The organism is Celeribacter sp. (assembly GCF_048261515.1).
Taxonomy (GTDB): domain Bacteria; phylum Pseudomonadota; class Alphaproteobacteria; order Rhodobacterales; family Rhodobacteraceae; genus Celeribacter.
Genome location: NZ_JBLXFZ010000001.1, coordinates 505,469 through 957,519, shown reverse-complemented (window position 1 = coordinate 957,519; position 452,051 = coordinate 505,469). Strand labels below are relative to the sequence as shown.

At 60.0% G+C, this 452,051-nt stretch carries 426 protein-coding genes, 5 tRNA genes, 3 pseudogenes and 2 riboswitches (2 of these 436 running past the window's edge); of the genes and pseudogenes, 223 read left to right on the top strand and 211 right to left on the bottom strand.

Features of this window, described 5'->3' with window-relative positions; translation table 11 throughout:
* From yidC to rpmH, 6 genes are all read right to left on the bottom strand, one after another.
* Positions 1–442, bottom strand: partial view of a membrane protein insertase YidC gene (gene yidC / locus ACN0SC_RS04665; RefSeq protein ID WP_417248483.1) — the 5' end (the start) only. Its footprint begins 1,391 nt before the window's first position; only the first 442 of its 1,833 coding nucleotides appear in the window; it begins with the start codon at positions 440–442; the stop codon falls past the left edge of the window.
* 116 nt (positions 443–558) lie between these two features.
* Positions 559–2,088 carry a putative bifunctional diguanylate cyclase/phosphodiesterase gene (locus tag ACN0SC_RS04660; RefSeq protein WP_417248482.1) on the bottom strand — a complete coding sequence of 510 codons (1,530 nt, stop codon included), beginning with the start codon at positions 2,086–2,088 and terminating at the stop codon, positions 559–561.
* An 82-nt stretch (positions 2,089–2,170) separates the two neighbouring features.
* Positions 2,171–3,052, bottom strand: a complete 882-nt coding sequence (ttcA, locus tag ACN0SC_RS04655; RefSeq protein ID WP_417248481.1) for a tRNA 2-thiocytidine(32) synthetase TtcA — start codon at positions 3,050–3,052, stop codon at positions 2,171–2,173.
* A 99-nt stretch (positions 3,053–3,151) separates the two neighbouring features.
* On the bottom strand, positions 3,152–3,433 hold the full coding sequence (gene yidD / locus ACN0SC_RS04650; protein WP_417248480.1) for a membrane protein insertion efficiency factor YidD: 282 nt from the start codon (positions 3,431–3,433) through the stop codon (positions 3,152–3,154).
* Complete coding sequence (rnpA, locus tag ACN0SC_RS04645; RefSeq protein ID WP_417248479.1) at positions 3,430–3,879, bottom strand: ribonuclease P protein component; 450 nt, start codon at positions 3,877–3,879, stop codon at positions 3,430–3,432. The genes yidD and rnpA overlap by 4 nt, the downstream gene beginning before the upstream one ends.
* Before the next feature lie 27 nt (positions 3,880–3,906).
* Positions 3,907–4,041 carry a 50S ribosomal protein L34 gene (gene rpmH, locus ACN0SC_RS04640; protein ID WP_012177012.1) on the bottom strand — a complete coding sequence of 45 codons (135 nt, stop codon included), beginning with the start codon at positions 4,039–4,041 and terminating at the stop codon, positions 3,907–3,909.
* A 265-nt stretch (positions 4,042–4,306) separates the two neighbouring features.
* Here rpmH and ACN0SC_RS04635 point away from each other — a divergent pair, with 265 nt between their 5' ends.
* The 4 genes from ACN0SC_RS04635 (at position 4,307) to ACN0SC_RS04620 (ending at position 8,080) form a co-directional block, all read left to right on the top strand.
* Entirely contained in the window at positions 4,307–5,029 is a 723-nt protein-coding gene (locus tag ACN0SC_RS04635; protein WP_417248478.1) for a TVP38/TMEM64 family protein, read from the top strand.
* A complete protein-coding gene (locus ACN0SC_RS04630; protein ID WP_417248477.1) occupies positions 5,026–6,399 on the top strand; it encodes a dihydrolipoyl dehydrogenase family protein in 1,374 nt (457 codons plus the stop codon). The genes ACN0SC_RS04635 and ACN0SC_RS04630 overlap by 4 nt, the downstream gene beginning before the upstream one ends.
* Positions 6,400–6,418: 19 nt before the next feature.
* On the top strand, positions 6,419–7,888 hold the full coding sequence (locus tag ACN0SC_RS04625) for a sensor histidine kinase (RefSeq protein ID WP_417248476.1): 1,470 nt from the start codon (positions 6,419–6,421) through the stop codon (positions 7,886–7,888).
* Between the two features lie 115 nt (positions 7,889–8,003).
* Positions 8,004–8,080, top strand: a tRNA-Arg gene (locus tag ACN0SC_RS04620).
* A 194-nt stretch (positions 8,081–8,274) separates the two neighbouring features.
* Here ACN0SC_RS04620 and ACN0SC_RS04615 read toward each other — a convergent pair.
* Positions 8,275–9,384 (bottom strand): Gfo/Idh/MocA family protein, encoded by a 1,110-nt coding sequence (locus tag ACN0SC_RS04615; protein WP_417248475.1) that lies wholly within the window; start codon positions 9,382–9,384, stop codon positions 8,275–8,277.
* An 8-nt stretch (positions 9,385–9,392) separates the two neighbouring features.
* Entirely contained in the window at positions 9,393–10,100 is a 708-nt protein-coding gene (locus ACN0SC_RS04610; protein WP_417248474.1) for a GntR family transcriptional regulator, read from the bottom strand.
* Between the two features lie 106 nt (positions 10,101–10,206).
* Between ACN0SC_RS04610 and ACN0SC_RS04605 the strand changes: the two genes are divergently transcribed.
* The 8 genes from ACN0SC_RS04605 to ACN0SC_RS04570 all read left to right on the top strand — a co-directional run bounded on the left by ACN0SC_RS04605 (position 10,207) and on the right by ACN0SC_RS04570 (position 18,724).
* A complete protein-coding gene (locus ACN0SC_RS04605; RefSeq protein ID WP_417248473.1) occupies positions 10,207–11,361 on the top strand; it encodes an LLM class flavin-dependent oxidoreductase in 1,155 nt (384 codons plus the stop codon).
* The gene (locus tag ACN0SC_RS04600) at positions 11,361–12,254 is read left to right on the top strand and encodes an aldo/keto reductase (protein WP_417248472.1); all 894 of its coding nucleotides are present in this window, start codon (positions 11,361–11,363) and stop codon (positions 12,252–12,254) included. The genes ACN0SC_RS04605 and ACN0SC_RS04600 overlap by 1 nt, the downstream gene beginning before the upstream one ends.
* 18 nt (positions 12,255–12,272) lie before the next feature.
* The gene (locus ACN0SC_RS04595) at positions 12,273–12,776 is read left to right on the top strand and encodes a flavin reductase family protein (RefSeq protein ID WP_417248471.1); all 504 of its coding nucleotides are present in this window, start codon (positions 12,273–12,275) and stop codon (positions 12,774–12,776) included.
* Positions 12,777–12,868: 92 nt separating this feature from the next.
* Positions 12,869–14,131 (top strand): ABC transporter substrate-binding protein, encoded by a 1,263-nt coding sequence (locus ACN0SC_RS04590; RefSeq protein ID WP_417248470.1) that lies wholly within the window; start codon positions 12,869–12,871, stop codon positions 14,129–14,131.
* A gap of 27 nt (positions 14,132–14,158) precedes the next feature.
* The gene (locus ACN0SC_RS04585) at positions 14,159–15,223 is read left to right on the top strand and encodes a carbohydrate ABC transporter permease (RefSeq protein WP_417248469.1); all 1,065 of its coding nucleotides are present in this window, start codon (positions 14,159–14,161) and stop codon (positions 15,221–15,223) included.
* Positions 15,220–16,656 carry a carbohydrate ABC transporter permease gene (locus ACN0SC_RS04580; RefSeq protein WP_417248468.1) on the top strand — a complete coding sequence of 479 codons (1,437 nt, stop codon included), beginning with the start codon at positions 15,220–15,222 and terminating at the stop codon, positions 16,654–16,656. Before ACN0SC_RS04585 ends, ACN0SC_RS04580 begins: the two co-directional genes overlap by 4 nt.
* Positions 16,656–17,735, top strand: coding sequence for an ABC transporter ATP-binding protein (locus ACN0SC_RS04575; RefSeq protein WP_417248467.1), 1,080 nt, complete (start codon positions 16,656–16,658; stop codon positions 17,733–17,735). Before ACN0SC_RS04580 ends, ACN0SC_RS04575 begins: the two co-directional genes overlap by 1 nt.
* A gap of 8 nt (positions 17,736–17,743) precedes the next feature.
* Positions 17,744–18,724, top strand: coding sequence for a YeiH family protein (locus ACN0SC_RS04570; RefSeq protein WP_417248466.1), 981 nt, complete (start codon positions 17,744–17,746; stop codon positions 18,722–18,724).
* 32 nt (positions 18,725–18,756) lie between these two features.
* Here ACN0SC_RS04570 and arsB read toward each other — a convergent pair whose 3' ends face one another.
* Positions 18,757–19,782: an ACR3 family arsenite efflux transporter gene (arsB, locus tag ACN0SC_RS04565; protein ID WP_417248557.1), complete on the bottom strand. Its 1,026-nt coding sequence runs from the start codon at positions 19,780–19,782 to the stop codon at positions 18,757–18,759.
* Positions 19,783–19,925: 143 nt separating this feature from the next.
* On the opposite strand from arsB, the gene ACN0SC_RS04560 reads away from it, so the two are divergent.
* Positions 19,926–20,258, top strand: a complete 333-nt coding sequence (locus ACN0SC_RS04560) for an ArsR/SmtB family transcription factor (RefSeq protein WP_417248465.1) — start codon at positions 19,926–19,928, stop codon at positions 20,256–20,258.
* A gap of 93 nt (positions 20,259–20,351) precedes the next feature.
* Here ACN0SC_RS04560 and ACN0SC_RS04555 read toward each other — a convergent pair whose 3' ends face one another.
* The 7 genes from ACN0SC_RS04555 to cydD form a co-directional block, all read right to left on the bottom strand.
* Positions 20,352–20,708 (bottom strand): DUF5368 domain-containing protein, encoded by a 357-nt coding sequence (locus ACN0SC_RS04555; protein ID WP_417248464.1) that lies wholly within the window; start codon positions 20,706–20,708, stop codon positions 20,352–20,354.
* A 12-nt stretch (positions 20,709–20,720) separates the two neighbouring features.
* Positions 20,721–22,031 (bottom strand): NAD(P)/FAD-dependent oxidoreductase, encoded by a 1,311-nt coding sequence (locus ACN0SC_RS04550; protein ID WP_417248463.1) that lies wholly within the window; start codon positions 22,029–22,031, stop codon positions 20,721–20,723.
* Between the two features lie 283 nt (positions 22,032–22,314).
* Positions 22,315–22,452: a cytochrome bd-I oxidase subunit CydX gene (gene cydX, locus ACN0SC_RS04545; protein ID WP_417248462.1), complete on the bottom strand. Its 138-nt coding sequence runs from the start codon at positions 22,450–22,452 to the stop codon at positions 22,315–22,317.
* Between the two features lie 11 nt (positions 22,453–22,463).
* On the bottom strand, positions 22,464–23,627 hold the full coding sequence (gene cydB, locus ACN0SC_RS04540) for a cytochrome d ubiquinol oxidase subunit II (RefSeq protein ID WP_417248461.1): 1,164 nt from the start codon (positions 23,625–23,627) through the stop codon (positions 22,464–22,466).
* A 5-nt stretch (positions 23,628–23,632) separates the two neighbouring features.
* Complete coding sequence (locus ACN0SC_RS04535; protein WP_417248460.1) at positions 23,633–25,246, bottom strand: cytochrome ubiquinol oxidase subunit I; 1,614 nt, start codon at positions 25,244–25,246, stop codon at positions 23,633–23,635.
* A 131-nt stretch (positions 25,247–25,377) separates the two neighbouring features.
* A complete protein-coding gene (locus ACN0SC_RS04530; RefSeq protein ID WP_417248459.1) occupies positions 25,378–27,030 on the bottom strand; it encodes an amino acid ABC transporter ATP-binding/permease protein in 1,653 nt (550 codons plus the stop codon).
* On the bottom strand, positions 27,027–28,643 hold the full coding sequence (cydD, locus tag ACN0SC_RS04525) for a thiol reductant ABC exporter subunit CydD (RefSeq protein WP_417248556.1): 1,617 nt from the start codon (positions 28,641–28,643) through the stop codon (positions 27,027–27,029). Before cydD ends, ACN0SC_RS04530 begins: the two co-directional genes overlap by 4 nt.
* 127 nt (positions 28,644–28,770) lie before the next feature.
* On the opposite strand from cydD, the gene ACN0SC_RS04520 reads away from it, so the two are divergent.
* The 4 genes from ACN0SC_RS04520 to ACN0SC_RS04505 all read left to right on the top strand — a co-directional run bounded on the left by ACN0SC_RS04520 (position 28,771) and on the right by ACN0SC_RS04505 (position 32,303).
* On the top strand, positions 28,771–29,235 hold the full coding sequence (locus tag ACN0SC_RS04520; protein ID WP_417248458.1) for an RrF2 family transcriptional regulator: 465 nt from the start codon (positions 28,771–28,773) through the stop codon (positions 29,233–29,235).
* A 153-nt stretch (positions 29,236–29,388) separates the two neighbouring features.
* Positions 29,389–30,417: a LacI family DNA-binding transcriptional regulator gene (locus ACN0SC_RS04515; protein ID WP_417248457.1), complete on the top strand. Its 1,029-nt coding sequence runs from the start codon at positions 29,389–29,391 to the stop codon at positions 30,415–30,417.
* Between the two features lie 161 nt (positions 30,418–30,578).
* The gene (locus ACN0SC_RS04510; protein WP_417248456.1) at positions 30,579–31,940 is read left to right on the top strand and encodes a hypothetical protein; all 1,362 of its coding nucleotides are present in this window, start codon (positions 30,579–30,581) and stop codon (positions 31,938–31,940) included.
* Positions 31,941–32,051: 111 nt separating this feature from the next.
* Entirely contained in the window at positions 32,052–32,303 is a 252-nt protein-coding gene (locus ACN0SC_RS04505; protein WP_417248455.1) for a sulfurtransferase TusA family protein, read from the top strand.
* Here ACN0SC_RS04505 and mobA read toward each other — a convergent pair.
* Positions 32,300–32,908, bottom strand: a complete 609-nt coding sequence (gene mobA, locus ACN0SC_RS04500) for a molybdenum cofactor guanylyltransferase MobA (protein ID WP_417248454.1) — start codon at positions 32,906–32,908, stop codon at positions 32,300–32,302. The two genes, ACN0SC_RS04505 and mobA, sit on opposite strands and share 4 nt — an antisense overlap.
* Positions 32,909–33,154: 246 nt before the next feature.
* Here mobA and ACN0SC_RS04495 point away from each other — a divergent pair, with 246 nt between their 5' ends.
* Together ACN0SC_RS04495 and ACN0SC_RS04490 are read left to right on the top strand one after the other, a co-directional pair.
* Positions 33,155–33,418: a hypothetical protein gene (locus tag ACN0SC_RS04495; RefSeq protein ID WP_417248453.1), complete on the top strand. Its 264-nt coding sequence runs from the start codon at positions 33,155–33,157 to the stop codon at positions 33,416–33,418.
* A 39-nt stretch (positions 33,419–33,457) separates the two neighbouring features.
* Positions 33,458–33,823, top strand: a complete 366-nt coding sequence (locus ACN0SC_RS04490) for a hypothetical protein (RefSeq protein WP_417248452.1) — start codon at positions 33,458–33,460, stop codon at positions 33,821–33,823.
* 21 nt (positions 33,824–33,844) lie between these two features.
* On the opposite strand, the gene ACN0SC_RS04485 is transcribed toward ACN0SC_RS04490, so the two are convergent.
* The 10 genes from ACN0SC_RS04485 to ffh all read right to left on the bottom strand — a co-directional run bounded on the left by ACN0SC_RS04485 (position 33,845) and on the right by ffh (position 41,009).
* Positions 33,845–34,657 (bottom strand): division plane positioning ATPase MipZ, encoded by an 813-nt coding sequence (locus ACN0SC_RS04485; RefSeq protein ID WP_417248451.1) that lies wholly within the window; start codon positions 34,655–34,657, stop codon positions 33,845–33,847.
* Between the two features lie 237 nt (positions 34,658–34,894).
* The gene (gene rpmE / locus ACN0SC_RS04480) at positions 34,895–35,116 is read right to left on the bottom strand and encodes a 50S ribosomal protein L31 (RefSeq protein WP_417248450.1); all 222 of its coding nucleotides are present in this window, start codon (positions 35,114–35,116) and stop codon (positions 34,895–34,897) included.
* Positions 35,117–35,127: 11 nt separating this feature from the next.
* Positions 35,128–35,511 carry a 50S ribosomal protein L19 gene (gene rplS, locus ACN0SC_RS04475; protein WP_417248449.1) on the bottom strand — a complete coding sequence of 128 codons (384 nt, stop codon included), beginning with the start codon at positions 35,509–35,511 and terminating at the stop codon, positions 35,128–35,130.
* Between the two features lie 272 nt (positions 35,512–35,783).
* Positions 35,784–36,650 (bottom strand): tRNA (guanosine(37)-N1)-methyltransferase TrmD, encoded by an 867-nt coding sequence (gene trmD, locus ACN0SC_RS04470; protein WP_417248448.1) that lies wholly within the window; start codon positions 36,648–36,650, stop codon positions 35,784–35,786.
* A 35-nt stretch (positions 36,651–36,685) separates the two neighbouring features.
* On the bottom strand, positions 36,686–37,477 hold the full coding sequence (locus ACN0SC_RS04465; protein ID WP_417248447.1) for a hypothetical protein: 792 nt from the start codon (positions 37,475–37,477) through the stop codon (positions 36,686–36,688).
* Positions 37,474–37,983, bottom strand: a complete 510-nt coding sequence (gene rimM, locus ACN0SC_RS04460; RefSeq protein WP_417248446.1) for a ribosome maturation factor RimM — start codon at positions 37,981–37,983, stop codon at positions 37,474–37,476. Before rimM ends, ACN0SC_RS04465 begins: the two co-directional genes overlap by 4 nt.
* A 136-nt stretch (positions 37,984–38,119) precedes the next feature.
* On the bottom strand, positions 38,120–38,509 hold the full coding sequence (gene rpsP / locus ACN0SC_RS04455; protein WP_417248445.1) for a 30S ribosomal protein S16: 390 nt from the start codon (positions 38,507–38,509) through the stop codon (positions 38,120–38,122).
* A 36-nt stretch (positions 38,510–38,545) separates the two neighbouring features.
* Entirely contained in the window at positions 38,546–38,854 is a 309-nt protein-coding gene (locus ACN0SC_RS04450; RefSeq protein WP_417248444.1) for a chorismate mutase, read from the bottom strand.
* A 91-nt stretch (positions 38,855–38,945) separates the two neighbouring features.
* A complete protein-coding gene (locus ACN0SC_RS04445) occupies positions 38,946–39,491 on the bottom strand; it encodes a GNAT family N-acetyltransferase (RefSeq protein WP_417248443.1) in 546 nt (181 codons plus the stop codon).
* Complete coding sequence (gene ffh, locus ACN0SC_RS04440) at positions 39,492–41,009, bottom strand: signal recognition particle protein (RefSeq protein ID WP_417248442.1); 1,518 nt, start codon at positions 41,007–41,009, stop codon at positions 39,492–39,494.
* A 396-nt stretch (positions 41,010–41,405) separates the two neighbouring features.
* Here ffh and ACN0SC_RS04435 point away from each other — a divergent pair, with 396 nt between their 5' ends.
* Positions 41,406–42,296: a LysR family transcriptional regulator gene (locus ACN0SC_RS04435; protein WP_417248441.1), complete on the top strand. Its 891-nt coding sequence runs from the start codon at positions 41,406–41,408 to the stop codon at positions 42,294–42,296.
* A 28-nt stretch (positions 42,297–42,324) separates the two neighbouring features.
* Entirely contained in the window at positions 42,325–43,227 is a 903-nt protein-coding gene (locus tag ACN0SC_RS04430; protein ID WP_417248555.1) for a DMT family transporter, read from the top strand.
* Positions 43,228–43,287: 60 nt separating this feature from the next.
* On the opposite strand, the gene ACN0SC_RS04425 is transcribed toward ACN0SC_RS04430, so the two are convergent.
* Positions 43,288–43,665 (bottom strand): ArsR/SmtB family transcription factor, encoded by a 378-nt coding sequence (locus ACN0SC_RS04425; RefSeq protein WP_417248440.1) that lies wholly within the window; start codon positions 43,663–43,665, stop codon positions 43,288–43,290.
* Positions 43,666–43,876: 211 nt separating this feature from the next.
* Between ACN0SC_RS04425 and ACN0SC_RS04420 the strand changes: the two genes are divergently transcribed.
* The 5 genes from ACN0SC_RS04420 to ACN0SC_RS04400 all read left to right on the top strand — a co-directional run bounded on the left by ACN0SC_RS04420 (position 43,877) and on the right by ACN0SC_RS04400 (position 46,501).
* Positions 43,877–44,236, top strand: a complete 360-nt coding sequence (locus tag ACN0SC_RS04420; RefSeq protein WP_417248439.1) for an AtpZ/AtpI family protein — start codon at positions 43,877–43,879, stop codon at positions 44,234–44,236.
* Position 44,237: 1 nt separating this feature from the next.
* Positions 44,238–44,993, top strand: a complete 756-nt coding sequence (locus ACN0SC_RS04415) for a F0F1 ATP synthase subunit A (protein ID WP_417248438.1) — start codon at positions 44,238–44,240, stop codon at positions 44,991–44,993.
* Positions 44,994–45,051: 58 nt separating this feature from the next.
* On the top strand, positions 45,052–45,288 hold the full coding sequence (locus tag ACN0SC_RS04410; RefSeq protein WP_417248437.1) for a F0F1 ATP synthase subunit C: 237 nt from the start codon (positions 45,052–45,054) through the stop codon (positions 45,286–45,288).
* A 111-nt stretch (positions 45,289–45,399) separates the two neighbouring features.
* Positions 45,400–45,924, top strand: a complete 525-nt coding sequence (locus ACN0SC_RS04405; RefSeq protein ID WP_417248436.1) for a F0F1 ATP synthase subunit B' — start codon at positions 45,400–45,402, stop codon at positions 45,922–45,924.
* A gap of 4 nt (positions 45,925–45,928) precedes the next feature.
* Positions 45,929–46,501 (top strand): F0F1 ATP synthase subunit B, encoded by a 573-nt coding sequence (locus ACN0SC_RS04400; RefSeq protein WP_417248435.1) that lies wholly within the window; start codon positions 45,929–45,931, stop codon positions 46,499–46,501.
* Between the two features lie 461 nt (positions 46,502–46,962).
* On the opposite strand, the gene ACN0SC_RS04395 is transcribed toward ACN0SC_RS04400, so the two are convergent.
* The 4 genes from ACN0SC_RS04395 to ACN0SC_RS04380 form a co-directional block, all read right to left on the bottom strand.
* Positions 46,963–47,202, bottom strand: coding sequence for a response regulator transcription factor (locus tag ACN0SC_RS04395; protein WP_417248554.1), 240 nt, complete (start codon positions 47,200–47,202; stop codon positions 46,963–46,965).
* A gap of 221 nt (positions 47,203–47,423) precedes the next feature.
* Complete coding sequence (locus ACN0SC_RS04390) at positions 47,424–48,194, bottom strand: FadR/GntR family transcriptional regulator (RefSeq protein ID WP_417248434.1); 771 nt, start codon at positions 48,192–48,194, stop codon at positions 47,424–47,426.
* 111 nt (positions 48,195–48,305) lie between these two features.
* A complete protein-coding gene (locus ACN0SC_RS04385; RefSeq protein ID WP_417248433.1) occupies positions 48,306–48,956 on the bottom strand; it encodes an OmpA family protein in 651 nt (216 codons plus the stop codon).
* A gap of 127 nt (positions 48,957–49,083) precedes the next feature.
* A complete protein-coding gene (locus tag ACN0SC_RS04380; protein ID WP_417248553.1) occupies positions 49,084–49,968 on the bottom strand; it encodes a methylated-DNA--[protein]-cysteine S-methyltransferase in 885 nt (294 codons plus the stop codon).
* Positions 49,969–50,181: 213 nt separating this feature from the next.
* On the opposite strand from ACN0SC_RS04380, the gene nth reads away from it, so the two are divergent.
* Together nth and ACN0SC_RS04370 are read left to right on the top strand one after the other, a co-directional pair.
* The gene (gene nth, locus ACN0SC_RS04375; protein WP_417248432.1) at positions 50,182–50,829 is read left to right on the top strand and encodes an endonuclease III; all 648 of its coding nucleotides are present in this window, start codon (positions 50,182–50,184) and stop codon (positions 50,827–50,829) included.
* A complete protein-coding gene (locus ACN0SC_RS04370; protein ID WP_417248431.1) occupies positions 50,822–51,808 on the top strand; it encodes an adenosine kinase in 987 nt (328 codons plus the stop codon). Before nth ends, ACN0SC_RS04370 begins: the two co-directional genes overlap by 8 nt.
* A 108-nt stretch (positions 51,809–51,916) precedes the next feature.
* Here ACN0SC_RS04370 and polA read toward each other — a convergent pair whose 3' ends face one another.
* Together polA and ACN0SC_RS04360 are read right to left on the bottom strand one after the other, a co-directional pair.
* Positions 51,917–54,724 (bottom strand): DNA polymerase I, encoded by a 2,808-nt coding sequence (gene polA, locus ACN0SC_RS04365; protein WP_417248430.1) that lies wholly within the window; start codon positions 54,722–54,724, stop codon positions 51,917–51,919.
* A 231-nt stretch (positions 54,725–54,955) separates the two neighbouring features.
* Positions 54,956–55,141, bottom strand: coding sequence for a zinc-finger domain-containing protein (locus ACN0SC_RS04360; protein WP_417248429.1), 186 nt, complete (start codon positions 55,139–55,141; stop codon positions 54,956–54,958).
* Between the two features lie 213 nt (positions 55,142–55,354).
* Here ACN0SC_RS04360 and ACN0SC_RS04355 point away from each other — a divergent pair, with 213 nt between their 5' ends.
* A complete protein-coding gene (locus ACN0SC_RS04355) occupies positions 55,355–56,290 on the top strand; it encodes an ABC transporter ATP-binding protein (RefSeq protein WP_417248428.1) in 936 nt (311 codons plus the stop codon).
* A 78-nt stretch (positions 56,291–56,368) separates the two neighbouring features.
* Here ACN0SC_RS04355 and ACN0SC_RS04350 read toward each other — a convergent pair whose 3' ends face one another.
* Together ACN0SC_RS04350 and ACN0SC_RS04345 are read right to left on the bottom strand one after the other, a co-directional pair.
* Entirely contained in the window at positions 56,369–56,743 is a 375-nt protein-coding gene (locus ACN0SC_RS04350) for an HIT domain-containing protein (protein ID WP_417248427.1), read from the bottom strand.
* 8 nt (positions 56,744–56,751) lie between these two features.
* Positions 56,752–58,329: a DUF5928 domain-containing protein gene (locus ACN0SC_RS04345; RefSeq protein ID WP_417248426.1), complete on the bottom strand. Its 1,578-nt coding sequence runs from the start codon at positions 58,327–58,329 to the stop codon at positions 56,752–56,754.
* A 132-nt stretch (positions 58,330–58,461) separates the two neighbouring features.
* On the opposite strand from ACN0SC_RS04345, the gene ACN0SC_RS04340 reads away from it, so the two are divergent.
* Complete coding sequence (locus tag ACN0SC_RS04340) at positions 58,462–59,280, top strand: sulfotransferase family protein (protein ID WP_417248425.1); 819 nt, start codon at positions 58,462–58,464, stop codon at positions 59,278–59,280.
* A gap of 39 nt (positions 59,281–59,319) precedes the next feature.
* Here the strand turns inward: ACN0SC_RS04340 and ACN0SC_RS04335 are convergent, their stop codons facing one another.
* Positions 59,320–60,078 (bottom strand): hydroxypyruvate isomerase family protein, encoded by a 759-nt coding sequence (locus ACN0SC_RS04335; protein ID WP_417248424.1) that lies wholly within the window; start codon positions 60,076–60,078, stop codon positions 59,320–59,322.
* On the bottom strand, positions 60,078–60,641 hold the full coding sequence (locus ACN0SC_RS04330; RefSeq protein ID WP_417248423.1) for a DUF1285 domain-containing protein: 564 nt from the start codon (positions 60,639–60,641) through the stop codon (positions 60,078–60,080). Before ACN0SC_RS04330 ends, ACN0SC_RS04335 begins: the two co-directional genes overlap by 1 nt.
* Positions 60,642–60,732: 91 nt before the next feature.
* Here ACN0SC_RS04330 and ACN0SC_RS04325 point away from each other — a divergent pair, with 91 nt between their 5' ends.
* From ACN0SC_RS04325 to ACN0SC_RS04310, 4 genes are read left to right on the top strand one after another with little or no spacing between them, the layout of a single operon-like run.
* On the top strand, positions 60,733–61,737 hold the full coding sequence (locus ACN0SC_RS04325; protein WP_417248422.1) for an AAA family ATPase: 1,005 nt from the start codon (positions 60,733–60,735) through the stop codon (positions 61,735–61,737).
* Positions 61,734–62,627, top strand: a complete 894-nt coding sequence (locus ACN0SC_RS04320; RefSeq protein ID WP_417248421.1) for a DUF58 domain-containing protein — start codon at positions 61,734–61,736, stop codon at positions 62,625–62,627. Before ACN0SC_RS04325 ends, ACN0SC_RS04320 begins: the two co-directional genes overlap by 4 nt.
* Complete coding sequence (locus ACN0SC_RS04315) at positions 62,627–65,392, top strand: DUF4159 domain-containing protein (protein ID WP_417248420.1); 2,766 nt, start codon at positions 62,627–62,629, stop codon at positions 65,390–65,392. The genes ACN0SC_RS04320 and ACN0SC_RS04315 overlap by 1 nt, the downstream gene beginning before the upstream one ends.
* The gene (locus ACN0SC_RS04310; RefSeq protein WP_417248419.1) at positions 65,389–67,452 is read left to right on the top strand and encodes a hypothetical protein; all 2,064 of its coding nucleotides are present in this window, start codon (positions 65,389–65,391) and stop codon (positions 67,450–67,452) included. Before ACN0SC_RS04315 ends, ACN0SC_RS04310 begins: the two co-directional genes overlap by 4 nt.
* A 13-nt stretch (positions 67,453–67,465) precedes the next feature.
* Here the strand turns inward: ACN0SC_RS04310 and ACN0SC_RS04305 are convergent, their stop codons facing one another.
* Positions 67,466–68,182: a DUF599 domain-containing protein gene (locus ACN0SC_RS04305; RefSeq protein WP_417248418.1), complete on the bottom strand. Its 717-nt coding sequence runs from the start codon at positions 68,180–68,182 to the stop codon at positions 67,466–67,468.
* An 87-nt stretch (positions 68,183–68,269) separates the two neighbouring features.
* Here ACN0SC_RS04305 and ACN0SC_RS04300 point away from each other — a divergent pair, with 87 nt between their 5' ends.
* From ACN0SC_RS04300 to ACN0SC_RS04275, 6 genes are all read left to right on the top strand, one after another.
* Positions 68,270–69,706: an FAD-linked oxidase C-terminal domain-containing protein gene (locus ACN0SC_RS04300; protein ID WP_417248417.1), complete on the top strand. Its 1,437-nt coding sequence runs from the start codon at positions 68,270–68,272 to the stop codon at positions 69,704–69,706.
* Positions 69,703–70,833 (top strand): FAD-binding protein, encoded by a 1,131-nt coding sequence (locus ACN0SC_RS04295; RefSeq protein ID WP_417248416.1) that lies wholly within the window; start codon positions 69,703–69,705, stop codon positions 70,831–70,833. Before ACN0SC_RS04300 ends, ACN0SC_RS04295 begins: the two co-directional genes overlap by 4 nt.
* Positions 70,833–71,174 carry a hypothetical protein gene (locus ACN0SC_RS04290; protein ID WP_417248415.1) on the top strand — a complete coding sequence of 114 codons (342 nt, stop codon included), beginning with the start codon at positions 70,833–70,835 and terminating at the stop codon, positions 71,172–71,174. The genes ACN0SC_RS04295 and ACN0SC_RS04290 overlap by 1 nt, the downstream gene beginning before the upstream one ends.
* Positions 71,175–71,183: 9 nt before the next feature.
* Positions 71,184–72,488, top strand: a complete 1,305-nt coding sequence (glcF, locus tag ACN0SC_RS04285; RefSeq protein ID WP_417248414.1) for a glycolate oxidase subunit GlcF — start codon at positions 71,184–71,186, stop codon at positions 72,486–72,488.
* 56 nt (positions 72,489–72,544) lie between these two features.
* Entirely contained in the window at positions 72,545–73,354 is an 810-nt protein-coding gene (locus ACN0SC_RS04280; protein ID WP_417248413.1) for a trypsin-like serine peptidase, read from the top strand.
* Between the two features lie 159 nt (positions 73,355–73,513).
* Positions 73,514–73,993, top strand: a complete 480-nt coding sequence (locus tag ACN0SC_RS04275; RefSeq protein WP_417248412.1) for an Hsp20 family protein — start codon at positions 73,514–73,516, stop codon at positions 73,991–73,993.
* A 111-nt stretch (positions 73,994–74,104) separates the two neighbouring features.
* Here the strand turns inward: ACN0SC_RS04275 and ACN0SC_RS04270 are convergent, their stop codons facing one another.
* Positions 74,105–74,662, bottom strand: a complete 558-nt coding sequence (locus ACN0SC_RS04270; RefSeq protein WP_417248411.1) for a hypothetical protein — start codon at positions 74,660–74,662, stop codon at positions 74,105–74,107.
* Positions 74,663–74,851: 189 nt separating this feature from the next.
* Between ACN0SC_RS04270 and ACN0SC_RS04265 the strand changes: the two genes are divergently transcribed.
* From ACN0SC_RS04265 to ACN0SC_RS04255, 3 genes are all read left to right on the top strand, one after another.
* The gene (locus ACN0SC_RS04265; protein ID WP_417248410.1) at positions 74,852–76,060 is read left to right on the top strand and encodes a PLP-dependent aminotransferase family protein; all 1,209 of its coding nucleotides are present in this window, start codon (positions 74,852–74,854) and stop codon (positions 76,058–76,060) included.
* A gap of 64 nt (positions 76,061–76,124) precedes the next feature.
* Positions 76,125–76,391 (top strand): hypothetical protein, encoded by a 267-nt coding sequence (locus tag ACN0SC_RS04260; protein WP_417248409.1) that lies wholly within the window; start codon positions 76,125–76,127, stop codon positions 76,389–76,391.
* Between the two features lie 10 nt (positions 76,392–76,401).
* Positions 76,402–77,019 carry a DUF1523 family protein gene (locus ACN0SC_RS04255; RefSeq protein WP_417248408.1) on the top strand — a complete coding sequence of 206 codons (618 nt, stop codon included), beginning with the start codon at positions 76,402–76,404 and terminating at the stop codon, positions 77,017–77,019.
* Positions 77,020–77,028: 9 nt separating this feature from the next.
* On the opposite strand, the gene ACN0SC_RS04250 is transcribed toward ACN0SC_RS04255, so the two are convergent.
* From ACN0SC_RS04250 to ACN0SC_RS04235, 4 genes are all read right to left on the bottom strand, one after another.
* A complete protein-coding gene (locus ACN0SC_RS04250) occupies positions 77,029–77,415 on the bottom strand; it encodes a DUF1801 domain-containing protein (RefSeq protein WP_417248407.1) in 387 nt (128 codons plus the stop codon).
* On the bottom strand, positions 77,402–79,735 hold the full coding sequence (locus ACN0SC_RS04245; protein ID WP_417248406.1) for an aldehyde dehydrogenase family protein: 2,334 nt from the start codon (positions 79,733–79,735) through the stop codon (positions 77,402–77,404). Before ACN0SC_RS04245 ends, ACN0SC_RS04250 begins: the two co-directional genes overlap by 14 nt.
* A 15-nt stretch (positions 79,736–79,750) precedes the next feature.
* Positions 79,751–80,761 (bottom strand): deoxyribose-phosphate aldolase, encoded by a 1,011-nt coding sequence (gene deoC, locus ACN0SC_RS04240; protein WP_417248405.1) that lies wholly within the window; start codon positions 80,759–80,761, stop codon positions 79,751–79,753.
* Between the two features lie 67 nt (positions 80,762–80,828).
* Complete coding sequence (locus ACN0SC_RS04235) at positions 80,829–81,656, bottom strand: helix-turn-helix domain-containing protein (protein WP_417248404.1); 828 nt, start codon at positions 81,654–81,656, stop codon at positions 80,829–80,831.
* Between the two features lie 190 nt (positions 81,657–81,846).
* Here ACN0SC_RS04235 and rpe point away from each other — a divergent pair, with 190 nt between their 5' ends.
* Positions 81,847–82,533 carry a ribulose-phosphate 3-epimerase gene (gene rpe, locus ACN0SC_RS04230; protein WP_417248403.1) on the top strand — a complete coding sequence of 229 codons (687 nt, stop codon included), beginning with the start codon at positions 81,847–81,849 and terminating at the stop codon, positions 82,531–82,533.
* Positions 82,534–82,540: 7 nt separating this feature from the next.
* On the opposite strand, the gene ACN0SC_RS04225 is transcribed toward rpe, so the two are convergent.
* Genes ACN0SC_RS04225 through ACN0SC_RS04215 form a run of 3 tightly spaced genes read right to left on the bottom strand, consistent with a single transcriptional unit; the run spans position 82,541 to position 86,725 of the window.
* Positions 82,541–83,437 (bottom strand): hypothetical protein, encoded by an 897-nt coding sequence (locus tag ACN0SC_RS04225; protein ID WP_417248402.1) that lies wholly within the window; start codon positions 83,435–83,437, stop codon positions 82,541–82,543.
* A gap of 56 nt (positions 83,438–83,493) precedes the next feature.
* On the bottom strand, positions 83,494–85,719 hold the full coding sequence (locus tag ACN0SC_RS04220) for a glycosyltransferase family 2 protein (protein ID WP_417248401.1): 2,226 nt from the start codon (positions 85,717–85,719) through the stop codon (positions 83,494–83,496).
* A complete protein-coding gene (locus ACN0SC_RS04215; protein WP_417248400.1) occupies positions 85,712–86,725 on the bottom strand; it encodes a glycosyltransferase family 2 protein in 1,014 nt (337 codons plus the stop codon). The genes ACN0SC_RS04220 and ACN0SC_RS04215 overlap by 8 nt, the downstream gene beginning before the upstream one ends.
* Positions 86,726–87,018: 293 nt before the next feature.
* On the opposite strand from ACN0SC_RS04215, the gene ACN0SC_RS04210 reads away from it, so the two are divergent.
* From ACN0SC_RS04210 to ACN0SC_RS04180, 7 genes are all read left to right on the top strand, one after another.
* Positions 87,019–88,029 carry a hypothetical protein gene (locus tag ACN0SC_RS04210; protein WP_417248399.1) on the top strand — a complete coding sequence of 337 codons (1,011 nt, stop codon included), beginning with the start codon at positions 87,019–87,021 and terminating at the stop codon, positions 88,027–88,029.
* Positions 88,029–88,949, top strand: coding sequence for a phosphoadenosine phosphosulfate reductase (locus ACN0SC_RS04205; RefSeq protein ID WP_417248398.1), 921 nt, complete (start codon positions 88,029–88,031; stop codon positions 88,947–88,949). Before ACN0SC_RS04210 ends, ACN0SC_RS04205 begins: the two co-directional genes overlap by 1 nt.
* An 83-nt stretch (positions 88,950–89,032) precedes the next feature.
* Positions 89,033–90,727, top strand: a complete 1,695-nt coding sequence (locus ACN0SC_RS04200; protein ID WP_417248397.1) for a sensor histidine kinase — start codon at positions 89,033–89,035, stop codon at positions 90,725–90,727.
* Positions 90,724–92,061: a sigma-54-dependent transcriptional regulator gene (locus ACN0SC_RS04195; RefSeq protein WP_417248396.1), complete on the top strand. Its 1,338-nt coding sequence runs from the start codon at positions 90,724–90,726 to the stop codon at positions 92,059–92,061. Before ACN0SC_RS04200 ends, ACN0SC_RS04195 begins: the two co-directional genes overlap by 4 nt.
* A gap of 122 nt (positions 92,062–92,183) precedes the next feature.
* The gene (locus tag ACN0SC_RS04190; protein WP_417248395.1) at positions 92,184–93,194 is read left to right on the top strand and encodes a C4-dicarboxylate TRAP transporter substrate-binding protein; all 1,011 of its coding nucleotides are present in this window, start codon (positions 92,184–92,186) and stop codon (positions 93,192–93,194) included.
* 86 nt (positions 93,195–93,280) lie between these two features.
* A complete protein-coding gene (locus ACN0SC_RS04185; protein WP_417248394.1) occupies positions 93,281–93,913 on the top strand; it encodes a TRAP transporter small permease subunit in 633 nt (210 codons plus the stop codon).
* Positions 93,914–93,924: 11 nt separating this feature from the next.
* Entirely contained in the window at positions 93,925–95,325 is a 1,401-nt protein-coding gene (locus ACN0SC_RS04180; RefSeq protein WP_417248393.1) for a TRAP transporter large permease, read from the top strand.
* 127 nt (positions 95,326–95,452) lie between these two features.
* Here ACN0SC_RS04180 and ACN0SC_RS04175 read toward each other — a convergent pair.
* The 5 genes from ACN0SC_RS04175 to ACN0SC_RS04155 all read right to left on the bottom strand — a co-directional run bounded on the left by ACN0SC_RS04175 (position 95,453) and on the right by ACN0SC_RS04155 (position 101,392).
* Positions 95,453–95,527, bottom strand: a tRNA-Gln gene (locus ACN0SC_RS04175).
* A gap of 192 nt (positions 95,528–95,719) precedes the next feature.
* Entirely contained in the window at positions 95,720–97,219 is a 1,500-nt protein-coding gene (locus ACN0SC_RS04170) for a phosphomannomutase/phosphoglucomutase (protein ID WP_417248392.1), read from the bottom strand.
* Positions 97,220–97,383: 164 nt separating this feature from the next.
* Positions 97,384–99,255, bottom strand: coding sequence for a capsule biosynthesis protein (locus tag ACN0SC_RS04165; protein WP_417248391.1), 1,872 nt, complete (start codon positions 99,253–99,255; stop codon positions 97,384–97,386).
* A complete protein-coding gene (locus ACN0SC_RS04160) occupies positions 99,239–99,892 on the bottom strand; it encodes an ABC transporter ATP-binding protein (RefSeq protein WP_417248390.1) in 654 nt (217 codons plus the stop codon). Before ACN0SC_RS04160 ends, ACN0SC_RS04165 begins: the two co-directional genes overlap by 17 nt.
* A 234-nt stretch (positions 99,893–100,126) precedes the next feature.
* Positions 100,127–101,392 (bottom strand): Na+/H+ antiporter NhaA, encoded by a 1,266-nt coding sequence (locus ACN0SC_RS04155; protein ID WP_417248389.1) that lies wholly within the window; start codon positions 101,390–101,392, stop codon positions 100,127–100,129.
* Between the two features lie 277 nt (positions 101,393–101,669).
* Between ACN0SC_RS04155 and ACN0SC_RS04150 the strand changes: the two genes are divergently transcribed.
* Positions 101,670–102,491, top strand: coding sequence for an SseB family protein (locus ACN0SC_RS04150; protein ID WP_417248388.1), 822 nt, complete (start codon positions 101,670–101,672; stop codon positions 102,489–102,491).
* 2 nt (positions 102,492–102,493) lie between these two features.
* Here ACN0SC_RS04150 and ACN0SC_RS04145 read toward each other — a convergent pair whose 3' ends face one another.
* From ACN0SC_RS04145 to ACN0SC_RS04105, 9 genes are all read right to left on the bottom strand, one after another.
* Positions 102,494–103,435, bottom strand: a complete 942-nt coding sequence (locus tag ACN0SC_RS04145; RefSeq protein WP_417248387.1) for a 2-hydroxyacid dehydrogenase — start codon at positions 103,433–103,435, stop codon at positions 102,494–102,496.
* Positions 103,432–104,580 (bottom strand): rod shape-determining protein RodA, encoded by a 1,149-nt coding sequence (gene rodA, locus ACN0SC_RS04140; RefSeq protein WP_417248386.1) that lies wholly within the window; start codon positions 104,578–104,580, stop codon positions 103,432–103,434. The genes ACN0SC_RS04145 and rodA overlap by 4 nt, the downstream gene beginning before the upstream one ends.
* Positions 104,577–106,502, bottom strand: coding sequence for a penicillin-binding protein 2 (mrdA, locus tag ACN0SC_RS04135; protein ID WP_417248385.1), 1,926 nt, complete (start codon positions 106,500–106,502; stop codon positions 104,577–104,579). Before mrdA ends, rodA begins: the two co-directional genes overlap by 4 nt.
* Positions 106,503–107,042 (bottom strand): rod shape-determining protein MreD, encoded by a 540-nt coding sequence (locus ACN0SC_RS04130; RefSeq protein ID WP_417248384.1) that lies wholly within the window; start codon positions 107,040–107,042, stop codon positions 106,503–106,505.
* Entirely contained in the window at positions 107,035–107,994 is a 960-nt protein-coding gene (gene mreC, locus ACN0SC_RS04125) for a rod shape-determining protein MreC (RefSeq protein ID WP_417248383.1), read from the bottom strand. Before mreC ends, ACN0SC_RS04130 begins: the two co-directional genes overlap by 8 nt.
* Before the next feature lie 50 nt (positions 107,995–108,044).
* The gene (locus ACN0SC_RS04120; protein WP_417248382.1) at positions 108,045–109,082 is read right to left on the bottom strand and encodes a rod shape-determining protein; all 1,038 of its coding nucleotides are present in this window, start codon (positions 109,080–109,082) and stop codon (positions 108,045–108,047) included.
* A gap of 296 nt (positions 109,083–109,378) precedes the next feature.
* Complete coding sequence (locus ACN0SC_RS04115) at positions 109,379–110,938, bottom strand: 2-isopropylmalate synthase (protein WP_417248381.1); 1,560 nt, start codon at positions 110,936–110,938, stop codon at positions 109,379–109,381.
* A gap of 12 nt (positions 110,939–110,950) precedes the next feature.
* Positions 110,951–111,184 carry a hypothetical protein gene (locus ACN0SC_RS04110; protein ID WP_417248380.1) on the bottom strand — a complete coding sequence of 78 codons (234 nt, stop codon included), beginning with the start codon at positions 111,182–111,184 and terminating at the stop codon, positions 110,951–110,953.
* Positions 111,185–111,428: 244 nt separating this feature from the next.
* Positions 111,429–112,922 (bottom strand): MORN repeat-containing protein, encoded by a 1,494-nt coding sequence (locus ACN0SC_RS04105; protein ID WP_417248379.1) that lies wholly within the window; start codon positions 112,920–112,922, stop codon positions 111,429–111,431.
* 215 nt (positions 112,923–113,137) lie between these two features.
* Between ACN0SC_RS04105 and ACN0SC_RS04100 the strand changes: the two genes are divergently transcribed.
* A complete protein-coding gene (locus ACN0SC_RS04100; protein ID WP_417248378.1) occupies positions 113,138–114,796 on the top strand; it encodes an NAD+ synthase in 1,659 nt (552 codons plus the stop codon).
* Positions 114,797–114,805: 9 nt separating this feature from the next.
* On the opposite strand, the gene ACN0SC_RS04095 is transcribed toward ACN0SC_RS04100, so the two are convergent.
* The 3 genes from ACN0SC_RS04095 to ACN0SC_RS04085 all read right to left on the bottom strand — a co-directional run bounded on the left by ACN0SC_RS04095 (position 114,806) and on the right by ACN0SC_RS04085 (position 117,339).
* A complete protein-coding gene (locus tag ACN0SC_RS04095) occupies positions 114,806–115,756 on the bottom strand; it encodes a 1-phosphofructokinase family hexose kinase (protein WP_417248377.1) in 951 nt (316 codons plus the stop codon).
* 115 nt (positions 115,757–115,871) lie between these two features.
* Positions 115,872–116,777 (bottom strand): MBL fold metallo-hydrolase, encoded by a 906-nt coding sequence (locus tag ACN0SC_RS04090; protein WP_417248376.1) that lies wholly within the window; start codon positions 116,775–116,777, stop codon positions 115,872–115,874.
* Positions 116,778–116,898: 121 nt separating this feature from the next.
* A complete protein-coding gene (locus tag ACN0SC_RS04085) occupies positions 116,899–117,339 on the bottom strand; it encodes a metallopeptidase family protein (RefSeq protein WP_417248375.1) in 441 nt (146 codons plus the stop codon).
* An 83-nt stretch (positions 117,340–117,422) separates the two neighbouring features.
* On the opposite strand from ACN0SC_RS04085, the gene gltX reads away from it, so the two are divergent.
* The 6 genes from gltX to ACN0SC_RS04055 all read left to right on the top strand — a co-directional run bounded on the left by gltX (position 117,423) and on the right by ACN0SC_RS04055 (position 124,286).
* A complete protein-coding gene (gene gltX, locus ACN0SC_RS04080; RefSeq protein ID WP_417248374.1) occupies positions 117,423–118,745 on the top strand; it encodes a glutamate--tRNA ligase in 1,323 nt (440 codons plus the stop codon).
* 129 nt (positions 118,746–118,874) lie between these two features.
* Positions 118,875–118,969, top strand: a riboswitch (glycine riboswitch).
* 164 nt (positions 118,970–119,133) lie between these two features.
* Positions 119,134–120,261 carry a glycine cleavage system aminomethyltransferase GcvT gene (gene gcvT / locus ACN0SC_RS04075; protein ID WP_417248373.1) on the top strand — a complete coding sequence of 376 codons (1,128 nt, stop codon included), beginning with the start codon at positions 119,134–119,136 and terminating at the stop codon, positions 120,259–120,261.
* A 46-nt stretch (positions 120,262–120,307) separates the two neighbouring features.
* Positions 120,308–120,667, top strand: a complete 360-nt coding sequence (gene gcvH, locus ACN0SC_RS04070) for a glycine cleavage system protein GcvH (protein WP_417248552.1) — start codon at positions 120,308–120,310, stop codon at positions 120,665–120,667.
* A 40-nt stretch (positions 120,668–120,707) separates the two neighbouring features.
* Entirely contained in the window at positions 120,708–123,563 is a 2,856-nt protein-coding gene (gcvP, locus tag ACN0SC_RS04065; protein WP_417248372.1) for an aminomethyl-transferring glycine dehydrogenase, read from the top strand.
* A gap of 110 nt (positions 123,564–123,673) precedes the next feature.
* Positions 123,674–124,135, top strand: a complete 462-nt coding sequence (gene trxC / locus ACN0SC_RS04060; RefSeq protein ID WP_417248371.1) for a thioredoxin TrxC — start codon at positions 123,674–123,676, stop codon at positions 124,133–124,135.
* Between the two features lie 75 nt (positions 124,136–124,210).
* Positions 124,211–124,286, top strand: a tRNA-Ala gene (locus ACN0SC_RS04055).
* Positions 124,287–124,363: 77 nt separating this feature from the next.
* Here the strand turns inward: ACN0SC_RS04055 and ACN0SC_RS04050 are convergent.
* From ACN0SC_RS04050 to ACN0SC_RS04030, 5 genes are all read right to left on the bottom strand, one after another.
* A complete protein-coding gene (locus ACN0SC_RS04050; RefSeq protein WP_417248370.1) occupies positions 124,364–125,566 on the bottom strand; it encodes an efflux RND transporter periplasmic adaptor subunit in 1,203 nt (400 codons plus the stop codon).
* A 3-nt stretch (positions 125,567–125,569) separates the two neighbouring features.
* Entirely contained in the window at positions 125,570–127,936 is a 2,367-nt protein-coding gene (locus ACN0SC_RS04045; RefSeq protein WP_417248369.1) for an ABC transporter permease, read from the bottom strand.
* Between the two features lie 2 nt (positions 127,937–127,938).
* The gene (locus ACN0SC_RS04040; protein ID WP_417248368.1) at positions 127,939–128,643 is read right to left on the bottom strand and encodes an ABC transporter ATP-binding protein; all 705 of its coding nucleotides are present in this window, start codon (positions 128,641–128,643) and stop codon (positions 127,939–127,941) included.
* 86 nt (positions 128,644–128,729) lie between these two features.
* Positions 128,730–132,083, bottom strand: a complete 3,354-nt coding sequence (locus tag ACN0SC_RS04035; RefSeq protein WP_417248367.1) for a translocation/assembly module TamB domain-containing protein — start codon at positions 132,081–132,083, stop codon at positions 128,730–128,732.
* A complete protein-coding gene (locus tag ACN0SC_RS04030; protein WP_417248366.1) occupies positions 132,080–133,846 on the bottom strand; it encodes an autotransporter assembly complex protein TamA in 1,767 nt (588 codons plus the stop codon). The genes ACN0SC_RS04035 and ACN0SC_RS04030 overlap by 4 nt, the downstream gene beginning before the upstream one ends.
* A gap of 167 nt (positions 133,847–134,013) precedes the next feature.
* Between ACN0SC_RS04030 and ACN0SC_RS04025 the strand changes: the two genes are divergently transcribed.
* The gene (locus tag ACN0SC_RS04025; protein ID WP_417248365.1) at positions 134,014–134,520 is read left to right on the top strand and encodes an alkylphosphonate utilization protein; all 507 of its coding nucleotides are present in this window, start codon (positions 134,014–134,016) and stop codon (positions 134,518–134,520) included.
* 67 nt (positions 134,521–134,587) lie between these two features.
* Here the strand turns inward: ACN0SC_RS04025 and ACN0SC_RS04020 are convergent, their stop codons facing one another.
* Positions 134,588–134,794 (bottom strand): cold-shock protein, encoded by a 207-nt coding sequence (locus ACN0SC_RS04020; RefSeq protein ID WP_417248364.1) that lies wholly within the window; start codon positions 134,792–134,794, stop codon positions 134,588–134,590.
* 319 nt (positions 134,795–135,113) lie between these two features.
* Between ACN0SC_RS04020 and ACN0SC_RS04015 the strand changes: the two genes are divergently transcribed.
* Positions 135,114–135,497, top strand: coding sequence for a BrnA antitoxin family protein (locus ACN0SC_RS04015; RefSeq protein WP_417248363.1), 384 nt, complete (start codon positions 135,114–135,116; stop codon positions 135,495–135,497).
* 389 nt (positions 135,498–135,886) lie between these two features.
* Here the strand turns inward: ACN0SC_RS04015 and ACN0SC_RS04010 are convergent, their stop codons facing one another.
* Complete coding sequence (locus ACN0SC_RS04010) at positions 135,887–136,879, bottom strand: toll/interleukin-1 receptor domain-containing protein (RefSeq protein ID WP_417248362.1); 993 nt, start codon at positions 136,877–136,879, stop codon at positions 135,887–135,889.
* A 263-nt stretch (positions 136,880–137,142) separates the two neighbouring features.
* Positions 137,143–138,798 (bottom strand): energy-dependent translational throttle protein EttA, encoded by a 1,656-nt coding sequence (ettA, locus tag ACN0SC_RS04005; RefSeq protein ID WP_417248361.1) that lies wholly within the window; start codon positions 138,796–138,798, stop codon positions 137,143–137,145.
* A gap of 99 nt (positions 138,799–138,897) precedes the next feature.
* Here ettA and ACN0SC_RS04000 point away from each other — a divergent pair, with 99 nt between their 5' ends.
* From ACN0SC_RS04000 to dacB, 3 genes are all read left to right on the top strand, one after another.
* Positions 138,898–139,869 (top strand): bacteriophage abortive infection AbiH family protein, encoded by a 972-nt coding sequence (locus ACN0SC_RS04000; protein ID WP_417248360.1) that lies wholly within the window; start codon positions 138,898–138,900, stop codon positions 139,867–139,869.
* Between the two features lie 37 nt (positions 139,870–139,906).
* The gene (locus ACN0SC_RS03995) at positions 139,907–140,512 is read left to right on the top strand and encodes a nicotinate-nucleotide adenylyltransferase (protein ID WP_417248359.1); all 606 of its coding nucleotides are present in this window, start codon (positions 139,907–139,909) and stop codon (positions 140,510–140,512) included.
* A 98-nt stretch (positions 140,513–140,610) separates the two neighbouring features.
* Complete coding sequence (dacB, locus tag ACN0SC_RS03990) at positions 140,611–142,107, top strand: D-alanyl-D-alanine carboxypeptidase/D-alanyl-D-alanine-endopeptidase (RefSeq protein WP_417248358.1); 1,497 nt, start codon at positions 140,611–140,613, stop codon at positions 142,105–142,107.
* Between the two features lie 5 nt (positions 142,108–142,112).
* Here dacB and ACN0SC_RS03985 read toward each other — a convergent pair whose 3' ends face one another.
* Positions 142,113–142,547 carry a tellurite resistance TerB family protein gene (locus tag ACN0SC_RS03985; protein WP_417248357.1) on the bottom strand — a complete coding sequence of 145 codons (435 nt, stop codon included), beginning with the start codon at positions 142,545–142,547 and terminating at the stop codon, positions 142,113–142,115.
* A gap of 113 nt (positions 142,548–142,660) precedes the next feature.
* Between ACN0SC_RS03985 and ACN0SC_RS03980 the strand changes: the two genes are divergently transcribed.
* Together ACN0SC_RS03980 and ACN0SC_RS03975 are read left to right on the top strand one after the other, a co-directional pair.
* Positions 142,661–144,304, top strand: a complete 1,644-nt coding sequence (locus tag ACN0SC_RS03980; RefSeq protein WP_417248356.1) for a lysine--tRNA ligase — start codon at positions 142,661–142,663, stop codon at positions 144,302–144,304.
* 232 nt (positions 144,305–144,536) lie between these two features.
* Entirely contained in the window at positions 144,537–146,828 is a 2,292-nt protein-coding gene (locus tag ACN0SC_RS03975; RefSeq protein ID WP_417248355.1) for a glycosyl hydrolase family 28-related protein, read from the top strand.
* Positions 146,829–146,925: 97 nt separating this feature from the next.
* Here ACN0SC_RS03975 and ACN0SC_RS03970 read toward each other — a convergent pair whose 3' ends face one another.
* Positions 146,926–147,621, bottom strand: a complete 696-nt coding sequence (locus ACN0SC_RS03970) for a response regulator transcription factor (RefSeq protein WP_417248354.1) — start codon at positions 147,619–147,621, stop codon at positions 146,926–146,928.
* A 420-nt stretch (positions 147,622–148,041) separates the two neighbouring features.
* On the opposite strand from ACN0SC_RS03970, the gene ACN0SC_RS03965 reads away from it, so the two are divergent.
* On the top strand, positions 148,042–148,359 hold the full coding sequence (locus ACN0SC_RS03965) for an antibiotic biosynthesis monooxygenase family protein (RefSeq protein WP_417248353.1): 318 nt from the start codon (positions 148,042–148,044) through the stop codon (positions 148,357–148,359).
* Positions 148,359–148,949, top strand: a complete 591-nt coding sequence (locus tag ACN0SC_RS03960; protein WP_417248352.1) for a rhodanese-like domain-containing protein — start codon at positions 148,359–148,361, stop codon at positions 148,947–148,949. The genes ACN0SC_RS03965 and ACN0SC_RS03960 overlap by 1 nt, the downstream gene beginning before the upstream one ends.
* Before the next feature lie 10 nt (positions 148,950–148,959).
* Here the strand turns inward: ACN0SC_RS03960 and ACN0SC_RS03955 are convergent, their stop codons facing one another.
* From ACN0SC_RS03955 to uvrB, 4 genes are all read right to left on the bottom strand, one after another.
* The gene (locus tag ACN0SC_RS03955; protein WP_417248351.1) at positions 148,960–149,448 is read right to left on the bottom strand and encodes a HugZ family protein; all 489 of its coding nucleotides are present in this window, start codon (positions 149,446–149,448) and stop codon (positions 148,960–148,962) included.
* Positions 149,449–149,537: 89 nt separating this feature from the next.
* On the bottom strand, positions 149,538–149,927 hold the full coding sequence (locus tag ACN0SC_RS03950; RefSeq protein WP_417248350.1) for a hypothetical protein: 390 nt from the start codon (positions 149,925–149,927) through the stop codon (positions 149,538–149,540).
* Positions 149,920–150,597, bottom strand: a complete 678-nt coding sequence (locus tag ACN0SC_RS03945; RefSeq protein WP_417248349.1) for a hypothetical protein — start codon at positions 150,595–150,597, stop codon at positions 149,920–149,922. The genes ACN0SC_RS03950 and ACN0SC_RS03945 overlap by 8 nt, the downstream gene beginning before the upstream one ends.
* 50 nt (positions 150,598–150,647) lie before the next feature.
* A complete protein-coding gene (gene uvrB, locus ACN0SC_RS03940; protein ID WP_417248348.1) occupies positions 150,648–152,825 on the bottom strand; it encodes an excinuclease ABC subunit UvrB in 2,178 nt (725 codons plus the stop codon).
* 508 nt (positions 152,826–153,333) lie between these two features.
* Here uvrB and ACN0SC_RS03935 point away from each other — a divergent pair.
* The 3 genes from ACN0SC_RS03935 (at position 153,334) to ACN0SC_RS03925 (ending at position 154,555) form a co-directional block, all read left to right on the top strand.
* Positions 153,334–153,645 carry an ETC complex I subunit gene (locus tag ACN0SC_RS03935; RefSeq protein ID WP_417248347.1) on the top strand — a complete coding sequence of 104 codons (312 nt, stop codon included), beginning with the start codon at positions 153,334–153,336 and terminating at the stop codon, positions 153,643–153,645.
* Between the two features lie 97 nt (positions 153,646–153,742).
* Positions 153,743–153,819: transfer RNA gene (locus ACN0SC_RS03930), tRNA-Arg, on the top strand.
* Between the two features lie 358 nt (positions 153,820–154,177).
* Positions 154,178–154,555, top strand: a complete 378-nt coding sequence (locus ACN0SC_RS03925; protein WP_417248346.1) for a hypothetical protein — start codon at positions 154,178–154,180, stop codon at positions 154,553–154,555.
* 213 nt (positions 154,556–154,768) lie between these two features.
* On the opposite strand, the gene ACN0SC_RS03920 is transcribed toward ACN0SC_RS03925, so the two are convergent.
* Positions 154,769–155,191 carry a TniQ family protein gene (locus ACN0SC_RS03920; protein ID WP_417248345.1) on the bottom strand — a complete coding sequence of 141 codons (423 nt, stop codon included), beginning with the start codon at positions 155,189–155,191 and terminating at the stop codon, positions 154,769–154,771.
* 499 nt (positions 155,192–155,690) lie between these two features.
* Here ACN0SC_RS03920 and rffA point away from each other — a divergent pair, with 499 nt between their 5' ends.
* Genes rffA through ACN0SC_RS03895 form a run of 5 tightly spaced genes read left to right on the top strand, consistent with a single transcriptional unit; the run spans position 155,691 to position 160,030 of the window.
* On the top strand, positions 155,691–156,818 hold the full coding sequence (gene rffA, locus ACN0SC_RS03915; RefSeq protein WP_417248344.1) for a dTDP-4-amino-4,6-dideoxygalactose transaminase: 1,128 nt from the start codon (positions 155,691–155,693) through the stop codon (positions 156,816–156,818).
* Positions 156,819–156,834: 16 nt separating this feature from the next.
* Complete coding sequence (locus tag ACN0SC_RS03910; protein WP_417248343.1) at positions 156,835–157,686, top strand: 3-keto-5-aminohexanoate cleavage protein; 852 nt, start codon at positions 156,835–156,837, stop codon at positions 157,684–157,686.
* Entirely contained in the window at positions 157,683–158,747 is a 1,065-nt protein-coding gene (locus tag ACN0SC_RS03905) for a hypothetical protein (RefSeq protein ID WP_417248342.1), read from the top strand. Before ACN0SC_RS03910 ends, ACN0SC_RS03905 begins: the two co-directional genes overlap by 4 nt.
* A gap of 1 nt (position 158,748) precedes the next feature.
* On the top strand, positions 158,749–159,384 hold the full coding sequence (locus ACN0SC_RS03900) for a hypothetical protein (protein WP_417248341.1): 636 nt from the start codon (positions 158,749–158,751) through the stop codon (positions 159,382–159,384).
* Between the two features lie 10 nt (positions 159,385–159,394).
* The gene (locus tag ACN0SC_RS03895) at positions 159,395–160,030 is read left to right on the top strand and encodes a hypothetical protein (RefSeq protein WP_417248340.1); all 636 of its coding nucleotides are present in this window, start codon (positions 159,395–159,397) and stop codon (positions 160,028–160,030) included.
* A gap of 150 nt (positions 160,031–160,180) precedes the next feature.
* On the opposite strand, the gene ACN0SC_RS03890 is transcribed toward ACN0SC_RS03895, so the two are convergent.
* The 4 genes from ACN0SC_RS03890 to ACN0SC_RS03875 form a co-directional block, all read right to left on the bottom strand.
* Positions 160,181–160,858, bottom strand: a complete 678-nt coding sequence (locus ACN0SC_RS03890) for an outer membrane protein (protein WP_417248339.1) — start codon at positions 160,856–160,858, stop codon at positions 160,181–160,183.
* 299 nt (positions 160,859–161,157) lie between these two features.
* Positions 161,158–161,922 carry an SDR family oxidoreductase gene (locus ACN0SC_RS03885; protein WP_417248551.1) on the bottom strand — a complete coding sequence of 255 codons (765 nt, stop codon included), beginning with the start codon at positions 161,920–161,922 and terminating at the stop codon, positions 161,158–161,160.
* Positions 161,923–161,924: 2 nt separating this feature from the next.
* Entirely contained in the window at positions 161,925–162,965 is a 1,041-nt protein-coding gene (locus tag ACN0SC_RS03880) for a zinc-dependent alcohol dehydrogenase (RefSeq protein WP_417248338.1), read from the bottom strand.
* The gene (locus ACN0SC_RS03875; protein ID WP_417248337.1) at positions 162,962–164,080 is read right to left on the bottom strand and encodes a mandelate racemase/muconate lactonizing enzyme family protein; all 1,119 of its coding nucleotides are present in this window, start codon (positions 164,078–164,080) and stop codon (positions 162,962–162,964) included. Before ACN0SC_RS03875 ends, ACN0SC_RS03880 begins: the two co-directional genes overlap by 4 nt.
* A 173-nt stretch (positions 164,081–164,253) precedes the next feature.
* On the opposite strand from ACN0SC_RS03875, the gene ACN0SC_RS03870 reads away from it, so the two are divergent.
* Positions 164,254–164,967, top strand: coding sequence for a FadR/GntR family transcriptional regulator (locus ACN0SC_RS03870; RefSeq protein WP_417248336.1), 714 nt, complete (start codon positions 164,254–164,256; stop codon positions 164,965–164,967).
* Between the two features lie 59 nt (positions 164,968–165,026).
* On the opposite strand, the gene ACN0SC_RS03865 is transcribed toward ACN0SC_RS03870, so the two are convergent.
* The 9 genes from ACN0SC_RS03865 to ACN0SC_RS03825 all read right to left on the bottom strand — a co-directional run bounded on the left by ACN0SC_RS03865 (position 165,027) and on the right by ACN0SC_RS03825 (position 175,755).
* The gene (locus ACN0SC_RS03865; protein ID WP_417248335.1) at positions 165,027–166,460 is read right to left on the bottom strand and encodes an aldehyde dehydrogenase family protein; all 1,434 of its coding nucleotides are present in this window, start codon (positions 166,458–166,460) and stop codon (positions 165,027–165,029) included.
* A gap of 17 nt (positions 166,461–166,477) precedes the next feature.
* Complete coding sequence (locus ACN0SC_RS03860) at positions 166,478–167,980, bottom strand: sugar ABC transporter ATP-binding protein (RefSeq protein ID WP_417248334.1); 1,503 nt, start codon at positions 167,978–167,980, stop codon at positions 166,478–166,480.
* Entirely contained in the window at positions 167,977–168,957 is a 981-nt protein-coding gene (locus tag ACN0SC_RS03855; protein WP_417248333.1) for an ABC transporter permease, read from the bottom strand. The genes ACN0SC_RS03860 and ACN0SC_RS03855 overlap by 4 nt, the downstream gene beginning before the upstream one ends.
* 60 nt (positions 168,958–169,017) lie before the next feature.
* Positions 169,018–170,052, bottom strand: coding sequence for a sugar ABC transporter substrate-binding protein (locus ACN0SC_RS03850; RefSeq protein ID WP_417248332.1), 1,035 nt, complete (start codon positions 170,050–170,052; stop codon positions 169,018–169,020).
* 66 nt (positions 170,053–170,118) lie between these two features.
* Positions 170,119–171,075 (bottom strand): ABC transporter permease, encoded by a 957-nt coding sequence (locus ACN0SC_RS03845; RefSeq protein WP_417248331.1) that lies wholly within the window; start codon positions 171,073–171,075, stop codon positions 170,119–170,121.
* A gap of 137 nt (positions 171,076–171,212) precedes the next feature.
* Entirely contained in the window at positions 171,213–172,829 is a 1,617-nt protein-coding gene (locus ACN0SC_RS03840; protein ID WP_417248330.1) for a GMC family oxidoreductase, read from the bottom strand.
* Between the two features lie 54 nt (positions 172,830–172,883).
* Positions 172,884–173,912 (bottom strand): zinc-binding dehydrogenase, encoded by a 1,029-nt coding sequence (locus ACN0SC_RS03835; protein WP_417248329.1) that lies wholly within the window; start codon positions 173,910–173,912, stop codon positions 172,884–172,886.
* 12 nt (positions 173,913–173,924) lie between these two features.
* On the bottom strand, positions 173,925–174,641 hold the full coding sequence (locus tag ACN0SC_RS03830) for an SDR family NAD(P)-dependent oxidoreductase (protein WP_417248328.1): 717 nt from the start codon (positions 174,639–174,641) through the stop codon (positions 173,925–173,927).
* Position 174,642: 1 nt separating this feature from the next.
* On the bottom strand, positions 174,643–175,755 hold the full coding sequence (locus ACN0SC_RS03825; RefSeq protein WP_417248327.1) for an extracellular solute-binding protein: 1,113 nt from the start codon (positions 175,753–175,755) through the stop codon (positions 174,643–174,645).
* 176 nt (positions 175,756–175,931) lie between these two features.
* On the opposite strand from ACN0SC_RS03825, the gene ACN0SC_RS03820 reads away from it, so the two are divergent.
* The 7 genes and pseudogenes from ACN0SC_RS03820 to ACN0SC_RS03790 form a co-directional block, all read left to right on the top strand.
* Positions 175,932–176,687: an enoyl-CoA hydratase/isomerase family protein gene (locus tag ACN0SC_RS03820; protein ID WP_417248326.1), complete on the top strand. Its 756-nt coding sequence runs from the start codon at positions 175,932–175,934 to the stop codon at positions 176,685–176,687.
* 4 nt (positions 176,688–176,691) lie between these two features.
* Positions 176,692–177,516, top strand: a complete 825-nt coding sequence (locus ACN0SC_RS03815; protein ID WP_417248325.1) for an IclR family transcriptional regulator — start codon at positions 176,692–176,694, stop codon at positions 177,514–177,516.
* A gap of 15 nt (positions 177,517–177,531) precedes the next feature.
* Positions 177,532–178,710: a CaiB/BaiF CoA transferase family protein gene (locus tag ACN0SC_RS03810; RefSeq protein ID WP_417248324.1), complete on the top strand. Its 1,179-nt coding sequence runs from the start codon at positions 177,532–177,534 to the stop codon at positions 178,708–178,710.
* A gap of 528 nt (positions 178,711–179,238) precedes the next feature.
* Complete coding sequence (locus tag ACN0SC_RS03805; protein ID WP_417248323.1) at positions 179,239–180,189, top strand: sugar ABC transporter substrate-binding protein; 951 nt, start codon at positions 179,239–179,241, stop codon at positions 180,187–180,189.
* A 119-nt stretch (positions 180,190–180,308) separates the two neighbouring features.
* On the top strand, positions 180,309–181,238 hold the full coding sequence (locus ACN0SC_RS03800; protein ID WP_417248322.1) for an ABC transporter permease: 930 nt from the start codon (positions 180,309–180,311) through the stop codon (positions 181,236–181,238).
* Positions 181,238–182,755 carry a sugar ABC transporter ATP-binding protein gene (locus ACN0SC_RS03795; RefSeq protein WP_417248321.1) on the top strand — a complete coding sequence of 506 codons (1,518 nt, stop codon included), beginning with the start codon at positions 181,238–181,240 and terminating at the stop codon, positions 182,753–182,755. The genes ACN0SC_RS03800 and ACN0SC_RS03795 overlap by 1 nt, the downstream gene beginning before the upstream one ends.
* Positions 182,756–182,775: 20 nt before the next feature.
* A pseudogene (locus tag ACN0SC_RS03790) lies at positions 182,776–183,603 on the top strand (ABC transporter permease); the annotation flags it as partial.
* 20 nt (positions 183,604–183,623) lie between these two features.
* Here the strand turns inward: ACN0SC_RS03790 and ACN0SC_RS03785 are convergent.
* The 5 genes from ACN0SC_RS03785 to ACN0SC_RS03765 form a co-directional block, all read right to left on the bottom strand.
* Positions 183,624–184,778 (bottom strand): Hint domain-containing protein, encoded by a 1,155-nt coding sequence (locus tag ACN0SC_RS03785; RefSeq protein WP_417248320.1) that lies wholly within the window; start codon positions 184,776–184,778, stop codon positions 183,624–183,626.
* Between the two features lie 298 nt (positions 184,779–185,076).
* The gene (locus ACN0SC_RS03780; RefSeq protein WP_417248319.1) at positions 185,077–186,030 is read right to left on the bottom strand and encodes an ABC transporter permease; all 954 of its coding nucleotides are present in this window, start codon (positions 186,028–186,030) and stop codon (positions 185,077–185,079) included.
* Positions 186,027–187,526 carry a sugar ABC transporter ATP-binding protein gene (locus ACN0SC_RS03775; protein WP_417248318.1) on the bottom strand — a complete coding sequence of 500 codons (1,500 nt, stop codon included), beginning with the start codon at positions 187,524–187,526 and terminating at the stop codon, positions 186,027–186,029. Before ACN0SC_RS03775 ends, ACN0SC_RS03780 begins: the two co-directional genes overlap by 4 nt.
* A gap of 8 nt (positions 187,527–187,534) precedes the next feature.
* A complete protein-coding gene (locus tag ACN0SC_RS03770) occupies positions 187,535–188,443 on the bottom strand; it encodes a substrate-binding domain-containing protein (RefSeq protein ID WP_417248317.1) in 909 nt (302 codons plus the stop codon).
* A gap of 53 nt (positions 188,444–188,496) precedes the next feature.
* Complete coding sequence (locus tag ACN0SC_RS03765; protein ID WP_417248316.1) at positions 188,497–189,954, bottom strand: xylulokinase; 1,458 nt, start codon at positions 189,952–189,954, stop codon at positions 188,497–188,499.
* 230 nt (positions 189,955–190,184) lie between these two features.
* On the opposite strand from ACN0SC_RS03765, the gene ACN0SC_RS03760 reads away from it, so the two are divergent.
* From ACN0SC_RS03760 to ACN0SC_RS03735, 6 genes are all read left to right on the top strand, one after another.
* Positions 190,185–190,571 (top strand): hypothetical protein, encoded by a 387-nt coding sequence (locus ACN0SC_RS03760; protein ID WP_417248315.1) that lies wholly within the window; start codon positions 190,185–190,187, stop codon positions 190,569–190,571.
* Between the two features lie 10 nt (positions 190,572–190,581).
* Complete coding sequence (locus tag ACN0SC_RS03755; RefSeq protein ID WP_417248314.1) at positions 190,582–191,556, top strand: asparaginase; 975 nt, start codon at positions 190,582–190,584, stop codon at positions 191,554–191,556.
* A 337-nt stretch (positions 191,557–191,893) separates the two neighbouring features.
* The gene (locus ACN0SC_RS03750) at positions 191,894–192,835 is read left to right on the top strand and encodes an ABC transporter ATP-binding protein (protein WP_417248313.1); all 942 of its coding nucleotides are present in this window, start codon (positions 191,894–191,896) and stop codon (positions 192,833–192,835) included.
* 22 nt (positions 192,836–192,857) lie between these two features.
* Positions 192,858–193,604, top strand: a complete 747-nt coding sequence (locus ACN0SC_RS03745; protein ID WP_417248312.1) for an ABC transporter permease — start codon at positions 192,858–192,860, stop codon at positions 193,602–193,604.
* Complete coding sequence (locus ACN0SC_RS03740) at positions 193,601–195,493, top strand: Gldg family protein (protein WP_417248311.1); 1,893 nt, start codon at positions 193,601–193,603, stop codon at positions 195,491–195,493. The genes ACN0SC_RS03745 and ACN0SC_RS03740 overlap by 4 nt, the downstream gene beginning before the upstream one ends.
* Positions 195,494–195,515: 22 nt before the next feature.
* A complete protein-coding gene (locus ACN0SC_RS03735) occupies positions 195,516–196,526 on the top strand; it encodes a DUF4340 domain-containing protein (protein WP_417248310.1) in 1,011 nt (336 codons plus the stop codon).
* Between the two features lie 214 nt (positions 196,527–196,740).
* On the opposite strand, the gene ACN0SC_RS03730 is transcribed toward ACN0SC_RS03735, so the two are convergent.
* The 6 genes from ACN0SC_RS03730 to cdd all read right to left on the bottom strand — a co-directional run bounded on the left by ACN0SC_RS03730 (position 196,741) and on the right by cdd (position 202,560).
* Complete coding sequence (locus ACN0SC_RS03730; RefSeq protein WP_417248309.1) at positions 196,741–197,094, bottom strand: TOBE domain-containing protein; 354 nt, start codon at positions 197,092–197,094, stop codon at positions 196,741–196,743.
* 128 nt (positions 197,095–197,222) lie between these two features.
* Entirely contained in the window at positions 197,223–198,716 is a 1,494-nt protein-coding gene (locus tag ACN0SC_RS03725) for an FGGY-family carbohydrate kinase (RefSeq protein ID WP_417248308.1), read from the bottom strand.
* Positions 198,717–199,517 (bottom strand): BtpA/SgcQ family protein, encoded by an 801-nt coding sequence (locus ACN0SC_RS03720; RefSeq protein WP_417248307.1) that lies wholly within the window; start codon positions 199,515–199,517, stop codon positions 198,717–198,719.
* A 26-nt stretch (positions 199,518–199,543) separates the two neighbouring features.
* Positions 199,544–200,308 carry a glutamine amidotransferase gene (locus tag ACN0SC_RS03715; protein ID WP_417248306.1) on the bottom strand — a complete coding sequence of 255 codons (765 nt, stop codon included), beginning with the start codon at positions 200,306–200,308 and terminating at the stop codon, positions 199,544–199,546.
* A gap of 234 nt (positions 200,309–200,542) precedes the next feature.
* The gene (locus ACN0SC_RS03710; RefSeq protein WP_417248305.1) at positions 200,543–201,538 is read right to left on the bottom strand and encodes a LacI family DNA-binding transcriptional regulator; all 996 of its coding nucleotides are present in this window, start codon (positions 201,536–201,538) and stop codon (positions 200,543–200,545) included.
* 119 nt (positions 201,539–201,657) lie between these two features.
* The gene (gene cdd, locus ACN0SC_RS03705) at positions 201,658–202,560 is read right to left on the bottom strand and encodes a cytidine deaminase (RefSeq protein WP_417248304.1); all 903 of its coding nucleotides are present in this window, start codon (positions 202,558–202,560) and stop codon (positions 201,658–201,660) included.
* 183 nt (positions 202,561–202,743) lie between these two features.
* Between cdd and ACN0SC_RS03700 the strand changes: the two genes are divergently transcribed.
* The 16 genes from ACN0SC_RS03700 (at position 202,744) to ACN0SC_RS03625 (ending at position 230,463) form a co-directional block, all read left to right on the top strand.
* Entirely contained in the window at positions 202,744–204,111 is a 1,368-nt protein-coding gene (locus tag ACN0SC_RS03700; RefSeq protein ID WP_417248303.1) for an amidohydrolase family protein, read from the top strand.
* A complete protein-coding gene (locus ACN0SC_RS03695; RefSeq protein ID WP_417248302.1) occupies positions 204,108–205,055 on the top strand; it encodes a nucleoside hydrolase in 948 nt (315 codons plus the stop codon). Before ACN0SC_RS03700 ends, ACN0SC_RS03695 begins: the two co-directional genes overlap by 4 nt.
* Before the next feature lie 33 nt (positions 205,056–205,088).
* Positions 205,089–206,123 carry a BMP family lipoprotein gene (locus ACN0SC_RS03690; protein ID WP_417248301.1) on the top strand — a complete coding sequence of 345 codons (1,035 nt, stop codon included), beginning with the start codon at positions 205,089–205,091 and terminating at the stop codon, positions 206,121–206,123.
* 63 nt (positions 206,124–206,186) lie between these two features.
* Positions 206,187–207,731 carry an ABC transporter ATP-binding protein gene (locus ACN0SC_RS03685; RefSeq protein WP_417248300.1) on the top strand — a complete coding sequence of 515 codons (1,545 nt, stop codon included), beginning with the start codon at positions 206,187–206,189 and terminating at the stop codon, positions 207,729–207,731.
* Positions 207,728–208,801, top strand: a complete 1,074-nt coding sequence (locus tag ACN0SC_RS03680; RefSeq protein WP_417248299.1) for an ABC transporter permease — start codon at positions 207,728–207,730, stop codon at positions 208,799–208,801. The genes ACN0SC_RS03685 and ACN0SC_RS03680 overlap by 4 nt, the downstream gene beginning before the upstream one ends.
* 2 nt (positions 208,802–208,803) lie before the next feature.
* A complete protein-coding gene (locus tag ACN0SC_RS03675) occupies positions 208,804–209,724 on the top strand; it encodes an ABC transporter permease (protein ID WP_417248298.1) in 921 nt (306 codons plus the stop codon).
* A 91-nt stretch (positions 209,725–209,815) separates the two neighbouring features.
* Positions 209,816–210,586: a creatininase family protein gene (locus ACN0SC_RS03670; protein ID WP_417248297.1), complete on the top strand. Its 771-nt coding sequence runs from the start codon at positions 209,816–209,818 to the stop codon at positions 210,584–210,586.
* Entirely contained in the window at positions 210,579–212,459 is a 1,881-nt protein-coding gene (locus tag ACN0SC_RS03665; RefSeq protein WP_417248296.1) for an adenine deaminase, read from the top strand. The genes ACN0SC_RS03670 and ACN0SC_RS03665 overlap by 8 nt, the downstream gene beginning before the upstream one ends.
* A gap of 46 nt (positions 212,460–212,505) precedes the next feature.
* On the top strand, positions 212,506–213,498 hold the full coding sequence (locus ACN0SC_RS03660) for a BMP family protein (protein WP_417248295.1): 993 nt from the start codon (positions 212,506–212,508) through the stop codon (positions 213,496–213,498).
* A 7-nt stretch (positions 213,499–213,505) separates the two neighbouring features.
* Positions 213,506–215,065 (top strand): ABC transporter ATP-binding protein, encoded by a 1,560-nt coding sequence (locus ACN0SC_RS03655; protein ID WP_417248294.1) that lies wholly within the window; start codon positions 213,506–213,508, stop codon positions 215,063–215,065.
* Positions 215,062–216,165 carry an ABC transporter permease gene (locus ACN0SC_RS03650; RefSeq protein WP_417248293.1) on the top strand — a complete coding sequence of 368 codons (1,104 nt, stop codon included), beginning with the start codon at positions 215,062–215,064 and terminating at the stop codon, positions 216,163–216,165. Before ACN0SC_RS03655 ends, ACN0SC_RS03650 begins: the two co-directional genes overlap by 4 nt.
* Positions 216,162–217,106, top strand: a complete 945-nt coding sequence (locus ACN0SC_RS03645; RefSeq protein WP_417248292.1) for an ABC transporter permease — start codon at positions 216,162–216,164, stop codon at positions 217,104–217,106. The genes ACN0SC_RS03650 and ACN0SC_RS03645 overlap by 4 nt, the downstream gene beginning before the upstream one ends.
* A 239-nt stretch (positions 217,107–217,345) precedes the next feature.
* Positions 217,346–218,266, top strand: a complete 921-nt coding sequence (locus ACN0SC_RS03640) for a helix-turn-helix transcriptional regulator (protein ID WP_417248291.1) — start codon at positions 217,346–217,348, stop codon at positions 218,264–218,266.
* A gap of 127 nt (positions 218,267–218,393) precedes the next feature.
* The gene (locus tag ACN0SC_RS03635; protein WP_417248290.1) at positions 218,394–218,930 is read left to right on the top strand and encodes a hypothetical protein; all 537 of its coding nucleotides are present in this window, start codon (positions 218,394–218,396) and stop codon (positions 218,928–218,930) included.
* A 779-nt stretch (positions 218,931–219,709) separates the two neighbouring features.
* A complete protein-coding gene (locus tag ACN0SC_RS03630; protein WP_417248289.1) occupies positions 219,710–226,861 on the top strand; it encodes an SdrD B-like domain-containing protein in 7,152 nt (2,383 codons plus the stop codon).
* A 17-nt stretch (positions 226,862–226,878) separates the two neighbouring features.
* A complete protein-coding gene (locus tag ACN0SC_RS03625) occupies positions 226,879–230,463 on the top strand; it encodes a hypothetical protein (protein ID WP_417248288.1) in 3,585 nt (1,194 codons plus the stop codon).
* Between the two features lie 75 nt (positions 230,464–230,538).
* Here the strand turns inward: ACN0SC_RS03625 and ACN0SC_RS03620 are convergent, their stop codons facing one another.
* From ACN0SC_RS03620 to ACN0SC_RS03610, 3 genes and pseudogenes are all read right to left on the bottom strand, one after another.
* A complete protein-coding gene (locus ACN0SC_RS03620; protein WP_417248558.1) occupies positions 230,539–231,063 on the bottom strand; it encodes a hypothetical protein in 525 nt (174 codons plus the stop codon).
* A 102-nt stretch (positions 231,064–231,165) separates the two neighbouring features.
* Positions 231,166–231,342 (bottom strand): annotated as a pseudogene (locus ACN0SC_RS03615) (helix-turn-helix domain-containing protein); the annotation flags it as partial.
* A gap of 295 nt (positions 231,343–231,637) precedes the next feature.
* Complete coding sequence (locus ACN0SC_RS03610) at positions 231,638–232,477, bottom strand: amidohydrolase family protein (RefSeq protein ID WP_417248287.1); 840 nt, start codon at positions 232,475–232,477, stop codon at positions 231,638–231,640.
* Positions 232,478–232,672: 195 nt separating this feature from the next.
* Here ACN0SC_RS03610 and ACN0SC_RS03605 point away from each other — a divergent pair, with 195 nt between their 5' ends.
* From ACN0SC_RS03605 to ACN0SC_RS03550, 12 genes are all read left to right on the top strand, one after another.
* Complete coding sequence (locus ACN0SC_RS03605; protein ID WP_417248286.1) at positions 232,673–233,977, top strand: ABC transporter substrate-binding protein; 1,305 nt, start codon at positions 232,673–232,675, stop codon at positions 233,975–233,977.
* Positions 233,978–234,075: 98 nt separating this feature from the next.
* Positions 234,076–234,972 carry a carbohydrate ABC transporter permease gene (locus tag ACN0SC_RS03600; RefSeq protein WP_417248285.1) on the top strand — a complete coding sequence of 299 codons (897 nt, stop codon included), beginning with the start codon at positions 234,076–234,078 and terminating at the stop codon, positions 234,970–234,972.
* Positions 234,973–234,975: 3 nt separating this feature from the next.
* Positions 234,976–235,842, top strand: a complete 867-nt coding sequence (locus ACN0SC_RS03595) for a carbohydrate ABC transporter permease (RefSeq protein WP_417248284.1) — start codon at positions 234,976–234,978, stop codon at positions 235,840–235,842.
* Positions 235,843–235,845: 3 nt separating this feature from the next.
* Positions 235,846–236,931: an ABC transporter ATP-binding protein gene (locus ACN0SC_RS03590; protein ID WP_417248283.1), complete on the top strand. Its 1,086-nt coding sequence runs from the start codon at positions 235,846–235,848 to the stop codon at positions 236,929–236,931.
* 4 nt (positions 236,932–236,935) lie between these two features.
* Positions 236,936–238,048: a mandelate racemase/muconate lactonizing enzyme family protein gene (locus ACN0SC_RS03585; RefSeq protein WP_417248282.1), complete on the top strand. Its 1,113-nt coding sequence runs from the start codon at positions 236,936–236,938 to the stop codon at positions 238,046–238,048.
* A gap of 2 nt (positions 238,049–238,050) precedes the next feature.
* On the top strand, positions 238,051–238,380 hold the full coding sequence (locus ACN0SC_RS03580) for an L-rhamnose mutarotase (RefSeq protein WP_417248281.1): 330 nt from the start codon (positions 238,051–238,053) through the stop codon (positions 238,378–238,380).
* On the top strand, positions 238,373–239,428 hold the full coding sequence (locus ACN0SC_RS03575) for a Gfo/Idh/MocA family protein (protein WP_417248280.1): 1,056 nt from the start codon (positions 238,373–238,375) through the stop codon (positions 239,426–239,428). The genes ACN0SC_RS03580 and ACN0SC_RS03575 overlap by 8 nt, the downstream gene beginning before the upstream one ends.
* The gene (locus ACN0SC_RS03570; protein ID WP_417248279.1) at positions 239,421–239,867 is read left to right on the top strand and encodes a MaoC family dehydratase; all 447 of its coding nucleotides are present in this window, start codon (positions 239,421–239,423) and stop codon (positions 239,865–239,867) included. The genes ACN0SC_RS03575 and ACN0SC_RS03570 overlap by 8 nt, the downstream gene beginning before the upstream one ends.
* Positions 239,864–240,178 carry a UxaA family hydrolase gene (locus ACN0SC_RS03565; RefSeq protein WP_417248278.1) on the top strand — a complete coding sequence of 105 codons (315 nt, stop codon included), beginning with the start codon at positions 239,864–239,866 and terminating at the stop codon, positions 240,176–240,178. The genes ACN0SC_RS03570 and ACN0SC_RS03565 overlap by 4 nt, the downstream gene beginning before the upstream one ends.
* Positions 240,175–241,389, top strand: a complete 1,215-nt coding sequence (locus tag ACN0SC_RS03560) for a UxaA family hydrolase (RefSeq protein ID WP_417248277.1) — start codon at positions 240,175–240,177, stop codon at positions 241,387–241,389. Before ACN0SC_RS03565 ends, ACN0SC_RS03560 begins: the two co-directional genes overlap by 4 nt.
* Positions 241,390–241,399: 10 nt before the next feature.
* On the top strand, positions 241,400–242,137 hold the full coding sequence (locus ACN0SC_RS03555; RefSeq protein ID WP_417248276.1) for an SDR family oxidoreductase: 738 nt from the start codon (positions 241,400–241,402) through the stop codon (positions 242,135–242,137).
* A 46-nt stretch (positions 242,138–242,183) separates the two neighbouring features.
* The gene (locus tag ACN0SC_RS03550; protein ID WP_417248275.1) at positions 242,184–243,023 is read left to right on the top strand and encodes a fumarylacetoacetate hydrolase family protein; all 840 of its coding nucleotides are present in this window, start codon (positions 242,184–242,186) and stop codon (positions 243,021–243,023) included.
* Between the two features lie 53 nt (positions 243,024–243,076).
* On the opposite strand, the gene ACN0SC_RS03545 is transcribed toward ACN0SC_RS03550, so the two are convergent.
* Together ACN0SC_RS03545 and ACN0SC_RS03540 are read right to left on the bottom strand one after the other, a co-directional pair.
* Complete coding sequence (locus ACN0SC_RS03545; protein WP_417248274.1) at positions 243,077–244,210, bottom strand: CaiB/BaiF CoA transferase family protein; 1,134 nt, start codon at positions 244,208–244,210, stop codon at positions 243,077–243,079.
* Positions 244,207–245,346, bottom strand: coding sequence for a carbohydrate ABC transporter substrate-binding protein (locus ACN0SC_RS03540; RefSeq protein ID WP_417248273.1), 1,140 nt, complete (start codon positions 245,344–245,346; stop codon positions 244,207–244,209). The genes ACN0SC_RS03545 and ACN0SC_RS03540 overlap by 4 nt, the downstream gene beginning before the upstream one ends.
* 182 nt (positions 245,347–245,528) lie before the next feature.
* On the opposite strand from ACN0SC_RS03540, the gene ACN0SC_RS03535 reads away from it, so the two are divergent.
* Complete coding sequence (locus ACN0SC_RS03535; RefSeq protein WP_417248272.1) at positions 245,529–246,314, top strand: IclR family transcriptional regulator; 786 nt, start codon at positions 245,529–245,531, stop codon at positions 246,312–246,314.
* 241 nt (positions 246,315–246,555) lie between these two features.
* On the opposite strand, the gene ACN0SC_RS03530 is transcribed toward ACN0SC_RS03535, so the two are convergent.
* From ACN0SC_RS03530 to ACN0SC_RS03520, 3 genes are read right to left on the bottom strand one after another with little or no spacing between them, the layout of a single operon-like run.
* Complete coding sequence (locus ACN0SC_RS03530) at positions 246,556–247,833, bottom strand: TRAP transporter large permease (RefSeq protein WP_417248271.1); 1,278 nt, start codon at positions 247,831–247,833, stop codon at positions 246,556–246,558.
* Between the two features lie 43 nt (positions 247,834–247,876).
* The gene (locus ACN0SC_RS03525) at positions 247,877–248,461 is read right to left on the bottom strand and encodes a TRAP transporter small permease (RefSeq protein ID WP_417248270.1); all 585 of its coding nucleotides are present in this window, start codon (positions 248,459–248,461) and stop codon (positions 247,877–247,879) included.
* Positions 248,462–248,473: 12 nt separating this feature from the next.
* Positions 248,474–249,448, bottom strand: a complete 975-nt coding sequence (locus ACN0SC_RS03520; RefSeq protein WP_417248269.1) for a sialic acid TRAP transporter substrate-binding protein SiaP — start codon at positions 249,446–249,448, stop codon at positions 248,474–248,476.
* Positions 249,449–249,679: 231 nt separating this feature from the next.
* Between ACN0SC_RS03520 and ACN0SC_RS03515 the strand changes: the two genes are divergently transcribed.
* The gene (locus ACN0SC_RS03515) at positions 249,680–250,477 is read left to right on the top strand and encodes a GntR family transcriptional regulator (RefSeq protein ID WP_417248268.1); all 798 of its coding nucleotides are present in this window, start codon (positions 249,680–249,682) and stop codon (positions 250,475–250,477) included.
* Positions 250,478–250,523: 46 nt separating this feature from the next.
* On the opposite strand, the gene ACN0SC_RS03510 is transcribed toward ACN0SC_RS03515, so the two are convergent.
* Genes ACN0SC_RS03510 through ACN0SC_RS03490 form a run of 5 tightly spaced genes read right to left on the bottom strand, consistent with a single transcriptional unit; the run spans position 250,524 to position 256,309 of the window.
* Positions 250,524–250,727, bottom strand: a complete 204-nt coding sequence (locus ACN0SC_RS03510; RefSeq protein WP_417248267.1) for a formate dehydrogenase subunit delta — start codon at positions 250,725–250,727, stop codon at positions 250,524–250,526.
* The gene (gene fdhD / locus ACN0SC_RS03505) at positions 250,727–251,461 is read right to left on the bottom strand and encodes a formate dehydrogenase accessory sulfurtransferase FdhD (protein ID WP_417248266.1); all 735 of its coding nucleotides are present in this window, start codon (positions 251,459–251,461) and stop codon (positions 250,727–250,729) included. Before fdhD ends, ACN0SC_RS03510 begins: the two co-directional genes overlap by 1 nt.
* Positions 251,458–254,319, bottom strand: coding sequence for a formate dehydrogenase subunit alpha (fdhF, locus tag ACN0SC_RS03500; RefSeq protein WP_417248265.1), 2,862 nt, complete (start codon positions 254,317–254,319; stop codon positions 251,458–251,460). The genes fdhD and fdhF overlap by 4 nt, the downstream gene beginning before the upstream one ends.
* Positions 254,316–255,836: a formate dehydrogenase beta subunit gene (locus ACN0SC_RS03495; RefSeq protein WP_417248264.1), complete on the bottom strand. Its 1,521-nt coding sequence runs from the start codon at positions 255,834–255,836 to the stop codon at positions 254,316–254,318. Before ACN0SC_RS03495 ends, fdhF begins: the two co-directional genes overlap by 4 nt.
* Positions 255,833–256,309: an NAD(P)H-dependent oxidoreductase subunit E gene (locus tag ACN0SC_RS03490; protein ID WP_417248263.1), complete on the bottom strand. Its 477-nt coding sequence runs from the start codon at positions 256,307–256,309 to the stop codon at positions 255,833–255,835. Before ACN0SC_RS03490 ends, ACN0SC_RS03495 begins: the two co-directional genes overlap by 4 nt.
* A gap of 143 nt (positions 256,310–256,452) precedes the next feature.
* Between ACN0SC_RS03490 and ACN0SC_RS03485 the strand changes: the two genes are divergently transcribed.
* Complete coding sequence (locus ACN0SC_RS03485) at positions 256,453–257,562, top strand: S-(hydroxymethyl)glutathione dehydrogenase/class III alcohol dehydrogenase (protein ID WP_417248262.1); 1,110 nt, start codon at positions 256,453–256,455, stop codon at positions 257,560–257,562.
* Positions 257,562–258,401, top strand: a complete 840-nt coding sequence (gene fghA, locus ACN0SC_RS03480; protein WP_417248261.1) for an S-formylglutathione hydrolase — start codon at positions 257,562–257,564, stop codon at positions 258,399–258,401. The genes ACN0SC_RS03485 and fghA overlap by 1 nt, the downstream gene beginning before the upstream one ends.
* 4 nt (positions 258,402–258,405) lie before the next feature.
* Here fghA and ACN0SC_RS03475 read toward each other — a convergent pair whose 3' ends face one another.
* The 5 genes from ACN0SC_RS03475 to ACN0SC_RS03455 form a co-directional block, all read right to left on the bottom strand.
* On the bottom strand, positions 258,406–259,170 hold the full coding sequence (locus ACN0SC_RS03475) for a FadR/GntR family transcriptional regulator (protein WP_417248260.1): 765 nt from the start codon (positions 259,168–259,170) through the stop codon (positions 258,406–258,408).
* Entirely contained in the window at positions 259,139–260,146 is a 1,008-nt protein-coding gene (locus ACN0SC_RS03470; RefSeq protein ID WP_417248259.1) for an ABC transporter ATP-binding protein, read from the bottom strand. The genes ACN0SC_RS03475 and ACN0SC_RS03470 overlap by 32 nt, the downstream gene beginning before the upstream one ends.
* On the bottom strand, positions 260,146–262,017 hold the full coding sequence (locus ACN0SC_RS03465; RefSeq protein ID WP_417248258.1) for a dipeptide/oligopeptide/nickel ABC transporter permease/ATP-binding protein: 1,872 nt from the start codon (positions 262,015–262,017) through the stop codon (positions 260,146–260,148). Before ACN0SC_RS03465 ends, ACN0SC_RS03470 begins: the two co-directional genes overlap by 1 nt.
* A 10-nt stretch (positions 262,018–262,027) precedes the next feature.
* A complete protein-coding gene (locus tag ACN0SC_RS03460) occupies positions 262,028–262,975 on the bottom strand; it encodes an ABC transporter permease (RefSeq protein WP_417248257.1) in 948 nt (315 codons plus the stop codon).
* A 126-nt stretch (positions 262,976–263,101) separates the two neighbouring features.
* Positions 263,102–264,694 (bottom strand): ABC transporter substrate-binding protein, encoded by a 1,593-nt coding sequence (locus ACN0SC_RS03455; protein WP_417248256.1) that lies wholly within the window; start codon positions 264,692–264,694, stop codon positions 263,102–263,104.
* 105 nt (positions 264,695–264,799) lie between these two features.
* Between ACN0SC_RS03455 and ACN0SC_RS03450 the strand changes: the two genes are divergently transcribed.
* Entirely contained in the window at positions 264,800–265,471 is a 672-nt protein-coding gene (locus ACN0SC_RS03450) for a DUF1028 domain-containing protein (RefSeq protein WP_417248255.1), read from the top strand.
* On the opposite strand, the gene ACN0SC_RS03445 is transcribed toward ACN0SC_RS03450, so the two are convergent.
* The 3 genes from ACN0SC_RS03445 to truA form a co-directional block, all read right to left on the bottom strand.
* A complete protein-coding gene (locus ACN0SC_RS03445) occupies positions 265,472–267,220 on the bottom strand; it encodes a sugar phosphorylase (RefSeq protein ID WP_417248254.1) in 1,749 nt (582 codons plus the stop codon).
* Positions 267,221–267,487: 267 nt separating this feature from the next.
* Positions 267,488–267,637: a hypothetical protein gene (locus tag ACN0SC_RS03440; RefSeq protein ID WP_417248253.1), complete on the bottom strand. Its 150-nt coding sequence runs from the start codon at positions 267,635–267,637 to the stop codon at positions 267,488–267,490.
* A gap of 228 nt (positions 267,638–267,865) precedes the next feature.
* The gene (gene truA, locus ACN0SC_RS03435) at positions 267,866–268,654 is read right to left on the bottom strand and encodes a tRNA pseudouridine(38-40) synthase TruA (protein ID WP_417248252.1); all 789 of its coding nucleotides are present in this window, start codon (positions 268,652–268,654) and stop codon (positions 267,866–267,868) included.
* Positions 268,655–268,794: 140 nt separating this feature from the next.
* Between truA and ACN0SC_RS03430 the strand changes: the two genes are divergently transcribed.
* The 3 genes from ACN0SC_RS03430 (at position 268,795) to ileS (ending at position 274,478) form a co-directional block, all read left to right on the top strand.
* Positions 268,795–270,210: a YcjX family protein gene (locus ACN0SC_RS03430; RefSeq protein WP_417248251.1), complete on the top strand. Its 1,416-nt coding sequence runs from the start codon at positions 268,795–268,797 to the stop codon at positions 270,208–270,210.
* On the top strand, positions 270,207–271,271 hold the full coding sequence (locus ACN0SC_RS03425) for a YcjF family protein (protein WP_417248250.1): 1,065 nt from the start codon (positions 270,207–270,209) through the stop codon (positions 271,269–271,271). Before ACN0SC_RS03430 ends, ACN0SC_RS03425 begins: the two co-directional genes overlap by 4 nt.
* 270 nt (positions 271,272–271,541) lie before the next feature.
* The gene (ileS, locus tag ACN0SC_RS03420) at positions 271,542–274,478 is read left to right on the top strand and encodes an isoleucine--tRNA ligase (RefSeq protein ID WP_417248249.1); all 2,937 of its coding nucleotides are present in this window, start codon (positions 271,542–271,544) and stop codon (positions 274,476–274,478) included.
* Between the two features lie 66 nt (positions 274,479–274,544).
* On the opposite strand, the gene ACN0SC_RS03415 is transcribed toward ileS, so the two are convergent.
* The 3 genes from ACN0SC_RS03415 to fsa form a co-directional block, all read right to left on the bottom strand.
* A complete protein-coding gene (locus tag ACN0SC_RS03415; RefSeq protein ID WP_417248248.1) occupies positions 274,545–275,477 on the bottom strand; it encodes a tyrosine recombinase XerC in 933 nt (310 codons plus the stop codon).
* Positions 275,474–276,196, bottom strand: coding sequence for a DUF484 family protein (locus tag ACN0SC_RS03410; protein WP_417248247.1), 723 nt, complete (start codon positions 276,194–276,196; stop codon positions 275,474–275,476). Before ACN0SC_RS03410 ends, ACN0SC_RS03415 begins: the two co-directional genes overlap by 4 nt.
* 201 nt (positions 276,197–276,397) lie before the next feature.
* Positions 276,398–277,051: a fructose-6-phosphate aldolase gene (fsa, locus tag ACN0SC_RS03405; protein WP_417248246.1), complete on the bottom strand. Its 654-nt coding sequence runs from the start codon at positions 277,049–277,051 to the stop codon at positions 276,398–276,400.
* A 151-nt stretch (positions 277,052–277,202) separates the two neighbouring features.
* Between fsa and ACN0SC_RS03400 the strand changes: the two genes are divergently transcribed.
* Complete coding sequence (locus ACN0SC_RS03400; protein ID WP_417248550.1) at positions 277,203–279,398, top strand: primosomal protein N'; 2,196 nt, start codon at positions 277,203–277,205, stop codon at positions 279,396–279,398.
* A 16-nt stretch (positions 279,399–279,414) separates the two neighbouring features.
* On the opposite strand, the gene ACN0SC_RS03395 is transcribed toward ACN0SC_RS03400, so the two are convergent.
* Positions 279,415–279,705, bottom strand: coding sequence for a DUF6958 family protein (locus tag ACN0SC_RS03395; protein ID WP_417248245.1), 291 nt, complete (start codon positions 279,703–279,705; stop codon positions 279,415–279,417).
* Between the two features lie 35 nt (positions 279,706–279,740).
* Complete coding sequence (locus tag ACN0SC_RS03390) at positions 279,741–280,805, bottom strand: YeeE/YedE family protein (protein WP_417248244.1); 1,065 nt, start codon at positions 280,803–280,805, stop codon at positions 279,741–279,743.
* Positions 280,806–281,012: 207 nt separating this feature from the next.
* On the opposite strand from ACN0SC_RS03390, the gene ACN0SC_RS03385 reads away from it, so the two are divergent.
* From ACN0SC_RS03385 to folD, 19 genes are all read left to right on the top strand, one after another.
* Complete coding sequence (locus ACN0SC_RS03385) at positions 281,013–282,248, top strand: MFS transporter (RefSeq protein ID WP_417248243.1); 1,236 nt, start codon at positions 281,013–281,015, stop codon at positions 282,246–282,248.
* 118 nt (positions 282,249–282,366) lie between these two features.
* Positions 282,367–283,026, top strand: coding sequence for a peptide-methionine (S)-S-oxide reductase MsrA (gene msrA, locus ACN0SC_RS03380; RefSeq protein ID WP_417248242.1), 660 nt, complete (start codon positions 282,367–282,369; stop codon positions 283,024–283,026).
* Between the two features lie 101 nt (positions 283,027–283,127).
* The gene (locus ACN0SC_RS03375; RefSeq protein ID WP_417248241.1) at positions 283,128–283,994 is read left to right on the top strand and encodes a 50S ribosomal protein L11 methyltransferase; all 867 of its coding nucleotides are present in this window, start codon (positions 283,128–283,130) and stop codon (positions 283,992–283,994) included.
* Between the two features lie 108 nt (positions 283,995–284,102).
* Positions 284,103–284,450 (top strand): hypothetical protein, encoded by a 348-nt coding sequence (locus tag ACN0SC_RS03370; protein WP_417248240.1) that lies wholly within the window; start codon positions 284,103–284,105, stop codon positions 284,448–284,450.
* Between the two features lie 244 nt (positions 284,451–284,694).
* A complete protein-coding gene (gene ruvC, locus ACN0SC_RS03365) occupies positions 284,695–285,204 on the top strand; it encodes a crossover junction endodeoxyribonuclease RuvC (protein WP_417248239.1) in 510 nt (169 codons plus the stop codon).
* A complete protein-coding gene (gene ruvA, locus ACN0SC_RS03360) occupies positions 285,201–285,878 on the top strand; it encodes a Holliday junction branch migration protein RuvA (protein WP_417248238.1) in 678 nt (225 codons plus the stop codon). Before ruvC ends, ruvA begins: the two co-directional genes overlap by 4 nt.
* A 9-nt stretch (positions 285,879–285,887) precedes the next feature.
* Positions 285,888–286,943 (top strand): Holliday junction branch migration DNA helicase RuvB, encoded by a 1,056-nt coding sequence (gene ruvB / locus ACN0SC_RS03355; RefSeq protein ID WP_417248237.1) that lies wholly within the window; start codon positions 285,888–285,890, stop codon positions 286,941–286,943.
* A gap of 84 nt (positions 286,944–287,027) precedes the next feature.
* A complete protein-coding gene (locus tag ACN0SC_RS03350; RefSeq protein ID WP_417248236.1) occupies positions 287,028–287,666 on the top strand; it encodes a hypothetical protein in 639 nt (212 codons plus the stop codon).
* The gene (gene ybgC, locus ACN0SC_RS03345) at positions 287,663–288,052 is read left to right on the top strand and encodes a tol-pal system-associated acyl-CoA thioesterase (RefSeq protein WP_417248235.1); all 390 of its coding nucleotides are present in this window, start codon (positions 287,663–287,665) and stop codon (positions 288,050–288,052) included. The genes ACN0SC_RS03350 and ybgC overlap by 4 nt, the downstream gene beginning before the upstream one ends.
* Positions 288,053–288,184: 132 nt before the next feature.
* A complete protein-coding gene (gene tolQ / locus ACN0SC_RS03340; protein ID WP_417248234.1) occupies positions 288,185–288,880 on the top strand; it encodes a protein TolQ in 696 nt (231 codons plus the stop codon).
* 3 nt (positions 288,881–288,883) lie between these two features.
* A complete protein-coding gene (gene tolR, locus ACN0SC_RS03335; RefSeq protein ID WP_417248233.1) occupies positions 288,884–289,354 on the top strand; it encodes a protein TolR in 471 nt (156 codons plus the stop codon).
* Positions 289,355–289,363: 9 nt separating this feature from the next.
* Positions 289,364–290,533, top strand: coding sequence for an energy transducer TonB (locus tag ACN0SC_RS03330; protein WP_417248232.1), 1,170 nt, complete (start codon positions 289,364–289,366; stop codon positions 290,531–290,533).
* Positions 290,530–291,867, top strand: a complete 1,338-nt coding sequence (gene tolB / locus ACN0SC_RS03325; protein WP_417248231.1) for a Tol-Pal system beta propeller repeat protein TolB — start codon at positions 290,530–290,532, stop codon at positions 291,865–291,867. Before ACN0SC_RS03330 ends, tolB begins: the two co-directional genes overlap by 4 nt.
* A gap of 82 nt (positions 291,868–291,949) precedes the next feature.
* Positions 291,950–292,489 (top strand): peptidoglycan-associated lipoprotein Pal, encoded by a 540-nt coding sequence (pal, locus tag ACN0SC_RS03320; RefSeq protein ID WP_417248230.1) that lies wholly within the window; start codon positions 291,950–291,952, stop codon positions 292,487–292,489.
* A 72-nt stretch (positions 292,490–292,561) separates the two neighbouring features.
* Positions 292,562–293,410: a tol-pal system protein YbgF gene (ybgF, locus tag ACN0SC_RS03315; RefSeq protein ID WP_417248229.1), complete on the top strand. Its 849-nt coding sequence runs from the start codon at positions 292,562–292,564 to the stop codon at positions 293,408–293,410.
* Complete coding sequence (gene tilS, locus ACN0SC_RS03310) at positions 293,401–294,705, top strand: tRNA lysidine(34) synthetase TilS (RefSeq protein WP_417248228.1); 1,305 nt, start codon at positions 293,401–293,403, stop codon at positions 294,703–294,705. The genes ybgF and tilS overlap by 10 nt, the downstream gene beginning before the upstream one ends.
* A gap of 79 nt (positions 294,706–294,784) precedes the next feature.
* Entirely contained in the window at positions 294,785–296,701 is a 1,917-nt protein-coding gene (ftsH, locus tag ACN0SC_RS03305) for an ATP-dependent zinc metalloprotease FtsH (RefSeq protein ID WP_417248227.1), read from the top strand.
* Positions 296,702–296,886: 185 nt separating this feature from the next.
* On the top strand, positions 296,887–297,195 hold the full coding sequence (locus ACN0SC_RS03300) for a chorismate mutase (protein ID WP_417248226.1): 309 nt from the start codon (positions 296,887–296,889) through the stop codon (positions 297,193–297,195).
* Positions 297,196–298,098 (top strand): bifunctional methylenetetrahydrofolate dehydrogenase/methenyltetrahydrofolate cyclohydrolase FolD, encoded by a 903-nt coding sequence (gene folD / locus ACN0SC_RS03295; RefSeq protein ID WP_417248225.1) that lies wholly within the window; start codon positions 297,196–297,198, stop codon positions 298,096–298,098.
* Between the two features lie 165 nt (positions 298,099–298,263).
* Here the strand turns inward: folD and ACN0SC_RS03290 are convergent, their stop codons facing one another.
* Complete coding sequence (locus ACN0SC_RS03290) at positions 298,264–299,577, bottom strand: ATPase (RefSeq protein ID WP_417248549.1); 1,314 nt, start codon at positions 299,575–299,577, stop codon at positions 298,264–298,266.
* Positions 299,578–299,759: 182 nt separating this feature from the next.
* Between ACN0SC_RS03290 and ACN0SC_RS03285 the strand changes: the two genes are divergently transcribed.
* The gene (locus tag ACN0SC_RS03285) at positions 299,760–301,403 is read left to right on the top strand and encodes a hypothetical protein (protein WP_417248224.1); all 1,644 of its coding nucleotides are present in this window, start codon (positions 299,760–299,762) and stop codon (positions 301,401–301,403) included.
* Positions 301,404–301,493: 90 nt separating this feature from the next.
* On the opposite strand, the gene ACN0SC_RS03280 is transcribed toward ACN0SC_RS03285, so the two are convergent.
* The 11 genes from ACN0SC_RS03280 to ACN0SC_RS03230 all read right to left on the bottom strand — a co-directional run bounded on the left by ACN0SC_RS03280 (position 301,494) and on the right by ACN0SC_RS03230 (position 312,292).
* Positions 301,494–301,985 carry an A24 family peptidase gene (locus tag ACN0SC_RS03280; RefSeq protein WP_417248223.1) on the bottom strand — a complete coding sequence of 164 codons (492 nt, stop codon included), beginning with the start codon at positions 301,983–301,985 and terminating at the stop codon, positions 301,494–301,496.
* Positions 301,985–302,839 (bottom strand): tetratricopeptide repeat protein, encoded by an 855-nt coding sequence (locus ACN0SC_RS03275; protein WP_417248222.1) that lies wholly within the window; start codon positions 302,837–302,839, stop codon positions 301,985–301,987. Before ACN0SC_RS03275 ends, ACN0SC_RS03280 begins: the two co-directional genes overlap by 1 nt.
* A 116-nt stretch (positions 302,840–302,955) precedes the next feature.
* Complete coding sequence (locus tag ACN0SC_RS03270) at positions 302,956–303,534, bottom strand: tetratricopeptide repeat protein (RefSeq protein WP_417248221.1); 579 nt, start codon at positions 303,532–303,534, stop codon at positions 302,956–302,958.
* A gap of 69 nt (positions 303,535–303,603) precedes the next feature.
* Positions 303,604–304,581, bottom strand: a complete 978-nt coding sequence (locus ACN0SC_RS03265) for a type II secretion system F family protein (RefSeq protein ID WP_417248220.1) — start codon at positions 304,579–304,581, stop codon at positions 303,604–303,606.
* 19 nt (positions 304,582–304,600) lie between these two features.
* Positions 304,601–305,569, bottom strand: a complete 969-nt coding sequence (locus ACN0SC_RS03260) for a type II secretion system F family protein (RefSeq protein WP_417248219.1) — start codon at positions 305,567–305,569, stop codon at positions 304,601–304,603.
* Between the two features lie 21 nt (positions 305,570–305,590).
* Positions 305,591–307,042 carry a CpaF family protein gene (locus ACN0SC_RS03255; protein WP_417248218.1) on the bottom strand — a complete coding sequence of 484 codons (1,452 nt, stop codon included), beginning with the start codon at positions 307,040–307,042 and terminating at the stop codon, positions 305,591–305,593.
* Positions 307,043–307,081: 39 nt separating this feature from the next.
* Positions 307,082–308,338, bottom strand: coding sequence for an AAA family ATPase (locus ACN0SC_RS03250; protein ID WP_417248217.1), 1,257 nt, complete (start codon positions 308,336–308,338; stop codon positions 307,082–307,084).
* A gap of 210 nt (positions 308,339–308,548) precedes the next feature.
* Complete coding sequence (locus ACN0SC_RS03245; protein ID WP_417248216.1) at positions 308,549–309,205, bottom strand: OmpA family protein; 657 nt, start codon at positions 309,203–309,205, stop codon at positions 308,549–308,551.
* A gap of 4 nt (positions 309,206–309,209) precedes the next feature.
* Positions 309,210–310,649: a type II and III secretion system protein family protein gene (locus ACN0SC_RS03240; protein ID WP_417248215.1), complete on the bottom strand. Its 1,440-nt coding sequence runs from the start codon at positions 310,647–310,649 to the stop codon at positions 309,210–309,212.
* Positions 310,650–310,951: 302 nt separating this feature from the next.
* Positions 310,952–311,794 (bottom strand): Flp pilus assembly protein CpaB, encoded by an 843-nt coding sequence (cpaB, locus tag ACN0SC_RS03235; RefSeq protein WP_417248214.1) that lies wholly within the window; start codon positions 311,792–311,794, stop codon positions 310,952–310,954.
* A gap of 300 nt (positions 311,795–312,094) precedes the next feature.
* Positions 312,095–312,292 (bottom strand): Flp family type IVb pilin, encoded by a 198-nt coding sequence (locus ACN0SC_RS03230; RefSeq protein WP_417248213.1) that lies wholly within the window; start codon positions 312,290–312,292, stop codon positions 312,095–312,097.
* Between the two features lie 382 nt (positions 312,293–312,674).
* On the opposite strand from ACN0SC_RS03230, the gene ACN0SC_RS03225 reads away from it, so the two are divergent.
* Positions 312,675–313,619 (top strand): lytic transglycosylase domain-containing protein, encoded by a 945-nt coding sequence (locus ACN0SC_RS03225; RefSeq protein WP_417248212.1) that lies wholly within the window; start codon positions 312,675–312,677, stop codon positions 313,617–313,619.
* Between the two features lie 80 nt (positions 313,620–313,699).
* Here ACN0SC_RS03225 and ACN0SC_RS03220 read toward each other — a convergent pair whose 3' ends face one another.
* The 10 genes from ACN0SC_RS03220 to tldD all read right to left on the bottom strand — a co-directional run bounded on the left by ACN0SC_RS03220 (position 313,700) and on the right by tldD (position 325,966).
* Positions 313,700–314,449 carry an SDR family oxidoreductase gene (locus tag ACN0SC_RS03220; RefSeq protein ID WP_417248211.1) on the bottom strand — a complete coding sequence of 250 codons (750 nt, stop codon included), beginning with the start codon at positions 314,447–314,449 and terminating at the stop codon, positions 313,700–313,702.
* Complete coding sequence (locus ACN0SC_RS03215) at positions 314,449–315,771, bottom strand: FAD-binding oxidoreductase (RefSeq protein WP_417248210.1); 1,323 nt, start codon at positions 315,769–315,771, stop codon at positions 314,449–314,451. Before ACN0SC_RS03215 ends, ACN0SC_RS03220 begins: the two co-directional genes overlap by 1 nt.
* Positions 315,752–316,756, bottom strand: a complete 1,005-nt coding sequence (locus ACN0SC_RS03210; RefSeq protein WP_417248209.1) for a lysylphosphatidylglycerol synthase transmembrane domain-containing protein — start codon at positions 316,754–316,756, stop codon at positions 315,752–315,754. The genes ACN0SC_RS03215 and ACN0SC_RS03210 overlap by 20 nt, the downstream gene beginning before the upstream one ends.
* Before the next feature lie 192 nt (positions 316,757–316,948).
* Complete coding sequence (locus tag ACN0SC_RS03205; protein WP_417248208.1) at positions 316,949–317,578, bottom strand: 3-oxoacid CoA-transferase subunit B; 630 nt, start codon at positions 317,576–317,578, stop codon at positions 316,949–316,951.
* Between the two features lie 44 nt (positions 317,579–317,622).
* Complete coding sequence (locus ACN0SC_RS03200; RefSeq protein ID WP_417248207.1) at positions 317,623–318,414, bottom strand: hypothetical protein; 792 nt, start codon at positions 318,412–318,414, stop codon at positions 317,623–317,625.
* Positions 318,411–319,460: a GSCFA domain-containing protein gene (locus tag ACN0SC_RS03195; protein WP_417248206.1), complete on the bottom strand. Its 1,050-nt coding sequence runs from the start codon at positions 319,458–319,460 to the stop codon at positions 318,411–318,413. The genes ACN0SC_RS03200 and ACN0SC_RS03195 overlap by 4 nt, the downstream gene beginning before the upstream one ends.
* Before the next feature lie 16 nt (positions 319,461–319,476).
* Positions 319,477–320,193 carry a CoA transferase subunit A gene (locus ACN0SC_RS03190; RefSeq protein ID WP_417248205.1) on the bottom strand — a complete coding sequence of 239 codons (717 nt, stop codon included), beginning with the start codon at positions 320,191–320,193 and terminating at the stop codon, positions 319,477–319,479.
* A gap of 147 nt (positions 320,194–320,340) precedes the next feature.
* Positions 320,341–322,992 carry a type I DNA topoisomerase gene (topA, locus tag ACN0SC_RS03185; protein ID WP_417248204.1) on the bottom strand — a complete coding sequence of 884 codons (2,652 nt, stop codon included), beginning with the start codon at positions 322,990–322,992 and terminating at the stop codon, positions 320,341–320,343.
* Between the two features lie 211 nt (positions 322,993–323,203).
* Positions 323,204–324,388 carry a DNA-processing protein DprA gene (gene dprA, locus ACN0SC_RS03180; RefSeq protein ID WP_417248203.1) on the bottom strand — a complete coding sequence of 395 codons (1,185 nt, stop codon included), beginning with the start codon at positions 324,386–324,388 and terminating at the stop codon, positions 323,204–323,206.
* 156 nt (positions 324,389–324,544) lie between these two features.
* Positions 324,545–325,966, bottom strand: a complete 1,422-nt coding sequence (tldD, locus tag ACN0SC_RS03175) for a metalloprotease TldD (RefSeq protein ID WP_417248202.1) — start codon at positions 325,964–325,966, stop codon at positions 324,545–324,547.
* 181 nt (positions 325,967–326,147) lie between these two features.
* Between tldD and coxB the strand changes: the two genes are divergently transcribed.
* From coxB to ACN0SC_RS03125, 10 genes are all read left to right on the top strand, one after another.
* Positions 326,148–327,011, top strand: a complete 864-nt coding sequence (gene coxB / locus ACN0SC_RS03170; RefSeq protein ID WP_417248201.1) for a cytochrome c oxidase subunit II — start codon at positions 326,148–326,150, stop codon at positions 327,009–327,011.
* A 203-nt stretch (positions 327,012–327,214) separates the two neighbouring features.
* Positions 327,215–328,153: a heme o synthase gene (gene cyoE / locus ACN0SC_RS03165; RefSeq protein ID WP_417248200.1), complete on the top strand. Its 939-nt coding sequence runs from the start codon at positions 327,215–327,217 to the stop codon at positions 328,151–328,153.
* Positions 328,153–328,341 carry a hypothetical protein gene (locus ACN0SC_RS03160; protein WP_417248199.1) on the top strand — a complete coding sequence of 63 codons (189 nt, stop codon included), beginning with the start codon at positions 328,153–328,155 and terminating at the stop codon, positions 328,339–328,341. The genes cyoE and ACN0SC_RS03160 overlap by 1 nt, the downstream gene beginning before the upstream one ends.
* Positions 328,341–328,922 carry a cytochrome c oxidase assembly protein gene (locus tag ACN0SC_RS03155; RefSeq protein WP_417248198.1) on the top strand — a complete coding sequence of 194 codons (582 nt, stop codon included), beginning with the start codon at positions 328,341–328,343 and terminating at the stop codon, positions 328,920–328,922. The genes ACN0SC_RS03160 and ACN0SC_RS03155 overlap by 1 nt, the downstream gene beginning before the upstream one ends.
* Before the next feature lie 36 nt (positions 328,923–328,958).
* Entirely contained in the window at positions 328,959–329,771 is an 813-nt protein-coding gene (locus tag ACN0SC_RS03150; protein WP_417248197.1) for a cytochrome c oxidase subunit 3, read from the top strand.
* A gap of 77 nt (positions 329,772–329,848) precedes the next feature.
* Positions 329,849–330,523, top strand: a complete 675-nt coding sequence (locus tag ACN0SC_RS03145) for an SURF1 family protein (protein ID WP_417248196.1) — start codon at positions 329,849–329,851, stop codon at positions 330,521–330,523.
* A 53-nt stretch (positions 330,524–330,576) separates the two neighbouring features.
* Positions 330,577–331,959 carry a threonine synthase gene (gene thrC, locus ACN0SC_RS03140; protein ID WP_417248195.1) on the top strand — a complete coding sequence of 461 codons (1,383 nt, stop codon included), beginning with the start codon at positions 330,577–330,579 and terminating at the stop codon, positions 331,957–331,959.
* On the top strand, positions 331,956–333,218 hold the full coding sequence (locus ACN0SC_RS03135; protein ID WP_417248194.1) for a M16 family metallopeptidase: 1,263 nt from the start codon (positions 331,956–331,958) through the stop codon (positions 333,216–333,218). Before thrC ends, ACN0SC_RS03135 begins: the two co-directional genes overlap by 4 nt.
* Positions 333,218–333,808, top strand: coding sequence for a GNAT family N-acetyltransferase (locus ACN0SC_RS03130; RefSeq protein WP_417248193.1), 591 nt, complete (start codon positions 333,218–333,220; stop codon positions 333,806–333,808). Before ACN0SC_RS03135 ends, ACN0SC_RS03130 begins: the two co-directional genes overlap by 1 nt.
* 71 nt (positions 333,809–333,879) lie before the next feature.
* Positions 333,880–335,301, top strand: a complete 1,422-nt coding sequence (locus ACN0SC_RS03125; protein WP_417248548.1) for an FAD-binding oxidoreductase — start codon at positions 333,880–333,882, stop codon at positions 335,299–335,301.
* Between the two features lie 144 nt (positions 335,302–335,445).
* Here ACN0SC_RS03125 and ACN0SC_RS03120 read toward each other — a convergent pair whose 3' ends face one another.
* Together ACN0SC_RS03120 and ACN0SC_RS03115 are read right to left on the bottom strand one after the other, a co-directional pair.
* Complete coding sequence (locus ACN0SC_RS03120) at positions 335,446–335,982, bottom strand: adenine phosphoribosyltransferase (RefSeq protein ID WP_417248192.1); 537 nt, start codon at positions 335,980–335,982, stop codon at positions 335,446–335,448.
* Positions 335,983–335,989: 7 nt separating this feature from the next.
* Positions 335,990–336,862, bottom strand: a complete 873-nt coding sequence (locus ACN0SC_RS03115; RefSeq protein ID WP_417248191.1) for an S-methyl-5'-thioadenosine phosphorylase — start codon at positions 336,860–336,862, stop codon at positions 335,990–335,992.
* A gap of 218 nt (positions 336,863–337,080) precedes the next feature.
* Between ACN0SC_RS03115 and ACN0SC_RS03110 the strand changes: the two genes are divergently transcribed.
* Complete coding sequence (locus ACN0SC_RS03110) at positions 337,081–338,688, top strand: SulP family inorganic anion transporter (protein WP_417248190.1); 1,608 nt, start codon at positions 337,081–337,083, stop codon at positions 338,686–338,688.
* A 229-nt stretch (positions 338,689–338,917) separates the two neighbouring features.
* Here the strand turns inward: ACN0SC_RS03110 and ACN0SC_RS03105 are convergent, their stop codons facing one another.
* The 3 genes from ACN0SC_RS03105 to ACN0SC_RS03095 all read right to left on the bottom strand — a co-directional run bounded on the left by ACN0SC_RS03105 (position 338,918) and on the right by ACN0SC_RS03095 (position 340,926).
* Complete coding sequence (locus tag ACN0SC_RS03105; RefSeq protein ID WP_417248189.1) at positions 338,918–339,952, bottom strand: permease; 1,035 nt, start codon at positions 339,950–339,952, stop codon at positions 338,918–338,920.
* A complete protein-coding gene (locus ACN0SC_RS03100) occupies positions 339,945–340,256 on the bottom strand; it encodes an ArsR/SmtB family transcription factor (protein WP_417248188.1) in 312 nt (103 codons plus the stop codon). Before ACN0SC_RS03100 ends, ACN0SC_RS03105 begins: the two co-directional genes overlap by 8 nt.
* Before the next feature lie 88 nt (positions 340,257–340,344).
* The gene (locus ACN0SC_RS03095) at positions 340,345–340,926 is read right to left on the bottom strand and encodes a flavin reductase family protein (protein WP_417248187.1); all 582 of its coding nucleotides are present in this window, start codon (positions 340,924–340,926) and stop codon (positions 340,345–340,347) included.
* Between the two features lie 136 nt (positions 340,927–341,062).
* On the opposite strand from ACN0SC_RS03095, the gene ACN0SC_RS03090 reads away from it, so the two are divergent.
* Together ACN0SC_RS03090 and ACN0SC_RS03085 are read left to right on the top strand one after the other, a co-directional pair.
* Entirely contained in the window at positions 341,063–341,554 is a 492-nt protein-coding gene (locus ACN0SC_RS03090) for a GNAT family N-acetyltransferase (protein WP_417248186.1), read from the top strand.
* Positions 341,555–341,595: 41 nt separating this feature from the next.
* Positions 341,596–342,375, top strand: a complete 780-nt coding sequence (locus ACN0SC_RS03085; protein WP_417248185.1) for an EcsC family protein — start codon at positions 341,596–341,598, stop codon at positions 342,373–342,375.
* Positions 342,376–342,402: 27 nt separating this feature from the next.
* On the opposite strand, the gene ptsP is transcribed toward ACN0SC_RS03085, so the two are convergent.
* The 7 genes from ptsP to ACN0SC_RS03050 form a co-directional block, all read right to left on the bottom strand.
* Positions 342,403–344,655 (bottom strand): phosphoenolpyruvate--protein phosphotransferase, encoded by a 2,253-nt coding sequence (gene ptsP, locus ACN0SC_RS03080; RefSeq protein ID WP_417248184.1) that lies wholly within the window; start codon positions 344,653–344,655, stop codon positions 342,403–342,405.
* A gap of 214 nt (positions 344,656–344,869) precedes the next feature.
* Positions 344,870–345,256: a DUF4260 family protein gene (locus tag ACN0SC_RS03075; protein WP_417248183.1), complete on the bottom strand. Its 387-nt coding sequence runs from the start codon at positions 345,254–345,256 to the stop codon at positions 344,870–344,872.
* A 105-nt stretch (positions 345,257–345,361) separates the two neighbouring features.
* A complete protein-coding gene (locus tag ACN0SC_RS03070) occupies positions 345,362–346,597 on the bottom strand; it encodes an aspartate kinase (RefSeq protein WP_417248182.1) in 1,236 nt (411 codons plus the stop codon).
* A gap of 139 nt (positions 346,598–346,736) precedes the next feature.
* Positions 346,737–347,216 (bottom strand): DUF1178 family protein, encoded by a 480-nt coding sequence (locus tag ACN0SC_RS03065; RefSeq protein ID WP_417248181.1) that lies wholly within the window; start codon positions 347,214–347,216, stop codon positions 346,737–346,739.
* A 113-nt stretch (positions 347,217–347,329) separates the two neighbouring features.
* Positions 347,330–347,818, bottom strand: coding sequence for an NUDIX hydrolase (locus ACN0SC_RS03060; protein WP_417248180.1), 489 nt, complete (start codon positions 347,816–347,818; stop codon positions 347,330–347,332).
* A gap of 95 nt (positions 347,819–347,913) precedes the next feature.
* Complete coding sequence (locus tag ACN0SC_RS03055) at positions 347,914–349,224, bottom strand: 3-deoxy-D-manno-octulosonic acid transferase (RefSeq protein ID WP_417248179.1); 1,311 nt, start codon at positions 349,222–349,224, stop codon at positions 347,914–347,916.
* Between the two features lie 127 nt (positions 349,225–349,351).
* Positions 349,352–349,573, bottom strand: coding sequence for a hypothetical protein (locus ACN0SC_RS03050; protein ID WP_417248178.1), 222 nt, complete (start codon positions 349,571–349,573; stop codon positions 349,352–349,354).
* 469 nt (positions 349,574–350,042) lie between these two features.
* Here ACN0SC_RS03050 and ACN0SC_RS03045 point away from each other — a divergent pair, with 469 nt between their 5' ends.
* Both ACN0SC_RS03045 and ACN0SC_RS03040 read left to right on the top strand, forming a co-directional pair.
* Positions 350,043–350,225 carry a hypothetical protein gene (locus ACN0SC_RS03045; RefSeq protein ID WP_417248177.1) on the top strand — a complete coding sequence of 61 codons (183 nt, stop codon included), beginning with the start codon at positions 350,043–350,045 and terminating at the stop codon, positions 350,223–350,225.
* Positions 350,226–350,365: 140 nt separating this feature from the next.
* Positions 350,366–351,802 (top strand): mannose-1-phosphate guanylyltransferase/mannose-6-phosphate isomerase, encoded by a 1,437-nt coding sequence (locus ACN0SC_RS03040; RefSeq protein WP_417248176.1) that lies wholly within the window; start codon positions 350,366–350,368, stop codon positions 351,800–351,802.
* Positions 351,803–351,832: 30 nt separating this feature from the next.
* Here the strand turns inward: ACN0SC_RS03040 and rfbA are convergent, their stop codons facing one another.
* Genes rfbA through rfbC form a run of 5 tightly spaced genes read right to left on the bottom strand, consistent with a single transcriptional unit; the run spans position 351,833 to position 356,012 of the window.
* The gene (gene rfbA, locus ACN0SC_RS03035) at positions 351,833–352,705 is read right to left on the bottom strand and encodes a glucose-1-phosphate thymidylyltransferase RfbA (protein ID WP_417248175.1); all 873 of its coding nucleotides are present in this window, start codon (positions 352,703–352,705) and stop codon (positions 351,833–351,835) included.
* A complete protein-coding gene (rfbD, locus tag ACN0SC_RS03030; protein WP_417248174.1) occupies positions 352,702–353,562 on the bottom strand; it encodes a dTDP-4-dehydrorhamnose reductase in 861 nt (286 codons plus the stop codon). The genes rfbA and rfbD overlap by 4 nt, the downstream gene beginning before the upstream one ends.
* Positions 353,552–354,403, bottom strand: a complete 852-nt coding sequence (locus ACN0SC_RS03025) for a sulfotransferase (RefSeq protein WP_417248173.1) — start codon at positions 354,401–354,403, stop codon at positions 353,552–353,554. Before ACN0SC_RS03025 ends, rfbD begins: the two co-directional genes overlap by 11 nt.
* Positions 354,400–355,449: a dTDP-glucose 4,6-dehydratase gene (gene rfbB, locus ACN0SC_RS03020; RefSeq protein ID WP_417248172.1), complete on the bottom strand. Its 1,050-nt coding sequence runs from the start codon at positions 355,447–355,449 to the stop codon at positions 354,400–354,402. Before rfbB ends, ACN0SC_RS03025 begins: the two co-directional genes overlap by 4 nt.
* On the bottom strand, positions 355,446–356,012 hold the full coding sequence (gene rfbC, locus ACN0SC_RS03015; protein ID WP_417248171.1) for a dTDP-4-dehydrorhamnose 3,5-epimerase: 567 nt from the start codon (positions 356,010–356,012) through the stop codon (positions 355,446–355,448). The genes rfbB and rfbC overlap by 4 nt, the downstream gene beginning before the upstream one ends.
* 248 nt (positions 356,013–356,260) lie before the next feature.
* Positions 356,261–356,361: riboswitch (TPP riboswitch) on the top strand.
* Between the two features lie 59 nt (positions 356,362–356,420).
* On the opposite strand from rfbC, the gene thiD reads away from it, so the two are divergent.
* The 15 genes from thiD to ACN0SC_RS02940 all read left to right on the top strand — a co-directional run bounded on the left by thiD (position 356,421) and on the right by ACN0SC_RS02940 (position 369,865).
* Positions 356,421–357,239, top strand: a complete 819-nt coding sequence (gene thiD / locus ACN0SC_RS03010; RefSeq protein WP_417248170.1) for a bifunctional hydroxymethylpyrimidine kinase/phosphomethylpyrimidine kinase — start codon at positions 356,421–356,423, stop codon at positions 357,237–357,239.
* The gene (locus ACN0SC_RS03005) at positions 357,236–358,225 is read left to right on the top strand and encodes an FAD-dependent oxidoreductase (RefSeq protein ID WP_417248169.1); all 990 of its coding nucleotides are present in this window, start codon (positions 357,236–357,238) and stop codon (positions 358,223–358,225) included. The genes thiD and ACN0SC_RS03005 overlap by 4 nt, the downstream gene beginning before the upstream one ends.
* Complete coding sequence (gene thiS, locus ACN0SC_RS03000) at positions 358,209–358,406, top strand: sulfur carrier protein ThiS (protein ID WP_417248168.1); 198 nt, start codon at positions 358,209–358,211, stop codon at positions 358,404–358,406. Before ACN0SC_RS03005 ends, thiS begins: the two co-directional genes overlap by 17 nt.
* Before the next feature lies 1 nt (position 358,407).
* Complete coding sequence (locus ACN0SC_RS02995) at positions 358,408–359,178, top strand: thiazole synthase (protein ID WP_417248167.1); 771 nt, start codon at positions 358,408–358,410, stop codon at positions 359,176–359,178.
* On the top strand, positions 359,175–359,771 hold the full coding sequence (locus ACN0SC_RS02990; RefSeq protein WP_417248166.1) for a thiamine phosphate synthase: 597 nt from the start codon (positions 359,175–359,177) through the stop codon (positions 359,769–359,771). Before ACN0SC_RS02995 ends, ACN0SC_RS02990 begins: the two co-directional genes overlap by 4 nt.
* Positions 359,768–360,766, top strand: coding sequence for a ThiF family adenylyltransferase (locus ACN0SC_RS02985; RefSeq protein ID WP_417248165.1), 999 nt, complete (start codon positions 359,768–359,770; stop codon positions 360,764–360,766). Before ACN0SC_RS02990 ends, ACN0SC_RS02985 begins: the two co-directional genes overlap by 4 nt.
* On the top strand, positions 360,767–361,702 hold the full coding sequence (locus ACN0SC_RS02980) for an ABC transporter substrate-binding protein (RefSeq protein ID WP_417248164.1): 936 nt from the start codon (positions 360,767–360,769) through the stop codon (positions 361,700–361,702).
* Positions 361,699–362,367: a TenA family protein gene (locus tag ACN0SC_RS02975; RefSeq protein ID WP_417248163.1), complete on the top strand. Its 669-nt coding sequence runs from the start codon at positions 361,699–361,701 to the stop codon at positions 362,365–362,367. The genes ACN0SC_RS02980 and ACN0SC_RS02975 overlap by 4 nt, the downstream gene beginning before the upstream one ends.
* Complete coding sequence (locus ACN0SC_RS02970; RefSeq protein ID WP_417248162.1) at positions 362,364–363,092, top strand: ABC transporter ATP-binding protein; 729 nt, start codon at positions 362,364–362,366, stop codon at positions 363,090–363,092. Before ACN0SC_RS02975 ends, ACN0SC_RS02970 begins: the two co-directional genes overlap by 4 nt.
* Positions 363,089–363,820, top strand: coding sequence for an ABC transporter permease (locus tag ACN0SC_RS02965; protein WP_417248161.1), 732 nt, complete (start codon positions 363,089–363,091; stop codon positions 363,818–363,820). The genes ACN0SC_RS02970 and ACN0SC_RS02965 overlap by 4 nt, the downstream gene beginning before the upstream one ends.
* Positions 363,821–363,989: 169 nt before the next feature.
* The gene (locus ACN0SC_RS02960) at positions 363,990–365,981 is read left to right on the top strand and encodes a TonB-dependent receptor domain-containing protein (RefSeq protein ID WP_417248160.1); all 1,992 of its coding nucleotides are present in this window, start codon (positions 363,990–363,992) and stop codon (positions 365,979–365,981) included.
* Between the two features lie 72 nt (positions 365,982–366,053).
* A complete protein-coding gene (locus ACN0SC_RS02955) occupies positions 366,054–367,121 on the top strand; it encodes a hemin-degrading factor (protein ID WP_417248159.1) in 1,068 nt (355 codons plus the stop codon).
* Entirely contained in the window at positions 367,118–367,975 is an 858-nt protein-coding gene (locus ACN0SC_RS02950) for a heme/hemin ABC transporter substrate-binding protein (protein WP_417248158.1), read from the top strand. The genes ACN0SC_RS02955 and ACN0SC_RS02950 overlap by 4 nt, the downstream gene beginning before the upstream one ends.
* A 1-nt stretch (position 367,976) precedes the next feature.
* Positions 367,977–369,062: a FecCD family ABC transporter permease gene (locus ACN0SC_RS02945; protein WP_417248157.1), complete on the top strand. Its 1,086-nt coding sequence runs from the start codon at positions 367,977–367,979 to the stop codon at positions 369,060–369,062.
* A gap of 2 nt (positions 369,063–369,064) precedes the next feature.
* Positions 369,065–369,865 carry a heme ABC transporter ATP-binding protein gene (locus ACN0SC_RS02940; protein WP_417248156.1) on the top strand — a complete coding sequence of 267 codons (801 nt, stop codon included), beginning with the start codon at positions 369,065–369,067 and terminating at the stop codon, positions 369,863–369,865.
* Between the two features lie 82 nt (positions 369,866–369,947).
* Here ACN0SC_RS02940 and hemP read toward each other — a convergent pair whose 3' ends face one another.
* Positions 369,948–370,100 (bottom strand): hemin uptake protein HemP, encoded by a 153-nt coding sequence (hemP, locus tag ACN0SC_RS02935; RefSeq protein WP_417248155.1) that lies wholly within the window; start codon positions 370,098–370,100, stop codon positions 369,948–369,950.
* On the bottom strand, positions 370,097–370,264 hold the full coding sequence (locus tag ACN0SC_RS02930; RefSeq protein WP_417248154.1) for a hypothetical protein: 168 nt from the start codon (positions 370,262–370,264) through the stop codon (positions 370,097–370,099). The genes hemP and ACN0SC_RS02930 overlap by 4 nt, the downstream gene beginning before the upstream one ends.
* A gap of 244 nt (positions 370,265–370,508) precedes the next feature.
* On the opposite strand from ACN0SC_RS02930, the gene ACN0SC_RS02925 reads away from it, so the two are divergent.
* The 5 genes from ACN0SC_RS02925 to ACN0SC_RS02905 are packed head-to-tail and all read left to right on the top strand — an operon-like array spanning position 370,509 to position 373,173.
* A complete protein-coding gene (locus tag ACN0SC_RS02925) occupies positions 370,509–370,925 on the top strand; it encodes a hypothetical protein (RefSeq protein WP_417248153.1) in 417 nt (138 codons plus the stop codon).
* Positions 370,922–371,545 carry a MotA/TolQ/ExbB proton channel family protein gene (locus tag ACN0SC_RS02920; protein WP_417248152.1) on the top strand — a complete coding sequence of 208 codons (624 nt, stop codon included), beginning with the start codon at positions 370,922–370,924 and terminating at the stop codon, positions 371,543–371,545. Before ACN0SC_RS02925 ends, ACN0SC_RS02920 begins: the two co-directional genes overlap by 4 nt.
* Positions 371,538–371,921: a biopolymer transporter ExbD gene (locus ACN0SC_RS02915; protein ID WP_417248151.1), complete on the top strand. Its 384-nt coding sequence runs from the start codon at positions 371,538–371,540 to the stop codon at positions 371,919–371,921. Before ACN0SC_RS02920 ends, ACN0SC_RS02915 begins: the two co-directional genes overlap by 8 nt.
* Positions 371,918–372,310, top strand: coding sequence for an ExbD/TolR family protein (locus ACN0SC_RS02910; protein WP_417248150.1), 393 nt, complete (start codon positions 371,918–371,920; stop codon positions 372,308–372,310). The genes ACN0SC_RS02915 and ACN0SC_RS02910 overlap by 4 nt, the downstream gene beginning before the upstream one ends.
* The gene (locus ACN0SC_RS02905) at positions 372,307–373,173 is read left to right on the top strand and encodes a TonB family protein (protein ID WP_417248149.1); all 867 of its coding nucleotides are present in this window, start codon (positions 372,307–372,309) and stop codon (positions 373,171–373,173) included. Before ACN0SC_RS02910 ends, ACN0SC_RS02905 begins: the two co-directional genes overlap by 4 nt.
* A 52-nt stretch (positions 373,174–373,225) precedes the next feature.
* Here the strand turns inward: ACN0SC_RS02905 and ACN0SC_RS02900 are convergent, their stop codons facing one another.
* Entirely contained in the window at positions 373,226–374,221 is a 996-nt protein-coding gene (locus ACN0SC_RS02900; RefSeq protein WP_417248148.1) for a LacI family DNA-binding transcriptional regulator, read from the bottom strand.
* A 237-nt stretch (positions 374,222–374,458) separates the two neighbouring features.
* Between ACN0SC_RS02900 and ACN0SC_RS02895 the strand changes: the two genes are divergently transcribed.
* On the top strand, positions 374,459–374,836 hold the full coding sequence (locus ACN0SC_RS02895) for a hypothetical protein (protein WP_417248147.1): 378 nt from the start codon (positions 374,459–374,461) through the stop codon (positions 374,834–374,836).
* 26 nt (positions 374,837–374,862) lie between these two features.
* Complete coding sequence (locus ACN0SC_RS02890) at positions 374,863–376,260, top strand: PepSY-associated TM helix domain-containing protein (RefSeq protein WP_417248146.1); 1,398 nt, start codon at positions 374,863–374,865, stop codon at positions 376,258–376,260.
* 132 nt (positions 376,261–376,392) lie between these two features.
* On the opposite strand, the gene ACN0SC_RS02885 is transcribed toward ACN0SC_RS02890, so the two are convergent.
* A complete protein-coding gene (locus ACN0SC_RS02885; RefSeq protein WP_417248145.1) occupies positions 376,393–377,154 on the bottom strand; it encodes a DeoR/GlpR family DNA-binding transcription regulator in 762 nt (253 codons plus the stop codon).
* 257 nt (positions 377,155–377,411) lie between these two features.
* Here ACN0SC_RS02885 and glpD point away from each other — a divergent pair, with 257 nt between their 5' ends.
* The 5 genes from glpD to ACN0SC_RS02860 all read left to right on the top strand — a co-directional run bounded on the left by glpD (position 377,412) and on the right by ACN0SC_RS02860 (position 384,102).
* Positions 377,412–379,007 (top strand): glycerol-3-phosphate dehydrogenase, encoded by a 1,596-nt coding sequence (glpD, locus tag ACN0SC_RS02880; protein WP_417248144.1) that lies wholly within the window; start codon positions 377,412–377,414, stop codon positions 379,005–379,007.
* 219 nt (positions 379,008–379,226) lie between these two features.
* A complete protein-coding gene (glpK, locus tag ACN0SC_RS02875; protein WP_417248143.1) occupies positions 379,227–380,711 on the top strand; it encodes a glycerol kinase GlpK in 1,485 nt (494 codons plus the stop codon).
* A 422-nt stretch (positions 380,712–381,133) separates the two neighbouring features.
* A complete protein-coding gene (locus ACN0SC_RS02870) occupies positions 381,134–381,841 on the top strand; it encodes a tail fiber domain-containing protein (protein ID WP_417248142.1) in 708 nt (235 codons plus the stop codon).
* Between the two features lie 595 nt (positions 381,842–382,436).
* Positions 382,437–383,657, top strand: coding sequence for a LicD family protein (locus ACN0SC_RS02865; RefSeq protein WP_417248547.1), 1,221 nt, complete (start codon positions 382,437–382,439; stop codon positions 383,655–383,657).
* A complete protein-coding gene (locus tag ACN0SC_RS02860; protein ID WP_417248141.1) occupies positions 383,650–384,102 on the top strand; it encodes an adenylyltransferase/cytidyltransferase family protein in 453 nt (150 codons plus the stop codon). Before ACN0SC_RS02865 ends, ACN0SC_RS02860 begins: the two co-directional genes overlap by 8 nt.
* A 236-nt stretch (positions 384,103–384,338) precedes the next feature.
* On the opposite strand, the gene ACN0SC_RS02855 is transcribed toward ACN0SC_RS02860, so the two are convergent.
* The 5 genes from ACN0SC_RS02855 to ugpB form a co-directional block, all read right to left on the bottom strand.
* Positions 384,339–385,250: a glycerophosphodiester phosphodiesterase family protein gene (locus tag ACN0SC_RS02855; RefSeq protein WP_417248140.1), complete on the bottom strand. Its 912-nt coding sequence runs from the start codon at positions 385,248–385,250 to the stop codon at positions 384,339–384,341.
* Positions 385,250–386,296, bottom strand: a complete 1,047-nt coding sequence (locus ACN0SC_RS02850) for an ABC transporter ATP-binding protein (RefSeq protein ID WP_417248139.1) — start codon at positions 386,294–386,296, stop codon at positions 385,250–385,252. The genes ACN0SC_RS02855 and ACN0SC_RS02850 overlap by 1 nt, the downstream gene beginning before the upstream one ends.
* Positions 386,297–386,303: 7 nt before the next feature.
* Positions 386,304–387,140, bottom strand: coding sequence for a sn-glycerol-3-phosphate ABC transporter permease UgpE (gene ugpE / locus ACN0SC_RS02845; RefSeq protein WP_417248138.1), 837 nt, complete (start codon positions 387,138–387,140; stop codon positions 386,304–386,306).
* Positions 387,141–387,181: 41 nt separating this feature from the next.
* Positions 387,182–388,063: a sn-glycerol-3-phosphate ABC transporter permease UgpA gene (gene ugpA, locus ACN0SC_RS02840; RefSeq protein ID WP_417248137.1), complete on the bottom strand. Its 882-nt coding sequence runs from the start codon at positions 388,061–388,063 to the stop codon at positions 387,182–387,184.
* Positions 388,064–388,130: 67 nt separating this feature from the next.
* Positions 388,131–389,444: a sn-glycerol-3-phosphate ABC transporter substrate-binding protein UgpB gene (gene ugpB, locus ACN0SC_RS02835; protein ID WP_417248546.1), complete on the bottom strand. Its 1,314-nt coding sequence runs from the start codon at positions 389,442–389,444 to the stop codon at positions 388,131–388,133.
* A 134-nt stretch (positions 389,445–389,578) separates the two neighbouring features.
* On the opposite strand from ugpB, the gene ACN0SC_RS02830 reads away from it, so the two are divergent.
* From ACN0SC_RS02830 to ACN0SC_RS02810, 5 genes are all read left to right on the top strand, one after another.
* A complete protein-coding gene (locus ACN0SC_RS02830) occupies positions 389,579–390,472 on the top strand; it encodes a LysR substrate-binding domain-containing protein (protein ID WP_417248136.1) in 894 nt (297 codons plus the stop codon).
* A 553-nt stretch (positions 390,473–391,025) separates the two neighbouring features.
* Complete coding sequence (locus ACN0SC_RS02825) at positions 391,026–391,889, top strand: hypothetical protein (RefSeq protein ID WP_417248135.1); 864 nt, start codon at positions 391,026–391,028, stop codon at positions 391,887–391,889.
* 97 nt (positions 391,890–391,986) lie between these two features.
* Complete coding sequence (locus ACN0SC_RS02820) at positions 391,987–392,232, top strand: helix-turn-helix domain-containing protein (RefSeq protein ID WP_025059995.1); 246 nt, start codon at positions 391,987–391,989, stop codon at positions 392,230–392,232.
* Positions 392,232–393,524 (top strand): type II toxin-antitoxin system HipA family toxin, encoded by a 1,293-nt coding sequence (locus tag ACN0SC_RS02815; protein ID WP_417248134.1) that lies wholly within the window; start codon positions 392,232–392,234, stop codon positions 393,522–393,524. Before ACN0SC_RS02820 ends, ACN0SC_RS02815 begins: the two co-directional genes overlap by 1 nt.
* A 321-nt stretch (positions 393,525–393,845) precedes the next feature.
* Positions 393,846–394,043 carry a hypothetical protein gene (locus ACN0SC_RS02810; RefSeq protein ID WP_303964642.1) on the top strand — a complete coding sequence of 66 codons (198 nt, stop codon included), beginning with the start codon at positions 393,846–393,848 and terminating at the stop codon, positions 394,041–394,043.
* 180 nt (positions 394,044–394,223) lie between these two features.
* On the opposite strand, the gene ACN0SC_RS02805 is transcribed toward ACN0SC_RS02810, so the two are convergent.
* The 5 genes from ACN0SC_RS02805 to ACN0SC_RS02785 form a co-directional block, all read right to left on the bottom strand.
* On the bottom strand, positions 394,224–394,775 hold the full coding sequence (locus tag ACN0SC_RS02805) for a methyltransferase family protein (RefSeq protein ID WP_417248133.1): 552 nt from the start codon (positions 394,773–394,775) through the stop codon (positions 394,224–394,226).
* A complete protein-coding gene (locus ACN0SC_RS02800; RefSeq protein ID WP_417248132.1) occupies positions 394,772–395,698 on the bottom strand; it encodes a cation diffusion facilitator family transporter in 927 nt (308 codons plus the stop codon). Before ACN0SC_RS02800 ends, ACN0SC_RS02805 begins: the two co-directional genes overlap by 4 nt.
* Positions 395,661–396,458, bottom strand: a complete 798-nt coding sequence (locus tag ACN0SC_RS02795) for a transglutaminase-like domain-containing protein (RefSeq protein ID WP_417248131.1) — start codon at positions 396,456–396,458, stop codon at positions 395,661–395,663. Before ACN0SC_RS02795 ends, ACN0SC_RS02800 begins: the two co-directional genes overlap by 38 nt.
* A 70-nt stretch (positions 396,459–396,528) precedes the next feature.
* The gene (locus ACN0SC_RS02790; RefSeq protein WP_417248130.1) at positions 396,529–396,855 is read right to left on the bottom strand and encodes a YnfA family protein; all 327 of its coding nucleotides are present in this window, start codon (positions 396,853–396,855) and stop codon (positions 396,529–396,531) included.
* 2 nt (positions 396,856–396,857) lie between these two features.
* Complete coding sequence (locus ACN0SC_RS02785; RefSeq protein WP_037210196.1) at positions 396,858–397,286, bottom strand: MerR family transcriptional regulator; 429 nt, start codon at positions 397,284–397,286, stop codon at positions 396,858–396,860.
* A gap of 172 nt (positions 397,287–397,458) precedes the next feature.
* On the opposite strand from ACN0SC_RS02785, the gene ACN0SC_RS02780 reads away from it, so the two are divergent.
* Genes ACN0SC_RS02780 through lspA form a run of 9 tightly spaced genes read left to right on the top strand, consistent with a single transcriptional unit; the run spans position 397,459 to position 403,346 of the window.
* Positions 397,459–398,055: an SCO family protein gene (locus tag ACN0SC_RS02780; protein WP_052377150.1), complete on the top strand. Its 597-nt coding sequence runs from the start codon at positions 397,459–397,461 to the stop codon at positions 398,053–398,055.
* Entirely contained in the window at positions 398,052–398,477 is a 426-nt protein-coding gene (locus ACN0SC_RS02775; protein WP_417248129.1) for a disulfide bond formation protein B, read from the top strand. The genes ACN0SC_RS02780 and ACN0SC_RS02775 overlap by 4 nt, the downstream gene beginning before the upstream one ends.
* A complete protein-coding gene (locus tag ACN0SC_RS02770) occupies positions 398,474–399,133 on the top strand; it encodes a DsbA family protein (RefSeq protein ID WP_417248128.1) in 660 nt (219 codons plus the stop codon). Before ACN0SC_RS02775 ends, ACN0SC_RS02770 begins: the two co-directional genes overlap by 4 nt.
* A gap of 25 nt (positions 399,134–399,158) precedes the next feature.
* Positions 399,159–399,620 carry a copper chaperone PCu(A)C gene (locus ACN0SC_RS02765; RefSeq protein WP_417248127.1) on the top strand — a complete coding sequence of 154 codons (462 nt, stop codon included), beginning with the start codon at positions 399,159–399,161 and terminating at the stop codon, positions 399,618–399,620.
* Complete coding sequence (locus tag ACN0SC_RS02760; RefSeq protein WP_417248126.1) at positions 399,620–400,240, top strand: SCO family protein; 621 nt, start codon at positions 399,620–399,622, stop codon at positions 400,238–400,240. Before ACN0SC_RS02765 ends, ACN0SC_RS02760 begins: the two co-directional genes overlap by 1 nt.
* On the top strand, positions 400,237–401,610 hold the full coding sequence (locus ACN0SC_RS02755) for a M23 family metallopeptidase (RefSeq protein WP_417248125.1): 1,374 nt from the start codon (positions 400,237–400,239) through the stop codon (positions 401,608–401,610). The genes ACN0SC_RS02760 and ACN0SC_RS02755 overlap by 4 nt, the downstream gene beginning before the upstream one ends.
* A 3-nt stretch (positions 401,611–401,613) precedes the next feature.
* Positions 401,614–402,063 carry a DUF411 domain-containing protein gene (locus tag ACN0SC_RS02750; protein ID WP_417248124.1) on the top strand — a complete coding sequence of 150 codons (450 nt, stop codon included), beginning with the start codon at positions 401,614–401,616 and terminating at the stop codon, positions 402,061–402,063.
* Positions 402,064–402,089: 26 nt separating this feature from the next.
* Positions 402,090–402,872 carry a ZIP family metal transporter gene (locus tag ACN0SC_RS02745; RefSeq protein ID WP_025054192.1) on the top strand — a complete coding sequence of 261 codons (783 nt, stop codon included), beginning with the start codon at positions 402,090–402,092 and terminating at the stop codon, positions 402,870–402,872.
* A gap of 6 nt (positions 402,873–402,878) precedes the next feature.
* Complete coding sequence (gene lspA / locus ACN0SC_RS02740) at positions 402,879–403,346, top strand: signal peptidase II (protein ID WP_044050421.1); 468 nt, start codon at positions 402,879–402,881, stop codon at positions 403,344–403,346.
* Here the strand turns inward: lspA and ACN0SC_RS02735 are convergent.
* The 3 genes from ACN0SC_RS02735 to ACN0SC_RS02725 all read right to left on the bottom strand — a co-directional run bounded on the left by ACN0SC_RS02735 (position 403,337) and on the right by ACN0SC_RS02725 (position 407,506).
* Entirely contained in the window at positions 403,337–403,846 is a 510-nt protein-coding gene (locus ACN0SC_RS02735) for a L,D-transpeptidase family protein (RefSeq protein WP_044050420.1), read from the bottom strand. The two genes, lspA and ACN0SC_RS02735, sit on opposite strands and share 10 nt — an antisense overlap.
* A gap of 66 nt (positions 403,847–403,912) precedes the next feature.
* A complete protein-coding gene (locus tag ACN0SC_RS02730; protein WP_417248123.1) occupies positions 403,913–406,258 on the bottom strand; it encodes a heavy metal translocating P-type ATPase in 2,346 nt (781 codons plus the stop codon).
* A gap of 585 nt (positions 406,259–406,843) precedes the next feature.
* A complete protein-coding gene (locus tag ACN0SC_RS02725; protein ID WP_417248122.1) occupies positions 406,844–407,506 on the bottom strand; it encodes a L,D-transpeptidase in 663 nt (220 codons plus the stop codon).
* Between the two features lie 858 nt (positions 407,507–408,364).
* On the opposite strand from ACN0SC_RS02725, the gene ACN0SC_RS02720 reads away from it, so the two are divergent.
* The 9 genes from ACN0SC_RS02720 (at position 408,365) to ACN0SC_RS02680 (ending at position 418,248) form a co-directional block, all read left to right on the top strand.
* Positions 408,365–409,243, top strand: coding sequence for an ArdC family protein (locus tag ACN0SC_RS02720; RefSeq protein WP_417248121.1), 879 nt, complete (start codon positions 408,365–408,367; stop codon positions 409,241–409,243).
* Positions 409,240–409,443 carry a hypothetical protein gene (locus ACN0SC_RS02715; protein WP_417248120.1) on the top strand — a complete coding sequence of 68 codons (204 nt, stop codon included), beginning with the start codon at positions 409,240–409,242 and terminating at the stop codon, positions 409,441–409,443. The genes ACN0SC_RS02720 and ACN0SC_RS02715 overlap by 4 nt, the downstream gene beginning before the upstream one ends.
* On the top strand, positions 409,440–409,664 hold the full coding sequence (locus ACN0SC_RS02710) for a hypothetical protein (protein ID WP_417248119.1): 225 nt from the start codon (positions 409,440–409,442) through the stop codon (positions 409,662–409,664). The genes ACN0SC_RS02715 and ACN0SC_RS02710 overlap by 4 nt, the downstream gene beginning before the upstream one ends.
* Entirely contained in the window at positions 409,651–409,932 is a 282-nt protein-coding gene (locus ACN0SC_RS02705) for a hypothetical protein (RefSeq protein ID WP_417248118.1), read from the top strand. The genes ACN0SC_RS02710 and ACN0SC_RS02705 overlap by 14 nt, the downstream gene beginning before the upstream one ends.
* Positions 409,933–410,106: 174 nt before the next feature.
* Positions 410,107–410,697: a hypothetical protein gene (locus tag ACN0SC_RS02700; protein ID WP_417248117.1), complete on the top strand. Its 591-nt coding sequence runs from the start codon at positions 410,107–410,109 to the stop codon at positions 410,695–410,697.
* The gene (locus ACN0SC_RS02695) at positions 410,684–412,492 is read left to right on the top strand and encodes a relaxase/mobilization nuclease domain-containing protein (RefSeq protein ID WP_417248116.1); all 1,809 of its coding nucleotides are present in this window, start codon (positions 410,684–410,686) and stop codon (positions 412,490–412,492) included. Before ACN0SC_RS02700 ends, ACN0SC_RS02695 begins: the two co-directional genes overlap by 14 nt.
* Complete coding sequence (locus tag ACN0SC_RS02690; RefSeq protein WP_417248115.1) at positions 412,485–414,377, top strand: type IV secretory system conjugative DNA transfer family protein; 1,893 nt, start codon at positions 412,485–412,487, stop codon at positions 414,375–414,377. The genes ACN0SC_RS02695 and ACN0SC_RS02690 overlap by 8 nt, the downstream gene beginning before the upstream one ends.
* Before the next feature lie 240 nt (positions 414,378–414,617).
* Complete coding sequence (locus ACN0SC_RS02685) at positions 414,618–416,441, top strand: ATP-dependent nuclease (RefSeq protein WP_417248114.1); 1,824 nt, start codon at positions 414,618–414,620, stop codon at positions 416,439–416,441.
* Positions 416,428–418,248 carry a UvrD-helicase domain-containing protein gene (locus tag ACN0SC_RS02680; protein ID WP_417248113.1) on the top strand — a complete coding sequence of 607 codons (1,821 nt, stop codon included), beginning with the start codon at positions 416,428–416,430 and terminating at the stop codon, positions 418,246–418,248. Before ACN0SC_RS02685 ends, ACN0SC_RS02680 begins: the two co-directional genes overlap by 14 nt.
* Positions 418,249–418,417: 169 nt before the next feature.
* Here the strand turns inward: ACN0SC_RS02680 and ACN0SC_RS02675 are convergent, their stop codons facing one another.
* The 17 genes from ACN0SC_RS02675 to ACN0SC_RS02595 form a co-directional block, all read right to left on the bottom strand.
* Complete coding sequence (locus ACN0SC_RS02675; RefSeq protein WP_417248112.1) at positions 418,418–419,416, bottom strand: type IV secretion system protein; 999 nt, start codon at positions 419,414–419,416, stop codon at positions 418,418–418,420.
* 20 nt (positions 419,417–419,436) lie between these two features.
* Complete coding sequence (locus ACN0SC_RS02670; protein WP_165590010.1) at positions 419,437–419,613, bottom strand: DUF4177 domain-containing protein; 177 nt, start codon at positions 419,611–419,613, stop codon at positions 419,437–419,439.
* Positions 419,606–420,601, bottom strand: coding sequence for an ATPase, T2SS/T4P/T4SS family (locus tag ACN0SC_RS02665; protein ID WP_417248111.1), 996 nt, complete (start codon positions 420,599–420,601; stop codon positions 419,606–419,608). Before ACN0SC_RS02665 ends, ACN0SC_RS02670 begins: the two co-directional genes overlap by 8 nt.
* Positions 420,602–420,603: 2 nt before the next feature.
* The gene (locus ACN0SC_RS02660; RefSeq protein ID WP_417248110.1) at positions 420,604–421,914 is read right to left on the bottom strand and encodes a TrbI/VirB10 family protein; all 1,311 of its coding nucleotides are present in this window, start codon (positions 421,912–421,914) and stop codon (positions 420,604–420,606) included.
* Complete coding sequence (locus ACN0SC_RS02655) at positions 421,907–422,602, bottom strand: TrbG/VirB9 family P-type conjugative transfer protein (protein ID WP_417248109.1); 696 nt, start codon at positions 422,600–422,602, stop codon at positions 421,907–421,909. The genes ACN0SC_RS02660 and ACN0SC_RS02655 overlap by 8 nt, the downstream gene beginning before the upstream one ends.
* A 3-nt stretch (positions 422,603–422,605) precedes the next feature.
* Entirely contained in the window at positions 422,606–423,256 is a 651-nt protein-coding gene (locus tag ACN0SC_RS02650) for a virB8 family protein (protein ID WP_417248108.1), read from the bottom strand.
* Positions 423,257–423,260: 4 nt separating this feature from the next.
* Positions 423,261–424,040, bottom strand: a complete 780-nt coding sequence (locus ACN0SC_RS02645) for a type IV secretion system protein (RefSeq protein WP_417248107.1) — start codon at positions 424,038–424,040, stop codon at positions 423,261–423,263.
* Positions 424,037–425,131, bottom strand: coding sequence for a lytic transglycosylase domain-containing protein (locus ACN0SC_RS02640; RefSeq protein WP_417248545.1), 1,095 nt, complete (start codon positions 425,129–425,131; stop codon positions 424,037–424,039). The genes ACN0SC_RS02645 and ACN0SC_RS02640 overlap by 4 nt, the downstream gene beginning before the upstream one ends.
* A 46-nt stretch (positions 425,132–425,177) precedes the next feature.
* A complete protein-coding gene (locus ACN0SC_RS02635) occupies positions 425,178–425,336 on the bottom strand; it encodes a hypothetical protein (protein WP_282094158.1) in 159 nt (52 codons plus the stop codon).
* A complete protein-coding gene (locus ACN0SC_RS02630) occupies positions 425,336–427,696 on the bottom strand; it encodes a type IV secretion system protein B4 (RefSeq protein ID WP_417248106.1) in 2,361 nt (786 codons plus the stop codon). The genes ACN0SC_RS02635 and ACN0SC_RS02630 overlap by 1 nt, the downstream gene beginning before the upstream one ends.
* Positions 427,686–427,964 (bottom strand): VirB3 family type IV secretion system protein, encoded by a 279-nt coding sequence (locus ACN0SC_RS02625; RefSeq protein ID WP_319949079.1) that lies wholly within the window; start codon positions 427,962–427,964, stop codon positions 427,686–427,688. Before ACN0SC_RS02625 ends, ACN0SC_RS02630 begins: the two co-directional genes overlap by 11 nt.
* A 7-nt stretch (positions 427,965–427,971) precedes the next feature.
* Positions 427,972–428,262 (bottom strand): TrbC/VirB2 family protein, encoded by a 291-nt coding sequence (locus ACN0SC_RS02620; RefSeq protein ID WP_025060020.1) that lies wholly within the window; start codon positions 428,260–428,262, stop codon positions 427,972–427,974.
* Entirely contained in the window at positions 428,262–428,840 is a 579-nt protein-coding gene (locus ACN0SC_RS02615) for a lytic transglycosylase domain-containing protein (protein WP_417248544.1), read from the bottom strand. The genes ACN0SC_RS02620 and ACN0SC_RS02615 overlap by 1 nt, the downstream gene beginning before the upstream one ends.
* 64 nt (positions 428,841–428,904) lie before the next feature.
* Positions 428,905–429,258, bottom strand: a complete 354-nt coding sequence (locus tag ACN0SC_RS02610; protein WP_027259534.1) for a hypothetical protein — start codon at positions 429,256–429,258, stop codon at positions 428,905–428,907.
* A gap of 552 nt (positions 429,259–429,810) precedes the next feature.
* On the bottom strand, positions 429,811–430,665 hold the full coding sequence (locus ACN0SC_RS02605; protein ID WP_417248105.1) for a hypothetical protein: 855 nt from the start codon (positions 430,663–430,665) through the stop codon (positions 429,811–429,813).
* 70 nt (positions 430,666–430,735) lie between these two features.
* Positions 430,736–430,936, bottom strand: a complete 201-nt coding sequence (locus ACN0SC_RS02600; protein ID WP_417248104.1) for a hypothetical protein — start codon at positions 430,934–430,936, stop codon at positions 430,736–430,738.
* Between the two features lie 2 nt (positions 430,937–430,938).
* A complete protein-coding gene (locus tag ACN0SC_RS02595) occupies positions 430,939–431,151 on the bottom strand; it encodes a helix-turn-helix domain-containing protein (RefSeq protein WP_417248103.1) in 213 nt (70 codons plus the stop codon).
* A 158-nt stretch (positions 431,152–431,309) separates the two neighbouring features.
* Here ACN0SC_RS02595 and ACN0SC_RS02590 point away from each other — a divergent pair, with 158 nt between their 5' ends.
* The gene (locus ACN0SC_RS02590; protein ID WP_417248102.1) at positions 431,310–431,951 is read left to right on the top strand and encodes a hypothetical protein; all 642 of its coding nucleotides are present in this window, start codon (positions 431,310–431,312) and stop codon (positions 431,949–431,951) included.
* Here the strand turns inward: ACN0SC_RS02590 and ACN0SC_RS02585 are convergent.
* Together ACN0SC_RS02585 and ACN0SC_RS02580 are read right to left on the bottom strand one after the other, a co-directional pair.
* The gene (locus ACN0SC_RS02585) at positions 431,948–434,794 is read right to left on the bottom strand and encodes a UvrD-helicase domain-containing protein (RefSeq protein ID WP_417248101.1); all 2,847 of its coding nucleotides are present in this window, start codon (positions 434,792–434,794) and stop codon (positions 431,948–431,950) included. The two genes, ACN0SC_RS02590 and ACN0SC_RS02585, sit on opposite strands and share 4 nt — an antisense overlap.
* Positions 434,795–434,834: 40 nt before the next feature.
* Complete coding sequence (locus tag ACN0SC_RS02580) at positions 434,835–435,173, bottom strand: Arc family DNA-binding protein (RefSeq protein ID WP_417248100.1); 339 nt, start codon at positions 435,171–435,173, stop codon at positions 434,835–434,837.
* A gap of 84 nt (positions 435,174–435,257) precedes the next feature.
* Here ACN0SC_RS02580 and ACN0SC_RS02575 point away from each other — a divergent pair, with 84 nt between their 5' ends.
* Genes ACN0SC_RS02575 through ACN0SC_RS02565 form a run of 3 tightly spaced genes read left to right on the top strand, consistent with a single transcriptional unit; the run spans position 435,258 to position 436,695 of the window.
* The gene (locus ACN0SC_RS02575) at positions 435,258–435,452 is read left to right on the top strand and encodes an Arc family DNA-binding protein (protein ID WP_082995993.1); all 195 of its coding nucleotides are present in this window, start codon (positions 435,258–435,260) and stop codon (positions 435,450–435,452) included.
* A gap of 23 nt (positions 435,453–435,475) precedes the next feature.
* The gene (locus ACN0SC_RS02570) at positions 435,476–435,667 is read left to right on the top strand and encodes a hypothetical protein (protein ID WP_417248099.1); all 192 of its coding nucleotides are present in this window, start codon (positions 435,476–435,478) and stop codon (positions 435,665–435,667) included.
* Positions 435,664–436,695 (top strand): site-specific integrase, encoded by a 1,032-nt coding sequence (locus ACN0SC_RS02565; protein WP_417248098.1) that lies wholly within the window; start codon positions 435,664–435,666, stop codon positions 436,693–436,695. Before ACN0SC_RS02570 ends, ACN0SC_RS02565 begins: the two co-directional genes overlap by 4 nt.
* 68 nt (positions 436,696–436,763) lie before the next feature.
* On the opposite strand, the gene ACN0SC_RS02560 is transcribed toward ACN0SC_RS02565, so the two are convergent.
* A tRNA-Cys gene (locus ACN0SC_RS02560) sits at positions 436,764–436,837 on the bottom strand.
* 137 nt (positions 436,838–436,974) lie between these two features.
* Here ACN0SC_RS02560 and ACN0SC_RS02555 point away from each other — a divergent pair.
* The 3 genes from ACN0SC_RS02555 to ACN0SC_RS02545 all read left to right on the top strand — a co-directional run bounded on the left by ACN0SC_RS02555 (position 436,975) and on the right by ACN0SC_RS02545 (position 440,261).
* The gene (locus ACN0SC_RS02555; protein WP_417248097.1) at positions 436,975–437,628 is read left to right on the top strand and encodes a protein-L-isoaspartate O-methyltransferase family protein; all 654 of its coding nucleotides are present in this window, start codon (positions 436,975–436,977) and stop codon (positions 437,626–437,628) included.
* Between the two features lie 113 nt (positions 437,629–437,741).
* Positions 437,742–439,076: a TolC family outer membrane protein gene (locus tag ACN0SC_RS02550; RefSeq protein WP_417248543.1), complete on the top strand. Its 1,335-nt coding sequence runs from the start codon at positions 437,742–437,744 to the stop codon at positions 439,074–439,076.
* A 135-nt stretch (positions 439,077–439,211) separates the two neighbouring features.
* Positions 439,212–440,261, top strand: a complete 1,050-nt coding sequence (locus tag ACN0SC_RS02545) for a hypothetical protein (protein WP_417248096.1) — start codon at positions 439,212–439,214, stop codon at positions 440,259–440,261.
* 21 nt (positions 440,262–440,282) lie between these two features.
* Here ACN0SC_RS02545 and ACN0SC_RS02540 read toward each other — a convergent pair whose 3' ends face one another.
* Entirely contained in the window at positions 440,283–441,740 is a 1,458-nt protein-coding gene (locus ACN0SC_RS02540; RefSeq protein ID WP_417248095.1) for a cobyric acid synthase, read from the bottom strand.
* A 200-nt stretch (positions 441,741–441,940) separates the two neighbouring features.
* On the bottom strand, positions 441,941–442,258 hold the full coding sequence (locus ACN0SC_RS02535; protein ID WP_417248094.1) for a DUF6280 family protein: 318 nt from the start codon (positions 442,256–442,258) through the stop codon (positions 441,941–441,943).
* A gap of 216 nt (positions 442,259–442,474) precedes the next feature.
* Here ACN0SC_RS02535 and efp point away from each other — a divergent pair, with 216 nt between their 5' ends.
* Positions 442,475–443,038, top strand: a complete 564-nt coding sequence (efp, locus tag ACN0SC_RS02530; protein ID WP_417248093.1) for an elongation factor P — start codon at positions 442,475–442,477, stop codon at positions 443,036–443,038.
* A gap of 57 nt (positions 443,039–443,095) precedes the next feature.
* On the opposite strand, the gene ACN0SC_RS02525 is transcribed toward efp, so the two are convergent.
* Positions 443,096–443,839 carry a YgfZ/GcvT domain-containing protein gene (locus ACN0SC_RS02525; RefSeq protein ID WP_417248092.1) on the bottom strand — a complete coding sequence of 248 codons (744 nt, stop codon included), beginning with the start codon at positions 443,837–443,839 and terminating at the stop codon, positions 443,096–443,098.
* Here ACN0SC_RS02525 and ACN0SC_RS02520 point away from each other — a divergent pair.
* Positions 443,778–444,521, top strand: a pseudogene (locus ACN0SC_RS02520) (TIGR04283 family arsenosugar biosynthesis glycosyltransferase); the annotation flags it as partial. The gene ACN0SC_RS02525 and the pseudogene ACN0SC_RS02520 sit on opposite strands and share 62 nt — an antisense overlap.
* Here the strand turns inward: ACN0SC_RS02520 and ACN0SC_RS02515 are convergent.
* Complete coding sequence (locus ACN0SC_RS02515; RefSeq protein ID WP_417248091.1) at positions 444,448–446,442, bottom strand: ABC transporter ATP-binding protein; 1,995 nt, start codon at positions 446,440–446,442, stop codon at positions 444,448–444,450. The pseudogene ACN0SC_RS02520 and the gene ACN0SC_RS02515 overlap by 74 nt on opposite strands.
* A gap of 316 nt (positions 446,443–446,758) precedes the next feature.
* On the opposite strand from ACN0SC_RS02515, the gene ACN0SC_RS02510 reads away from it, so the two are divergent.
* A complete protein-coding gene (locus tag ACN0SC_RS02510) occupies positions 446,759–447,991 on the top strand; it encodes a pyridoxal-phosphate-dependent aminotransferase family protein (RefSeq protein ID WP_417248090.1) in 1,233 nt (410 codons plus the stop codon).
* Between the two features lie 25 nt (positions 447,992–448,016).
* On the opposite strand, the gene ACN0SC_RS02505 is transcribed toward ACN0SC_RS02510, so the two are convergent.
* Positions 448,017–449,132, bottom strand: coding sequence for a pyridoxal phosphate-dependent aminotransferase (locus ACN0SC_RS02505; RefSeq protein WP_417248089.1), 1,116 nt, complete (start codon positions 449,130–449,132; stop codon positions 448,017–448,019).
* Between the two features lie 101 nt (positions 449,133–449,233).
* Positions 449,234–452,051, bottom strand: the 3' portion of a protein-coding gene (locus ACN0SC_RS02500; RefSeq protein ID WP_417248542.1) for a valine--tRNA ligase. The gene runs 224 nt beyond the window's last position; 2,818 of the gene's 3,042 nt are visible here — the last part of the coding sequence; the start codon falls outside the window, past its right edge; it ends in the stop codon at positions 449,234–449,236.

Sequence of the window (452,051 nt, the reverse complement as noted above, 5' to 3'; positions counted from 1 at the left end):
CGGAGGGCGCGAGCGCGCCACCAGGGGCCCAGCCGTAAACGGCATAATAGGGAGCCTCGGAGCCAACGGGGGTGAGAAGCGTTACGATCTCGTCGCTATCGATTTCGACGTTGTAGTCCTTGAGCGACAGATCATCGATACGCCCGCCGATGAGGGAGATCGATCCTTCAACGCGGTCGGTTTGGATTGCAATGCGTGGGGCCGAGGAGGTTTGTTCGGCTGTGGCCGTGTCGACGCCCGTGGTCTCGTTTAGGGTGTCGGCCGAGGGCGGCGCCAATGCAATGCCCTCGCCGTTTGCTGTCGTGTCGCCCGTAGCTTGGGCCACAGCCGGCGCGTTCGGGTCAACCACAGGTTCCGGCGCGGGGAAAAAATAGGTCCATGCCAGCAACACAACGCCGCTGAGCACCACTGCAAGGATGAGATTCTTATTTTGATCGTCCATCACGCCGCCTAATTTTCTCGAAATTCCAGTCTGGGCAGGTTCAACCTGTCCCAAGCCCAAAGGTCAAGGAGTTTCGGTCAGTTTAGGGGTGTTTTGCCGCAATCTTGAAGCCAATATCAACCAGCGCGCCGTCCAATGCGCGGCGTCTGTCCGAGCTTACGGTTATGCGCGTCGACCCAACCTTTCAGTTTGGATTCGGGGAGGGGGCGTGAAATCGAGAAGCCTTGTACAAATCCGCAGCCTAATTGGGCGAGCATCGCGTGTTCTCCGAGGGTCTCGACACCTTCCGCAAGCGTTTCCAGATCAAGCCGCTCGGCCATTGTGAGAATGGCGGCAAGCATGTCTTGTTGGCTTCGGTCGATGTCGCAGCGGGTCACGTAGGTTCTGTCAATTTTGATACGGTTTACGGCGAACCGACGGATATTCGCTATCGACGCGTGGCCTGTACCGTAGTCGTCGAGGTCAATTCGACAGCCCATCGTCTGCAAGGCGCGGATATTGCGGGGGATGATGTCGTTTTCGGAGGCTACAATGACGTTTTCGAGAATTTCGCCGCCGAGCCTGTCAGGGGTCAGGTTAAACCTGTCGAGTTCCCAGCGAAGCTTGTCGACGAGCTTGGGGTTTGCCAGTTCGGATGAGGTGAAGTTGATCGAAACACTGGGCAGGATCAGTCCTTCGTCTTCCCATTTTCGTAGGGCACTGAACGCGCGGAAACGGATGACCTCGCCCAAACGGTCCATCAAGCCGAGTTCTTCCACAGCTGGAAGGAACTTTTCTGGAGGGATCACGCCGCGGTCGGGACATTCCCAACGGGCGAGCGCCTCCAGACCTGTGACCTCACCTGTGTCGGTTGATACCTGTGGCTGGAACCAAGGAACGATCTGGCCGTTTTCGAGCGCACTTGCCACACCGTCGGGATCGACGGTGAGAGAGCAGGGGCGCAGGGCGGTGTCTTTCGAGAAGGCACGAATCGACCCAGGTCCGTTGTGCAAGGCGTCGAGAAGCGCGGCTTCGGCAGCATCGAGATACGCCGCCCCTGATTGTGCAGGGGCACGATTTGGTGTGCAGAATCCGATGCAGGCCGAGGCATATACCTTTGCGCCGTCCACCGAAAACGGTTCCATCAAGGCACTCTGAATGCGGGCGGACAGCTGGATCATTGTTTCGAGATCGGCGCAGCGGACGGGGGCCAGCGCCACCGCAAATCGGCTACCGTCGAGACGCGCGACCGTGTCATGTTCGCGCAGCACATCCGAGAGGCGCCTCCCGACGATACGCACGAGGCCATCGGCCACCTCGGGGCCGACCCCCGCTGCAATCGCGTTGAGGTTGTCGATTTCGACCATGAGGCAGGCAGTGGTGCGTCCCGTCAACGAGCGCGCATTTAGTGTCTGATCCAGCGCCTCGATCACGGATCGACGCAAAGGCAGTCCTGTAACCCCGTCGATGTCGCGAGGGGATGCTCCGGTCAGGTCGGCGGAAAGGGCGTAGAGCACGGTTGGGACCAGCACAGCCGCCACGATGAGCGCGACCTCGCCCCCGAACCAAAACGCCCCAAGGAAAAGCGCAGGCAGGAATGCGAGCACATGCGGGCCCGACAAAATCGGTTTCAGCTCGGTGAGCTTCGACGAGAGCCGTTTCCTCATATCGCTTGTTTCCCGATGGCTCCGCGACACCCCTTTGGCGCCGCTTCACCGAACAGGAAACACGCTGATTCTGACTGCGCGGTTAACGCAGGACGGGAATTTCGGAAAGCTCGTCGGCTTTTTCGCTCGAATTGTCCGCAACCGTTCGCATAAGCCCCGCGAAATCGAACAGTTTGTCGTCGAGCATATGGGAGGGGCGGATATTGGTCAGTGCCTTGAACATCACCTGACGACGGCCGGGGCTGTTCTTCTCCCAAGTGTCGAGAATCTGTTTGACCTGCTGGCGTTGCAGCCCGTCTTGCGAACCGCAGAGATCGCAGGGGATGATTGGGTAGTTCATCGCCTGAGCAAATTTCTCGCAATCTGCCTCGGCGACATGTGCCATGGGACGATAGACAAAAAGATCCCCGTCCTCGTTGACGAGTTTCGGCGGCATCGTCGCCAATCGCCCGCCGTGGAACAGGTTCATGAAAAAGGTTTCGAGAATGTCATCGCGGTGGTGACCGAGCACGACAGCAGAGCAGCCTTCTTCCCGCGCGATACGGTAAAGGTTGCCGCGCCGAAGGCGGGAACAGAGTGCGCAGTAGGTGCGGTTCGCGGGCACCTTTTCCTTCACGATGGAATAGGTGTCCTGATACTCGATGCGGTGCGGAACCCCCATCTTTTCAAGGAATTCGGGCAGCACGGTCGCGGGGAAGTTTGGCTGTCCCTGATCGAGGTTGCAGGCCAGAAGTTCGACGGGAAGCATCCCGCGCCATTTCAACTCGTAGAGCGCGGCGAGCATGGTGTAGCTGTCCTTGCCGCCAGACAGGCAGACAAGCCATTTCGCCCCGCGTTCGATCATGCCGTATTGCTCGACCGCCTCGCGCACATTGCGGATGATCCGTTTGCGCAGCTTCTTGAATTCGGTGGTCGAGGGTGCGCCGTGAAACAGCGGGTGGATGTCGTCGAGATCGTCGCTCATGGGGCCCTCGTCAGTGTCCGCGCGGATATAGCTTGGCGGTGTGTTCTTGGCAATGTGGGGTGCCGACGTGCCGCGACGGCTCAAGCGGAAACAGAAAGATCATCCGTTGTCGCTGGGGCTGGCCTTGTCATTGCTCTCGTTCCCGTCCTGCGCGTCTTTTGCGTCTGGAACGGGATCATAGCCCGTGCCGCCCAAGGGGTGACATCGCCCGATGCGTTTGGCGGCCAGATAGCTGCCTTTGATCGCGCCGTGCTTTTCGAGCGCTTCCATGGCGTAGGCGCTGCAAGTGGGCTGATAGCGGCAGTTGTAGCCGACCCAAGGGGAAAAGATCAGGCGATAGGCGCGAACGGGGAGCGAGACAACAAAGGCGAGCGGGGTCATTTGCGCTCTCCTTCGTGACGGTTGGTCCCGTGTACTTTGCGCAGTGCGTATTCGAGATCTTTGATCAGGAGAGGGAATGGGCGCGAGGAGGTGTCACCAGCTTTGCCGATCAACACGTAATCCCATCCATCGTGGCCCTGTTGGGGCAGCACTGCCCGCGCAATCTCGCGCAGGCGGCGTTTGGCATGGTTGCGCTTGACGGCATTGCCGACTTTTTTGGAACAGGTAAAGCCCACGCGGATACCACACGCGGGTTCATCGTCGCCTCGCTTGCGCGCTTGCAACAGAAATGAGCCGACCCCTTGACGCCGCGCGCGGGCGGCGCGCAGGAAATCGGCGCGTTTGGTCAGAACGGTGAGACCGCTATCCGAACATGACAAAACCGCCGATTGCGACCCGCAGGTATCGGCGTGAGCCTCGACCTTCGGTGCATCCGGCGGTGTCATATCACGTAAAGCCCTGACGGGCTGCCCTTATGCGGACAGCGACTTGCGGCCGCGTGCGCGACGTGCATTCAGGATCTTGCGGCCCGCTTTAGTGGCCATGCGTGCACGGAAGCCGTGGCGGCGCTTGCGGACGAGGTTGCTCGGTTGAAAGGTGCGTTTCATCGCGCCATCTCCATCGGGTTGCTTTAGGCCCAAATCCATAGCGAGGGGATTCGAAGGCCGAATTCATTGAAGTCCTGCGTTTAGGAGGCCTCTGGCGTGTTGTCAATTCGTGTGACGCGATTTCTGAAACATTTCGCATCATATCCGCCGATATGGCAACATTCGCTCGCATTCAATCACCCACGCGTGAGGGGTATGTCAAGCGGGTGGCAATTCTACGCCCTTGTGGTCAAGTAGGCCGCTCAGAGCCGGAAAAGGACCGATGATGCCCCACACTCCCACCAAATCGCGCAGCCATGCGCTGCCACTGATTGCACTTGCGGGTGTGGCCTTCGGGCTGGCTTTCTTGTTTCGCGATCATCTGACATTTGACGCGCTGGCCGCCAATCGCGATGCCTTCGTGGCCTTCCGCGATCAGAACTTCGCACTCACCGCCCTGATCTTCATGGCGATATACGCAGGTATTGTCGCCTTTTCGCTTCCCGGCGCGACGGTGGCCACGCTTACGGGCGGCTTTCTCTTTTCAACCTTTCCTGGTGTGGTGTTCAACGTCGCTGGCGCGACTGTCGGAGCGACCCTGCTCTTTGTTGCCGCACGCTGGGGGTTGGGTGACTGGCTCTCGTCCAAGATGGACACAGGCTCCGAGCGTATCCGCAAGGTGAAGGCGGGGATCGACGACAACCAATGGTCCATGCTCTTTTTCATTCGCCTCGTGCCGGTGGTTCCGTTCTTTGTTGCCAATCTCCTGCCTGCCCTGCTTGGTGTGCCGTTCTCGCGTTTCGTGATCTCCACAGCGATCGGCATTATCCCGGGCGCTTTGGTGTATACGTCGGTAGGGGCAGGGCTTGGCGTTGTGTTCGCACGGGGCGAAGTGCCTGACCTCGGGGTTATTTTCGAACCGCATATCCTGCTCCCGTTGATCGGTCTCGCGGCGCTGTCGCTCGTGCCGGTCTTGCTTAAAGTCGTCAGAGAAGGACGCGCAAAATGAAGAAGATCAAGACAGATGTATGTGTGATCGGCGCGGGGTCGGGTGGCCTTTCGGTGGCGGCGGGTGCGGTCCAGATGGGCGCGCGTGTCGTGCTGATCGAAAAAGGCGAGATGGGCGGGGATTGCCTCAACTACGGATGTGTCCCCTCTAAGTCACTGATCCATGCCGCCAAGGCGGGGATGGGCTACGTTCAAGCGATGGAACACGTGCAGAGCGTCATCGGCACCATTGCTCCTCACGACAGTCAGGAACGGTTCGAGGAATTGGGTTGCACGGTCATTCGGGAATTTGCTCGATTTACCTCGCCCAACACTGTCGAGGCAGGCGACTTCCAGATCAAGGCCAGACGATTCGTTATTTCGACAGGTTCACGTCCCTTTGTTCCACCCATCGTGGGGTTGGAAAACACGCCTTACCTGACCAACGAAACCATCTGGGATCTGCGGGAGGCGCCCGAGCATCTGGTCATTCTGGGCGGCGGCCCGATCGGCATGGAAATGGCGCAGGCGCATCGTCGTTTGGGGTGCAATGTCACTGTGATCGATCGCTCGACTGTTTTGGCGAAAGATGACCCCGAAGCCGCGGAGGTGGTGAAAGCGGCTCTTCGTGCCGAAGGTGTCGATCTGCGCGAGGGAGAGGCTGTGGCATCGGTTGCCCCTGAGGCGGGCGGTATTGCCGTGACCTTGGAGAGCGGCGCGCGGATTGTGGGCTCGCACCTTCTGGTCGCGACTGGGCGCGTGGCCAATGCGGATTCACTGGCGCTGGAGAAAGCAGAGGTCAACCGCGACCGTGGCGGGGTCAAGGCCGATGCAAGTCTACGCACGTCCAACCGCCGCATCTATGCTTTAGGGGATGTGGTGTCTGGTAATATGCAATTCACCCATGTTGCGGGCTATCAGGGTGGCGTGGCGATTCGTTCGCTGCTTTTCGGCCTGCCCGCGAAAGCGACGCGAGATCATATCCCCCATGCAACCTACACCGATCCTGAATTGGCGCAGGTCGGCATGAGTGAGGCACAAGCCCGCAAAGCATATGGCGACAAACTTGAAATCGCTCGCGCCGAGGTGTCGGGCAACGACCGCGCTATCGCGACGGCGCGTGCTGGTGAAGGTTTCATCAAGGTGATGGTCGTGAAGGGCCGCCCTGTCGGTGTGACCATCGTTGGCCCTGATGCGGGTGAATTGATCACCCTTTGGTCGCTCGCCATTTCCGCAAAACTCAAGATGAGCCAGATTGCAGGCATGATTGCGCCCTATCCGACACTTGCAGAGCTTAACAAACGCGTGGCGGGTGCCTATTTTACACCGAGGCTGTTTGAGAATCCGAAATTGAAAACAGCAGTGAAATTGATTCAGAGGCTTCTGCCCTGAGAAAGGGCCGCATACGCGCATGGCACTTCCGCGCTTTCTCAAGACGCTCACAGGACGATTCCTGATGCTGACGGTCATCTTCGTGATGGCCGCGGAAGTGATGATCTTTGTCCCCTCGATTGCGCGGTATCGGGAGGATTACCTGTTGTCGCGCCTTGAGCGTGCGCAGATCGCCTCGCTCGCGCTTCTGGCTAACGACAGTATCGACATGGACCTCGAAGACGAGCTTCTTGCCAATGCGGGTGTCTATAACGTCGTGTTGCGCCGCAATGAAATCCGCCAGTTGGTGCTGTCCTCGCCGATCCCTGAGCAGGTACACGCGACCTTTGATCTGCGCGATGCGTCCGCTTGGGATCTGATCAGCGACGCTGTGGCATGTCTCCTTGATCCGACAAACCGCGTCATCCGCGTCATCGGCGATCCCGTGCAGGAAGCGGGCCTGTTAATCGAGGTGACGCTTCCGAGCGATCCGTTACGTGCGGCGATGCTGGACTACGGCGTGCGCATCCTTGCGCTGTCGGCCGCGATCTCTGTGATTACAGCGCTCCTGCTCTTTATGGCCGTGCGCGCTCTGATCGTCCGTCCGATCCGTCATGTGGTCGATGCGATGTCCTCCTATGCGCAAGCTCCTGAGGACGCCCGCCGCATTATCGTGCCCGAGGCCGAAGTGTTGGAATTGCGCGAGGCGGAGAATGCGTTGCAGGCGATGCAGTCGGAACTCACCGCCTCCCTGCGCCAGAAGGACCGCCTTGCCCAGTTGGGCAGCGCCGTCGCCAAAATCTCTCATGACCTGCGCAACATTCTGACCACTGCGCAACTCTTCACAGACCGTCTTGAGGTGTCCGAAGACCCCGCGGTGATGCGTTCCGCGCCCAAGCTGATGAACTCGATCCAGCGTGCGGTGAACCTGTGCGAAAGCACGCTCGCCTTCGGTAAGGCCGAGGAGCCAGCCCCGTCGCTGTCGGGTGTGCGTGTTGCGGAGCTGGTGGGAGATGTGATTGAGGGGGAGCGGGTGTCCTCGCAGGATTGCGATGTGTCTTTCGCGGAGGACGTGCCCGCAACCATGATCATCCGCGCCGACCCAGAGCAAATGCACCGCGTCCTCGCAAACCTCGTGCGCAACGCACGTCAGGCGCTCGAAGCCGCAAAAGGGGGCGGCGAGATCGGCGTGAGGGCATATGAGACCGAGGACGAATGGGTGCTGTCTGTCACTGACACAGGGCCTGGCCTTCCGCCTAAAGCGCGCGAACACCTTTTTCAGCCGTTTCAGGGTGGCACGCGTAAGGGCGGATTCGGGTTGGGTCTGGCGATCGCTGCCGAATTGGTGCGCGGTCACGGGGGCAAGCTTCTGCTTGAGCGCACTGACGAGACAGGCACCCAGTTCGCAATTCATCTGCCTAAGGGGTTTGTGTCCGAGGATCACGGCGAGGAGGCGCAGCCGCCCGCTTTGTCTGATGTCTCCGCTGATCACGACCGCGCGGCCGAATAGCGCCCTGCCGCGCTGGTAAGACAGGTAGCCCGCCCGTCGAATGTAAAAGTTTTTTCGCAAAGATCGAAAATGCCCCTTGCACCCTGCGGTGCAACTTTGTATCTCCCGCCGCAGTGGACCGATAGCTCAGCTGGATAGAGTACCTGACTACGAATCAGGGGGTCGGGGGTTCGAATCCTCCTCGGTCCGCCACTTCCTTAAATTCGCACAAGACGATGGGCCAAAGCCCGTTTCTCTTTGCGTGAAACGACAGGTATGCGCGGAAGCGCAAATGCCTGATCGTCGGTGTTTCCGATTGTCCCACAGAGTTTGCGCGCAGTGGTCAAAGGCACTTAGGTGCCGCCAGCCTCGTTTCAGGATCAAGGCTGGCGACAGGGATTGCGAGCCTAATTAAAGAACTCACTCATGTGCACGACACGGTGTTCCGCCATCGAGATTTGAGCGGCCATGCCCATGAGGACGGCCATTTTCCCGTCGGTGAGCGAGACCTCGGGGGCGTCGCGTTCGCCGCGCACCAGTTCGAGGAATTTCTGGTGCTGGTAGAAGGTGGAGCCGTTGTGATCGCCTGCCGCCAATAGGGCGGGGTCCACGGGGATGTCGCGGCTTTCGGGGCCTTTGGGAGACCGCGGGCTGACGATGAGCTTCGGCACGGGAGCGGCACCAAGGTGTTCGGGCCAGAAGCGACCGGGGCCGGGGACGAGGGCTTCGATCTTGCCCTTTGGTCCGACGGCGCTGACCTCTTCTTGATATTCCGCGCCTTCGGCGAACATGCAAAGTTCAAGCATGGCACGGGCGCCGTTTTCGAAATCCACGATCACATAGCCGTTGTCGAGAATGTCGGGTGTTGCGCCGTCATAGCTCTCGTCGAGATGGTTTACGTCTTGGCCTCCCGATGCACTAACGCGGATCGGCTCGCTTTGCAGTGTCAGGCGCATAAGGTCGAAGAAGTGGCAGCATTTCTCGACAAAGGTGCCGCCAGTTTGGTGGTTGAAGCGATTCCAGTCGCCGACTTTTTCGAGGAAGGGAAAGCGGTGCTCGCGGATGGTGAGCATCTTGATGCCGCCCGTTGCATCCGTGGCGTTGTGCAAAAATGCGGCAATCGGCGGCATGTAGCGATATTCCATCGCGACCCAAACGGGGGCGGGATAGGTCTCGGTAAAGGACTGGATACGTGCCACATGTGCGGGATCGGTAAAGAGCGGTTTCTCGACCAAGACGGGCAGGGCGCGTGTGGCGGCGATCTCTTCGAGTTGCTCCATGTGGCGGAAGTTGGGGCTTGCGATCAGCAGGCAGTCGAGTGTGTCTATGGCAAGTAGGTCCGCGATGCTGTCTGCGAAAACGGCATCGGGCGCGAGGCGCGCGGATCGAGTGCGCATCTCCGCATCGGGCTCAAAAATGGCGGCAACCTTAGTGTTCGGCAAAAGGGCGATATTCTGTAGGTGCTCTTGCCCCATCATGCCGCAGCCGATGATGCCGTAATGCGTTGCTTCTGACATGTTGTCTCCTATTGTAGGCGCTGCACGTAGCGCGCATTTTTTGTGTCAAACCATGTGCGTGAAAACTCGACGGGGGCGGGATTTTGCGCCCAGCTCAGCCGCTCGATGTAGCCCGCGATGCCACCATGCGGGACGCCGAATTCTGCGGGGGCCCAATCGGGCGTAGGGTCTAACGAGACGGAATCGACCGCGCGGGACACCCAGAAACCGAGTTTCTTTTGATAGTAGAGGTAGAGAGAATCGGAGAGCTGTGCGGGATCAACACGCCCGCTTCCAGCATCAAGCCAGATCTCTTCGACGGCGATAACTACATCATCGAGATAGCGCAGGCGGCGAATCATCGACGCGTGATTTGATGCCCCGAATTCGGGAAGGTCGGCGGGTTTTTCACGATATTCGACGGCGAGGATATCGGCCGATGGCAGGCCGCCGCCCGTGGGCAATTCGAGACGGAACATCGAGTAGATCGACCGTGCATCCGCGTTATAGCGCACGTAGTTTCCCGAGCCTTGGATGCGCTCCAACATGCCGTTTTTTTCAAGCTCTGCGAGAGATTTACGCAATGTTCGAACGGTTGTTTTATAGGCTGCAGCAAGGGTGCGCTCGGGCGGGAGGCGCTCGCCCTCGACATAGCGTCCGCTGGCGATGTCGCGCATGAGGGACTCGGTGATCTGCATGTAGATCGGAAGGGCTGTGTGCATGTCTTTGCTGTGCATTTCGGACGAGACCATCTGTCGCAGAAAAAATTGATGCACCATTGATCTACATCAAAGCGGCTGCTACGCAAGAGGAAATGTCACGGAGTTTTCAGGGAGGAAAGTGATGACGGTCGTGCCCATTACGTCAGCGGATCTGGATGCAGCGGAGGTGTCTTGGTTCGCGGCATTGTGTTCAGATGACTATCAGTTTCTTGGTGTCCCTGACGGGGCTCTGCGGTCCTCTTGGGCGCACTGCTCGAACATCGTGAAGACGGCCGAGGCGCAGGGCTTCCGCAACATTCTGTGTCCCTCCTCCTATCAAGTCGGGCAAGACACGCTGAGCTTCGTGGCGGGCTGTGCGCCGATCACCGAGAAGATCAATATGCTCGCCGCCGTGCGTTGCGGCGAGGTGCAGCCGATCATGCTGGCGCGTACCATCGCGACGCTCGATCACATGCTCGAAGGGCGCCTGACCATCAACATCATCTCTTCAGACTTTCCCGGTCAAACCGACCCGAGTCCCTATCGCTACCAGCGCTCGCGTGAAGTGGTCGAAATTCTTAAGCAGGCTTGGACACGGGACGAGATCAACTACAAGGGCGAGATTTACAATTTCGAAGGACTGACCACCAATCCTGTGGTCCCGTATCAGACGGGTGGGCCGTTGCTCTATTTCGGTGGCTATTCGCCAGATGCGCTGGAACTGTGTGGCGAGCATTGCGATGTCTACCTGATGTGGCCTGAAAAGATGGAAGAGCTTGAGGGGCGCATGAAGGCCGTGAACGCCGTGGCAGAGAAATACAATCGCACGCTGGACTACGGTCTGCGCGTCCATGTGATCGTGCGCGATACTGAGGCTGAGGCCCGCGAATATGCCGACTACATCGTCTCCAAACTCGACGACGAGCAGGGCAAAGCCATTCGCGAACGTGCCTTGGATTCCAAGTCGTTGGGCGTGAGCCATCAGGCCAAAAACCGCGATGTTGCCGATGATGACGGCTTTATCGAGCCAAACCTATGGACAGGCGTCGGGCGTGCGCGGTCGGGCTGTGGCGCGGCGCTGGTCGGGTCAACGGATCAGGTTCTGTCAAAACTGGAGACCTATCAGAAGATGGGCATGCGGGCATTTATCCTATCGGGCTATCCACACACCGAAGAGGCGGTGCATTTCGGCCAGCGTGTGCTGCCGCAGATGAAGACCTGTTCTCTTCCTCATGAATACGGGCGCGTGCCTGCATCCACCCCCGCAACCCCGCTTGGAAACGGAGTGCGTCGGTAATGGAACGTATTCGTCTTACACAGGATCTCGATTTCTCACGCATCGTCTATGGCATGTGGCGGATCGGTGATGACGCGGATACCTCCCCCGCCCATGTCGAAGCGAAAATTCAGGCCTGTCTCGATCAGGGCATTACGACCTTCGATCAGGCCGATATTTACGGCGGCTATGCGGCAGAGGAAGTGTTGGGCAATGCGCTGCGTGCCAACCCTGCGCTGCGACCTGAGATGCAGATCGTCACCAAATGCGACATTGTCGCGCCGATGGGGCGCTATGCGGACAAGCGGGTGAAATACTACGACACCTCGCGCGCTCACATTGAGGCTTCCGTGGATCACTCGCTCAAGGCCATGGGCATTGACGAGATTGACCTGTTGCTCATCCACCGCCCCGATCCGTTGATGGATCATCATGAGACGGGGGCGACTTTGGATGATCTCGTGGCGTCAGGCAAAGTGCGTGCCGTGGGTGTGTCGAATTTCAAGCCGTGGGATTGGGAGCTGCTGCAATCAGCGACCAAGACTCCGCTGGCCACGAACCAGATCGAGATTTCTCTGGGCGAGATATCCCCCTTCACCAACGGCAACATCGCGTTCCATCAACAGCACGGTCACGCGATGATGGCATGGTCGCCATTGGGGGGTGGTCGGTTGATGACCGAGACCGAAGGGCTTCTGGCTGAGCGCATGGATGCGTTGGCGTCGGCGCATGGCGTTGATCGCGCGGCAATTGCCGTGGCTTTCTTGCTGCGTCACCCGTCGAAGATCCTGCCTGTTCTGGGAACCAACAATTTGGACCGTATCAAGACCCTTGGCGCGGCGATGTCGGTCAATCTGGACCGTGAAAGCTGGTTCGAGCTTTACGAGGCGGCTTTGGGACATGAGGTTGCTTAGATGACAATGGCGGCGGAAATGACGATGAGAGATTTCGTCCCCAGTGCGGACAACACGCGCCTTTTGCGTGATGCCTTCGGGCGGTTCGCCACGGGTGTGACCATCGTGACGACGATGACCGAGAACGGGCCGATTGCGATCACGGCGAACAGTTTTTCGTCGCTGTCGCTCAATCCGCCACTGGTGCTTTGGGCGCCAGATCGCAAGTCGCGCCGCTTTGTCCATTTCGAAGCCGCGCAACGTTACGCGATCCACGTCCTCGCGGACACGCAGCAGGAACTGTGTTGGCGCATTGCGAAGGATGCATATGGCCTTGATGATAACGATTTTTTAACGAGTGACCTTGGTATTCCTGTCTTGACGGATTGTCTGGCCTGTTTCCACTGCGAGCAACGTTCTGTGTTTGACGGCGGTGATCATGCGATTGTCGTCGGTGAAGTGAAGCACGCAAGTTTTGACGACAGCCGCCATGCCCTCGGGTTCTTCGGTGGCCAAATGGGGACATTCGTGCCCCAACAATAAACGCACATGTCGGCGCGGCGCCTTGAGGAGGGGGACGTGCCGATATTTCACGACCAGCCTGTTTCTTTAGAGGAGGAAAAAAGATGGGCACTATGAAATTTACCAAAGCAGCCGCGCTTGCGACCACGGTTCTTGCCGGAACGACGGGTGCCTTTGCCGACGAAATCACCTTTCTGTGCTATCAGGACGGCACGGAATGTGACGTCATTGGCGAGATGATCCCTGCCTTCACCGAGGCCACGGGGCACACGGTAAAGATGGACACCGTGGGCTATGATGTCATCCGCGACCAACTCGAAAACCAACTTCAGACGGACGCGGCTCCCGACGTGGCGCGGATCACCAACCTTGGCGGGCTGAACCAATACTACCTTGATCTCAGCCCCCATGTGGATGTCGACGCGTGGGAAGCCGATTACGGCGCGACCCTGCCTTGGTTCCGTGCACCGGGTGGCGAGGACAAGGGCATCTATGGTTGGATGTCGCAGCTTACCGTGACGGGGCCGTATGTGAACGTGTCCCTGTTCGACGACGCTGGTGTCGAGATGCCTAGCGAAGGCGCGACTTGGGACGATTGGGCCGAGGCGCTCATGGAAGTCAAGGAGGCCACGGGGATCACGGCGGGTCTCGCTATGGATCGCACCGCGCACCGCATTGCGGGGCCAGCGTTTTCTTACGGCGCGAAATTCTTTGACGACGATGGTCAGCCGATCCTCGTGGACGAAGGCTTCAAGAAATTCGCAGAGAAATTTGTCGAGTGGCACAAGATCGGCCTGATGCCCGAAGAGGGCTGGCCCGCTGGTTCTGGCACAAGCTACAGCAACGCCGCTCCGTTGTTCCAGTCGGGCGCGGTCGCGATGCATATGTCCGGTTCGTGGATGATTAACAGCTACGCGGAAAACATCACTGACTTTGACTGGAAGGCGGTCCCTGCGCCCTGTGGCGAAGGTGGCTGCGGCGCCATGCCAGGTGGTGCGGGGATTGTTGCGTTCAAATCGACCAAAGCGCCGGAAGCGGCGGCGGCTTTCATCGATTACCTCGGACAATTGGGCAACGCGGCGACCTTCGCGGCGAAGACCAACAACATCTCCGCGAACGCAACGCTTCAGGCCACGGGTGTTGACTATGTGAACGCCTCCCCTGCGGTTGCCAATGCACTGTCTGTCTTTGCGTCCAACGCCAGCAAGGCGGCGGAAACCACACCGCAGGCCTACACGTTCCAAGGCTACAACAAGAACTTCGTCATCTACGGCGTTGTCCCCGATTACCTGACGCGGGCGATCACGGGTGAGATGACACTTGAAGAAGCCTATGCTGCCATCGACGCGGATGTCGCCGCGAAGATCGCGGAATAAACAGCAGCTTTCGGTCGGGGGGCAGCTATGCGTGACGCATTCGTGGCGGCATTTTCCGGGTCTTCCTGGCCGCTTGCGCTGTTGATTTACATGCTTATCGGATGGGCGATTCTTCGCCCGTCCGGCTCATTCTGGACGCGGTTTTGCACCGTGATCGGATGGCCGCTGGAGATGGTTCAGCGGCTCGCGGGCGCGACGGGTTTGCCCTATTTGTTCCTGTTGCCCAATATGGTGGTTTTCGGGCTTTTTACCTTCGCGCCCCTGTTTATAAATGTCGGGTTTTCTGTCACCGAAGGGCAATCCATTCAATTCGAGGAACGGACCTTCGCGGGGACCGATAACCTGTCACGGCTTCTGTCGGAGACACAGATCGACACAGGTGCAGAGAACCGCGAGGACGACAAGTTCAAAGCGGCGGTCTATGACACGGCGATCTTTGTGATCCTGCAAGTGCCCGTGATGATCGTCGTGGCGCTGATGACGGCGCTGGCGCTCAACCGCGAGATCATTGGCCGTGCCTTCTGGCGGGCCGTCTTCTTCTACCCCGTCATGCTCTCGCCCGTCGTGGTGGGTTTTCTTTGGACATTGATCCTCAAGCGACAGGGGGCGCTGAGCCAGACGCTTATCAGTTGGGGATGGATTTCGGAGCCGATTCAATGGCTCACCGACCCGAGTTGGACCATGTTCTGGTCGGTGCTTGTCTACACATGGGCGCATCTCGGGTTTTACATGCTGATCCTTTTGGCGGGGCTGCAAGCCATTCCGCGCGACGTCTATGAGGCCGCCGAAATGGACGGCACGCCCGCGTGGCGGCAACTCACCCGCATCACCATTCCGCTGCTCGCGCCGACGCTACTTGTGGTCACGGTGCTGTCGCTGATCAAGGCGGTGCAGGCGTTTGAGGAACTCTACGCGATGAACGTGCGGTGGATTTCGCTCGTCGCCTACATCTTCGATACCTCCGGCCTGCGCGGCCAGCCAACGTCACACGGGCTTGGCATCGCGGCGATGGCCTCCCTTCTCGTGGCGGTCGTTCTCATCTGCCTGTCCCTGCTACAGGTCTACCTCTCATCGAAAGCGAATAAGCCATGACAGGTATTGTGACGTTTCTGACCCGCAAGTCGGGTGGTCGCCGTGCCAACTGGCTCGACTACCTGACCTATGCCTATCTCGCCTTCGGCTTTCTGATGATCGTCGTGCCCGTGGCGTGGCTCTCTCTCAATTCGCTCAAATCGCGGTCGCAGCTTGAAAAGCAGGATCTTTCCCTGTTGCCCATGGTTTACGAGCAAGTGGCGCGGGCGACGGTATCGACGCCCGAGGGGCGGGAGATTTTCATCATTCCCGATTTGCCCGATTGGGTGCTGAACTGGAAAGAGCTGGATGACGAGGAGAAGGCGCAGCACGATCCCGCCGCCTTCATCGAAGACTATGAAGGGCTGACCTATTACGCGCTACGTGCGCATCTCGATCTCCTGCCTGTGCAAATGCGCGAGGTGATGGCGGCGCATGATCTGCCGGATTGGCTGTTGCGCTATACCACCATGTCAGCGGCGGCAAAGGCCGAGCATGATGTCGATGCAGTGCTGGAGGGGCTGGACGCCGAGGACGTGCGGATTGTGTCGGAATTTCTGGGCCTGCCCCCCTATGAGCAGTCTCGGTTTGTTGGCCAAATCCTCGTGACTGCCCCCGATCCCGAGACAGGCGAGGAGACGCAATTTGCGGTCTCCAACATCCGCCCGAACTCCGAGATTACCCCCGCCCGCTACGTCGACAATCGCACCAGCGCAGTGGTCAAACTTCCGACAACCACCCTGAGTGCGAAGCGGGTTTTGGCCCCGTCATGGAGCAACTACACCGATCCGCTTACGGGCAAGGCGTTTGGCGTCAACGTCAACTTCGCCACCTGTTTCACCAATTCGGTTCTGGTCACGGCGATTGCCACGGTCTTGACCCTGCTCATCAACTCGATGGCGGCATTTGCCTTGGCGAAATACAAATTCAGAGGCCAGATTGGCTTCTTCATCGTCATCCTCGCGACGCTGATGGTTCCTCCTACCATCACGCTCGTGGGGGTGTTTAAGGCGGTCCATGCAACGGGGCTGTCGGGCTCGATCTGGGGTGTCATTATTCCAGGCGCTGCGACTCCAACGGGTGTCTTCCTCCTGCGCCAATATATGCTGTCGATCCCTGATGAGTTGTTGGAAGCGGCGCGGATGGATGCGGCCTCCGAGTGGAAAGTCTACTGGCGTATCATGCTGCCTTTGACGCTGCCTGCACTTGCCGCTCTTGGTATCCTGTCGGTGATCTGGCGGTGGAATGACCTGATCCTCCCCCTCGTCGCCATCGCCACCACCAAGGAAGCCTACACCATCCAACTTTGCCTGCTGGAGTTCAGGGGCGAGCATCTGAGCCAAGAGCATTACCGCCTTGCCATGACGATGGTGAGCCTGATCCCCTCGACCCTCGTTTTCGTCTTCCTCCAAAAATACATCACCGCGGGTATCGCGAATACAGGACTGAAATAATGGCCGATCTTACCCTCAAAAACGTCAAGAAGAGTTACGGCTCTGTCGATGTCATTCACGGCATTGATCTCGATATCAAGTCGGGCGAGTTTTGCGTGTTCGTCGGCCCATCGGGCTGTGGCAAGTCGACTCTGCTGCGCATGATTTCGGGGCTTGAGGATATTTCCGCGGGCGAGGTGTGCATTGACGGCGAGGTGGTCAATCATGTGCCTGCCGCCCAACGTGGCCTTGCAATGGTGTTCCAGTCCTATGCGCTTTACCCGCATATGTCGGTGCGCAAGAACCTCAGCTTCGGGTTGGAAAACCTCAGCACCCCCAAGGCAGAGATCAAGGCGCGTGTGGACGAGGCTGCTCGGATGTTGCAAATCGAGCCGCTTCTCGATCGTCGCCCGGGGCAGTTGTCAGGCGGTCAACGCCAACGTGTGGCCATTGGTCGGGCTGTTGTGCGGGAGCCGAAGATTTTCCTCTTTGACGAGCCGCTCTCCAACCTTGACGCCGAATTGCGTGTGACGATGCGGCGCGAGATTGCGGCTCTCCACCAGCGTCTTGGCAACACGATGATCTACGTGACCCACGATCAGGTCGAGGCCATGACTATGGCTGACAAAATCGCCGTTTTGCGCGCAGGCAAGGTCGAGCAATTCGGAACCCCGCTTGAACTGTTCAACAATCCTGCCAACCGTTTTGTCGCAGGGTTCATCGGTTCGCCGTCCATGAATTTCGTCGATGTGACGGTCGACGAGGACGGCGCGTTGATGCTCGCAGACGGGGAGGTGATCTCACGCGGTCACAGTCATCTGGCGGCCAAGGGCGGGGCGGCTTTCGAGCTTGGCGCGCGGCCACGTGATTTGGTGGTCGATCCTGATGGCCCCTTGATGTTCCGAGTTTCGGAAGTGGAGCAATTGGGCACGGAAAGTTATCTCTTTGGCGCGTTGCACACGGGCCAGACCCTAACCATCCATATTGCGGGTCAGACCGACGTGGTCGCTGGGGTTGAAATCCGTTTGCGCGTGAATGTGGATGCCATTCATTTGTTTGAAAAAGACAGTGGCCTGACGGTTCCTGCATTCCAAAAGTGAGCCCATAGATGACTGTTTCTTTTGTGCGCGGACTTGGGCCGGGCCTCTTGATTGTTGCGCTCGTGGCAATGGCTGCGCAGTTTGTCGCGGATCACTACGGTGCGCCCGTGATGTTGATGGCGATCCTCTTCGGCATCCCGCTGCACTTTCTGATGTATGACGAAAAATGCGCAGACGGCATTGAGTTCGCCGCCCGCCATGTGCTGCGGTTCGGTGTGGCGCTTTTGGGGCTGCGCGTGAGTTTCGACATGGTGCAGGCAATTGGCTGGGCGCAGGTGGGCATGATCACTCTGGGCGTCGGCGCAACGATCCTGCTCTCGGTGGCGCTCGCACCCTTGATGGGCAAAGACCGTCTGTTCGGGTTTCTGACGGGCGGGGCTGTGGCGATCTGTGGCGCCTCGGCGGCGATGGCGATCAATGCCATTCTTCCCAAGACCGAGGAGAGCGAACGCAACCTGTCGTTTACTGTGATTTCCGTGACGGTGCTCTCGACGGTTGCGATGATCGTCTACCCGTTGTTGGCGCGGTTTCTGGGGCTATCTGAGCAGGCAACAGGTGTCTTTTTCGGCGGGACAATCCATGACGTGGCACAGGTCGTCGGTGCGGGCTATTCGGTGTCCGAGCAGTCGGGAGATGTCGCCACGGTGGTCAAACTGTTCCGCGTCACCCTGCTTGCGCCTGTGGTGTTCATCGGGGCGCTCGTCTTACGCCGCAACGCAACGCACGGAGAGGGCCGTCCGCCGCTCTTGCCGCTGTTCGTTGTCGGCTTCCTGATCTTGGCGGTGCTCAACTCCTACCATCTGGTTCCTGCGCTGGTCGTCGAGGGGGCCGGGCGCGTGTCGCGTGTCGCGCTTGTGATCGCGGTGGCCGCCGTCGGAATGAAAACCTCGCTGGAAAAGCTGCGCTTTGTCGGACGGGAGGCCATTTTCATGCTGATCGCGCAGACGGTTTTTCTGGGGGTCTTCGTGCTCCTGACACTGTCCTCATAGGGCAGGGGGGGGCTACCGCAACTGGCCGCGCCTCAGACCCCTTGCGGTGGCTCGGGGAAGCGGGCGCGCGTGCGGTTGGCAAAAGCCACCAGTGACAGCATGACGGGAACCTCAACCAAAACGCCGACCACGGTGGCGAGTGCGGCGCCCGAGTGCAGGCCAAAGAGACTGATAGCGACGGCCACTGCGAGTTCGAAGAAGTTCGACGTGCCGATCATCGCGCAGGGCGCGGCGATGCGATGCGGCACCTTCAATACCCATGCTGCCCCATAGGCCAGCGCGAAAATGCCGTAGCTCTGTATCAGGATCGGAACGGCGATAAGGGCGATCACTGCGGGGCGGGACAGGATTACTTCGCCCTGAAGGCCGAAGAGGATCGCGACTGTGGCAATCAGGCCGATCATGGAGAGCGGCTTGATACGGGCGGTGAAGGATGAGATTGCCGCTTCGGTCCCGAGCAGTCGACGTGTGGCGAGACCCGCAAGCAGTGGCAACAAGACATAGAGAACCGTCGCCAGTACGAGTGTATCCCACGGCACAACGATCTCGGTGACGCCCAGCAGGAACGCCACGATCGGCGCGAAGGCCACCACCATGATGAGGTCGTTGACCGAGACCTGAACCAATGTGTAGGTCGCGTCTCCCCGTGTCAGTTGTGACCAGACAAAGACCATTGCGGTGCAGGGGGCCGCGCCGAGCAGGATCAGGCCCGCGACATATTGTGCGGCGTCATCGGGTGATATCCATGCGGCGAAAACATTCTCGAAGAAGACAACGGCAAGCACGGCCATGGTGAACGGTTTGATCAGCCAGTTCACCGTGAGAGTAACCAATAGCCCCTTAGGTTGGCGTGCGACCCCGGCAACCGCGCCAAGGTCAACGTTAACCATCATCGGATAGACCATCGCCCAGATCAGGAGCGCGACCACGAGGTTGATCGAGGCAACCTCCGCCTCGGCAATGGTGCCGAAGAGGTCGGGCATAACGCTGCCTGCCGCGATGCCTATCACCATGGCAAGTGCGACCCATAGGGTTAACAGGCGCTCGAAACGGCTCATCGTAGCAGGCGCGGGAGAGGTGGTCATGGAAGGCTCCGTGTCTGAGGGCTTGATACGTAATTTCGGGTAAAGACGAATTGATGTCTGGATAGGCGTCGAGCGCGATGATTGTCAACACTCCTCATTTCGCGTAATGTCGAAATATGGAGCAGACACTCGCCATCGACGCATTCAGCGCACTCGCCCACGAAACACGGCTCGGCATTTTTCGCCTCTTGGTGCAGCGTGGACCCGACGGCACTCCTGCGATGGAAGTCGGGCGGATACTGGAGATCAAACCCTCGACCCTCTCGGGCCATCTTTCGACGTTGAAACGGGCGGGGTTGGTCAGCACCAAGCGGCAGCACCGCGAGGTGCTATACGCGCCTCGGTTGGACGCGGTGAACGGCTTGGTTCGGTTTCTTTTGCAAGATTGCTGTGGCGGGGATGAGGCCGCCTGCGCGGGGGGGTATCTGCCCCTTACGTCCGACGCCTAGGCGCGCTCTTCAACGTAATACGCGATGGTGATCGCATCCCTCGTAGGGAGCTTCCTTGCGCCACAAATGAGCGGCGCAAGGACGTGCCTCTGTCTATTCGCTCTCTTGCGGCGGCTTGACGAGCGAATGAACCGTGTAGACGAGGATCGCGGCGCCGATGGCCCCCGCAACCGCGACGGCGAGGAAGACGATCAGATCGACAGGCCCGCCGAGGTCGGAGATGTGCGAATGGGTCATGGCGAGCACGAACCAGACCGCAGCGATTGCACCAAACGGCATGGATACCTGCGCGAGCAGGAACTTGTGCCAACTCACAGCGCGGTCTCGAATAAGCACAAAGATATAGGCGGCGGTCACAGCAACCGCGACCATAACCATGGCCCAGAACAGCCCACGGCCAAAGATCTCCTCGAAGACGGCGATCATGGTTTCAAATGTCAGGTCTTTCATATCTGGTCCTCCTCAGGCACGGCCGCGCAGCATGGCGTTATAGGTGGCTTTCAGGGCGACTTCCTTCATCAGCCAGCTGATCCAGAGTTCTTCCAGCGGGGCAATGATGCCAGGGAAGGACGGCGTCAGATCGTTGTTGTAGTCAAACTCGACCAGCATCGCGCGCCCGATTTGTGTGATCATCGGGCAGGAGGTGTAGCCGTTATAGGTGGCGGTTGGTTCGGTGCCTTCGATGGCGGAGACGAGACCGTCCTCGACTACAGGCACCTGCCATTTCACGGATGCGGCGGTTTTACCTTTTGGCACACCTGCCACGTCGCCAAGCGCCCAGATTTCCGGATAGCGCAGGTGGCGCAGGCTGGCCATGTCGCATTCGACCCAGCCTTGGTCCGTCCACTTGTCAGCCCAGCTCAGGCCCGACTGACGGATGACGTCGGGGGCCCGCTGCGGCGGGATGACATGGATGTAGTCATAGTCGATCTCGGTCGTGCCATCAGGCGTGGCAAAGGTCGCGCGTCTGGCCTCGGCGTCGATGGATTTCAGCGTATGTTGATAATGGCTGGCGATGCCGCGGTCCTTGAACAGCATCCGCACTTTTTCCGCAACAATTGGAACGCCAAAGAGCGAGGTTTGCGGCGCGGCGTAATGCATGTCGATCTTGGTGCCGTTGCCTGCGCGTTTGGTGATGTCGTCGATCAGGAAGGTGTGCTTGAGCGGTGCGCCTGCGCATTTCATTTCCGTTTCGGGACGGGTGAACAGCCCGAAGCCGCCTTCCTCGGTGAATTTCGATGCGGCCTGCCATGTTTTCGCGGCATATTCGGGGCCGGCATAGAGCGCGCCGATCCCGTTCTGCCCAACCATGTCGAGGGAGAACCCCTCAATGGCGTCGTGGTCAAGGATCAGGCCAGGGGCCACAACGAGGAAGTCGTAATCGAGTGCTTGGCCACTCTCGGTAGAAACTGTCTTGGCAATCGGGTCGATCGCCGCCGCCTTCTCGGCGATCAGCGTCACGCCGTCTGGGAGCCAGTCGGTTGTCTTGCTGGACACATAGCTTGCGGGTTTCAGGCCCGTTGCGACCAGTGTCAGGCCAGGTTGATAGAGGTGATCAACGCGCGGGTCGATGAGCGTAATTTTCGCTCCCTCTAACCGTCGAACAAGGCGGTTGGCCAGCGCTGTTCCGCCTGCGCCCGCACCGATGATGACGATGCGTGCATTGGTTTGAACTTGAGCGAGCGCTTCACGCGGAACGCTCATGGAAGCAGCCGCAGCACCGCCCGCAGCGAGGCCGAAGAACTGCCGCCGTGTCGTCAAAAATTTGGTCATGAGTGTCTCCTTCAGAGCGACCGTTTCCATCAAATACATATACAAGAAGTGGAATTTGTATTTGATGTATGTCAGATTCAGAAAAATTGTTTCGGGGTGATCTGGCACTGCGGCGCAGGTGCTCTGCTCGGGTGGAGATCACGCACGGATTAGGTCGATGTATCCGCGCCATTTTCTGAAAAGTGGGTGGTCTTGCCCCTTTGTTGACGCGGAGCCGAAACAGGATCGACTCCGCGACAAAGTGATAACCGGGGCAGAAGGGACGCATGCCCCGGCTATTTCGTTAATGCTTGTGCTCACCTACAGGGCAATCGCCCTCGTCGGAAAAGCAGGCATCAGTTCGCAGTTCCAGCCACATCGCGTTCAGAACGGCGAACAGGGCGGCCAGAGGAAGGCCAAGAAGCCAAGTAAAATACCACATCGCAGTTCTCCTTAATAAGCTGAATCAGTGTTTTCAGTGACGTCCGCTTCAGTGACCTTGCCCCACAGAACCTTGTAAACCCAAGCCGTGTAGGCAAGGATGATCGGCATGAAGATCAGCGCGCAGACCAGCATGATGAACAGGGTCTGATGCGAGCTCGAAGCATCCCACACGGTGAGCGAGCTGTTGGGGTCAACGGTCGAAGGCAGGATGAAGGGGAACATCGTCAGCCCGACCGAGGAAATGATCCCCGTAATGGCCAGTTTGGACCACAGTAGCGTCGAGACTTCGCGCCCCGCTCTCAGGCCCGCCACGGCCAGTGCGATCCCGACGAACCCCATGATCGGAGCCACGGCAATCCACGGTCGCGCCGCATAGGCCGAGAGCCACGATCCTTCGCGGACGACCTCGGAATAGAGCGGATTGGAGGGGCCGTTTGTCGCGACCTCTTGGGTCAGGGCAAAGCCGTCAACGCCAACCGCCAGCCACAGGCCTGCGAGCGCATATCCCCCCGCGGCGACCAGACCTGCGACGGTGCCGATACGACGCGCACGTGCGTTGACCTCGCCTTCGGTCTTCAGCGAAAGCCATGCCGCCCCATGCATCAGGAGCATGGAGAAGGACACCACCCCAGCAAGGATTGCGAAGGGCCGCAAAAGACCAAGGAACTTGCCGTAGAAGCTGCCGTCATACATCGGCATCAGGTTGTCGGTCAGGTAGAACGGCACGCCCAGCAGGACATTGCCGACCGCCACGCCGAACAGAAGCGCGGGCACTGCGCCCCCAGCGAACAAGGCCCAATCCCAACGGGTGCGCCATGCCGTCCCGTCGCGTTTCGAACGGTATTTGAACGCCACGGGACGCACGATGAATGCGGCCAACACGACGAACATCGCGAGGTAGAAGCCGCTAAAGGACACCGCATAGAGCGGCGGCCACGCGGCAAAGATCGCCCCGCCGCCAAGTATGAACCACACTTGGTTGCCTTCCCAGACAGGGCCCACGGTGTTGATCACAACGCGGCGCTCGACATCGGTTTTGGCGACGAAGGGAAGAAGCGCTCCCACACCCATGTCGAACCCGTCTGTGAGGGCAAACCCGATCAGCAGAACGCCCAGAAGCGTCCACCAGATGACACGCAGCGTGTCGTAGTCGATCAGCTCATAGAGAATCATGTCCGTTACTCCGCTGTAGTGGCAGACGCAGCAGGCTCAGCGCCATGTCCGCGCAGACGCGCTTCGTGGCGTGCCTGCCATTGGTTGGTTTCTTCGACATCCTGAAACGGCCCCTTGCGGATGTATTTCACCAGCAGGCTCATCTCGATGATGAAGAGCACCGTGTAGAAGATGACGAAACCCGCCAGCGTGATCAGAAGGTCCGCGATCGACAGGTGCGAGGCCGACATCGCCGTCGGCAAAACCCCGTCCACCGTCCACGGCTGACGTCCGAATTCCGCGACGAACCACCCAAGCTCGGCAGCAAGCCAAGGCGTCGGGATGATGGCGACGGCGGCATAGAGCGACCAACGCGGGAACTGCATGTTGCGGAAGGAAGCGCGGTAGAAGAAATAGGCCATCACCGCGATGAAGCTAAACCCGAGGCCGACCATGATGCGGAAGGCCCAGAATAGCGGGAAAACCCCTGGAACGGTGTCGTCCGCAGCCATCGCGATTTGCTCTTCAGTGGCCTCGCGCGGATCTTCGACGTAGCGGTTCAGCAGGAAGGCAAAGCCGAGATCGTCCGAGTGTTCCTCGAAAGTGGCGCGAGCCTCCTCGGGGACGTTGCCGCGGGTTTCGCGGATTGTCATGAGCGCATCGTAGGCCACGATGCCGCGACGGATCTTGCCCTCAGCTTCTACGACCAATTCCTTGATTCCCGGAATTTCCTGCGTCAGGCTGCGCGTCCCGATCAGGCCCATGGCCCAAGGGATATGCACCGCATAGTGGGTTTTGCGCGCCTCTTGGTCGGGGATGCCGACAAGGGTGAAATGCGCGGGTGCGGGCTCGGTTTCCCACATTGCTTCGATGGCGGCGAGCTTCATCTTCTGCGTGTGGCTGGCCGAGTAGCCCGATTCATCGCCCAGAACGACAACCGACAGTGCCGCCGCGAGGCCGAAGGAAGAGGCCACTGCGATGGACCTGCGCGCCAGATCTTTATGGCGGTTCTGGATCAGGTAGAGCGCCGAAACGCCCAGAACGAAGACCGCTGCGGTCACGTAACCCGCCGACACGGTATGCACAAACTTAGCCTGCGCCACTTCGTTGAAGACCACTTCGAAGAAGGAGGTCATCTCCATCCGCATGGTCTCGGGGTTGAATTCAGCCCCTACAGGGTTCTGCATCCAGCCGTTCGCGATCAGGATCCAGAGCGCGGAGAAGTTCGACCCGATGGCCACCAACCACGCGACAACAAGGTGCTGCACCTTCGACAGTTTGTCCCAGCCGAAGAAGAACAGCCCCACAAAGGTCGCTTCGAGGAAGAAGGCCATAAGCCCCTCGATCGCCAGAGGCGCGCCAAAGATATCACCCACGTAGTGCGAGTAATACGACCAGTTCATCCCGAACTGGAATTCCATGGTGATGCCTGTGGCAACTCCAAGGACAAAGTTGATTCCGAACAGCATGCCCCAGAATTTCGTCATCTGTCGCCAGATGGGGCGGTTCGTCATAACATAGACAGTCTCCATGATCGCCACGAGGATCGACAGACCCAGAGTGAGCGGCACGAAGAGAAAGTGATACATGGCCGTCATCGCAAATTGCAGGCGCGACAGCTCGACCAGTCCGATCTCCATGAGCGTTATCCTTTCGGTTTTTAATCCACATCAGGCTTGCGGAATTTCGCCCGTTATATTCCATAAGTGAGATGTGAGTATGATCTGAATCAAACTCGCATCATCCGAATGAAATTGTCGTGTCGGCGGATTCAGCTGCTGGCGACCCGCACGATGCGGTCGGCTTGATCTCGCTCTGCTGCTCGATGCGCCGCGACGAGAAAGCCCGCGTCGGGACAGGCGTGGCGCAGCCCCAACATAACATTGCGTGCTGTTGCCGTGTCCAGCCCCTCAGTCGGTTCGTCCAGAAGGAGCAGTCTGGGAGCGCGCAGAATGGCCCGCGCAAGAACCAGCCTGCGTGCCTCACCACCTGAAAGTCCCGCGCCGCGCATTCCAAGTCGAAGTTCCAACCCGCCGCGGTCCCGCACAGTGTTGGCCAGACAGACAGCGTCCAAGGCGGCCCAGAGGTCGTCTTCGCTTGCGCCTGGTACGGCGAGGCGTAGGTTTGCTGCCACGCTTTCGGCTATGAGGGCGGAGCGTTGCGTCACAAGGACTGCTCCATCCGCTACCGCCTCAAACGGGAGCCGCCGCGGATCGACACCGAAGAGGCGCACGTTGCCCTGTGTCGGTGCCAAAGCGCCGATGGCCGCGAGCAGGAGCGTGCTTTTCCCGCTGCCGCTGGGGCCTTCAAGAACGACCATTTCACCGCGCCCCACCGACAGGGAAACGGGATTGAAGAGCGGCGTGCCCGTTTCGCCGAAAGTGACATCCTGCATCTCGACGATATGCGCGGCGGCGGGGTCGGGGATCGGCGCGTTATGGTCGCTCGTTCCCTGCACCCGCAATGCTGGGCGAATCCGTTTCGCCGCCTGTGTCATGCGCCCGATCTCAGACAGAGCGCGCCGCACGGGTGCGACCACCTCGGCAAGGGCCAGTGCCGCAAAGACACCGATTGCCGCCGTGGCCACGGTTATGCTGCCCGATTGAACCAGCAAAATTCCCGCCGTAAGGCTACCCACCGTGACGAGCGCGCTTACCAAGTCCAGAAGCATCCCCGTGATCCGCTCTATCTGGTCCAATCGTGCGCGCGCCTCTGTCGCACGAGCGAGGGCGTCTTGCACCCGATCCGTGGCCGCCTGCAACTGCCCGAAAACAGCAAGGTCATCGCGCCCCGCAACGAGGTCAACCATGCGACTCCGCCCCGCCTGAAGAGCGGTCTCTGCCAGTCGTGCGGGGCGTTTCGCGGCGCGCTGTCCCGCCAGAAAGATTGCTGTCGGCAGGATCAGGTAGCCGCCGCCAACGATCAGCGCCACCACGGGATCTACCAGCCATCCGAGCAAAAGTGACGCGGCCAGTATCGTGATCCACCCCGCTACGGCGGGAATGATCAGGCGCAACAGCGCGCCGTCCAATGCCTCCGTGTCGGCCGTGATGCGATTGAGTTCCGAGGCCGCGCGAAGTTGTTCGAGTGCTCGATGTGGGCGCGAAAGCAGCCCGCGCAAAAGCGCGATCCGAAGGCTGGAGACCGCCCGCAGGGTCGCGTCATGGGTCAACACGCGCTCACCATATCGCGCCGCACTCCGCCCCAATGCGAGGAAACGCACCATCGCCGAGGGTGCAAAGACATTGAACAGGATACCTATCCCTGCAATCCCCGCCGCCGCGGTTGCCATGATGAACCAGCCTGACAGGGCGAGGAGAGAGACCCCCATTGCCAGTACGGCCACGGCCAGAGCGAGGCCGCGCAAAAGAGCTGTGCGCTCGGCTCGCGAGATGCGGGTGACGATGGCCAGAAGATCCTTCATTCTGCACCCCGTCCTGAGATCGTGATCCGTTGCGCCAGTCGCGCCGCCAGCGCCTCGTCATGTGTGGCGACGAGGAGCGTTCCGCCCGCTTGGGAAAAGCGCAGCAAGCTGTCGCCCACAAGGCGGGCGGTGACGGAGTCTAGGTCCGCCGTGGGTTCGTCGGCGATCAGAATGCTCGGTCCACCATGCAAGGCTCGTGCCAAGGTGACACGCCTTCCTTCGCCGCCCGATAGGCCTGCGCCGCGCTCGCCCAGACGGGTCAGATCACCCCGTGGGAGCCGCTCGATGACGCCGTCCAGACCTGCGGCCTGCAGGTTGTTCTTTGGCACCTCGTCGCCGAAACCTATATTGTAGCGCAGCGATCCGTTCAGGAAGTGCGGGGCCTGTGGCATCCATCCGATTGCGGCCCGCCAAGCGTCGGCATTGTCTTCGGATAGGGGGCGGCCATTAATCATGATCGCGCCGTCGTCAGGCCGTTCCAATCCCGCGATCAGGCGCAGAAGCGTTGTCTTGCCCGCGCCGCTCGGCCCCACGATGGCGAGGCTGCCCCCCGCTTTCAGTTCAAGGTCAGGATAGGCAATGCCGCGGTGGTGCAAGCCTCGGATCGCAAGCGTCGAGATGTCTGCCAAGGGAGCGGAAATCTTGCCGTGGCCTATCCGTTGCGCCCGCGCTTCGTCACGCCATTCGGTTACTTCATCCAGCACGGCATCCGCCTCGGACCGGTCGTGCCATGCGGCGGCGAGATCGCGCAGAGGTTGGAAATATTCCGGCGCAAGGAGAAGGAGGAAGAGGCCTGCTGTGGGTGTCAGGGTTGTTCCCCATGTGCCCCAACCTAACTCGCCCAGAAGCGAAAAGCCGACCCAGACCGCGACCATAGCCACGCCGAGTGCTGCGAAGAGTTCGAGCACGGTGGATGACAGGAAGGCGATGCGCAGCACCGCCATGGTCCGCGCGCGAAGGTCGTCGCTTGCGCGGGCAAAATCTTCGACCGTCGCCGCACCCGCGCCAATGAGTTTCAGATCGGAGAGCGCGGCAAGACGGTCCACGAGCACGTCGCTCAACTGCCCGACTTCCTTCATCTGGCGCGCGCTGGCTTCCTTCGCGGCCCAGCCGACCAAAGCCATGAAGAGAGGGATCAACGGTCCCGCGACTAGCAGGACAAGCGCTACCGCCCAACTGTGCCAGAGCGCAAGGCCGAGTATAATCGGGGGCAGCACCATGACCCGCATCCGAGCAGGGCGGTAACGAAGCAGGGCAGGGCGCAGGGCTTCCAGCTTTTCTGCCGTGAGTGCAGCAAGTGCGCCCGCGCCACCAAGGGCGGATGGCGTGGCCGCTTGGGCCTCCGCCAAGACGATCTCTGATCTGAGTGCGTCGATCTTCGCATCTGCTGCGCGGGCGAGATGGGCCTGTGCGGCCATGTCGATCACAGCGCGCAATCCCCAAAGCAGCAAGATCGCGCTGCCCGCGTGCAGCGCCGAGACCGGCTCCTCCGCCATCAGCGCGCCAAAGACCCATGCGATCACCGCAGCGACACCAAGCCAGATGAGGCTGGCGATGACTGACAGCAGGCTGCCGAGGGATTCGTTGTCGAGGTGTTTAAGGGGGGAGATCATCACGGCAGGTGCCTTATTCCATATCTTTGATGTGTGAATAATCGTGTCGCAGCGAGGGCGACTTGATCTGGCGCAAGGCTATTGCTGCATTTTGAAATCAAGTTAGGGGCATGTCTAGAGGAACGTCATGCGCTTAACGATTAGAACAAACCTCGCCGCCCGCATCTTGATGGTCTGCGCCGAGAACCCCGACCACCTGCTTAAAACCGCGGAGGTCGCGGACATTTGCAATTGCTCCACCAATCACGCCGCCCATGTGGTGCAGCGCCTTCAGGCGGCGGGATATGTCACCACCGTGCGGGGTCGTGCGGGAGGTTTCACGCTGGCTCACCGTGCCGAGGATGTCTCGATCGGCGCCATATTCCGCCTCTTCGAAGCGGATATTCCGTTCGCCGAGTGCTTCGACGAGGCCACAAATACCTGTCCACTGCGTGGCACCTGCCGCCTAAAGCGCTATATTGAGCGTGCGTTGGACGCATTCTATCACGAGCTTGACCTGGTGACGTTGCGCGATCTTGTTCAAGGAAATTGCGGCCTCCACTCTTTGCTGGCGCTCAAGCCCGAAGTTCCCTCGTCCTGCGCAAAAGAGTAGGGGCGCACGCCGCCCGACAACTCTACTCCGCTGAAGTCCTTAGGGCAGGGAAGCCATCGCTCGAGCAGCATCGTCGCTCGATTGAACTTTACAGTGGCGGGTGCGCTGCGCACAGTAGACCAAGGCGTGCCTTGGGAAGCTCTCGTATCTGACATGACTACACTCAAAGACCTCAGTCGCCATCTCGGGATTTCCGTCACCCAGATCAGCCGTGCGTTGAATGATCATTCGGACGTTAGCGAGGCCACCAAGGAGAGGGTGCGCCGCGGGGCAAAGGAGTTGGGCTATTCGGCCAATCGCTCGGCGCGGTCGCTCAAAACGGGGCGTAGCGGAATGGTGTCGCTGATCAGGGCGGGCCATCTGACCTTTCCGAGCGATCTGGCTGCGCTGGATATTATCTCGGGCCTGTCGATGGAATTCTCCGCCCGCGACATCCAGTTTGCGTTGCAGATGACCGATCAAGATGCGGATGTCGAAACGATCTATGGCAAGGCAATCGGCAGCGGGTCATTCGACGGGTTTGTTCTGATTGACCTGATAGAGAATGATCCCCGCATCGACATCATGGAGAAGGCGGGTGTTCCTTACGTGACCCACGGGCGCGCGTCGGCGGAAGCCAAGCACCCCTTTTTCGATATCGACAATTTCGCCGTTGCAAAGTGGCATACCGAGCATCTGATTGGTTTGGGACACAGGCGCATTGCCATGCTCAATGGTCCCAAAGGTTATGCCTATGCGCAACGACGGCTGGAGGGATATCAAGCGGCCTTGCGCGAGGCGGGCCTGCCGTTCAACAACTCGTTGGTGATTCATTGCACCATGACCGAAGCCAAAGGAAGTGTTGCGACGGCGCAATTGTTTGCCGAGGGCAGGGAGCGCCCGACGGGTATTATCTGCGCAAATGTATTTCTGGCACGCGGGGCGTATAGTTCGTTGGAAGCGTTGCAGCTTTCAGTGCCTTCCGATGTTTCGATAATCGCGCACGATGACGTTCTGAGCAACATCCGCACATCGGCGTTTTACCCCGCGTTGACCGTCACGCGCTCCCCTTTCGAGCGCGGTTGGAAGGCGCTCAGCCGCTTTCTGTGCGACGCCATTGAGAACGGAATGGATGATCGCAGCAGGTTGCAGGAAGTCGCAGATTTCGAGTTCATCGAACGCGCCTCAACGGCTCGGGCCTGATCAAATATTCTTCATCTGATTGACAGGATCAAACTTCTCGTCTTTTACTCCCGAAACGTTTCGGAAGGTGGCGAGTCTGTCGATGCGAGGGGCAGGAAAACCCTCGCGGCGGCGATGCTATCAATGTCAAACGCACAAGGTGCAAAAGTAGGGCAAAACAAATGACAAAAATCGTTTTGGTGGGGGCAGGAAGCCTGCAATTCGGAACCGGTATGCTGGGAGATATCTTCCAAAGCAATTCGCTGACGGGCGCGGAGATCATCCTGCATGATATCAACGAGGATGCGGCGCTGCGGACTCTGGATGTGGCCAAGCGGTTTGTTGATGCGCATGATCTGAGCTTTACGCTCTCGGCCACAACGGACCTGAAATCCGCCCTTCAGGGGGCCACATTCGTCGTGATCTCCATCGAGGTGGGCGACCGTTTCGCGCTTTGGGATCTGGACTGGAAAGTGCCGCAGCAATACGGCTTCACGCAGGTCTACGGTGAAAACGGTGGGCCAGGTGGGCTGTTCCACAGCCTGCGGATCATTCCTCCGATTCTCGATATCTGCCAGCAGGTTGTGGACATTTGTCCCGACGCTACGGTGTTTAACTATTCGAACCCGATGAGCCGCATCTGCACCACGGTGCATCGCGCGTTCCCCGAGTTGAAGTTTGTCGGTATGTGTCATGAGATCGCCTCTCTTGAACGCCACCTTGCGCCGTTGTTGGGCGTCGAGCGTTCCGAGATCATGTATCGGGCTGGTGGATTGAATCACTTCTCGGTCATGACGGAAGTGTCCTATACCAAGGATGGCAGTGATGCTTATCCTGACGTGCGCGAAAAAGCCGAGGCCTATTTCGGCAATATGCCTGGGTATTCGGAAATTCTCCAAATGACGCGCAAGACGGGCCAGACCATCGAAACCGAAGGCTGGATGGATATTGATATGAGCGCAATCGACACGGTGCGCCCATGGTCGGATAGATGGCTTTTCGCGCTGGTGCTTGAGAAATTCGGCGCTCTGCCGATCACCTATGACAGCCATTTCGGCGAGTATATTCAATGGGCGCACGATTGTTCGGATCATCGGGGAATTCTGGACTTCTACACCTATTACCGAAACTTCCTTGGCACGACGGAGCCTGTGATCGAACCTGTGCTGAAAGAGCGGGTCGTGCCGATCATGGAGGCTCTGCTCGGTGCGGGCGAATACGAGGAAGCGGCGGTGAACATTCCCAACAAGGGGTTCATTGCGAACTTGCCCGAGTGGATCTGTGTTGAAGTGCCCGCGACCATCAACGAAAAGGGCATCCACGGCATTGCGGTCGATGTCCCTGTGGGGGTGCGCGGGTTGCTGACCAACCAGATCGGGGTGCACGACATGACCGCCGAAGCGATCCTGAACAAGAGCCGCGATTTGGTAGTGCAGGCCCTCTTGGTCGATCCCGTAGTCACCAAGTCGAAGGGCGTCTCCGAGCTTGTCGATCACATGATCGCCGAGCAGAGCCCGTGGCTAGATTACCTCGCCGGAGGTTAGACATAAGATGTGGAAGGGGCGGTGCTGCATTGCGTCGCCCCTTTGCTATGGAGAGCCCTGATCGGCGCGGGATGGCTCGACACGAGCCTGCGTCTCGCCTAAATCTCTGCCATGGATTCCGTGACACATGACATCGACGCTATCGGCCTGCTCTGCCCGCTCCCCGTACTCAGGGCGCGTAAGGTGTTGGCGGGGGCGAAGAAAGGCACGGTCGTGCGCCTGCGCGCGACCGACCCCGCAGCAGTCATCGACGTGCCGCATTTCTGCTCCGAGGCGGGGCATGAGTTTATCGGGATGGAGACCGTGGACGAGGTGCAGCACTATCTGATCCGCTGCGGCACGGGCGACACTTCGCGCGGTTAACGGGTGGCGAGGCGCTCGGCTTTGGCCACATCTTCGGGCGTGTTGATGTTGAAAAACGGGTCGACATTGTAGTCCTCGCGTTCAAACAGAACCTCCACAGCCCCTGCTGCCTTCGCCGCGGCAAGCACACGACGTTGACCGCCTGAAAGGATTTCCCGCAATTCGTCACGAAAGCTGACTGGCCACAGTCCGACCACAGGTTGCGCGCGGCTTGCGCCATTAACCATACTCGCCGCGATAGCTGCACCCTTCGGCCCTGCTGCGCCCTCCAGACGCGCAACAAGATCGCTCGGCAGGAAGGGCGTGTCCACAGGCACCGTCGCGAGCTGTTCCGCCCCGCGCCCGGCCGCCCAGTCCAAACCCGCGAGCACTCCCGCAAGGGGCCCTTGATGATCGGGGAGCGGGTCGGCCAGCACTTCCAAGCCATAGGCGGAAAACCGTGATGGATCACCATTGGCCGAGAGCGCCAGAGCGTCACATTGCGGCTGCACACGGGTCAGAACGTGTTGCAGAAGCGGAGCGTCCGCGACCTTGATCAGCGCCTTTTCAACGCCGCCCAGACGTCGCGCCAATCCGCCCGCCAAAATGATCCCTGTCGTTGCCACGCGGCCTTGCTCCCTTCGTGTTTTTTGCCGACTTCGTGCATTTTGTAGCGCCCGCCGCAGGGGGACAAGGCGTTATCCCGGCTGATGGATGATATGTTGCGCAGGATGGCTCTCTTCCGCGCAATGCCTCAAAACGCCCCGTCTCCGCCCGATTTCCGCCCAATTCGGACGGCAACCTGATCTCATGCGGCGGGCGAAATTACGGTCGGCGTAAGTGCAAATCCGTAAGTGAAAAGGGAGGCCGACATGCCCGATCTTTCCAATTTGATGTCCCGCTTCGAGGCTATTGCGGCCTCACTCACAGCGCAGCACCTGATGATGCTCGGCGGCGCGGGGCTGGTCCTCATCATCGTTTCACTAGTGTTCCTTGTACGTGGAAGCAGGAAATCCGAGCTTGGGGTTAACGCGACCCGAAGCCGTGTAGCTCCCGCTGCCAAGTCGAAGTCGAAACTGCGCAAGTCCGATCCGTTCCTTAGCCGCCTCGAAAAGATTTCCAACGCCACTGCGTGAGGTGGCCGGTGGAGAAACTGTATCTGGGGAGAGGCGTAGATGTATAAAATGGTCCTGCAAGCGGTGCTGTTTTCCGCGGGTGCCCTCTATTTCATCTTCAATTATTCCGACGGTTTGCGCAGCGCTTCGCGGTCAGGAAATATTGCGGCACTGACCTCGGGATCGGTGGCGTCCAAATATGCTGATATCGATATGACGGGCCCCGACCCGATTTATCAGGAAACGCTGTTCGAGAAGTATGATCCGCGCAAATTGTGGAGAGATCGCCCCAAGACGGTGAGGCTCAACACAAAGACTATCAAGGTCGCGCCGAGCACAGCAAACGAAGAGGCTATGGCCCTCTCCAAACATCTGGCCAAAGATGGCATCTCGCCCGATAAGGTCTCGGTCGTAAAACTGGATTGAGCGCGGGCGCGTTAATCCGCCCTAGAAATCCACCTCAACATTCGGCAGGCGCAACTCCTTTATCATGTCGCGCACCTCTTGACGGGCGGCGACGTTGGAGATGTTGAGCGCGTTCTTGACGCCGATGTCTTTCAAATCAAGCAGGGTGAGGCCACGCGGGAACAACTCGCGGAAGATCACACGCTCCGAGAAACCTGGTGCGAGGCGGAACCCGATCCGCTTGGACAGGTCTTCCATGGCGGCACCGATCTTCTTCTTGTTGTGCATGTTCTGCGCGCCAAGACGGTTGCGCAACACCACCCAGTCAATCGGCTTCAAGCCCGCCTGCGCCCGCAGCTGGCGCGCGTTCCACACCATTTCGGAATAGACCGAGGGGCCGAGAATTTTGTTGGTGTCGGGATCAACGCGGGCCAGTAGGTCAAAGTCGATGAAGCTATCGTTCATCGGCGTGACCAACGTGTCGGCCAGAGAATGCGCGACCTGAGACAGACGTGTGTGCGATCCAGGGCAGTCGATCAGGATGAAGTCGCAGCTTTCCTCAAGCCCTGTCACCGCCATCGAAAGGCGGCGGTCATAGGGGTTTTCGCCCTCGGCCAGATCGGCCTTGTCCACGGTGGGAAGGTCGCGGTAGTCGGGCGTAGGAAGGTCAATTCCCTCGCGCAGACAGTAGGACAAGCGGTTTTCGAGGTAGCGTGCAAAGGACTTCTGGCGGAGGTCGAGGTCAATCGCGCCAACGCGATGTCCCATCCGCGAAAGTGCTGTCGCCACATGCATGGAGACAGTCGATTTCCCCGCTCCGCCCTTTTCGTTCCCCACGACGATGATATGTGCCACGTGCCCTGATCCCGTTCCTTTGGCGCGGTCTTGATGCCGCGCGCCTGTCCCCAGTTTGCCCCTGTATGCCGCCGTTTCGGTGGCCCGTGCAAGGGCGTTTCGACGTCCACAGACAAGTTCGGCGCGTCCTGTTGCGCGTGGGGCAGAGTGGCGCAGACGTCGCTCCAACCCGCAACCACGACATGAAAAAGCCCGCCATGAGAGGCGGGCCTTTCCGAAAACACTGTGGCGTTTGGCTTAGAAGCCGAGGCCAGCGTATTTGTTTTTGAACTTGGAAACACGACCGCCCTGATCCATCAGGCGCGAGGAGCCGCCGTTCCACGCGGGGTGCGCGGAAGGGTCGATGTCGAGCGCGAGCGTGTCGCCCTCGGAACCCCAGGTCGATTTCATCTGAACAACGGTGCCATCGGTCATTTTGACGTCGATGATGTGGTAGTCGGGATGGGTATCGGCTTTCATCGTCCGTCTCCTTACGCGTTGTCGCCGGCGAGCGGCTTGTAGTTTGTGACCTCGGCGATACGTGCGGATTTACCACGACGCGAACGGAGGTAGTAGAGTTTGGCGCGACGTACGCGACCACGGCGGACAACTTCGATGCTGTCGATGTTGGTCGAGTAGAGGGGGAACACACGTTCCACGCCTTCGCCAAAGGAAATCTTGCGAACGGTGAAGGAGCCAGCGATGCCCTTGCCGTTCTTGCGGGAGATGCACACACCTTCGTACATCTGGACACGGGAGCGCGAGCCCTCGGTCACTTTGTAGCCGACACGGATGGTGTCGCCTGCTTTAAAATCCGGAATTTCTTTGCCAAGCGCAGCAATCTGCTCGGCTTCCAGCTGTGCGATAAGATCCATCGCTTTTCTCCAATTTGAGCGTGGTATTCCACGACGTTTCGCGCGTCCCAGAGCTCCTTGTCTTCTTTCGGGTTCACCGCAGTGCCCGCAGGAGGTTCGGTCGACTTTTCTTATATGCGCTCGCTTATGTCCCTATGACACGCCGAAGAAAGCGCGCGAACAATAGCAAGACGGCCCGCGCACCGATTCCACGGTGCCAGACTTCGCGGTGTATATGCGTGCGCCTTCGCCCGATCAAGCAATATTTGCAGGGGTCACGAGGGCTTTTCACCCTAGTCGCTGCGTCGGTCCTTGATGCCGTTACGATTGACGTAGGCTTCCCATAGGTCGGGGCGCCGATCCTTGGTGATCTTCTCGGACATTTTCTGCCGCCATTCTGCGATTTTGCCGTGGTGGCCGGACATCAGAACCTCGGGGATTGGCAAGCCGCGCCACTCGGCGGGGCGGGTGAATTGCGGGTGTTCGAGAAGACCGTTGGAGTGGCTCTCTTCCTCGATGCTCTCGGCATTGCCCAGCACATCGGGCAGGAGGCGCACGGTCGCGTCGATCATCGCCTGCGCGGCAATCTCGCCACCCGTCATCACGAAGTCGCCCAGCGAGACTTCCTCGATTCCGTAGTGGAACAGCGCGCGGTCATCCACGCCCTCGAACCGCCCACAGATCATCGTGACCCCGCGCGCCTTTGACCAACGTTTCGCCATGGCCTGATCGAACCGCTTCCCGCGTGGGCTGAGGTAGACGAGCGGCCATTCGTTGCGATCCGCAGGTGTGCCGTTCATCGCGAAATCAATCGCTTCGCCCAGAACGTCCGCTCGGATCACCATGCCTGCGCCACCGCCCGCGGGGGTGTCGTCCACGTTCTTGTGCTTGCCGACGCCAAACTCGCGCAGGTGGACTTTCTCCAGCTGCCATTTGCCTTCTTGCAGAGCCTTTCCCGTCAGGCTCTCGCCCAAGACGCCCGGAAAGGCTTCAGGAAAGAGTGTGATGATTTTCGCCTTCCAAACGCCAACGATGTCGGGCGTGTTGGTCATCAACTCGCGGGGCTTCAAGGTCTCACGCACGGCGAGGCGGCCATGGGATTTGCCTTTGGTGGCCTTGGCGTCGTCGCCTGTCGGTGTGTCGGGGGTTTCTTCGCTCATAGCTGCCTCATAGACAATATTCGCGGGGAGGGGAACTATTCGCTGTCCTGCGGTGCTTCGCGTCCCATGATCTTGCGGATTTCCTGCCAATAGGGGCGTCCCTTGAGGTCGGAGCGGTGCAGCGCCAGAAGGCGTTCGTGCGCATCCCCCGCCCGCGCCACGTTTCGCGCCTCGGCAAGTGCCAACTTATCGAAGTGATCGGAGAGGCCAAGCAAGGCGAGCACAGGTTTGACGGGATGGCCGCTTTCCTCGACGTGGCAACTGTGGATGGGCACGTCGGGGAGATGTTCCTTGCACAACTCGATAAAGGCGGCGTGATCGGCGGCTTTCCCGTAGCGTTTCTCGAACTGGTCGAAGGGTAGGCGGTAGCGTTCGGATTTCAGCCGCTGCCACCAGCACGAGCGCAGCCACCCTTCGCGGCGGGTGGAAATATAGACCTCAAAGGGTGCGTTCTCGCCCATCACGTCCAACCACGCCTTGTGGATGATGCTCAGCGCGATCGGCATAGCGATGAAGCTGTAGACCTTTTTGTAGCCGATCGGGTAGCCGCCGAGGCTTTCGTTCGACAGCAGGATTGGACGTGGATCATCGCGCTCCAGCGCATCGAAAAGCGCGGTGGCCTCTTCGCGGATGATTGCCTTGGCCTCCTTGTTGCGGCGGATCGAAAATTGCATGCACGCACCCGTCAGCAGGTATTGGACGGGATCGCGGACCAGCATCATCTCCACGTAAGGGTCTAATTTTTCGCGGTTTTCGCGCAGCGTGTCTTGGAGGGTCGTTGTGCCCGTCTTGTGCAGTCCAGGATGGATCAGCAGCCGTCGCGTCACTCAAAGAGCCCCTCGGGCGGGTCGGCCACGATGCGTCCTGCGGAGAGATCGACCGTCGGCACGGCGGCGCGGGTGAAGGGCAGTAGCACGCCGTTCTTGAGTCCAGGCCCATGCACTTCAAGCAGGTCGCCCGCGCCGTGGTTGAGCACGTTGCGTACCTCGCCGAGCTTGCTTCCGCCCGTGTCATAGACCTCCAAGCCGATCAGGTCGGCGTGGTAGTATTCGTCATCGGGCAGCGAAGGCAGGACATCGCGTTCGGCATGAAGTGTGACGCCTTTGAGCGCGTCAGCCTCTTCCTTGGTCTCGATGCCTTTGATGCGGCAGGCATAGCCGTTCTTGATTTGCTGCGTGATGGTGAGCTCGAAGATGCGGCTGCCGTCCTCGGAGGTGAGCGGGGAGTAGTCCGCGATGGCCTCGGGCTCGGCGCAGAACGATTTGACGCGTACATCGCCGTGGACGCCAAAAGCGCCTGCAATCGCGCCAACAATGATCCGTGTATCACTCATACCTCTGTCTTACTGCCCCTGTCGCGCGCCCGCAATCCTGTTGCCGTGCGCCGTTACATTTGCCCCGAAAGAAAACACCCGAACGCAGGGATGCGCTCGGGTGTCGGGTCGTAATTTCTCTCGATGATAGAGAGGCTTACTCTTCAGTAGCAGCTTCTTCGGCAGGAGCAGCAGCGGCTTCAGCGGCGGCGGCTGCTTTGGCTGCTTTTTCTTCGGCGCGTTCCTGGGCTTTTTTGCCAGGCTCGGCTTTCTTGGGGTTGTTGCGCTCTTTTTTCTCGAGAACGCCAGCAGCCTCAAGCATACGTGCGACGCGGTCGGTGGGCTTGGCGCCTTTGTCGAGCCATGCTTTCACGGCGTCGATGTCCATTTGCACGCGCTCTTCGCTGTCTTTGGGCAGGAGCGGGTTGTAGGTGCCGAGCTTCTCGATGAAGCGGCCGTCGCGGGGCATGCGCGAGTCAGCGGCAACGATACGGTAGAAGGGGCGTTTTTTGGAACCGCCACGGGCGAGCCGGATTTTCATAGCCATGATATGTTTCTCCTATTTCCTAGCTATTTGAGAGACTTAGGATGTCTCTGCATCTTGATGTTGTTGGTGGTGTTGGATGACTTCCTGAATGATGAACTTCAGGAATTTCTTTGCAAATTCGGGATCGAGATCGGCGCGTTTGGCCAGATCTTCGAGCCGTGCAATCTGTTTCGCTTCCCGTGCGGGATCGGACGGGGGAAGGTCGTGTTCTGCTTTCAAACGGCCCACGGCCTGCGTGTGTTTGAAGCGCTCGCCAAGGGTGTAGACAAGGATCGCGTCGAGGCGGTCGATGCTCTCGCGATGCTCTTTGAGCAGCTCTTGGGCGCGGGAAATGTGGTCGCTCATCGGGCCAAAACCCCCTGTCGGATTTGCGTCGGACATGTGTCGGACATCTGTCGGACACCTTCGAACGGGTGGATAAGGTTTCGGTTACGGATCATGCGTAGGCCTCCATGCCACCTGCGCGCAGCTCGGCGGGCGAGGGATGGCGGAAGACGATGCAGTCATCGGCCGTTTCACCCGCAGGGCGCGCTGCATCCACATCACGCGTGGCGCCCAGTCGTTCGGCCAGAGCGGCGGAGGCGGTATTTTGCGGCGAGACGTAGGAGACAAGCGTGTCGAGATCGGTGTTCTCATAGACCCAATCGCGCAGCGCAAAGGCAGCCTCGGCGGCGTAGCCCTGTCCCTCGAACCCGTCGAAGAGGAACCAGCCAAGTTCGGTCTCGGGGAAACCGATGCCCTTGGTCACGGCAACCTGACCTGCAAGCGCGCCATCCACTTCGATCATCAGGCCGCCATAGCCGAACAGCGCCCAATGCGCGGTGTCATTGCAAAACCATGCCCATGCCTTCTCGCGATCATGCGGACCGTCCATGTAGACGGAGCGCGCAGAGGCACAGAAATCCGCGTAGGTCTCGAAATCTTCGAGACGCGGCGCGCGCAGGGTCAGGCGCGGCGTGGTTATGGTGGGCGCTTGGGTCACTTACTTCTTCTTCCCGAAGCCCGAAAGACCGGGGGGAAGGGCGGAGCCGCCCAGACCGGGGAGGTTGCCCATGCCCGGCATTCCTTTAGGCAGGCCGCCTTGCAACGCCTTTGTCGCCTCGGCCATTTTTGCGGGGTCCATGTCCTCGGGGCCTTGCGGGCCACCTTTGCCGAACATGCCCTGAACGGCCTGTTTGAGCATTCCGCCTTTGCCCATTTTGCCCATCTTCTTCATCATGTCGGCCATCTGGCGCTGCATCTTGAGAAGCTGGTTAAGCTCGGAGACTTCCAGACCTGCACCCTTGGCGATCCGCTTCTTGCGCGACGCCTGAAGGATCTGCGGATTGGCGCGCTCCAGTTTGGTCATGGAGTTGATCAACGCGATCTGACGTTTGAAAACGCTCTCGTCAAAGCCGCTGTCCTTGATCTGTGCGGCGGCTTTTTTCATGCCCGGCATCATGCCCATGATGCTTTCCATGCCGCCCATCTTCTGCATCTGTTCAAGCTGCATCTTGAGGTCGTTCATGTTGAAGCGACCCTTCTGGAAGCGCTTCATCATGCGTTCGGCCTGTTCGGCCTCGATGGTCTCTTGTGCCTTCTCGACGAGGGAGACGATATCGCCCATGCCAAGGATACGGCCCGCAACGCGCTCGGGGTGGAATTCCTCCAGCGCGTCCATCTTCTCGCCGAGACCGACAAACTTGATCGGTTTGCCCGTGACCGCACGCATGGAGAGCGCCGCACCACCGCGACCGTCGCCGTCCATACGGGTCAGCACAACGCCCGAAATGCCGATGCGCCCGTCGAAGTTTTCGGCGGTGTGCACAGCATCCTGACCCGTGAGGCCATCGACTACGAGAAGTGTCTCGCGCGGGTTGGCAATGTCGCGCACGGCCTCGACCTCGGCCATCAGCGTGTCGTCGATGGACAGGCGGCCAGCGGTGTCGAGCATGTAGACGTCATAGCCGCCCATGGTCGCCTGTTGCTTGGCGCGGCGGGTGATCTGATCGGGGGTCTCGCCCGCCACGATGGGCAGGGTGTCCACGCCGATTTGCTCACCAAGGACGCGCAACTGGTCCATAGCGGCGGGGCGGTAAACGTCGAGGGAGGCCATCAGGACGCGCTTGCCCTGTTTGTCCTTGAGACGTTTTGCCAGTTTCGCCGTGGTGGTGGTTTTACCGCCACCTTGCAGACCGACCATGAGAATCGGTGCGGGCGGGCTGTCCACCTTGAGCGTGCCGATGTCGGCTTCGTCGCCTTGCAGCACATGCACCAATTCGTCGTGCACGATTTTGACGACCTGCTGACCCGGTGTGACGGATTTGGTGACGGCCTGACCCGTGGCTTTCTCGGTGACGGCCTTGACGAAATCGCGCGCGACCGAGAGCGAGACATCGGCCTCAAGTAGCGCGACGCGCACTTCGCGCAGGGCGGTTTTTACATCGTCTTCGGACAGGGCACCTTGTTTGGTGAGCTTGTCGAAGACGCCTGACAGGCGGTCTGATAGATTTTCAAACATCGACGGTCTCCCTGACCTTGTTGACGACTAGGCTCCATGTGGGCACGGAGCGGTGAAAAGTGAACCTCCGACGGCCAATGCAGTGCTGCCCCCGTGGGCGAAACTCGCTGACGGGGGGCGATCCTGGCGCTGGGCCTGAGGACCGGAAGGTTTTGCGCTTCCGGAAATGTTGGCCCGCGTTTACGCGCGGGAATGCTGTGAGTCAAGAGTGGCGAAGGGTAGGGGAGGTGTCTGGCGGCATGTGCCTGGCGGTGCGAAGTCGCGCGGAATTGCGGGCTGTGCAAATTTTCACAGGGTGACGCAGGGGCGGTGCCTTAGTATTTGCATTTGTAAATGAACAGGGAAATAATGCTTCTCTACTTTTTGAATGTGACGATCAGATCGAGATAGCCGAGAATGCCCACCGAGAACTGGGATGAAATCCGGACCGCATATACTGTCGCGAAACAGGGCACTGTCTCTGGCGCCGCCGCCGAGCTTGGTGTTCACCATGCGACGGTGATCCGCCATGTCGATGCTCTGGAGGAGCGATTGGGGGTCAAGCTGTTCCAACGCCATGCGCGCGGCTATACGCCGACGGAGGCGGGGCGTGACCTGTTGACCGTAGCGCAGACCACCGAGGACCAGATTTCGCAACTGGTGTCGCGGATCAAGGGGCGTGGTGAATATGTGTCGGGTGAATTGGTGGTCACATCGGTTCCGGGCTACGAGGATTTGATCGTGCCCGTGCTCGCCGAGTTCCAGACGCTTTACCCTGACGTGATCGTGCGGCTCCTGACCGACGAACGGTTGTTCCGGCTTGAATACGGTGAGGCGCATGTGGCGATTCGCGCTGGGCAGCCGCCGCAGGAGCCCGACAACGTCGTCAAACTTCTCTACAAGCAGGACGTCGCGCTCTGTGCGCATCGCAACTATTTCGAAGCTTTTGGTGCGCCCGATCCCGATGATCTCATCAATGGGCTGCGGTTTATTGGTCATGACGATGCAAGCAACCGTGCGCCCTTTCTCAACTGGCTGAAGAACAACGTGCCTGACGAGCGTGTCACCTTCCGCTCCACATCCGCCCGCGCACGGCAAGTTGCGATTAGTGCCGGGGTCGGGGTGGGGTTCCTGCCCGTGGATGTGATCGCCGCAGATCCTGATTTGAGCGTTGTCATGCCCGCGATTCCCGATTGGGAGATCACGTTGTGGGTGGTGACACATGTCGATCTGCATCGCACGGCGAAGGTGCAAGCCTTCACCAATCTGTTGAGGGCGCGTGTGAAGGATTGGTCGCGTGGCAACTGATATCAGCGCTCCTGCGCGTAAAAAACGTATCACTGGCGCCTCGGCCAGTCCCGAGGAGCGCCGCAAGGGCCATATTGCGATGCTGGTCTTCTCCTGCCTCGTGGCGGGGTCGTTCTCGCTCGGTTCGCTGGCGGCCAACGAGATCACGCCGCTTGCGCTCAACGGCGTGCGCTTTCTCATCGCTACGGTGCTGGTCGGCGTGCTGGCGCTGGCCACGGGCGGTATTCCGCGCCGTGCGATGGATGCGCCGTGGCGCTATGCCATTCTCGGCGGGCTCTTCGCGCTCTACTTCGTGATGATGTTCGAGGGGCTCAAGACCGCAACGCCCGTTTCGACTTCCGCCGTGTTTACCCTCACCCCCGTTCTCGCGGCCATCTTCGGCTATGTCATCATGCGCCAGATCACGACGCCGCGGATCGCGATTGCGCTGGCCGTTGGGGCCTCAGGTGCGCTCTGGGTCATCTTCCGTGCAGATATTTCGGCGCTGCTGGCTTTCGAGGTTGGACGTGGCGAGGCGGTCTATTTCATCGGCGTGATCGCCCATGCGCTCTATACCCCGCTCGTGCCGCGCTTCAGCCGCGGTGAGCGGACCTTCGTCTTTACCTTCTTCATTCTGGTGGCGGCCAGTGTCGTCCTGCTGGCTTTCGGGTGGCGCGACCTGCTGGCCACCGAATGGGCGGAGCTGCCGATGATCGTGTGGATCACACTGGTCTATATCGCTGTGGTGGCGACCACGACCACCGCCACGCTGCTGGCCTATGCCTCGGTGCGCTTGGCGTCGGCGAAGGTCATGGCCTACACCTACCTCACGCCTTCATGGGTGATCGTGTGGGAAATCGCACTCGGCCACGGTGTGCCGCCTGTCCTCGTCTTTGGCGGAATCGGCCTGACCATCCTTGCGCTCTATTTGTTGCTCAAGCACGAGGAATAAGCGCTCCTCTGAAGGATATTTATCGAACAGGTGAAAGAGGGGGCGGCCCTTCATCTGTTCTCAAGGATCCCCGCCGGAGGCTTTTGCTGCCGGATCGGAAAGTTCCCGTTCGAGGAAGCGCTCCAACCCGTCGAGGTCCACGGCGTCAAACTGCCCGAACCCCTGCATCCAGATCGACGCCGCGCGCATCGCGTCGGGGTCGAGTTTGCACCATTTCACACGTCCGCGCTTTTCCTGTGTGATCAGGCCCGCACGGCTCAGGATCGTGAGGTGCTTCGACACCGCAGCCAGAGACATCTCGAAGGGCTCGGCCACGTCGGTCACGGCCATGTCATCTTCGAGAAGCATGACGAGAATGGCACGCCGTGTCGGGTCCGCCAGAGCGGCGAAGACCTGATCGAGGTCGGCGGGTATCTCGGGGGTGCGCAGAGGGTTCATGGGGGAAGGGTTAGGCGCGGCTGCGAGGTTGGTCAACCATTTGGTTGAATATGCCCGTAGGGTCGCGGCGGGGCGAAGCGGGCGGGTGTGGCGGTGGTGCGCGTTTTAAAAAGGATTTAATATCAGTATGTTGAGGTACTCTGAGCCTTATTGACTCTGAACCTCCCCGCGCATAGCTTGCGCCCAACCGATCCGAGGGGGCTTTGTGCCAATGACCGATCCGCATCATACCGAGCGCCTGCGCGCATTGGAGCAGCGGATTGCGAAGGTGAAAGAGGGCCAGGGCCCTAAAACCTCGCGGGGCGAAGAGCACTTTTCGCAGGCCAATATGGCATGGCGCATGGTGGTGGAATTGGTGGCCGGTCTTTTGATCGGTTTCGGCATTGGCTTCGGGCTTGATAGCCTGTTCGGGACAACCCCGATCTTGCTGGTGCTGTTCACAGGGTTTGGGTTTGCGGCCGGCATCAAGACGATGCTGCGCACCGCGACCGAGATCCAGAATAGCGAGCAGGCCGAACAGGCCGGCGAGGATGACAACGCGGGGACGCCCGCAGACGAGATGAGGGACTAAAATGGCGGAAGAAGCACACGGCTCCGAAGGTGCTCTGGTTTTTCACCCGATGGATCAGTTCAAGGTCACGCCCCTGTTCGGTGACGGCCCTGTTCACTGGTATACGCCGACGAACGTGACGCTTTGGATGGCGCTTGCAGTTCTTTGTGTTTTCGCGCTGCTGGTGCTGGGCACCCGCGGCCGCGCCGTGATCCCTTCGCGTATCCAGTCCGTCGCCGAGCTGATGTATGGCTTCGTGCACAAGATGGTTGAGGATGTGGCGGGTAAAGACGCCGTCAAATACTTCCCCTACATCATGACGCTGTTTTCCTTCATCGTGTTCGCCAACACGCTGGGCCTCATCCCGATGTCCTTCACGACCACCACGCATATCGCTGTGACCGCCGTGCTCGCGATGCTGGTGTTCACCTTCGTGACCGTGCTTGGCTTCGTGAAGAACGGCACAAAATTCCTTGGTCTTTTCTGGATCACCTCCGCGCCGCTGGCCGTGCGCCCGGTTCTGGCCGTGATCGAATTGATTTCCTACTTCGTCCGCCCCGTCAGCCACTCTATCCGTCTTGCGGGTAACATGATGGCGGGTCACGCGGTGATCAAAGTGTTCGCAGGCTTCGCCGCGATCGCAGTGGTCTCGCCCGTGTCTGTGCTGGCGATTACGGCCATGTATGGCCTCGAATTGCTCGTAGCCTTCATTCAGGCCTACGTGTTCACCATTCTCACCTGTGTCTACCTAAAGGATGCCCTGCATCCGTCGCACTAAGCGGCACACAGGTCGCAGAACCTCATACGCAACCATTCCATCGTAAGGAGATAAAGACATGGAAGGCGATATCGCAGAACTCGGCAAATACATTGGTGTTGGTCTCACGGCCCTCGGCATGGGTGGCGCAGCCATCGGTGTGGGCAACGTGGCTGGCAACTACCTCGCAGGTGCCCTGCGCAACCCCTCCGCAGCTGCTTCGCAGACTGCAACCCTCTTCATCGGCATGGCCTTCGCGGAAGCGCTCGGGATCTTCTCGTTCCTCGTCGCTCTTCTGCTGATGTTTGCCGTCTGATCTGACGCTCCATCCTTACGGCTGGGTGGGTCGCGTTTGACGCGATCCACCCGCGCGTAAACGGGGTCGGTTCCCATACGGGGACCATAGGACGACAGTCAGGAGGACAGAATGGCAACTGAGACGCACGGGGCCGAAGTAGCAGAAGCCGGCATGCCGCAGCTCGACTTCTCAACCTTCCCCAACCAGATTTTCTGGCTTCTGGTCACGCTGGTCGTGATCTATTTCGTGCTTTCGAAAATCGCCCTGCCGCGCATCTCTTCGGTGCTGGCGGAGCGTTCGGGCACGATCTTGAATGACATTGCCGCCGCCGAAGAGCTCAAGCTCAAGGCGAAAGACGCGGAAGCCGCTTACAATCAGGCGCTTGCCGAGGCGAGAGCCGAAGCACAAAAGATCGCACAGGAAACGCGCGACGCGATTCAGGCCGATCTGGACGCCGCCACGGCCAAGGCCGATGCCGAGATCGCGGCCAAAGCCGCAGAATCGGAGAAAGCCATCGCGGAAATCCGTGACGATGCTGTGGACGCGGTCAAGGTCGTCGCCAAAGACACTGCCAAGGAACTCGTCGCGGCACTCGGTGCGAAAGCCGATGCCAAGTCGATCACCGCGGCCGTCAACGCGCGTTTGAAAGGATAAGGCCATGAAGAAACTCACTGCCCTTGCCCTGACACTCGCAGCATCGCCCGCTCTGGCGGCCTCGTCGAACCCGTTCTCGGGGGCGTTCTGGTCGCTGACCAACACGAACCTTATCGTCCTTCTGGGCTTCCTCGTGTTCGTCGGTATTCTTCTTTGGAAGAAAGTCCCTGCCATGATCGGCGGGATGCTCGACAAGCGTGCTGAAGACATCAAGAACGAGCTGGACGAAGCTCGGGCCTTGCGCGAAGAGGCCCAGTCGATCCTTGCTTCCTACGAGCGCCAGCAGCGCGAAGTTCAGGAGCAGGCCGACGCTATCGTCAAGCAGGCGAAGATCGACGCGGAAATCGCTGCCGAGAAGGCACGCGAGGACTTGCAGACGTCCATCGCCCGTCGCCTCGCCTCCGCCGAGGAGCAAATCGCCTCCGCGCAAACTGCCGCGATCCGCGACGTGCGCAACACGGCGATCACGGTTGCTATCGGCGCGGCACAGGATGTTATCGCCGAAAACATGACAGCGACCGACGCCAACAAGCTGATCGACAGCGCAATTGCGGAAGTCGGCGACAAGCTGCACTAAACCGCGTCCCGACGGGGCGCCTCCTGCCCCCGTCAGACCCCGATAAAAGAAAGCCCCGCCAATCTGGTGGGGCTTTTTGCATTTGGAGATGTGGCTGGAATGTCGTCTGGTTTCAACTGGCTGCGGTGCTACGGAGCTTTCCGCTGTTCAGGTTGCAATGTACGCCGCGCGGAACATGACGACCGACGCCACGAGAAACAGAACGGCGAAAAGGCCAATCGCAATTTGCCCTCGCGTCGAAAGCCCGCGATCATCCACGTAGAAAAAGTAGGCGCGCGTCAGGACCGCGCCGAATGTCGCAGATACCAATGCCAAATAGCATAGCAAGACGATTGCAAGCATCATCGCACCCCCACTGATTAACCACTTTCAATCGAGACATGCTCGACTCCCACGTTAAAGGTAGTTAGGGGCGCGAAGGTTTCCAATATGTGGATTACGATATAGTGACACGCTCCGTGTCACTTTCGACGGGGCTTTCGCTCTCGCGCAGTGCGTGTCGGTGCGGACACCCAGCCCTCGCTGACGGCAATGGCCAAGCACTGCTCTTTCGTGCGCGCGTTGAGCTTGTGACGGGCATTTTTGAGGTAAAGGCTCACAGCGGACACGCTGATCCCCAGCTCATTAGCGATCTCGGAATACTGATAACCCAATGCCAGAAATTCCAGGACCTCTAGTTGTCGCGGAGAAAGCGGATTCACCCTCACAAAATTACCTACCCCCTACTTATGACACCTTACCCGTAGTCACCCTTCCACTACAAACCACGCTACTGCTTTCAGCAATATATGGAAACCAACATAGTCCAACGTGCCTATGGTTGGGAAGGAAACGCACCAAGAGCAAGTAAACCACACCTCAAATTTTGACGAGGAGGGTGAGGCCGAAGCTCGTCAGTGAGCCTGTGCCGCAAGCGGGAGCGTCAGTTCCGCTCCTTCTCGTGATCATAGCGCAGCCGTGCGATCTCTTCGTTTCGCTCAGCGGTCTTCTGGTCCGAAAGCGCCTTTTCCACGTAGTCGAGGTGCTTCGTGACGGCGGCGCGGGCGGCTTGTGCGTCGCGTGCTTGCAGCGCGTCGTTGATGGCGCGGTGCTGGTCGAGGAGCTGCGCGCGGTTCGTGCGTTGCTTGAACATCACCGAACGGTTGTAGAAAACTCCCTCGCGCAGAAGGTCGAACATCGAGCGCATCATATGCAGCATGATGACGTTGTGGCTGGCCTCGATGATCGAGAGATGAAACTCCGCGTCGAGCCGCGCCTCGTCGGTCGGGTTGCGCTTGGGGTGGGCGGCTTCCATCTTTTCGAAGATCGTGGCGATGACCTTTAGATCCGTGTCGGAGGCGTATTGCGCCGCCCGCTCGGCGGCCAGCCCCTCCATGTCGCGGCGGAAAGCGATGTAGTCGAATACGGCTTCTTCATGCGAACCGAAAATCTGGATCAGGGCGGGGGAGAACGCAGAGCCGAGCACATCGGCGACGAAGACCCCCGCACCCGCCTTCGCTGTCAGAAGGCCTTTCTCCGAAAGCTCCGCGAAAGCCTCCCGCAGCGACGGGCGGGACACACCAAGCCGGTCTGCCAACTCTCGCTCTGACGGCAGCCGTTCACCAGGGCGCAGGATGCCGCGCAGGATCAGCATTTCGATCTGATGCGCGACGGATGTGGACAACTTCTCTGCCTGAATCTTTTGAAAGGGCACGGGCGAACCTCACTTTGCAATTGGTCAGATAATATGACCGCGCGCAGGAAGATGCCACGAAAAAGGCCGCCCACAGGGAGCGGCCTTGCGTATTACTTTGTGCGTGCGCGGTCAGGTGATCGGCGTGATGACGATCTCGACGCGGCGGTTCTGCGCGCGGCCCTCGGCCGACAGGTTGGTCGCAATCGGCGCGTTCTCACCACGGCCGATGGCTTGAATACGGCCAGGCGCGACGCCATTGGCGGTCAGGATCGCGGCCACGGCGGAGGCGCGGCGTGTGGAGAGTTCCTGATTGTAGGTGGCCGAACCCGTGTTGTCGGTGTGACCCACTACCTGAACGGTCGTGTTGGGATAGTCACGAAGGTTGTAGGCCAGCGCAACGAGGTCGGATTGAAGACCTGTCTGCACCGTCGCACTGTCGGTGGCGAAGAGGATGTCCTGCGGCATGGTCACGATCAACTCGGAACCAGTGTTGACGATCCCGACTTGATCGCTGCCAAGGTCGGAGCGCAGGTCAGCAGCCTGTTGGTCAAGACGTTGGCCGATAGCGCCGCCAACTGCGCCGCCGATTGCGGCACCGACAGCGGTTTTCAAGACTTTGTCATCGTCGGATGTCAGGCCCGCGAAGCCGCCGAGCAAGGCCCCGGCAATGGCACCCTGACGCGCGTTGGCGTTAGGGTCGTCGGAGATCGTGGGCTGCAAGCACCCTGCCAGAAGGAATGGCACGAGTGTAAAGGTTGCGAGAATGGCACGGGACTTCATGAAGTGACCTCTGATTGGTAAATTCTGCTCTAACAACGAATTTACCGTGCATTGGTTCCTTATGCATGCGCAATTACAGTCGATCACGAGAATGTGGCGGGTTCCTGCTCACATCTGGGTGAGTGCGCTATTGCCCCTCGATGCGGGCATCGTGACGCGCGCTTTCATAGGCCAGAAGCGCCCGTTTGACGGGCAGGCCCCAGTGGTATCCGCCCAATGCGCCAGACTTCCGCAACACCCTGTGGCACGGGATCAGCCATGCGACGGGATTGCGTCCGACGGCGGTGCCAACGGCGCGTGAAGCCTTGGGCGCGCCGATGCGTTCTGCGATATCCGAATAGGTCGTGACCGAACCCGCAGGAATGGAAAGGAGCGCCTCCCAGACCTTGATTTGGAACGGGGCGCCGATGAGGTGGACGCGGGTGTGCTGGCCGCGCATGGCGGATTCGACAAGGGGCGCAACCGCGTCTGTGTCCTCTACGAAGGAGGCATCGGGCCAGCGCGCAGTCATGTCGGCGAAGGCGTCGTCGCGGCTGCGGTCTGCGACAAAGCCAAGGCCACACAATCCGCGCGTTGTCGCCATGGCCAAAGCCTCCCCGAAAGGTGTCGCGATCCAGCCGAAACGGATCGTAACCCCGTCACCCGCCCGCGCGAATTCTCCAGGGGTCATGGCTTCCCAGCGGATGAAGAGATCGTGCAGCCGTCCCGTCCCTGACAAGCCCGACGCGTCGGCCACCTCGTCTAAAGGGCGTCGCGTCTGCATCAGCGACTTGGCGAGATCGAGCGTCAGATATTGTTGGTAGCGTTTGGGTGAGACGCCCGCCCAGCGGGAAAAGACCCTTTGGAAATGCGGTGCGCTCATGCCGAGTTGACGCGCCAATTCGTCAAGAGACAGGGGCACGTCGGCGGCGTCGATCACCTCGATGGCGCGGCGGATCACGCCATAATGATAGTGATCGGACAGCGCGGTGTCAGAGCTTTCGGCGCTTTTGAGGGGCGGGGAAGGGGACATGGAATGGGACACGGGCGGCAACGGGCTCCTTGTGATCTGGTCCACGTTAACCCGCCTTGCCCGTCACGCCGACCCGAAAATTGCGCAAATGCATAGGCACTTCGGGTGTTCGGCGGCGGCATAGGGGAAAGGCCAAAGCCCGCAGCGTCAATCGCATTCCTTTCGGAAAACAGATACTTGCCCTCGTGCGTGTCAGAAGGCATAGGAATGCGCATGGCCAAACAACTCGATTATCAGACAATCCGCGAGATTTTCACGCGATTTCGCGCGGCGAAAGCCGAGCCGAAAGGCGAGCTTGATCACGTCAATGCCTACACGCTTGTCGTGGCGGTCGCGCTGTCGGCGCAGGCTACCGACAAGGGTGTAAACAAGGCCACGAAGGACTTGTTCAAGATCGCCGACACGCCGCAAAAGATGCTGGATCTGGGCGAAGAGGGCTTGATCGAACACATTAAAACTATTGGACTTTTCCGCAATAAGGCCAAGAACGTGATGAAGATGAGCCGCATTCTGGTCGAGGAGTTCGGCGGTGAGGTGCCCTCGTCGCGCGCCGCACTCGAAAGCCTCCCAGGTGTCGGGCGCAAGACCGCCAATGTGGTTCTCAACATGTGGTTTCATCACCCTGCGCAGGCGGTGGACACGCATATTTTCCGCTTCGGCAACCGCTCTGGCGTGGCCGTGGGCAAGGATGTCGTCGCCGTGGAGCGCGCGATCGAAGATCACGTTCCCGTCGAGTTTCAACAACACGCGCATCACTGGATGATCCTGCACGGACGCTATACCTGCACCGCGCGTAAACCTTTGTGCGGCACATGTCTGATACGTGATCTGTGCGCCTTCGAGGAGAAGAATATTGTCTAAAACCTATCAGGTTGTCGGTATCGGCAACGCCGTGGTCGATGTCATTACCAATGCCGATGATGCGACGCTTGATCAGCTCGGAATCGAGAAAGGGATCATGCAGCTCGTCGAGCAGGAGCGCGGCGAGTTTCTCTACGACGCGATGCAGAAGCGTATCCAGACTCCAGGTGGATCGGTGGCCAATACCTTGGCAGGGCTCGGCAATCTCGGTCTCAAGACGGGGTTCATCGGGCGCGTCCACGATGATGCCTTGGGACAATTTTATGCCGAAGAGATGGTGCGCGGCGGCACGGACTATGTGAACGATCCCGTGGCTGGCGGTGAATTGCCGACCTCGCGTTCGATGATTTTTGTCTCCCCCGACGGGGAGCGTTCGATGAACACCTACCTCGGAATTTCCTCCGAAATCTCCGCCGATGACGTGCCCGCAAGCGTCGCGGAAGATGCCGAGATCATGTTCCTTGAGGGCTATCTCTACGATAAGCCCCAAGGCAAACACGCCTTTGATCAAGCGGCCCGACTGACCAAGGCGGCGGGTGGGCAAGTGGGCATTTCGCTCTCCGATCCGTTCTGTGTGGATCGCCACCGCGACGACTTCCGCAAGTTCGTCAAAGAGCTGGATTTCGTGATTGGCAACGAACACGAGTGGGAAAGCCTGTACCAATCCGACCTTTCTACGGCACTGGAAACCGCCGCATCGGAATGTGGTCTGGTGGTCTGCACACGCTCATCGGGAGATGTGGTGATCGTGCGCGGCGATGAGGAAGTTATCGTTCCCGTCACGCGCATCACGCCTGTCGATACCACTGGAGCGGGGGACCAGTTCGCGGCGGGGTTCCTCTACGGTCTGTCTTCGGGTGAAAGCCTCGCGGTTGCGGGGCGTATGGGCTGTGTTGCGGCCTCCGAGGTGATTTCCCACGTTGGCCCGCGCCCCGAAACTGACCTCAAGGCGCTTTTTGCAAAGGAAGGGCTGGTCTAGACGCGTATCGGAGCCTTCGGGCTCTTATCGTGATGACGACAAACAAACGGTGCGCCCTCGGATGGGGACGCGCCGTTTTTGCTTTGTCGTTCGGGCGCGGGGCGGCGGTCAGTGCGCTTCGGCCCAGTTGTCGCCAATGCCCGCGTCCACTTCGATGGGAACATCAAGCTTCATCGCCGGATCGGAGGCGGTTTCCATCACGTCCTTGACCACTTCGATCACCTGATCGCAGGCATCCTCGTCCACCTCGAAGATCAATTCGTCATGCACCTGCAACAGCATGGTGGCGGGGAGGTCTTTGATCGCTTCGGGCATACGGATCATGGCGCGGCGGATGATGTCGGCGGCGGAGCCCTGAATCGGCGCGTTGATCGCCTGACGTTTGGCAAAGCCCGCCTGCGGTCCTTTGGCACCGATTTCCGGTGTGTGGATTTTGCGCCCGAACAGGGTCTCGACATATTTATGCTCTTTGGCGAAGGCGACCGTGTCATCCATATAGGTGCGGATGCCGGGGAAGCGTTCGAAATAGCGGTCGATAAAGCCCTGTGCCTCCTTGCGCGGGATTCGCAGGTTGCGGGCGAGACCGAAGCCGGAGATGCCATAGATCACGCCGAAGTTGATGGCTTTGGCCTGACGGCGCACCATCGGGTCCATGCCTTCGATCGGGACATTGAACATCTCGGAAGCGGTCATGGCGTGAATGTCCAGCCCGTCGCGAAAGGCCTGTTTGAGGCTTTCGATATCTGCGACATGGGCGAGGATGCGCAGCTCGATCTGGGAATAGTCGAGCGAGATCAGCTTTTTGCCTTTCGGCGCGATGAAGGCCTCGCGGATGCGGCGGCCCTCTTCCGAACGCACGGGGATGTTTTGCAGGTTCGGATCGGATGAGGCCAGACGCCCTGTCACGGCACCGGTTTGCACATAGGATGTATGCACGCGGCCTGTTTCGGGGTGGATGAAGGTCTGAAGCGCGTCCGTATAGGTCGATTTGAGTTTCGACAGTTGCCGCCAGTCCAGAACGCGCGCGGGCAGGTCGTGTTCGGTGGCGAGGTCTTCGAGCACATCGGCAGGGGTGGAATATTTGCCGGTCTTGCCCTTCTTGCCGCCCTCAAGCCCCATTTTCTCGAACAGGATTTCGCCAAGCTGCGCGGGGCTGCCGACGTTGAAGCTTTCGCCTGCAAGCTCGTGAATCTCGGCTTCCAGCCCTGCCATTTTCTGGGCGAAAGCATTGGACATGCGCGAGAGCACATCGCGGTCCACGAGGATGCCGGCCATTTCCATCTGTGCCAGCACGGGCGAGAGCGGGCGCTCCAGCGTTTCGTAGACTGTGGTGACTTTCTCCGCGTGAAGTCGCGGTTTGAGCACCTGCCACAGCCGCAGGGTGATGTCGGCGTCCTCGGCGGCATATTCGACGGCTTTTGCGACATCAACCTTGTCAAAGGTGATCGCGGATTTGCCGCTGCCCAGAAGCTCTTTTGTCGGGATCGGTGTGTGGTTCAGGTAGCGTTCTGAAAGCGCATCCATGCCGTGATTGTGGATACCTGCGTTGAGCGCATAGGACAACAGCATCGTGTCGTCATAGGGCGCGACGCGGACGCCGTGGCGGGCAAAGATCTTGGCGTCATATTTCATGTTCTGGCCGATCTTGAGAATGCTCTCATCCTCAAGCATCGGTTTGAGCGCATCGAGCACCATGTTTTTCGACAGTTGCCCGTCCACAAGGTTCGAGCCGCCAAAGAGATCGTCTTCGCCCAGCGTGTGACCGACGGGGATATAGCATGCCTCGCCCGGCTCGACGCAAAGCGACACGCCGACCAGATCGGCCTGCATCTCGTCAAGGCCTGTGGTCTCTGTGTCCACAGCGACATAGCCACGCGCATAGATGGCGTCGATCCACTGCTCCAGCGCGCCCATCGTGGTGACTTTTTCGTAAGACGAGGTGTCAAAAGGCTTTGCCTCGGGCGCGGCGGGCGCATCCGGTGAGGATGCGGCAGAAGGAGCAGGGGCGTCGGGAACGGCCGGTGCCTCGACGTTGAACTTTTCGGCGACACGTTTGACAATGGTGCGAAATTCCATCTCGGAGAGGAAGGCCAGAAGTTTCTCCGTGTCCGGTTCCTTGACCTCAAGGCTGTCGAGGGTGAAATCCAGTTCCATGTCGCAGTCCAGCTTGACCAGATCGCGGGAGATGCGGATCAGCTCGGCATTCTCGATCAGGGTCTGGCGGCGTTTGGGCTGTTTGATCTCTTCGGCCCGCGCCAGAAGCGTTTCGAGATCGCTGTATTCGTTGATCAGAAGGGCGGCGGTCTTGATCCCGATGCCGGGCGCGCCGGGGACGTTATCGACCGAGTCGCCTGCAAGTGCCTGCACGTCGACGACGCGCTCCGGTCCGACGCCGAATTTCTCCTCAACCCCTTCGCGGTCGATGCGTTTGTTCTTCATCGGATCGAGCATCTCGACCCCGCCTCCGACAAGCTGCATCAGATCCTTGTCAGAAGAAATGATCGTCACGCGCCCGCCTGCATCACGCGCCTGATGGGACAGGGTGCCGATGATGTCGTCGGCCTCGAATCCTTCGATCTCGATACAGGCGACGTTGAAGGCGCGTGTGGCCGCGCGCGTCAGCGGGAACTGCGGCACGAGGTCTTCGGGTGCGGGCGGGCGGTTGGCCTTGTAGGCGGAATAGAGATCGTTGCGGAAGGTCTTGCCGGAATAGTCGAAAATCACCGCAGCGTGAGTCGGAGCATCGGCGCCGGTGTTGGCCTCGATATAGCGGTAGAGCATGTTGCAAAACCCGCTGACCGCCCCGATCGGCAGCCCGTCCGATTTGCGGGTGAGCGGCGGAAGCGCGTGGTAGGCGCGGAAAATAAAGGCCGATCCGTCGATCAGGTGAAGATGGTGCCCCTTGCCGAAACTCATGGATCGCGTCCCCCGTGTGATGCTGGGGCGTTGGCGCCCGCCGCTGTCATTTCACGCGGGATCATAGTGGGGGCGGGGAGCACTGCAAGCGGATCGGATGGGAATGCGCTAAATTCGGGTCGGGAAAACGCGCGGTCGGCAGAATGGGCGTCTGGGTGCGTGATACCCGATATGTCCAGAAACGAAAAAGACCGCCCCGAAGGGCGGCCCGAACGTGGCGCTTGCTGACGATTATTCGGCGTCGGCGAGCTTCGCGCTTTCGTGGATGAATTTCTTGTCACAGTAGCCGCATTCGACATAGCCCGTTTCGCGCGGGATCGAGAGCCAGACGCGGGGATGACCGAGGCTGCCCTCGCCACCGTCACAGGCAACTTTCCATGTGGAGACTACTTCGGTTTCTGGGGCTTTGATGGTCATGGCGATCTCGCTCGTCTCTAGGGATCAGAATATGGGCCGCGGGCCTGCGTGCATATGTGCGCGACAGATGCGCGGGCTTTGATGTTGAGTAACCGATGTCTACGGCCTAAGTCAGTGCGACATGATAGCGATCCGCGCGGGTCGGGCAAGGGGATGTTGCATGTCTTGCTTGCCTTGGGCCGAATGGCGGAGCGCATGAGGAGGGAACCGGACATGACGGCGAACGCAATCGAGATCGCGGGCCTGCGCAAAATCTACGCAGCGCAGGGCAAGGGCGCACCGAAAGAGGCGCTCAAGGGCGTGGACCTGTGCATTCCCAAAGGATCGATCTTTGGATTGCTCGGACCGAATGGGGCGGGCAAGTCGACGTTGATCAACATTCTTGCGGGCCTGACGATCAAAACATCGGGCACCGTGAAAATCTGGGGCTTCGATCAGGACGTGAACCCGCGCCAGAGCCGCGCTGCGATTGGCGTGATGCCGCAGGAATTGAACCTCGATCCGTTCTTCCCGCCGCGCGAGGCGCTTGAGGTTCAGGCGGGGCTTTACGGCGTGCCGAAGAAAGACCGCCGCTCCGATGAGATTCTCGAACTGGTTGGCCTCACGGATAAGGCCAACGCCTACGCGCGCACGCTTTCGGGCGGGATGCGGCGGCGGCTGCTGCTGGGCAAGGCGCTGGTCCACAATCCGCACATTCTCGTGCTCGACGAGCCGACGGCGGGTGTGGATATCGAATTGCGCCAGATGCTGTGGCAGAACGTCCGTCGCCTCAACGAGGAGCGCGGTATGACCATCATCTTGACGACCCACTACCTCGAAGAAGCGCAAGAAATGTGTGACGAGATCGCCATCATCAACCACGGCGAGGTGATTGCGCGAGACACGACATCCAATCTGATCGGGCGGATGGATGGCAAAACGCTGGTGATTGAACCCGAAGGCGGGGTGCCCGATATCATTGACCTGCCTGAAGGGGTGACGCTGGAGCGGCGCCCGCACGGTGCCTTGGCCTTTTCCTACTCCCGCGCGAAAGCGGGGGCGAATGATGTGCTTGACGCGGTGAAGGCGAGCGGCATCATCATTGGCGACGTGCGCAGTGAGGAAGCCGACCTCGAAGATGTCTTCGTGGAGCTGACTTCGGGAAAATAGCCGTCTTGCACTGTAACACAGACAGAAATCGGGCCGCTCTCTTATCAGAGGCGGCCCGTTCCTGTTTCGTGGTCTGCGTCAGGCCGTGAGCGGGCCGACGACCTCACCACCCAGCACATGCACGTGCAGGTGAGGCACTTCCTGCAAGCTGTCGGGGCCGGAGTTGGAAATGATGCGATAGCCGTTCCCGCCATGCGCCTCGCTCAGTCCCTGCTGTTTGGCGACCTCAGCCACGGCTTTGAAGAAGTCGAGTTGTTCCTCGGCGCTAGCCGCCTGAACGAAGTGGTCGAAGCAGCGATAGGGGCCCTTGGGAATGACGAGGATATGCGTCTTTTTCTGCGGCGAAATGTCGGGAAAGGCGAGGGAATGCTCGCTCTCGTAGACTGGTGTGGAGGGGATTTCTCCGCGCAGGATTTTGGCGAAGATGTTCTGATCGTCATAGTCGTAGGGCATGGGTGTCCTCAGTCGGAAAACAGATGCGGTGTGCGGGCGATATCCTGCGCCACCTCTTCGGAAATGTCGAGGAAACGCGCGATGGCGCGGGCATTGGCGTCAGTGTCAGACAATTCGCTGATGCGATAGGCCTTCTCGAAGTCGGCGTCGTGGATGCGGTCGCTTTCGTTGTTGATTGCGGCGCGGATCGTCGGCACGAGGCGCTTCAACGCGCTCTCCGGTGTAGCCTCCCCTGCAAGGCCCACGCGGCGCGCGTGACCTATGAGGTAGTCGTCGGTATAGGTGCATTCGATTTCAAGCAGGCGCGTGCCCGAACGATCGGCGTAGAAATCGGAGATCAGGTCGAAACCGTCGGGATCGAGACAGATCACCATGCGATCCGTTTTGTAGTAATCGAACAGCATCCGCACCCACGCGCGGCGGTGGCGCGCGCGCTTTTCAAGGCTCTTCTCGATGCCGCCCAGATCGGGCAGGGGTGTGTTTTCCTCGTTGAACAGATATTCGACGCATGTGATGTCGGTGGTATCGCGGATTGAACCCACAAGCCGCTTGGCGACGTGCCATTTCTTGCACACCACGATGAAAAGTTCGCGGGAGCGGCCAAGGGTGCTTTCCGATTCCCAGAACCGTTGCGCAAACCGCCGCCCCTCGCGTCCCCGCCGTGCTAGAAAGCCGTAGAGCGAGCGCCCCTCGTTGGAGATTTTGAAGTCCACGTCAGTCTGGATAAACAATTCGCCGAGCCGTTTTTTCAGCTCTTTTGCCTCGGGCGAGATCTTGCGCGCGAAGAGGTAGTCCTGCGCCAGAAGCAGATCGTAGTGGTCATTGTAGAAGGTCACGGGCATGCCGTAGTCGGTGAACATCAGGAAGGTCAGTGTGCGATTCCTGATTTCATTCTGAGGCACGAGGTGGCGCACAAGGGTCTGAAAAAAGGTCTCGTCGGGAATCCATGTGGTTCGGAAAAAACGCATCACGTCCCGGCGCTTCTTGGTGAATTCGAGAATCCATTCCACCGTGCGTCGCCGCAGGCACCACCATTGCGATCCGATCATGATCCGTAGGTCGTCAGGTACTTCGCGTTCCAGCTTCAACCGCTTTTGCAGATCGAGAGATTTGTAGAACAGCCACTTATGGCTGCGCTCGTTGAAAAAATGGCGGTATGTCAGGCGCTCTTTCTTGATCCCCGTCTTGATCCAGTCGCTCTCGAAAAAGTCGAAACTCTCGATGTAGTCGCAATCGTCCTCGTCGAGAAATTCGTGCATGTATTCGGCGGTCTTGATCGACATGCAGTCGCCCGAAACCATGTAGAAATGGGTCGCGCGGGGAAAGGTCTTTTCGGCCGCTTCGAGAGCATAGAGCGTGGCTTGCACAAGGCTCCACTCGCCCCAACCGCATTTGATCCGTCGGGTGGCGAAGGTCACATTGGGGTTGTCCTTCAGCCCTTCCTTGATCTGGGCAAAAGCCGCCTGTCCACCGCGCGCGTCGAAGTGGATCGAGATGTAATCGCCCGTCGCCGTCAGTCGATTGGCCTGCTGCACAATGGCAGCAGGGTCTTTGTGGCACAGGAGAATGAATGCTATTCGTGCCATAATGGAACCAAAGACCTCATTTTTGCCTAATTATGGCGCTATGGCCGTAACCAAACATTGAATAAACAAGGCGAATTTGCTTTGAAAGCGCAAAACGTTGTCAGGTGGGCAACAACAGGAGACGAGTGACATATGGGCTTCCCCGGAACTTGGATGACCGAGAGCGAGAGCATGGTGTATCGGGTCGTCCCGAAATGCGCCTGTTCGACCATCGGGCAGATTATGTATTTTTCCGATCACGGCGAATTTTTCGACGGTGACATCCATGACAGCACCGAGAAAATGCACAAATGGGCGCAGGAGGAGAGCCAGCCCCTGATCGAAGCCAATGTGACCGCGCATAAATCTTATGCCTTCACCTGTGTGCGCAATCCCTACACTCGTGTCCTGTCGTCCTTCTTCGACAAGATTTGCGGCATCCAGCGCAACGGCCGCCGCTATCGTGGCAACCTCGTTCCGAAGCTGACGCAGCAATACGGGATCGAAGTCGGCGGCGATGACGGTAAGCAGGAGTTCGACCAGATCGCCTCCTTCCGCCGTTTCCTGCTCTTTGTGCGTGACACCATTCGCTGGCGGCGCCCGATGGACCCCGATATCCACTGGTCGGCCATGTCGGGGCATGTCTCGACCTTCATCGTCAACGGCGGGACATACGACAAGATTTTCTACACCGAGACGTTCAATGACGGGATGCAGGAGGTGCTCGACGCCATCGAAACGCCCCATGCCGTCGATCTGACCACGATCCCGCGGTTCAACGAGAGCGAGGGGCACGGTCCCAAACGCGCCCATCCTGTTGAGGACTATTTCGACGACCTGTCGATGCACCTCATGTGGGAAATCTACCACCGCGATTTCGAGTTGTTCAAATACGACTTCGAAAATCCAGGCAACAAGATGCCCATCAACGAGATCGACCTCGACGAGGTGCACGCCAAGCTCGGCGACTAAGGGGCAATTATTCGGTCGCGCGACCTTGTGCGCCGCGCCTCACGCCCCGCCGCGCATCCAGTCCAGACCCTCTTCGGTTCGGCCTTTCGGGTGATATTCGCCCGAAATCCACCCGTCGTAGCCGCTCTCGTCCACCGCGCGGAAGAACGCGGGATAATCAATCGCACCCTTGATCGGCTCGTGGCGACCCTCCGCGCCCGCGACCTGAATGTGGCGCACGATGTCCTTGTGCGCTTCCCATGTTGCCATCACATCACCCGTGATGACATGGGCGTGGTAGGCGTCGAATTGCAGCCCCAGATTGGGCGCGGCGATTTCCGCGATGATCCGTGCGGCCTCATCGAAATCGTTCAGGAAATAGCCCGGCATATCGACCGGATTGATCGGTTCTATGGTCAAGCTCATGTTGGGGGCCTCCTGCGCGGCCCACGTCAGATTGCTAACGAAGGTGGCGCGCGCCTCCGCTCCTGAAGCATTTCCCGCCATGATATGCACGTGCTGTGCGCCAAGTAGATCGGCAAAGCGCAGCGCACGTTTGAAATCCTTGCGGAAGCGCTCCTCGGAGGAAGGCACAGCGGCAAAGCCCCGCTCCCCGCCTGCCCAGTTCGGCGGCGGCGTGTTGATCAGCACCATTTGCAGATCGAGCATCTTCAATTTGCGCGCGATCTCCGAAGCGGCCTCGTCGTATGGGAAAAGCACTTCGACCGCGTGAAATCCAGCGGCTTTAGCTTCGGCAAAGCGTTCAATGAAAGGGAATTCCTTGAACGTAAACGTGAGGTTGGCTGCGAATTTCGGCATTAACTGAGGCGCTCGGCATCTATGACGGGAAAGAATGTGCCCGCCGACCAAACCCCGAATGTGGCGCACCCGTCAATCTCTTCTTCAACGGCGAGATCGGCGAGGCGGAAGAAACTCTTGCGATCAATGAGAGCGTCCAACCCGTTGCGCACCTCGACATAGGGTGCGGGTTCGCCATTGCGTTCTTCCACGCGGATCGGGTGGTCGACGTCCGCCGTTACGCGGTCGCCCACAGAGGTAAGAAAGGTGAGGCGTTGCTCATTGCCTTCGCCATCAACCTCGAAATCCACGGCCAGAAAAGGTGCGTCATCGACCGTGATCCCGACCTTTTCGACAGGCGTGACGAGGAAAAACTTGTCTCCCTCGCGCTTCAACACGGTCGAGAACAGTCGCACCAAGGGCGCGCGGCCGATGGGCGTTCCGAGGTAAAACCATGTCCCGTCCCGCGCGATCCGCATGTCGAGATCCCCGCAAAACGGCGGGTTCCACTTTTCGACGGGCGGAAGGCCACGGCCTTTGGCTGCGCGGATTGCTGCGGCGATACTGTCTGCGGAGACGCTCACGTGATTTTCACCTTCCCTAGAGGCTTTGCCGATTGTGTCTTATGACTTACCTGCCACTATAGTGGCATGAAACACAAATGGAGGTGAAGCCATGGCCGAAGCAGAACTCGTCATCCGAATCGAGGCTTTGGGTGAGAAACTGGCGGCGGCGAAAGCGTCGATTGAACGGCGCTTTATCGGGCAGGAGGAGGTCGTGGACCTCGTTCTTTCTTCCATGCTGTGCGGCGGTCATGCGCTTTTGTTGGGCCTTCCTGGCCTTGGTAAAACGCGACTGGTCGATACGCTGTCCACCGTGATGGGGCTCAAGGGCGCGCGGGTGCAGTTTACGCCCGATCTGATGCCCGCCGATATTCTTGGCTCCGAAGTGCTGGAAACGGCGGCGGACGGGACACGCGCTTTCCGCTTCATCGAGGGGCCGGTGTTCTGCCAGTTGCTTCTGGCCGACGAGATCAACCGCGCCAGCCCGCGTACGCAGTCCGCGCTCTTGCAAGCGATGCAGGAGAAAAGCGTGACCATCGCGGGTCAGCCTCATGATCTTGAGGCGCCGTTTCACGTTCTCGCAACGCAAAACCCCTTGGAGCAGGAGGGCACCTATCCGCTCCCCGAAGCCCAGCTTGACCGTTTTCTTGTGCAGGTCGATGTGGATTACCCCGACCGCGACACCGAGCGCGACATCCTGATCGCGACAACGGGCGTCGAGGAAGGTGAGGTGCATCAGGTATTCAGTGCCGCCGAGTTGATCGAGGCGCAGGGGCTTTTGCGCCAGATGCCAGTGGGCGAAGGCGTTGTCGAGTTGATCCTTGATCTGGTCCGTTCTTGTCGCCCCAACACGGCCGAGGCCACCGAGGCGGTGAATGCCTCCGTCGCATGGGGGCCAGGCCCGCGTGCAGCTCAGGCGCTCATGCTCACCACCCGCGCCCGTGCGTTGCTTGACGGGCGTCTTGCGCCCAGTCCAGAGGATGTGTTGGCCATGGCGCGGCCCGTGTTGATCCACCGCATGGCATTGAGTTTCGCCGCGCGTGCCCGTGGTGACGACCTTGGCGCGATCATTGCGCAGGTGGCAGAAACCTCCGTTGCGGAACGGTCCGCCGCGTGACTTCATCGCGCCCCCCCTCCACCCCGCAAGCCGACCTGCGCGCCCTTGGCTCGGCGCTTGCGGCAGCGTGGCCTCCCCTTCAGGCGGAGGCGGAGCACCTTGCGCGCACACTTCTTTTAGGCGGGCACGGGCGGCGGCAATCGGGGCGCGGCGATGAATTCTGGCAATACCGCCCTGCGCAGGCAGGCGATCCCGCGCGTGATATTGACTGGCGACGGTCGGGGCGCTCGGATGCGCATTTCGTCCGCGAGAAGGAATGGCAGGCGGCGCAATCGGTACATCTTTGGGTAGATCGCTCGGCGGCTATGCAGTTTTCCTCCGACACGGGATTGCCCACGAAATCGCACCGTGCGGCACTCCTTGCGATGGCGCTGTCCACTCTGTTGATGAAGGGCGGCGAGCGGGTCGCGCTCACCGCGCTTGGCACCCCGCCGCGCACGGGCAACCTGCAACTCACCCGCATCGCGGAAGGGCTCACGGACACCGACGATGCCGACTATGGCGCACCCGATGCCGCGACCTTCCTGCCGCATGCGCGGGCTGTCTTTGTCTCGGATTTCCTTGGTCCGACCGATGCGCTTGAAACTGCTATCGCCACCTGCGCTGCGCGCGGGATCAAGGGCGTTCTTCACCAAATTCTTGATCCCGCCGAAGAGGCCTTTCCCTATCAGGGGCGCACGATTTTCACCTCGATGGGTGGCGGGGTGGTTCATGAAACCCTGCGGGCGGGCGATCTTCGCGCGCGCTACCGCGACCGTCTTGCCGAGCGTAAGGCACACCTGTCCCAATTGGCGCAAACTGCGGGGTGGCGCTATGCCTGTCACCATACCGATGCCTCCGCGCAATCGGCGCTTCTGTGGCTCTATCAGGCGGTGGAGGGCGCGGGCTGATGCTTATTCTCGGCCCCATCGGGTTTACCCTGCCTTGGGTTCTGGTCGCGCTGCTGGCGTTGCCTCTTCTGTGGTGGCTCCTGCGCGCTGTGCCGCCCGCCCCCTTGCGACGCCGCTTTCCTGGTGTTGCGCTTTTGCTGGGGTTGGATGACGAGGAAGTTGAAACCGACCGCACGCCGTGGTGGCTGTTGCTTCTGCGTATGTTGGCGGTTGCTGCCCTGATCGTCGCTTTCGCGGGGCCTGTCCTCAATCCGCGTGTCGAGCGTGGCGGGGCGGGGGCGCTCGTGATCTTACTGGACGGCTCATGGGCGTCTGCGCAGGATTGGTCCTTGCGCATGGGCCGTGTCGAAGCGGCGCTGGATCAGGCGCAGGTAGACGAGCGCGTTGTCACCATTGTGGTGGCTAGCGATCCGCCCGCGGCGGCTCCCGAGTTCCGTGCTCCACGTGCGTGGCGTCCGAGCCTTGCGGGTCTCAGTCCTGCACCCTTTGCGCCAGACTATGCAGCAACTTCAGATGCTCTGGGCGCAATTGAAGAGGGTTTCGACACGCTATGGCTTTCGGATGGTCTGGAGCGCGAGGGTCGTGCGGAGCTTCTCGCGTTGCTCGATGATAAGGGGCAGGCCACGGTGTTCGAAAATCCGCGCGCGATTTTGGCGCTTGGTCCCGCCGACGTTACCGAGGCGGGTGTCGAGGTCACGGCCCTGCGACAGAGCGCAACCGCGCCCCAAGACGTCACCCTGATCGCACGCGGCCCCGATCCTGCGGGAATCGAGCGCGATCTTGCGCGCGTTGAGGCGGGCTTTGATGCGGGTGAAACGGCGGTCACGGTCACGCTCGACATGCCTCCCGAAATCCGCAACCGTGTGACCCGTTTCGAGATCGACGGCCAGCGCAGTGCCGCCGCGCTTCGTCTCACTGACGACAGCCTCAAGCGGCGCGAGATAGGATTGGTAACGACGCGCGAGAGTCGCGAAGGGTTGGAACTGCTCTCGCAACTCCACTACATCCGCGCGGCGTTTGAGGGGAAAGCAGACCTGATCTCGGGCGCACTCGACGACCTGATCGCCGCCAATCCCGATGTGATCGTGTTGGCCGACGTCGCGCAGCTTTCGGGCGGCGAGGCGGCGGGCCTTCTGGACTGGATGTCCGAGGGGGGCGTTCTGATGCGTTTTGCGGGACCGCGCCTTGCCGCCTCCGATGTGTCGCGGGCCTATGAAGATCCGCTCATGCCTGTGCGTCTTCGGGCGGGGGGGCGCACAATTGGTGGCGCGATGTCGTGGGGGGAGCCGAAGGCGCTGCGCCCGTTTTCGGAGACCTCGCCATTCTACGGGTTGACCGTGCCCGAGGACGTGACTGTTTCCGCGCAGGTGCTTGCTCAACCCGACCCCGATCTCGCCGCGCGAGTGATTGCCACACTTGCCGATGGCACGCCGCTTGTTACGCGCAAACCTGTGGGCGAGGGGCAGGTTGTCCTGTTTCACGTCACCGCCAATGCCGAGTGGTCGACTCTGCCTTTGTCGGGGCTGTTTGTGTCGATGCTCGACCGTTTGGCGCTGGCGTCGGGGCGGGTTGCCATGGAGGCGGACGATCTGGCAGGGCAGGTGCTTCAGCCGCTGCGCCTGCTCGACGGGTTCGGCGCATTCCACGATGCGGGCAGCCGTGCCCCGATTGACGGGGCGGATTTCGTCACAGCTCGTGCCTCCCGCGAAACGCCGCCAGGTCTCTATCAGGGGACCGATGCCACGATGGCGCTCAATGTGATTGGTGAAGGCGATACGCTGGCGCCTGCGATCTGGCCTGCGGGCACAGAGATTGTCGGGGCAACGCAACGTGCCGAGCGTCCTCTTATGCCGCATTTCCTGCTGGCCGCACTTGCGCTTCTGGCCGTGGATCTCCTCGCCGCGCTCGCTCTGTCTGGGCGGCTTCGGGGACCACGATCCATTGCGTCTGCAATCCTGATCGCCTTCCTCGCCGTTCCGCCAAGCGGTGCGCGTGCGCAGGAAACCGACACGGCATTCGCGCTGGCCGCGACCGATGAGGTGGCGCTGGCCCATGTGCTTACGGGCGATGCGGCGCTCGATGATCTGGCGCGAGCAGGGGCTTTCGGCCTCTCGCGCATCCTTGCGCAGCGCACTTCCGTCGAACCCGTCGCGCCTGTGGGGGTCGATCTCGAAGCCGACGAGTTGGGCTTCTTCCCGCTGCTTTACTGGCCTGTCAGCGTGGATCAACCCACACCCTCGGCCGAAGCTTACACGCGGCTCAACGCCTATCTTCGCACAGGTGGCACCATCCTCTTTGACACACGGGACGCCGATATTTCTGGCTTCGGCAGGACGACACCGACGGGTGTGAAGTTGCAGGAACTGGCCGCCCCACTCGATATTCCGCCGCTGGAGCCGATCCCCGCCGACCATGTGCTGACCCGCACCTTCTATCTGTTGCAGGATTTTCCTGGGCGGCATACAGGCGGGGAACTCTGGGTCGAGGCCGCTCCCGCCGATGCGCAAAATGTCGAAGGGATGCCCTTCCGTAATCTCAACGACAACGTCACGCCCGTTATCATCGGGGGCAACGACTGGGCGTCGGCTTGGGCGATGGATGCCTATGGGAACGCGATGCGACCTGTGGGGCGTGGGTTCAACGGGGAGCGGCAGCGTGAGATCGCCTATCGGTTTGGCGTGAATCTGATGATGTATGTGCTCACAGGCAACTATAAATCCGATCAGGTCCACGTGCCTGCGCTTCTCGACAGGTTGGGCCAATGATCCGCGAAATCGTCTTTGACCCTTTCCTGCCCCTGATGGTGTTGGCCGTGATATCCGCTCTGGCGGCGGTGGCACTTGCATTCGCGGCGTGGCGTGGGCTTGGCGGTTGGCCGTGGCGGGCGTTGGCGGCAATAGGCATTCTTGCGGCGCTGGCCAATCCTTCGCTGCAACACGAGGAGCGCGATCCGCTTACCGATATTGTCGTTCTTGTCGTTGATGAAAGCGCCTCGCAAGACCTCTCGACCCGCGCCGTGCAGGTGGCCGATGCCCGCGCACAGATTGAAGCGGCCATCGCGCGGATGCCGAATACCGAATTGCGTGTCGTCACCGTGGGTGATGCCGATGACAACCGTGGCACACTCCTGATGACGCGCCTTGCGGAGGCCATAGCTAACGAGCCGCGCGGGCGTCTGGCGGGGGCGATCCTTTTGTCTGACGGGCAGCTGCATGATGCGCAGGTTGCGCCCGATCTGCCCGCGCCGCTGCATCTGTTGCTGACGGGAGAGCCTGAAGATTGGGACCGTCGCCTCGTCATTGAAAACGCGCCATCCTTTGCCATTTTGGACGAAGAGGTGGTGTTGACGCTTTCCGTAAGGGACCAAGGGGCGGTGCCTGAAAGTGCTGCTGGCACGACGCCGATCATCGTGTCTATTGATGGCGGCGCGCCGCAGACATTCCAGATCCCTACGGGTCGTTCGATGGAGGTTCCACTGACCCTGCCTCACGGGGGGATCAACGTGATCCAGTTCACCGTGCCCGAGGCAGAGGGCGAATTGACGACGCGCAACAATGCCGCCGTGGTCCAGATCAACGGTGTGCGCGACCGTCTGCGTGTTCTTTTGGTCTCTGGCGAACCTCACAACGGCGAGCGCACATGGCGCAACTTGTTGAAATCGGACGCCTCCGTGGACCTTGTGCACTTCACGATTCTGCGCCCGCCAACCAAGCAGGACGGGGTGCCTGTCTCCGAACTGTCTCTGATCGCTTTCCCGACGCGAGAGTTGTTCATGGAGAAGGTGGATGACTTCGATCTGATCATCTTCGACCGCTACAAGCTGCGCGGCATCCTTCCGGGCGCCTACCTCGAAAATATCGCGCGATATGTTGAAGATGGCGGCGCGGTACTATTTGCTGCTGGCCCTGATTTCGCCTCCGCCGACAGCCTTTATCGCTCCGCGCTGGAGCGTGTGATCCCTGCCGCACCCACGGGACGGGTGGTTGAGGAAGGGTACAAGCCGAGCCTCACCGACCTTGGCGCGCGCCATCCCGTGACCGAGGGGCTGGGCGGAGTGACCGCCTCTGACGAAACACCGCCGTGGGGCCGCTGGTTCCGCCAGATCGAGTTGCAACCCACTTCTGGTGACGTGCTGATGAATGGCGCGGGCGACCGTCCGCTCCTGCTGCTTGACCGTGTGGGTGAGGGACGCGTGGCGGTGCTTGGGTCCGATCACGCGTGGCTCTGGACGCGCGGCATTGAGGGTGGTGGACCGCAACTCGAACTTCTGCGCCGTCTGGCCCACTGGATGATGAAAGAACCCGAGTTGGAGGAAGAAGCGCTCACAGCCACCGCCGAGGGTAATACGATGACCATCACCCGCCGTACCTTAGGCGAGCAGGCGCAAAGCGTGACAGTCGTGACGCCTGACGGGGAGGAGGACGTGCTGCCGATGGAGGAAATCAGCCCCGGTCTCTTCATCGCGGAGTACGAGGGTGAAGCCATGGGTCTCTACCGTTTGCGTGAGGGTGAGGAAGAGGCCGTGGCCGTTCTGGGGCCCGCCGCCCCACGCGAGTTCGAGGAAACGATCGCGACGCGGGAGAAACTGAAACCGACCGTCGATGCGACCCGCGGCGGGATTTTTGCGCTCTCCGAGGGCGTGCCCGCCCTGCGCACCGTGGCCGAGGGTCGTCCTGCCGCAGGGCGCGGTTGGATCGGGATCACTCCGCGCGAAGCCTATGCAACGCGGTCTACATCGCTCACCCCGTTGCTGCCAGCATGGGCTTGGTTGGTTCTGCTCGCTGGACTGTCAGTCTTTGCGTGGCTGCGTGAGGGGCGGCGGTAAAACAGACCGCTGACTAAGGGGCAGGCGGGGTGGTGTCGCTTTCATCCGTCATCAGGACACGGCGGGAGCCAGAGGCAAATTCGCGGCGCAGCAGGGTAAAGACCGTGATCATCGTCGTGATTAGAAGCGCCTCTGCACCGATGAACCAGCCAAGTGAACCAAGGGCGAAGTAGATGCCCCGCAGTCCACGGTTGAAGGCACGCGCCGCCGCGATGTTCAACTCGGCGGCCTTGGCCGCACGGGGGAGGGCTTCGGGTGCGTCGATCTCGTTGGGCACGGAGGCCATGACCACGCCGCAATAGCCAAACAAGCGGTTGGACCAGATGAACTTGAGAAAGGCGGTGGTGATGAGCGCCAGCGCCAGAAGGATCTTGACCTCCCAAAAGATCGCGGGCGCATCTAGCGCAAGATCTTCTGCGACAACGCGGAGCCGTTCCGTGTTTGAAAGGGCCGCCAAGCCACCACCGATTGCAATGAGGCAGGCGGAGCCAAAGAAAGCGGTCCCTTGACGCAGGCTGTCGAGGATGCTCGCGTCAAAGATACGCGGCTCTCGCGTAATCATCTGCACCATCCACATGCGGCGATACTCCGCTACCAGTTGCGAGGTGGAGAGGTAGCGCTTCGGCGGGTATTCGATCACTAACCCGATGCCTACCCAAGACAGAAGAAGCACCATCACGGCGATGGCGTCGAGGATCGTGAAAAACTGGAGTTGTTCGAAAAAACGCATGCCCTAGAGGTAGGCTGTGTCGGTCGGGTTGTCAGCAGCTAAAATTGGTTATAAAAATTTACCAATCCCACATGAGGTCGAGTCGCCATGGAATTTCCCCAACCAAACCGCGCCATCATCGAGCGCAAGCCCGAGTTGGTCGCGAAGCTGCACGGGGTATTGCCCGAAAGCGCGATCATCACCGCCCCCGAGGAGGTGAAGGCCTACGAATGCGACGCGCTCTCGGCCTATCGTTGTCCACCGCTTCTCGCGGTTCTCCCCTCAACGACCGATGAGGTGTCGGAGGTGATGCGCATTTGCTCCCAGATGGGGGTGCCTGTCGTACCGCGTGGGGCGGGAACATCGCTTGCGGGCGGCTCCCTTCCAACACAAGACGCGGTGATCCTCGGTGTGGCGCGGATGCGCGAGGTTCTGGAGGTCGACTATTCCAATCGCGTGATCCGCGTGCAGACGGGCATGACCAATCTCGCCGTGACAGGCGCGGTCGAGGGGGACGGTTTCTTCTATGCCCCCGACCCGTCGAGCCAGCTGGCCTGTGCCATCGCGGGTAATATCGCGATGAATTCGGGCGGGGCGCATTGTCTCAAATACGGCGTGACGACCAACAACCTGCTCGGTGTGACGATGGTTCTCGCGGATGGCGAGGTGGTAGAGATCGGAGGCGCGCATATGGATGCGGGCGGTTATGATCTGCTGGGGGTGATCTGCGGATCAGAGGGGCAGTTGGGCGTGGTGACCGAAGCCACCCTGCGTATCCTGCCAAAGCCCGAAGGGGCGAAGCCCGCGCTCTTTGCCTTTGACAGCAACGAGGTCGCAGGGGCCTGTGTGGCCGATATCATACGAGCGGGCCTCAATCCCGTTGCGATCGAATTCATGGACCGCCCGATCATCCGCGCCACTGAGGAATATGCCAGCGCGGGATACCCTGATTGCGAGGCGCTTCTGATCGTCGAGGTCGAAGGTAGCGAGCAGGAGCAGGCGGACCAGCTTGCCCGCATCATCGAGATTGCAAAGCACCATAACCCCGTCGAAATTCGCGAAAGCCAGTCGGAGGAAGAGGGCGCGCGCATCTGGTTAGGACGCAAATCGGCTTTCGGTGCCATGGGGCAGATGGGTGATTACATTTGTCTCGACGGGACAATCCCAGTCGGAAAATTGCCAGACGTGCTTAACCGCATCGCGGCGCTTGGTGAGGAATACGGCCACATGGTCGGCAATGTGTTTCATGCGGGCGACGGTAACATGCACCCGCTTATCCTGTTCAATGCCAATGAGCCAGGGCAGCTGGAAAGCGCCGAGGCGCTCGGCGCGGAAATCCTCAAGCTCTGTGTGGATGTCGGCGGATGTCTGACGGGCGAACATGGGGTCGGCGTTGAGAAGCGCGAGTTGATGACGCATCAGTTCGCACCCGACGATCTGGCTGCGCAGATGGCGGTGAAGGATGTGTTCGATCCGCAGTGGATTTTGAACCCGTCGAAGGTCTTCCCGCTGGATGTCAGCGCGGCGTGGAGGGCGGCGGAATGAGCATTCTAGCCGCACAATCCGCGACCTTCGCTGATGCACAGAACGAGATATCCACCAAGGTGCGTGAGGGCGGCCCCTTTGTTATCACGGGCGGCGGGACGAGCCGTGTCGGCATGGCGACGGGCGCGGTTCTGTCGGCACCTGACGGAGCTATGGATTGCGATCCGAGCGCGCTGACACTGACCGTGGCGGCGGGAGTGACGCTTGACGAAGTGGAAGCGACTTTGCGCGCCGAGAACCAGCGTCTGGCCTTTGAGCCGCCGCGATTGGGTGCGCTATTGGGGCGAGAGGGCACGCCAACGGTTGGCGGTGTCGTGGCAGGCAACCTGTCTGGCCCACGTCGCGTGACCGCTGGTGCCTGTCGTGATTTCTGCCTTGGCGTGGCTTGCGTGGACGGACGGGGCGCGGTCATCAAGAATGGCGGTCGTGTGATGAAGAACGTGACGGGCTATGATCTGGTGAAGCTCATGGCAGGGTCGCAAGGCACGCTCGGGGTGATCACGGAAGTGACAATGAAGGTGCAACCCCTGCCTGAAACCGTGGTCACGATGGTAATACATGGTCTGTCAGATACGCAGGCGGTCGCCGCAATGTCCGCCGCGCTCGGAACACCCTTTGACGTCACGGGGGCGGCACATATCCCTCGCGAGGGGGAGGGACGCACCCTTATCCGCCTTGAGGGGTTTGAGACTTCCCTGCGTTATCGTATCGGCGCTTTGCGCCAACACCTCGCGTCCTATGGCGCGGCGGAAATCGAATGGGACGCGGCGCGCAATGAGACGACATGGCGCGCAATCCGAGATGTCGAACGGTTTCACGGTGTGGAGGGGAATGTCTGGCGCGTAAACCTGCCTCCGTCCGAAGCGGCGGCAACGGTGGCGGCTGTGCAGCCCGAGGATGTGATTTATGACTGGGGCGGCAACAGGCTGTGGATGTTGACCAAGGCGGGCGCAGATGTACGTGCGAAGATGACATCGGGTCATGCGACACTGGTGCGCGCTTCTGACGAGACCAAGCGCAGCTTGGGCGTGTTCCATCCCGAAAACCCCGTGACCGCGCGCCTCTCGGACGGGTTGCGCAACAGGTTCGATCCTGAGCGGAAGTTCAATCGCGGGATGATGGGCTGATGGAGATTCTTGTAATTTTGTTCGTTATCCCCGTGGCCACGCCGGTCGGATTGGCGGTCTTGCCTGCGGGGCGGCCTGCGCTCGTCGGGCACATCGCAGTGGCATCGGTCGCGGCACTGGCCGCGATGACTTTCCTGCCTTTGGGTGCGTCGAACGGCCCAGACGACTGGTTCCACGGGATCGAGTTGGTGCCTGTCATTTCGGCAGGGATCAGCGTCGTGCTCGTTGGAGCCGCGCAAGGGTGGCGGTGGTATCGTATCCGCAAGGGCAAGGAGACCTACTACCTTGCGGCTCTCCTACTGTGCCTGCTCCCCATTTTTGTAATCGCCGCGCAGATGTAAGGGCCTTCCATGCAAACAAATTTTACTCCCGAGCAACTCGCCGATCCCGGCATCGCACGCGCTAACGAGATCTTGCGGGCCTGTGTCCATTGCGGGTTCTGCACGGCGACCTGCCCGACCTATGCGGTGCTTGGCGACGAGTTGGACAGCCCGCGCGGGCGTATCTATCTCATTAAGGACATGCTGGAAAACGACCGTCCCGCTGATGAGAAAACCGTCAAACATCTCGACCGATGCCTGTCCTGCCTTTCGTGCATGACCACCTGCCCGTCAGGGGTCCACTATATGCATCTGATCGACCACGCGCGGGTGCATGTCGAAATGACCTACAAGCGCCCTCTCATGGATCGCCTTTTGCGCTGGACCCTTGCGCGGATTATTCCCTATCCGTCGCGGTTCCGTGTGGCGCTCTTGGGCGCGAAGATTGGCAAGCCCTTCCGCCACCTGCTCCCCGACCCGCGCTTGCGGGCGATGTTGGAGATGGCGCCTAAGGACATCCCGCCCGTGTCACGCAACGACGACGCGCAGGTGTTCCCCGCGCAAGGGGAGCGCAAGATGCGGGTGGCGCTGATGACGGGCTGCGCTCAAAAGGCACTCGATACGGACATTAACGATGCCACCATCCGCCTCCTGACACGGCTTGGCTGTGACGTGGTTGTGGCGAAGGGGGCGGGATGCTGCGGAGCGCTAACCCACCATATGGGCAGGGAAAAAGACGCCCATGCCTCTGCGGCCAAAAACATCCGTGCATGGATGGCGGAAGTGCGTGGTGAGGGGTTGGACGCGGTGGTGATCAATGCATCAGGCTGCGGCACGACGGTGAAGGATTACGGCCATATGTTCCGCAACGATCCGCTGGCCGAGGAGGCGGCGACGGTTGCGGGACTGGCTAAGGACATCAGCGAAGTGCTGATGAAACTCGACATGACCGACCATCTCGATCCGAGCCGTACGACGTTGAAAGTGGCCTATCACGCCGCTTGTTCGCTCCAACACGGGCAGCAGATCAAGACCTATCCCAAAGACCTTCTCAAGACGGCAGGATTCGCGGTCACCGAGCCGCGTGATTCGCACCTTTGTTGCGGATCTGCGGGCACCTACAACTTGTTGCAGCCCGAAATTTCGAAAAATCTCAAAGAGCGAAAAATTAAAACGCTCTCGGAGAAGACCCCAGATGTGGTGGCTACGGGTAACATCGGCTGCATGATGCAGTTGGCAGGCGGGATGGATGTGCCTGTGGTGCATACGGTTGAATTGCTTGATTGGGCGACAGGTGGCCAAAAACCGTCCAAATTGTTCTCAAAACTGACATAATCATGCCCTGAAGCCTCTTTAGCACGGGGATGCGAACAGGTTTGGGGGACATGAGAATGAGAAAACTACTGACCATCCTCTTTCTGGCGGTCTTTGCAGGTCAGGCGATGGCCGATAGCCAGCTCAAGCGGTTTCGGACGGGGGATGACAGTCGCGGATGGGAAGCCGTAGGTCGGCTTGATTTTGACGGCGAGAGCTTTTGCACAGGCGCCCTGATCACGCCCTCTCTGGTGCTGACAGCGGCCCATTGCATTTACGACATCGATTCCCACAAACGCCACGCCCCCGAGGTCATCACCTTTCGTGCGGGGTTCCGTAATGGCCATGCGCAAGCCTATCGCGATGTGCGCCGTGTCTTCGTCCACCCTGAATTCTCGATCAACAGCGCCAACAAGAAAGCGCGCCTGACCCGTGACATTGCCTTGGTCGAACTGGATCGGCCTGTGCGCAACGGCACAGTGGTGCCTTTTGAGATCGCCCCAACTGCCAAGAATGGCGAAACCGTTGGCGTGGTCTCCTATGCGCTGGATCGGTCGCAAGCCGCGTCACTTCAGGAAACCTGCCATGTTCTGGCGCGTCAGGGTGGGGTGCTTGTGACTTCTTGTGACGTCGATTTCGGCTCGTCAGGCGCGCCGATCTTCTCCATGACCGACGGGCGTCCGAAGATTGTCTCGGTGGTCTCCGCTAAGGCGCAGTTCCGCGGCCGAAAGGTCTCCGTCGGCACAGCGCTCGGTGATGCGCTTGAACACCTGATGAAGATGGCATCTAGCGAAACGACCTATTTCAAAAAGGCTGATGCAGGCCAGTTCAACAGTTTGGCAGACGAACTGTCTGCCCCTGTCTATGTGGTCGGGTCGTCGAAGTAGCCGATCATTCTAAAGGGTCTTGAAACCGCAAAACTTCCTCCCCACATCCATGATATCGGACGCCTAACACTGGGTCCGATGAACCGTCTGTCCCGCCGTCTCACAAGGGCGCAATGGGAAGACACAACGTCAACATGGATCGCTCAATGGAGGATACCTATGCGTAATTTTGACCTTGCCCCCCTTTACCGTGCATCCGTCGGTTTCGACCAGATTGCCGACCTGATGGACCGGATGCTGACACAGGATGTCAGTCAGCCCAGTTACCCGCCCTACAATATTGAAAAGACCGATGATGACGCATGGCGCATCTCGCTGGCCGTTGCGGGTTTCTCGACCGATGACATCTCGATTGAACAGCGCGAGAACGCCTTGGTGATCTCGGCGCGCAAAGCCGAAGAGAGTGAGAGCACGGAGAAAACCTATCTCCACCGTGGCATCGCCACTCGTGCCTTCGAGCGCCGTTTCCACCTTGCCGACCACGTCAAGGTGACGGGCGCATCGCATGAGAACGGAATGCTCCACGTCGATCTGGTGCGCGAAGTGCCTGAGGCGCTAAAGCCACGTCAGATCGCGATTGAAGCGCCGAAGACCGTCGAGGCCTTTGCCTCTGAAGCGGTTGAGAAACTCGACGCCTGATTGGCGTCATCGTTAACCACGTTTCCTGACTTTGGATACGTGAAAAGGCGCTTGGGTGATGCCCCTCCCCGAGCGCCTTATTCGTTTCTAGTGGGTTCGGTGGAGACGCGCTTACCGGCCGAAATCTTCGAGCGATTTGAAGTCCATGGTCTCCAGCACATCGACCATCACATCCACATCGGCACCCGAGGCCTGAACGAAAATGCGGTTGTCGATCAGGCCCATCAACTCGCCGTTCTGATTGGCGAATTTCTCGCGCCCCACACGCTCCAGTTTGGCGCCCATGGCGGAGGCGCTCTTGATCATCGGCGCGACCATGGCGAGCATCGGGCTGTCGAGTGCGATGGTAATGGTGAACTGTTCTCCGACTTCGTTGGAGTATTCCGCGGCCACCGCCGTGCCGCCGCCCATCATCGCATAGCCTGAAGCGGCGCTGTCGTCCAAGGTGCGGGTCCAGCCCTCGGGCGCATCGGGCAGAAAGCTGCCCAGCTCGTCCGAACGCATCTCTTTCAGAAGTTGCTGTGCATAGGCCAGCTCCTCGGTCGCATAGGAGATGTCGCCTTCCTGATAGGCCTCAATGGCGCTTTCGAGGGTTTCGATCACATCGTCTGCCTGCGCGGGTGCAGCCAGAAGTGCAGCGGCGCTTACGGTGACAAGGAAATGTTTCATGGGGTTCTCCCGTCTTGGACAATTCCTGACGAGCGTGCCTAAATGGTCGCCACGAAGCAAGAGAAAAGGCCTACCCTCATGATGTGGCGCCTTTATGCGGACGGGGTGTGCATGTGGGAAAATTTAGGGCAGCATTATTGACATAAATACGATGACACTCCATATCTCTTTTCTGCTAGGAGAAAGCCGATGTCACTTCCCGACCTGTTCGCAAACCGTACTCTGAGAATGAGCGCATCCGAGATCCGCGAGCTTCTCAAACTGCTCGACCAGCCCGATATCATTTCTTTCGCTGGCGGCATTCCCGATCCCGCCTATTTCCCTCGTGATGCCTTTGCCGAGGCAATGGACGTGGCGTTGTCGGAACAGGCGGCGGGCGTGTCTTTGCAGTATTCGACTTCCGAGGGCTACACGCCACTGCGCGCATGGATTGCGCAACACATGGCGGGGCTTGGCGTGCCATGTTCTCCCGACAACATCATGATCACCGCAGGTAGCCAGCAGGCGCTCGACTACCTTGGCAAGCTGCTGATCGACAAGGATGACACCGCCTTGGTCGGCTGGCCGACCTATCTCGGCGCGCTTGGAGCTTTCAACGCCTACGAGCCGCGCTTTGATCGTCTCGATGCCGCCGACAATCGTGCGCCCGAGGAGATTGCCGAGGCCGCAAAAGCGGCGGGTGGGCGCGTGAAGTTTGCCTATGTCTCGCCCGACTTTGCCAACCCGACAGGCGTGACGCTCGACATGACCGAACGCGCAGCCCTTCTGGCCCGTGCCGATGCGCTCGATTGTGCCTTGATTGAGGACGCCGCCTATCAGTCGCTGCGCTACGAGGGTGAGAGCCTTGCGCCGTTCCTCGCAATGGAGATCGAAGCGAAGGGGGATATCGAAGCCTGCCGAACGATCTATCTCGGTTCGTTTTCCAAAACTCTCGCCCCGGGCCTGCGGGTGGGCTGGGTGGTCGCGGCGAAACCTGTGATTTCGCAACTCGTTCTAATCAAGCAAGCCGCTGACCTACAAACCGCCACTCTCAACCAGATTGCCGTGGCGCATGTCGCTCAAGCGGTGTTTGACGATCACGTTGCCACCCTGCGGGATGTCTACTCCACGCGGATGCGCGCGATGCTTGATGCGCTTGAGGAGCATATGCCTGAGGAGGTGCAGTGGACCCGTCCCGAAGGGGGGATGTTCATCTGGGTCACGCTCCCGCGCGGGATGGATGGCAAGGCGCTATTGGAACGCGCGTTGAAGGCGAAAGTCGCCTTTGTGCCTGGTGGGGCGTTCTACGCTGACGGGTCCAATGCCAACACGCTGCGGCTCAATTTCTCCATGGTGACACCTGCCCGCATCCACGAGGGTGTGGCACGGCTCGGACAGGTTCTGCGCGCGGAAGGGTGATCGCTCTCGCACTTCTTCACCGCCTTGGATAGACTGTGCCTGAACGGAAAGCACAGGGGAGCCAATGCTCGGATTTCTGCGATTTTTGGTCATCGGATTTGTCGTGCTGACGGCGCTCTACTGGCTCCTGTCGATTTACCTGCGCTCCATCACGCGCGAGCGGTTGGAGGAGGAATGGGTCGAACAGGGTTCCATCGGCGCGCAGGATGACTATGTGGAAGAGGGAATGGCGGAGTTCGAACGTTCCTTCCTTCCCAAGCTGGTGCTGCTCGTCTACATCATCCCCCTGATCGCGTTCACAGCGATCCTTTACATCACGAATTTCATGTGAGGCCCGACCGATGCGCTACGTAAAATGGACTTTCATCACCGCGCTAGTGCTCTCCGTCTTCGGGCTGTTTCACTACACCCTACCACAGCACGACATCGTGCGGATCGTGAATACCTACGAGGAACGGCAAGATCTCTCTGGCTGGACCACGATGTTCTGGCAGGGAACTACGAATGGCACCGACACGCAACAGACCCGTGACGTGCAGTTCATTCAGGCCGTATTCCCCGATGGCGATACGATGGTTTACCGCAACGAGGACACGGGCTGGGGCTGGCCTTTCTACTTCAAGTTCGACACGGCAAATCTCTACACCGAGGCCAATGACGCGATTTCGACGAAGGCCGCACCTGAGTGGTATTCAGTGACGCACTACGGTTGGCGCAACGAGATCTTGTCGATCTTCCCGAACGCGGTTGCGATCAAGCCCGTCGAGGGGCCTGACGCCTCCATCTTCCCGTGGTTCAACGTGGTCTTCCTGACGCTTCTGGTGATATTCATCCTGCTCATCCGCCGTATGTGGCTTCAATTCCGCGAACGGTCGATTGATCCGCTTCTGGAGGACGTTGACGAGGCATGGGACGACCGCACAAGCGGCATTCGCAGCTGGTTCAAGCGTCGCCGCTAGGGGCGTTTTTCACAGCCGATAGGTCAGCGCGGAGGCGATGAGCTTGCGCAGAGGGCCGTCTTGCGCGTCGATGCTGTCGGGATCGAGATGAACGGCCCGTGTTCCGTCAATCTCGAAGTCCTGCCCGAATACCGCTGCGAAGTCGGAAATCACCGAGCTTTGGCAATGCGCGAAAATCGCGGGAGCGCCACCTTTGGAGTGGCCTAGACGGATCGGCGTGCCCGTCTTGGTCGCGTATGAGGGCTGTCCCCACTTGAGGCTTTCGATGATCTCACCGACGGAGGCCAGCTCCCGCGCGACATCAAAGATCATTGCCCGCAACGCCAATAGCGCGGGCTGACCATCGAAGGCGGCGCCGACACTTGCGTTGGCGAAAGGCGGTTCAGCCTTCGCCATAGGGAACCCAGACGGTCTTCACCTCGGTTGCCTGTGCCAGCCACTCTTTGGAGGGGATCGGGCGGCTCTGGCCGTAGTTCACCCACGTCCGTTTGAGGTTGCCTGCGCTCTCGATTTCGATGGTTTTCGACAGATCAGCAGACGAGAAGGACCAGACCGCATCCACATTGAGATGCCCCGCCATAGGTGCAGCGAGCCCTTCATGTGCGCCCGTGAGGATATTGACGACGCCCGCGGGCACGTCCGATGTGTCGAGCACCTGATAGAAGTCGGTGGCGGCGAGCGGGTAGGCTTCGGAGGCCACGGCGACCACGCGGTTGCCCATGGCGATTGCGGGCGCGATTACGTCAACCAAGCCACCCAGCGGACGGTCGTCGCAGAAGGCGCCGATGACGCCCACGGGCTCCTTCATCGCCAGAGCAACGCCTCGCATCGGCACGGGCTTGGCCGCCGAGTCATACTTGTCGCACCATGCCGCATAGGTGAAGAGCGTCGAGATCGCGCCCTCCACTTCGGCTTCGGCCTTGCCCTTGGTTGTGCCCGTGAGGTCCACAATCCGTGCGGCGAATTCGTCGGAACGCGCCGAAAGGTTCTCGCCGATGTAGTAGATAATCTGCGCACGCAGGTGCGCCGTTGCCTTGGTCCAGCCGCCCGCACCCCGCGCCGCCTCCACGGCGTTGCGGATATCCTTGCGATTGGCCAGCGAGGCGTGACCAAGCAGCTTGCCCTTGGGCGAATAGACCGCCTCGGAATAGCCGCTGTCGGGGCGGGCTTGTTTTCCGCCGATGTAGAGTTTGGACGTGCGGTCGAGGTCCAGAACCTCGGTCTTGTCAGTCTCCAGATGCTTTTTCGCGGGCGCAAGCGGCACGGCCTTCCCGCTTGGCTTGGTGTAGGCCATCATGCCTTCCCAACCGCCTTCGCGACCAAAGCCACTCTCGCGCACACCGCCGAATCCTGCCGCCGCGTCGAACATGTTCGACCCGTTGATCCAGACGACGCCTGTGGCCAGTTTCGGCGCAATGTCGAGCGCGAGGTTGATGTTCTCCGACCATACGGAGGCAGCCAGACCGTAGCGCGTGTCATTGGCAACCTGCACGGCCTCGGCGGGCGTGCGGAAGGTCGTGGCGACCAGCACTGGCCCGAAGATTTCCTCTTGCATCAGCATGGCTGAAGAATGCAGATCGGTGATAAGCGTGGGCGGGTAGAAGCACCCCTCGGGCGCGCCGCAGGGTTGATGCACGGTGCCTTCGCTGCCGCCCTTTTCCACCAGCCCCTTGATGCGGTCGAGTTGCACGGGATCGACAATCGCGCCTACGTCGATGCTCTTGTCGAGCGGATTGCCGACGCGCAGTTTGGACATGCGGGCGATCAGGCGGGCATAGAAATCCTCCGCGATACCTTCCTGCACCAAAAGCCGCGACCCCGCGCAGCAGACCTGCCCTTGGTTGAAGAAGATCGCATCGACCAGCCCTTCAACGGCGCTGTCGATATCGGCGTCCTCAAAAACGATGTAGGGCGACTTGCCGCCCAGTTCCAAGGTGAGCGATTTGCCCGTGCCCGCCGTCGCCTTACGGATCGCGCGGCCAACGGCAGTGGAGCCAGTGAAGGCAATCTTGTCGACGTCCGCCTCGACCAGAGCCTGACCCGTTGCGCCGTCGCCTGTGACGATATTGACCACACCAGCGGGCAGTCCCGCCTCGCGGCAAATTTCGGCAAAGACGAGTGCGGTAAGCGAGGTGTATTCGGCGGGCTTGAGCACCACCGTGTTGCCCGCAGCAATCGCGGGGGCGATTTTCCACGCCAGCATCAAAAGCGGGAAGTTCCACGGGATGATCTGACCACAGACGCCGAGCGCCTCGCGACCCGCCATCTCTTCGTCCATCAGCTGCGCAACGCCCGCGTGATAGTAGAAATGCCGCGCCACAAGTGGGATGTCGGCGTCACGTGCCTCGCGGATCGGTTTGCCGTTGTCCAGCGTCTCCATCACGGCCAGAAGGCGGCTATGCTTTTGCACCAGCCGCGCGATGGCGTAGAGGTATTTGGCGCGCCAGTGTCCGCCGATTTTGGCCCATTTCGGCTGTGCCTTGCGCGCAGCCTTCACCGCCGCTTCCACGTCCTCGGCCCCCGAATTGGTGACCTTGGCCAGAAGTTCGCCCGTTGCGGGGTTGCGGCTTTCCATCGTGTTGCGTGGCGTGGTGAAGGCACCGTCGATAAAGTTGCCACACGTGCCGTCGCGCGCGGCGATCCATGCCAAGGCTTCGCTCGCGCTCTCGGGCGCTGTGCCGTATTCCATCGTCTCGAATATCTCTTTCACGGTCATTGTTCTGGTCCTCGATCAACCGATGGGGTGGCGCCATGCGGCGGAGTAGTGGCCTGTGACATGGTGTTCCAACTGGCGCTCGATATCGCCAAGAAGACTAGATGCTCCGAAGCGGAACAAGTGTGGCGACAGCCAGTGATCGCCCAGTTCTTCCTTGATCAGCGCAAGATAGACGAGCGCGTCCTTCGCCTTGGAAATCCCGCCCGCAGGTTTGTAGCCGACGCGGTAGCCCGTGCGCGCGTGGTAGTCGCGGATCGCGCGGACCATCGTGAGCGAGACAGGCAGGGTGGCGTTGACGCTTTCCTTGCCCGTCGATGTCTTGATGAAATCGGCCCCCGCCATCATGCACACGTAGGAGGCGCGGGCGACATTACGCAGGGAACCAAGCTCACCCGTGGCCAGAATGGCCTTCACATGCGCCTCGCCGCAGGCCTCGCGGAAGGCGACCATCTCGTCATAGAGCGCCTGCCAGTTGCCCGTGAGGACGTGACGGCGGGAGATGACGATGTCGATCTCCTGCGCGCCAGCTTTGACGCTCTCGCGGATCTCCTCGACGCGCAGGTGGAAGGGCGACAGCCCCGCGGGAAACCCCGTCGAAACGGCGGCAACGGGGATGCCCGTGCCGTCGAGTGCTGCCACTGCTGTCTCCACCATGTCGTGATAGACGCAGACCGCACCCGTGGTGATCGATCCCATGCCGAGTGCATCGAGGATATCGGCGCGGACGGGGTGGGCGGCCTTGGCACAAAGGCGACGCACGCGGCCTGCCGTGTCGTCGCCTGACAGCGTGGTGAGGTCGATCATGGTGATCGCCTTGAGCAGCCAAGCGGCCTGATAGTCCTTCTTGATCGAGCGGCGCGCGGGCAGGGTGGCGCAGCGGCGCTCGATGGCCGAGGTGTTGGCCTGAACGGCGCGGACCCAGTCGAGGTCCAGCGGCATACCAGGATTGCGCGGCTCATGGACCTGCGGCAATTGCGTGGTCACGTCGCGGGCCTGTGTGGTCGAATGGGTGTCTTGGGTGGTCATGGGTGATCCTTCCTTGGCGGCGAACCTGACACGGTGCGGAGAGATTGACAAGGATTTGACCGCTTGGTCAAACGGGTTGAATGACCGATTTCTGGTGCTTGATGCGATACTGGCGCATCGTCATTCCGAACTGCTTGCGAAACAGGCGGTGGAAGTGGGCCATGTTGGAAAGGCCGATTTCCGTGGCGATCTCAGACAGGCTATCGGGCGTGCCCGCCAATTGCCGCGCGGCAAAGGCCATGCGGCGCGCGTTTATGTAATCGGAGGGCGTCATGCCAAAGTGTGCCTGCATCGTGCGGGCGACGTGGGCATGGGTCATGCCACACTGTGCCACGAGGCCCGCCGCGCCATCTCGGAACACCTCTGGATCATCGGCTGCAATCAACGCCTTTGCCAGCCAGTCGGGCAGGTTCGGAGGCAGGTCGCGCGCCTCTTGCGCCAACTCGGCCAGAAGCGGCACGAGAAATGCCTCAAGGTGGAGCGTGCTGCGCGGTGCGGATTCAAGCGTCACGGCTCGGCTCGACAGGCGGCTCAGCGCGCGAATGTCCCGATGGATGATCACGGGGGCGCTTCCCCGCGCGGCAAAGAACCGCGTGGCAATGGGATGGCGAGCGGCGAGTGCGACCACCTCGGAGGTCGGAACAATCACGTTAACCAGATGGCTTTCCTCGCCTGAGCCCTGTAGCCCGTGCGCGCAGTCAGGCGGCATGAACACCAGATCTCCCTCGGTCAAAACACGCCGCCCATCGTCGAGATGCAGCCGCGCTTTGCCGTTCACCAACCACAAGATCTCATGGTAATCTTGCGTATGGAGCCGTTTGGGGCGTGTGTGGGACAGGGCTGCGCGGGCCACTGCATAGGCCGCATCGCGTTCTACAATTTTGTCGTAGTGCAATTCCAGATTGTCCATGGGGTGAGGGTAGCACGAAACCTGCCCCATGCGACGCGGAAACGTGTAAACGCGCGCCCGAATGCGTTTCGGAGCCCTTTTGCACGGTCTTTGAGCAACACTGGCGACAGGTGACAGCGCGCCTGCGAGCCTGTATTGCATCGCGCAGAGAGCTTAGACCTACGAGGAATCGCCCATGACCTTCGACCGATCCGTCAAAATCGCACCGTCCATTCTTGCAGCTGACTTCGCCAATTTTGGCGCGGAGATCGAGGCTGTTGAGGCACAGGGGGCGGACTGGATTCACGTCGATGTCATGGACGGGCATTTCGTGCCGAACCTCACTTTCGGTCCCGCGATGTGCAAAGCGATCCGCCCGCATATCAAGACGGTCATGGATGTGCATTTGATGATCGCCCCCGTTGATCCCTATATCGACGCCTTTGCCGAAGCGGGCGCGGATGTGATCACCGCCCATGTCGAGGCAGGCCCGCATATCCACCGCACAGTGCAGGCGATCCGAGGCGCGGGGGCCAAGGCGGGCGTGGCGCTCAATCCCGCGACGCCAGCCTCCGCCGTCACGCATCTGCTCGACATGGTTGATGTGATCTGTGTGATGACGGTGAACCCTGGATTCGGCGGTCAAAAATTCATTCATAGCCAGATCGAAAAGGTGCGAGAATTGCGCGCCATGATCGGGGATCGTCCCATCCATATCGAGATCGACGGCGGTGTAGACCCGTCCACTGCGCCGCTTGTTCGTGCGGCGGGCGCGGATGTTCTGGTCGCGGGTTCGGCGGCGTTCAAGGGCGGATCGGTTAGTAACCCCACACCCTACGGCGAAAATATCCGCGCCATTCGCACCGCGGCAGAGAACGCCTGATCTGGCGTTAACTCTCGGTGGCGAGGTGGGGCTGGATCACTGTTATGCGCGGGTGTGTAGCGAGTGCTGCGATATCGGCTTCGTAGCGCTCCGTGATCGTGTCCAGCGCCGCCGCGTCCCAGCCCTCGATCCCGCCCTCGGGGCCGTAGACCGGCGCGGCGTCATACTTGTTGAGAAAGGCAATGATCACCCGCTCCCGCGCGGCGGGCGTTTTCGGCGGGAATTTTGCCAGATAGGTGCGTAGGCGGTCGAAGCCCTCAGGCGTCAGAACTTCGCGCAAAGCAAGGTAGGTTGCACGGATCGGCGTGTCATCGGGCAGGTCGGCTATGCGCCGCACCGCGCGGGCCCAGACAAGCGGAGCGTCCTCTTCCGCCCACAGAGTGATCGGAACATCTGGCACCTCGGCCAGCAGGCGAACTATCGTCGCCCGCCACGAGATCTTCTCGGGATCGACATTGCGCACGAACCATTTCGCCTGTCCCACAACGCGCTCGACGCCCAGAACTCCCGCAATATAGGTCGCGGGGTTCACCAGAGCCAAGGAAAGGTGCACGTCTTCGGTCTGGAACAATTCGACGACTTGCCGGACGTTGGTGCCGATGGAGGCATAGAGCATTTCGTCCTTGAAGGCGTCGTTGATCGCGCCTGACCATTCCTCCTCGATGAGCACCAAGCTTCGTGGCTCGCTTTCCTCGCAGATGCTGTGCACAAGAGCGCGGGCCTCGTCACGGGTGGGAGGTAGACCGTCGAGACGGGCAAGCTCTTCCTTGATCAGGGTGCGGTAACCTTTGACGGGCGGGGCCTTCACACCATACCGTGAAAAATTCTTCTCGTTGAGACGCACCGCACGCACAAGCCGCGACGTGCGACTGAAATGCATTCCAACGTGTAGATTAACGCGCATTTTGCTCGTCCCTTCCAAGATTGTCCCAATCCGAGTCGCTTTCTGTGCGGCTTGCGCTAATGCGCTGTTTCGCGCCGCGGGACGGTGAAGAAATACCTCTCGTCGAGATCGCGGTCCAGCACCTCGTCAGGCACGCATTCGGGACCGTTGAGGAACACGTTCGCGCCGAAGTGGTTGTGCATCCTGCTCAGGCGCTGCATTCGGTCGCTCGTCAGTTCCTCATAGAATTTCGCGTAATTCTCTGTGGCGCGCAGCTCCTCGATCTTCGCACGGTGTGCCGCGACACAGGCCTCGTGTTGCGCGCGGATGTCGGGGTCGGACAGAAGACGGTCATACTCCGCTTGTAGCCGTCCGCGCATCCGCTGGATCGAGGTCTCTTCCTCGAAGTTGTTGTTCATGCGGAACCAGTAGGCCAGACCCTGATCGCGGTCCACGTGGTTCACGCGGCCACGGTCGCGCTTGACCAGAAAGCTCTCCGCCGAGCGCACAGCGTAGTGGTTGAGCTGCACCAGATCGTAGCCGTAGGTGTCCTTCGTCGACCGCCATGCATTGCGGAAATGGGTGCGGGGCATGGGGCGGCCCGATCCGTTGTACCAACGGATCTTGTCCCAGATTTGCGGTTTGAGCCCCTTTGGGCGATGCACGCCGAGTTTCTTGAACAGTCCGATATTCTTCATCAACGTTTTGAAGCCCCACGCCTGATGCGGCTTGTTGGCAAATTCGGGCGCGCATTGGGTGAACTGGTCAATCAGGAAGGCATCTTCGTAGGCGTGAACGTCCGCGTTGCCGAACAGCCGCCATGTGCAGGAAATCAGGTTGGCGTCGGGCATGGCCTCGAAAAGCGCCGACATCGTCCCGTCACCCACCTTGACGTTGATGAATTCGTCGACGTCCATAGAGATGGTCCAGTCGGATCCCGTGACGACCTCCTCCTTTTCGGCGGCTTGTAAGGCCGCGTGCTGCGGCTTCAGGCCCGTGCCTTTGAAAGGGTTGTCACGGTGCTGTACGAGTCCCTTGTCCTGCAATAGATCAAGCAGGGCATCGGTGCCATCGGTGCAGTCGTTGGTGTAGACGAGGAACCCTTCGATCCCGATGGCGCGGTGGTAGGCGAGCCATTCGAGGATGAAAGGCCCCTCGTTCTTCATGCAGGTCACGATCGTCACCGAGTTGTCACCGCGCGGTGGTTTGCCGACGCGCTCCTCGGGCATACGAACGGGTTTGTAATTCCATTCGGTCTTCGCCAGTTCGATCAGTGGCTCGAATTCGATCAGGGAGGATTTCGGCACGATTTTCGATACGCTCGGCGCACGGTGACGCAATCCCATAAAACGGTAGAAATCGTAAGCAGCCGTCGGGTTCACGCCGCCGACGCGGATCAGGCGGAACACCGCGCCCGCGGGCAGCTTCCGAGGCGCCACGCACCAGCGACCACGGCGGCTGGGGTTGTCGAACTGTACGCAGATGTGGTCGGCGAAAGTGGGTGTCTTGCCCTTGGTCCGCCATGGATAGGTCTGACGCCCGATCAGTTGGACGACCCCGTTGTCGGCGTTCTGAGCGAGGTCGAACATCGTGAGGGCCCCCTTGCGGGGAACGAGGTCGTAAACCTCGATATTGGCCACGCCCCGCGCGCTTTCGAGGAAGCGGCGACGCAGCAATTCATAGACCAGAACATCGGCCAGCGGCGCGCCCCACGGGTCGGGATTGGGCACGTCCATTCGGTCCTTGCCTGGTGCACCGGGGGTCGAAAAGGGATGGCTCTCGGCGGGCTGCGTCTTGCGTCCGAGCGGCACAGTCGCGTGAATGTGCAGCACCCGCAGGTCGCCCTCCATTGCCGCCACACCGTCGCGCAAGGCATCCACGAATTCTGGGTCTCTGTCAGGGTGCGCACGGTCAAGGATCACCGCGCCTGTCAGCCCTTGATGACGGTGATGATACGCAAGCCATTCGAGCACGATCTCGGCCGTTTCCCCGTTTCGCGTGGCCAGAGCGACATTGCGTCCGTCGAAGAGATCGGGTTCGGGTGTCGTCAATGCGATCTCGCGCGCCTTCCCTGCGATCTCGGCAACGAGTGGTCGAGCGGGGGAGGTGCCGCGCACCCATAGCGCTCCGCCGACCGTCGTCATCTGAGCCTCGTTCAGCAGCGCCTCCGTTTGCGCCCCCGTCAGATGGGTGCTGTGATCAAAGAACAGCTCGACCCGTCCGCCTCCAAGATCCAAAGCCTCCAGCAGCGTGACATTCCCGAAAAGCTGCGCGTCGATTGTGCGAGTGAGAAATTCAGCCATCGTTGTCCTCTTGCGCCGCCAATCCTTTCAGCATGGCCACATGCGCCGCAAAACGTTCGGCGCGGGGTGGATAGGAGGTCGGCACCATTTCCAGTCGCCACATCATATCAACGACATCCTTGTCCTTTTTGAGGCGGACGAGGTGGTTTTTGTGGTGCTTGACGCAGGCTTCGTGAAGCGCGTCGTAGGGTGCCAGATCGGCGCGGGATTGTGCCGTTGCCTCGGCCATCCATGCAATCCGCTTGTCCTCCACCGTGTTGAAATTACGCTCCACCCAATAGCCGACATCCACCCGCCGTGTGGTATGATTGGGCAATCCGCGTGCGGATTTGAGGACGAACTCTTCGATCGAGCGGACGGCGTAGTGATTAAGCCATGCGATCTCGTCTTTTTGCGGCACGCCGAGAAGGTGAATGATCGCCTGTTTTTCTTCAAAGACTTTCGGTGCACGCTTGCCGCTCGCGAAATGCCACTGGGCACGGCCTTTCGGTCGATGGACGCCGAGACCGTTGAAGGCGGCGGGGTGGTGCAGGGTCTTGAACATATGGCCCGCGGGCAGAGCGGCGCCATCGGGCGCGGAGCGTGTGAAGCGTTCGGTGACGGGGCGATCCTCCCACGTCGCGTGGCCCGACGACCCGAATAAATGCCAGCGCAGAGGAACGGCTTGCGCCCCTTCGACGAAAAGATCGACCAGCGCCTTGCCCTTGCGCAGCACCAGATACTCGTCCACGTCAAAGAACATGGCCGCCTCGGCGGAGGTGTAAAGCGCATGGGATTGCAGAAGTTTCAGCGCCTGCCACTGCACCGCCTTGTTGCCCTTGGGCGTAAACGGAAGGTGTGTGATGATTCCGTCCGCGTCGAGTGCGTCGAGCAGCGCATCGGTGCCGTCCGCACAGTCATGCGAGGCGATCAGGAAATCTGTGAACCCGTGGGCGCGGTGGTGGGCTATCCAGTCGAGCAGCCATGGCCCCTCGTCGCGGATGCATGTGATTGCAACTGCACGCAAACTGTTTCCACCTGTCCGTTGTGCCCGTAATCGCTCGATCAAAGCGCGTCCGAGCGGCGGCAAATGCCGCATTTCCCGCCCTTTTCTGGTCTCACAGGCCCCATGCGAAGTCAAGCAAGCCGATCATATTGCAATACCCGAACGGTGCGCCAAAGCCCCGCTGGACGTCAATGGGCGCGCACCGTAAACTGCCCGCAATAGCGGTCAGCTTAACCATATGTTAAACCGCATTATAAGGCAGTTCCGCGATCACCTCGCCACATCGGCAAGTCAGCAATACAGGACGCAAACCCATGGCCCAACTTCCCGAGATTGCATCATTGTGGATAGGGGGCCGCCTGTCGTGGCTGGAGCAGTTGTGTCTTAAGAGTTTCGCGGATGCGGGCCATCACACAACGCTCTATTCCTACGAGCCGATCCCGAATGTCCCCGAGGGTGTCCACACTGCCGACGCCGCCGAGATCTATCCCGCCGAGCCGATGCTGCGGCATGTGCGCACGGGTAGCCCCGCGATCCACGCCGATATGTGGCGGCTGAACCTGCTGAAAAAGACCGACAAGATCTGGGTCGACGCGGATATGTATTGCTACCGTCCCTTCGACTACGACACGCCACACGTCTACGGTTGGGAGAAGCCAGGGCTTGTGTGCAATGCGGTGCTTGGCCTGCCACGCAATAGTGCGGCGCTCGATGGGCTTCTTGAGTTCTTCAAGGACGAATACGCCATCGCGCCGTGGCTCAAGGATTGGCAGATCGCCGAGTTGGAAGCCGAGCGCGACGCGGGCAGGCCTGTCCATATCACCGCGCAGAACTGGGGATTTACTGGGCCCGCCTCTGTCACCCATTTCCTGATCGAGACAGGTGAGATCGAACATGCGCTGCCCGAACCTGCGTTCTACCCCGTCTCTTTCAAGGAGCGGAACCATATGATCATGAGCCGCTTCAACGTCGAAGAGAGGTTCACGGACGACACGCGCGGGGTGCATTTCTGGGCGCGCAGGATGAAGCCGCGTTTGCAGGAGAAAGAGAACAATCGCCCGCGCCGCGGCTCTTTCATGCATCGTTTGCTCGATAAACACAAAGTTGACACTGACGCTGCGCCGATCCCCGCAAAGAAGGTGCAATATAATGCACCAGTCCATGATCCCGAGTTCCGCGCCAAAGTCGGCCTCGCCGCGCTCAAGGGGGATGCGTCCATCGACAAGCTCTCCCGCGATTTCCTCGTGGACAAACAGTTCGTCAAGCAGTGTCGCGATACCATTTCCCAAGGCGCGGCCACCTTGTTCTCCGAGGGGGAGAAGTGATGGAGCGTGATGCGCTGACGGCCGATGCCGCGCCGACCAAGGATGCGTGGCGCGACCGTCTGAGCGAGATTGGCGCGGCGGAAGGGTTCTATGAGGAACTGGGAGCGCAACATACGGCGCTTCACGTCAAGCGCGGTGACACGCTGATCGTTACCTTTGAAAACCTCGATGACGTCTACAAGGGCGGCGAAAGCAAGATGCCGTGGGGCTTCGGTTTTGTCGAAAAGCGCGGCTGGTCCATGCTTGGCCTGATGGCGCATGATTGGACGTGGTATCGTGACGAGGCGGTTTATGACTTCTTCGACCAACTGCGCGACGAAGGTTTTTTCGACGGGTTCAAGCGCGTGGTCTTTTATGGCGCTTCCATGGGGGGCTATGCTGCTGCGGCCTTTTCTGCCGCTTGCCCCGGTGCGGGGGTCGTTACGATCTCGCCGCAAGCGACGCTTTCGCGCGAGGATGCCAGTTGGGAGACGCGTTATCGCAAGGCGTGGTCGCGCGATTTTTCCACACGCTATGGCTATGCCCCGGACATGCTCGCCACGGCCAGCTATGCCTATGTGTTCTACGATCCTCTCGCACCGCTCGACGCCATGCATGCCGCGCTCTTTCGTGGGGAGAACATCCGCAAGATGCGCTGCCGCTATTTCGGGCACCGCATCGCGTCCATGTGGATTCAGCTGGGCATTCTGACCGAAGTGGTTGAAGGGGCGATTGAGGGCACGCTGACGAATGCGCGCTTCTATCACCTTCTGCGTGGGCGCCGTGACAACCGCCGCTATCAGCGTGAGATGCTGGAACGGTTGAATAAGAAGGGGCGACCCGCCCTCGTCGCGCAATACTGCGAGGCGGTGATGGCCCGTAAGCCTGGACCCAAATTCCGCAACGCGCTCAAGGCCGCCAACAAGAAACTGGGCCGCTGACTGTCGCCCCACGATTGCCTTTTGTCGCGCGCCGCGCGTAACTGTGCGTCATGCGACTTCTGACCGTTCTTTTATGCGTGCTCATGATCGCGCTTGCAGCCATGGGGGTGCAGCGCCTCTCCTATGGCTATTTCAAGTCCGAAGAACTGGCCAAGGCCGAAGGGCGGCTATCGCTCTACCGCACCTCTGTATCCGCCGAACTTGAACGGTTCTCGCACCTCACCCATGTGCTCGCCCGCGACAGCTATGTGATCGCTACGGCCACGGGGGGCGATACGGTGACGCTCAATCTGCGACTGGAGGATTTCGCGGATCGCGCAGGGCTTGATGCGATCTATCTAATGGACGGGGACGGGCTGACCATCGCGGCCTCCAACCATGCCGCGCCCACGAGTTTTCTTGGCCAGAACTACGCCTTCCGTCCCTATTTTCAGGATGCGCGTGAGGGTCGTCAGGGTCGGTTCTATGCCATCGGGGCGACCACGGGACTCCCGGGCTATTTCATCGCCGACGCAGTGCGGGATCGTGGCGGTAATGTCCAAGGAGTGATCGCGATCAAGATCGCCTTTGCTGATCTTGAAGACAGTTGGCGCAGATCGGGCGAGCAGGTCATTCTGGCCAATGGTGACGGGGTGGTCCTGCTCGCCTCCGACCCCGCGTGGCGTTACCGTGTCCTGCGCCCGTTGGACGCAGAGCAGCGCGCGGCGATTGTCGCGGCTCGCCAGTTTTCGAAGCAGCCCCTCGCGCCGCTCGACTGGGTGGATAGGGGCGGATCGAAGGCCACCATAGGCGGCGAAGAGCGCTTGCACCTGACAACTGCGGTAGCACCGCACGACTGGGAATTGCACTATTTCACCGCCGATGATCGTGCCGTGGCGCTGAGCTGGTTGGTGACGGCAGCCATCGCCTTGTTGGCGGGGATTGCGCTCTTTGTTTTCCAGTATCAACGCACGCAACGCATCGGTCGCGCCCTGCGCAGGTCCGAGGAAGAAGAGGCTCAGCTGCGGCAGGCCAACGAGCGTCTGGAACGCGAAATTGAGGTCCGCCGAACCGCCGAGCGTCGCTTGCAGCGCACGCAAAGCGAATTGGAACGCGCCAGCCGTCTGGCCGCGCTCGGTCAACTCTCCGCCTCCGTGACGCACGAGTTGGGCCAGCCGATTGCCGCCATGCGCAATCACCTCGCCGCCGCCGAAATTGGGGCGGGGTCGACAAGCCCTTTGACGGAAAAGATCGGTGATCTGGTCGAGCGGATGGAGGGGATCACACGGCAATTGAAGTTCTTTGCCCGCTCGGACCGCGATCCCTTCGATGCCGTGGACTTGCGCGATGCACTGCACGCGGCGGCGGCGCTTGTGGAGCCGAACCTAACGGCGGCGGGGGCAACGCTGCATGTCGAAGCACCCGATGATCCCGTTTTTGTCCACGGCAGCCGTCTTCGGATCGAACAGGTGTTTACTAACCTGTTGCGCAATGCCGTTGATGCGGTTGAGGATGTCGATGTGCCCACGGTGCGCGTCACAATGGGAACCGACGATGGTGACGTATGGATCGAGATCAGTGACAACGGGCACGGGCTGGGAGCGGCAACCTTGGCCGATCTTCAGGAGCCCTTCGTGACCACGCGTGAGAGCGGGCGCGGCATGGGGCTTGGCCTCGCGATTTCCGCCAGTATCATCAAAGACCATGAGGGGACGATGAGCGCGCGCAATGCCGAGAGTGGTGGCGCCGTGTTCCGCGTGACCTTTCCCGCGCGTGACGGTGAGGAGGACGGCCAGTGACCAAGCCATTCAGCATTCTTGTGGTCGATGATGACCGCGCGATGCGTCAGTCTCTCGTGGAGCTTTTGGAGGTCGCAGGGTGGCGCGCCGAAGCCTTGCCGCGCGCCGATAAAGTGGCCGAGTTCCTCGGAGATTTCCTCCCCGATGTGATCCTGACCGATATGCGGATGCCGGGGATGACGGGAATGGACTTGCTTGAAAGCCTCGCGCAGGACTGGGCCCCGCCGCTCGTTCTGATCTCCGCGCATGGCGATATTCCGATGGCAGTCGAGGCGATCCAGAAGGGGGCCTATAGCTTCGTCGAGAAACCCTACGAGCCACGTCGGCTGCTCACCATCCTTCGCCACGCCGCCGAGCAACGCCGCATGTCGCAAAGCAATGATAGGCTTCGCGAGCGGCTTTTGCAGCTCTCCGGACTGGATCGAATCCTGCTTGGCGGGACGCCCGTAGTTGCCGAGTTGCGCGGGGAAATTCTCGACCTTGCGCCGCTGGATGCTGCTGTGCTTATCCGTGGGGAAACGGGGACGGGAAAGGAGCTCGTCGCCCGTGCCTTGCACGATCTTGGCAGTAATGCCGATGGTCCGTTCCTCGCGCTCAACTGTGCTGCACTTTCCGCCGATACTTTCGAGGAGGAGATGTTCGGGCGGATCGGTCAGTCCGAAGGGCGGCTGATCGCGGCTTCAGGCGGGACGCTCTTTCTTGACGAGATATGTGCATGTCCGATGGCGGTTCAGGCCAAGCTCCTGCGCGTGATCGAAGAGCAACAGGTTCTGCCTGTGGGGGCTACCGCGCCGACGCCCGTATCGCTGCGGATCGTGTCAGCCACCAATGAAGATGTGGACGCGGCGGTGCGTGATGGTCGGATGCGCGCCGATCTTCTGTTCCGCATCAACACTGTGGTTCTGACCATGCCGCCTCTGCGCGCGCGCCGCGACGACATTGGCTTGCTGGCCACGCATTTCCTTTCCGAATACGGAGCGGTCTACGAGACCTCCGTGCCGCAAATGACACAGGATGATCTGGCCGCGTTGCTCGCCCACGACTGGCCAGGCAACGTCCGTGAACTACGTAATGTCTGCGAGCGGCGTGTGCTGATGGCGCGGCGCGGGACGGGGGCAATGGCGCAGGCGATTTCGGCCGACCATCCTCATCTCGATGACATCCCCGACACGCTGCGTGAGGCGGTTGCTGCTTTCGAGCGCGAACTTATCGGCAAGGCAATCGTCGCCAACAAGGGCCGCATGGATGCCGCCGCCGAAGCCCTCGGAATCGGGAGGCGCACACTCAATGAGAAGATCGTGAAGCTCGGTCTGGACAAGGACGCATTGCTTTAGAGCAGCCCTGCGGAAATCCGCAGGGCCCGCGCGAAACCTCGCGCAGTTTCCTTCATAGGTGAGAGCGGCACATCCGTGCATGATAGCCGCAGACATACCGTATGACTCTGGGAGGAAACATCATGCGTAAATACCTTAGCCGTGCCGCAGTCGCGGCGCTTTCCGTCGCTTTTGCATCTGAGGCCATGGCCACCGAGTGGAACGTCTCGCTCTGGGGCAAACGCCGCGCCTTCACCGAACATGTCGAGAAGCTGGCCGAACTGGTGTCGGAAAAGACCGATGGCGAGTTCACTCTCAACATCTCCTATGGCGGCCTGTCCAAGAACACCGAGAACCTCGACGGCATCTCCATCGGCGCATTTGAAATGGCGCAGTTCTGCGCAGGCTACCACCCTGACAAGAACCCGTCGATCACGGTGATGGAGCTTCCCTTCCTTGGTATTGGCGATCTGCGCACCGAGGCTGATATTTCGATGGCGGTCTACAATCATCCCGCCGTTGCTGCTGATCTTGCGCGTTGGAATGCGAAGCTTCTGATGCCCTCGCCCTTGCCGCAGTATAACCTTGCTGGTGTCGGGGACGCGCCCGCGTCGATTGCCGATCTCGAAGGGCTGACCGTGCGTGCCACGGGCGGCATCGGTGCAGCACTTGGCGAAGTGGGTGCCGTGCCGACTTCGATGGCTGCCACGGAGGTGCGTCAGTCGATGGACAGCGGTGTGATCCGCGCCGCAGCTTTCGCCCCACACGCCCATATGTCCTTCGGCGTGGCCGATGTTGCGACGTGGTGGACGACCAACCTCAATCCGGGTGCTGTGAACTGCCCCGTAGTGGTCAACATCGACGCTTACGATTCCTTGAGTGACGAGGAACGCGCGGCGCTGGATGGGTCGATTGATGAGGCCATCACCTATTACATCGACTTTTACGAGAACAACACGATGGCCAAATGGGGGCCGCTTCTCGAAGAGAAAGAAATCACCAAGGTGACTTTCTCTGATGACGATCTGGCGAAGCTGAAATCCATGGCCGCGCAGCCCGCTGCCGATGCATGGATTGAAGCCAACAATGCGCGCGGCCTGCCCGCTCAGGAGTTGTATGAGCTGGTGACGGGGATGGTCGAAAGCGGCAGCTAAGCGCCGCGACGATCGCAAGAAACGACACCCCCGCGCCGCGCAGAGTTTCGGCGCGGGGGCCTGTTTGAAAAGGGAGGGAAGAGCCCATGGCAGGCTCGGCATCGGTTCTGGTCGACGACAGCGCACTTAGCCGCATCGACCGCACATTCTATAAACTAGAAGCATTTCTGGCGTTCCTCAGCGGGTTCGCGGTGTTCGGTCTCATGGTCCTTGCGGTGGTTTCCGTGTCCTCGCGCAACCTTCTGAACCAGCCTCTCGCAGGCTACGTGGACTGGATTCAACAGGCCATGCCGCTGATTGCGTTTATGGGTATTTCCTTCACGCAGCGCGACGGCGGGCACATTCGCATGGATATGTTGGTGGGCAGGCTGTCGGGCCGCCCGCTCTACATTGCCGAGCTCATCACGACGCTTGCCATGCTGATCTTGATGGTGCTTCTCGTCTGGGGCACTTGGGCGCATTTCCAGCGATCCTTCGATTTCGCCTCGCCGCTGTGGAGCCGCGACAGCACGATGGACATTGGCCTGCCGATCTGGCCTGCGAAATTGCTCGCGCCCGTGGCTTTTTCAGTTCTTTGCGCACGGTTGTCGCTGCAATGCTACGCCTACGGTCGTGCCATTGTGACGGGCGATCCGCGCCCTGTCGCCGTGCCTTTGCCGCTCGATGTCGCAACACAAGCCGCCATGGAAGCCGAACAGGTTTCCGGCCACGATGATTGAGGGAGCACGTTATGGAACCTATTGAAATCGGCCTCTACGTCTCCGTCGGACTGCTTGTTCTGGTTGTTCTCGGAATGCGCGTTGCCTTTGCCGCAGGCCTTGCGGGTCTTGTCGGCCTCATCTGGATTTTCTGGTCGAAGAAGGGGTTTGACCCCGCCGAGTTCGATTGGGCGCTGACGGTTGCGGTCAAGACCGCAGGGCAGGTGCCGCATTCGAAAGTGGCAAGTCAGGCGTTGAGCCTCATCCCGACCTTCATCCTGATCGGCTATCTCGCCTATTACGCAGGGCTGACCAAGGCGCTCTTTACCGCAGCAAAGCGTTGGATCGCTTGGGTTCCGGGTGGCATGGCGGTAGCCACGATTTTCGCCACGGCAGGTTTCGCGGCTGTCTCGGGCGCCTCTATCGCGACTTCGGCTGTCTTCGCCCGCATCGCAATCCCCGAGATGCTTGCGGTTGGCTACAACAAGCGGTTCGCGGCGGGTGTCGTCGCCGCAGGTGGTACGCTCGCCTCTCTCATCCCGCCCTCCGCGATCCTTGTGATCTACGCCATTATCGTCGAGCAAGATGTGGGCAAGCTGCTGCTTGCGGGGTTCATCCCCGGCCTGTTCTCCGCCATCGTCTATGCCGCGCTGATCATCGGCATGGCGCTCACAATCAAGGACTTCGGCCCTGCCGTAGGGGGCTTCACATGGAAAGAACGGTTCCAGTCGCTTCCTGCCGCTTCGCCGATTTTGATCGTGGTCCTGACCATCGTCCTCTTCGTCTACAATCCGTTCGGCGGCGAGGCATGGGGCACGCCCACGGAAGGCGGTGCAATCGGGGCCTTCGTGGTCTTTTTGATGGCGCTCTACAACGGCATGAAGTGGAAGGAGTTCAAGGGTGCGCTCTTGGAAACAGCCAAGCTCGCGGTGATGATCTTTACCATCATCTGGGGTGTGCTGATCTACGTGCGTTTCCTCGGGTTTGCAGACCTTCCAGGAGCCTTCTCCGACTGGCTCACGTCGCTCACCATGTCGCCCATGATGATTCTTGTGTGCATCCTGCTGGCCTATGCCGTGTTGGGGATGTTCATGGATGCCATCGGGATGATGCTTCTCACGCTTCCCGTGGTTTATCCTGCCGTTATGGCGCTCAACGGGGGCGAAGCGGTTACAGCAGCCGAAAGCACCTTCGGCATGTCAGGGCCGATGTGCGCGATCTGGTTCGGGATTCTGGTGGTGAAGATGGCAGAGTTCTGCCTCATCACACCGCCCATCGGGTTGAACTGTTTCGTGGTTGCGGGGGTGCGCGATGACCTCACCGTGCAGGACGTGTTCAAAGGTGTCACACCCTTCTTCGTCGCGGATGCTGTGACCATCGGTCTACTTGTGGCCTTCCCTGCGATTGTGCTGTGGCTGCCGAGTTTGGCATAGCAACACCCGCTCTCAAAACGACCAAAGGCCGCGCGAGAAATCGGGCGGCCTTTTCCATGGCATAGGGTGCGCGTGGATCAAACGCGAGAGGTGCGCTCTGCCATCGAATAAGTGCGGAAAAAGGAAGTGGCTGGGATGGTAGGATTCGAACCTACGGTACACTGTACCAAAAACAGTTGCCTTACCACTTGGCTACATCCCAACGTGTCGCGCTAATTAATCTCATGAGGCGATCTGTGCAACCCCGAATCACGAAAAATTTCCCACTTAGATGAAGTAAACTTCTCTCGAATAGGTGCGGTCCTGTAGCGCGAGGCGCTGCTGCGCAAAACGCCCCGACCTGACGGTCGGGGCGTGCGATTATTGTTGCGACTTGTGCCGCGATTTTCTGCCGTCAGATCGTCTGGTCGTAGTCGCCGACCGAGGGCTCTGTGCGGATCACATCGTCGATCTCTTTGAAGATCGCCCGCATCTCCGCGTCGCTATCGGAGCTTTCGCACACAACCACGAGGTTGGGGGTGTTCGAGGACGCCCGCACAAGGCCCCACGAGCCGTTCTCAAGAATGACGCGCGCGCCGTTGACGGTCACGATCTCTTTCACGGCTTTACCCGCGAAAGTGTCGCCCGCCTCCACTTTTGCGACTAGTTTTGCAACGATGCGGTCGAGCACGTCGTATTTCTCGGTGTCGGGGCAGTAGGGGGACATGGTGGGGGTGGAGTAGGTGACGGGCAGGGCCTTGCGCAGGTCGGACATTTTCATGTCGGGGTTGCGGTCCATCAGTTTGCAGATCTCGACGGCGACGCGCATCCCGTCGTCATAGCCGCGCCCGATGTCGCCCGCGAGGAAGTAGTGGCCCGACTTCTCGAAACCCGCCAACGCGCCAAGTTCATGTACGCGGCGCTTCATGTGGGAGTGGCCCGTTTTCCAATAGTCCGCCTTAACGCCATTGGCGATCAACTCGGGATCGGAAGCAAAAAGCCCCGTTGATTTCACATCCGCCACAAAGGTCGAGTTGGGATAGATCTTGCTGAGATCGCGGGCCATGATGACGCCGACTTTATCGGCGAAGATTTCCTCGCCTTCGTCATCCACCACGCCGCAGCGGTCCCCGTCGCCGTCAAAGCCAAGCGCGAAGTCTGCGCCGGACGCTTTCACGCTGTCGGACATGTCGTGGAGCATTTCCATGGCTTCGGGGTTGGGGTTGTAGTGGGGGAAGGTGTAGTCGAGCGTGTTGTGGCTCTCGACGACTTCGACGCCCAGCCGTTCGAACAGCATCGGCGCATAGGCGGCAGCGGTGCCGTTGCCCGTGGCGCAGACGACCTTAAGCTTGCGTGTCATTTTGAAGTCGCCCACGAGGTCATCCATATAGGCGTCCCAAACACCGTCGATGAATTCGTAAGAGCCGCCCGATGCGGGTTGGCCTTTGCCGTTCATCACGATGTCCTTGAGTTCGGCCATCTCGTCGGGACCGTGGGTAAGCGGCATCTCGAAGCCCATCTTCACGCCCGTCCAGCCGTTCGGGTTGTGGCTGGCCGTGACCATCGCCACGGCGGGTGTGTCGAGGTGGAAGGAGGAGAAATAGCACATGGGCGTGATGCACGGGCCGATGTCCTTTACGGTGATCCCTGCTTGCATCAGCCCGACGATCAGCGCGTTTTTGATCGTGAGCGAATAGTCGCGGTAATCGTTGCCGACCGCGATGACAGGGTCGAGACCGCGCAGTTTCATCTGCGTCCCGATCCCGAGGCCGAGTGCAGTCATTCCAGGCAGGTTGATCTCGTCGGGATATTTCCAACGCGCATCGTATTCACGAAACCCTGTCGGCGTGATCATCGGGTCGCGGAGAAATTCCCATGTGTTGGGTGTTGAGGATGTCTCGGGGATGCGGGTCATATGTGTCTTCCATATTGTGAGAGGAATGCTCAAACGTGTCTCGAAGAGCTTCTCAAATCGCGCGGAGCTTTCCAAGCGCCGCCGCGCGATTTGGCGAGATTTAGCGGGGCGATCGTAAGGTGCCCAATAAACGGGCACTTTGCCCGCAAACGTGCACGTTGCGATCAGGCCGAGACCTGTTCACGCAGCACTGCTGCCGTGAGCGATGCCAAAAGGTAGATGCCCGAGAACAAAAACAGCGCCAGCAGAGTGTTCTCGAACTTGCGCGGGTAGGCGGGATCTTCGGGCGCGACGGGGCTCACACCTGTCGCAAGATAGCTGACCTGTCGGTTGACCTCGATCCGCGCCATTTCTAGCGATTGCAGCGCCTGTTGCACCATGGCCTGACGGGTGGCCAACTCGACCTCCGCCATGCGCAATTCCGCCGTGATCCTTGCCAGAGAGCCAGAGGGCCCTTGCGCCTGTGTCAGCTGTGCGCGCAGCTCGGTAACGAGATTCTCCAGACGACGGATATCGCCTCGCACACCGTCGACGCGGGCCTGATTGGGGTTCTGGTTGTCGAGCAATTGTTGAAGCTGGAGCTTCTTCTCCTGCAACTGTGTCTCGAAACCCGAGATCTGGCTCATGATGGCGGAGGTTTCAGCGTCGGGCGAAATGATGCCCATCTGCTCTTGCAACTCCACCACCTGCTCCTGCGCCGCCAGCATCTTTGCCTCGGCGTCCTCAAGGCTCTCTCTCGCGCCCTGCATCTGGTCATCGCGCAGACGCTGGGTGAGTTGGTCCATGCGCTCTTCGGCGTAGGTGATGAGCTTGTTCGAGAAGTCCGTGGAGGTCTGGGGATCGGCGGCGACCACTTCCATTTTCAGGATGCCTTCGGTCGGATCGTAGCCAATGCGCACCCGCTTCTTGTAAACCTTGAAGGTCTCCTCGTTGGAGGGGTTTTCAGGCAGCCGTTGGATCGGGTCAATAGCTTCGGATGAGAAATGCGCCTTGAACCCTGCATCGCGGTCGAGCCGCAGCATGGCGTCCTTGGACATCAGGTAGTCTTGCACCGTCACGGCCTCTTGCGAGGTGCCAAGCGGCGACCCAGAGAACAGCGATCCGATGCCGCCACTCGCGCTGGTGCTTTGCGCCTGTTTGATGACCAGCGAGCTATCGGTGGCATACATCGGTGTCGCGATATTGTAGAAATAGTGTCCCGCGATAATGGTGGGCAGGAACACGAAGACTGCGAGCCGTGTCACCAGCAGGAGCAACTTGCGGCGTCGGCGTCTGGCGATGTCGCGCTGGATGGTGGAAATTTCTTCCTCACGCGCGATGCGTTCAAGCACGGCGGGTGGTGGAAGTGCGGGTCCATTTGTTGTCTTGGGCAGCCCCGGTTCGGCGCGTTCCGCAGGCAGTCCCGTGCTTCCTTCCTCGGTCTCGACCAGATCGAGAATGGCGGACTTCTGGAAGGGGTCGATGCCCTTTTTGCGCAACAGACGCACCGCGTCGAAATCGGAGGTCGGAGCAAGCCCGTGTTTCGCGGCTACGCGCCGCGCCATGCGCAACTGGCGTCCCGTCAACCCTTCGCGGCGGATCGCATCTATAGCCTCGTCGATCGACATTTCGTCGCTTGGGGTCACATCGCCTGTCTTAGCCTCGGATGCCGCTACATCATCGGACGCTGCTGCGTCTTGCGAGGCGGCGCGTTCCATATCGCTGGCAACGCCGCCCTTTTGGCGGTTTGCGCGTTTTGGGGATGTGCTCGCGGCCTTTGCATCGGCAGCCGCGGAGCCAGGGTAGACTTCGTCCCCGAACCCGTCGTCATGACCGCCATTGTCGAACAACTGGCCAGTATCCTTGCTGGCGGCGGCGGGCTGGGCTTTCTGGGTCCGAACCTTCGGGGCGCCAGACGGGTTGGGCGTGTTTGCGGCGCGCGCCTGTTCACCCCCGCTCGCCATGTTCGCGGGCGTGGAGGTGTCGGCGGAGGCCGCGCCCGTCGTGCGGGGCGTGCGGCGAACGCGATACTTTTGAACCTTAGGCTTCGTAGTCATAGAGTGCTTTCGCCTCTTCCAGCGTGTCGAAGAAATGAAGCTTGCCCTTGCGCAGCACAGCGGCCGAGCGGCAGAACTTCTCCAACGTCGACGGTTGATGGGATACCACAATGATCGTCGCGTGTTCCAGCCGTTCACGCAGAATGCTGCCCGCCTTGCGGTTGAAGGTCACATCGGTGGTGGAGGGCATGCCCTCGTCAATCAGGTAGATGTCGAAATCCAGCGCCAGCAGGAGCGCAAAGGACAGACGCGCCCGCATCCCCGACGAGTATGTAGCCACGGGCATCTCGAAATACTCTTCGAGCCCGCATAACCAGCGGCAGAACGCCTCGACGTAATCGGGGTCGAGGTCATAGAGTTGCGCGATGAAGCGGACGTTCTCGCGGCCTGTATGCTTGTTGTTCAGGCCGCCCATGAAACCCAGCGGGAACGAGATACGACAGCCGCGGCGGATTTCGCCCTCATCAGGTTTTTCGAGGCCCGACATCATGTTAATGATCGTCGTCTTCCCCGTCCCGTTGGGGGCCAGAATGCCAAGGCTGTTTCCCAATTCCACACGAAAAGACGCGCGATCAAGGATGACCTTGCGCTGCGTCCCTGTCCAGAAGGACTTGCTGACGTTGTCGAATTCGAGCATCGCTGCCCTTTTCTGCTTCGGCCTCATGCGCGTGGTCCAATAGTAGACCGTTGCGACAGGTTAACCCATCCATTTTACCAGAATTTTACCAGAATAAGACTAACGGGTCTTTCTGGCGATAATATGTCCGTGAAAACCACACAATCCAATCAATTCGCATAAGTTGTGCGAAGGACGGGGACAACACCTCGGTTATCCCCGCCCTTCGAGATGCGTTTGCTTATGTGGTCGGCGTTAGCCTTCGACCTTTTTCACGCCGAACAGCTTGCCCATAACGATGGAAATAATCGCCGCACCGAAGGAGAAAAGCGCCCCCATCTTGGCTGCAGCCTGCACGGGCGTGTCGCCGAGCATGGCATCGGGCTCAAAAGCCACTGCGGCGATGAAGAGCGATACCGTGAACCCGATAGCTGCAACGCAGCCGATCACGAACAGGTCGCTCGTCCGCATCCCTTCAGGCAGACCAAGGCGCAACACATGCGCCGCAAATGCACCCATCAGCAGAATTCCCAAGGGTTTGCCGATGATCAGGCCCGCCAGCACCAGCCACGTAGGGTCGCCGATGGCATTGAATTCCACCCCTGCGTTGAGCAGCCCGAAGAAGAACAGGATGACCTCGACGGGCGTCTTGAGCTTGTGCTCGATGTCGTTGAGCAGGTCGGTGAGGTGTTTCTCGGCTTCCGCGAATATGCCGAAGGCACGGTCGGCGTGCGGGATCGTGGGCACGATTGGAAGGAGGCCGAGGGCAGGGTGGATGCCCGCGCGCATGAAACCATACCACGAGATGCAGCCCGCGATCAGATAGGGCCAGAAGCCCAGCGTATTGCGCACCCATGTCGAATTCGGGCGCAGCTCGCGTCCCTTGTCGAGTTTGCGTGGCAGCCAGTTGGCGAGCACAAACACAGCCACGGCGGCCGCGATGGACAGAAGCAGCCACTGCACCGCCAGATCGCCTGTGGGATAGAAGATCGCGAGGATCACAAGGCCTGCCGCGTCATCGGCAATCGCCAGAAGAAGCAGGAAGCGAACGGCAGGGTGCCCCGCGCCAAAAACCACACGCCCCACAAGATAGGAGAAGGCAATGTCGGTCGCGGTCGGCACGGCCCAACCGTTCTTGACCGCGTCGAAGGTGTCGGATCCGAGGATCATGGCAAGGACGAGGTAGACCGCAATCGGACCGAGCATGCCGCCTGCCGTCGCCACTAGCGGTGTCGCCGCTTTCTTGCCGCGCAGCGAACCTTGCTTGAGGATCACCGCTTCCCAGACCTCTTTGGCAGCAATGGCAAAGAACAGCGCCATCAAAAGGTCGTTGACCAGATAGTGTAGCGTCAACATCCGGTGCCCCTCGTGCATCTCGCCAATGAAGAAATGCTCGGCAATCGGGAACTCGACAAAGGTGTGGTAGGAGTGGCTGTCCACGTTGGCCCAGATCAGCGCGATCACCGCTCCGAGAATGAGCAGTAGCGAATAGTTCGTTATGAAACCCCAGACGCGATACATGCGTTTCCTCCGCCCCTTTGTGCCATGCGACAATCATGGCGTTCACCCGTTTCCTACGTTCGCTCGGAGATACTGGAAGGGCAGGGATGGGGCAAGGAACAACTGGGGCGCAGGGCCACGGAAACGGGTTTGAAATCGGCACTTTGCACGGTCAGAAGGCGCTGCATCGGTGATGTGGAGAACGGATAACACGCTTTCGCTTGCCTCTCCCCTGTGCCTGCGGGTAGTCGTGTGGGCATCTTTGATACCCATCACATTCGAGCGAGCTCCAATGTCCATGTCCGACCCTTCCGTCACTCCCGCCGCTCACGACCCCGACGCGACTCCCATCGACCGCGCTCATGCCGCAATGATGGCTTCACCCGAAGATGATGCCGCTCGGTTGCGATTTTACGAGCGGGTGGCGGATGCGGAACTGTTCCTTCTTCTGGAAGAGGAACCACAAGATGATGGCCCTGTCACCCCGCGCGTGTTCCCTGTCGAGGATGACAGTTTCGTGCTGGTTTTCGACCGCGAGGAACGCCTTGCGTCCTTTGCGGGTGCAGTGCCCTATGTTGCGCTGTCGGGGCGGTCTCTGGCGGAGATGCTGGCAGGGTCGGGATTGGGGCTTGGTCTCAACCTGACGGTTGCGCCTTCCGAGATGCTCCTACCTGCCTCCGCTGTCGACTGGCTCCGCGACACTCTCGGTCATGAGCCGACCGAGGCTGAGGCTACCCCCGAAGAGATCACCCCGCCGCACGGCTTGCCCGAAGTGTTGATCGGCGCGCTGGACCAAAAGCTCGCCATTGCAGGCGGGTTGGCGCGGATGGCCTATCTCGCGGGTGTCAAATACGAGGGCGGCACGCGCAGCCATATCCTTGGATTCGTTGATCATATTCCCGGTGCAGAGCCAACACTCGCGCGGATTGTCTCGGAAGCGCTGACCTTTTCGGGGATTGAGGCAGGGGCACTGGATGTGGCGTTTTTCAAACCGTCCGATCCCGTCTGCGCCGCGTTGGCCCGTCACGGGTTGCGGTTTGATCTACCCGAACCCGAAGCGCCATCGACAGGCCCCTCCGCACCAGGCATGGACCCCGAAAGCCCGCCGAAACTCGTCTGACGTCAGTAGCCAGCCGCGCGGTCCACACGGTGCAGGAAATCCTGCCCTGCCTCACCGCGTTTGATGTTCTCGGCGATCACGGCGCTGGCCGTGTCGGGACGGGTGGCGGCGGCGATGTGGGGTGTGATGGTGATCTGTGGCACGCCCCAGAATGGGTGATCTTCGGGCAGGGGTTCGACGCGAAAAACATCAAGCGTTGCACTGCCGATCTGACCGCTCTTGATGGCCGCGATCAAAGCCTCGTCGTCGATCAAAACCCCGCGCCCCGGATTGATCACCGCAGCCCCGTGTGACAGCGCCGACAGCCTGTCGGCATTCAGTATGCTATGTGTCTGACATGTGTCGGGCAGGAGCGTGACCACCACGTCCGCGCCCGCAAGCGCATTCGTCAATCCACCCTCGCCGTGATGGCAGGTCAGCGTGGGGAAGGCATCGGCGGGTTTTGCGCGGCGCGACCAGCCATGCACATTAAATCCGAGGGCGGCGAGCGCCTCGGCACAGGTCGCGCCCAACTCGCCCAGACCCAGAACGGCCACCTTGCGGTCGCGTGCGAGTGGCGGGACGTGTTTGTCCCAATGGGGTGCAGTGGTACGCGTGTAGCGGTCGGCGCCGAGATGGGCCCGCATGACATGCCCCACTACATAGTCGCGCATCCCTAGCGCCAACCCGTCATCCACCATGCGGCAAAGAGGTTGGGTCAGGGTCGGATTGGTGACGATCTTCTCAACCCCTGCCCAGAGAGACAGAACCGCCTTGGCCCGCGTGAAGGGAGCGAAATCGGTGAGCGTGTCGTTGGGCGCATAGACGATGTAATCGACATCTGCCGCATCTGCCTCACGGGTTACGGTAGCGTCAATCCCGACCGCGCGGAGCGTCTCGGGAAGCACCTCGCGGTAATCGTCCCAATCATCATCGGGGGCGGAGAACAGAATGGTGAGCGTCATTTGCGACCCCTTGGCCTATGGATATGCGCCGACTGGACGAGGCCGAAGGCGACCATAAGCACCAGCATTGCCGATCCACCGTATGACACCAGCGGCAAGGGCACGCCGACGACAGGCGCAAGCCCCATCACCATCGACATGTTCACGGCGAAGAACAAAAAGAACGTCCCCGCGATCCCGACGGTGACAAGCGCGCCGAAACGGTCGGGGTTACGGGCCGCCGAGACGAGGCAGAAAACGATGATCAGCGCATAGAGTGCCAGAAGCGAGACGCCGCCCAGAAAGCCGAATTCCTCCGCCAACGTGGTGAAGATGAAGTCGGTGTGTTTCTCGGGCAGGAAGTTCAGCCGTGATTGCGTCGATTGCATAAACCCGCGCCCCGTCCAGCCACCCGAGCCAAGCGCGATCTTTGATTGGGTGATGTGATAGCCCGCACCGAGCGGATCGGTTGAGGGGTCAAGGAAGGTGTCGATGCGGCGGAACTGGTAGTCCTTGAGCAACTGCCACGAGGTGCCGCGTGAGGCAAACACCGCGCCAACGAGACCCGCGGCCATTGCGGTGACAGCACCGAAATACCAAAGTGAAACCCCTGCCGCGAACATCACCATCGCGCCGCCTGTGAGCATCAGGATTGAGGTGCCAAGGTCAGGCTGTTTGAGCACGAGCGCGGTCGGGACAAGAATGATCGCCACGGGGATCGCCACGTAAAGCGGACGCGAGACCTTGCCGATATCGAGCCAGTCGTAATAGGCCGCCAGAAACATCACGAGGGTGATTTTCATCAACTCGGAGGGCTGCAAACGCATGAAGCCAAGGTCGATCCACCGTTGCGCGCCCATGCCGATATCGCCAAAGAATTCGACCACAAGCAGCAGGACAAACGCGACCAGATAGCCGATCCCCGCCACGTTGCGCCAGAACCAGATCGGCACGAAGGCGACGATGAACATCAACGCGAGCCCCATGCCAAAGCGCTTCATCTGCGGCTCCGCCCATGGGGTCAGCGATCCGCCCGCATTCGAATAGAGCATCACGAAGCCGACCGAGGACACCGCCGCCAAAAGCACGACAAGCGCCCAATTGACGTAAAGCACTTTGGACAGGCCCGTGGGCACCGTCTTAAGATTGTGCTCAAGATAGCTCATGCGCGCGACCGCTCCGTTTCGTCCTCTTCGCTGCCGCGCAGGGGCAGATTGCGCAGGCGCTCGCGGATCGTGCCGCGTTGTGAAGAGGGGTAGCTGTCGAGGGGAGGCACTGCGCCGTGGAGCGCGAAAAGCATTATGTCGCGCGCAACGGGAGCCGCTGCTGTCGAGCCGCCGCCGCCGTGCTCCACGACCACCGAGACCGCGTATTTCGGTGCATCAAAGGGTGCGTAGGAGACGAAAAGCGCGTGGTCACGCTGCTCCCAAGGCACGTCGCGGTTGTTGACCACAGCCGAGCGCACCTGTGATGTCCCCGTCTTGCCCGCCATGCGCAATGTGGCATTCGCGATGCGTGAACTATAGGCCGTTCCGCGCGACGAATTGGAGACTTCATACATGCCTTGGCGCACCGAGCGGAGCATGTTCTTGTTGATGTCGAGAGACCCGCCGCCACGCAGGGGTTGTTCCACGCCATCGACCGATTTGATCATGCGCGGGATCACCTCGCGACCCGTCGCAATTCGCGCAGTCATCACGGCCAGTTGCATTGGTGTCGTCAGAACATAGCCCTGCCCGATGGAGGCATTGAGACTGTCGCCCACCACCCATTCGGCCCCGCGATTGACGAGCTTCCATTGCTTGTCGGGCATCAGGCCCGAATTTTCCCCTGACACAGGCAGGTCGTAAGTCGAGCCAAGGCCGAGTTTGCGTCCCATTGCGGCGATCCGCTCAATCCCGACACGCTGTGCCATTTCGTAGTAATAGACATCGCAAGAATGGCGCAGCGATCCTGTTAGATCGACATTTCCGTGCCCCGCGCGTTTCCAGCAGTGGAACCGACGCCCGCCGACTTCCGTATGACCAAGGCAGCGCACCGTTTCATTGGGGGCAACCTCGCCCGCCTCAAGCGCGGCAAGCGCCGTCACCATTTTGAACGTCGAGCCAGGGGGGTAGGCACCCTGCATCGATTTCGACGGCAGGGGGCGGAATTTGTTTTCCAGAAGGGCGTTGTAATCGGCGACCGAGATGCCACGCACGAAGAGGTTCGGGTCGAAAGCGGGCGTGGATCCCGCCGCCAGAACGTCGCCCGATTCCACGTCGATAACCACGGCGGCAGCGCTTTCGCCCGCCAGTCGCGCCTGAACGAAATTCTGCAATTTGCTATCGAAGGTGAGCTGGATATTTGCGCCCGCAACTCCCTCCTGACGATCAAGTTCGCGGATGATGCGGCCGTGGACGTTTTGCTCCACGCGCATCGTGCCCGACTTTCCTTTAAGCGTCGATTCCAGCCGCGCCTCGATTCCGGCCTTGCCCATCTGGAAACGCGGAATGCGGTAGAGCGGGTCGATCTCGTCCATCTTCGACAGGTCATAACTCGACACGGGGCCGACATAGCCGACCATATGGGCGAAATCCTCGTGGAGCGGGTAGAACCGCGACAGGCCAACTTCGGGCGTCACACCTGGGAGTGCGGGACCATTGGCGGCCACAGCTGAAAAGGCTTCCCAACTGAGGCGGTCGGCGATGGTGATTGGTGCCGAGGGGCCTGTCTCGCGCGAACGGATTTCTTTGCGCACGCGTTCCTGCTCGCTCTCGGGCAGGCCGATCAGCCGCTCCAGTTCCGCCAGCACCAGATCAAGCTGGCTGGCGTCTTCCTTGCGGATCACGATGCGGAATGTCTGTTCGTTCTCGGCGATCACCGCGCCGTTACGATCGTAGAGCAATCCGCGCGCGGGCGGAAGCTGGCGGATCTTGACGCGGTTTTCCTCGGCAAGAAGACGGAACTGGTCGGCCTGATCCACCTGCAAATACCGCATCCGCAGTCCGAGCGCGCCCATGAACGCGAGCTGCGCCCCGCCAAGCAACAACGTGCGGCGGGAGATCTTGCGCACAGAGGCGGCGGTTTCGGCTGGAGAACGACGCATCTAGGATTGCCTCATCAACTCGTCGGCTTCGGTCGGTGTGAGTTTCGTTACCGACAGAGCCTTCGACGAGATCAACACAACGAGCGGGTAGGCCGCAAGGGTTGAAACCTGTTCCAGCAACACAAGTCCGAGAGATGTCTGGTCCACCATGAACACCGCCAAGGTCGCGCGGTAGAGAACGGCCATCGCTACAAGCACCCCGCCAACCATCGCCCATTCCACCAGAAACGGCATGTCGCGCGAGGTCGGTTCACGGCGGCGCAGGAACTCAAGTCCGATAATCGAGATCGCAGCCCACAGACCAGGAGGGCGCAGGAAGATCACGTCCGAAAGGAAGAACACTGGCGCGGCGACAAAGAGCGGAAGGAAATCGGGGCGACGCAGCACCCATGCAAAGGCAACCGCGAGGGCCACATCGGGGCCAGGCCAATGACCCGTGCCCGACGACAAGGGCAGAAGGTAAACGAAGACAGTCGCGCCGAAAATGGCCAGAAACGCGGCGCGGTGTCCCCATTTGCGGATCGTGCGCGGATCAACCATCGCCCGCCCCTGTGTCCGCGTCCTCGCCCGTGGTGTCTTCGCCATCGCTCACGTCAGTTCCATCGTGGGAGGGTGCGAAGGTATCAAGCGGCTCTTCGGGGACGATCAGTGATCCTGGATCGACAATGCGCTCCCCCTCATGCGTGCGCAAGACGCGCAGGTAGTCTAGGCGTTCGTAGTCGGCCGACAGGATCACCCGTAGTCGGCGGTCGGGGCCGAGGGCCACTTGGCCCACGAGAATATTGGGCGGGAACACACCGCCATCGCCCGAGGACACAACACGGTCGCCAGGGCGCACAAGTTCGGGGTTCTCGATAAACTCCAGCGGCGGACGCGCTGTATTGTCACCTGACAGGATCGCGCGCTGGCCCGAAGGTTGCACCGTCACGGGCAGGCGCGAGTTGCTATCGGTCAGAAGGATCACGCGCGAGGTATTCTCGCCCACGCCCGAGATCCGTCCGACAAGGCCCAGCCCGTCCGTTGTGGCCCAACCGTCCATAATTCCATCGCGCGCACCCACGTTAATGAGCACGGACTGGCGGAACGGCGAGCCGCTATCGGCCAGCACCAGCCCCGAAACAGAGGTCAGCTTGGGGTCGAGTTGCACAGCATTGAGGGCGCGCAGTTTGGCGTTTTGCTGCTCCAGTTGAACAGCGGCCTCTTTCCACGCCTGCATGTCGCGCAATTCGCGGCGCAGCTCTTGGTTCTGCTCGTAGATACGTTGGTAACTCTGGAAGTTCTCGACCATGCCGACGACCTTGGTCACAGGCACCAAAGCCCATTCCATCGAGGGCATCACACGGTCGATCAGTTGCGCACGCATCCGCTCGACGCGCGGGCTGTCGATGCGCCAAAGCACGAAAACGGCCAGAAAGCACAGCACCAACAACCCGACCAGCAATCGCCGGATCGGGCGGACATAATTGTCGGAGTTGCCTCTATCTCTGGCCACCTGTGTCCTCGTGCGCAGTGGCCCCGCCCCGATAAGGGGCGCGCGGGCCGTCAGCTATCGTAGTCGATGACATGGCGGAGTTGTTTCTCATACTCCAGTGCCTTGCCAGTGCCGAGTGCCACACAATTTAGTGACTCGTCGGCCACCGAAATGGCCAGACCCGTCTGCTCGCGCAGAGCCAGATCCAGCTCGCCCAAGAGCGCCCCGCCCCCCGTCAGCATCACACCGCGATCCACGATGTCTGCGGCAAGATCGGGCGGCGTGGTTTCAAGCGCGGCCATGACGGCTTCGCAAATCTGCTGCACAGGTTCGGCGAGTGCTTCGGCCACTTGGGCCTGCGAAATCTCGATCTCTTTGGGAACACCGTTGAGCAGGTCGCGCCCGCGGATGGTCAGCACTCCGCCGCGTCCGTCGTCGGGCATCCGTGCAGTGCCGATGGTGGTTTTGATCCGTTCGGCGGTGCCTTCCCCGATGAGAAGGTTCTGCTGGCGGCGCAGGTAGGCAACGATGGCGTCGTCCATACGGTCACCACCAACGCGCACCGAGCGCGCATAAACGATGTCACCGAGCGAGAGAACGGCCACTTCGGTCGTCCCGCCGCCGATGTCGACAACCATGTTGCCCGTGGGGTCGGTAATGGGCATCCCTGCACCGATGGCTGCGGCAATCGGCTCTGCGATCAGGCCCGCGCGGCGCGCACCAGCGGAGAGAACCGACTGGCGAATGGCGCGTTTCTCGACAGGGGTCGCACCGTGGGGGACACAGACGATGATCTTCGGCTTGGAGAAGGTCGTGCGCTTATGCACCTTGCGGATGAAGTGTTTGATCATCTCTTCGGCGGTGTCGAAATCCGCGATCACACCGTCGCGCATCGGGCGGATGGCCTCGATGGAGCCTGGTGTCTTGCCGAGCATGTGCTTGGCGTCCTCACCCACGGCGAGCACCTGTTTGCGGCCGTCCTTGACGTGATAGGCCACCACAGACGGTTCGTTGAGAATAATGCCTTTGCCTTTGACATAAACCAGCGTGTTCGCCGTGCCGAGGTCGATCGCCATGTCCGACGAGAAAAGTCCCGAGAAGCCCGCCATTTCGTCTAAATACCCCTAAATCTCATTGGAGGGAGAATCCCCCGTATCGGCAGACTTATAAGTGTCTCGCGCCTGCGGGGAAAGGGGCAGGGCGGTCCCATGTGGCGAAGTCCTGCCGTTGAACAGGGCTATAGGGTGGACAAGGTGCCATTTTGGTGCGCGGGCGGCGACGGGGCGGTCGCGTGAAGATGTTCGATTGTGCGCCCTTTGCACCTTTGAAACGTGACATGGCGCGAAGTTTCCCTCGCGCCATGTTCGATTTTGATAAGTGACGCGCGATCCGCGTCCTGCGGGGATCAGTCCGCGTCGGTGTATTTGATCTCTTTGACGTCGCCGCCGCTGGCCTTTTCGTGGCGCACCAACAGGCGGTTGAGCGCGTTGATATAGGCCTTGGCAGAGGCGAAAACCGTGTCGGTGTGGGAGCTTTGCCCCGTTGCGATTTTACCGTCCTCTTCGAGGCGCACCACCACTGTGGCCTGTGCATCGGTGCCTTCGGTCACGGCCTGCACTTGATAGAGTTGCAGGCGGGCGGTGGTCGGGAACAATTCCTTGATCGCCTTGAACGTGGCGTCGACAGGACCGTCACCCTCGACCGTGCAATGCTTCTCCTCGCCGTCGATTTCGAGAATGATGTCGGCGGTTTGCGGAGCCTCGGAGCCACAGATCACACGCAGGTGTTTGATTTTCACGCGCTCGTTCTGGCTGTCCGCGCCGCTGGCCTGCATCAGGGCGATCACGTCATCGTCAAAGACTTCCTTCTTGCGGTCGGCCAGTTCTTTGAACCGCACGAAAACGTCCTTGAGCTGGTTGTCGGCCAGCGAATAGCCCAACTCCTCCAGTTTGGCACGCAACGCCGCGCGGCCCGAGTGTTTGCCCAAGGGCAGGGAGGTGCCCGTCAGGCCCACATCCTGCGGACGCATGATCTCGAAGGTGTCGGCGCTCTTGAGCATCCCGTCTTGGTGGATGCCGCTCTCGTGGGCGAAGGCGTTTTTGCCAACGATGGCCTTGTTCGGTTGAACGACAAATCCCGACACCTGCGACACGCGCCGCGAGATATTCATCAGCTTGGTGGTATCGATCCCCGTGGAGTAGGGCATCAAGTCGCCCCGCACGCGCATGGCCATGACGACTTCTTCGAGGGCGGTATTGCCCGCGCGCTCGCCCAGACCGTTGATCGTGCATTCGATCTGGCGTGCGCCGCCGTCGACAGCAGCCAGAGAGTTGGCGGTCGCCATGCCGAGGTCGTTGTGACAGTGGGTGGCGAAGACCACCTCATCGGCACCAGGCACAGTTTCGATCAGCCTCTTGATCAGGTTGGCGCTTTCACGCGGGGCGGTGTAGCCCACGGTGTCGGGAATGTTGATCGTGGTCGCGCCCGCCTTGATCGCGATCTCGATCACGCGGCACAGATAGTCCCACTCGGTCCGTGTTGCGTCCATCGGCGACCACTGAACATTGTCGCACAGGTTGCGCGCGTGGGTCACGGTGTCGTGGATACGTTCGGCCATCTCGTCCTTGTTGAGGTTCGGAATGGCGCGGTGTTGTGGGCTTGTGCCGATAAACGTGTGAATGCGCGGCGATTTGGCGTGCTTCACGGCTTCCCAGCAGCGGTCGATATCCGCGTAATTCGCGCGTGCCAAGCCGCAGATCGTGGCGTTGCGGCTTTGTTTCGCGATCTCGGAAACCGCTTCGAAATCCCCTTGGCTGGCAATCGGGAAGCCTGCCTCGATGATGTCTACGCCCATCTCGTCGAGAAGCGTGGCGATTTCCAGTTTCTCGTTATGGCTCATGGTTGCGCCAGGGCTTTGTTCGCCGTCGCGCAAAGTGGTGTCGAATATCAGGACTCTATCGGTCATGTCCCTGTCTCCTCAAATACGGGTTTTCGGAGCGGCAGCGCAGTCACTGTCGCTGGAATTCGGTTTGTCTTTGAACGCAATGGCGTTTTCACCCGCCTGAACAATGACAGGATCGGCGTTCTCATAATCCATGACGGGGGCGACCTCAAGAAAGCGAGCTATGCCTTGGCCGGTCGAGCCATGGATCGTGGCGGTCACGGGGGTGACGGCATGCGCAGGTGACTGCGTCGGGTAGGTAGTGTGCATGGTGGTGTCCTTAGCTGTGCTGAATCTGGCGCGTGAATACCCCCGAGCGGTCGCGCCGATGGCACGCTCAGAGGCAGCTAAGGAGTAGAAGCGCACGACGAAGACCCGCGTCACTGCGCAGGGCTAGGGTCGTGTTATGGGGCTTCGTCGTCATGCGAGCGACTATAGCCGCGCAATCGCTAAAGAAAAGCCCATTTTTGCACCAATCGTGGAGCGGGATGTCGCGGTGAGGGGGAGCGCGGGCCTATTCATCCGCTTTCGGAGCGTCTTCGGCAGGGGTGTCGCCCGCACCGTCGGTGGCTCCGTCAGCGGCGCTGTCGTCAGGCGTGACGAGCGCGCCTTCGGACCATTCACCCGTGGCAACCTCGCCAGTGGCATAGGTGATCGTGCCCCGCCCCTGACGTTTGCCGTTCTCGAAAGTCCCTTCGTAGACATCGCCGTTTGCGTAGGTCGCGCGGCCTTGTCCGTGCATCTCGCCCGCTTTCCATTCGCCCGTGTAGCTGAAGCCCGATGGCATGGTCGCTGTGCCTTGCCCCTCGCGTTTACCATCGACGAAGCCGCCCTTGTAAACCGTGCCATCGGCGTAGGTTGCGGTGCCCTGTCCTTGGCGCATGCCTTCGACCCACTCGCCTTCGTAGACGAAACCATCGGTGTAGGTCATCTTGCCGAAGCCGTGGTTTTTCGCGTTGCGGAACTCACCTTCGTAGATCAGGCCGTTGGAGTAGCGCGCGGTGCCTGTGCCTTCGATGATGCCATATTGCCAGTCGCCCTCGTATGTCGTGCCAGAGGGGTAGGTGATCTTGCCCTTGCCGTGGCTCAGATCGTCAAGGAATTCGCCGACATAAACCGAACCGTCAGGATGCACGACGCGGCCATAGCCTTCGATGCGGCCCTCGGTCCATTGGCCCGTGTAGACGTATCCGTCTGTGCCTGTGTAGGTGCCCTGTCCCGATCGCTTGTCATCGGCAAACTCGCCCACGTAGGTGTCGCCATTGGCATAAGTGACCTTGCCGGTCCCGTCGCGTTTGCCTGCGCGGAGGTCGCCCTCATAGACATCGCCGTTGGGTTGGGTGATCTTGCCTTGACCGTCGCATTGGTTGTCGACCCAAGTGCAGTCGAAGATCAGACCGTCCTCCATGGTCAACACGCCCTCGCCGTGGCGTTTGTCGTCCTGCACGCCGCCTTCGTATACGGCGCCTTCGGGATAGGTGATCTTGCCCTGACCTTCCTTGACGCCGTTCACCCAGTCGCCCTCGTAGACATAGCCAGAGGGGCTTTCCATGCGGCCTTGGCCGTGGTGTGCCGCGCCGAGGAAGCCGCCCTCGTAGGTCACGCCGTTGGCATAGGTGGCCACGCCCGATCCAGTCGCCTCACCCTCGGCCCAATCGCCCTCATAGGTGCCGCCATCGGCATAGGTGATCTTGCCGAAGCCGTGCGGCTTGCCCGCCTCAAAGGCGCCTTCGTAGATGGAGCCATCGGGGTAGCGCGCGAGGCCTTGCCCCTTGATCTCCCCGTCGACCCACTCGCCCGTGTATTCAAAGCCCGAAGGCAGGGAATAGGTGCCTACCCCGTGCTGCAATCCGTTGCGGAAGGTGCCCTCGTAGATGCCACCTTCGTCATTCTGGCGTGTGATCACCTCGCCCGCCTCTTGCGCAAAGGCGCCAGACACGGTCCCCAAAGTGGTCAATGTCAGGAGCGTCACCGCCCCGAGGCTCAGAAATCGCGTGGTTAACGTCATGTATGGCACCTTGCCTGTATTCTGTCTGTCGCTGCGGGCGACCGGATCGTCTTGGCGCATCGCGCGCCCGCACCCGCGGCCTCAACGGGCACCCTGCCCGATCCACGCCAAACCTAGAGGCGTGGCCCGCGAGGGGCAAATGTTTTTGCCGCACTCGGCTTTCCCTTGCTGCACATTCTGGTAAACCAAGCTCGCAAGATAGAAAGGCGCGCGACATGAGCGAGAGATTCCGTCTCACACTGGCCCAGTTGAACCCGACCGTAGGCGCGATTGACGCCAATGCCGAGGCCGCGCGTGCGGCGCATGACGAGGCCCGCGCCGCGGGGGCGGATCTGATCGCCTTTCCCGAGATGTTCATAACGGGCTACCAGACGCAGGATCTCGTCAAAAAGCCCGCTTTGGTGAATGCCGCGATGGCCAAGCTTGAGGAGCTAGCAGCGCTCACCGTAGATGGCCCCGCGATCGCCATTGGTGGCCCATACGCCTACGCCGAGGCGCTCTATAACGGCTACTGGATATTGGAAGACGGCGCGGTGAAAGTGGTGCTGCGCAAGCACCACCTGCCCAATTTCAACGTCTTTGACGAGAAGCGACTTTTCGCCGAAGGGCCTGTCGAAGGGCCTTACGCGATCAAGGGGATGCGGATCGGTTCGCCCATTTGTGAGGACGCATGGCACGAGGACGTGGCCGAGGCGCAGGTGGAGAGCGGCGCGGAGATTCTGCTGGTGCCCAACGGTTCGCCCTACTTCCGCAACAAATTCGATATTCGCCTGACCCATATGGTCAGCCGTGTCACCGAGAACGACGTGCCGCTGGTCTATCTCAACATGGTCGGGGGGCAGGACGATCAGGTTTTCGACGGCGGCTCGTTCGTGCTGAACCGTCACGGAAAGCCTGCGCAAATCATGCCCGTGTTTGACGAGGCGATTGCCCATGTGGATTTCGTCAAGAGCGATGGCCGTTGGGTGGCAGAGGATGGCGATGTTGCCCATCATCCCGACGAATGGGAACAGGACTACCGCGCGATGGTCGAGAGCCTGCGCGATTACCTGCGCAAGACGGGGTTTGGCAAGGTCCTGCTCGGTCTGTCGGGCGGGATCGATAGCGCCATCGTCGCCACCATTGCCGTGGACGCCATCGGTGCGGAGAATGTGCGCTGCGTTATGCTGCCGTCTGAATACACCTCTCAAGGCTCGCTTGATGACGCCAAAGACATCGCCACCCGTCTTGGCTGCCACTATGATTTCGTGCCGATCAAGGCGGGACGCGATGCGATCACCGAGACGCTCGCCCCGCTCTTTGAGGGGCGTGAGGCGGATGTGACCGAAGAGAACGTCCAGTCGCGCCTGCGTGGTCTGCTGCTTATGGCCATGTCCAACAAGTTCGGCGAGATGCTCCTGACCACGGGGAACAAATCCGAAGTGGCTGTCGGCTATGCCACGATCTATGGCGACATGAACGGCGGCTACAACCCGATCAAGGATCTCTACAAGACGCGGGTGTTCGAGCAATGCCGCTGGCGCAATGCCAATCACCGCGACTGGATGATGGGGCCTGAGGGTGAAGTCATCCCCGTGTCGATCATCGACAAGCCGCCATCGGCGGAGCTGCGTCCCGACCAGAAGGATGAGGACAGCCTGCCGCCCTATGAGGTTCTGGACGCGATCCTTGAGGGGTTGGTGGACCGCGAGGAAAGCGTGGCCGATCTGGCCGCGGCGGGCTTTGATCGCGCCACGGTCAAGCGGGTCGAGCACCTGCTCTACATCAGCGAATACAAGCGCTTCCAATCGGCCCCAGGCACACGACTGACGCAGGCGGCCTTCTGGCTGGATCGTCGCTACCCGATTGCGAACCGTTGGCGGGACGAGAGCTAGGGCGCGTCCCTAGATCTCGACCAGCTTGCAGCCATCCAGAAGCCGCGCAACGTCCTTGGGATCGCACAGCCGTGTGCCCTTGGTCGTGACCGTGGCAGAGGCGGCGGCGGTGCCGAAGCACAGGGCTTGATGCATGTCGTCGCCGCGCGCGAGAGCCATGGTGAAGGCCCCCACAAAACTGTCGCCTGCACCTACGGCCGAGACAACTTCGGCGGGATCAATGGCGCGCGAGGCGTGCCAGCGACCATCAGACGTGGCCAAGGTGGACCCGTCCGAGCCGCGCGCAATGATGACCGTGCGTGCTACACCGCGCGCGACCAGTTCAGAGGCATAGTCGGCCGTATCCGCGCGGGTCGGCAATTTGCGGCCCGCGATATCCTCGGCCTCCACATCATCCATGCGCAGCACGAAAGGATTGGCGGGATTGGCGACCAGTTCGTGCAGCGGCGCGCCCGATGTGTCGACGAAGAGCCGCACCCCATGTGCGTCAAGATTGTGTGACAGCCGCGATGTGAAGTCGACGGGCACACCCGGAGGCTGCGAGCCGGAGAGCACTACGATCCCACCATCTGGAGCCGCCCGATCAATGGCGTGTAGCGCATCGGAGACCGCTTCCGTCGTCCATGTCGGGCCAGGCATGACGAAGCGATACTGCGCCCCTGTCGCGGCGTCAGTCACAGCGATGGACTGGCGCGTGTCACCCGTGACGGCAAAGGCGGTGAAGCGCACCCCTTCGCGCGCGAGCAGCCGCAAAAGCCGCGCCCCAGTCTCTCCACCCGTGGCAATAAAGGCCGTGCTGTCTCCGCCCAAAAACTTGATCGCGCGCGAGACATTGATGCCGCCGCCGCCCGGATCGGCCTCAGGCATGGAACACCGCAGCTTCGGCCCCGCGACCACCTCGGGAACGGAGGTCGACAAATCAACCGTCGGGTTGAGTGTGATGGTTAGAATTTCCGCCATGCGCCCCTCCATTCAACCGTGGACCCGTTATCGCAAACATACCTTCCGCAATCGGTAGCTGCTTTGACACAGGTCAGGCAAGTCGAGTGGCGCATAAATTCGCGCGCAATCGAGGTCAGCCGATAGGTGTAAACGCATAGCCTTCGCCACGTCGCTCGACATGGCCGTGGGCGGGAAATGGCATGTGATACCCAATGAGCGGCACCTGATCCGTGGCCAGCATGTCGAGCATTTTCTTGCGGGTCGCCACTGCCTGTGCCTTGTCCGCGTCGAAGAGCATTTCCCAATCGGGATTGGCCAGCGAGAAGGCGAAGTGGTTGGAGAAATCCGCGCCCAGTACCAGCCGCTGCCCCGCGCTTTCCAGATGATAGGCCATATGCCCCGGCGTGTGACCAAAGGCTGCCATGGCGGTAATGCCCGAAGCCACAGCGTCGCCATCGCCGATGACGTCGAAACGGTCCTGCATCGGGCGGATACGCGCCTCGAACCCATCGTCGCCAGAGAAGTCCCAATGGTCCATCTCGTCGGCGCCCGTGACATGGGCCGCATTGGCAAAGGTCGCGTCACCGTCCGTGCCGATCCCGCCGATATGGTCGCCGTGCATGTGGGTGATGACAACGCGGTCGATGTCTTCGGGCGTGTGGCCGATTGCGGCCAGCGCATTGGTGATCGCATCGCGCGATGTGCCCGTGTCAAAGAGGATCAACTCGCTTCCCGTGTTGACCAGTGTCGGGGTGAAATAGAACGTGGTCTCCTTTGGATCGAGCCCATTGGCGGCTGCGACCGCGGCGAAGGTCTCATCGTCCACGTTGAGCCCGAAAATGTTGTGCGGGTCGCGCACCATGCGGGTCTCGGCCAACAGGGTTGTCACTTCGAAGTCGCCGAGTTTGAAGCTGTGGTGCTGGTGGCTTTGCGCCCATGACCAGCGGGGCAGGCTGGCTGCGGCGGGCAGGGCGGCCGCCCCCGCCAAGAAGGTGCGGCGGGCGAGGTGTGGTGCGGAACGAGGCGTGGATCTGGTCATGTTGAATTCCTCCCGAGTGTGCGATTCTCGCATTGTATTTATTGAATGCGAATGTAGCGCGGAAACGGGTCACGTCCATAGAACTGTGATCCCCGAGCGGTGGAGGCCGCGTGTGGGACGGTCAATCCATCTCCCACCACGGGTCGATTGTCGCGATGTCGTCGTCGGACCAGCCGAAATGGTGCGCGAATTCATGGACGGTGACGTGGCTGACCATCTGGCGGAGCGTGACATTCCCGCGCATAACCCATTCATCAAGGATCGGACGGCGGAAGAGCCAGACCGTGTCGGGTGCATTCGCCTGATCCATCGTGGATTTCTCGGTCATCGGGATGCCCGTGTAGAGGCCCGTCAGTTCGAAGGGATCTTCGATGCCAATCTCGGCCAGCAAATCCTCAGGCGCGAAATCCATCACCGTGATCGCCACCTGACCCGCCAGCACGCGGAATGCGGGCGGCAGGGCGGCAACGGTTTCGAAAGCGATGGCTTCGATCTGCGCCAGATCGGGCGGCAGCGCATTGTCGTCGGTCGTCACTTCGGGCGTCTGCTCGGTTTCGGCCATTGCGTCGTCTCCTTGTCTGGCTCCTCTCGATATGGACTCTTTGCCCGTGATATGAAAGAGGAAGCGCCAACAGGAGACCTCACATGACCGTCACACGTTTCGCGCCCTCCCCCACGGGCTACATCCACATCGGCAACCTGCGCACTGCGCTGATGAACTACCTGATCGCACGAAAGAACGGTGGCCAGTTCATCCTGCGCCTCGACGACACCGATCCCGAGCGTTCCAAACAGGAATATGCCGACGCGATCATGGAAGACCTCGAATGGCTTGGCCTGACGTGGGATCGGCTTGAAAAACAGTCCGACCGCCTCGACCGCTACAATCAGGCCGCCGACGAATTGCGCGAGATGGGCCGTTTCTACGAGTGTTTCGAGACACCCACCGAACTTGATCTCAAGCGCAAGAAACAGCTAAACATGGGCAAGCCCCCCGTCTACGACCGTGCGGGTCTGGCGCTCTCCGAGGAGGAGAAAGCTGCCCTGCGTGCCGAGCGCGGTGACGGTGTGTGGCGCTTCAAGCTCGACCACGAGCGGATCACTTGGACCGATGGTATCCTTGGCGATATGTCGATTGACGCGGCCTCTGTCTCCGATCCCGTGCTGATCCGCGCGGACGGGCAATTCCTCTACACGCTCGCCTCCGTCTGCGATGACGTGGATTTCGGCATCACCAATGTTGTGCGTGGCTCCGATCACGTCACCAACACCGCGACGCAGATCCAGATCATCAATGCTCTCGGTGGCACGGTTCCCGAATTCGCCCACCATTCGCTGCTCACAGGGCCGCAGGGTGAGGCGCTGTCCAAACGTTTGGGCACTTTGGCGCTGCGTGACTTGCGCGAGGCGGGGATTGAGCCGATGGCGCTTTTGTCGCTCATGGCGCGTCTTGGTTCGTCGCAGCCCGTCGAATTGCGCACTTCGATGGAAGAGCTGATCGAGGGCTTCGATCTCGCGACCTTCGGCGCGGCCCCGACCAAGTTCGATCCCGAAGACCTCAAGCCACTCTCCGCGCAGGTCAACCATGCCCGCCCGTTTGCGGAGGTGAAGGACGAGGTGCTGGCGCTTGGCGTGCCTGCCGATCAGGCTGAAGCCTTCTGGAACGTGGTGCGCGAAAATATCACGGTGAAGGCCGATATGGCCGAATGGTGGACCCTGTTCCGCGATGGCGCCACCCCGCTTGTCGATGACGAGGATCGCGAGTTTATCGCGCAGGCCTTCGACCTGCTGCCGCAGCCGCCCTACACGGACGCAACGTGGAAAGAGTGGACCACTGCTGTCAAGGACGCCACGGGCCGCAAGGGCAAGGGGCTGTTCATGCCGCTGCGCAAGGCGGTCACGGGGCGCGAACGTGGGCCCGATATGTCTTCGGTAATGCCGCTATTGCAGGTCGCACCGAAGCTTTGATCCGCGCACCTGCGCCGTTTCTGCCAATTCCTTGATCAACCGCCGCCCTGCAACCCGCACGGGCGGCGGTTTTGTTTCCTATCGGAAACTTCTCCTCTTGCGACGAATCCCGCCATGTCATAGAGCGGATGTGACAGGTCGGGAGAAGAGGAACGTCTGCGCAGCCTCTACCGAAGGAGCAACCGCCCCGGTAAACTCTCAGGTAAAAGGACCGTCCTGTTACATAAAACTCTGGAGAGAGGCGCGTAAGGCGTGCCCGCCGACGGGATAACGATCTCAGGCACCAAGGACAGAGGGGGCATCGGTCGGGGGATTGCCCCGTCGTGATGCCGGGCGTCTCTCGCGCCGGCCCCAATCGCACCGCAGCAGCGGTCAGGAGCAGGACCAGATGAGTGACCTAGAGACGACCCCCCTTTATGATTTCCACCTTCGCCATGATGCAAAGATGGTGCCCTTCGCGGGATACGACATGCCCGTGCAATATCCCCTCGGCGTGATGAAAGAGCATCTGCACACACGCGCCGCGGCGGGGCTTTTTGACGTCAGCCACATGGGGCAGGTGATGCTCACTTCCGCTGATGGTCATGAGGCCCTGTGCCTTGCGTTGGAGGCCATCGTGCCTGTGTCGGTTCTGGGCATTGCTGAAGGGCGTCAGCGCTACGGGATCTTTACCAATGGGGACGGTGGCATTCTGGATGACCTGATGATTGCCAACACGGGGGCGGGACTTTTCCTCGTGGTTAACGCGGCCTGCAAGGTCGCTGACGTTGCCCATCTCCGTGCGCATCTGCCCGAGCACGTGGCCGTCACGGAGATCACCGACCGCGCGCTCGTTGCGCTGCAAGGGCCAGCGGCAGAGGCCGCGCTCGCACGCATCATTCCCGACGTTGTCGAAATGCGCTTCATGGACAGCCGTATCTTTACCGTGTCGGGCACCGAATACTGGGTGTCGCGGTCGGGCTATACGGGCGAGGACGGGTTTGAAATCTCGCTGCCTGCCGAAGACGCGGACGAGTTTGCCGAGGCGCTTGTCGCGATGGAGGAGGTCGAGCCTATCGGTCTTGGCGCGCGCGATAGCCTGCGCCTTGAGGCTGGGCTGTGCCTCTATGGTCATGACATTGACGAGACAACCACGCCAGCCGAGGGCAATATTGGCTGGGCGATCCAAGGTGCACGTCGCGCGGGCGGTGCGCGGGAGGGTGGCTTCCCTGGTGCCGAGCGTATCCTGCGCGAACTGGCCGAGGGACCGAGCCGCCTGCGTGTTGGCCTGCTCCCCGAAGGCCGCGCGCCGATGCGCGAGGGCACGCCGCTCTTTGCCAATGAAACCGACAGCACGCCGATTGGAACGATTACTTCGGGCGGTTTTGCTCCGTCCCTGCAAAAACCGATTGCCATGGGCTACCTGCCCGCCGACCATGCGGATACGGGCACGCGCATCTTTGCCGAATTGCGGGGCAAGCGCCTGCCTGTGAGCGTGGCGGCTCTGCCGTTCCGCGCATCGACCTACAAACGCTGAAGACACGAACACCACAGTGAGAGGATTTCCATCTATGTCCGACGACATCAAATTCACCGAAGAACACGAATGGCTGCGCATCGAGGACGATCTTGTCGTCGTCGGAATTACCGAACACGCGGCGACATCGCTTGGCGATGTGGTGTTTGTCGAGCTGCCTGATGAAGGCCAGACCGTCTCCAAAGACGACGAGGTTGTAGTGATCGAAAGCGTCAAAGCCGCCTCCGATATCCTCGCCCCGCTCGATGGCGAAATCGTCGAAGTGAATGGTCCTCTGGCTGAAGATCCCGGCAAGGTGAACGAAGACCCGCTGGGCGATGCATGGTTCTTCAAGATGAAGATCGAAGACATGTCCGCGCTCGACGACTTCATGTCCGAGGCCGAATACAAGAACCACGTCGGCTGATCGCGCCACACCACTTTCGACCAATTGGGAGCCGCTGCCCGTGACCTATACGCCTACGACCTACAACCCCTACGACTTCGCCAACCGTCGCCATATCGGGCCGTCGCCCGCCGAAATGGCGGAGATGCTCGATACGATCGGTGTGCCTTCGTTGGAGGCGCTCATCGATAAGACCGTGCCGATGTCGATCCGCCAACTGGCACCGCTCGATTGGGAGCCGATGACGGAGCATGAGGTTCTGGGCTACATGCGTAAGGTCGCGGACCGCAACACGGTTATGACCTCGCTTATCGGTCAGGGGTTTTACGGCACGGCCACCCCGCCCGCGATCCAGCGCAACATCCTCGAAAACCCTGCATGGTATACGGCCTACACGCCCTACCAGCCCGAGATCGCGCAGGGGCGTCTTGAGGCGCTTCTCAACTTCCAGACGATGGTCAGCGACATGACGGGCTTGCCTGTGGCGAACGCATCTCTTCTGGACGAGGCGACCGCCTGTGCTGAGGCGATGACCATGGCGCAGCGGGTGTCGAAGTCGAAGGCGAATGCGTTCTTCATCGACGAGAACTGCCACCCGCAGAACATCGAAGTGATGAAAACCCGCGCGGCCCCCTTGGGGATCGAGCTGGTGATCGGTGCGCCGCGCGATCTCGATCCTTCCGCCGTATTCGGGGCGATTTTCCAGTATCCGGGCACCTTCGGCAATGTGCAAGATTTCACGCCCCAGATCGCCGCGCTGCACGAGGTCAAGGCTATAGCCATCATGGCGACCGATCTTATGGCCCTGACCATGCTCAAGGAGCCAGGTGCGATGGACGCCGATATCGCGGTCGGTTCGGCACAGCGTTTCGGCGTGCCGATGGGCTTTGGCGGCCCGCACGCGGCTTTCATGTCGTGTAAGGATGCGATCAAACGCGCCATGCCGGGGCGGATTGTCGGCGTGTCCAAAGATGCTAACGGTAACCGTGCCTACCGCCTCTCGCTGCAAACCCGTGAGCAGCACATCCGCCGCGAGAAGGCTACGTCGAACGTCTGTACGGCGCAGGCGCTTCTGGCAGTCATGGCCTCGTTTTATGCGGTGTTTCACGGGCCTGCGGGGCTTCGTGCCATTGGCGAGCGCATCCACTTCAATGCCGTGCGTCTGGCGGACGGGCTGAAATCGTCGGGCTTCACCGTGTCGCCTGACGCATTCTTCGACACGATCACGGTCGAAGTTGGCGCGATGCAGGGCGTGATCCTGCGTTCGGCGGTTTCGGAAGGGATCAACCTGCGCAAGATCGGCAAGGATCGTATCGGTATCTCGCTCGACGAGATGACGGATGCTGCGATTATCGAAAAGGTTTGGCGTGCCTTCGGTCATGACGCCACCGCTGGCGACGAGCCACGCAAACCTGCCGTGCCCGACGCACTTTTGCGTGAGAGCGAATATCTCACCCACCCGATTTTCGGCATGAACCGTGCCGAGGCGGAAATGATGCGCTACATGCGTCGACTGGCCGACCGCGACCTCGCTCTTGACCGTGCCATGATCCCGCTCGGCTCCTGCACGATGAAGCTTAACGCCGCCGTCGAGATGATGCCGATCACATGGCCCGAATTCAACGCGATGCACCCCTATGCGCCCGCCGATCAATCCGAAGGCTACGCCGAGATGATCGACGACCTGAGCGCGAAACTCTGCGAAATCACGGGCTATGACGCCATGTCCATGCAGCCCAATTCGGGCGCGCAGGGCGAGTATGCGGGGCTTCTGGCGATACAGGGCTATCACCGCGCGAACGGTCAGGGCGGGCGCAACATCTGCCTCATCCCTATGTCCGCGCACGGAACCAACCCCGCCTCTGCGCAGATGTGCGGCCTGAAGGTGGTGGTGGTCAAAACCGCCGAGAACGGCGACATCGACATCGACGATTTCCGCGCCAAGGCCGAAGCGGCGGGCGACAAGCTCGCGGCCTGTATGATCACCTACCCCTCGACCCACGGCGTGTTCGAGGAGACCGTCAAGGAGGTCTGCAAGATCACCCACGACTTCGGCGGTCAGGTCTATATGGATGGCGCGAACCTCAACGCGCTTGTCGGGCTGGCGAAACCCGGTGAGATCGGCTCGGACGTGAGCCACCTTAACTTGCACAAGACCTTCTGCATCCCGCATGGCGGCGGCGGGCCGGGCATGGGGCCGATTGGTGTCAAAGCACACCTCGCCCGCTTCCTGCCGGGTGATCCGTTGGGTACGGGCACGGATGGCGAAGGTGGTGCCGTTTCGGCCGCGCGCTTCGGTTCGGCGTCGATCCTGCCGATCTCATGGGCCTACTGTATGCTCATGGGCGGCGAGGGGCTGACGCAGGCCACGAAGGTTGCGATCCTGAATGCCAACTATCTGGCCGCACGCCTCGATGACGCCTTCCCAGTGCTCTATAAAGGTCGCAAAGGGTGCGTCGCACATGAATGCATCGTCGACCCGCGCGAGATTTGCGACGCAACGGGCACGAGTGTGGACGACATTGCCAAGCGCCTGATGGACTGTGGTTTCCATGCGCCGACCATGTCTTTCCCCGTCGCGGGCACCCTGATGATCGAGCCGACCGAGAGCGAGACGAAGGCCGAGCTGGATCGCTTCTGCTCCGCGATGCTGGCAATCCGTGCCGAGATGGCTGAGATCGAAGACGGGAAACTGCCGCAGGACAATAACCCGCTCGTCAATGCGCCGCATACAGTGGATGATCTGGTGGCCGAATGGGACCGCCCCTATTCGCGTGAACAGGGCTGTTTTCCGCCGGGATCGTTCCGTGTGGACAAATACTGGCCCCCCGTCGGGCGGGTCGATAATGCCTATGGCGACCGCAACCTGATCTGCTCCTGTCCGCCGCCCGAGAGCTATGTAGAAGCGGCGGAGTGATCACTGGATTGGCGTGGCGGAAAAGGAAGCTGCCACGCCGCGCCAGCCTTGACTTCGCGTTGCGGCTGCATATGTATTCATAAAAATGAATGTGAAATGGAGCCTTTCCCATGGCCACGTCCCTGACCAAAGACGCCGTAAAACTGGCTTGCACCACCTGCGGCCAATCCAACCGTGTGCCCACTGACAAACTAAGCGCAGGCCCGAAATGTGGCACCTGTGGCGAACCTTTGATCACGGGCAAGGTGGCCGAGCTTGATCCCAAGACACTGGCCGCCGTTTCGAAGAAAGACGACCTTCCGATACTCGTTGATTTCTGGGCGCCGTGGTGCGGCCCGTGCCGCATGATGGCACCTGAATTTGCCAAGGCCGCGCAAGAGCTCAAGGGCCGCGCACGCTTTGCCAAGATCAACACCGAGGAGCATCCTACCGTCTCGATGAAGAACGGCATTCGCGGCATTCCCGCGTTGATCCTGTATCAAGGTGGCCGCGAGGTGGCGCGCATCGCGGGGGCTCGTCCTGCTCGTGATATCGTTGCCTTTGTCGAGCAAAGCGGGGCGTTGCCAAACTGACGAAATGACGCTCTGCGCCCGCGTGCCGATATCTTGACAGATCGGGTCGAAATACCCAAATTTCTGTGCAAGCGTGGGGTTGTAGCTCAGTTGGGAGAGCGCGTCGTTCGCAATGACGAGGTCGTCGGTTCGATCCCGATCAACTCCACCAAATCCACCATTTGAAAATGGCCACCCGCGCGGGTGGCCTTTGGTTTGCGACCGTATCGGCGCAGGACGTCAGCCGCGTTACAGCGAGTTGCGATCAATCACCGCGGCCCCGTCGGTGATGTCGTCGGAGGGATGCACGATGACCTCGTCGCCATCCTCAAGACCCGAAAGCACCTCGACCATATCATCCGACCGCACACCGATCTCTATGCCGACCTGCCGCGCCACATTTCCGTCCTTGACGAAAACGGCCCATCCCTCGCCATCGCGGAACAGTGCCGAAAGGGGCAGCCTTAGCGCGTCTTCGGCTTCCCACGTCACGACCCGCAAAAACACCGCGTATTGATGGCCCAACCCTTCGCGCTCTGCGGACGGTGTGACCAGATCGAAAACCGCCGAAACCCGCTGCTCCTCGATCCCAAGCGACGACACCTTCGTTTGCGCGCGGGGGGCGAGTGAGACCAGCCGCGCCTCCAGATCCTCCTCACCGCCCCAGCGTTCGACAATCGCGTGTGCGCCGATCTGCAATCCGACGGCATCCGAGGACAAAAGCTCGGCGGCGATTTCCAGATCGTTCACATCCCCGATGGTCAAAAGCGGCGCGCCCACAGCAACGGAGTGTTCCGACTCTTGCGCAATCTCCAGAACCGTGCCTGACGCGGGGGCCAGTATTTCCACCGACCGCGTGTCAACCTCTCCCCCATTCACACCCAGAGCTGCCTTTGCCCTTGCCAGTGACGAGGCGGACATATCAACGCCAGATGCCGCAGCATCCAGCGCGGCCAGTCGCAAGCTCAATGCTTGCTGCGCGTTCTCCAGTGTTGTCTGAGAGGCCACGCCGCGTTCAACCAACTCCTGTGTCCGCTCCACCTCGCGCCGTGCGAAGGCCATTTCCTCTTCCGCCTGACGCAGTTGCGCTTTGGATAGCCGGTAGGCGGCCTCCGCCTCACGCACAGCCGCTTCCAACTGTCCCGTTGTGCGGGTGTCGAGCAGAGCGGGGGCGACGGGTTCGATCCGCGCCACAACCGTCTCGCCAGCCACTACGCTGTCGCCTTCTTCGACGGGGGTGCGCAAGGCCGTGCCTGAAATCGGTGCGGAAACCTCGTAGATGTTGCGAATGCGGGTCTTCCCGTCGGCGTTGATCGTCACCACCATCGGCCCGCGCGTTACCTCGGCCACATCGACGGCTATCGGATGGGGGCGAAAGCCGATGAACACCAACGCACCGACGAGCGCAAGCACGATCAGAATAAGCAGGGATTTGCGAGTTCTGGAGGTCATGGGTCACTCCCGTGTTTTCATGACGGAGACGAGGTCGAGACGGTCAATGCGCCGCCGCACCAGTAGCGCCGAGCCGAGCGCGGCGGCGAGCACGATCAGGCTGGCACGGGCAAAGGATGCCGTGGGCAGGACCATCGGGATGGAATAGAGATCGGAGGTGAAGCCTGCGGCCATGGCGGTGGAAATCCAGTAGCCAAGCGCCCAGCCGAGTGGTTGTGCGGCCAAGGCGACGAGCATGGTTTCACCCACGAGGATGTAGGACACTTCACCGTTGGAGAAGCCGAGAATGCGCAGCGACGCCAACTCCCGCGCCTGCTCGGAAAGTTGAATGCGCGCGCCATTGTAGGACAGGCCGACGGTGATCAGAACCGCCACGACGATAAAGACTGAATTGGTCGCGGTGACGCTTTCGTCAAGCGTGTCCTGAAAGCCGCGCCGCATGTCCGACATCCGGACCGATCCCGCAATGGCGGGTGTATCCTTGATCGCGGCGTTGAACGCCTCGTCCTGCGCGGGATCAATTGTCACATTGGCCACCGAGATGCGCGGTGCCGTCCGTTGCAGTGCGGCCATCGCATCGCGGGTCATATAGGCACCGAGGCCGAGATACTGGTCGACCACGTCGCTCACCACGAGGCGGTGCGTTTCCTTATGACCCGTCATGAACTCGACCCAGACCATGTCACCCTTCCCGATGTGCAGCACCTCCGCCACGCGGTTGGTGATAACGATCCCCGAACCTTCGGGCTCAATCGGTTGGCCATCATCATCCAGCGAACGTGCAAGGCTCGCGCCCGCGCCACGTGTGATGATCGACAGTTTCTTTTCACGATGACCGTTGCGCAGGGTGACGGGGCTCATCAATTCGCCTTCAACTTCCACCACCCCCGGAAGGTTACGCACGTCCTCAAGCGCGAAGAGAGGGCGGTCGCCTGCCAGAATGAGGATCGCATCCTCGCGGTTCGATTGCTCAAAAGCCACGTCCACGATCTCTTCCATTGCGCTGTTGAAGAAGCCCGCCGAGATCAGCACCGCCACCGCCATCGACAGGCCAAGCGCCGACATTGCCGCGCGCCACGGCCAACGGATGATCGACCGCCAGATCATCATCGTGGGCTGCGTGGGGTTCAGGGCGGTGAGAGCGCGGTCAAAGAGTGAGCGCTTGAAACGCGGCGGGGCAGGGGGGGACATGGCCACCGCAGGGGCCAGCCGCGCAGCCGCTAGAGCCGAGCGCAACGCACCCAATGCTGCCGTCAGGAGCGCGAGAAAACCAGAGAGCGCATAGGCGTCATAGGAGACATTGAACACCAGATAGGGGAACTTGAAATAATAGGCATATTGCGCCGCCATCGCCTTGGCCGCCGCCCCACCCGTTGCCCAGCCGATCGCAATGCCGAGCACCGCCGTCAGCCCCGCAAGCAGGATGTAGTGTGAGGCGATCTGCACGTCCGAATATCCGAGCGCCTTCAAAAGCCCGATCTCGCTACGCTCCAGCGCGATGATCCGCCCGATCACCATGTTCACCAGAAAGGCCGAAATGCCGAAGAAGATCGGCGGCAGGACAACGGACATATTCTTGAGCTGTGCGATCTCGGTGGAAACAAAGGCATTGGACACTTGATCCGCGCGCGCAATCGCCCCCGAGCCGCCGTAGGGATCGAGAATGTCCTCGACCTGCGCCATCACCGTGGCGACATTGGCGTCCCGCGTCACGGCCAGCGCGACCGAATTGAAGGCTCCCGACATATCAAAGGCCGCTGCCAGCATCGCCTCAGGTAGCCAAAGGATGCCGAAGTTCTCGTCGTCGGGCATAATTGCACCTGGCCCGATGGCATAGACGAATTCGGGCGAGAGAGCGGTGCCAACGATGCGCAGCGACCGCTTGCGTCCCGACAAGAGCGCCTCGAAGCGGTCTCCAAGCTCGAAACCATGCGCATCGGCAAAGGGTTCCGACACCATCACCTCGTCACTGGCTTGCGGATCGGGCAGGCGCCCCGAACGGATGATCGGCACGTTGAGACGCGGTAGGTCGCCGCTTTCGGGCAGTGACAGGGCCAGACCCGAGGCCGATTTCACGCGGCCTTCGATATCGAGCACAAGGGTCTTCTCCACCCGCGCGTCAACGCTTTGCACCCCGTCGATTTCGGCAAGTTCTCCGACCAGCCGCATGGGCGCCTTGTCCGCACTGGCCCAGACATCGGCGAAAGAGTTACGTTCGTAGAATGCCGCCAGCGTGTCGTCGAGCGCGCGATACATCCCGAAGGAGGTCAGGAGGATCATCACCCCGCAGGCCAGTACCAGCGCAATCGCCAGTGACTGGCTCCACAACCGCTTGAAGTCGCGCATGAGTTTGATGTCGAGTGCGTGCATGGCTACCACTCGATTTCGGAAGGTGCGATGCGGGTCGCGTTTGTCTCGACTGAGGAGATATTCCCGTCCTGAAAGCGGATCACGCGATGCGCCATGGCCTGAATGGCTGCGTTATGGGTGATGACGATGGCGGTCGTACCAAGGGTCTCGTTGATCTCGCGGATCGCTTCGAGCACCTGTACTCCCGTATGGCTATCGAGCGCTCCCGTCGGCTCGTCACACAAAAGCACTTCGGGCCGCTTGGCGATGGCGCGGGCGATGGCGACGCGCTGTTGCTCCCCACCTGAAAGCTCGGCGGGGAAGTGGTCGATGCGGTGACTGAGACCAACCCTCTCCAACGCCTCCGCCGCGCTCATCGGATCGGGGGCGATATCCGTCACCATCTGCACATTCTCACGCGCGGTGAGTGAGGGGACGAGGTTGTAGAACTGGAAGACGAAACCCACGTGATCGCGCCTGTATCGGGTCAATTCACGGTCCGACAGCGTGGTGAGGTCGGTGTCGCGAAACAGCACCTTCCCGCTGGTCGCGTGGTCCAGGCCGCCCAGTATGTTCAGAAGCGTCGATTTTCCCGACCCCGATGGTCCGAGCAGAACCGTCAACTCCCCAGCGAAGAGATCAAGGTCAACACCGTCGAGCGCCCGCACCTCGGTGCCGCCCGTCTGGTAGGTTTTCACAACGTCTTCGGTATGAAATACGGTTTCCACGGCACTCTCTCCACGCCAGTGAAGCCACAGTAGCACAGATCACCACGTCGACTATGACCGATGTCAAAGTGCGCGTGGGGTGTGGATCAGTAGTCTTTTTCGAAGAATACGCCGATACTGGTATCGCCGCCCGAGGTGACCGACCCTTTCACGGTGACATTGTCCGTGGCATCGAGGTTGAGGTTGATCTCGCTGCGCCCCGTGCTGTCGACGGTCACATCGGTGTAGAGCTTATCGGAAATGTATTTCCCAACTTTGAGCTCCGTCTCCCCGTCGTCGGTGGTCGACAGGTCCAGATCGTCAAGCCCGAAACCCTCGCGGACCGATCCCGACAGTCCGCCCCCGCCCGCCAGTTGAGCCACTGCGGCGGCCATGCGTGCGGCTTGCAGCGCGGAGATTTCCGACAGTGCGCGACCAAAGAGAAGCTGCGCGAGGATTTCTTCCTGTGGAAGACTGGGACTGGAGGTCAGAAGAAGTTCGGGCTCGGAAATACGGCCGCTTGTGGTGATCCGCACGGTGATATCATTCGCTTCCGACACACCCGAGAGGCGGAAGGTCGGGTCAAGATCGCCGCGTAGGGCCAACTCGCCCTCGTCCAGATCAATGCGTTTTCCCAGCAGAGCGATCCGCCCGCGGATCAGGTTGAATTGCCCTGTCGGGACGAGATTGGCCGTGCTTCCGCGCAGGGTCAAAGAACCGCCAAGTTCCGCGTCTACGCCGCTGCCTCGGATGAAAATGCGGTCGGGCGCGAGCACTTGCAGGTTGAGCAACACCTTGCCACTGCCGCTGCTTGTCGTGCTGCTCCCCAAAAGCCCCGCACGGTCGCGCGTGATTTGCACGTCGGAGGGCGCGCCGACATGAGTGATTTCCGGCACGTCACCGCCCGCGCCGAGCGCTGAGGGTGACAGTTTGACCGCCGTTTCGCCAAGGCGGATTGTGCCCGATAGGCGCGGGTTCGCGGTGAGTGATCCGTTGAGTGCAAGCTGCCCGTCGAGAGACGTGGTGTAGAGCGCGGGATCTTCGCTGATAATCCCGTCGAGCGTGACCGTAAGGTCGGCTGCAAACCCGCCTGTGAGGCCGAGCGCGCCGCTCACGCCAAGCTGTCCGCCGAGCCGTGGTTCCGCGCTGGCGCTAATTGATGCGCGCGAACCCGACAGGTCGACGCGCGCCGAGGAGAAGGTTAGCGTTTCGCTGATCGAGGGCAGAACCACCCGCGCACCGCTTTCCAAGACCACAGCGCCCGACAGGCTGTCGAGGGCGAGCGGACCGTTCAGGTTCAAATTGAAATTGGCCGTGCCCTGTGCAAGCGCCGAGCGGGTGAAACTGTTGGCCAGCCCCAAGGGCGCGTCACCTGTCAAGGAAAGCGCAGCTTCGGTGAAATCCGTAGCCATGCCGCCGCGCACCTGCAACGATGCGCCGCCAGGCCCGACCAAATCGGCGCGCGTGTCCCAATCGGCATCCGCGCCTTGGCGGTCCAGAACGGCGTCGATGGTCAAGGGGCCAGACAGGCCCGTGCCGAGCCTCGCCACATCGGCGATACGCGCGTCCAGATCGAGGCGCCCGACTTCCGTGGACAGCCTCCCCGACCCGCTTGCGGTGAGCTGTGATGTCTCAAGGTCGATGCCTTCGAGCGTCACGCCCTCGGTGTCACGCCGCGCGGATACTTCAAACCGTGATGCGCCGCCAAAAAGCGTGTCGAGGCGGTCTACGCCAAGCGCGATCCCGCTCCCCGTGCCCTCAACGAAGAGGTCGAACGCACCCGAAAGCGGCACCACCTCGCCCGAGGCGGAAAGCTCGGTTTCGCCCTTGATGTCCATGCCCGACAGAGTGGCAAAGCGTGATAGGCTCGGCGTGTCGAGGATCAGCCCGCCGTTGAAAGCAAGCCCCGTGTCCAGCCCCGTAAGCGCGCCCGATGCCGCAAACAGTGTCGCGCCCGTGGTCACTTCGAAACGTTCGAGGTTGAGCGGCGTGCCGTCTTCCCACGCGAATGTCATGGCTGCATCAAACGCTGTGCCCAAGGCTTCCGTGAGCCCTTCGATCTCCGAGGCAAACCCATCCACCGTAAGCAACACATCGCCCGCCACTTCGCGTGCCAGACCGGCAACGCCTGTGGCGCTGCCCCGCGCAATGCGCCCTGCGCCCGTCAGTGAAATCCGGTCGACCTGTGTGCCATCACGGGAAAAACCGCGTGCGCTGATATCTGCCTGCCAACTCTCGCTCTCAAGCCCGTCGTAACGCGCCGAGAGTGTCGCTCCGTCGAGGAATGCACGCGGCCCCGAAATCGGCAGCAACACGGGCAGCCTGTCGACAGGCGCAATGCGACCCGACAACGCAAAGGACTGCGGCAGGCCATCGGAAGCCAGAGCAACCTCCCCCGTCAGCGACAGGGCCTGCGTCTCCAGCGTGAAATCGTCGAGATCAAAGCGCCCGTCCGCGTGGGACAACCCGTGCGCGACGAGGCGGCTCGACGTGCCGAAAAACCGTGCGTAGTCGTCCGAAAAGAGCGGCGTCAGATCACCCGACAAATCGACGGAAAATGCGCGCGCCTGTGGCGTGTCTGTGTCCGCGGTCTCTTCTGTGCTGTCCGCAATGTCAGTGACGTCTGTTTCGGAAGCGGGCGGCGTGCTCAGCTGTGCTTGCCCCGTCAACCGCTCCACACCATTGGTGGCCAATCCGATATCCGCGGTGAAATCGTCCAGCGGCCCCTCACCTGCAACACTCAAGCGCAGGGGCGGCGACCCAGGCAGGTTGGTCAACCCCGACACGATCCCGCCCGCGCCTTCCTCAAGCGACAGGTCAAGTGCGAGCATTCGGCTGTCGTTGGCGTAGGAGGCATCGACGACAAATTGCCCCTCGGCACCATCGACGCGCGAAATATCAAGGTTTGCGGAGCCCGCGCCATCGGCGATCTGCGCGGTGCCTTCAAGGGTGATCACCACCTCTTCACCGATCTTCAAAACCGACGCGCCAAGCGCGGCCCGTTCGACGGCGATCCGCCCGATGTCGATGGACACGGGCAGTTCGGGCAGGGCAAAGGGCGTGACTTCGGGATCGGGTAGGTCAATCGCGTCACCTGCATCGGGCAGACGCGCGACGATGATCTCTGCGGCGGTGATTTCGTCAATCTCCAGCCGTCCGCGCAAAAGCGCCGTTCGATCCCAATCAAGCACCGCGTCGCGCATGGTGAACCACACGCCCTCGGCATCCGAGATGGTCATTTGATCAAGCGTCGCCCGCGCGCTCAACAGTCCCTCGAACCCGTCGATCCGAATGTCGCGCCCTGCGCCGCTAAGGTTGTCTTCAAGAAAGCCCACGATGAAGGAGCGGTCGCGCTCCGTTTGGTCGTCGTCCTGTGCGGATGCGACGAGCGGTGTGACTGCGAGTCCAGTGACAAGCGTGGCGGTGCGAAGCGGGGCGGATATGCAGCGTGCGGGTCTCAAAATGCTTGTCCGATCCCGACATAGAGTTGCAGGCCGTCGCCCGTCGTTCCCGAGACAGGCAGCGCGAGATCAAGGCGGATCGGGCCAAATCCTGTGTGGTAGCGCACCCCGAGCCCCGCACCTGCGTGCCATGTCGCGCCGCGTGTGGGGATGGGGTCCGTGCCAATGGCTCCGAGGTCGGCAAAGCCCACCACGCCAATCTTGTCCGTGACCATCGCGCGCAATTCGGTGGAGAAGGCAAACATCCCGCGCCCGCCCGCAAAACTGCCACCTACGGGGATGCCGAGCGATTGGTAGGGTTGGCCGCGCACCGAACCGCCGCCGCCAGAGAAGAACAGGAAGTCGGGCGGCACGTCACCCGTGTTCGCGCCGAAGACCGATCCCGTCTGCACCCGCCCTGCGAGTGTCACGCGGTCATCCTCGCCAAAGCTCAGGTAGCCCCGGAAATCGGACGTTACGCGCACGCCAGATTGCGAGCCGCTCAGACCCACGAAAGGCATGATCTCTGCGGCGGCATAGGTGCCGTGCTTTGTGTCCAGCGCATCGTCGCGCATGTCGCGTTCACCTGCGACGGGGAAAATAATATGGTGGAAACTGCGATTGCCGAACGCATCGCTGACATCGGAGTAGCGGTAGCCAATGGAGGCCGTGACCTGCGACAGGCGGGAGGCCTCAACCTCGACCCCGAAAGAGAACTCGCCCGTGTTGGCGCGGTAGCCTGGATCGTTGATATGTTCGATCTGCGCGCCAAGAAGGGCGGTGTATTTTGCGTGGAAGGTCGCGGGGCGGCGGTAGCTTGCACTGAGCGACACATCAATGCCCGTCGATCCGCCCAGCCCTGATATCTCGCCGTCAAAACGCAGACGGTCGGCGTTGGCGGTCAGGTTGCGGTGCATCCAGTAGGCTGAAAGGGTGCCGCCCTCAAGCGATGACAATTCCGCGCCGAACCCGAAGCGTCGCGGCGTTTCATCAACCACCTTTGCGGTGATGTCGAGCGTGTTCCCCTCGCCAAGCGTCCTTGCCTCGGTCAGGGTCACAGATCGGAAGGCTCCCGTCCGTTGCAATCTGTTGGCGACAAGGTCGAGATCTTCTGGCGAGTAGGCGCCTCCCTCGGGTAGCCCCGCAATCTTGCGCACCCGCCGTTCCGAGACGATTGTCTCGCCCGCCACAAGGAGCGTTCCGAATGTCACGCGTGGACCTGGGTCGATGCCGATCGCTACATCGAGGCGGCGTTCGGGATGATCGGCTATAACGGATTGCGTGACCATTTCCGCCTTGGCGTGCGACACGGCCCGCCAGCCGTCGATGGCGGCATCACGCGCGGCACCCACGAGAGGTGCGCGGGCCGTTTCGCCCGTGGCGAAACCGTCGGGCAAATCCGTATCGGGAGCCAGTGGGGAAACCTCGGTGCGGCCAAAAGAAAATCGCGGCCCCTTCTCCACCGTGATCGCCACGGAGTTCACGTTGTCGGGTAGGGAAATCAACGGGATAGACGATCCTTCGCGTCCGTCCACCTTGATCGAAATGCTCGGGCCGTAATAGCCCTCGCGGTAGAGCGCGCCGAGGATGGAACGGTAATCGGACTGAACTGCGGCGATGATTTCGTCGGGGTCGTCGATGCCATTCTCGTCGGCATTGGCAAGAGCTGAAACACCCCTGATCTGTCCACGCAAATCTTCGTCGCCGTCCGTGGTCAGGTGTAACTCGAATGCTCCTGCGGCGGTAGAGCCGAGGAGGAGCGCGAGGGTTAAAGCTGTTCGCATTATATGTCTCACCGAAGTCCTGTCCGATCGTCCTTAAGGGCGAACGCGCTTCGACTATGATCGGTTCCCAGCCGAGTTTCCAGAGGTGTCTGGGCCTATTTGGGCGGTTTGTCGCTTGCCGCGCCCAGCCGTGCCGCTTAGGGTCCGCGCCATTAACGGAGGATATTATGGCGGAATGTGAAATTTGCGGCGCGCCCGCGACAACGGATATGGCTATTGCGCCGCGCACCGAGACGGTGGCGCTATGTGCGACCTGCGCAGGCGGGATCAAAGGGGAAGAGGTTCCCGAGGGTCATTGGCAGAGCCTGACCACGGCGATGTGGTCGGAGAGCGATGCTGTGAAAGTCCTCTCGTGGCGGCTTCTTAACCGTTTCAAATCAGAGGCTTGGGCTGCCGATGCGCTCGACATGCTCTACCTTGAGCCCGAGGTTGAGGAATGGGCGAAGGCGGTTGGTCCCGAACTCATCCACCGCGACAGCAACGGTGCGGTGCTCTCGTCGGGCGATACTGTGGTTCTTATCAAAGACTTACCCGTCAAAGGCGGGGGCTTTACCGCCAAGCGCGGGACGGCTGTGCGGGGCATCTCTTTGGTGGCCGATAATGCGGGTCATATCGAGGGGCGTGTCGAAGGGCAGCGGATCGTGATCCTCACCGAATTCGTCAAAAAGAAATAACCCCGAAAACGAAAAATGCCCGCGACAAACGCGGGCATTTCATCAATTTTTCCAAAGACTTAAAGTCTTAGGCAACGACGAGGTTGATCGCCGACTCGCGACCGTCACGGCCGTTTTCGATGTCGAAGGTCACTTTCGCGCCGTCAGCAAGACCAGTCAGGCCAGAGCGCTCGACTGCGGAGATGTGAACGAACACATCTTTAGAACCGCCTTCGGGCTCGATGAAGCCATAACCTTTAGTGGAATTGAACCATTTCACGGTGCCATTAGCCATCCGTATTCTCCTAAGTTTTCAAAGCGTTGCCCACGATATGCGGCAACCCGGCTCAGTCAGTGGTCGTTCGAGGACTGCGGCCGGTTAGGGAGTACAGAGGGTCGAAAGAGGTAACGTAGCGAGGCCCCTTATGACAGGATTCGACGTCTTTGCATAGCGGTTTCTTTGCGCGCCCCCAAAGCGCGCCAATCCCCGTTCCCGCCTGTGGCGGATATGCATCGGACATCCGTCGGACATGTGTCGGACCCCTGCGCACGCTGCGATGAGGTGCGGTTAACCAGTTTCGCGCAAACTGCCCGCACCAACTACGGAGACCCACATGGCACGCCCGCAACTCGTCAAATCCCGCCCGCAACTGACCAAGACAAAACGCCTTGCCCTTGAAAGGCTCAGCCGCACCGCCGAGGCCCTGCGCCGTTTCGAGCCTATGGACTGGGACGTGCGGGACGTGGTGCCCGAAGCATGGAAGACGCTGGAGCAAGACGTGGACGTGGCCGAGAAGAAGGTCAAGATCACTCTGCGGCTCGACGAGAGCGTGGCCAAGTTCTTCCGCGCCCAAGGCGAAGGCTATCAGGCTCGCATTAACCACGTTCTCGCCACCTTCGCCCAGATGAAGATCGCGCAGGTCGATCTCTACGACCGCCGCTTTGCCGCATGGGAACACGCCTACGCGCAGGGCAAGAGCGACATCGAATGCCTCTAAGCATGGCGCAACCCGCCAGAGCGGCATGAGCTGTGATGAGCGGGGCGCGAGTGGCGGCGCTGGGGGCAAGACGGGCAGGGGAGCCTTTCCCGTCGACAACCCCACCCGCGCGGGGGCGCGGGGGAGTGGGCGCAGGTGCCGACGCAGGAGACAGAAGGCAACCACGCGACCCGTCGCGCTGGGGGCGTGTTGCGAGGCGATGCGGGAAGATCACCAGTTCCAATGCTGACAGGGAGCCTGCTCGGAGTGGTGAGGGGCGTGAGGTTCTTTAAGGGTGCAAGCGTGCGGCCAAGCCGCGCGCGTGGTCGGTAGCGTATTGCGCAGCAATGCGCGTTAGACCGCCAGACCCGCCCCCACGGGGCTGCGCGTTTCACGCACCGCCCCTCGGGTCAGGCGCGGGGGGGTGGCCCAAATAGGTCGAGAACTTGCCGTGCTGCCTTTGAATAAATTTCTTCCTGCTTTGCCTCAGTTAGACTGCACAGGGATTCTTTTGGGTCGTTTAATGATTGAAATTTTGCTAGTTCGTCTATGGCTGTAAAAATACATGGTTTCACGATGATTGGGACAATCCGACAACCATCCTCTTCGTGTTTTTTTAAGAGGGGAGGCAATTCGTATCTGACGACAAAATCAGATGCCAAGAAATCCGCCGATACTAAAAGTATTGCCAACGAACATTCTTCCAAATTGCGTTGGATTTCAGATTTGAAATCATCTCCGCCAACTAGTCGAGTATCTGCCCAAAGTTCTATTTCAATGCGACTCTCAAGAGGCTTAAGGTGTGTTTGAAGCCTTGAAAGATATTTCGCGTCAGAATGTGAGTAACTGACAAAAATTTTCTTTTTAGCAGTAGGGGTAGAGGTTTCTTGAGGCTCTTCAGTCTTTTGGCTAGTATCCGTCGATGCTTGTGTGAGGTTTGGGACTCGCTTACCGCGTTTCTCCATCACCGCTAAGAGATCGATATGCTTTATTGCCCAATGTGTTCGGCTTAATTCAAATCGCTCAATTTCTAACTCGAAGCAAAGCTCTTCAAGTTCTTCTGTAGTCAGCGGCAGATAGTTATCATCAAGCTCATAAGCGATGACAATTTCTTCGTCGACGTAAGTGGTTGTTGTAATGTATCCAACTTGCGCCTTTTTCCCTACGAAATCTTCGTATGCAAATAGCGTCGGAATCTTGGTGATCGCCGTTTCAATTGAACCATGCTCGCGTTCTAAAACCGTTGGAATGTATGCGTCTGTATACTCAAGCATACGGCTTCTTGTGAACTGTGAAGGAGTGCGCTCCCACTGGTTCTCATTCGCAGAACAAATAAAGTTATAAAACTTGCCATCTGTTTTCATTGCTAAGGCGTCTTTCTTCGATTTCGCGACTGTGATCATGAATACGGCATTTCATGGCCATAGAACCCTATTATTGAACGTGCGGGTAGGGTTTAGGCCACATTAGAGACAGGTGCGGGCCCCAGTTGGTCAACGGAAGACGCCTTTGTCACTTTCCAAACTGACACCTTCCGCTCATGCTCCACGGGGCGCGAACGCGCGTTTTCTTTGAAAATACGCAGCCTCGCCCTCACAAAAAAAGCGCCCCGAAGGGCGCTTTTGTATGTCGCATCACCTAGGCGGCGAAGGAAATTCCCCAGATTCTATCTGGAAAATTTCTTATACTTCAACCGCTTAGGTTCAAGTGCATCCGCGCCAAGGCGCTTCTTCTTGTCTTCTTCGTAGTCCTCGAAGTTACCTTGGAACCACTCCACATGCGCGTCGCCTTCGAAGGCGAGGATGTGGGTACAGATACGGTCGAGGAAGAAGCGGTCGTGGGAGATGACCACGGCGCAACCTGCGAAGTCGGTCAGCGCGTCTTCCAGTGCACGCAGGGTTTCCACGTCGAGGTCGTTGGTCGGCTCGTCGAGGAGCAGCACGTTGCCGCCTTCTTTCAAGAGCCGTGCCATGTGGACGCGGTTGCGTTCACCGCCTGACAGCACGCCGACCTTCTTCTGCTGATCGCCGCCTTTGAAGTTGAAGGTGGAGCAATAGGCGCGGGAATTGACCTGCGCGTCGCCCAGTTCGATGATCTCGGCCCCGCCAGAGATGGCTTCCCAGACGGTTGCATTTGGGTCGAGGTCGTCGCGGGACTGGTCAACGTAGGACAGTTGTACGGTGTCACCGTATTCGATGGTGCCCGCGTCGGGTTGTTCCTGACCCGTGAGCATCTTGAACAGGGTCGATTTACCCGCGCCGTTGGGACCGATCACGCCGACGATGCCACCAGGGGGCAGGGAGAAGGAGAGGTCTTCGATCAGGAGCTTGTCGCCCATGGCCTTCTTGAGACCCTCGACCTCGATCACCTTGGCACCAAGGCGCGGGCCGTTGGGGATGACGATCTGGGCACGGCCGACCTTCTCGCGCTCGGACTGGGAGGCGAGTTCGTTATAGGCGTTGATGCGGGCCTTTTGTTTGGCCTGACGGGCTTTCTGGCCCTGACGCATCCATTCGAGTTCGCGCTCAAGGGTCTTCTGGCGGCCCTTGTCCTCGCGGGCTTCCTGCTCCAGACGCTTGGCCTTTTGTTCGAGCCATGCGGAGTAGTTGCCCTCGTAGGGGATGCCAGAGCCGCGGTCGAGTTCGAGAATCCAGCCCGTGATGTCATCGAGGAAGTAGCGGTCGTGGGTGACGATCAGGATCGTGCCCTTGTAGTCGATGAGGTGTTGCTGGAGCCATGCGATGGTCTCGGCGTCGAGGTGGTTGGTCGGCTCGTCGAGGAGCAGCATGTCGGGGGCTTCGAGCAGCAGTTTGCACAGGGCGACACGGCGTTTCTCACCGCCCGAAAGCGTGGTCACGTCGGCGTCGTCGGGCGGGCAGCGCAGGGCTTCCAGCGACACGTCGATCTGCGCATCGAGATCCCACAGGTTCTGGCTGTCGATCTCGTCTTGCAGCTTGGCCATCTCCTCGGCGGTCTCGTCGGAGTAGTTCATGGCCAGTTCGTTGTAGCGGTCGAGGATGGCCTTCTTCTCCGCCACGCCAAGCATCACGTTGCCGCGCACGTCGAGGGAGGGGTCGAGTTCTGGCTCCTGCGGGAGATAGCCAACTTTCGCGCCCTCGGCGGCCCAAGCCTCGCCTTGGAAGTCCTTGTCCTGACCGGCCATGATCCGCATGAGCGTGGATTTCCCGGTGCCGTTGACACCGACCACGCCGATTTTGACGCCGGGCAGGAAGGAGAGGCGGATGTTCTCGAAAACTTTCTTGCCGCCAGGATAGGTCTTGGACACGCCGTCCATGTGATAGACGTATTGATAGGCTGCCATTGTGCGGGCTCCTTGGAGGGAATGGGTTTGGCGGGTGGTTTACTTTGACTTCAACGTAATGGCAAACTTTCAAAATGGGCAATGTAGTCGAGTTTCGCGATGGCGGTTTTGTTTGTTTTAGGAAACGGGTTTGACCGGCATTTAGGTCTGCCAACGGAATTTGCGGACTTCGGAAAATTTGTTGCGGAAAAGTCCGATGAAGTGGGTTTTCTTGTCGAATGGCTACACGGGTTGGGAGATCTGTCTGATCGGACGGGAAAAGACGTAGATGCCGCTCGACATATTTTCTGGAGTGAAATTGAAACTCGTTTGGCCCGTTTGAACGTGGATGAACCTTTTGCAAATGCCCACGAAAATTTTGAGCGCCTCGATAGTCGAGAATACTTCAACACCGAATATTGGCCATATGTTCAAGGGACCATGGAAGAAGAATTGGCGATCATACAGGTTGAGTTGCCGATCCTGTTGTCCGATTGGGTCCACCAAATTGATACTGGGGCCGCCTACATGAAACAGATGGAAAAGTTCGGCGCCGCCCATTCCGAGTCAGCCTTCGTTTCTTTCAATTATACGACCGTTTTGCAGGACGTTTGGGATTTCTCGGACGAGAAAATCTATCACATACACGGGAAGTGTGGTGGCTCTGACAAATTGGTTATTGGGCATGGAGAAACACAGAATACGAACATACCGCCAATACCGAGGGTTGGCTCAGGATATGTGGATGACTACGACACCATAAGGCCGCTGGCGGAAGCGCACTTTAAACACTTTAGAAAACCGTCGGAACGTTTGTGGGGAAGCGTCGAGGACTTTCTAGCGGGACGAAATGTCCATGAGATATTTGTTCTGGGACATAGTTTCGGGAAGCCAGATTGGTATTACTTCTTTCAGTTAGCGAAACGTTTTCCAAGAGCCGTCTGGGCTGCAAGCGTATACAGCGATGGTGACAAGGCGCGGGTAGAAGAATTTGCCGATCAATTGAAGGACGATGGCTTTTCAATCAAAACTGGGAGTATTGATGATCTGATTGATATGTCCATTCTGAGCGCGACAAGCGCCCCAAACTGATTGACACCGCCCGCGCGGCCCGCCACAGCTACGCGCCATGCGTTGTGAGCTGCCATATGCCCGTCGCGGTCAGATTATTGGCCTGCTCGGGGGATCGTTTGATCCCGCGCATGAGGGGCATGCGCATGTGACCCGTGCGGCGTTGAAGCGGTTCGGGTTGGACGGGGTTTGGTGGTTGGTCAGCCCTGGCAATCCGTTGAAAGAGAACGGACCCGCTCCGATGGAGCGGCGGTTGTCGCGGGCGCGGGAGGTGATGGATCACCCGCGCGTGGAGATCACAGACATAGAGGCGCGGATCGGCACGCGCTACACGGCGGCGACCTTGGATCGGCTGCGCGCGCTTTATCCGGGTGTGCGCTTCGTGTGGTTGATGGGGGCTGACAACCTCGCGCAATTCCACCTCTGGCAGGACTGGCGCGGGATCATGGCGACGACGCCCGTGGGGGTGATCGCCCGACCAGGCACGCGGGGCGCGGCGCGCAATTCGGTGGCGGCGAAGTGCTTTGCCCATGCCAAGCTGCCCGCACGCGCTTCGCGTCTGTTGGGGCGGTCGGACCCGCCGCAATGGTGCTTCGTCAATGTGCCGATGAGCGACGCCTCTTCGACGCGCATTCGCGCAGCGGGCGACTGGTCGCGCGACTAAGACGGCGTTTTTCGCGGTTTTGGGTTGCTCTATGGCGGGCGGCTCGCTTTAGTTCTCCTATGAGTTTCAAGTCACGATCGAGGGTGCACCGCCGCGCGGTGTTGGGAGGGATCTTCGGCGCCACATTGACGGGCGCGGCGCCGCTATGGGCGGAAGCCGTAACGCGCTCGCCCTTTCCCGTGCCGCGTCCTGACGGGTTTTACAAGAAAGCCATTCCGAGCGCCGAAGAGATCGTAGCGAAGTCCGGTGTCTCGGGCGCGGTGAGTTTCGCGCTGGTCGATCCCGACACGGGCGAATTCACCGAGACCCGCGACCCGATCAAGCGCCTGCCGCCCGCCTCGGTGGCAAAGACGGTGACGGCGCTCTACGCGCTGGAGACCTTGGGCACGGACCATCGTTTCACGACCCGCGTGATGGCGACGGGGCCTGTGGCGGGCGGTGTGGTGCAGGGCGATCTGGTGCTGGTGGGCGGTGGTGATCCGACGTTGGATACCGATATGCTGGGCGGATTGGCGGAGGAGCTGCGCGGGCAGGGGATCACGGGTGTCACGGGCGCGTTTCAGGTCTGGGACGGGGCCTTGCCTCGGATCGAGGAGATCGACGGGACGCAGACGGAATACGCGGGCTACAATCCGACGATCTCTGGCCTCAACCTCAATTTCAACCGTGTGCATTTCGAGTGGCGGCGTCAGGGCGCGGATTACAGTCTCAAGCTCGACGCGCGGGCCGAGCGCTTTGCCCCCGATGTGCGTATCGCGCGGGTGAGCGTGGCGGCGCGGGATGTGCCCGTGTTCGATCACGAAGCGGGCGCTGGGCGTGACGAATGGTCGGTGGCGCGTTCGGCGCTGGGCGGTGGCGGGGCGCGATGGCTGCCCGTGCGTCTGCCTGCGCTTTATGCGGGTGAGGTGTTTCAGGCGGTGGCGCGGATGCAGGGTTTGCGCCTGCCTGCGCCCGTGCGCGCGGCGGCGGCGCCTGCGGCGGATGCGGTCGAATTGGCACGGCACGAGAGTGCACCGCTCACAGTGATCGCGCGGGACATGCTCAAGTATTCGACCAACCTCACGGCAGAGGTTCTGGGTCTGACGGCGAGTCTGGCGCGTGGTCATGCCGTGACCGATCTGGCGACCTCGGCACGTGCGCAAAGTGAATGGGCGCGGGCGCGGTTCGGGATGCGCCATCTCGATCTGAAGGATCATTCGGGGCTGGGCGGGGCGTCGGTGGTGACGGCTTCGGACATGGCGCGGATGCTGGCCAGCCCTCTGGCTCGTGTGACGTTGCTTCCCATTCTCAAACCTGTCGGTCTGCCGACGGCGGATGGCTCTGCGGTTGATCCCGATCATCCTGTGAAGGTGGTGGCCAAGACGGGGACGCTGGATTTCGTCTCGGCGCTGGCGGGATATGTGACCACGCCCGACGGGCGGACGCTGGCCTTCGCGATCTTTGCGGGGGATTTGCCCGCGCGGGTGGCGGCGAAAGCGTCAGGGGCCGAAGTGCCCAGGGGCGCGCGGACCTTCAATTCGCGGGCCAAGAAGCTGCACCGCGCCCTGCTTGCGCGTTGGGGGCTATTTCACGCGCAGGTCGAGCACGGCGGTTAAGCGGCTCAGCTTTCGGGATGCTCGGTCATGAAGCGCGCACGGGCGCCGCGTTCGATGGCGGCTGCGTGCAGGCGGTCCACGTTCAGCTCGTAGCGGATTTCGGCGAGCATTTGCAGTTCGGCCTCATAGGTGTGCCCATCGGCGGCGGCGACATCACAGGCCAGCGCATAGGCGGTTTCCACCAGATACTCGGGCAGGTTGTTGCGGATCAGGCCGAAGAGCGCGTCCAGCCCGTCTTCTTCCGCAAAGAGGTCGAAGACCGTGTTGGAGACAGTTTTGATCCTGTCGAGGTCGTAGTCTCCGAAGATCGGCAGGTGGTTCACCAGCGTCTGGATCGTCACCAATTCGGAGGTGCGCATGTTCTCGTCGGAGGCAGAAACGGCGATCATCACAGCGACGAGACAGTCCTGCGGGGTCAAGGCATGGGGTTGATCGGGCATTTTCTGGCGTCCTTTGGGGTTATGCAGGCCCCACAATATTGACGCGCGGGCGCGGGAGCAATAGGAACCGGACCTTGCGGGGTGGTCCCGCGAAAGAAACAAGGATTGCCGATATGACGGACCTGCGTAACGCCGGAATGACCTCGAAAGCGTGGCCTTTTGAAGAGGCGCGTAAGGTTCTCAAACGCTACGAGCAATCCAAGGACAAGAAGGGCTTTGTGCTCTTCGAGACGGGCTACGGGCCGAGCGGTCTGCCGCACCTTGGCACCTTCGGCGAAGTTCTGCGCACGACGATGGTGCGCCGCGCTTTCGAGATCATCTCGGACGTGCCGACACGCCTCATCTGTTTCTCCGACGACATGGACGGGATGCGCAAGGTGCCCTCCAACGTGCCCAATCAGGAAGAGTTGAAAGAGCACGAGCAAAAGCCGCTGACCTCCGTGCCCGATCCCTTCGGAACGCATGAGAGCTTCGGCCATCACAACAACGCCATGCTGCGCCGCTTCCTCGATACCTTCGGGTTCGAATACGAGTTCTATTCGGCGACCGATTTCTACAAATCCGGTCAGTTCGATGACGTGCTAAAACGCGCGGTTGAACGCTATGACGCGGTGATGAAGGTTATGCTGAAATCCCTGCGCGAAGAACGCGCGGCGACCTATTCGATCTTCCTGCCGATCCACCCCGAAACGGGGCGGGTGCTCTATGTCCCGATGAAAGAGGTCAATGCGCAAGATCACACGATCACCTTTGACGACGAGGACGGCAAGGAGTGGACGCTTCCCGTGACGGGCGGCAATGTGAAGCTGCAATGGAAGCCCGACTTCGGTGCCCGCTGGGCCGCGCTTGGCGTGGACTTCGAGATGTTCGGCAAGGACCACTCGACCAACGCCGCGATCTATGGCGCGATCTGCAACATTCTCGGCGGCAAGAAGCCCGAAAATTACACCTACGAGCTGTTCCTCGATGCCCAAGGCGAGAAGATTTCCAAGTCGAAAGGCAACGGGCTGTCGATTGACGAGTGGCTGACCTATGCCTCCACCGAGAGCCTGAGCTACTTCATGTTCCAAAAGCCGAAAACGGCCAAGCGGATGCATTTCGACGTGATCCCGCGGGCGATGGACGAATACCATCAGCAGTTGCGTGCCTATCCCTCGCAGACGGTCGAGCAGCAGGTCTCCAACCCCGTGTTCCATATCCACGGCAAGGACGTGCCTGCCTCCGACATGGTGGTGCCCTTCTCCATGCTGCTCAACCTCGCCTCCGTCGCGGGGGCCGAAGAGAAAGCGCATCTGTGGAAGTTCCTACAACGCTACGCGCCCGAGGCGACACCCGAAAGCCATCCGCAGACGGATGCGGCCGTGGGCTATGCGCTGCGCTACTACAACGACTTCGTGAAGCCCGAAAAGACCTTTCGCGCACCAGCCGAGGCCGAGCGTGCGGCGATGCTGGACCTTGTGGCCGCGCTCAAGTCCGAGGAAGAGGCCCTCGCTCAGATTGCGAAGAAGAACGCCGCTATGGGCAATGACGAGCCGCTGCCCACAGCAGATTTCACCGATGGCGATTTCCTGCAAAGCATCGTCTTTGCGGTCGGCAAGAACCACGAATTTGCCAACCTGCGCGACTGGTTCAAGGCGCTCTACGAAGTGCTTCTGGGTCAAAGCCAAGGCCCGCGCTTCGGCTCCTTCATGGCGCTCTATGGCCGCGACGAGAGTATCGCATTGATCGAGAAGGGCCTGAACGGCGAGTTGTCGTAAGGCTCTGATATTTCTTATCGAATGACTGAAAGGCCGCTCCGTAATGGGCGGCCTTTTCGCTTTCCCCACTTGCTCGCCAGCGCCGTTGCGTAAAGCTGCCCTGCAGCGCACGCTGCTGTAAGCCGTCCGTAAGCGGCTGCGTCTATCCCTGTCTCCATCACGGGCCACGTCCGATGTTGTCGCACTTTGCGACCTCAAAGGTGTGGCGGTCGAGAATGCGAAAGGGGTTCGGATGAACAAGGCCATTACAGACGGGCTGGCGCTGATGCCGCCTGCCTTTGCGAACGGGTTGGACGTGTGGTCCAGCGAGGACGGAACGCCGGGATCGGCGACTTATGACGGGGCGGGCAATGCGGCATTCGTCGCCGCCGACAGCGATTTCGGCGGGGCGCTGGAAATCGTCAAGAACGATACGATCACCAAGCTGCGCTACATGGGCGAGACGCCCATGCTGCCAGGCATGTATCTGCGTATCACGGCGCGGGTCAAAGCGGTGTCGGGCAACCTGCCGTCCGTGCGGATTGCGGGTTGGGCGGGGGATGCCTCCAATGCCCATATCTCGGGCCTGACCGAAGTCGGGCCTGAAGTGGCGCTGACCGCTTACGGCGAGGTTGTCGAGGTCTCCGCCATCGTCGGCACGGGGGCGCGTGGCGGTGTGGATATGGCGTGGGGTCTTGATGCGGTCTACGGCCATTTCGGGCTTGATCTGACGGGAGCCAACGGCGGCACGGTGCGCATTGATGACATTCGCATCGAGGATGTTTCCTCCTTCTTCTTCGCTGAAAGCCTCGGCATGATCGACGTGCGCGACTATGGTGCCGTGGGAGATGGCGTCACCGATTGCACGCCCGCTTTTGAGGCAGCGGATGCGGCGGCCAACGGGCGCAAGATCCTCGTGCCTGAAGGGGATTACTATCTCGCGTCGAACCTGTCTTTGGTCCATGAGGCCGTGTTCGAGGGCACCATCGTGCAACCCGACAGCAACCGCCTCGCCCTTCGTCGGGAGTTTCACCTCAACAGCTATATCGACGCTTTCGGTGACGAGGTGCTGGCCTTCAAGAAGGCGTTTCAGGCGCTGCTTAACTTCACCGATCACGACAGTCTCGACCTGTGCGGGCGGCGTATCGAGATCGACGAGCCGCTCGATCTGCACGCGATTGTGGGCAACAAGGACGTGTTCGAGGTGCGCCGCGTGATCCGCAACGGTCAGTTCAACTGTCAGGCGTCGAGCAACTGGGATGCGGAGACCGTGACATCGACGGGCACCTATTCACTGACGCAGCGCTATCAGCTTACGGGTGTGAGCAATATCGCCAACATCCAGCCCGGCTCCTTGGTGCAGGGCACGGGCGTGGGGCGCGAGGTCTATGTCAAATCAGTCAACGTCGGCGCGCAGACGCTGGAGTTGAGCCAGCCACTTTGGGGTCCGCCCTCGACGCAGACCTATACATTCACGCGCAACAAATACGTGCTGGATTTTCTCGGCTTCACGACCCTGTCGCAGTTCGAGATCATGGAGTGCGAATTCCTGTGCAACGGTCATGCCAATGCGATCATGTTGCCGCCCGAAGGCAGCACTTTCCTGATCAAGGATTGCCACATCAAGTCGCCCGTGGCGCGGGGTGTGACCTCCTGTGGGTCGGCGTGTCAGAACCTGACCATCGACCGCTGCAACTTCGTGTCCAACGAACAGCATCTGCCCGCCGATCAGCGGGTGTCCATCGCGTTTAACTCGAATGCGAATGACAACAAGATCCGCAACAATCGCTTCGTGCGGTTCGGGACGACAGGCGTTCTGGCGGGGTCGGGGCTGATGTTCGTGGGCAACCATTGGTTCCAAGGCGACACGCAGCCCGACAGCGCGCGACAGGCGGGTATCGTGCTTTCGGGCATGAATGTGAAAAGCGTGATCACGGGCAACTACATCGACAACTCCTTCATCGAGTGGACGAACGAGCATGATCCCGAGCCCGATTTCAGTTCCGAATACTCCTTCGGCGGGCTGACGATTACGGGCAATATTTTCACCGTGAACGACAGCGCGGATTGGTTCTCGTGGATCGTCGTGAAGCCCTTCGGGCCAGGTCACTTCATCAACGGCCTGTCGGTGACGGGCAATGCGTTCAAGTCGATCAACGGCTGGATCGACCGCGTGGAGAAGGTGGACACCACCCACGCCGATCTCAACTACAACCGCATGAGGAACATCGTGTTCGAGGGCAATACCTTTAACGCGGTGTCTCAGAGCACCTTCAACCCCGTCGGCGTGAATTTCACGCAGAACACGGCGGCGACCCAATGGGTTCTGGATGCCTCCGAATATCTGCCATTCGGCGGCTGGGCCCGCACGGTGGAAGGCATCGTATTTGACGGTGAGTTGGTCAATGGTTCGGGCGCAACCGTCTCGGCCATGCCCTATGTGACGACCAACTACGGACCGGATTCCAATCAGGTTCAACTGACCTTCCCAGAGGCGACCGAGGGCACGGTTCAGATTTCGATCCGTATGGACAATCCGATCTAGAGGAAGTGCTGTCCCGCACGGACCAGCCCGCCGCACACGCGCGCGGGCTGGTTTTCGTCGTGCCTGCCGCGCGGCGCACGGGCGGGCAGGGCGTAGGTTAGGCGGCGGCCTGCGCATTGTCGGTGCGTGCGGTGATCCGATAGCCCAGCCCCCAAACCGTCTGCACCATCTCGCCATCGCCGCCACAGGCTTCGATCTGCTGGCGGATGCGCGAGAGGTAGACGTTGATGATGCGCGGGTCGGGTTCGTCGTCCCATGCGTAGAGGTGGCTCATGAATGCCTCCCGCGTCACCAGCCGTTCGCGTTGCAGGACCAGCATTTCGAGGATTTCGTATTCCTTGCGGGTCAGGTGCAATGCCTTCCCGTTGATCCGCGCGATTTGATGGTCGAGGTCGAGGGCCATGTCGCCCACGGTCAGCTCGGCGCAGGTGTAACCGTAGGTGCGGCGGACGGCGGCCTTGATCTGCGCGGCGAGATAGTCGGGATTGACCGGCCCCGCCAGAACATCGTCGACTCCTAGCTCGAAGGCACGTTTGCGCACCGCCCAATCATCGGAGGCGCAAAGCACGTAGATCGGCAGAAGCGGATGGTCGTCGCGCAATCGGGCCAGCAGGTCGAACCCGTTCATATGCGGCAGGTCGAGGTCGAAGACGATGGCGCTTTGCTCCCCGAACTTTGCGAAGTCGAGCATCTCGGCCCCGTCGTTCACACGGGTCACAAGCAGCCCCGCATCGACGAGGCCCGCGGCGGCGGTCATGGCATTCCAGTTGGTTTCGGCGAGCAATACACGCATGTCACATCCCTTCGGTTTCGATCCGTTCTGGATGTCGGTCTTGCGTGGCGTTTTGCGCACGGTGGTGTCGTGATCGGGGTGGTGTCCCGAGGCTTGGTCAATTTTAGGGATATCGGGTGAGGGGTTGGCAAGTGATTGTTATGGTTAATGAAAAAATTCCTGCACATTGCGGCGAGACTCGGGCGTTTCACTGGGATAATGCGGCGCAAGTGGGGCGCGCGCACGGTCGCGGCGGGGCGGATGCGGACGATTTTGGATAAATGCCACGGGCTATTCGCGCTGTTCCTCCGTGCGACCTGCGACGATTTGAGAATCGCTTAACCCTGCGCGCGTGCTGACAGCGAGGCACCGCCCGTGCTACGCTTGTCTTGCGCGCGACGCAGACAGGGCCCGCGACACAGGGGGCCGAAGGGAGGAGATATGCCGACAATCACCGCTGACGGCACCAGCCAAACCGTCCTGACCACGTTCGAGACAACGCCCGCCATGGCGCACGACCTCATCGACGCGCTCAAGGAGGCCTATTCCGAATGCATCTCCAAGCAGCCCGGCTTCATCGCTGCGGCGCTCCACATGAACGACGCACAAACGCGGGTGGCGAATTACTCGCAATGGGTGCGGCGCGAGGATTTTCAGGCCATGTTGCGCACCGATGAGATGCGGGCGCGAAACAAGGAGATCAACCAGATGTGCAAGACGTTCGAGCCCGTAATGTATGATGTGCAAGGAGTTTACTAATGCGCCTGTTTCCCATGATTGCCGCCTTCGGGCTGGCCGCCTCCACCGCCGTCGCTGATCCCGTCGGCATCACCAAAGACATGATGAGCGTCACCGTCGAGACCGCAAATGGCCCCGTCGAGATTTCGCGCGTTCAGGACAATAGCGCCGTGATCGAGGGCGATTTTGCGCAGATCGCGCGCCCCTGTCCCAGCTTCTGCATCCAGCCGATGATCCCCGCCGAGGGCGTGACCCCCGTGGGTGAGTTGGAAATGCTGGCGTTTCTCAATGACCCCGATGTGGTCGTCGTCGATGGCCGCGTGCGTCCCGATTTCGAGGGTGGCGCAATCCCCGGTGCGATCAATATCCCCTATACGGAGGCCGCCGACCGCCTTGGCGAATTGGGCTGCGAGCCTGATTTCGAGGGGTTCATCTGCGATGGTGACGATGTCAAATCGGTCGCGCTTTATTGCAACGGCCCGTGGTGTGGCCAGTCCCCCACGGCCGCGCGCCGCATGATCGAAGCGGGCTATCCCGCCGAGAAAATCCACTACTACCGCGCAGGGATGCAGGGCTGGCGGATGCTGGGCCTGACGGTGACGGGCGAGTAGGCCGCGTGCCTCAGTGGCGGATGTCGGATGGGGCGAGAAGATAGGCCTTTCCGAACCCGCCGTTGAGCAAGCCGTTTTCGATCTCGAACCGCACAAAGCGGAAGTCGGGAAAATCTATGTAGAGCTTAGACTTCGGGCGCTGCGCGAGAAACAGATCGCGCAGCGTTTCCCGTTGTGGGTCGTCATTGTCGATGATCCGCGCGTGGCAATGCAGCGTCAGGCGTGGATGGTTCATTGCATCGCCCTTGCTCGCGGGGGCCTCCACCATGAGCGAACAGGCCGAATTGGCCTCAAGTGCGGCGGTGTGATGGGCGAGATTGGACACCATCGTCATCGGCACCCCGTCAGGATCCACCGCCATCGCAACGCGGGACAGGTAAGGCGTGGCGGTGTCGGGACGCAGCGTCGCCAGAACCACCTCGCTCGCGCTCTCGATCAATGAGCGCACAAGTGCACGGGTGTCGTCGTCAGGGGTTTGGAACGTGTCGGGCTTGGGCATGGGCCTCTCCTGTGAATATGGATCGGCTGAGCCATGTGTGGCTTGGCTGGACGGTGTTTTGGCGGATCGGGTGTGGGTGTGCAAGGGCATTAGAGTGAGCGAAAGCGGGATTTGTTTTCTGGCAGTTGAAACAATCCATTTCGTGAAATGCTGCGTTGTTGCAGCATCTTGTCCCAATGCCACATGATTGCCGCTCCTTGTTCGTTGACCTTTTTCTTCTGCAGAGAAGGGGAAAGGTAGAATGCGACGATTTTATTCCTGAGAATTGCGGCGCGTTCTGCCTTTTTCCTCCCGTTTGCCAAATCCTTTGAAATGACTATCCAACTGGAATCTAGGTGATTGAAGTAGTCTATATCGCTTATTGAAATTGAAAACTTGTCCTTAAGCGCAAATGCCTCGTGACCATCGACACGAATGAGTTCATGGATCGCCCTCGCCAGCGATGGTGGCATGTTATGGTCAAACAGGACGCTAACCATTCGCCTCGTCTAAGCTGCGCTCAAAATCAACAGCTTTCAAAATCGCGTTCTTGGGGATCTCATAGATTCTAGATAAGTAGGCCGCATCGCCAAATTGCTGCATTTCACGACAAAGCATTGCAGTGGAAATCCCATACTCATCAAGGATTGGGTCGCCAAAATGCCGATTTGGATCCAATACAACTTGCGTGTGATTTCTGGGTCTCCACCTAGCGGCTATGCCGTTTTCGTATTCGAGATCATTCAATGATTGTTGGACGATTTTACGAAAGACTTTCTGGCCTGGTCTAGCTTTTGAGAGGCTAATTAACTCACCATCATTTTCGAGTGCATCCATAAGGATTTCGGAGCCATCAGTTTTAAAGCTTCTTGATGCGAGCGGTCTTTCCACGCCCAGTTTCTCTTGGGCGTAGGAGATTGCGAATCTAATAGACTGAAGTGAGATGTTCGCTTTACGCATTGCGCTAACAACTCGGACTTCAATAAGATCAAGGAAGCTGATTTCGGTCACTTCGTCCGACAGAGCTTGATAGTATGCGTCAAAGAGAGGTTCTGTTGGGCCACTGCCACGAGTCCAGCGTAGAACCTGCATATGCGAAGTTCCAACCAAACGCGCTGCTTCTCTAGGGGTGTATACCCCTTTTCCTAAAATTTGGATGTCCAATGGCAAATCAGTCTCCTTGGAAAAGTCTTACCGTGAACATAGGCCCTATGGAAGAACTACTTCCTCCCCCTCCGACTCCTCACACCGCCCCGCATCCCCGCACGGCCCGCCGTTGATCTGCCGCTTTTGGCCTTCGCACCTTCGACCGCGTCTTCCACCGCCGATTGCCGCGCCATGGGATCGTCGGCGATGGCGAGGTCCACGGCTTCCAGCCGCTTGATCTCGTCGCGCAGGCGGGCGGCTTCTTCGAATTCAAGGTTCTCGGCGGCCTTGCGCATGTCGGTTTTCAGACCGTCCAGAACGGCCTGCAAGTTCGCGCCTGCTTGTTTGTCCACCTTCGCGGTGACGCGGTTCATGTCGACGTCGCCTTTGTAGAGACCTGCCAGAACGTCTTCGACGTTCTTCTTGACCGTCGCGGGGGTGATGCCGTGTTTCTCGTTATAGGCCATCTGCTTCTCGCGGCGGCGTTCGGTCTCGCCCATAGCGCGTTCCATCGAGCCTGTGATCTTGTCGGCGTAGAGGATGACGCGGCCCTCGGCGTTCCGCGCGGCGCGGCCGATGGTCTGGATCAGGGATGTCTCGGAGCGCAGGAAGCCCTCCTTGTCCGCGTCGAGAATGGCGACCAGACCGCATTCGGGGATGTCGAGACCCTCGCGCAGCAGGTTGATCCCGATCAGCACGTCAAAGGCCCCGAGCCGCAAATCGCGCAGGATTTCGATCCGCTCGATCGTGTCGATATCGGAGTGCATGTAACGCACGCGGATGCCCTGTTCATGCAGATATTCGGTCAGATCCTCCGCCATGCGTTTGGTGAGTGTCGTGACCAGAACGCGCGAGTCATTTGCCGCCTGTTTGCGGCACTCGTCAAGAAGGTCGTCCACCTGCGTATCCACGGGGCGGATTTCCACGACGGGATCGAGCAGGCCCGTGGGGCGGATGATCTGTTCGGTGAAGACGCCGCCCGTCTGCTCCATCTCCCATGCGGCAGGGGTGGCGGAGACGAAGACCGATTGCGGGCGCATCGCGTCCCATTCCTCGAACTTCAGTGGGCGGTTGTCCATGCAGGACGGCAGGCGGAACCCATGCTCGGCCAGCGTCATTTTGCGCCTGAAGTCACCACGATACATGCCGCCGATTTGCGGCACGGAGACGTGGGATTCATCGGCAAAGACAATGGCGTGGTCGGGGATGAATTCGAACAGGGTGGGTGGTGGCTCCCCCGGTGCGCGGCCCGTGAGGTAGCGCGAATAGTTTTCGATGCCGTTGCACACGCCCGTGGCCTCCAGCATCTCCAGATCGAAGTTGGTGCGTTGCTCCAAGCGCTGCGCCTCCAGCAGCTTGCCCTCGTTGGTCAACTGGTCGAGACGCGCGCGCAGCTCCTTCTTGATGCCCTGAATGGCCTGCTTCATCGTCGGCTTGGGCGTGACGTAGTGGCTGTTGGCGTAGACGCGGATTTGTTCGAAACTGTCGGTTTTCTCCCCCGTGAGCGGGTCGAATTCCGTGATCGTCTCCAATTCCTCGCCAAAAAAGGAGAGTTTCCACGCGCGGTCATCAAGGTGGGCGGGCCAGATTTCCAGACTGTCGCCGCGCACACGGAAGGTGCCGCGCTGGAACCCTTGGTCGTTGCGTTTGTAGGCCTGCGCAATGAGGTCGGCCATGATCTGCCGCTGGTCGTATTCCTGTCCGACATGGAGATCCTGCGTCATCGCGCCGTAGGTCTCCACCGAGCCGATACCGTAGATGCAGGACACCGAGGCCACGATGATCACGTCGTCGCGTTCCAAAAGGGCGCGGGTGGCGGAGTGGCGCATACGGTCGATCTGCTCGTTGATCTGGGATTCCTTCTCGATGAAGGTGTCCGAGCGGGCGACATAGGCTTCGGGCTGGTAGTAGTCGTAGTAGGAGACGAAATACTCGACCGCATTGTCGGGGAAGAACCCCTTGAACTCGCCATAAAGCTGGGCGGCCAGCGTCTTGTTCGGGGCGAGGATGATCGCGGGGCGCTGTGTCTCCTCGATCACCTTGGCCATGGTGAAGGTCTTCCCCGTGCCTGTCGCACCCAGAAGAACCTGATCGCGCTCGCCCTCTGTGACCCCTTGGACAATCTCGCGGATCGCCGTGGGTTGGTCGCCCGCGGGTTCAAAGTCGGTTGACAGAACGAACTTTTTGCCACCCTCCAGCTTGGGACGGTTTTTCACATCTGGGGCAGGGGCGTGCAGGATGGGCTGATCCATGGGAGCCTTTCTCGGCGAGCCTGTCAGTGGATTGTGTCGGTCGGAATGGCCGGTGGGTGTGGCGTGTCTGGAAGACAAGATGATCCCTTTTTGTTCGCCTTTCAAGGGCGTGGAGGGAGCGTGGCGACGGGAAAGAGCATTGCGCTGCAGATGGTTGATAAATGATTTGCCGCTTTAAGGGGAGTATTTAGATATTTTTACAACCTAAGGTAAATTAAAGCTTGCGCCAATGGGCGCGTAGCCCCTAGGCTTCGAGGGCAAGCAGCAAAATGAACCGTTCCGGCCTCGGGCACTACCCACCCCACCCAGGCTCCCAACCCGAGGTCGGGCGGTTCACCCCTCCTTCCCCCTCATTGACCTGCGATACGGACATGCCGCCCCCAATGTGACGCAGCTCGCTGGTCGCGCTATTCGCGTATCATCCGTGTTTTGCGCCCCTGCGGCATCCGAGGACTTGAAACCGCGCCTTGATCGGTGGATAAGCAGTGCAAGACAAAAGGAGTCGTCGATGCGTGCACGTATCTACCAACCCGCCCGCAATGCCATGCAATCGGGTCAGGCCAAGACCAAGAATTGGGTTCTCGATTATGCGCCGTCCGCCGCGCGCGATATTGATCCGCTTATGGGCTGGACGTCCACGACAGACACCCAGACGCAGGTGCGCCTGAAATTCGACAGCAAAGAAGCCGCGATCGAATACGCCGAGGAAAAGGGCATCGATTACATCGTCCAAGAGCCCAAGAAGCGCGCCCATAACCTGCGCCCTGGTGGCTACGGCGACAATTTCGCGACGAACCGAAGAACGGTCTGGACCCACTGATCCGGCCCTGTCTTCGTGACACCATTACAAGCGCCGGACCCCTCCGGCGCTTTTTCATTGGCCCCGTGCCAAGGTCTGGAAACCGACCAACAAGAGCGGTCCCTTAGCTCAACTGGATAGAGCAGCTGACTTCTAATCAGCAGGTTTGGGGTTCGAGTCCTCAAGGGATCGCCATCTGTTTTCTAGCAGCCAGCAAATGGTGCGATCCGCATCGCGCACCGCGCGAGGATACGGGTCGCAGACTTTGCCGACGCTCCCACGCGGCCTTGCCCATTGACGGGACGCGACAAGGATTTTGGGCGGACAAATCACATTGATAGAAGTCTGGAGGAGGTGAGCGGGATGAACGCCAGCCGATCCACTGTACATTCCGTCCTTCAGGGCGGCCCGTGCGCGGCAGCACGGGCCACAATTTTCTTGCCCGTATTCATTCTGCAACGCTGCATCCACCAGCCAATTGAAGCCTGCACGTAAAGGTTGCGTGTCCGTCTAGGGGGGGGTAACATTCTTGCAGCATATTCAAGAGGTTCCCATGTTCACAAAAGCCGTATCCACCACTGCAGTTCTGTTCGCCTTGTCCACTCCCGCCTTCGCTGATCCGACAGTAGGCTTTGGCCTCAACTTCACCTTTGGCAATGGCAGTGTGGATACTGGCGTCGGTGTTCGGATGTTTTCCAATGATGAACGAGACAAAGCAGCCGCGTCGGTCGGTCTCGATTATATGTTCGGCAGCCAAAGTTTGCGCGGTTCCCTTGGTGCGGCTTACATGATGGACAACAGCTATATCGAGCTGAATGGCGGGTATGACTTCGGCAGCGGCGAGTTTGATTTCGGTATTGGCGGAGGCATAACGGAGGATGCAGGATCGTCTGATGATTCCTGGTTCGGACCCGACGGTCGTTGGGTCTAACGACGGCCGCACTGTCGACGAAACCTAGCCACTAGAAAATATTAGTATGAGCCCCAGTTGGGGCTCTTTCCAATTACTGCACAGCAATCCGTCAGTTTCTTCCAGCTAAACTCCTCACCTAGGATTTTTGTAAGGCTATTTGCTAAGAGAGTGTTTCCATAAAGGAACGAGAGCTTTTTGCTGCCGTAAACAGATGTCATCCCCACGCAGCTGTCAATCACCACGCATGTACATCGATTTGGTGTGGCTCGCGCTCCCCTCAGGATCTTCTCTCAAGCAAATAGGACAGTTTCTGACCGTCGGATTACGAAGAGCACGTGAAATAAAGACTTCATTTCTGAAACACGTCTTCACACCCCCAATGCCGGCTCCCGCCCAAGACACCAGTTCTTCCATTTCTTGGGCATCAATACCTGCCAGTTGACAGAGCCGTTCGAGCGGCCATGGATCGAGGTTCAGAACGCGCTTTATAGAAAATCCCATTTCAATCGAAAACTGGGCCGGTCCGCAGCCATTTGCGGCTGCCATCCTAGGCAGGAAGGAAGGTAGAGTTTCTCGCGGTTTCGGCCCCTGCGAGGCCTGAGGAGTGGTCGAACGACCGCGCGTGTCCGTCGACATCGGGCGGGTTTCAGACATTTTCTGCGTTCTGCACCAAAGGCAGAAATGCGCAGTATAGCCACTTTGCAAAGTTTGACCGGTTTGCCGACAGCAGTCATTCGTGTAGGCTGGATCTGAGCCCAATGTGGCTTGTGCTGCAATCTGCAAAGTCGTCTACACAAGGCAGTAAGGTGACCTTCGTTTCATTTGGAAGACAATTGTTGCTCAACAATTCGAAGCAGACCTTTAGAGTGTTTTTCGTTAGTTTGATGCCTTAGTGTTTGCCCACTTTGAGCTTAAGCGGCGCGGTGAAGGCCACTATACTTGGGCATGGTGGCGGCCAGTGCGGCATAGAAAGTATTTTCGGCAAATGGCGATTGTACGTTGCCACTGTCGGCAGGGGAAAGCCTGTCGCGCCCACGTCAATTTCCTAGTCCAGATATGGACATATTGAGGACTGCTAACGCGAAATATTTCTTGGACGGTTTGGCTTTATTTGCAAAAAATTTTTCAATTGTAGGCAGTGAGGTGTGACGCATTGATTCCATTTTCAAAACAACACTTGGTCGGCGAAGAACGTACGCGCGTTGATTTGGCCATGCAGGGCAGCTCATTGTCTGGCCCTGGTGTCTACAGCACACTTTGCGAGACCCTAATTGCACAGCAGTTGGGCGGCGCGCCAGCAATGTTGGTGCCTTCATGCAGTGCGGCGCTTGAAATTGCGGCTATCTTGCTCAACTTGCAGTCGGGCGATGAAGTCATCATGCCGTCTTATACATTTACCACAACAGCCACTTCAGTCGCATTGCGCGGCGCGACGCCCGTTTTTGTTGACGTGGACAGCGTGAATTTCAACATTTGCCCCGACGCAGTAGAGAGGGCGATTTCGCCGCGGACCAAAGCAATCATTGTGGTGCATTACGGCGGCGTTCCTGCGGATATGATCCGTCTGACCCAAATTGCGGAGGCGCACGGCATCAAAATCGTTGAAGACGCAGCGCAAGCCTATGGGTCTAGCCTGAACGGGCGTCCAGCCGGAAGCTTTGGCGCAATGTCATGCTTCAGCTTTCACGGCACGAAAAACATAAGTGCCGGAGAAGGGGGAGCATTGGTTGTCAATGATCCCGACCTCGTCGAACGCGCGGAAATCGTGTGTGAAAAAGGCACTGACAGGAAGCGTTTTCTTGCAGGTGGCGTGCAGTTTTATACGTGGCAAGACATTGGGTCGTCGTATGTTACCAATGAGATGACCGCAGCCTTTCTGTCCGTTCAGCTAGAAGCGGCTGGAGCCATCAACGCCCGACGTGTTCAGCAATGGCGTTTTTACAAGGAAGCGCTGACAGAACCTGCCCGAAACGGCCATTTTGATCTCCCCGATCCTCCGAAAAACTGCGAACATAATGGTCATTGTTTCTTTGTTGTGACGAAGGACAAAGAGGCCCGCAGCGACCTGTCCAAATTTCTATTGGCGCGAGGCATCAAGGCCGTTTCACACTATGTGCCCCTCCACAGCGCACCAGCTGGCAAAAGGCTTGCGCGTTATGAAGGCCCGATGCATTCGACAGATCGTGCTGGGGATTGTCTTCTTCGGCTGCCCCTTTGGCATGACATGGACGATGAGCAGGAAATTGTAGTGAGCGCAGTGCATGACTGGTGCGCGCGATGAAAGGTGCCTCAGGACCATGACACGACATACCACGGATTTTGTTTTAAACGTCGCATTCACAGGGGCTGTTTCCGACAAGCGCCGTAATCCGGCTGTACCTTACACAACGGACGAGATTGTTTCAGACGCGGCAGCTTGTGCTAGAGCTGGCGCCACGATGGGGCACTTTCATGTGCGCACGGACTCTGGCGCTGCAACGAATGATCCTGATCTTTACGCCGAGTTGTTTCGCGCGCTGCGTGCAGACCCCGACGCCTCCAAGCTGGTGCTAGTGGCTTCGACAAGCGGACGGCATGGGCAGACTTTGGAGCAGCGCGCTGCGGTTCTGGATCTGCCGCTTGATGCACGCCCAGATATGGCATCTTTGACGCTGTCATCTTTGAATTTTGCAACGGGCCCCAGTATCAATCACCCTGATGATATCATTGCATTGGCCCAGCACATGCAGGCCAACGGGGTCGTGCCAGAGCTTGAGGTTTTCGATCTTGGGATGGTGGCGTATTTAAACCACCTTATTGAGAAAGGAACACTGAAGGGGCCGTTCTTTGTGAACGTGATTTTCGGCATACCCGCGGGGGCGCAGGCCGATGCGCTGACAGCTGGTACGATGATGGCGCAACTGCCGGAAGATTCACTGGTTTGCTTTGGTGGTGTCGGAAAATGGCAACTGCCTGCGCATTTTCTCGCGATGGTGGGAGCAAATGGTTTGCGGACGGGGTTGGAAGACAACCTGCGTCGCTCGGACGGAAAGACGCAGACCACGAACATCGAATTGACCCAACGTGCAGTGGAACTAGTTCATTTGGCTGGCCGTAGGCTCATGAGCCCGCGCGATTTCCGCGATCAAATGTTGCCGAAGCGACAATGAAAACGACAGCCCCGATAGTTGCGGTGGTTGCACGTGAAAGCAGCGTGGTCGAGTCTTTGTCGCAAAACGTAGCGCAAGGGCTGGGTTCGCATGGATTTAACGTGTCTACCTGCAGGGATGGCGATCCAGCTTTGCTCAAGTCTGATATCGTATTGGTCCTTGGGTCTGTCGGCTCCATGCGCCGTACCGTTTCGCTGTTGGAACGAAATCCCAACCCCAGACGTATCGTCGTCATGTGGGTGTTTGAGCCGTTGCCTGCGCGTTTCATGTCGAAGGCCCGTATTCGCCTAGCATCACACCTGAGCCCTGTCCAAACAGGCAAGGCGTGGACCAAGCCGGTGCTTCACCTTCTGACCCGACCGCTCGACTATGTGCTACATCTTCCATATCGAGATATTGTTTCCGCACGGATGTTCCGTTTCCTTGTCGACACATTCGCCATGCTGGACAGGGGGCAGCGCAAGGGCTGGCTTAATCACGTGGTTACCAGCACGGAAGAAAAACGCCTGTACCTAGAAAGCCACGGCATCAGCGCGCAGTTTCTACCTGTTGGTCAGCAACCGTTTTTTGGCAAAGACATGCAAATGCCACGCGACATCGATGTGTTGTTCATTGGGTCGTTAAAATCCAAACGAAGACGTCGGGAGTTGGATCAATTGAGGTCGCGTCTGGCAGCCTATGGCCTGAAGACGCACATACCAGACGGGCCCGTTTGGGGGGAGGCTCGCGCCGAATTGGTAAACCGTACTAAGGTTTTGCTGCATATCCACAATTTCGAATGGGATACCCCCTGGATGCGATGGAACCTTGCTGCAGCAAACGGGGCCGCGGTAGCATCACAGCCCTTGTCAGTCCCTTACCCAATGCGACCTGGGATCGATTACCTCAGCGCGCCTGCCGAAGACCTCGCCGCGGCCATCCGCAATTTGGTGCAAGACGAGACAAGATGTCAGCAGATGGTGAGGACCTGCCAAGCCACGATTTCTGAACATATGACAGCCGCTCGTTCTATCGCTCTTTTGGCCCAGAAATTTGAAACCTTACTGCAGCAACGAGGCTGATATGACGCAACGCGTCCTGATCATGGGCACCACGTCCTATACCGAAGTTTTCATCGACATGTTCAATGCCGTTGAAGGGATAGAATTCGCAGGATGTATAGAAAACCAATCTCCTGTGCGCGTTGGCGAGACTCTCGCGAATTTGCCAATTCATTGGCACGAGGACGTCCGTGAAATGGCCGAGACGCACAAGTTGACCTGTTCGCTTGCCACGGCAGAGCGAAGCAGTTGGATCGAACAGATGGCGGGCTTTGGATTCGATTTTGTCACCCTTGTGCATCCCTCTTCCGTGGTATCTCAGAAGACATGCATGGGGCGTGGCGTCTCAGTAGACGCAGGAAGTGTTATCGCAGGATACTCACAGATCGGGGAGCACGTCAGAATTGGGCGCAGGGTTTCATTTGGTCATCACACCAGTGTGGGCGCTTACTCGACCCTTCACCCCGGCTGCATCGTGTCTGGTCAATGCAGGATCGGCGCGAAAGTTATACTGGGCACTGGAAGCGTCATACTTGACGGTCGGACCGTTGGCGACGGTGCGGTTGTGGCCGCTGGCGCAATCGTGACAAAAGATGTGCCCGCCCGAACCATGGTCGCTGGCAATCCTGCGCAAATTAAGAAACGCTTTGACCTGTAAGGTGACGCTATTGCAGTTCTACAAAACGCAAATTTGCGCTGCATGGCAGCATCTGAACCAATGCAAATATCGCAACCTCTTTTGGAAACCAAAGCTGGAAGCGGAACGTGAACTGAGCAAAAGCAAACCCGCATCTTACCTGTTTACTACGCGCACTGTGGCGGTCAGCGATCACATATTATACCTCATCAAATTTGTTCCTGAACAACTTGGGGCGAGCAGCAGACATTCGCTGCGCCCTGCACGAACGGCAGCTGACAGCGGTCATTCAATGAATTTGTCCAGAACGGCAGCTATGCGCAGATGGCGACCTTTGCAAAGTCGTGGTCAGCGGGCCGCCTTGATGGGGCGAACGGCCCAGAGCGGACATTCATGCGAGAACCGTTTAACGGTAGAAGCCAACTCGAGGCGAACAAGACTTGCGCAGCTACAGCACCAGAGGCATTCCGAAGTGCGGGCGGAGACCAGACATTCGCTGAAATCGCTCGGCCTGCGCCCCGGCATCCTGCTTAATCTCATTCGAAAACCGAACTCTCTTGTTCATAACCGCCTCTCCTTGGTTCCCAAATTACCAAGCAAAGCGTCTACAAACCCAAGGATATCTCAGAAGCCAGTTTCACTCATAGCTCCGCAAAGCAAAACCTAAGCTATTTGCCGTCCGCCCTGTCCGCATCTATAGCAAGCAGGGCTTGGCGGCGGACAGGGTGGACGACGATTGGGGGAAGTTTCTAGTCAGACTGAGCTCACGTTGTAAATCAACAAAATCTCAGCAGAGGCACCACCCATTCATTTGCAATCAGAAACTATAATTAACACCCAGTTTAACTTGGCTCATATCCATCTCGTTTTCGAAACTGGCCTCAAAAACTTCGTCAAAATCTGTATAACTCCACTCGGCGTAAGCGGTCCACCGATCCGTAATGCGCCGTTCCACGCCCAGCCCCATCGTTATACCGTCCAAGTCACGAGTACCGAGTAGTACTCCTGAGCTAATCACAGTCTCTGAAAACTCAGCTTGAGTATACCCTGCAAGCACATATGGAAGCCAGTTTCCTGCGTCATAACCGACGCGAGCAAACACACTCGCCATCTTATCAATCTCGTATTCAAAAATATCAAGGCCAACACTCGCTCCACCGACGCCGTCAAGTGAGCCTACACCGTACTCAAGGCCTACACCGACAATAACCTTAGAAAACTGCCAGTCGTATCCAGCGCGCAGAGCGCCTGTCATACCATCGAAATCTATCAAGGTTGTGTCCCCTGAAGAGCCAGGGAGCGCACCATCCGGAGCAATGACGTCACTTTGCGCCCAAGCGAGGTTTCCACCAGCATAAGCACCAGTCCAATTGGGAGCGACGGCAGCCTGAGTAACGACAGGAGTCCTTTCTATCACAGGCTCAACCAAATTGCCTGCAAATGTCGCGGATGCACAAAGCACCATAAGGGAGGATATGGATAACACGGATTTCATTTTTCACCTTTAGAGAAACAGAAGAGAATTTCTACGCAAAAACGGGGACTAAATTCTATGCGAGCTATTGTCAAACCTGGTGTCCCAGGATTTTTCATGCGGCGGCCTGATCCCAAAATATCGACATGTTTTGCGTACGTTGCCGATCTTTTCAGCATGGTGGAGCACTCTAAACTTGCGTTGAATGTCACGTTCTTCGTTCGTCATAGAAACTTCCTCCACCCCAAATTGGGTAATTTACAGGAAGTGTTCCGAGAGTCCGTACATGTCTACAATATTGTGCGGCAAAGAGTGAATGCTCACCGCCCCATCCATCCGCCATCGACGACAAGGATTTCACCGTTGATGTAGTCGGAGGCGTCGGAGGCTAGGAAGACGGCGGGGCCGGCGAAGTCTTCGGGCTTGCCCCAGCGGCCTTGCGGGATGCGCTCAAGGATCGCTTTGGAGCGCGCGGGATCGTCTTGCAGCGCCTGCGTGTTGTCGGTGGTGATATAGCCCGGTGCGATGGCGTTGACGTTGATGCCCTGACCTGCCCATTCGTTGGCGAGCGCCTTGGTCAACTGGCCGATTCCGCCCTTTGAGGCCGCGTAGCCCGGCACGGTGATGCCGCCTTGGAAGGTCAGCAGCGAGGCGGTGAAGATGATTTTGCCCGACCCGCGTGCCAGCATGCCGCGCCCGATTTCGCGGCTCAGCACGAACTGCGCCGAGAGGTTCACGTCGATCACCTCGTCCCACCATTCGTCGGGATGTTCGGCGGCGGGTTTGCGCTTGATGGTGCCCGCGTTGTTCACGAGGATATCGGGCGCGTGGCCGTCATCCTCGATCGCCTTGGCAAAGGCATGAACGGCGGCACGGTCGGAGAAATCGCATTGGTAGGCGGTAAACTTGCGCCCCATGGCAGTGACAGATTTCTCCACCTCGGAGCCTTCCAGCTCCAGCGTGGCGGACACACCGATGATATCCGCGCCCGCCGAGGCCAGACCTTGCGCAATGCCGCGCCCGATGCCGCGTTTGGCACCTGTCACCAGTGCGGTTTTTCCTGTCAGGTCGAAGGTTTTGAGGATGCTCATGCGTCTGCTCCCACTTTGATAAGGCTTTTCATGGCGGTCGGGCTGCTGTCGAGGGCTTCAAAGGCGGCCTGAATATCGGACAGCGGGGCCACGTCGGTGATGATGGTTTCCGCATCGACACCGCCGGAGGCGATGATCGCGATGGCCTTCTCGTAGTCCTCTGGCTCATAGACCCGCGCGCCGATCAGCTGCAACTCACGCCAGAAGAACTGGAACATGTCGATCTCTGGCTTCTTGGCGTGGATTGCGACCATGACGATGCGGGCGCGGGTGGCGGCCACGGCGGTCATGGCGTCGACGCCGGGCTGGGTGCCCGAGACTTCAAAGACCACATCAGCGCCCTTGGTGCCGGTGCGTGCGTTGATCTCTTCCTTGAGGTCCACTTCGGCGGGGTTCACGGTGTCGAACCCGAGCTTTTGTGCAATGGCGAGGCGGTTGGGGTTCACTTCAGAGATTACCACATTGCCGCCCGCATCACGGGCAACCATCGCCACGAGAATGCCGATGGGGCCGCCGCCGATCACGACAACATCCTCGCCCGCCTTCAGACCCGACATGCGCACATCGTGGCAGGCCACAGCGACAGGTTCGATCAGCGCCGCATGGTCGAGACGCAACCCGTCAGGCAGTTTGTGCAGCGTGTGGGCGGGCACGTTCCAAAGCTCCTGCATCGCGCCATCTGTGTCGAGGCCGAGGAACTTCTGGTTATGGCAGATATGGGAATGTCCCGCCTTGCAGGCAGGGCAGTTTCCGCAGGGATCAAGCGGGCGGACGACAACGTTTTGTCCGACCAAATCCTGAGAGACGCCTTCACCGACGGATTCCACCGTGGCCGACATTTCGTGTCCGATGGTGCGGTTGGTGCCCACGCGGGCATCCATGTTGCCGTGGAAGACGTGCATGTCGGTCCCGCAAATCCCGCAATAGGCAATCCGCAACCGCGCCTGCCCCGCAGCGGGCGGCGCTGCCTCGATCTGCTCGACAACAAACTGCCTGTTCCCGCGGTAGAAGGCGGCGTTAATCTTAGGGGTGCTCATTTGTGCATCTCCTCATGTGCGGCTTGGAGTTTGTCCCAGTCAAACGTGACGCCGATCCCTGCTTCGGAGGGGGCAACGGCCATGTGGTCTTCGACCACGAGGGGACGGGTTGTGTATTCGTCAATGGGGAAGGAATGGACCTCAATCCACTCGGCGTCGGGCTGGCCCGAGACGAGGCTGACGTGGAGTTCCTGCATCCCGTGGGAGCAGATGGAAATCCCGTGTTTGCGACCCAATGCCGCCGCTCTGAGCCAGCCCGTGACGCCGCCACAGTTGGAGGCGTCAGGCTGGAGGTAGCCCAGTTTGGCGTCGTCGACCGCGTATTCGAATTCGTGGATCGTATGAAGGTTCTCGCCCATGGCCAGCGGGATGGAGGTGGCCTCTGCGATGCGGCCGAAGCCTTTGTAGTCGTCGGGGATTGTCGGCTCCTCGAACCATGTCAGGTTATAGGGTTCAAAGGCTTTTGCGGCCTCTATTGCCTGGTCAACACTCATCGAATAGTTGGCGTCCACCATGAAAGGCATATCTGGTCCGATCAGCTCGCGCACGGCGCGCACGCGCTCCACGTCCTCGGCGAGGGTGGGCCGGCCGATTTTGATCTTCACGGCATTGAAGCCTCGGTCGAGATAGCCGCGAATGCTGTCGAGTAGCTTGGGCAAGGGGAAGTTGAGGTCGATCCCGCCCGCATAGGCGCGGCAACGGTCACTGTCTCCGCCTGCCATTTTCCAAAGGGGCTGGCCCGTGCGTTTGCCGCGCAGATCCCACAAGGCAATGTCCACAGCGGAGATGGCAAAGGAGGCGATCCCGCCACGCGCGACGTAATGCACATGCCATTGCATCCCGTCATAGAGCGCATCGATGTCGCTGGCGTCCTTGCCAACCAAAAAAGGCGTCAGGTCATGCTCTATCATCGCCGCAATCGCGCGCCCGCCCTTGCCACCCGTGTAGGTATATCCCGTCCCTGACGAGCCATCGGCGAGCCGCACGGTGGCGCAGACGAGTTCGAAATGCGTGTGATCACCATGTTTCGCGTCGGTGAGAACCTCGGCGAGAGGGACGTCAAAGAGTTGGACGTCAATGGCGGTGATGCGCGTGTCTTGGGTGTTTGTAGACATGTTGCCTCTCTATTTTGGTCGGACCAAACAAGATCTAACTATCCGTCAGAGGCGCAGAGAGTCAACAGGAACTCCACAATCTCTATATTTTGTTGTACTAAAAATCAGGCTCGCCCATTTTGCTGGGGCGGGAAACCCGAAGAGACCCGAAAAAGACAGGCAGGAAACGCAACATGACAGGACAGAATGCGGCGCATCGCGCTTCCGATCAGGTGGTGACCGAGATCGAGAAACGGATTCGAACGCGCGAGTTAGTCGAGGGGCAGCCCCTACCGCCAGAGCGCGATCTGATGGAGGAATTCGGCATCTCCCGCACGGTGGTGCGCGAGGCGGTGCGCATTCTCTCGTCGCGCGGTTTGGTCGAGGCACGCCCACGCTTTCGTCCTGTTGTGCGCAAGCCCGGCTATGACGGTGCGGTGGATGTGCTTAGCGGCATCGTCCCCAACCTGCTGACCACGAAGGACGGGGTGAAGAACCTCTTTGATACCCGCGTGCTGATCGAAGGGGCACTGGCCCGTCAGGCGGCTCTAACCGCGCGTAAGGAGGACATTGCCGATCTTAAAGCGGCCCTTGAGGCCAATGAGGCGGCGATGGAAGACAGCGACGAATTTTACGCCACCGACAAGGCGTTTCATAACGTTCTTTACAAGATTTCGGGCAACCCCGCGCTTCTTGCGGTGCATCGGGCTTATACCACGTGGCTTGAGCCGCATTGGTCACAAATGCCCCGACTCAAGGAACGCAACGCGCGCAATTATCAAGCGCACAAGGATATTTTTGACGCGATCCTGATGCGCGATCCCGATGCTGCCGAGAAGGCATTGGTCGAGCACCTCGAAAATGCCTGGACGCAGGTGAGCTCCACCTTCGGCGAGTCGGAGGCCTGAAACGCAATGGACCGCCTCGTGTGAGGCGGTCCATCGTTGGTTCTAAAAGGGACCGGCGCTTAGTAGCGCTGATAAACCGTGCGTTTTTGCATGTAGCACTCAAGCCCGTGGACGCCATCTTCGCCACCCACACCGCTGAGCTTGTGGCCGTTGTGGTAGCCCTGAATGTAGCCGATGATCCCCGTGTTGAGGAAGATCGTGCCCGTCTCCATCCGCTGGATCGCGTCCATGTAGACGCTCGGGTTCTGGGTCCATAGATAGGCCGACAGACCATCGGGACGGTCATTGGCAATGGCAAGCGCCTCTTCGTAGTCCTTCACCCGCACAACGGGCAGGACAGGGCCGAAGATTTCCTCTTTCACCGCTGCCGTTTCCGGTGTGGCATCGACAAGCACCGTGGGTTCAAACCAGTTGCCACCCTCAAAAGGTGCGTTGTCGGGACGTTTGCCGCCCGCCGCGATTCTCGCGCCACCCGCGACAGAGGCCGCCACGATTTTCTCGACTCGTGCCAGAGCATCGGGCGTGGTGATCGGACCCATGCCGCCGTTGGTCATCGGGTCGCCGAGTTTGATCTTCGAGACGTGTTCGAGCAGTTTTTCGGTGAACTCATCGGCCACGGCATCTTCGACCAGAACGGACTCCGAGCAGATGCAGACCTGACCCGCATTGGCAAAACGTGCGATGGCGCAGGCTTCGGCGGCGGCGTCGATATCGGCGTCTTTGAGCACGATGAAAGGGGCCGAGCCGCCCAATTCGAGCGAGAGCGCGGTGATGTTCTTGGCCGAGGCCGCCTGCACCATCTGGCCTGCGCGGATCGAGCCCGTGAGGGTGATCATGCGCACGGTGGGGCTTTCGACGAGGGGGGCGCCCACGTCGGCACCTGTCCCCGTGACCATGTTGATCACGCCCGCAGGAAGACCCGCTTCCTCGCAGATGCGGCAGAAGACCGAGGCCGTCACAGGCGTGGCTTCATGGGGTTTGAGGATCATGGTGTTGCCCGTGATCAGCGCCGGACCCGCTTTGCGCCCGATCAGGGCGAGCGGATAGTTGTAAGCGCACAGGCCAAGGGTCACGCCGTAAGGCACCTTGTAGATGAAGAGCTGTTCGCGTGGATTGTCGGAGGGGAAGATATCCCCGCGAAGGCGACGCGCGGCTTCGGCGGCGTAGGTGAAATAGCGGATCGTGTCGGTGACTTCGGCGGCGGCATCGGCCTTGGGCTTGCCTTGCTCTTGCACCAGAAGCGTCTCGAACAGATCGCGCTCGCGCTCGATTCCCTCGACGATTTTGTAGATGTATTCTGCGCGTTTGATCGGCGGGAGAAGCGCCCATTCCTTTTGCGCCCGCGCCGAGCTTTCAATCGCGCGGTCGACTTCGGCGGGAGTGCAGGCGGGCACTTCCGCCCATGTCTCGCCCGTCGCGGGGTTGCGCACGTCCATGCGCGCACCGTTCGATGCCTCAACCCATTCATTGTCAATGAAGCATTTGTAGAACACGAGGGTTCTCCTTTCAGTCAGTGAGAGACACCAGCGCCTGCCATGTCGGCAAGCATCTGGTCTTTTTCAAAATTCGGGTAGCTGTATTCGGAGACCGCGTGTCCCTGATAGAGCGTGTGGACGCGGTCGGCCAACATGATGACCTCGTCGATCTCGTAGGACAGGATCAGGATGCCGACACCGCGTCCCGCCAGATCCTCGATGATGCGGTAGATGTCGGCCTTGGCATGGACATCAATCCCGCGGGTGGGTTCGAGCAGGATGAGCAGGTCAAGATCTTCGTCGAGCCAGCGCGAGAAGCAGATTTTCTGCTTGTTCCCGCCAGAGAGGAAACGGATTTCCTGATCGGGGCTTTCGGTCTTGGTCGAGGTGTCCTTGATCGCCTTGTCCACTAGCCTGTCGATCCGCGCGCCGTCGAGCAGCCCGAAATGCGCGGATTTCTCCAGATAGGGCAGGGCGATGTTGTCACGCACGGACAGCGGCGGCAGGATGCCGTTTTTGTCGCGGTTCTCGGTGACAAGTCCCATGCCCTCGGCTACCGCCTGCGCAGGGCCACGGCCGGGTTTGAGCGGGCTGCCTTTGTAGACGATGCTGCCATTGTAATCGCCATCCAGACCAAAGATGGCCTTGGCCAGTTCGGGCGCACCACAACCGCGCAGCCCCGTCATCACCACGATCTCGCCTGGCCGCACGTCAAAGGATATGTCGCGATAGGTCTCGCCTTTGCTCAGTCCGGTGACCGACAAAAGCGGGGCGGCGGTGATTTCCTTGTGCGGCTTGACGAAATGCTCCAGCTCCTCGCCCGTCATCTCGTTGATGACGGCCTCTTCGGTGGTGTCCTCTGTGCGTTCGTTCAGCACGATCCGCCCGTCGCGCATGACCGTCACTTCCTCGGCAATCGAGAAAATTTCGGGCATGTGGTGAGAGATGTAGATGATTGCGATGCCTTCTTTCTTCATCCGGTCGATGAACTGGAACAGACGATCCTTGTCCTCCTCTGAAAGCGCCGATGTCGGCTCGTCCATCACGATGAGCCAACTGTCGGACATCAGCGCGCGGATGATCTCCACGATCTGCTTCTCGCCCGAGTTCAATTCGCGCACGGGACGGTTGGGGTCGATGTCGAGACCGAAACGCTCCAGCTCGCGCCCCACCTGTGCGGCCATTTCTTTCTTGTCGAGCAGGGGTGTGGACCCGCGCCGCAGTTCGCGGCCCAGAAAGATATTCCCCGCCACGGTCAATTCGTTGATGAGCGACAGCTCTTGGTGGATCATCGAAATGCCTGCCGCGCCTGCATCTGCGGGGCGGGTGATCTCTATAGGTCTGCCATTGTGTTCAATGACGCCTTCGTCCTTTTGGTAAACGCCGCCGAGGATTTTCATAAGCGTGGATTTCCCCGCGCCATTGAGGCCGACGAGCGCGTGGACCTCGCCCGCGACACAGGAGAAATTCACGTCATCAAGCGCACGGGTGGCAAAGAAACTCTTGCCGATCCCTTTCATGTCAATGCGGTTTGTCATGCTGCTTTCCCCCGCTGCGTAAAGGTGTCGAGAAGAACCACGCCCAACAGGATCATCCCCTTGATGAGATTTTGCAGGTAGGGGTTCATCCCTGTGAGAACGAGGCCGTTGATGATAATGCCATAGAGCAGAACGCCCAGAATGGTGCCGAGCAACTTGCCCCGCCCGCCAAAGAGCGATGTGCCGCCGAGGATCACGGCGGTGATGGCATCGAATTCAAGATAGAGACCCGCCCAAGGCTGGCCCGAGGACACGCGCCCCACGGTGATGATCGCCGACAGCCCCGCAAGCGCGCCTGATAGAACGTAGATCCACATGATCTTTCGTTCAGGACGGCGACCCAGAACGAAGGCCGTGTTGAAATTCGATCCTGCTGCATAGACATCGCGCCCGAAGGTGGTCTTGTAAAGCAGGACCGACAGGGCGGCGAAGACCAGCGCGACAAAGGGAATGACCACCGGAAACGCGCCCCAGCTTGTCCCGCCGAGCCACAGGAAGGCAGGGTCGGAGACGTTGATCGAATTGGCATCATAGATCACCAACGCCAACCCCCGCGCCAAGGCGAATGTCGCCAGCGTCACCATGAAGGCCGAGAGCTTCAACTTGCCAATGAAATAGCCGTTGATCAGGCCGATCAAACTGCCCGCCACAATCGCCGCGATAAAGCCGAGCGTGGCCGATCCCGTCACCGTCAGGGTGATCACACCGATCCCGCCTGCGAATGCGACGTTCGAGCCGACCGAGAGGTCAATCCCTCCCGTCAGCATGATGAAGGTCATCCCCATGGAGACCAGAAACAATACGGAAATGGACCGCAGCAGGATGCCGAGGTTCGTGAGCGAATAGAAATTGTCATTGGCGATCGAGAAACCGATGGCGGCAATGAGGATCAACCCGATCAGTACCAAATACCGAAGGGTGAGCGTGTCGAGCTTCTTTTTCGGCCGATCGGCGATGTTGGTGGTCGCGCTTGTCATGGGTCATTGTCCTATAAAAGGACCACCGGCAGCAGGGAGGCGATGCCGGTGGCCAGAGTGCTACTTGACGCTTTCAGGGCCAAATTCGAGGTAGCCGTTCGCGGCCACATCGAGCGCTTGATCGACGTAGTAGACTTCAACATCTTCGGGGAAGCCGTTTGCGAGGGCCATTTTGTGGTTCTCTTCGGTCATCACCAGCGGTGTGAAGAAGTCGTAAACCTTGTCAGGCGTCTCGCCCTTGTGGATGCGGTAAGCCATCTGCACGAAGTTCCAGCCTTCGCGGGTGCCCGACAGGAGAATGTCAGCTTTCACCTGACCGTCTTTCATCTGTTGGATGATCGGGATGTCACCGTCATAGCCGAAGAATTCGATGTCGGTATTGCCGCTGTTGGTCGCAATCGCGATGGATGGATACATATAGGCGTCGGTCACGCCCGAAATCGCGTTGAGATCGGGATATTGGGTGAGCCAGTTTTCCGCGATGGATTGCGCCTTGACCGTGTCCCAGTCGGCGGGTTGTTCGGCGACAACCTCAACGTTGTCACAGGTCGCGATGCCTTTCATGATGCCTTCGTGGCGTGCCTCGCCCGAGGGGTTGCCTGCCTGACCGAGCATGACGCCAACCTTGTAGGGTTCGCCGCCCGAGAGCGCACAGATTGCCATGCCCTGATTGGTGCCGTTGACAACATCACCGAGGGTGAAGCTGTAATCCGCGCTCTCCATAGGCGAATGCACGGCGATCCACGTGATGCCTGCCTCTTGGGCCTTGGCAACGAGCGGCTCGAATGCATCAACGTTGATCGCGTTGACGAACATGATGTCGGGTTTTTCGTTAATGGTCACTTCGGTTTGCTGGATCATCTTTTCCAACGACCCTTCGGCGGACAGCCAGTGGCCGGAGATTTTCACATCGTCGAAGGCTTCGTCATAGGCTTTGATCGCATCCTCAAAGCCAGAGAGCCATGCGACGTGATAGGGTGCAACGTGGCCGTCGTTGATGAACACGATGTCGAGCGTGTCGTCGGCGGCAAATGCCGCGCCCGCGCCGAGCGCTGAAAGCGCCGTTGCGGCCAGTAGGTTTGTCGAAAGTTTCATTGGATTTTCCTCCTCGTTAATCCAGTGTTGCCAGCGGGATGGTCCCGTTCTGACGTCTTTGCTTGGCTATTGCGCTTCGGCCTGTCTGGACTGCCAAAGCACCCAGTTCGCGCCGAGCGCAGCCAAGATCACCGCCCCCTTGAACACCTGATGCCAAACGTCCTCCACGTTGAGCAGGTTCAGGGAGTTGTTGATGATGCCGATGAAAAGAAGTCCCCAGAAGGCGCCGCCAATCGTGCCGCGTCCTCCAAGGATCAATGTGCCGCCGATGATGATGGCGGCGATGCCGTCGAGCAGAAGCCCGTTGCCGTCGAGACCGGGTTGGACAAAGCCCATGCGGGTGGACAGCATGATGCCCGCAAAGCCGCTGCACAGACCCGAGAACATGAACACGCCGATCTTCACGCGGTCTACGTTGATACCCGCGAGCTTGGCGTTTTCTTCCGAGTTGCCGAGTGCGATGACATAGGCGCCCCAGCGGGTATGGTTGTAGACGATATAGGCGATGACAAAGAGGGCGACGAGAAACAGGAAGGACCAGTAAAAGCCCATGAATTTCTCCGCGCCCAGAAAGCGGAAGAATCCGCCCATCAGGAATATCTGTTGCCCGCGTGGGATGATGAGACCCGATAGCCCCTGTGCCATGAACAGCATCGACAGGGTGACGATGAAGGCGGGCAGTTTGAGTTTGGCGATAAGGACGCCGTTGAAGAACCCAAGGGCAAGTGAGCTGACCAGTACCGCAATCAGGCCAAGCTCGACCCCGCCTGTCATGCCAAAGAAGACTCCGAGTACGATGGCGAATAGAACCGAACCCATCCCCATAGACAGATCGATATTGCCCGACACCACCACGAAGAACTGGCCAAGTGCGATCAGCCCGATAGGCACGATCTGGCGCGAGATGGCCGACATATTGTCGAGGCTCATGAAGCGCGGGCTGATGAGGTAGAAGACGAGGCAAAGCGCCAGCGTCACAAAGATGATATTGTTCTCTCTGAGTAGTTTACCGATAGCAGGCACGTGTTTCTCCCTCATTTCATCTATTTTGGTACGACCAAAACAACATGAATGGACACAATGTCCGTAAAGTTGTCAAGTGGCGACTGCGTCCTGCCTGTATGGTCGTACAAAATAGACGATAATTTCTTTCGTGTTCTTTATAGATTGCCCAGAATCATTTCTGCGCAGCGGTCGCCAAGCATCATCGCGGGGGCGTTGGTGTTGCCTGCGGGGATGTCGGGGACGGCGGACATGTCGCACACGCGCAGCCCCTCAACCCCGCGCACCCGCATCCGCGCGTCCAGCACCGCCGTCCTGTCGCCGTCCGCGCCCATCTTCGCCGTGCCCGAGGGGTGGAAGTTGGTCTTGACCACCTTGCGGCAATGCGCGGCCAATCCCTCGTCGGACATATCGAGCGGAGCGACGACTTCGGCCACCTTGCTCGCCAGCGGTTCCGTCTCCATCGTTTCGCGGAAATAGCGCAGCCCCTTGATCATTTCCGCCATGTCGCGCGGATCGTCGAGGAAGCGCGGATCGACCAGTGGCATCTCGTCGGGATTGGCCGAGGCCAGACGCACCTCGCCCTTGGAGTGCGGTTTGAGCAGCACCATCTGGATCGAGACGCCGTAGTCTTCCTTGATGGTCTTGAGCTGTTCCTCGTTGAGATACATCACGGGGATGCAATAGGCCTCATGGGTGGGCAGGGCGTCTGGGTCGCTCGGATTGACGAAACACGCCGCCTCCAGCCCCGTCGTCGTGATCCGCCCGCGCCCGAAGAGTTTGAACTCCAGACCGTTGCGCAGCATGTTCCAGCCGCGATCCTGCTTCCAGTAGCCGTAAGGCCCGTTGGCCCGCGCCACGACAGAGACATCAGGGTGATCCATGAGGTTCTGCCCGACACCGGGCAGGTCCGCGACCACGTCAATCCCGTGCTCGCGCAGATGCGCCGCCGGCCCCAGCCCCGACAGCATCATGAGCTTCGGCGTCACCAGCGCCCCCGCCGTGAGCAGGATTTCCCCGTCCGCCCGTGCCTCTTTCACCGTGCCCTTCGCGTCCTTGTAGACCACGCCAACCGTGCGACCGTTCTCGATCACGATCCGCTGCACCCGCGCCTGCAGGCGAATGGTCAGGTTGGGATCATCCTTGATCGGGTCGATGAAGGCATAGGCCGCCGAAATGCGCTGCCCCTTGTTGTAGGTGAACTGGAAATAGCCCACGCCACGTTGGGTCTTGCCGTTGAAGTCGGGATTGAACGGTTCGCCCTGCGCCTGCATGGCCTGCACGAACCACCGCGCCATATCGTCGATATAGCCCGGATCGGAAACGGTAAGCCGCCCGTCGCAGCCGTGTAAGTCGTCGTTGAATTTCGTGTTGCCTTCGAGCCGCTTGAAATGCGGCAGAACCGCCTCCCAATCCCAACTCACCGCATCATTATTGCCGCGCAGGATCTCGTTCCATGCGCTGTAATCTTCAGGCCGTCCACGCACATAGGCTTGACCGTTCACCGAAGACCCGCCGCCCAGAACGTTGCCCTGCGGGATCGTGGCACGGCGACCGTCCAGTTGCGGTTGCGGCACGGACTGATGGTCCTTGAAGAACTTCGACCCGTTCTTGAGCAGCTTGAACACACCGGGCGGCATATCCAGAAGCGGATGGCGGTGATGGTGTCCGCCTTCGAGCAAAAGCACCTTGGCCCCGCTCTCCACAAGCCGCGCGGTGGCCACGCAACCTGCCGAGCCGCCGCCGACAACGATATGATCGAATGTCTCAGTCATGAATTTTCCTCCCTTGAGTGACACCGCCCCTCCACAGGCGGTGCGCTCATGTGTCTATGCGTGGCCCCGCAAAACGATCTTCCCGAAGGCTTCCCCCGCGGCCATCATCTCCAGCGCCTCCGCAGTTTGCTCCAATGGGAAGGTGCCCGCCGTCAGCACGTCGAAATCCACCTGACCGGATTCGATCAGTTGCACCGCTTCCTCGAATTCGCGGTTGAACTGGAAGGAGCCGACGATCTCGATTTCCTTGAGCATCACCAGATGCAGTATCACTTCCGCTTGGCGCAGTTGGATGTTGGACAGGATCGACAGGCGGCCCTTTTGGCGCAACGCTTTGAGCGCGGTGTTGAAGGCAGGGATCGCGCCGCTGGCCTCGACCACCACGTCGAATTGACCCGCAAGCGTGGCCTCGTCAAACTCCCCGATGACAAGCCCCTCTTTTGCGCCCGCCGCCTTCGCGATTTCGACTGTTTTGGGGCGCAGGTCCAGCGCGGTCACATCCGCACCCCGCGCCGCAGCCCCCGCAATCGCCAGAAGCCCCATTGGACCGCAACCCGTGACCAGTACCTTCTGCCCCTTGCTCACGCCGCCCTTGTTGAGCGAATGCAGCGCGCAGGCCATCGGTTCGGCAAAGGTCAGGTGCTCGGGTTTGACGTCTGCGGCGACGGGGCGGCAGCAACGGGCGGGGTGATCGATCTGGCTGCGGAAGAACCCGTCGAGATGCGGCACGGTTGTGGCCGATCCCGGAAACTTCTTGTTGCTGCACAGGTTCACCTCGCCACGTAGGCAGGCGGGGCAGGTCTGGCAATTCATGATCGGATTGAGCGCGACCAACTGGCCTTCCTCAAGGTCCGAGCCATTGGCATCCACCACCCATGCGCAGGCTTCATGGCCAAGCGTCACAGGGTTTTGGAGGACAAAGCCCGCGTTGGCGAAATGGTTGAAATAATGCAGGTCCGTCCCGCACAGGCTTGCCGCCGCGAGCCTGAGACGCACATAGCCATCGGCCAGCGGCTTGTCGGTCTCTTGCGGCGCGGTGGTGATGGTCTTGGCTGCGGTGAGTTTGGTCTCGATGAAGGTCATGGGAGGTCTTTCCTAAAAGCCAATGGCATAGCCGCCGTCGACGGGCAGGTTGACGCCGTTGACATAGGCGGCCTGATCGGAGGCGAGGTAATGGATGGCGTCGGCCACATCTTCGGGGCGGCCGAAACGGTTTGTTGGAATGCGGCCTTCGATCTTCTCGCGGCGCGCGGGGTCTTTGGCCAGCACGGCGCGGGTCATGTCCGTGTCGATGAAGCCGGGGCTGACGGCGTTGCAGCGGATGCCGAACTGCGCTGCATCCACAGCGACCGAGCGGGTGAGGCCTACAACTGCCGTTTTCGCGGTGACGTAAGCTGCCGCCGAGGGCAGGGCCATGATCCCGCCCATGGAGGCGACATTGACGATGGCCCCGCCGCGTTCCTTGTTGAGCGTCACGAAGCGACCGCAAGCGGCGAACATCGCACGGACGTTGATATCAAGCACGCGGTCCAACTCGTCGGGGGCAACGTCCCAGACGGGCTTTTTGAGGTGGACGCCCGCGTTATTGACCAGAACGTCAACGCCCTCCGCCGTGTCATGGATATCGGCAAGCCAGTCGGCGGCGCGGTCGGCGGCGACATCGCATTCGACGAAATGGGCGTTCTCGCCAAGCGTGTCGAAATCGGCGCGGCTGCGGGCGACGACATGGACCTGATAGCCCGCGTCCAGAAAGCGCCGCGACTGATAGAGGCCAAGCCCCTTGTTCCCGCCTGTGATGACAGCAGTTTTCATATTAGTTCCCTTTGGCGTGGTGACGATAGAGAGCGTTGATCTGCTTGAGGAAATCCTCGCTCGGAATGGTTTTGGTGAAGAAGTCGGTCATGATCGCGCAGACATCATCGACGAAGTGTAAAAACCACTCGTCGCGCGGGCGCGTCCATGCGTTATCGATGGTGTGGAACCCGCCTTTGAAGAAGCCTGCCGCCTCGGGTTGCGTGGCTTGCTCCAGCCATGTGTGGCGGTGCGCGGGTTGGCCGTTGTTGGCCAGATAGACGCCCGATTGCACCTGTTTGGATGTGACCCAAGCGGCGAAATCCACGGCGGCCTGCGTCTGTTGCGAATAGGCCGACACGCCGATCCCCGCGCCGCCGAGAATGGCGCGGGGCAGGGGGAAGCCGTCACAAAGCGGCAGGTCGAAATAGGTGACTTTGTGCGGGCGAAACCCGTTGCGGGCGTAATTCACATAGCCGAAGAGGCAGGGCGAGCAGGCAAATTCATCCGTCGTGGTCAGGGTCTCCAGCACCGCAATCGGGTTCATCTTCACCTGTTCGGACGGGCCGAGATCATAGAGCGCGCGCAGGACGTCGAGGGTGTAAATCCCGTTTGCGTCCGAGACAAAATGCGTGTCATCCACGGGCATCACCTCGCCCCCGCGTCCTGCAACAAGCGTCATGAACATATCAAAGGCATCGACGGGCAGGAGCGGGGTCAACGCTTTGAACGCCTTTGCCTCCATGCCCAGAAAATCCTCCCACAGGTTCGGCACGGGCGCGCCAAGGTCGGCCCGCCGCGCGGCCATCTGGCACGCCGCATCAATGGCATAGGCCCAGCATTGCCCCTTCCACACATAGCTCTCCGCCGATCCTCCGAGCGAGGCACTGGCGTCGTCAGGCATAGGCAGGGGCACCAAGGCACCCGCCTCCGCGATCTGCCCGACATGCGGATGGTCGAGCACGATAAAATCATAGCGCTTCGCCAGTTCGGTTACGGGTTCGTCGGCAAAGGCTTGCAGAGACCGCTTGTCCCACGTGATCTCGACGCCGGTTTTCTGCGCATAGACCGCCGAGGCGGCGACGACCGGATCAACACCACGCGGGTGGTCCCATGTCATTCCTTTGAGGGTCATTCATCTAGCCTCGCTGTTTGAGAACAGCCCTAGCCTCATCAGATTCCAATTTATTTGCAAGTATAAAAATAACTTTTAAATAAGAAAACGACATGCTAACACATGAGACAAAGGCACCTCTCCGCGAGGTTTTCAGTGGCGGGTGGTGCAGGTTTTTGAAAAGTCTGGAAGTAATTATGACCGATACATCAGATGGTTATGTGCATCTCGAACGCAATGGTGTGGTGGGGGAGATTGTTCTCGACCGCCCGAAAAAGCACAATGCCCTCACCCCGCAGATGTATCGCCAGATCGCCGAATGCTGTGCGAAAGCCGACGAGGATACTGATATTCATGCCGTGATCTTTCGCGGCGCGGGCGAGCGGGCCTTCTGTGCGGGATCTGATATTTCCGCGCTCGACGGCTACGAGGATTTCTGGGCGTGGCGCAATCGTTTCGACTATATTCCGCCCATCCTAGGCTTGCGCAAACCCGCCATCGCGGCGGTCAAGGGCTGGGCGCTGGGCGGTGGTCTGGAAATCGCGCTGGCCTGTGATCTGCGTGTCGTGGCCAAAAACACCACCTTCTCCGCGCCCGAGGTGCAACTGGGCTGGAACGGCGCAGGGGGTGCTGCCCAACACATCACCCGCATGTGCGGCTATGGCGCGGCGATGAAAATCCTGCTCACGGGGGATCGATTCTCCGCCCAAGAGGCTGCGGATATCGGCATGGTCGAATACCTCGTCGAGGACGGGCAGGAGGTCGAAAAGGCCCGTGAGGTTGCTGCACAGATCGCGGGCTATTCCCCTGTTGCGACCCAAGCCGTCAAGCGCGCCGTGCGCTCTGCGATGGACCTGTCCATCGAACAGGGTCTGCGCAACGAGAATGAACTCATGTCCCTCTGTTTCGCCAAGGTCGAACAGGCTAAGCTCCGCTCCACGCTTGAGGAGTGAAACGATGAGCAAAACAGCCAAAACGGCCGAGGCCAGTGCGCAATCGGCCAAGTCAAAAAAGACCGAGAAGACTGCCGTTCCCGCCGTGGCCAAGGCCCTCGATGTGATCGAGTTGTTGGCGGGCTCCCCCGAGGGCCTGACCATGAACGAGATCGTGGATGCCTTGGGACGCACAATGGGCGAAATTTACCGCGTCGTCGTCTATCTGGCGGATCGCGGCTACCTCTTCCAGGACAAGCATACGAATAAATATTCCCTCACCCTGCGGCTTTTTGAGTTGTCGCACCGCCACGATCCGACCGAGCGGTTGATACAGGCGGCGCTGCCCCTGCTTGAGGATATTGCCGCGCGAACCGTGCAATCGTGCCACCTTGGTGTGCTCAATGGCGATCAGGTTCTGGTGCTGGCCTCCGTACGCAGCCCGCGCCCCGCAGGCTATGCCGTACGTACAGGCGCGACCTTTCCCGTCGAGAGAACCAGTTCCGGTCATGTGGTTCTCGCCTATTCATCGCCCGAGGTTCAGGACGCTTATATCCGCGCACAGGATGCCCTTCCCGAGGCCGAATTGCGTGATCGTCTTTCTACGATCCGTGCCAACGGTCATGAGGATACGCCCTCAACGATGGTCATGGGCGTGCGCAACCTCTGTGTGCCTGTCTTTGATAGTTCGGGCGTTGTTGCCACCATCACCTGCGGCTTTATCGAACAAGCCGACACGCCAACCACCGCCGAAGAATCCCTCACCATGATCCGCACCGCCGCGCTTGAGTTGTCGAAATCGCTCGGTTTCATCTCGCAAGAGGACAACCAGACCACGGCGGGCGCGTAACCCACAGGAGCTCCCATGCCGGACGCCATCACGCACGATCAACTCGATTTGCCACTCGCAGGACTGCGCGTCCTCGACTTCGCCCAATTCCTCGCTGGCCCCGTTGCTGCCATGCGTCTGGCCGATCTCGGTGCTGAGGTGATCAAGATCGAGCGCCCCGCGGGCGGCGATCTGTGTCGGTCGATGGTGGTAAACGGTCAGACCTTCGATCAGGACAGTCTCGTCTTCCACACCTTCAACCGTGGCAAGAAAAGCGTGGCGGCCAACCTCAAGGACGAGGCCGACCTCGCCCGCGTGCGCGCCCTGATCGAAAGCGCCGATGTGATGATCCACAACTTCCGCCCCGGCGTGATGGAGCGGATCGGTCTGGGCTATGAGGCCGTGCGCGAATTGAACCCGCGTCTGGTTTACGGCGCGGTGTCCGGCTACGGCACCACGGGGCCGTGGGTCGGCAAGCCAGGCCAGGATCTTCTGGTGCAATCGCTCTCGGGGATCGCGTGGCTCAACGGCAATGCGAGCGATGGTCCTGTGCCCACGGGCTTTGCCATGCTCGACGTGGCAACGGCGGGCAATCTGGTGCAGGGCATTCTGGCCTGTCTCTTGCGCCGTTCGGTGAGCGGGAAGGGCGGTCTGGTCGAGGTGGACCTGATGTCCGCAGCGCTTGATATGACCTCCGAGCAGCTTACCTGTTTTCTCAACGACAACGGGCGCGCGCCCAAGCGGCACGAGATCGGCAACGCCAATCCCTATCAGCCCGCCCCCTACGGCATTTACAAGACCGCCGACGGTTATCTCGCCTTCGCCATGACGCCGCTGGCGACGGTGGCCGAATTGCTCGATGCGCCCGAGATTGCGGCCTATGATCAGTCGGAGGCTTTCGAGAAGCTCGACGAGATCAAGGCCATCGTCGCGCGGTATTTCGCAGGCAAGACCACGCAGGCGTGGCTCGACATTCTTGAGCCTGCGGGCATCTGGTGCGCGCCCGTTCTCGACTGGCCCGAATTCGTCGCTACCGACGGCTTCAAGGCGCTCGACAAGGTGCAGTCGATCACCGCCCCCGATGGTGCGCAGGCGCAGACGACCTGCTGCCCCTTCCGCATCGACGGGAAAACGGTGGCCAACCCCAAAGCGGCCCCGCGCCTTGGGGCGGATACCGAGGCGGTCCTCGGTGCGATGGCACCCGCGCCGGCCTAGCGCGGTTTCGTGCATTGTCGGGCATCGTGCCCGACAGATGTCCGACACATGTCCGACAGATAGCAGACACCGTTTTCGGGGTGTGTGTGGCCCTCGCTTCCGTGCAGCGGAAGGGGGGGAGCTGCCTGTTGTCTTGCGTATCTGATCCGACGAAACCCGCCACCGCGCCAAGCGATGCGGTGCTTTTAGTTTGGGCTGACAATTTATCCCATTTTTCCTCCCATTGAGAGTTGACCGAGTGAAATGTCACTATATGGTATGACCATATTGGGGGGGGGTCGTCCGATTTCTTCCTAATATATGTGGGTTTCACCGCGATGCAGGTCACAGTTAATGGTTGTTTGGTATGACAATATGGAGGGTGTCGGTCGGATTTCGGCATGTCTTGCCGGAAATCGGTGATTGCAAATATGTAAGTAACTTGTAAATATGCAAGTGGAGCGAAAGTCCGTATGATTCTGCTGGCCGTAGGAGGAGTGCCGCGGTGTCGCAAATTGCGCGACTTTAGAGTAACTTAGGGAGAGAAATATGAAGAAATTACTGGGCGCGATTGCAACAATCGCCATCACCGCCGCGACGAGTGCTTTTGCCGACGACATCAAGATCGGCCTGTCCGTCGACCAGCTATTCGAAAGCCGCGTTGCTGTGAATAACGGGATCAAGGCCGAAGCCTCCGACCGTGGGTTTGAAGTCGTCGAGGTCGTCGCCGATGGCGACGCACAACAACAAAATGCGCAAATTCAGTCACTTATCACGCAGAAAGTGGATGCAATCCTCGTCTGCGCTGTGGATCAAAACACCATCGAACGCGCTTTGATGGCGGCGAAAAAGGCGGGCATTCCTGTTGTGGCCTATGATCGCGACCTGCCCGACAGCCGTGTGGTTCAGGCTTTCGTCGGCCCGGACTCCACCTTTGACGGCCGTCTCGCAGGTGAATACGCCGCTGAGGCTTTGGCCGGTGTCGAAGGCGAAAAAGTCATCGTCGAGTTGATCGGCGCGCTCAACGACCAGAACGGCATCGACCGCTCCAAAGGCTTCCGCGAAGGCATCGCCAGCCTTGAAAACGTCCGCCTCGTCGAAGTGCCCACCGATTGGGACTCCGCCCGAGCACTGTCAGGCACGCAGAACGCATTTCAGGCAAACCCCGAAGTTCACGCCGTTTTCGCCGCCACGGACACTCATATCCCAGCCGTCGAAACCGTGCTGACCGACGCAGGCAAGCTGCATAAGGTTGGCGAGGAAGGCCACGTTGTCGTCACAGGTGTGAACGGCTCCAACGATGGTTATCAGGCGGTTCTCAAAGGTGTTGCGGACGGTTTCGTGGTCATGGGCACCGAGGCGACAGGTCGCAAAGCGGTCGAACTGGTTGCAGACATTCTCGACGGCAAGGAAGTCGAGCGCGTCAACGTGATCCCGGGTGATTTCTACACCGGCGAGAACGTCGAAGCGAACAAGGATAAGATCTGGGGCGCGAAATAAGCGACCTCTGTTGACCTTACGAACACGTCCCTTCGGGGGCGTGTTTTCCCCTTTAAGACCTTTTAAACGCCGGAAACCCCATGGAAAATCTAGGCCGACAACAGGCGAAGCGCAGCAGCTTGGCAAAGCTGAGAACCTATCCCGCCGTTCCCATCGTGGTGCTTCTCGCCGTGATGTTTTCCCTCCTGTCCCCCTATTTCGCAACGGCGGGCAATATCGAGGCGATGCTCGGCGCGAATACGGTGGTGCTGATCGCCGCAATCGGAATGACCTTTGTCTTTCTGGTGGGCGGGATTGATCTGTCGATTTCCACGGTGATCTCAGCCTCCGCCGTCATCTCCGCGCTAGTCATGGCGCAGACGGATAGCGTCACGCTCGGGGTCATCACGGCAATCGCTGTGGGCGCGGCCTTCGGGGCGCTCAACGGCGTGTTGATCGGCTATTTCAAACTGACACCCTTTATCACGACGATGGCGACACAGTTGATCGCGCGGGGAATTGCCTTTGTGCTGAGCCAAGGGATCGCGGTAAAGGGCACGCCCTTTGCCCTGCTGGATTTCGGGTTTGTCTCGCTGTGGCATATCCCTGCGGTAACGCTCATCGGTCTGGGCCTTTGTATCGTGAGCGCAATTGCCCTGCGGTATTCGAGCTGGGGACGCCATGTGATGCTCGTGGGTTCCAACCCCGACGCCGCGCGTTTTGCGGGGCTGAATGTCCCGCGCATTGAATGTTCGGCCTATCTGCTTTCGGGCGTGCTTGGCGGCGTGGCGGGGTTTATCTCCATCGCCAATCTCGGCAACGCAATTCCGGGGGTGGGGGACACGCTCCTGCTTATCATCATCGGCGCGGTGGTTCTGGGCGGCACGGCCATGACGGGCGGCGAAGGCTCGATTGAGCGCACCATCCTCGGGGTGGCGCTGCTCTCGATCCTGACCAATGGCCTCAATCTCGTGGGCATCCCGTTCTATGACCAGTTGATCATTCAGGGGTTTCTGATTTTCGTCGGCACGTGGCTGGCGACCAAGTTTAGCGGAAAGAGGGGCGTGTGATGGCGGATACAGCAACACAGACACAAGACGCCCCCGTTCTTTCCGTGCGTGGCCTGTCGAAAGCCTTTGCGGGCAAGACGGTTGTGCAGAACGTCTCCTTTGACCTGCGACCAGGCGAGGCACTTGCGCTCGTCGGGGAAAACGGCGCGGGCAAGTCGACGACGAAGAACATGCTTTGTGGCCTGCTCAAACCCACCAAGGGCGAGATTTTCGTCGAGGGGCAGTCGGTTGAAAAGGTGGATCGCACCGAGCATGGTATCTCCGCTGTGCATCAGGAATTGTCGCTGTTCGGCTCGCTGACGGTGGCGGAAAACATCTGTGTCTCGGACCTGCCTGGCTCGACGGCGCGGATCGACTGGAAGAAATCCCACGAGATCGCCCGCGAGCAACTGGATGTGTTGGGCATGGCTATCGATCCGCGCGCGCTGGTAGAGACCTTGGGGGCGGGCCATCAGCAGGTGGTCGAGATTGCCAAGGCGCTTTTGCACGCCGACAAGGTTCTGATCCTCGACGAGCCGACGACCTCGCTCACAGCCATCGAGCGCAAGAAGCTCTTCGAGATCGTCGATGTACTGAAAGCCCGTGGCCTCGCCATCGTGTTCATTTCGCACTTCATGGAAGAGATTTACCGCGTCTGCGACAGTTTCATCGTGCTGCGCGACGGGCAGCAAGTGGGGCAGGGCAAGCTCGCCGATGTCTCGCAGCGCAACCTCGAAGAGATGATGGTCGGGCGCACGATGGAGGATGCCCAGCTTGATCTTTCGGCACATGACGAGGATGAGGTTCTGCGCGTCGAGGGGTTGAGCAATGCCGATTTCGACGATGTGAGTTTTTCGGTCAGGAAGGGCGAGATTCTGGGGATTTCGGGCCTGATGGGCGCGGGGCGCACCGAGCTTGCGGAGGCGATTTTCGGCCTTCGACCTGCGTCGGGCCATGTTTGGGTCAACGGGTGCGACCTCGCGCCGACGTCCGTTGCGCGGATGAAGCAGTCGGGCGTGTGCTATGTCCCCGAGGATCGACGTCGTAATGGCATGTTCCTCAACCGTCCCGTGCGCGAAAACCTCTCGGCGGCGCATCTTCTGGCCTTTGTGACGCGCAAACTGCGCGGCTTCGGCTTCAAGGGGGAGAAGAGCCATGCCGCGAAGATCGTGGACGAGATGAACATCGCCGTGCCGCATGTGGAAAACCAGATCGGGGATCTTTCGGGCGGCAACCAGCAAAAGGCACTTCTGGGCCGCTGGCTGGCGATGGACCCGCAAATTCTCATTCTCGACGAGCCGACCAAAGGCGTGGATATCGGCGCGAAGTTCGACATCCATCAGGCGATTGTCGATCTCGCGGCCCAAGGGCGTTCGGTAGTGATCGTCTCCTCCGATCTGCCCGAGTTGATGCATACGACGCACAGGATGCTGGTCATGCGCAAGGGACGGATCGCGGGCGAATTTGACCGCGCCGATTACGACTCGGTGAAGATAATTTCCATGGCGGCAAGTGAAGGCAAAGGGGACAGCACGTGAAACAAGCGCTGACGCATTGGATGAACCGCCAGAAGTGGTTGGCGATCTTCGTGGCCACCTGTTGCCTGACCCTGATCCTGACGGTTGTCTCGCCCGTGTTCCTGACCCTGTCGAACATGCAGTCGGTTCTGGTCCAGTCCTCCGTGACCGCGATCATGGCGATCGGCATGACCTACATCATCCTTACGGCGGGGATCGATATTTCCGTAGGCGCGATCCTGTTTTTCACTTCGGCGCTGTTTGCGCAGACGATGTTGGAGACGGGAAGCTATGTGCTTTCCTTCGCGCTCGCCATGCTGTGTGCCACCGTTCTCGGAGCGCTCAACGGGGTGTTGATCGTCAAGTTCCGCATCTCCCCGCTCATCACCACACTTGCGACCTACTCCATGTATCGCGGTGCAGCGATCCACCTGACGGGGGCGCAGAATATCCCTGTGCCGCGCGAGATGGGCTATCTCGGCAACGGACGCCTCTTCGGCCTTCCCGTGCCGATCCTGATCCTGATTGTGGTGTTTCTCTTTGGCCTCTACCTGCTCAACTACACCCGTTTTGGCGTCTACGTGCGTGCCTTGGGAAATTCGGAGCGTTCGGCCACAGAGACGGGGCTGCCGATCCAAAAGGTTACCGTCGCCGCCTATGCCATCACGGGCTTTCTCACGGGGATCGCGGCGCTTGTGCTTCTGGCGCGTGTGGGCGGGCTGCAATCGGGGATTGGTATCGGCATTGAATTCACCGTGATCGCTGCCGTTATCCTTGGCGGGACCAAGCTCACGGGCGGGTCTGGCACGATTGTCGGATCGGTCTTTGGTGCGGTTTTTCTGGTGCTGATTGATAACGGGCTGAACCTGCTCAATGCCTCGCCCTATATCTACGACATCGTGCGTGGCAGCGTGCTTGTCGCCGCGGTGGTTGTGGACCGCGTGTCGTCGGTGCGCCGCGAGCGAACCTTGCAAAACCGTAAGGCCGAACGTCTGCGCGTAGGGATTGCGCGGGAGGGGTAGTTCTCAAGCGTTACAGGTCCAAACTGGTCCACAGCTGAGTGCCGTTCCGCGCTTGGCTGCGCTGGTGCCAAAAGCGCGGCCTCATGGCGCCGTGCCACTTTGCGCGCCATAGGCTCTTGGTCGACGCTCATTTTCAACTCCGGGAAAAGTTCGAATATCTCTGCAACCGAGGTGTTGGGTAAAGTCTTGAGGCTTTGGGTTCCAATGTAGAGGCTTTCCGACAGGGCGCCATCGGTTTCAACAATCTCATGGTGGTCAAAGAGTAAATGCACATAGCAGACGCGCCCGCCGACAACGCGTCTAACTTTTCCTTCGGAGAGAAGATGACAGGCAGGCACCAAGACCTGATCGGTTCCGCAGACCAATTCAGCCCCCCAGCCCCGAATAAGTACGCGATGCTGCGGCGAAACCTTCAGGTAGTTATGGTTTCCAATTGTGCCGGGGGTAAATTCGATAGGGGCCAGATGGCCAACCGCATCCGCCTCAACGCACCCAATCCATCGCACCGTCTGCAAGCCGTGATCAAGGGTCCATACCTCGTCACCAACTTCAATAGCCTCAACGGATTTTGCCCCAAATCGCGTTGTGATCGGCGTACCTGCAACGAAGCACGGCACACCTGGAAATTGTACGTGCTCGCTTTCATCCAGATCTGATACTTGAAGTTTGGTGTTCCCTTTTTGCAAATTGGGATAGTCTGGATCTCCGGGCTGACCGGATAGATCAATGGCAAAGGTCTGCCCAACTGTCAGTGGAGAGCCCGAGGGCGACGACGTAACCCGAATGAAGGCCGCCGGTTGGCTCTCATCCCCTCGCACATCTCCTGCGCCGAGATAGTCGTAGGAGTAGGTAAAGCCACCGATTGTGACACTGTCGTTGAGCAGCACTGTGCTAAGGGACACAGAGCCTGATGGTTCATTAAACACCGCGCCAATCGTGGTGCCAGTGGTTATGTTGATGTTACCACCGGATACGCTTGGGTCTCCGTTTACGTTCTGGAGGATTAATGAAACCGTCGTCATTTGCCTGTTTGCCCCAAATACTCGCTAACCCGTGTGTTTTGCCCTCACGTGTTCTGGCGCCCATTTTATTTTATTAGTTAGGGCGCAAAGCTCAAAAATCTAAATCGCTCCAAGGATACAGTCCGATTTGGGCAGGATTTAGGCGGCGAGGTCGTGTTGGGAACGGCTACATGACATGAACAATTGTTCGCACTGGAGGTTCTGCAGACTGGCTAGGAAGTATCGTTCTTGCCGCGAATGGTCGCGTGCCGCCCATCGTGTCGGTCGATGTGAGCGGTCCTAATCGGACCTTCGTGGCCTAACTTCGCGCGTTACGCTTTGAAAAGGCTGCGGTTGCTACGGCACTGATCACGATTAGCCCGACCAATATTTCACGGACATAGCTATCAACCCGAAGTTGCGTCAGACCGTTATCGAGCACACCAAGCATCAAAACACCAACCAAAGTGTAAAGCACCCTAGGCTCGCCCTGACGGCTCATGGTCATGCCAAGAAAGACTGCGGCGATGGCATCAAGCATCAGCCCCGACCCTTGCGTAGGGTTGGCAGATGCAACACGTGCGGCATACATTAGGCCAGCGGCTGCGGCGCCAAATCCGGTCAGCGCAAAGGCGATCAACCGCAAACGTTTCACTCTAATACCAGCAAGGTGCGCGGCCTCTCGGTTGCCGCCTATTGCATAGAGTCTGCGCCCGAAATTCGTTTGCTCCAGAATGAACCAGCAAAGGGCAATCACCGCCAAAGCTGTCAAAGTCAGAAACGGGATTTTGACACTGCCGATCTCGATCCCTGCACGTGTAAAGCCAGAGAAACTCGCAGGAATATCTCGCCCGAAGATCGTCTTGCCATCACTGATAAGAAAGGCCGTGCCGCTGAAGACGGTCAAAGTGCCGAGTGTTGCGACGAAGGGCAAGATACCCAAAATCGAAACGAGAAACCCGTTAAACAATCCCCCCAACACCCCAACACTCAATGCGGCCAGTAGGCCGACCCACACGGGAAATCCGGCTGCAAAAAGGACGGCTGCAACGATCCCTGCAAGGCTGGCCATAGAGCCAACGGAGAGATCAAAATCGTTCATCACCATAACAATCGTCATGGTTGCGGCCACGACGGCCAGCATCGAGAGTTGTTGGGAGATATTGATCAGATTTCGCGCTGTCAGAAACGTGTCAGGGAGTTGTATCGTGAGGAAGATCAAGATTGCGGCGAACCCCAAAAGAGTTCCCGACTGTCGGAGCATTTGGATCATGCGGCTTTGGCTTCATAAAAGTGTGAAAGAAGGTCAGAACTGGTCAGCCCGTTACAGTCTAGCATATGCGCCTGTCGTCCATTGTGAAGTACAAGGATGCGATCGCACATGCCCAGCAGTTCGGGCAAGTCTGAGGAGGTCATCAGTACCGCACAACCTTTGGCGCTCGCCTCGCGCACGGTGCAATATATGTCGTATTTTGCGCCCACATCAACGCCGCGCGTGGGTTCATCCAGCAGCAACAGATCGGGAAGGCCGTGGAGCGCTCGGGCAAAAAGAACTTTTTGCTGATTGCCGCCCGATAGTTGAGTGACGGGCTGGTCAAGGTTTTCGCACTTCAGGCGCATTTGACTGCCAAGGGCCTTGGCCATCTGCCGTTCTTGACTGGCGTTCGCATGCAGGCCAGTCAAATGGGGCAAGGCGATATTTGCGCGGATCGACATGTTGAGCATCAAGCCCTCCGAGCGACGTTCTTTGGGCAAGTAGGCTACCCCGCGCTTCCATGCCTGCTCTGGCGAGCGCGGAAGTGGTTTGCCTTGCAGCCGAGCCACTCCAGCTCTCACCGGATGAAGGCCCATGAAAGTTTCCAAAACCGCACCTTGACCAGCATTGGCAAGACCGGCGACGCCGATCACTTCGCCCGCGCATAATTTGAAATTCACTTCTGACAACGGCCCTGCGGAAACGTTGTCCATATCGACGATAACCTCTGGCCGAGGTTTCGCTGAGGCCAATGGATAGGCGTCCGCCACATCTCGGCCGGTCATGTCTCGGATAATTTGGGCTTTATCCAGTTCGGCTGTTGGCTCCGTTGAAACCAAACGCCCGTCGCGCAGAACCGTCACAGCATCACAAATGCGCAAAACCTCATCTATACGATGAGACACATATAGAACCGCCGCCCCTGTCGTCGCGAGGCGTGCAATCGCATCGAACACCAACTCGGACTCAGCACTGGTCAGCGCCGCTGTAGGTTCGTCCAGAACATAGAGAATTGCCCGTTCGTCCGTGACCGGATCACTGACAAAGGCGGCGGCGATTTTCATCAACATACAGTCGCCAGCGTTCAGATCGCCAGCTAACGCCCGCACGTCGATATGATCAACGCCCAGAAACGCCAGAGCTTCACGCGCTCGGGCATTCACCTCTCGCCAATTAATGCCGAGGCTAAAGCGGCGTGGAAAGGTGCGACCCAGCAGCATATTTTCGGCTACAGAAACCTGCGGCACGATATTCAATTCCTGATGGATAAACCGAAATCCTGCCTGCTGCGCGTCTTGAGCAGAGGCCAGCGCAATACTGGCACCGTCAACTTTTGCCGTGAGTGCGTCGGCAGGCACGACGCCTGCCAACAGCTTTATCAGCGTACTTTTGCCCGCCCCGTTTTCCCCCATGAGCGCATGGACCTGTCCACCTTTGAGAGACAGGTCCACACCATCCAGCGCTTTTGCCGCGCCGTAGGTTTTGCACATGTTGTAAAAGTCGAGACGATGCACTTTTCGGACTACTCGGCCGCGTTCGCAGACGTCACAAGTTCGGTCGGCACGTAGATCACATTCTCACGCAGCTCTTCGCCCGCCAAAAGACGCGCAACCACATCCGCAGCTGTGGAGCCGATACCTGTGAAGTCTTGAGAGATGGAAGCTTCAAAGTTGCCGTCTGCTGCGATCGCATCGCGGGCCTGCGGGTTTGCATCGATGCCAGTAATCACGATGCCTTCGTCACTCCGTCCCGCGTCTTCAATCGCTTGCAGTGCGCCCAGAGCGGGTTGATCCCAAGCCGCCCATACCCCAGCAATGCTGCCTGGTTCAGGGTTGGCGGCAAGGATGGCTTCCATTTGCGCTCGGCTGTCGGCGATGCCGCCGTCAGATACATCTGGCGTAACACGGTCCAACACCTCGATGTCGGGGAAGTTTCCGAAGATTGCGTCGGCCACCACGCCCCGAATTTGAACGGGAGGAAATGCATCAAAGACGAACATCACAACAGCACCTTCACCGCCAATGCGGTTGGCCAGATAAACGGATGTTTCCGCCGCCATTGCATAGCCGTTTGATGTCACATTCGCAGCAATCAAAGGGTCAGAACCTGCGTCCATCCCCACAACAGGGATGCCTGCCTCCTGCGCTGCGAGCAGCCCAACGTTCACCTGCGCTGGATCAACGCTGATGACTATAGCGTCAACGTTCTGTGTCACGGAATCTTCAAGACGGCTAATCACTGCAGCAACGTCGCCTGCGGTGTCGATGACATTTACATCCCAACCCTTTTCCGCTGCGGCGGCTTCAAAGCCCTCGACATACGCCTGTGTACCTGGTTGCGAGAGGTATGGCGTGATCACGGCCACGGTTTCTGCCCAAGTGCTTGACGCCATAAGTCCAAGTGCGGCGGCTGTTGTTAATAGTTTTTTCATGTTTCTCTCTCTCGTTTTCGCCAGTGTTACGCCGCTATAGAAAAAGGGCAAGTTTAACGGGCGTTTACTTGTGTTATTCGTTTCCCCAGATCGCCCGTTTGCATAATTGCATCTCGGTAGATCCCATAAAGGTCTTCGGACCGCACGCGCAGGTTAGGGTCAGGCGAATAGGTGCGATCATATGTGGCCAACGCCCCAAGAGCATCAGTGATATGCGCAAAATGGCCAGCGCCCACGCCCGCCATCATCGCAGCCCCCAGAACGCCAGGTTCGCCAGAGGCAAGCACGTGCAGTTCTGCGCCAAGGATATCCGCGCGGATTTGATTCCACGGGTCAGATTGGAACCCGCCTCCGCCACAAAGGATCACATCGCTTTTCACAGCAGCCGATGCTTGCAAGGTTTCAAGCCCCATACGCGCAGCCATAGCGACGCCTTCATAGACGGCGCGGGCAAAGTCGCCTTGCCCAGTGGCACGTCCAACGCCAAAGAACGCTGCGCGCAGATCGGCGTCCCAAAGCGGCGCGCGTTCACCTTGAAGCTGAGGCAGGAACATCGGAGTCGCAGGACTGGCGGGTGTTCTAGCGACTAGCGCTGTCATCTCGTCCAAGGTCAGGCCATGGGACGCGGCAAACCACATTTTTGCATCACCGCCTGACTGCGTCGGAGCCGCATGAAGACGGATGCCGTCGTAGTCTGGAAATACAATTGCACCAGGGGTCGGCACTACGGTTTGCGATGAAATCCCCAAAATCTCACTTGTCCCGCTCAGATACATTGTTGTGCCGTTCTGCGCCCCGCCAGTACCAACAAGCCCAGCCCACGCATCCATAGTCCCACAAATCAACGGCAGACCTCTGAGCGGCCCATCTTTGATCCGGCTCACAGATTGCATGACGCCATGCAGCGGCGCGACGCGATCACGAGCTCCTGATACCAAATCCAGAATCTCGGGCACATACTCGAGGTTCTGATCGACGAGCCCCACACTGGATACGGCATCCGTGGCGGGCACACCTGTCAGATGAAATGCGACATAATCCTTGGGAAGCATCACCCATCGAGTGCGCTCCCAGATATCGGGCTCGTTCATCGCGACCCATGCCATCCGCGAACACGCATGGCTGGCGTCAATAGGCATCGGCCCCCCCCACCATTTCACCTTGTCCTCAGTCGCAACTTGAGAATTCAATTTGGTCGCAACAGACTGAGCGCGTCCGTCCTGCCAAATGATCGCAGGCAATAGAGCCTCGCCGTTTTCTGTCATGAATACATGGGTGTTTACCTGACTGGTCAGCCCGACTGCGACAACTCCCTCTAAATCCATCTCGGCCAAGGATTGTTGAACAAGACGCAACCAGTCCGATGGGTCTTGCTCAACTATTCCACCTGCCCGTCGCTGCGTTGCATAGCTTTGCGAAAAGCGTGAAACAACGCGCCCGGTTTCGTCGACCACGGCGGCCTTCACGGATGTTGTGCCTATATCAATTCCAACAAACCGTGCGTTTTTCATGTCCTGCTCCTAGTTGCGCGGAGATTAACCTAATGTCGCACGGAGTTTCCAGCCATGGTTCTATATTCCCGAGTGCAGATATGTACAGACTCTCGGGGCACTTCCTGAAAGTTCCCAGATTTGGGATGTAGGAAAGAATCACGGCAACCGAAGAACGCAAAAATAGAGTGCTTTAACACGCCGAGAAGATCGGCAATGCTCGCAAAGCCTGCCGGTATTTTGTGGGTGGCATGTGCCTGTCGCGTCATCTTGAGGGGCGGCGTCTGGATCAGGCCTATGAGCGGCTAAACTGGTATCTCGACGGATACGCGGGTGCGCTTGTGGCCAAACAGGGTTATTATATGTCCGCCTCCGAGCCGGTGAAGGCGCATTTGCCTGCCGAGTACTGGGATTACTGGTATGAAGGGCTTCCCGCGCGTGAAGATTTGACAGATGTTGAAGGGCGCATTGCGATTAAGGCGGGGCATATACGTGCGGGCGGGTCATGGAAGGCGCGGGGGCGCAATATCGCGATCTGGAATACCACGATGGACGAACACAATTACGTCGTGCGCCGCTGGAACGAACTGGTGGCGCTTGCCGCTCAAAAATACCGCGTGCAGAGGCGCGCAAGCTAGGGTGATCCCGATGAAGAATGTGACGCTTTTGGCCACGGGGGGCACGATCGCCTCCGCGAAAAATGCAAATGCCAGCGCGGTGACGGCGGGGATCAGTGGTGAGGACCTCCTCGCCAGTCTCCACGAGGCGCCAGAGGGCATCTCGGTTCGTGTCGAGAATTTCGAGGCAGCAGGCAGCTATGCGCTTGATCTGGAAACGATCCACCGTCTTTGCGCACGTATTGACGTAGTTCTGGCCGATCCTGCTGTGGATGGGGTGGTTGTCACTCACGGAACGGATACGATGGAAGAAAGCGCCTTTCTCGCTTGGTGTCTTGTGGCCTCCGACAAACCTGTTGTCTTTACGGGGGCACAGCGTCACGCGGGGCAGACCGACACGGACGGGCCGCGCAATATTGCTGATGCTTTACGTGTTGCGGCCAGTCCCGCGCTGCATGGCGTGGGGGCGGTGATCCTGTTTGAGGGAGATATTCACGGTGCCCGCTATGTGACCAAAGCCCATACCGCGCGCGTCGACACATTCCGTTCGGTCGGGCAGGGAAAACTCGGCGAGGTCGATATGGGGCGGGTGTATCTCTACCAGAAACCCGCACAACCACGTCCTGTCATCTCTACAAGCCGTCTTGATCCAGATGTCGAGCTGATTGCTCTCGGTCTTGGCTCCACGCCACGCCTGATGACGCTTGCGGCCCAAAACGGGGCCAGCGGTATTGTTCTGTCCGCTTTCGGTCGGGGCAATGCACCAAAAGGTTTCGCCGAGGAGGTCAAGGCTCTGGTTGCGCAGGGTATCCCCGTGATCGTGGCTTCCCGCTGTCATGAGGGGCGCACACATGCGGTTTACGGCAATGATAGCGGCGGGGTGACACTCGTTGAGGCGGGGGCCTGCCTTGCGGGAGACCTGAATGCCGTTAAGGCCCGCCTTCTGCTTTCAGCCCTGATCGGAGCGGGGTGTGGCGCGGAAGGTATCGCACACCATTTCAGTTAGAATACTCCTTGTGCCAGAGGGCGCGTTTGCGCACGCGGCCTGACGGGGTCACATGCCCCAACTCGTGGTTGTAGGCGCAGGGCCACTCCTCTGGGGGCGTCCGGTCACAGGATCGTGAGCGGGCTTGAAATTTGTCACGCTTCTCCCAAATCGACAGCGCCGCGGCTTGCGTCTGACGCGGTGCTGGCGGCGACCGTCCGCAAGAGACGGCATGAACGACGTGCGCCATAAGCGCGTGCGGGAAGGTCTCGAACGGGCGGTCTTTGGTTCAACCAGCCGGTCGTGCAACGCCTGAGGCGTGGCACATCGGCCCCAGAAGGGGTGAAAGACAAAGACCATGACGCTCGTTTCAGCGAAAGAGGTCCGAAAGCGCTTCGGAGATATGGTCGCGGTTGACGGCATCTCGCTTGATGTCGCCCGCGGCGAAGTTGTGGGGTTCCTCGGCCCGAATGGCGCAGGCAAGTCCACCACGATGAAGATGATCACGGGGTTTCTGGAACCAGACGCGGGCAGCGCCGAGATATGCGGCCACGATGTCTGGGCTGATCCGGTGGCGGCCAAGGCGCGGCTGGGCTACCTGCCCGAAGGCGCGCCCGCCTATGGCGACATGCCCGTGGCTGATTTCCTGACCTTTTGCGGAAAAATGCGCGGCCTGCGCGGCGGGCAGTTGCAAAACCGTCTGGCCGAGATGGTCGAACGGGTGAGGCTGGCCGAGGTCTGGTCGCGCCCCATCGAAGCGCTGTCCAAAGGCTACCGCCGCCGTGTCGGCATCGCGCAGGCGTTGATCCACGACCCCGACGTGCTGATCCTTGATGAGCCGACCGACGGTCTGGATCCCAACCAAAAGCACGAGATGCGCGAGTTGATCCGCACCATCGCGCCTAACAAATGCATCATCGTTTCCACCCATATCCTTGAGGAAGTCGAGGCGATCTGTTCCCGCGCGGTGATCATCGCCAAGGGGCGTATTGTCGCCGATGCCACCCCGCATGAATTGCTGGACCGCGCCGCCGAGGGCCGCGCCATACGCGTCACCATAGGCGCACCCGAGGCGGAGGTGGTCGAGCGCATCAAATCCTATGCGGACGGGGCCGAGCTTGAAGTGATGGAACGTATCAACGGCTCGACGCGGGTACTGTTGCACTATGGCGACCGCCCCGCCGATGCCGCCGATCTCGCGCAGCAGCTCAAATCGGCGGAACTCCCCGTCGAGGAGGTGGGCTTCTGGCGTCCCCGTCTCGAAGACGTGTTCCGTAATGTGACCTCCCGTTTGAACTGACAGTCTGACAGGATAGAGACCAATGACTTCCATGCTTTCCACGGTGGGTGCCGTGTTCGGGCGTGAGTTCCGCGCCTATTTCGCCACGCCACTTGCTGCGATCTTCCTCGTTGTCTTCCTCGCGCTCAGCGGGGCGATGACCTTCTTCATCTCCAACTTCTTCGACCGCAATAGCGCGGATATGTCAGCCTTCTTTACATGGCTGCCGTGGCTCTTCCTCGTGCTTCTGCCCGCCATCGGAATGCGGCTGTGGGCCGAGGAGCGCCGTCAGGGCACCATCGAGTTGCTGATGACCATGCCCGTGCGCCCGTCCGCCATTGTCGTGGGCAAGTTTCTGGCAGGCTGGGCCTTCACCGCTGTGGCGCTGGCCTGTACCACGCCGCTGTGGATCACCGTCAACTGGCTGGGCACGCCCGACAACGGGGTGATTGCGATCAGCTATGTCGGCGCGCTGCTTATGGCGGGGGCCTTTCTGGCCATTGCCGCCTGCGTCTCCGCGTTGACCAAGAACCAGGTGATCGCCTTCATCGGCGCGGCCATCGTCACCTTTTTACTGGTGACGGCGGGCATTGATCTGGTGCTGGGTGCGTTGCGTGGCTGGGCACCGTTCTGGCTGACCGAGGGGGTGGCGGCACTGTCGGTGCTCAACCACTTCCAGCGCATTACGCAGGGGCTTTTGGAGATGCCGACGCTGGTGTTCTTCGCCTCGCTCATCGTGATCGCCCTGATCGTCAATACCTCGCTTGTTGATCTGAAGAAGGCTCAATGACCATGGAACGCCTCAAGTTTTTGACCGAATGGGTCGGGCGGCTGTCGCGCCGCAGGCTCATCGCGTTTTCCATCGCACTGGCCGCAGTGCTGTTCGTGTCCCTGAATGTCTTTGCTTCGCGTGCGCTGGACGGTTGGCGTGCCGATGTCACCGAGGCGCGGGTCTGGACGCTCTCGGATGGCACGCGGGAGCTTCTTGGCGGGTTGGAAGAGCCGCTGCACATGCGCCTCTATCTTTCAGGCGGCCTGACCGAGGCCGCGCCGCAGCTTGCCGCCTATGCCAATCGCGTGCGCGGCACGCTGGAGACCTATGCCGACCTCGCAGACGGGATGATCACCCTCGAAGTGATCGACCCTGCGCCCTTCTCGGACGCCGAGGATCGCGCCGTGGGCTTCGGCATTGACCGCATCTCTCTGGCGGGGGCTTCCGAGCCGATGTTCTTCGGACTGGCGGTGACCAACTCGACCGACGGGCGGGCGACGATCCCCGTCTTCTCTCCCGACCGCGAAGCGTGGCTGGAATACGACCTGACGCGGCTGGTGGCCGAGATCGGCCAACCTGTGAAGCACAAGGTCGCGCTGATCGACGGGATCGGGCTTTCGGGCAATTCGATGGTCGGCCAGCAGGAGCAGCAGAGCCTTGCCATGCTGCGCGAGTTTTATGACGTGGAGGTGCTTAGCGGCGATGTGAACGCCTTCCCCGAAGGGACCAAGGTGGTGGCCGTGGTGCATCCGCAAGACCTCTCCGAGCCAACGCTCTATGCGCTTGACCAGTGGGTGATGGGCGGCGGGGCGCTGATGACCTTTGTGGACCCCTATGCCGAGACTCAGATGGGGCCGCAGGGGATGCCAGCCACCGATACGGCCTCCGACCTTGCGCCTTTGTTTGAGGCATGGGGGGTCAGTTATGACCCCGCGCAGGCTATCGCCGACCCGCAACATGCGCTGACCACGGTGCGGCGGATCAACGGGCGCGAGGCGGAGTTGGGCAACCCTGCATGGCTGCGTTTCGGTCCCGAGGCCATGGATCGCGACACGCCCGTTCTGGGCCGTCTTTCGGCGCTGGTGCTGACCAGCGCAGGGAGCTTCGCGGGTGAGGACGGGGCCGATCTGACCCCGCTTGTCACCGCCTCTTCGCAGGCCCGCCTTTCTGACGCCGAAATGGCGGGAGACCTCTATGGCGATCCGCGACGCCTGCTTGACGAGGGTGCCGAGCCCGACAGTGCCCCCGTGCCCGTTGCCCGACTGGGCGGGGCGCTTTCCACGGCCTTCCCCGATGGCAAGCCTGAAGGCTCCGAATGGTCGGGCGAGCATATCGCGCAGGTAGAGGAGGCCAACGTGCTTCTGGTCGCGGATGCCGACATGCTGATGGACCGCAACTGGATCCAGACCCGCAACATACTGGGCGCGCAGATCCCGCAAGCCTTTGCCAATAACGGTGACTTTCTTCTAAACGCAGCCGAGCAGATGGCCGGTGGCGCGGCGCTGGCCGACCTGCGCGGGCGGGCAATCGACTGGCGACCGCTGGAGCGGATCGAGAATATGACCCGCGCCGCCGAGGCCGAGTATCGCGCCACGGAACAGGCACTTCTCGACCGCATCGACGAGGCTGAAGCCGCCCTGCGCGATCTGGCACCCGCCGATGGTGAAAGCGGCGCTCTGTTCAGTGCAGAAGCGGTGGCCGAGGCCGAAAGCCTGCGTGCCGACCTGCTGGCGGCGCGGGCCGAGTTGCGTCAGGTGCAATATGACCTGCGCAGCGATGTCGAGCGGCTGAAGTCTTGGGTCACTACGATCAATGTCGGCGTGATCCCCGTTCTGGCCGCATTGGCGGCACTGGCCTTCGCCCTGCGCAAACCCAAACGCAAGCTGCCCGTTCGGGCGGGTGCCTGAGTGACATGACAGGAGAGTAGAGATGACACGCAATTCCTTTCTCATCCTTCTCGGAGCGACGGTGCTCTCGGTGCTGGCCGCGCTCGTCGTCCTGACCTTTGACCGCGGCGGTGCGGCAATGGCGATGTCGGGCGAACGGTTGCTGCCCGACCTCGACGCCAAGGCATCGGATATCGCGCGGGTTGTGCTGCGTGACGATGACGAAGAGATGGTCATCGAGCGGCGCGATGGTGCATATGTCGATGCGGCATCGGACTATCCCGTGGACACCGAAGTGTTGCAGGATCTCGTCGGCGGGCTCGCGCTGGCTGAAATCGCCGAGGCCAAAACAACCGACCCCGCCCGCCATGCAGAACTTGGCCTTGCCGCCCCTGACGCCGAGGAAGGCACGGGCCGCGAGATCGTTCTGGAGGACGCCGACGGCGACGTAATCGCCCATGTGATCGCAGGGGATCGCGACTACACGTTGGGCGGCCTCACAGGCGGGCAGTTCGTGCGTCGCGGTGGCGAGGATGCCACGTGGCTGGTCCGCGCGCGGATCAACCCGCCGTCGCGCCGCGCAGGCTGGTTCGACAGCGATCTCTTCACGGGGGAGGAAAGCGATGTTCTGCGCGCAACCCTCACCCCCCGCGACGGTGATCCCGTCACGTTTGCCCGCGAGGAAGATGCCTTCGTGCTCAAGGCCGATCTGCCCGAGGGCAAAGTGGCGCGCGAGAGCAACATAAGCCGCATCCCGCGCTTCCTCGCCGCGCTCGACTTTGATGACGTGCGGAAGGCGGGCGAGGGTTGGGAGCAGGGCGCGACCCTCACGGCGGAATTGGTGGACGATCTCACCGTCGATCTCACCGAATTTGTCGGCTCCGATGGGGACGGAGATGACAGCACATGGGTTCGCATCGATGTGCAGGGCAGCAGCGAGGACGCGGAAGCCTTGCGTGACAGCGTTGACGGGTTCGAGTTCGCCTTGCAGCCCTATGACGCGCAGATCTTCGGCTGGACGCTCGATGACCTGATCGAAGCCGCGGAAAGCTGACGCCGCCCCTGTAAATACCTGTCCGCCCGCGCGGCGGGCAGGACGGCGCGGATTTGGAGGCAGGACTAGACAGGAAATTGTTTTGCAGCAGGTTGCCAATGTGACTGGCAATGGTGGTGGAGGCCGCCGAGTATTTCGGCGACCTAGAAAGCGCGCGCCGCGTGAGGGGAGGATCGCAACGCGCGCTTTGGTTGCGTCTGATCGAACAGTTCGATCAGGCGCCCTCGGCAGTCATCGCCAAGCCAGTTTCCGTCGAAAAGACGTGCAGATACCTTGGCGACACGCCAAGGTGGATACGGTCGCCCGCGCGGACATTAGGCCGACCACGCACGAGGACACGCGCAGTGCTGCTTCCGATGCGCACAGTGATTTGAGTTTCCGATCCTGTTGGCTCGATCACTACGGCTTCGGCCGCCCAGCCTTCGGTGCCCAGCTCGATATGCTCGGGGCGTGCGCCGATGGTCACCGAGGTTCCGGCGGGCGCAATCTGCTGGTGAAGTTGCAGGGTCGTGCCATCGGCCAAACGCAGTTCCGCATTGTCGGTGGTGACGCCTTCGAAGAAGTTCATCTGCGGCGATCCCATGAATGCGGCAACGAAAAGGGTTCTAGTGTAACCTGAACGGGCCTTCGGGACACTTGTGGTGTGACTGTAGCTTGTCTCTGCGAGCTTCGTCGCAGACCGCACGATAAATGGCATCAAGCGTGGAACCCGCGCAGCCTTTGGTAGAGGTCGCGGAAGCGTGTGTAACCCGTGTCGTAGAGTTGCGCGGTGCCCGTGCTGGGGCGGAGTTTCGGTCCTGTTTCGACCAACTCGGTCGCGCCTTCCCAGTCCGCTAGCCCTGTGCCCACGGCGGCGACCCATGCCGCGCCGAGGCAGGAGCCGGGGTGTTGTTTGAGCAACTGCACCTCTTCGCCCAGAATGTCGGCAACGATCTGCATCCAGATGCGACTGGACGCGCCGCCGTCCGATGCAACAAATCGGGTGGGGGCGTAGCCCGCGTCGCGCAGCACGTCGAGATGATGGCGCAGAGCGTATCCGTAACTCTCTAGGATGGCCCGCCAGATGTGGCCGATGCCGTGTGAGAGGGTCAGGCCCTCAAGCGCGCCTCGCACCCGTGTGTCGTGGATCGGGGTCTTTTCGCCAAGGAAGTAGGGGAGGAAGCACAGCTCTTCTGCCCCCGCTGGCGTGGCTTCGGCGAGCTTGTCCAACTCTGCGTGCGGCTCTGGCCCAAACCTTTGATCTCCTCCGAATGTCTCGACCGCCCAGTTCAACACTGAGCCGCCCGTCGACATGCAACCGTTGGGCATGAACAGCCCCGGCACGAGGTGATAGTCGAGATAGAGCCGCGGGTCGGGGCGGGCTTCGGCCACAGAGGTCAGAATGTCCACCGAGCCGCCGAACTTCAGCAGTACATCGCCCGCCGCCGTAATCCCTGCACCAAGGGCGGAAGCGATGAAGTCGGCCGCGCCGCCCATGACGGGGGTGCCTTGGGCAAGTCCTGTGGCGCGTGCGGCTTCAGCGGTTACATGGCCCTGCACCTCGGTTGAGGCAATGCGCGGGGGCAGGGCCTCCCACGGCACACCTGTCATCTGGGCGAGATCGCGCGATAATGTGCCGGTCGCGATGTCGGTCACGCCCGCCTCTAGTGCCCAGTTCTGCTCCACGGTTCTCACGCCCGTCAGGCGCCAGTTGATGTAGTCGTAAGAGCCGAACACGGTCGCGATGCGGGCATGTGTTTCGGGCTCGTGCTTCGCCAGCCAGCGCAGTTTTGCGCCGACCAGTTGTTGGTTGATCCCGTTGCCCGCACGGGCAAGGAAGGCGTCCTCATCGATCTCGGCGCGCATTTCGTCGACCTCGGCCCCGCAGCGTGCGTCGCTTTGCTGGATCGAGGGGCGCAAGAGCCTGCCTTCGTCGTCGAGAAGCACCACGGCAGGGAGCATCCCCGCCACACAGGCTGCCGCGATGTCACTCGCCTCGGCCCCTGCCTTTGCCAGAAGGTCGGGAACAAGGGCGCAGACGTTTTGCCACCAGTCTTGCGGGTCTTGCTCGGCCCAACCGGGGCGGGGGGAGGACAGGCGCACGGGGCGCGAGGTTACGGCCCGCACCTCCGTCCGCGTATTTGAGCCGACCTCAAGCAATAGCCCGAGGGTGGAGGTCGTTCCAATGTCGATGCCGAGGACGAGGGACATTCAGCGCAGGGTCTCGACCTTGTCCATGAAACGCGTGACGCGATCTGCGTCGACCTTGTTCCATGTGTCGCCGTCGACCTTGAAGTGCGTGCCGATGACACAGCCCGATGCGTGCTGGAAGACATCCGCGACATTGTCGATGTTCACGCCCGTGTTGGCAAAGATCGGCACTTCGGTCACGGCTTCCGCGACCTTGCGCAGGTCCGATGCCTCGGCAGGTTGGCCTGTGATCGGTCCCGAGACGAGGATCGCATCGGCCAGCGAGGAAAAGACCGCACTTTTAGCGCGCAACTCGATGGGACGCTGGTCGAGTGAATGGGCAAATTCCGCGTTGATGTTGAACAGCATCTTCATGTCCCCGCGGCCGAGGGTCGTGCGCAAACGGCTTGCTTCGGCGCAGTCAGGAGCCCAGACGCCCATGTCGGAGGCGAAAACACCTGTGAAAATCTCACGCACGAAACTCGCGCCCGTGGTCGCACCGATGGCCACGGTCGCCGTCGGATCCCACAGGTAATTGACGCCGAAGGGCACCGTCAGATGCGCTTTGATCTCCGTGACCACGCGGGTCATGGCGGCAACGCTTTCAGGGGTGGATTTGAACACATAGGGGCGGTCGTTCTCGTTGCCGAACATGATCGCATCGACCCCGCCCGCCTGTAGCTTTTGGACATCGGCCAGCACGTCCTCGATCAAACCGTCGACGCCACGGTCGGGGTTATACAGCGGTGCGCCAGGCAGGGCGCCGATATGCGCCATGGCGATGACCGCCTTTTTCTTGTGTCCCAATATGTCGAGAACCATTTTATGCTCCTTGCGGTATGTTTTGTTCAGTCGCGGGCGATCAGCCAGCCAAGCAGGTTTTTCCAAAGCTTCTCATAGCCGTCCCAGTCGCAGAATTCGGGCGAGAGCCAGTGCGGGCCGATGTCGGAGGTCCATGCGGCGGTGCGGCCTTTCACATGGGTGCCGAGCACGAGAAGAGGATGCCCGCCTTGGTCTTCGGGCAGTTGCGCCAGCACCTGCGCTCCTTGGCGCGGGACGACCTCGTTAACGCCGAGAATGGGCGGCCAGTCGCCATCAATGCCCGCAAAAACCGGGTGTCTTTCGTCGAGCAGCGTGGCCTGTGCGCCCTCGGGAATTTCGACCCGATCGTCCCACGGATGGCAGGTGACGGGCAGCGTGTCTTCGACGGGCGTGGCACGCCAACGGGCCTTGCCGTCGATCCCTTGAAAAGAGAAGTATCCGCCGATCATCATCAGGTTGCCGCCGTCAGCCACCCAGTCTTTCAACAGGCGCAGACGGTTGGGCACGGTCTTTGAACGCAGCCAGACATCGGGGGGCAAAAGAAAGGTGTTGGACCCAATGTCCGACAGGATCACCACGTCATAGGGATCAAGCCCTTCGCGGGTGAAGGGGAACTTCTCTGAGGCTTCATGCGCAGGCATGTAGTCAAGCTCGAACTCGGAGCCTTCAAGCGCCTTGACCAATGGCTCGGCGCCGAGGTGGTAGTGCACTGATCCAAACTGGTCGAACCCCTTGTAGTGGGTTTCCGAGGTTATCCAGCTTTCGCCGACAAGCAGCACTTTATATCCCATATCCAACCTCCCGCGTGGGCCTGTATGACCTGATTTTGGTTTTAGTAAATCGGTTTAGTAATGTGATCTTTGTCTGTTACGCCCTGATGCGCATCAAGCGAAAACTTTAAGGAAACCCCGATTTAATCGCGTGAAATTCGCGACTGCCCAAGAAAGTGGCGGTGCGGTGTATTTTGAAGGGTCATATGGGATGAGCGCGGGCGCGTGGCTCGGAAGCCGAGTGTGATTTTGCGTCTATGCGCGTGGCGGAGCAGAGGACTCGCGAACGATCAATTCCACAGGCACGCGGGTCTCATGGGCTACCGTTTCGCCCGCCATCGCCTTGAGAAGGTGGTTGAATGCGAGGTAGCCCAATTCCTGAACGGGTTGGCGCACGGTTGTCAGGGCGGGGGCAATGAGGGCCGAATACCGTGCATCATCGAAGCCGACGATAGAGATATCTTCGGGGATGCGTACGCCCGCTGGACGCAGGATTTCGATCAGGCCAATGGCGATTTCGTCAGCTCCTACAACGAGAGCCGTTGGCAATTCGCCTTCCATTAACTTTGCCGCCGTGGCGCGGCCGTGTTCGCGTGAATAATCGCCACCGTAATAGGCGGAAGGTGCCAGCCCGTGTTCGGCGAGGGCGCTGCGCCAGCCGCGTTCGCGTTCCACCGCGGAAAGTACGCCTTCGGGACCGCCGCCGACCATGGCGATGTCCTTGTGCCCGAGTTCGACCAGGTGTTTCACGGCCAGACGGGTGCCCGCCTCGTTCTCGACGAAAATGCGCGGTTGCGTTGCGCCGTCGATGTCTTCGTCGACAATGACGATATTGTCCAAACCGTCCAGCGCATCGAGCAATGCACCGTCATCCACTTGGCGCGGGAGAAAGATCATCCCGTCCACATGGCGGTCGCGTAGTCGTCGGATCGCGGCGATTTCGCGGTCGGGGTCGCCATGAGTGGAAGAGAAGTAGACAGAGTAGCCCGCTTGCGCCGCAGCCGCTTCAACAGTGGCGGCAAACTCTGTGAAGAAGGGGTTGTCGATATGTGGGGTCACGAGGCTCAGGGCTTCGGTGCGGCCTGTGGACAGGCGTTTGGCCATGAGGTTTGGCCGATAGTCCAGTTCCTTGATCGCCTTGTCGATCCGCGCGCGGGTCTCGGCGGGGAGCGAGATGCGGCCATTCAAATGGCGTGAGACAGCCGCAGGCGAAAGCCCTGCCGCCCTTGCCACATCTTTTATGGTCGCCATGTCGTCTCCTTTGCGCGTTCGAATGTATGTCCAGTGGTAAGGTCAGGACGTGTTTCGCGTGAGGCATTGCCGCGTTGGATCAGCGCGAGCAACTTACACACTACAATGCTACCTCGCTACTATGTCGCCTCGATCACGCAAAGCGGCGCGGTCCCAAAGGTGGCCAAAAGGGCTTGGGTGGGCGCGGTATAATCGACAGGGCCTGAAATTTGGGCAAGCCACGCTTTTTGAATCTGTGTCGGAGCGATGCCGCGCGCCACCAGTTCAACCAGTGCGGACATGACAGGCTGTATGGTCGGGTTGAAGGCGACGCTTTCGATGACGCCGCCAGTCACGATTTGCCCGCCTGCTTCAAAGGCCACGGCTGCTTTCACTCCCGAATAGGGGGCGTGGGCGTGTCTGATCGCGTGTGTGAGCGGCGCGGCAACCGTGGCTGGCGCTCCGTGGAGTGTTATCTCGCTATGCGCGGAGGGATCGGCCCCGCCCATCTCTAGGTCTTGCGGGGTGAAGGCCCATGGAAAGAGGTCGGAGAGTTTGAGCCGATGACCGAGAGGGTCGATCACCAGCAGGTCGTTCGCGGTCGCAAATTCGGCCAGACACTGCCTGCAGTGTCCGCAGGGGCCCGCTTGCGAAACGGCGACATGGGTGAGTGATAGCCCAAGCTGAAAGGCGCGAATGGCGACGAACCCCTCGCCGTGCAGGGTCATGCCCAGATGCGCGCCCGGCCATTCGAGATTGCCACCAAGCACAATCGCACCCGTGGTCGAAAGCCCTGCTGCGCCGACATAGAATTCCGAAATCGGCGGCTGCGCGATGGTCGTAGCTAGCGGCAAAAGATGCAGCAGCAACTCCTCTGCATTATCGAGATCGAAACGCGAAACGAGCGTTGCAACATGCTCGGGCAGAATCACAGCTCCTTCGGAGAGCAGATTTTTCGCCGCTTCGCAGATCATATCGCCATTGCGTAGCCGCAGCCGTGCGGGGATACTAGGTGTCGGGTTGAAGCAATTTTCGCCGAGCATGCTGATGCCCCTTTGGTGTAATTATAATTTTCAAAATGCACGTGTTTTGTGCGCTGTGCTGCTTAGCGGGCTTTCTTGGTCGATACGTTTGCCAATTGAATTGACAAGCCCGAAAGGAATCGGGTTACGAATAGTAAAGCGGTTTACAAAAAATCGGTCAACACTGAGACAACAGCGGGTCATATGACGTCAACTTTACTTTTCAATGCAGCGATCCTGACTGCAGACTCCGATGACAACAGCTTTGATGGCGGTTGGATTTCCTTCGACGGAACGCAGATCACAGGGTTGGGGCCGCAAGAGACCTGCCCGCCGCGCGAGGGGTTCGACCTTGCGCATGACCTGACGGGTCATCTTGTGATGCCAGGGATCATCAATGCGCATACCCATACGCCTATGGTCCTGTTTCGCGGTCATGCGGAGGGGCAATCTCTGCTCACGATGGAGGGCTGGTATAACGCCATTCGCGAGCCTGAGTTGTCGCTAGTCGCTGAGGATATTCCGCCCGCTGTGGCGCTGTCCTGTGCCGAGATGGCCCTTTCGGGAACGACGACATTTTGCGAACAGTATTTCTTTGCTGACGAGATCGCTGAAGCGGTTGGCGATGCAGGGCTGAAAGCAGTCATCGCCTATGGCATCGTTCAACTGGGCGACGAAGAGCGCGGGGCGCAAGAGCTCGCGGCTGCGGGAGATTTTGCCCGCCGCCAGCGCAGTGCCGATGGTCGCATTATCCCGTGGTTCGGGCCTCACGCGCCCTATGTCGACAACTCCGAAGCCTTGTTGCGTGAGGAAGTGGCGCTGGCCAACGAGCTGGGTTGCGGAATGCATCTGCACATGGCGGCAGGTCCAGAAGACAACGAGATCACCCAAGAGCTTTACGGCACCACGGCAACGGTCGCTCTCGAAAAGACGGGGTTCTTTGAGGGCAGGGTCCATGCGGCCCATTGCCTTGATCTCTCGGACGAGGACATCGAGGTGTTCGCGCGCGCCCCTGCGGCGTCTGTCGCCCATTGTGCCTCCGCGGCGATGCGTTCGGGACGTCCGTCCATCTGCCCCGTTGTGCCGCTTCGGGAGGCGGGTGTCACCGTGGCGCTCGGCACCGACAATGTGGCGGCGAACAATTCCTACGACATGGTGGCGGAGATGCGGATGGCGGGACTGGTCGCCACCTATCGTCAGGGCGAGGCACAGCCGGTTTCGGCGCGTGATCTCGTGCGGATGGCGACGATTGAAGGTGCGAAGGCGCTTGGCATCGAGGACAGAACAGGGTCGCTTGAGGTTGGCAAGGCGGCTGATGTCTCGGTCTTTGATATGCGCGGGGCAGGGTGGTCGGAGACCCCCGATCCTGCGGTGACTTTGGTGTATTCGGGGTCGGGACGCGACTTGCGGCACCTGTGGGTCGATGGCGAACAGATTGTGCGCGACAGAACCCTGACCCGTCGCCCCTACGAGGATATCCGTGCTGAATACTCAGCAACTTACAAAACGTTCTGGGATCGTGTTGCTCAGGACAAAGCTGCACGGGCAGAACAAGAGAAGGCATCCCAATGACAAATCCGCTTATTTTCGACACTGACGGCGGCATTGATGACGCGCAGGCTCTGGTGATGCTTCTGGCGCACGGGTTGCGTCCGATGGCTGTGACCACCGTGTTCGGCAATGTCACACTTGCCAATGCAAGCCGCAACATGCGGGCAGTGCTCGCTCTATGTGAGGCAACCGAAATCCCAGTGATCGCGGGGGCAGACCGCCCGCTTGCACAGCCGATCATTCATGCCACCCACGTGCATGGCGAGGACGGACTGGCGGGGGCGCCAATCCCTGATGATTTGCCGCCGCTCGACCCGCGCCATGGGGTGCAGTTCCTTGCCGATACGCTCGCGGATGCGGTTGAGGCGGGCACGAAGGTTGATCTGCTCATGATCGGGCCGCTCACCAACCTTGCGCTCGCCCTGCGGCTTAAGCCCGGAATTGAAGCGGGGATCGGAATGCTCACGATCATGGGCGGCACGGTTTACGGGCGCGGCAACACGACACCTGCCGCCGAATTCAACATCTACGCCGATCCCGAAGCCGCCGACATCGTGCTGCGCGCTGATATTCCGACGCGGATCGTTCCGTGGGAACCTTGCACGACGCACACTATTTCCGGCGCGGATATGGATGCAATCTATGCGGGTTACACCGATGATGCTCTGGGTGCCTTCAACAAAGCCATCGCCGATCAGACCCGTGCCGTATCCCTGCGCTTTGGCGGGAGTGACGAATTCCGCTTTGTTGATCCCTTCGCGGCCGCGGTCGTTCTCGACGACAGCCTGATCCAAACGACAGTCGAAGCCTCCAGTGCCGTGGCGCTTGCGCCCGGGTTGACGCGCGGGATGACGCTTGTCGACCCATCGGGGCGGCTGGAAACGCCACCTGTGACATTTATCGAGACGGGCGACATTGCCCGACTGACCGAAATCCAAACCGCCGCAGTACGGTGGAGACCTTGAAGACCAACAACAGACCCCAACAGGAGACCTCCAATGCCCATCAATATGACACGTCGTCAGGCCGCACAGATGCTGCTGGCTTCCACTCTCGCGGCGGCTGCCGCGCCTTCTGCGCTTCTTGCTCAGGACAAGCTTAAAGTCGCGCTGGTTTTGCACGGCACACTCGGTGACAAATCCTTCCTCGACTCGGCTGCTGCTGGCATGGCCCGCGCCGAAGAGGAACTGGGCGTCGATGTGACGATTATCGAAGCCAGCAACGACCGCTCCCGCTGGCAGCCCGCTCTGGCAGATGCCTGTGATCAGGGCTTTGATGTCATCATCTGTGGCACATGGGAAATGAACGGCTTCATGCAGGAGCTGGCACCTGAATATCCCGACACCAAGTTCATCCTCTTTGACGATGCGCCTGACTTCTCGGCAGGTGATTTCTCCAACATCCTCGGCATCACCTACCAGACATCCACCGCCGCCTATCTCGCAGGTTATGCTGCGGCGAAAGTGTCCAAGACTGGCAAGATCGGGGAAATCCTCGGCGTCGAAGGCACAACCATTCTGGAATTTGCCGTTGGCTTCGAGCAGGGCGCAAAGGCTGCTAACCCCGATGTAGAAGTCGTGCGCGCGGTTGCGGGCACCTTCACCGACCCTGCCAAGGGTAAAGAACTGGCGCTGGCGCAATTCGCGCAAGGCGTAGACGTGGTGTTCCCGATTGCGGGCGGCACCGGTATCGGCGCGCTTCAGGCGGCGCGCGACGAGGGTTTGTTCGGCATCGGTGTTGACAGCGATCAGGCGGCGATCTTTGCAGAAACCGACCCCGCACAATCCGAAGTCATTCTGACATCTGTTGAAAAGAAAGTGGGCGACTCCCTTGTGTCTGTTCTGGAACAGACCATCGCAGGGACCGCGCCTTATGGCTCCGCGCTGCTGCTAGGTCTTTCTGATGGCGCTGTCGGAATTTCTAAGAACAGCTACTACGAGGCGCTTGTGCCCCCCGAAGTGCGCGCCGAGATCGAAGTTGAAGAGGCGAAAATCGTGGCGGGCGAAATCACTGTGGATTCAGTGATGCAATAGAGCCTTAGGGCCAATGCCCGCCCCGACTGGATCGGGGCGGGCAATTTTTGAATGAGGCGATGCATGAAGACCGCAATCGAAGCCGTAAACATAACAAGAATATATCCAGGCGGGACCGTCGCGAACCAAGGAGTGACTCTTCGGGTGCGTCCTGGAGAGGTTCATGCCGTCGTGGGTGAGAACGGCGCTGGAAAGTCGACATTGATGAAGGTCCTTTTCGGGCTGGAGAAGCCGGACGCGGGTGCCTTGCTGGTCAACGGCAAGGAGACTGCGTTCGACAGTCCGCGCGATGCCATCGACCACGGTATCGGGATGGTGTTCCAACACTTCTCGCTGGTGCCGTCATTCAAGGTTTACGAGGTCGTTGTGCTCGGTTCGGAGCCGCGCCGCGGTATCCGTTTTGATCGCGCTGAAGCAATCGCCAAGGTTCGCGCGCTCTCTGAAAAGTTCCGTTTGAACGTCGATCCTGAGGCGAGGGTCTCCAGCCTGCCCGTGGGGCAGCAGCAACGTGTCGAGATCCTTAAGGCACTGTATCGCGACGCGCGTATTCTCATTCTCGACGAACCGACCGCCGTACTTGCGCCGCAGGAAGTCGAGGAGCTTTTCGTCGCCATCCGCGCGCTTGTCGCCGAGGGGCGCACGGTGATCTTTATTGCCCATAAGCTGCCAGAAGTTCTCGACATTTCCGACCGCATTACGGTGATGCGGGCGGGCAAGACCGTCGGCTCAGTCGACACCTCGTCGGTTACTGAAAGCGAACTAGCGGCGATGATGGTGGGTCACGAGGTGGTTCTGCGCGTCGATCGCTCGACTTACGAAGGAAAGCGCAAACTCAGCGTTGAGAACCTCGTCATTCGCAACAGCGCGGGACGGGTTCTTGCGGAAGACCTCAGCCTCAATGTGCATGGTGGCGAGATCGTCGGATTGGTCGGCGTCGAAGGGAATGGTCAGGCGGAACTGCTTGAAACCGTTGGTGGCTTGCGCCCCGCAGCGGGTGGCAGGATCGTACTGGAAGACGACGAGATCACCGACCTTCCCGTGATTGAGCGGCGAGAAAAGGGGGTGGCCTCCATCCCAGAGGACCGGATTGCTGAAGGGCTCGCGGTTGGCGCGACCACGGCCGAAAATCTGGTTGCGACACGTCTCGACAACCCGCGTTTCGTGCGCCGTGGTCTGCTCGATATTGCCGCCATCACCGACAATGCCCGCACGTTGATCGATCGTTTCTCGATCCGTGTTGGCGGTCCTGAATTTCCCGTGGGAACTCTCTCGGGCGGCAATATGCAAAAGGTGGTTGTCGCACGCGAGCTTGCGGAGCAGCCCGAGGTGCTTTTGGTGAACCAGCCGACGCGGGGTGTCGACCTCGCCGCCACGCAGTTTATCTGGAAGTCGATCACCGATGCCCGCGATGGTGGCGCTGCCGTTCTTTTGTCCTCCGCCGATCTGTCAGAGCTTCTGGCCCTCTCCGATCGGTTGGTGGTGTTCTACCATGGCCGCATCGTGGCGGCTTTCCCGAATGACGAAACCGTCACCGCCGAGATGCTGGGCGCCTTTATGCTCGGTATCAGCGAACAAGATGCCGACGAAATGAAAGCTGCCTTGCAATGAGCGACCCTCGCCCCTCCCGCCTTTCTGCCGCCCTTGCCGATAGTTCGCGTGCATTGATCGCGCTGGCCGTCGCACTGCTCGCGGCTTTTGCGATCATCCTGCTTATGTCCGAAGAGCCGGCAAAGGCCTTTGATACCTTCCTCACTGGTCCGCTCGGATCGGCGCGCACGCGTGGTCTGTGGATCGACGATGTGGCCAAACTCACGCTGACTGGCCTCGCGTTTGTTCTGGTGTTTCAGGCCAAACAGTTTTCCCTCGGAGTGCAAGGGCAGGTCTATTTCGGTGGGCTGGCTGCCGCCTTTGTGGCCCTGTCCCCCATCGGTCAGACGTGGGCGGGCATTCCTTTGGGGATGCTGGCCGCGATGATCACTGGGGCCGCCTACGGGTTTATCCCCGGCTACGCCAAGGCGCGGTTCCAAGCCTCGGAAATCGTGTCATCCCTGATGTTGAACTACATCGCCATTCGCGTGGTCAACTGGGTGGTGCGGGCCCATCTCGCGCCCGAAGGCACGGGCCAGTTGATGAGCCCGAAGTTTCCCGCAACGGCGACCTATCCGCCTTTCATTCCAGGCACGCGATTTGATCTCGGCATCCTGTTTGCGCTGATCGCGGTTGGTGTGGTCTGGTTCCTGATCTATCGCACCCGCTGGGGGTTGAAGCTGCGGCTTGTGGGGGAAAATGCACATTTCGCCGAATACGCGGGCATCCGTTCGTCGGCGGTGATGATCTCGGCCATGACGGTGTCGGGGGCCATTGGCGGGCTTCTTGGTTCCGTCTTTGTGCAGGGGCAGGCGTTCAAGCGGATCGCTATCGATTTCGACAGCAACCTCGCCTTTGAGGGCATCCTGATCGCCATCGTGGCCCGCGACAAACCGCTTGCCGTGCCTTTCGTGGCGCTCGGATACGGCTATCTGCGCCAAGGGGCGCAACTCATGGGGCTGCGAACGGATGTGCCGACCGAAATGATCGCCGTGGTTCAGGCTCTCATCATCCTGCTTGTCGCATCGAAATTCACCCTTCCGGGGCATCACATATTGGCCCGACTGTTTGGCCGTAAAGAGGAGGGCTGATCATGTGGGATCTGCTGGCTGCTGTCTTTTCTGTTACCTTCTTTGTCACGGTTCTGCGGGCGACTACGCCGCTGCTGTTCGCAACGCTGGGCGGTTTGATTTCCGATCTGTCTGGCGCACTTAATGTGGCACTTGAGGGGATGATGCTCATTGCCGCGCTGACGGCTGTGATCACCTCGGTCTACGCCCCGTGGTATGTCGCGGTGGTCGCTGGTGTGGGCGCGGGCGCGATGCTCGGCTGGGTCATGGCGCTCTTTCACCTCAAGCTGAAAGCAGACGTGATCCTCGTCGGATTCGGGGTCAATATCCTTGCATCGGGCGGAACGGTCTTTGCCCTGTCTATCGCGACGGGCGGCGACAAGGGCACTTCGATCAACCTGCCCTCGAAATCGATCCCGACCATCGATCTGCCTTTTCTCGAAGGCGTTCCGGTGCTGAAGCTCCTGTCGGGGCATTCGGCGCTGACATGGATCGGCGGACTGTCGGTGTTCCTTCTGTGGTATTTCCTCTATCGCACGCCTTGGGGGCTGTGGCTGCGCGGGGTCGGTGAGTATCCCGCTGCGCCTGAAGCCGCAGGCATCAACGTGATGCGCGTACGGTTCTGGGCGCTCGTGGCTTCCGGTGCCTTTGCGGGCATGGGCGGAGCGCAGCTTGCTATGTTTAACTACGTTGGCTTCACTCGCGACATGACCGCAGGGCGCGGGTTCATCGCTCTGGGTGCGGTGTTGCTCGGCGCACGCCATCCGGTTGGCGCATTGATCGCGGCCCTGTTGTTCGGGCTGTTCGAAGCGCTGTCCATCGTGATGCCAAGCCTGTTCTCGTGGATCCCATCGGAGTTGATCCAGACGATCCCCTTCCTTGTGACGATCATCGCGCTCGTGTTGTTTTCCGTCCGCGCCCGCCAGATCGCGAACAAGACATGAGTGGCGCTGCGATTGAGGCAGGCAACAGGGGTGGGGGCGAATGTGTCGCCCCAGCCGATAAAGGCGCATCACACAGAAAGGCAATGATCCGATGATCCGTGATTTCCGACAAATGAGCTGGCCCGATGTGGAAGAGGCGCTCAAGTTGAACCTGCCCGCGATCTTGCCTTTGGGCGCGGTGGAGCAGCATGGCGCGCATCTTCCCCTGACGGTTGATGCCGATCTGGCGGAGGGGGTTGCGCGGGCGCTGGCCGAACGCACAGGGGCGCTGTTATTGCCCGTGTGCACCTATGGTGAAACATGGTCGAGCGAGGCCTTTGCTGGCACATTGTCGATCAGTCCCGAGACCCTGCGTGCGATGATCGTGGACATCGGGCGCGGCCTGATCCGCATGGGCGTGCCCGCGCTGATTACCCTCAATGGGCATTTCGGGAACAGCGGCCCCATCGGATTGGCCGCACGCACGCTTCAGGCCGAAGGTCTTCCCGTTCTGCATCTCGACTATCCCGACCTTGAAAAGATCGCGGGGCGGATTTGCACCAGCAAACCCGCTGGCCCCAGTTTTTTCCACGCCGATGAGGTCGAGACCTCGATGATGATGGCCCTGCGTCCCGAGGCGGTCGACCTGACGCGCGCACAAGCGGAATATCCCGCGTTCCCGCAGACTTTCGGCTACGAGCAGTTCCAGTTGCGCGACATTTCCAAAACCGGCGTGTTCGGTGATCCACGCGTGTCGACGGCGGAGAAGGGGGAGCAGTTGATCGAAGAGATTGTCGATGCTGCGATCCCGTTGGTCGATGCGTTTCTGTCTCGTCACGAATTAAGCGCACAGGACAGCGCTCAGGGAGAAGATCATGAGTGAGATGACGGGCACGGGGCCTCTTCCCGACGATCTTTTACCTGATGCGGGTGACGAGGTGCGGCTGCGACAGGCGCTGACCCTTGTCGCGCTTGGCAAGAAACCTGCTGACCTCATCGTGCGGGTGGGGCGGATGCTCGACGTGCATTCTGGGCTTTGGATGAACGACTGCGATATCGTCATCAGCGGTCGGCGCATTGCGTGGACGGGGCCATCGGGCACATGGTCGGGAACCGCCGCGCGGGTCGAGGAACGCCCTGAGCTCGCCGCCGTGCCGGGCTTTGGTGAAGTGCATAAACACATCGAGTCTTCACATCTCACGCCGGAATGGGAAGCGGCTCTGGTTATGCCCCACGGTTGCACATGGACCTGCGAGGCGAGCCACGAATATTCCAATGTCGACGGGCCGGGGAATCTCGATTTCTGGCTGGCGCACCGCCGTGCGGGGATGCCCGCAAAGATTTTCCCATTGCCTGGATCGGCCGTGCCGCCGACCGCCTATGAGGGCGGGGGGGGCTACTTCGGAGCGAAGGAACAGGCGGAGTTTCTAGCAACGCCACAGGTTGCGGGTCTCGATGAGGTGATGGACTGGCCTGCGGTCTGGGACGCGAGAAACCCGAGCCACGACCGCCTCTGGGGCATGATTGGCGCGACATTCGCCGCCCGTGGTGTGGTCGAAGGCCATGCCGCAGGGATGCGCGACATCTCGGAGATTTCGGCCTTTGCCGCGGCGGGGATGGCCTCGGATCACGAAGCATGGACTGCACAGGAGGTGATGGACAAGCTCAACCACGGCCTCTTCGTGGAGCTGCGCCCGCATTCTTTGCCTGCTGCGATTTCCGACTTGCTAGAGATGGGACTGAAGAACTGGAGCCATCTTGCGCTGTGCACTGATGATCGCGCGGCACAGGACACGATGAAAATCGGCGCGACAGACCACAACGTGCGATTGGCGATGGAGGCGGGGTTGCCTGTCGAGACTGCCATTCAGATGGTCACGCTCAACCCCGCACGGCATATGCGGCTCACCCCGTGGGTTGGGGCCATCGCACCGGGGCGCTACGCGGATTTGGTGCTGCTCGACGATGTGGATACGCTGTCAATCTCCGAGGTCTGGGCCGACGGTCAGCAGGTCTCGCGCGGGCAGGATTATATGCTCGACGTGCCAAAGATCGAGCGCCCCGAGCGGGCGCGAAACTCGGTCCGTTTGCCGCGTGATCTCACGGCGGAGGATTTCGCCATTGCCGCGCCTGAGGGGCGTGACGAGGTGACGGCGGCGGTGCTGCGTCCGTTCCATTGGGAGGACAATTTCCTGACCGTGACCCTTCCTGTGAAAGACGGAATGGTGCAGCGCGATACAGCGCAAACGGTGACAAAATTCGCGGTGATCGACCGACATCTTGGCACGGGCCGCGTGGCGCGGATGTTCTGGCGCGGCACGGGCCCTGCGACAGCGGGAACGGCGCTGGCCTGTTCGATGGCGCATGACCAGCACAACATCTGGTCGGCGGGGTCTTGCGACGCGGCGATGGCGCTTGCGGTCAATACCCTGCGCGAAATGCAGGGTGGATGGGCGCTTGTGCGTGAGGGGAAACTCGTCGCCACCGTGCGCTACGAGATCGGCGGGTTGATGACCTGCCGCCCTGCGGAAGACCTCGCCTGCGAGATGGAGACGCTTTATGCTGAAGCCGAGAAGGTGGAGTGGATGTGGGAACCCACGTCTTCGCCACGTTGGCACGCAGGCTTCCCCGAAAGACTGGCCTTTGCGACCCTGACCTGTGCGCCGTGGCGTTGGGTGCTGGTGGCGCCAAATGACGAGAACCCCACGGGATTTGTCAACGTCAGCACGGGCGAGACGCATCCGGTCGTCTGGTGACGCCCCGATTTTACAAAGCAAGAAACACCCAACAGGAGAAACACGGATGACAACATCAACAACACGGCGCGCGATCCTACGCGCGGCAGTGGTTGCGGCTGGGGCAATGTTGCCGCTTGCCGCTTTTGCCCAGACAGAGGGCGAACCGCTCAAGATCGCCATGATCCTGCCCGGACCGATTACGGACAATGACTGGAACTCGGTGGGCTACAACGGGCTACAGTCGGCGGGCGAGGCGCTCAATGCGAACGTGGCCTATGCCGAGAACGTCACCGATGCCGATGCCGAACGCCTGCTGCGCGACTTTGCGGCGCGTGGTTATGACCTCGTGTTTGCGCACAGCTTTTCCTTTGGCGATGCCGCACTCAACGCCTCCGAGAGCTTTCCCGATACGATCTTCATGGCGGGCACTGCGTCCGAACTGAGCGACAATCTCGGCACCTATTCCAACCCCGACTATCAAGGCGCGTATCTTGCGGGGATGCTGGCGGCTGGCGCGTCCGATACGGATTCTGTCGGCTGGGTCGGCGGAATGCCTGCGCCGAACATGCTCGCTAACCTTCACGCCTATACGGCGGGGGCCAAAGAGGTGAATGCCGAAGTCAACGTGCTGCATACCTTCATCGGCAGCTGGTTTGATCCGCCTAAAGCAAAAGAGGCCACCATTGCCCAGATCGAGCAGGGCGCGGATGTGGTAAGCGCACAAGGTGTGGGCGTGATCGATGGGGCGGCCGAGAAGGGCGTGTTGGCAATTGGGGCCATGACGGACCAGAACTTCCTCGGGGAAGAAACGGTTCTCACGAGTGTGACATGGGATCTCGGACCACTGATCACGGCAGTCGGACAGGCGGTCATGGATGACACATGGACCAGCGAGAACTGGTCCTATGGTGTGGCCTCCGACTCCGTTGGCCTTGCGCCGTTCCATGGTCTGGACACCAATGTGGATCCTGCGGTGATGGAGGCTGTTGAGGCCAAGATTGCGGCGATCAAAGATGGCAGCTTTGAGGTGCCACTCGACACCAGCCCCGTCGATTGATCCACACATGACCACCAACTTGCCAAAATCCTCTTCCGCGCAGGCGGCCATATCGGTCAGCATGTCCGGCGTGACCATCGCGTTCGACAAGGTGGTGGCCAATCAAAGCGTGGATCTCGACGTCCGACACGGCGAGATCCACGCGCTCTTGGGCGAAAACGGCGCGGGGAAGACGACCCTCATGCGTGCGCTGTGCGGCCTGCTCCAGCCTGACGCGGGCACCATAAGGCTCGACGGCAAGGCGGTTGTGATCCGCGACCCGCAACGTGCGCAAGAACTCGGCATCGGAATGGTCCACCAGCATTTTATGCTGATCGACACCATGACTGTGGCGGAAAATATCTCGCTTGGCCTGCCGCGTGCGCGTGCGGGGCGGCGGGTGTTCTTTCCCGATCTTGACGAGGTTGCGCAACAGATCGACGCGCTAGGCCGCCAGCATGATCTTCAGGTCAACCCCACGGCGCGCGTGGACAGTCTGACGGTCGCGGGCCAGCAGCGGGTCGAAATTCTCAAGGCGCTCTACCGTGGCGCAAAGGTGCTTATCCTTGACGAACCGACAGCGGTGCTTTCGCCGCAGGAAAGCCAGCGGTTGTTCGCGGTTCTGCGCTCGCTCGCGGCACAAGGCACGGCGATCATTTTCATCAGTCACAAGCTGCACGAAGTCATGGCGGTGACGGACAGGATCACGGTTCTGCGGCGCGGGAAGGTGGCAGGATGTCTCGACACCGCCAAGACCACCGAGGACGAAATCGCGCGGTTGATGGTCGGGACACAAACCGTCCAGCCGTCGCGCACCACGGCACCGCGCGTGAAAACAGGCACCGTCTTGCGCCTGCGCGATGCAGGTTTGACGGACGGGCGGGGTTTGCGCCTTCTTGACGGGGTCAACCTTGATATCGAAGCCTCCGAAATCCTTGGCGTGGCTGGCGTCGACGGGAACGGGAAATCGGAGCTTGCGGAGGTTGTGGTCGGGCTGCGCAGGTTGAGCGACGGGCACATCGAATTCGACGGAAAGGATGTCACACATGCCTCCACAGCGACACGGATCAACCGCGGCCTTGCCCATGTTCCGGAGGACAGGCACCGAACCGCGCTGGTGTCGGAAATGTCGGTGGCTGACAATGCGGTTATCGAGATGGCGGGCTGGCGCAGGTTTGCGCGAATGGGGCTGCGTAGGCGCGGGCGCATCGCCGCTTTCGCGCGGGATCTCGTGCGCGAATACGATGTGCGGCCAGGGGATATCACCCAACCCATCGGTGCGCTCTCTGGCGGCAATCAGCAGAAACTCGTTATGGGGCGGGCGCTGACGCGCGATCCCAAGCTGATCGTTGCCGTGCAACCTTCGCGCGGGCTGGACTTCGGAGCGACGGCCTTTGTTCAGGGGCGTTTGCTCGACAGTCGGGCAAGGGGCGCGGCGGTGATGTTGATCTCTGCCGAAATGGACGAGCTGGTCGCCTATTGCGACCGTATCGTTGTGATGTATCGCGGCACGATCATCGGTGAACAGACAGGGCCAGATTACGACGTGGCCAAACTTGGATTGATGATGGCGGGACGCGCGACATGAGCGACGAAACAACCGCAGGTGCGCAGGCGCTTGCCTTTCTCAAGGACCGTCTGGTCGCGCAAAACGCTCTTTCGGGTGTTGTTGCTCTGGCGCTGGCTTTCGGCGTGGGGGCTGTATTGATCCTGTCGATGGGTGTGAACCCGATACAGGCTTATGCGGTGTTGTTCCAAGCCTCACTAGGTAGCCTGAACGGTCTGGCCGAAACCGCGATCCGCACCGTGCCTCTGGCGCTAGCAGGGATCGGAATTGCCCTGTCGTTCCGCGCGGGCGTGTTCAATGTGGGCGCCGAGGGACAGATATTCATCGGCGGGGTCGCAACGGCCTTTATCGGTGTCCAGCTTGCGGGGGCACCGCCCGCTATCGTGATGCCCGCGATGATGCTTGCGGCACTCGCTGCGGGGGCCTTGTGGTCCCTGATCGCGTGCGTGCTCAAGCTGCGCTTCGGGGCGGATGAACTCATCACCACGATCATGCTCAACTATGTGGCCATCCACTTTGTGAGCTACCTGTTGCACGGGCCGTTGCAGGCACCTGCCTCGCCACTGGCGCAGACCGAGCGGTTGGCGCGGGAGTTTCGCTTGCCGATCCTCGTGTCGACGACACGGCTTCACGCGGGGATCGTGCTGGTCATTCTGGCCACTCTCGCGGCGCAGGTCTGGCTGTGGATGTCGGTGGGCGGGTTTAAGCTTCGCGCGGTCGGCCATAACCCGCGGGCGGCTGGCGCGGCGGGGATCAATGTGACGGGGGTCACTGTATTGGCCTTTGTGCTGTGCGGGGCGCTGTCCGGTCTTGCGGGCTTTTCCGAAGTGGCGGGCGTGCATAGGCGCATGATTGAGAACCTCTCACCAGGGTTTGGCTATACCGCGATCATCGTGGCGCTGCTGGGGCGCACCAGTCCGCTTGGCGTCTTGATGGCCGCCGCATTGTTCGCCGCGCTTCAGATCGGGTCGTCCACGATGGAAAGCGCACTTGGTGTCCCAGGAGCGCTGATCGCGATGATACAGGCATTGGTCGTGTTGTTCTTGATCGCGCAGGGGGCACTCCTCGCGCCGCTTACCCGCCTGTTGCGCAGACGTATGACAAAGGAGCCGCAACCATGATGGCCTTTCTGTCCGATCCGGTATTTGCGGGCTTTCTGTCTGCCAGTGTGCGGCTCAGTATTCCGATCCTTCTGGCCGCGCTTGGCGGTGTCTTTGCCGAACGTTCTGGCGTGCTCAATGTGGGGCTTGAAGGGATGATGCTGGCGGGGTGTTTTGCTGGTTTCATGATCACCTTCCAAACTGATCTTCTGATCTTCGGGCTACTCGCTGCGATGATCGTTGGGGGGCTCGTGGGGCTGTTGCTCGGCGTGTTTGCGATTAGCCTTCGCGCCAATCAGGTGGTGGTCGGAATCGCAATCAACCTGCTTGTCGCGGGAGCCACGGCTTTCCTCTTCCGACTTGCCTTTCGGGCAGGCGCAGAGACCCCACGGATCACGCCCTTCGCCGCGCTCGATTTCGGGCCGCTGGCCACGATCCCTGTATTGGGGCCGATGCTTTTCAGTCATGACATTCTGACCTATGCGGCGCTTGGCCTCGTGGTGGTGTCATGGGTGGTGCTGTGCCGTTCGACCATCGGACTTGCCGTGTCGGCGGTTGGCGAAAATCCTGTGGCGGCAACCACGCTCGGCCTCTACGCCATCCGCACGCGCTACCTCGCCGTGATCGTCAGCGGTATTCTCGCTGGGCTCGGCGGGGCGTTCCTGTCGATGAGTGCCACGGGGCTGTTTCTCGACAATATGACGGCGGGGCGAGGGTATATCGCACTGGCGATCCTAATCCTCGGACGCCGCCACCCGTTCGGGATTGTTGCCGCATCGCTGGTGTTTGGAGCTGCCGAAGCCCTGCAGCTGCGCGCGCAACTGATGCCAACGGGTGTGCCGCTACAGGCGCTCATCGTTTTGCCCTATGCGCTGACATTGGTGGTGCTTGCGGGGTTTGCCTCCAAAAGTGGTGCGCCCAAATCGCTCGGTCAGCCGCTCCCGAAAACGGGTGTTCGGTAGCCTGCGTGGAATGCAGGAAAAGCTCTGCACCTTCTTTTATGATGATGTTCGCGCACCTTGACAGCCGGCCTTGCCCAAACTCAACTGGTTGTTGAGCCATGTCCCCGTTGCGAAGACGCCTTTTGTGTGCGGCGAACTTTGTTGGCGGATGGTGGGGGTGAAAGAGGATTGTTTTGTTACTGGGGTGACTTGTCACAATGGAGGGGATTGGGCGCGCATCTGAGATTAGTGATTTTCTGTTGGAGCTCTACCATGATGCTTTGGAGTGTGAGCCCGACGAACTTCGTTTGCGGGTGCTTGGCAATCTGCAGCGCCTGATACCCTTTGACTTCGGTGTGTGGGGCGGTGGTCGGGCGGACAGCCGCCTTGTGTCGGACCTGACAGTTCTCAATCAGAGCGAAGCAATTCTAGAGGACTGGGAAGCTGTTGCCCAACAGGATGACTTCTGTGACCTGACCCTCAATCGCTTGGGGTCAACCGCCCGCTTTGACGATGTGCCCGATTATCGTGAGGGACTGGCCTTTAACGAGCATTGGCGACGCTTCAACGCCTCGCACATGATGGCGACCATCGTCGGAGAAAAGACGTATGGCTATGTGAGTTTCGTGGGGCTCTGTGCGGAGGGAAGGCCGTTGGTGTTTTCGGATGCCGAGCGCACCCTGAAGCAGATGCTCATGCCGCATCTTTCACAAGCCCTGCGCATGAACCGTGAGTTATGGGCGGGGCGGGCAGTCAGGGAGCATGATGCTGTCGTGCTTGTTGATGGCGGTGGCTGGATATTGACGGTCCAAGGGCCGTTTCGTGATCTTGCCGAACGTGAATGGGGCAAACAACCCGTTCAGCTCCCCGCCCTCATCATGGATGCACTTAAGAACGGCGAACGGTGGATTGGGAAAACGCTGGAGATGGGGATGCTGCCGCTCGGCACCAACTTTCTAGTCCACTTGTCGGAACATCATGCGCCTCTGGCGGCCCTGTCGGCACGTGAGCGCGAAGTCGCCCAGATGTTCGCTTCGGGTCAGACTTATAAGCAGGTCGCCCGCGCTCTCGGAACGTCGCCATACACTGTGCGCAATCAGATCACACGCATTTACGAAAAGCTGGAGATTTCGAACAAGGCCGAATTGGCGCAGGCCCTTGCGAGGAAGCGACCTCAATAGAGCATTTGCTCCATTCTCACAGAGGTTGCTTTCCGGGATACTCGCGCCCCGGCGCACCGCTGCGCATCTTCCGTGTCGAGCATGACGGCTCGTCGCTCCCGCAACCAATCCTCGAAAGGAGTTCCCTATGAAAAGGCATGTTTTCGGCATTGTTGGATGTGCGCTTTGTCTGGCACAATCTGTTTTGGCGCAGATCGAAAAAAACGCAGTAGGCACGATCATCGCCAGCATCGGCGATGCGTCCTATGAAGGAGAGACACTCGATGTGCCCGCCGAAGGCACGGCGACCGCGGAATTTCGGTCGCTCGGCCCGATTACCTCCATCAGCATTCAGGGTCATGACCCGAAAGCCGAAAGCATCATGAGCAACGTCTTGTCCCTCGACATTATGGTGATGGGCAATGACGCCTCCGCTACCGTAACAACGGCCACAGTTTCGTATTTCCCCGATGGCATGAGCGCGGCCTTCTACAACAACGAACATAGCGCGACCCAAGCGCAGGTGGTTTTCGATACACTCTCCCTCGAAGACGGCGCGTCCCGTGCCGTGGGACGTTTCACGGCGGTGGTCTGCCGCAAGGACGATTATTTCTCCGAAACCGACGAAACCGATTGCATACCTGTCGAAGGAGTATTCGACACGGTCCTGCGAAACGCGGGGTGAGTGGAGGTCAGACCGGACAGGGTGGCGGTGCACAGGTCATCGATGAAGCATGGCGTCCCGTCCACTCGACTGTCATTGCATCTCGTCCAGACACGGTAATGACGCTGTTTGGAGAAGGAGTTTCGCTAATTGGGTTACATGAGCGCCATGTAGCGTCCCGACTTGCGCTGTGTAGAGAATTTCCCCGTAATTTCATTCAGATATACGGACCTTGATACGGTGATTAGGATGGCCGCTCGTGATGAGCTGCCGTCCGCTTTGCTATATGAGGTTGATGGAGTGAGGTGCAGTGCGACGTTGAGATTTGCGAGGCATATGGGTGGTTAGAATGCTCAATGTCATTGAGGCAGGAAAATAGGAAATCTTGAACGCGGCGTATCAGTTTAGGCCTTTATGCGCGTTTTCCATGGCCGAGCATAACGTGTTCGGCGACTAGGTTTTTCCAAGTTTTCCCAGACAGAGTTACACAAGGTGCGTTCCGACGCATTGGATGCTTTTGGCGCAATCATGCGGCCTAAAAGCATACGTGTAGGTCTTTCAGGTGACTGTCTCCGCGATGCCATTGTGTGAACGGTATCATTCGCAGGTCACTCTAAACGCGCGCCAAACCGTCTCTCCCGCCCTCATCCGGACCGTCGTTGTCGGCGGTTCTCATATGAACGGAGAGAGCAGACATGACGTTTTCGCAGCAGCGCATCAAAGGTTCCCACTGCAACGCAGTTACTCCAGCGACACTAAGGGGTTGGGTGGCAGCAAGCGTGAGAGCTGTGGCTTTCGTGATGTTGTCTCTTCTGGTTACAACGGTCGTCGCTGCGTCGCAGGCACTTGCCTACGACTTGGTGTTGAACGTCAACGACTCCGGTTCGGATCCGACGCCTGCGGGAGGGAGTGTCACCTACAACGTCACTGTGGAGAATAACGACACAGGGGCGGGAGCGTCGACGGCGACGCAGCTTACTCTGGACATTCCTGCGGGTACGGAACTCACCGATGTGACCAACGCGACTTGTAGCGCGGCCTTCCCTGTTGCGGGGGCCGGATCGCTGACCTGCGATATTCCCGCGCTTGCCGAGGGGGCGAATTTTTCGCTGGAGGCTGTCGTCAAAACCTCGACGTCAGGCACGATTGATATGGGGTTCAGCCTTCCCGCAGATGACGACGATACCAACAACAGTTTTTTCGAGACGACGACCATTCTGAACGGTGCCGATGTTGAACTGACGATCACGGGTCCGGCGAATGCGGTGTCTGGTGAAGTCGTCACCTATACCTACACGCTCGTAAACAGTGGTCCCGATGACGCGGAAGATGTGGTCGTGGAGATTCCCGCTATCAGCGGTCTCGATATAACCAATGTTCCGAACTACTGTAGCGCGAGTGGTGGTGGCTATCTCTGTACGATCCCGAGCGATATCGCCAATGGCGACGACTTCTCCTTTGATGTGATAGGGCAGATCACGATTGCGGGTGGCGGGTCCGACCTGAGCGTGGTGGCGACCGCGAGTGTCGGAAGCGATTCCGACCCGACATCGCCGCGCGATCCGATGACCGATGACAACACGGACACATTCGGCACCACGATTGCGGATGGTAGCGATGTTGCCATTTCTAAAACCAGCAATGCGCCCGATCCCACACTTGTTGATAGCGAAGTCATCTTTACCCTCGCGCCAATCTACACGGGCGGGGTGCCTTACGGTCTGGAGATTACGGATACCGTTCCCGCGCAGTACGAGATTGATCAGGTGGAAGTGCAGAGCGGCGGATGGGACTGTGACGTTGACGAGCAGGTTGTGAGTTGTGAGCGCGAGTCCACGGGGCTGAACGCAGGTTCGGGCGTTTCGCTTGGTGAGATTTTGATCCACACGACGGTTGTGGGTGATGGCGACGCGGAAAACACTGCGGAAATTTTCTCGATCACCGACGACCCGAATCCGTACAACAACGAGGATTCCGATGGCACGCGCACGATCGAGGTTCCGTCCGTCGATCTGGCTGTTACGAAAACCGGTCCCGATCCGGCGCTGGTTGTGGTCGGCAACGCGTATAATTTCAATCTGCGCACCCAAAACACTGGGAATGCCGATTTTTACGGCACGATCTACATGACGGATTCCCTGCCCGCGGGGATGCGTTTCACGAGCTACTCAGGGACGGGCTGGGACTGCGCGCCCTATGCCGCGCCTGCTGCCACGCCACCCGCAACTTCTCCGCTTGCGACGCCTGCGGATGGACCTGTGGATGTGGTCTGCGAACGGACCTATGAGGCGGGGACGTCAGGGCCGCTTGAGGCTAGTGACTACACGCCGTTTGCGGAGATCACTGTCGAGGCAACCCAATCGGGTCGCTTGGTAAACAACGCAAGTGTCTCGTCGCCTGAATACCCTGGTGCGGGTGAGGGCAACACCGCGAGTTATGAGGTGGATAGTAGCTTTGACACCGCGTCAGCCGATTTGACCTTGATCAAGACGGCCGCTCTCCCGTCGCTGAACGCGGGCGATACCCAGACCTACACCATCGAAGTGGTGAACGAAGGGCCGCAGGCTTCGGCTGATGTGGAAGTGACGGATTCGCTGGTAAGCCTGATTAACAACTTGGAGGGTCCAACTGGTGCGGGTCTTGTCAGCGTTACGGCCCTTGCGGGTGCGACCTGTTCCACCTCGCCATCGGGGGGCCGCTCAATTGCTTTGAGCTGTGTGTTTGACACCTTGCCAGTTTGTTCGGCAGGAAGCTGTCCCGAGATCGAGGTACAAGTGCGTCCTGGTGGGGATGCGGGAGACCGGAGCAACACGGCTCAAGTTATCTCGACCTCCGTGGCCGATCCTAATCTGAAAAACAACAGCGACACTGTGGACTTCGAAATCGTGGCGCGCACGGATGTGACCGTGACGAAAACTGCGACGCCTTCCACGGCTATCGCGGGGCAGAATTTGACTTATACCGTTGCTGCTAAAAATCCTTCTCCCGTTGCCCTGAGTACGGCGGAGAATGTCACGATTACCGATACGCTGCCCGACGGTTTGCTGTTCGTGTCTGCGACCCCGCAGAATGGCAGTTGTTCGACCACGCCAACCGTAGGAACCATCACGGCAGCAGGCAACAACCAAGTCACCTGTAACCTTGGCTCGGTCGCAAGCGGCGGTCAGAGGACGGTGACGATTGTTGTGCAACCGACCGAAACGTTCGTCGGCGGCGACATCGTAAACAACGCCACGGTGTCGACAAGCACGCCCGAAACGGATTCAGGCAACAACGAAGCGAGTGTTTCTACGCCCGTCGTTGCGCCTGTCTATGACCTTCAGGTCAATAAAATAGACGATATTGACCCCGTGGCGACGGATCAGGATGTGACCTACACGGTGACAATCCAGAACAACGGTCCGTCAGCAGCGGAGGCTGTGACCGTCTCCGACCTCATGCCGCCTTCGTTTCTGTCCTATCAGTCTCATACGGCGATGGGTGCAACCTGTGGGACCGTGCCTGCGGTCGGTTCGACGGGGGGGACGCTTGAATGCACCTTTGATCGCATCGAGGCGGGGGGTGAACGCACTGTCACGATCATTGCGCGTGGTGAAGACAAAGGCACGACGACCAACACGGCGGAGTTGTCCTCGCCAGGCATTACGGCGGGATATGATCCGTTGCCCGGAAACAACCGTGTGGAAGAAAAAACCACCGTTCGCACCCGTGCAGACGTGGAAGTTGTCAGTAAAGTCGCAACGAGCACCTCAGGAACCGCGATTGACGAGATTGACCTGCGCGAAGGCTTCAACTTCGTAATCACCGTGCGCAACAACAACACCGGCTCGGGGCTGCGCGAGGCGGATGACGTTGAAGTCACCGACAGCCTGCCGTCGGGTATGGTTCTGACGGGGACGCCCTCTGTGACAAGTAGCGCCACATCATCGGCAACGTGTAGCGGCGTGGAGGGGGAGATCAGCTTCACTTGTGAGCTGGGCACCTTCGACAGCGGCGGCGAGGCGACCATTACGGTGCCCGTAAAAGTCATCGCAGTTTTGGAGAATCCGCAGGAATTTACTAACGAGGCGGAAATCACAACCTCGTCGCTCGATGTTAATCCGAACAACAACACAAACAAAGGTGACGTTGACGTTGTCTCCTCCTCGATCTCGGGCACCGTCTTCCGCGATTTCAATAATGACGTTGTCATTGACGCGGAGGATACGGGGATTAAAAACGTGACGGTGACGGTGAGCGGCACGGCCTTTGACGGCACGCCCATCACCGCCACGGCGACCACCGACGCGAACGGGAACTATACCGTTCCGAACCTGCCGCGCGGGACATATACCGTGACGCGCGGGACGGTCAGTGAAGCCTATCTTAACGATGGCGGAAGTGACGCTGGCTCCGCAGGTGGCAACGACGATTTAGAAACTGTGATTTCCGCAGTTGAACTTCCGAGCAACACCGACGTGACGGAATATGATTTCGGCCTCGTCCCGCAAGCGCGGATCGGGATCGCCAAGAGCGTGACCAAGGGGCCAACGACAGCCGCCGATGGCTCGTTCACGGTCACATTCGGCTTTGTTGTTGAGAACTTCAGCCTTGAAACACTTGAGAATATCGCAGTAACGGATGCGCTCGCAGGGACTTTGCCACTCTTTGGCACTCATGTCTCCCTCACCACTCCCGCGACCGATCCGATGTCGGCAGGTCAATACACGGTGCTGTCCGTCTCAGGCGGCTCCTGTGGCGGCGCGATTAGTGGCTTCAATGGCGATACAGATCATCAGGTTCTGGCAAGTGGCGTGACCCTCACGGCAGGTGATAGTTGTGATCTGTCCGTGGAACTGCGCGTGCGTCCGACCGTTTCGGGTCAGGAGTTTAAGAACCAAGCGCTGGTGACAGGGACTGGCTTGCTGACGGGGCAGACGCCAGATGACCTTTCTGACAATGGCACCGATCCTGACCCGAACGGCAACGGTACCGCAGATGATGCTGACGAAGACGAGCCGACGCCTGTGACGGCAGGCGACGCGCCCTCGATCACCTTGGTGAAAACCGCCGATACGACCGACTTCAGCAACCCGCCCGCCGAAAGGGATACGATCACCTATCACTACGAGATCACCAACACGGGGCCGACTACGCTGACCGCTGTGACGTTGACGGACCCGATGACGGACCTCGACCTAAATGGCGGGACGATTACCTCGCTGGCACCTGGTGAGACGGATAGCACGACCTATTGGGCAACCTATGAGCTCAAACAGGCGGATATCAACCGCGGGTCTCTGACCAACACGGCGAAAGTTGTGGGCACTGATCCCTTTGGTGTGGACGTGGAGGACGAAGATACGGTCGTGACGCCAGTGACGCGCGAGCCTTCGATCGACCTGATCAAAGAGGCCGATGCGAGTAACGTGAGCGATCCCGCTGTCAAGGAGCAGGAAATCTCCTACAGCTTCACCGTGACCAATACGGGCAACGTGACGCTGACCAATGTGACGATTTCGGATGCTTTGGAGGGGATTGACCTCGACGGTGATCCGATTCTCTCGCTCGCACCTGGTGAGAGTGACAGCACGACGTTCAAGGCGACTTATGAGCTGACCCAAGCCGATCTGGACAAGGGGAAAGTCGAGAACTCCGCGATTGTGACGGCCAGCGACCCTGACGACAATGACGTGACGGACGTGTCGGACGACCCGACGGATCCCGCAGATGAGGACCCGAACCACGATGGCAACCCCGACGATCCAACCGTCGTGCCGATTGGTCAGGCGCCGTCTATCCAACTGGTCAAAACTGTGGACAACTCCGGTCTGACCCAAACCATCGGTCAGGTGGACGAGGAGTTGGTATACACGTTTACGGTCACCAACACGGGCAACGTGACGCTGAAGGAAGTGAAGATTTACGATCCGCTGCTTGGGTCCGGTCAAATCAGCGAAATCATCGCATCTCTGGCACCTGGCGGTGAATATACCTTCACGGAGAAAGGGTTTTACGCGATCACGCAGACCGATATCGACAATGGCACCGTGGTGAATACGGCGACGGCGACGGGGACATATGGCACCGATGAGTTTGGCGACCCGCTGACCGTGTCCGATGACGATACGGCGGAGGCGGATACCGTCTTCATTCAGGCGATCCCTGAACCACCCTTCGTGTTTGATACGGACGGGGGCACGACGACCTCCATGCTGGCGTCCGACCTTCTCGGCACGGAACCCGCAACGGTGGACAACGTGACGATCTCGGTGGAAGATACCGACCCCGAACTCACGCTTGATCCCACGACGGGGCTGATCACCCTTTCCGAGGGCAACCCCGCAGGCACCTATGAGGTGACCTACAAGATCTGCCGCAAGGATAATCCGTTGGTCTGCGATCAGGCGACGGAAACGGTGATCCAGCGTCCCATCAGCGCGATTGAGGCGGTCAAGACGCAGGAGCTGACCGATAACGGCGATGGCGTCGACGGGGTGGGCGACCTGATGACCTACACCATCACGGTCGAGAACCTCGGCAATACCACTGTGAACGACGTGGTGTTGGACGATACCTTCCTGACGCTCGACACGGGCGAGGTGCTCGCGCTCGACAGCGGTCCGACGTTTGTGTCAGCCGATCAAGGGTCTTCCGAAGGCACGTTGCTCATGGGAGAGACCGCGACCTATACGGCAACCTTCGAGCTGACGATTGGCGCGGTGGATGCGGGGGGCCTGTCGAACCAGGTTAAGGCAACCGCAATGCCCGAGTACCCGCCCGAGTTCACCGATCCGCCTGTGGAGGTGAGTGATGTCTCCGACGATGGCGACGATACGGACGGTAACTCCGAAGACGACCCGACGGTCTATCCGCTGGAGCCGCTGCTCTACGATAGCGGGCTGGTCCTGACCAAAACCACGCCGCGTGGTGTGGTGGAGCGAGGCTCGACCGTGCCCTACACGATCACCGTCACCAACGAGAACCCGCGCACGGGCGGAACGATGGACCTCATGGATGTGTTGCCTGCCGACTTCGTTTATGTCGAGGGCACGGCCACTTGGGATGGCGAACCCTTCGACGTGGATGTGCAGGGCAAGGTTGTGACATGGGGCACCGTTCGCGTGCCGCCGCTCACCACCATCGAGGCAACGCTTGAGGCTCGAGTGCTGACCAGTGCGGATGCGGGCGACCATGTGAACCGCGTAAGGTTGCGGGATTCGACAACTCGCGAGCCGCTCTCACCCGAGGCGACTGCGACGGTGACGATCATACCTGAGCCTGTGTTTGATTGTGGTGATGTTTACGGGAAGGTGTTCAACGACCTGAACCGTGACGGCTACCAGAATGCGCCGTTCAGCCCGATCATTGATGACGACGCGATGTTTAGCGGGAAATACAGCGGCAAGGGCGATGTCGCCGCCGATGTGGAGCGCGATATTGTCGAGAACGGCATTCCCGCGGTGCGCCTGACGGGTGTGGATGGCACGGTCATCACGACGGATGAATACGGCCGTTACCACGTCCCCTGTGCGATGCTGCCGCAGGATCGCGGGTCGAACTTCATCTTGAAACTCGACACGCGCTCGCTGCCCACGGGCTACCGCCTGACGACGGAAAACCCGCGCGTTGTCCGCCTGACCCCAGGCAAGATGACCGAGATGAACTTCGGTGCGGCGCTGACCCGTGTGGTGCGTGTTGATGTCAATGCGCAGGGGTTTGTGCAGGCCCGATCCGGTCTTGACTTGTCAGCTGAACTGGCTGGTGCGCTCGAAGGTCTGGTTGATCAGATCGCAGGCGAGCCTGTGCATCTGCGGATCATCTACCACCTGCCGGATGACGCGGGGAGTGAGGACAAACGACTGGCGCAGAAATCCATGCGGGAGGTTGAGCGAGAGTTGCGCGACCTCTGGAAAGAACCCAGTCGCGTGAAACTGACCATCGAGAAAACCATCGTGAGGGTGGAGCAATGAGAACGCTAGGAATGAACATGAAACACAATCCCTTGGCGCGCGTTCTGAGCGGTGGATCGGTGTTGGCAATGGGGGCGGTCCTTTGGGCCTTTGAGGCGCAGGCCGAGACCTATTGCGCCGAGGCGATGGCGCCGCAGCCCGAAGATTGCCAGAGGTCGAACGCGGATGTGGTTGTGACCATGCCCGTGGGCGAGAACACCGAGATGGTTAAAGAGGCCATGGGTTCGGATTTCGAGGCGCAGGGTTTTTCGATCTCGATCGACGAGACGCCTGTTGCGGGCGCCATGCCGCCGCCCGACACACGCCGCCCCGCCGATATTGCCGCTGATGCGTCCGATATCGACATTCGCTTCGACGGGTTGATGCCCAAGCGGTTGCTCAACGTCTCGACGGCGGATTTGCGTGCGTCCTACCGTGCGGGGGATACGGTGCGTTTCCGCGCTTCGACGAACTACCCTGCCTATATCTCCCGCGCCGAGGTGCGGGTGATTGACACGACAGGACGTGCGCCGCGCACTGTGGCCACTCTGCCCGTGTCTCCCAATGGTGTTGCGAGCTGGACCATGCCCGCCGATGCGCCCGAGGAGATGGTCTATGTTCTGCGCGTTTATGATGCGAAGGGCCGCTATGACGAGACATGGCCGCTCGACCTGACGCGCACGCAGAAGGTCTTTGATACCCATGAGACCACCTCCGCGCCGCTCGTGGCCGCGGGGGAGGGTGAGGACCGCACCCGTCAACGCGCCATTCCCGTGGCGGGTGGCATGGTGACGGTCTCTGGCCGTGCCGATGCGAATGCGCCTGTGCGCGTGATGGGCGAGGAGGTTCCTGTGACACCTTCGGGCGAGTTCCTCGTGAGCCGTATCGTGCCCGCGGGCGACCGCACGGTGGATGTGGAATTCAACCGCTACGGGCAACCGAAACACATCGCTCGCAGGCTCGAAATCCCTGCAAGCGACTGGCACTACGTCGCGATTGCGGACCTCACGCTCGGCCACCGGATCAAGGATACCGAAGCCGAGGCCGATCCTGACTACGAACGCAACTATGCGGACGGGCGTCTGGCCTATTATGCAACGGGGATCACCAAGAACGGATGGTCCGTCACCTCGTCGCTCGACACGGGCGAGGGCGATCTGGAGGACATCTTCAAACGCCTCGACGAGAAAGACCCGCGTTCGGTGATCGAGCGTATGGACCCCGAGGATCTCTACCCGACCTACGGTGATGACTCGACGAGCTATGACGACACGCCGACCTCGGGGCGCGTCTATCTGCGCGTGGAGAAGGACGACACGCGCTTCACATGGGGTGACTTCAAGGCCGATGTGGCCAGCGGGGAACTGCTGTCCAACACGCGCACGCTCTACGGCGCGGAACTGCGCAGCGCGACTGCGGCACGCACCGAGGATGGCGAGGCGCGTGTGCGCGGCTTGGTCTATGCGGCGCAGCCCGACACGCTGCCGCAGCGCGACATCCTGCGCGGGACGGGCGGTTCGGTCTACTTCCTGACGCGTCAGGACATCAATGGCGGCTCCGAGACGATCAAGGTGCAGGTCATTGACCCCGACACGGGCCGCGTGGTCTCGACACAAAGCCTCGTCGCGGGCGTGGATTACGAGATCGACTATCTGCAAGGCGTCATCACCCTGACGCGCCCGCTCAACTCCTCGGCGTCCGATGGTGGTTTGGTCGGCGCGGGTGTTGGTTCCTACGACGTCAACCTCGTCGCGCAATACGAATACACGCCGAGCACGGATGACGTGGATGGCTTCTCCTACGGGGGACGTGTCGAGGCATGGGCGACGAATGACCTGCGTCTCGGCTTCACCGCGATGAAAGAAACCACGGGCGTGGCCGATCAGAAGATGGCCGCAGCTGACGCCTATTTCAAATTCGGTGAGGCGAGCTTCATCGAGGCCGAGGTGGCTGGCACAGACGGTCCGGGCTTCAGCCGCAGCCTGTCCTCGGATGGTGGTCTGACGATCACCGATACGGGTGTTGCGGGCACCGACCGCGCGCTGGCCTATCGCCTCAATAGCCATATTGATTTTGCCGACCTTGGCATGTCCACGGCAGGCTTTGCCGAGCTCTACTACGAACGCAAGGAGGCGGGGTTCTCGACCCTCAACGAGGACATCACCGAGGATCAAACCCTGATCGGCCTGCGGGCCGAAGTGGAGGCGAGTGAAGCCCTGACCTTTGGTGTTCGTGCCGAAGACTTCCGCAAGGACGGCGGGACGCGCGAGACCGAAGGTGAAGTCAGCCTAGCCTATGACATCTCCGACGCCCTGACGGTTGAGGCCGCGCTTGGCTATCTCGACAAGGTGACGGTTGGCGATCCCTCTGAGACAGGTACGCGCACCGATGTGGCCGCGCGTCTGACCTATGCGTTGAATGACGACACGAAGGTCTGGGCCTTCGGTCAAAGCACGCTGGACCGCACAGGCGGGTTGGAGCGCGAGGACCGTTTCGGTCTCGGTGCCTCTGTGCGATTGAGCGAGAAAGTCACGGTCTCGGGTGAGGCCTCTGACGGCACGTCCGGCTTTGCGGCCAATGCATCTCTGGCTTATTCGCCCACGGCGGACAACGAGGTCTATCTGGGCTACACTCTCGACCCGACACGTACCAACGGCGGCTATGAGCTTGTCGGTGAGGATCGTGGCAAGGTGGTCATCGGCGGGCGGGCACGCTATTCGCAGGCCTTCTCCAGCTACGCCGAAACCTCGATGGATTTCTTCGGGGAGCGTCGATCGAATACGCAGGCCTACGGGATCACCTATACGCCGAATGCTCGCTGGGCCTTTAGCGGCGGGATCGAGAGCGGCACCGTGCGCGACGAGATCAATGGCGATATTGACCGGGACGCCTTTTCCTTCGGAGCCGCCTATACGGGCGACGAGGGGCTGCGCGCGCGGGCGCGTTTGGAATACCGCACGGAAAGCGGTGCGGGTCTGACGCAGGATGCCGACACATGGGCCTTTGCGGGCGGGTTTGAATACCGTCCGAGCGAGAACGCCCGTTGGATGGGGAACATTGACGCGCTGATCTCCGACAATGACACCGACAGCTTCCGTGATGGCGAGTATGTCGAGGCAAGCCTCGGCTACGGGTTCCGACCCATCGACAACGAGCGGCTGAACGTCCTGTTCAAATACACTTATCTCTACGACCTTCCCGGCGCGGATCAGGTCACGGCCGATGGTGATACCGATGGGGATGCACAGAAGAGCCACGTCCTGTCTGTCGATGTGGACTACGACCTCAACGAGCACTTCACGCTTGGCGGTAAATACGGTTACCGCAAATCCGAGATCGCCCCGCGCGGCACGGAGGACTTCAACGGCTCGACCGCCCATCTGGGGATCGTGCGGCTCGACTGGCACGTGGTCCACAACTGGGACGCGATGGCCGAAGGGCGGCTTATGTACACCGAGGAAAGCGAAACCTACGACACGGGCGCGCTCTTGGGCATCTACCGCCACATCGGCAACAACGCCAAAGTCGGGATCGGCTACGAGTGGGGGCAGGTCTCCGAGGACATGACCGACCTCAACTACGAAAGCTCGGGAGTGTTCCTGAACCTCATTGCCAAGTTCTAAGACGTCAAATGAGTTGGCATGTAAAAGAGGGGGCTCGCGCCCCCTCTTTTTTCGTCTGAAACACGATTTGCCGCGCTATCCGGTTTGTTTTCCCGTTTTGAAAAACTCCCGCGTTGCATCATCAATATGGGGATCGTCGAGGCTCCACGCCCCACAATGTTGCCGATACAGGTCCAGGACATTCCCAGCGATTTTGCGCATCATTATCGGGGAGGGCATGACCCTGCCAGGGAGGATGACGCTGGAGGTGAGGGCGTGGCCATACATGACGCTTGTGCTTGGGAAGCGCGGTCTTTGAATGATCATGAGACCGAGATCCGTCTCGCCGCCGCTCAAGTGGGTCATCCGAAACAGGTGCAATAGGCCAGAGTTCAGAAAGACCAGAGATTCATGCGAATAGGTTTTTATGCCGTGCGTGGGCTGCCCGCCCACCCGAAGGGAAATCAGGGTTTTGGAGAGGGTTTGCCCATCTTTCTGATAAATGCGCAAAAGGCTCTCGTGGATGTGGTTTTCGGAAAGTGCCGAGCGATGCATGAGCAGATAGTCGCCGCAGGAGGCGGCCAGCGTGTCTTTCTCGCGCAGGGCGCGCTCGGCGGCCATTTTGAACGATGTTTCGATTGCGTGTTGCGTCGGCGACGGCTTGGCCTGCTGGCTCTCAAGGAGATGTGCAATCGTGTCGGGATCTGACAAAAGCAGATCGATTGAAACGCCTAGAGTAGAGGCTATGCGGTCCAAGGTGCGTGCTGACGGATAGCTGCTGCCATTAAGGTATTTGTTAAGCTGCTGGCGGTTTATGCCGAGGTGAAGTGCGCCGTCCGTTAAAGTCCCGTAGCGGGCAAGGAGCGTGCGTAGGTTTCGGGCAAGATACTTCCGCTGCATAATTTACTTCTTCTTAAACAAATAATCTCTATTACGGGATAGCTTAGGACAGGCCGTTCGGAGATTGAGCATTTGACTAATTTCTGGTCAAAATGACAAGCGCAAAAGGCCCTGTCACAGGGCCATTCGGCCACCTGCGGCGATTGGACACCGTTTGCGCTGTCGTGGGTTTGCGGTTGTAACAGCCACGGCGCACCGTTTCGCCAACCGCAAGGCGGGCAATAGCTATAAAGCCACAAACCATCAGCCCGATTTCTTCGGACGCGCCAGCTGCATTCTGGCGGGTGCTGCGCGGTTAACCCGCTTCGATGTTCCAGATGCGTTTGGCGTTGGCGCTGAAGAACTTCTCGCGTTCCGTTTCTGATGCGCCTTGCGTCAGGGCGAGGGTGGCCGCCACCCATTGGTCGAGGTTGGAGTTGAGCGTGCAGACGGGGCTGTCAGATCCCCACACCACACGGTCCCACCCGAAACATGCGATCACGTGTTCGACGTAAGGGCGCAGCGTGTCGAGAGTCCAATCGGGCGCGGAATAGGCGGTGATGCCCGATATCTTGGCCACAATGTTGGGGCGTTTGGCGATCTCGGCCATTGCAGCAGCCCAAGGGGCATATGCCTCTCCCGCAATGTCGGGCACGCCGCAATGGTCGAGCACGAATTGCGTGTTTTCACAGGCGTCGACCAGTTCCGCCGCAATGCCCAACTGTCGCGCGTCGGCACAGATGTCGAAGGGCAGGTTCGCCTCCCCGATCCGACGCACGTTTTCGCGAAAGAGCGGCGTTTGGGACAGATCGTCGGGCATGACATGGATTACGCGGCGAATGCCTTTAACGACGTTGCGATCAAGGCGCTCCAGCATCGCGGCGCAGCTGTCACTTTCGGGGCGGGTCGAGGCGATGGCGCCGCGCATCAATGTGTCTTCGCGCGCCATGAGTTCGGCGACCATGTCGCACTCGGCGTCGATATCCTCCTCGGCCACATCCACTTCCATATGCAACGTGTCGGTGATTCCCACACGTCGCGCGGCCTGCGCATATTCCTCATAGGTCCAGTCGCGATCGAGCGCCTTAGCCTCCGACAGCCACGGGTAGGACAGGCGCGTGCGGTCAATGAGGTGCAAGTGGGTGTCAAATAACATGGCATTTCATCCCTTTTCATGTGGGCAGTCACCAGAATTGGCCGCTTTTCACAGAGACTTCACCTTGACTCGATTTAGAAGTCAAGTTTACTTATAAAACCACCTTCTGAATATGAAACGCGCCATGGGCAACTTTCGACCAGAAGGCATCGAATTGGTGTCGCGCAACGTCGGCATCGAAAACGGGAGGAAACTATGAAGTCACTAATTGGAGGTGTGTCCTTCGCGGCACTGGTTTTCGGCGTCGCCCAAGGCGCGGCCGCAGCCGAATTTGATGGCATCACGATCGACGCCAAGCTGATCGGTGGTCAGCAATACGAGGCGCTCTATGCGCGCATCCCCGAGTGGGAGGCGATGACCGGCGCCAAGGTCAACATCATTTCGAAGAAGAACCACTTCGAACTGGACAAAGAATTCAAATCCGACATCGCGGCGGGCACAACGGATTGGTGTGTGGGGTCGAACCACTCGTCCTTCGCGTCGCAATACCCCTCGCTCTACACCGACCTCAGCGGTCTGGTTTCTGAAGAGACTGTGGCTGGGTTCGTGCAAGCCAACATTTCGGCTTCCACCCTTAACGGCAAACTGGTCATGCTTCCGCGCGCCCAGTTCGATGTCTCCGCGCTCTATTACCAGAAAGACCTGTATGAGGACGCCGAGAAGGCCGAGGCATTCGAGGCAGAATACGGCTACCCGCTTGCGGTTCCCGAAACGTGGGCGCAGGTCAAGGACCAGGCCATCTTCTTCGCCGATCCTCCGAACTTCTACGGCACCCAATATGCGGGTAAGGACGAGGCCATTGTTGGTCGCTACTACGAGATGGTCGTGGCTGAGGGCGGCAAGCTCTTCAACGACGATTTCTCGCCTGCGTTCAATTCGCCCGAAGGTAAGGCCGCTCTCCAGTGGTTTGTCGATCTCTACGAGGCGGGCGCAGTGCCCGCGGGCACGACCAACTACCTGTGGGACGACCTTGGCAACGGTTTTGCCTCGGGCACGATCGCACTCAATCTGGACTGGCCGGGCTGGGCTGGGTTCTTCAACGATCCTTCGGCATCCAAAGTTGCGGGTAACGTCGGTGTTGCACCTGCACCCAAAGGGTCGGCTGGCATCCGCACGGGTTGGTCGGGCTTCCACGGGTTCTCCGTGACCGAAGACTGTGCCCACAAGGACGCGGCTGCGTCTTTGGTGGACTTCCTCACCAACGAGGACAGCCAGAAGATGGAAAGCGCTGCGGGCCCGCTGCCCTCACGCACGGCGGTTTGGGACTACGTGTCCGAACAGGCCGCAGACGATCCCTATCGTGCCGAAGTGCTTGCAGCCTTCAAGGAAACCGCAGCATCGGCCTTCGCTGTGCCGCCGACTGCGCTGTGGATCGAGGCGACCAACCTCATCTACCCCGAACTGCAAGCGGCCATCCTTGGCGACAAGACTGTTGACGAGGCGTTGGAAGACGCCGCTGAAGCGATCGACGAGATGATGGTCGAAGAAGGCGTTTATTAACGCCACCAAAACGTGCGGGCGTGCAATTCTATGCGCGCCCGCACCAATCAACCGAACTCCGCAGCATCACGCATGATGCCAGTCCTCGGGAATAATTCATGACGCGCTCCAAGTTTCCTCCATGGTTGGCTCTTCTTATGCCCGCCATCATCATTCTGTCGGCGGTGGTTTTGATCCCGCTGGTGTTCTCGCTCTATTCGAGCTTCACGCCCTACAAGCTGACGCGCCCCGAAACGCTTTATCGCTGGATCGGGACATTCAACTACGAGAAGGCCGTTGGTGACGCGAAATTCTGGGCCGCATTCGGGCGCACGGTGCTGCTACTCACGATAGCGCTCAATCTGGAAATGGTGCTTGGGTTGGGTCTGGCGCTCATGGTGTCCAAGGTCACGCGAGGTCAGCGGATGCTGCGCACCGCGATGATGTTCCCGATGATGTTTTCGCCCATTCTCGTGGGCTTCCAGTTCAAATTCATCTTCAACGATAACGTCGGTTTGGTGAACAACGCCCTGCAATCTCTGGGCATTACCGACCGCGCGATCCCGTGGCTTGTGGACGGGCATCTCGCAATGGGGGCAATCATCTTTGCTGAGGTTTGGACCGCCACATCGGTGTTTGCGATTCTGATCCTCGCGGGCCTTTTTGCTATTCCCCAAGACCCGCTCGAAGCGGCAAAGGTCGATGGGTGCACACCTCTACAATCCTTCCGCTATGTGACGCTGCCCTTCCTGATGCCGTTCATCTATATCGCGATGGCGATCCGTTCGCTCGACGTAGCGCGCGCCTATGACATCGTTCAGATCATGACCAACGGCGGACCGGCGCGGCGTACCGAACTGCTTTGGACGCTCATAGGCAGGACGGGCTATGTCGATGCCAAAATGGGCTATGCCAATGCAATGGGCTATGTCTCCATCTTCCTCGCCATCTTCTTCACCGTGTTCTTCTTCAGAAAGCTCACCGCCGCGCGCGCCGAGCTTGGCATGGGGGTGTAAATCATGGCCAGCAATCAAACCCACCGTAATCGCAAGCGCGCCATGAAGTTCCTGCACTTCTTCGGCCTGTTCGTGGCGATGATGATCCTGTGCGTGCCTGGCTTGTGGATCGTATTGAACTCCTTCCGTCCGACGGTGGAGATCATGGCCAAGCCGCCCGTGTGGATCCCGAACGAGCTCAACCTCGACCATTACCGCGCCATGTTCGGCGGGGCGGGAGAGGGGGGCGTTCCTGTCCTGACATATTTCCGCAATTCGCTGGTCATCTCGGTCACATCGACGATCATTGCGCTCTTGGTCGGCATGTCGGGCGGCTACGCCTTTGCCCGTTACCGCTTCAAGTTCAAAGGTGCGATCTTTGTCGGGCTGATGGTCACACGTGCCGTGCCAGGTGTGGCGCTGTCGCTCCCTTTGTTCATCCTGTTTGCGCGGGTCGGGATTATCGATACGCATTTCGGGATGATCCTCGCCTATGTCGCGATGAACGTTCCCTTTACCATCTGGCTCATCGACGGTTTTTTCCGTCAGGTGCCGCCCGAATTGGCTGAAGCGGCGGAAATCGACGGTTGCACCCGTTGGCAGGCCTTCTGGCGCGTGGAGTTTCCCGTGGCCAAATCGGGAATTGCCTCGGCGGGTATCTTTGCCTTCCTGACTTCGTGGAACGAATATGCGCTGGCCTCACAGCTCACGCGCTCCACCACGTCAAAGACGATGCCCGTGGGTCTGCTCGATTTCACGTCCGAATTTACGCTTAACTGGGGCGGGATGTGCGCGCTGGCGGTTCTGATGATTATCCCCGCGCTCGTTCTCACCTTCCTCGTACAGAAACACCTCATTGCCGGCCTGACCTTTGGCGGCGTGAAAGGATAAACCATGGCACACGTCCAGTTGCGAGATGTCGTCAAATCATATGGCAAACTCGAAGTCGTCCATTCCATCAACCTCGAAATCGCCGAGGGCGAGTTTGTCGTGCTTGTCGGCCCCTCTGGCTGCGGCAAGTCCACGACGCTGCGGATGATCGCGGGGCTGGAGGACATCTCGGGCGGCGAGATTTCCATCGGTGATCGTGTGGTTAACGATCTGCCGCCTCGCGATCGCAATATCTCGATGGTGTTTCAGAACTACGCGCTCTACCCCCACATGACGGTGCGCGAGAACCTCGGCTTTTCGCTCAAGATCGCAAAGCGCCCTGCGTCGGAGATCAACGCCGCGGTAGATGCGGCTGCGGAAATCCTCTCGCTGACACCGCTGCTGGACCGCAAGCCCGGCGCCTTGTCGGGTGGGCAGCGCCAGCGTGTCGCCATGGGCCGCGCGATTGTGCGTCATCCCGATGTGTTCCTTTTCGACGAGCCGCTTTCCAACCTCGACGCGAAACTGCGCACGCAGATGCGGGTGGAGATCAAGAAGCTGCACCAGAAAGTCACCTCGACCATCGTCTATGTGACCCACGATCAGGTCGAAGCCATGACGCTCGCCGATCGTATCGTGATTATGCGTGACGGGCATATTGAACAGATTGGCACGCCGCTTGATGTGTTTGAAAACCCGATCAACACCTTCGTCGCGACCTTCATTGGCTCGCCGCCGATGAACCTTCTGGACGGTCGGATCGAAGGTGGTCAGGTGGTGCTCGAAGGGGGCGATATCCTTCCTATACCGCCAGGATATTCCGCTCAGGAAGGCCGTCTGGTCACGTTTGGTGTGCGCGCCGACAATATCATGCCCGTGGGCCACGCCCTGCCGCCGAGCGAACATATGGCGGAGATCGAGATGGGCGTGAACCTGACCGAGCCGCTGGGCACGGAAACGCTTCTGTTTGCCGAACTGGCAGGTCGTGAGGTGCAGGCGAAGATGCTCAACCCGCGCCCTGTGCAGATGGGGGAACGCATGACCTTCCAGATCACGCTCGACAAATGTCACCTCTTTGATCGCGAGAGCGGTCTGGCGTTGAAAGGCTGATCCTATGGCTCGTATCACCCATGCCCACGCTTTCATGGTCGATCTTGTGCCCAAGGTCGAGCGCACCGACGCGATCCAGTCGTTCAAAAGCCAAGAGACGATTTTCGTCGAACTGACCGACGCCGATGGCGCGCGTGGCATCGGCTATAGCTACACCATTGGCGATGGCGGTCCCTCGGTTCTGGCGCTGTTGAAGCATACGCTTCTGCCGCGTTTGATGGGACAAGACGCAGACGGGATCGAAGCCATATGGCGCGACCTTTTGTTCTGTTCGCACGCCACGGCCGTGGGGCCAATCATGGCGCTTGCGCAGGCGGCGATTGATACCGCGCTTTGGGATATGCGAGGGATCAAGACAGGACTGCCACTGCACCTTCTTGCGGGCGGGGCGAAAGCTGCCGTCCCGATGTATACGACCGAAGGCGGCTGGCTGCATATCGCGCCTGAAGCGCTGGTCGAGGATGCGCTCGCCGCGTGTGCACAGGGGTTCCGTGGCTCTAAAGTCAAGATCGGCAAGCCGACCGTTGCGGGAGATGCTGCCCGTCTTGGCGCTGTTCGTGAGGCGCTTGGTGATGACTACGAGATTATGACGGACGCCAACCAGTCGATGACCGCCGCCGAGGCCATCCGCCGCGTGCCGATGCTTGAGGCGCTTAATATCGGATGGTTCGAGGAGCCTTTGCCCGCCGATGACATTGCGGGACATGCACGCCTTCAGGCGACGAGCCGTGTGCCCGTCGCCGTGGGTGAAAGCCTCTACAGCCCAGGCCAATTTGCCGACTATATCGCGCAGGACGCCTGCGGGATTGTGCAGGCTGATGTGGCGCGGGTCGGCGGGATCACCCCTTGGCTCAAGATCGCACATATGGCCGAGGCGCATAATATGGCAATCTGCCCGCATTTCCTGATGGAGCTGCATGTGAGCCTCGTCTGCGCCGTGCCAAATGCGCCGTGGCTGGAGTTCATCCCGCAGCTTGATGACGTGGCTGCACCGATGGCGCGCGATGGCGGCATGGCGTTGGCGCCCACACGTGCAGGGCTGGGTATTGACTGGGATCACGATAAGCTCGCGTCGCTGACCACTGAAGGCAGTGCATTCGAGATCAAGGGAGCATAGAGATGCAACGACATGGACAGGTGATTGGCGTCGGGGCGGAAGCCATTTCGGAATACAAGCGGCTACATGCCGACGTCTGGCCGCAGGTTCTGGAGATGATCACTGCTTGCAACATCCGCAACTACTCGATCTTTCTCAAAGAACCCGAGAACCTCATGTTCGCCTATTTCGAATATGTGGGTGAGGATTTCGAAGCGGACATGGCGAAGATGGCCGCTGATCCCGTGACGCAGAAATGGTGGGATGTCTGTATGCCTCTCCAGCGTCCTTTCGACACGCGCGCCGAGGGCGAGTGGTGGGCCGAGATGGAAGAGGTTTTCCATCGTGACTGAGTTGAACCAGCGCATCGAAATGCCGCCTGAGGCCACCCCCGTGGTGGTCTTTGGTGCAGGGTCTATTGTGACGGATGCGCATCTGCCAGCTTACCGTGATCTCGGTGTGCCTGTTGCGGGGATTTTCGATCCCGATGCGCAGAAGGCCGCCAAGGTCGCCGACGATTGGGGTGCCAGAGTTTTCGCCACGGTTGAGGAGGCCGTGGCGCAGGGTAGGGTGATCTACGATCTCGCCGTGCCGCCCGCCGCGATCCCCGCTATTCTGGAGGCGCTGCCCGATGGGGCGACCGCGATCATCCAGAAACCGCTGGGCTCCGATCTCTCCGAGGCCAGTGCGATCATCGCGATACTGCGACGCAAGAACATCCATGCTGCGGTCAACTTTCAACTGCGTTTCGCTCCCATGTCGCTCGCGCTCAAAGACGCGATTGCGCGGGGGCAGCTCGGTGAGGTCGTGGATTTCGACGCTTGGCTGGCGCTAGATACACCGTGGCATCTGTGGGCGTTTCTTGCTGATCTGCCTCGGGTGGAAATCCTGCTGCACTCGATCCATTACCTCGACTTCGTGCGCGACATCATGGGCAACCCCCAAGGCATTCACGCCAAGACAGTCGGCCACCCGTCCTCCACCGTGTCCAACACACGCACGGCGATGATCCTTGACTACGGGGAGGCCGCGCGCTGTGCCTTGTCGATCAATCACAATCACGCGTTTGGCCGCAAGTTTCAGGCCTGCGAGTTCCGTATCTGCGGGACTAAGGGTGCGGCCTATATGAAGCTCGGCGTGAACCTCGACTATCCTAAGGGCGAGCCAGACGAGTTGTGGCTCAACACGGACGGGGAATGGCGTCAGGTGCCGCTTGCCGGCAACTGGTTCATCGAGGCCTTCCACGGTCGTTTCGCGCAGGTCCAACGCTTTGCCGCAGGGCTTGATGCCGAGATCGAAGGCTCCGCCGAGGATGCGTGGCACACGATGGCGCTCGTTGAGGCAGCCTATGAAAGCTCCGGAAAGCCGATGCACCCGATTAAAGAGGCCGCCGATGCTTGAGCAAGTTCAATACTACGAAGACTACGAGATCGGGCAAGAACGCGATACCGTGGGCCGCACGATCACCGAGACCGATTTCGTGGTTCACGCGGGCCACTCCGGCGACTTCTTTCCCCATCATCTCGATGCGGAATTCTGTAAGACACTCCCCTTCGGCCAGCGGATCGCCCATGGCACGATGGTCTTCACAATCGGCGTAGGACTGACCGCGACGATTATCAATCCCGTGGCCTTTTCCTACGGCTACGACCGCCTTAGGTTCGTGAAACCCGTGTTCATAGGCGACACGATCAAGAGCCGCGTGGAGATCATCGCCAAAGAAGACATGCCCAAACGTCCAGGATACGGCCGCGTGACCGAGCGGCTGACCGTGACAAAACATGATGGTGAAACTGCGCTCGTCGCGGATCACATTTATATGGTGGAGAAGCGCCCTTGACTGACCCGTTCCTTTTACTCAATGAGCGCGATAACGTTCTTGTGGCGCGTGCCACCACCGAGGCTGGCACGCAGGTGGCGCTTGAGGGCGGCACCGCGACCCTCGACCGCATCATTCCACTCGCGCACAAGATTGCACGCCATGACATCCCAGAAGGCGCGCGCATTCTCAAATACGGCATGCCCATCGGCATCGCCACGCAGGACATCTCGGCGGGCGAACACGTCCATATCCACAACATCCGCTCGGCCTATACCGCGACGCATGCGTTGCAGGATGCCGACGGGATCAGCGCGGGGGTTTCGCAATGACCGACCTTTCATCGACCATGACAGGCTACCCTCGTGCCGACGGTCGCAAGGGCATTCGCAATACGGTTCTGGTGGCCTACCTCGTGGAATGCGCGCATTTCGTTGCCTCGAAAATCGTCGCGCAGTTCCCTGATGACGATGTGCAACTCATCGGCTTTCCAGGATGCTATCCCAACGAATACGCCGCGCAGATGATGGAGAAGCTCTGCACCCACCCGAACGTAGGCGCGGTGCTTTTCGTCTCGCTGGGTTGTGAGAGCTTTGACAAGGTGCGTGCCTCCGACGCCGTGGCCGCATCGGGGCGTCCCGTAAAAACGCTGGTAATCCAGAAGACGGGGGGGACGGCCTCGACTGTCGATCTCGGCGCGGATTGGGTGCGCGGCGCCTTGCGTGACATCGGTAAGATCGAGCGCGTGCCAATGGGTGTGGACGAGCTGGTGGTCGGCACGATCTGCGGTGGCTCGGACGGCACCTCGGGTATCTCGGGCAACCCCGCTGCGGGCAAGGCGTTTGACCTGCTGGTGGCCGATGGCGCGGCGTGTATCTTCGAGGAAACGGGCGAGTTGATTGGCTGCGAGGAAATCATGGCCGAGCGCGCCGTGACGCCTGAATTGGGCCAAGAGTTGCGCGAAAGCGTGCAAAAGGCGGAACGCTACTACGCGACGCTCGGCTACGGCTCTTTTGCAGCGGGCAACGCGGCGGGAGGATTGTCTACTATCGAAGAGAAATCCCTCGGTGCCTATGTCAAATCTGGCGACAGTCCGATCTCTGGTCTGATCAAGCCGGGGGATGTGCCTCCGACGGGTGGGCTTTATCTCATGGACGTGGTGCCTGACGGCGACGTGCGCTTTGGTTTCCCCAATATCTCCGACAACGCCGAGATCGTCGAGATGATCGCCAGTGGCGCGCATTTGACGCTCTTTGTGACGGGGCGGGGATCGGTGGTCGGCTCGGCCATCTCACCCGTGATCAAGATCTGCGCCAACCCAGACACCTACCGTGCTTTGGAAGGTGATATGGATGTGAACGCGGGCGATATCATCGAAGGCAAGCGCAGCATTGACGCGGTTGGTCGGGAGATCCGCGACCGTGTTCTCGACACGGCCCGTGGGGCGCCGACGGCCTCGGAGGCGCTTGGACATCGTGAATTTATTCTGACATACAAAACATTTGACCCCATTGGTCCGGCGTGTTTGCCGACAGGGGTCTGAGGAGAAAGACATGAAGAGACTTGAAAGCAAACGTGCGGTTGTTACGGCAGCGGGTCAGGGGATTGGGCGTGCGTCGGCGGTTCGGCTGGCGTCGGAGGGTGCGCAGGTTATTGCGACCGATATCCGTGCGGCGTCGCTGGGTGAGCTTGAGGGCATTGAGGGGATCGAGACGCGGGTTCTTGATGTGATGGACGCAGAGGCGATTACCGCATTTGCCGAGGAGTGCGGGGCGGTGGACGTGCTGTTCAACTGCGCGGGCGTGGTCCACAGCGGCACCATTCTGGAGGCCAGTGAAGAGGATTGGGACTTCGCTTTCGATCTCAACGTCAAATCGCAATTCCGCATGATCCGCGCCTTCCTTCCCGCGATGATCGAGGCGGGCGGCGCGTCGATCATTAACATGGCCTCGGTCGCAGGCCCCCTGACAGGCCCGCCCAACCGCCTCGTCTATTCGGCTTCGAAAGCGGCTGTGGCAGGGATGACGCGGGCGCTGGCCGTCGATTACATCACCCAAGGCATCCGCGTGAACGCGGTGGCCCCTGGCACGGTGGATAGCCCTTCGCTGCACGAACGTCTGCGGGCGACGGGCGATTATGAGGGCGCGCTTGCCGCCTTCATCTCGCGCCAGCCGATGGGACGAATCGGCCAACCCGAAGAGATCGCCGCCCTCGTGGCCTATCTCGCTTCCGACGAGGCGGGGTTCACCACAGGGCAGATCCACGCGATCGACGGCGGCTGGACCGCGTAACCCGCGCGATCACGACACATCACACAATTCAACGACGGAGACAGATATGAAACTGGCACGATACGGCGAACGGGGCGCGGAAAAGCCCGCATTGGTGGACGCAGACGGCAATCTGCGCGACCTGTCTGCCCATGTGGGCGACGTGGCGGGCGAGGTGCTCACCGACCTTTCGGTCCTCAAGGAGATCGATCCTGCGAGCTTGCCGCTGGTCGAGGGCAACCCGCGTCTTGGCGCTTGTGTCGGCGGGACGGGGAAGTTCATCTGTATCGGTCTGAACTACGCCGACCACGCCGCCGAAAGCGGCTTGGAAGTGCCGCCCGAGCCTGTGATCTTCGCCAAGTATACCTCCGCGATCTGCGGTCCCAACGATCCCATCCTGATCCCGCGCGGTTCGACCAAAACCGATTGGGAAGTCGAGCTCGGCTTCGTCATCGGCAAGAAGGCGAAATACGTGTCCGAGGAAGACGCGATGGACCATGTTGCGGGCTTCTGCCTGATCAACGACGTCTCCGAGCGCGAATACCAGATCGAGCGTTCAGGCCAGTGGTCCAAGGGCAAATCGTCGGACAATTTTGGCCCCACGGGTCCGTGGCTGGTGACACCTGACGAAGTGGGCGATTTTGACAACCTGCATATGTGGCTCGACGTGAACGGCGAGCGGGTTCAGGATGGCTCGACCGCAACCATGGTTTACAAGGTGCCCTACCTTCTGAGCTATCTGTCGCAGTTCTTCACTCTGCATCCGGGTGACATCATCTCCACAGGCACCCCTCCGGGTGTGGGCCTCGGCTTCACCCCGCCGCGCTACCTTAAAGCAGGCGACACGGTTGAACTCGGCATCGAAGGGTTGGGTGTGCAAAAGCAGATATGTGAAAACGACGCGTGAGGAGGAACTCTCCGCGACAAAAAGAAAAGCCCGCCAATTCGGCGGGCTTTTTGCTACCAGCGACCTTTGAGTAGTGCGTTGGCATCGCCAAGCTGAGGAGCCGCGCGGGAGGATTTCGGGCGCTTGCCGTCAATCCTTAGTGGGAGCTTCGTCGTGCGCATGGAGACGTCCTCGTTCTCGATGGTCTGGATCATGTCGAGTGTGTCGAGCACACCGCTTTCCATCACGCCGTCCCAATCCATCACAGGCGCGGCCCAAATGTCGGCTTCGACGAATTTCTCCATCCATGCTTGGGAGGTCTTTCCCTTGATCCGCTCTGCCAAGGCAGCTTTGATCCTGTCGCGATCCTTGAACGGGTCGAGTGCCGAAAGGTCCAGATTGAGTTCCGTAATCTCGGCCAGAAGGTCTAGCTTACCCATAGCGATGGCCATGTGTCCGTCGGCAGTCTCATAGAGGCCGTACGGCGCGGCTAGATAGGCATGGGCGGGGTTGTTGGCCGACCGTTCGGGCCTGCGTCCACCGTCGTTGAGCCATGTGGTGAGAAGTTCGAATTGCAGGTCGGCGAGCACTTCGATCAACGAGGTTTCGACTTGTCCGCCGATCCCTTTGATGCCGCGACGCACGAGTAGGGCCAGAACGCCATGCGCCAGTGCCGCCCCTGCCAGTACATCGGCGATTGGAAGGCCCACAGCCACGGGGCCGTCATCGCGCGCGCCCGTAAGCCACATGACGCCCGAGCGGGCCTGCGCGAGCAAATCCTGACCAGGCAGGTCGACCCATGGGCCGTTAGAGCCATAGCCTGTCACGGTGCCATAGACCACGGTCGGATTGATTTCCTTGACCGCCTCGAAACCGAAACCTAGCCGCTCCATCACGCCTGGGCGGAAGTTCTGCAACACGACATCGGCCTCTTTGACGAGCGCGCGTAGGGCGGCTTTGTCCTCCTCCGATTTGAGGTTCACCGCGACCGAGCGCTTATTTCGGTTAATGGCGTGGAAGATCGTGCTTTCGCCCGCGATTTGCGTGTCGGTCAGGTACAGGTAGCGCGACAGATCACCGACCTCGGCGCGTTCCACTTTAACCACATCCGCGCCGAGATCCGCGAGTTTCAGCGCGCAGTAGGGGCCCGCGAGAAACTGGGAGAAGTCCAGAACTTTCAGGCCGTCGAGGGGAAGCATGTCGGTCATGTGGAGAAACTTTCGTCGAAGCGAGTTTGCAGCGCGTCGAGGGCTGCGTCGTGGGATGTTGCGCCTGTAAGAGCGTCGATGAGGATGTGGGAGCCGTCTTCCTGAAATCCCATATAGCCCGCGTGGCGGGGGCGTAGCCATGCGGCTTCGTGGGTCATGCGCGTCTTTGCGTAGGCGTGTCCGACGGTGGCGTTCACGTCCGCATCGCCCCATGCATAGGCGTTGGCGGGCTGGCCGTTGTTGTTGGAGTAAATGCCGCGTTGAACCGGCGCGGAGGCGACCCAGAGGGCGAATTCGGTGCAGATTTCAGGATGGGCTGTGCGGGCGGAGATCGCAATTCCTGTCCCTCCGAGCGCCGATCCGAGCGGGCCGGCATGGCCCAGAGCGGGCATGTCGTGGAAGGCTATGGTGTGGTCGCGGTAGCCGTCGCGCCCATAGGGTGCGTAGAGATATACCAGCGGGCAGAGCGCAAACCTGTCACCCTCGGCCAGCGCGTCGAGCGCGGCGATCGGGTCCATGTTGCGACAGGCGGGATCAATGGCATCATGAAACGCTCGCATTACGGTGAGAACACGCAGCGCGGTAGTGCGCGGGATGGGATCGCCCTTTACAACGGGAAAGGGTGCGCCCGAATTGGCCAGAAGCGTGAAGAACGACATCAGAACATGCGGGGGCCGCAGAGGCCAGATAACGCGCCCGTCACGTGCGAGCGAAAGCACATCGTCCATCCGTGTCAGCGGCGCGGGCAGGAGGTCGGGGCGGATTGCTTGCACCTGACAGGCCGCATCGACGGGCAGGGCCCATTGCTTCCCCTCGTAAAAATAGCTGTGAAAGCTCTTGCCCACGATCTCTGCTTCCAGCCGCCTTAGTGCCGTGCCGTGTGTTGCGGGATCAAAGGGGCGCAGGCAGTACTCCTTGATGACCGCGCCAACGTGCGGATGGTCGATAATCATCAGGTCATAGGTTTGAGCCAGCGCGTCAACAGGTGTGCTTTCAAACCCTTGCAGCGATCTCTTGTCCCATTCAATGTGAACACCGTGACGGGACTTTGCAAAGGCCGCGCTCGCAGCGACAAGAGGGTCGAACCCGCGCGGATCGGACCATGTCATGCCTTTGATTACGATCTCCTGCGTCACGATGGCACTCCCTTTTGCGGCAGCTTAGCGAATACTATTTATAAGTAAAAGAGTATTTTATATCTAAACATTATGGTGCAGGATGGTCGTAAGATGTGGCGCGCGCACGGAGGCCTTCGTATGCTCAAGTGACCGCAAGTGTGGCGCTGCCGAAGCACAGGGCGAGCAAGAGAAGAACACAGATGACGAACGACGACACACAAACCGACAACGAGAAATATCGCGCACCCGCATTATCCAAAGGACTCGACATCCTCGAGCTTTTGGCCAGCGAGCCAGAAAGCCTGACGCAGGCCGAGATTGCCAAGCAGTTGGGGCGCACGACGCCAGAGATTTTCCGTATGCTCATGGTACTCCTTCAGCGCGGCTATGTCGGCCAGCGGGAGGAGGATGATCGCTACTATCTGACCACCAAGATGTTCGAGGTCGCGCATCGGCATCCGCCGATCAAACGACTGACTTCGGTGGCGGGCGACGCGATGCAGCGCTTGGCGGACAAGGTGAACCAGTCGATCCATCTGGGTATTCTGCACTCGGGGCGCGTGTTGGTCGTGGCGCAGGTTGATTGTCCTGACAACAACATCACCGCAGTGCGTCTTGGCGCACATATTCCGCTGTTCGATACGGCATCGGGGCGTGTGCTTGCTGCATGGATGGATGAAGAGGCCCGCGCGCGCCTTCTGGCGGAGGTTGATGATGCGTCCGAGGAAAAGCGTGCCGCCTTCATCGATGATCTCGCAGAGGTACGGGAGGCGGGTTATTGCGAAAGCCCGTCGCTCACCATTGCGGGGGTCCAGAACATCTCCGCACCTGTTTTCGACTTCTCGGGCCGCCCCGTCGCGGCCGTGACCATTCCGTTTATCCAGCGGTTGTCAGGCACCTCGGTTTACACTGCGCAGGCTTGCCGTGAGGAACTGGTGGAAACCGCGCGGCAGATTTCGCGCCAACTTGGCGCAGGGGCATCATAGCATCGCTCGGATGGGGCAGCTATCGGCGGCGCACCGCAAGTGGCAGAGCCCTGTGTGGAGGTGGAGATGGCGCTTTCGAGCGTTGGACATAGGGCCGAGAGGGCAAGTGCTTCCTGTCCTGTCACGCTCCAACTGTGATTGAAAGAAGCTCTCACCCTATTCGGTTGAAAAGCGCGCGCCAGATGACTGGCGCGCGCGTCTTGTTTTGTCGTTTGGCTAAACCCGAATTCGTCGGCGGTCCCTAGCGGTAGATCAGTGTCGGGAGCCACATGGACAGTTGCGGGATGAAGGTCAGCAGCAACAGAACGGTGATCAGCGGCACGAGGAAGGGTGCTGTTGCAACAACGCACCTTTCGAAAGGCACATCAGCCACCTTTGACAGCACGTAGAGCACCAGTCCGACGGGGGGCGTCAGCAGGCCGATCATCAGGTTGAGGATCAGGATGATGCCGAAGTGCACGGGATCAATGCCGATGCTGATCGCCACGGGCAAGAGCACGGGCGTCAGGATGGTGATCGCGGCAATGGTTTCCATGAAACAACCTACGATCAGCACGATCAGCATGATCACGAGGATGATCGCTGTCGGGCTGTCCGTGATCCTCAGTAGTGTTCCCGCGAATTTCTGCGCCACCTGATTGGCCGTCAGGATCCAGCCGAATATGGCTGAGGCCGCGACGATCATCATGATTGATGCCGTGGTTTCGACCGTCTCCAAAGACACCCGCATGATCCGTTTCAGGTTCAGCGTTCGGTAGACAAAGACACCAAGGAACATGGCGTAGACCACGGCCGCGATAGCCGCTTCCGTCGGGGTAAAAGCACCTGACAGGATGCCGCCTACGATGATGATGGGCGTGAAAAGTGGCAGGATGGCATGACCGAATGCACGGATGAACACGCCAAACAGGAAGCGCTCGTCACGCGGATATTTCCGCAACCGTGAATAGATCGCGACCATGACCATCAGGGACATTGCCATCAGAAGGCCAGGTATGAGGCCGGCGGCAAAAAGCTGTCCGATGGAGGTGTTGGCGATCACGCCGTAGACCACGAGCGGTAGGGACGGCGGGATGATCGGTCCGATAGTTGATGATGCCGCAGTGATGCCCACGGAGAAGTCCGTGTCATAGCCAGCATCGCGCATGGCGCGGATCTCAATGTTTCCAAGACCGCCTGCGTCGGCCACAGCTGCGCCGGACATGCCCGCGAAGACCACTGATGCGCCCACGTTCACATGGCCCAACCCGCCATGCATCCACCCCACAGCGGACCGCGCGAAGGCGAAGATTTTGTTGGTGATACCCGATGAGTTCATCAGGTGTCCGGCTAGGATAAAGAAGGGCACCGCGATCAACGGGAAGGAATTGATCCCGTTCACCATATTGTGCAGCACCACCACACTCGGCATTCCCGAAAACGCGATAAAGAACAGCGAGGACAGGCCCAAAGACACCGCCACAGGCGCCCCCGCGATCAGTAGCACGAAGAGGATTACAAACATTAATGCAAGGATCATTGTCGGGTCTTCTTTCTATATCGACAGTGGATCGTGCGCCGCGTCAGTCGGGCACGTCAGCCATTGCGTGTTGCTCGATGTCGTGACGGATATCTTCGGGACGCTGGCGCAGCTTCTTGAGCAGCCACAGCAGGGAGAAGATCGCCATGAAGGCAAGTCCGACCGCGACGGCCCAGTAGAGCAGGCTCTTGGGGATTTCGGCCGAGGCCATTTTCGTCTTGGTCTTGAGCGCCAGTTGAACGGCCAGCCATGACAAATACCCCCAGAAGAACAGCGTCAGCACCTCCATCGCCACCGCCAGCCATTTGCATGCGCGCGGCGGCAGGAAGCGGTAGAAGAATTCGAGGAAGATGTGCGTGCCCTTACGGCTCACGGTAATCGCGCCGAGGAAGGCGACGATGATGAGCACGTAGCGGGCGATCTCCTCGGTCCATGCGAGGCTGTCGTTGAGCACGTAGCGCGTGAAGAATTGCAGGAACACAATCGCGGCAAGACCCCAAAGCGCGATCAAACCAGGAAAGTCGATCAGCTTGATGTCGAGGGGCGCGTCGTGTTCGTCTTCGGTTTCAAAGGGGCGGGCCGCATCGCGGCCGCGCCCCTCGTCCGAGTGTTTGTGAGGATCACTCATGGACCTGCGCCCTTAAAGTGCCTGAAGCCGTTCAAAATGCTCCATCTCGTAGGGCACCTGATCGGGGTCTGTGAGCATCGGCTTGACCGCATCCTGGAACGGCTGCTTGTCGATCTCGTTGACCGTGATGCCCTCGTCGCGGAACCACTGAACGAGGCTCTGCTCGCTGTCGTAGATATTTTGCGACACGGTGGCGGCGGCTTCTTTGAGCACTTCTTCGACTGTAGCGGCGTCGTCGCCCATTCGACCCATGGCACTGTCAGAGGCAATGACCAGAAGCGAGTTGAGGATGTGACCTGTCAGGTTGATGTTTGACTGAACCTCGTAGAACTTCTTGAACTGGATGGTGGGCAGGGGGTTTTCCTGCGCATCGACCACGCCCTGTTGTAGCGCGAGGTAAACTTCGGAGAAGGCCATCGGTGTCGGGTTCGCCCCAACCGCATTCGGGAACATCAACATCACGGGGCTGTTGGGAACGCGGATTTTCAGGCCTTCCATGTCGGAGGGCTTGAGAATGGGGAAGTTCGAGGTCACGTGGCGCTGACCGTAGTAGACCAGACCCATGACAGTGTGGCCCGTCGCGCCTTTGTAGCCTTCGGACAGATCGGCGAAGAGGTCGCTGTCGCGGTAGGTCTTCCAGTGGTCATAGCCGCGCATGATGAACGGATAGTCCGAAATGGCGATCGGGCCATAGTAGCGCTCGACGAAGCTCGGGCCCGTGTAGATTATATCGACAGCACCGATGCCGAGACCTTCGTTGATCTCGACCTCTTTACCCAGCGACGAGGCGGGGAAGACGTTGATCTCGATACGTCCTTCAGTGCGTTCTTTCACCTGCTCGGCGGCCCAAAGCGCGACCTGGTGGTAGTCAGAGCCTTCCTCGTAGACGTGCGCCCATTTGAGCGTCTCGACCGCATAGGCCGAGGTAGCGCTTGCAATCGACATAACTGTTGCAACCGCGAAGCTGCGGAATTTCCCTAGATACATTGTCTTCCTCCCTTTGTGCGCCGCCCCATCCTCCTGTGGATGTCTGTTATCCAGACGGCTGCGTCAGCCCAGCCTCCCGCCGGGTCCATTTACTTGTATACTAGATATGAGCGCTCTACAATGATTCTGATCATGCGACTCTTTAGGCCATAGTCTTGATAGTGACTTTCACGTGACCATCGTGGGGTCTATGACCTGTCGGAGTGACACGACCACCACGAAAACGACCCAATGACCCTGACCAAGCGAAACCAACTCTCCATGGCCAACGCCAATTCCACGCCGCCAGAAAAGGCCCGCCGCCGCGCACCGAGCCAGTCTCCGCGCGGGCCAGCGCGTTTTGCCAAAAGCGGGGCTCAGACGACTGCGGATGGTATCTATGAGAAATTGCACGCCGCGATTGCCTCTATGGAATTACGCCCTGGCACGCCCATGTCGGAGACGCGCCTGACTGAGGAATTCGGTGTGAGCCGCACGCCCGTGCGTGAGGCGCTGCAGCGGCTGGCGAAAGAGAAGCTGGTGGAAATCGTGCCGAAATCGGGCACATTCGTAGGGCGCATTCCGCTCTCCACGCTCTTCGAGGCCACCTTCGCACGCAGCGCGCTTGAGTGTGCCATTGTGCGACACGTGGCCGAGAGGGCCACGCCTGATCATGTCGAAACCCTACGCGCCGCATTGGACGTGCAGAGGGACGTGGCTTCCTCTGGCGACTACGAAAAAATTCACGTTGCCGACGAGGCGTTTCATGCCGCCTTGGCAAACGTGGCGAATTTTGAGGGGATTTGGGAAATGGTCCGCACGATGAAGGTGCAAGTGGACCGTTATCGGAAATTGACCCTGCAGCAATCGGGGCGAGTCACGCTGCTCATTAAGGAACACACCGAAGTTGTGGATGCGATCGAAGCGCGCGATCCCGAGCGGGCGGTCGCCGCAATGGCCGAACATCTGGGGCGCCTCAAGCTCGATATCGAGGTCTTCGGCGCCACGTGGAAAGACTATTTCATTCACGACCGTGAGATCGGAGGCTGACGCCGCCGCGCGCAACTTCTGCTCTTCTTCGTGGAAGGGTCTTTTCCTATATCAAATCGGCCGCAGCGCGGGCAGGGGATGATAGCCCCTCGGCCCCGCGTTCGGCGGCCGCCTTGAATTGAGTGCGCATGCTCGGTGCCCAGAAATCCATCAGGTGATCGGCCGTTTTTCGCGCTGCCTCGTCACCGGGCTGACTGGCGAAGAACGCGGCAATTTGATTTGCCATGCTGATAAGTTTTTCGTCAGTCATTAGGATGTCCTCAGCTCTGGCTTGGAATAGTACACCAGATTGTCGGGAGTGATGAGACACAGTGTCATCCCGCAACGCTGCGCGAGTTCGGCTGCGCCACGGGTCGGGCGCGAGACCGAGAAGATGGCAGGTAAATCCACCCGCGCGCACTTCTGGACGAGGTCAATGGAAATCCGCGAGGTCAGCAGGATGCCGATGTTTTCGCGCGCCTTCACGTCGAGCGCGCCCACCAGTTTGTCGAGGGCGTTGTGCCGCCCCACGTCCTCTCGCATCGCAATCAATCCCTGCGCGTCAAATAGCCCCGCAGCATGAAGTGCGCGGGCGGCCTTCCGCAACACTTGCTCACCGTGCAATTCATCGAGCGCCTTGCGGGCGTGTCGGCCCAACTCCGTCGTGCGTCGCACCAGCTTTCCCGAAAACCCTGCCGCCGACTGGAGGCTCTCGATCCCACACAGTCCGCACCCGACTGGGCCGACGGAGGCGCGGCGGCGGGCGTTGATCTCCATCTCGCGCTCCACGTCAATCCGCCCACGCACTTCGGTGCCAACGACATGGCGCACAACCTCGATGTCGCGTACTTCGTCGGGCTGCGAAATGATCCCTTCGGTCAGACAGAAACCGCGTAGAAAGTCCTCGTAGTGTTGCGGTGTGGCCATCAGGACGGCCACGGTTGAGCCGTTGAGCACCAAAGCAACCGCATGCTCGTCGGGAAGGTTCGAGACATCCGCGATCATTCGGGCTGCACCTCGATCCGCCGCGCCGCTTGGCTCTTGGCGCGGTAGTCTTCCTGCCAGTCGCTCGGCCCGTTCGACAGGGCGACCTGCACGGCTGTCACCTTGTATTCGGGGCAGTTTGTTGCCCAGTCCGAATTGTCTGTCGTGACCACATTGGCCTGCGTGTCAGGATGGTGGAATGTCGTGTAGACAACCCCCGCCGCCACGCGGTCTGTGAGTGCGGCGCGCAGCGAGATTTCTCCCGCTCGTGAGGTGAGTCGCACGAAATCGCCATCGCGGATGCCGCGCTGCTCGGCGTCGTGCGGGTTGATCTCCAGCAGGTCTTCGTCATGCCAGACGGTGTTGGCCGTGCGTCGCGTTTGCGCGCCGACATTGTATTGACTGAGGATGCGCCCCGTGGTGAGCAGAAGGGGGAAGCGCGGTCCTGTACGCTCCTCGGTCGGGATGTATTCGGTGATCATCAACCGCCCCTTGCCGCGCTTGAACGTCTCCTCGTGCATCACGGGCGTGCCCAGAGGCGTGTCGTCGTTGCACGGCCATTGCACCGAATTGACCTCGTCGAGAAGGTCATAGGTCACGCCCGCAAAACTCGGTGTGGTTGCCGAAATTTCCGACATGATTTCCGCAGGGTGCGTGTAGTTCCAACCCGCGCCAAGCGCATTGGCCAGTGCCTGTGTGACCTCCCAGTCAGCCATCCCTGCCTTCGGCGCCATCACCCGTCGCACGCGGTTGATGCGGCGTTCGGCGTTGGTAAAGGTGCCGTCCTTTTCGAGGAAGGTCGAGCCAGGCAGGAAGACATGCGCGTGGTTCGCGGTCTCGTTGAGGAAGAGGTCATGCACGATCACGCAGTCCATCGCCTCCAGACCGGCGGAGACATGTTTGGTATCGGGATCGGATTGCAGGATGTCCTCGCCCTGAATGTAGATCCCCTTGAAATTTCCCGCTACTGCGGCGTCGAGCATGTTGGGAATGCGCAGGCCTGGTTCGGGATTAATCTCCACATCCCATGCCGCCTCGAAAATCGCCCGCGTGTCGGCATCCTTGACGTGGCGATAGCCGGGCAGTTCGTGCGGGAAACTGCCCATGTCGCAGGCCCCTTGCACATTGTTCTGGCCACGCAGCGGATTCACTCCCACACCCTCGCGGCCGATGTTGCCTGTCAGCATGGCGAGGTTGGCAATGGCCATGACTGTGGTGGAGCCCTGACTGTGCTCGGTCACGCCAAGCCCGTAGTAGATCGCGCCATTGCCGCCCGTGGCATAGACCCGCGCTGCCCTGCGCAGCGTGTCTGCATTTACACCCGTTGCCAGCGCGGTGGCTTCGGGGCTATGGCGCGGGTCGCTCACGAAGTCGCGGTAGGCGGCCCAGTCATCTGCCTCGCAACGCGCAGCAATAAACGCTTCGTCCGCCAACCCTTCGGTCACGATCACATGCGCCATCGCGGTCAGCACCGCCACATTGGTGCCGGGCGTCAGAGCGAGATGATGCGTCGATCCAACATGCGGCTCGTCGAGAAGGTCGATGCGGCGCGGATCAATGACGATCAATTCGGCGCCATTTCTGAGCCGCTTCTTGAGACGTGATGCGAAGACAGGATGCCCATCGGTCGGGTTTGCGCCGATCACCAATGCGACATCTGTATGCTCCACACTATCGAAATCCTGCGTGCCAGCCGAGGTGCCGAAGGCCTGACCCAACCCGTAGCCCGTGGGCGAATGGCACACGCGGGCGCAGGTGTCGGTATTGTTGTTGCGGAAGACCGCGCGGGCGAGTTTCTGGACGAGGTAGGTTTCCTCGTTGGTGCAGCGGCTTGAGGTGATCACACCCACCGAGTCCCGCCCGTGTTCCTTCTGTATGGCCTTGAGGCGGTCCGCAGCAAAGCCGAGCGCCTCGTCCCATGATACTTCACGCCACGAGTCGGTGGTTTTCTCGCGGATCATCGGTTGCAGGATGCGATCCTGATGTTCGGCATATCCGTAGGCAAAACGGCCTTTGACGCAGGAGTGTCCTCTGTTCGCCCTCCCTTCCTTATGCGGCACCATGCGCACCAGCGTGTCGCCGTTGAGTTCCGCCTTGAACGAACAACCGACACCGCAATAGGCGCAGGTGGTGATCACCGAGCGCGTCGGCGTGCCAAGGTCGCGCACCGATTTTTCCTGAAGCGTCGCGGTCGGGCAGGCTTGCACACAGGCACCGCAGGACACGCAATCGGACGACAGGAAATCGTCGAGTGAACTGCCCGCCGAGACGCGACTGTCGAACCCGCGGCCCTCGATCGTCAGCGCGAATGTGCCCTGCACCTCTTCGCAGGCCCGCACGCAGCGTGAGCAGACGATGCATTTGCTTGGATCGTAGGAGAAATAGGGATTGCTGTCGTCCACGGGACGCCAGTCAGCCGCCTCGTCGAAGTGGTTTTCGCCCTTGGAATAACGCACGTCGCGCAGGCCCACCATGCCTGCCATGTCCTGCAATTCGCAATCGCCATTGGCGCTGCACGTCAGGCAGTCGAGCGGGTGGTCGGAGATATAAAGCTCCATCACGCCCTTGCGCAGTTTCTGGATCCGTTCCGTCTGGGTGCGCACCACCATGCCTTCGGCCACGGGCGTTGTGCAGGAGGCAGGCGTGCCGCGCCGCCCCTCGATCTCGACCACGCAAAGACGGCATGATCCGAAAGCCTCAACACTGTCGGTGGCGCAAAGCTTCGGGATTTTCAGCCCCGCTTCCATCGCTGCGCGCATCACGGATGTGCCCTCGGGCACTGCCACTGCATGCCCGTCGATGGTCAGCGTGACATCCGCCCCTGTCCGTTTCGGGGTGCCATAGTCAGTGTCGTTCCAAGGGATGATGAAATCCTTCATTCGGCCGCCTCCTTTGCATCCAACCCGAAATCCTCGGGCCAGCCGTTGAGTGCCGACAGCACAGGATAGGGTGTGAACCCGCCAAGCGCACAAAGCGATCCATCGCGCATGGTTTCGCAGAGGTCTTCGAGCAACGGCACCGCCGAACGGTCGCCCGCAATGATGCGATCAACGGTCTCTTGCCCGCGCACTGCGCCGATGCGGCAGGGCGTGCATTTCCCGCAACTTTCCAACGCGCAGAACGCCATGGCAAACCGTGCCAACGCGCCCATGTCGGCGGTGTCGTCAAAGACGGTGATCCCTGCGTGACCGATCAATCCGCCTGCCGCGTCGAGTTCTTCATAGCCTAAAGGCGTATCGAACTGGTCGGGGCGCAAATAAGCACCCAACGGTCCCCCCACCTGCACCGCTTTCACAGGCCGCCCTGAGGCCGCTCCGCCGCCGATTTCGTTGATTGCCTCGCCGAGCGTCATGCCGAAGCCCGCTTCGAACAATCCGCCGTATTTCACATTACCCGCTAGTTGCAGTGTCACCGTTCCCTTGGAACGCCCGATGCCGAGGGCGGCATAGCGCGCGGGGCCATCCGCGAGAATGGCGGGGACGGTGGCCAGAGTGATGACGTTATTGATGACCGTCGGCGCGCCGAAAAGTCCCTCGATTGCGGGCAGGGGGGGCTTGGCCCGAACGGTTCCGCGCCTGCCCTCAATCGAGTTGAGCAACGACGTTTCCTCGCCGCAGATATAAGCCCCCGCGCCGAGGCGGACCTCAAGATCGAAAGCCACACCAGAGCCGAGAACGCTCTCGCCAAGAACGCCGTTTTCACGTGCAATTCCTATCGCCTGTTCAAGAATGCGATAGGCAATCGGGTATTCGGAGCGCAGGTAGATATAGCCCATCTCCGCTCCCACGGCGACGCCTGCAATGGCCATGCCCTCGATGAGGGAAAACGGGTCGCCCTCCATCAACATGCGGTCGGCAAAGGTGCCGCTGTCGCCCTCGTCGGCGTTGCAGACAATGAACTTACGCGCGGCCTCTGCCTTGCGCGCCGTGTCCCATTTGATCCCTGTCGGGAAACCCGCGCCCCCGCGCCCCCGCAGACCCGATGCGGTAACGTCCGCGATGGTCGCCTCGCCGCCCAGATCAAGCGCACGGCGCAAACCCTTCAACCCGCCATGGGCCTCGTAATCGGTCAGTGACAGAGGGTCGATTAGGCCACAGCGCGCGAAGGTCAGGCGCTCCTGTGCCGCGAAAAAGGGGATACTCTCGACGGGGCCGGGGCTGTCGATGTTGCCGTCCAGAAGGGCGGGGACATCTTTCGGTGTGATCGGACCATAGGCCAACCTCTGCCCGTCGCGCTCGATTTCCACCAGCGGCTCAAGCCAGACCATCCCGCGCGATCCGTTGCGCACGATTTCGACGTCCAGCCCCTTGGTCGCTGTAAAGTCGGCAATCGCCTTCGCGACCTGATCTGCACCGAGCGCGACCGCAGCGCTGTCGAGGGGAACATAGATTTTCATGCCCCGACCTCCGATGCCAGATCGTCCGCCGTGACCCGCCCGCGCGGGGCGCCATCGACCAAAGCGGCAGGTCCGCAGGCGCACAGGCCGAGACAATAGACGGGTTCAACCGTCACCGACCCGTCCGAAAGCGTCCCGAAATCATCAAGTCCGATCTTGCGCAGAAGAGCCGCTTCCACATCTGCGCCGCCCTGCGCCTGACAGGCTTCCGCGCGGCACAGTTTGATTACATGCTGCCCCGCAGGATCGTTGCGGAAGTCATGGTAAAAGCTGACGACGCCGTGCACCTCCGCCCGAGTCATGCCAAGCGCCTTGGCGATCTGGTCGTAGCTGTGTTCTGGCACATGCCCGAATGCCGCCATCATATCGTGCAGCAGGGGCAAGAGAGCGCCTTGGGACGCGCCATGTGTCTCGATCAGTGCATCGAGCGCAGCATCCGTCGGAATTGGTGCTTGCCCATCAGTTCGTGCCATGTTTCCTCCTAGGAAAGACCATTGCATGCGAAATTGGCGGATTGTCTCGCAATGCATGTTGCCCCTAGACTAAATGAAAACCTGTAGGCCTGTCACGCGCCAGAAATCATGACCATGGCCGCACATTCACGGGAGGATTTACTGTGAAAACAAGAGCCGCAGTTGCGTTCGAGGCGAAGAAGCCTTTGGAGATCGTCGAACTTGACCTTGAGGGGCCGAAAGAGGGCGAGGTTCTCGTCGAAATTATGGCCACGGGTATTTGCCACACCGACGCCTATACGCTCGACGGGCTCGATAGCGAAGGGCTCTTCCCGTGCGTGCTTGGTCACGAGGGCGCGGGTATCGTGCGTGAGGTCGGTGCTGGTGTGACGTCGCTTGCGGCAGATGATCATGTGATCCCGCTCTACACCCCCGAATGCCGCGAGTGTAAATCCTGCCTGTCGGGGAAGACCAACCTGTGCACCTCGATCCGCGCGACCCAAGGCAAGGGTGTCATGCCCGATGGCACCTCGCGCTTTTCCTACAAGGGCGAGACCATCTATCACTACATGGGCTGCTCGACCTTCTCCAACTTCGTCGTTTTGCCCGAGATTGCGCTGGCCAAGATCCGCAAGGACGCGCCCTTTGACAAGGCGTGCTATGTCGGTTGCGGCGTGACCACGGGCGTGGGGGCAGTGACCAACACGGCCAAGGTCGAGCCAGGCTCTACGGTGATTGTCTTCGGGCTTGGCGGGATCGGCCTCAACGTGATCCAAGGCGCGCGTATGGTCGGTGCGGCGCAGATTGTTGGCGTCGACATCAACAACGACAAGAAAAGCTGGGGCGAGAAATTCGGAATGACCCACTTCGTCAATCCGACCGAGATCGACGGCGATATCGTCGAGCATCTCGTGGCGCTGACGGATGGCGGGGCCGATTACACCTTTGACTGCACGGGCAACACGACGGTGATGCGACAGGCGTTGGAAGCCTGTCACCGTGGCTGGGGTGTCTCCACCGTGATCGGCGTGGCCGAGGCGGGCAAGGAAATCTCCACACGGCCCTTCCAACTGGTTACGGGGCGGGTCTGGCAAGGCACGGCCTTTGGCGGTGCGAAGGGGCGCACGGATGTTCCCAAGATTGTTGACTGGTATATGAACGGCATGATCGAGATCGACCCGATGATCACCCATTTGTTGACCCTCGACGAGATCAATAAAGGCTTTGATTTGATGCACGAGGGCAAATCAATCCGATCCGTTGTGGTGTTTTGATGTTGGAAACCATCTCGACCACCCGCGCGCATGGCGGCACACAGGGTGTGTATCGCCACACCTCGACCGCCACGGGCACGCCGATGGAGTTCTCCGTGTTCGTCCCTGATCATGAGGAGGGCGCGCGGCTTCCTGTTGTATTTTACCTTTCAGGCCTGACCTGCACGCAGGCCAATGTGACGGAGAAGGGCGAATTCCGCCGTGCCTGTTCGGAGCTTGGCTTGATCTTTGTCGCGCCCGACACCTCCCCGCGCGGCGAGGGCGTTCCCGATGACGCGGAGGGGGCCTATGATTTCGGCCTCGGCGCGGGGTTCTACGTGAATGCGACAGAGGCGCCCTTCGACAAGCACTACAGGATGCGCGACTATATCGAGGAGGAGCTGCCTGCGCTGATCGCCGCCGAGTTCCCCGCCGATATGCAACGCCAGTCAATCATGGGGCATTCTATGGGCGGGCATGGCGCATTGACCATCGCGCTCCGAAATCCTGAGCGGTTCAAGGCGGTTTCCGCTTTCGCCCCCATTGTCGCCCCCATCGACGTGCCTTGGGGTCAGAAGGCGTTGGCGGGCTATCTCGGAGAGGACCGTGCTGCTTGGCGGGAATATGATGCCTGTGCTTTGGTGACGGACGGCGCGCGCGTGCCCGATATCCTGATCGACCAAGGCACCGATGACAACTTCCTCCATGACCAACTTCATCCGCATCTCTTCGAGGAGGCCTGCGCACAGGCGGGGCAACCGTTCACTTTGCGGATGCAGGAGGGCTATGACCATTCCTATTACTTCATTTCGACCTTCATGGCCGATCACCTCGAATGGCACGCGGTGCGCTTGGGGTAGGTGCCTATTCGGGCAGGAAGCCACGCAGGGCCTTGGCTTCTTGATCACCCATATGGGTCCAAGCGGTTTCCATATGCGCCTTCATGATCGCCCGCGCCGCGCCACTGTCACCTTCGCGAAGCGCGGCGATCAGGCGGCGGTGATAATCCAGCCCGCTCTCCCAAAGGGCGAGGTTATGCGGCGTGTAGAGTTGGCGATAAACCGTGATGTCGCTCAGAAGTTTCTCGATGAACCCGATTACGAAGGACAGAAGCGGGTTGCGTGAAAACTCGGCAAGCGCGCCGTGGAAGGCCAGCGAGGCGATGTGCTGGTCGCGCTCCTGCTCGGCGCTTTGAGGCGGTTCGGCATAGATCGCCACGATCTCCTCAAGGCGAGCCAACTGCTCCTGCGAAAGCGTGCCTGCGAGCGAAGCGGCCAGTTCGGGCTCCAATGCTCGGCGCACCTGATAGACATCGCCGATGGTCATGTCCTTGAAATAGAAATAGTTCGACAGCAACGCCTTGGCCCGCTCGCGCGAGACCTCGTGAACAAATGTCCCGCCGCCTGGACCAGTGCGCGACTTGACCAACCCCTGCGCCTCCAGAATACGCATAGCCTCGCGGATCGTGCCCTTGGCCATGCCGAAATGCGCGATGAGATCAGGCTCGGACGGCAACCTGTCTCCAGGCGTCAGCCCTTGCTCGACCACCCACGACTTGATCGCTTCGGCGACCTGTGCAGGGCGCGAGCGTTTGGCGTCAGTCTTCGAGGGGGTGATGGCAGGCGGCAAATTGGTGGTCTCCCATAGGACGTAGAGCAGGGTCTTCGGTGCGACAAAGATCCGTTGCACGGACACAGCGCCCCGCGAAGGCGCAGCCTGTCGGCGGATTGAGCGGATCAGGCAATTCTGTATCCTTCTGTTCGGGCGCCGCCAAGGGGCGACCAACGACGGGGGCGCTTTCGGCAAGCAGTTTGGTGTAGGGGTGCTTTGGCGCAGCGAAGATTTCCTCGGCGCGACCAATCTCTACAACCGCCCCGAAGTAGAGGACCAAAACACGATCCGAGACGGCTTCGACCACGGCGAGATCGTGGGAGATGAACAGGTAGGTCAGGCCGAATTCCGCTTTCAGATCCGCGAGCAGGTTCAGCACCTGCGCCTGAACCGAGACATCAAGTGCCGAGACAGGTTCATCCAGAACGATGATCTCTGGTGCCGCGGCGAGTGCGCGGGCAATGCCGATCCGTTGAGCCTGTCCGCCTGAGAACTCGTGCGGGTATCGGTCAAGAAACTCCTCACGTAGGTTCACGCTGTCGAAAATCTCCGCAATGCGTGCCCGCCGTTCATCCGCGCCCATGCCGTAAAGACGTTTGAGCGGGGCTTCCATGATTTGCTGCACGGTCTTGCGCGGGTTGAGCGAGGAAATCGGGTCCTGGAACACATATTGGATGAGGCGACCAAAGGCGGCGGGATCGGCGTTGTCGAGCGCCTTCCCGTCGATCTCGATCTGACCCGACGAAGGCTCTAGCAGCCCCACCAGCATCCGCGCAAATGTGGATTTGCCGCAGCCGCTTTCGCCGACAATGCCGAGTGTCTCGCCGCGTGCAACCTCGAAGGACACGGGGCGCACCGCACGCACACCCGCGCCCGCGGGGCCAAAGAGCGGCTTGGCAAGGGGAAAGGTTTTCGACAGGTCCGTTGCCTTCAGCGCCGGATCGCGTGCGGTCTCGGTCGGATTCTCGATGGACATGATGGTTTCGTCGGACATCAGACGGTCTCCTCGGGAAAGAGGCAACGGACCGCACGGGCGGCTGTGGCCCCCTCAAGCGGTATCACCCCGCTACGGCACGCGGCCTGAGCCTTGTCGCAACGCGGGGCGAAGGCGCAGCCATCGGGCAGGTTGTCGACCACGGGCGGAAGGCCGAGGATCGCGGCCAGTTCGCGCCGCCCGCCGCCCAGTTCGGGCACGCAGGCGATCAGGCGCTTGGTATAGGGATGGGCGGGGGCGTCGAGCACCGCCATGGTCGGGCCTTCCTCGACAATCCGCCCCGCATACATCACCGCCACACGGTCACAAAGCTGCGCCACCACTCCGAAGTCATGGGTGATGAAGATGATCGCCAGTCCGCGTTCGCGTCGCAGGTCGTCGAGCAGGGAGAGGATTTGCGCCTGTACCGTGACGTCCAGAGCAGTGGTCGGCTCGTCAGCGATGATCACATCGGGATCATTGGCAAGCGCCATAGCGATCCCGACCCTTTGACGCATCCCGCCCGACATCTCGTGCGGGTAGGTGTCGAGGCGGCTTTCGGCATTGGGAATGCGCACGGCGGCCAGCAGATCGAGCGCCTTATCTCGCGCGGCCTTGACGGGAATGCGGTTGTGGCACTGGATCGCCTCAACCAGTTGATCGCCGATTTTGTAGAGCGGGTGGAGCGTGGCCAGGGGGTCTTGGAAAATATAGGCGACATTGTTGCCGCGCTTGGAACGCAGGCTCTCGTAATCCGCGCTCAACAGGTCTTCGCCATCATAGCGCACCGCGCCTCCCGTGATGACCCCTGGAGGTGAGGCGACCAGCCCCATGACCGAGAGCGCTGTGACCGATTTCCCCGATCCGCTTTCCCCGATAATACCAAGGCATTCGCCTGGTTTGACTGCGAGCGACACCTCGTTGACTGCACGGTAGACACGTGAGCCCACGTGGAATTGCGTCTCCAACGACTGGATGTCGAGCAGCCCGTTTTGCGCGTCCTGCGGCACCTCGCCCTTGCGGTCCACCAGTGTTTGCGCGCGTGGGCGGCTCAGGGCGCCCGACTTGAGGCGCGGGTCGAGTGCATCGCGGATGCCGTCACCAAGCAGGTTGATCGACATGACGATGAGGAAAATCATGATGCCTGGCACGATTGAGGTATGCGGCGCGGTGATAAGGGCGGCACGCGCCTCGCCGAGCATGGAGCCGAGGTCGGCTTGGGGCGGTTGGCTCCCAAGTCCGAGGAAGGACAGGCCCGCCGTTTCGAGGATCATCCAGCCGATTGTTGTGGACATGGCGATGACGATGACGGGCAGGACATTTGGCAAAAGCTCGGAGAGGATGATCCGCGTGTGACCCATGCCCGAGAGCTTCGCTGCGTCGATAAACTCGCGCCCCGCGAGGCTCACGGTGATGCCGCGTATGTTGCGCGCGAAGAAGGGGATGTTGACCGCAGCCACGGCAATGAGCGCATTCACCAGACCCGGACCGAGGGCTGCAACGATTGCGAGTGCGAGCAGGATGTAGGGAAAGGCCATGAGCATATCGACGCCGCGCATGATGATATTGTCGACCCGTCCTCCGAAATAGCCCGCGATGATGCCGATTGAGGAGCCGAAGAAGGCCGCGATGAGCGCGGCGACACAGCCGACAGCGAGCGACAGGCGTGTGCCGTGCAGGAGGCGTGACAGCAGATCGCGCCCGAGGTGGTCGGTGCCAAGCAGGTGGCCCTCCGAGAACGGACGCATGAAGCGGTCGGCGGTTGCTGTGGCGTTAGGGTCGGGCAGTGGCAGGAGCGGCGTGAGGATCACAAGCGCGAGGATCGCGGAAAGCACCACGGCACCCATGGCGGCCAAACGGTTGCGGAAGAGAAGTTTGAGGAACTGTTTCATGGGAGGCGCCTCACGTCTTGATCCGCGGGTCGAGGAGGCTTTGCGCCACGTCGACCGCGATGTTGAACATGACGTAGCAGCCCGCGACGAAGACAACGCCCCCCTGCACCAGCAGGATATCGCGCGTCAGGATAGCATCGACAAGCATCCGACCCACACCGGGCCACTGGAAAACCATCTCGATATAGACTGCGCCCGAGAGGACAAAGCCTGCCTGAATGCCCAGAACGGGGATGATCGACACCATCGCGGCACGTAGCGCATGCCCCATCAATACACGGCGTTCGCGCACCCCTTTGGCGCGGGCCGTGCGGATATAATCCTGCCGCAAGACCTCCAACATCGCCGAGCGCGCCATACGCGCGATAACACCCGTGGCCACGGCGGCGAGGGCGAGCGAGGGCATGGTGAGGTGGTTGAGCAAGTCGGGCAAATCGCCGCCGCCGTAGATTGCATACATGCCCGAAACGGGCAGCCAGCGCAGGTTTACGGCGAAGAGCAGGATCATCATCATGCCCAAAAAGAAGCTGGGTACGGAGATGCCGATCAGGACGGTGAAGGTGATGGCTTTGTCGACCAACCCGTATTGACGTGCGGCGGAGATGACGCCTGCGAGCACGCCCAGAATGGTGCACAGCACAAGCGAGCTGCCTGCAAGAATGAGTGTCGCGTTGAAGCGCTCCAGTATCTCGTCGAGCACGGGACGGTTGAGCGAGAACGAGCGCCCGAAATCTCCCGTCAGCATATTGCCGAGCCATATAAAATACCGTTGAACCAATGGCTTATCGAGGCCGAGGTCGCGGTTCAGCTTCTCGACATTTTCGGGTGTGGCGTAGCTGCCAAGGATCGCTGTGGCTGGATCTCCGGGGATCATCGACATGATCAGGAACACGATCACGGTGATCCCGAACAGCACGGGAACGGCTGAAATAAGACGTTTCAAAATGTAGCTGCCCACGGGTGCTCTCCCCTCTGGCTGGCGTCAAAACAGGGTGTCGGCTTCCCGTCGGACATCTGTCGGACATCTGTCGGGCACGGGAAGCCGGAAGGGACCAAGGAGAGCCCGCAACGGGGCTCCCGCAGATCACTCTTTGGTCACGCTTTCGAGCTGGAGCAGGAAGGACGGCTCAAGGGAGAAATTCTCCACGCGATCGTTGGTCACGGCGTTCTGCTTCCAGTTCGCCACAAAGACCCACGGTGCGTCCTCTTGCACGATGGCCTGCATCTCCTTGTAAAGACGCGCACGCTCGTCTTGATCGGTGGCGACCTGTGCGGCCTCAAGCAACTCGTCAACTTTCGGGTTGGAGTAGTAACCCGAGTTGAAGCCACCCGCGTCAGGCCAAGCGTCGGTGCGCAGCGCGAGGAAGGGCAGGGTGTCGGGGTCGTTGGTCATCCACGCCATTTCGGCCATGTCTGCCTTACCCTCAAGACCAGGGTTCACCTCGCCAAGGAAGGTGTTCCACTCGTAGGTCTCGATCTTCACATCAAACCCGACCGCGTTGAGATCGGCCTGAATGGCTGTGCCCATCGGAACGGGATCAAGCATCCCCGAGCCGCCTTCGGTCACGTAGAAGGTCAGTTCGGCTCCCTCAAGACCTGCCTCGGCCAAGAGCGCCTTGGCTTTTTCGGGGTCATAGGGGTAGGGGTCCAATTCGTCATTGTAAGCCCACGCAAAGGCGGGTGGGGTCGGACCTGCGGCCACTTCCGCCGTGCCTTCGAGCACGTCGTTGACGATAGCTTCCTTGTTGATCGCGTAGTTGGCGGCCTGACGCACGCGCTTGTCAGCGAAGGGGCCTTCCTTGGCGTTGAGGATCAGGAACCACAGGTGCGGGCCTGCCTGTTCGACGATTTTGAAATCATCGCCCTGAAACTGCGACAGGGCGGTGGGCGGCACTTCGACCATCATGTCGATCCCGCCCGCGAGCATTTCGGCCACGCGGGTGTTGGCATCGGTGATCGGACGGAAGACGACCGCTTCGGTGCCTGCCATCTCGCCCCAATAGTCGGGGTTCTTCTCGATCACCACGGCCTCGTTGGAACGCCATTCAGCAAAGGTGAAGGGGCCAGTTCCCGCAGGGTTGCGCCCGAAATCGGCCCCGTGTTCAGCAACGGCGGCAGGGGAGACGATCAGCCCCGTGGGATAGGCGAGGTTGGAGAGGAAGGGCGCATAGGGGGCGTTGAGCGTGAATTTGACGGTGTAGTCGTCCACTACATCTGTCGAGGCCACGGAGGAGAAGAAGAAGGCCAGCGGGAAGGGGCCAGTGTTGTGGTAGGGGTGATCCTCGTTGAGCATACGGTCGAAGTTGAATTTGACCGCTTCGGCATTAAACGGGGTGCCATCGTGGAAGGTCACGCCTTCGCGCAGGTGGAAGGTGTATTCGGTGCCGTCCTCGGAAATCTCCCAGCTATCCGCCAGACCCGGCTCGACCTCAAGCGTGCCCGGCGCATAGCGCACAAGACCCTCGTAGATGTTCACAAGGATGCGGAAATCATTGACGGCGGTGACGGCGGCGGGATCGAGCGATTTGGGTTCGGCGATCTGTCCGACGATCAACACGCCTTCGGGTGTTTGGGCTGTGGCGGGCGTGGTCAATGTGGTGACAGCAACGGCGCTGGTCATCAGCGTGGCCCCCGCTGCCGCGAGCATCCCGCGGCGCGTCCAGTTCAAAAGGTTCATGGTAAAGCTCTCCCGTGTTGGTTTATCTATAGAAAAATTAATCATGATAATTTTGATCCGTCAATTTTTCATGATAAATAAGATTTGCACGACCTTGGAGGGCGCATGACCTTTTCGATACTGGTAAGAGACGCGAAGACAGGTGCAATTGGTGGCGCGGCGACGACGGGAAGTCTGTGCGTCGGCGGCTGGGTTTTGCGCGGCGATTTGCGCGCGGGAATGTCGGCATCTCAGGGCGCGTCCCCCTCCACTTTTTGGGGCGAAGACACTCTAACCGCTATGAAAAATGGTGCGAGTGCGCAGGAGGCTCTGGCGGGGGTAATCGACCCCGACACAGGCCGCGAGGATCGCCAGTTGGCCGCGCTGGACCTTCACGGTGGAACGGCCCATTTCACAGGGTCGGGTAACACGGGTGCGGCAGGGGGTATTGCCTTCGAGAACGGCGTGGTTGCGGGCAATATTTTGGCATCATTGAACGTTCTTTCGGCAGTTCGTGATGGATTCGCGGTCGCCGAGGGCACAATCGAATCACGTCTGATCGCGGCTTTACGTGCAGGGGCGGCGGCAGGAAGCGACACGCGCGGGTTGCAATCGGCCGCTCTTTTGGTGCTGCGGCCCAATACCGCACCGATCACGTTGCGCATTGATTACCATGACAGCGACCCCATCGGCGCGCTGGAAGCGCTCTATGCCCGCGCGACCAGCGGCGACTACGCCCATTGGGCGCGACAGGTGCCAAGCCTCAATGACCCCTATCGCGGCCTCGATCAGAGCTGATCAGCCGCGGTTGGTGATCCAGCGGCATTGATAGGGCGCGAATTCGAGATCATGCGAACGCGGATCAATGGTCTCGCCCGAAATCAGATCAACCCAGTCTTCGCCGTCGATCAGGTTCACCGAGATCATCGGAAGGGTGACGTTCTGGTCGCTGACGTTATGGATGGCAAAGATCGACTGGTCGCGGTCCTGCGACTGTCGCCAGATGCCGAAAATCTGCTCGCCGAGTTGCATAGTGAACTGCGTGGCATTCGGGTGGAAAGCCTTCTGTGCGGTGCGGATCTCGATCCGGTCTTTCATCGCCGCAAGCACGCGCGCGTGGACCGTGTTCTCGTCGGACAGGGCATTTCGCAGTGACGGGTAGTCCCAGCGGTGGCGGTTGATTGCCCGATTGATGCCCGTTTTCTCGACGCCCGCCAGATCGTTCGGCGTGGCCAGAAGCGAGTGGATGTAGAAGGCAGGCACGCCTTCGAGCGCCATGACGATGGTTTGCGAACATAGGAAGCGTTCGATCTGCTTCCCGTCCTCGCCGCCTTCGATGGTGGCTTTGAGCGCGTCGAAATAGGTGATGTTCAACTCGTAGGGTTTCTCGGAGCCGTCAGGCAGCGAGCGCATGGAGACAAGCCCGCCCGAGGCGCGCACGCTCTTGATGATCTGGCCGAGTTCCTCGCCTGACAGAAGCCCCTCCGCGCCACGCACGCCGATCCCGTCGTGGGAGGCGGAGAAGTTGAGATAGGCGCATCCCAGTTGCGCGGGCGGCATCCGCATGAGCCACTGGTTGAGGTGCACGGATGTGCCGCTGAGCAGGGCGTGCAGCAGCAACGGTGGCAGCGAGAAGTTGTAGATCATATGCGCTTCGTTGCGGTTGCCGAAGTAGCTCAGGTTCTCCGCATTGGGCACATTGGTTTCGGTCAGCAGCACCACGCGCTCTTCGGCGTAGTCGCACAGCATCCGCATCAGTCGCACGATGGCGTGGGTTTGGGGCAGGTGGACGCAGGAGGTGCCGAGCTCTTTCCAGATGAAGGCCACCGCGTCGAGACGGATCACGCGCACACCATGATCCATGTGCAGCCGCATGATGCGCAGGAATTCGAGCAGCACTTCGGGGTTGTGGAAGTCCACGTCGATCTGATCGTGGCTGAAGGTGCACCAGACGTGTTTCGTGCCGTTGGCCGTGGCCACTTCGCGCAAAAGCGGTGTGGTGCGCGGGCGGACGACGGAAGACAGGTCATCGCGCGGCGAGGCCTCGACGAAGAACTTGTCGTAGGGTTCGTGGCCTTGCAGATAGGCGGAAAACCAGTGCGACATGGAGGAGACGTGGTTGAGCACGAGATCGGACATCAGGCGGAACTGGCCCGAAATCCGTTCGATGTCTTCCCAATCGCCAAGCGTCGAATTGACGGCGCGGTAGTCGGTCACGGCGAAACCGTCGTCGGAGGTGAAGGGGAAAAACGGCAGAATGTGCACGCCGTTGATCACGCCCTTGAGGTAGCGGTTGAGAAAGTCGTTGAGCAGATCGAGGGGCTTGTGCTGTCCGTCGACCATCGTGTTGCCGTAGGTGATGACAATGGTGTCCTTCTCGCTCCAAAGGCCCGTTCCCCCCGTGCGCGCCCGCGCCCGAGTCTTGGACCCCTCTGGCCAGAAGGCGTCGATCACCTGCTCGCGCAGGTCGGCAATCGGCCCATCGGGATAGATTTGTTCCAGCAGCCCGTCGAGCCGTGATCTGAATTGCGAAGAAAGCCGCGTCATGTGGTCTGTCGTCCCCGTCGCTCCGAGTGGATTTTTCTGCGCCCTGTCGCTGTCCGCACGGGTGTGCGTGGCGTGGTGTGACTGTGTTTCTGGCACGGACGCATTGAGCCTGACGCTATGCGGGATCACGGGGGGGTTCAATGCGGATCGGTCCCACAAACAGGAAAAGCCCCGCGATCACGGGGCTTGTATTATGACTGCACAAGTTTTGTGCTGCATGGGCGGGGGTTGCGGGGTATGCCCTGCCGCTTGGCGGCGGGGGCTGGGTCAGACGTGATCGCCCGCGCGTGTATCGACAAGCCAGCCACCAGGGCCCGCCACGCTGTCGGGCAGGAATGCAATCATCGCTTCGCGGATGGCCAGAACGGTGAGAACGGCAAGCGCCACTTGGTCAAAAGTGAGGGTCGAAAAGTCCATTCTGTCTCTCCCGTCTTGGTCTTGGCTGACACGCGCGTGGCGCTTTGTGTCCTTGGTATGGGATATCGTTGGTCCCCAAATGCGGCGCGAATTGGGCAGCCATAGGACAGTATGCGGGCGATTTCGTTAACGCGGAGCCTGTCGCCAACGTTTTGCGCGCGGGGGATCCGACGGTCACAAGCGGCTGAATTTAATCAAATTGTTGGAAAATTCTGAGGACTGACGCGATCACGCAGAGCCGATTGGCGCAACGCCGAAGGGCGCATCGGGATAACCGACACCCGTCAGGTAAAGCCCGTGCGGCGGGCAGACGGGGCCACAGGCCGCGCGGTCGCGTGCTTTCAGTGCTGCGGTCACGTCATCGGCTGTCCACGTTCCCGCGCCGACCCGCTCCAGCGTGCCGACAAAGGAGCGCACCTGATTGTGCAGGAAGGAGCGCGCGCGGAAGTAAAAGCGGAACTCGCGGCCATAGGGCACGTCGAATGCCTCGATCCGCGCCTCGTCCAGTGTTTTGACGGGGCTGTCGGCCTGACACATGGTCGAGCGGAAGGTGGTGAAGTCGTGCAGCCCGATCAGACGGTCCGCCGCCGCCTGCATGGCATCCACGTCGAGGTCATGGTTCACCCGCCACGCCAGTCCCGCCTCGTGAGTCAGAGGCGCGCGCCGCGAGATCAGGCGGAAGGTGTAGCGTCGTTCGCGGGCTGAAAACCGCGCGTGCCAGTCGTCATCGACGCGGACCGCTTTCAGGATCGCAATCGGGTTGGGTTTGAGGTGATGGTTGAGCGCTTCCGACAGGCGGAAGGGATCCCATTCCTTGACCATGTCGCAATGGGCGACCTGTCCCGTGGCATGAACCCCCGCATCCGTGCGCCCTGCCGCCGCAATGGACGGGCAGTCAGGTTCCAGCTTGCGCAGGGCCTCCTCCACGCATTGCTGCACGGAGGGGTGGTCCTTCTGGCGTTGCCAGCCCGAAAAGGGCGCGCCGTGGTAGTCGATGAGGAGGGCATAACGAGGCATGGCGCCCCTTTACCCGTTTCGCGCGGGCGGGCCAAGGGGCCACAGGCAGTCAGAGGATCATTGCGGGCAGGGGCGTAACCCTTTCATCATCCCGCGCCCGTGCCTATGTTGGGATGAGACAAGTGGGAAGGGCCAAGCCTTTGATCATAGGCGATATCGCAGACCGCATTTTTCGCGGAGTTGAAACCGTGCAGGACGGCGTTAACGAGGCGCTGTTCGAGCCGGTGATCCGTCTTGGCGTTACGGGGTTGAGCCGTGCGGGCAAGACGGTGTTCATCACCTCGCTCGTGGCCAACCTGCTCGATCGCGGGCGGATGCCGCAATTCGGCCCGAAGGGCGCGATCACCGCCGCCTATCTTCAGCCGCAACCCGATGACACCGTGCCGCGCTTCGACTACGAGGCGCATTTGGCCGCTCTGACCGCCCCCGAGCCACATTGGCCCGAAAGCACCCGCGCGGTCTCCGAGCTGCGCCTGTCCTTCCGCGTGAAGCCACGAGGCTTGATCGGCTCGATGGCGGGGCCGCGCACGGTGCATCTCGATATTGTCGATTACCCCGGTGAGTGGCTGCTCGATCTGGGCCTGATGGAAAAGAGTTACGAGGCGTGGTCGCGCGATGCGCTGGCCGCCGCGCGCGAGCGTCCCGAGGGGGCTGCATTCTGCACGGCTCTTGAGGCTGCCGATCCGAGCACCAAACATGACGAGCCCGCGGCCAAGGCATTGGCCGAGCCCTTCACGGACTATCTCAAGGCCGCACGCGCGGCGGGCTATTCCGACTGTTCGCCCGGTCGGTTCCTGCTGCCCGGCGAACTTGAAGGCTCCCCTGTTCTGACATTTGCGCCACTGCCTGAGGGCGATGCCCCGCGCGGGTCTCTGCGCCGTGAGTTCGCGCGGCGCTACGAGGCCTACAAGCGCGAGGTGGTCCGTCCCTTCTTCCGCGACCATTTCGCCCGCATCGACCGACAGGTTGTGCTGGTTGATGCGCTTGGCGCGATCAACGCGGGGCCACCTGCGGTTGAGGATTTGCGCCGCACCATGGCCGATATTCTCACCGCCTTCCGTCCTGGCCGTGTCGGGCGGATCATGGCGCTGCTTGGTCAGCACAAGGTCGAGCGATTGCTTTTTGCCGCGACCAAGGCCGACCACCTCCATCACAGCCAGCATCCGCAACTCACCGCGATCATGGAAGCGCTGGTGCGCGATGCCCGTGATCGTGCCGATTTCGCGGGCGCAAAGACCGATGCCCTGTCCATTGCGGCACTTCGGGCGACGGTCGAAGAGACACGCGACCACAATGGTGACACGCTCGATCTGGTGCGTGGCTACGTGGATGACGGGCAGGGCGGGCGCAAGCAAGCGGCGTTCTATGCGGGCGATTTGCCCGACGACCCCGCGCATATTCTTTCCCCTGCGCGCAGTGGGGCCGAGCATTGGCTCGACGGGGATTTCGCCGTGATGCGTGTCCTGCCCGCGCCGCTCACGCTCAAACCAGGCGAGGGTCCGCCGCATATCCGCCTTGACCGCGCAGCGAATTTCCTGATCGGAGACAAGATATGACCGAGAGTCGTCGAAAAGGTCCGGTCTCCTTCGATATCGAGGCTGAAGCCGCGCCGAAGAAAACCGCCAAGGCGGGGGCCAAGGCCACGACCAAAGCTGTGCCTGAAATCTCGCCCGCGACGGCTGATCCTGTGCCTGATGCCCCTCCCGTGGCCCGACCGCCCGCCGCTATGGAGCGCGCGGCCGCACTGGCGGCGCGTAAACCATCGGCCTTGGCACGGTGGTTCTGGCGGCTCTTTGCGGCGCTGTTTACCTTTGTGATTTCGCTCGCGGCCTATGATTTCATCGCGGGGCTGATCGCGCGTAACGAAATTTTGGGCTGGATCGCGCTCGGGCTGACGGGGGCGTTTATCGCCGTGCTGTCAGCGATTGCGCTTAGGGAGCTTGCCGCCTTTGCCCGACTCAAACGGATCGACACTTTGCACGCGCAGGCCGAGGATGCGTTGCGAGACAAGGACGCCAACGCCGCGCGCGCTGTCACCGACAAACTCCTTGCCCTCTACCGTCAGCGCGACGATCTGGCGTGGGGACGCGAGCGCCTGACCGAGCGGAGGGGTGAGATATTTGATGCGGATGGCGTGTTGCATCTGGCCGAGCGCGAATTGCTCGCCCCCCTTGATGCCGCCGCACGCCGCGAAGTTGAGGCCGCGTCACGTCAGGTTGCGGCCGTAACGGCGTTGGTGCCACTGGCGCTTGCCGATGTCTTCGCTGCGCTCACCTCCAACCTGCGCATGATCCGCCGCATTGCCGAGATCTACGGCGGGCGGTCGGGCACGCTGGGATCGTGGCGGGTGACGAAAACGGTGCTGACGCATCTTGTGGCGACGGGCGCGGTGGCCGTGGGGGATGACCTGATCGGCTCCGTGGCGGGTGGCGGGATGCTGGCCAAGGTCTCGCGCCGCTTCGGCGAGGGCGTGGTCAATGGTGCGCTGACCGCACGGGTGGGGGTTGCGGCCATAGAGGTCTGCCGCCCGCTGCCCTTCTCCGCCGAAAAGCGCCCCTCCGTGTCGAGCCTTGTGAAACGCTCGTTGACGGGGCTTTTTGACAAGGGCGAGAGTTAAGGGCGGGCGCGGGCTCGGACCTGCTTAGCCCGCGCGCGGGTGTCCGCGTCGATCCACCCGCGTGCCGTGAGATGCTGCAATGGCACAGGCGCGCTTGCTCACGGGGAATTGCGGGCCTATAAGGCCCCCATGTTCCATTTGGCCGCGATTATTATTCGAATTATCAGCCCGGCGCTCTGACCAAGACGAGCCGCCGGGACAAGGCGTATGCGAGACGCGCCGCCCCTTTCGAACTGCCAACAGAATTCCCCCCGCGAAGGACCGACATCCATGTGTTCCGAGACGACCGCACCCGACTATAAAGACACGTTGAACCTGCCCAAAACCGACTTCCCGATGCGCGCGGGACTGCCCAAGCGCGAACCCGACTGGCTCGCCCGTTGGGAGAGGATCGGCGTCTATGACAAGCTGCGCGCCGAGGCGGGAGATCGCCCGCCCTTCGTGCTGCATGACGGCCCTCCCTACGCCAACGGTCATCTCCACATCGGTCACGCGCTCAACAAGACGATCAAGGACATCATCGTGCGCAGCCATCAGATGATGGGGTTTGACGCGCGCTATGTGCCAGGCTGGGATTGTCACGGCCTGCCGATCGAATGGAAGATCGAAGAGCAGTATCGCGCCAAGGGCAAGAACAAGGATGACGTGCCCGTCATCGACTTCCGCCGCGAATGCCGTGCCTTTGCTGACGAATGGGTTGATATCCAACGCGCCGAGTTCAAGCGACTGGGCATCACGGGCAACTGGGCCGATCCCTACCTGACGATGGACTATCACGCCGAGGCAGTGATCGCCGACGAGTTCATGAAGTTCCTGATGAACGGAACGCTCTATCAAGGCTCCAAGCCTGTGATGTGGTCTCCGGTGGAGAAAACCGCGCTGGCCGAGGCGGAGATTGAATATCACGATCACAAGTCGCACACGATCTGGGTGCCCTTCGCGGTCAAGTTCGCCGATGACTTCCCCGAGAAGGAAGCCTGCATCGACACCGACCTGTTGAGCGCGCGCATCGTGATCTGGACCACGACCCCGTGGACGATCCCGAGCAACAAGGCTGTCGCTTACAATCCGAGCATCAACTACGGGCTTTACCGTGTTGACGCGACCGAGGAGGAAAGCTGGACCAAGGCGGGCGATCTTTACGTCTTTGCCGACACTCTGGCCGAGGACGCGCTTGGAAAATCCCGCGTGACCGAATTCACCCGTGTGCGCGATGTCACTGCTGACGAGCTTGGCGCTCTGACCCTTGCCCACCCGTTTGCGGGTCTTGAGGGTGCGGACGGCTTCTGGGACTACGATGTGCCGATGATCGACGGCGACCATGTGACCGATGACGCGGGGACGGGTTTTGTCCACACCGCGCCGAGCCACGGTGCCGACGACTACGAGTGCTTCGTCAAGCGCAACTGGATCGACCGCATGACGCATAACGTGGGTGAGGAAAGCGAATTCCTTCCCCATGTGCCCTTCTTCGCGGGTCTCACCGTCATCGACCGCAAGGGCAAAGAGGGCAAGGCCAACACCGCAGTGATCGCCAAGCTCGTGGACGCGGGCGGGATCATCGCGCGTGGTCGTGTGACCCACTCCTATCCGCATTCGTGGCGCTCCAAAGCTCCCGTCATCTTCCGCAACACGCCGCAATGGTTTGCCGCTGTGGACAAGAAGCTCGACGATGGGATGGGCACCTATGGCGACACGATCCGCGAACGTGCGCTGCGCTCCATCGACGAGTTGGTGAAATGGACGCCGCCGAAAGGCCGCAACCGCCTTTATTCGATGATCGAGACGCGCCCCGACTGGGTGCTGTCGCGTCAACGCGCGTGGGGCGTGCCGCTCACCTGCTTCACCAAGAAAGGTGCGCTGCCGACCGACGACGATTTCCTGCTGCGCAACGTGGAGGTGAATGTCCGTATCAAGGCCGCTTTCGAAGAGAATGGCGCGGATGTCTGGTATGAGGACGGGTTCAAGGAAAAGGTTCTAGACGGCATTGTGAACCCTGACGACTACGAGCAGGTCTTTGACGTGCTCGACGTGTGGTTCGACTCTGGTTCCACCCATGCCTTCGTTCTACGCGACCGTGAGGACGGGGCGCCCGACGGGATCGCCGATGTCTATCTCGAAGGCACCGACCAACACCGCGGCTGGTTCCATTCCTCGCTGTTGCAGGCATGTGGCACCAAGGGCCGTGCGCCCTATAAGAATGTCGTGACTCACGGGTTTACCCTCGACGAGAAGGGCATGAAGATGTCCAAGTCTCTGGGCAACACCATCGTGCCCGAGCAGATCGTCAAGCAGTATGGCGCCGATATCGCCCGCCTTTGGGTGGCGCAGGCCGATTACACCGCCGACCAGCGCATCGGGCCTGAAATCCTGAAAGGTGTGGCTGACAGCTACCGCCGCCTGCGCAACACCATGCGGTTCATGCTTGGCTCGCTTAACGACTTCACTGAGGCGGATCGGGTCGAGCCTGCGGATATGCCCGAGTTGGAACGCTGGGTTCTGCATCGTTTGGCGGAACTCGATGAGCAGGTGCGCGAGGGCTATAAAACCTTCGACTTCGCGGGTGTCTGGCAGGCCGTGTTCAACTTCGCGACCGTGGACCTTTCGGCCTTCTACTTCGATATCCGCAAGGATGCGCTTTATTGTGATGGCGACACCGCGCGCCGCCGCGCCGCGCGCACCGTGCTTGATATCCTCTACCACCGCCTGACCCGCTGGCTTGCGCCGATCCTCGTGTTCACGATGGAAGAGGTCTGGCTGGAGCGTTTCGGCGGCGATGATGCCTCCGTGCACCTTGAGGATTTCGTCGAGACCCCTGCGGACTGGAAGGACGAGGCGCTGGCCGAGAAATGGGCCGCGATCCGCAAGACCCGCCGTGTCGTCACCGCCGCGCTGGAAATCCAGCGTCGGGAGAAGGTGATCGGAGCGTCCTTGGAAGCCGCGCCTGTTGTTCACGTCGAGGACGCGGCGACGCGCGATGTGCTTTCGACTGTCGATTTCGACGATCTGTGCATCACCTCCGCGATCTCGGTGACGGGCGATCCTGCCCCTGCCGAGGCATTCCGCCTGCCTGAGACCGATGGCGTGGCTGTCGTGTTCGAGAAGGCCGCGGGCGAGAAATGTCAGCGTTGTTGGAAAATCCTGCCTGATGTCGGAATGCATTCGCATGCGGGTGTCTGTGGACGTTGCGACGAGGCGCTTGGCTGATCTGTCGCTGGCTGGGTATTTGAAAACAGGTGAAGGGCGCATTTCGGTGCGCCCTTTTCTTTTGGGTCAGCTTTCCCGCGCGCGGGGGTGTGCGGCGTCGTAGACTTCCAGAAGCCGCGTTGCGTCCACGGCGGTATAGGCTTGGGTCGTGGACAGGGAGGCGTGGCCGAGCAATTCCTGGATCGCGCGCAGATCACCGCCCGCATTGAGCAGGTGGGTGGCAAAGGAGTGGCGCATGGCGTGCGGCGTGACGGTCGCGGGGAGGCCCAATTGCATCCGCGCGGCCTCGGTCACTTTGGCGATCAGGCGTCTGTTGAGCGCCCCGCCACGCGCCCCGCGAAAGAGCGGGCGCTCGGGGGTGAGGTCATAGGGGCAAAGCTCGGTATAGGCGTCGACCGCGCGGCGTGCGGCGGGCAGGACGGGGACGACACGTTCCTTGCCGCCCTTGCCAGTGATGCGGATTACCTGTGCCAGCGGGGCATCCGCCCCCGTGAGAGAGAGCGCTTCCGAGATCCGCAATCCGCAACCGTAGAGAAGGGTCAGAACGGCACTGTCGCGAGCGGCGATCCACTGGTCTTCGTGCTGGTCGGCGACCGTGGAGATCATTTCCTTTGCTGCGTCCGCCGCGAGCGGGCGGGGGAGTTTGCGTTGATACTTGGGCGCACGGGTGGCGAGGATCGCGGTCGGGTCGAACCCTTCGCGCTCGGCAAGCCAACGGGTGAAGCTCTTGACCGCCGAAAGGGAACGGGCCAGCGAGCGGGCCGAGACGCCGCGCCCGCGCTCGTGTGCCATCCAGGCGCGCATGTCCGAGATCGTAAGCGTGCCGATCCGCGCGATGCCGAAGCCTTCGCCGTGGTGGCGGCCCAGAAAGGCGAGCCAGCCAGAGACGTCATTGGAATAGGCCGAGATGGTGTTTTCCGATACCCCGTTGAGTGCGGCGGCATGGGAGAGCCAGTCGCCTAAAGCGGCCCGCAGCCCCTCTGTCGGCGCAAGGCTCATTGCAGCCAGTGGCGCATCATGCGCTCGAACGCGCCCGCGAAGAAGGTCAGGAGGTCGGTGCCCTGCGCAGGACGGAACTGATGCGGGTCTTCGGAGCCGAACAGCATCAGCGCGGGCAGGCGCCCTTCGCCGAGGTCGAGCATCATGCAGGCTTCCGAGCGGATGTCGTCGGAGTGTTCGCCATAGATCAGGTCGGTTTCGGGTGTGACCTGTCGCAGGGTGACAGTCCGCGCGGGGATGTTGCGTCCGAAGGTCACGTAGGTGCGTGCGAAATCGGGTTCGGCGGTGACAATGACATTGCCCAAACGGTTCAGCGCGGCGCTTTCGTCCTCGACGCGGGTTTCCAGCAGAAGTTTGATCGTATCGACACGCAGGATATCGGCCACGTCTTTTGACAGGCGTGTGAGAAATTCGGGGAAGGTGCGCGCTTCGAGCAGGCAGAGAACGGCGCGGTGGATCTGGTTGGTGCCCGCAAGGTTCTCGTAGGCGGCGGCGATCACACCGCGATGCGTGTCCTCAAGGCGGTCGAGGCGATGTTCAAGGCGGTCCATAGCCATGCCGCGCAGATCGACCACGTTCTCTGCCGTGGCGGACTCATTGGCAGATACGAGCGCGCGCATCACGTCGAGGTCGTCCAGAATCAGGTCTGGATCGGAGATGATCTTCTCACGAAAATCCTCGCCGAGCGGCGAGATCGCTTTGGGGAACTGGGACGTCATTCTGCTCTCAACTGCTCTGTGAACGCCGGTTTTCCGGTCTGTTGAACCCACTATGGCCGAAAACGCCGTGCGGGATCAATGGTTTCACGAGGCGGGGAGCGTGAAAGGGGGCGCTGTGGCGCGAAAACCCGTCGCGCAAAAGAAAACCCCCGCGCGGCGGTTGGGCGCGGCACGGGGGTGATGGTCGTTTGGTTCGGCAGATCAGACGATCTTGATGTCCGCGTCCTTGGCGTCCTGCACGAACTGCGCCAGACCCTTGTCGGTCAGCACGTGGTTTGCCATCGCCTTGATCACGGCGGGCGGTGCGGTTGCCACGTCGGCGCCGATCTTGGCGGCATCGGACATGTGGTTGGCCGAACGGATGGAGGCGGCGAGGATTTGCGTGTCGAAGCCGTAGTTGTCGTAGATCGTGCGGATGTCTTCGATCAGGTCCATGCCGTCGAGGTTCAGATCATCAAGGCGGCCGATGAAGGGCGAGATGAACGTGGCACCCGCTTTTGCGGCCAGAAGCGCTTGGTTCGCGGAGAAGCAAAGCGTCACGTTGACCATTTTTCCTTCCTCGGAGAAGGTTTTGCAGGCTTTCAGCCCGTCGATGGTCAGCGGCACTTTGATTGCGATCTGGTCGGAGATCTCGGCTAGCTTGTTGCCCTCGGCGATCATGCCTTCGTAATCCGTGGCGACGACTTCGCCTGAAACAGGACCGTCCACAAGGTCACAGATTTCCTTGATCACTTCGAGAATGTCGCGGCCCGACTTCTTGATCAGGGAGGGGTTGGTGGTCACGCCATCAACAAAGCCCATGTCGTTGAGTTCGCGAATGGCATCAATATCTGCGGTATCGACAAAAAATTTCATGTCTGGGGTCCTTCTGTCGCCAGTGTTTGCGCTAGACATAATCTAAGTCGGGCATTGGCGGAAGGGGGTATACCAAATGGTTTCCCGCCTGACGGAGACACGCTCACGAGAACCGCTTTTACAACAGGGCGGGAGGCACTATCACAAGGGTATGAGCGAGACGCAGTTTTTCCCCGAAGGCAGCTTGGTGGCGGTTCTGACCTGTGAACCCATTGACCGCAGCCTTGACTACAAGGCGCCCGAAGGGGGTGTCGAGACGGGTGCTTTTGTTGCCGTGCCGCTTGGGCCGCGCAAAGTGTTGGGCTGTGTCTGGGGCGCGGGGCGCGGCGCGTTTGACCTGTCGAAAGCGCGTGCCATTTCCGAGGTGCTGGACGTTGCCCCGATGCGCGAGGAGATGCGCGTCTTTCTGGAGCGTGTGGCGGCCTATACGGTGACGCCCATGTCATCAATGCTGCGCCTGGCCACCCGCGCGCCGGGGCTGATGACCCCACCTTCCAAGCGCAAGATCTACCGTCGGGGGGAGGGCCGTCCCACGCGCGAGACCGAGGCGCGTGGGCGCGTGATCGAGGTGTTGGAGGAATACGGCGGGCTGGCCTTTACCCTCAAGGAACTGGCCGAGCAGGCGGGGGTTGGCACCTCTGTCGTCAAGGGACTGGTGCCGATGGGTGTGGTGCGCGAGGAGGAAGCGCCCCGCGATCTGCCCTATCCGCGTCTCGATCCCACCCGCGCGGGCAAGGAATTGACGGATGCGCAGGCGCAGGTCTCAACCACGCTGCGCGAGGCGGTGGCGGCGGAGGCCTATTCGACCACCTTGCTCAAGGGCGTGACGGGATCGGGAAAGACCGAAGTTTATCTGGAGGCCGTGGCCGAATGTCTCGCCAAGGGGCGGCAGGCATTGGTGCTTCTGCCCGAGATTGCGCTCACGGCAGAGTTTCTCACCCGCGTGGAGCAGCGTTTCGGTGCGAAACCTGCCGAGTGGCATTCGGGCGTAACCATGACCGAGCGCCGCCGCGTGTGGAAGATGGTGGGCGAGGGCGGGGCGCAGATGGTGATCGGTGCGCGATCCGCGCTTTACCTGCCGTTCCAGAACCTCGGATTGATCGTCGTCGATGAGGAGCATGACCAGTCCTACAAGCAGGAGGACGGGGTGCTCTATTCGGCGCGTGACATGGCGGTGATGCGGGCGTCTCTGTGTTCCGCTGCCGTGATACTGGCGTCGGCCACGCCGAGCCTTGAGACATGGGCGAATGTGGAGGCGGGCAAGTATCGGCGGCTCGATCTGGAAAGCCGTTTCGGTCCCGCTGTGATGCCCGACATGCATGCGCTCGACATGCGCGAGGAGCGGTTGCCCGCGACGCGGTTCATTTCCGAGGGGCTGGCGAAGGCGGTCGAGAAACGGATCGAACGGGGAGAACAGTCGCTTTTGTTCCTCAACCGTCGCGGTTATGCGCCCGTCACGATCTGCCGCGCCTGCGGGTATCAGATCGCCTGTGACCATTGCGATGCGCGGATGGTGGAGCACCGTTTTCTCAAGCGCCTGATGTGCCATCAGTGTGGCGAGACCAAACCCATGCCTGACGCCTGTCCGTCCTGTCAGGTCGAGGGGCGGCTTGCGCCCGTGGGACCAGGGGTCGAGCGATTGGCCGAGGAGGTGCGCGAAAGGTTTCCCGAGGCGAAGCTGGCGGTGCTGTCGTCGGACCTCTTCGGCTCGGCACGTGCGCTCAAGGAGGCGATCAATGAGATTGCGCAGGGCGACACGGAGATCGTGATCGGCACGCAGCTGGTGGCCAAGGGACACAACTTCCCCAACCTCACGCTCGTGGGGGTGATTGACGCGGATTTGGGGCTGCAAGGTTCCGACCTGCGTGCGGCCGAGCGGACGTTCCAGTTGATGCGTCAGGTCGCGGGGCGCGCGGGGCGGGCGGAGAAGAAGGGCACGGCCCTGCTCCAGACCTACCAGCCCGAACACCCCGTGATCCGCGCGATCCTGTCGGGTGACGAGGAAGGGTTCTGGCGGGCCGAAGCCGCTGAGCGCAAGGCGGCGGGCGTGCCGCCCTACGGTCGTATGGCGGGGATCATCCTGTCGGGGCCGGACCTTGCGCAGGTGATGGATGTGGCCAATGCGTTGGCGCGGCGCAAAGCCCCCCTGACGCAGATCGGCGCGCAACTCTTTGGCCCCGCGCCCGCGCCAATTGCCCGCGTGCGCGGACGTCATCGCGTGCGGCTGTTGATCAAGGCTGAGAAAACGGCCCCGCTTCAGGGCGCCATCTCGGCATGGGTTGGGCAGATCAAGTTGCCAGGCGCGGTGCGTCTCCAGATCGACATTGATCCCCAGAGCTTTTGGTGAGCCATAAGGTCGCCGTTCAGGTCTTCGAAAAGGTCAGCGGTTTGGTTTTGTGACGTTGCAAGATGCCCTTCGCCTCTAGGTCCAGTTGCACGCATTTGACCCACCACCCTGAGGTTGCCCCTTGCGGGAAGAGCGCGTCAGGCAGGAGCGGTTTGACCGCGTCCTTGATCTGTGCGGCGGTGAGGCCCGCGTCGCCTGTCGGGATCACGGCAAGCATGGCATCCTTCATCGCCGTGTATTTTGCTGCATCGACGTTGGTGGTCTTGTCGGGCGTGTTGATGTTCTGAACGGCGATCTTCTCGGACATATGAGGCTCCTCGGTTCCGACAAGCCTAACACGCTTCACGCCGTTGCAGGAAGCGGCGCGCCGCGATCAAGCAGATGGGTGGTGACGATCCCGCCGATCCACATGCAAAACAGCGCAAGCCACGCGGTTGCGGCGAAAACCGATCCGCCCGTGACACCCGCTCCAATGGCGCAACCGCCCGCGAGCATGGCGCCAAACCCCATAAGGACCGCGCCGATGATCGAGCGGCGCATGACGGGCACGCTATCGAAAGCCTGCCATTTGAATTCGCCTGACCACATGGCAGAGGCAAATGCGCCGATCACGACCCCGGGCACCAGCCCCACGTCGAATTCGAGTACGGCGTTGCGGTCGAGGAAGAACATGAGCGTATTGGCTGACGGGCCAGAGAAGGTCGCCGATGTCACGGGCACGGGGTCGAAGGCAACCTGTGCAAGCGACCACGTGAGCACCCAACCCACGGCAACGGCGAAGCCGACGCCTGAGGCGAAGACCCATATCTTTGGTCCGATCCTGTTTTTTGCTGCCAGATAGAGTGCGGCGATGGCGCAGGCGAGGCCGACGAACAGGCCTGCCTCATCGGGCAGGTGAAACGCGGTCAGGAGGTTGATGTTCTCGCCGCCGGGCGTGATCCAAAGCGCCGCGAGCTTGTCGCGAGTGGGGGCGAGGATGCCCTTGAGGCTCATCTGTGCGGTCACGGCGAAGATTAGGCCAGAGATCACCGAGCGCAGATTGCCCGTCGAGGCCAGCACAAGCAGACGCCCCGAACATCCGCGCGCAAGGATCATGCCTGCGCCGAACATCAAGCCGCCAATGATCGCGCCCGACCACGAACCTGGAACGGCCATAATGCGTGCATCCGTTGCGCGGAAGAGGCCCAGCATCTGTGCCGCCTGAACCCAGACCACGGCGGTGGAGAAAGTAAGCGCCCAGACGGCGACCTTCTTGCCCAGTTGCCCGTGAGCAAATTCGACCGTCGCCGCGCGCAGGCAGAAGTTGGATCGCTGTGCCGAGATGCCGAAGATGATGCCCGTGATCACGCCGAAGAGCGCCGCCGAGGGCGTCTCGCCGATGCTTTCGACAATGCCGAGTATGTCCATGGGCCCGTCCTCCCCGCGCACGAAACGTGTCACGAATGCCTAGGCTCGGAGGCGACGGGGTGCCTTGATCTGGATCACACAGTTGCACAATTTCGAATGTGTGGGTCTGGCCCGCATAGAGCGCACGCTCGTGGCGTGCGCGGACGAGCAGGGGCTGTGCAGCGCAAACTGCTAGGCAAGCGGATCAAAGCAAGCTAAAGCGCGGGCATGAAACGCGCATTATTCCCCATCTCCCATGCCTCCGAATTGCCGATGTGGCGCAGGCCCGAAAGCCTGCTCTACCTTATGGCTTTCGCGATGCCGATTGCGTTTAACACGTGGTCGGCGCTGCTCAACAACTTCGTCATCGAGATGGCGGGGTTCACAGGGGTAGAGATTGGCTGGCTGCACACGGTGCGCGAGATTCCGGGTTTTCTTGCGGTTGGCGTGATTGCCCTGCTGCTCTTCATCCGCGAGCAGGTGTTGGGGCTGGTCGCGCTCCTTTTGCTCGGCGCGGCAACCGCGATTACTGCCTATTTTCCGTCTTTCGGCGGTATCCTCGTCGTCACCATGCTGTCCTCCATCGGCTTTCACTACTTCGAGACCGTCAACCAGTCGCTCCAGCTCCAGTGGCTGTCGAAAGAGCGCGCGCCTATTGTGATCGGGCGTCTTATGGCGGCGGGCAGCGCCGCATCGCTTATTGCCTATGGTTCGCTCGTGCTGACATGGCGGGCGTTCGAATTGTCCTACGGGTTGGTCTATCTCGTCGGCGGGGGCTTCACCGCGTTGGTCGCCATCTTCGCCATGATCGCCTATCCGCAGTTCAAGGCACCCAATCCGCAAAAACGCTCCATCGTCCTCAAACGCCGCTACAGCCTCTACTACGCGCTTCAATTCATGGCAGGCGCGCGGCGTCAGATTTTCGTGGTCTTTGCCGCCTTTATGATGGTGGAAAAGTTCGGTTTCGACGTGCATGAAGTCACGGCGCTCTTCCTCATAAACTTCGTCGTCAACATGGTGATCGCGCCGCTTATGGGCAAACTCGTCGCGCGGCGGGGGGAGCGGCTTGTGCTGGTCCTTGAGTATGCGGGGCTGATCATCGTGTTCTTGATGTATGGCGGGATCTACTGGCTCGGTTGGGGTGTTGTGCTGGCTGCCGTGCTCTACGTGATCGACCACATGCTCTTTGGTCTGGCCTTCGCACTCAAAACCTACTTCCAGAAGATCGCGGACCCCGAGGACATCGCGCCGACCGCCGCCGTGGCCTTTACCATTAACCATATCGCGGCTGTCTTTCTGCCTGCCGCGCTTGGCTACCTTTGGGTCACATCCCCTGGCGGGGTCTTTGTCCTCGCTGCGGCGATGGCGATGGTGTCCTTGTTGCTGGCGCTCCTGATCCCGCGCCATCCCGAAAAGGGCTACGAGTGGATTTTCGCACGTTCTGCACCCGCCGCTGCCGAGTGAAATGCGGCGTTCACAGCCCTCGCGCAATATTGTGTCTTGGCCAATGCGGTCCTCGCGATACATACTCGTGCCAAACGCGCAGAAACAAACGCAACGCACATAAGAACGGGAGGACGCCATGTTTGGCCTTCTGAATAAGAAACTGACCCTGCCCACCCCTGACGAGGCCCTTGATGGTCGCCCCGATCCGATCCCGACTGCGCAGACCCATGCCGTGTTCGGATGTCCGCTCAAGGAGCCTGTGGCCGAAGGGCATGAGGAGGCGATTTTCGCAATGGGATGCTTTTGGGGCGTGGAGCGTCTTTTCTGGAACGTCGATGGGGTTGTTAACACGGCCGCTGGCTACACGGGCGGCTACACGCCGAACCCGACCTATCAGGAAGTGTGTTCTGGCAAGACGGGTCATGCCGAGGCCGTGCGCGTGGTCTACGATCCCGCCAAGGTGAGCTACAGCGACCTTCTGCGCATGTTCTGGGAAGAGCACGACCCGACCCAAGGGATGCGCCAAGGCAATGACCAAGGCACACAATACCGCTCCGCCATTTACTACACCAACGGGTTGCAGCAGGTAGATGCCGAACAGTCGAACCAGACCTACAACGCGCTTTTGCAGGAAAAGGGTCTCGGTCCGACCACCACCGAATTGCACTCTGCGGGGGCTTTCTACTTCGCCGAGGAAGAGCATCAGCAATATCTGCACAAGAATCCCGACGGCTATTGCGGGCTTAAAGGCACAGGCGTGGCCTGTCCGATGCCGCTGGGACTGGGGCTGGCTTAGGGCCTGTCCGACCTGCACTGACGGATGCCGACCCGCGACCCGCGCTTGAGAAAAGCGCGGGTTCGTTCTATGGCGGGACAACCTTATTCGGGAGATGCCCAATGCCGACCTTCACCGCCTTCACCAAAACCAAAGGTAAGCCGACCGCCGAGGCTCTCGGCGAAGCGCTCGAGACCTTGATCCCCGAACCCACAGGCGTGGGCGTTTTCGAGATTGAGGACGGGTCGGGACTTTGGGAGGTCGGCGCCTATTTCACCGAAGCGCCCGACGAGATCGCATTGGCACTTCTGGCCAAGGCGAACGGGGCGGATGATTTCGTCATCTCCGAGCTGCCCGAAACCGATTGGGTGGCCAAGGTGCGCCGCGATCTGGCTCCTGTCGAAGCGGGGCAGTTCTTCGTCTACGGTGCGCATGATGCGGACAAGCTGCCCGCCGACAAGATCGGCCTTTTGATCGAGGCAGCGATGGCCTTTGGCACGGGGCATCACGGCACCACCCTTGGATGTCTGCGCGCGTTCGATCGCTTGGTGACGGGGGGCGCGGCCCTCGACAACGTGGCCGACATCGGTTGCGGCACGGCGGTGCTGGCGATGGCTGCGGCGAAAGTTTCCGATAAAGTGGTCTATGCCTCCGACATCGACGAGGTGGCCGTGGATGTGGCGCTCAGCAATGTGAGGGCCAATGACCTTGAGGGGCGCGTTGTCTGTCTGGAAGCGGCGGGGTTTAACCACGAAACGCTTGCCGAAAACGCGCCCTATGATCTGGTGTTCGCCAACATTCTCAAGGGGCCGCTTATCGCGCTCGCACCCGACATGGCGCGCCATACGGCCAAGGGGGGATTCGCGATTCTGTCGGGAATTCTCAACCCGCAGGCCGACGAGGTGATCGAGGTTTATTCACGCAACGGGTTCAATCTCCTTCATCGCGACGAGATTGTTGACTGGACGACGCTGACGCTTTCCAGATAGGCCGCAAAATCGGGGAAAATCAGGCGTTTGCGTGGGGTCTGCCCCATTCTTGCCACATTTCGCCCTATTCTCGTCACCGTCGGTGGGGGCCGGCTTATGAGAAGACAGATGGCTTACGCTGGCAGTCACAAGTTTGAGGAGCGCTTGACGCGGATCGAAGCGAAACGTCGTAAGATCGCGAAGGGCGCAATTTACTCGGTTAACCACGATGGTCTGATCATCGCGCGTCCGCGCCGTCGTAGCGTGCGCTTTCCAGTGCGCATTCTTTTTCTGGCTATTGCCTGTGTGTTTCTGTTCAAGGCGACGGTTCTCGCGACAATTGGCGCAGGAAACTACAATGCGCGCGTTGCTACGCTTGCGGAAGGCACCTCTGCCGAGAAAGCCGCCGCATGGGTCATGAGCGCTGATAGCGCGACGGTCTGGCTGGCGACGCAGCTCAAGCTCGTCTTGCGCTAACGAAAGAATATATCGCGCGTCACGCGGGCAGTTTCCCACCACGCCCCGTCTCGCGCGCCCACGTCAAAGGCCGCACCGTTCACTCGGTGCGGTCTTTCACATGTCGGGGCAGGGCATTGTGGAACAGGAGCGCAATCTGTCCCGTTTGCGCCACGGATCGGCGCGGGATGGAGAAAACCCCTTGGTCAATGTTCTCGTTTCGTGCTAACGCTTTGGCAACCAAGAACAAGAGCAGGGCAGTTCAATGCGTGTGATGGGAATCGACCCGGGGTTACGCAATATGGGGTGGGGCATCATTGATGTCGCAGGCCCGCGCATTTCCCATGTGGCCAATGGCGTATGCCGCTCCACCTCCGCTGACGACCTCGCCACGCGGCTTCTGTCACTCTTCGACCAATTGACGCAGGTGCTTGAGACGCACAAACCCGATTGCGCCGCCGTGGAGCAGACCTTCGTCAACAAGGACGCCGTGGCGACCCTCAAGCTTGGTCAGGCGCGTTCCGTGGCGCTTCTGGTGCCTGCGCGTGCTGGTCTGCCCATCGGGGAGTATGCGCCGAACGCGGTGAAGAAGACCGTCGTCGGTGTCGGTCATGCGGCCAAGCAACAGGTCGAACACATGATCAAATTGCAATTGCCTGGTGTGGCGTTGGCGGGGCCCGATGCGGTCGATGCGCTCGCCATCGCCATTACCCACTCCTACCACGCGCAATCCTCGTCGCGGCTCGCGGATGCGCTCAAGAAAGCGGCCTCATGATCGGCAAACTCACAGGTGTTCTCGACCACATCGGCGCTGACCACGTAATCCTCGACGTGCGCGGCGTGGGCTATATCGTCTATGTCTCCGAGCGCACGCGCATGGCGCTGCCCTCACGAGGTGCGCCCGTGTCGCTCTATACCGACATGCTGGTGCAGGAAACCAACCTGCAACTCTTCGGCTTCACCACGTTGCTGGAAAAGGAATGGTATCGCCTTCTGACTTCTGTGCAGGGGATCGGGGCGAAGGCCGCTATGGCCATTCTCGGCACACTCGGGCCAGAGGCCACGGGCCGCGCGATTGCGCTTGGTGATTGGGCGGCGGTCAAGGCCGCACCTGGGGTCGGGCCGAAGATCGCGCAGCGCGTCGTAAACGAATTGAAAGACAAGGCTCCGACCGTGATGGCTATGGGCAGCACCCTGTCCGAGGCCGTCGCGGAAGCGGGCGAGGTGATCGAAGCGGACGCGCCGCCAGCCCCCGCGCCGAAAGCGGCCAAGCCCAAGCCGAAAGCCAGTGCCAGCGCGGAAGCCGAAGCGCTCTCGGCGCTGCAAAACCTCGGATATGGTCCCGCTGATGCGGCCTCTGCCGTAGCGCAGGCCGCGCAGGACGAGGCGGGTGCCAGCACCTCCGACCTGATCAAAGCCGCGTTGCGTTTGCTCGCGCCGAAAGGGTAAGGCGGGGCTATGGTAGATTTCCCTGATACGGGCGACAGCCCCGACCCGACATTGCGTCCCGACCGCCAGAATGGCGATGCCGACCGCGCTTTGCGGCCGCTCGCGCTCAATGAGTTCATCGGTCAGGAAGAGGCCCGCGCCAACCTCCGCATCTTCATTGAAAGTGCGAAGCAGCGCGAGGAGGCAATGGATCACGTCCTTTTCCACGGGCCGCCGGGCTTGGGCAAGACGACGCTGGCGCAGATTATGGCCCGCGAGTTGGGCGTGAATTTCAAGATGACCTCTGGTCCCGTGTTGGCCAAGGCTGGTGATTTGGCTGCGATCCTGACCAATCTGGAGGCGCGGGACGTTCTCTTTATCGACGAGATCCACCGCATGAATCCCGTGGTCGAGGAAGTGCTCTACCCCGCGATGGAAGATTTCGAGCTGGACCTCGTGATCGGCGAGGGGCCTGCCGCGCGCACCGTTCGGATCGAGTTGCAGCCCTTCACGCTGGTAGGGGCGACGACGCGGCTCGGTCTGTTGACCACCCCCCTGCGTGACCGTTTCGGCATTCCAACGCGGCTGGAGTTCTACACTGTCGAGGAACTGCACGAGATCGTCACGCGCGGAGCGCGACTTCTTGGCGTGCCTGCCGATCCCGACGGGGCGCACGAGATTGCCAAACGCGCGCGCGGCACACCACGGATCGCGGGGAGGCTGTTGCGCCGTGTCGTGGATTTCGCCGTGGTGGAAGGCGACGGGCGCATCACGCAGCCCTTGGCCGCGGGCGCATTGACGCGGCTTGGTGTGGACCTGCTCGGGCTTGATGGCGCGGATCGCCGCTATCTCAAGATGATCGCGGAGAACTATGGCGGCGGGCCTGTGGGGGTTGAGACTTTGGCCGCAGCCCTGTCCGAAAGCCGCGATGCCATCGAGGATGTGATCGAACCCTTCCTGCTGCAACAGGGCCTTTTGCAACGCACCCCGCGCGGGCGGATGTTGGGGCAGAAGGCATGGCATCATCTCGGGCTGGACGCGCCCAAACGCCCCAACGAGGGTGTGGGCGATCTCTTCGGCAAGTGACGAGGGAGCACCTGACTTGGCGCGAGGGGCTGGACCTTGCCGCGCGCTTTCGACACAAAGAGGGCGGAAAGAAAAGGCTGACCCATGAGTGATCTGACACCCGAAGATATCGCCCCGTTTTTCACCCGTTCCGACGGCTCCTATGTGTTCGCCCGCTGGGGGCGCGCTATCGCGCCCGTGGTCTTCGGCGTCGAGGAAGAGACGCTAACCATCGTGAAAGGGGCAATTGAAGCCTGTGTCGCTATTGCAGGGCACGAGGTCACAGGGGCGGATGCCGAGCTGGGCGCGAACCTTATGGTCTTCTTCCTGTCTGAATGGGACGAATTGCTCGACGTGCCGCATATGGATGACATGATCCCAGATCTGGCGAACCGAGTGGCGACCCTGAAAGAGCGTGATGCGCATCAATACCGCGCCTTCCGCTTTGACGACGCGGGCGCGATCAAGGCGTGCTTTTCCTTCGTGCGTATGTCCGAGGCGTTGCAGAAGGTGCCTGCCGATGTGATTGCCCTGTCCCAAGCGGTGCAAGCAATGCTCTTGTGGTCAGATACGGTGTTCACCCAAGACAGCCCGCTGGCCGAAGCGCCCGAGGGCACCGTGGTGCGCCCTGACGTGGCCAACCTCTTGCGCGCGGCCTATGATCCCGTCCTGCCCGCTGCTGCGCGTGACGAGGCTCATGCGTTGCGCCTTTATGCACGACTGGTCGCGGGAGATGCGTCATGACCCATACCTTCCCCGTTCATGTCTATTACGAGGATACCGACCTCGCGGGCATCGTCTATTATGCCAACTACCTCAAGTTCATCGAGCGCGCTCGCACGGAGTGGGTGCGTGGAATGGGTGTGGATCAGGTCGCGCTCAAGGCCGAGGAGGGTCTGGTCTTTGCCGTGCGGCGTGTCGAGGCCGACTATCTCTCGCCCGCACGTTTCGATGACGATCTTTCGGTGGAGACCGAGTTGGAGGCGATGACGGGTGCGCGGATCGTGTTGAACCAGCGAGTGACGCGCGCGGGCGAGGTGCTTTTTGACGCGAAAGTCACCCTCGTGGCGCTCACCGAGACAGGCCAGCCCGCCCGTTTGCCAGCAATAATCCGCCGAAACCTGCACTAAAACCGCTGTTTTCGCAACGTTTTGCGCCTAGATCACAGGTAAGTGTTGGCGCGATGGCTACCGATAAGGTAAACGTGTCGGTAATCACAGAGCCGTCAACAGGCGGCCGACAGGCGGAACGAAGAGCAGGTTATGGAACAACAGACCCTTGCGATGGCGCAGGAGATCGACTTCTCCTTGCTGGCGCTTTTTATGCGCGCAACATTTATTGTGAAGATCGTGATGCTGATGCTGATCGTGGCCTCCTTCTGGTCATGGTCGATCATCATCCAGAAGCACATCGCGTTTCGTAAAGCGCGGACGTCGGCGGATATTTTTGATCGGGCCTTCTGGTCGGGCGAGCCGCTTGACGAGCTTTACGACCAGATGAACGGCGCCCCCGCATCCGCGCCCGAGCGCGTGTTTTTTGCGGGCATGACCGAATGGCGGCGCTCGCACCGTGAGGACGGACGCCTGATCCCTGGTGCGCATCCGCGGATCGACCGCTCGATGGATGTGGCGATTTCCAAGGAAGCCGAGAACATGAATAGCGGACTATCCCTTCTGGCGACCGTCGGCTCGACCGCGCCTTTCGTCGGTCTCTTCGGCACCGTTTGGGGGATCAAGACTGCCTTCGAAGACATTGCTCTGGCGCAATCGACCAACCTTGCCGTAGTCGCCCCTGGTATCGCCGAGGCGCTTCTGGCGACCGCGCTTGGCCTTTTGGCGGCTATCCCTGCGGTGGTTTTCTACAACAAGCTCTCGGCGGACAGCGACCGTATCCTTGGCGGATACGAGGCCTTTGCAGACGAGTTCTCCACCATCCTGTCACGCGAACTGGACGGGTGAGCCATGGGCGCAGGTGTCATTCAGAAATCGGGCGGATCGGGGCGGCGTCGCCGTCGCTCGCGTCCTGCCGCGATGAGCGAGATCAACGTGACGCCCTTCGTGGACGTCATGCTGGTGCTTTTGATCATCTTCATGGTGGCCGCGCCGATGATGACCGTTGGCGTGCCCGTGGAGCTGCCCGAGACCGCGGCAACCGCGCTTCCGCAGGAGCAGGAGGAGCCGCTCTCCATCACCCTGACCGCGGATGGCCGCGTTCTGCTGATGTCGAACGAGGAACCTTTGGAGGACATCGTGGGCAAGCTGCGCGCGATTGCCGCCGAGCGCTCGGATGACAAGGTTTTCCTACGCGCAGACGGGTCCATTCCCTATGAGCACGTCGTGCAACTCATGGGCGCGCTCAACGCGGGCGGGTTCCGCAACATCGGCCTTGTAACCGAACAGGGCGGGCCGCGTCTCGACGGCTCGGGAAACTAGGGGCGCGTTGTGAATACGGGCCACTATATCTCGGGTGCAGGCCACCTCGGCCTGATCCTCTACGCGCTTCTGGGCGGTCTGTTTCTGACGCCTGACGACAGTGAGCCCGTAGGGGTGCAGGAAGTTGCACTGGTCTCCGAGGCCGAGTTCGCAGCCCTCACACGCGCCAATTCCGCGCCCGAGGTTGCAGAGCAGGCACCCGAACGAACCGCGCCCGTTCCTATGCCCGAGACCGCACCAACGCGCCGTCCTACGCCTGATGCGCAGCCCGACCAAGCCCCCGCGCCAAGCGAGCCAGAGCAGGCCGAGCCCGAAGTCGCCCTCGACGAAGCCGCCCCTCTGACGCCGCAAGCGGAGGTGACTGATACGCCACCAGAGCCGCAACCCGATCCCGAGTTGTCGCCGGAGGAGACGGGAGCGGGGCTGCCGGAGATCGCCAATCAGGATCCCACGCCGCAATCGGTGCCGCGCATTGCGCCCGAAGCTGTTACCACGCCCGAGCCGCAACCCGAAATCGCCGATGCGCCCACGCCCGATGTTTCTCCCGATGCGGAAACGGCGGAGGTCGTTGATGAGGACGTGCCCGCCGCCGCGCCCGAGGAGGCCACCACCGAGATCGTGACCGAGGCGGAAACGCCCTCTGGCATGGCGTTCTCGCCTCGCCCGCAAGCGCGCCCCGCCAATCTCGCCGCTCGCGCTGCCGCCGCGCGTGAGCAGGCACAGGCCGAGACATCCGCGCCCGCAGAGCCGCAGGAAGATGCCGCCGATGCCGTGGCCAATGCCGCCGCAGCCGCCGCGGCAGCCCTTGCTGCCGAGGTCGCGGGCGAAACGGCCTCTCCTGCAACGCCCTCTGGTCCGCCACTTTCGGCAGGTGAGCGGGACGCGCTGCGTGTGGCTGTTTCGCAATGCTGGAACGTTGGGGCCCTTTCCTCCGAGGCGCTGCGCACCACCATTACCGTTGCCGTTGCGATGAATCGCGATGGCACACCCGTCTCTAGCTCGCTGAACTTGCTTGGTTATTCGGGCGGGTCGCAATCTGCCGCCAATGCCGCATTCGAGGTCGCCCGTCGGGCAATTCTCCGCTGCGGTGCGCGCGGTTTCAATTTGCCAGTGGAAAAATATGACCACTGGCGCAATATCGAAATGACATTCGATCCCGAACAGATGAGGTTCAAATGACACGCTTTACGTCTTTCGCCTGTGCCGCACTGGCTGCGTTGTCCCTGATGGCGGCGCTCCCCGCACATGCCCAAGACCCCGGCCCGCTGAAGATCGACATCACACAGGGTGTGATCGAGCCCGTGCCGCTGGCCATTCCAGATTTCATCGCGGAGACCGCCGACGCCGCCGAAATGGCGCGTCAGATTTCCGATGTCATTGCCGCTGATCTGGTCGGAACGGGGCTCTTTCGTGAGATCCCGCCCTCCGCGCACATCGCACCTGTGACCTCCTTCAACGCGCCTGTGTCCTACGCGGACTGGAAAGCGATCAACGCGCAGGGGTTGGTGACAGGGGCCGTGACGACTGACGGAGCGGGCAACCTTACGGTCAAGTTCCGCGTCTTTGACGTCTTCGCCGATGTGCCGCTGGGCGAGGGGCTGCAACTGGGTGGATCCGAGCGCAGTTGGCGCCGTATCGCGCATAAGGTGGCCGATGTGGTCTATTCGCGGATCACGGGCGAAGGGCCGTATTTCGACAGCCGCACCGTTTTCGTCCACGAGACAGGGCCGAAAAACGACCGTAAGAAACGTCTTGCGATCATGGACTACGACGGCGCGAACGTGCAGTTCCTCACCGACGAAAGTACCATCGTGCTCTCGCCGCGCTTCTCGCCAACGGGCGACCGCGTGCTCTATACCTCCTACGAAAGCGGCTTTCCGCAGATCATGATGATCGACGTGGGCACCGTCACCCGCCGCGCCCTGCCTGTTCCCGCCGAGAGCATGACCTTTGCGCCGCGCTTCTCGCCCGACGGGAAATCCATCGTTTACTCTGTGGCCAGCGGATCGAATACTGATCTCTACCGCATGGACATCGCCACAGGGCAATCGGCGCGCCTGACCGCGACGCCAGCGATTGAAACCGCGCCGAGTTATTCCCCAGACGGGTCGCAGATCGTTTTCGAGAGTGACCGTTCTGGCAATCAGCAACTCTACATCATGCCTGCCAACGGTGGTGAGGCGAAGCGCATCTCTTTCGGACAGGGCCGCTACGGTACGCCCGTATGGTCACCGCGCGGTGATCTGATCGCCTTCACCAAACAGGCCAATGGCCGCTTCCACATCGGTGTGATGCGCACGGACGGCTCTGAAGAGCGCCTTCTGACGGCGTCCTTCCTCGATGAGGGACCGACATGGTCGCCCAACGGGCGCGTCATCATGTTCTCGCGCGAGACCCAAGGGGCAGGCGGCGAAAGTGCGCTCTACACGGTCGATATCTCGGGCCGAAATCTCAAACGTGTGCCCACCAACGCAGGTGCCTCGGACCCCGCATGGTCGCCACTTCTGCGCTGATGATCCACACTCTCCCCAAGCCTCCGAGCGCGTGCTATAGTGGCCGCAATCGAGCCGTCAAACTTCCGCAAAGGATGATGAAATGACCAAGTTTTCTTCCCGCTCCGCTCTGCGTGTGACCACGCGCGCAGCCCTTCTTGTGGCCGCTATCGGCCTGACTGCCTGTACCAACCCTGGCCGCTTTGGCGCAGGCGGGGCAGGCAGCGATGCGATGAATTCGGGCGTTGTGGCCGGATCAGCGAGCGACCCGACCTCGGTGGCCTATTTCAACCAGACCATCGGTGATCGCGTCCTCTTCGCGGTGGACCAGTCGACACTCTCCGACACGGGCCGCGCTACGCTCAACCAGCAAGCCGCATGGCTGATCGACAACCCCGAGTATACCGCCATTATCGAAGGCCACGCCGACGAGCAGGGCACACGCGAATACAACCTCGCTCTCGGCTCGCGCCGCGCCGCCGCCGTGCAGCAATACCTGATCTCGCAGGGTGTGACGCCCTCGCGTCTCAAGACCGTGACCTACGGCAAGGAGCGTCCGCTTGCGATCTGTTCCGACGAGACTTGCTACCAGCAGAACCGCCGCGCCGTTACCGTGTTGGCCGCGGGCGCAGGTGTGAGCTAAACCACGATCAAGCGTGCGGGTGCGGGATATCCTGCGCCCGTATTCTGCGACTTTCCGCCAGGAGACTTTGCTATGAAATCCATGATGGTTGGGGTGCTGATGGCGCTCAGTGTGAGTGTTTCGACAGCCCTCCCCGCCGCTGCGCAGGACGCGCAGACATTGGCCGACATCCGACAGGAGGCCGCCGTGCTCTCCGTCGAACTGACCCGCCTGAAACGCGAGTTGTCGACCACGGGCGCGCCAGGCACGGGATTCGCGGGCACCTCTACGCTGGAACGTGTCGACCTGATGGAGCAGTCGCTATCCGCGCTCACCGCGAAGATGGAACAGCTTGAGTTCCGCATCAATCAGGTGGTCAAGGACGGCACCAACCAGCTCGACGACATCAACTTCCGCCTGTGCGAATTGGAGGCTGGGTGCGATATCGGGAACCTGCCAACGCTTGCGCCCTTGGGCGGAGTTGACGTGCAGGCCCCTGCCATCGGCACGGTTACTGGCCCTGGATCCGACGTGCCAATGGACGGCACAGGCGAGATGGCGATTGCCGAGCAAAGCGATTTCGACGCAGCTATGACGCTTTATAACGAGGGCAACTATGAGGCGTCGGCCAATGCCTTTGGTGCGTTCAGCCAGACGTATACAGGCGGGCCGCTGACGGGTGAGGCGGACTTCATGCGCGGCGAGGCTTTGTCCCAACTGGGCAAGACCTCCGAGGCTGCGCGCGCCTATCTCGACAGTTTCTCCGCCGCTCCAGAAGGGGATCGCGCGCCGTCAGCGCTCCTGCGTCTGGGCACGTCGCTTGCCGCATTGGGACAGGTCGAGCGCGGCTGTGTGATGCTACAGGAAGTGGGCAACCGTTTCGCAGGTGCCCCCGAAGTGCTTGAGGCGCAATCCGCCCGTAGCAATCTTGGGTGCCAATAACCGACATGAACGGCGGTGATGCAGAGGACACAGGCGCGGACAGTCGCGCCTTTATCCGCCACCAGATTGCCGCCGCCCTCTCATTTGACCGCCCCACGCGTCCCGCCGTAGCGGTCTCTGGCGGGGGCGACAGCATGGCGCTCTTGCGGTTGATGGCCGAATGGGCGGAGGGCGAGAAACTTCCCCTTCAGGCTGTGACCGTGGACCATGGGTTGCGCGCCGAGGCCGCCGAAGAGGCGCGTTTCGTCGCTGACACCTGTGCCGATCTCAAAATCAAACACACGACGCTGACGTGGACCGGATGGGACGGGCGCGGAAATCTTCAGGACGCGGCTCGTCGTGCGCGCTATGCGCTGATGGCTGAATGGGCGAAAGGTGCGGGCGTCGATACCATCGCAATCGCCCATACCGCCGACGATCAGGCGGAGACCTTCTTCATGCGTCTTGCGCGCTCCTCGGGCATCGACGGGCTGACGGGGATGCAGCGCCGCCGCGAGGCCGATGGTGTCACATGGGTGCGCCCGCTGCTGATGGTCGAGCGTGCCGAATTGCGCGACTACCTGCGCGCTCTGCGTCAGGTCTGGATCGACGATCCCTCCAACGAGGACGAACGCTTCGACCGTGTAAAGGCCCGCAAGGCACTCAAGGCGCTTGAACCGCTTGGCCTTGATCTGCACGTGGTCGGTCGCGTGATGGATCATCTTGGCCAAGTGCGCACCGCGCTGGACTACGCCACCCACGATCATGCGTTGGAATGCGTGACGGTGGAGGGGGGGGATCTGTGCATCAATCGCCGCCGTTTTGTCGAAGCGGCCCCCGAAGTGAACCGCCGCTTGATCGCCCATGCCCTGCGGTGGATTGCCTCGGCTGACTACGGGCCGCGGGGAATGAAGCTGCAAGAGTTCCTGTCGGCGATTTCCCGCGGGCGCGATGCGACGCTGCACGGGGTGCGGTTGATCGGCGGCAAGGAGACGCTTCGGCTGACCCGCGAAACGGCGGCGGTCGCGGGGAAAACCGCGACGCCTGATGTCGTATGGGATGGACGCTGGCGAGTGGAGTGGACGGGTGAACCGACTGAAAAAAAAGGGTTAATCCTGCGCGCCCTCGGGAGTGACGGGCTTGCGCAGATCGCGGAGAAAGCACCCGATGGGCCTCCACGTGAAAGTCTCGCTTCGTCGCCCGCACTCTTCGCAGGAGAAACACTTGTCGCCGCGCCATTGGCAAAGGTCGGTTCCGCGACCGCGCGGCTGATCCATCCTGACGGTCACTTCTTTACTTCCCTTTTATCGCATTGAACTTACGCGCCCGATCCCTATTTTAAGGGGAAGCCCCGCGCGCACCCCGCGCGGGAAGATATTTTTAAGGAGACTTCTCTTGGGTAACGCTCGCAATCTCGCCTTCTGGCTGGTGCTGCTGATGCTCGTCGTCGCATTGTTCAATGTCCTCGGCGGCAATCAGGCGTCCATGGCATCCAACGAGATCGCCTATTCCGAATTCATGTCCCGCGTTGAGGCGGGTGAAATCAGCTCTGTCGAGATCGACGGGGAACGGGTGATTTTCGTCGATGAAGGGCGCCGTGCCTATGCAATCAACCCCGGTGACGAAAACCTCGTCTCCGAGCTGATCGCGCAAAACGTCGCCGTGAAAGGACAGCCGCAAGAGCAAAGCGGGTTCACCACGCTTCTGATGACCTTCCTTCCGTTCATCCTGATCATCGGTGTGTGGATTTACTTCATGAACCGTATGCAGGGCGGCGGCAAAGGCGGGGCCATGGGCTTCGGCAAGTCGAAGGCGAAACTGCTGACCGAGAAACATGGTCGCGTGACCTTCGACGATGTTGCAGGCATCGACGAGGCCAAGGAAGAGCTTGAGGAAATCGTCGAGTTCCTCCGCAACCCGCAGAAATTCTCGGCCCTTGGCGGCAAGATCCCCAAAGGTGCGCTGCTCGTCGGCCCTCCGGGTACGGGTAAAACACTTCTCGCCCGCGCGATTGCTGGCGAGGCGGGCGTGCCCTTCTTCACCATTTCGGGTTCCGACTTCGTCGAGATGTTCGTCGGTGTGGGTGCTTCCCGAGTCCGCGATATGTTTGAACAGGGTAAAAAGAACGCACCCTGTATCATCTTTATCGACGAGATCGACGCCGTGGGTCGCTCGCGTGGCGCAGGCTACGGCGGCGGTAACGACGAACGCGAACAGACGCTCAACCAGTTGCTTGTCGAGATGGACGGTTTCGACGCCAACGAAGGCATCATCATCGTCGCGGCCACCAACCGCCCCGACGTTCTCGACCCCGCTCTCTTGCGTCCGGGCCGCTTCGACCGTCAGGTTCAGGTGCCCAACCCCGATATCAAGGGCCGCGAGAAAATCCTCGGTGTCCACGCTCGCAAGGTGCCGCTCGGCCCCAATGTCGACCTGCGCATCATCGCGCGTGGCACGCCTGGCTTCTCGGGTGCCGATCTGGCCAACCTCGTCAACGAGGCCGCTCTTATGGCTGCGCGGATCGGACGCCGTTTCGTAACGATGGAAGATTTTGAGAACGCCAAGGACAAGGTCATGATGGGTGCGGAGCGCCGTTCCATGGTTATGACCGAGGACGAGAAGAAGCTCACCGCCTATCACGAAGCGGGCCACGCCATCGTCGGCCTGAATGTCCCGCAGCATGACCCGATCCACAAGGCGACGATCATCCCGCGTGGCCGTGCGCTCGGCCTCGTGCTGTCGCTGCCGGAACGGGATCAACTGTCGGTAAGCTGGACGAAATACACCTCGAAAATCGCCATGGCCATGGGCGGGCGCGTTGCGGAAGAGCTGATCTTCGGCAAGGAGAACATCACCTCTGGCGCGTCCTCCGACATCCAGCAGGCGACGAAGATCGCCCGCGCGATGGTCACGCAATTTGGCTTTGCCGAGGAGCTTGGCTATGTCGATTACGCCAACGAGCAAGAGAGCTATCTCGGCGGCTATGGCGGTGGCACCAACCACAGCCCCGCCACGCAGAAGCTGATCGACGACAAGGTGAAAGAGATCATCGACGAGGGCTATGAGACCGCGCGCCGCATCCTCACCGAGAAGCGGCAGGATCTCGAAAACCTCGCTCAGGGCCTGTTGGAATACGAGACCCTTACGGGGCCTGAAATCCAGAAGGTGATCGCGGGCGAACCGCTTAATCGCGGTGACGACGATGACTCTTCGGCGCCGTCCGATACGGGCACACCATCGGTTGCGGCCATCCCCAAAACCCGCTCGAAGCCCAAGGCCGACGGCGGGATGGAGCCTGAACCATCCGCCTAGTGGTGGGGTGATCCTCAGCTTTGACAAGAAATTGAAGCCGCGTTCCTTTGGAGCGCGGTTTTTCATTGGCCGCGCGCGCGAAGTGATCGTCGTTCCCCTTTTCGCCGCCCTAAGGACTTTCGGTATCGCGCGCCTCTCTTCCCACCCGCGCGACCCCATGTTAAAGCGGGCTCGGAGGCCGAGATATGACGCTGAAAGATCCATCCGAGATTGACACCATGACCGACCTGCGCGCGCAGATCGACGCTTTGGATGCCAAATTGATCCGCCTGTTGGCCTTGCGCCAAAGGCATATCGACCGCGCTGCCGAAATCAAACCCGCCGCTGGCCTCCCCGCCCGCATCGACGAGCGCGTGGAATCGGTTGTCGCCAAGGTGACGGCACATGCCGAAGCCGAAGGGTTCGAGCCGCAGACCGCCGCCGCAATGTGGCGGCTCATGATCGAAGCTATGATCGCCCGCGAAGAGCGTGCGATGTCGAAAAGGACCAGTTAAATGACCGCCCAGATCATCGACGGGAAAGCCTTCGCCGCCACCGTCCGCAGCAAAATCGCCGACCACGTGGCGCGCATCGAGGAGACCAATGGCATCACACCTGGTCTTGCCGTGATCCTTGTCGGTGACGACCCTGCCTCCGAGGTCTATGTACGCAACAAGCACAAGAGCACCATCGAGGTTGGCATGAACTCCTATGAGCACAAGCTGCCTGCCGACACCACCGAGGAAGACCTCTACGCGCTGATCGACAAGCTGAACGCCGATCCGAAGGTGCATGGTATCCTTTGTCAGTTCCCCGTGCCTGATCATCTCTCCGAGCGCGACATTGTCGCCCGCATCGACCCTGCGAAGGATGTGGACGGGCTGCACGTGCTCAACGCAGGGCTACTGGCCAGCGGCCAGCGCGCCATGGTAAGCTGCACGCCTCTGGGGTGCCTGATGTTGCTGCGCGACCAACTCGGGTCTCTGTCGGGCAAAAACGCCGTGGTTATCGGGCGTTCCAACCTCGTCGGGAAACCTGTGGCCCAGCTTCTTCTCCGTGACAGTTGCACAGTCACAATCGCCCATTCCCGCACCAAGAACATCGAGGATGTGGTGCGCGGGGCTGATATCGTGGTTGCTGCCGTGGGGCGGGCGAACTTCGTCAAGAAAGACTGGATCAAGCCTGGTGCCACGGTGATCGACGTGGGCATCAACCGCATTCCTGCGCCTGAACGTGGCGAGGGAAAAACCCGCCTTGTGGGCGACGTGGATTTCGCTGGTGTCTCGGAGGTTGCGGCCGCGATCACACCTGTTCCGGGTGGTGTCGGGCCGATGACGATTGCCTGTCTTTTGGCCAATACGCTGACCGCCTGCTGCCGCTCCAATGGCCTGCGCGAGCCTGATGGGCTGACCGCCTAAACCTCACCCGCATCCCCCAATTTGGGCTGTCGGATATGCGTCGGCTATGTGTCGGACATCTGTCGGACCCCTGCGCGCGTTGCGCAAATGGGCGAGTAAGGGGCGAGTGGGCCGAAAAAAGGCAGGCCCAAAGACAACGCCGCCCCGTAGGGCGGCGTTGGTGTGTTAGTGGTCGAAGCTGCTTTCCTTGACAAACATGTTGGCCCACGCGCGTTCGATCAGGTCGGGGGTCATCTGATAGGGGATGCCCTCGAAATCGCAGATGGCCATGATCTGGTCGATCAGGAAGACGGGCTGATAATTGGCGAAATCGACGCCGAGCTTGGAATACTTTTCCTTGAGCAGGTAGATCAGCGCCTCCTCGTTGAGGGGCACGCCCTTTTTCTTGGCGACCATCGAGAAGATTTTGAGGAAGCCCGACTGGTCGGGTCCGTCGATCTTGATCTTGTAGAAAATACGGCGGAGCGCCGCTTTGTCGAAAATCTCGTTGGGGTGGAAGTTGGTGGAGAAGATCACCAGCGTATCAAACGGCACCTCGAATTTCTCACCCGATTGCAGGGCGAGAATATCCTTGCTCTCTTCTAGCGGCACGATCCAGCGGTTGACCAGTTTTTGCGGCGGTTCCTCTTGGCGGCCAAGGTCGTCGACGATGAAGATGCCGCCTGTCGATTTGAGTTGCAGCGGGGCCTGATAGGTCCGTGCGGTGGGGTTGTAGACCAGATCGAGCATGTCGAGCGACAGCTCGCCGCCCGTCACTACGGAGGGGCGTTCGCAGCGCACATAGCGGCGGTCGAAGCGGTTGGCCGTGCGGCGCAGCGCGTTGGCATCGTCCTCGGCATCTTCGCGCTTCACATGCATCAGCGGGTCATAAACGGTGATCACCTGACCGTTGTATTCAATCGCGCGGGGCACATAGATGAGATCGCCGAGCGCGTCGCGGATACCGTTGGAGATCGAGGATTTACCGTTGCCCGGCGGGCCATACATCAAGATGGAGCGGCCTGCGCCAACGGCAGGTCCGAGTTGGTCGAGCAGGTCGGGCGGCAGGATCAGGTGTCCCATAGCGCCCACAAGCGCCTGACGGGTGATCATCATGTTGCGCACGGACTGTTTCTTGACCTGACGCGCGTAGTTTTCCAACGGGACGGGCATGGGGCCGAAGTATTCCGACTGGGCCAGCGCGTCGAGCGCGCGCGCCTTGCCCCCGTCCGACAGGCGGAAGCCCATCTCGGACCCCGCGCCCGCATGAAGCGTCCCCGTGGCCTCCACGAGTCCCTGTTCGCGCGCCGCGTCCACCAGTTCCTGCGTCAGCGATACGGGCAGGCACATGGTCACGGCGAGTGTCGAGACCTGTTCCTGGTTGGTGCGGAACATGGTTTTGAGCAGGATGTCCCGCATCATCACCGCATTGAGCCCCGTTTGCGCCAGCGTTTTTGGCTGGGCAGGGGAGAGAACGTTCGCTTGCGCTTCGATATTCATCGGTGTTTTGTCCATTGCTCGTTATCGCTCGCGCGGTCGGGTCGGATCGCGTCCTTCAAGCACGTAAGCGGCAATTTCGGCACCAATATGGCCGTTTTCAGGTCTTTGTCCCTTTTTTGATCGCGGCTTTGCCCGTAACCTGCGCGCAAACGTCAGGCAAAAACAACATAATGAGTGGGCAAATGAGCAAGGTTTCCCCTGTGAAGTACGCCATATTTCTCGCGGCGCTGATCGTGGTTTTCGGGGGCGTGGGACTGGCCAAGGGCGGTCTTTACGTCAACGTGCACGAGGGCGACACGGCGCATATGGTGTCCATCGTCGCGCGGATGCTTGCGGGGCAGGTGCCGCATCTCGATTTCTCGACGCCCATCGGCATTGTGGCCTTCCTTCCCGTGGTGTGGACGGCCAAGGCGGGGTTTGGCATTGGTCAGGCCTTTATCGCCGCGCAGGTTGTCGTGGCCGCGCTGCTTGCGCCGATGATCTGGCGTGTAGGTGTGTCGCGGCTCACAGGGGTGAGTTCGTGGCTGTTTGCGCTGTTGACGATGAGTATGCTCATGGCGCTGGTGCATGGCGAGGCGTCCACGTCGATTTCTGTGTCGATGTATTACAACCGTTGGGCGTGGGGCATGGCTTTTGTCGCGGTGCTTTTGTCGGTGCTCGCGCCGCAGAAGGGGCGGGAGGCACCCGTGCGCGACGGGATCTATCTGGGCCTGATGTTCGCGGCGATGGCGATGTCGAAACCGACCTACTTCGTCGCCTTCTTCCCCGTTGTGACCATCGCGCTTTTGTCGCGCGGGGCGGTGCGGGATTTCGTTGTGATGATGGCGACGGGTGCCGTGGTGGCGGTTGTGATTGCCTTGGTCTACGGCATCGACATTTACTTCGCCTATATCGCGGACCTGTTGAGTGTCGTGACCTCCGAGGCGCGTGCGGCGCCCTCGGCCTCGCTGCTCGAAGTGCTCAACGCGCCGCGTTTTCTCGTGGTCACGTTGACGGGTGTTGCGGCGGTGATCGTGTTGCGCCAGAGCGCGCAGGGGCGGGCGGGGCTGTTGCTATTCCTGCTCCTTCCCGCATTCGTTTTTGTGACCTATCAGAACTTCGGCAATGATCCCAAATGGCTGATGCTTCTGGGCTTCTTCCTGCTGGCGCATCGTCCTGAGACGGGGCGGCGGGTCATGTTCAACTGGGAGGCGCGCAGTGCGGTGACGGCACTGGGGGCGGTTGCTTTCGCGCTGATCCTGCCGTCGATCCAGAACATGATCACCTCGCCCTTCCGCCATCTGGCGACAGACGAGAGCGACTATGCGGTCCACATCTCGGGCCACCCGAAAACGCAGGACATCTACGTGACAGACATGCGGTCGTCGGTGGCGATGGTGCGTGTGGCGCTGGCCGATGACGTGCCTGCGCTGCGCGCGTTCGAGGCAGAGGGAAAGGGGCCCGAGCCGATCACCTTCCTCGACCAGACGGTCCCGCAGTGCAACCTCGTCGCGGGTGAGGCGGCGATGTATCGTTACATGTCCGACCATCTCAAGGATGACCCTTTCAACTACCCGCCCGAGACGCAGTTCTTCGTTGTCGATGTGGTCGATATGCTGTGGATGTTCGGCGGCTTCACCCCGCTCAAGGGCGCGGCGCCGTGGCATTATTCGGGGGCTCCAGGGGTTGAGAATGCCGATGCCATCGTGGTGCCGCTGTGCCCATTGGCCACGGATGTGACCAAGATCGCGCTGGAGGCCTTGGAGGTTGCGGGACTGAAGTTGCAGCGCCCGATCAAGGACGAGCTGTTCTGGGTCTTCCCGATTGTCAAAGAGGGCGCGGAGTAGTGCCGCCTCGCGCCACAGGTGACGGATAGGAAAAGGCGGGCATTGCGATCCGCCTTTTTCACGTCTGTATTGTGGCTGAGGCCTGTCTGTCTAAAGGAATGCGGCGAGCGCGAAATAGCTGACCATCGTGCCTGTGAGTGCCAGACCCATCGGGAATTTCGCGTGACCCCACGAGACCCAGTCGGGCGTGGCGCGGCGCAGGGCAGGTATGGCACGCATCGCGCGATGGGCGGCGAAGGCTCCAAGCAGGAAAGCGGCAAAGAGCATCAGCACCGCGCCCGCATCCGCGAGCGGGATGAACATCGCCATGGCGGCGGCAAACTTGCCATCACCCGCGCCGACACCCGCAAATAGAAACAGGAAGATCCCCACGACATAGAGCGCGACCCCGTGGGTGAAGCCCCAAAGATACTGCTCGAAGGGCAGGACGAAGGGCGCGACGACGACATAGGCTGCGGCCAGCGTCAGAACCACCGCATTGGGCAGCTTCATCCGTTTGAGGTCGTTGAACGCCGCGATAAAGGCGATGGGCGTGGTCACGATCAGAAAGACCAGCGCCGCTCCCGAACCGAGCGTCAGCATCAGTTGGTCACGTTGGACTCAAGAGCGCGCAGAGAACGCACGGCGGCCTCGAAGTGCTGCGGATGGGTGTCGATGGCTTCGCGGATCAACCCCTTGCCAATGATCACATCACCCGACTTCACCGCCGAAAGGCCCAGCGTATAGAGCAGTTGCGCGCGCTCGGTCTGGGTCATCTCGACCACGGGGAGGTCGTATTTGCCCTGCGCGCCACGGGCCAGAACGAGGTTGTTCTTGGCGGTGAACAGGGAGGGATCATAGGTGATCGCCTTGCCGAAGAGTTGCTCGGCCTCGACGAATTCGCCGCGCGTCAGCTTGGAATAGCCCCAGTTGTTGAGCACGCCAGAGGGCTTTGTCGTCAGGCCGGATGCGGTCTGGTAGAAGCTGTCGGCTTTGTCCCATTGCTGGTTGCTGTCGGCGATCATCGCCTCAAGGCGGTAGCGTTTGTAAGTCTCATGGGTGGGTGGAACGCTGTTGAGCATTTCCTCCGCCTTGTCCCAGTCGCCCGTGCGGATCAGCGCATCGGCGTAATCAACGCGGTCGTTGTTGGTGGCATCCTCGCTCTGGACCACGGCGCTCCATGCTTTCGCTGCGGCATCGGCATTGCCTGCGCGGATCAGGGATTTGGCCAGTCCGCGTTTGAGGTCCACACGGTCGGGGTTTTCGGCGACGGCGCGGGAGAAATAGGAGACCGCTTCATTGGGGTCTGCCGCTCCGAGCATCAGGTCGTTGAGGTTGCTTTCGTCGATCACATTGACGGAGGAATTGGCCCGTTTGACTTCGGACATCGCTCCTTCGCAACCGGAAAGAGCCACTGCGCCCGTCAAAACGAGCGAAATCATCATCACTTTACGCATGGTGCCTGCCACCCTCATTTGTCTGCCCGTCTCGCGCGTGATGCATCGTCTGGCCCCGCACGCCCCTCAAATGGCGCAGATCCGCTGGTGGTTTTTTGTCCAGTCGGTCGCGGGCCTCAGCGTGCGAGTAGGAGATAGCTTCCCGTCCCGCGTCGCACCAAGGCGAAATCGCTTTGATTGTCGTCGATAGTAGCAGGATTTTCTATTTTTGCGAGTGCCAAGCGCAAATTGTCACGGATTTCGGCAGATTGGCCACTGTCGAGCGCGAAGGCGATGCGGAAAACACGTTCGGCCTCGCCGTAGTTGTCGCGCTCCATAAGGACAACGCCTAGGTTGTTCCACGCAGGAACGAAGGTTTCATCCTCCTCGGTGGCGCGGCGCAGGATGCGTTCGGCCTGTCCAAGGCGGCCCAGTTTGAGATTGGCCGAGCCGATGGCCGAGAGCGTGTCGACGGTCAGACCCTGTTCGGCGGCGGCGCGCAGGTAGGCCTTGAGCGCCAACTCGTATTCGCGTGCTTCCATCAGGCGGTGCCCGACGATCAGACCATCGACGCTTTCCCCGTGGGTATCAACGCCCGTGGGCGCGTATGGGCCGCTGTTGCTGAGTGGCGTGAGGCCGCCCGTGGGTCCACAGGCGACCAGCAAGGCCAGAAGGGGCAGGGCGGTCAGGGTGTTGCGGGCGATCGCACGCGGCATATGGTGGCTCCTTGGTGCCTTGCCGCCCTCCGTTGACCGAAGCGATATGTCCCGCGTCAGAACCCTGTCCTAGAATTCCGTCGTGGAAAGCAGCGTATAGATGTCATAGACCGACGGGCCAATCAGGATGATCAGGAGCGGCGGAACGGTCAGCATCATTGTGGCAAGGGTCATCTTCGTGGGCAAGGTGTTTGCCTTCTCTTCGGCCCGCATCACGCGTTTATCGCGCATTTCCCCCGCATACACCCGAAGCGCCTCGGCAATCGAGGTACCAAAGGTTTGCGATTGAATCAGAACGGTGACGAAGGAGGCGACATCGGGCACGCCCGCACGTTCGGCCATATCGCGCAGGACGTTGATCTTGTCCTTACCTGCCTTGATCTCGTAGCTGACGATTTCGAACTCGTCGGCCAGCGCGGGGAAACCTGCGCGGATTTCCTTGGCCACGCGGATGATCGATTGGTCGAGTGACTGGCCAGCCTCGACGCAGACGAGCATCATGTCGAGACTGTCGGGGAAGCCGTTGGTGATCTCTTCCTTTCGCGCTTCGACGCGGCGAGTGACCCAGTATTTCGGAGCCATATAGCCGATCGTGCCAGGCAGGAGGATGTGCATCATCATCATCATGGTGGTGACTTCCTGCGACGCCTGTTTGATCAGGACGAGGACAAGCCCCACGGCCATGAGCCCAAGCCCGAGCGCGAACTGTGCGAAGTGATACATGCGCACCGCGTTCTTGCCGCGATAGCCTGCCTGAATGAGCTTGAGTTGGGCGGCGGAGTATTCTTCCTCGTCCTGCGGCTCAAGGAAGGCGGAGTATTTTTCGAGCTTGTCGGGGCCGCTCTTGTTGGTGCGCAGTTTGTCGCCTTTGGGCGTGGCACCGCCGCGGGCGGTATTCTCGCGCAGCTTGTCGAACGGGTCGCGGCGCTTGTTGAGCAGGATGACCAGTGCGGACAAGATTAGGACCAGCCCGAGCGCACCCATGACGATCACGGGGCCGAAGGGGCCGATTTCCTCGCCGAGGATCTGGTTGAAGAACTCTTGCATGTGCGTGATCCTTTCCCGCTTACACTTTGATGTTCACAAGCGACTTCATCACGAAGATGTTCGTCACGAGGAAGCCGCCGACGACGAAACATGCGGGGATGAAGGCGGGGGTGTCTTTAACGGTGTCGTAGTAGTCGGGTTTGCCGACCGAGATGAGCAGCAGTGCCGCGAGCGGGAAGAAGGACAGGAACATGCCCGACCATTTCGCCTCCGCAGTGATGGCCTTCACCCGGCGGAAGAGTTTGAAGCGTGCGCGGATCACCTTGGCCAGACCGTCGAGCACCTCGGCAAGGTTCCCCCCTGCCTGCTGTTGGATGGCCACGGCAACCGCGAGGAAGCGCAAATCCTGCATGTCGAGCCGTTCGGCCATATCCTTGAGCGCCTCGCCCACGTCGCGGCCATAGGTGCTTTCGTCGGCGATCACGCCCATCTCCGTGCCCAACGGGTCGGGCACTTCAGTGGCGACGATATTGAGCGCGTTGGAGAAGGGGTGGCCGACCTTGAGGCTTCGGACCATCAGTTCCACGGCGTCGGGGAGTTGCTCCTCGATCAGCGCCATGCGGGCCTTGGCCTTGTTGGTGATCCAAACGAAAACCGCGCCGATCCCGATGCCCACCGAGACAATCGCGCGAATGGGCAGCGACGAGGCCGTGCCGATGGTCAGGCCGACAAAGGCCACCATGGCAAGAAGCGCCATCACCATCACAAGCTGCGTCGGGGTGAAGGCGATATTAGCCTTTTGCGCCTTTTCTGCGAGCACCGAATAGAGCGGCACCTGACGCGAACGCAGGTGTTGCCCCATTTCCTTGCGGAGCTGGTTGAGGACTTCCTCACGGTTGCCTGTCTTTTCCAGAAGCTCGTAGCGGCGGTTGACTCGGCCGTTGAGCGAGATGGATTTGCCGAACACCGTGAGATAGATGCCCTCGACAAGCAGCAGCACAGCGATGAAAACAACGATATAGATGATGAGTTCGATAGAGATCATCATGGGACGGACTCCTGCCTGTGCCTATTTGGGGTTGAACGGTTCGAAGAGCGATGCGGGCAGATCGTAGCCCCACATGCGGAACCGTTCCGAGAAATGCGACCGCACGCCAGTTGCCGTGAAATGGCCGATAATCTTGTTGTCGGGGGTGAGGCCCGTGCGTTGGTAGCGGAAGACCTCCTGCATGGAGATCACATCGCCCTCCATGCCCGTCACCTCGGTGATCGACACCATGCGGCGCGAGCCGTCTTGCAGGCGCGAGGCCTGAACGATGAGGTTCACAGCCGAGGAAATCTGCGAGCGCACGGCCTTGAGCGGCATCTCGATCCCGGCCATCGCGATCATGTTTTCGAGACGCGACACACCATCGCGGGCGGAGTTGGCGTGGATCGTGGTCATTGACCCGTCGTGGCCGGTGTTCATGGCCTGCAACATGTCGATCACCTCTTCGCCACGTGTCTCACCGACGATGATACGGTCAGGACGCATCCGCAGGGCGTTGCGCAGACAGTCGCGCTGCGTCACCGCACCCTTGCCCTCGACGTTGGCAGGGCGGCTTTCCATGCGGCCCACGTGGGTCTGCTGGAGTTGAAGTTCCGCCGTATCCTCGATGGTCAGGATGCGTTCGTCGTTGTCAATAAAGCTCGACAGTGCGTTGAGCGTGGTCGTCTTACCAGAGCCCGTCCCGCCCGACACGATTACGTTGAGGCGGGTCGATACGGCGGCCTGAAGGTATGCGGCCATTTCCTCGGTAAAGGCCCCGAAGCGCACGAGGTCGTCAACGGAGAGCTTTTCCTTTTTGAACTTACGAATGGAGACCAGCGAGCCGTCCACCGCAACCGGCGGCACCATGGCGTTGAAACGCGAGCCGTCGGCGAGACGGGCGTCAACGTATGGGTTGCTTTCATCGACACGACGACCCACGGCCGACACGATTTTGTCGATGATGCGCAGCAGGTGCTTTTCGTCTTTGAACGTAATGTCGGACAGTTCGAGCTTCCCCGCGCGCTCCACGAAGATCTGTTGCGGACCGTTCACCAGAATATCGTTGACGCTGTCGTCTTTCAGAAGCGTTTCGAGCGGCCCGAGGCCGCGCACTTCGTCGTAGAGATCCTGATTGAGGCTGGCCCGTTCCTCGCGGTTGAGCACCATGCCAAGGTCGGTGAGTGCCTCGCCTGTGATTGCGGCAATCTCGGCGCGCAGATCTCTTTCGTCGGCAGTTTCGAGAGCGGCGAGGTTGAGGTCTTCGAGGAGGCGCTTGTGCATCTCCACCTTGATCTCACCAATCCGTGCCTTGCGCTTGCGCTCCTTGTCGCCACCGCCCGTGGGCGTGTGGCGCGGCAGGTCACGGCGCGCAGCCTTGGGAGCCTGCGCAGGTGCGGGCGCGCTGGCTTTCGGGGCAGGCGCGGCGGCTGCTGCAGGAGCAGCAACGGGCTTGGCCTTGGCGGTGTCACCTTTTTTGTAGCGCGAAAACATTGCGGTAGTCCCTTCGGAATCAATGTGGGGCGGCGCGGATTACTCCGCCGCCTCAAGTTGTTCGTTCTGATGCGCGTGGATCGACGCGGCGAGTTTGGTGATCTCTTTGCGCAGCGGGTTCTTCGACGCCTCCAGCGCAAGGGGCAGCCCCTGATCGCAGGCTTCGCGCACCATTTTGCCGCCTTCGGGCAACTGCACATCAATTGCGATGTCGAGGTTCTCTGCCATCCGTTTCACCCGCGCTTTCGCCGTGAGGTCCATGGCCTTGGGTGCGCGGTTGAGCAGGAAGCGGAATTTCTCGAACGGCAGATCCTCTGCGCGTAGAGCCGAACGCAGACGCAGGATGTTCTGTGCCGAACGCAGGTCCAACTCGAACGGTGCGAAGTAGAACTCGCAGGTGTTCAGAACCACTTCGGTCCAGTTGACCAGTGTCGTCGGCATGTCGATTACGACGTAATCGTAGTGGCGTTGCGCCATGTCCAGAATGCGGTCGACATCCTCAGAGGCGATAAAATCCAGCGGCAGAAGGTCGGGCGGTGCGGTCAGCACGGGCAGGGTGTCCTGAAACTGGACCAACGCCTGACGGAAGCTGTCCTCATCCATCAACTCGGTCGCGGAAAGCAATTCGTAGACCGCCTCGCGGCGGGGCAGGTCAAGATAGGTCGAGACCGACCCGTATTGCAGGTTGAAGTCGAGAAGGACGACACGCGGTTGCGGTGCCTTCTTCTCGATATTGGCAAGCTCCCACGCGAGGTTCACGGCAAATGTCGTCGCACCCGCGCCGCCAGCCACCGATTGCACGGGCAGGACGACGCCCTTCTTACCACCGGGTTTGCCGTAGAGTTGCGGAGCAGAGGTGTCGATAAAATCGACTGCCGCGGCTTTTTCGGGCGCATCGAGCCGTTCGATTGCCTCGCCAAGTGCACCTTCGGGCAGGGGATAGGGGATGAAATCCTCGGCCCCCAGTTGCAACAATTGGTGGAGCGCCATCGGAGAGACCTCGTCGGCGATCAGGATGACTTTAACACCCTGTTCCTTCGCGGCCTTGATCAGGTCCGCGATCATTGCGAGGGAACTCTCGTCCTGATGGTCAATGGCCACCGCCACGAATTTCAATCCGCCGCTTTCGGGCTGGCGGAAGAAGACGCGCGCGTCTTCAAACGACAGATCACCCCAGGCTTCGCCCAGAGCGTCCTCCATGTCCTCGATCAAAAGATCGAAGTTTTGCACATCGCGGCTGATTGTACATGCCACGAGCGGTGCAGGGTCATTCTGCAATGCAGTTTCACTCGTCATTGCCTGCGTCCTTTTTCACTGCGGGATCCAGGCGTTCAGAGTGTTCAAGTCCTTGAAAATAAAAAGACCGTCACCTTCACCCCTGGACCGTATATCGCGGATTCTCGCCGGACATACGTGTTCCCATTGGGGATAAGGTGACGGTCAATGTAGGCAACAATGGGGCCGAAATCGCGTAATAATTCGCTATTTCGGGATGATCCCCGTGTTTTACTCCGTTTGTTCCTCGCCGAAGTTAATCAGGTCGGAGGGCGCGGTGGCGCTCTCGATATACTCGCGGTGGACGATCTCCGCATAACGGCTGTCCATCACGATCGGATTGCTTTTCACGAAACCCGATACTTCGGTGACGGTGCGCCGATTGCGGCGTTCACGCTCTTGCGTGGCCACGATGGGCTGCGTTTCGCCGTAGGAGACCATCGCCTCCAGACGCGAGCGCGAGATCCCGTGGCGGGCCAACTCGTTGACAACCGCTTGGGCGCGTTTCAGGCCGAGGCGTTTGTTATACGCATCCGAGCCGACCAGATCGGTGTGCCCGTAGACGCGGAAGCGCACTTCGGGGAACTGGCCGATGAAGTCGGCCTGCTGGCGGATCGCGGCGCGCGCGGCGGCGTCGAGAACCGATGAGTTGAAGGCGAAGTTCACCGTGGTCGGCACCGCTGCGGCGAAGCGCTCGTTGAGATCGACCACGTAGTTGCGTGTACCGTTCTGGACCAGCGTGTTGTTCATCGTCGCATTGCCGAACTGACCTGCGTCGAGATAGCCGCCCGCCTCGTCATAGAAGCTGGAGAAAATCTGCTGATCGGTGCAGGCGGTGAGTGCCACCATGGTGGAGGCGGCGAGGGTGAGTTTGAGTGTCACGCGCATGGTCTTATTCCTCCATCACGTAGCCGTAGGACCCTTGGAAGTCCTGTTTCGCAACTTCCGCGGCGGCACCCGATTTGGGCTTCGTATTGCCGCCGAAGGTCTTGCCGAAGAGGAACATTTCCGCCTCGGTCGGGATGCGCACACGGTCCGTGGGCAGTGCAAGGGCAACACCGTTGGTCGGCGACACGAGGTGCGGCGTGACGATGATCACGAGCTCCGATTGCGCGCGCTGATAGTCCATCGAGCGGAAGAGCGCGCCGAGCACGGGCACATCGCCGAGCCACGGCACCTGACCGCTGAGATCCTGAAAGTCGTCCTGCAACAGACCCGCGATGGCAAAACTCTCACCGTCGCGCATCTCAACCGTGGTCGAAGCTTCGCGGCGGCTAAAGGAATTGAGCGAGAAACCGTCGACCGAGTAGTTCACCGTAGAGTCGATGCCCGACACGGAGGCTTTCAGTTCGAGGTTGATCTGGTCGCCGTTGACGACGCGGGGGATGAATTCCAACTCGACGCCGAAAGGTTTGTATTCAATCGTAACACCTTCCTCGGTCTTAACAGGGATGGGGTATTCGCCACCCGCGAGGAACTTGGCCTGTTGACCCGACAGCGCGGTCAGGTTCGGTTCAGCCAATGTGCGCACAACACCCTTTTGCTCCATGGCTTCAAGCGCCACGGCCAGTTCAACGCCACCGATAGAGCCGCCCAGTTTGAGCGCGCCCAGCGCTTCATCGCGTGCCGCGAAGTTGCCCGTGAGGCCGTTGTTCCCTGTCAGGAAGTTGCCCGATGAGCCGCCTGTCCAGTTTGATGCGTTCGAAAGCGCCCCTGTAACGGGGTCAATGACGTTGATGTCGTTGAGGAAGCTCACCGAGGAGGAGAGGTTCTTCGACACTGAACGCGCCATTTCGGCGAAGCGCACTTTCAGCATAACCTGCTGCGTTCCGCCGATGCCGAGGAGATTGGACACACGACCCGGTGCGTAGCGCTCGGCCAGTTCCACCGCGCGCTCCATATTGGTCACAGAGGAGATCACGCCCGAAAGCACAATCCCGTCATTGGCGGTGCGCACCTCAATCCCCTCACCAGGCATGATCTGGCGCAGGCGCTCTTTGAATTCTGTGATGTCAGGTGTGACCTGAATTTCCACGTTTGTAATCAGCGACCCGTCGGGCGCCAGTAGCGTCATCGTCGTGCGACCCGGCGCGCGGCCGAGCACGTAGATGGAACGATCCGACAAAGTGGAAATATCCGCAATCTCCGCATTCGCCACAGAAATCTCGGCGAACGGCTCGTCGCTCTCGATCACGACGGCACGGTTCATGGGGACATTGAGCGAACCCGATGGCGAGCCCGTCATTACGCGAAGTTTCTCAGCAAATGCCCCTGTGGGCATTGTGCCGATGATGGCACACCCCAAAAGGGCGGCCTTTACAATATTCAACATTTTCATGTGATCCTGCCTCTCCGACCACGCCTCAATAAAGTGGGGTCTAGCGCCCCGATTGGCGGTAGAATGCGTCAACATGCCTTTTTTTGCAAGAATCAATCCTTTGCGGGCCATAGGTGATGTGAATGCAACACAGGTCAGGCGCACGGACGCGTAGTGGTGATCGGCGAATTTCCAGCCAAACCCATTGAAAAAGGCGGAGAAGTCGCGCTTCGCCGCCTTCTTGTTCAGAGTTGTCCTTTTCGAACAATTCTCACGTCAGTGTTGTGTCGTGTGGAGCGCGCACAATTATCGCGGGATCAGTTGTTACAGGGGATCGGGATTTGCACCGCTTCGCCGTTTTTGCGCGTCGTTACGCTACAGGTGCGCTCTTTTGGCGCTTCGACGAAGACCTGCTCCTGAATGCCCAGCAGGGTGTTCTGGTCGATCTCAACACTCTCGTCGGAGGCAGTATCATTGCGTCCGACCAGTGCCAGTGTCAGTTTTCCCGTCGATTGCGCTTGTGCAAGAATAGCGACTTGTTGCGGGGTGGCTTCAACGGTGACGGTGCGGGCAATCGAGGGCGCGACGAGTTCGCCGTCGGCCTGTTGGTCGACCGCGACGAGCGGGATGGCCGATTGGATGAGTTTGGTGACGTCCTGTCCACTATCGGGCAGACGGCCTGTCCAGTAAACGTCGACGCGGTCACCCGGACGCAGGAAGCCTGAGACCCCCGAGGAAACATCCACACGGATGGCAAAAGCTCGCATACCCGAACGCAGGCTTGCCGCCACGCCGGCATTCTTGCCTGGCTCGGTGACTTTTACCGCAAGGATCGGCTCGAAAGGCTCGATCGAGCGCAACGCGACACGCGGTGTGTCGGGGCCGTCGGGAAAAACCTCTTCGTCCGTGCGGAACACGCCTTCGGGCATGCTTTCCACGGGCCAACGCACCTTTTTGATCATCTCGGGGGTGATTGCATCGCCATAGACCAGCGGCTCTACGGCGACGAAAATCTCTTCTGTCGGGATAATATTGGCGCGGTTGGCCTTTTCGGCTTCTAGCTCCGCTTGATAGGTCGACATATAGCCGCGGGTCATTTGCACCGCAAACCCGGCCAGGCCGACACCGATCAGGAGCACCAATCCAAAGATAATTCGCATAATCTGAACGTCCTTCTGCTTAAGGCCCGCAATGGCGGACCCTCTGCCTCACGCGATGAAAGTGGCATTGAATTGCGGCAAAACGGTGGTTAGGGCGCGTCACATCTAAGGATTTTGGCCGTCAGGTGAACAAAGCGGCGCAAAGGGCTTCTTTATGCCGTGCCACGGTGTCTGTGTGTGTCGTGCGCAATTGGGCATTATCCATGATCGAGCGGCGCACGAAGCCGGCCACCCACAAAAAACCGCGCCCCGTGAGGGGGCGCGGTTTGAAATCTGATCGGGCGAATGGCCCGGATGACCTTAGTTGTAGGTCGTGATCGTGCCGCGGCTTGCGAGATCGGTGGAGATTTTTTCGCCGAACGCGGTGGTACCTTTAGCAACAGTCGTCAGAACAGCGATGCCGAGGCCAACAACGGCGGAGGTCAGAACGACCCAGTCCACGGTCACAGCGCCATCTTCGTCACGGTTGAAGCGGTTTGCCAGTTTGAAGAATTTCATAGTCAGTCCCTCCTGAGGGTATTTGATTTCATGTCCACGTCTTAAGCTCAGAAGCGTAGGCGTTTCCCGTGCCGTTGGTCGCTGTCTTTGCTTTCGATGGGGCTATATGGCCCATGAACTGGGGCAGGAGTTTGGCAGCAATGGTGCCATTTTGGGTTCTGGACATTTTTAACGAACTTTCAATCTAAGTATAAGAAATAAAAAGTTAAAAAACTTTAACCAGTCCAGAAAATTTTACTTGAAGCGGCGAAATATGGTTAATGATTGGATGCGATTGATCGTTCGAAGTGTCTAAATGCTGGCTTGAGTGAAGATTTTTTGCGAGACTGAAACAGTTGGAACCGTCCGAAGAGACGGGCCAGGCAGAAAGGGCAAGACCATTATGAGCAATCCCTTCACCCGTTTATGTGCGGTGGCAAGTTGTGCCGTGATGGCGGCATTGGCCGCTGATGTTGCTTTGGCTCAGGAGGGCGGTTCATCTTTTCTCGTACCAGATCCACTCCTGCCCGACGCGACGATCAAGAAAGTCGAGCCAGCCGCGTCGGACACCTCCGCGCCCCCGCCCAATTGGCCAAAGGTCACGCCCAAGCGCATTGGCGTGCCGTCATCGAACGGGTCAAAGCGTATCACGGTGCAAATCCGCCCGCGCGATATCGAACGCCAGCAAGGGCCGAGCGATGATGTGGAGCCAGTGGGCCTGTCAAAGACTTCGCCCGTGCCAGAGGATTTACAGGACTGGTTCTGGAGCAAGGTGCCGCATGATGTCAGAAACGCAGGCCCCGAACGCTTTGCGCTAGCGTTGAAGGCGCTCGATGCGGACGAGGCCGCGCGGCTGTCCACGCCTACCTTCCAGCACGTCACCGATCTGGCCAACGCCTATGGCACGGACCTGTTGATCCATTCCATCGGGACGCAGGTTTCGCCTGCACTGGCGCTCGCCGTAATGGCGGTGGAAAGCGCGGGTAAGGCGGATGCGTTGAGTTCGGCCGGCGCGCAGGGGGTGATGCAGCTCATCCCTGACACAGCGGCCCGCTTCAACGTGACCGATCCGATGGACCCCTCCGAGAACATACGCGGCGGGATCGACTACCTCGACTGGCTGCTCACCCATTTCAATGGCGATGTCATGCTTGCGCTGGCGGGGTATAACGCGGGTGAGAACGCGGTGAGCAAGTATCAGGGCGCGCCGCCCTTTGCCGAAACTCGCGCCTATGTGCCCAAGGTTCTGGCCGCGTGGCAGGTCGCGCGGGGGCTCTGCGTGACGCCGCCCGATCTCTATTCCGATGGCTGCGTTTTTGCCACCAATGCGGTGCGCGCCTCGAAATAGCGCCCGCCACGCCTATACCCAAAAGAAAAACGGCCCCGCACGAGGGGCCGTTTCTGTGTCGTGTCAGGAGTCGCGTGTGATTAGATCGACATCTTCTTGAACACCATCTCGGGGATATGGCGGATGATGAGCATGATGTAGCGCCAGAAGAAGGGCGTGTAGATCACGTTGCGTTGCTTCTTCACGGCCTTGAGTAGATCGTCGGCGACCTTTTCGGGCGAGGCGACGAGGAACATCCCCTCCACATCCCATGTCATCGCGGTGTCCACGAAGCCCGGTTTCACGGTGATCACATGACCGCCCGCGCGGGTGAGGCGGTTGCGCAGGCCTGAAAGATAGGTGGCAAACCCCGCCTTGGCCGAGCCGTAGACGTAGTTGCCGATCCGTCCGCGATCTCCTGCGACCGAGCCGACACCGATGACCGTGCCTTGTCCGCGCTCCTCGATGTGGGGCGCAAGCATTTGCAGGAAGGTGGCGGGGCCGATGTGGCTGTCCTGCACGACGCCTTCGATCAGTGTCGGGTCGGCGTCGATGACCTCTTGCGGTGGCATGGAGCCGACGAAGACCGCGCAGTTGATCGCGCCTGCCTCCAGTGTCGCTGCCTCGATGATCGGGGCGAAAGTGCTTACGTCGTGCGCGTCGAAGTGGTGAACAGCTGCTTCAACCGCCCCGCGTGCGCGGCAGTCGGCGGCGCTGGCCTCAAGGTCGTCCATATCGCGTCCGCACAGGAAAAGCGTTGCGCCCCGTGCCGCCAGTTTGCGCGCCAGTGCACGGGCCATCGACGAGGTCGCGCCCAGAATGATCCAGCTCTCTTGCATGGTTTCGCCCATTACTTTGCCCCCTTCGCATCACGCAGCTTCAAACGCCGCACCAGATCGGTCTCATAGGAGCGGTCGGGGTCGGCCTTCGCCACCGCTGCGGCCCAGTCTGCCTGTTCGGGATACATGCCCGCGATCTGTTCGGGCGTGGCAACACCGTCCTTGGCGAAGTAGATACGCCCCCCCGCTTCGCGCGCCATATCGGTCAATTCCGCGATCAGGAATTCGGCGCCTGCGCGGTTGGGGAAATCGACGGCGAGCGTATAGCCTTCCATCGGAAAGGACATGTAGCCGCCGCGACCTGTGCCCATCTTCTTGAGCACGGCGAGCGGCGAGGCCAGTCCCGATTGCCCGATCCGTTCCAGCATGATCCGCAGGCAGTTGGTCTTCTCCAAAGGCACAACGCATTGGAACTGGTTGAACCCCTGCTTGCCGTAGAGGCGGTTCCAGTTGTGGATCGCGTCGAGCGGGAAGAAGGGCTCTTCGATGGGCTTGACGGAGGTGCGCCCCTTTGCGGGGACGCGGCGGAAATAGAGTTCGTTGAAGAGCCGCACGACGGGAGCCGAAAGCGCCCAGCTTGGCGCGTTGAAGGGCACTTCGCGGGTTTTGTCCTTGCGGTTGGGCACGCCAGAGGTGATCTCTCCCTCTTCTAGAATGCCGCGCCCCAGTGCGTCCCCCTTCGCCGTCGCGTCGATCCAGCCAACGGTGTAATCGGTGCGGCTCTCGTCGAAGGCCACGAGGAATTCGTCGAGATTGTCGATGCGGCGCTCGGTGAGCACCATCATGTCGCCCTTGCACTTCATCATGGCGATCTTGGCGCGGGAAATCACGCCCGTCTGGCCCAAGCCACCGACTGTGGCTTTCCAAAGGGTCGGCGTCGATTTCGGGGTAATCTTGCGCGGTTTGCCATTCTGGATCAGCGTGATCTCGGTGACATGCTGGCCGAAGGAACCCGCGACATGGTGGTTCTTGCCATGCACGTCATTGGCGATGCAGCCGCCGACTGTAGCAAAGCCCGTGCCAGGCATGACGGGGGGAATCCATCCCTTCGCGGCAAACGCCCGCCCCAGATCGCCGATGGGCATTCCTGCCTCGACCTCGACCACGCCCGTGGCCTCGTCAAAGGACAAAACGCGATCCAGCCGTGTCATGTCATAGGCGCGACCATCGCTGTTGAGGGCGGCGTCACCATATGAGCGGCGCATCCCGAAGGCAGGGGCAGGGGTCTCGGCAACCATGCGTTTCAGAGCGGACTGGCGTTCGGGGCGGGCGACCTCGCCCGTGGCGCTGCGTGCGCGTCCCCAGCCCGTGTATTCAAGCGTTTTCCAAACCATGTCGGACCTTTAATGACTGTCGCTCGGCGAGCGGAAAGACGACGAGGCCGATGGCAATGGCAAACCACAGCGTCGTCAGGCGAATGATGGCGGTCGCAGGCACGGACATGGCCAGCGGCACACCTTGCAGCGCGAGCAGGGCGACCATCGCCGCCTCCGCGCCACCCACACCACCGGGAGCACCCGTGAGGCCTCCCGCCAGTGTGGAAAACAGGAAGATGGCAATCGCGGTTGCCATGGAGACCTCCGCGCCCATCCAGTCGAGCAGCAGGTAGAAGGCCACACCCTCGGCCAGCCAGCCGAAGAGCGCCTGAACGGAGCCAGCAAAGAGCGCTCCACCATTGGCAAAGGGCGCAAGCGAACGGGCGGCGCGGCGGATGCGTGCGAAGAAACGTGGCGCGCGTCCCGTCGAGCGGTGGCCGAAGGTAGCCAGCCATGCCAGAAGTTTGGGGCGGGTGACGACGAAGGCCGCCACGAGCGCAAGAACCGTGACCGCAGGACCGCCCGTGATCGCAACACCTGAGGTCGCAATCGCCGCCCCCATCAGGATCGCCATCGCGGCCAAATCAGATGCACGATCGACCAGAACAAGCGGCGCTGTGCGTTCCAGCGCCCAGCCCGTCTCCCGCTTGATCCAGCGCATCCGTACCAACTCGCCCACGCGACCCGGTGTCACGGTCATGGCAAACCCGCCGAGGAAATGGGTCAAGCTCGATCGCATCGGCAGGCCAAGGCCCAGATGCCGTTGAAACAGGTGCCAACGCAGCCCGCGTAGCACGTAATTAACCAAGGACAAGACCAGAAGCAGCGCGATCTGAAATGCGCCGAGTTTGGAGATCTGTGCCAAGGTCTCCTCCCAACCCGTCGCCGCAGCGGCCCCAACGAGTCCCAAGACGACCAGCACCAAAAGCCCCGCCATAACGGCGCGGTCCCGCCAGATGCGGGTGTTGGAACGCGGTTGGATCGTTGTCTCTGAACTGGACATTCTGCTCGACCATTGGAATTTCTTGAGCGGTTTCTAGCAACAAATTAGGGCAAGAATAAGAAAGTGTTTCGATTTTCCGAACAATCATGGGCCAAAGAAAAAGCGCAGGGATTTCACCCCGCGCCTCTACTTTGTTGCTCAAATACTCAAACGGCCTCTGTGCGAAAGACGCCCGTCTGAACGGCGGCGGATCTATCCGACGATGGTCGCCTCTGTGGCCGCGCGGATGTCGTCTTCGGTGACGCCTTCGGCGCATTCGACGATTTTCAACCCGCCTTCGACCACGTCAAGAACGCCGAGGTTGGTAATCACGCGATCCACCACGCCCTGACCCGTCAGCGGAAGGGTGCATTCCTTCAGCAGCTTGCTCGCGCCGTGCTTGTTGGTGTGGTCCATGACCACCACCACACGGCCCACACCCGCAACGAGATCCATCGCGCCACCCATGCCTTTGACCAGCTTGCCAGGGATCATCCAGTTCGCCAGATCGCCCTTTTCGTCCACTTCCATCGCGCCGAGAATCGCCATGGCGATCTTGCCGCCACGGATCATGCCAAAGCTGGTGGCACTGTCGAAATATGAGGTTTGGGGCAGTTCGGTGATCGTTTGCTTGCCCGCGTTGATCAGGTCGGGATCTTCCTCGCCCTCGATGGGGAAGGGGCCCATGCCGAGCATCCCGTTTTCCGATTGAAGCGTGACCGTCACGCCCTCGGGAATGAAGTTGGGCACAAGTGTGGGAATACCGATCCCGAGGTTCACATATGTGCCATCCTCAAGTTCCTGTGCGGCGCGTGCCGCCATCTGATTGCGATCCCAAGCCATGTGTCGTCCTCCTATCGTCGCCGTCTTTTCAGGCACCCTATCAGCTACCCGTCCGCTTCGTCTGCACTTTTCTGCGCTGCGGCGGGATGAATGTCCAGTATGTCGCGCGCAAATGTCTCGAAGAGCAGCGCGCCGAAGTCCGCGTTCATGTGGCGGTTGTCGATCCTCTGTGTGCCTTCCGCCGTCGACCGCGCACGCGCGAATCTGTTGAGCGTGCGAAAGGCATCATAGCGTGTTTCCAGCGGTTGCGGGACGAAGCCGATTCCTGCCGCTGTCACCTGCTGTTCTATGGCATTCTCGTAGACTTCGATCCAGTCTTCGGCATGTGCGCGATGTGTCAGTTCGGTGAGGTGGCGCTCATGGCCCGCTCCAGGACGCCAACTGCGTTTGAGCGGGTAGGGCGCGGGGGTTGTCGTTACATGCGGGAAACGTCCGAAGCGTGCCACGAGCGCATCTACGCAGTGTGACACCGCCCCCTCAATCAGCGCCGTCATCGCCGCGCGGCTCATCACTGGCCCGCCGCGTCGTTTGCCTTCCTCTAGCGTGTCGTATTGCACCAGCAGCCGCAGGATCGACAGCAGACCGTAGCGGTCGCCTACCACGAAGAGGTGATCGTAATGTGCAAGGTCAACCGTCTCTGTGTTGTTCCACTCAAACGCGATTTTGCGCGCGTCGGCTTGCGGGGTGAAGGTCGTGCCGATCACATCGGCCTGAAAGAATTCGCGCCCGGGCAGGCCGAAATAATCCACGTCCAAGGTGGGAAACCGCGCGGCGATCTCGTCGTGCGCCATGCGGATCGTGGCCGAATGTGATGTGCCGATGACCAGAACCTTCATGAGCGCTTGGCCTCGATCAGCACCTCCTCGCAGACCACATCGTCTTCCTCGACATCATCGACGGGTGCGCGTGGGGCGAGGGCGACATCGGCGTGGTCGGGGTCGTGGGCGGCAAAAAACAGATGCATCGCTGCCGCCACTCCTGCCTCATCGACCGAGCGCAGGTTGGGTTTGTAGAAGGCGGATCGCGCGGCGGGGTTGATGATAACCTCGAAGGAAGGGAAGTAGTCCACGTCCTCGTGCGCGGCCGAAAAGGCACCCGCAGCTGCACGTAATACCGCCTTGGAATAGGTCGACGCGGCAAGCACATGCCCGCCCGTGGCGGTCGCCGTGAGCGGGACGGGGGAGACAGTGAGGAGCATCTTGATCGACGGTTTCACGGTCTGAAGCAGATCGCGAGCGCGCGCCAGATCGGCCATGATCTCGTCATAGGAAAAGTTGTGAAACCTATGGATGTCGGAATCGTATTTGCCTGCAATCGTGCCTGGTGCCGTGGGGTAGACCGTGCCGCTGGGGGCGTGCATCCACGCTTCAGTTAGTCCGAGGGTAAAGACGAAGAGATCGGCCTGTTCCACGGCGCGGGTGACGGCTTTCAGATGCGCCGCGCGCGCTTCCTCTACATGGGCCGCATTCTCCAGCCCGTCGGGTTCCACATTGGGTCGTTGCGCATCGAAATAGCGTCCGTCACGGGTCCATATCAGGTCGGATGGATTGGCGTGGCCGAACGCTTCGCCAAGCAGTTGGACCAGTTGGCGCACCGTGTAGATGTTGCCGTAGCGCGCCGAATACATCCCGTAGCCGAAGCGAGCGAGGGTCGCGTCGGGAAAAGTGCCGATGGGAGTTTCCGTGTCGATTACCGACCAGTCGCGGTCGCGCAGGTTGCGGTGAACGTGTTGCGCAAAGCAGGAGCCCGCCGTCATGATGCCCGTCTTGCGGGTCACGGGAAATTTCGGCACGTAAAGCCCGCTAGGCCGCGCGGGGTCGCCGCCCACCACGCCCGTGCGCCAAAAGGCACTATCGGGCAGGGAATCGTAGGGCGATGACATGCGCAGTGCGCGGGGGTCAGGCGGCAGGGCGCGTCGTGCGCTGCTCGATCCGTTTCTCGTGTTCACCTTGGATCAGGCGATGCACGTAGATGCCCGGCAGGTGGATGTGATCGGGGTCGAGCGAACCTGTCGGCACGATCTCCTCGACCTCCATGATGCAGACCTTGCCACACATCGCTGCGGGCGGGTTGAAGTTGCGCGCCGTTTTGCGGAACACAGCGTTGCCAGTCTCGTCGGCTTTCCACGCTTTCACGATGGAGAGATCGGCGAAGATGCCCTCTTCCATGATGTAGGTTTCCATTCCACCATCTGGGCCAGTGGGGAACTCTTTGTGTTCTTTGCCCTCGGCGATGACGGTGCCCACGCCCGTTTTGGTGTAAAAACCGGGGATGCCGTGACCTGCCGCGCGCATCCGCTCGGCCAGCGTGCCTTGCGGGTTGAACTCCAGTTCCAGTTCGCCTGCAAGATACTGGCGCATGAACTCGGCGTTTTCGCCAACGTAGGAGGACATCATCTTCTTGATCTGGCGCGTGTCGAGGAGTTTGCCCAAGCCGAATCCGTCAACGCCCGCGTTGTTGGAGGCAACCGTGAGATCCTTGACGCCGCTTTCGACGATGGCGTCGATCAGAAGCTCGGGAATGCCGCACAGCCCAAAGCCACCCGCCGCAATCAACATGCCGTCCGACAAAAGACCGTCGAGTGCCTCAGCTGCGGAACCGTAGACCTTGTTCATGGGAAATCCCCCTCCTGAAATTCGTGAGCCAAAGTTGCGACAGACAGTGGCGAAGAGGGGGGGCGCTGTCAATATGCTGCGCCTGCGAAGGTCCGCCGAAAGCGCATGGCAGGATGTGGGGCGGGGCGTTGCGCCCCGCCGTGTAAGTTAGCTGTCAGCCTTCTTGGTGGCCGCTTTCTTCTTCGCCGCAGGTTTTTTCGCAGCGGGTTTCTTGGCGGCGGCCTTTTTCTTCGGTGCGGCCTTCTTTTTGCCGCCCTTGGCTTCGCGCTCCGCGATCAGCTCCACGGCTTTGTCCATGGTGATCTCTTCGGGCTTGATGTCCTTGGGGATGGTCGCGTTGACCTTCTCCCATTTGACGTAAGGCCCGTAGCGGCCTTCCATCACGTTCACGGGGCCGCCGCGATCGGGATGCTCGCCCAGTTCCTTCATCGGTTTCGCCGCCGTGCGCCCGCGCCCGCCAGGGTTGGCGCGTTTCTCGGCCAGAAGTTCAACCGCGCGGTTCATGCCGATTTCAAAGACATCGTTGGGGTCTTTGAGGTTGGCGTAGACGGGTTTGGCCTCGTCGGGCAGTTGGTGCATCACGTAAGGCCCATAGCGGCCGAAGTTCGATTTGATCTCGCCGCCCTCGGGATGCATCCCTATTTCGCGCGGCAGGCTGAGAAGCGTGAGCGCCTTTTCGAGGTCCATATCGTCGGCCTGCCAGCCTTTCGGCAGGGAGGCGCGGTCGGGTTTGGGTTGTTCTTCGGTGGCCTCTCCGCGCTGGACGTAAGGGCCGAAACGCCCCGAGCGCAGGGAAATCTCGTTGCCATGCTCGTCCTCGCCCAACACGCGGTCGCCGCCTTCGGCCGCGTCGCCGCCGATGGGGCGGGTGTAGCGGCATTCAGGGTAGCGCGAACAGCCGACAAAGCCGCCCGTGCGCGAGGTTTTGAGGTGAAGCGATCCCTGGCCACACAGCGGACATTCGCGCGGGTCTTTCCCGTCCTCGCGGGGCGGGTAAAGCTGCGGCGCGAGGGCTTCGTCGAGCTTGTCGAGCACTTCGGTGATGCGCAGTTCGGAGGTCTCTTCGATGGCCGTGTGGAAATCGCGCCAGAAGCGGTTCAGCACGTCCTTGTAGTCCAGATCGCCCGCCGAGATGCGGTCAAGCTCCTCTTCCAGATCGGCGGTAAATTCGTAGCCGACATATTTGCGGAAGAAGTTCATCAGGAAGATCGTCACGATCCGCCCCTTGTCCTCGGGATAGAGGCGGTTTTGTTCCTTGCGGACGTATTCGCGGTCCTGAATCGTGGTGATGACGGAGGCGTAGGTTGAGGGGCGACCGATGCCCAACTCTTCCATCCGCTTGACCAAGGTGGCCTCGGTGTAGCGCGGCGGCGGGTTGGTGAAGTGCTGAAGCCCCATCACGGCATCATCGCCACCCATCACGGCGATCTTTTCTGCGGCCTGTGCCGTAAGCCCGCCCTTCACATGGGGCAGGGCATCGCCCTTGGTGATCTGCGGCAGGCGGCTGCCGTCCTCGTCATCCTCAACGTCGTCGCGGCCCTCGGTGTAGACGGCCATGAAGCCGTCGAAGACCACAACCTGACCTGTCGCGCGCAGCATCACTTCGCGGTCATCTGAGGCGATGTCGACCGTGGTACGTTCCAGTTTCGCGCCCGCCATCTGTGCGGCAATGGTGCGTTTCCAGATAAGGTCGTAGAGGCGCGCCTGATCCTTTTCGGTGAGTTTTACCTTGTCAGGGGCGGCGAACATATCGGTGGGGCGGATACATTCGTGCGCTTCCTGCGCGTTCTTGGCCTTGTTTTTGTAAATGCGGGGCGAGGAGGGGACGTATTGCTCGCCGTAACGTTCTTTGATTGCATCGCGGGCCTGCGCCACGGCCTCGGGGGCCATGTCGATCCCGTCGGTTCGCATGTAGGTGATTAGCCCCGCCTCGTAGAGACGTTGCGCCGCGTTCATCGTTTGACGCGCGCCGAAGCCGAATTTGCGGCTGGCTTCCTGTTGGAGCGTCGAGGTCATGAAGGGCGCTGCGGGATTGCGCGAGGCAGGCTTGGCCTCAACGGAAGCCGCTGTCAGTGCGCGGCTGGACACCGCCTGAACCGCCATTTCGGCTGCGAGCTTGTCGCCAAGGTCGAATTTGTCGAGCCGCTTGCCCGACAGTTCCACCAGACGTGCCTCGAACTGCTGACCGCGCGGGGTTTCCAGAAGCGCCTTTACGGTCCAGTATTCCTTGGGGTCGAAGGCTTCGATCTCCGTCTCGCGTTCCACGATCAGACGCAGGCAAACCGATTGCACACGGCCCGCCGAGCGCGCACCAGGCAGCTTGCGCCACAGGACCGGAGAGAGATTGAACCCCACGAGATAGTCGAGCGCGCGGCGTGCCAGATAGGCTTCCACCAGCGGTGCATCTACTTGGCGCGGTTGTTGCATGGCTTCGGTGACGGCCTGCTTGGTGATCGCGTTGAAGGTCACGCGCGATACGGCGGTGGACTTCTTGATCGCACGGCGTTTGGTCAGCGCCTCTTGCAAGTGCCACGAGATTGCTTCCCCTTCGCGATCGGGGTCGGTCGCGAGGATCAACTCGTCGTCGTCCTTGAGCGCGTCTGCGATGGCCTTGACGTGCTTGCGGCTGTCCGCGCCGATCTCCCATTTCATCTCGAACTCATGGTCCGGATCGACCGATCCCTCCTTGGGCGGCAGGTCACGGACGTGCCCGTAGGAGGCCAGAACGGTGAAGTTCTTACCCAGATACTTGTTGATCGTTTTGGCTTTTGCCGGAGATTCGACAACAACAACTGGCATGGATGGACCTCTTCTGACCTGTAGACGGGCGTGCCATATGGGATGCCCTGTTTAGCGCGGCGCAAAATGGGTCGCGTTTTTGTCAAATGTCAATCACCAGAAATGCGCCCATTTGCCTCTACCCTTTAGGGTAGGTTTTTTTGCCCCTTTTCGAGGCACTCTATAATGGAGTGGTAAACGGTGGAATGACGCGGTTCGAGCGGGCAAAGTGTCAGGGCAGGGACAGTACCCCGCCCGATTTACGCGCGATGCGGCCCGTGAGTTCGAGCGTGAGGATTTCGCCCGCGACCTGTTCGGCGTCGCCGCCCACCTCACGGATCAGCATATCTTCGGGAATATCTGAGCCGCCGATGCGTGCCAGAATACGGTCGTGCAGTGCTGTGACCTTGCTCAAATCGACGGACGGCTTTTGACGCGCGCGTGATTGCGGGTCGCCTGCGGCGTCAGGGTCGGAGGGTATAGGAGTTGCGCCGCGCGTATCGGTAACACGTGTGCGTGCCATCGGCGAGGCGGCTGCTAGAGCGTCAATCACGTCACGCGCACTCCGCACCAGATGCGCCCCGTCGCGCAGCAGGATGTTGCACCCCGCCGCCCGTCCGTCGAAAGGATGGCCTGGCACAGCCATGACCTCGCGCCCCTGTTCGAGCGCATTGCCGGCCGTGAGAAGTGATCCCGATTTGGCCGCAGCCTCCACCACGATCGTGGCGCGCGCCAGTCCCGAGACAAGGCGGTTGCGCATTGGGAAGTGTCGGGCGAAGGGTTTCATCCCCATCGGTTGCTCGCTCATCACGATGCCGCGTGTGGCCATCTCCTTATAGATGTCGGCATTTGCGGCGGGGTAGATGTCGTTAACCCCACCTGCCAGCACGCCGATGGTGCCTGTCTCTAGAGCTGCGCGATGCACGGCACCGTCGATTCCGCGCGCCAAACCCGAGACAATGCCAAAGCCTTCCGCACCCAGATCCTCGGCCAAAGTGCGGGCAAAGCGCAGACCTTGGCTCGACGCATTGCGCGCACCGACCACGGCCACAAGAGGGCGTTCAAATAGCGACAGGTCGCCAAGGGTCCAGATAAGCGGGGGCGCATCCTCGATTTCGGCCAGTAGGCGCGGATAGGCGGGCTCGCCGACAGCCACAAGGCGCGCGCCGATCTTGCGCGCAGTGCGTAATTCGGTCTCGATCACGTTTTCGGGGCAAACGGTATAGGCACGCACTCCTGCCTTCGAGGCAACTTCGGGCAGCGCCTCAATCGCCGCCCGCGCAGAGCCATGCTCCGCCATCAGGCGATAGAATGTCGTGGGACCAACGCGGCGAGATCGCAAGAGACGGAGCCAGTCCGCCCGAACTTCCTCGGTGTGGGGTGGGGTGAGGGGGTGGTGGGAAGGGATGAACTCCAATGGGCCAACTCTCTCCGTCTCTTGCCCACTCACATTCGCCCAAATTGGTTAACGAGTTGTTACCAAAAACGAGAAAGTTCCATTTTTATGGAAATTCAACCATTTGGGCGAAGGGAACCCTTACGGGCGACGAGGGGATTGCATCGGGCGGTCGGGTCAGCCTCCCGACCCACCGACCGTCAATCCACCGATCATCAGCGTTGGCTGCCCCACGCCCACGGGCACCCATTGGCCCGCCTTGCCGCAATTGCCCATGCCCGGATCAAGCGCCATGTCGTTGCCTATGGCGCGGATGTGTTTGAGCGCGGTGGCGCCATCACCGATAAGGGTCGCGCCTTTCACGGGTGTGCCGACGATACCGTTTTTAACGCGGTAGGCCTCGGTGCAGGAGAAGACGAACTTGCCGTTGGTGATGTCCACTTGGCCGCCGCCAAAGCCTACGGCGTAGATCCCGTCCTTGAGATCAGCCACGATCTCGTCGGGCGCGGCGTGGCCGCCCAGCATATAGGTGTTGGTCATGCGCGGCATGGGGGCGTGGGCATAGCTCTCGCGCCGCCCGTTGCCGGTCGGTTCCACACCCATGAGACGTGCGTTCTGGCGGTCCTGCATGTAGCCGACCAACACTCCGTCCTCGATCAACACATTTTTTGCACTTGGCGTGCCTTCGTCGTCCACGGTGATGGAGCCGCGACGGTCGGGAATAGTGCCATCGTCGAGAACTGTGACGCCTTTGGCTGCGACCTGTTGGCCCATAAGCCCTGCGAAGGCGGATGTCTTCTTACGGTTGAAATCGCCCTCCAACCCGTGCCCGACGGCCTCGTGCAACAGAATACCTGGCCAACCAGGTCCAAGCACCACATCCATGACGCCCGCAGGCGCGGCCTCCGCGTCGAGGTTCACCACGGCCACGCGCAGCGCCTCGCGTGCCACGCTCTTCCAATGGGTCGGGTCCATTAGACCCGTCAACCCCATGCGCCCGCCGCCGCCTGCCGAGCCGCTCTCGCGACGCCCCGCCGATTCTACGATAACGGAGACATTGAGGCGCGCCATCGGGCGCACGTCGCTGACCAGCCCGCCTTCAGGACGCAGGATGAACACTTCCTGAAAAGAAGCGGCCATGGATGCCGTCACCTGCACCACGCGCGGATCGAGGTCGCGCAGGTAGGCGTCGATTTCCGATAGCGTGTCGATCTTGGCGTTAAAGGCCACGCCGTCGAGCGGGTTTTCGTCGGTGTAGAGCTTGACGTTGGTCGCCCGTGGCGCGTCGGCCAGCGTGCCGCCACCATCCGCCACAGCCAGACGCGCGGTCTCGGCGGCACGTTTCAGCGCGCTTTCGCTCAATTCGGTGGAATGGGCGTAACCTGCTGTCTCCCCGCGCACCGCGCGCAGGCCGAATCCCTCGGACGCATCATAAGAGGCATTGCGAATCCTTCCGTCGTCGAACACCAAACCTTCGGACGTGCGTCGTTCAAGAAACAACTCGCCATCATCGGCCCCTTTCACTGCTTCGCGCACGATTGTCAGGGCCGCATCACGGTCCAGGGCTGTTTCGAATGGGTCAAAACGTCTCGCCGACATAATTTTATGGTCCTCGGGTCTTGATCTAGATCAAAAAAAACGGTCAAAGCATGACGGAAGGCGCTGCTTTGAGGGTCCAGTATGACCGCCGCAGCCCGAGGTTCAAACGAAAAGCGTCCCCGATAGACGGGCGCGGCGCGACACAGGGTCTGACCTGTTCGTGCAAAAATGGGAAGAGAAAATGCGCACCACATCCCTCCGCTCTGGCCTTGCGGCCGCCATGTTCGCCATGTTCGGCGCTGTTTCTGCTGTGGCTCAGGAGGCTGGAGAGCTTCTTGGCGCGCCTGTGCCAGGTGGCATAGGGTTCCAACCCGCAGCAACCGAACTGGCGCGCGACTTGCAGGGTCTTGACGCCTTGCTGAACTGGATCATCGGCGCGATTGTGCTGTTCGTTGTTGTCATGATCGCTTGGGTGATCGTGCGCCACAACCGCCGCGCCAACCCTGAGCCCAAGACATTCACCCACAACACGCCGCTCGAAGTCGCTTGGACGGGCATTCCGATTCTCATCCTGATCGTCATCGGCTTCTTCTCGCTGCCCGTTCTGTTCAAGCAGCAGGAAATCCCCGAAGGTGACATCTATATCAAGGTGACGGGCTACCAGTGGTACTGGGGTTATGAATATGTCGACGAAGGATTCGGTTTCGACAGCCTGCTTCTGGCGCGCGAAGAGCTGGCGGACTACGGCTACTCTGACGACAAATACCTTCTGGCCACCGACACCAAAGTTGTCGTGCCTGTTGGCAAGACCGTCGTCATGGGTGTCACGGGTGCGGACGTGATCCACTCGTGGACCATCCCCGCCTTTGGTGTGAAGCAAGACGCCGTGCCTGGTCGTGTGGCCGAGCTTTGGTTCAAAGCAGAGAAAACCGGCACCTTCTTTGGCCAGTGTTCGGAGCTTTGCGGCAAGGACCACGCCTATATGCCGATCACCGTTCAGGTCGTTGAGCAGGATGAATACGACGCTTGGCTTGAAGGGGCGAAAGACGAGTACGCGCTTAACGACACGCTTGATACTGGCGTGAAGTTCGCCTCCGCCGAGTAATTCCGTCGCAGGGTGTGGCGCGAGGCTAAACGCGCGCTACCTCTTCACGGGCTACGACAGACAACCGGCACGCGGACGGGCAACCGCCCGCGTTTTGCCAGACAGATGCCTACGCACAGTGCCGCTCGGACCATTAGACGGGCCAACCCGCAACACCGAGCCGCCGTTAACCGCGCCGCTGGCGCAAGAGAGTGAATGACGCGATGACGGATGCGACGATCATCATGGATGACGAACACGAGGCGCAGTTCCGCGATTATTTCGCCCTGCTCAAGCCGCGTGTAATGTCGCTCGTGGTCTTTACCGCGCTTGCTGGCCTCGTTGTTGCTCCGGGTCAGGTGCATCCTTTCGTCGCCTTCTTCTCGATCCTGTGCATCGCTATCGGTGGCGGTGCCTCGGGCGCGCTCAATATGTGGTATGACTCCGACATCGATCAGGTCATGCGCCGCACGGCCAAGCGTCCGATTCCTGCGGGCAAGATCGAAAAGGGCGAGGCGCTTGCTATTGGGCTGACGCTTTCTGCCTTTTCGGTGATCATGCTCTGGCTTGCCTCCAACATCGTTGCGGCGGGTCTTCTGGCCTTCACCATTTTCTTCTACGCGGTGGTCTACACCATGTGGCTCAAGCGCTCGACGCCGCAGAACATCGTGATCGGTGGGGCGGCTGGTGCTTTCCCACCGATGATCGGCTGGGCCGTGGTGACGGGGGATATCACCCTGTCGTCTGTGCTGATGTTCATGCTGGTGTTCATGTGGACGCCGCCGCATTTCTGGTCTCTGGCGCTGTTCATGAACTCCGACTATGACGCCGCGAAAGTGCCGATGTTGACTGTGACGCATGGCCGTCGTTCCACGCGCACCCATATTCTCGTCTACACCGTGCTGCTGGCTGTTACTGCCGCCGCGATGTTCGCGACCCCGCTGGCGGGCTGGACCTATCTGGTGACGGCCGTGGTGATGAACGGGCTGTTTCTCAAGGGCGCGGTGGACCTTTACCGCCGTGACGAGACGCAGGCCGAGGCAGACAAATACAAGGCCGAGCGCAGTTTCTTCAAACTCTCTCTGGCTTACACCTTCGCGCATTTCACGGCCCTGATGGTCGACCGCGCACTGGCAGATTTCGGCATCGGAGGACCGTTCTGATGGCGATTACCAAGCTTCACGAAATGCATAAACGCCGCCGCTCGCGCAATGTGGGACTGGGCGCCGTTCTGGCGGGATTCGTTGTGCTGGTCATGGTGCTGACCATGGTCAAGTTGACTACGACTGGTGGCCTGCCTGTGGGGGGCGTTGGCCCCGCGCAGCAAGGACAACAGGAGGTGAGCGAGTAATGGCACTGCAAGGACCGCAGAAAACCCTCGCTCAACTGGTGGGTGTCGTTGTCGTCATGGGAGCCCTGGCATGGGCGTCTGTCCCGTTCTACAGCTGGTTCTGCCGCGTGACGGGGTTCGGCGGCGAGACCAGCGTGGCCGACTCGGGCTCCGACACGGTTCTCGAAGAGACCATCAAGGTTCGCTTTGATGCCTCCGTCGAACGCGATTTTCCGTGGGTCTTCAAGCCAGTTGAACGCGAGATGGAATTGCGTATCGGTGAGACGGGACTTGCCTTTTACGAGGCCTCAAACCCGACCGACCGTCCGATCGCGGGCACCGCATCCTATAACGTCGCGCCTTACGAGGCGGGCGGGTTCTTTACCAAGATCGACTGTTTCTGCTTCACAGAGCAGGTCTTGGCACCAGGCGAGACCGTCCTGATGCCTGTCACCTTCTACGTCGATCCCGAAATCACAACGGACAGGGATGCAAAATACGTGCATCGGATCACCCTGTCTTATACATTCCACGAAACCGATCTGCCTGAGGACTTCGCCGCACTCGATGTTGCGCAGCCCAAGGACACCGATCTAAACTAAACCCGAGAGAGGGACCTCAAGGGAGAGGACGCACATATGGCGCACGAAAAGAACCATGACTATCACATTCTTCCGCCGTCGATCTGGCCGCTGACGGGGTCCGTATCGGCCTTCATCATGCTGTTTGGTGCCGTGCACTGGATGTCCTCCGAGGCCTCTGGTACGCCTTGGATCTTCGCAATCGGCCTCGTCGGTGTGCTCTACACCATGTGGAGCTGGTGGCGTGAAACGATCCTTGAGAACCAAGCGGGCGACCACACTCCCGTGGTGCGTATCGGCCTGCGCTATGGCTTCATCATGTTCATCATGTCCGAGGTCATGTTCTTCGCTGCATGGTTCTGGGCGTTCTTCAAGAACGCGCTCTACCCGATGTATGAATACGCGGGCACCGAGTACGTGAAGCCCGAATTCCATGCTGTTGACGCCTTCCACCTGCCTTTGATGAACACGCTCTTGCTGCTCATCTCCGGTTGTTTCGTGACATGGGCACACCACGCTCTGGTCCACGGTAACGTCCGCAAAGACCTCGTCGCGGGGCTTGCTGGCGGTGTGCTGTTCGGCGCGATCTTCACCCTGTTCCAAGCTTACGAATACTACGAGCTTCTCGTTCACGAAGGCTGGAGCTTCGGTGGCGAATTCTTCTTCGGCTCCTTCTTCATGGCGACGGGTTTCCACGGCTTCCACGTTATCATCGGTACAATCTTCCTGCTGGTTTGTCTGATCCGCTCGATGCGCGGGCATTTCACACCCGAAGATCACATCGGGTTTGAGGCCGCCGCATGGTACTGGCACTTCGTTGACGTTGTGTGGCTCTTCCTCTTCGTCGCGGTTTACATCTGGGGCCAATAGAGCCTTGGATCGTTAATCCGACCAAAAGCCAACGGGGCGCGGGGAGACCTGCGCCCTTTCGCGTGTTAGGGGTGCAAATGCGACGCGGATTTCTTGCTACTGTGATTTTCGGGGTTCTGGGGCTGGCCGTGTTGGTCAACCTTGGTCTTTGGCAATTGCGCAGGCTCCCCGTCAAAGAGGGGGAGATCGCACGGATCGAAGCGATGATCGGCGATGCCCCTGTGACCTTGCCTGACGAAATCGACCCAGAGGACGACAAGTATCGACCCGTTTCGCTCACGGGCGAGATCTGGGCGGAAGAATTGCACGTGCTGGTGTCGACCCGAGATTGGGGTGCGGGATTCCGTATAATCTCGCCTATGGTGCTTGATGACGGGCGGCGTGTGATGGTTGATCGCGGCTATGTGCCCACGGAGGCCAAGGAGGCCGCGCGCGCGACAGGACGTGTGGAGATCATCGGCAACCTGCACTGGCCACAGGAGCGCGATCGCTTCACTCCCGACGACGATCTCGAGGCGAATTACTGGTATGCGCGCGATGTCGATAAAATGGCCGAAGCGCTCGATACCGCGCCGATCCTCGTCATTTCAAAGACCGACCTTGGCGACGGGGTTGCCCCACTCCCCGTGACGACACATAACATCCCGAACAATCACCTCTCTTACGCGATCCAATGGTTTCTCTTCGCGGCTGTATGGCTGGGGATGACAAGCGCGCTTGCGTGGCGTATGAGGGCGACAAAACGAGTTTAGCGAGCGTTTCGGCGCGGGAATGCTGTCCCGCGGGAGCGACAAGGACGACGCCCATGAAATACATTTCCACCCGCGGTGAGGCCCCCGAACTGAGTTTCGAGGAGGCGATGCTAACTGGCTTAGCGAGCGACGGTGGCCTTTATGTCCCCGCCAGCATTCCGACCATGAGCAAAGAAGAGATCGCGGCACTCGCGGGACTGAGCTATGAGGAAGCTGCCTTTCGCGTGATGCGTCCTTTCGTGGGCGAAACGTTCTCAGACGAAGAGTTCAAGGACATCATCGCCAAGGCCTACGCGGGTTTCGGCCACGACGCCCGCGCGCCGCTCGTCCAGCTTGGCCCGAACCATTTCCTTTTGGAGCTGTTCCACGGCCCGACGCTGGCGTTCAAGGATTTCGCCATGCAGCTCATCGGCCAGCTCTTCCAATCCGCCTTGGCGCGGCGCGGCGAGCGGGTGACGATTGTAGGCGCGACCTCGGGCGACACGGGCTCGGCGGCGATTGAGGCCTTCAAAGGGCTCGACAATGTCGATGTCTTCATCCTCTTTCCGCATGGTCGCGTTTCCGATGTGCAGCGTCGCCAGATGACAACGCCGACCGAGAGCAACGTCCACGCGCTCGCCGTCGAGGGCGATTTCGACGACTGTCAGGCGGCTCTCAAGGAGATGTTTGCCGACCATGACTTCCGTGACGGTGTGCGGCTGGCGGCGGTGAACTCGATCAACTGGGCGCGGGTTCTGGCGCAGGTGGTGTATTACTTCACTTCCGCTGTTTCACTTGGCGCACCGCATCGCAAGGTCTCCTTCACCGTGCCCACGGGCAATTTCGGCGACATCTTCGCGGGCTATATCGCCAAGCAGATGGGCCTGCCGATCGAACGCTTGGTGATTGCCACGAACCAGAACGATATCCTGCACCGCACGATGGAGACAGGCGCCTACACGAAACAGGGCGTAACCCCCTCGATCTCGCCCTCGATGGATATTCAAGTCTCCTCGAATTTCGAGCGCGTTCTGTTCGACGTTTATGACCGTGAGGGCGCGGCCATTTCGCAACTCATGACTGAACTCAAGGCGGGCGAATTTACGGTGAGCCAAGGGGCGATGGACCGCCTGCGCGAGACCTTTACCTCGGGGCGTGCGTCCGAAGAGGAAACCACGGCCACGATCAAGGCGATGAAATCCCGCGCGGGTGAAGTGCTTTGCCCGCATAGCGCCGTGGGCGTCAAAGTGGCGGAGGAAAACCTCTCGTCCACGCCGATGGTCACGCTGGCCACCGCACATCCCGCGAAATTCCCTGCCGCCGTCGAAGCGGCCTGCGGCGTCCATCCCGAATTGCCGCCCCGTATGGCCGACCTGTTCGAGCGCGAAGAGCGCTTCACGGTCGTGCCCAACGATCTGGCGGCTCTGAAAACACTGGTGAAGGAGCGCATTGCTTGAGCAGCGTCAAAACCCATCGTCTGTCTAACGGATTCCGTATCGTCACCGAAGTGATGCCCTCGATGCAAAGCGCGTCGATTGGCGTCTGGGTGCTTGCCGGCGGGCGTCACGAGCGGCCCGAGCAGAACGGCATCGCGCATTTTCTTGAGCATATGGCCTTCAAGGGTACAGAGCGTCGTACTCCACTGGAGATCGCCGAGGCGCTTGAGAATGTGGGCGGCTACCTCAATGCCTACACGTCGCGTGAGGCAACCGCCTATTACGCGCGGGTGCTCAAGGAGGATGTGACGCTCGCGCTCGACGTGATCGGCGACATCGTTTTGAACCCTGTGTTCGATCCGCGCGAGTTGGAAGTGGAGCGGGGCGTGATCTTGCAAGAGATCGGCCAGTCTAACGACACGCCCGATGATGTGATTTTCGACTGGTTGCAGGAAACGGCATATCCCGCTCAGGCACTTGGCCGCACCATTCTCGGTCCCGCCGAACGGGTCCGCGCCTTTTCTCGTGATGATCTGGCAGGGTTTGTCGACGAGCATTATTCGCCAGAGCGCATGGTGCTTTCGGCGGCTGGGAACATTGATCCCGAGGCGATTGTGCGACAGGCCGAGGAACTCTTCGGACATCTCGCCCCTCATGGCGCGGACAAGAGTGATCCCGCGCTGTTCCGTGGCGGCGATTTCCGCAAAGTGAAAGACCTTGAACAGGCCCACTTCGCCCTTGCCTTCGAGGGGCCGGGGTATCGTGACAACGACATATATCTCGCGCAGACAGTGGCCACCGCGCTTGGCGGCGGCATGTCCTCGCGCCTGTTTCAGGAAATCCGCGAGAAGCGCGGGTTGTGCTACACCATTTACGCGCAATCGGGTGCCTATTCGGACACGGGGCTGACCACGATCTATGCGGGCACATCTGGGGGTGAGTTGGGCCAGTTGGCTGATCTCACCATCGACGAGATCAAACGCGCCGCAGACACCATGAGTGTGGCCGAGGTTGATCGTGCGCGTGCGCAGATCAAGGCTGGGCTACTCATGGGGCTGGAAAGCCCTTCGGCGCGCGCCGAACGGAATGCGCGGATGACGGGTATCTGGGACCGCGTGCCCGCGCTCACCGAGACAGTCGAGCGCATTGACGCGGTGACGGTCGAGGCGGTGCGCGAGATGCTCGGTAAAATGGGGCAGGGGCGCGCAGCCATGGCGCTCTATGGGCCTGTGGCGGACGCTCCTGCGTTGGAAACCTTGCAAGACAGGTTCGCCGCCTGATGCTCTCGCGGCGTCCCAAGGTCCGGATTGAGACCGAACGGATGACGCTGAGGTTGCCTCAGCATGGCGACCATCGCAGCTGGGCGTCGCTGCGCCATGACAGCCGCGCGTTCCTTCAGCCGTGGGAGCCGAAATGGTCGGTGGATCACCTCTCGCGCAAGGGCTTTTCCAATCGCGTCTATTGGGCGGAACGTAGTTACAAGTCTGACAGCGGTCTGCCGCTTTTTCTGATCCGTCGTGAAGATCAGGCGCTGTTGGGTGCGCTCACACTCGACAACATTCGCCGTGGCCCTGCGCAAGCGGGCACGCTCGGTTACTGGATCGGCGAACGATATGCGCGGCAGGGCTACATGCGTGAGGCGATAGAAGCCGTTGTGCATCATGCCTTTCACAAGATGGACCTCAGCCGCATTGAGGCCGCGTGCCTGCCAGAAAACGCCGCATCGCGCGGGGTGCTGGAAAAGGCGGGGTTCAAATACGAAGGCGTCGCGCAATCCTATCTCCAGATCAACAACCGCTGGCGCAACCATGTTCTCTACGCCGCGCTGCGCTCGGATCGCCGCGGTCACACGGATGTGGGGCTGGCCTGACGTTTGCGCGAGACGCATAGTGCAGGCATAAGTGTTGCCGCCGTCCAATACCAATGCCCGAAAGGATGACATTGATGCTCAATCCCGCTGATGCCGATTTTCTCGCAAGTCTTGAGGCGCAATTGCCTGCAGGCACCCTGCGCCCGCGTCGTGAAGGTGAGTTCGACGATCCGCGTGGGCGCTTCGAGGGGCGAGCGGGTGCAGTGGCGCGACCTGCCACGGTTGAGGAGGTCGCAACCATCGTGCGTGCCTGTAACGCCGCGCGGGTCGGTGTGGTGCCAATGGGCGGCGGCACGGGGCTGGTGCTGGGGCAGGTGGTGACTGACGGGCCCGCCCCCCTTGCGATTTCCTTGGAGAGGATGACGGCGATCCGCGCGACCTATGCGGAGGAAAATGTCATTGTTGCAGAGGCGGGCGCGATCCTTGCTGATGTGCAGGCCGCAGCAGAGGAGGCCAGCCGCCTCTTCCCTCTGTCACTGGCCGCCGAAGGGTCATGCCGCATCGGGGGCAATCTGGCCACCAACGCGGGCGGGCTGAACGTTCTGCGTTACGGCAATGCACGTGATCTGTGTCTGGGGCTGGAGGCGGTGCTGCCCGATGGGTCGATCTGGCACGGGCTGAAACGGTTGCGCAAGGACAACACGGGCTATGATCTCAAGAACCTGATGATCGGCGCGGAAGGCACACTTGGCGTTATCACTGCCGCCGCCCTGCGCCTCTTCCCGCGCCCAGTTGAGCAGGCATCCGCCGTGATGGTCGTGCCGGACCCGCAGGCCGCGCTCTCCCTTCTGTCCTTGGCGCGCGGGCGTTTGGGTGAGGAGATTTCCGCCTTTGAGCTGATTTCGGGGGCGGGGCTCGATTTCCTGTCGCAAACCCATCCCGATATCCGCCAGCCCTTTGACGTAGCTCCCAACTGGTGCGTGTTGATCGACCTCGGCCTGACCCGCGCGGGCGATCCGCAGGAGGCGCTGGCCGCGCTTTTCGAAGAGGCTGCCGAGGCGGGCTTGGTGAGCGATGGCGTTGTCTCGTCAAGCGCGGCGCAGCGCGAAGCGTTCTGGACCGTGCGCGAGAGCATCCCTGCGGCGAATAAGGCCGTGGGCGCGATCTCCAGCCACGATATCTCTGTGCCTTTGTCGCGCATCCCTACGTTTATCCCTGAAGGCATTGCGCGGCTGCGCGCGCTTGCTCCCGATATCCGCGTGAACTGCTTCGGCCATCTGGGCGACGGGAACCTGCATTACAACGCCTTCCCCGCACAGGGCAGGGACCGTTCCGAATACGATCACCTTCGCGCGGATGTGAAGCGGGTGGTGCATGATCTCGTTCAGGAGTTCGACGGATCGGTGAGCGCCGAGCATGGCATCGGGCGGCTCAAGGTTGAAGATCTGGAGCGTTATCAAGACCCCGCAAAACTCGCGGCCATGCGGGCGATCAAGGAGGGCCTTGATCCCAATGGCATCATGAACCCCGGTGCGGTGCTGCGGGCACTCTAGGGCGTCGGTGGGGGTTAAATGCACTGCGCCCCAGCGTCAGGGGTGACGATGGGGCGCTTTGTGATTTCTCAATTGTGGTGCAAGCTACGTCCCCTGCTTCCAAGGAGCCGCGCGGGCGTTAGCCACACATCACGACTAAACCGTTCACTCTCCCTCGAAAGCACAGAGCGCGTGGACGGAATACCCGAGATCCTCAAGCAGCTTGCGACCACCTAAGTCGGGCAGATCTACGATGAAGGAGGTGCCGACAATTTCGCCACCCAGACGTTCGATGAGCTTGATCCCTGCTTCCGCTGTGCCGCCTGTCGCCAGAAGATCATCCACGAGAAGGATTTTCTCTCCCGCCGCGATGGCATCGTCGTGAATTTCGACAATCGCCTCGCCATATTCGAGCTTGTATTCCTCCGAGATCACCGCACCAGGCAGTTTGCCCTTTTTGCGGATCGGGACAAAGCCGACAGACAGTTGGTGCGCGATGGCACCACCGAGGATGAACCCGCGCGCCTCCAACCCCACAACCTTGTCAATCTGCGTGCCCACGAACGGGTCGAGCATCTGGTCGATCGCCAGACGCATCCCGCGCGGATCGGCAAAGAGCGTGGTCACATCGCGGAACATGATCCCTTCATGCGGGAAATCGACGATGGTGCGAATGTAATCACGGACGGTTTTGTGTTCCATTGGGGTCTTATCCTTTCAGCACGCGGCCCGCGACCGCGTCGAGTTTGGCCACGAGATCGGGATCGCGTTTCTCGGGGGCGGTCATGATGGCGAAGTCGAGGGCGTGATCGCAGCCGTTGGGGCAGGGCTCGGGTTTCCCCATCAAGGCGGGGAGCGCGGCGATCAGATCCTTGGCATGGGTGGTGTTGGCGCCGAGCGTAGCGATGATCGCGTTGATATCCACCTCGCCGTGGTCTGGATGCCAGCTGTCGTAGTCTGTGACCATGGCGACGGAGGCATAGCAAATCTCCGCCTCGCGGGCGAGTTTGGCCTCGGGCATGTTGGTCATGCCGATCACGTCGCAGCCCCAGACATCGCGATACATCTTGCTCTCGGCTAGCGTGGAGAACTGCGGCCCTTCCATTGCCAGATAGGTGCCGCCCATATGCACGGTGACGCCTGTGGAGCGCGCGGCCTCGTAGGCCAGTCCTGAGAGGCGTTCGCAGGTCGGGTGGGCAAGCGAGACATGCGCGACGCAACCGCTAGAGAAAAAGCTCTTCTCGCGGTTCACGGTGCGGTCGATGAACTGATCGACGATCACGAAGTCCCCAGGTGCTATTTCCTCGCGGAACGAGCCCGTGGCCGAGACAGAGATGATGTCGGTCACGCCCAGACGTTTGAGCGCGTCGATATTGGCGCGGTAGGGGACTGTGGTCGGCGTATGGACGTGGCCGCGCCCGTGGCGGGGTAGAAAGGCCATTTTGACCCCATCCAAGGTGCCCGTGAAGATCTCGTCGGAGGGTGGCCCCCATGGCGTCTCGACCGTGACCCATGTGCCGTCCTCAAGCCCGTCGATCTCGTACACACCCGATCCGCCGATGACGCCGATCATTCGTTCCATCTCATGCCCTCTCGTAGCTCGTGTCGGCCACACAGTGCCGCGAAGCGGCGCGGATGGAAAGTCACAACTGCGTCTCCGTATGCCGTGGGATGTCAAGCTTCCTTAAAGAGCGCATAACAGGTATTCGCCGTACCCATAGCGCCCCCCTTTGCGTTTTCCTGCAACACGGGGTAGAAGGCACGCAAAACGCACCTTCCAAAATAACTGGGGACTGTCCCGTGATTCAATCTGCTCTCGCGTCTTTCGCGAAGAACCTCTCCATTTCGGGAGGCTCGACAAAGCTGACCCCTATGCAGTTCAAAACCGAAATTTTGTCGGGTCTGACTGTGGCGCTGGCACTTGTGCCCGAAGCTGTCGCTTTTGCATTCGTTGCGGGGGTTCACCCGCTTGTCGGTCTCTACGCGGCTTTTATGGTTGGTCTGATCACCGCCGTATTCGGTGGCCGTCCAGGGATGATTTCGGGCGCGACAGGGGCCCTGGCCGTTGTCATGGTCTCGTTGGTTGCCGAGCATGGCGTGGAATATCTCTTTGCCACCGTGGTGCTGATGGGCATCCTTCAGGTGCTCGCAGGGGTCTTCCGCCTTGGCAAGTTCATCCGCCTCGTTCCGCACCCTGTGATGCTTGGCTTTGTGAACGGTCTGGCCATCGTGATCTTCCTCGCCCAAATGACGCAGTTCAAGATGCCTGGAACGGATGAGTTCATGTCGGGCGGGCCGCTGATGATCATGCTTGTGCTGGTAGGTCTGACAATGGCCGTGGTGCATTTCCTGCCCAAGGTGTCTAATGTCATACCTGCTCCGCTAGCGGGTATTCTCGTGACGGCAATTGTCGTGATTGCTCTCGATCTGCCCGTCCCGCGCGTTGGTGACATGGCCGCGATCAAAGGCGGGTTGCCGAGCTTCCATATCCCCGCCGTGCCGATGTTCGAGAGCCTTCCGCAGTTCCTGAGCGTTATGGAAATCATCTTCCCCTACGCGCTCATTCTGGCCGCCATCGGCCTGATAGAGAGCCTTTTGACCCTCAACCTCGTGGGCGAGATCAAGGGCGAGCGCGGCGGTGTTGCGCAGGAATGCGTCGCGCAGGGTGCTGCCAATATCGCCACGGGTTTCTTCGGCGGCATGGGCGGTTGCGCAATGATCGGCCAGTCGATGATCAACGTGAATTCGGGCGGTCGCACCCGTGTCGCAGGGATCGCCGCAGCACTCTTCCTGCTGACGTTCATCATGTTTGCCTCGCCGCTCATCGAGCAAATCCCGCTGGCCGCATTGGTCGGGGTGATGTTCATGGTGGTGATCGGAACCTTCGCGTGGAACTCCTTCAACGTGATGCGGAAGGTGCCGCGAATTGATGCCTTCGTCATCGTGCTCGTTACCGTTGTGACGGTGCTTGAAGACCTCGCGATCGCCGTGGTCGTGGGCGTGATCGTCTCCGCGCTTGCCTACGCATGGCAAAACGCCTCGCGCATTCATGCCAAGACCTACAAGACTCCCGAGGGTGCGAAGGTCTATCAGGTGCAAGGGCCGCTCTTCTTCGGCTCGGCTGAAGGGTTTCAGGAATTGTTTACCCCCGCAGCCGACCCCTCGACGGTCATCATTGACTTCGCCGACAGCCGCGTGGCCGACCAGTCCGCCCTGTCCGCCATCGAGGCTGTGGCTCTCAAATATGAGAACGCGGGCAAGGAAATACAGCTCCGCCATCTCAGTCGCGACTGCCACCGCCTGCTTTCGCGTGCAGGGCACCTGATGATCGACAGCGAGGACGATCCCGACTATCAGATCGCCACGGACTACACGGTGCGCACGGGTATTCTCAGCGGAGGCCACTAAGGCCACACCGCGCAGAGCATCGAGACAGGAAAAGGGGGGCGTTTCGCCCCCCTTTTGCTATTTTGAGTGCGGACGGTTGTGGCTTTTTCGGCAGTTCGGCGCGCCAGATCGAGCGTCACTTTTTTAGCGGGTAGGGCAGGTCGAGCTGGGTTCTGCCCGCCGCAACAAGGTTCTTGCGGGTAAAGGGGCGTTGGAGCGCCGACCTTTCGGACGGCGCTCCACGCGTAGGTTAGATGACGAGTTGGAAGATCATCCCTGACAGGATAGCACCCAGCACGCCGAGGCCGAGGTAGGCGCTAAAGACGCGCGGTTTGACGAGCGACCAGACGGCGGCCATGGCGGGGATCGAACTGACCGCACCCGCGATCATGAAGGACATCGCCGCGCCCGCACTCATGCCCTGTTCCATCAGTCCCGCGAGAAGTGGCGGTGCGACATAGGAGTTGAGGTAGGCGGGCATCCCCACGAGCGCAGCTGTTGCGATCGGCACGATACCCTCGCCGCCCACGGCGCGGGCGATCATATCGGCAGGCACGTAGAAGACCAAAAGCGCCTCGATCACATAGGCCATGGCGAGCCATTTCAGCAGGAAGATGCCGTTGCTAACGAATTCGTCCTTGAACACCGTGCGGCGGTCGGCCTCGGTCCAGAAACGCCAGTTGGTCGTCTCCTCAACTTTTTGTCCGCAACCGCAGCAACTTGTTGTCTTGCGTGGTTTGAGCGGATCGGAGAATGCACCAACACCCATCATGGCCTTGATGGCGAACCCACCGAAGAGACCGAGGGCGACAGCGGCGATGGCTTTGCCCACGGCAAAGGGCCAGCCAAGGGCCGCCGCGGTGATGAGAAGCGTTGGCGGGTCAATGAGTGGGGAGGCGAGCCAGAAGGCCATAACGGCGGACAGGGGAGCACCGAGCGCCAGAAGCCCCGCGACGAAAGGAATGACTTCGCAGGAACAGAACGGTGCCAACCCGCCAAAGAGGGCCGCGAGAAAGATCATCCGCACTTCGCGGCCCTGAAACGCTTTGGACACCAGCCGTTCTGCACCTGTTGCTTTGAGATAGGCGAGAAGCAGCACGGCAAAGAGGATGTATCGTGAAGTATGCGCCAGAGCACGTAGGGCAAATTCCACCACATTGCGCAGGTTGTCAGGGTCAAATGTGAGCACGCCAAGAAGAAGTGCGACAATGACGGCCCAAGGGGTTTTGAGCCACGCCGTCAGGGTCGCTGCGCGTGCGGTCGGGGAAATTGATGTCTCAGCCATTGGCCGCGTTCCTTTGCATCTGGTCGGCGCAACATTCGCTCACGAGAAAACGCCCGAGATCTTCGATATGCTCGAAACAGGCGCGGTTGATGACGGTGCGCCCGATGCGCTCCTGTGTCACCAGTCCTGCGCCCGCGAGGAATTTCAGATGGTGGGCAAGGGTCGAGGCGGGGATGTCCGTGCGCGCCTGAATGTCGCCGACACTCAACCCGTCACGCCCTGCGCGCACCAAAGCCCGTATGACCTTGAGGCGAGCTTCCGACCCCATTGCGGCAAATCCGCTGGCGGCTTCTTCCCATTCCATGTTGCGTCCTTTAGATTCTATATAACTAGTTTTATAGTTATATTGGGGCGCATTGGCAAGACGCATGTCACGCGCAGCGGATTATCTCTTAGCTGTCGGGGCGAACCAGTTCGAAAACGTCTTTGATTTCAGAGTAATCGCGGTAGCCAAGGCGGCTGAGCATTCGCGCGCGCACCACGTCAAACCGCCCGTCGATCAGGCAATCCTCACGCATATGGATACCCACGACCTCGCCGAACACTGCGATGGCACCTCCCAGAAGCGGCACGACCTGACTTGTGCGGCATTCGAGGGCAGCGGGGGCATTTCCGACACGGGCGCAGGGAATTTCTTCGCAGGCCACCTTTATGGCGCCAGCATGGGAAAACTCGTCCTCGTCGTGGGCGAGGGCGGCGGAAGAGGCGTTCATGGTCGCGGCCAGTTCCGCACCCACGATATTGACGCAGAACACTCCCGTGTCCTCGGCGTTTGCAACGCTGTCCTTGCGACCAGAGGAAGCAAACATGACCTGCGGCGGCGCATGGGAGACGGCGTTGAAAAAGGAATAGGGTGCGAGGTTGTCATGGCCATCGCGCGAACGTGTCGAAATCCAGCCGATCGGACGGGGGGAGACCAGCGCGGCAAAAGGATTGTGCGGCAACCCGTGGCCGTCTTCGGGGCGGTAAAACATGAACTCTCCTTGCGTTGCCCCTGATCTAGCGCCGTGATAGCAGAAATTCGAGAGAAAATTCAGCGCTTGCGCGTTGGACGGATGTGACAGGGCGCGACACATCACACCGTATAAAGCACGGGGAGACGGGCGGGCAGTGATCCGGATAGACGAGGAAAGAGCCGAGGACTGGTGGGAGGTGGAATACCTCTATGACACTTGTTTCGCGCCTGGCCGCGAACTGTTGTCGTCTTACCGCCTGCGCGATGGCGTCAAAAGAGTTGCAGAACTATGCCTCGTGGCGCGTGACGAGAACGACCTCGTTGGGGCCGCGATCCGCTTTTGGCCCGTTATGATCGGCCCGCATAAGGCACTCCTGCTCGGTCCGATTGCCGTTCACCCGACACGGCAGGGGGAAGGGCTTGGCGGGCATTTGATCCGCGAAAGTCTCCATAAGGCGGCAGGGCTCTCGTGGGAGCGTGTGCTGCTGGTTGGCGATGCGCCTTATTATTCGCGTTTTGGTTTTGAGCGGCTCGATAATGTGGTCATGCCGCCCCCGACCAACCCTGACCGCGTGTTGGGATATGCGCTCAAGCCTGGGGCGTGGGACGGGGTCTCGGGCGAGGTGGAGAAGGCAGATCAGGCCTGATCTCGCTTGCCAAGGCGCACCTGTGCCCCCACATATCAGTCATGACTGATGCACCGCCCAAGCTTACCGACGGCGCCCATGCCGTCCTGCACGCCCCGACTGACGCCGCCATCGATGACCTCGCGCGGCGGCTTCGGCGCGCCAATTCGGGCGGTATGCAGATCCTCAATGTGGTTGGTGGATCGGCGGACGGGCTATTCAATCGCCTGCCTGTGCCCGTGCGCTCGCGTATGGAAAGCGCAACGATGGCCGCGTTGGAAACCGCGCTCGACGGTGCGACGCGCACACGGGCGGCGGGCTATAGGGGCAATGCGTGGCTCTCGCGCGCTCTGGCATCGGGGCTAGGTGCGGCAGGTGGTGCGGGGGGATTGCCGTCGGCGATGGCGGAGCTGCCCGTGACTACGGTTGTGCTGCTTCATACGATCCAAAGCGTTGCAGAGGATTACGGTTTCGATCCAACCCGCGATGATGTGCGCAAGGCCTGTATCCAGACCTTCGCCGCAGCAGGGCCGTTGAGCGATGATGACGGGGCTGATCTGGCGTTTCTGACCGCGCGAACCACGCTGACAGGGGCGACGGTCCACGCCATTCTCGCGCGGGTTGCACCGCGCCTCTCGCTGGTTTTGGGGCAGAAGCTCGCTGCGCAAGCGGTGCCCGTTCTGGGTGCGGTTGCAGGGGCGGCGACGAATTACGTCTACACGGGCTATTACCACGAGATTGCGCATGTCACCTTCGGGATGTTGCGCATGGCCGAGGATAGCGACCAGAGCTACGATGCACTTAAGGAGCAGCTACAGACATCAGTGGCGCGATTGGGCTGAGGAGAACTGAAGCCGCGGGCCGTCTTCTCAGACAATCACATCCTGACGTTTCAGGTAGTCGGTCAGCGCTGCGCGTACGCTTTGCTCGCCACGCTCGGCGGCCGCGTCAATCTCGGCCAGAACCTCGTCCAAATTGACCCGCCGCAGCACCGATTTGACAGGGCCGATTGAGGCAGGGCGCATCGATAGCGTTCGCAAGCCCACGGCAGAGAAGGCCACGGCTTCGAGCGGACGGCCCGCATCCTCGCCGCAGAAAGAAACAGGTGTGTTGTGCTCTTCACAGCGCGCGACGATCTGGCGAATGAAGCTCAGGAAGGACACGTTCAGCGTATCATAACGGCGGCGTACCCGCTCGTTCTCGCGGTCGGCGGCGAAGAAGAACTGCTTGAGATCGTTGCCGCCGATGGAGATGAAATCGGTCTCTTGGAAAAAACGGTCAGGCGCGAAGGCCAGCGAAGGGGTTTCCAACATGGCGCCCACTTCGACCTCGCTGGGTAGCGCATGTCCCAGCCGTTTCTCGTTTTCCATCTCCGCATCCACCATAGCACGTGCTTCGCGGAATTCCTCGAACTGCGCGATGAAGGGGAACATGATGGTCAGCGGCCGCCCCGCTGCGGCGCGGATCAGCGCCTGTAGCTGCATCCGCATCACACCGCGCTTGTCGAGGCCCACACGGATCGCACGCCAGCCCATAGCGGGGTTCGGCTCGTCTTGCGACTTCATGTAGGGCAGCACCTTGTCCGATCCGATGTCGAGGGTGCGGAAGGCCACGCGCTTACCCTTGGCCGCATCCATTACCCGCCCGTAGAGCGAGGCCAGCTCACCGCGGCGCGGGACCGAGTTGCGAATGAGAAACTGAAGCTCGGTGCGGAACAGTCCAACCCCTTCGGCCCCTGATGAGGCGAGGGACGGAAGGTCGGCCATCAGTCCCGCGTTCATATGCATGTTGATGCGTTTGCCGTCGAGGGTCGTGGCGGGTTTGTCAACCAGCCCCGTGTAAAGCTTCACGGCCTCTTCTTGCATCGCGATCTTGTCGCGGAAGGCCTTGGCAACATTCTCCTCGGGGCGCAAATGCACTACGCCCTGATCGCCATCGACAAGGATGGGGTCGCCGTTGAGTGCCTCGGTCGTGATACCGCGTGCATGGATCACCAGAGGGATGGCCCATGCGCGCGCAACCACGGCGGCGTGGGAGCCGACCGAACCCTGTTCAAGTACGATGCCCTTGAGATTCTTGCCGTAGTCGAGCAATTCACCGGGTCCGATATTCCGCGCAATCAGGATCGGGTTGTCGGGCATTTCCGCGCCCGTTTCCTTGCCTTGCCCCGTGAGGATGCGCAACAGGCGGTTGGAGAGGTCGTCGAGATCATGGAGCCGCTCACGCATGTATGGATCAGGCACCGTTGCCATGCGCGCGCGCGCGATGGACTGTTCCTTTTCCACGGCGGCCTCGGCGGACAATCCGCTTGAGATGTCCTCCTCCATTCGCCGCATCCAGCCGCGCGAATTGGCGAACATGCGGTAGGCTTCCAGCACGTCGCGCTGATCCTTGTCAGCCTTGCCAAGCGAGGACAGCATGTCGTCCACTGACAGCCGCAGCGTATCGACGGCTTCGCGCAGACGTACGGTCTCGCTTTCGGGATCATCGGCCACGGGGTTGGTGACGACCACGCGCGGCTCGTGGAGATAGACATTGCCCTCGGCCACGCCCTCTTGCCCTGTCGCGCCACGGAACATGACGGGTTGCTGGTGCAGGGCGGTCAATGCGGTGTCCTCACCGACGAATGCCCCCAATTCGGTCATCTCCGCCAGCACCATTGCGACCACTTCGAGTGCGTAGACCTCATCATCGGAGAACTGGCGCGATTGCTTCGATTGCACGACCAGAACGCCAAGAGTGCCGCCAAGGCGCTGGATCGGCAGGCCAAGGAAGGAGGAGTAAATCTCTTCACCTGTTTCAGGCATGTAGCGGAAATAGCGCTCGGAAGGGGCATCGGCGGTGTTAACGATGTGTTTGGTGCGCGCGACGCGGCCCACAAGGCCCTCACCAATGCGTAGGCGCGTTTTGTGGACGGCTTCCGCCTTCAGACCCTCAGTGGCGCAAAGTTCAAGCGTGTCGTCGTCGCGGAATAGGTAGATCGAGCAGACTTCGGTCTGCATACTGTCGGCGATCAGGCTGGTAATATGATCCAGCCTTGTCTGACTGGCCGTGTCCTCGGCCAGCGTATCGCGCAATCGCCTCAAGAGCTTGCGGCTTTCCGTTTCGCGGCTGTATTGCATCAATCCCTGCTATTATTCTGCTCCGCCCTTTTAGGCAGGGCGGTCGGTTCGTTTAGAGCACAAATGGGGTGCGGGGCCAGCGTAAATTGCCCCAATGAGCGGCCGTTAGCGCAAATCTGCGCAAAAAAAGTATAAAATTCCGCCAGTTATCGCTGCGGGTGCAAAGATATTCTGCGCGTGCGAAGGTGGGCGGGCGCGCGCAAACGCGCCTCGCTCAAGCCTCTTTTGCGTGCTTGCCGATGGGGCCGAGATGGGTCTGCCCGAACCCTTCTGGCGACTTCAAACCATAGCCCAAAGCGCGGTCAAATCCCGCGTGTGCGATGAGCAAAAGCCCTACGGAAACGGCTATGGCGCTCGCCCCGCCGATGAACATAGTGAACCCCATGATGAAGAAACCCATGGGGTAGAGGTGGGCGAGGTTGTAGGCCAAAGCGCCCACGCGTGGCCCCGCGAGATAGGCGAGGAAAGTGAGATCTGGCGCAAAGAAAACCAATAGCGCGCCCCACCACGGCATCTCCATCCCTAGAAATAGGGCCAACCCCAATGCAGCGGCAAAAACCAAACCGCCTTCGATCCGTTGCCAAATAATCGTGCTACGCATGAAATCCTCCCTTCCTGTTTGGCCATTTTTAGGAGTTGCGCGGCAAAAGAAAACCCCCGCGCCTCACGGGGAGGGCGGGGGTGTCTATTCGACTGGCGGAAAGGTTCAGGCTTTTTCAAGCTCGAATGCGTCGTGCAGAGATTGCACTGCCAGTTCGGTATATTTGCGATCCACGAGTACGGAGATCTTGATCTCGGAGGTGGCGATCACCTTGATGTTAATGCCTTCGTCGGAGAGAACCTTGAACATCTTCGCCGCGACACCTGATTGCGAACGCATCCCGATGCCAACAAGCGAAATCTTGGCCACTTCCGTGTCGCTGAGGAGTTCGGCAAAATTGATCTCGCCACGTTCCTTTGCGCCGTCAAGTGCAGAGCGGGCGCGCTCGACCTGATCGGTGGGGCAGGAGAAGGTCATATCCGTGCGCCCGTCCTCGGAAATGTTCTGAATGATCATATCGACGTTGATGCCACTTTCGGCCAGAGGGCCGAAGATCGCCGCCGCGATACCAGGGCGGTCGGCCACGGAAACGAGGGTCATTTTCGCTTCTTCGCGGGAGGCGGCGACGCCAGAAACGGGTTTATTTTCCACGATATCCTCCTCGGCACAGATCAAGGTGCCAGCATTGGGGTCATATTCCTCGAACGACGAAAGCACGCGCAACCGCACGCCAAACCGCATCGCCAGTTCCACCGAACGGGTTTGCAGCACCTTCGCGCCAAGCGAGGCCAGTTCAAGCATTTCCTCGAAGGCGATCTTTTCCATCTTGCGCGCTTTGCTCTCGATGCGCGGGTCGGTGGTGTAGACGCCATCAACGTCGGTGTAGATGTCGCAACGTTCGGCATCAAAGGCGGCGGCAAATGCCACGGCAGTGGTGTCCGATCCGCCTCGGCCAAGCGTGGTGATGCGCCCCTCGGGGGAGATGCCTTGGAAACCAGCGACCACCGCGACCTTCATGCCTTCGTCGAATTTGGCGACGATGTTGTCGGTGGGGATTTCCTCGATCCGCGCGGCACCATGGGCCGAGTTGGTCTTGAGCGGCACCTGCCAGCCCTGCCAACTGCGCGCGGGGATGTCCATTTCTTGCAGGGTCAGGGCCATAAGGCCCGCAGTGACGTTTTCACCCGACGATACCACGGCGTCATATTCGCGCGCGTCATACATCGGGGAGGTCTCACCCACATAGCCCACGAGCTTGTTCGTCTCGCCCGACATGGCGGAAACGATGACGATCACGTCATAGCCGTTGGCAACCTCGCGTCCCACGCGCTTTGCGGCGCGTTTGATGCGGTCGAGGGTGGCCACGGATGTGCCACCGAATTTCATCACGAGAATGGGCATCTGAGCCGATCTCCCTCGTCCTCTTTTGATCGCGCTGTTCCTAAGCGCAGGCGCGGGAAAGGGCAAGGGGGCACGCGCGACTTGGCGCGGCGGGGCGATCACGGTTTTTAAGGGCCGCGTGCGCGGTGCGGGCTTGAGATCAGTTCGTCTGCCGCTTCGGGGTAAAGGGCAGGGGCACGACAGGCACACCATCCTCGATCAGCGATTTGGCCTCATCCGGTTTCGCCTCGCCATAGATCGGGCGGGCAGGAATGTCGCCGTCATGCATGGCGCGAGCTTCTTGGCTGAACTTCATCCCGACATATTCGGAGTTGGCCTCGACATGCGCTTTCATCGCCTTGAGCGCTGCCTCGGCGGCATCGCGCGGCGCGGCGAGAGGTGTTGCCTCGGAAGGGGAGGCATTGGACGTCTGATCCGCGATGGCGGGGGTGCCCTTAGAGGTGGAAGGAGCGCGCGAGGTGCTTACGGGGGGAGTCATCAGGGCCTTTTCCACATCCGTTGCACCACAGTAGGGGCACGCAACCTGACCCGCGCCCAGCAGCGCATCGTAGGCGGCGGCGGATTTGAACCAGCTTTCGAAGCTGTGATCATTGGGGCATTTGAGGGCGTAACGGATCATTCAAGCGGTCTCGGTTTCAGGTGGCGGTGCGCGCAATCTGCACCGTCGGGTAAAATAGGGCGAGGCTCGGTGAGGTTCAATGACCAAGCGCCTGCGCGCGGGTCGGGCACCCGTCAGAGTTTGAGCGGTCGCGGATCAAAGTTGCGCAGCATTTGCGCCAACTCGCGCGAGTCGACCCGCTCCGCGGCCGCTTCAGGCGTGAACCATTTGCGTTTGCGTTGGCCTTTTTCGGGATAGTCGTCGAGCATCGTTTTGACCTTCAGAGGAAACACGGCCACCACAACCTGCATCGGATCGTCTTCTGGATCCTTGTATTTCTTGTAGGAATAGATGCCGAGCGTGATCGGGGAAGGTTTGCCCTGCACGCCCGCCTCCTCGAAGGCCTCGGTTGCGGCGGCTTCCATCGGTGTGGCGTTGTGCATCGGCCAGCCTTTGGGGATGATCCAGCGCTTGCGGCGTCGGGTCTTGACCAGAAGCACCTGAAGCTTCCCCTTCCGCACCCGCCAGCAAAGCGCGCCAAATTGCGTGCGCACACCCGTTTTCGGCGTGGAACCGAGTTTCAAGCGCGACTGTTTGGTTTTGATGGGCGTCATTTCGGCCATTTTGCAGGCTCCCCATGTGTCGGGGGTGGGTGTTTGTTCGGTGTCTCCCGCCCACGTTACCGCGAGACGTGCGGGAGGCCAAAAGATAATTGCGCTTACATGTCGTCAAGGTTCTCTGAGCGGGGATCAACGGCGAGGCGCGGGGCGCGGGCAGCATCGGCCAGTGCTCGCCAGAAGGCCGCATAGCCCGTGGCCGACATACGCAATGGATCAAGAGCACGGCGGGCCGCTTCGGTCAGCGCGACTTGTTGTTCCTCATGTGCCAGCAAGGATTGCCATGCCAGCGAAAGCCCTGCGTGGTCGTTCACTTTTACCGCGCCCTGCGCCACGTCGAGCGCGTGATAGGCGATTGCGTGGTTGGAGACATTCGGCCCGTGAACGATAGCGGTATCGAATTGAGCAGGTTCAAAGGGAGTATGCCCTCCGCGCTCGACCAGCGACCCGCCGACGAAAGTGGCGCAGGCAAGCTGATACCATAGCGCCATCTCGCCAAGCGTGTCGGCAAGATAGACATCTGCCTGAGCTGGGTCGTCATGGCGCGATCTGAGCGCCACACTAAGGCCCGCCTTTTCAATGCGCGTCAGGATCTCGGCGCGGCGGTCGGGGTGGCGCGGCGCGAGGATCAGGCGGGCGTCGGGATAGGCCTGCCGAACAGTTGCGAATGCCTCAATAACGGCTTGCTCCTCCCCATCATGCGTCGATGCGGCCAGAAGCGTCCGCGCGCGGGGGAAAACTTCAGCAAGGGTGGCAAAGGTTTGCGGATCGACAGCATCCAGCGCCACGGTGCTCTTGAGATTCATGCGAGGCAGGAGGCATTGAGGGGCGATGCCAATTTGCAAGAAACGCTGCTCGCTTTCGGCATCCTGCGCCGCCAGCGCGGTAATCGCGCCAAGTGTGCGGCGCGTTGTGCTGCCCATCAGCCGAGCCAGTGCCGACCACCGTTTAGCGGAGGTGGCCGATATGCGCGCGCCCGCGACAAGCACGGGAATGCCTCGCGCGGCGCAGGCGTCAAACCGGTTGGGCCATATTTCGTTTTCGATCACCACGAGCGCATCTGGCGCGACTGTGTCGAGAAAACGTGTCACCGAGCGGCGCAGATCGAAGGGCGCAAATCCCACATGAACCCGCGCCATGGCCCAGCTTTTCACGAGGGCGAGTGCTGTGGAGGAGTTGGTGGTCACATAGACCAGCACGTCAGGATCACGCGCGAGGGCGTCTTCGATAAGGGGGCGGGCGCCCGTGACTTCGCCATTGGAGGCGGCATGTAGCCAGAGAACTGTCGCACCATTGGGACGGGAAAAGGCATCGGGGCCGCGCAATCGCGCAAGCAAAGTGCGCAGATCGGCGCGTCCACGCAGGACGTGCAGCGCCAAGGCCACAGCCACAAGCGGGGACAAGAGCGTCAAAATGACCCGATATAACAGCAAGCTCAACCCGTTCGTTTAGACGATCGCAAGAGGCAATAGGCTCCCACGCGCGCCTTGACAAGGGCGGGGCGCATGGCGGCACATTGCCATCCCAGTGCCACGATCTCTAATCTTTCGGGATCTTGTGGAGATAGGCTTGCGTCATGTTGAGGCCGATCCTCTCAATCACGGAGGCCAGTTCTGCCCTCTCGTCATCACAGACCGCATAGCCCGAACACTGGTCCAGCATCTTTTCGATCACCCTGCGCTCGTGAGCATCAAGTGTGCGCGGGGGCATGTCCGAGGCTGCGGGCGCTTCGGCGCAATTCGGTTTGCGCAGAACGCTCATGCACAGCCGAACCCCGCGGGCACGGATCTGAAGCGTTTCTATGCGATTTGGTAACGATGCGATCATGAGGGAAATGTCTAGAATTCTCGATTCGGATACAAGCCCCAAGTGACCATTGAGCAAATTCAAAGGGGTTTGGATTCGTTTTCTGCGGGTCGAAACGCGCGATCACGCGGCATTTCGGAAACACTCCTCAAGGAATCGGCGGAGAGTTTTGGCCCAAACTGTCGGTGAAAGACGGCCACTTTCTGGCGTTAACCTTTTGTTAACTATTTAAATCAGTGCTTGGAACTTAATCTCGCGTCACGCTGGCAGACACGCAGATGCCGGCCTACGAGAAACGTCTCGATGGCACGGAGATTCGTGGGGTATCCAACTTCGACCTTCAGGGTGAGTTGTTCGTCAGCACCGACACGATGTATGCGCTCAACCGTCGCCTCGAAGGGGTGTTCGTCAACGAGTCAATGACATGTGTGGCTTTGTGTTCGGGGTCGGCACGGAGCTTCAGATCATCGTCAATCGTTTCTTTATGGGCGGCGATGTCGGCACGGGTGCCTTTGACACGCTGATGCCGTGGGTTCTCTATCCAGTCTTAGAAGAAGACGATGAGGGTGGCTTGAAATCCCCGCCGATCCTTGCCTCGGCGCAGTAGAGGCAACTCGCCTGCGGCCTGAGTGTTTGTGCGGCGATTGCGTCACGGGCGTGCGGCGATTGCGATCCGTGGCTGTTGCGCAAAATCGGGTTCCGTCCTATGTCGGATAGACCTTTTGGTTGGATTGGGAACGAAGTCCGATGCACATCACACCCGTTATTCTTTGCGGCGGTTCAGGGACGCGGTTGTGGCCGTTGTCGCGAAAGTCTTATCCAAAGCAGTTTGTGCCTTTGGTGGGTGAGGAAACGTTGTTTCAAGCCTCCGCGCGGCGGCTTCTCGGAACGGATTTCGGTGCGCCCTTGGTGCTCACGGGATCGGATTTCCGCTTCATCGTGACCGAGCAGCTTCAGTCCGTGGGGATTGATCCAGGAGCGATCCTGATCGAACCGGAGGGGCGCAATACGGCGCCTGCGATTTTGGCGGCCGCGCTCTATCTGCACGCCCGCGATCCTGAGGCGGTGATGCTTGTCGCGCCTTCCGATCACGTGGTTCCCGACACCGCTGCTTTTCAGGCCGCGGTCGCGCGCGGGGTGGCGGCTGTGGAGGCGGGCAAGCTCGTCACTTTCGGCATCCGTCCGACCGCGCCGAATACGGGCTACGGATACCTCGAGCTGGCCAAGCAACCCGACGACACCGGCGCGGCGGTTGACCTCAAGAGCTTCGTTGAAAAGCCCGATATGGACGGGGCGCAAGCCATGCTCGACGCGGGGAATTTCCTGTGGAATGCGGGTATCTTCTTGTTCCGTGTGAAGGACATTCTTGCCGCCTTCGAGGCCCACACGCCTGATCTGCTTGCACCTGTGCGGGCCTCCGTGGAGGACGCGGAAACCGACCTCGGCTTCCTGCGTCTCGATCCTGAGGCGTGGTCGGGGGCGCAAGACATTTCCATCGACTACGCGGTGATGGAAAAAGCGGACAATCTTGCCGTGGTGCCCTTCGAGGGCGCGTGGTCGGACCTTGGCGGCTGGGACGCGGTCTGGGCCGAGAGCGGCCCTGATGAGAACGGGGTTGTCACGGGAGGAGAGGCCACCGCGATCGACTGCACCGACACGCTGCTGCGCTCGGATAGCGAACGGCTTGAAGTCGTTGGAATCGGGCTGGAAAACACGATTGTCGTGGCAATGAACGATGCGGTTCTCGTGGCCGACAAATCTCGCGCGCAGGACGTAAAGCTCGCCGTGCTGGCGCTCAAGGACAAGGGCGCGCCGCAGGCCGTGGAATTCCCCAAGGACCACCGGCCGTGGGGCTGGTTCGAGAGCCTCGTGGTCGGCGGCCGTTTTCAGGTCAAGCGCATCCACGTCCACCCTGGCGCGTCACTATCGCTGCAAAGCCATGTCCACCGCTCCGAACACTGGATCGTGGTCGAAGGCACCGCGAGGGTCACCTGTGATGACGAGGTTAAGCTGGTGACAGAAAACCAGTCGGTCTACATCCCGCTGGGTGCCAAACACCGCATGGAGAACCCCGGCAAAGTGCCGATGGTGCTCATCGAGGTGCAGACGGGCACCTATATCGGCGAGGACGATATCGTGCGTTACGATGACGTCTACGCCCGTGGTCAGGGCGCGAAGGGGTGAGGGTTTGCCGCGTCTGGCGCGGCGAAGCGATCAGTCGAGTAGCCCTTTAAGATATTGACCGTAATCGCTTTTCTTCAGCTCCTCGGCCTGTGCCGAGAGCGTTTCCGCGTCAATCCACCCCTGCCCAAACGCGATCTCTTCGGGGCAGCCTGACTGCATTCCCTGTCGCTGTGAGAGGGTGCGCACGAAGTTGCCTGCGTCGAGGAGTGAGCCGTGGGTGCCCGTGTCGAGCCATGCGTAGCCGCGGCCCATTTTCTCGACGGTGAGCGTGCCATCGGCGAGGTAGGTTTCCAGCAGCGTTACGATCTCCACTTCGCCGCGCGCGGAGGGTTTGATCTCCTTGGCGCGGCGTGGCGCGTCGCCGTCGAGGAAGTAGAGCCCCGTGACCGCGTAATTGGAGGGCGGCACCTCGGGTTTCTCGATGATCTCCTGCACCGTGCCATCCGCGTCAAAGCGCACCACGCCGTAGCGTTCGGGGTCGGAGACATGGTAGCCGAAGACGGTGCCGCCAACCGCCTTGCCATCCGCTGCCGCAAGCATCTCGGGCAACCCGTGGCCGAAGAAGATATTGTCGCCCAGCACCATGGCCGAGGGTGCGCCATCCAGAAAATCCTCCGCCAGAACATAGGCTTGCGCTAGCCCGTCAGGGGAAGGCTGCTCGATATAGGTCAGAGAGATGCCCCATTGGCTGCCGTCGCCGAGGAGACGTTTGAACTGGTCTTGGTCCTGCGGCGTGGTGATGATGGCGATCTCGCGGATGCCCGTGAGCATGAGCACCGAGATCGGGTAATAGATCATCGGCTTGTCATAGATCGGCATGAGTTGCTTGGAAATCGCCATGGTCAGCGGGTAGAGGCGCGTGCCTGATCCGCCTGCCAGAATGATGCCTTTGCGCTGTGTCATTGGGAGCCTTTCAGGGTCGCAATCGTGTCGGTGAGGGCGGCGCGCCAGTCGGGCCGCGTGATGCCGAAAGTGGCCTCGGTCGCGGTGCAATCAAGGCGGCTGTTGAGCGGGCGCGCGGCGGGGGTAGGGTAGTCGGCGGTGGCGATTTCCGTCACGGCGCAGTCCAGTCCCGCCGCCTCGAAAATGGCCCGCGCGAAGTCGGCCCACGTGGTGTCGGGCGCGCCCGAGAAGTGGTAGATGCCGCTCTTTTCGGGGGCGATTTGGAGCTGTCGGACAAGTGTCGGACATGCGTCGGCTATCTGTCGGGCAGGTGTCGGCCCCCCGATCTGATCGGCCACGATGGACAGCGCGTCGCGCTCCGCCCCTAGACGCAGCATGGTTTTGACGAAGTTGGACCCATGCGCCGAGAAGACCCATGAGGTGCGCAGGATCACGTAGCTCCCGCCTGCCGCAACCACGCCCTCTTCGCCCGCCAGCTTCGTACGCCCGTAGACGCCGAGCGGGGCAGGGGTGTCGTCAGGGGCAAAGGGCCGCTCGCCAGAGCCGTCGAACACATAGTCGGTCGAGATATGGACAAAGGGGATGGAGCGCGCGGCGCAGGCCTCGGCCATTGCCGTGGGTGCTGAGGCATTGACCAGATGCGCAATCTCGGCCTCATCTTCGGCCTTGTCCACCGCCGTATAGGCCGCAGCATTGATCACCGCTGCAGGTGCGACCCGCGCGATCAGATCGGCGCAGGCGGCAGGGCCGGTCAAATCCGCCTCGTCACGCCCCGCAAAATGCGCCTCGGGTAAAAGTGCGCGCAACTCGGTGGCCACTTGGCCCGTTTTGCCGAAGATGAGGAGGTTATCGTGCATACTGTGCTTCCTTCGGTAGCAAGTGCCCCATGCCCTCATTCGCAAGAGCGCGGCAGACCTCGTCGAAATTCTCGATGGTGTCACGCGGGTCTTTGGACAGAACCTTTTGAAGAGCCGCTTTCACAGGCACGTTCTTAACCCCTAAACTCTGAAACAGGGATGCTGCGGTTGCCTGTTGTTGCGTCGCGTCTGACAAGTCGCTGTCATAGTCGATATGAGTGGCACCCAACCCTTGAAGGGCCGTCCGCTCGTAGTCCAAAAGCGCTTCACTCCATGTCATCCGCGCGACAAAGTCCCGAACGGCAACATGGAATTTCTGCTTGGGCTTACTGGCGCCCTCGTCACTATGGTACTGGTTGCGTCTCTGGGCGACCAACAACGAAAGCGTCTGATGGAATGTATCGCGCTTGAGATGGATGAGGGAGACACCCTGATCCGCCAATCGCCCCAGAAAGGCGCGCGGATCGCGTATGCGATGTACCTGAACCATCTGATAGGACAGGAATTTTGCGCCATAGACGGGCGCGGCACTATTCCCAGCCATCCGATTAAAGAATGTGCGGGGCAACAGGACATTGCGGTGCAGAATTTCTCCGTCACAATGAATATCGGGATGTTCGTTCAGCAAACGTGTCAACAAAGTCGTGCCCGACCGCGCACGGCCAATAATCAAAAATCTCCTGTTGCGGTTGTAAGGCGTAAACAAACTCTTTGCATAGGTTTTGGCTTCCACAACAAATCCGCCAAGAGCCACGCGGCCATGATGCCATCTGCCCGCAACATAGGTCGTGTCGACGGGAGGGAACTTGTGGATGTCGTTGAAAATCGCCGTGTCAATCACGCCTTGACCCCCAGACGCTTGCCGACCCCGTCACGGTTCTGGAGTGCGCGCCACCAGTCTTCGTTGTCGAGATACCACTCAACGGTGCGGGCGAGGCCCTCTTCGACGGTCACGGAGGGACGCCAGCCCAACTCGTCGCGGATGCGGCTCGGGTCGATGGCGTAGCGGGCATCGTGACCAGGACGGTCTGCGACGAAGGTGATCTGGTCGGCGTAGGAACCGCTCGCCTTGGGGCGTTTCTCGTCGAGGATGGCGCAGATGGTTTGCACCAGTTCGAGGTTGGTGCGCTCGTTCTCGCCGCCGATGTTGTAGCTGCGCCCGATCGTGCCCTTTTCGACCACGAGCAAGAGCGCATCGGCGTGGTCCTCGACATAGAGCCAGTCGCGGATGTTCGAGCCGTCGCCATAGATCGGCAGGGGTTTGCCCGCCAGTGCGCCCAAGATCACCACGGGGACGAGCTTTTCGGGGAAGTGATAGGGGCCGTAGTTGTTGGAGCAATTGGTCAGCACCACGGGCAGGCCGTAGGACTCGTGCCATGCGCGCACGAGGTGGTCGGAGGAGGCTTTGGACGCCGAATAGGGTGAGCGCGGATCGTAGGGCGTGTTTTCGGTGAACTGCACCGCAGGGTCGGCGGGGAGCGATCCGAAGACCTCGTCGGTGGAGATATGGTGGAAGCGGAAGGCATCGGGGCGCCCTGCCTCAACCCAGTATTTCCGCGCGGCCTCCAGCATGTTGAAGGTGCCCGTGATGTTGGTCTCGATGAAGTCGCCCGGCCCGTCGATGGAGCGATCCACATGGCTCTCGGCGGCCAGATGCATCACCGCGTCGGGCGCGTGTTTGGCAAAACAGGCATCGAGGGCGGCACGATCACGGATATCGATCTGCTCGAAAGTGTAGAGCGGGCTGTCGGCCACGGGGGCGACATTGTCGAGGCAGGCGGCATAGGTGAGCGCGTCGAGATTGACGACCTCATGGCCGCGCGTCACCGCCAGCCGCACCACCGCCGAGCCGATGAAGCCCGCACCGCCTGTGACAAGGATCTTCATTGCGAGGCCTCATAGGTGAAGGGGCTGTCGAAATCGGCGAATGCGGGGGCTGCGGCGTCCTTGTCGGAAAGCACGGGGGTGATGCCTTCGAGCGGCCAGTCGATGCCGCATGTGTCCCAACGCACCGCGCCATCGCACTCGGGCGCGTAGTGGTCGGTGCATTTGTAGATGATCTCGCTGTCGGGCTCCAAGGTCATGAAGCCGTGCAGGAAGCCTGCGGGGATCCAGAGCTGTTTACCGTTGTCGAACGTGAGCGTCTCGCCCACCCATTGCCCGTATGTGGGCGAGCCCTTGCGCACGTCCACCGCCACATCGAAAATCGCCCCGCGCCCGCAACGCACCAGCTTGCCCTGCGCGTGTGGAGGGGATTGGAAATGCAGCCCCCGCACCGTGCCAACCTCGCGTGAGAGCGAGTGATTGTCCTGAACGAATTCAGGCAGATAGACCCCTTCGGCTTCCAGCGTAGCTTTGTTCCAGCTCTCCGAGACAAAACCTCGATGATCGCCGAAGCGGCGGGGGGTAATCATGAGAACATCAGGGAGGTTTGTGGGGGTCGCAATCATCTGGAGTGGTCGCCTTTTCCGCGCTGCTCTGGTTCGTCATGGGCGGGGCGTCGGCGGTCGCGGGAGATGCCGCTCGAAGTCCCTCATTGGGGTAACGGGTAAGGGAAATCTGGCGGCAAGACAACGCGCCGCGCGCACGAGCCGCGTCCTGTGCGGCGCGAGGGCCACGATGGCGGGGTGCGGTGTCGGGCGCCGTGTCGGGAGATGTGTGGCGGTTGCGGTCCCACAGAACCGCTGCTAACCATTAGGCGAATCCGTTGGGGTGCCCCGTGAGGGGCTGAGAGGCGAAAGCTGACCCATTGAACCTGATCCGGACAATACCGGCGTAGGGAACGGGGCTTGATTTCGCGCGCGTTGACGCACGCTTTCTCTGTTGCCTCCGTCCCTTTGCCAAAGAGGGACGCGACGATGACAGACCGATCCACACCCGCCCATCCAAGCGCGATGACCATCGCAGGCTCCGACAGCGGTGGGGGCGCAGGTATTCAGGCCGATCTGAAAACCTTCTGCGCCCTTGGCGTCTACGGCACCTCGGCGATCACCGCGATCACGGCGCAGAACACGCGCGGTGTGTTTGCGGTCGAGGCCATTTCCCTCGCGGTTATCAAGGCGCAGATCGCCGCCGTTCTGGACGACATTCCCCCGCAGGCGATCAAGATCGGGATGCTGGCATCGCCCGAAATCGTTACCGCCGTGGCTGAGGCTCTGGCGGGGTATGGCGGGCCTGTGGTGCTTGATCCCGTGATGGTGGCGAAGTCGGGAGATGCGCTTCTGGCCGAGGAGGCGGAGGCGGCGTTGATCGAGCTTCTGGTGCCGCGTGCTGATGTGTTGACGCCGAACCTGCCCGAAGCGGCGCGGCTGTTGCGGGGCGAGCAGGCAGAGGGCGCGGATGCGGTCGAAGCGCAGGGGCAGGCGCTGCTTGCGCTTGGTTCGCGGGCGGTGGTGATGAAGGGCGGCCATGCGGCGGGCGAGACCTGCGTTGACCGCCTGATGACGCCAGCGGGCACGGTGGCCATGGCGCAGCCGCGTATCGTCACGCGCAACACCCACGGGACGGGATGCAGCCTGTCCTCGGCCATCGCCGCCGAACTGGCCAAAGGCGCGGATGTCGAGACGGCGGTGCGGCGTGCGCAGGGCTGGCTCCACGGCGCGATCCGTGCGGCTGACGGGTTGGGGATCGGCCACGGTCACGGTCCCGTCCACCATTTCCACGAGGTTTGGACATGAGGCGCGCGCGGGTCATCGGCAGCGGTGTCGCGGGGCTGTGCGTGGCAACGGAACTGGTCGCGCGGGGCGTGGAGGTGACGGTTTTCGATCATGCTAACGGGCCGGGGCCGCAGGGGTGTTCGTGGTGGGCTGGCGGGATGCTGGCACCATTTTGCGAGGGCGAGAGCGCCGAGGAATCCGTGGTGCGGCTCGGACAGGATGCGGCGGCATGGTGGGCGCGGCAGGGCGTCGAGGTCACGCATCGCGGAACGCTGGTTATCGCGCTTGGCCGTGACCATCGCGAGCTTGACCGTTTCGCACGGCGGGTGACGGGGCATGAGCGGCTCGACGCGGGCGGTGTGGCGGCGTTGGAACCCGATCTCGACGGGCGGTTCGAGCGCGCTCTGCATATCAGCGACGAGGCGCATGTCGATCCGCGCGCGGCCCTGACCCACTTGCGCGCGCGGTTGGCGGCGGCAGGGGTGTCCTTTGTGGCCGAGCGCGCGGAGATCGAGGTGGAGGCGGAAGGGCTGACCTTCGACTGTCGCGGGCTGGCGGCGCGCGATGCCTTGCCAGACCTGCGCGGGGTGAAGGGTGAAATGGCTGTGCTCAAGAGCGACGAGATCCGCCTCAGCCGTCCCGTGCGCCTGCTCCACCCGCGCTTTCCCCTCTACGTGGTGCCGCGCGGGGACGGGGTGTTCATGCTCGGCGCGACACAGATCGAAAGCGACGACCGCCGCCGTAGCGTCCGCTCGGTGCTGGAATTGCTCTCGGCGGCCTATGCGCTGCATCCCGCTTTCGGCGAGGCGGAACTGCTGGAGATCGGCGTCGATGCACGCCCCGCCTTTCCCGACAACCTGCCGCGCCTGTCACGGCGCGGGGACACGATCCACGTCAACGGCCTTTTCCGTCACGGCTTCTTGCTTGCTCCCGCCTTGGCGCGGATGGCGGTGGAGGCGGCGATGGAGGGCAGCAAACCGGAGTTCTGGCATGAAAATCATGATTAACGGCACCCCCACGGACGTGCGCGGCGACACGCTTGCGGAGGTTCTGGACACGCTTGGCTATGGCGGGGCGAAGGTCGCCACCGCCGTGAACGAGGAGTTTGTGCCCGCGGCGGCACGGGCGCAGGTGACGCTGGCCGAAGGCGACCGCGTCGAGATCGTCACGCCACGGCAGGGAGGCTGAGATGGAGTTCTACGGAACAGACGTGTCATCGCGCCTGATGCTCGGCACGGCGCAATATCCGTCGCCCGACATTCTGGCGGAGGCGTTCAGGCGTTCTGGCGCGGGGATCGCGACGGTTTCGGTGCGCCGCGAGGCGGGGGGCGGGCGCGCGGGGGCGGCCTTTTGGGAGTTGGTGCGCGACTTGGGTGTCGCGGTGCTGCCCAACACGGCTGGGTGCCATTCTGTGCGCGAGGCGGTGACGACGGCGCAGATGGCGCGGGAGTTGTTCGACACCCGCTGGATCAAGCTCGAAGTCATTGGCCATGCGGACACGCTCCAACCTGATCCTTTCGCGCTGGTGGAGGCCGCGCGCATTCTGACCGAGGAGGGGTTTCAGGTTTTCCCCTATACGACCGAGGATGTGGTTCTGGCCGAGCGGCTGCTCGCGGCGGGCTGCGAGGTGCTGATGCCTTGGGGCGCGCCCATCGGGACGGGCTTGGGTCTGACCAATGTCTACGGGCTGCGGACCCTGCGCGCGCAATTCCCCGATGTGCCGATGGTGGTGGATGCGGGACTTGGCCTGCCCAGTCAGGCGGCTGCGGCGATGGAGATGGGCTTTGACGCGGTGCTGCTCAACACTGCCGTTGCCAAGGCGGGCGACCCTGCGGCGATGGCCGAGGGGTTTGCGCGCGCGGTGGCGGCGGGGCGTCTGGCCTATGAGGCCGACCCGATGGAGCCACGCGATATGGCCGCGCCTTCGACACCTGTTCTCGGAAAGGCCTTCCTGTCATGACGCTTGATCGTTTCTACCCGATTTTTGACGGGCCGGAGTGGCTCGACCGTATGTTGCCGCTTGGTGTTCGGCTGGTGCAGTTGCGGATCAAGGATGCGCCCGAGGATCGGCTGCGGCAAAGCGTGATCGCGGCGCAGGCGGCCTGTCGCGCCCACGGGGCGGTGCTTGTGGTCAATGACCATTGGCGCATCGCGATTGATGCGGGTTGTGACTGGGTGCATCTGGGTCAGGAGGATCTTGATACCGCCGATCTGCCCGCGATCCGTCGGGCGGGGATCAAACTCGGGGTCAGCACCCATGACTACGCCGAGCTTGATCGCGCGATGTCGCTGTCGCCCGACTACGTCGCGCTCGGCCCCGTCTACCCGACCATTCTCAAGAAGATGAAATGGCGTGAGCAAGGGCTGGAGCGGGTGCGCACGTGGAAAGGGGGGATCGGTGATCTTCCGCTTGTGGCCATCGGCGGGATGAGCGTGGAGCGCGCGGCGGGGGCTTTCGAGGCAGGGGCGGATATTGTCTCGGTCGTTACCGACATCACTCTCAACGACGATCCCGAAGCGCGGCTGCGTCAGTGGGTTGAGGTGACGCGATGAGCCGTTACGCACGCCAGATCGCCGTGACGGATTTCGGACCGCAGGGGCAGGAGCGCCTGCGTGCAGCGCATGTGTTGGTTGTCGGCGCGGGCGGGCTTGCCGCGCCCGTGCTGCAATACCTTGGCGGCGCTGGGGTGGGGCGTATTCGCCTTGTCGATCCTGACCGCGTGGAGGTGAGCAACCTGCATCGTCAGACCCTGTTCCGCGCGGCAGATATTGGTCGCCCCAAGGTCGAGGCTGCTGCCGCTGCGGTGACAGGATTGAACGCCGATTGTGTCGTCGAACCCGTGGTGGCTGCGCTTGATCCTGCCAATGTTGCGGCCCTTTGCGCGGGTGTCGATCTGGTGCTCGATTGCGCCGACAGTTTCGCGGTGAGCTATATCCTGTCGGACGCCTGCCATGCGTCTGAGCGGGTGCTGGTCACGGCCTCCGCGCTTGGCACGGACGGCTATGCGGCGGCGCTTTGTGGCGGGGCGCCGAGCCTGCGGGCGGTGTTTCCTGATCTGCCTGCGCGGGGAGGGTCATGCGATGCGGATGGTGTGATTGGCCCCGTGGTCGGTGTCATCGGTGCGCTTCAGGCGCAGATGGCTGTGGCTTTGATCGCGGGTCTAGAGCCGTCGCCGCTAGGGCGGTTGGTCACTTTCGACGGGCGGGACTTCCGCTTTGGAGGCTTCCGCTTTTCAGGCGCGCCCGAACCTGCGCATTGCCCGCGTTTCCTTGCCGCCTCGCAAATCCGCGAGGGTGACTTCGTGGTTGATCTGCGCATCGAAGGGGAGGCGCCCCTCGTGCGCCCCACGGCCCTGCGCTTGAGTGTGGATGATTTCGGCCCGCACGGCCCCGTGCCCGCCCAAGGCCAGCGTGCCGTTCTGTGCTGTCGTTCGGGGCTGCGCTCGTGGGCCGCTGCCGAACGGCTGTCGCGTGTCTGGGATGGTGAGATTGTCCTTGCCGCCCTTGGCGACAGCATTCCCGCAAACATTCCAAACGGAGATAATTGAATGAAATTCCGACTTGCCACTCTCGGCCTTCTGGCCGCGCTCCCTGCCTCCGCGCAGGATCATATGACGGTCGTGCTCGACTGGTTCGTGAACCCCGATCACGGGCCGATCATCGTGGCCGAAGAGATGGGCTATTTCGACGCCGAAGGGCTGGAGGTCGAGGTCATCGCCCCCGCCGATCCCGCCGATCCGCCGAAGATGGCCGCCGCGGGGCGTGCCGATCTGGCGATTTCCTACCAGCCGCAATTGCACCTGCAAGTGGCCGAGGGGATGCCGCTTGTGCGCGTGGGCACACTGGTCGCCACGCCGCTCAACTGCCTGCTGGTGTTGGAGGATGGCCCCGTGGCACAGATCGCGGACCTTGAAGGGCGCAAGGTCGGTTTCTCGGTGGCGGGTGTCGAGGAGGCGCTTTTGTCGGCGATGCTGTCGAGTGCCGACCTCACGATGGCGGATATCGATCTGGTCAATGTCAACTGGTCGCTCTCGCCCGCGCTGATGTCGGGACAGGTCGATGCCGTCATCGGGGCCTTCCGCAATTTCGAGTTGAACCAGATGGAGATCGAAGGTGTTGCGGGGCGGTGTTTCTATCCCGAGGAGGAGGGCGTGCCGACCTATGACGAGCTGATCTACGTGGCCAACCCCGACGGGATGGACGCCGATGTGATCCGCCGTTTCCTTGCCGCGACCGAGAAAGCCACGCAGTTCATCGTCAACCATCCGCAGGAAAGTTGGGAGGTTTTTGCAGCCACGTCCGATGAGTTGGATGACGCGCTCAATGCGCAGGCGTGGGTCGATACGATCCCGCGCTTTGCCCTGCGACCTGAAGCGCTTGACGCGGGACGTTATGCGCGGTTCGAGGCCTTTCTGGAGGCGTCGGGGCTTGTCACCGAGCCCCGCCCTGTCTCTGCGCTCGCCGTCGATCTGGGTGCGCAATGAGCTACGGTGAGACATTTCCGCTCTGGCGTGCGGGTGCAGGGAAGGCATGGCGCGCCTATACGCGGCACGCCTTTGTCGAAGGGCTGCGCGACGGGTCGCTGCCGCGTGCGGCCTACCTGCGCTACATGGTTCAGGACTATCTCTTCCTTGTGCATTTCTCCCGCGCATGGGCGCTCGCTGTGACCAAGGCCGATACGCTCGACGAGATGCGGGCCTGTGCGGCGACGGTGGATGCGCTGTTGAATGAGGAGATGCGTTTGCACCTGCGCAGTTGCGCAGAGGCGGGGATCACGGAGGGTGAGATCACTACCGCCGAGGAGGAGCTGCAAAACCTCGCCTATACGCGCTACGTGCTTGATGCGGGGCATTCGGGCGATTTCCTCGACCTGCTGGCCGCGCTCGCGCCTTGCGTTCTGGGCTATGGCGAGATTGGAGCAAGGCTTGGTGAGGAAGCAGGCGAGACACCCTATCGCGACTGGATCGAGACCTATGCCAGCGCGGAGTATCAGCGCACCTGTCATGAGGTGGGCGCGCTGATCGACGGGGCAGTGGCGCGGCGGCTCGGCGATGCGCCCGAAAGCAGCCCGCGTTGGCCGCGCTTGTGCGCACGCTTTGCCACGGCAACGCGGCTGGAGGCGGAGTTCTGGAGCATGGGGATGTCATGAGGCAGGCGGCCCCTGCGCTGCGCATTGAAGGGAGCGCCACGATTGGCGGCACGCCGATCTTCGGCCCGCTTACGCTGGAGGTGCCTGCGGGGGCGTGGACCTGTTTGCTTGGCCCGTCGGGCGTGGGCAAATCCACCATTCTGCGGCTCTTTGCTGGGCTGGGTGATGGCGTTGCATTTGATGGCGAAGTGACGGCGGACGACGCCGCGCCGCTAGAGCGGCGGCTGGCGCTGATGGCGCAGTCCGATTTGCTCCTGCCGTGGCTGACCGTGATCGAGAACCTTACGCTGGGCGCGCGGTTGCGGGGGGAGGATATGGCCCATGCGCAGGCGCGGGAGGTGCTGGCGCGTGTCGGACTTGCCGCCCATGCCGAGAAACGGCCCGATGCCCTGTCGGGCGGGCAGCGTCAGCGAGTGGCGCTGGCCCGCACCTTGATCGAGGATCGTCCCGTTGTGCTGCTCGACGAGCCGTTTTCGGCGCTCGATGCGCGGGCGCGGGCGCAGATGCAGGATTTGGTGGCCGAATTGCTGGCGGGGCGGACGGTGCTTCATGTCACCCATGACGCGGCGGAGGCAGCGCGGTTGGGCGAGCATATCGCGCTGATGACCCGAGCGGGTATCCAACGCATTCCGCCACCCGAGACACCCGTGCCGCGTGCCTATGATGCGCCCGAGACACTGGCCTTTCAGGGGCGGCTGTTGCGGCGGCTTATGGAGGCGGCATGAGACCTGTGCTGCGTGTGACCGTCGTGGTGCTCCTCGCGCTTGTCGCGTGGCAGGGGATCGTGACGCTGGCCGAATTGCCGCACTATATCCTGCCCGCTCCGCGCGCGGTATTTGCGACCTTATGGGGGAGCCGTGCGCTGCTGGCCGAACATGCGCTTGTCACCGCCACGGAGGTGGTGATCGGGCTTGCGCTTGGCGCGGCACTGGGCTTTGTCTCGGCCGTTGCGATGGCGGCCAGCCCGCTTGTGCGCGCCGCGCTGCGCCCGATGCTGGTGTTCAGTCAGGCCGTGCCTGTCTTCGCCCTTGCGCCGATCCTAACGCTTTGGCTCGGCTACGGGTTGCTGTCCAAGGTCGCCATGGCGCTGCTCATCATCTACTTCCCAGTGACCTCATCCTTTTTCGACGCGCTGATGCGCACGCCGCAGGGGTGGCTGGAACTGGCCCGCGTCATGAACGCCACGCCCGCGCGGCTCCTGTGGCGGTTGCGTGTGCCTGCGGCCATGACGGGATTTGCCTCCGGTTTGCGGCTTGCGGCGGTCTATGCGCCGATTGGAGCGATCATTGGCGAGTGGGTGGGGGCGTCGAACGGACTTGGCTATCTGATGCTGCTGGCGAACGGGCGGGCGAAGATCGACCTGATGTTCGCCGCATTGATCGTGCTGGCCCTGCTCACGCTTACGCTACACGCCGCGACGGATGCGTTGTGTCGGTATCTGTGGGAGCGATGACGCACGGGCCGCGCGGCGTCGGCACATAAAAAGCCGTGCAAAACCTATCCTTGGGCAGATGGAAAAATTTTCTTTACAAAAATAGTCGGATTAATTACCTGTGCCGCGAACACGGCCAGCACCCCCATCGGTAGCCAGCTCTAAAACGCTAGAAACCCTTGGGGATATCATGAACACGCGCACTCACCTTCTGGCGGGAGCGGCGATTGCTGCCGTTGCTTTGCCTTCTCACCTGCTTGCACAAGAACTTCACCTCGGCACCATCGTGCTGGGCGAGAGCCTGCGCTCGCTCGAAACCGATACTGCAACCGCGCAGACGGTCATCGACCAAGAGGAACTGGACGCCCGACAGGCCTCCACTCTGGCCGAGTTGATCGACACCGTGCCAGGTGCAACGCTGTCGAACGCGGCGACGCCGCAGGGGGCGTCGATCAACATTCGCGGGCTTGGGGCCGATGCGGGCACCTACGGGTCGAATACCAAGGTTAATGTCGTCGTCGATGGCGTCGCCAAGGGGCAGGAAGAGATCTACCGCCAAGGCAGCACCCTGACGATGGAGCCCGAGCTTTTCAAACAGGTGAAGGTCATTCGTGGCCCCGGTGAGAGCTTCCGCTTTTCCTCGGGGGCGATTGGCGGGACGGTTGAGGCCGTCACCAAGGATGCCGCGGATTTCCTTGAAGACGGGGACACATTCGCCTTCCGCCAGAAACTCGCCTACCAGTCGAACGGCGAAGGCGGCATGACCACTTCGATCCTCGCGTGGGCGCCTGATGACAAACTCGATATCATCGGCTTCTACGGCTACCGCACGGCGGAGGACTACAAAGACGGTGACGGCACGGTGCTGGCCGATACGGGCTATGACCTTGGCTCGTCGCTCTTGAAAGTGACGTATCACGCCTCCGACGCGATGAGTTTTTCCGCCTCCTATTCGCGGTCTGAAAACCGTCTTGAAGATGTCAGCTACGATTTCATCGGCTCGACCTTCCCCGTCCTCGTCGATGCGGATGTCGAAGACAAGACCGCCTATGTCGCGATGGAATACAACCCCGCCGACAACGACCTGATCAATGCGACGGTCAAGCTGGTTTACTCCGACGAGTTGATCGAGAACGTATCGGGCACGACATCCTCCACGCTCTACAACGCCGACAACCGCACCGAGCGCCTCGCGCTGATTGTCGAGAACGAAGCGTGGTTCTCGACGGGCGCGGTTGATCACACCCTGCTGACAGGGTTCGAGATCGGGCGGCGCGAACGCAGTTCGATTTCCGACACGGGCACGAATGCAGGCTCCACCCCAGGCGGGACGGATGAATACACCGCCGTCTATGTTACGGATGAAATGGCGTGGGGCGGTCTGACCCTGACCCCGCAATTGCGCTACGAGAGCCAGACGATCACCTCCGACAACAACTCGGGCGTGCCCGATGGCACGCAGTATAAGGCCTCCGATTGGGCGGGCGCTATTTCTGCGCGCTACGAGATTGCATCGGGCTTCGCCGTGTTCGGCACGCTGGCCTATAACACCAACCTGCCGATCATCGACGACCTGACCAGCGCGACGAACATCGAGACAACGGAGAAGGCCGTGACGCAGGAAGTGGGCTTCTCCTACGACGCGCAAGATGTCTTCTCGGCCAACGACACTTTCTCGGTGAAACTCACGGGCTTTGAAACCCGCGTGTGGGACAACACAACCTACTCGAACTACGCGCCCAGCCCCGACACCTCCCACATCGGGTTGAAAGGGATCGAGGCCGAACTGTCCTACGCCCACGAGCAGTTCTACATCGACTTCAACGCAGCCCGCATCCGTGGCGAATGGGGCGATGGCAGCCCGTTCAACAACGCGCCTGCGGATTCGGTGCAGCTCACCTTGGGTAAGCGGTTCCTCAACGACCAACTCGATCTTGCCGTCGAGATGCGCCACGACTGGGCGACCGACCGCAACGTGCAATACTCTGGTTTGTCCGAGCACCATGATGCTTTCGACGTGTTCAACCTTACGGCCGCCTACAAGCCCGACAGCGGAGTGCTGGAAGGTGTCGAGTTGCGCGCCGCAATCGAGAACGTCTTTGACACCGACTACAAACCTTACCTGAGCAGCAAGGCCGCACCAGGCCGTACGTTCAAACTGTCGGTCGTGAAAACGTTCTGATCGCGCCCATTGCGGCGCGTTGTCGAGGCGCGCCGCATCCTTTCCCTTTTTCGCCTCTCACAGGAGCCAGCCATGACCAAGCAAATGACCACTGATGACATCCGAAAAGCCAAGGCCGAGAGTTCGGGCGTTCGTGACCGCGATCTCGCAAACAGCCTAGGCATTTCCGAGGCCGAACTCCTCGCCGCGCAGATCGACGGTGTGACGGGGATCACTGTGACGCGTATCGCTCATGACCCTGATACGGTGATGCCCGCGCTCAAGGTTCTGGGCGATGTCATGGCGCTGACCCGAAACGATAGCGCGGTGCATGAGCGCGTCGGCACCTTCGAGGATTACCGCTCGGGGAAACATGCCTCGATGGTTCTGGGGCCGCATATCGATACGCGCATTTTCCCCGCCCATTGGGGTTTCGGTTTTGCCGTCGAGTTGGAAACCGAGAAAGGCACGCGCAAGTCGCTGCAATTCTTCGACCGTCAGGGCAATGCGGTGCAGAAAGTCTACATGCGTGACCGGTCCAATCACGAGGCGTGGGACGGGTTGGTTGCCGATCTGAAGATCGCGGACCAGTCGGGCGTGATCGAGGTGCGCCCGCGCAAGCCCGTGGAGGCGGCGAAGGTCAATGCGGAGAAGCGCGAAGAACTGGTCGCCGAGTGGAAGGAGATGACGGACACCCACCAGTTCAACCGCATCACCCGCAAGCTCGGCATGAACCGCCTTGGCGCCTATCGCCTCGCGGGTTCGCCATTCGTGCGCCAGATCGCTCCCTCCGAAGTCGAAGGCTTCTTCCGCGCTGTCTCGGAAGCCGATCAGCGCGTCGTCTTCTTCGTTGGCAATCAGGGGAATATCCAGATCCACTGGGGCCGCATGAAGAACATCAAGATGATGGGGCCGTGGCTCAATGTCCTCGATCCGCTCTTCAACCTTCACCTGCGCGCCGATCATATCGCCGAGGTCTATGTCGTCGACAAGCCGACCAAACGCGGTCCCGCCGTGTCGCTGGAGGCCTTTGACGGGAAGGGCGCGCTGATCTTCCAATGTTTCGGAATGCGCGATCCCAAAGCGCCCGATGAGGATACGCTCGATACTTGGCATGGCATTCTGGATGCGCTGCCGACCATGGTGGAGGAAGTGGTATGAACCGACTTCTTGCCGCTCTGATCATGGCGGTCGCGCCGAGCCTCGCCGCCGCCGAGAGCTACCCCGATGCGTCGCGGATCGTGGCCATTGGCGGGCCTGTGACCGAGGCGGTTTTCGCGCTTGGTGAAGGGCATCGTGTCGTCGCGCGCGATACCACCTCGCGCTTTCCTGACGAGGTGAACGCCCTTCCCGATGTGGGCTATATGCGCCAGCTTTCGGCGGAGGGTGTTCTCTCCGTCGGGCCTGATCTCATCATCACCCGCGACACCGCGGGGCCGCCCGAAGTCCTCGACCAGCTTCGCGCCGCCGCCATTCCGATGGTGGAAACCCGTGACGCATTCACGGCGGAGGCGGTTGCCGAAAATGTCCGCATCGTGGGCGAGGCGCTTGGTGTGGTTGACAAGGCCGAGGAACTGGCCGCGACGATTGAGGCTGATTTCGCCGAACTCGCCGCCGCGCGGGCCGATGGTGCCGCGCCGCGCGTGGTATTCGTCCTCTCCAATCAGGGCGGGCGGCTCAACGTTGCGGGGCGTGGCACGGGGGCGCATGGTGTGCTGGAGCTGGCCGGAGCCGAGAATGTCTTTGCCGATGATTTCGAGGGCTACAAGATTGCTTCCGACGAAGCGATCATTGCCGCGGCGCCCGATGTGGTTCTGATGATGGAGCCCACGGGCGAAGAGGAGCATGACGCGCGGCGCGCGGACACCCTTGCCCTGCCTGCGATCTCGCAAACTCCTGCGGGACAGAACGGAGCCTTCGTGCTGGTTCCCCCTGCGGCGCTTGGCTTCGGTCCGCGCACGGCGTCTATGGCCAAACAACTCCGCGCCGATCTTCTGGCCGCGACGGGGCAGTAAGATGGTGGCGTCGAGCATCATTGCGGAGGGGTCGCACGGCCCGATTGCAGGCGACAGGCGGCATAAGGCGGCACTCCTGCGCATGATCCTGTGTGTCGCACTTGGCCTGTCCGTCCTTGTCGGGCTTGGCTGGGGTGCGGCGGGTGATACCGATGTGATCGGCGCACTTCTGGCGGGGCTGGGGATCGGTGAGGCCTCCCTGCGCGACATGACGATTATCTGGGACATTCGGATGCCGCGCGTGTTGACCGCCGTTCTGGTCGGGGCGTCGCTGGCAGTGTCGGGTGCGGTGATGCAGGGGCTGTTCCGCAACCCGCTCGCCGATCCGGGCTTGGTCGGCGTGAGCGCAGGCGCGGGCTTCGGCGCGGTGGCGGCCATCGTTCTCGGCGGCTTTCTCCCCGCAGCAATCTCGGCCATCACGGGTCACTACCTCGTGCCATTCGCCGCTTTCCTCGGCGGTTGGACCTCAACCCTGATCCTTTACCGCATTGCCACGCGCGGCGGGCGGACCTCGGTGGCGACCATGCTGCTCGCGGGCATCGCGCTCGGTGCGCTTACGGGCGCGCTCACGGGGTTCATCGTCTACAAGGCCGACGACAACCAGCTGCGCGACCTGACCTTCTGGGGCATGGGGTCGGTGGCTGGTGCGACATGGGCGAAGATCGCGGTGGCGGGGCCGATCATCATGCTCGCGCTCCTGACCGCCCCCTTTCTCGCCCGCAGTCTCGATGCGCTCGCGCTCGGTGAACCCGTTGCGCGGCACATGGGGATCGACACGCAAAAGATGAAACGGCTCGCCATCGTTTCGGTCGCGGCCTCGGTGGGGGCCTCGGTCGCTATCACGGGTGGCATCGGCTTCGTCGGTATCGTGGTGCCGCATCTGCTGCGGCTCTTGCAAGGCCCGGAGCATCGCAATCTTCTGCCCAATGCGGCGCTTTTCGGTGCGGTGGTCCTGTTGCTGTCCGATATGATCAGCCGCGTCGTCGTCGCCCCCGCAGAGCTTCCCATCGGGATTGTGACGGCCAGCCTCGGCGGTCCGTTCTTCCTGTGGATCCTGTTGAAAAACCGTTCCCTTCTGGAGGGTTGAGAATGATCACCTGTCGGTCTCTGAGCGTTCATCTTGGCGGGCGCAATGTCCTCGAAGACGTGGATTTCCGCGCCCAAGCGGGCGCGCTTACCGCGATTGTCGGCCCCAACGGGTCGGGCAAAACCACGCTTCTGCGCGCGCTCACGCAGGAGCAAATCTATACGGGCGAGGTGCATTTCGACGGCGCGTCTTTGGCTGATCTCAGCCCCGTCGAACTGGCCACACGGCGCGCGGTTCTTCCGCAATCGGCCAATATCGCCTTTCCCTTTACCGTGCTCGAACTGGTCCGCCTCGGTCTCACGGCAGGGCTGTCGACGGGGGATCTGACCGCCCGCGATCACCTGCCGACCCGTGCGCTCGAAAGGGTCGGTCTTCACGGGTTCGAGGGGCGGCTGGTGCAAGACCTGTCTGGCGGCGAGCGTCAACGCGCGCAACTCGCGCGGGTCTTGGTGCAAATCTGGGAACCCGTGCTGGATGGTCAGCCGCGCTGGCTGTTCCTTGATGAGCCGGTCTCCGCGCTCGATATCGGGCACCAGTTGATGATTATGTATGTGGCCAAGGATTACGCCGACGCGGGCGGCGGGGTGGTCGCCGTGATGCACGATCTCAACCTGACCTCCATGTTCGCCGATCATGTTGTCCTTCTGGGCAATGCGCGGGTTCAGGCCAGCGGGTCGCCGCAGGATGTGCTGACCGATCACGCGCTCTCGGCCTGTTACGGCTGCCCGCTGCGCACCAATACGCCACCGCCGTCGGGCCGTCCGTGGATCTTGCCGCAGGCCGCCGAACGCATGGGGGTCTGAGACAGGGAGTTGGTTATCCCCGCACAAGAGAAAGCGCGGCCATTTTGCAAGGGCCGCGCTTTGAGCAAGGGGGTGTCGGGGATCACTTCGTCAGAATGAGTTTGTTCAGTCGGGTGATCCGTAGGGTGTAGGCCTGACCGTCGTGAAGGATCTGGGCCACCTGACCGCCGCCCGTGAGTTTCTCGGCCTCGTGAACGGGGGTCTTTGTCGGGGCGGATTGTTCCTTGATGGTCATTTGAGGCCTCGTGAAAGGGCAGTTTCGTCGAAATCGTTGATCATGCGGTCGACCAGTTGCGAGGACGGCCAGCCGTGAAAAAACGCCTGCGACAGCGCCTCGTATTTGTCGTTCCAGGTCAGTGGTTCGGGCGTTTTACGGGTGTTTTGGTTTGAGTGGTCCATTTTGCGTTTTCCGTTTCATGTCGCGATTCATCTTGTGCGAATCTTCAATTCTTATTGTTTTACTCAACTATCGCATTTAGGCCAAAACAGGCGAAATAATCAACAATAGTGGCACTTTTATTTCTGATTAATTTTGTAGGCTATTGCAAGGAGCCGCGTCTTGTGGTTTCTGACGCTCAGTGTTCCAGCCATGAAGCTGCGGCTTCTCGCAAGATCCACACCCCCACAATTTCGGAGAAACGTCGTGCGATCTCTCATTGCATTCATGGCGGCCATTTCCCTGCCGCTTTCCGCGTCCGCCCAAGGCGCAACACCCCGACTTGCCGTCGAACTCAACGCGGCTGAGTCCGTCGAGGCGGGGTGCCGTCTGTCCTTTCACACCACCAACTCTTTTGATGCCGATCTGGAGAGCCTGATCCTCGAAGCGGTGCTGTTCGATGCGAACGGGCAGGTTGACCAGATGACCATGCTGGACTTCGGCGCGATCCCCGCGAACCGCTCCCGCGTGCGCCAGTTCGTGCTGGGCGGCGAGGACTGCGCGGGCCTCGGCGCGCTTTTGATCAATGGGGCCGCGACCTGTGATGGAGAGGGGCTGACGGTCGCGTCTTGCGACAAGGCCATGCAGTTTACCTCGCGCACGGAAATCGAGGCTGCCCAATGATGAACCTGCTGTCCGAAACGATTACCCGAATTGCCGATCTCGGCGGGCCTGTCGTTCTGATCCTGATTGCCGTGTCGATCATGGCCACGGCGGTGATCCTCTTCAAACTCTGGCAGTTTTTCAGCGCGCGTGTGGGCCAGCACCGGGCGCTGAAGGAGGCGGTCGAGGCATGGGATCGTGGCGAGGTGGAGGTAGCAAAGACACATCTGCAACGCTCGCGCAGCTACCTACGCGCGGTGTTGGATCAGGCGATGTCGGGGCAAACCGATAGTGCACGCCTTGAGGCCGAGGCCGAGACACGGTTTGCGCGATTGGAAAGCGGGTTCCGCTTCCTCGACAGCGTTGCGCAGATGGCACCGCTCCTTGGTCTTTTCGGCACGGTCCTTGGGATGATCTCCGCCTTTCAGGCGCTCCAGTCGGCAGGATCGCAAGTCGATCCAACCGTTCTTGCGGGCGGGATATGGGTGGCGCTTCTGACCACTGCCGTGGGGCTGGCCGTGGCGATGCCAACGGCGCTGATCCTGAGTTGGCTGGAAACCCGAATGGAGAAAGAGCGCGTCTTTGCCGAACGCGCGGTGCATACCATCCTGTCACCGACACGGACGCAGGCCGATGCGTAAAAAACCGCGCGCCAGGCAGGTATCTATGACGTCTTTGATCGACGTTATCTTCCTGCTTTTGCTGTTCTTTATGCTGACGTCCACCTTCTCGCGCTATGCGGAGGTGGAGCTTGCCTCCCCCGCGGGCGCGGGCGGGGCGGCCAAGGATATCAAGCCTGTCTTCGTGCAACTCACTCCCACGGAGGTCACGGTGAACGCGCGTCCCGCGAGCCTTGAAACCCTGCCGCTACGTCTACAAGCAGACCGCCCGACGGGTGAGGAGGTCACGGTTGTCGTCGCGCTCAAGGGTGAAGTAACGGCGCAACGCCTGACCGACATGTTGATCGTTTTGAAAGGCGTGGACGGCGTGCGTCCGCTCCTCATGGGGGCGTCATGAAACGCAGGGTGAAGAGGAAGGCAGAACCGACCATCGCGTTGATCAATGTGGTGTTCCTGATGCTCGTGTTCTTCCTGATCGCGGGCACGATTGCGCCGCCCGTTGATCCTGATTTGAAACTGATCCGCACGGCTGATCTTGATGTGGTCTCGCCCCCTGACGCGCTGGTGATCGGAAGCGATGGCACGTTGAGCTATCGGGGGGAGCCTCTGGCCCAAGCGGCCGACTATCTGGACCTCGCGCCGCAAAATGCGGGCACGGTGCGCATTCTCCCCGACCGAGACCTTGATGCGACTGCGCTGATCAAAGTGGCGGCGGACCTCAAGGGCGCGGGGGCCGAGCGTATTGTGATCGTGGGCGAGCGAAATGCGAATGGAGAGATGCAATGACCCTCACAAGAGCCTTCGTAAAATTCACCTCCCTGAGCGCGGCAGTTTTCGCTCACGGGGCGGTAGCAATGGTGCTGGTGTCGCAGCTAGCCATCGAGATGGAGGAGGCGCAGGGCGGCGCGGAGGTGGCATTGGGATCGTCTTTTGCGGATATGGCGGCGGGCACGCTCAGCGCGGCCACGCCACCAGATACGATGGTTGAGCCCGAGGATCACGCCGAGCCGCTTGAGGTCGAGCGCCCTGAAGTCGATGCCGCCGAGCAACCTGAACCGCTAAAGACCGAGCAGCCCCAGACGCTTGCCGCGGAACCGGCGAAGCCGCTCGCTGCTGTTCAGGGGACTGTCCCGATCCAGCCAGTGTCGCGCGCCACTGTTGCGGCTGAGCCGCCCGAGACAACGATCAAGGCGGAACCCGAAAAAGAGGCGCCGAAACCCAAACCCAAACCCGCGCCCGAAAAGGAAAAGCCCAAGGTCGAGAAAAAGGCACCGCCCAAGCCCAAGGGCAACGCCGAGGCCAATGCACGGGCAGGGGATGCGAGCGGGAAAACGGAGGCAAAAGCTGCCGCGCGAGGCAATCAGGGCGCGTCCAAACAGTCGGGTAACGCCGCCGCTTCGAATTACCCTGGCAAGGTGATGCAGAAACTGTCGCGCGTCCCGCGTCCGCGTGTGCGCTCGAAAGGGGCGGCGGTTGTCACATTTACCCTGTCGGCAAGCGGCGGGCTGGCCAGCGCCACGATCACGAAAAGCTCTGGATCGAAAGAGTTGGACCGTGCAGCCCTGACGGTCGTCAAACGGGCAAGCCCCTTTCCCGCACCTCCCGCAGGCGCGCTGCGCCAGTTCTCGGTGAGTATTTCGGGCAAGTAGGTGTGACGAATGAGGCGTGTTTGTCCCCGATCTGCCTGCGCGGGTCTCACACTCACGCCGTAGCGCGATAGACAAGCTCGGCCTTGAAGGCACATTCCTGTGCCGCCACACCCTCGCTCTTTGTCGGCGACAGAAGCTCCAGCGCCTTTTGCGCCAGTTCATCAATCGGGAGCGCAATTGTCGTCACGCCCCCTTGAATCCAGCGGTAGAAACTGGGGTCGCCATAGCCCACGAAAGCCACGTCGTCGGGCATGGATATGCCTGCTCTCAGGCAGGCATCCAGTGCGCCGTTGGAGATCTCGAAGCCGCCGCAGACAATGGCACTTGCATTCACCTCGCCAGAAACAACTGCCTGCGCACAGGCGGCGCCGACTTCGAAAGTGGGGGCGGCGGTCTGGATCAATTCGGGCGCAACGGGCAGCGCGTTCTCTTCCATTGCCTCGATAAACGCCGTCTGACGCTGCCGCCCCGATGACAGTGCGGCGTGCGCCCCAAAATAGGAAATCCGCTTGTGGCCTTTCGCGGCAAGATGGTGGACCGCCTCTTTGATCGCGCCCGTGTCCTGAACGACCAGCGAATCCGTGTCGAAGGGTAGGGCACGTTTGCGGATGAACTGGACCGTGTGCATCCCTTGATAGAGCCGCGCGTCCGCCTCCCCTTCGGCGGGGGCGGGGACGGTGATAAAGGCACTGGCATCAAGCTCGCGCAGCTTGCGCATGGCGATCAACTCACGTTCGGGGTCGTCGTTGGTCAGATGCGTGATGAGGTGCAGGTCGCTATCCTCGCAAAGCAGCGCCAGCGTGTTTGCGAAGCGGGCGTAGAATTCGTTGACGAGGTTCGGCACGATCAGCCCGACAATCCGTGTGCCATCCCCGCGCATGGCCGTAGCCGCAGCACTTTTGACGTAGCCAAGTTCGGCGGCCCGTTTGCGGACAAGCTCGCGGGTTTCGCGCTTGACGTTGGAGCTATCGGAAAGGGCGCGGGACACGGTCATGTGCGAAATCCCTAGGTCTTGTGCCAGCGTCTTGATGGTAATTCTTCCCGACACGATCCGATCCTTCTTCATCGATTGGGGGTATCATACAGGAGGGCAGGGAGGTTGACAAAAGCCATGCCTGCCACCGCGAGGGTGCCGCGAAATGCACGCGGTATTCCGTCTGCATTAAGGTTGGTGTTCGACGATGCGCGCCCCAATTTCTGATGCACGGGTCGAAACGTTTTGACCTGATCTCGGCCTCCGTGTTAGGGACGGCGCGCTATGCGGGCCAGAGGATCCATATTCCCAATGAAAGCGGTGCTTTGGCTTGTCCTTGCGCCGTTTTTCCTCACGTCCCTCGTTGCGGATGCGGTGATGCCTGTGGCCACGGCAGATGGCCTGACGATGACCCTGTGTACTGGCGAAGGGGTTGTCGAGATCACCATTGATCCAGCCACGGGACAACCCGTTGAGAAGAGCGACACCTCCTCCTCGCAACGCTGTGACTGGGCTGCCGCGCAGCATGTGGCTGCCTTCCTTGAGACCTCTCTGCCGCGTGCAGCGGAGGGGCGCGAAATCCCACTTGAACCTGCCCTTGCGGTGACAACTCTCGTGGCGGCGCGCCGAACTGGCCTGCCGCCCGCGACAGGGCCGCCGTCGGCTATCCGAGATCAGAACAAAACATAATCTCAGATACCGAACGAGGACAGAAAATGTCGGATATTACTCCCGGGGCTGCGGCTCCGAACGCGCAGGCTGCGCGTAAATTCTATTTCATTGCATGGCGTTGGCACTTCTACGCTGGTCTTTATGTCATCCCCTTCCTGTGCATGTTGGCCCTGACCGGGCTCACCATGCTGTGGATTTCATGGAGCGCGGGGCTCGGCGGCGAACGTATCGCCGTGACACCCGCAGGCGAGGCACTGCCCGTCTCCACACTCCAGACTGCCGCCGAAGCGGCGGTGCCCGAGGCCGAAACCGTCCAATACATCGCTCCCCTTGCTGCCGACCGTGCTGCGGTTTTCGTGGTCAGTGCGGACGGAGCCAAAACGGGCGTCGCCCTTGATCCCTACCTTGGAGAAGTTGTCAAAACCTTTCCGTGGCGCGCGGGCTGGTATGACTTTGCCAATGATGTTCATGGCACATTGATGCTCGGCACCTTCGGCGACAGGCTGATCGAAATCGCGGCGAGCCTTGCGCTCGTGCTGGTCGTCAGCGGTCTCTACCTCCACTGGCCGCGCGACGGGGCGGGTTGGCGCAAGATGCTGGTGCCGCAGCTTTCGGCCAAGGGGCGGGCTTTCTGGAAGTCCCTTCATGGTGTGACAGGCTTTTGGATTTCGCTTGTGCTGGTGCTCTTTCTGCTTTCCGGCCTGAGCTGGGCTGGCGTGTGGGGCACGAAGATGGTGCAGGCTTGGAACACCTTCCCCGCCGAGAAATGGGCCGCGCCCGCATCGGATGTGACCCATGCCTCCCTCAACTCAGGCCCGACGGAAGAAGTGCCGTGGGGATTGGAACTGACGCCGATGCCAGCATCGGGGTCGCTTGAAGGCGTTGCCGCGATCAGTGGTGCCGTGACCGTCGACAAGGTCGCGGCATTCGCGCAGGCGCTCGACTTCAACGGGCGTTTCCAGATCCACATGCCCAAAGGGGAGACAGGTGTCTGGACGGTCAGCCATGACAGCATGTCCAATGACGGTCCGAAACCCACCCAAGACCGCACGATCCACATCGACCGCTACACGGGCAATATCCTCGCCGATGTGCGCTTTGCCGACTACACGCCCTATGCCAAGGCGATGGCGGTTGGCATTGCCTTCCACGAGGGGGATCTGGGTCTGTGGAACCTCGCGCTGAACACGCTGTTCTGCCTCTCGGTTCTGCTGGTCTCGGTTTCGGGTCTGGTGATGTGGTGGAAGCGCCGCCCCGCCGCCGCGCTCCGTCTCGCCGCTCCGCACCGCCCGCAGGACTTGCCGTTCTGGAAAGGAGCGGCGGTGCTCGTCATCGCGCTCGGGATCATGTTCCCGATGGCTGGCGCGGCAATCGTGGCAGTGTTGTTGCTCGACGCGACACTGTTCCGCGCTGTCCCCGCAATGAAACGTGCTGTGAGCTAACGACCACGCGCCCGATTGCACAGCCGTGCGTTGGCGTATGATAACAGCAGGTCGGCGGCCACGCATTACGCGGGTCGCCGACTTTTTGCGATTGGAGACGTAGGCTGGAAGGCAGGGCAGGGGGTGCATGCCCTATCTTGCATAGACCACTTCGGTGCCCCAGTTCGCGCAGGAAGCGGCGAGGTCGGGCACGACTTCTTGATCCGTGAAAAACGCATCCACATCCGCAAGCGAGGCGATCCGCGCCGGCGCGCTGCGGGCAAATTTCGTGTGATCGGAAATTAGGTAGGTCTTGCGGGACTGGCGCAGGATGGTTTGGCTAACATTGACCTCCTGAATGTCGAAATCGAGAAAGTCTCCGTCCTGGTCCAGCGCGGAACAGCCGATCACCGCGAGGTCGAATTTGAACTTCTGGATGGTCTGCGCCGCCAAGGTGCCGACCAGCCCGCCGTCCGAACGGCGCAAATGCCCGCCGGTCACAATGACTTCGCAATTGGGGTTGGTGGCGAGAATATTGGCCACGTTCATGTTGTTGGTCACAACCATCAGGCCTTCGTGCTGGAGCAACTCCTGCGCAACCGCCTCCGTGCTTGTGCCGATGTTGAGAAACAGGGAGATGCCGTTGGGGATGCGTGCGGCACAGGCCCGCGCGATGGCGGTTTTCGCGTCGGCATTGAGGAGGCGGCGGTCTTCGTAGCCAATGTTCGACGTGCCTGAAGGCATCACCGCCCCGCCATGCACCCGTTCCAGCCGTCCCTCATCTGCAAGTTCGGACAGGTCGCGGCGGATCGTCTGAAGCGAAACGCCGAAATGCTCGGCCAGACCTTCCACCGTCACTTTCCCTGTCTTTCGGGCGATCTCGATGATTACGGGATGGCGGAAGTTATTGGACATATCGGTTCGCTTTGGCTCGTTTTTGCTAAGTTCCTCCTACAAGACCCCATTATTTCCTCGCGAATCCAGTCGATTCTTTCCCGAAGTGCAGAAAAATACGGAAAAAGGGCATGATGGATACAGGGCATGTTCGCAATTCGATCACGCAACGCATTGAAACTCCCTGCCATTTTGAAAAACGAACAAAACCGAAAGAAACGACTTGCGAGTTTGATCTGTTCGCGTGTAAATTTTTGCGAAGACACGGAGGGCTGAGTGTGAGCGGACAGGAAGTTTCGAATCCGGTCGATCTGTTTGTGATCGGCGGCGGTATCAATGGCTGCGGAATTGCGCGTGACGCCGCAGGGCGCGGATATTCCGTGACGCTTGCGGAGATGGACGATCTCGCCTCCGCCACTTCGTCTGCCTCAACCAAACTGTTTCACGGCGGGTTGCGCTATCTGGAGTATTTCGAGGTGCGACTGGTGCGCGAGGCGCTGATCGAACGCGAAGTGCTGTTGCGTGCCATGCCGCATATCAGCTGGCCCATGCGGTTCGTGCTGCCCTATCACAAGGACATGCGGTTCGAGGCGGAAACACCGACCTCCAAGTTGCTCTCCGTCGTGATGCCGTGGATGAAGGGCCGCCGCCCTGCATGGCTGATCCGTTTGGGCCTGTTCCTTTATGACCATCTGGGCGGGCGCAAAATCCTGCCTGCGACCCAGACCCGTGATCTGCGGGGCTCGCCAGAGGGTGCGCCACTGCAAGAACGGTTTGCCAAGGCTTATGAATATTCCGATTGCTGGGTTGAGGATTCGCGTCTCGTCGCGCTCAATGCCCGCGATGCCGAGGCACGCGGGGCGACGATCATGACCCGCACCAAAGTGACCCATGCCGCCCGCGAAGGCGATTTGTGGCGCATTGAGGTGCAAGACATGGAAAGCGGCGCGACGCAGACCCATTACGCGAAAATGCTGGTGAATGCGGCGGGCCCGTGGGTTGGCGATGTGATCCACGAGACGATTGAACTGCCCTCGAAAGAAGGCGTGCGCCTCGTGCGTGGCAGCCATATCGTGACACGTAAGCTCTACGATCACGACAAATGCTATTTCTTCCAGGGCACCGACGGGCGGATCATCTTCTCCATTCCTTACGAGACGGATTTTACCCTGATCGGCACCACGGATGCGGAGCATCGCGACCCGTCCGAGAAACCCTACTGCACCGATGAGGAACGCGATTACCTGATCGCCTTCGCCAACAAGTATTTCAAAGAGCCGATTTCTGCGGAAGATGTGGTTTGGAGCTATTCCGGTGTGCGCCCGCTCTATGACGATGGCGCGTCTTCGGCGACAGCGGCCACGCGGGACTATACGCTCAAGGTGGATGCGACCGCTGGTGCGCCAGTGCTGAATATTTTCGGCGGCAAGATCACGACCTATCGTCGCCTTGCCGAAAGTGCGCTTGAAAAGATTTCCGAACACCTGCCGGACACGAAGGGCCCGTGGACGGCGGGTGTGCCTCTCGCGGGGGGTGACTTCCCTGTCGACGGCGTTGCGACCCTCGTGGAGCAACTGTGTGCCCGCTACCCGTTCCTGACTGACCGCTGGGCCAAACGTCTGGTGCGGGCCTACGGCACGGAAGCGCAAGAGGTGCTCGGAACGGCGAAGACCGTCGAGGATTTGGGCGAGGATTTCGGTGCGACGTTGAGCGAGGCCGAGGTGGTCTGGCTCATGGAGCATGAATATGCGCGCACCGCCGAAGATGTGGTCTGGCGGCGCTCAAAGCTTGGGCTTCGGCTCGACGAAGAACAGATCGCGACACTTGGGCAATGGATGAAGGCCCGACGCGAACAGGAAGTTGCCGCACAATAGAGAGAGTGACCAGACCGAATTCTAGCGCGGGGAAGAGGGCCTAATGACGCTGGAATTTCAGGGTGTGGAGAAGACCGTGGAGGAGCAGACACATATAGCTCCGACGGATTTGATGCTCTAAAAAGGCACGATGAATGTACTGCTTCGCTATGGCCCTTCAGGGCTATTGCCTTGAAGAGACAAGACAACTGACACTGGCAAACCCTCGGGAGGATGTGCGTGACCTATATTCTAGCCATTGATCAAGGAACAACCTCGACGCGGGCGATCCTGTTTGACCAGAGCCTGTCTGTGACGGCCACCGCGCAAGAGGAATTTACACAGCATTTTCCCCAAAGCGGTTGGGTCGAACATGAGGCCTCCGATCTGTGGTCCACCACGGCGGCCACCTGTCGCTCGGTGATCGAGAAAGCGGGGATTGGCGCGCAGGAGATTGTGGCCCTTGGGATCACCAACCAGCGTGAGACCACCTTGGTCTGGGACCGCGCGACCGGTAAGCCTGTTCATAACGCCATCGTCTGGCAGGACCGCCGCACCTCGGAATTTTGCAAGGGGCTCAAGGCGGAAGGTTTTGAAGAGGTGGTAACGGAGAAGACGGGGCTTTTGCTTGATCCTTATTTCTCCGGCACAAAACTGGCGTGGATTCTCGACAATGTGGAGGGCGTGCGCGCCCGTGCCGAGGCTGGAGAACTGGCGTTTGGCACGGTAGACAGCTGGCTGGTGTGGAACCTGACCGGCGGCAAGCGCCATGTGACGGACGCCACCAACGCAGCCCGCACGATGCTCTATGACATTCGCAAGGGTCGCTGGTCGCAAACCATCTGTGAGCGGTTGAATATTCCGATGAACATGCTGCCCGAAGTGCAGGATTGCGCGTCAGACTTCGGGGAAACCCGTGCCGATCTCTTTGGCCGCGCGATCCCGATCCTTGGCATCGCGGGCGACCAACAGGCTGCTACCGTGGGTCAGGCCTGTTTCCAGCCCGGTATGCTCAAGTCAACCTATGGCACCGGCTGCTTTGCGCTGTTGAACACGGGCGACACACCGGTGCGCTCGCAAAACCGGCTTCTGACCACCATCGCCTATCAACTGGACGGCAAGCCGACCTATGCGCTGGAAGGCTCGATCTTTATCGCGGGCGCCGTGGTGCAATGGCTGCGTGACGGGTTGAAGATCATCCGCGAGGCGAAGGAGACACAGCCCTTGGCCGAACGCGCCGACCCGACGCAGGAGGTGGTTCTGGTCCCCGCCTTCACAGGGCTGGGTGCGCCCTACTGGAATGCCGAATGTCGCGGTGCGGTGTTCGGGCTGACCCGCAATTCCGGCCCCGAGGAATTCGCCCGCGCGGCGCTTGAAAGCGTGGGCTATCAGACCCGCGATCTTCTGGAGGCAATGCATGCGGATTGGCCAGGCGCGTCTACAACCGCGTTGCGGGTCGATGGCGGGATGAGCGCGTCGGATTACGCCATGCAGTTCCTTTCGGACATCATCGCAGCCCCCGTCGATCGCCCGAAGGTGTTGGAAACAACTGCCATGGGCGCTGCGTGGCTAGCAGGCCAGAAGGCGGGCTTCTATCCAAATCAGGAAGAGTTCGCCGCCACATGGGCATTGGAGCGCCAGTTCCATCCGCATATGGCCGAGGACGTGCGCAAGACGAAATACGACAGCTGGAAACGCGCGGTCGACGCCACGATGCGGTTCTGACCGAAGGGACGTTTCGGAGCGTTTCAGAAAAACCCCACGCGTCCAATTTACGGACGCGTGGGGTCGTTGTCGTGCGCACTCCCGTCAGGCGTGAACGCGTCAGCGCGGCTAAATCCCTCTCGCGAGAAGAAGTGAAAACGATGCCGGCGCAATCTCGTTGCTAAAGACACGCTCATTGCGTGATGTGGGGATTACCTCCCAGCCCTAAATCCCGAACGATGCCGCTTCCGCTTCGGCATCTTCCGACCTCCTTCGGGTGAACGGTCAAAAAGCCGCCGATGACAGTCCGCCTCAATGAATAAAGAGCTGAAAAGGTCAATTTTTGCCGTTTTCAGATATCATTGCCGTTTACAGCCTTTGTGGCGCTATTTCCGAAATCTATACCGAATAGACAAATTCAAATTTTAACTAATGAGTCAAAGATGAAAAGAGTACTATTGCTGGCAGCGTCGGCCCTTGTGACCGCTTGTGCCCAACCTGAAACCAAGGTCATGAGCCCCTACACTCTCGCCAACGGCCACACCTACCAAGACGTCATTTCGATCGGCACAAATGGTAAGGGAACGGCCCCGACGGTCACACAGATCAATACCTATACGGTTGATCCCGCACACCGCAACGGAGGCGACGCACACCTTGTCAGTAGCTCTTTCGGTGTGGCGCAACCGCTCACCCACACCATTGTTCCTGCCTTGGTGGGAGGTGCAATTGCCGGAAGCATTACCTTAAACAGTGACAACGAGACCGCCGAAGCTGCGAGTGACGACGACGAAGAAAGCGCCACTTGTGCCAACGGGACATATGGGACACCACCAGACTGTGTTGGCCTCTCTGATATGCGTTTAAAGCGCAGCATTGCCTTGCTGGGAGAGCTGGGAAATGGAATTCCAGTTTACTCCTTCAAGTACCGTGATGATATGCTTGAGACCCGCAATCTGGACACAAAAACAACATTCGTCGGTGTGATGGCTCAAGATTTGCTCGCAGAGCATGCAGATGCCATCGTGACACTGCAAAACGGCTATTATGCGGTGCGTTACGACCGTATCGGGTTCGAAATGCAATCCTACGACGAATGGCTGCAAGATGGCGAAGCTTTGGTCACTAAAGCTTCTGCGGCGGTTCACTAGAATAGAAAACAACGTCACCCAGCTTCAGTCTCTGAAGCCGGGTGAACTACTTCCAGTTTCTTGGACTTGATCAGGAGAAAGCCAAGTCACGCGATGCACTTGTTGATCTGGGCGAATGGCTAAAGGAAAAACGTATAGAGAACTCGCGGGGCGCGCCGTTTTCCTCACGAACACAAGATAAGTTTGAGGTTGCTATCCAACCGCATCTTGCAGGAAAATCACTTCCTGCATGGCGGCCTCAAAGCGCGGCGCTTGCGTCCCACCGAGCGCGGTGCATAATCAAGCGAAACAGAGGTGCTAAACCTTCTCTGAGTTCTGGCCACAATTGGTGCCAAAAATACGGATGATGGACACATCATCCATGAGACGAAGTTATGAGTTAATTTACAGGTTTTGTCATGTGCTTGCGCCGTACATTGAGTGGGGCGACCGATAAGAAAGATCATGCTGCGCTTGGGCTGGTGGTAAAGGACGCGATGCCGAAGACGTTAATTTTGCAACTGTGCAATCATGCAAGTAGTGCTAGCTGGACGAAGTTAGTCACGCCTTGAAACTTGTCACGAAATCATCACGCGAGTGGTAGAATTTGGCTGAAATGCAACGCCTTAAAACGGAAATTGTGAGCGACAACCTCGTCGTAACTCATAACCAGAAAGATATTTTCGCCTCTATCAAAGGCACCTTCGTCGTCGGGGGTAACTTCCCTGGGAAACCTCGGCTTCGGCTGTATGGACGCGATTTTGACGGGAGAATTGAGTTTAGCGGCAAGCGATCGTCAAAGATTGCATCAAGGTTTCCTGATGCCTCAAATGCTCAAAATGCGCGCATTCTACCTACGAAAGTTGAGTACTATCACTTTCCCTTGCAACTATTTGTTGAGACGGAAGATGGCAAAAAATCTGAGTTTTTACGAACGTTAGATGTGCCTCAACTCGTAGCTGCACGGGATCTAGCCCTGATAAAGCTCTACAAAAATCACGTTGAGACAGGCCAGTCCGAAAGAATTTTTGTGCAGCTCAGGAAGATGATTTTGTCGCGCAAGAGTTCACTGACCAATATCATGGCTCGTGCTTGGCTTTATGGGATGTTCGATAAGCGCCCCCGTCAGTTAGCCATCTATCTATCAACATTGAAGCAAAAGTTCGATGAGCTTGAAAGGTTCAAAGCCTTCGAGGCGTTTGAAGAAGAGATGTTGGCAGAGGGAATAAAGCTGCAGTCGCCGCATGGAGGGTTTGACTTTCTCGCAGCACAAAATTCGGACGATCTCTGGAAAGCGTATGATACCCTAGCGGGTGAGCTAAAGCTCCTTGGATTAAAGGTATTCCTGAACTCCGGGACACTTCTGGGAGCAATCCGAGATGGTGATTTTTTACCGCATGATGATGACATTGATGTCGCCGTGATCTTGAACGCGGATAACGATATCGACGCGGGTAAGGAATTTTCTGCCATAAGAGCTTTGCTGCAAAAGAAACAACTACTCGACGAGCACGGAAAGCACTCGGCAGGCATCCTCAAGCTGCGCCGGATCAACGGCGTTCAGGTCGATCTTTTTCCAGCATGGATTTCACGAGATGACCAAGTATATGTCTATCCACACACATATGGCACCGTGGCTAAAGGCGATCTCCTCGACCTGAAAATCTGGAAGGGTCTGAGCAATACTCTTATACCGAGCGATCCAGCTCCGCTGCTTGCTTCAAACTATGGCGAGAACTGGAAAATTCCAGATCCCTATTTCCGTTTCCATTGGGCAAAATCCCGCCGTCAATTTAAAGATTTTTTGGCACAACTTCAGGACACACCAAATGACTAAAAAAGTCATCACCTACGGCACGTTCGACCTTTTTCATGTTGGCCATGTCAGATTGTTTCGCAGGCTGTCCGAACTTGGTGATCACCTCACTGTTGGCGTTTCCACAGACGAGTTTAATGCGAGCAAGGGAAAGGCTTCAGTGGTCCCTTTTGAGCAACGCGTAGAAATCGTGCAGAGTTGTCGCTATGTCGACGAAGTCCTGCTCGAAGAAAGTTGGGACCAAAAGCCCAAGGATATCGTTGCACACAACATTTCAGTTTTTGCAATGGGTGATGACTGGGCAGGAAAGTTCGACGATCTCTCCAAGTTGTGTGAGGTGGTGTACTTGCCAAGAACTACCGATATTTCAAGCAGCTTCCTGAAGTCATACGTCAAAAACGAACATGATGAGCGGGTCAGCCAAATAGAACGGAACGCCAGCAAGCTAATTAAAGGAAATGAGTGACACAAAGCTGTCTGCGGTGATCTCGTCGGCAGCCCTCTCGTCAGATGCCTGTTCTTGGGGCGTCCGGATGAACTGATTGTCGGCGAAGACCGTCTTCATTTGTCCGTTTTTCAAAATGACCTGCGCCCCAAGTTTCCTTCACCTAGCGAATAGCCCTTGGGTTTGCTCTGCCTCCCTTCTTTCTCCTGCCTCACTCGATTAGGGGCTCAGGTCTATGGCGAACTAAGACAAAATCCTTACGGGTTCTCGTCTTGCGAAAGCTCCATATCGCGGCGTGCTAACGCGTTTTGAACGCGTGCTGGGTAGTCCGAGATTATTCCATCGACGCCGAATGCGATCATTTGGTCAATGTCGATGATGTCATTGACCGTCCAGACGTTGACGATCAGCCCTAACTCCTGCGCCTGCTTAAGCGCGTCGATGGTAAGGTCTTTGAAATACGGGCACCATACTTTGCCGCCCAGATCTACGATCGCTTGCGGCAAGCTGCCATTGTGGTCATCGAGCGAAATTCCATCAAGCCAGGGGGATCCATCCAGGACGTTCGGTTCCATCGTGGTGCCGTGAGTCCGTTCCAGTGTGAGGTACCCCAGTGTGATTTCGGGCGCTCGTTTGGCGCAGGCCGCTTGGACCCGCCAATCAAAACTGGAGATAACACACCGATCACTCAGACCGTGCCGCTCCAACAGATCAACCACGTCCGAAACAATCACATCAGGCGCATCGTAGAGGTCAGGGTTCAGGGCATGCGACTTGACTTCGATGTTCAGCAGCATCGGTTTATGGTCAGCGGCCCATGCACAGAACTCATCAAAAGTCGGAACCTTCTCATGCGGCAACTGTGCCTGATCGGGAAACAGAATGTGATCCGTACTGGCGGGGCGCAATGCACCGACCTTTAGCTGGTCTACTTGTTCAGCCGTGATATGACGCACCAAATGAATGTCTGCGTCATGGGCTAAGGTCACATGCGGGTCATGCGCCAGCACAGTCAAACGATTGGCTGCGTTCTGGACATCAATCTCCACTGCGGTGACGCCGATGTCATACAGGTACTGAAAGCCAGCAATGGTGTTCTCAGGAAAGATGCCCCTCGCGCCCCGATGGCCGAACACCTGTATGTCCCGTTGTTTTCCACGGCTGTGCATTAGATGCGTTGTCCTGTTTCGGGGTCAAAGAAATGCAGGTTTTCAGGATCAACCGAGAAGCGAATGGTTTCGCCCGTGACAGCATGATGCACACCTGCAAGGCTCAAGGTGAACGCTTCGTTGGTTCCGTCCAGTCGACCGTGCAACAACGTGTTCGCCCCCAAGGGCTCTCCCATCTGAACCGTGGCCGAAAGGGGGCCATTGTCGTCTGCGATGACGTGCTCGGGACGAATGCCTACTGTGACTTTGCCTGTAGCCGATGTTTGCGCCGCAACTGTGGTCCCTGCGATCTTTAACACGCCGCCCTCTACTTCCGCGTCAAACACATTCATGGAGGGGCTGCCGATGAATTGGGCGGCGAACAGGGTTTGCGGGGTCTCGTAGACTTCGAGCGGTGTGCCGATCTGTTCGGCGCGTCCACCATTCATGACGATCATGCGGTCAGCCATAGTCATGGCTTCGACCTGATCGTGGGTTACATACAGTGATGTGATGCCCAGTCGGTTTTGAAGGTCGCGAATTTCGAGACGCATTTGCACGCGCAGTTTCGCATCCAAGTTCGATAACGGTTCATCAAACAAAAACACGGAAGGTTCGCGCACAATTGCTCGCCCCATTGCGACACGCTGCCGTTGGCCTCCAGACAGATCGCGGGGGCGGCGGTCCAGGTATCCTTCCAGCTGCAAAAGCTTTGCCGCTTCATTTACCTTTCGTTCGATCTCGGATTTCGGAATTTTCGCGATTTTCAGGCCATAGCCCATGTTGTCGCGCACGCTCATGTGCGGGTAAAGCGCGTAGTTTTGGAACACCATAGCGATGTCACGGTCCATAGGCTCAAGGTCATTGACGATTTTGCCGCCAATGCTGATGTCACCCTCGGATACGCTTTCCAGCCCTGCGACCATACGCAAAAGGGTGGATTTACCGCAGCCGGACGGGCCGACGATAACGATAAATTCGCCGTCTTCGATCTGGGTGTTTACGCCATGGATAACCTCGACAGAGCCAAATCGTTTCTTAACGTTATTAAGTTCTACAGTAGCCATGTTTCACCTATTTCTCGGAGTCCACGAGACCGCGGACGAATAGTTTTTGCATTGAGATAACGACGATCACAGGGGGGACCATGGCCAAGATTGATGTGGCCATAATCACCGGCCAGTCGGCTACATCATCGCCGGATGGGAACATCTGCTTGATGCCCATTACGATCGTGTTCATTTCGGGATCTGTCGTGATCAAAAGCGGCCACAAATATTGGTTCCAGCCGTAGATAAACAGGATCACAAACAGCGCCGCGATGTTCGTGCGGCTCATTGGGAAGAGGATGTCTTTGAAAAATCGCATAGGACGGGCACCGTCGACGCGCGCGGCCTCGGCCAATTCATCCGGAACCGTCATGAAAAACTGACGGAACAGGAACGTAGCAGTCGCGGATGCGATCAGCGGGAAGATCAAGCCGCTGTAGCTGTTAAGCATCCCGAAGCCAGCAACGACTTCATAGGTCGGAACGATGCGCACCTCGACAGGTAGCATCAGCGTCAGAAATATCATCCAGAAGAAGAAGCGCTTGCCCGGAAACTTGAAATACACAATCGCGAAGGCGGACAGAAGCGAGATGATGATTTTGCCAACCGCGATTCCAATGGCCATGATCAGGCTGTTGAGCAGCATCGTCATGACGGGAACATTCACGCCAGAGAAGAGGGCCTCTTTGTAGTTCTCGAAAAACTGGTCGCCTGGCCATAGGGGCATTGGCGGACTGACGATTTCGTGTTGCTCCACTGTGGAGGCGACGAAAGCCAGCCAGATCGGGAAGAACACAACAAAGACGCCCAAGATCATAATCGCATGGGTCATCCATAGACCTGCACCGCGCTTTTCGACCATTCCGGGGATCGGCTCTTTGCGGGGTTTGTGTGCTGAATGGGTCAATAGTGAACCCTCCGCTCAACGAATTTGAATTGAAAGATCGTAAGTGCGCCGACGACCACCAAGAGGATTACAGATTGTGCCGCCGAGGATCCGAGGTCTTGGCCGACAAACCCATCCGAGAACACCTTGTAGACAAGGATGGTCGTTGTTTGTTGTGGCCCGCCAGCGGTGATCGTGTGAATGACACCAAAGGTCTCGAAGAACGCATAGACGACATTGACGACCAGCAAAAAGAAGGTGGTTGGCGACAAGAGCGGAAGCACGATGGTCCAGAAGCGACGCCAGAATCGCGCGCCGTCAATCGCCGCGGCCTCAATCACCGATCTCGGAACGGCCTGAAGGGCTGCGAAGAAAAAGAGGAAGTTGTAGCTGATACGGCCCCAAGCGGAGGCAACAACGACAAGGCCCATAGCCTCACCGCCATTCAGCACATGGTTCCAGTCATATCCAAGTTGCCCAAGGTACCATGACACGACACCAACGCGGGTATTGAACATGAACAGCCACAAAACACCTGCAATCGCAGGAGCGACTGCATAGGGCCAGATCAACATGGTGCGATACGTCCCTGCGCCCTTTATCAATCGATCCGCAACCACGGCCAGAAATAGCGCTGGAACCATGGAAACAACCGTCACAAGTAACGAGAAGATCGCAGTCGTAACAAAGGACGCACGATAATACGGGTCGGAGAGAAGGTATTCAAAATTCCCCAATCCGACATATTGCATCGACAGCCCGAACGGGTCTGGGATGAAGAGTGATTGCCATATGGCCTGCCCAGCTGGATAGAAAAAGAAGATCGCTGAGACAAGTACCTGCGGTGCAATGAGGCATAGCGGCAATAGCCATCCTCGGAAGGTGACGCGTTTTTCCATGTGGATCTGCCTGATATGTCATGAATCGGACGCAACCAGTATGGTCGCGCCCGACAGGGAGGAAACCTTAGCGGTTTGCCTGTTCGAAGCGACGAAGAAGTGGGTTCCCGCGCTCGACAGCACTATCCATTGCCTCTTGGGCGGTTTTGTCGCCTGCCCAAATTGCTTCCATCTCCTCGTCGATGATGGTGCGGATTTGATCGAACGACCCTAGACGCAGACCTTTCGAATTCGCCGTTGGCTCGTTCGCTGTCATCTGATTTACGGCTACTTCGGTGCCAGGGTTTTCATCGTAGAAACCGGAAAGACGCGTTGCCTCTCCTGCTTCGGCCGTGATCGGCAGATAACCCGTGTCCTGGTGCCAGGCTGCCTGAACATCAGAGGACGACAGGAAGCTCAGGAATTCCCCGACGCCTGCGTATTCTTCGTCGTCATGGCCTTCCATAACCCACAGCGACGCGCCGCCGATGATGGTGTTCAATGGCGCATTGCCGACACCTTCCCAGTAAGGAAGCGGGCGCACGTCAAAGTCGAACTCGGCTTCAGCACGGATACCTGCATAACCAGCGGAGCTTTCGGTAAACAGCGCGCATTCACCAGAACGGAAGTTTGCACCGCCTTCATTGCGTCGACCAGTGTAGATGAACTTGCCTTCTTGTGCCCATTTACCCATCGCTTCGAGGTGTGCAACCTGTTCTTCACCATTCACCAAGAGCTCTGTGTCAAGGCCCGCAAAACCATTCTCTTTCGTTGCGAATGGCACGTCATGATAGGCCGAGAAGTTCTCGAGGTGAATCCAGCTTTGCCACGCTGTGACCAGCGGACATTCGGAACCGCCGTCCTTCAAAGCCGTCAGTGCTTTGTCAACGTTCTGCCATGTGGAGAGGTCCATGTCAGGGTCAACACCCGCAGCTTCAAATGCGTCGCGGTTCACCCAAAGGACAGGTGTGGAGGCATTGAAGGGCAGGGACAGCATGTCTCCTTCTGTGGTGGTGTAATAACCGCTCACAGCGCCGATGTAGCTGTCAGGATCGAATTTGGCACCGCTTTGCTCCATCACTTCGTAAACAGGGCGTGTCGCGCCTTTAGCAGCCATCATTGTTGCTGTGCCGACTTCGAACACCATCAAGATGTGCGGTTGCTCTTGAGCACGGAACGCGGCGATGCCTGCGTTCAACGTTTCGGAATAGTTACCTTTGTAGCTTTGAACGACAACATAGTCATCTTGGCTGGCATTGAATTCTTCAACTTGCGCGGCAACCAATTCGCCCAGGCGGCCTGTAAAGGCATGCCAGAATTGCACCTCGGTTTGGGCAGAAGCTGCAAGAGGGGTGAATAGTGTTGAAGCCACGGCGAGAGCGCCGATTGCTGATCGTTTCATGTTTTCCTCCCAGAAATCTAATCCGACTCGATATCGGTTTGACAAGGCTAACGACGTCGTAACATAAATCAACAGTATCTATTGAAGAAAAATATAACCAAATGGTATATCTCTGCGGAAGGATGTGATTAATCATGCCGGCTCCCAAGCTAAGACAGCTCAAAGTTCTTAAACTCGTTGCCGATCACGGGAGTATGACTCGGGCTGCAAAAAGTCTGGGGATTTCGCAGCCCGCGGTGAGCCGTGTCATAGCTGATCTATCTGAGACATTTGGGTTTTCTCTGTTTGACCGTAAGGACGGTCTTCTCGTTCCATCGCAAGAAACGCGCTACATCCTTCCCGACATCAGTAGAGTCATCGAACTGATGGATCATATCCAAGACACGACAAGCAACCTTACTGCACGCCGCGCAGGACATTTGCGGGTTGCTTGCTTGCCTGGCTTCGCAACAAGTCATTTACCGAAGGTTGTCGCGAGTTTTTTGGAAAATCGCCCAGATGTAACAATTACGATTGAACCTGATCGTCCGGAACGGATTCTGGAGTGGGTTCTCGGTGAGCAATATGATTGTGGTATAACCGATGGTTTCGATGGCCACCCAACTATAGAACGAACGACGGTTGATATCCGGACGGTCTGCATTTTTCCGTTGGGTCATCGTTTCGCAGAATATGCGCAAATTACACCTGCGCATCTCGACAACGAACGCATGGTACACACGCGTCGCGATAGTCACTTCTTCCAAACGTTAAGCGACGTTTTCCGAAAGAATTCAGTTTCACCAAAGCTTGTAATCGAAACGCGGCAGTTCACGGGAGCATGTGAACTCGTTTCACTGGGGGCTGGGGTGTCCGTGGTAAGTGAGCTTGACGCGCGAAACTATGAAGGTCGCCTGGATTACCGCCCCTTTGTGCCAAACATACCGCACCGACTATCTTTGGTGCGTCCTGTCCATCAGGCGCCGTCGATGATCGCATTGGATTTCATGGAGAAATTCAAAGAAAGCCTGAGTGATCTACTGGTCTGATGCTGGGGGTGCCAAATAAAGTGTTTCTCCCCGTGATCGCACCCGCAGCCCTCACCAATCTAGGGCCGCTGGGCGTAATCTAAAGCAGAGCTGCGCCGCCACGATACCCAGAAGGACTCTGACAAAAGCGATTTCACTCCCTATGCCTTGGTGTGCGTTGGGGATGTGTCGCATTTTATGGCCAAAAAGCCTGTGACTGCGCCCATCACGGAGACGACTTTCTGTGCTTCAAGTGATTTGGTGACCTGCCGTCAAATGGAGGCGAGTACCGGAATCGAACCGGTGTACACGGATTTGCAATCCAGAAAGAGAGACTTCAAAAACAACGACTTAAGGGTGCAAAACACCCCCTGACAAAAAGTGAACAAAAAGCGAAAGTTTCAAAGCCAATTTCGCCGGTTCAAAACGAAAAAGGCCCCGTCACAGCGGCAACTGTGAACCGGGGCCAAATAGAAAAAGCCTGTCAGCTTTCAATGGACAATAGCATAGGCCCGTGCTGCACCGCAAACGCTCAGTCTGCTTTTTCATGGCCTCTGACCGGTGAGGTGGTCCAATGAGCTGGCGTATCGCAAACGAATGCGCCGAACGCCGCTTTGGCAGCGCCGCGCGCAAGCAGATCATCATGTTCCTGGCTGACAAGGCGAGCGATGATGGCTCGGGCATCTGGTGCTCCAAGGGCACGATCCAGCGCCACACAGAGCTCAGCGAGAGCACGGTCAAGCGCACCATCATCGACTTCCTGCGTGAAGGCATCTTGATCGAGACAGGGCGGCGACACTGCAAGAACGGCTACACTGTCATTTACCGCATCGTTCTGGAACGCGTGGCCGCGCTCGACCCCACCGCCGAGCCCGACATTGAGACGGGGGTCACTGTGAACCCCGTCCAGCCTGAACCCGGTACGGGGTCCACGGTGAACGGGGTACGGGGTTCACGGTGGACCCCAAACCATCCTAAAACCATCCATAAACCACCTACGCGCAGGCGCGAGGCGGCGGAGGAGGTTGAAGATTTTGAAACTGAGAAGATCTTGGCGGCCTATCCCGAAGACAGGATCCGAGACCGGCGGACTACTCTGCGCCTGATTGCAGCGGCTGTGAAAGCCGGTGTGGAGCCCGATGACCTGAAGCAAGCGATCAAAGCCTATGCCAACGAAAGCGAAGGCTACACGCGCAGCAAGGTCTGTTTCTCAGACAACTGGTTCAAGATGCGCCGGTGGGAGAAGGGGCTTGCCCAGGTGCAGGCCGACCGTGAGAAGGCGCGAGAGGCCGAAGCCAAAGGCCGTGCGAGCCTCGCCGAGTGGATTCACGAGCGCCATCCCCTGTGCCGCCATATCACGAACCGGCAGATCGAGGATTTGATTGCGTCAAAGCTGGTGACGCCCGAGCAGGTCTGCGCTGCGGGGCTGCAGTCGTGAGTGTAGCTCGCATGTTACGCTGTGGCGTAAAAATAAAATATTTACGTTGCGGCGTAATTTACTTTGATTTACGCTACTCCGTAAAAGGAGCCGCATCATGGACCTCACAGCACGCACGGCCGAGCAGATCGGCGAGGCACTTCGCCGGACGCGAAAGGCGCGCGGCTGGACCCAAAGCGATATCAGCGCGCGCACGAATTTGCGCGTCGCGACGATTTCGTCGCTCGAGAATGGCGACGCGGGAGCGAAGCTCGCCACGGTGCTCGCTGTCATGGCGGCACTTGGGCTTGAGTTCCGATTGGTGGAGCGCGGTGGCTCGCTTGAGATTGAGGATATCTTCTGATGGCCAAACACGGGCGTAGCGGCACGATGCAAGTGCTTCTGAACGGACGGTTGGTGGGGGCTTTGCGTCTCGCTGGTTCAGGCGCGATCAGCTTAACCTACGATCACGACTGGCTGTCCTGGGAACACGCCATGCCCATCTCGCAGTCACTGCCTTTGCGCGAAGGGGCGCACCAGGGTGGCCCTGTCATTGCCTACCTAGAAAACCTGCTGCCGGACAATCAGGCGATACGCGAGCGCGTTGCCGCTCGGGTGCGCGCAGGCGGCACGGACGCGTGGCACATGCTGGAGAAAATCGGGCGCGATTGCGTGGGGGCCTTGCAATTCGTCTCAGGTGAGATTCCAGAGTTTGCCGTGCTCGAGGGAGAGCCCGTATCTCAGGCACAGATTGCGGATATGTTACGCAACCTCGCAAGCGCTCCGCTAGGCTTGGATGAGGAAGACGACTTCCGCATTTCTATCGCCGGGGCGCAGGAGAAAACAGCGCTGCTGCGCCACGAGGGCGCGTGGATCCGTCCATCGGGGCTCACTCCTACGACCCATATCTTCAAGACCCAGCTAGGTGTTTTACCAGCGGGGATTGATTTGTCTGACAGTGTTGAGAACGAATTTTTCTGCATGAGTTTCTGTCGCGCCATGGGTTTGGATGTAGCAGAGGTCGAAATTACTGACTTCGAAGACGTACGAAGCCTTGTCGTGACGCGGTTTGATCGGCGCTGGACCAAAGATGGCCGCTTGATCCGCCTCCCGCAGGAGGATTTTTGTCAGGCGCTCTCAGTCCCACCCAGCCAAAAATATCAAATGGATGGCGGACCGGGGATCACTCAAGGCATCGGACTGCTAACCGGCAGTGATGACCCCGAGGCGGATCAGCGCGTGTTCTTCCGCGCGCAAGTGCTGTTTTGGCTTTTAGGGGCGACAGACGGGCACGCTAAGAATTTCAGCATCGCATTGCGCCCTAGCGGGTTCCGCATGACCCCGCTCTACGATGTGCTGAGCGCTCAGAAAGCCGTGGATGACGGTCAAATCCGCCAGAACCGGATGCGCCTCGCGATGGCGGTCGACGGTCACTATCGGATCAATGAGGTGGTACCTCGCCATTTCCTACAGGCTGCAAAGGCGGCTGGCTTTGGTGTGGCGCTGGCGGAAGAGGTCGTGTCGGACATCGCGACGGAGCTTGAACCCGCCTTGGACAAGGCACTAGAAGAACTGCCGGATGGGTTTCCACAGCCATTGGCGGAAACCATTGCTGCTGGCGTGCGACGTCGGGCGATTGCCTTTCATGCCGTATGATCCGCAGATCATTTTTCCGGTTTATGGTCGGTAGATCATATTTACTGCGAGCAATCTGCAGGTCCAGTACACGAGTTGCAGCGTTCCAGGCCAGCTTTGGCGGGAAAGCCCAGAGATTGATGGCCAAACTCAGATCATCAACGCCGTGTTTCTGATTGCTGAACATAAGCGGGCAGCCGTGTCAGACGCGGGACAAACCCCACTTCAACAAGAAAATTCCCCTGCGCCAGCGCATTCCTCGCGAGGCAAGTTTCTCGCTGACAGTCCCTTGATGCCAGCTTTGGTCATGTTCATCGAAACACTCAAAGTGAGGATCAAAAAATGGCTACTCAAACTCTGAAACTAAACGTCAAATCCGGCGAAAAAGACGGCAAGAACTTCTGGGACCGCTGCGGCGTCCTATTCGTCAACACCGACGACAGCGGCAACATCACTTCGATCAACGTCAAACACAGCATGTTCCCCGACGTCGAAATGGTCGCCTTCCCGCGTCGCGATGATGATCCAGTCACCGAATGACTGCGGTGCCGGGGCGGATATCCCGCCCCGGGTAAAGGGGACTGCTGCGTCTACTGTTCTTACGCAACGGTTCCATGTCCACCAATCCAAGAAGGCAAGTCCTGCTGCGCCTAGGGGCGATTCAGGCCTCGCGCAGCTGAAGGGTCAACGAACCTCCGAAAAGCCTCTTAACGAGGCGGCTCAGATAAAACGACGTGTCGACGCCATATACTCTTCAAAATCAGACCCGTATTGCTTCTTGAGCCACGGTTCTTCCGCGAATGGCGCGGATATCAAAATCAGGATAGACGCTGTACCAACTATGAGTGCTGAAGGCGCTGCAGCAAGCATCATCCATCCACCAACAATCGCGATATCGGCCATGTACTGAGGATTGCGAGAGTAACGATACATGCCAGCGGTCCTCAGCGTACCTTTCGCGCCGCCCGTTTGCGGCACCCCGAAATGAGCGACTTCAGACCAAACAACGATATTGCCGATAACGATAAGGGGTATCCCAAATCCGAAACGCAGCCAGCTTGGCAAAGCAAGATTTCCCCAACTCGAGACACCGAGGACGAGCAGGATCCCGAATAATGAGAAGGTTGGCAGCCAAACCAGTATTGGAGTGATGGCTGTGTACCGCTGGGGCGGCCAGATGCGACGCTCTGGGTAAGCGATTGACCAAAGGATCGAACCGAGCGTGGCCACTACAATTCCCAGACCAAGGTAAACTAGAAGAAGCTCCATCATTCTCCTACCCTCTCATGCCCATAGAGTTTCGCGCCATTGTGGGCATTTTCCAGATCTTCCAATTCGAGTGTGGAGTGCCCGATGCCGAACTCTTCGGCGAGACGCGCCTTCACGGCGGCTTTGATTTTTTCGCCCGACGCGCCATCAGCCGTCACGATATGGCAGTCCAATGCCGTTTCATTCTCTTGCATCTGCCACAGATGAACGTGGTGGACATCATGGACCCCGTCGACGTCCCTGATTGCAGCGACAACCGCGTTATTGTCGACGTCGGGCGGGCTACCAAGCATCAGGATGCGGATGGGTTTGCCGATCTCGGTCGTGGCCAGGTAAAGGATATAGACCGCGATACCGATCGTGATCGCCGGATCGACCCACCACATGTTATAGAGCAGGATGAGCGAGCCGCCGATAATTACGGCAACAGAGGCCAACGCGTCCGACAGGTTGTGCAGGAAAAGCGCCCGGATGTTCACGCTGCCCTTTTGCATCGAATACGTCAGCAGCGCCGTCAAAGTGTCGACGACCAGCGCCACCGAGCCCAAGACCACCACGGTCCAACCGGCCACTTCGGTTGGTTCGATCATACGCATTCCGCCTTCGTAGATGAGATAGACACCAACGAGAATGAGGGTGGTGTAGTTGATCAAGGCAGCCACAACTTCGATCCGACCATAGCCGAATGTCATGCGCGCGTCTGCGGGGCGTCTGGCGATTTTTCTCGCCGCAAAGGCGATCACCAAGGATGCCATGTCGGAGAAATTGTGCAGAGCATCCGCGATGAGCGCCAGACTGCCGGATAAGATCCCACCGACGATCTGCGCAACAGTTAGAAGAGCGTTGGCCCAGATCGCGATGGAAACACGGCGATCCCCGGAAGCCGGATCAATATGCGCGTGACCGTGACCGTGATCTTGAGGCATGACGGGATTCCTTGTGCCTATGATTTGGTAAAGACAAGCCGGGAATTTGTGGAACATTGCCCGATCTGATCCGGCGCACGCGGGCGTTCATCCAATGGCGGATGATATGGCGATACAATATGCCCTTTACGAAGCTGAACGCCTGCTGATGAGTGGCGTAGAATTCGTCTGGTGCGTCGAAAATACCAAAGTCCTGAGCGATGCCGGTCTCTTGGATGTAGGTATCGCCGCCCGTCCACTCCACAGGTGGAGCCTGCAGGCAGTCGGTTCCTGCCCCGTAACCGCAGAGGCTCGGTGAATCGGTAAATGTGGATTGGAGCGCCGAAAGAAACTCTGCATCCAGAATGAATCCTTCGAGGTTCGCCCAACCCGTCTCCGTCTCCACCTCAACCCAAGAGTGGACGATCTCATTGGGGGCAAGAGGATAGACGAGCTCTGGCACAACACCCCGTTGCAGCTCTTTGTGGATCGTGAATCCATGCAGGCGGCACCGCACACCTACCGCGCGCAACAAGGCCATAAGTAACGTGCCCTTGGTATTGCACTGGCCAAAACCGTCCGTGAGGACATCGGCGGCCGGCATATCGTCTGCGCGGTTATACCCAAAGGCAATTTCATTGCGTACGAAATCGTAGACCGCGCCAATACGGTCATGGGTCGCAAGAGCTTTCCACCCTCTTTCCGCAACCAACTGCTCAATCGACGGATGGCCGAAATTCAGGATTGGGGTGGCTGCTAACAGCCGGTCTTCTGCGCTCATCATACATCTCCTCGAATCGTCTTTGAGTAAGGTATAATTGCTACAGTGACTATAGGTTCAAGGCTTAACTTTAAGCGCTGCGTGGACCTAGGAGAATGACGGCAGCGCCAAAGAGGCAGACAGCCGCTCCCATTGCATCCCACCGGTCAGGCCGCTGGCCCTCAACCAGCCACATCCACGTAACTGATGCTGCGATATACACCCCGCCATAAGCCGCAAATGCTCGTCCCGCGACGGTGGTATCGACCTGCGCCAGCAACCAACCAAACGCTAACAAGGCGCATCCTCCCGGGAGTATCCAAAATGGGGTTGCCCCGAGCCGCCACCAGGTACAGATCGCGAAGCAACCGGCAATTTCGGCCAATGCGGCGAGTGGGTAAGCGGCCGGTGCTGGCATTACTAGGCGCCAATCTCATCGTGATCAGTCAGACACTCCGAGTGATCGCGCAAAACCTCGAGAACCTTACAGTCGGCCGTATTGCCCCCGCTGCATTCGTGGATCATCCGTTTCAGCTCTGTGCGCAGCGCTTTCAAGCGATCCATCCGCAATTCGACCTGTTTGAGTTGTCGACGAGCGATGGAGTCGGCCTCATGGCAAGATCGATCCGGATTGTCGCTAAGATCAAGTAGCTCGCGGATCGCCTCCAGCGGAAATCCCAACTGGCGCGCGTGTCGAATAAAGGACAAGCGATCGACTTCGGCGTAACCGTAACGCCGCTGCCCGCCTTCAGTGCGACCCGGTTCGGGCATCAGGCCGATCTGTTCATAGTATCGAATGGTTTGGACTTTTGTTCCGGTCTTCTTTCCCAAGCTTCCAATTGTCAGCATGCAACCTCCATATCTATAGTGTTGGTAGCTATAGCTATTGGCATGCGCAAGCCAGCACTGTAATCACAGGTCCGTGAAGGGCTGCTTCTTAGCCAAGAAATAGCTTGAACCTCTAGCAGCTAGAACATTTAGACCGCTGTAAAAATGGGCGGAATCGGGCGTAATACGACCAATGAGATTTTCTACGTTACAAAAAATGCTTTGGGGACTCGTCACAATCGCGATTGTTGGGTTCATTTGGCTGCAGGTTTCTACCAGAAGCGAACCGCGGGCTGATGATCCTGCGTTCCGGGCGGATTTCGAACTGACCGATCACCAAGGCAAGGTGCAGACGGACGAAGACTTCGCAGGGCGCTGGATGCTCGTGTTCTTCGGCTTTGCGAATTGCCCTGATGTCTGCCCCACGACCTTGGCCGAGGTTGCCGCCGTCATGGATGGGCTCGGCTCTAACGCGGCCCAAGTCCAGCCTCTTTTCATTTCGATTGATCCGGAACGTGATACGCCCGAACAACTGGCAGGGTTTGTCCCGGCCTTTGATGCCAATATCATCGGTCTCACCGGTACAGCGGATCAGATCAAGCGAACGTCCGAAACCTTCCGTGTATATTACGAGAAGATCGAAGAGGCGGCTTCGCCCAATGGGTACACGATGGGGCATTCCTCTCAGCTGTTCCTCTTTGATCCCCAAGGCGGATATGTCGGGGCTTGGACATATGGCACATCAGCTGAAGAAATTCTTTCTGACCTTAAGGCGCGGATGTCGATATGAGCCGATTGATGTCAAAAGAGACGGCTTTGACCGCCGCGTGGATCGTCGCTTTGGGAAGTTCCCTGGCCGTGCTCTATATCGGTGAGGTGCTGGGGCAGGCTCCGTGCAATCTGTGTTGGTTTCAGCGCGCTTTCATGTTTCCGCTAGCCATCGTTCTTGGCCTTGGTCTCTGGTGGGAAGATCATCGGGTCGGCCGCTACGGTGTTGCGCTCGCCCTTGGTGGGGCCGCCATCGCACTTTGGCATCTGGGCCTCTACACTGGAATTCTCCCGGAGCGCATCCAGCCCTGCACAGCGACCGGCCCGTCTTGCACCGATGACAATCAGGTCTTCCTCGGCGTCCCAATCCCGCTCTTGTCGCTGATCGCCTTCGGGTTGATCGCGGTCCTGTCCATTTTCTCCCTGAAGGAACCACGCACATGAAAAACAAATCGATCGTTCTATCGGTCCTTCTCGTCGGTCTTGCAGTCTTTGCGGCCGCCGTTTGGTTTCAGTCGCGCTCGGCCTCGGTGGTTCAGGTTGAGCTAGTCCAGCCGGAAATCGCGGAAACACTAATCCGGTCCTACTCTCCAATCATTGGTCCGGAAGAAGCCCCTGTGACTATAGTCGAGTTCTTCGATCCGGCTTGCGAAGCCTGCCGCGCCTTCCATCCGATTGTGAAGGACATACTGGCCGAGCATGACGGCGATGTACGCGTCGTGCTGAGATATACCCCCTTCCACGGTGAAGCCTCAGAACAGGCCATTCGTGTGCTCGAAGCGGCACGCATGCAGGGCGTTTTTGAGCCGGTCCTCGAAGCACTCCTTGAGTTCCAGCCCCGGTGGGCCTCCCATGGTGCCCCCGCGCCCGGTTTAATCCTTGCGATCGCTGAACAAGCTGGTCTTGACGCTGACAGCGCGCAAACGCAGATGATGGCTCCTCAGACCGTTGGCGTTCTCAATCAAGATCGCGCCGATGTGGAAGCGGTTGGCGTGCGCCAGACACCCACCTTCTTCGTAAATGGAAAACCTCTTGATCCCTTCGGCGCAGATGAGTTGCGCGCCCTCGTGGCTACGGAAGTCTCGGCGAATGGATCATGACCAGAAAACTATCAGGAACAAACCTATGAGAAAATCTACCTTCCATGCCCTTGCATTCAGTATTCTGGTCGGATTGCCTACAGCTTCCCTTGCGGGTTCGGAAGACATTGTGATCGAAGACGCATGGGCCCGCGCGTCTATCGGTACCAACCGTCCGGGCGTAGCCTACATGACCCTGCGCAACACGGGCACTGACCCGGTGACATTGGTCGGGCTGGAAACCCCATTGGCCATGATGCCGGACATCCACGAAACCACGACTGATTCAAATGGTGTCAGTTCCATGGGCCCAGTCGGTGAAATCGTCATTTCTCCGGGCGAGAGTGTTTCGCTGGAGCCAGGCGGCATGCATGCGATGCTGATGCGGTTGCAAGCCAAGATGATCGAAGGCGAGACGTTTCAGCTAACCTTAAACTTTGCCGATGGCGGGACACTGACTGTTGACGTTCCCATTCTTGGCATTGCGGCGCGCGGTCCGGAAGGCTGATGAACCGAAGAACCCTTTTCACTTATGGTGCCGCAATAAGCGGGGCGCTTGCGCTCACGCTATTTATCGGCTGGTGGCGAGTGGACGGTCCCGGCGCGCCTGAACCTGTAGCTCAGCGACCCTTGCCGCTCACCCAGATGGACTTTCAGATGACCGATCAAGGCGGTGCAACCGTCGGACCCGCGTCGCTTCTGGGCAATCCATCCATGGTGTTTTTTGGCTTCACATACTGCCCCGATGTTTGCCCAACCACATTGTCGGATATTTCTGGCTGGCTTGACGACCTTGGAGATGATGTTGCGGACATGAACGTCGTGTTCATCACGGTCGATCCGGAGCGCGATACCGTGGACGCCATGGCGGAATATGTCAATTATTTTCACCCTGCTATCCAAGGCTGGAACGGGACGCTTGAAGAGACAGCGCGCGCTGCCGCTGGCTTCCGTGCGCGCTATGAAAAGGTCGCTACGGACGGCGACTATACGATGAACCATACGGCAAGCGTCTTTCTCTTTGATGCTGAGGGGCAGTTTTCCGGCACAATAGACTACCATGAACAACGGGAATTCGCGGTGCCAAAAATCCGCCGCGTCCTGACAATAGAAGAAGAAACATCATGAAGTTGAGGTATCCTGCATTTGGTGTCTTAGGCGCTTCTTTAGTCCTAACGCTAGTCTTGGCATCACAGGCCAACTGGGGAATGTCCCGGGCACCCGATGCACTTGCTGCGGCGTCGAATTGGCAGCCCGTTCCCTTGCAACAACCATCTATGTCGCTTCAAACAGAGTCACCCTCTTGGAGCACGATTGCGGCAGCTGACAAAGTCATTTGGTCCTCAGAGCCGCCGGAGCCTCTAGCTTACGACGGAGCGTTTTGGGAAATGTCCTCGCCAGTGGTAACCTGGTCGGGCACCTTGTCCTCAGGTGAAACCTTAGATGCATTGCTGTCCGCGGCGGGCCTTTCTGCTGGTGATCGCGCCGAAGTAGCTTTGGCCATGGCGGCAGAATATGACCTGCGCAAGCTTAGACCCGGATATGGCGTCGAAATTGAAACTTCCGTTTCCGGATCGCTTAATCGAGCCGTATTGTCTGTTGACGAAGGCGTCCAAATCGAAGCGGTTTTCACAGATGAGACTGCCACTCGGAGAATATTGCCTGAGCCTGATCTGGTGCTGCGGGCGGCAGATATGACGGTGCAAAACTCGATTTCGGCAACTCTTGCATCGGCAGATGTTCCCGCTCGGTTTGCCGTAGACTTGGCTGAGATGTTGGGAGGGACCGTTGACTTCCGGCGTGATTTGAAAGGCGACGAACCGTTGCAATTGATGTGGCGTGAAGCCAGGCTCGGCGACCAGATTATCGGACAACCTCACCTGTCCTTCGCAGCGCTGACCATCGACGAAACCCGCTATGAGATCGTGTGGCCGGACGACAACTCTGGCAACGCGACAATTTTTGTCGATGGAGAAGTGTTGCGCGTGTTCGCGCAGCCTGTGAAGGGAGCGCGGTTGAGTTCGGTGTATGGCAACCGCAGACATCCGGTTTATGGAGATGTGCGCATGCATACAGGGGTTGATTTTGCAGCTCCGCATGGGACGCCCGTTTATGCCACCGCACCTGGAACTATTTCCTTTGTTGGTCGACGCGGCGGCTATGGACGCGTGGTCGAGATCGCGCATGGCTCGGATACTATGACCCGCTATGCGCATCTGAGTTCTGTGCCCGACGGTCTTTCGGTCGGAGAAAGGGTTACAGCGGGCGAGACGATCGGTCGCGTTGGTGCGACAGGAACTGCAACAGGTCCAAATCTGCATTATGAAGTGCGGGTGGATGGTCGACCCACAGATCCAATGTCGGAAGAACGGCTTGCCGAAGCGGCAAGAGCAGAAGGAACCAATCCAGACATTGTAGCACGTCTTCATGAGAGCCGGGCACAGTTTACTGGATTACTTGATCAGGATGTCGCTCAAACGATGTCAGAAAGTCTTTAGATAATGAAAAAACACTTACTCTCCGCCTTGTTCACGCTCGCATTGGCTGGGCAAGCGATCGCCCAAACGACCCCAATTGAAGTTATTAAGACGAATGGTTGCGGTTGCTGCCTAGCGTGGATGAAACACCTCGAAGAAAACGGCTTTGAACCCACAGGTGAGGATATGTTTGCAGGCCTTTTTGTACGCTTCAAACTCGATAATGGCGTTCCGCAACGTATGGTGTCCTGTCACACGGGGCTCATCGACGGATATGTGATCGAAGGCCATGTCCCAGCGGGTGATATACGCAGGTTACTCAGCGAAAGACCAGACGCAGTAGGCCTCGCGGTGCCGGACATGCCGCTTGGCTCGCCTGGTATGGATCAGAGCCGCTGGCGTGAGGCCTACGACGTGTTTCTCATCAACAACGACGGGTCGACAGAAGTCTTCTCAAGCTATTCTGGCGACTGAAGAGATTTACAACGAAAGATATAAATTTGGACACTCTCTCCCCCATCATGCTCGGATTTCTGGGTAGTCTTGCCGCAGGTTCAATGACCGCCATTGGCGCAATACCCGTGCTTTTTGGTCGCGTACCGTCTCGCGCTACCCGAGACCTCTCACTTGGTTTCGCAGCAGGCGTGATGCTGGCGGCATCGTTCTTTTCCTTGATTATACCGGCACTTGATGCTGCTGAACTACGGTATGTGAACGAGGCCGCACCGGCAGCTATTGTGTGTATTGCGATCCTCCTCGGGATGGGTGCCGTGGCACTCATGAACGAGAAACTCCCTCATGAGCATTTCAGCACAGGTCGCGAAGGGCCGGAGGCAGCATCCCTTCGACGGGTGTGGTTGTTCATTATCGCCATCACGATCCACAATTTTCCCGAAGGGCTCGCTGTTGGCGTCGGCTTTGGCGCGGACGGTGTGTCAGGTGGTATGCCGCTTGCGATCGGGATCGGACTGCAGAACGCGCCCGAAGGTCTGGCCGTCGCGGTGTCACTGCTCGGCGAAGGGTATTCGAAAGTCCGGGCTTGGGGGATCGCCGCATTAACTGGCATGGTTGAACCCATTGGGGGACTTTTGGGTGCGGGGATCATCACGATCTCCGAACCGCTTCTTCCTTGGGGTTTGGCGTTTGCCGCAGGTGCGATGCTCTACGTTATCAGTCACGAGATCATTCCTGAAACCCACCGAAGCGGTCATCAGAACAAGGCAACACTTGGCCTTGCGATCGGCTTGGTCATCATGCTGTTTTTGGACGTCTGGCTCGGATAAAAAACGATGAAGATATTCATCCTTCCCGGCCTGACTACCGTGTTGATCGCTCTTTTCGTGGATCAAGTCACTAAGTTCTTTGTCATGGACAACGCATCCTCGTTTGCCACCGGCATTCAAATCTTACCCATATTCGACCTTGTGTATGTTCAAAATGATGGGGTTAGCTTCGGGATGTTCGGGGGCATGCCTTGGTGGGGACTGTCGGCATTGGCGCTTTTGATATGTGCCGTTCTCGGTGTGCTGCTTTTTCGCAGCGACAATCGTATCGAAGCTGTTGCACTTGGTGCGATCATTGGCGGCGCACTCGGAAACGTCGTAGATCGCTTCCGATTTCAAGCCGTTACTGACTTTCTGAGCTTCCACATCGCGGGCCTGTATTGGCCGGCCTTCAACTTGGCCGATGTTTTTGTCGTATGTGGCGTTGGCGTACTTTTGTTGTATCCGGTGTGGGACGCACGTCGTCAGGCATAAATGTCGATGGGCGTGCCATCGCGCACCATTGCATAAATCTCTTCAATCTGCCGATCACTGACCGCAATACATCCGGCGGTCCAGTCCTGCTTATTCGTTGGATCGATCCCCCGCCTCGGGCCACCGTGGATAAAGATATCACCCCCTGGAGACTGGCCCTGAGCTGCCGCAAAAGCGCGGTCGGCCGCATTCGGGTACGAAATGCCAATTGAGAGATGAAACAGGCTCTCGGGATTTCGGCGGTCGATGGTATAGGTTCCTTCGGGCGTGCGTCCGTCGCCCTCGAATTGCTTGTGTCCTTCCGGGGCAAAACCAAGCCCGACCGGGTAAGAGCGCAGCACGCCCTGCGCTCCATCGAGAACGAGCAGTCGTTGAGATTTGTAGAGGCGCAGGCGTGTCACGTCAGGGCCAGTGTACGAACTGAATTTGTTGGCGCATCCGGCCAAGAATGTCGCGACCGCACCAGATAGGAACAGCCGTCTCGGTAATTTTGTTATCATTACTGCCCAATGCCTCTTCTTCGGAGGTTCGTTTTGCCTATCTGATACAGCGTTGCCTTCCGCCAATCAATGGCCGTGAGCCAGCGCGCCCTTTGCCAATTCTTCGCCAACTTGCTCTCCGCCGCGCGGTCCTTGATCGTTGTCGCGCGCTCGTAACAACCGCAAGGCATTCGCGACAACGAGGAGCGAAACCCCGACGTCTGCCGCGATCGCGCCCCACATGGACGCCATGCCAAAGGCGGTCGCGACTACGAAGACTGCCTTGGTTGCTAAAGACAGGCCGATGTTCTGTTTGATGATCGACATGGTCCGGCGCGAATGCCCGATCAGCCATGGAACTTTGCCGATATCATCGGTCATGAGCGCGATGTCCGCCGTTTCAATCGCAGCGTCCGACCCAACTGCGCCCATTGCGATGCCGTAATGCGCACGCGCCATTGCCGGTGCGTCATTCACTCCGTCCCCGATCATTGCGACGGTGCTATATTGTGCGACCAGCTCCTCGATCGCTGTGACCTTGTCCTCGGGCAAGAGTTCTGCACGCACCTCGTCGATGCCGACCTCGGCAGCCACTGCACTTGCGGTGGCCGCGTTGTCACCCGTTAGCATGATGATCTTTTTAACGCCTTGAGCGTGCAAGCGCGCGACAATGCCCTTGGCATCTGGCCGGATCCGGTCACGCAGTTCGAGAACGCCGCTGACGCCTTTCGCGTCACCGATCGCCACAAGCGTGCTTCCAGCGCCTTCGATCTGATTGCGTAGATCAGCCGGGATATCCCCGCCAAGGCCCTTTTCCTCGGCAAACCGATCGGAGCCGAGCCATATGGACTGACCATCCATTTGACCCTCAAGGCCGCGTCCTGGAACGGTTCGGGTATCCTCGGCGGCGACAATTTTTATTCCGTCTCGCTCTGCACGGCCAAGGATCGCCCGTGCCAGAGGATGTGACGAGCGCGCTTCGAGGGCAACGGCCCGTGCCATAAGTTCGGCTTCGCTTGTGTCACCAAGCGGATAAATGGCCGCAACCTCGGGCTCACCCATGGTGATCGTACCGGTCTTGTCCATGGCCAGTGCTGTCGTGCGACCCGGGGCTTCGACATAGGCTCCGCCCTTGATCAGCACACCGTTGCGCGCCGAGGCGGCGAGGGCCGCGACAATAGAAACTGGAGTCGAGATCACCAAAGCACAAGGGCAGGCGATGACCAAAAGAACCAGTGCGTTGTAGAACCAAAAGCCCCAATCGCCGCCCGCGACAAGTGGGGGGATTACAGCAATGAGAATGGCAAGCACCATCACAACTGGCGTGTAAATGCGGGCGAACTTTGTCACCCATTGTTCGACCTCCGCGCGACGCGAATGCGCATCGCCAACCATGCGAATGATCTTGGACAGAACCGTGTCAGACGCGGCCTTCGATGCCCGTACAGTCAACGTGCCCTCACCATTTATGGTGCCCGCGTAGACATCGTCGCCTGCCTCCTTTGGCACCAAGGCGCTTTCACCTGTAATGGGGGCCTGGTCGACGGCTCCCGCCCCGTCGACAACTTCTCCGTCGAGAGGAATGCGGTCACCACCGCGCACGATGAACTTGGTTCCAATAGCAACGGCCGCTGCAGGCATATCAGCCTCAGACCCATCATCGTAAATAATCCGCGCCGTAGGAGGCGCGAGGTCGAGAAGTGCCGAGACAGCATTGCGTGCGCGCCCGACGCTCCAGCTTTCAAGATACAGTGAAAGTGAGAAGAAAAACGCAACAGTCGCGGCCTCAAAGAACTCTCCAAGTGCGATTGCACCGGCAACGGCAACCACCATCAACAGGTTCATATCAGGAGAGATCCGACGCGCAGACGACCATGCTTTAGGTGCGACCAGCCACACACCTAATAGAATAGCGCCAGCGAACAAGGCGATTTCCGCAATTGGCATCGCGGCTTCACCATGGCCGGAAAAAATGCCGATGGCCCCGCCGATGCCAGTTTCAACAAGGTGGTAAATGAACCCCGCCGCCCAAAAGCCTCCGCTCAGCATCGTGAACAGCTTTTGTTTCTTCAGATGTGCAGCCTGATCAGCGCTGGCGTCCTCGACATCCCACGGTTTGGCCGTCATGCCTGTTGATGCGACCGCCTTGATGATGTTGTCCGAGGACACTGACGTGCCACCTTCAAGAACGGTCATTCTGGCGTTAATGACGTCAAAGGCCAGAAATTCCGCCCCTCCGACCTCTGGACCGACGACTTTGTTGAGGATCGAGACCTCTTCCGCGCAGTCCAAACCGCTGACGTGAAAACTTCGCCCGTCGGAGGCGCTGACTTGCGTTGGCGCGATAGCATCACCGCCGCAGCAACTTGTACCTGTTTCTGAAGAAGAAGCAGCGGCATGATCGTGATCATGATGAGCAGCAACGTGTGGCATGAATTATCCCTAGATTCGCGACTATTTTGGCAAGGATACGAGCTACAGCAACTAGAGCTTCAAGAAGAAAAACGACAGCCCGTCCGATATTCGTTTAAACTACGAAAACCTGCCTCAATTAGTCACCTTCGAACAACGCGCCGGAGCAAGTTTTGGGGCCGACGGCGGGAACGATTGAACATCGTATGGCTTTCATCATATCAGCGAAGCAACACTGTTTGAGTAAAGGGAGCCAAAAGATGATCAAGCGAAATGCAGCCGTATTCACACTTATACCGCTCGTGAGCGCTTGCGCGGTCACTATCGGCGAGCCCGACGACGCAAGCCCGACACCTTCCATTCCTGAAGAGGTGATTGCTATTGCGGGACCCAACCAAGATCTCATGTCAGCTTTCTTGCGTCCTAAGGACAGTTGCTATTGGTACATGCACAATGGCCCGGTTGAAAGGACACCTCTGCCGCTTCGGACTGCTGATAACCGTCCCATCTGCATTCAACAGCCCGCTGAAACGTAACAATGAAAACGGCCCTGAATTCATCAGAGCCGTTTTCATTCTTTTGCAGTGATCGATGATGCTTTGGCTGTCAGCTAGTGGTGAGCACGCTATCCGAAGCGGAGTAAAGATATACAGTCGAACCCATTTCGACATTTGGATAAAGCGCATTGATATGCGCCATCACCATCCGAACACAGCCTGAACTCGCGCGGCCTCCAATCGATCTGGGGTGAGGCGTGCCATGAATACGCAGATAGGTATCACGCTGTCCGACGTAGAGGTAAATCGCACGAGAGCCGAGGGCATTTGTCGGACCAGGCTCCATGCCGTCAGCCCACTGGGCGTTCACAGGGTCACGCTCAATCATTGATTGGGTCGGTGTCCAATGCGGCCACTCGACCAGACGGCGCACCGTATAGGTGCCCGGTTCATAAAGATTGCCGCGCGCAATCGCGACCCCGTACCGCATCGCCGTGCCACCTTCTTCGATGTGGTAGAGATATCTTGCGACAGCATCGACATGGATATCACCAGGCACCAACCCATCCCGCGCCTCGACCCGTTGCGGCAGGAATCGCGGTGCAAGACCCCATGGGTTGGATGTCTCAAGAACGAAGTTTTCTGGAGTAACTTGTGCGTCCCAAGCCGCTTTTTGTGACCCCGTCGGCCATGTGTTGGCGAAAGCGGGCGACGAAAGTGGTGCCGAGAATAGGGCCGTCGTGGTCGCGATAAAATGGCGTCTTGTCAACATTCTGATTTCTTCTCCGTCTTGATCGTCAATTTGCGGACCAAGTGCCGCGTATTCCGAAAGACACTTACAACCTACACCAACTAGAGGTTCAAAGAAAACCTTCGCTTCACACAAATTTGTGTTTTGCATACCAACGACAAGTGGTCATGCGATAGATAGCAGTAAAAAATGGCCGCTTTCGGGAAAACCCGGCGGTGGCGTGAGCTTCCCCTTAAATCGGGGCTGAAAAAGGTCGAACGATAGCGTTATGCGGATTCAGGTCATTTGTGCGGCGTGCAGCATCGGGGACTCTGGGCTCCAAGCGGACATGCGGCAGCGCAACGAATTATTCGAATTCGAAGAAGTTTCAATGTCGGCTGCAGGTGGTTCAGCATGAAAGGCTCCTACCTACCGAGTTTCATTCTTTCCGACGGTTTAAAATTTTTTTTCCCGAATATGGAAACAAGCCCGCGCTTTGGTGCGCGGGCGACAAATTCCAATCGACTGCACCGGGGTTCAACGGGCCGTTAGCCCGCTCACCCCGATCCAGGCATCTTTCTTATTGTTTGGTCCGCCCAACATCCCTGACCGTGGCGGTCAACCTTAGTCCATCCCCAAAATCAGCCACCAATTTCCCCTGTCTCGCAGGCGAGCCATTCCTCGCGGGTCAAATTGTCGTCTGATTTTGGCGCAGACATTTTCTTCGCAAATGTGGCCGATTGACAGCCCCGTTCAGGGCCGTGGGTCGGGCTTTGCCCTCTCCCACTCTGTTCCGCCGAATACATGCGTATTCGGTCAGATCAGGTGGCCGAGGCGCAGCCCATCGGCGGAAGGGGGCACGAGGCCTCACCCGCGTCACTTTGATTGAGGAGGCCACAAATGGCACCGAAGTTTGATGTTTATGCCCATGTCACCGACACCATTATTGCCGAGATCGAGGCAGGCACGCCGCCATGGCGCAAGCCGTGGACCGGAAGCGCGTCCGGCGTTGCCTTGCCGACGCGGCACAACGGCGAGGAGTATCGCGGGATTAACATCCTGATGCTCTGGGTCATGGCAGCGAAGCATGGCTATGTCTCGAGCCGCTGGATGACCTACAAACAGGCGCAGGAACTGGGCGGTCAGGTCCGCAAAGGTGAATCGTCGTCGACCGTGGTCAAATACGGGACGTTCACCCGAGAGAACGAGCTGGGGATTGAGGAAGAGCTGCCCTATGCGCGCGCCTATCGCGTTTTCAATGCGGATCAGATCGAGGGATTGCCGGAGGATTACTACATCCGGCCCGAGGAGCCCCGCGACCTTGGGACGGCGGAAGATCCAGAGCTTGAGGGGTTTTTCGGCCGGACAGGGGCGGAGATCCTCACCAGTGATGACCCGCGCGCCTATTACAGCCCCGCCAAAGATCACATCCACATGCCGCCGATTGCCACGTTTCACAATGCGGTAGGCTATTATGGGACTTTGGCCCATGAGGTGATCCACTGGACTGGCAGCGAAAGGCGGCTGGAGCGGATCAAGAAATTTGCGAACCGTGAAGCCTATGCCTTTGAAGAGCTCGTGGCAGAAATCGGTGCTTGTTTTCTTGGTGCTCAGATTGGCGTCGCGCCGGAATTCGACCAAAGCGCCGCCTACGTTGAAGGTTGGTTGAAAGCGCTCAAAGAGGACAAACGGGCGATTTTTCGTGCGGCATCTGAAGCGCAGAAAGCCGCAGACTTTGCTTTGCAAGCAGCAGGTCAAAGCAAGGAGGTGGCAGCATGACTCCCGACTATCACAGCGATGATTTTGCGACGGCGCGCCTGGAAGATGCCGTCAGCTTGCGAAGCGCCGCCCGTGAGGCCCGCGCCACGCTCTACGCGGTGTTGAACCGGCTAGAGCTGAACGATCTGGACGGTGAGGAGCAGCCCTATATCGATGACTGTCTTGGGGCTCTCGCAATCCTTGAGGAGGCGTTGCGATGACCGTGGAAGAGATCAAAACGGCAGTGGACGCGGGCGACCGCGTTCACTGGGTCAATAGCGGGTATGTGGTGACGCGTGATGGCCTCGGGCAGTACCTCATCACCTTCATGCGGAACGGGTCAGCTATTGGTTTGACCAGTCGGGATGGCACCCGCCTGAACGGCAAGCCTGACGAATTTTTCGTCGGGGAAAGTGCAGAGGTTCGCCATGAAGTATTCTGACATCAGGCAGGCGGCCCGAGAGGGCCGCGCCAGCGTGCATCTTCATGGGTTCTGTAATCTGCCCGATGGCGGGCAGGAGTATTGTGATGATCCAGCACTGATCGATGGCTGGGCGATCTATGTTCGCGTCGAGACCCCGGACGACGCGCAACAGCCTTTTGATCTGCACGAGCTGCCCGACCATCAAACCTATTCCAGCGCCGAAGGCGCGGCCCGCGCAATAGCGCTGCAAATGCTTGGCGATGCTGAGGCGTGGGACCACGACTAGTGGTGCCATGCCTTTCGCATGGGGCCGGGCTTTGCCCGGCGATCGCAGCCTTTGGCCGCTCCAAACGGAATACAGGCAGTTGATGCAATAATATAATATTGATTCAATTATGGCGAAATGCCATAACAGGGCTGCCTGTATGATGCTGGCAAGAAATAGGGGTGATTACTTCACATGGGTCGACCGCGCGCACCACGGCACAAGCGACTGACGCAGAACCAGCGTTTTGCCATTGTGCGCAAGCGTGCCGAGGGTGTTCCGATCGAGGATCTGGCCCGCGAATTCGGCGTCACGACCCGCAGCATCTTCTACACGTTGAAGGCCGATCAAAGCCGAAAGCTCGACGCGCGCGTGCGCTCCGAGTTGGTGAATGTCCGGCTTACGCCAAAGGAGCTTGCGAGCTTCGATGCGGTGCTGACGCGGCATGATATCGCGAGCCGCGCCGAGGGGCTGCGGTGGCTGATCCATGCCTCAAACGATCTCTTCGTGCCTGACGATGAACTGGCCAACCAGATGCAGGGGCTCTCGGCCTCGCTCAATCGCACTGGCAACAATATCAACCAGATTGCGCAGCGCCTGAACGAGGCAAAGCGCCAAGGCAAGACGCCGCCCTACGGCAATTCCGCCCATGCTCAGGTCCGCGCTCTGGCCGGGCTGATCTTCGATATCGCTGACCAAGTCCAAGACATGGCGCAGCGCCGCCGCAGCGCGCTGTCCGGCGAGGTGGCCCGCGTTCTGGGAGACTTTACCGATGGCCCGGAATAGCGCCGTTGCCGCCGCGCAGGAGGCCTTCTTCGATCGTGACTGGAGCCGCATTCGCGGCAGCGTCCCGCGCGCCCGTGCCAAGCAAATGGCGCGCGCCGCCATCGGGCACTCACCCGCGATCTTCAAAGCCATTCGCGATGGCGGCACACACAACAAAACGCAGCTGCGCAACCAGCTGGAATACCTGACCACCAAGTCGAGCTTTATCATCGACAGCCGTGGCACCTATGACGGCCAAAGCGTTTTGTCAGCCAAAGAGATCGAGCAGGTCACACGCCGGTTTTCCGCGCAATGGAATGAGGGGTTCCACCCGAAGCTGGGACATACCTCGCACCTTTTGATGGCTTTCCCGATTGGCACGCGTGGCGAGGATGTTTCCGAAATCACGCGCGAGATGTGCGAGCGTTTTTTTCAGGGCGACGGCAGCCACTTTGACTACATCGCTGCCGTGCACGAGGACCGGGACCACCCGCATGCCCACATCGTTCTGAACCGGCGCAGCAAGGACGGTGAATTCTTCTTTCTGAAAGAAGGGCACCACTTCAACTACGACAGTTTTCGTGAGGCGATGGTGGAGGTGTCGGACCGCTATGGGCTGCGGCTAGAGGCGACCCGGAAGCTCGAACGTGGGATCACGACGAAGCGGCCGAGCGATGTAGAGCAGCGTCGTGCGGAATCCACCGGCCAAAAGCTGACCGAGCGTGAGCGCGTGGGGCCAGAGCTTGACCGTGCCTTGGCTGAGGTGGCGCGGAACGCGCGGCTCTATCGCGGCCTGGCTGCCGAAGCCTCGCGCGAGAACCAGCATGACATTGCAGCAGCCTTGGACAAAGCCGCGACGCTTTTGGCGCAGGGCAAACCGATTGAAGCAGATGGAAAGGTATATGGCATGGCCGAAGAACAGCATTCATTTGATGAGGTCGTGGATGCCTTTCACGACAAGATCAACCAAGCCGAACGCATTGTCGCTGACGCCCCGGTGGAGCGGCGTGCGGCGCTGGAGCATGAGCTGAACGACATCTATCGCTCTCTGTCACATCTCAGCCCAATGGGAACGCAGTCCCATACCTTGCTTGAGGATGCGTCCAAGAGTGGGATCTATTCGGCCGCGAACATTCAGGCCGACGCCCAAGGTGCCTTGCAGGAGCCAGCGCTCGCCGAACGTCTTGAGCAGGCTTTGAAAGGTACTGGGATTAACGCACAAGAGGTGACGCGCCGCGTCGAAATCGGCGCGGGCAATGCCGCGCTGGAGCGGCAATGGCTTGGACAGGATCTGAAGGCGATTGCCGACAAGGAAGGCTTTGACTTGGCGCGCGCCGATGAGCTTGAGAAAACGATCGACCGTCTTGACCAGGTGCACAGTGATCTGGGCCGTATGTTGGCCGATGTTGAAGTTCTCAAGGACAGTGGAGCGGTGGAGGCCGACCGGGAGGAAGCCGTGGTCGACAGGTTGCCGCCGACCACCGCTGACATCCTGAGCCGTATGAGGGAAGACCCAACCGCAGATCCATTCCGAAACGATCTGGAGCGCGAGACCTTGCGAGCTGAGATGGAGGAACTGGTCGGTGAAGAGGGTACCCGGGACTTAGCGATTGGCGATGAGACCGCGCTGGAGGAACATATCGAAGACCGCCTGGACCGACTCTATGCGGCCAAGGCCTATCTGCAGAGCGATGCCTCTCTGGCGAACAGTGTGGCGATGGAGCATGTCCTCGATGAAATCGCCAATGAAGAAATTAATGTTCAACGCGAGCGGCATGTCGATGCCGACGGCGAGAAGGGTGTGACGCATGGGTAAGGCGCGGATCGCACTCGGCGTCATGAGCTTTGCTCTTCTGGGCGCGGCATTGGGCTATGTCCTGGCGTCGGCCTTTCTGACTGTTCGCTGGTTCGGGGTCGGGGCGGATATCGATTTCCTGATGCTGGCGCGTAGCTATGGGGTTCTTCGAACAAACCATCCCGACAATATGCAGATCGTTCACTTGATCGTGGGGATCAGCACTTGCGCCGGTGTTTTGCTTAGCGCTGTGTTGATGAACGACGCGCTGACGAAGTTCGGTGAAACCCACTGGCAGCACATGTCCGAGATGAAACGGAACGGCTTCTTCGGCAAGCCCGGCCACGGCTTCGTTCTTGGTAAAATGGGTAAGCCCAAGAGCCGCAAACCCTTTGTCATGTCCAAGGTCTTCCCCCATGCCCTGATCGTCGCCCCGACCGGACGCGGCAAGACGACGGGCTTCGTTATCCCAAACCTTCTGACCTATCAGGGCAGCGCGGTGGTTCTGGACGTGAAAGGCGAAAACTTCGAGGCAACGGCACGCCACAGGGCTGCGCAGGGTGACAAGGTGTTCCGGTTTGCGCCCACTGATTGGAAGGACGGCCGCTCGCACCGCTACAATCCTTTGCTGCGGATCTCGGCGCTGGAAAACGTCGACCGCCAACAGATGGAGCTGCAACTTCTAGCCTCGCTGTTTCTGCAAGCAGATAACGACCGCGTCCAAGGGCTCCTCGATGGCGGTATCGATCTGTTCGTGGCGGCAGGGCTTTTAGCGTTCGAGCGAAAGCGGCCGACCCTGGGCGAGATCTATCGCATCACCGCATCAGGCGGGGATAAGCAGAAGGAATATCGCCGCCGTGCAGACGAGGTGGTCAATCCAGCCGCCAAGCTGATTTTCATGCGCATGGCCTCGACCAACAACGATACGCTGACGTCTTATCTGTCGCTCTTGATGACATCTGGTCTCAAGCAGTGGTCGAACCCGGCGATCGACCGCGCAACTGCAACGTCAGACTTCGATTTCCGCGACATCCGCAAGACGCCGTTTTCTGTCTATCTCGTGGTCGAGCCGCTGATGGTGAAACCGCTCGCGCCGTTGATCCGCTTGTTCTTCTCGGACTTGCTGGCATCGCTGCAGGACCATGAACCCAGCAAGGACGAACCTTGGCCGGTGATGATCATGCTCGATGAGTTCAACCGCCTGGGCAAAATGCCAATCGTTCTCGATAGCATCGAAACCCTTAGGTCCTACCGCGCCAACCTCGCGATCGTCACTCAGACGATCCCAGCTTTGGATGAGATCTACGGCGAAAATGCCCGGCGTGCCTTGCAGGGCAACGCGGGCATCAAGCTCTATCTGACTCCCTCAGATGAGAAGACCATCGAAGAACTGAGCAAAGCGGTAGGGAAAACCACCAAGCGCGTTGTGACCCGCTCGCGCTCAGTCGGTCGCAACCCCTTCGCCGGTCGCAGTATGTCTGAACGAACCGAAGAGACCGCGTTGCTGCCCGAAGATGAAGCGCGGCGCATGGATCTTGATGACATCGTTCTGGTGGTCGACGCGCAAATGCCTGTGCGAGCCAAGCGGATCAAATACTATGAAGACCGGTTCTTTCAGCGGATCTTCGACAAGCAGAGCGGAGAGCTGCCATATCCCTCGGCCGGTGACCAGATGCGCGGCCTGCAAGGGCAGATAAAGGCGCTGGAGGCTAAGATTGGAGCGCTTGAGATGCCGAAAACGGTTTCAGATAAGGGACCCGAAGTTGAAGGGAAACGGCGCGAAGAGATCGATAATTTGACCAACGAAGAGCGGGGGGTGGTGTCCGGCGAAAAGCCTAATTTGAACGATTATCAAGCAGGAGCTGAACGGGTGGAGAGATTTATGGAGGAAGCAGCTCGGGGATGAACGGGCGGTAGCCAGACCTTCGCTGCGCAAAGCCCCAAGGTCAGCGATGCGCTGAAAGTCGACCTCATCCTCGCGCTGTAAATGTCAACGGGGCCACCGCTAAGGCTCCTCCTCTACTGACAGTTCCCTGCAATCCGGATACGCTCGTAGGTTGAAAGCCTGAATCACAGAAGGAGTGAGGTATTGAGAGCATGTCGTATCAAAGTCAGCGATTTTCGAGGCGTCAAGGACGCGACGATTATGCTTCCCTACCACGCTGTTCTTATTGGCGATAATAATACTGGCAAGACTACATTACTTGAGTCGCTCGACCTGGCGCTGGGTCCAGACAGACTGAACCGTACACCGCCAATTGATGAACATGACTTTTATGAGGGTCGATACCTCGCCAAGGCAACTTCTGACACATCAACCGAGGGTGAGGATGTCTCACCTGAGGGTAGTGACGCTGAGACGGTTGAAGGTGAGCCCGAGAATGTGACGGAAGATGCAGCACCGCGCATTGAGATCGAAGTGACGGTGACCGACCTCTCGGAAGAGCAGAAGGCTCGCTTCGGCGACTTTCTAGAATTCTGGGACTCGACCACCGATGCCTTCTACGACCAGCCCGACCCAGCTGGCGTGGACCCAGCCCATGTCGCGGAGGCGCTTCGTGTCACTTTCCATGGTTGGTACGACTCCGAAGAGGATGACTTTGAGGGACGAACATACTATTCCAGAAGCCTTTCCGAAGGCGGTTCTCCCGTCCCGTTCAGCAAGAAAGACAAGCAAATATGCGGCTTTTTGTATCTGCGCTCGCTTAGAACTGGTTCACGAGCATTGAGCTTGGAGCGGGGAAGCCTTCTCGATATCATTCTTCGGCTAAAGGAAGTGCGCCCGCAGATGTGGGAAGATACCTTGGGAACACTCGCTGAGTATTCTGTTGCCGCCGACCCGGCTCTCGGGGTTTCAGGTGTTCTTGAGAGCATAAACAAAGCCCTGAAGAAATACGTCCCCAAGGAGTGGGGTGTCGAACCACATCTGAAGGTATCAAATCTGACCCGTGACCACCTCCGAAAGGTGATCACGGCGTTTATTGCCACCGGAGAAGGCAAACATGCTGCGCCTTATTTCAGACAGGGAACCGGCACCATCAACATGCTCGTTCTGGCCATGCTGTCCCAGATCGCCGCCGATAAGCAGAACGTCATCTTTGCGATGGAGGAACCGGAAACCGCCATACCGCCCTATGCGCAAAAAAGGATTGTGCACGAAATCCGCAAACTGGCCTCACAAGCCATCTTTACTTCTCATTCGCCCTACGTGCTTGAGGAATTTGCGACGGAGGAAACTGTAGTTCTCGGTCGTGACACGGATGGGGCTCTCTCTCGAAAACCAATTGTGCTCCCAGATAACGTCAAACTGAAGCGTTACCGGCAGGAATTCCGCGCCCGCTTTTGCGAGGGGTTGCTGGCACGCCGGGTCCTGATCGCCGAAGGCCCGACAGAAGCGTCCGCCTTTCCAGTGGCGTGCCGGAGGCTCGCAGAGATCAATCCTGGCAAATATAGCTCCCTTGAAGCCTTGGGCATTTGCGTCGTCGATGCCGATGGAGAGAAAAACATCCCAGGCATGGCAAATCTGTATAAGGAACTCGGAAAACGCACTTTCGCCCTATGCGACCAACAGGACGTCGCGAACCAGGCCCTGATCGAGGCGGAAGTTGATATCCTGCTCATGCATGCCGAAAAGGGCTTCGAGGATCTTGTGCTGAAAGGCACGAATGAAGATGCGCTCAAGCGCTTCGCCGCTCTTCTCGATTGGCCGAGTCACTTCACCACCAAGTATCCGGACCCATCCGCCGACGTTTTCAATGCCATTGCCGACTATTTCTCATGGTCGAAGGGGAATTGGGGCATCGCCGACTTCTTCGCCCAATGCGCAGAGGATGAAATTCCGGAGTGGGTGCGAAACGCCTGTTCTCAACTGAAAACGGCCTGCGACCCAGCCCCGCCTTTGGATGATGCGGCTGAACCCGTCGGCGAGATCGATGCTGATCCGGGGGCGTCTTCGGATGGAGCTGACTGAGAAGCAAATCAAGGTCTTGGATACTGAAGGCCACCTTCTTGTTACCGGAGGGCCTGGGTCCGGCAAGACAACCATTTCCATATTCAAGGCCGCTCAGGTTGCCGAGACCATCCTCCGGCCAGAGCAAAAGGTGCTGTTTCTGAGCTTTGCCAGAGCGACCGTATCTCGGGTCGTGGAAGCTATCGAATTTGAGCAAGAAATCCCCAAGGAAATCAAACGCCGGATAGACGTTGAGACCTACCATTCCTTCTTTTGGCGCATCCTCAAGGCGCACGGTTACCTTGCAAGTCTTCCGAGGGGCCTCACGATTCTTACGCCTTCAGCCGAAGCGATTGCTCTTTCCGACATTCGCAATAGTCACGGAGCCGACAACAAACTGAGCGACCCTCAGAAACAAGCAAAGCGAGCGGCGGAAACGGCTGAAAAATACCGTCTGGCCACTCACGGGGGCCGCGTGTGCTTCGACCTCTTCGCGCCGTATGTCGGCGATCTGCTGCATGGAAGCCAGACACTGAGGCGGCTTATGTCCACCAAGTACCCCGTTATCATCCTTGATGAATTTCAGGATACGAACCCAGAGCAATGGCGTGTGGTTCAAGCGCTCGGAGCCTTCTGTCGCCTCATTGCGCTTGCCGACCCAGAGCAACGCATTTTCGATTTCATCGGGGCCGATCCGGAACGACTGAATCATTACCGGGGCACATTTGCTCCTACCGAGATCGACTTCAGTACCGACAACCATCGAAGTGGCGGTACGGACATCGCTACATTCGCAAACGACATTCTGAAGGGCACCCTTAGCAAGAGCTCCTACACCGGTATCGATTGTGAGCTTTTTGACCCATTCCCAGACCCGGCCATGACCAAGCTGATAACGACCATCTATGCGGCACGAGGACGACTTGTTGCGTCCGGCAAATCTGATTGGTCCTTGGCTGTGCTGGTGCCGACGAAGAAATTGACCCGTGTCGTGTCTGACAAGTTTCGGGAACCACCGGCCGGAATGCAGCCCATTGCCCATGCTGCTGTCGTTGAACTTGAAGCGGCTATTCTCGGATCAGAGATTATTGCTCATTTGATGCAGCCTGACTTGGGCGACGCTCATTTTTCCGAATTCATTGATCTGGTCTGCAACTACTTTCAGGGGAAGGGCGGTGATCGGCCGACAAGCGGCGCTCTCAAAGAGGCGGCAGCTGTCCGCAGTGCTTACGACAAGTGGCGTGCTGCACTTGCCGCTGGAAAGAAACCGCATGCGAACAGCATGATACATGCTCTTGCGTCGGTCTACGAGCAGGCTCGCGCAATCGCGTTGACGGGAGACCCTGATAAGGATTGGCGAACCGTTAGAGCCACGATGGAAGCAGGGGCGTGTTCCCGGCTGAAAGAAATCGGCTTGGAGGTTCGCAATATTCGTCTCTTGGAGCGTGGTGGCCAATTACGTCAAGATCTCACACAGGACTGGCGGGATAACGGCTCCTATGCAAACGCGCACACTATCGTGCAGCAGGCTTTCGTCCAGGAGCATTTTGCCACGGGAAGTAAGCCTGAGACTGGTGTGATTGTAATGAACATGCACAAGGCCAAGGGAAAGCAATTCGACGAAGTAGTTATCTTCGAGGGCTGGCCGCGCAGGAATAAGGGAAAGATCGTCGCAAATGTTGATCGTATTGTACGCAACAATGACAGTGAAGAAATCAATGACGGATCACGCCAGAACTTCAGGGTAAGCGTCACCAGAGGGCGACAGCGTACAACGATTTTGACACCAAAAGGTGACCCGTGTGTACTGCTGCTTCCTGAAAACTAGGAGGAAACCCAATACTCATACGCCCTCGGGCCTAGCAACCGTATCAAGGGTCCAAATCCTGCGCTTTTTGCGGGGCATTCAGGCGTGAGTGGCGGTAGGGATCATGTCCGTTGTTAGTTGATAGCAGTAATCCAGCGCTATCCGCATAATGGGTAGCCCTAGGCCGATTTCACGCCAGTCTTTTCGCCCGTTCAGCAACTCTCTGAACCATCGAAACGGTTGCACCGCTCGCCTGCCGTATTCCAGCCCCTGCAATCTCAGCATTCGACCTCGCCCCAAACCGCGCCCGTGCCCGCGAGCCTTTGGTGCCGATCAAGCCCTTGGCGAACCCGCCGGGACCCGGAATGCTCGGCGGTCCGGCCATCATGAAGTTGCCCGAGATTGAGCGGACGATCAGCGGGGTGGCGATGATCATGCCACCTGCGAGGAACATCATCATGAAAAAGGGCACCAGCGCCCCGATGTTGCTTGCGCCGGAGGGATCTCCGAGTTCGGTCATCAGCGAGCGCGACATCCCGACGACGGTGGAAAACACGCCTGCGATCACGAGGGGGTAGAGCGCGTAGGATACTGTGCTGGACAGCCAGCGGTGGAAATAGTCCTTGCTGACATCAAAAAGCGAAAGCGCGATCATGATGGGGGCGATGCCGATCATGAAGGCCAGCATGATCTTGGCGAAGATCAGGACTAAGCCGCAGAGCGCGCCGATCACGCCGAGGAGGAAAGCGCCGATCGCGCCGATCAGGGCTCCGGCCATCCAATGCATGTTGTAACCGGCCGCGTTCAGATAGTCACCAAATTCTTCGATAAGATCGTCGAAGGCCTCTGCAAAATAGGATGCACCTGCACCGCCGCCGCCAAGCCCCGCCACCATGCCGCCTGCGAGTTGGTCGAGCCCATCGATCAGCGCGCTGGCTACCGCATTGAATTGGACCCAGTTCATCGCAAAGAGGGAGATCAGAATGAGCTTGAGGGCGAACCAGAAGGCGGTCCGCCCATCCATGGATTTGTATTGAAACACCATGTTGAGGAAGACGCCGATCACGGCGAGCGTGGAGGCGACCGCAATGACGCCGCCAAGCTGTCCGGCGACGTTGCCAAAGGTGGTTTGGGCTGCGTCTTCCAGAAAATTGTCGGTGGTCTCTACCATCCAGGTGACGACGCCCATCGGATCTTCCTCGGTCTGCTTTAGGCGCTCGCGCCGGTGCGTCGTTTCATGAAGGCCTTCAGGATATGCTCGCCGTCAAAATCCGGCACGACCGAGACCAGCTCCCAGCCGTCTTGGCCAAGAGCCGTCAGCTGCGCTTCGATCTTCGGTGGCTTTGTCTTGGCGGTGTTGATCTGTTCAATCTTGTATTCAAACATGAGCTGTTTCCTTTGAATGGGCCGGATCAATCGGCAGGTAGAATTCGGTGATGCCACGTGTGCCTTCATAGCGACCGGCCTGGATGATCACATCGATCGAGCGGGTGATGTAGTCGTTCATGTCCTGGTAGGTCATGGGCACGTCAGTTTTCAGGGCGGCGATGGCGAGGCGCTGCACGGCCAGCTGAGGGGTTTCAGCATGCAGCGTGGTGAGTGAGCCACCATGGCCCGTGTTTATGGCCTCAAGGAAGGTCATGGCCTCCTTGCCGCGCACTTCGCCTAAAACAATCCGGTCCGGCCGCATTCGCAGGGTGGAGGTCAGCAGGACATCAGCGCTGCGTGTGGCTTCGTCGCGATCAGACATCAGCGTGACGACATTGGGCTGCGTCGGACGCAGTTCAGCGGCCTCTTCGATCGTGACGATACGCTCGTCGGCGGGCACGAAGGAGAGGATTTTACGTGCCGTGACGGTCTTGCCGGTCGAGGTGCCACCAGAGACGATCATGTTGAGCTTGTGCGTGACGCAGAACTTGATCGCCGCATCGATGTCGCCGGTGGCCACGACATCGCGCAGCTCGGCGTTGCGCTTGCGTCTTGCACCTTCATTGTTGCGTTCTTTGCCGAAGAGATAAGACAGTTTGATCTGGTCCAATGGTAGGTCCGCAAAGAACCGCAAAGAAATCGCATAGCCACCATCGACAGCGGGGGGCTGAATGACTTGCGCGCGGATTGGGCGGTCACGGTAGGTGATGCTGACCGACACGATGGGCTTGGCCCGGCTGAGCGTGGTGTTTGCGGCCGAAGCAATCTGATTGCCCAGGTCTTTGATTTCGTTGGGCGAGAGCGGTCGATTGACGGACCGCATAAAGTGATCCCCCTGAAACTCCGCCCACAGCGTGCCGTCGGGGTTGATGCAAAGCTCGATCAGCTTTGGATCACGCGCTTCGGGGATCTTGTCCATCGAGCTTTGCAGATAGCTGGCCGCCATGATCAGAAAATCTCCAGATCGCGGTCGACCATCACGGTGACGCGGGCACCTTGATCGACATAGATCACGGGTGAGATGGAGAGGTGTTCGCCAATTACGCTTTGCGCGCTGTCCTGAAGGTCTTCGCCAATGCCCTCGAGTACATCCGAGGTGATCTCATCTTCGGTGTTCTGGGCTGCCACAGCGGGCAAGGCTCCGATCAGCGATATCAGGGCGGCAGAACCGAACCGCGTGCCAAAGCGGCTGTCGACGAAACCGGTCGTTCCTGAGCGGCCCAGTTCATCGCCTCCGAAGGCGCTGATTTCAACGGTCTGGTTGTTGGGGAGAATGATCCGATCCCAGGCGATGGTCACACGTTTCTGTGCTATGTCGAGGCCAGATTGATATCGCCCGATCAGACGCGCGCCGCGTGGGATAAGGATCCGTGAGCCGTCATAGGCGTGGACATCTTCAGACACCATCGCGCGGACCTGACCAGCGAGCGAGCTGTCGATCGCTGTCTCGAGCACAGCTTGGATCATCGTGCCCTGAACGACCGTGTTTGACGGGTTCACGATCAACTGGGCCTGTGTCACCTCAGCAGGTTCAGCGCCATTGCGGACAAAGTCTGTTTCGCCATCCAGCCTTCGCTGCTGCGCGGCGGTTTCACCGCCGCCTCCTGTCCCGCCAAAGGCGATGATGGGGCTGGCGATACGGGCCTGCAGCTCCTCAAGCTCAGCTTGCCGCCGCCGCTCGAGCTCCTGAAGACGCAGCTCCTCAGCCGTGGGGCCTGTTGGTGCGGGCGTGCGCGGGGTTTCTAGGTGTGCAAGTTCCAGATCGTTCTGCAGTCGCTGGATTTGACGGGCGCGTTCTTCCAACTCTTCGCGCAAAGCAGCTTGTGTTGCTGCTGCCTCGCTGCGCAGGGCATCGATTTCTGCACCCAAAGTATCCAGCGCCTCCGTGTCGACGGCAGGGGCCTCAGGTGCTGGCGCGTTGCGCAGTGCTTCAAGCTCGCGCCGCATGGCGTCCATTTGCGCGCGCAGCTCTTCTGTTTCGCTGTTTGGTTCCGGCTCCGGCGGCGGGGTTGTGTCAATCGGTGCAGGCGTGGGCTCGAGCGCACCAAAGCCCGGTCCCGCCGCTTGGAATTCGTCCGGTGAGGCGGTTTCCAGGCTTTCGGGTTCAGAGCCGCCAGAGAACAACAACATGAGACTACCAAGGGCTGCGATTGCCACAATGCCCAAGGCAATAGTGACAACAGACGGGCGCGCCTTCGCGGTTTGTGGTTTTCCTTCAAGCGCTTCGAGGCGCTTCTTAAGCTCAGCTGTTTCACTCATCGCGATCTGCCTCGCTCATCTCTTGGACGCAGATCTCGTCCTCGCCGAGCCGGAGAACCCATCGATCGCTGACACCTGAGACGCGGATCACGCCATCTGGCCGGGCGAGCGCATTCACGCTGCGTTCATTGCCGTTTGACCAGCGAAAGATCGCAGGCAGCGGCGCGTTCGCGGCAAAGCGGAAATAGGTGAAGGTGCCGTCATCCCAGATTTCGCGCGGGGTGATCTCGGATCGCGCGCTGACGCCATAAGCATGGTTTGCAGGTTGGCTTGCGGCTACTCGGGATTGCCGAGGGGTTGCATCCGGATAGGTGAAGCGGATGACATAGAAAGTCGGCGAACCCGCCTCTGTCACGTTGAAATAGTAACTGCGCCGGTTGGTATAGACGGTGATGTTGGTATGCGCGCCGCGCGAGACTGGCTTGATCGCAAAGGCCTGGCCTCCGGGCACGCCGTCCAAAAGGAACCCTTCGGTGTCGCCTGCAATGATTGAGCGGATGGTTTCGCCTTGGCCAAATTCAATGCTGGTCACATGGGTCAGGCTGGTGCGGATTCGATAGACCTGTCCATCCTGATAGGTGGCTAACCTGACGCGGGCATCATAGGGGCCTTGTCGCGGCTGGGTTTCCGCATTGGCGGTGCCAGCAAGCGGTACAAGGAAAGCGAGGAGCAGTAACAAGCGGCGCATGGGTTACTCCAGACGATCCGAGCGGATCGCGTATTCTGTGACGGTGAAGCCGAAAGGGTTCTGCCAGACATCGTCGATCGAGCGGCTATTCTCGGGCCGAAATTCAAACATCAGCGTTGCGGTGAAGAGCCCGTTTTGACTGCCTCGCGGTGAAGTGAGCCGCTTGCGCAAGCGCACCTGGGCACGATTGGCGCTGATGTGGGTAATCGACAAAACCTCGACTTCCAGGCGGGCATCCGTGCCATAGCTGTCCGGCGGATAGGCCTCATGTCCGCTGGTCCAAAGCGCGCGCAGAGCTGCGGCGGCCGCTCCGTCCGACTGGTCCAGGACCCGCCGCACGCGCACGTCATTGTCGAGCTGATTGTATGTCTCTCGATCAATGACATAGCGGTAGACCTGTGCTTCGATGATAGCGGGGCGTTCCGTGAGTGAGACCGCTTCAACCATGGCATTGGGGAGGGCCATGCCGGTTTCGCTATCAAAGGGCACGATCATGGGCGGCGGGTCCACGTCGAACAGGGCAACGAGGGCAGCGGCGAGGCAACCTGCCATGCCAAATGCCATGCCTGTCAGCCCCAGTTTCTGCCACATGAGCTCGCGTCGTCTTGCGCCGTAGACGAGCTCTTCTTCGATGATTTCTGCCTCGCTGTTCATGGGGTCAGTCCGCGCGCAAGTCTGGCAGGGTGAAGTCCATGTAGCGGCGTTCTTCGGCCAGCGTGGCGGCATCCACCACGCCGGATTGGCCCGCGCCAACGGTCTGGATGGCTTCAAGCTCCCACATGCGCGTCATGGCAATGGCCAATTCTGCCGTGACGCGGGTGTTGTGATCGACGGCTTCCTTGAGCGTTTCCATGTCCGGGATCAGCGAGACCAGCTGTTCGACCCGTTCAAGGGATTGCGCGGCCTCTTCATAGCTGTTTTCAGCGGCCGCCGACATCACAGCCCCAGTGCCTGCCTGGCTGGCAATGCGCTCCGCCCCAGGATTGCCGCTGTTGGCCATGTCGGAAAGGCTGTCTTGGTCAAAGCCCGCATCTTCCAAAGCCTGCGTCATGCGTCCTTCCATCTGAGGGGCTGCATTGCCGATTAGGCCGCTGAAATCGCCGCTTTGGATTTGCCGAATGGTGCCAAGGAGGTCGCCGAATTCCTGATCGAGAAGCCCGTCGAGATCACCACCCATGGCCATCTCGATGATGTCTGTCGCGCCGGTCAGCGCGGCGTAGGTCTCATTGAGCGTGTCGAGTTGCTGCTGCACCAAGTCGAGCTGCTCGAGTAGCGTGTCGAGCTGGTCGGTCTGGATTCCGAAATCCTCCAGCATCTGCTGCAGCTGGCGAATTTCCTGGGCGATATTGCGCGTGTCGACCGTGGGAACGCCTTGGGCAGATACGGGTGAGGCAACCAACAGCGCGCAAGTGGAAATGGCAGAAAGAAAGCGGATCATCGGAGTACCTCCAGATCGAATTGCATGAAGTCTTGTTCGCGAGCCTGTGCGGCCGCCATGGCCAGTTCTGCCGCGCCAAGCGGACGGGTATGGGCGGCCTTGAGGCGCGTGCGAATTGCGATCAGGCGGGCGAGCTCGGCCCGCGCGTAGGTGTTGAGCGACATGGCCGCGTGAATGTCGTCGGTTTCGCCGATACGGGTGATGATGTCCTGCACGCGCAGTGCGGCCGCTTGCACCGAGACCATGGAATAGTCGCCGTAGATCCCCGCGCCGAAAGAGGTCAGGCTCATCGTGGAGTTGGCAAGCAAGACGGGATCAATGGTGCCAAGGGCGTCAACGCCGCCGACGCGTGCAAGGTAGAGATTGTAGCGCTCGGGGATCACCTGAACGTAGTGCTGGGTCTCTGCAAAGGGTGGCACGCCACCGTAGCGCTGCACATTGCCGGGACCGGCATTGTAGGCGGCGAGCCCGTGAATGATGTTGCCGTCAAACATGGCCAGCATCTGCGCCAGATAGCGCGCGCCGCCTGTGACCTGGATGTAGGGATTTTCATAATAGGCCGGGTAGATCCCGAGATCTTGTGCTGTGCCGGGCATGATCTGGGTAAGGCCAAACGCACCAACCGGTGAACGCGCGCCGATGGTGAAGCGGCTTTCTTGCCAGATCAGCGCCTGCAACAGGCAGCGCCACTGTTTGGGCGACAGGCCCGCTGCGCGCACGCCAGACATGCGGTACGTTTCTTGGGTAGCGCGAATGATCAGCTCTTCAATCGATCCTGAGGCATCGCCGAACATCTGGCCCGCGCCGGGGTTTGGGTCGGTTGAACCGTAAAGCGTCTCTGCAGCGCTTTCAGGCGATGAACCCGCTTCCAGGCTTGCGACCAGTGCGCCTGAGTTCCCGCTGGCCAACGTCGTGGCATCGAGGATGTCTTCCAGTGCCTTGAGTTGTTCTTGCTCGAGCTCTTCAAGCTCTTCCTCTTTGGTCAAACGATCCCGCTGCAGTGCCAGATCTTGTTCGCCCTGCTGCAACACGCGCTCGCGCTGAAAGAACATGCCTGCATCAAAGGTGGGCACACCTTGGGCAAAGGCCATTGGCGCGTTGAGCCACACCAAACCCGCAAGGATATGCAGGCGGTACTTACTCACCGAGGCCACCAATCGGCCCGAGCAGCTCGAAATTGCAGTTGCTGCGGCTGACTTCGGCAAAGGAGTTGAAGCATTCAGCTTCGGACGGTCGGTATTCCGCGCAGGCTGTCAGGGTCAAAAGGGTGAGAGTCAGCACACAAAGTTTAAGCATCAAATCTGTCTCCAAAAATCGGGGTTTTGACGATAATCCGCGCCAACCAGCGCTTCGCCTTTTTCCATGCCGCCAAGGATCGTGAGGTAGGGGCCAAGGGCGCTCAGATCGGCATCGATAACAACAGAGCCTTGATCATCGCGCACCAGCGCCAGACGGGAGTTGCTTCCCGTTCCGAGCAAAACGCTGAGCTCTTTTTCGGTCAGGCCGAGCATGGTGTAATCGCTGGCCGAGGCGCGGATATTCGGAAGCAAGAGCTGTGTCGGCACGGCCTCGACAATCGTCTTGCCAGTACGGGTTTTCTCAAGCTGGCTTGCGTATTGGGTCATCATCACGACGACGGCATTCTGTTTCCGCGCCGTGACCAGCCAGTTGCTCAGCCGGTCGGCAAAATACGGGTTATCCAGCGCCTTCCAGGCTTCATCGATGATGATCAGCGTCGGCTTGCGATCCTCGATCACTCGCTCCACCCGCCGAAACAGGTAGGACAGGACCGCCATGCGTTCCTTTTCGCTTTCGCTGTCGAGAATGCCGGTCAGATCGAATCCAACAACATCACCATCGAGCGAGAAGGTATCCTCAGCACTCTGCCCAAAAATCCAGCCGTAGCGACCATCAGCGGTCCATTCCTGGATCCGCTCGAACAGATCCCCTTCGTCAGCCCCTGCCACAAAGAGCGAGGCCAGATCCTGCCAGTTGCGAAGGGCGGCATCGCTCGCCCCGGCGTTCTGGCGCACCACTTCTTGGATGCGGTTGATCTGAACTGGGCTCAGGGGCTTGTCGGTGCGATGCAGCAGCGTGGCCAGCCAATCAGACAGCCAGGCTTGCCCGCGCCCGTCGATTTCCGTGCGGAGCGGGTTCAGACCGGTTGCCTCGCCCGCCTTGATGGCGCTGTAGCGCCCGCCATTGGCGCGTACGGCCATTTCCATGCCCGCGCGATAGTCGAAGACGAACACGCGCGCGTCGCAGCGACGGGCTTGGGTCATGAGGAAGGCCGACAGCACCGACTTGCCGGAGCCAGGACGACCGAGGATCAACGTATGTCCACCAGTTGGCTCTTTGTCCGGCTGACCCGTCTCATGGTAGTTTAACAGGAAGCCCGAGCGTTCAGGCGTCGGAAACAGGGTGATCGGTTTGCCCCAAGGCACTTTGTGTCCGGGTTTGCCCAGTTGACCGCGATGCAGTGCTGCGAGGTCAGCGAAGTTCGTGTTTGTGATGGCGGCCTTACGGCTGCGCATCTGTCCATTGCCCGGATGCTGCGCGAAATAATGGGTTCGAGCGGCAAAACTTTCATTGACCAGATTGACGCCTTCGCTGGCCGCGATGTTGCGCACTTCGGCAGCGATGGCCTCCAGCTTTTTCTTGGTCTCGGCGAAAACCGTGACGGTCATGTGATGATCGCCAAAGCTGAGGCGCTTGGATTCCAGATCGTCCAGCGCGTCGACCAGTTCTTCAGCAAGAGAAATCGCGCCGTCATCGCTGGCCTTCATCAGGCGCTGTTGGCGTTTGATCCGGCTGGCCATGATGTTGCTGTTGATCGGCGTGAAGGAGTGCGTGACGATCATGTCGACGGGCAGGTTCAGCTCATCGAACATGGTGCAGCTGGTTTTGGCCGGATAGGTCTTGATAGCAAAGCTGGTACCAAACCGCTTGCCCGCCGTCCCATCGTCCAACGTGAAGCCTTGTCCCTGAAACGTGACGCGGGTGTTGGCTACATCTTCGGCAATGATACCAAAGCGGGATTTTGCGAAGAGCGGTCGCTCTTGGCCAATGTTGAGCGCCCCCAGGAAACCCAGCAGTTCGCCGCTTTCGGCTCCAAGAAGGCGAGGGTTCATCTCTGCAAAAGACGAGAGCAGAAACCCGACGACTTCCTCGAGTTTGCGCAACGGCTTGGCTGTCTGGCCTTTCAGCTGCGCGATGGAACCTGAACGTTTCATGCGCAGCCGCGCACCGAGGGGCGGACGTTTCAGTACCGTGAGCGTGAGAGTCTTGTCCCGCAGGCCTGCCCGCGCCATTGCCATTTGCCAACGGCTGTCCAGGGCTTGGGCAAACCCCTCATTGGGCACTGGTGGCAAGGCGGTCTCGATCGCTTTTGAAACCTTGTGGACGTAGAAACTGTACTCTGGCCCAATCTGCGCAATGATCGCTGCGAAGAGCGCGCGGATTTTCTCCAAATGTGCGTCATCGCTGGTCATGCTGTTGACGCCATCGAGGCGGATGCATTGGAACAGGGCATTGCCGCGTGTGCGGATCGTCACGTCGTTCACGAGGCTGACATAGGGTAGCATGCTGGCCATAGGGCGCTCTTTGCGCGCCCAGTCCGGCAGCACGGCAAGATCATCCGAAGGGTCACGGGGCATAGCTGTCCCCCGAATGGATCTTGCGGTTCGGGGTAGGCGGCGTCTCCTGCAGCGCGGTGACCATCACCTCAAGAAAGGCCGGGTCCCAGTCAGCGGCTTTCCACAGCGCAGGATAGGCCAGAGTGGCAATGATGATCACCGGCCAGCTCTGGACCCACAGAAACAGCAACACAAACCCGAAGAGCCAAACCATGGCATACATGATCGGCAAGCCGATGAGCTTTGGCGGCCGGATCAGGCCGAGGAAGAGGCGGGTTTGCGTTGCCATGTCGGTTTTACGCGCCCCAGATCGCGGTCACGATGGTCGGCGCAGCTGCAATGCCCGCAATGGCCACCAGCACCCAAAGGGCTTGGCGGAAATCCAGAATGCCGAAGAGCCAAGAGAGGAACACACCGATCAAGGCCAAGGTGCCGATGACAATGCCCAAGGGGCCGGTGATCGTGTCGACGATGCCTTGCAAAAGGTTCTGCACCGGCGAGAGGTCGATGCTCTGCGCAAAAGCCGGGTTGGCAATCATCAAGCTGGCCAGAGCCAGCGACAGGATCGTGCGGAATTGTATGTGCATCAGGAGGCTCCAGTTAGTCGGTCACGCACGGCCATGACGCGGCGCACGTGATTTTGGGTTTCTTGGTAGGGAGGAATGCCGCCATAGCGCGCGACCGCGTCTGGTCCCGCGTTATAGGCAGCGAGCGCGAGTTCGGACGTGCCGAACTGCGCCAACATCATCAGAAGGTAACGGGCAGAGCCATCCAGATTGGCCTGCCAGTCATGCGGATCCACGCCGAGCTGCGCGGCCGTCGCTGGCATCAGCTGTCCAAGGCCGATCGCCCCTGCCGAGCTGCGCGCATTCGGTCGATAGGCGCTTTCAATCTCAATATTGGCTTGGAAGAGGGCCTGCCATTCCGTCACCGACAGACCCGCGCGACGCAACGCCGGGTGCCCGCCATATCGATGCGCGGTGCTTTCAAGTGCTGCGAGGATTTCAGGTCGGGGAACTGCTCGGGCGGGTGCAGGAGGCGGAGCTTCAGGCTCTGGCGCTGCAAAAACGATCAGCTCTGGTGGATTTGCGCCAATCCCGTCGACATAGCTTTGTGCAAACCCTGATTGGGGAGCTTTGGTTTCCAGTTGGCCATCGGCCCGCATGGAAAGCACGAAGCCTTCAGAATAGGCGGGCGCAGCAAGGAATGCCGCGAGGGTGGCAAGTGTCTTAGCCTGCGTCTTCCAATTTGTGCGAGGCGATCTTGCCTTCGAGCATGGGGATCGAGACGATCGAAACGCCAAGGCCAGCCAGGAAGCTGGATAAGCCGTTGATTGTCTTGAATTCTCGGGCAGCCATGTTGTTGCGTGCAGTGACGAGCAGGCGACGCGTCTCGCCATCTGGCGAGACGCAATGCACGGTCCAAACTCCGGACCACTGAGCACCTGTACGTTTGGGCGTAACCCGGCACACAACATCCGCCGAATGACCCTCGGCAAGCAGCGTGCGCAGCCCGTCTTCACTGACAACATTGGGGGCGTCTTGCATCAAATTCATAGGATCGAGCCTTGCAGAATTGTGCATTGGCCCGGCAGTCCCTCATGGACTACCCAACCGATACAATATTATAATCTTGCAATCAATAGGTGCAATTTGCGATATTGCGCCCTTCATGCGTTGAAACAAATTTACTGCAACGGAGTGGCTGAGCCAAGATAATATGGCACTTTTGAAACGAACATGGGCGGTTATGGTCGTTGTGAGCTGGGGATCTGCCGCGATTGCGGGCACTTGTGTGCCGCCTACGCCGCCTTGGATGCCGACCAATGCCGACGACGTGCGGGCCTATGCTGACCTGTTGAGGCACGATGCGGAGACGTATTTTACCGATGTCGAGCGGTACTTCCGTTGCCTGGATCAGCAGCGGCGAGAGGTCTTCGAACAAGCGCGCGTGGTCAGTGGAGACTATGCGCGCGTTCTGGAGCTAGTGAGAGGAGTTAGTGAATGAAGCCCACGCCCGTTTTTGATGCCCGGGTATGGCTTCTCAGTAAAAAAGGACCTCCGTCATTTTTCCCGACCCAGGATGCGCCAACATTGTCGATGTTGACGATATGTCATCGACTGTAGTGAGAGGATTTAGTCTGTATTTTCTGTGAAATTTCTTACCCAAGCGGCAACGTCGTGCTTGGCATTTGGGTTGTACCACTCGACCAGAGCTAGGATGATTAGTAAAGCAGACAAGATTTTCCCAGCAGGGGTCCAAACATACTTTTCCCATATAAGTCGCGCGGATCCACCATGAACGTCCCACCACTTTGCTGTTGTCTTCAGGTGTCCTGAAATTTCGGCCTCAAGCAAGCTTGAGATCACGTCAGCCTTCCTCAACGTGCTTTGGTGCAAAGCGAGAAACTTTCGATCCTTGAATGCATAGGCTTCATCTTTGCCGGATAAGAAATCCTTGTCGGTTATTTTATTGATGTTCATGATGCTTTCGAGGCGAGGATGTCCTGCATAACGCTTGCCATATCGTGCGACAAACATCCGCGCTAGATCATACTTTTTCTCGTCCGGTACCACAACTGGAGTACCGCCCAAGACTTTGTATCGATGTTCGATCGCTTGGAACCCATAGTTGATGTCGCGCATATTCCAGTGAACCCAAAGCGCGTGAGCAGTGTGCTCTCGCACGTAGTCAAAAAACTGATCCAAGAGCTCTTTCTCAATCTCGTCATAGATATCCCATGCATCCCTCCCGGCAAACTTCGGAAGTTCGGAGACTTGGTGGATTGAAAAGGACCTGGTCTGCCCGCTTCCAAAGTTGCGACACGCAATGGAAGTTATTCTGGGTGTGCGGCCATCTTCAGAATCATAGAAGCTTTCGCAGGAGTAGTGAATCAGGATTACCTGATCTTTCTTCTGGTGGAGCAATGAAAACTGCTGCTTTGCCGCGCGTTGATTTTCTACAAAAGACACTACTTCTACTCCGGCCATCAATTGAACCTAAAGTAATACAATATAGTGATAATTTACAATCTGTACCTTCAGAATAGAGTGGGTAAAGCTAACGGTGTTGTGCGCCAACGTCCGGTTCAGCGGAGTGATCTGTGCGGTCCAGCGCTGTGAGGATGTCGCTATTGTACAACGCTGCCTGCGTCTCGCCGTTGTCCCACTGATACAGCAGACCGATTTCTTCGCCTGTTTTGATGCACGAAATACGACCGATGGCTTCGGCCGTCGTGCGAACACTCTCAAGTTCGGGCAAAACTAGCCCCTCTCGTTAAACAATTCCTTTGGGGCAACATCGAGGGCAAGCGCAATCTGCTCCAGAATATCGATTGATGCTGAATTCTTGGCGAGTTCGATCTCGCTGACGTAGCTGCGGTCCACGTCCGCAGCCAAAGCTAGTTGTTCTTGGCTCATACCTTTGGAATTTCTTAGATTCCGGATGTTTAGCCCTACTTGTTCCCTCAATTTCATGGCCTGTATTCGGCCAGATCATAGGAACCGCTCTACGGAATATATTCCACAAAACGCACGCGAACATCACAAACGCTATGCCCGCATATGGTGTGAAGGTCGGGATTGGGAGTAGTGTATCAATAATGCAGTAATGTAAGCATAAGGCATTTATTGATATGTATTGCAGACTTATCAGAAATTGGACCGCCGGAGCTGTCGTGGCTCTGCTCTCAGCTGTGGCTCCGCAGGCGGCTAAGGCCTATCAGGTTGACTGCGCCATTCTGCTTTGCCTGGCTGGTGGGTGGCCCGCGTCAGCAGAATGTGCCCATGCCCGCGCCGTGTTTATCCGCCGGATCACGCCCTGGCCGATTGAGCCGCCTTTGCAAATCTGGCGTTGCCCGATGGGTGTTTCTGAGCGCGCACCGATGCAAAGCACAGCCCCGAAAATCTGGGAGGCCAGCAACCAAACAGGTCAGACGCTCGGCCAAATCATCCTGGCTCAGGTGGTCGAAGACGGTGCCGATATCGACATCAGTGGCCTGGAATTTGATTTCGTGCGCTCGATCCGCGTCTGGGATGTTCGGCACTACAGTCATCGCGAACGTGGTCGCGACGATGATTGCTCTGAGAGTTACAACATGCGCCTCGGGACCTACGGTACGCAGGGCGAGTTCAGCTGGCAACGAACGACACCAGCCGCCGCCCCACAATGGGTCCTACCGTCACGGCGCTGTTCGTCATCAAATTGGCGGCGCGGAGTAGGTGTGGAATGGGAAGATCACGAAGGCAATCATGGATATGAATGGGTGGCCTACTAGTGTCCAGTGCCCCTTTTTCCTTTCCCGTTTTGCCGTTTGGTGACTTGTGCTGTTGTTCGACAACGAGGGAAGGAAGAGCACCCAAGGAACGGTTCGTCGTCTGGCCCCATTCGGAGAACCATGTTGCCTTGATTGCATGTTGGGCATTTCGCCCCTTCAGCTATGGGGTCTTTTAGTCGAATGGATTTCACTGCGGAAGCGCTGCCTCTACCAACCGTAAGTAGTCGCTTGGTATAATCACATTCTGGATGCGCGCTGCACGCTTCAAACGGCCCAAATCGTCCGGTCTTTTGGCTGAGTGTGCCAGCCCCGCATTTTGGGCAGACCTTCAAAGTAGCCTTTTCGCTTTTGATCTCGGTGTGCCCGTTTTTCGCGAGCTCGACGACAAATCTCGAAGGCTTGTCCTGCAATGTGTAGATGCGCGTTTGTCGGCGGGCGCGTGTCAGGGCAACATAGAAAAGGCGGCGCTCCTCAGCCAGTGGGAAGTCATCGGGCTCTGGCATCGCGAGCTGCAATGCAGGGTCGTCAACGATTTGGCTTGGAAAACCCATCAAGCCTTCGGTGACGTTGAGAAGCATCACATAGTCAGCCTCGAGGCCTTTTGCGGCATGGGCAGTAGAATAACGGAGCTCAAGTTGATCGCCATAGGCGCGCTTCCAGCTGTTGAAGCTGGCGGGCTTATCCTTGTGATAACGGCCCAAGAGCATGATGGTGATTTTGTTGCCGTCGGGCACGTCAAGCTGGCCAATTTTGGCGGCACCATGCAGCTGCCTAAGATCTTTCTCAATACGCTCAAGTGCGCCACTCATCGTCTCAGCTGCAAATGTATGAAGTCCGGCTCTTTCATAAGTGTTGGTGGTTTCAACGGTCTTTTTTATTTGGATCGGATTCTTCTGGATGAAGTCGCTGGATGCTTCGCATAAAACCTTAGGGCATCGGAACGTTTTGCTTAGTGTGAGCTGCGTGGCGTTCGGGAATGTTCGGTCGAAACCGGTCATGACAGAAATATCGGCTCCAGCGAAACGGTTGATCCCTTGCCAGTCGTCGCCAACAACGCACAAGCTTGCGGAAGCCCCTGAGCTTTCTATGAGGGCTTTGAGTAAACGCAACTTCGCCTGAGAAACATCCTGAAACTCGTCCGCAAGAACCATGTTGAAGGGGCTTTGATATGTCCCTTCTTTCAGGTGCTTGATCGCATCGAGCAACATGTCATCGAAATCGATGCAGTTTTCGACAGCAAGACGCTGCTGCCATTCCTCGGCGACTCTTTCGTAGAGTTTAACGAAGCGCGTTAGCCGGTCGCGGTGGCCACGCTCATGAACAGCAATCTTCTGGTGCAAGTCCCTCGGGCTCAGTCCATTGCTTTTGACATGCTGCTGGAAAGCACGGATCGTCGAGGCTAGTTGCTTGGTTGGAATTGGCTCTTGGCCGGTGGATTTGCGGTTTTCGTCGAACTCCAGAACTTCGCCGTGTTTCTCCAGTTCGGATTTCAGCCGATCTAGGTCGTTACCGTTTCGCAAGCCATGCGAGGTGGTTTCGAATAGCTGGGTTCCTTTTTCGTCGTGTAGCTCCCTTTTCCAGAGGACACCCGAAACATAATCGCCGGAAAAATGGGCCGGTGCCTTGCCATCCGCGTCTAGCGCAAAATGCTCGTGGTAAAGGTGCAAGCGGGGGTAATAAAAGTCAGGATGGTATTGGGAGTGCTCTGCTGTGGCAGTGTCTTGTTCGTATGCTCGTTCGTACTCATATGGCACGCCGTGGTAGAAGAGAAAATCGCAGATCATGCGCTCTTCTTGGCTCTTAACCAGTTTCCCGTCTGCCGTTGGAATGCTGCCTTTACCTATGACGTCGGTTTTCGGTTGCTTGAGGTTCTCCCACTCGTCGATGCCGCGACCGTAGACCGTTCTGAACAAGTCCCAGTCAAGCCGGAAGCGGGGGTCGCGTTGGCGAAGGTCTTCTACAATTTCTGAGATGGCCTGGACGTCTTTGCCAGGTTCAACCCAGTCAGCTAACCTCGGCTTTCGCCCGGTGCTCTTTCCGATTACCCCCAGGCCGAAAGCATTGAATGTCTTTACATTAATGCGTTGGACGTTGGGAAAATCACCAAGGCGTTCTTTGATGCGAGTTTCCAGTTCGTCCTTTACGGATCGGTTGAACGCCAGAATCAAAATCCCCTCAGGTGGGACTAGGCCTTCTTTTAGCGCATACCCGACACGTGCAATGATAGTTGATGTTTTACCCGATCCTGCAGCGGCAACGATTTGAAGCGCGTTGTCCATGCAGATACAGCAATCCATTTGCTCATCGGTGAGCGGGTTCCGCTCGATTGACGAAAAAAAATCGCTCAACCGTTCTTTCTGTTTTTTGCCAAAAGCGGAATTGGCCGCATCAAACTCCTTTGCAAGAGCCTTATGAAAATGCGGATACTGCGAAGTGGGTTCAGCTTCTTCGCTCCCGTTCTTAAATGGTGGAAAGCGTCGGACAATGTTCTCGGCTTCACCTTTGGGGATCCATCTGTTCGGTTCAATGGATGTTGACCAAGCGCTGCGCCAATCTGAATACTCTGAACCGGGCCCAATTGCTGGGACTCTCTTTGGAACGACCCTCGTTGAAGGGGGGGATCGCTCCACTTCATGGTCGCCACCGCCCCAGCCATTGATTTTGTTGAACCAGCTACCCAACGCCACTGTGATAGCAAGAACATGCGGCATAGCCGCGATCAAACAAATTGGATTGAGGCAAAAGCCGAAGAATAGAAGTTGATTGAGGACCATCACAACTATGAAGGTCCAAGTATAGGTTGAGGCAACGTGTTTCGTGCGTTGCCAAAGTGTTTTGGGCATTTTTCTCTCGGCAGATTCTAGAGGTTAAACGTTCAATTCGCTAACCATTGCCGCCTTTCTGATTGCTCTGATTAATCGCCTCCATCCGAGCGGTAATGTCGCTCGCGATGCTCTCGTACAGCGCCGCTTGGCGCTCTCTCGCTGAGCCCGGTTTAGGCGTTCTGCGTCGTATTCTTTTGGCAAGCCAAAAAAGAAGCCTTGCAGCAGGATCGGTGACGTTTTCCGGTACAGGGACTGGATAGTTTTCTTCGAGGAGGGCGACGACCTCAGCATTCATGCTGCGATGGTTGGCCTCAGCCGCGAGGCGTATTCGATCGCGCAGGCCGTCTGGCAGACGCACGATGAATTTATCCTGATTTTGAGAGCTTTGTTCTGGCATAGTGGCACTGTGCCATAAAAAGCAATTGACGCAATAGTGGCTAAGTGCCACTAACAGGTTGTGGTTTCAACCTGGAGGCGTTTCATGAAAAGTCGTAAACCAATGCAGCTTCGGCTTCCGCAAGAGCTCAAAGAGTGGATCAAGGCGGAGTCAGATCGCAATGGAAACTCCCAAAATTCAGAAGTGATCCGCGCCATTCGCGCGGCGAAAGACAGGCGGTCCACACTCGGATCAGTTGGAAATATCAATATGGATCAGGGTGATAGTGCGCGTTGTTAACGATTAAGAGAGGTGTCGATCATATGGCCAAAGCAAGTGTACAGACAAAGGCGAAACAAGCAGCCTCCGCCTTCATCCGCGAGGCACGGGAGGCAGGCTGGCAGCGCGCGAAGTTCGAGATTAAGCCTGACGGCAGCGTCATCGTCGATGCCAACATGGTCGCGCCAGAGGCAGCCGACGACTTTCTCAATAGTGACTTGAGAATGGGCGAATGACCCGAAAGAGCCTGCCAAAATACGTCTATAATGACAGGGGCTACCTACGGTTCATCCGGCGTTCGCGCGGTATCTCTGTCATGATGCACGAGGAAGCGGGCACGCCGGAATTTTGGGATCACTACAATCGCCTGCTGAAGGGAAAACCAGCGCCAGCGCCGGTGAAACGCAATTTTGAGGCGTTGATTCTCAGCTACTATGAGAGCGACGCCTACAAGAAGCTGAAGCCCCGGACGAGATCCGACTATCGGCGGTATATCAGCCACATTCGTGAGATCTGGGCCGACAAAGACCCGGCTAGGATCGAAACCCACCACATTTATGAACTGCACCGGGCAAATGCGGATCACTGGCGGCAAGCCAACTATCTTGTCCAGGTCATGGTCGTCTTGATGAATCACGCCCGGTTGATCGGCTTCATCAAGAAGGAGCACGGCAATCCGGCGAAGGGTATTCCGCTTTTCAAGCAGCAGAGCGACGGCTGGGAGCCGTGGCCAGATGATGTTCGGGAAGAGTTCGAAGCGCTGGCTTCAAAACGGGCGCGGCTGGTTTACGAGCTTTGCGTTGGCACAGGCCAGCGCATTGGCGATGTCGTGAAGATGAAGTGGGAGCACTTCTCCGATGAAGGATTCGATTTCACGCAGGGCAAAACCGACAAGCCTCTTTGGATCCCGCTCACCGACCGCCTGAAAACCCACCTCGAAGGCATTGCGCGAACAGACGGCACTGTCGTGACCGACACCAAGGGGCGGCCAGTGAGCTACCGGATCGTTGCGGAGGAAATGCGCACCATCAAAAAGAAGATGAAGCACGAGAAGGCGAGCTACTACAAAACGCACGGGCTGAGGAAAAATGCGACGATCGAGCTGTATCTGGCTGGATGTGATGACGAAATGGTCAAGGCGGTCACCGGCCATTCAGGCGTTGAGATGCTGAAAAAGTACGGTGGGCCGATCCGGCAAAGAGAGCTCGCCAAGCGCGCTCAAGAGGCAAGAAATCAAATGGAACGAAGCAAGACCGAAACGTGAAAGTTTCAACGTTTGTTTCAAAAATGGCAGTGAAGGAGAGAAAGGATGACGCAAGTCATTGATTTTATTGGAGGCGAGTACCGGAATCGAACCGGTGTACACGGATTTGCAATCCGCTGCGTCACCACTCCGCCAACTCGCCACCGTGGTGTGCTGCGGGGTTTATACCAAGGTTCGACGCTGCGCAAGCGGCCAAATCACGGTGTTTCGCGTGTTGCCGTTGCTACATGAATGGGTCTATAAGGTCGGCAACATCACGTGAACGAAAGAGTTCGGAATATGCCCGATTTTTCCCAGCTGCGCACCACGATGGTCGATACGCAGGTCCGCCCCTCCGATGTGACCAAATACCCTGTCATCGAGGCGATGCTATCTGTCCCGCGCGAGGCCTATGTCCCCGCGGCCAAACGTGACGCGGCCTATGCTGGCGGAGATGTGGACATCGGAAACGGACGAGTGGTGCTTGATCCTCGCGTATTGGCAATGATGCTTGATGCGGTTGATATCCATTCCGACGATCTGGTTCTCGATATCGCGCCGGGGCTGGGGTATTCCACCGCTGTGATCGCGCATATGGCCGAGGCCGTAATCGCAGTTGAGGAAGATGCCGACCTCGCCGCTGCCGCCACCGAGACCTTGGGCGAGCACGGGGTAGACAATGCCGTTGTCGAAACGGGCAGTCTGGCCGATGGCGCAGCAAAGCACGGCCCCTATGACGCTATTGTGATTCAGGGCGGTGTCGAACAAATTCCAGCCAAAATTACCGATCAACTCAAAGAAGGCGGCCGCATTGGTTGCATTTTTCTTGACGGAGCCCTTGGTATTGCCAAGGTGGGGCACAAAATAGATGGACAGATCAACTGGCGTATGGCGTTTAACGCGACAGCACCAGTGCTCTCTGGTTTTGCGGCCGAACGCGCATTTGCGCTTTAGCTCGTGAGCCGGACGGGCCGGTATTATGCCGAGGTCGGGGTCCACGATAATAGCGTGAGGCAGACGAAGGTAACCCGATGACGAAACATAAGAATTTTCCGCGCAGTCTGCGCATGGTGGCCTTGGCCGCAAGCGTTGTATTGGCGCCTTTGGCAGTGCAGGCCGAGAGCCTCGGTGATGCGCTGGCTTCGGCTTACAAGAATTCAGGTCTTCTTGAACAGAACCGTGCCAACCTGCGGGCCACTGACGAAGGGGTCGCGCAGGCGCTTGCCAATTTGCGTCCCTCCATCGGATATAGTGCAAGCACGGGGTACAATTCCGCGACAAAAGCGTGGAGCGAACAGTTGGCGTTCAATGCCAGCATGACGCTCTACACCTTCGGTCGCAACAAGATCGCACTCGATATTGCCAAGGAAACGGTGCTTGCCACTCGCGCGTCACTCGTCAATGTCGAACAGCAAGTTTTGTCGGATGCGATCAGCGCCTACATGAACGTACGTGAGCAGCAATCTCTTGTGTCGCTGCGCGAGAGTGCGGTCCGTCTGGCAACGCAAAACCTTCGCGCCTCGCAGGACCGCTTCGAAGTGGGTGAGGTCACGCGCACCGTAGTCTCGCAATTCGAGGCGCAACTGGCCTCCGCGCGCGCGCAGCTTTCGGTGGCGCAGGGTGGACTTGCTTCAGCTCGCGAGAGTTACAAGAACATCATTGGTCATTATCCTGTGAGCCTCAGCCAGCCGCCTTCCGTGCGCCTGCCTGCAAGCTCGGCAGATGCCGCCGTTAACATTGCGCGCCAGAATCATCCCGCGCTCAAAGCGCTCCAACACCGTGTCGCTGCGACTGATCTTGGTGTCGAAGTGGCCGAGCGCGGTCAGCTCCCGACGCTAGGTGCGGACGCTTCCGTTTCGATCGACGGAGATGGTGACAGCACGAGCTCCATCGGTCTGGGCCTGTCTGGTCCGATTTATCAAGGTGGTGCAATTGCCTCCGCCATCCGCGAAGCCGTGGCGCAACGCGACGCCGCGCGTGCCGAATTGTTGACCACCGCGCGCGATGTCGAGGAAGCCGTGCGCGCCAACTGGGCCATGCTTTCGGTGGTCTCCGCCTCCGAACAAGCCTCGCAAGCGCTCGTGAAGGCTCAGCGCGTCGCTTATGATGGCGTGCGCGAAGAGGCCGATCTTGGCGCTTCGACGACGCTTGATGTGCTTGACGCCGAACAGGATTTGCTTGATGCGCAGGTTTCCGCGATCCAAGCCACCATTGCCCGCGAGAGCCAAGCCTACGCAGTGCTGCAGTCCATGGGGCTGCTGACGGTCGAGCATCTCAAGCTCGACGTGCCTGTTTACGATCCCGCCGCATACTACAACGCGGTCAAGGACGGCCCGACCCGTTACGTAAGCCCCGAAGGGGAAAAGCTAGACCGCGTGCTTGAAGCACTGGGTCGCAAGTAGTCACACCAGATGAGCCAAAGCCAGCCGCTCCGACAGGACGGTGGGCTTTATCCATCTGTTGTGTCGTAGCGGTAAGGTCGCTACCATCACGGGTATAGGTTGCAGAGTCGCAAGGGGAACAGGATGTCGGATCCGATGACAAATTTCGATGAGACGGAGGATATTCTCGCCTCTATCCGTCGGCTGGTCGCGGACAGTCACATTCCCCGAACGGTTACTTCGGGTGAACTGAAAACGCCTTTCGCGAAGGCACAGTCCAAGGATCAGTCGACTTTGAACACGCAGGAACTCGCGCAGTCTGAAGCCGCCGCATCCGACGCGACCTCCAACATTGATGACGCGCCGCTTGTTCTGTCGTCCGACCTTCTAATTGCGCAGGAGGTGCAAGCCACGCCGGCTGGTGAGAGCACCGATCTGGCAGAGGAAGAGGGCAACCTTCCGCCGCTGGTGCTCGGCCCTGAACAAGCCGTAATGGGTGCCGCATCGGATGAGACCCCGTGGCCCGCTGATTTCGACGATACGCCTGAACCAGATGCCGCAAGTCATGTTGCGGGGCTATCCCTTGAGGAACGCATCGCCGAGTTGGAGCAGGCCATTGGTGCTGTCGAGGATGAGTGGGAGCCTGATGGTTCCCTCGATCTCGACGATGAAATTCCCCACGAGGTGCCGCGCGCCTTTACGCAGAAGGCGGTGATGGACGACCACGCCGCGCAGGGCAACGCGCCAAAGGGCGAGGCTGCACAGGATGAGGCGTCGCAGGAGATGCCCGTAGAAACCGCTACTCCTCTCGGCGACAACGTGCATGTTCTGGGCAGTTTCGGCAGCCGTGCTGTGCCCAATCAAGAGCATGCCGAGGCGCCCACGGTCGATGCCATGGAGCAGGACGATCTGGCACCCGTATTCCCCGAGGTCGACGATTTCGCCCCTGCGGGTTTCCATGACGACCCGTCCTCTGCCGCCATCGTGCAGGATGGCGGAGACTTTGCTTTCGATGACGAACTGCCTGAGGTCGAGGAGGAGGCGGAGACGCCTGTCACGCTCGACGAAGCTGCGCTGCGCGCCGTGGTTGCTGATGTGCTTGGCGAGGAGCTGCGCGGTCATTTGGGCGAGCGTATGACGCGTAATATCCGTCGTCTCGTGCGTCGCGAGGTGCAGCGCGCACTCGCAATGCGCGACCTGTCCTGACGGACAGACCGACCAGACCCGCTAAAGCCGAACGCCGCCCGCGAGGGTAAGCAGTGCGTCGAGATCAAGGTGGGTCTCAAGGTGCGCGGCCAAAGCATTCAGCGTTTCTTCGACACCCCCCTCGAAATCCGACAACCCGTCCAGCACGCCGAAGCGCGCGAGATAGGCGTGGCGAAAGGCGTCTGAGGCGAAAAGCCCGTGCAGGTAGCATCCCGTCACGCGCCCGTCCGCGCTCGCAGCCCCTTCGCGCGATCCAGCCACATCGAGCCACCCGCGGTCGCAATCGGGCCCCTTTGTGCGGCCAATATGGATTTCATAGGCGTCGACCTTCGCTCCGCTAGCCAGATCAGTCGCCGTGACGGTTTCGAGGCGTTTGTCGTCGACCATCGTTGTGGTTACATCAAGCAACCCCAGTCCCGCGTGCCGCCCCGCCGCCCCTTCGATCCCGTCGGGATCATCGACCCAAGTGCCGAGCATTTGATATCCGCCGCAAATGCCGAGCACATGCCCGCCGCGCCGCACATGGGCGTGGAGGTCTATGTCCCATCCCTGCGCCTTGAAAAACGCAAGATCGCCTGTTGTGGATTTGGTGCCAGGGATCACGACTAGATCGGCATCGGCGGGCAGGGGGCGTCCTGCCTCCACAATCTCGACCATCACATCAGGCTCTGCCGCGAGCGGATCAAGGTCGTCGAAATTCGCAATCCGCGATAGGCGCGGCACCGCGATCTTGACCCGACCATCGCCGCGGGACGTGATGTCCATCACGTCCTCGGCAGGCAGGCGATGCGCACCCGCAAACCACGGCACGGTGCCAAGATCGGCCCATCCCGTGCGCTCGGCAATCACCGCTGCGCCATCACGGAACAGCCGCACATCGCCACGGAACTTGTTGACGCAGAATGCCTTGATCCGCGTGCGGTCGGCGTCGTCCAGAACGGCATGGGTGCCGACCAGTTGCGCGATCACACCGCCCCTGTCGATATCGCCCACCAAGACCACGGGCACATCTGCCGCCTCGGCAAAACCCATGTTGGCGATGTCGCCCGCGCGCAGGTTAACCTCGGCGGGGCTGCCTGCGCCTTCAATCACAACGATGTCAGCCTGTGCCGCGAGCCGATGGAAGCTCTCCAGAACAGCGGGCATAAGAGTTGATTTCATCGCGCCGTAGTCGCGCGCCTTGAGCGTGGCCACGCGCTTGCCCTGAACGACGACCTGTGCGCCCGTGTCGGTTTCGGGTTTAAGCAGAACAGGGTTCATATCCGTGTGCGGTGCAAGACCACAGGCGCGTGCCTGTAAGGCCTGAGCGCGACCGATTTCGCCACCGTCTTCGGTCACGGCAGCATTGTTCGACATGTTCTGGGGCTTGAACGGTGCGACGCGCAGACCACGCTTTGTCAATGCGCGCGCGATGCCTGCGACAAGCATCGACTTGCCGACATTCGAGCCCGCGCCCTGAACCATGATCGCCTTTGCCACCGTTTCCATCTCCCTCGGCCCGCTCCGACCTGAGTATTGGAGGCGCGCGGAAGACGCAAAGGGTCTTTTCCAAGATCCGAAATCCGGTGCAGTTCCTGCGAATGATAGAGGGTCAGTCTCGCTGTTCCGAACGAAAAACGCGCCACCCATGGGGCGGCGCGTTTTCTCTCAAGAGATAGCAGCGATCTTGGGCAGCAGGATCAGGCCGCTTCGGCCTGTTGCGCATTGCGGCGTTCACTTTCCTCGCGGGAAAGAGCAACCGAGGTGCGCACCCCTTTGCCAACGAATTCCATCAGGCCAGACACAACCCGTTCATTGGGGTCGATACCAGCGCAGGACAGAACTTCGCGCCCGTCACGCGACCGCGCCCAACGCGCGATCTGCTCGGGGCCGTTGCCGTATTTCTTGTCATCGGCGATCGCATCGTCCAGAGCGGCCAGAACCACCGCGGCGAAGAGCTTTCGCGCGCGTTGTCCTTGCTCGTAATTGAATGCGGAGCCGTCAACGAAATCAGCCATTTGAAGTCCTTGTTATATTGGTCTTGTCTTTTCAGGCGCGAAGGGCCTTATGACAGGTTCGATCCGATTCGGATACACCTCAAATGCATAGCTCCTATGCGTTAAGGGCATGTGTCCTCGCGCTATGCTCCTATATCCCGCGCCTTGCGCGGTCACACTGGTCCAGATATAGAGTGCGCCGACTTCCCTTCAACCTTTTGCAAAGGTTTTGACATAATGCCCAAGATTAACGGTAACGAAATTCGTCCCGGAAATGTTCTTGAACACGACGGGGGCCTTTGGGTCGCTGTGAAATGCGACCATGTGAAACCCGGTAAGGGCGGTGCATTTGCGCAGGTGGAGATGAAGAACCTCCGCGACGGCCGCAAACTCAACGAGCGCTTCCGCTCCGCCGATAAGGTCGAGCGTGTGCGCCTTGAGCAAAAAGACCAGCAATTCCTGTTCGAAACGGACGGAATGCTGACCTTTATGGATACAGAGACCTATGAGCAGGTCGAGCTTCCTGCCGATCTTCTGGGCGAGCGTCGCCCCTTCTTGCAGGACGGTATGACGGTGGTGATCGAGTATTATGACACCGAGGCGCTCAACGTGACCTTGCCGCAGAAAGTGACCTGCACCGTGGAAGAGACCGAGCCTGTGGTGAAGGGGCAGACCGCCGCGAACTCCTTCAAGCCCGCGATCCTCGATAATGGCGTGAAGGTTATGGTGCCGCCCTTCGTTGGTCAGGGTGAGGCGATCATCGTGAATACCGAGACAATGGAATATTCCGAGCGCGCCTGAGGGCACGTGATCACAATGAATTGAAAGCCGCCCGCGTGTTCGGGCGGCTTTTTTCGTTCAGCCTTGCGGCCTGTAGGTCACGGTTGCATCTCCTGCCGTCATCGGCCCGTTCGCACGGTCGAAGCGCAGATGGGCAATGGCGCGCCCGCCCGACTGGGTAAACAGCGTACCCGCCTCCTTGCCATCTTCTGTCAGCAACGGCGTGCCTACTGGCGCCGAACCGTCGATCACGACCTGAACCAGCCCTTTGCGCAAAGTGGTCTTGTGGTGCATCCGCGCCGTGACCTCTTGGCCTACGTAACAGCCCTTTTTGAAGTTCACCCCCGAGAGCCTCTCGAACCCCGCTTCAAGGATGAAGGTGTCGGGCGTCAATTCAATTCCTGTCTCAGGGATCACATAGGCCACGCGCAGGGCGTCCCAGTCGATCGTCTCATCACCCTCGCGTCCGTCATAAGCGCGCCAGCCAAGGCCTTCGTGGCGCGGATCGGCAAAGGCGCCTTCGGGCGTGGGACCAAGCCCGCGCGCAACCTTGCGGTCGGTTGTCTCGACCTGCACATCGGCGCGCAGCTTGTACATGGTGAGGCGCTTGGTCAGTGCATCGGCGTACTCCTCGGCGACATCGACAAGAACGCTGTCTCCTTCGGGAATCAGGAAGAAATCACATAGGAACTTCCCCTGCGGCGTCAGGAGTGCGGTATAGACCGCCCCGTGATCCAGTTCGCCCACGTCGTTGGTCACGATGCCTTGCAGGAATTTGCGGGTATCAGCGCCCGAAAGCGCGAGGATGCGGCGGTGTGTCATGATCTCTCCCATCTCTGCGTTCCTTCATATAGGGAAGAATGGAGACATGAAAAGCGAGAGACCCATGCGCGCGCCGATTTCCGTGATTATCCCGACCCTCAATGCAGCCCCCGCATTGCCCGAAACTTTGGCGCGGGTGATGGCGGGCGTCGATGCGGGGCTGGTGCGCGAGTTGATCATTTCGGATGGCGGTTCTACGGATGATGTCGCGAAACTGGCCGATGCTGTGGGTGCTACATTTGTCACGGGGCCAGCAGGGCGGGGCGGCCAACTGGCGCGCGGGGCAGAGGCGGCGCAGGGCGCGTGGCTGCTTTTTCTCCATGCCGATACACATTTGCCCGCCGAATGGGTTGAGGAGGCGCTCGGACATATTTCGCGCCCCGATGCCGCGCTGGTCTTTTCCCTGTCGTTTCGCAATGCCCCCGAGGCGATGGCGCGGATCACGGCGATGTGGGCGAACCTGCGCACGCGGGCCTTCGGGCTGCCATACGGGGATCAGGCGCTCCTGATCTCTCGCGCGCTCTATGACGAGATCGGGGGCTATCCCGACCAGCCGCTCATGGAAGACGTTGCAATTGCCCGCGCCCTTGGGCGCAAGCGGATCGTTCTTAGCCGTCGCGCCGTCCAAACAGACCCAAGGCGCTACCAATCTGGCGGCTGGCGCGCGCAAGGAAGCCGGAACCTTTGGCGTCTGTTACGCTACCTTTTCGGGGTCGATCCGCAACAACTTGCCCGCGATTACCAGGATCGGTGACGGTTTTCCCTTCCGAGTATTGCAGGCGATAGAGGTCAGCGTAGAGACCGCCGCGCGCGAGCAATTCATCGTGGGTGCCTTGATCGACCACCGTGCCTCTGTCCATCACCACGATCTTGTCTGCGTTTCGGATGGTCGACAGGCGGTGCGCGATGACGAGCGTTGTGCGGTCGCGCGACAACTCCTCAATGGCCTGCTGCACCACTTTCTCCGATTGTGCGTCGAGCGCCGAGGTGGCCTCGTCGAGCAGGAGGATCGGCGCGTCACGCAGGATGGCACGCGCGATTGCGACCCGCTGCCGCTGCCCGCCCGAAAGCGCCGAGCCGCGTGGACCGACCTTGGTGTCCAGCCCGTCGTCGAGCTTTCCGACGAAGGCATCGACATGGGCGGCGTGGAGCGCCTTTTGCAGCGTCTCGTCGCTGACCTCCGCGCCCATCAGGACGTTGTCACGCAGGCTCTCGTCGAAAAGCAGCGCATCTTGCGAGACCACCGAAAACAACCCGCGCAATTCGGCCAGATCAAGGTCGCGTGTGGGGATGCCGCCGATACGGATTTCGCCGCTGTCGGGGTCTGCCAGTCGCGCCAGTAGGTTGAAGATGGTGGACTTCCCCGCACCCGATGCGCCTACGAGCGCCGTGGTCTGACCCGCTTTGGCGGTGAAGTTTGTGCCGTTCAGCACGGGAGCGTCGGTGTAGGAGAAGGCCACGTTATCGAGCTCGATATCGGCTTGTGGCGCAGGGACCGCAAGCGGCACGGGATTGGGGGGAGAGGTGATGGTGGGCTGCTCCGAGAAAACCTCGTGAACTCGTTCGAGTGCAGCCATAGCGGATTGCCAGACGCCAGAGATATTGCCCAGACGCCGTGCGGGGTCGATGACGAGGCCCAAAGCGGTGAAAAAGGCCATGAATTCGCCCACGGTTTTCTCGCCCGAGATGATTTGCATCCCGCCGAAATAGAGCACGGAGCAAAAACCGAGGCCCGCGACGAAATCGACCAGCGAGGGGATGCCAGCTTGGCCGCGCGCGGCGCGCAGTTCCTCGTTAACATAGTCAAGGACCGAGCGGTGGAACCGCTGTGCCTCACGCTCCTCGGTGCCCGAGAGCTTGACCGAGGTAGCGCCGTGGAAAATCTCGTCCAGACGGTTAGATACGGTGGCTGAGGCGGCGCGTGCGGCTCGCGAATTGCGGCGCACCAGCTTTTGCAGCGTCGAAATCGGGATGGCGATTATAGGCACTGAAATCATCGCGACGGCGGCCCATTGCCAGTCGATCGAGATGCAGACCGCAAGAAGCGAAATGAGGCCGACAACATCTTTGATCAGCGTGGCGAAGATCGTGCCCCAGTGGGTAGAGGCGGCAAGACAGTCGCCCCGCGTGCGCTCAAGCAACACGCCTGGCGGGTGGCGGTGGTGGAAATCGCCATCAAGGGTCAGAACATGCCGCACCAGATCGCTTTGCAGATGCGCGGAGGATTGCAGGCGCACCATGGTCATCAGGATGCGATTGGCAAAGGACGAAAGGGCACGGATCGCGAAAACGCCTAGAACGGCGAGCGACACCCATTTGACCGCGCCAGCATCCGAGGCGACGAGCACCTGATCGAACATGGGCTTGATGAGGTAGGACAGCGCGCCAAGCATCAGCCCTTCGAGCACCATGAAGAGCAATGTGCCGAAGAGCTTCTTCCGCAGAGGTTTGAGGTAGTTTTTGAAGAACCACGTCAGGATTGACCGTTCGGAGGCGCTCTGCGTGCGTGCATCTGGTCCGCCCGCGGTCGCTGGGGGCTGTGCCTGCGCGGGGGCGGCGGTGGTGGTCGTTTTCGCGCGTGCCGCGTCGTGCGTTTTCGCCATGTTCGCTCCAGAGCCTCCTTGGCCCACCAGCGCCGTGGCAGCGCCTGTGTCGGAAAAGATGTAAACGCTCCAATCGCCCGCTTCAATCCCGTGTTTGGAATGCGCTCGTGGATCGGTAGGCCGTGCGCAGATGCAAAGTCGGCCTGCAAAGGCGTCGCATTGACGGGCGCGCGTGGTGGATATAACCCTGTCTGGTCGCGACCAAGACGTGCCCATCCCATCGGTGTTCTGCCCGTGGGTGACGGGTGCGTGGTGTTGCGATTATTCCCTCCCCGCGCCTTCGCCTTGCGAGGGTGCCCCTGTCTAAGGTGCGCGCATGACCCTGTCCAACGGACGCCATTACCTCGCCATTCCTGGCCCCTCCGTGATCCCTGATCCCGTATTACAAGCGATGCATCGGCCCGCGCCGAACATTTATACGGGTGAATTGCACGATATCAGCGATGGCCTCATGGTCGATCTCAAGCGGATTGCGGGAACTGATGGCCATCTCGCGAACTACATCAGCAACGGGCATGGCCTGTGGGAAGCGTCGCTGACCAATCTTCTCTCGCGCGGTGATAAGGTTCTGGCCTGTGTTACGGGCAGTTTCGGCGAAGGCTGGGCAGATGTGGCGAAAAAGCTCGGCGCGCAAGTCGATACGCTTGATTTCGGCAAGCAGGGCCCTGTGGACCCTGCGCGTCTGGAGGAGGCGCTTCGGGCTGATACAAACCATGAAATCAAAGCCGTGATGACCGTGCATGTCGACACCGCAACCTCGGTGCGCAACGACATTCCCGCGATGCGCAAGGCGATTGATGCGGCTGGACACCCTGCGGTCTTTGCGGTGGATTGCATCGCCTCGCTGGGCTGCGAGCGGTTCGAGATGGACAATTGGGGCGTCGACGTGATGATCGCGGCGAGCCAGAAAGGGTTGATGACACCTCCAGGCATGGGGTTCGTCTGGTTCTCGCAAAAGGCAGCCAAGTTGGGCGAAAGCGCGGATATGCGCACGCCCTACTGGGACTGGACCGACCGCGCAAATCCCGAATTCCTCTATCATTTCTATGACGGCACCCCGCCTACCCACCATATCTACGGGCTGCGCAAGGCGGTCGATATGATCTTGGAGGAAGGTCTCGAAAACGTCTGGGCGCGCCATGCGACTTTGGCACGGGCCTATTGGGCCGCACTGGAGCATTGGGGTGAGGAAGGGGCTATTGCCCTCAACATTCCCGAGCGCTCGAACAGGTCACATGCGGTGAGCACTGTGCATATCGGTGGCGGCGACGGGGAGCGCCTGCGTAACTGGCTGACCGAACACCTCGGAATTACCCTTGGCATTTCGCTCGGCTTTGGTGGTTCCTTCGGGGCGGGGACGGGCAATGACCACTTCCGCATTGGTCATATGGGCCATTTCAACGCGCATATGGTTCTGGGCATCTGCGGCGCAATCGAGTCGTCTCTGGTGGCCCTCGATATCCCCCACAAGTCGGGCGGCGTCACGGCAGCCTCGACTTTTCTTGCGCAACTGGGCGCAGACGCGGATGTGACGCCAACAGGCGGCTAAGGCACGGTGCGCGGGCGCCTCGGTTTTATCCGATGGCGTTCAGCGCGGGGCCGAGGCGTGAGGCGAAGATCGCGATTTCTTCAGGCGTGCCAACAGAAACGCGGATATGGCTGTTGAGCGGTGCAACGCCAGGCATACGGATGAATACCCCGCGACGATCAAGCTCGGCCACAAGTGCGCGGGCAAATGCGCCATCGCGGTGCGTATCCATCGCAACGAAGTTGGTCTGTGACGGGCGAGGGGATAGGCCGTGAGCCTTTGCGATCTCGGCAAGCTCCTCGCGCCCTGCTTTGATGCGGGCAACGATATCGGCAAGTCGATCCTGTTCCGCAAGTGAGGCGACAGCCCCCGCCACGGCGATGCGGTTGACGCCGAAATGGTTGCGCACGCGGTCGAAGGCGGCGGCGATTTCGGGATGCGTGATGCCATAGGCTACCCGCGCTCCCGCCATACCATAGGCCTTAGAGAAGGTGCGGAAACGGATCACGCGCGGGTCCATTGGTTCTAGGGCAGGGCGCGTCGCCGCATCGGCAAATTCGGTATAGGCTTCGTCAAGCACCATAAGGCAGCCGTCGGGCAGGGCTTCGATCATCGCCTCGATCCGCGTGGCCGAATGCGCGCCACCCATCGGGTTGTTGGGGTTGGAGATATAGACCAGTTTCGCGCCCGTTTCGCGGGCCTTGGCGATTAGCGCGTCGGGGTCTTCAAGTAGGTCGCGGTAGGGCACGGCGTGGATCGTCCCGCCGAAGCCCGCCACGTGGTAATTGAATGTCGGGTAGGAGCCTGCGGAGGTCACGACCGCATCGCCGCGCTCCACAAAGAGTCGTACGAGATTGCCGAGCAGCCCGTCGATCCCCTCGCCAATCGTGAAATGCGCGTGGTCAATTCCGTAGTGCTCCGACAGAGCGCGAGCCAGCGGCGCATTGTCCGCCATGCCGTATTTCCAGATGCCTCCCACAGCCGCTTTCATCGCGGCCACGGCAGCCGGGGCGGGGCCATAGGACAATTCGTTGGCACCAAGGCGGGCGTCAAACGGTGCGCCGCGTTGTGCCTCCAGCGTCTCGGGCGCCACGAAGGGGACCGTCGAGGGAAGTGAGCGCACAAGCGCGGTCAGGCGGGGATCATCGGTGGTATCAGACATGACCTAGGGATGGTGCATTCCTGCGCGGGCCGCAAGGGTGGATGGGAAAACGGCCCCGCCTGTGATGGGGCGGGGCCGCTGGTCTGTCTTAGAGAGGCGGGTCAGCCCAACTCGGCCAGTCGCGCAATGGCGGCCTTGATTTTGGCCTCTTCCTCTTCGCGCGCGGCGAGGTTTTCTTTTGCTTCCGCCACGACTTCTTCGGGGGCGCTTTCGACGAATTTGGGGTTGTTCAGGCGGCCACGCAGCCCACCCAATTCCTTCGCCAGCTTGCCAAGCGCCTTTTCGAGACGTGCCTTTTCCTCGGCGATGTCGATTACCCCTTCGAGCGGAAGGGCAAAGACGCCGCCCGCTACGGAGATGGTCACAGCGCCTTTGGGCATCGGGCCTTCGGACAGGCTGTCGATGCGGGCGAGCTTCATGATGAGCGCCTCGTTGTTGGCCCAAGCGGTTTTTCCTGCCGCGTCCAGTTCGACCTGAACCATCGGGATTTTCAGGCCCGCAGGCACGTGAACTTCGGCGCGGCTGGAGCGGATGCTCTCGATCAGATCGATCACCCAGTTCATCTCGCGGTCGGCTTCGGCATCCACCAGTTCCGCGCCATAGGTCGGCCAATCGGAGATGGCGAGCATGGGGCGGTCGGCCTTGATCTTCGACCAAAGCTCCTCGGTGATGAAGGGCATGATCGGGTGCAGCATGGTGAGCGCCTGATCCAGCACCCAACCCATCGTTTGACGTGTCTCGGCCTTGGTGGCCTCGTCACCGTCGTAGAAGAGCGGCTTGGACAGTTCCACATACCAGTCGCAGAGCTTGCCCCACACGAAGCCGTAAAGCGCCAATGCCGCGTCGTTGAAGCGGTAGTCGGTGAAGGCGGTATCAACCACCTCGCGCACCTTGGCGGTCTCGCCGATGATCCACTTGTTCACCGTGGCCTGCGGGGCGGGCATGACGGCGGGATCGTAGTGGGTAAAGACCTCGTTCATCTCGGCAAAGCGCGCGGCGTTCCAGATCTTGGTGCCGAAGTTCCGGTAGCCTTTGATGCGATCCACGGAGAGTTTGAGCACACCGCCGATGGAGGCCATCGAGGCGTTGGTGAAGCGCAGCGCATCAGCGCCGTATTCGTCGATGATCTCCAGCGGGTCGATGACGTTGCCCGTGGTCTTGGACATCTTCTTGCCCTTCTCGTCGCGCACGAGCTGGTGCAGGTAGACGGTGTGGAAAGGAACCTCATCCACGACGGCCAGTTGCATCATCATCATGCGGGCAACCCAGAAGAAGAGGATGTCCTGCCCCGTGACCAGAACATCGGTCGGGAAGTATTTCGATGTGCTTTCGTCCCATTCGGGCCAGCCCAGCGTGCCGATCGGCCACAGGCCAGAGGAGAACCACGTGTCCAGCACGTCAGGATCGCGGAACATCGGCAGGTCCATCGGTCCCTCGAAGGAGCGGATCGCGCCCTCGTCATGGGTGTCCATGAGCGGCAGTTGCGACTTGAGCACTTCGGCGGCTTCCTGAGCATCAGCCACAATGCGGAAGGTGGTGCCTTCGGGCGATTGCAGCTTGGCCTTCTCGATGGCCTCCTCTTCGGTCGCAGCGCAGATCGGATACCAGTCCTCTTCGCCCGGGATATACCAGACAGGGATCTGATGCCCCCACCACAGCTGCCGCGAGATGCACCATGGCTCGATATTTTCAAGCCAGTGGTAGAAGGTCTTTTCCCCGCTCTCGGGCATGATCTTTGTCTTGCCAGAACGCACGGCCTCCAGTGCGGGGCCTGCGAGCTTCTCGGCGTCCACATACCACTGATCCGTCAGCATCGGCTCCATGACCACTTTCGAGCGGTCGCAGAAGGGCTGCATGATCGGCTTGTTCTCTACGAAGGGAACACTCTCGGTGACTTCCACATCGTTGCCATCATCGTCCTTGACGTTGCGGGTCACTGTGGTCATCACGGCAAGCCCTTCGTCGGTGATCTGCTTGACCACCGCCTTGCGGGCCTCAAAGCGGTCCAGCCCGCGAAGCTCGTCGGGGACGAGGTTGATCGTGTCGGTTTCGGCCTCGGTCAGCGTGCGCTTGCCCTTGGAGACTTCCATGGCGATAGCCGCCGCCTCAGCGTAGGGGGTGCCGTCGGTGCGCATGGACGCCTTCGTGTCCATCAGGCGATAGAGCGGGATGTTGTTGCGCATCGCCACGCCATAGTCGTTGGCGTCATGTGCGCCCGTAATCTTCACCGCGCCCGAACCGAAATCGGGGTCGGGATATTCGTCGGTGATGATCGGGATCAGACGGCGGTGCTCTTTCGGCCCCACGGGGATTTCGCACAGCTTGCCAACGATGGGCGCATAGCGTTCGTCATCGGGGTGAACGGCCACGGCCCCGTCGCCCAGCATTGTCTCGGGGCGGGTGGTGGCAATAGAGATATAATCGCGCTCTTCCTCGAACACGACATTGCCGTCTTCGTCCTTCTCGACATAGGTGTAGGTCACACCGTCGGCGAGCGGGTATTTGAAGTGCCACATGTGGCCCGCAACTTCGATGTTTTCCACTTCCAGATCGGAGATGGCGGTCTCGAAATGCGGATCCCAGTTCACAAGCCGCTTGCCGCGATAGATGAGACCCTTCTCATACATCTCGACGAAGACCTTGATCACCGCGTCGTGGAAATTGCCTTCCTCACCCGCAGGAGCATTGGGCGCCCCCGACATGGTGAACGCATTGCGCGACCAGTCACAGGAGGAGCCAAGACGTTTGAGTTGGTTGATGATGGTGGAGCCGTATTGCCCCTTCCAGTCCCAAACTTTCTCAAGGAATTTGTCGCGGCCAAGATCGGCGCGTGAGGGCTGGCCTGTCTTGGCTAGCTCTTTTTCCACCATGAGCTGCGTGGCGATGCCCGCGTGGTCCTGACCGGGCTGCCAGAGCGTG

Excerpts from the sequence above, each read along its gene's own strand:
- ACN0SC_RS04115 (WP_417248381.1), bottom strand. The coding sequence starts at position 110,938 with ATGACCGATAGAGTCCTGATATTCGACACCACTTTGCGCGACGGCGAA.
- ACN0SC_RS04020 (WP_417248364.1), bottom strand. The coding sequence starts at position 134,794 with ATGGCTAATGGCACCGTGAAATGGTTCAATTCCACTAAAGGTTATGGC.
- ACN0SC_RS02580 (WP_417248100.1), bottom strand. The coding sequence starts at position 435,173 with ATGCCAGAACAAAGCTCTCAAAATCAGGATAAATTCATCGTGCGTCTG.
- ugpA (WP_417248137.1), bottom strand. The coding sequence starts at position 388,063 with ATGGAAAAACGCGTCACCTTCCGAGGATGGCTATTGCCGCTATGCCTC.
- ACN0SC_RS02595 (WP_417248103.1), bottom strand. The coding sequence starts at position 431,151 with ATGAAATTGAGGGAACAAGTAGGGCTAAACATCCGGAATCTAAGAAAT.
- ACN0SC_RS03760 (WP_417248315.1), top strand. The coding sequence starts at position 190,185 with ATGTGCCTGTCGCGTCATCTTGAGGGGCGGCGTCTGGATCAGGCCTAT.
- ACN0SC_RS04085 (WP_417248375.1), bottom strand. The coding sequence starts at position 117,339 with ATGGCCGAAACCGAGCAGACGCCCGAAGTGACGACCGACGACAATGCG.
- ACN0SC_RS03805 (WP_417248323.1), top strand. The coding sequence starts at position 179,239 with ATGAAGAAATTACTGGGCGCGATTGCAACAATCGCCATCACCGCCGCG.
- ACN0SC_RS03095 (WP_417248187.1), bottom strand. The coding sequence starts at position 340,926 with ATGTTTTACCGCCCCGAAGACGGCCACGGGTTGCCGCACAATCCTTTT.
- ACN0SC_RS03770 (WP_417248317.1), bottom strand. The coding sequence starts at position 188,443 with ATGAAAAAACTATTAACAACAGCCGCCGCACTTGGACTTATGGCGTCA.
- ACN0SC_RS04120 (WP_417248382.1), bottom strand. The coding sequence starts at position 109,082 with ATGGCGGGCTTCTCGGGACTTTTCTCGTCGGACATGGCGATCGACCTC.
- rfbC (WP_417248171.1), bottom strand. The coding sequence starts at position 356,012 with ATGATTGCGACCCCCACAAACCTCCCTGATGTTCTCATGATTACCCCC.
- ACN0SC_RS02665 (WP_417248111.1), bottom strand. The coding sequence starts at position 420,601 with ATGGCGGCCAGCTATCTGCAAAGCTCGATGGACAAGATCCCCGAAGCG.
- ACN0SC_RS02620 (WP_025060020.1), bottom strand. The coding sequence starts at position 428,262 with ATGCACATACAATTCCGCACGATCCTGTCGCTGGCTCTGGCCAGCTTG.
- ACN0SC_RS04220 (WP_417248401.1), bottom strand. The coding sequence starts at position 85,719 with ATGGCTGAATTTCTCACTCGCACAATCGACGCGCAGCTTTTCGGGAAT.
- ACN0SC_RS04160 (WP_417248390.1), bottom strand. The coding sequence starts at position 99,892 with ATGCTCGAATTCGACAACGTCAGCAAGTCCTTCTGGACAGGGACGCAG.
- ACN0SC_RS03875 (WP_417248337.1), bottom strand. The coding sequence starts at position 164,080 with ATGTCTACAAACACCCAAGACACGCGCATCACCGCCATTGACGTCCAA.
- topA (WP_417248204.1), bottom strand. The coding sequence starts at position 322,992 with ATGCCAGTTGTTGTTGTCGAATCTCCGGCAAAAGCCAAAACGATCAAC.
- ACN0SC_RS04030 (WP_417248366.1), bottom strand. The coding sequence starts at position 133,846 with ATGCGAACAGCTTTAACCCTCGCGCTCCTCCTCGGCTCTACCGCCGCA.
- ACN0SC_RS04510 (WP_417248456.1), top strand. The coding sequence starts at position 30,579 with ATGACAAAAATCGTTTTGGTGGGGGCAGGAAGCCTGCAATTCGGAACC.
- pal (WP_417248230.1), top strand. The coding sequence starts at position 291,950 with ATGACCAAGTTTTCTTCCCGCTCCGCTCTGCGTGTGACCACGCGCGCA.
- ACN0SC_RS04550 (WP_417248463.1), bottom strand. The coding sequence starts at position 22,031 with ATGACCAAATTTTTGACGACACGGCGGCAGTTCTTCGGCCTCGCTGCG.
- ACN0SC_RS02690 (WP_417248115.1), top strand. The coding sequence starts at position 412,485 with ATGGGTAAGGCGCGGATCGCACTCGGCGTCATGAGCTTTGCTCTTCTG.
- ACN0SC_RS03985 (WP_417248357.1), bottom strand. The coding sequence starts at position 142,547 with ATGCCCGATCAACCCCATGCCTTGACCCCGCAGGACTGTCTCGTCGCT.
- ACN0SC_RS03600 (WP_417248285.1), top strand. The coding sequence starts at position 234,076 with ATGACGCGCTCCAAGTTTCCTCCATGGTTGGCTCTTCTTATGCCCGCC.
- cydD (WP_417248556.1), bottom strand. The coding sequence starts at position 28,643 with ATGATCTCCCCCCTTAAACACCTCGACAACGAATCCCTCGGCAGCCTG.
- ACN0SC_RS02890 (WP_417248146.1), top strand. The coding sequence starts at position 374,863 with ATGTCGGATATTACTCCCGGGGCTGCGGCTCCGAACGCGCAGGCTGCG.
- ACN0SC_RS02675 (WP_417248112.1), bottom strand. The coding sequence starts at position 419,416 with ATGGGCGTCGTCACCTGGATGGTAGAGACCACCGACAATTTTCTGGAA.
- ACN0SC_RS03755 (WP_417248314.1), top strand. The coding sequence starts at position 190,582 with ATGAAGAATGTGACGCTTTTGGCCACGGGGGGCACGATCGCCTCCGCG.
- ACN0SC_RS04615 (WP_417248475.1), bottom strand. The coding sequence starts at position 9,384 with ATGTCAGAAGCAACGCATTACGGCATCATCGGCTGCGGCATGATGGGG.
- ACN0SC_RS04310 (WP_417248419.1), top strand. The coding sequence starts at position 65,389 with ATGATCCGCGAAATCGTCTTTGACCCTTTCCTGCCCCTGATGGTGTTG.
- fghA (WP_417248261.1), top strand. The coding sequence starts at position 257,562 with ATGTTGGAAACCATCTCGACCACCCGCGCGCATGGCGGCACACAGGGT.
- ACN0SC_RS03040 (WP_417248176.1), top strand. The coding sequence starts at position 350,366 with ATGCACATCACACCCGTTATTCTTTGCGGCGGTTCAGGGACGCGGTTG.
- ACN0SC_RS03730 (WP_417248309.1), bottom strand. The coding sequence starts at position 197,094 with ATGAACTTCTTCGAAGGCGTCACCACCGACAATGCGGAACTGCGTTTG.
- polA (WP_417248430.1), bottom strand. The coding sequence starts at position 54,724 with ATGAGTTTCGGCAAGGGGCACCATCTTCACCTGATCGACGGATCGGCC.
- ACN0SC_RS03655 (WP_417248294.1), top strand. The coding sequence starts at position 213,506 with ATGACCACCAACTTGCCAAAATCCTCTTCCGCGCAGGCGGCCATATCG.
- ACN0SC_RS03975 (WP_417248355.1), top strand. The coding sequence starts at position 144,537 with ATGAACAAGGCCATTACAGACGGGCTGGCGCTGATGCCGCCTGCCTTT.
- ACN0SC_RS02855 (WP_417248140.1), bottom strand. The coding sequence starts at position 385,250 with ATGCACAGCCGTGGAAAACAACGGGACATACAGGTGTTCGGCCATCGG.
- ACN0SC_RS02985 (WP_417248165.1), top strand. The coding sequence starts at position 359,768 with ATGAGCCGTTACGCACGCCAGATCGCCGTGACGGATTTCGGACCGCAG.
- ACN0SC_RS02755 (WP_417248125.1), top strand. The coding sequence starts at position 400,237 with ATGAAGTTGAGGTATCCTGCATTTGGTGTCTTAGGCGCTTCTTTAGTC.
- ACN0SC_RS03910 (WP_417248343.1), top strand. The coding sequence starts at position 156,835 with ATGACACGACATACCACGGATTTTGTTTTAAACGTCGCATTCACAGGG.
- ACN0SC_RS02970 (WP_417248162.1), top strand. The coding sequence starts at position 362,364 with ATGAGGCAGGCGGCCCCTGCGCTGCGCATTGAAGGGAGCGCCACGATT.
- efp (WP_417248093.1), top strand. The coding sequence starts at position 442,475 with ATGCCCAAGATTAACGGTAACGAAATTCGTCCCGGAAATGTTCTTGAA.
- ugpB (WP_417248546.1), bottom strand. The coding sequence starts at position 389,444 with ATGAAACGATCAGCAATCGGCGCTCTCGCCGTGGCTTCAACACTATTC.
- ACN0SC_RS03375 (WP_417248241.1), top strand. The coding sequence starts at position 283,128 with ATGCCGACCTTCACCGCCTTCACCAAAACCAAAGGTAAGCCGACCGCC.
- ACN0SC_RS03550 (WP_417248275.1), top strand. The coding sequence starts at position 242,184 with ATGAAACTGGCACGATACGGCGAACGGGGCGCGGAAAAGCCCGCATTG.
- arsB (WP_417248557.1), bottom strand. The coding sequence starts at position 19,782 with ATGAGCCGTTTCGAGCGCCTGTTAACCCTATGGGTCGCACTTGCCATG.
- ACN0SC_RS03195 (WP_417248206.1), bottom strand. The coding sequence starts at position 319,460 with ATGTCATCGCCCTACGATTCCCTGCCCGATAGTGCCTTTTGGCGCACG.
- trmD (WP_417248448.1), bottom strand. The coding sequence starts at position 36,650 with ATGAGCGAAGAAACCCCCGACACACCGACAGGCGACGACGCCAAGGCC.
- ACN0SC_RS03625 (WP_417248288.1), top strand. The coding sequence starts at position 226,879 with ATGAAACACAATCCCTTGGCGCGCGTTCTGAGCGGTGGATCGGTGTTG.
- ACN0SC_RS04110 (WP_417248380.1), bottom strand. The coding sequence starts at position 111,184 with ATGCACACTACCTACCCGACGCAGTCACCTGCGCATGCCGTCACCCCC.
- ACN0SC_RS03455 (WP_417248256.1), bottom strand. The coding sequence starts at position 264,694 with ATGAACCTTTTGAACTGGACGCGCCGCGGGATGCTCGCGGCAGCGGGG.
- ACN0SC_RS03840 (WP_417248330.1), bottom strand. The coding sequence starts at position 172,829 with ATGACTGAGACATTCGATCATATCGTTGTCGGCGGCGGCTCGGCAGGT.
- ACN0SC_RS03960 (WP_417248352.1), top strand. The coding sequence starts at position 148,359 with ATGCGCCTGTTTCCCATGATTGCCGCCTTCGGGCTGGCCGCCTCCACC.
- ACN0SC_RS04045 (WP_417248369.1), bottom strand. The coding sequence starts at position 127,936 with ATGCACGCACTCGACATCAAACTCATGCGCGACTTCAAGCGGTTGTGG.
- ACN0SC_RS02865 (WP_417248547.1), top strand. The coding sequence starts at position 382,437 with ATGCAACGCCTTAAAACGGAAATTGTGAGCGACAACCTCGTCGTAACT.
- cydX (WP_417248462.1), bottom strand. The coding sequence starts at position 22,452 with ATGTGGTATTTTACTTGGCTTCTTGGCCTTCCTCTGGCCGCCCTGTTC.
- ACN0SC_RS03545 (WP_417248274.1), bottom strand. The coding sequence starts at position 244,210 with ATGACCGACATGCTTCCCCTCGACGGCCTGAAAGTTCTGGACTTCTCC.
- ACN0SC_RS03700 (WP_417248303.1), top strand. The coding sequence starts at position 202,744 with ATGACGTCAACTTTACTTTTCAATGCAGCGATCCTGACTGCAGACTCC.
- ACN0SC_RS03610 (WP_417248287.1), bottom strand. The coding sequence starts at position 232,477 with ATGTTATTTGACACCCACTTGCACCTCATTGACCGCACGCGCCTGTCC.
- cdd (WP_417248304.1), bottom strand. The coding sequence starts at position 202,560 with ATGCTCGGCGAAAATTGCTTCAACCCGACACCTAGTATCCCCGCACGG.
- ACN0SC_RS03370 (WP_417248240.1), top strand. The coding sequence starts at position 284,103 with ATGGCTTACGCTGGCAGTCACAAGTTTGAGGAGCGCTTGACGCGGATC.
- ACN0SC_RS04295 (WP_417248416.1), top strand. The coding sequence starts at position 69,703 with ATGAGCATTCTAGCCGCACAATCCGCGACCTTCGCTGATGCACAGAAC.
- ACN0SC_RS03255 (WP_417248218.1), bottom strand. The coding sequence starts at position 307,042 with ATGTTTTCGCGCTACAAAAAAGGTGACACCGCCAAGGCCAAGCCCGTT.
- ACN0SC_RS03860 (WP_417248334.1), bottom strand. The coding sequence starts at position 167,980 with ATGACAAACCGCATTGACATGAAAGGGATCGGCAAGAGTTTCTTTGCC.
- cpaB (WP_417248214.1), bottom strand. The coding sequence starts at position 311,794 with ATGCGAATTATCTTTGGATTGGTGCTCCTGATCGGTGTCGGCCTGGCC.
- ACN0SC_RS02975 (WP_417248163.1), top strand. The coding sequence starts at position 361,699 with ATGAGCTACGGTGAGACATTTCCGCTCTGGCGTGCGGGTGCAGGGAAG.
- ACN0SC_RS03005 (WP_417248169.1), top strand. The coding sequence starts at position 357,236 with ATGAGGCGCGCGCGGGTCATCGGCAGCGGTGTCGCGGGGCTGTGCGTG.
- ACN0SC_RS03780 (WP_417248319.1), bottom strand. The coding sequence starts at position 186,030 with ATGATCCAAATGCTCCGACAGTCGGGAACTCTTTTGGGGTTCGCCGCA.
- ACN0SC_RS03785 (WP_417248320.1), bottom strand. The coding sequence starts at position 184,778 with ATGACGACGGTTTCATTAATCCTCCAGAACGTAAACGGAGACCCAAGC.
- ACN0SC_RS03560 (WP_417248277.1), top strand. The coding sequence starts at position 240,175 with ATGACCGACCTTTCATCGACCATGACAGGCTACCCTCGTGCCGACGGT.
- ACN0SC_RS04535 (WP_417248460.1), bottom strand. The coding sequence starts at position 25,246 with ATGGAGATCGGACTGGTCGAGCTGTCGCGCCTGCAATTTGCGATGACG.
- ACN0SC_RS03445 (WP_417248254.1), bottom strand. The coding sequence starts at position 267,220 with ATGACGCGGCTTTCTTCGCAATTCAGATCACGGCTCGACGGGCTGCTG.
- ACN0SC_RS04165 (WP_417248391.1), bottom strand. The coding sequence starts at position 99,255 with ATGACTACGAAGCCTAAGGTTCAAAAGTATCGCGTTCGCCGCACGCCC.
- ileS (WP_417248249.1), top strand. The coding sequence starts at position 271,542 with ATGTGTTCCGAGACGACCGCACCCGACTATAAAGACACGTTGAACCTG.
- ACN0SC_RS04300 (WP_417248417.1), top strand. The coding sequence starts at position 68,270 with ATGGAATTTCCCCAACCAAACCGCGCCATCATCGAGCGCAAGCCCGAG.
- ACN0SC_RS02655 (WP_417248109.1), bottom strand. The coding sequence starts at position 422,602 with ATGCGCCGCTTGTTACTGCTCCTCGCTTTCCTTGTACCGCTTGCTGGC.
- ACN0SC_RS03300 (WP_417248226.1), top strand. The coding sequence starts at position 296,887 with ATGACGCTGAAAGATCCATCCGAGATTGACACCATGACCGACCTGCGC.
- ACN0SC_RS02640 (WP_417248545.1), bottom strand. The coding sequence starts at position 425,131 with ATGGCCTTTGCCCAAGGTGTGCCCACCTTTGATGCAGGCATGTTCTTT.
- ACN0SC_RS02980 (WP_417248164.1), top strand. The coding sequence starts at position 360,767 with ATGAAATTCCGACTTGCCACTCTCGGCCTTCTGGCCGCGCTCCCTGCC.
- tolB (WP_417248231.1), top strand. The coding sequence starts at position 290,530 with ATGACACGCTTTACGTCTTTCGCCTGTGCCGCACTGGCTGCGTTGTCC.
- ACN0SC_RS03570 (WP_417248279.1), top strand. The coding sequence starts at position 239,421 with ATGCTTGAGCAAGTTCAATACTACGAAGACTACGAGATCGGGCAAGAA.
- tolQ (WP_417248234.1), top strand. The coding sequence starts at position 288,185 with ATGGAACAACAGACCCTTGCGATGGCGCAGGAGATCGACTTCTCCTTG.
- ACN0SC_RS02815 (WP_417248134.1), top strand. The coding sequence starts at position 392,232 with ATGGCCAAACACGGGCGTAGCGGCACGATGCAAGTGCTTCTGAACGGA.
- ACN0SC_RS02610 (WP_027259534.1), bottom strand. The coding sequence starts at position 429,258 with ATGCACAATTCTGCAAGGCTCGATCCTATGAATTTGATGCAAGACGCC.
- ACN0SC_RS04635 (WP_417248478.1), top strand. The coding sequence starts at position 4,307 with ATGCCCCACACTCCCACCAAATCGCGCAGCCATGCGCTGCCACTGATT.
- ybgF (WP_417248229.1), top strand. The coding sequence starts at position 292,562 with ATGAAATCCATGATGGTTGGGGTGCTGATGGCGCTCAGTGTGAGTGTT.
- gltX (WP_417248374.1), top strand. The coding sequence starts at position 117,423 with ATGACCGTCACACGTTTCGCGCCCTCCCCCACGGGCTACATCCACATC.
- ACN0SC_RS02965 (WP_417248161.1), top strand. The coding sequence starts at position 363,089 with ATGAGACCTGTGCTGCGTGTGACCGTCGTGGTGCTCCTCGCGCTTGTC.
- ACN0SC_RS02920 (WP_417248152.1), top strand. The coding sequence starts at position 370,922 with ATGATGAACCTGCTGTCCGAAACGATTACCCGAATTGCCGATCTCGGC.
- ACN0SC_RS04415 (WP_417248438.1), top strand. The coding sequence starts at position 44,238 with ATGGCGGAAGAAGCACACGGCTCCGAAGGTGCTCTGGTTTTTCACCCG.
- ACN0SC_RS02670 (WP_165590010.1), bottom strand. The coding sequence starts at position 419,613 with ATGTTTGAATACAAGATTGAACAGATCAACACCGCCAAGACAAAGCCA.
- ACN0SC_RS03065 (WP_417248181.1), bottom strand. The coding sequence starts at position 347,216 with ATGATCCGTTACGCCCTCAAATGCCCCAATGATCACAGCTTCGAAAGC.
- ACN0SC_RS03510 (WP_417248267.1), bottom strand. The coding sequence starts at position 250,727 with ATGACTGACGAAAAACTTATCAGCATGGCAAATCAAATTGCCGCGTTC.
- ACN0SC_RS04145 (WP_417248387.1), bottom strand. The coding sequence starts at position 103,435 with ATGACGCTCACCATTCTGTTCTCCGCCCCCGATGATGATTGGGACGAT.
- ACN0SC_RS04345 (WP_417248426.1), bottom strand. The coding sequence starts at position 58,329 with ATGGCACGAATAGCATTCATTCTCCTGTGCCACAAAGACCCTGCTGCC.
- ACN0SC_RS03285 (WP_417248224.1), top strand. The coding sequence starts at position 299,760 with ATGAGCAAGGTTTCCCCTGTGAAGTACGCCATATTTCTCGCGGCGCTG.
- ACN0SC_RS04590 (WP_417248470.1), top strand. The coding sequence starts at position 12,869 with ATGAAATTTACCAAAGCAGCCGCGCTTGCGACCACGGTTCTTGCCGGA.
- ACN0SC_RS04600 (WP_417248472.1), top strand. The coding sequence starts at position 11,361 with ATGGAACGTATTCGTCTTACACAGGATCTCGATTTCTCACGCATCGTC.
- ACN0SC_RS04105 (WP_417248379.1), bottom strand. The coding sequence starts at position 112,922 with ATGACGTTAACCACGCGATTTCTGAGCCTCGGGGCGGTGACGCTCCTG.
- ACN0SC_RS02785 (WP_037210196.1), bottom strand. The coding sequence starts at position 397,286 with ATGCTGACAATTGGAAGCTTGGGAAAGAAGACCGGAACAAAAGTCCAA.
- ACN0SC_RS02945 (WP_417248157.1), top strand. The coding sequence starts at position 367,977 with ATGGTGGCGTCGAGCATCATTGCGGAGGGGTCGCACGGCCCGATTGCA.
- ACN0SC_RS02515 (WP_417248091.1), bottom strand. The coding sequence starts at position 446,442 with ATGGCGAAAACGCACGACGCGGCACGCGCGAAAACGACCACCACCGCC.
- ACN0SC_RS03685 (WP_417248300.1), top strand. The coding sequence starts at position 206,187 with ATGAAGACCGCAATCGAAGCCGTAAACATAACAAGAATATATCCAGGC.
- ACN0SC_RS03595 (WP_417248284.1), top strand. The coding sequence starts at position 234,976 with ATGGCCAGCAATCAAACCCACCGTAATCGCAAGCGCGCCATGAAGTTC.
- ACN0SC_RS02735 (WP_044050420.1), bottom strand. The coding sequence starts at position 403,846 with ATGATAACAAAATTACCGAGACGGCTGTTCCTATCTGGTGCGGTCGCG.
- ACN0SC_RS03190 (WP_417248205.1), bottom strand. The coding sequence starts at position 320,193 with ATGAACAAGGTCTACGGTTCCGCAGCTGAGGCACTCGACGGTCTTTTG.
- ACN0SC_RS03925 (WP_417248346.1), top strand. The coding sequence starts at position 154,178 with ATGTTCACAAAAGCCGTATCCACCACTGCAGTTCTGTTCGCCTTGTCC.
- ffh (WP_417248442.1), bottom strand. The coding sequence starts at position 41,009 with ATGTTTGAAAATCTATCAGACCGCCTGTCAGGCGTCTTCGACAAGCTC.
- ACN0SC_RS03710 (WP_417248305.1), bottom strand. The coding sequence starts at position 201,538 with ATGGCGACCATAAAAGATGTGGCAAGGGCGGCAGGGCTTTCGCCTGCG.
- rimM (WP_417248446.1), bottom strand. The coding sequence starts at position 37,983 with ATGAGTGATACACGGATCATTGTTGGCGCGATTGCAGGCGCTTTTGGC.
- ACN0SC_RS03815 (WP_417248325.1), top strand. The coding sequence starts at position 176,692 with ATGAGCAAAACAGCCAAAACGGCCGAGGCCAGTGCGCAATCGGCCAAG.
- ACN0SC_RS03515 (WP_417248268.1), top strand. The coding sequence starts at position 249,680 with ATGACCCTGACCAAGCGAAACCAACTCTCCATGGCCAACGCCAATTCC.
- ACN0SC_RS02555 (WP_417248097.1), top strand. The coding sequence starts at position 436,975 with ATGCCCGATTTTTCCCAGCTGCGCACCACGATGGTCGATACGCAGGTC.
- ACN0SC_RS03720 (WP_417248307.1), bottom strand. The coding sequence starts at position 199,517 with ATGGTTCTCGACATATTGGGACACAAGAAAAAGGCGGTCATCGCCATG.
- ACN0SC_RS02760 (WP_417248126.1), top strand. The coding sequence starts at position 399,620 with ATGAACCGAAGAACCCTTTTCACTTATGGTGCCGCAATAAGCGGGGCG.
- ACN0SC_RS04490 (WP_417248452.1), top strand. The coding sequence starts at position 33,458 with ATGTATAAAATGGTCCTGCAAGCGGTGCTGTTTTCCGCGGGTGCCCTC.
- ACN0SC_RS04530 (WP_417248459.1), bottom strand. The coding sequence starts at position 27,030 with ATGAAGGATCTTCTGGCCATCGTCACCCGCATCTCGCGAGCCGAGCGC.
- ACN0SC_RS03275 (WP_417248222.1), bottom strand. The coding sequence starts at position 302,839 with ATGCGTAAAGTGATGATGATTTCGCTCGTTTTGACGGGCGCAGTGGCT.
- ugpE (WP_417248138.1), bottom strand. The coding sequence starts at position 387,140 with ATGGTCGAAAAGCGCGGTGCAGGTCTATGGATGACCCATGCGATTATG.
- ACN0SC_RS03260 (WP_417248219.1), bottom strand. The coding sequence starts at position 305,569 with ATGATGATCTCTATCGAACTCATCATCTATATCGTTGTTTTCATCGCT.
- ACN0SC_RS03390 (WP_417248244.1), bottom strand. The coding sequence starts at position 280,805 with ATGGACATACTCGGCATTGTCGAAAGCATCGGCGAGACGCCCTCGGCG.
- ACN0SC_RS03725 (WP_417248308.1), bottom strand. The coding sequence starts at position 198,716 with ATGTCCCTCGTCCTCGGCATCGACATTGGAACGACCTCCACCCTCGGG.
- ACN0SC_RS04185 (WP_417248394.1), top strand. The coding sequence starts at position 93,281 with ATGGCAGGCTCGGCATCGGTTCTGGTCGACGACAGCGCACTTAGCCGC.
- ACN0SC_RS04555 (WP_417248464.1), bottom strand. The coding sequence starts at position 20,708 with ATGAAAGACCTGACATTTGAAACCATGATCGCCGTCTTCGAGGAGATC.
- ACN0SC_RS03045 (WP_417248177.1), top strand. The coding sequence starts at position 350,043 with ATGTGTGGCTTTGTGTTCGGGGTCGGCACGGAGCTTCAGATCATCGTC.
- ACN0SC_RS04495 (WP_417248453.1), top strand. The coding sequence starts at position 33,155 with ATGCCCGATCTTTCCAATTTGATGTCCCGCTTCGAGGCTATTGCGGCC.
- rpmH (WP_012177012.1), bottom strand. The coding sequence starts at position 4,041 with ATGAAACGCACCTTTCAACCGAGCAACCTCGTCCGCAAGCGCCGCCAC.
- ACN0SC_RS02870 (WP_417248142.1), top strand. The coding sequence starts at position 381,134 with ATGAAAAGAGTACTATTGCTGGCAGCGTCGGCCCTTGTGACCGCTTGT.
- truA (WP_417248252.1), bottom strand. The coding sequence starts at position 268,654 with ATGCCTCGTTATGCCCTCCTCATCGACTACCACGGCGCGCCCTTTTCG.
- ACN0SC_RS04050 (WP_417248370.1), bottom strand. The coding sequence starts at position 125,566 with ATGACCTCCAGAACTCGCAAATCCCTGCTTATTCTGATCGTGCTTGCG.
- ACN0SC_RS02825 (WP_417248135.1), top strand. The coding sequence starts at position 391,026 with ATGAGCTGGCGTATCGCAAACGAATGCGCCGAACGCCGCTTTGGCAGC.
- ACN0SC_RS04450 (WP_417248444.1), bottom strand. The coding sequence starts at position 38,854 with ATGAGCGACCACATTTCCCGCGCCCAAGAGCTGCTCAAAGAGCATCGC.
- ACN0SC_RS02770 (WP_417248128.1), top strand. The coding sequence starts at position 398,474 with ATGAAAAACAAATCGATCGTTCTATCGGTCCTTCTCGTCGGTCTTGCA.
- ACN0SC_RS02905 (WP_417248149.1), top strand. The coding sequence starts at position 372,307 with ATGACCCTCACAAGAGCCTTCGTAAAATTCACCTCCCTGAGCGCGGCA.
- ACN0SC_RS03870 (WP_417248336.1), top strand. The coding sequence starts at position 164,254 with ATGACAGGACAGAATGCGGCGCATCGCGCTTCCGATCAGGTGGTGACC.
- fdhF (WP_417248265.1), bottom strand. The coding sequence starts at position 254,319 with ATGAAGGATTTCATCATCCCTTGGAACGACACTGACTATGGCACCCCG.
- ACN0SC_RS02710 (WP_417248119.1), top strand. The coding sequence starts at position 409,440 with ATGACCGTGGAAGAGATCAAAACGGCAGTGGACGCGGGCGACCGCGTT.
- ACN0SC_RS04425 (WP_417248440.1), bottom strand. The coding sequence starts at position 43,665 with ATGAACCCTCTGCGCACCCCCGAGATACCCGCCGACCTCGATCAGGTC.
- ACN0SC_RS03965 (WP_417248353.1), top strand. The coding sequence starts at position 148,042 with ATGCCGACAATCACCGCTGACGGCACCAGCCAAACCGTCCTGACCACG.
- gcvT (WP_417248373.1), top strand. The coding sequence starts at position 119,134 with ATGAGTGACCTAGAGACGACCCCCCTTTATGATTTCCACCTTCGCCAT.
- ACN0SC_RS04400 (WP_417248435.1), top strand. The coding sequence starts at position 45,929 with ATGAAGAAACTCACTGCCCTTGCCCTGACACTCGCAGCATCGCCCGCT.
- rodA (WP_417248386.1), bottom strand. The coding sequence starts at position 104,580 with ATGAGCTATCTTGAGCACAATCTTAAGACGGTGCCCACGGGCCTGTCC.
- deoC (WP_417248405.1), bottom strand. The coding sequence starts at position 80,761 with ATGACCACCCAAGACACCCATTCGACCACACAGGCCCGCGACGTGACC.
- ACN0SC_RS03955 (WP_417248351.1), bottom strand. The coding sequence starts at position 149,448 with ATGCCCAAGCCCGACACGTTCCAAACCCCTGACGACGACACCCGTGCA.
- ACN0SC_RS02955 (WP_417248159.1), top strand. The coding sequence starts at position 366,054 with ATGACCAAGCAAATGACCACTGATGACATCCGAAAAGCCAAGGCCGAG.
- ACN0SC_RS02700 (WP_417248117.1), top strand. The coding sequence starts at position 410,107 with ATGGGTCGACCGCGCGCACCACGGCACAAGCGACTGACGCAGAACCAG.
- folD (WP_417248225.1), top strand. The coding sequence starts at position 297,196 with ATGACCGCCCAGATCATCGACGGGAAAGCCTTCGCCGCCACCGTCCGC.
- ACN0SC_RS03660 (WP_417248295.1), top strand. The coding sequence starts at position 212,506 with ATGACAACATCAACAACACGGCGCGCGATCCTACGCGCGGCAGTGGTT.
- ACN0SC_RS04225 (WP_417248402.1), bottom strand. The coding sequence starts at position 83,437 with ATGCGCGTTAATCTACACGTTGGAATGCATTTCAGTCGCACGTCGCGG.
- ACN0SC_RS02750 (WP_417248124.1), top strand. The coding sequence starts at position 401,614 with ATGAAAAAACACTTACTCTCCGCCTTGTTCACGCTCGCATTGGCTGGG.
- ttcA (WP_417248481.1), bottom strand. The coding sequence starts at position 3,052 with ATGAGCGACGATCTCGACGACATCCACCCGCTGTTTCACGGCGCACCC.
- ACN0SC_RS04275 (WP_417248412.1), top strand. The coding sequence starts at position 73,514 with ATGCGTAATTTTGACCTTGCCCCCCTTTACCGTGCATCCGTCGGTTTC.
- ACN0SC_RS02950 (WP_417248158.1), top strand. The coding sequence starts at position 367,118 with ATGAACCGACTTCTTGCCGCTCTGATCATGGCGGTCGCGCCGAGCCTC.
- ACN0SC_RS02995 (WP_417248167.1), top strand. The coding sequence starts at position 358,408 with ATGGAGTTCTACGGAACAGACGTGTCATCGCGCCTGATGCTCGGCACG.
- ACN0SC_RS04315 (WP_417248420.1), top strand. The coding sequence starts at position 62,627 with ATGCTTATTCTCGGCCCCATCGGGTTTACCCTGCCTTGGGTTCTGGTC.
- ACN0SC_RS02625 (WP_319949079.1), bottom strand. The coding sequence starts at position 427,964 with ATGGCAACGCAAACCCGCCTCTTCCTCGGCCTGATCCGGCCGCCAAAG.
- ACN0SC_RS04515 (WP_417248457.1), top strand. The coding sequence starts at position 29,389 with ATGACTACACTCAAAGACCTCAGTCGCCATCTCGGGATTTCCGTCACC.
- thrC (WP_417248195.1), top strand. The coding sequence starts at position 330,577 with ATGAAATACATTTCCACCCGCGGTGAGGCCCCCGAACTGAGTTTCGAG.
- ACN0SC_RS04580 (WP_417248468.1), top strand. The coding sequence starts at position 15,220 with ATGACAGGTATTGTGACGTTTCTGACCCGCAAGTCGGGTGGTCGCCGT.
- ACN0SC_RS04265 (WP_417248410.1), top strand. The coding sequence starts at position 74,852 with ATGTCACTTCCCGACCTGTTCGCAAACCGTACTCTGAGAATGAGCGCA.
- ACN0SC_RS04170 (WP_417248392.1), bottom strand. The coding sequence starts at position 97,219 with ATGACCCGCATCCCCGAGACATCCTCAACACCCAACACATGGGAATTT.
- ACN0SC_RS03395 (WP_417248245.1), bottom strand. The coding sequence starts at position 279,705 with ATGTCCGAGAAGATCGCCGTTCAGAACATCAACACGCCCGACAAGACC.
- ACN0SC_RS04520 (WP_417248458.1), top strand. The coding sequence starts at position 28,771 with ATGCGCTTAACGATTAGAACAAACCTCGCCGCCCGCATCTTGATGGTC.
- ACN0SC_RS02630 (WP_417248106.1), bottom strand. The coding sequence starts at position 427,696 with ATGCCCCGTGACCCTTCGGATGATCTTGCCGTGCTGCCGGACTGGGCG.
- rfbA (WP_417248175.1), bottom strand. The coding sequence starts at position 352,705 with ATGACACAGCGCAAAGGCATCATTCTGGCAGGCGGATCAGGCACGCGC.
- ACN0SC_RS02805 (WP_417248133.1), bottom strand. The coding sequence starts at position 394,775 with ATGATGGAGCTTCTTCTAGTTTACCTTGGTCTGGGAATTGTAGTGGCC.
- ACN0SC_RS02820 (WP_025059995.1), top strand. The coding sequence starts at position 391,987 with ATGGACCTCACAGCACGCACGGCCGAGCAGATCGGCGAGGCACTTCGC.
- ACN0SC_RS03970 (WP_417248354.1), bottom strand. The coding sequence starts at position 147,621 with ATGCGTGTATTGCTCGCCGAAACCAACTGGAATGCCATGACCGCCGCC.
- ACN0SC_RS03160 (WP_417248199.1), top strand. The coding sequence starts at position 328,153 with ATGGCGATTACCAAGCTTCACGAAATGCATAAACGCCGCCGCTCGCGC.
- thiS (WP_417248168.1), top strand. The coding sequence starts at position 358,209 with ATGAAAATCATGATTAACGGCACCCCCACGGACGTGCGCGGCGACACG.
- ACN0SC_RS02525 (WP_417248092.1), bottom strand. The coding sequence starts at position 443,839 with ATGACACACCGCCGCATCCTCGCGCTTTCGGGCGCTGATACCCGCAAA.
- ACN0SC_RS03675 (WP_417248298.1), top strand. The coding sequence starts at position 208,804 with ATGTGGGATCTGCTGGCTGCTGTCTTTTCTGTTACCTTCTTTGTCACG.
- tldD (WP_417248202.1), bottom strand. The coding sequence starts at position 325,966 with ATGTCGGCGAGACGTTTTGACCCATTCGAAACAGCCCTGGACCGTGAT.
- ACN0SC_RS03645 (WP_417248292.1), top strand. The coding sequence starts at position 216,162 with ATGATGGCCTTTCTGTCCGATCCGGTATTTGCGGGCTTTCTGTCTGCC.
- rfbD (WP_417248174.1), bottom strand. The coding sequence starts at position 353,562 with ATGCACGATAACCTCCTCATCTTCGGCAAAACGGGCCAAGTGGCCACC.
- ACN0SC_RS02605 (WP_417248105.1), bottom strand. The coding sequence starts at position 430,665 with ATGGCCGGAGTAGAAGTAGTGTCTTTTGTAGAAAATCAACGCGCGGCA.
- ACN0SC_RS02590 (WP_417248102.1), top strand. The coding sequence starts at position 431,310 with ATGTATTGCAGACTTATCAGAAATTGGACCGCCGGAGCTGTCGTGGCT.
- ACN0SC_RS03590 (WP_417248283.1), top strand. The coding sequence starts at position 235,846 with ATGGCACACGTCCAGTTGCGAGATGTCGTCAAATCATATGGCAAACTC.
- ACN0SC_RS04255 (WP_417248408.1), top strand. The coding sequence starts at position 76,402 with ATGCGCTACGTAAAATGGACTTTCATCACCGCGCTAGTGCTCTCCGTC.
- ACN0SC_RS03120 (WP_417248192.1), bottom strand. The coding sequence starts at position 335,982 with ATGGAACACAAAACCGTCCGTGATTACATTCGCACCATCGTCGATTTC.
- ACN0SC_RS03810 (WP_417248324.1), top strand. The coding sequence starts at position 177,532 with ATGCCGGACGCCATCACGCACGATCAACTCGATTTGCCACTCGCAGGA.
- ACN0SC_RS02800 (WP_417248132.1), bottom strand. The coding sequence starts at position 395,698 with ATGCCTCAAGATCACGGTCACGGTCACGCGCATATTGATCCGGCTTCC.
- ACN0SC_RS04200 (WP_417248397.1), top strand. The coding sequence starts at position 89,033 with ATGATCGCGCTTGCAGCCATGGGGGTGCAGCGCCTCTCCTATGGCTAT.
- ACN0SC_RS04250 (WP_417248407.1), bottom strand. The coding sequence starts at position 77,415 with ATGGCGAAGGCTGAACCGCCTTTCGCCAACGCAAGTGTCGGCGCCGCC.
- ACN0SC_RS04405 (WP_417248436.1), top strand. The coding sequence starts at position 45,400 with ATGGCAACTGAGACGCACGGGGCCGAAGTAGCAGAAGCCGGCATGCCG.
- ACN0SC_RS02545 (WP_417248096.1), top strand. The coding sequence starts at position 439,212 with ATGACAAATTTCGATGAGACGGAGGATATTCTCGCCTCTATCCGTCGG.
- ACN0SC_RS04190 (WP_417248395.1), top strand. The coding sequence starts at position 92,184 with ATGCGTAAATACCTTAGCCGTGCCGCAGTCGCGGCGCTTTCCGTCGCT.
- ACN0SC_RS04260 (WP_417248409.1), top strand. The coding sequence starts at position 76,125 with ATGCTCGGATTTCTGCGATTTTTGGTCATCGGATTTGTCGTGCTGACG.
- ACN0SC_RS03980 (WP_417248356.1), top strand. The coding sequence starts at position 142,661 with ATGACGGACCTGCGTAACGCCGGAATGACCTCGAAAGCGTGGCCTTTT.
- ACN0SC_RS03410 (WP_417248247.1), bottom strand. The coding sequence starts at position 276,196 with ATGACGTCCCAGTTCCCCAAAGCGATCTCGCCGCTCGGCGAGGATTTT.
- ACN0SC_RS03250 (WP_417248217.1), bottom strand. The coding sequence starts at position 308,338 with ATGACGAGTGAAACTGCATTGCAGAATGACCCTGCACCGCTCGTGGCA.
- ACN0SC_RS03850 (WP_417248332.1), bottom strand. The coding sequence starts at position 170,052 with ATGAAACTTTCGACAAACCTACTGGCCGCAACGGCGCTTTCAGCGCTC.
- ACN0SC_RS02850 (WP_417248139.1), bottom strand. The coding sequence starts at position 386,296 with ATGGCTACTGTAGAACTTAATAACGTTAAGAAACGATTTGGCTCTGTC.
- ACN0SC_RS03735 (WP_417248310.1), top strand. The coding sequence starts at position 195,516 with ATGACACGCAATTCCTTTCTCATCCTTCTCGGAGCGACGGTGCTCTCG.
- ACN0SC_RS04180 (WP_417248393.1), top strand. The coding sequence starts at position 93,925 with ATGGAACCTATTGAAATCGGCCTCTACGTCTCCGTCGGACTGCTTGTT.
- ACN0SC_RS03075 (WP_417248183.1), bottom strand. The coding sequence starts at position 345,256 with ATGCGTAGCACGATTATTTGGCAACGGATCGAAGGCGGTTTGGTTTTT.
- ACN0SC_RS03520 (WP_417248269.1), bottom strand. The coding sequence starts at position 249,448 with ATGTATCTAGGGAAATTCCGCAGCTTCGCGGTTGCAACAGTTATGTCG.
- ACN0SC_RS03205 (WP_417248208.1), bottom strand. The coding sequence starts at position 317,578 with ATGGCTTGGGATCGCAATCAGATGGCGGCACGCGCCGCACAGGAACTT.
- yidD (WP_417248480.1), bottom strand. The coding sequence starts at position 3,433 with ATGACCCCGCTCGCCTTTGTTGTCTCGCTCCCCGTTCGCGCCTATCGC.
- ACN0SC_RS03635 (WP_417248290.1), top strand. The coding sequence starts at position 218,394 with ATGAAAAGGCATGTTTTCGGCATTGTTGGATGTGCGCTTTGTCTGGCA.
- ruvC (WP_417248239.1), top strand. The coding sequence starts at position 284,695 with ATGCGTGTGATGGGAATCGACCCGGGGTTACGCAATATGGGGTGGGGC.
- ACN0SC_RS04205 (WP_417248398.1), top strand. The coding sequence starts at position 88,029 with ATGGAGCGTGATGCGCTGACGGCCGATGCCGCGCCGACCAAGGATGCG.
- ACN0SC_RS03145 (WP_417248196.1), top strand. The coding sequence starts at position 329,849 with ATGCGACGCGGATTTCTTGCTACTGTGATTTTCGGGGTTCTGGGGCTG.
- ACN0SC_RS03580 (WP_417248281.1), top strand. The coding sequence starts at position 238,051 with ATGCAACGACATGGACAGGTGATTGGCGTCGGGGCGGAAGCCATTTCG.
- ACN0SC_RS02660 (WP_417248110.1), bottom strand. The coding sequence starts at position 421,914 with ATGAGTGAAACAGCTGAGCTTAAGAAGCGCCTCGAAGCGCTTGAAGGA.
- ACN0SC_RS02535 (WP_417248094.1), bottom strand. The coding sequence starts at position 442,258 with ATGGCTGATTTCGTTGACGGCTCCGCATTCAATTACGAGCAAGGACAA.
- ACN0SC_RS04155 (WP_417248389.1), bottom strand. The coding sequence starts at position 101,392 with ATGTATCGCGTCTGGGGTTTCATAACGAACTATTCGCTACTGCTCATT.
- cyoE (WP_417248200.1), top strand. The coding sequence starts at position 327,215 with ATGACGGATGCGACGATCATCATGGATGACGAACACGAGGCGCAGTTC.
- ACN0SC_RS03830 (WP_417248328.1), bottom strand. The coding sequence starts at position 174,641 with ATGAAAACTGCTGTCATCACAGGCGGGAACAAGGGGCTTGGCCTCTAT.
- ACN0SC_RS02615 (WP_417248544.1), bottom strand. The coding sequence starts at position 428,840 with ATGCGGGCCGATGGCCAACTGGAAACCAAAGCTCCCCAATCAGGGTTT.
- ACN0SC_RS04210 (WP_417248399.1), top strand. The coding sequence starts at position 87,019 with ATGGCCCAACTTCCCGAGATTGCATCATTGTGGATAGGGGGCCGCCTG.
- ACN0SC_RS03670 (WP_417248297.1), top strand. The coding sequence starts at position 209,816 with ATGATCCGTGATTTCCGACAAATGAGCTGGCCCGATGTGGAAGAGGCG.
- ACN0SC_RS02685 (WP_417248114.1), top strand. The coding sequence starts at position 414,618 with ATGCTTCCCTACCACGCTGTTCTTATTGGCGATAATAATACTGGCAAG.
- ACN0SC_RS03450 (WP_417248255.1), top strand. The coding sequence starts at position 264,800 with ATGACCTTTTCGATACTGGTAAGAGACGCGAAGACAGGTGCAATTGGT.
- ACN0SC_RS02810 (WP_303964642.1), top strand. The coding sequence starts at position 393,846 with ATGGCTACTCAAACTCTGAAACTAAACGTCAAATCCGGCGAAAAAGAC.
- uvrB (WP_417248348.1), bottom strand. The coding sequence starts at position 152,825 with ATGGATCAGCCCATCCTGCACGCCCCTGCCCCAGATGTGAAAAACCGT.
- ACN0SC_RS03525 (WP_417248270.1), bottom strand. The coding sequence starts at position 248,461 with ATGAGTGATCCTCACAAACACTCGGACGAGGGGCGCGGCCGCGATGCG.
- ACN0SC_RS03130 (WP_417248193.1), top strand. The coding sequence starts at position 333,218 with ATGCTCTCGCGGCGTCCCAAGGTCCGGATTGAGACCGAACGGATGACG.
- ACN0SC_RS02575 (WP_082995993.1), top strand. The coding sequence starts at position 435,258 with ATGAAAAGTCGTAAACCAATGCAGCTTCGGCTTCCGCAAGAGCTCAAA.
- ACN0SC_RS03995 (WP_417248359.1), top strand. The coding sequence starts at position 139,907 with ATGCGTTGTGAGCTGCCATATGCCCGTCGCGGTCAGATTATTGGCCTG.
- ACN0SC_RS03680 (WP_417248299.1), top strand. The coding sequence starts at position 207,728 with ATGAGCGACCCTCGCCCCTCCCGCCTTTCTGCCGCCCTTGCCGATAGT.
- ACN0SC_RS03630 (WP_417248289.1), top strand. The coding sequence starts at position 219,710 with ATGTTGTCTCTTCTGGTTACAACGGTCGTCGCTGCGTCGCAGGCACTT.
- ACN0SC_RS03155 (WP_417248198.1), top strand. The coding sequence starts at position 328,341 with ATGGCACTGCAAGGACCGCAGAAAACCCTCGCTCAACTGGTGGGTGTC.
- ACN0SC_RS02635 (WP_282094158.1), bottom strand. The coding sequence starts at position 425,336 with ATGCTTAAACTTTGTGTGCTGACTCTCACCCTTTTGACCCTGACAGCC.
- ACN0SC_RS03835 (WP_417248329.1), bottom strand. The coding sequence starts at position 173,912 with ATGACCTTCATCGAGACCAAACTCACCGCAGCCAAGACCATCACCACC.
- ACN0SC_RS03150 (WP_417248197.1), top strand. The coding sequence starts at position 328,959 with ATGGCGCACGAAAAGAACCATGACTATCACATTCTTCCGCCGTCGATC.
- ACN0SC_RS03060 (WP_417248180.1), bottom strand. The coding sequence starts at position 347,818 with ATGGCCGAAATGACGCCCATCAAAACCAAACAGTCGCGCTTGAAACTC.
- ACN0SC_RS04625 (WP_417248476.1), top strand. The coding sequence starts at position 6,419 with ATGGCACTTCCGCGCTTTCTCAAGACGCTCACAGGACGATTCCTGATG.
- ACN0SC_RS03620 (WP_417248558.1), bottom strand. The coding sequence starts at position 231,063 with ATGGCCGCCGAGCGCGCCCTGCGCGAGAAAGACACGCTGGCCGCCTCC.
- rpsP (WP_417248445.1), bottom strand. The coding sequence starts at position 38,509 with ATGGCTATGAAAATCCGGCTCGCCCGTGGCGGTTCCAAAAAACGCCCC.
- ACN0SC_RS04560 (WP_417248465.1), top strand. The coding sequence starts at position 19,926 with ATGGAGCAGACACTCGCCATCGACGCATTCAGCGCACTCGCCCACGAA.
- ACN0SC_RS04595 (WP_417248471.1), top strand. The coding sequence starts at position 12,273 with ATGACGATGAGAGATTTCGTCCCCAGTGCGGACAACACGCGCCTTTTG.
- ACN0SC_RS03085 (WP_417248185.1), top strand. The coding sequence starts at position 341,596 with ATGACTGATGCACCGCCCAAGCTTACCGACGGCGCCCATGCCGTCCTG.
- ACN0SC_RS02550 (WP_417248543.1), top strand. The coding sequence starts at position 437,742 with ATGGTGGCCTTGGCCGCAAGCGTTGTATTGGCGCCTTTGGCAGTGCAG.
- ACN0SC_RS02510 (WP_417248090.1), top strand. The coding sequence starts at position 446,759 with ATGACCCTGTCCAACGGACGCCATTACCTCGCCATTCCTGGCCCCTCC.
- ACN0SC_RS03795 (WP_417248321.1), top strand. The coding sequence starts at position 181,238 with ATGGCGGATACAGCAACACAGACACAAGACGCCCCCGTTCTTTCCGTG.
- ACN0SC_RS03385 (WP_417248243.1), top strand. The coding sequence starts at position 281,013 with ATGAAACGCGCATTATTCCCCATCTCCCATGCCTCCGAATTGCCGATG.
- ACN0SC_RS02570 (WP_417248099.1), top strand. The coding sequence starts at position 435,476 with ATGGCCAAAGCAAGTGTACAGACAAAGGCGAAACAAGCAGCCTCCGCC.
- ACN0SC_RS04025 (WP_417248365.1), top strand. The coding sequence starts at position 134,014 with ATGGCGGAATGTGAAATTTGCGGCGCGCCCGCGACAACGGATATGGCT.
- ACN0SC_RS04385 (WP_417248433.1), bottom strand. The coding sequence starts at position 48,956 with ATGAAGTCCCGTGCCATTCTCGCAACCTTTACACTCGTGCCATTCCTT.
- ACN0SC_RS04150 (WP_417248388.1), top strand. The coding sequence starts at position 101,670 with ATGTCCGACCCTTCCGTCACTCCCGCCGCTCACGACCCCGACGCGACT.
- ACN0SC_RS04410 (WP_417248437.1), top strand. The coding sequence starts at position 45,052 with ATGGAAGGCGATATCGCAGAACTCGGCAAATACATTGGTGTTGGTCTC.
- ACN0SC_RS04245 (WP_417248406.1), bottom strand. The coding sequence starts at position 79,735 with ATGACCGTGAAAGAGATATTCGAGACGATGGAATACGGCACAGCGCCC.
- ACN0SC_RS03715 (WP_417248306.1), bottom strand. The coding sequence starts at position 200,308 with ATGGGATATAAAGTGCTGCTTGTCGGCGAAAGCTGGATAACCTCGGAA.
- rnpA (WP_417248479.1), bottom strand. The coding sequence starts at position 3,879 with ATGACACCGCCGGATGCACCGAAGGTCGAGGCTCACGCCGATACCTGC.
- ACN0SC_RS04605 (WP_417248473.1), top strand. The coding sequence starts at position 10,207 with ATGACGGTCGTGCCCATTACGTCAGCGGATCTGGATGCAGCGGAGGTG.
- ACN0SC_RS02695 (WP_417248116.1), top strand. The coding sequence starts at position 410,684 with ATGGCCCGGAATAGCGCCGTTGCCGCCGCGCAGGAGGCCTTCTTCGAT.
- ACN0SC_RS03905 (WP_417248342.1), top strand. The coding sequence starts at position 157,683 with ATGAAAACGACAGCCCCGATAGTTGCGGTGGTTGCACGTGAAAGCAGC.
- ACN0SC_RS03950 (WP_417248350.1), bottom strand. The coding sequence starts at position 149,927 with ATGGTTAGCGTCCTGTTTGACCATAACATGCCACCATCGCTGGCGAGG.
- ACN0SC_RS02860 (WP_417248141.1), top strand. The coding sequence starts at position 383,650 with ATGACTAAAAAAGTCATCACCTACGGCACGTTCGACCTTTTTCATGTT.
- rfbB (WP_417248172.1), bottom strand. The coding sequence starts at position 355,449 with ATGAAGATCCTTGTCACAGGCGGTGCGGGCTTCATCGGCTCGGCGGTG.
- ACN0SC_RS02725 (WP_417248122.1), bottom strand. The coding sequence starts at position 407,506 with ATGTTGACAAGACGCCATTTTATCGCGACCACGACGGCCCTATTCTCG.
- ACN0SC_RS03555 (WP_417248276.1), top strand. The coding sequence starts at position 241,400 with ATGAAGAGACTTGAAAGCAAACGTGCGGTTGTTACGGCAGCGGGTCAG.
- ACN0SC_RS03400 (WP_417248550.1), top strand. The coding sequence starts at position 277,203 with ATGAGCGAGACGCAGTTTTTCCCCGAAGGCAGCTTGGTGGCGGTTCTG.
- ACN0SC_RS03900 (WP_417248341.1), top strand. The coding sequence starts at position 158,749 with ATGACGCAACGCGTCCTGATCATGGGCACCACGTCCTATACCGAAGTT.
- ruvB (WP_417248237.1), top strand. The coding sequence starts at position 285,888 with ATGGTAGATTTCCCTGATACGGGCGACAGCCCCGACCCGACATTGCGT.
- ACN0SC_RS02720 (WP_417248121.1), top strand. The coding sequence starts at position 408,365 with ATGGCACCGAAGTTTGATGTTTATGCCCATGTCACCGACACCATTATT.
- ACN0SC_RS04015 (WP_417248363.1), top strand. The coding sequence starts at position 135,114 with ATGGCACGCCCGCAACTCGTCAAATCCCGCCCGCAACTGACCAAGACA.
- ACN0SC_RS03490 (WP_417248263.1), bottom strand. The coding sequence starts at position 256,309 with ATGGCACGAACTGATGGGCAAGCACCAATTCCGACGGATGCTGCGCTC.
- ACN0SC_RS03070 (WP_417248182.1), bottom strand. The coding sequence starts at position 346,597 with ATGCCCATTCTCGTGATGAAATTCGGTGGCACATCCGTGGCCACCCTC.
- ACN0SC_RS02505 (WP_417248089.1), bottom strand. The coding sequence starts at position 449,132 with ATGTCTGATACCACCGATGATCCCCGCCTGACCGCGCTTGTGCGCTCA.
- ACN0SC_RS02775 (WP_417248129.1), top strand. The coding sequence starts at position 398,052 with ATGAGCCGATTGATGTCAAAAGAGACGGCTTTGACCGCCGCGTGGATC.
- nth (WP_417248432.1), top strand. The coding sequence starts at position 50,182 with ATGGCCAAACAACTCGATTATCAGACAATCCGCGAGATTTTCACGCGA.
- ACN0SC_RS03690 (WP_417248301.1), top strand. The coding sequence starts at position 205,089 with ATGCCCATCAATATGACACGTCGTCAGGCCGCACAGATGCTGCTGGCT.
- ACN0SC_RS04090 (WP_417248376.1), bottom strand. The coding sequence starts at position 116,777 with ATGACCAGATCCACGCCTCGTTCCGCACCACACCTCGCCCGCCGCACC.
- ACN0SC_RS04505 (WP_417248455.1), top strand. The coding sequence starts at position 32,052 with ATGGATTCCGTGACACATGACATCGACGCTATCGGCCTGCTCTGCCCG.
- ACN0SC_RS02795 (WP_417248131.1), bottom strand. The coding sequence starts at position 396,458 with ATGAGCGCAGAAGACCGGCTGTTAGCAGCCACCCCAATCCTGAATTTC.
- ACN0SC_RS02830 (WP_417248136.1), top strand. The coding sequence starts at position 389,579 with ATGCCGGCTCCCAAGCTAAGACAGCTCAAAGTTCTTAAACTCGTTGCC.
- ACN0SC_RS03695 (WP_417248302.1), top strand. The coding sequence starts at position 204,108 with ATGACAAATCCGCTTATTTTCGACACTGACGGCGGCATTGATGACGCG.
- ACN0SC_RS03440 (WP_417248253.1), bottom strand. The coding sequence starts at position 267,637 with ATGGACTTTTCGACCCTCACTTTTGACCAAGTGGCGCTTGCCGTTCTC.
- ACN0SC_RS03425 (WP_417248250.1), top strand. The coding sequence starts at position 270,207 with ATGACCGAGAGTCGTCGAAAAGGTCCGGTCTCCTTCGATATCGAGGCT.
- ACN0SC_RS03530 (WP_417248271.1), bottom strand. The coding sequence starts at position 247,833 with ATGATCCTTGCATTAATGTTTGTAATCCTCTTCGTGCTACTGATCGCG.
- ptsP (WP_417248184.1), bottom strand. The coding sequence starts at position 344,655 with ATGCAATACAGCCGCGAAACGGAAAGCCGCAAGCTCTTGAGGCGATTG.
- mrdA (WP_417248385.1), bottom strand. The coding sequence starts at position 106,502 with ATGCGTCGTTCTCCAGCCGAAACCGCCGCCTCTGTGCGCAAGATCTCC.
- ACN0SC_RS03050 (WP_417248178.1), bottom strand. The coding sequence starts at position 349,573 with ATGAGCGTTCTGCGCAAACCGAATTGCGCCGAAGCGCCCGCAGCCTCG.
- ACN0SC_RS02930 (WP_417248154.1), bottom strand. The coding sequence starts at position 370,264 with ATGGACCACTCAAACCAAAACACCCGTAAAACGCCCGAACCACTGACC.
- ACN0SC_RS02650 (WP_417248108.1), bottom strand. The coding sequence starts at position 423,256 with ATGAACAGCGAGGCAGAAATCATCGAAGAAGAGCTCGTCTACGGCGCA.
- ACN0SC_RS03215 (WP_417248210.1), bottom strand. The coding sequence starts at position 315,771 with ATGGTTTGGAAAACGCTTGAATACACGGGCTGGGGACGCGCACGCAGC.
- ACN0SC_RS03750 (WP_417248313.1), top strand. The coding sequence starts at position 191,894 with ATGACGCTCGTTTCAGCGAAAGAGGTCCGAAAGCGCTTCGGAGATATG.
- ACN0SC_RS03265 (WP_417248220.1), bottom strand. The coding sequence starts at position 304,581 with ATGCAAGAGTTCTTCAACCAGATCCTCGGCGAGGAAATCGGCCCCTTC.
- ACN0SC_RS04270 (WP_417248411.1), bottom strand. The coding sequence starts at position 74,662 with ATGAAACATTTCCTTGTCACCGTAAGCGCCGCTGCACTTCTGGCTGCA.
- ACN0SC_RS03935 (WP_417248347.1), top strand. The coding sequence starts at position 153,334 with ATGCGTGCACGTATCTACCAACCCGCCCGCAATGCCATGCAATCGGGT.
- ACN0SC_RS04360 (WP_417248429.1), bottom strand. The coding sequence starts at position 55,141 with ATGACCATCAAAGCCCCAGAAACCGAAGTAGTCTCCACATGGAAAGTT.
- ACN0SC_RS03210 (WP_417248209.1), bottom strand. The coding sequence starts at position 316,756 with ATGTCCAGTTCAGAGACAACGATCCAACCGCGTTCCAACACCCGCATC.
- ACN0SC_RS02730 (WP_417248123.1), bottom strand. The coding sequence starts at position 406,258 with ATGCCACACGTTGCTGCTCATCATGATCACGATCATGCCGCTGCTTCT.
- ACN0SC_RS02645 (WP_417248107.1), bottom strand. The coding sequence starts at position 424,040 with ATGATCCGCTTTCTTTCTGCCATTTCCACTTGCGCGCTGTTGGTTGCC.
- ACN0SC_RS03230 (WP_417248213.1), bottom strand. The coding sequence starts at position 312,292 with ATGAAATTCTTCAAACTGGCAAACCGCTTCAACCGTGACGAAGATGGC.
- ACN0SC_RS04290 (WP_417248415.1), top strand. The coding sequence starts at position 70,833 with ATGGAGATTCTTGTAATTTTGTTCGTTATCCCCGTGGCCACGCCGGTC.
- ACN0SC_RS03890 (WP_417248339.1), bottom strand. The coding sequence starts at position 160,858 with ATGAAATCCGTGTTATCCATATCCTCCCTTATGGTGCTTTGTGCATCC.
- ACN0SC_RS04000 (WP_417248360.1), top strand. The coding sequence starts at position 138,898 with ATGGCGGTTTTGTTTGTTTTAGGAAACGGGTTTGACCGGCATTTAGGT.
- ACN0SC_RS02895 (WP_417248147.1), top strand. The coding sequence starts at position 374,459 with ATGAAAGCGGTGCTTTGGCTTGTCCTTGCGCCGTTTTTCCTCACGTCC.
- msrA (WP_417248242.1), top strand. The coding sequence starts at position 282,367 with ATGTTTGGCCTTCTGAATAAGAAACTGACCCTGCCCACCCCTGACGAG.
- fdhD (WP_417248266.1), bottom strand. The coding sequence starts at position 251,461 with ATGATCGCGGATGTCTCGAACCTTCCCGACGAGCATGCGGTTGCTTTG.
- ACN0SC_RS03650 (WP_417248293.1), top strand. The coding sequence starts at position 215,062 with ATGAGCGACGAAACAACCGCAGGTGCGCAGGCGCTTGCCTTTCTCAAG.
- ACN0SC_RS03290 (WP_417248549.1), bottom strand. The coding sequence starts at position 299,577 with ATGAATATCGAAGCGCAAGCGAACGTTCTCTCCCCTGCCCAGCCAAAA.
- ACN0SC_RS03350 (WP_417248236.1), top strand. The coding sequence starts at position 287,028 with ATGAGTGATCTGACACCCGAAGATATCGCCCCGTTTTTCACCCGTTCC.
- ACN0SC_RS04340 (WP_417248425.1), top strand. The coding sequence starts at position 58,462 with ATGGGCTTCCCCGGAACTTGGATGACCGAGAGCGAGAGCATGGTGTAT.
- ACN0SC_RS02780 (WP_052377150.1), top strand. The coding sequence starts at position 397,459 with ATGAGATTTTCTACGTTACAAAAAATGCTTTGGGGACTCGTCACAATC.
- ACN0SC_RS03240 (WP_417248215.1), bottom strand. The coding sequence starts at position 310,649 with ATGTTGAATATTGTAAAGGCCGCCCTTTTGGGGTGTGCCATCATCGGC.
- ACN0SC_RS03105 (WP_417248189.1), bottom strand. The coding sequence starts at position 339,952 with ATGGCTGAGACATCAATTTCCCCGACCGCACGCGCAGCGACCCTGACG.
- ACN0SC_RS03465 (WP_417248258.1), bottom strand. The coding sequence starts at position 262,017 with ATGAAACAGTTCCTCAAACTTCTCTTCCGCAACCGTTTGGCCGCCATG.
- ACN0SC_RS02765 (WP_417248127.1), top strand. The coding sequence starts at position 399,159 with ATGAGAAAATCTACCTTCCATGCCCTTGCATTCAGTATTCTGGTCGGA.
- ACN0SC_RS04610 (WP_417248474.1), bottom strand. The coding sequence starts at position 10,100 with ATGCACAGCAAAGACATGCACACAGCCCTTCCGATCTACATGCAGATC.
- ACN0SC_RS02915 (WP_417248151.1), top strand. The coding sequence starts at position 371,538 with ATGCGTAAAAAACCGCGCGCCAGGCAGGTATCTATGACGTCTTTGATC.
- ACN0SC_RS03220 (WP_417248211.1), bottom strand. The coding sequence starts at position 314,449 with ATGGGCGAAACCATGCAAGAGAGCTGGATCATTCTGGGCGCGACCTCG.
- ACN0SC_RS02565 (WP_417248098.1), top strand. The coding sequence starts at position 435,664 with ATGACCCGAAAGAGCCTGCCAAAATACGTCTATAATGACAGGGGCTAC.
- ACN0SC_RS04380 (WP_417248553.1), bottom strand. The coding sequence starts at position 49,968 with ATGTCCCCTTCCCCGCCCCTCAAAAGCGCCGAAAGCTCTGACACCGCG.
- ACN0SC_RS03270 (WP_417248221.1), bottom strand. The coding sequence starts at position 303,534 with ATGCCGCGTGCGATCGCCCGCAACACCCTGACCGCCCTGCCCCTTCTG.
- ACN0SC_RS04660 (WP_417248482.1), bottom strand. The coding sequence starts at position 2,088 with ATGAGGAAACGGCTCTCGTCGAAGCTCACCGAGCTGAAACCGATTTTG.
- fsa (WP_417248246.1), bottom strand. The coding sequence starts at position 277,051 with ATGAAATTTTTTGTCGATACCGCAGATATTGATGCCATTCGCGAACTC.
- ACN0SC_RS02910 (WP_417248150.1), top strand. The coding sequence starts at position 371,918 with ATGAAACGCAGGGTGAAGAGGAAGGCAGAACCGACCATCGCGTTGATC.
- ACN0SC_RS03115 (WP_417248191.1), bottom strand. The coding sequence starts at position 336,862 with ATGGAACGAATGATCGGCGTCATCGGCGGATCGGGTGTGTACGAGATC.
- ACN0SC_RS03825 (WP_417248327.1), bottom strand. The coding sequence starts at position 175,755 with ATGACCCTCAAAGGAATGACATGGGACCACCCGCGTGGTGTTGATCCG.
- ACN0SC_RS04305 (WP_417248418.1), bottom strand. The coding sequence starts at position 68,182 with ATGCGTTTTTTCGAACAACTCCAGTTTTTCACGATCCTCGACGCCATC.
- ACN0SC_RS04100 (WP_417248378.1), top strand. The coding sequence starts at position 113,138 with ATGAGCGAGAGATTCCGTCTCACACTGGCCCAGTTGAACCCGACCGTA.
- ACN0SC_RS03225 (WP_417248212.1), top strand. The coding sequence starts at position 312,675 with ATGAGCAATCCCTTCACCCGTTTATGTGCGGTGGCAAGTTGTGCCGTG.
- ACN0SC_RS04435 (WP_417248441.1), top strand. The coding sequence starts at position 41,406 with ATGCCCACCGAGAACTGGGATGAAATCCGGACCGCATATACTGTCGCG.
- ACN0SC_RS04335 (WP_417248424.1), bottom strand. The coding sequence starts at position 60,078 with ATGCCGAAATTCGCAGCCAACCTCACGTTTACGTTCAAGGAATTCCCT.
- ACN0SC_RS03665 (WP_417248296.1), top strand. The coding sequence starts at position 210,579 with ATGAGTGAGATGACGGGCACGGGGCCTCTTCCCGACGATCTTTTACCT.
- ACN0SC_RS04350 (WP_417248427.1), bottom strand. The coding sequence starts at position 56,743 with ATGCCCTACGACTATGACGATCAGAACATCTTCGCCAAAATCCTGCGC.
- ACN0SC_RS03535 (WP_417248272.1), top strand. The coding sequence starts at position 245,529 with ATGACGAACGACGACACACAAACCGACAACGAGAAATATCGCGCACCC.
- ACN0SC_RS02885 (WP_417248145.1), bottom strand. The coding sequence starts at position 377,154 with ATGTCCAATAACTTCCGCCATCCCGTAATCATCGAGATCGCCCGAAAG.
- rplS (WP_417248449.1), bottom strand. The coding sequence starts at position 35,511 with ATGGATCTTATCGCACAGCTGGAAGCCGAGCAGATTGCTGCGCTTGGC.
- ACN0SC_RS04355 (WP_417248428.1), top strand. The coding sequence starts at position 55,355 with ATGACGGCGAACGCAATCGAGATCGCGGGCCTGCGCAAAATCTACGCA.
- ACN0SC_RS02585 (WP_417248101.1), bottom strand. The coding sequence starts at position 434,794 with ATGCCCAAAACACTTTGGCAACGCACGAAACACGTTGCCTCAACCTAT.
- ACN0SC_RS03245 (WP_417248216.1), bottom strand. The coding sequence starts at position 309,205 with ATGCGCGTGACACTCAAACTCACCCTCGCCGCCTCCACCATGGTGGCA.
- ettA (WP_417248361.1), bottom strand. The coding sequence starts at position 138,798 with ATGGCAGCCTATCAATACGTCTATCACATGGACGGCGTGTCCAAGACC.
- ACN0SC_RS04010 (WP_417248362.1), bottom strand. The coding sequence starts at position 136,879 with ATGATCACAGTCGCGAAATCGAAGAAAGACGCCTTAGCAATGAAAACA.
- cydB (WP_417248461.1), bottom strand. The coding sequence starts at position 23,627 with ATGATTCTCTATGAGCTGATCGACTACGACACGCTGCGTGTCATCTGG.
- ACN0SC_RS03200 (WP_417248207.1), bottom strand. The coding sequence starts at position 318,414 with ATGAAGGTTCTGGTCATCGGCACATCACATTCGGCCACGATCCGCATG.
- ACN0SC_RS03470 (WP_417248259.1), bottom strand. The coding sequence starts at position 260,146 with ATGTCCGACGAAACCATCATGTCCATCGAGAATCCGACCGAGACCGCA.
- tolR (WP_417248233.1), top strand. The coding sequence starts at position 288,884 with ATGGGCGCAGGTGTCATTCAGAAATCGGGCGGATCGGGGCGGCGTCGC.
- ACN0SC_RS02940 (WP_417248156.1), top strand. The coding sequence starts at position 369,065 with ATGATCACCTGTCGGTCTCTGAGCGTTCATCTTGGCGGGCGCAATGTC.
- ACN0SC_RS03855 (WP_417248333.1), bottom strand. The coding sequence starts at position 168,957 with ATGACAAGCGCGACCACCAACATCGCCGATCGGCCGAAAAAGAAGCTC.
- ACN0SC_RS04280 (WP_417248413.1), top strand. The coding sequence starts at position 72,545 with ATGAGAAAACTACTGACCATCCTCTTTCTGGCGGTCTTTGCAGGTCAG.
- ACN0SC_RS03280 (WP_417248223.1), bottom strand. The coding sequence starts at position 301,985 with ATGCTGACGCTCGGTTCGGGAGCGGCGCTGGTCTTTCTGATCGTGACC.
- ybgC (WP_417248235.1), top strand. The coding sequence starts at position 287,663 with ATGACCCATACCTTCCCCGTTCATGTCTATTACGAGGATACCGACCTC.
- rpe (WP_417248403.1), top strand. The coding sequence starts at position 81,847 with ATGACCTTCGACCGATCCGTCAAAATCGCACCGTCCATTCTTGCAGCT.
- ACN0SC_RS04095 (WP_417248377.1), bottom strand. The coding sequence starts at position 115,756 with ATGGCGGAAATTCTAACCATCACACTCAACCCGACGGTTGATTTGTCG.
- ACN0SC_RS03100 (WP_417248188.1), bottom strand. The coding sequence starts at position 340,256 with ATGGAATGGGAAGAAGCCGCCAGCGGATTTGCCGCAATGGGGTCGGAA.
- ACN0SC_RS03820 (WP_417248326.1), top strand. The coding sequence starts at position 175,932 with ATGACCGATACATCAGATGGTTATGTGCATCTCGAACGCAATGGTGTG.
- ACN0SC_RS04575 (WP_417248467.1), top strand. The coding sequence starts at position 16,656 with ATGGCCGATCTTACCCTCAAAAACGTCAAGAAGAGTTACGGCTCTGTC.
- ACN0SC_RS03880 (WP_417248338.1), bottom strand. The coding sequence starts at position 162,965 with ATGAGCACCCCTAAGATTAACGCCGCCTTCTACCGCGGGAACAGGCAG.
- glcF (WP_417248414.1), top strand. The coding sequence starts at position 71,184 with ATGCAAACAAATTTTACTCCCGAGCAACTCGCCGATCCCGGCATCGCA.
- ACN0SC_RS03765 (WP_417248316.1), bottom strand. The coding sequence starts at position 189,954 with ATGAAAAACGCACGGTTTGTTGGAATTGATATAGGCACAACATCCGTG.
- ACN0SC_RS03585 (WP_417248282.1), top strand. The coding sequence starts at position 236,936 with ATGGCTCGTATCACCCATGCCCACGCTTTCATGGTCGATCTTGTGCCC.
- ACN0SC_RS02715 (WP_417248120.1), top strand. The coding sequence starts at position 409,240 with ATGACTCCCGACTATCACAGCGATGATTTTGCGACGGCGCGCCTGGAA.
- ACN0SC_RS04630 (WP_417248477.1), top strand. The coding sequence starts at position 5,026 with ATGAAGAAGATCAAGACAGATGTATGTGTGATCGGCGCGGGGTCGGGT.
- ACN0SC_RS02705 (WP_417248118.1), top strand. The coding sequence starts at position 409,651 with ATGAAGTATTCTGACATCAGGCAGGCGGCCCGAGAGGGCCGCGCCAGC.
- ACN0SC_RS03605 (WP_417248286.1), top strand. The coding sequence starts at position 232,673 with ATGAAGTCACTAATTGGAGGTGTGTCCTTCGCGGCACTGGTTTTCGGC.
- thiD (WP_417248170.1), top strand. The coding sequence starts at position 356,421 with ATGACAGACCGATCCACACCCGCCCATCCAAGCGCGATGACCATCGCA.
- ACN0SC_RS03495 (WP_417248264.1), bottom strand. The coding sequence starts at position 255,836 with ATGAAAATCTATGTTCCCCTCGACAGCGCTGCGGTCGCGCTCGGTGCA.
- ACN0SC_RS02960 (WP_417248160.1), top strand. The coding sequence starts at position 363,990 with ATGAACACGCGCACTCACCTTCTGGCGGGAGCGGCGATTGCTGCCGTT.
- ruvA (WP_417248238.1), top strand. The coding sequence starts at position 285,201 with ATGATCGGCAAACTCACAGGTGTTCTCGACCACATCGGCGCTGACCAC.
- ACN0SC_RS02990 (WP_417248166.1), top strand. The coding sequence starts at position 359,175 with ATGACGCTTGATCGTTTCTACCCGATTTTTGACGGGCCGGAGTGGCTC.
- ACN0SC_RS03740 (WP_417248311.1), top strand. The coding sequence starts at position 193,601 with ATGACCATGGAACGCCTCAAGTTTTTGACCGAATGGGTCGGGCGGCTG.
- ACN0SC_RS04130 (WP_417248384.1), bottom strand. The coding sequence starts at position 107,042 with ATGGTTGATCCGCGCACGATCCGCAAATGGGGACACCGCGCCGCGTTT.
- trxC (WP_417248371.1), top strand. The coding sequence starts at position 123,674 with ATGGCCACGTCCCTGACCAAAGACGCCGTAAAACTGGCTTGCACCACC.
- coxB (WP_417248201.1), top strand. The coding sequence starts at position 326,148 with ATGCGCACCACATCCCTCCGCTCTGGCCTTGCGGCCGCCATGTTCGCC.
- ACN0SC_RS02790 (WP_417248130.1), bottom strand. The coding sequence starts at position 396,855 with ATGCCAGCACCGGCCGCTTACCCACTCGCCGCATTGGCCGAAATTGCC.
- ACN0SC_RS03415 (WP_417248248.1), bottom strand. The coding sequence starts at position 275,477 with ATGAGCCTTGCGCCGACAGAGGGGCTGCGGGCCGCTTTAGGCGACTGG.
- rpmE (WP_417248450.1), bottom strand. The coding sequence starts at position 35,116 with ATGAAAGCCGATACCCATCCCGACTACCACATCATCGACGTCAAAATG.
- hemP (WP_417248155.1), bottom strand. The coding sequence starts at position 370,100 with ATGACCATCAAGGAACAATCCGCCCCGACAAAGACCCCCGTTCACGAG.
- ACN0SC_RS03920 (WP_417248345.1), bottom strand. The coding sequence starts at position 155,191 with ATGTCTGAAACCCGCCCGATGTCGACGGACACGCGCGGTCGTTCGACC.
- ACN0SC_RS04585 (WP_417248469.1), top strand. The coding sequence starts at position 14,159 with ATGCGTGACGCATTCGTGGCGGCATTTTCCGGGTCTTCCTGGCCGCTT.
- ACN0SC_RS04325 (WP_417248422.1), top strand. The coding sequence starts at position 60,733 with ATGGCCGAAGCAGAACTCGTCATCCGAATCGAGGCTTTGGGTGAGAAA.
- ACN0SC_RS04570 (WP_417248466.1), top strand. The coding sequence starts at position 17,744 with ATGACTGTTTCTTTTGTGCGCGGACTTGGGCCGGGCCTCTTGATTGTT.
- ACN0SC_RS04420 (WP_417248439.1), top strand. The coding sequence starts at position 43,877 with ATGACCGATCCGCATCATACCGAGCGCCTGCGCGCATTGGAGCAGCGG.
- ACN0SC_RS03745 (WP_417248312.1), top strand. The coding sequence starts at position 192,858 with ATGACTTCCATGCTTTCCACGGTGGGTGCCGTGTTCGGGCGTGAGTTC.
- ACN0SC_RS02680 (WP_417248113.1), top strand. The coding sequence starts at position 416,428 with ATGGAGCTGACTGAGAAGCAAATCAAGGTCTTGGATACTGAAGGCCAC.
- lspA (WP_044050421.1), top strand. The coding sequence starts at position 402,879 with ATGAAGATATTCATCCTTCCCGGCCTGACTACCGTGTTGATCGCTCTT.